This is a genomic window from Thauera sp. JM12B12, from assembly GCF_039614725.1.
Classification (GTDB): domain Bacteria; phylum Pseudomonadota; class Gammaproteobacteria; order Burkholderiales; family Rhodocyclaceae; genus Thauera.
Genome location: NZ_CP154859.1, coordinates 1,655,389 through 2,115,570, shown reverse-complemented (window position 1 = coordinate 2,115,570; position 460,182 = coordinate 1,655,389). Strand labels below are relative to the sequence as shown.

401 protein-coding genes, 10 tRNA genes, 2 pseudogenes and 1 riboswitch (2 of these 414 cut by a window edge) are annotated in these 460,182 nt (G+C 66.7%); of the genes and pseudogenes, 178 read left to right on the top strand and 235 right to left on the bottom strand.

Features of this window, described 5'->3' with window-relative positions; all coding sequences use genetic code 11:
* The 3 genes and pseudogenes from pglZ to AAG895_RS09470 form a co-directional block, all read left to right on the top strand.
* Positions 1–2,607 carry the 3' portion of a BREX-1 system phosphatase PglZ type A gene (pglZ, locus tag AAG895_RS09480; protein ID WP_345791775.1) on the top strand. Its footprint begins 12 nt before the window's first position, so the window shows 2,607 of its 2,619 coding nt (coding positions 13–2,619); its start codon lies beyond the left edge, outside the window; it ends in the stop codon at positions 2,605–2,607.
* Positions 2,608–2,614: 7 nt separating this feature from the next.
* Positions 2,615–4,645, top strand: a complete 2,031-nt coding sequence (gene brxL / locus AAG895_RS09475) for a protease Lon-related BREX system protein BrxL (protein ID WP_345791774.1) — start codon at positions 2,615–2,617, stop codon at positions 4,643–4,645.
* Between the two features lie 449 nt (positions 4,646–5,094).
* Positions 5,095–5,173, bottom strand: a riboswitch (SAM riboswitch).
* 131 nt (positions 5,174–5,304) lie between these two features.
* Positions 5,305–5,535, top strand: a pseudogene (locus AAG895_RS09470) (exonuclease domain-containing protein); the annotation flags it as partial.
* A gap of 585 nt (positions 5,536–6,120) precedes the next feature.
* Here the strand turns inward: AAG895_RS09470 and AAG895_RS09465 are convergent.
* Positions 6,121–6,621 carry an ATP-binding protein gene (locus AAG895_RS09465; protein ID WP_345791773.1) on the bottom strand — a complete coding sequence of 167 codons (501 nt, stop codon included), beginning with the start codon at positions 6,619–6,621 and terminating at the stop codon, positions 6,121–6,123.
* 82 nt (positions 6,622–6,703) lie between these two features.
* Between AAG895_RS09465 and AAG895_RS09460 the strand changes: the two genes are divergently transcribed.
* Positions 6,704–7,579: a site-specific integrase gene (locus tag AAG895_RS09460; RefSeq protein ID WP_345791772.1), complete on the top strand. Its 876-nt coding sequence runs from the start codon at positions 6,704–6,706 to the stop codon at positions 7,577–7,579.
* Between the two features lie 7 nt (positions 7,580–7,586).
* Positions 7,587–8,795, top strand: a complete 1,209-nt coding sequence (locus AAG895_RS09455; RefSeq protein ID WP_345791771.1) for an IS91 family transposase — start codon at positions 7,587–7,589, stop codon at positions 8,793–8,795.
* On the opposite strand, the gene AAG895_RS09450 is transcribed toward AAG895_RS09455, so the two are convergent.
* The gene (locus AAG895_RS09450) at positions 8,790–9,515 is read right to left on the bottom strand and encodes an ATP-binding protein (protein WP_345791770.1); all 726 of its coding nucleotides are present in this window, start codon (positions 9,513–9,515) and stop codon (positions 8,790–8,792) included. The two genes, AAG895_RS09455 and AAG895_RS09450, sit on opposite strands and share 6 nt — an antisense overlap.
* A complete protein-coding gene (gene istA, locus AAG895_RS09445) occupies positions 9,515–10,780 on the bottom strand; it encodes an IS21 family transposase (protein WP_345795271.1) in 1,266 nt (421 codons plus the stop codon). Before istA (AAG895_RS09445) ends, AAG895_RS09450 begins: the two co-directional genes overlap by 1 nt.
* A gap of 225 nt (positions 10,781–11,005) precedes the next feature.
* Between istA (AAG895_RS09445) and AAG895_RS09440 the strand changes: the two genes are divergently transcribed.
* Positions 11,006–15,220, top strand: a complete 4,215-nt coding sequence (locus AAG895_RS09440; RefSeq protein ID WP_345791769.1) for a hypothetical protein — start codon at positions 11,006–11,008, stop codon at positions 15,218–15,220.
* On the opposite strand, the gene AAG895_RS09435 is transcribed toward AAG895_RS09440, so the two are convergent.
* From AAG895_RS09435 to AAG895_RS09370, 14 genes are all read right to left on the bottom strand, one after another.
* Positions 15,193–16,677, bottom strand: a complete 1,485-nt coding sequence (locus AAG895_RS09435) for a hypothetical protein (protein ID WP_345791768.1) — start codon at positions 16,675–16,677, stop codon at positions 15,193–15,195. The genes AAG895_RS09440 and AAG895_RS09435 overlap by 28 nt on opposite strands.
* A gap of 81 nt (positions 16,678–16,758) precedes the next feature.
* A complete protein-coding gene (gene brxL, locus AAG895_RS09430) occupies positions 16,759–18,801 on the bottom strand; it encodes a protease Lon-related BREX system protein BrxL (RefSeq protein WP_345791767.1) in 2,043 nt (680 codons plus the stop codon).
* 2 nt (positions 18,802–18,803) lie between these two features.
* Positions 18,804–21,398 carry a PglZ domain-containing protein gene (locus AAG895_RS09425; protein ID WP_345791766.1) on the bottom strand — a complete coding sequence of 865 codons (2,595 nt, stop codon included), beginning with the start codon at positions 21,396–21,398 and terminating at the stop codon, positions 18,804–18,806.
* The gene (locus AAG895_RS09420) at positions 21,398–23,830 is read right to left on the bottom strand and encodes a hypothetical protein (RefSeq protein WP_345791765.1); all 2,433 of its coding nucleotides are present in this window, start codon (positions 23,828–23,830) and stop codon (positions 21,398–21,400) included. The genes AAG895_RS09425 and AAG895_RS09420 overlap by 1 nt, the downstream gene beginning before the upstream one ends.
* The gene (locus tag AAG895_RS09415; protein ID WP_345791764.1) at positions 23,830–25,410 is read right to left on the bottom strand and encodes a hypothetical protein; all 1,581 of its coding nucleotides are present in this window, start codon (positions 25,408–25,410) and stop codon (positions 23,830–23,832) included. Before AAG895_RS09415 ends, AAG895_RS09420 begins: the two co-directional genes overlap by 1 nt.
* A complete protein-coding gene (locus AAG895_RS09410; protein WP_345791763.1) occupies positions 25,407–26,690 on the bottom strand; it encodes a P-loop NTPase in 1,284 nt (427 codons plus the stop codon). The genes AAG895_RS09415 and AAG895_RS09410 overlap by 4 nt, the downstream gene beginning before the upstream one ends.
* Positions 26,687–27,106, bottom strand: coding sequence for a hypothetical protein (locus tag AAG895_RS09405; protein ID WP_345791762.1), 420 nt, complete (start codon positions 27,104–27,106; stop codon positions 26,687–26,689). The genes AAG895_RS09410 and AAG895_RS09405 overlap by 4 nt, the downstream gene beginning before the upstream one ends.
* A complete protein-coding gene (locus AAG895_RS09400) occupies positions 27,103–29,049 on the bottom strand; it encodes a DNA methyltransferase (protein ID WP_345791761.1) in 1,947 nt (648 codons plus the stop codon). The genes AAG895_RS09405 and AAG895_RS09400 overlap by 4 nt, the downstream gene beginning before the upstream one ends.
* A gap of 9 nt (positions 29,050–29,058) precedes the next feature.
* The gene (brxC, locus tag AAG895_RS09395) at positions 29,059–32,601 is read right to left on the bottom strand and encodes a BREX system P-loop protein BrxC (RefSeq protein ID WP_345795221.1); all 3,543 of its coding nucleotides are present in this window, start codon (positions 32,599–32,601) and stop codon (positions 29,059–29,061) included.
* 11 nt (positions 32,602–32,612) lie between these two features.
* Positions 32,613–33,191: a BREX protein BrxB domain-containing protein gene (locus tag AAG895_RS09390; protein WP_345795220.1), complete on the bottom strand. Its 579-nt coding sequence runs from the start codon at positions 33,189–33,191 to the stop codon at positions 32,613–32,615.
* Positions 33,188–33,967, bottom strand: coding sequence for a BrxA family protein (locus AAG895_RS09385; RefSeq protein WP_198363194.1), 780 nt, complete (start codon positions 33,965–33,967; stop codon positions 33,188–33,190). Before AAG895_RS09385 ends, AAG895_RS09390 begins: the two co-directional genes overlap by 4 nt.
* Positions 33,967–34,551, bottom strand: coding sequence for a BrxE family protein (locus tag AAG895_RS09380; protein WP_345795219.1), 585 nt, complete (start codon positions 34,549–34,551; stop codon positions 33,967–33,969). The genes AAG895_RS09385 and AAG895_RS09380 overlap by 1 nt, the downstream gene beginning before the upstream one ends.
* Complete coding sequence (locus AAG895_RS09375) at positions 34,548–34,751, bottom strand: helix-turn-helix domain-containing protein (protein WP_345795218.1); 204 nt, start codon at positions 34,749–34,751, stop codon at positions 34,548–34,550. Before AAG895_RS09375 ends, AAG895_RS09380 begins: the two co-directional genes overlap by 4 nt.
* A 300-nt stretch (positions 34,752–35,051) precedes the next feature.
* Complete coding sequence (locus AAG895_RS09370; RefSeq protein WP_096450995.1) at positions 35,052–35,279, bottom strand: helix-turn-helix transcriptional regulator; 228 nt, start codon at positions 35,277–35,279, stop codon at positions 35,052–35,054.
* Positions 35,280–35,426: 147 nt separating this feature from the next.
* Between AAG895_RS09370 and AAG895_RS09365 the strand changes: the two genes are divergently transcribed.
* A complete protein-coding gene (locus tag AAG895_RS09365) occupies positions 35,427–36,320 on the top strand; it encodes a DUF2726 domain-containing protein (RefSeq protein WP_157748645.1) in 894 nt (297 codons plus the stop codon).
* Between the two features lie 11 nt (positions 36,321–36,331).
* Here the strand turns inward: AAG895_RS09365 and AAG895_RS09360 are convergent, their stop codons facing one another.
* Both AAG895_RS09360 and AAG895_RS09355 read right to left on the bottom strand, forming a co-directional pair.
* Entirely contained in the window at positions 36,332–36,892 is a 561-nt protein-coding gene (locus AAG895_RS09360; RefSeq protein WP_345795217.1) for a hypothetical protein, read from the bottom strand.
* A 45-nt stretch (positions 36,893–36,937) separates the two neighbouring features.
* A complete protein-coding gene (locus AAG895_RS09355) occupies positions 36,938–37,579 on the bottom strand; it encodes a helix-turn-helix transcriptional regulator (protein ID WP_345795216.1) in 642 nt (213 codons plus the stop codon).
* A 111-nt stretch (positions 37,580–37,690) separates the two neighbouring features.
* Between AAG895_RS09355 and AAG895_RS09350 the strand changes: the two genes are divergently transcribed.
* From AAG895_RS09350 to arfB, 5 genes and pseudogenes are all read left to right on the top strand, one after another.
* Positions 37,691–37,954 (top strand): helix-turn-helix domain-containing protein, encoded by a 264-nt coding sequence (locus AAG895_RS09350; RefSeq protein WP_345795215.1) that lies wholly within the window; start codon positions 37,691–37,693, stop codon positions 37,952–37,954.
* Positions 37,955–38,202: 248 nt separating this feature from the next.
* Positions 38,203–39,738 (top strand): IS21 family transposase, encoded by a 1,536-nt coding sequence (gene istA / locus AAG895_RS09345; protein WP_345795214.1) that lies wholly within the window; start codon positions 38,203–38,205, stop codon positions 39,736–39,738.
* Positions 39,739–39,755: 17 nt separating this feature from the next.
* Positions 39,756–40,508 (top strand): IS21-like element helper ATPase IstB, encoded by a 753-nt coding sequence (istB, locus tag AAG895_RS09340; protein WP_345795213.1) that lies wholly within the window; start codon positions 39,756–39,758, stop codon positions 40,506–40,508.
* Positions 40,509–40,683: 175 nt separating this feature from the next.
* Positions 40,684–41,070 (top strand): annotated as a pseudogene (locus tag AAG895_RS09335) (3'-5' exonuclease); the annotation flags it as partial.
* A gap of 37 nt (positions 41,071–41,107) precedes the next feature.
* The gene (gene arfB / locus AAG895_RS09330; RefSeq protein ID WP_345795212.1) at positions 41,108–41,512 is read left to right on the top strand and encodes an alternative ribosome rescue aminoacyl-tRNA hydrolase ArfB; all 405 of its coding nucleotides are present in this window, start codon (positions 41,108–41,110) and stop codon (positions 41,510–41,512) included.
* 37 nt (positions 41,513–41,549) lie between these two features.
* On the opposite strand, the gene AAG895_RS09325 is transcribed toward arfB, so the two are convergent.
* The gene (locus AAG895_RS09325) at positions 41,550–41,915 is read right to left on the bottom strand and encodes a hypothetical protein (RefSeq protein ID WP_345795211.1); all 366 of its coding nucleotides are present in this window, start codon (positions 41,913–41,915) and stop codon (positions 41,550–41,552) included.
* Between the two features lie 105 nt (positions 41,916–42,020).
* Between AAG895_RS09325 and AAG895_RS09320 the strand changes: the two genes are divergently transcribed.
* The 5 genes from AAG895_RS09320 (at position 42,021) to AAG895_RS09300 (ending at position 47,678) form a co-directional block, all read left to right on the top strand.
* Entirely contained in the window at positions 42,021–42,500 is a 480-nt protein-coding gene (locus tag AAG895_RS09320; protein WP_345795210.1) for a helix-turn-helix domain-containing protein, read from the top strand.
* Positions 42,497–44,998 (top strand): VIT and VWA domain-containing protein, encoded by a 2,502-nt coding sequence (locus AAG895_RS09315; protein ID WP_345795209.1) that lies wholly within the window; start codon positions 42,497–42,499, stop codon positions 44,996–44,998. Before AAG895_RS09320 ends, AAG895_RS09315 begins: the two co-directional genes overlap by 4 nt.
* Before the next feature lie 26 nt (positions 44,999–45,024).
* Positions 45,025–46,221 carry an RtcB family protein gene (locus tag AAG895_RS09310; RefSeq protein ID WP_345795208.1) on the top strand — a complete coding sequence of 399 codons (1,197 nt, stop codon included), beginning with the start codon at positions 45,025–45,027 and terminating at the stop codon, positions 46,219–46,221.
* An 85-nt stretch (positions 46,222–46,306) separates the two neighbouring features.
* Entirely contained in the window at positions 46,307–46,897 is a 591-nt protein-coding gene (locus AAG895_RS09305; protein ID WP_345795207.1) for an HNH endonuclease, read from the top strand.
* 31 nt (positions 46,898–46,928) lie between these two features.
* Entirely contained in the window at positions 46,929–47,678 is a 750-nt protein-coding gene (locus AAG895_RS09300; RefSeq protein WP_345795270.1) for an HD domain-containing protein, read from the top strand.
* Here the strand turns inward: AAG895_RS09300 and AAG895_RS09295 are convergent.
* On the bottom strand, positions 47,637–48,563 hold the full coding sequence (locus AAG895_RS09295; protein WP_153168978.1) for a DUF2726 domain-containing protein: 927 nt from the start codon (positions 48,561–48,563) through the stop codon (positions 47,637–47,639). The genes AAG895_RS09300 and AAG895_RS09295 overlap by 42 nt on opposite strands.
* Before the next feature lie 131 nt (positions 48,564–48,694).
* On the opposite strand from AAG895_RS09295, the gene AAG895_RS09290 reads away from it, so the two are divergent.
* Positions 48,695–48,952, top strand: a complete 258-nt coding sequence (locus tag AAG895_RS09290) for a helix-turn-helix transcriptional regulator (protein WP_096447404.1) — start codon at positions 48,695–48,697, stop codon at positions 48,950–48,952.
* 28 nt (positions 48,953–48,980) lie between these two features.
* Here the strand turns inward: AAG895_RS09290 and AAG895_RS09285 are convergent, their stop codons facing one another.
* Positions 48,981–50,156, bottom strand: coding sequence for a tyrosine-type recombinase/integrase (locus AAG895_RS09285; protein ID WP_345795269.1), 1,176 nt, complete (start codon positions 50,154–50,156; stop codon positions 48,981–48,983).
* 187 nt (positions 50,157–50,343) lie between these two features.
* On the opposite strand from AAG895_RS09285, the gene AAG895_RS09280 reads away from it, so the two are divergent.
* Complete coding sequence (locus AAG895_RS09280; RefSeq protein WP_345795206.1) at positions 50,344–51,435, top strand: DNA-binding protein; 1,092 nt, start codon at positions 50,344–50,346, stop codon at positions 51,433–51,435.
* A gap of 480 nt (positions 51,436–51,915) precedes the next feature.
* Here AAG895_RS09280 and AAG895_RS09275 read toward each other — a convergent pair whose 3' ends face one another.
* The 19 genes from AAG895_RS09275 to AAG895_RS09185 form a co-directional block, all read right to left on the bottom strand.
* Entirely contained in the window at positions 51,916–52,176 is a 261-nt protein-coding gene (locus AAG895_RS09275) for a hypothetical protein (RefSeq protein ID WP_345795205.1), read from the bottom strand.
* A 460-nt stretch (positions 52,177–52,636) separates the two neighbouring features.
* Positions 52,637–52,927, bottom strand: a complete 291-nt coding sequence (locus tag AAG895_RS09270) for a hypothetical protein (protein ID WP_345795204.1) — start codon at positions 52,925–52,927, stop codon at positions 52,637–52,639.
* Positions 52,924–53,112, bottom strand: a complete 189-nt coding sequence (locus AAG895_RS09265; protein WP_345795203.1) for a hypothetical protein — start codon at positions 53,110–53,112, stop codon at positions 52,924–52,926. The genes AAG895_RS09270 and AAG895_RS09265 overlap by 4 nt, the downstream gene beginning before the upstream one ends.
* Positions 53,113–53,280: 168 nt before the next feature.
* On the bottom strand, positions 53,281–54,336 hold the full coding sequence (locus AAG895_RS09260) for a phage major capsid protein (protein WP_345795202.1): 1,056 nt from the start codon (positions 54,334–54,336) through the stop codon (positions 53,281–53,283).
* 182 nt (positions 54,337–54,518) lie between these two features.
* Complete coding sequence (locus AAG895_RS09255; RefSeq protein WP_345795201.1) at positions 54,519–54,770, bottom strand: hypothetical protein; 252 nt, start codon at positions 54,768–54,770, stop codon at positions 54,519–54,521.
* Between the two features lie 85 nt (positions 54,771–54,855).
* The gene (locus tag AAG895_RS09250) at positions 54,856–55,056 is read right to left on the bottom strand and encodes a hypothetical protein (protein WP_345795200.1); all 201 of its coding nucleotides are present in this window, start codon (positions 55,054–55,056) and stop codon (positions 54,856–54,858) included.
* Positions 55,053–55,349 (bottom strand): hypothetical protein, encoded by a 297-nt coding sequence (locus tag AAG895_RS09245; protein ID WP_345795199.1) that lies wholly within the window; start codon positions 55,347–55,349, stop codon positions 55,053–55,055. The genes AAG895_RS09250 and AAG895_RS09245 overlap by 4 nt, the downstream gene beginning before the upstream one ends.
* The gene (locus AAG895_RS09240; protein ID WP_345795198.1) at positions 55,340–57,472 is read right to left on the bottom strand and encodes an AAA family ATPase; all 2,133 of its coding nucleotides are present in this window, start codon (positions 57,470–57,472) and stop codon (positions 55,340–55,342) included. The genes AAG895_RS09245 and AAG895_RS09240 overlap by 10 nt, the downstream gene beginning before the upstream one ends.
* Positions 57,473–57,623: 151 nt before the next feature.
* Positions 57,624–57,896: a hypothetical protein gene (locus tag AAG895_RS09235; RefSeq protein WP_345795197.1), complete on the bottom strand. Its 273-nt coding sequence runs from the start codon at positions 57,894–57,896 to the stop codon at positions 57,624–57,626.
* Positions 57,897–58,023: 127 nt separating this feature from the next.
* Positions 58,024–58,641, bottom strand: a complete 618-nt coding sequence (locus tag AAG895_RS09230) for a hypothetical protein (protein ID WP_345795196.1) — start codon at positions 58,639–58,641, stop codon at positions 58,024–58,026.
* 54 nt (positions 58,642–58,695) lie between these two features.
* Positions 58,696–59,028 (bottom strand): hypothetical protein, encoded by a 333-nt coding sequence (locus AAG895_RS09225; RefSeq protein ID WP_345795195.1) that lies wholly within the window; start codon positions 59,026–59,028, stop codon positions 58,696–58,698.
* 79 nt (positions 59,029–59,107) lie between these two features.
* On the bottom strand, positions 59,108–60,172 hold the full coding sequence (locus AAG895_RS09220; RefSeq protein ID WP_345795194.1) for a tyrosine-type recombinase/integrase: 1,065 nt from the start codon (positions 60,170–60,172) through the stop codon (positions 59,108–59,110).
* A gap of 164 nt (positions 60,173–60,336) precedes the next feature.
* Positions 60,337–60,421, bottom strand: a tRNA-Leu gene (locus tag AAG895_RS09215).
* 126 nt (positions 60,422–60,547) lie between these two features.
* Positions 60,548–61,996 carry a mannose-1-phosphate guanylyltransferase/mannose-6-phosphate isomerase gene (locus tag AAG895_RS09210; protein ID WP_345795193.1) on the bottom strand — a complete coding sequence of 483 codons (1,449 nt, stop codon included), beginning with the start codon at positions 61,994–61,996 and terminating at the stop codon, positions 60,548–60,550.
* A 97-nt stretch (positions 61,997–62,093) separates the two neighbouring features.
* A complete protein-coding gene (gene rfbD, locus AAG895_RS09205) occupies positions 62,094–62,984 on the bottom strand; it encodes a dTDP-4-dehydrorhamnose reductase (protein ID WP_345795192.1) in 891 nt (296 codons plus the stop codon).
* Complete coding sequence (gene rfbB, locus AAG895_RS09200) at positions 62,981–64,051, bottom strand: dTDP-glucose 4,6-dehydratase (RefSeq protein WP_345795191.1); 1,071 nt, start codon at positions 64,049–64,051, stop codon at positions 62,981–62,983. Before rfbB ends, rfbD begins: the two co-directional genes overlap by 4 nt.
* A gap of 105 nt (positions 64,052–64,156) precedes the next feature.
* Positions 64,157–65,305 carry a carotenoid 1,2-hydratase gene (locus AAG895_RS09195; protein WP_345795190.1) on the bottom strand — a complete coding sequence of 383 codons (1,149 nt, stop codon included), beginning with the start codon at positions 65,303–65,305 and terminating at the stop codon, positions 64,157–64,159.
* A gap of 5 nt (positions 65,306–65,310) precedes the next feature.
* Positions 65,311–67,866 (bottom strand): FtsX-like permease family protein, encoded by a 2,556-nt coding sequence (locus AAG895_RS09190; RefSeq protein ID WP_345795189.1) that lies wholly within the window; start codon positions 67,864–67,866, stop codon positions 65,311–65,313.
* Positions 67,863–68,540 (bottom strand): ABC transporter ATP-binding protein, encoded by a 678-nt coding sequence (locus AAG895_RS09185; protein WP_345795188.1) that lies wholly within the window; start codon positions 68,538–68,540, stop codon positions 67,863–67,865. Before AAG895_RS09185 ends, AAG895_RS09190 begins: the two co-directional genes overlap by 4 nt.
* Positions 68,541–68,770: 230 nt before the next feature.
* On the opposite strand from AAG895_RS09185, the gene hpnC reads away from it, so the two are divergent.
* The 3 genes from hpnC to hpnE all read left to right on the top strand — a co-directional run bounded on the left by hpnC (position 68,771) and on the right by hpnE (position 71,860).
* Positions 68,771–69,619, top strand: a complete 849-nt coding sequence (hpnC, locus tag AAG895_RS09180) for a squalene synthase HpnC (protein ID WP_345795268.1) — start codon at positions 68,771–68,773, stop codon at positions 69,617–69,619.
* Positions 69,616–70,449 carry a presqualene diphosphate synthase HpnD gene (gene hpnD, locus AAG895_RS09175; protein ID WP_345795187.1) on the top strand — a complete coding sequence of 278 codons (834 nt, stop codon included), beginning with the start codon at positions 69,616–69,618 and terminating at the stop codon, positions 70,447–70,449. The genes hpnC and hpnD overlap by 4 nt, the downstream gene beginning before the upstream one ends.
* An 85-nt stretch (positions 70,450–70,534) precedes the next feature.
* The gene (gene hpnE, locus AAG895_RS09170) at positions 70,535–71,860 is read left to right on the top strand and encodes a hydroxysqualene dehydroxylase HpnE (RefSeq protein WP_345795186.1); all 1,326 of its coding nucleotides are present in this window, start codon (positions 70,535–70,537) and stop codon (positions 71,858–71,860) included.
* 55 nt (positions 71,861–71,915) lie between these two features.
* Here hpnE and AAG895_RS09165 read toward each other — a convergent pair whose 3' ends face one another.
* The 20 genes from AAG895_RS09165 to rpsB form a co-directional block, all read right to left on the bottom strand.
* A complete protein-coding gene (locus tag AAG895_RS09165; protein WP_345795185.1) occupies positions 71,916–72,254 on the bottom strand; it encodes a zinc ribbon domain-containing protein YjdM in 339 nt (112 codons plus the stop codon).
* Entirely contained in the window at positions 72,251–73,423 is a 1,173-nt protein-coding gene (locus AAG895_RS09160; RefSeq protein WP_345795184.1) for a M14-type cytosolic carboxypeptidase, read from the bottom strand. Before AAG895_RS09160 ends, AAG895_RS09165 begins: the two co-directional genes overlap by 4 nt.
* A gap of 5 nt (positions 73,424–73,428) precedes the next feature.
* Complete coding sequence (yaaA, locus tag AAG895_RS09155) at positions 73,429–74,214, bottom strand: peroxide stress protein YaaA (protein WP_345795183.1); 786 nt, start codon at positions 74,212–74,214, stop codon at positions 73,429–73,431.
* A gap of 79 nt (positions 74,215–74,293) precedes the next feature.
* Complete coding sequence (locus AAG895_RS09150) at positions 74,294–74,785, bottom strand: hypothetical protein (protein WP_345795182.1); 492 nt, start codon at positions 74,783–74,785, stop codon at positions 74,294–74,296.
* Between the two features lie 137 nt (positions 74,786–74,922).
* A complete protein-coding gene (locus tag AAG895_RS09145; RefSeq protein ID WP_345795181.1) occupies positions 74,923–75,711 on the bottom strand; it encodes an RNA methyltransferase in 789 nt (262 codons plus the stop codon).
* Positions 75,708–76,328: a ribonuclease HII gene (gene rnhB, locus AAG895_RS09140; protein ID WP_345795180.1), complete on the bottom strand. Its 621-nt coding sequence runs from the start codon at positions 76,326–76,328 to the stop codon at positions 75,708–75,710. Before rnhB ends, AAG895_RS09145 begins: the two co-directional genes overlap by 4 nt.
* A complete protein-coding gene (gene lpxB, locus AAG895_RS09135; protein ID WP_345795179.1) occupies positions 76,325–77,491 on the bottom strand; it encodes a lipid-A-disaccharide synthase in 1,167 nt (388 codons plus the stop codon). Before lpxB ends, rnhB begins: the two co-directional genes overlap by 4 nt.
* 15 nt (positions 77,492–77,506) lie before the next feature.
* Entirely contained in the window at positions 77,507–78,277 is a 771-nt protein-coding gene (gene lpxA / locus AAG895_RS09130) for an acyl-ACP--UDP-N-acetylglucosamine O-acyltransferase (protein ID WP_345795178.1), read from the bottom strand.
* Positions 78,274–78,711, bottom strand: a complete 438-nt coding sequence (fabZ, locus tag AAG895_RS09125; RefSeq protein ID WP_345795267.1) for a 3-hydroxyacyl-ACP dehydratase FabZ — start codon at positions 78,709–78,711, stop codon at positions 78,274–78,276. Before fabZ ends, lpxA begins: the two co-directional genes overlap by 4 nt.
* A gap of 3 nt (positions 78,712–78,714) precedes the next feature.
* The gene (gene lpxD, locus AAG895_RS09120) at positions 78,715–79,752 is read right to left on the bottom strand and encodes a UDP-3-O-(3-hydroxymyristoyl)glucosamine N-acyltransferase (protein ID WP_345795177.1); all 1,038 of its coding nucleotides are present in this window, start codon (positions 79,750–79,752) and stop codon (positions 78,715–78,717) included.
* A 13-nt stretch (positions 79,753–79,765) separates the two neighbouring features.
* On the bottom strand, positions 79,766–80,266 hold the full coding sequence (locus AAG895_RS09115; RefSeq protein ID WP_345795176.1) for an OmpH family outer membrane protein: 501 nt from the start codon (positions 80,264–80,266) through the stop codon (positions 79,766–79,768).
* A 35-nt stretch (positions 80,267–80,301) separates the two neighbouring features.
* Complete coding sequence (gene bamA, locus AAG895_RS09110; protein WP_345795175.1) at positions 80,302–82,659, bottom strand: outer membrane protein assembly factor BamA; 2,358 nt, start codon at positions 82,657–82,659, stop codon at positions 80,302–80,304.
* Positions 82,660–82,667: 8 nt separating this feature from the next.
* Positions 82,668–84,032: an RIP metalloprotease RseP gene (gene rseP, locus AAG895_RS09105; RefSeq protein WP_345795174.1), complete on the bottom strand. Its 1,365-nt coding sequence runs from the start codon at positions 84,030–84,032 to the stop codon at positions 82,668–82,670.
* A complete protein-coding gene (gene ispC / locus AAG895_RS09100; protein ID WP_345795173.1) occupies positions 84,029–85,231 on the bottom strand; it encodes a 1-deoxy-D-xylulose-5-phosphate reductoisomerase in 1,203 nt (400 codons plus the stop codon). The genes rseP and ispC overlap by 4 nt, the downstream gene beginning before the upstream one ends.
* A 42-nt stretch (positions 85,232–85,273) precedes the next feature.
* Positions 85,274–86,095 carry a phosphatidate cytidylyltransferase gene (locus tag AAG895_RS09095; RefSeq protein WP_345795172.1) on the bottom strand — a complete coding sequence of 274 codons (822 nt, stop codon included), beginning with the start codon at positions 86,093–86,095 and terminating at the stop codon, positions 85,274–85,276.
* Entirely contained in the window at positions 86,088–86,870 is a 783-nt protein-coding gene (uppS, locus tag AAG895_RS09090; protein ID WP_345795171.1) for a polyprenyl diphosphate synthase, read from the bottom strand. The genes AAG895_RS09095 and uppS overlap by 8 nt, the downstream gene beginning before the upstream one ends.
* Before the next feature lie 48 nt (positions 86,871–86,918).
* Positions 86,919–87,476 (bottom strand): ribosome recycling factor, encoded by a 558-nt coding sequence (gene frr, locus AAG895_RS09085; protein WP_345795170.1) that lies wholly within the window; start codon positions 87,474–87,476, stop codon positions 86,919–86,921.
* A gap of 18 nt (positions 87,477–87,494) precedes the next feature.
* Positions 87,495–88,208 carry a UMP kinase gene (gene pyrH / locus AAG895_RS09080; RefSeq protein ID WP_345795169.1) on the bottom strand — a complete coding sequence of 238 codons (714 nt, stop codon included), beginning with the start codon at positions 88,206–88,208 and terminating at the stop codon, positions 87,495–87,497.
* Between the two features lie 10 nt (positions 88,209–88,218).
* On the bottom strand, positions 88,219–89,121 hold the full coding sequence (gene tsf, locus AAG895_RS09075; protein WP_345795168.1) for a translation elongation factor Ts: 903 nt from the start codon (positions 89,119–89,121) through the stop codon (positions 88,219–88,221).
* A 165-nt stretch (positions 89,122–89,286) separates the two neighbouring features.
* A complete protein-coding gene (gene rpsB, locus AAG895_RS09070) occupies positions 89,287–90,042 on the bottom strand; it encodes a 30S ribosomal protein S2 (protein ID WP_345795167.1) in 756 nt (251 codons plus the stop codon).
* A 304-nt stretch (positions 90,043–90,346) separates the two neighbouring features.
* Between rpsB and map the strand changes: the two genes are divergently transcribed.
* The gene (gene map / locus AAG895_RS09065; RefSeq protein WP_345795166.1) at positions 90,347–91,168 is read left to right on the top strand and encodes a type I methionyl aminopeptidase; all 822 of its coding nucleotides are present in this window, start codon (positions 90,347–90,349) and stop codon (positions 91,166–91,168) included.
* Between the two features lie 20 nt (positions 91,169–91,188).
* Positions 91,189–93,765 carry a [protein-PII] uridylyltransferase gene (locus AAG895_RS09060; RefSeq protein WP_345795165.1) on the top strand — a complete coding sequence of 859 codons (2,577 nt, stop codon included), beginning with the start codon at positions 91,189–91,191 and terminating at the stop codon, positions 93,763–93,765.
* 54 nt (positions 93,766–93,819) lie between these two features.
* On the opposite strand, the gene AAG895_RS09055 is transcribed toward AAG895_RS09060, so the two are convergent.
* Together AAG895_RS09055 and AAG895_RS09050 are read right to left on the bottom strand one after the other, a co-directional pair.
* Entirely contained in the window at positions 93,820–94,326 is a 507-nt protein-coding gene (locus AAG895_RS09055; RefSeq protein ID WP_345795164.1) for a TIGR00645 family protein, read from the bottom strand.
* A gap of 11 nt (positions 94,327–94,337) precedes the next feature.
* On the bottom strand, positions 94,338–95,075 hold the full coding sequence (locus AAG895_RS09050) for an S-methyl-5'-thioinosine phosphorylase (RefSeq protein WP_345795163.1): 738 nt from the start codon (positions 95,073–95,075) through the stop codon (positions 94,338–94,340).
* Between the two features lie 126 nt (positions 95,076–95,201).
* Between AAG895_RS09050 and typA the strand changes: the two genes are divergently transcribed.
* Positions 95,202–97,019, top strand: a complete 1,818-nt coding sequence (typA, locus tag AAG895_RS09045; protein ID WP_345795162.1) for a translational GTPase TypA — start codon at positions 95,202–95,204, stop codon at positions 97,017–97,019.
* 156 nt (positions 97,020–97,175) lie between these two features.
* On the opposite strand, the gene galU is transcribed toward typA, so the two are convergent.
* From galU to smc, 4 genes are all read right to left on the bottom strand, one after another.
* Complete coding sequence (gene galU, locus AAG895_RS09040) at positions 97,176–98,078, bottom strand: UTP--glucose-1-phosphate uridylyltransferase GalU (protein ID WP_345795161.1); 903 nt, start codon at positions 98,076–98,078, stop codon at positions 97,176–97,178.
* Positions 98,079–98,177: 99 nt separating this feature from the next.
* Complete coding sequence (gene ligA, locus AAG895_RS09035) at positions 98,178–100,271, bottom strand: NAD-dependent DNA ligase LigA (RefSeq protein WP_345795160.1); 2,094 nt, start codon at positions 100,269–100,271, stop codon at positions 98,178–98,180.
* A 13-nt stretch (positions 100,272–100,284) separates the two neighbouring features.
* The gene (locus tag AAG895_RS09030) at positions 100,285–101,367 is read right to left on the bottom strand and encodes a cell division protein ZipA C-terminal FtsZ-binding domain-containing protein (protein WP_345795159.1); all 1,083 of its coding nucleotides are present in this window, start codon (positions 101,365–101,367) and stop codon (positions 100,285–100,287) included.
* A gap of 40 nt (positions 101,368–101,407) precedes the next feature.
* Entirely contained in the window at positions 101,408–105,004 is a 3,597-nt protein-coding gene (gene smc, locus AAG895_RS09025; RefSeq protein ID WP_345795158.1) for a chromosome segregation protein SMC, read from the bottom strand.
* A 198-nt stretch (positions 105,005–105,202) separates the two neighbouring features.
* Between smc and dapC the strand changes: the two genes are divergently transcribed.
* The 6 genes from dapC to AAG895_RS08995 all read left to right on the top strand — a co-directional run bounded on the left by dapC (position 105,203) and on the right by AAG895_RS08995 (position 111,148).
* The gene (gene dapC, locus AAG895_RS09020) at positions 105,203–106,396 is read left to right on the top strand and encodes a succinyldiaminopimelate transaminase (protein ID WP_345795157.1); all 1,194 of its coding nucleotides are present in this window, start codon (positions 105,203–105,205) and stop codon (positions 106,394–106,396) included.
* Between the two features lie 14 nt (positions 106,397–106,410).
* Positions 106,411–107,232: a 2,3,4,5-tetrahydropyridine-2,6-dicarboxylate N-succinyltransferase gene (dapD, locus tag AAG895_RS09015; protein WP_345795156.1), complete on the top strand. Its 822-nt coding sequence runs from the start codon at positions 106,411–106,413 to the stop codon at positions 107,230–107,232.
* Between the two features lie 23 nt (positions 107,233–107,255).
* On the top strand, positions 107,256–108,431 hold the full coding sequence (locus AAG895_RS09010) for a PilT/PilU family type 4a pilus ATPase (RefSeq protein ID WP_345795155.1): 1,176 nt from the start codon (positions 107,256–107,258) through the stop codon (positions 108,429–108,431).
* A gap of 57 nt (positions 108,432–108,488) precedes the next feature.
* Complete coding sequence (gene dapE, locus AAG895_RS09005; protein WP_345795154.1) at positions 108,489–109,631, top strand: succinyl-diaminopimelate desuccinylase; 1,143 nt, start codon at positions 108,489–108,491, stop codon at positions 109,629–109,631.
* Positions 109,632–109,694: 63 nt separating this feature from the next.
* Positions 109,695–110,672, top strand: coding sequence for a 50S ribosomal protein L3 N(5)-glutamine methyltransferase (gene prmB, locus AAG895_RS09000; RefSeq protein WP_345795153.1), 978 nt, complete (start codon positions 109,695–109,697; stop codon positions 110,670–110,672).
* A 17-nt stretch (positions 110,673–110,689) separates the two neighbouring features.
* Positions 110,690–111,148: a response regulator gene (locus AAG895_RS08995; RefSeq protein ID WP_345795152.1), complete on the top strand. Its 459-nt coding sequence runs from the start codon at positions 110,690–110,692 to the stop codon at positions 111,146–111,148.
* A gap of 1 nt (position 111,149) precedes the next feature.
* Here AAG895_RS08995 and iscX read toward each other — a convergent pair whose 3' ends face one another.
* The 11 genes from iscX to AAG895_RS08940 form a co-directional block, all read right to left on the bottom strand.
* Positions 111,150–111,344 carry a Fe-S cluster assembly protein IscX gene (gene iscX / locus AAG895_RS08990; protein WP_345795151.1) on the bottom strand — a complete coding sequence of 65 codons (195 nt, stop codon included), beginning with the start codon at positions 111,342–111,344 and terminating at the stop codon, positions 111,150–111,152.
* 1 nt (position 111,345) lies between these two features.
* Positions 111,346–111,687 (bottom strand): ISC system 2Fe-2S type ferredoxin, encoded by a 342-nt coding sequence (fdx, locus tag AAG895_RS08985; protein WP_345795150.1) that lies wholly within the window; start codon positions 111,685–111,687, stop codon positions 111,346–111,348.
* An 11-nt stretch (positions 111,688–111,698) separates the two neighbouring features.
* Positions 111,699–113,567 carry a Fe-S protein assembly chaperone HscA gene (gene hscA / locus AAG895_RS08980; protein WP_345795149.1) on the bottom strand — a complete coding sequence of 623 codons (1,869 nt, stop codon included), beginning with the start codon at positions 113,565–113,567 and terminating at the stop codon, positions 111,699–111,701.
* 19 nt (positions 113,568–113,586) lie between these two features.
* Positions 113,587–114,120: a Fe-S protein assembly co-chaperone HscB gene (gene hscB, locus AAG895_RS08975; protein WP_345795148.1), complete on the bottom strand. Its 534-nt coding sequence runs from the start codon at positions 114,118–114,120 to the stop codon at positions 113,587–113,589.
* Between the two features lie 10 nt (positions 114,121–114,130).
* A complete protein-coding gene (iscA, locus tag AAG895_RS08970; RefSeq protein ID WP_345795147.1) occupies positions 114,131–114,454 on the bottom strand; it encodes an iron-sulfur cluster assembly protein IscA in 324 nt (107 codons plus the stop codon).
* A 29-nt stretch (positions 114,455–114,483) separates the two neighbouring features.
* Complete coding sequence (gene iscU / locus AAG895_RS08965) at positions 114,484–114,867, bottom strand: Fe-S cluster assembly scaffold IscU (RefSeq protein WP_345795146.1); 384 nt, start codon at positions 114,865–114,867, stop codon at positions 114,484–114,486.
* Between the two features lie 99 nt (positions 114,868–114,966).
* Positions 114,967–116,175: an IscS subfamily cysteine desulfurase gene (locus AAG895_RS08960; protein WP_345795266.1), complete on the bottom strand. Its 1,209-nt coding sequence runs from the start codon at positions 116,173–116,175 to the stop codon at positions 114,967–114,969.
* Between the two features lie 60 nt (positions 116,176–116,235).
* Positions 116,236–117,399 carry a cysteine desulfurase family protein gene (locus tag AAG895_RS08955; RefSeq protein ID WP_345795145.1) on the bottom strand — a complete coding sequence of 388 codons (1,164 nt, stop codon included), beginning with the start codon at positions 117,397–117,399 and terminating at the stop codon, positions 116,236–116,238.
* A gap of 8 nt (positions 117,400–117,407) precedes the next feature.
* On the bottom strand, positions 117,408–117,893 hold the full coding sequence (gene iscR / locus AAG895_RS08950; RefSeq protein WP_345795144.1) for a Fe-S cluster assembly transcriptional regulator IscR: 486 nt from the start codon (positions 117,891–117,893) through the stop codon (positions 117,408–117,410).
* A gap of 170 nt (positions 117,894–118,063) precedes the next feature.
* Positions 118,064–118,819: a serine O-acetyltransferase gene (gene cysE, locus AAG895_RS08945; RefSeq protein ID WP_345795143.1), complete on the bottom strand. Its 756-nt coding sequence runs from the start codon at positions 118,817–118,819 to the stop codon at positions 118,064–118,066.
* Positions 118,820–118,943: 124 nt separating this feature from the next.
* Positions 118,944–119,684 (bottom strand): RNA methyltransferase, encoded by a 741-nt coding sequence (locus tag AAG895_RS08940; RefSeq protein WP_345795142.1) that lies wholly within the window; start codon positions 119,682–119,684, stop codon positions 118,944–118,946.
* A 138-nt stretch (positions 119,685–119,822) separates the two neighbouring features.
* Between AAG895_RS08940 and AAG895_RS08935 the strand changes: the two genes are divergently transcribed.
* Positions 119,823–120,635, top strand: a complete 813-nt coding sequence (locus tag AAG895_RS08935; protein ID WP_345795141.1) for an inositol monophosphatase family protein — start codon at positions 119,823–119,825, stop codon at positions 120,633–120,635.
* Positions 120,636–120,647: 12 nt separating this feature from the next.
* On the opposite strand, the gene AAG895_RS08930 is transcribed toward AAG895_RS08935, so the two are convergent.
* Entirely contained in the window at positions 120,648–121,187 is a 540-nt protein-coding gene (locus AAG895_RS08930; RefSeq protein ID WP_345795140.1) for a TIGR02281 family clan AA aspartic protease, read from the bottom strand.
* A 164-nt stretch (positions 121,188–121,351) separates the two neighbouring features.
* On the opposite strand from AAG895_RS08930, the gene mutS reads away from it, so the two are divergent.
* The 4 genes from mutS to AAG895_RS08910 all read left to right on the top strand — a co-directional run bounded on the left by mutS (position 121,352) and on the right by AAG895_RS08910 (position 125,492).
* Positions 121,352–123,985 carry a DNA mismatch repair protein MutS gene (gene mutS / locus AAG895_RS08925; RefSeq protein WP_345795265.1) on the top strand — a complete coding sequence of 878 codons (2,634 nt, stop codon included), beginning with the start codon at positions 121,352–121,354 and terminating at the stop codon, positions 123,983–123,985.
* Positions 123,982–124,752, top strand: coding sequence for a spermidine synthase (locus AAG895_RS08920; RefSeq protein ID WP_345795139.1), 771 nt, complete (start codon positions 123,982–123,984; stop codon positions 124,750–124,752). Before mutS ends, AAG895_RS08920 begins: the two co-directional genes overlap by 4 nt.
* Before the next feature lie 114 nt (positions 124,753–124,866).
* Complete coding sequence (nqrM, locus tag AAG895_RS08915) at positions 124,867–125,070, top strand: (Na+)-NQR maturation NqrM (RefSeq protein ID WP_345795138.1); 204 nt, start codon at positions 124,867–124,869, stop codon at positions 125,068–125,070.
* A gap of 14 nt (positions 125,071–125,084) precedes the next feature.
* Positions 125,085–125,492 carry a CBS domain-containing protein gene (locus AAG895_RS08910; protein ID WP_345795137.1) on the top strand — a complete coding sequence of 136 codons (408 nt, stop codon included), beginning with the start codon at positions 125,085–125,087 and terminating at the stop codon, positions 125,490–125,492.
* Between the two features lie 118 nt (positions 125,493–125,610).
* Here the strand turns inward: AAG895_RS08910 and dnaQ are convergent, their stop codons facing one another.
* Genes dnaQ through AAG895_RS08895 form a run of 3 tightly spaced genes read right to left on the bottom strand, consistent with a single transcriptional unit; the run spans position 125,611 to position 127,532 of the window.
* The gene (gene dnaQ, locus AAG895_RS08905) at positions 125,611–126,336 is read right to left on the bottom strand and encodes a DNA polymerase III subunit epsilon (protein ID WP_345795136.1); all 726 of its coding nucleotides are present in this window, start codon (positions 126,334–126,336) and stop codon (positions 125,611–125,613) included.
* An 11-nt stretch (positions 126,337–126,347) separates the two neighbouring features.
* Positions 126,348–126,806: a ribonuclease HI gene (gene rnhA, locus AAG895_RS08900; protein ID WP_345795135.1), complete on the bottom strand. Its 459-nt coding sequence runs from the start codon at positions 126,804–126,806 to the stop codon at positions 126,348–126,350.
* Positions 126,807–127,532, bottom strand: a complete 726-nt coding sequence (locus AAG895_RS08895; protein ID WP_345795134.1) for a methyltransferase domain-containing protein — start codon at positions 127,530–127,532, stop codon at positions 126,807–126,809.
* Positions 127,533–127,560: 28 nt separating this feature from the next.
* Between AAG895_RS08895 and gloB the strand changes: the two genes are divergently transcribed.
* Both gloB and AAG895_RS08885 read left to right on the top strand, forming a co-directional pair.
* A complete protein-coding gene (gene gloB / locus AAG895_RS08890; protein WP_345795133.1) occupies positions 127,561–128,334 on the top strand; it encodes a hydroxyacylglutathione hydrolase in 774 nt (257 codons plus the stop codon).
* Positions 128,335–128,527: 193 nt separating this feature from the next.
* Positions 128,528–129,730, top strand: coding sequence for a transglycosylase SLT domain-containing protein (locus tag AAG895_RS08885; protein ID WP_345795132.1), 1,203 nt, complete (start codon positions 128,528–128,530; stop codon positions 129,728–129,730).
* Between the two features lie 46 nt (positions 129,731–129,776).
* Here the strand turns inward: AAG895_RS08885 and AAG895_RS08880 are convergent, their stop codons facing one another.
* From AAG895_RS08880 to AAG895_RS08870, 3 genes are read right to left on the bottom strand one after another with little or no spacing between them, the layout of a single operon-like run.
* A complete protein-coding gene (locus AAG895_RS08880; RefSeq protein ID WP_345795131.1) occupies positions 129,777–131,924 on the bottom strand; it encodes a dipeptide ABC transporter ATP-binding protein in 2,148 nt (715 codons plus the stop codon).
* 55 nt (positions 131,925–131,979) lie between these two features.
* Positions 131,980–132,465: a peptidylprolyl isomerase gene (locus AAG895_RS08875; RefSeq protein ID WP_345795130.1), complete on the bottom strand. Its 486-nt coding sequence runs from the start codon at positions 132,463–132,465 to the stop codon at positions 131,980–131,982.
* Positions 132,446–132,937 carry a peroxiredoxin gene (locus AAG895_RS08870; protein WP_345795129.1) on the bottom strand — a complete coding sequence of 164 codons (492 nt, stop codon included), beginning with the start codon at positions 132,935–132,937 and terminating at the stop codon, positions 132,446–132,448. Before AAG895_RS08870 ends, AAG895_RS08875 begins: the two co-directional genes overlap by 20 nt.
* A gap of 223 nt (positions 132,938–133,160) precedes the next feature.
* Between AAG895_RS08870 and AAG895_RS08865 the strand changes: the two genes are divergently transcribed.
* The 5 genes from AAG895_RS08865 (at position 133,161) to AAG895_RS08845 (ending at position 138,022) form a co-directional block, all read left to right on the top strand.
* Positions 133,161–134,192 (top strand): zinc-dependent alcohol dehydrogenase family protein, encoded by a 1,032-nt coding sequence (locus AAG895_RS08865; protein WP_345795128.1) that lies wholly within the window; start codon positions 133,161–133,163, stop codon positions 134,190–134,192.
* 94 nt (positions 134,193–134,286) lie between these two features.
* Complete coding sequence (lexA, locus tag AAG895_RS08860; RefSeq protein WP_345795127.1) at positions 134,287–134,895, top strand: transcriptional repressor LexA; 609 nt, start codon at positions 134,287–134,289, stop codon at positions 134,893–134,895.
* Positions 134,896–134,968: 73 nt separating this feature from the next.
* A complete protein-coding gene (gene imuA, locus AAG895_RS08855; RefSeq protein WP_345795126.1) occupies positions 134,969–135,715 on the top strand; it encodes a translesion DNA synthesis-associated protein ImuA in 747 nt (248 codons plus the stop codon).
* A gap of 15 nt (positions 135,716–135,730) precedes the next feature.
* A complete protein-coding gene (locus AAG895_RS08850; RefSeq protein WP_345795125.1) occupies positions 135,731–137,284 on the top strand; it encodes a DNA polymerase Y family protein in 1,554 nt (517 codons plus the stop codon).
* Between the two features lie 147 nt (positions 137,285–137,431).
* Positions 137,432–138,022, top strand: a complete 591-nt coding sequence (locus AAG895_RS08845) for a hypothetical protein (RefSeq protein ID WP_345795124.1) — start codon at positions 137,432–137,434, stop codon at positions 138,020–138,022.
* 26 nt (positions 138,023–138,048) lie between these two features.
* On the opposite strand, the gene AAG895_RS08840 is transcribed toward AAG895_RS08845, so the two are convergent.
* Both AAG895_RS08840 and AAG895_RS08835 read right to left on the bottom strand, forming a co-directional pair.
* Positions 138,049–139,887 (bottom strand): PDZ domain-containing protein, encoded by a 1,839-nt coding sequence (locus AAG895_RS08840; RefSeq protein ID WP_345795264.1) that lies wholly within the window; start codon positions 139,885–139,887, stop codon positions 138,049–138,051.
* Positions 139,888–140,028: 141 nt separating this feature from the next.
* Positions 140,029–140,322, bottom strand: a complete 294-nt coding sequence (locus tag AAG895_RS08835; RefSeq protein WP_345795123.1) for a hypothetical protein — start codon at positions 140,320–140,322, stop codon at positions 140,029–140,031.
* Between the two features lie 191 nt (positions 140,323–140,513).
* Between AAG895_RS08835 and AAG895_RS08830 the strand changes: the two genes are divergently transcribed.
* The 4 genes from AAG895_RS08830 (at position 140,514) to AAG895_RS08815 (ending at position 146,011) form a co-directional block, all read left to right on the top strand.
* Positions 140,514–141,872 carry an alkaline phosphatase D family protein gene (locus AAG895_RS08830; RefSeq protein WP_345795122.1) on the top strand — a complete coding sequence of 453 codons (1,359 nt, stop codon included), beginning with the start codon at positions 140,514–140,516 and terminating at the stop codon, positions 141,870–141,872.
* 390 nt (positions 141,873–142,262) lie between these two features.
* Positions 142,263–142,670, top strand: a complete 408-nt coding sequence (locus tag AAG895_RS08825; RefSeq protein ID WP_345795121.1) for a hypothetical protein — start codon at positions 142,263–142,265, stop codon at positions 142,668–142,670.
* Between the two features lie 52 nt (positions 142,671–142,722).
* Positions 142,723–144,927 (top strand): TonB-dependent receptor, encoded by a 2,205-nt coding sequence (locus tag AAG895_RS08820; RefSeq protein WP_345795120.1) that lies wholly within the window; start codon positions 142,723–142,725, stop codon positions 144,925–144,927.
* A 7-nt stretch (positions 144,928–144,934) separates the two neighbouring features.
* Complete coding sequence (locus AAG895_RS08815) at positions 144,935–146,011, top strand: PepSY-associated TM helix domain-containing protein (RefSeq protein ID WP_345795119.1); 1,077 nt, start codon at positions 144,935–144,937, stop codon at positions 146,009–146,011.
* Positions 146,012–146,311: 300 nt separating this feature from the next.
* On the opposite strand, the gene AAG895_RS08810 is transcribed toward AAG895_RS08815, so the two are convergent.
* The 5 genes from AAG895_RS08810 to AAG895_RS08790 form a co-directional block, all read right to left on the bottom strand.
* Positions 146,312–147,946, bottom strand: a complete 1,635-nt coding sequence (locus AAG895_RS08810) for a choice-of-anchor I family protein (RefSeq protein WP_345795118.1) — start codon at positions 147,944–147,946, stop codon at positions 146,312–146,314.
* 200 nt (positions 147,947–148,146) lie between these two features.
* A tRNA-Val gene (locus AAG895_RS08805) sits at positions 148,147–148,221 on the bottom strand.
* A gap of 61 nt (positions 148,222–148,282) precedes the next feature.
* Positions 148,283–148,357 (bottom strand) — tRNA-Val (locus AAG895_RS08800).
* 206 nt (positions 148,358–148,563) lie between these two features.
* The gene (gene phaP / locus AAG895_RS08795; RefSeq protein ID WP_345795117.1) at positions 148,564–149,124 is read right to left on the bottom strand and encodes a TIGR01841 family phasin; all 561 of its coding nucleotides are present in this window, start codon (positions 149,122–149,124) and stop codon (positions 148,564–148,566) included.
* A 288-nt stretch (positions 149,125–149,412) separates the two neighbouring features.
* Entirely contained in the window at positions 149,413–149,622 is a 210-nt protein-coding gene (locus AAG895_RS08790) for a DUF3079 domain-containing protein (RefSeq protein WP_345795263.1), read from the bottom strand.
* 200 nt (positions 149,623–149,822) lie between these two features.
* Between AAG895_RS08790 and AAG895_RS08785 the strand changes: the two genes are divergently transcribed.
* A complete protein-coding gene (locus AAG895_RS08785) occupies positions 149,823–150,404 on the top strand; it encodes a lipocalin family protein (RefSeq protein WP_345795116.1) in 582 nt (193 codons plus the stop codon).
* A 95-nt stretch (positions 150,405–150,499) separates the two neighbouring features.
* On the opposite strand, the gene AAG895_RS08780 is transcribed toward AAG895_RS08785, so the two are convergent.
* The 6 genes from AAG895_RS08780 to tig form a co-directional block, all read right to left on the bottom strand.
* Positions 150,500–150,575 (bottom strand) — tRNA-Val (locus AAG895_RS08780).
* 38 nt (positions 150,576–150,613) lie between these two features.
* Positions 150,614–150,886 carry an HU family DNA-binding protein gene (locus AAG895_RS08775; RefSeq protein WP_345795115.1) on the bottom strand — a complete coding sequence of 91 codons (273 nt, stop codon included), beginning with the start codon at positions 150,884–150,886 and terminating at the stop codon, positions 150,614–150,616.
* 241 nt (positions 150,887–151,127) lie between these two features.
* Positions 151,128–153,551 carry an endopeptidase La gene (gene lon / locus AAG895_RS08770; protein WP_345795114.1) on the bottom strand — a complete coding sequence of 808 codons (2,424 nt, stop codon included), beginning with the start codon at positions 153,549–153,551 and terminating at the stop codon, positions 151,128–151,130.
* Positions 153,552–153,661: 110 nt separating this feature from the next.
* Positions 153,662–154,930 (bottom strand): ATP-dependent Clp protease ATP-binding subunit ClpX, encoded by a 1,269-nt coding sequence (clpX, locus tag AAG895_RS08765; RefSeq protein WP_345795113.1) that lies wholly within the window; start codon positions 154,928–154,930, stop codon positions 153,662–153,664.
* 17 nt (positions 154,931–154,947) lie between these two features.
* Positions 154,948–155,586: an ATP-dependent Clp endopeptidase proteolytic subunit ClpP gene (gene clpP, locus AAG895_RS08760; RefSeq protein ID WP_345795112.1), complete on the bottom strand. Its 639-nt coding sequence runs from the start codon at positions 155,584–155,586 to the stop codon at positions 154,948–154,950.
* A 20-nt stretch (positions 155,587–155,606) separates the two neighbouring features.
* The gene (tig, locus tag AAG895_RS08755) at positions 155,607–156,914 is read right to left on the bottom strand and encodes a trigger factor (RefSeq protein WP_345795111.1); all 1,308 of its coding nucleotides are present in this window, start codon (positions 156,912–156,914) and stop codon (positions 155,607–155,609) included.
* A 365-nt stretch (positions 156,915–157,279) separates the two neighbouring features.
* On the opposite strand from tig, the gene AAG895_RS08750 reads away from it, so the two are divergent.
* The 7 genes from AAG895_RS08750 (at position 157,280) to AAG895_RS08720 (ending at position 165,380) form a co-directional block, all read left to right on the top strand.
* On the top strand, positions 157,280–159,202 hold the full coding sequence (locus tag AAG895_RS08750; RefSeq protein ID WP_345795110.1) for a PrkA family serine protein kinase: 1,923 nt from the start codon (positions 157,280–157,282) through the stop codon (positions 159,200–159,202).
* A gap of 60 nt (positions 159,203–159,262) precedes the next feature.
* Positions 159,263–160,531 (top strand): YeaH/YhbH family protein, encoded by a 1,269-nt coding sequence (locus AAG895_RS08745; RefSeq protein ID WP_345795109.1) that lies wholly within the window; start codon positions 159,263–159,265, stop codon positions 160,529–160,531.
* Positions 160,528–162,090: a SpoVR family protein gene (locus AAG895_RS08740; protein ID WP_345795108.1), complete on the top strand. Its 1,563-nt coding sequence runs from the start codon at positions 160,528–160,530 to the stop codon at positions 162,088–162,090. Before AAG895_RS08745 ends, AAG895_RS08740 begins: the two co-directional genes overlap by 4 nt.
* A gap of 120 nt (positions 162,091–162,210) precedes the next feature.
* Positions 162,211–163,752: an NAD(P)H-hydrate dehydratase gene (locus tag AAG895_RS08735; RefSeq protein WP_345795107.1), complete on the top strand. Its 1,542-nt coding sequence runs from the start codon at positions 162,211–162,213 to the stop codon at positions 163,750–163,752.
* Between the two features lie 55 nt (positions 163,753–163,807).
* Complete coding sequence (gene nadC, locus AAG895_RS08730) at positions 163,808–164,653, top strand: carboxylating nicotinate-nucleotide diphosphorylase (RefSeq protein WP_345795106.1); 846 nt, start codon at positions 163,808–163,810, stop codon at positions 164,651–164,653.
* A complete protein-coding gene (locus AAG895_RS08725) occupies positions 164,650–165,240 on the top strand; it encodes a DUF2946 family protein (RefSeq protein ID WP_345795105.1) in 591 nt (196 codons plus the stop codon). Before nadC ends, AAG895_RS08725 begins: the two co-directional genes overlap by 4 nt.
* 55 nt (positions 165,241–165,295) lie before the next feature.
* Positions 165,296–165,380, top strand: a tRNA-Leu gene (locus tag AAG895_RS08720).
* A 122-nt stretch (positions 165,381–165,502) separates the two neighbouring features.
* Here AAG895_RS08720 and thrC read toward each other — a convergent pair.
* The gene (thrC, locus tag AAG895_RS08715) at positions 165,503–166,966 is read right to left on the bottom strand and encodes a threonine synthase (RefSeq protein WP_345795104.1); all 1,464 of its coding nucleotides are present in this window, start codon (positions 166,964–166,966) and stop codon (positions 165,503–165,505) included.
* A 234-nt stretch (positions 166,967–167,200) separates the two neighbouring features.
* Here thrC and AAG895_RS08710 point away from each other — a divergent pair, with 234 nt between their 5' ends.
* Positions 167,201–168,034, top strand: coding sequence for a tellurite resistance TerB family protein (locus AAG895_RS08710; protein ID WP_345795103.1), 834 nt, complete (start codon positions 167,201–167,203; stop codon positions 168,032–168,034).
* A 49-nt stretch (positions 168,035–168,083) separates the two neighbouring features.
* Here the strand turns inward: AAG895_RS08710 and AAG895_RS08705 are convergent, their stop codons facing one another.
* The 5 genes from AAG895_RS08705 to AAG895_RS08685 form a co-directional block, all read right to left on the bottom strand.
* Entirely contained in the window at positions 168,084–168,296 is a 213-nt protein-coding gene (locus AAG895_RS08705) for a dodecin (RefSeq protein ID WP_345795102.1), read from the bottom strand.
* A gap of 41 nt (positions 168,297–168,337) precedes the next feature.
* On the bottom strand, positions 168,338–168,484 hold the full coding sequence (locus AAG895_RS08700; protein WP_345795101.1) for a hypothetical protein: 147 nt from the start codon (positions 168,482–168,484) through the stop codon (positions 168,338–168,340).
* A gap of 163 nt (positions 168,485–168,647) precedes the next feature.
* Positions 168,648–169,322, bottom strand: a complete 675-nt coding sequence (locus AAG895_RS08695; RefSeq protein WP_345795100.1) for an MOSC domain-containing protein — start codon at positions 169,320–169,322, stop codon at positions 168,648–168,650.
* A gap of 110 nt (positions 169,323–169,432) precedes the next feature.
* Positions 169,433–170,740, bottom strand: a complete 1,308-nt coding sequence (locus AAG895_RS08690; protein ID WP_345795099.1) for a homoserine dehydrogenase — start codon at positions 170,738–170,740, stop codon at positions 169,433–169,435.
* 73 nt (positions 170,741–170,813) lie between these two features.
* Positions 170,814–172,121: a pyridoxal phosphate-dependent aminotransferase gene (locus tag AAG895_RS08685; protein WP_345795098.1), complete on the bottom strand. Its 1,308-nt coding sequence runs from the start codon at positions 172,119–172,121 to the stop codon at positions 170,814–170,816.
* 150 nt (positions 172,122–172,271) lie between these two features.
* Here AAG895_RS08685 and AAG895_RS08680 point away from each other — a divergent pair, with 150 nt between their 5' ends.
* The 6 genes from AAG895_RS08680 (at position 172,272) to AAG895_RS08655 (ending at position 178,190) form a co-directional block, all read left to right on the top strand.
* Positions 172,272–172,655, top strand: coding sequence for an Mth938-like domain-containing protein (locus AAG895_RS08680; RefSeq protein ID WP_345795097.1), 384 nt, complete (start codon positions 172,272–172,274; stop codon positions 172,653–172,655).
* Positions 172,656–172,863: 208 nt separating this feature from the next.
* On the top strand, positions 172,864–173,319 hold the full coding sequence (locus AAG895_RS08675; protein WP_345795096.1) for a peroxiredoxin: 456 nt from the start codon (positions 172,864–172,866) through the stop codon (positions 173,317–173,319).
* Positions 173,320–173,383: 64 nt separating this feature from the next.
* A complete protein-coding gene (locus AAG895_RS08670; protein ID WP_345795095.1) occupies positions 173,384–174,865 on the top strand; it encodes a PhoH family protein in 1,482 nt (493 codons plus the stop codon).
* 144 nt (positions 174,866–175,009) lie between these two features.
* A complete protein-coding gene (locus AAG895_RS08665) occupies positions 175,010–176,908 on the top strand; it encodes a DUF294 nucleotidyltransferase-like domain-containing protein (protein WP_345795094.1) in 1,899 nt (632 codons plus the stop codon).
* The gene (locus AAG895_RS08660) at positions 176,905–177,543 is read left to right on the top strand and encodes a 3'-5' exonuclease (RefSeq protein ID WP_345795093.1); all 639 of its coding nucleotides are present in this window, start codon (positions 176,905–176,907) and stop codon (positions 177,541–177,543) included. The genes AAG895_RS08665 and AAG895_RS08660 overlap by 4 nt, the downstream gene beginning before the upstream one ends.
* A 92-nt stretch (positions 177,544–177,635) precedes the next feature.
* The gene (locus AAG895_RS08655; RefSeq protein ID WP_345795092.1) at positions 177,636–178,190 is read left to right on the top strand and encodes a C40 family peptidase; all 555 of its coding nucleotides are present in this window, start codon (positions 177,636–177,638) and stop codon (positions 178,188–178,190) included.
* A gap of 74 nt (positions 178,191–178,264) precedes the next feature.
* Here the strand turns inward: AAG895_RS08655 and AAG895_RS08650 are convergent, their stop codons facing one another.
* The gene (locus tag AAG895_RS08650; RefSeq protein WP_345795091.1) at positions 178,265–178,606 is read right to left on the bottom strand and encodes a DUF2325 domain-containing protein; all 342 of its coding nucleotides are present in this window, start codon (positions 178,604–178,606) and stop codon (positions 178,265–178,267) included.
* 134 nt (positions 178,607–178,740) lie between these two features.
* Here AAG895_RS08650 and AAG895_RS08645 point away from each other — a divergent pair, with 134 nt between their 5' ends.
* Positions 178,741–179,754: a Fe(3+) ABC transporter substrate-binding protein gene (locus tag AAG895_RS08645; protein ID WP_345795090.1), complete on the top strand. Its 1,014-nt coding sequence runs from the start codon at positions 178,741–178,743 to the stop codon at positions 179,752–179,754.
* Here the strand turns inward: AAG895_RS08645 and AAG895_RS08640 are convergent.
* Positions 179,745–181,889 (bottom strand): MASE3 domain-containing protein, encoded by a 2,145-nt coding sequence (locus AAG895_RS08640; RefSeq protein WP_345795089.1) that lies wholly within the window; start codon positions 181,887–181,889, stop codon positions 179,745–179,747. The two genes, AAG895_RS08645 and AAG895_RS08640, sit on opposite strands and share 10 nt — an antisense overlap.
* A 231-nt stretch (positions 181,890–182,120) precedes the next feature.
* Positions 182,121–183,788 (bottom strand): iron ABC transporter permease, encoded by a 1,668-nt coding sequence (locus tag AAG895_RS08635; RefSeq protein ID WP_345795088.1) that lies wholly within the window; start codon positions 183,786–183,788, stop codon positions 182,121–182,123.
* Positions 183,789–183,917: 129 nt separating this feature from the next.
* On the opposite strand from AAG895_RS08635, the gene AAG895_RS08630 reads away from it, so the two are divergent.
* The 5 genes from AAG895_RS08630 to AAG895_RS08610 all read left to right on the top strand — a co-directional run bounded on the left by AAG895_RS08630 (position 183,918) and on the right by AAG895_RS08610 (position 188,731).
* A complete protein-coding gene (locus tag AAG895_RS08630) occupies positions 183,918–185,027 on the top strand; it encodes an ABC transporter ATP-binding protein (protein ID WP_345795087.1) in 1,110 nt (369 codons plus the stop codon).
* Complete coding sequence (aat, locus tag AAG895_RS08625; protein ID WP_345795086.1) at positions 185,024–185,731, top strand: leucyl/phenylalanyl-tRNA--protein transferase; 708 nt, start codon at positions 185,024–185,026, stop codon at positions 185,729–185,731. The genes AAG895_RS08630 and aat overlap by 4 nt, the downstream gene beginning before the upstream one ends.
* A gap of 28 nt (positions 185,732–185,759) precedes the next feature.
* A complete protein-coding gene (locus tag AAG895_RS08620) occupies positions 185,760–186,479 on the top strand; it encodes an arginyltransferase (protein ID WP_345795085.1) in 720 nt (239 codons plus the stop codon).
* A gap of 58 nt (positions 186,480–186,537) precedes the next feature.
* Positions 186,538–187,542, top strand: a complete 1,005-nt coding sequence (locus tag AAG895_RS08615) for a quinone-dependent dihydroorotate dehydrogenase (protein ID WP_345795262.1) — start codon at positions 186,538–186,540, stop codon at positions 187,540–187,542.
* Between the two features lie 100 nt (positions 187,543–187,642).
* Complete coding sequence (locus AAG895_RS08610) at positions 187,643–188,731, top strand: BMP family ABC transporter substrate-binding protein (RefSeq protein ID WP_345795084.1); 1,089 nt, start codon at positions 187,643–187,645, stop codon at positions 188,729–188,731.
* 108 nt (positions 188,732–188,839) lie between these two features.
* Here AAG895_RS08610 and AAG895_RS08605 read toward each other — a convergent pair whose 3' ends face one another.
* The 3 genes from AAG895_RS08605 to AAG895_RS08595 all read right to left on the bottom strand — a co-directional run bounded on the left by AAG895_RS08605 (position 188,840) and on the right by AAG895_RS08595 (position 191,787).
* Positions 188,840–190,324, bottom strand: a complete 1,485-nt coding sequence (locus tag AAG895_RS08605; RefSeq protein WP_345795083.1) for a methyl-accepting chemotaxis protein — start codon at positions 190,322–190,324, stop codon at positions 188,840–188,842.
* Positions 190,325–190,339: 15 nt separating this feature from the next.
* The gene (locus tag AAG895_RS08600) at positions 190,340–190,867 is read right to left on the bottom strand and encodes a PAS domain-containing protein (RefSeq protein WP_345795082.1); all 528 of its coding nucleotides are present in this window, start codon (positions 190,865–190,867) and stop codon (positions 190,340–190,342) included.
* Positions 190,868–191,004: 137 nt separating this feature from the next.
* On the bottom strand, positions 191,005–191,787 hold the full coding sequence (locus AAG895_RS08595) for an N-acetylmuramoyl-L-alanine amidase (protein ID WP_345795081.1): 783 nt from the start codon (positions 191,785–191,787) through the stop codon (positions 191,005–191,007).
* A gap of 230 nt (positions 191,788–192,017) precedes the next feature.
* On the opposite strand from AAG895_RS08595, the gene AAG895_RS08590 reads away from it, so the two are divergent.
* The 11 genes from AAG895_RS08590 (at position 192,018) to AAG895_RS08540 (ending at position 201,961) form a co-directional block, all read left to right on the top strand.
* Positions 192,018–192,443 carry a cytochrome c gene (locus AAG895_RS08590; RefSeq protein WP_345795080.1) on the top strand — a complete coding sequence of 142 codons (426 nt, stop codon included), beginning with the start codon at positions 192,018–192,020 and terminating at the stop codon, positions 192,441–192,443.
* 32 nt (positions 192,444–192,475) lie between these two features.
* On the top strand, positions 192,476–193,855 hold the full coding sequence (locus AAG895_RS08585; protein ID WP_345795079.1) for a cbb3-type cytochrome c oxidase subunit I: 1,380 nt from the start codon (positions 192,476–192,478) through the stop codon (positions 193,853–193,855).
* Positions 193,856–194,033: 178 nt separating this feature from the next.
* Positions 194,034–195,128 carry a glyceraldehyde 3-phosphate dehydrogenase NAD-binding domain-containing protein gene (locus AAG895_RS08580; protein ID WP_345795078.1) on the top strand — a complete coding sequence of 365 codons (1,095 nt, stop codon included), beginning with the start codon at positions 194,034–194,036 and terminating at the stop codon, positions 195,126–195,128.
* A 45-nt stretch (positions 195,129–195,173) separates the two neighbouring features.
* Complete coding sequence (locus AAG895_RS08575; protein ID WP_345795077.1) at positions 195,174–195,782, top strand: cytochrome c oxidase subunit 3 family protein; 609 nt, start codon at positions 195,174–195,176, stop codon at positions 195,780–195,782.
* Positions 195,783–195,792: 10 nt separating this feature from the next.
* On the top strand, positions 195,793–196,074 hold the full coding sequence (locus AAG895_RS08570; protein WP_345795076.1) for a cytochrome C oxidase subunit IV family protein: 282 nt from the start codon (positions 195,793–195,795) through the stop codon (positions 196,072–196,074).
* Positions 196,071–196,871 (top strand): CbbQ/NirQ/NorQ/GpvN family protein, encoded by an 801-nt coding sequence (locus AAG895_RS08565; RefSeq protein ID WP_345795075.1) that lies wholly within the window; start codon positions 196,071–196,073, stop codon positions 196,869–196,871. The genes AAG895_RS08570 and AAG895_RS08565 overlap by 4 nt, the downstream gene beginning before the upstream one ends.
* A 21-nt stretch (positions 196,872–196,892) precedes the next feature.
* A complete protein-coding gene (locus AAG895_RS08560) occupies positions 196,893–197,300 on the top strand; it encodes a hypothetical protein (RefSeq protein ID WP_345795074.1) in 408 nt (135 codons plus the stop codon).
* Positions 197,301–197,314: 14 nt separating this feature from the next.
* Positions 197,315–198,337 (top strand): 4Fe-4S binding protein, encoded by a 1,023-nt coding sequence (locus AAG895_RS08555; protein WP_345795073.1) that lies wholly within the window; start codon positions 197,315–197,317, stop codon positions 198,335–198,337.
* Positions 198,338–198,339: 2 nt separating this feature from the next.
* Positions 198,340–200,265 (top strand): VWA domain-containing protein, encoded by a 1,926-nt coding sequence (locus tag AAG895_RS08550; RefSeq protein WP_345795072.1) that lies wholly within the window; start codon positions 198,340–198,342, stop codon positions 200,263–200,265.
* Between the two features lie 4 nt (positions 200,266–200,269).
* Positions 200,270–201,028, top strand: coding sequence for a Crp/Fnr family transcriptional regulator (locus AAG895_RS08545; RefSeq protein ID WP_345795071.1), 759 nt, complete (start codon positions 200,270–200,272; stop codon positions 201,026–201,028).
* Between the two features lie 99 nt (positions 201,029–201,127).
* Positions 201,128–201,961: an EAL domain-containing protein gene (locus tag AAG895_RS08540; protein ID WP_345795070.1), complete on the top strand. Its 834-nt coding sequence runs from the start codon at positions 201,128–201,130 to the stop codon at positions 201,959–201,961.
* A 68-nt stretch (positions 201,962–202,029) separates the two neighbouring features.
* Here AAG895_RS08540 and AAG895_RS08535 read toward each other — a convergent pair whose 3' ends face one another.
* The 12 genes from AAG895_RS08535 to AAG895_RS08480 form a co-directional block, all read right to left on the bottom strand.
* A complete protein-coding gene (locus tag AAG895_RS08535) occupies positions 202,030–203,217 on the bottom strand; it encodes an NnrS family protein (protein ID WP_345795069.1) in 1,188 nt (395 codons plus the stop codon).
* 96 nt (positions 203,218–203,313) lie between these two features.
* On the bottom strand, positions 203,314–204,948 hold the full coding sequence (locus tag AAG895_RS08530) for a cytochrome D1 domain-containing protein (RefSeq protein ID WP_345795068.1): 1,635 nt from the start codon (positions 204,946–204,948) through the stop codon (positions 203,314–203,316).
* Complete coding sequence (gene nirJ / locus AAG895_RS08525; protein ID WP_345795067.1) at positions 204,945–206,153, bottom strand: heme d1 biosynthesis radical SAM protein NirJ; 1,209 nt, start codon at positions 206,151–206,153, stop codon at positions 204,945–204,947. The genes AAG895_RS08530 and nirJ overlap by 4 nt, the downstream gene beginning before the upstream one ends.
* Positions 206,154–206,268: 115 nt before the next feature.
* Positions 206,269–206,847, bottom strand: coding sequence for an Lrp/AsnC family transcriptional regulator (locus AAG895_RS08520; protein WP_345795066.1), 579 nt, complete (start codon positions 206,845–206,847; stop codon positions 206,269–206,271).
* Positions 206,847–207,350 (bottom strand): AsnC family transcriptional regulator, encoded by a 504-nt coding sequence (locus tag AAG895_RS08515; protein ID WP_345795065.1) that lies wholly within the window; start codon positions 207,348–207,350, stop codon positions 206,847–206,849. The genes AAG895_RS08520 and AAG895_RS08515 overlap by 1 nt, the downstream gene beginning before the upstream one ends.
* Positions 207,343–208,392, bottom strand: coding sequence for an Lrp/AsnC family transcriptional regulator (locus tag AAG895_RS08510; protein ID WP_345795064.1), 1,050 nt, complete (start codon positions 208,390–208,392; stop codon positions 207,343–207,345). The genes AAG895_RS08515 and AAG895_RS08510 overlap by 8 nt, the downstream gene beginning before the upstream one ends.
* A complete protein-coding gene (locus tag AAG895_RS08505) occupies positions 208,392–209,600 on the bottom strand; it encodes a cytochrome D1 domain-containing protein (RefSeq protein ID WP_345795063.1) in 1,209 nt (402 codons plus the stop codon). The genes AAG895_RS08510 and AAG895_RS08505 overlap by 1 nt, the downstream gene beginning before the upstream one ends.
* 82 nt (positions 209,601–209,682) lie before the next feature.
* Positions 209,683–210,066 (bottom strand): cytochrome c, encoded by a 384-nt coding sequence (locus AAG895_RS08500; protein WP_345795062.1) that lies wholly within the window; start codon positions 210,064–210,066, stop codon positions 209,683–209,685.
* Positions 210,067–210,202: 136 nt separating this feature from the next.
* Entirely contained in the window at positions 210,203–210,532 is a 330-nt protein-coding gene (locus AAG895_RS08495; RefSeq protein ID WP_345795061.1) for a plastocyanin/azurin family copper-binding protein, read from the bottom strand.
* Positions 210,533–210,662: 130 nt separating this feature from the next.
* Positions 210,663–211,541 carry an ethylbenzene dehydrogenase-related protein gene (locus AAG895_RS08490; protein ID WP_345795060.1) on the bottom strand — a complete coding sequence of 293 codons (879 nt, stop codon included), beginning with the start codon at positions 211,539–211,541 and terminating at the stop codon, positions 210,663–210,665.
* 42 nt (positions 211,542–211,583) lie between these two features.
* Positions 211,584–212,195, bottom strand: a complete 612-nt coding sequence (locus AAG895_RS08485) for a NapC/NirT family cytochrome c (RefSeq protein WP_345795059.1) — start codon at positions 212,193–212,195, stop codon at positions 211,584–211,586.
* A gap of 66 nt (positions 212,196–212,261) precedes the next feature.
* Positions 212,262–213,944 carry a cytochrome D1 domain-containing protein gene (locus AAG895_RS08480; RefSeq protein ID WP_345795058.1) on the bottom strand — a complete coding sequence of 561 codons (1,683 nt, stop codon included), beginning with the start codon at positions 213,942–213,944 and terminating at the stop codon, positions 212,262–212,264.
* A gap of 274 nt (positions 213,945–214,218) precedes the next feature.
* Between AAG895_RS08480 and cobA the strand changes: the two genes are divergently transcribed.
* Both cobA and AAG895_RS08470 read left to right on the top strand, forming a co-directional pair.
* On the top strand, positions 214,219–215,115 hold the full coding sequence (cobA, locus tag AAG895_RS08475; RefSeq protein WP_345795057.1) for a uroporphyrinogen-III C-methyltransferase: 897 nt from the start codon (positions 214,219–214,221) through the stop codon (positions 215,113–215,115).
* Positions 215,116–215,175: 60 nt separating this feature from the next.
* Complete coding sequence (locus AAG895_RS08470; protein ID WP_345795056.1) at positions 215,176–216,618, top strand: DUF294 nucleotidyltransferase-like domain-containing protein; 1,443 nt, start codon at positions 215,176–215,178, stop codon at positions 216,616–216,618.
* Between the two features lie 23 nt (positions 216,619–216,641).
* Here AAG895_RS08470 and AAG895_RS08465 read toward each other — a convergent pair whose 3' ends face one another.
* Complete coding sequence (locus AAG895_RS08465; protein WP_345795055.1) at positions 216,642–217,544, bottom strand: YihY/virulence factor BrkB family protein; 903 nt, start codon at positions 217,542–217,544, stop codon at positions 216,642–216,644.
* A gap of 511 nt (positions 217,545–218,055) precedes the next feature.
* Here AAG895_RS08465 and AAG895_RS08460 point away from each other — a divergent pair.
* Positions 218,056–219,021 (top strand): sensor domain-containing diguanylate cyclase, encoded by a 966-nt coding sequence (locus tag AAG895_RS08460; RefSeq protein WP_345795054.1) that lies wholly within the window; start codon positions 218,056–218,058, stop codon positions 219,019–219,021.
* Positions 219,022–219,086: 65 nt separating this feature from the next.
* Here the strand turns inward: AAG895_RS08460 and guaA are convergent, their stop codons facing one another.
* Positions 219,087–220,652 (bottom strand): glutamine-hydrolyzing GMP synthase, encoded by a 1,566-nt coding sequence (gene guaA, locus AAG895_RS08455; RefSeq protein ID WP_345795053.1) that lies wholly within the window; start codon positions 220,650–220,652, stop codon positions 219,087–219,089.
* Positions 220,653–220,724: 72 nt separating this feature from the next.
* The gene (guaB, locus tag AAG895_RS08450) at positions 220,725–222,188 is read right to left on the bottom strand and encodes an IMP dehydrogenase (RefSeq protein WP_345795052.1); all 1,464 of its coding nucleotides are present in this window, start codon (positions 222,186–222,188) and stop codon (positions 220,725–220,727) included.
* An 80-nt stretch (positions 222,189–222,268) separates the two neighbouring features.
* On the opposite strand from guaB, the gene AAG895_RS08445 reads away from it, so the two are divergent.
* On the top strand, positions 222,269–222,766 hold the full coding sequence (locus AAG895_RS08445; protein ID WP_345795051.1) for a DUF4124 domain-containing protein: 498 nt from the start codon (positions 222,269–222,271) through the stop codon (positions 222,764–222,766).
* Between the two features lie 101 nt (positions 222,767–222,867).
* Here AAG895_RS08445 and AAG895_RS08440 read toward each other — a convergent pair whose 3' ends face one another.
* Both AAG895_RS08440 and AAG895_RS08435 read right to left on the bottom strand, forming a co-directional pair.
* On the bottom strand, positions 222,868–223,194 hold the full coding sequence (locus AAG895_RS08440; protein ID WP_345795050.1) for an RnfH family protein: 327 nt from the start codon (positions 223,192–223,194) through the stop codon (positions 222,868–222,870).
* Positions 223,191–223,649, bottom strand: coding sequence for a type II toxin-antitoxin system RatA family toxin (locus AAG895_RS08435; RefSeq protein WP_345795049.1), 459 nt, complete (start codon positions 223,647–223,649; stop codon positions 223,191–223,193). Before AAG895_RS08435 ends, AAG895_RS08440 begins: the two co-directional genes overlap by 4 nt.
* A gap of 130 nt (positions 223,650–223,779) precedes the next feature.
* Between AAG895_RS08435 and smpB the strand changes: the two genes are divergently transcribed.
* Both smpB and AAG895_RS08425 read left to right on the top strand, forming a co-directional pair.
* Positions 223,780–224,226, top strand: coding sequence for an SsrA-binding protein SmpB (smpB, locus tag AAG895_RS08430; RefSeq protein ID WP_345795048.1), 447 nt, complete (start codon positions 223,780–223,782; stop codon positions 224,224–224,226).
* Between the two features lie 69 nt (positions 224,227–224,295).
* On the top strand, positions 224,296–224,733 hold the full coding sequence (locus AAG895_RS08425) for a MarR family transcriptional regulator (RefSeq protein WP_345795047.1): 438 nt from the start codon (positions 224,296–224,298) through the stop codon (positions 224,731–224,733).
* Between the two features lie 20 nt (positions 224,734–224,753).
* Here the strand turns inward: AAG895_RS08425 and AAG895_RS08420 are convergent, their stop codons facing one another.
* The 5 genes from AAG895_RS08420 to AAG895_RS08400 all read right to left on the bottom strand — a co-directional run bounded on the left by AAG895_RS08420 (position 224,754) and on the right by AAG895_RS08400 (position 232,078).
* Entirely contained in the window at positions 224,754–225,419 is a 666-nt protein-coding gene (locus tag AAG895_RS08420) for a Crp/Fnr family transcriptional regulator (RefSeq protein ID WP_345795046.1), read from the bottom strand.
* A gap of 253 nt (positions 225,420–225,672) precedes the next feature.
* The gene (locus AAG895_RS08415; RefSeq protein WP_345795045.1) at positions 225,673–227,250 is read right to left on the bottom strand and encodes a YdiU family protein; all 1,578 of its coding nucleotides are present in this window, start codon (positions 227,248–227,250) and stop codon (positions 225,673–225,675) included.
* Between the two features lie 117 nt (positions 227,251–227,367).
* The gene (locus tag AAG895_RS08410; protein WP_345795261.1) at positions 227,368–228,843 is read right to left on the bottom strand and encodes an ABC transporter permease; all 1,476 of its coding nucleotides are present in this window, start codon (positions 228,841–228,843) and stop codon (positions 227,368–227,370) included.
* A gap of 8 nt (positions 228,844–228,851) precedes the next feature.
* Positions 228,852–229,829, bottom strand: coding sequence for an ABC transporter permease (locus AAG895_RS08405; RefSeq protein WP_345795044.1), 978 nt, complete (start codon positions 229,827–229,829; stop codon positions 228,852–228,854).
* A complete protein-coding gene (locus tag AAG895_RS08400; RefSeq protein ID WP_345795043.1) occupies positions 229,829–232,078 on the bottom strand; it encodes an ABC transporter substrate-binding protein in 2,250 nt (749 codons plus the stop codon). Before AAG895_RS08400 ends, AAG895_RS08405 begins: the two co-directional genes overlap by 1 nt.
* 233 nt (positions 232,079–232,311) lie before the next feature.
* Here AAG895_RS08400 and fabI point away from each other — a divergent pair, with 233 nt between their 5' ends.
* A complete protein-coding gene (gene fabI / locus AAG895_RS08395) occupies positions 232,312–233,109 on the top strand; it encodes an enoyl-ACP reductase FabI (protein WP_345795042.1) in 798 nt (265 codons plus the stop codon).
* 125 nt (positions 233,110–233,234) lie between these two features.
* Here fabI and AAG895_RS08390 read toward each other — a convergent pair whose 3' ends face one another.
* Complete coding sequence (locus AAG895_RS08390) at positions 233,235–235,130, bottom strand: SurA N-terminal domain-containing protein (protein WP_345795041.1); 1,896 nt, start codon at positions 235,128–235,130, stop codon at positions 233,235–233,237.
* Positions 235,131–235,282: 152 nt separating this feature from the next.
* Between AAG895_RS08390 and AAG895_RS08385 the strand changes: the two genes are divergently transcribed.
* The gene (locus AAG895_RS08385) at positions 235,283–238,555 is read left to right on the top strand and encodes an EAL domain-containing protein (RefSeq protein WP_345795040.1); all 3,273 of its coding nucleotides are present in this window, start codon (positions 235,283–235,285) and stop codon (positions 238,553–238,555) included.
* 78 nt (positions 238,556–238,633) lie between these two features.
* Here AAG895_RS08385 and clpB read toward each other — a convergent pair whose 3' ends face one another.
* The 7 genes from clpB to acs form a co-directional block, all read right to left on the bottom strand.
* Entirely contained in the window at positions 238,634–241,213 is a 2,580-nt protein-coding gene (clpB, locus tag AAG895_RS08380; protein WP_345795039.1) for an ATP-dependent chaperone ClpB, read from the bottom strand.
* A gap of 71 nt (positions 241,214–241,284) precedes the next feature.
* Positions 241,285–243,330 carry a sodium:solute symporter family protein gene (locus AAG895_RS08375; RefSeq protein ID WP_345795038.1) on the bottom strand — a complete coding sequence of 682 codons (2,046 nt, stop codon included), beginning with the start codon at positions 243,328–243,330 and terminating at the stop codon, positions 241,285–241,287.
* 37 nt (positions 243,331–243,367) lie between these two features.
* Positions 243,368–245,611 carry an exonuclease domain-containing protein gene (locus AAG895_RS08370; RefSeq protein WP_345795037.1) on the bottom strand — a complete coding sequence of 748 codons (2,244 nt, stop codon included), beginning with the start codon at positions 245,609–245,611 and terminating at the stop codon, positions 243,368–243,370.
* 3 nt (positions 245,612–245,614) lie between these two features.
* Positions 245,615–245,983 carry a response regulator gene (locus AAG895_RS08365; protein ID WP_345795036.1) on the bottom strand — a complete coding sequence of 123 codons (369 nt, stop codon included), beginning with the start codon at positions 245,981–245,983 and terminating at the stop codon, positions 245,615–245,617.
* Between the two features lie 30 nt (positions 245,984–246,013).
* On the bottom strand, positions 246,014–248,755 hold the full coding sequence (locus AAG895_RS08360; RefSeq protein WP_345795035.1) for a sensor histidine kinase: 2,742 nt from the start codon (positions 248,753–248,755) through the stop codon (positions 246,014–246,016).
* A gap of 13 nt (positions 248,756–248,768) precedes the next feature.
* Positions 248,769–248,966 carry a hypothetical protein gene (locus tag AAG895_RS08355; RefSeq protein ID WP_345795260.1) on the bottom strand — a complete coding sequence of 66 codons (198 nt, stop codon included), beginning with the start codon at positions 248,964–248,966 and terminating at the stop codon, positions 248,769–248,771.
* Between the two features lie 199 nt (positions 248,967–249,165).
* Complete coding sequence (gene acs, locus AAG895_RS08350) at positions 249,166–251,130, bottom strand: acetate--CoA ligase (protein ID WP_345795034.1); 1,965 nt, start codon at positions 251,128–251,130, stop codon at positions 249,166–249,168.
* Between the two features lie 287 nt (positions 251,131–251,417).
* Between acs and AAG895_RS08345 the strand changes: the two genes are divergently transcribed.
* Positions 251,418–252,950, top strand: coding sequence for a fumarate hydratase (locus AAG895_RS08345; RefSeq protein ID WP_345795033.1), 1,533 nt, complete (start codon positions 251,418–251,420; stop codon positions 252,948–252,950).
* Here the strand turns inward: AAG895_RS08345 and AAG895_RS08340 are convergent.
* Positions 252,937–256,686: an EAL domain-containing protein gene (locus tag AAG895_RS08340; protein ID WP_345795032.1), complete on the bottom strand. Its 3,750-nt coding sequence runs from the start codon at positions 256,684–256,686 to the stop codon at positions 252,937–252,939. The two genes, AAG895_RS08345 and AAG895_RS08340, sit on opposite strands and share 14 nt — an antisense overlap.
* A gap of 151 nt (positions 256,687–256,837) precedes the next feature.
* A complete protein-coding gene (gene ppsA / locus AAG895_RS08335; protein ID WP_345795031.1) occupies positions 256,838–259,204 on the bottom strand; it encodes a phosphoenolpyruvate synthase in 2,367 nt (788 codons plus the stop codon).
* A 136-nt stretch (positions 259,205–259,340) separates the two neighbouring features.
* On the opposite strand from ppsA, the gene AAG895_RS08330 reads away from it, so the two are divergent.
* Genes AAG895_RS08330 through msrB form a run of 3 tightly spaced genes read left to right on the top strand, consistent with a single transcriptional unit; the run spans position 259,341 to position 261,792 of the window.
* Complete coding sequence (locus AAG895_RS08330) at positions 259,341–260,174, top strand: pyruvate, water dikinase regulatory protein (protein ID WP_345795030.1); 834 nt, start codon at positions 259,341–259,343, stop codon at positions 260,172–260,174.
* A gap of 32 nt (positions 260,175–260,206) precedes the next feature.
* Entirely contained in the window at positions 260,207–261,376 is a 1,170-nt protein-coding gene (locus tag AAG895_RS08325) for a DUF2863 family protein (protein WP_345795029.1), read from the top strand.
* 14 nt (positions 261,377–261,390) lie between these two features.
* Complete coding sequence (gene msrB / locus AAG895_RS08320) at positions 261,391–261,792, top strand: peptide-methionine (R)-S-oxide reductase MsrB (protein WP_345795028.1); 402 nt, start codon at positions 261,391–261,393, stop codon at positions 261,790–261,792.
* A gap of 155 nt (positions 261,793–261,947) precedes the next feature.
* Here the strand turns inward: msrB and AAG895_RS08315 are convergent, their stop codons facing one another.
* The 18 genes from AAG895_RS08315 to AAG895_RS08230 form a co-directional block, all read right to left on the bottom strand.
* Entirely contained in the window at positions 261,948–263,129 is a 1,182-nt protein-coding gene (locus AAG895_RS08315; RefSeq protein WP_345795027.1) for an acetyl-CoA C-acyltransferase family protein, read from the bottom strand.
* A gap of 30 nt (positions 263,130–263,159) precedes the next feature.
* Positions 263,160–264,086 (bottom strand): CobD/CbiB family protein, encoded by a 927-nt coding sequence (locus AAG895_RS08310; protein WP_345795026.1) that lies wholly within the window; start codon positions 264,084–264,086, stop codon positions 263,160–263,162.
* Between the two features lie 147 nt (positions 264,087–264,233).
* Entirely contained in the window at positions 264,234–264,746 is a 513-nt protein-coding gene (locus AAG895_RS08305; protein ID WP_345795025.1) for a CoA pyrophosphatase, read from the bottom strand.
* Positions 264,747–264,973: 227 nt separating this feature from the next.
* Positions 264,974–268,438 carry a PilC/PilY family type IV pilus protein gene (locus AAG895_RS08300; RefSeq protein WP_345795024.1) on the bottom strand — a complete coding sequence of 1,155 codons (3,465 nt, stop codon included), beginning with the start codon at positions 268,436–268,438 and terminating at the stop codon, positions 264,974–264,976.
* A 14-nt stretch (positions 268,439–268,452) separates the two neighbouring features.
* Complete coding sequence (locus AAG895_RS08295) at positions 268,453–269,118, bottom strand: hypothetical protein (protein ID WP_345795023.1); 666 nt, start codon at positions 269,116–269,118, stop codon at positions 268,453–268,455.
* Positions 269,115–270,206 (bottom strand): PilW family protein, encoded by a 1,092-nt coding sequence (locus AAG895_RS08290; protein WP_345795022.1) that lies wholly within the window; start codon positions 270,204–270,206, stop codon positions 269,115–269,117. Before AAG895_RS08290 ends, AAG895_RS08295 begins: the two co-directional genes overlap by 4 nt.
* Positions 270,199–270,582 (bottom strand): type IV pilus modification protein PilV, encoded by a 384-nt coding sequence (gene pilV, locus AAG895_RS08285; protein ID WP_345795021.1) that lies wholly within the window; start codon positions 270,580–270,582, stop codon positions 270,199–270,201. The genes AAG895_RS08290 and pilV overlap by 8 nt, the downstream gene beginning before the upstream one ends.
* On the bottom strand, positions 270,582–271,073 hold the full coding sequence (locus AAG895_RS08280) for a GspH/FimT family protein (RefSeq protein ID WP_345795020.1): 492 nt from the start codon (positions 271,071–271,073) through the stop codon (positions 270,582–270,584). Before AAG895_RS08280 ends, pilV begins: the two co-directional genes overlap by 1 nt.
* Positions 271,074–271,167: 94 nt before the next feature.
* Complete coding sequence (locus AAG895_RS08275; RefSeq protein ID WP_345795019.1) at positions 271,168–271,572, bottom strand: type IV pilin protein; 405 nt, start codon at positions 271,570–271,572, stop codon at positions 271,168–271,170.
* Between the two features lie 141 nt (positions 271,573–271,713).
* A complete protein-coding gene (locus tag AAG895_RS08270; RefSeq protein WP_345795018.1) occupies positions 271,714–272,373 on the bottom strand; it encodes a TIGR02281 family clan AA aspartic protease in 660 nt (219 codons plus the stop codon).
* Positions 272,374–272,493: 120 nt separating this feature from the next.
* On the bottom strand, positions 272,494–273,354 hold the full coding sequence (locus AAG895_RS08265) for a lytic transglycosylase domain-containing protein (RefSeq protein ID WP_345795017.1): 861 nt from the start codon (positions 273,352–273,354) through the stop codon (positions 272,494–272,496).
* Entirely contained in the window at positions 273,354–273,548 is a 195-nt protein-coding gene (locus tag AAG895_RS08260) for a YjfB family protein (protein WP_345795016.1), read from the bottom strand. The genes AAG895_RS08265 and AAG895_RS08260 overlap by 1 nt, the downstream gene beginning before the upstream one ends.
* Positions 273,549–273,729: 181 nt before the next feature.
* Complete coding sequence (locus tag AAG895_RS08255) at positions 273,730–274,215, bottom strand: YajQ family cyclic di-GMP-binding protein (RefSeq protein WP_345795015.1); 486 nt, start codon at positions 274,213–274,215, stop codon at positions 273,730–273,732.
* 18 nt (positions 274,216–274,233) lie between these two features.
* Complete coding sequence (locus AAG895_RS08250; protein ID WP_345795014.1) at positions 274,234–274,557, bottom strand: pyrimidine/purine nucleoside phosphorylase; 324 nt, start codon at positions 274,555–274,557, stop codon at positions 274,234–274,236.
* 14 nt (positions 274,558–274,571) lie between these two features.
* On the bottom strand, positions 274,572–274,802 hold the full coding sequence (locus AAG895_RS08245) for a DUF2788 domain-containing protein (protein ID WP_345795013.1): 231 nt from the start codon (positions 274,800–274,802) through the stop codon (positions 274,572–274,574).
* A 127-nt stretch (positions 274,803–274,929) separates the two neighbouring features.
* Positions 274,930–276,159 (bottom strand): argininosuccinate synthase, encoded by a 1,230-nt coding sequence (locus tag AAG895_RS08240; RefSeq protein WP_345795012.1) that lies wholly within the window; start codon positions 276,157–276,159, stop codon positions 274,930–274,932.
* Positions 276,160–276,330: 171 nt separating this feature from the next.
* Positions 276,331–277,257, bottom strand: a complete 927-nt coding sequence (argF, locus tag AAG895_RS08235; protein ID WP_345795011.1) for an ornithine carbamoyltransferase — start codon at positions 277,255–277,257, stop codon at positions 276,331–276,333.
* Positions 277,258–277,266: 9 nt separating this feature from the next.
* Entirely contained in the window at positions 277,267–278,442 is a 1,176-nt protein-coding gene (locus AAG895_RS08230; protein ID WP_345795010.1) for an aspartate aminotransferase family protein, read from the bottom strand.
* A gap of 235 nt (positions 278,443–278,677) precedes the next feature.
* Here AAG895_RS08230 and AAG895_RS08225 point away from each other — a divergent pair, with 235 nt between their 5' ends.
* Complete coding sequence (locus AAG895_RS08225; RefSeq protein WP_345795009.1) at positions 278,678–278,968, top strand: DUF3579 domain-containing protein; 291 nt, start codon at positions 278,678–278,680, stop codon at positions 278,966–278,968.
* Positions 278,969–279,182: 214 nt separating this feature from the next.
* Here AAG895_RS08225 and rpsT read toward each other — a convergent pair whose 3' ends face one another.
* Positions 279,183–279,449: a 30S ribosomal protein S20 gene (gene rpsT / locus AAG895_RS08220; protein WP_345795008.1), complete on the bottom strand. Its 267-nt coding sequence runs from the start codon at positions 279,447–279,449 to the stop codon at positions 279,183–279,185.
* Between the two features lie 146 nt (positions 279,450–279,595).
* Between rpsT and murJ the strand changes: the two genes are divergently transcribed.
* Positions 279,596–281,134 (top strand): murein biosynthesis integral membrane protein MurJ, encoded by a 1,539-nt coding sequence (gene murJ, locus AAG895_RS08215; protein WP_345795007.1) that lies wholly within the window; start codon positions 279,596–279,598, stop codon positions 281,132–281,134.
* A 78-nt stretch (positions 281,135–281,212) separates the two neighbouring features.
* Here the strand turns inward: murJ and AAG895_RS08210 are convergent, their stop codons facing one another.
* On the bottom strand, positions 281,213–282,139 hold the full coding sequence (locus AAG895_RS08210) for a LysR family transcriptional regulator (protein ID WP_345795006.1): 927 nt from the start codon (positions 282,137–282,139) through the stop codon (positions 281,213–281,215).
* Positions 282,140–282,241: 102 nt separating this feature from the next.
* On the opposite strand from AAG895_RS08210, the gene AAG895_RS08205 reads away from it, so the two are divergent.
* From AAG895_RS08205 to AAG895_RS08195, 3 genes are all read left to right on the top strand, one after another.
* Entirely contained in the window at positions 282,242–283,018 is a 777-nt protein-coding gene (locus tag AAG895_RS08205; RefSeq protein WP_345795005.1) for a ferredoxin--NADP reductase, read from the top strand.
* A 166-nt stretch (positions 283,019–283,184) separates the two neighbouring features.
* A complete protein-coding gene (locus AAG895_RS08200) occupies positions 283,185–285,599 on the top strand; it encodes an EAL domain-containing protein (protein WP_345795004.1) in 2,415 nt (804 codons plus the stop codon).
* Entirely contained in the window at positions 285,596–286,078 is a 483-nt protein-coding gene (locus AAG895_RS08195) for a glutathione peroxidase (RefSeq protein WP_345795003.1), read from the top strand. Before AAG895_RS08200 ends, AAG895_RS08195 begins: the two co-directional genes overlap by 4 nt.
* 69 nt (positions 286,079–286,147) lie before the next feature.
* Here the strand turns inward: AAG895_RS08195 and AAG895_RS08190 are convergent, their stop codons facing one another.
* A complete protein-coding gene (locus tag AAG895_RS08190; protein WP_345795002.1) occupies positions 286,148–286,546 on the bottom strand; it encodes a type II toxin-antitoxin system VapC family toxin in 399 nt (132 codons plus the stop codon).
* Entirely contained in the window at positions 286,546–286,782 is a 237-nt protein-coding gene (locus AAG895_RS08185; protein WP_345795001.1) for a type II toxin-antitoxin system PrlF family antitoxin, read from the bottom strand. The genes AAG895_RS08190 and AAG895_RS08185 overlap by 1 nt, the downstream gene beginning before the upstream one ends.
* Before the next feature lie 150 nt (positions 286,783–286,932).
* On the opposite strand from AAG895_RS08185, the gene ettA reads away from it, so the two are divergent.
* From ettA to AAG895_RS08110, 15 genes are all read left to right on the top strand, one after another.
* The gene (gene ettA, locus AAG895_RS08180; protein WP_345795000.1) at positions 286,933–288,597 is read left to right on the top strand and encodes an energy-dependent translational throttle protein EttA; all 1,665 of its coding nucleotides are present in this window, start codon (positions 286,933–286,935) and stop codon (positions 288,595–288,597) included.
* 255 nt (positions 288,598–288,852) lie between these two features.
* Positions 288,853–289,131, top strand: a complete 279-nt coding sequence (locus AAG895_RS08175) for a hypothetical protein (RefSeq protein ID WP_345794999.1) — start codon at positions 288,853–288,855, stop codon at positions 289,129–289,131.
* Between the two features lie 55 nt (positions 289,132–289,186).
* Positions 289,187–290,527: a pilus assembly protein TadG-related protein gene (locus tag AAG895_RS08170; RefSeq protein ID WP_345794998.1), complete on the top strand. Its 1,341-nt coding sequence runs from the start codon at positions 289,187–289,189 to the stop codon at positions 290,525–290,527.
* On the top strand, positions 290,524–291,606 hold the full coding sequence (locus tag AAG895_RS08165; protein ID WP_345794997.1) for a hypothetical protein: 1,083 nt from the start codon (positions 290,524–290,526) through the stop codon (positions 291,604–291,606). Before AAG895_RS08170 ends, AAG895_RS08165 begins: the two co-directional genes overlap by 4 nt.
* A 13-nt stretch (positions 291,607–291,619) precedes the next feature.
* Positions 291,620–292,354 carry a hypothetical protein gene (locus AAG895_RS08160; RefSeq protein WP_345794996.1) on the top strand — a complete coding sequence of 245 codons (735 nt, stop codon included), beginning with the start codon at positions 291,620–291,622 and terminating at the stop codon, positions 292,352–292,354.
* Positions 292,351–293,142 (top strand): hypothetical protein, encoded by a 792-nt coding sequence (locus AAG895_RS08155; protein ID WP_345794995.1) that lies wholly within the window; start codon positions 292,351–292,353, stop codon positions 293,140–293,142. The genes AAG895_RS08160 and AAG895_RS08155 overlap by 4 nt, the downstream gene beginning before the upstream one ends.
* The gene (locus tag AAG895_RS08150) at positions 293,139–293,321 is read left to right on the top strand and encodes a hypothetical protein (RefSeq protein ID WP_345794994.1); all 183 of its coding nucleotides are present in this window, start codon (positions 293,139–293,141) and stop codon (positions 293,319–293,321) included. The genes AAG895_RS08155 and AAG895_RS08150 overlap by 4 nt, the downstream gene beginning before the upstream one ends.
* Entirely contained in the window at positions 293,318–294,178 is an 861-nt protein-coding gene (gene cpaB / locus AAG895_RS08145; RefSeq protein WP_345794993.1) for a Flp pilus assembly protein CpaB, read from the top strand. The genes AAG895_RS08150 and cpaB overlap by 4 nt, the downstream gene beginning before the upstream one ends.
* 101 nt (positions 294,179–294,279) lie before the next feature.
* A complete protein-coding gene (locus AAG895_RS08140) occupies positions 294,280–295,683 on the top strand; it encodes a pilus assembly protein N-terminal domain-containing protein (RefSeq protein ID WP_345794992.1) in 1,404 nt (467 codons plus the stop codon).
* A gap of 18 nt (positions 295,684–295,701) precedes the next feature.
* Positions 295,702–297,465, top strand: coding sequence for an ATPase, T2SS/T4P/T4SS family (locus AAG895_RS08135; RefSeq protein ID WP_345794991.1), 1,764 nt, complete (start codon positions 295,702–295,704; stop codon positions 297,463–297,465).
* A 79-nt stretch (positions 297,466–297,544) separates the two neighbouring features.
* Positions 297,545–298,393 (top strand): type II secretion system F family protein, encoded by an 849-nt coding sequence (locus AAG895_RS08130; protein WP_345794990.1) that lies wholly within the window; start codon positions 297,545–297,547, stop codon positions 298,391–298,393.
* A complete protein-coding gene (locus AAG895_RS08125; protein WP_345794989.1) occupies positions 298,390–299,301 on the top strand; it encodes a type II secretion system F family protein in 912 nt (303 codons plus the stop codon). The genes AAG895_RS08130 and AAG895_RS08125 overlap by 4 nt, the downstream gene beginning before the upstream one ends.
* An 83-nt stretch (positions 299,302–299,384) precedes the next feature.
* Positions 299,385–300,683, top strand: coding sequence for a DUF192 domain-containing protein (locus AAG895_RS08120; RefSeq protein ID WP_345794988.1), 1,299 nt, complete (start codon positions 299,385–299,387; stop codon positions 300,681–300,683).
* A 79-nt stretch (positions 300,684–300,762) separates the two neighbouring features.
* The gene (locus AAG895_RS08115; protein WP_345794987.1) at positions 300,763–306,294 is read left to right on the top strand and encodes an RHS repeat-associated core domain-containing protein; all 5,532 of its coding nucleotides are present in this window, start codon (positions 300,763–300,765) and stop codon (positions 306,292–306,294) included.
* A gap of 1 nt (position 306,295) precedes the next feature.
* Complete coding sequence (locus AAG895_RS08110; RefSeq protein WP_345794986.1) at positions 306,296–307,000, top strand: hypothetical protein; 705 nt, start codon at positions 306,296–306,298, stop codon at positions 306,998–307,000.
* A 35-nt stretch (positions 307,001–307,035) separates the two neighbouring features.
* Here the strand turns inward: AAG895_RS08110 and AAG895_RS08105 are convergent, their stop codons facing one another.
* The 5 genes from AAG895_RS08105 to AAG895_RS08085 are packed head-to-tail and all read right to left on the bottom strand — an operon-like array spanning position 307,036 to position 311,760.
* The gene (locus AAG895_RS08105) at positions 307,036–307,350 is read right to left on the bottom strand and encodes a DUF1992 domain-containing protein (RefSeq protein WP_345794985.1); all 315 of its coding nucleotides are present in this window, start codon (positions 307,348–307,350) and stop codon (positions 307,036–307,038) included.
* Between the two features lie 14 nt (positions 307,351–307,364).
* Positions 307,365–308,207, bottom strand: a complete 843-nt coding sequence (locus AAG895_RS08100) for a DUF364 domain-containing protein (RefSeq protein WP_345794984.1) — start codon at positions 308,205–308,207, stop codon at positions 307,365–307,367.
* Positions 308,204–309,883: a VWA domain-containing protein gene (locus AAG895_RS08095; protein ID WP_345794983.1), complete on the bottom strand. Its 1,680-nt coding sequence runs from the start codon at positions 309,881–309,883 to the stop codon at positions 308,204–308,206. The genes AAG895_RS08100 and AAG895_RS08095 overlap by 4 nt, the downstream gene beginning before the upstream one ends.
* A 19-nt stretch (positions 309,884–309,902) precedes the next feature.
* Positions 309,903–311,354, bottom strand: coding sequence for an AAA family ATPase (locus AAG895_RS08090; RefSeq protein WP_345794982.1), 1,452 nt, complete (start codon positions 311,352–311,354; stop codon positions 309,903–309,905).
* Between the two features lie 19 nt (positions 311,355–311,373).
* Positions 311,374–311,760: a DUF2237 domain-containing protein gene (locus AAG895_RS08085; protein ID WP_345794981.1), complete on the bottom strand. Its 387-nt coding sequence runs from the start codon at positions 311,758–311,760 to the stop codon at positions 311,374–311,376.
* A 273-nt stretch (positions 311,761–312,033) separates the two neighbouring features.
* On the opposite strand from AAG895_RS08085, the gene AAG895_RS08080 reads away from it, so the two are divergent.
* From AAG895_RS08080 to AAG895_RS08060, 5 genes are all read left to right on the top strand, one after another.
* On the top strand, positions 312,034–312,654 hold the full coding sequence (locus AAG895_RS08080; protein WP_345794980.1) for a response regulator: 621 nt from the start codon (positions 312,034–312,036) through the stop codon (positions 312,652–312,654).
* A 17-nt stretch (positions 312,655–312,671) separates the two neighbouring features.
* Positions 312,672–315,236, top strand: coding sequence for an ATP-binding protein (locus tag AAG895_RS08075; protein WP_345794979.1), 2,565 nt, complete (start codon positions 312,672–312,674; stop codon positions 315,234–315,236).
* Positions 315,233–315,616, top strand: coding sequence for a response regulator (locus tag AAG895_RS08070; protein ID WP_345794978.1), 384 nt, complete (start codon positions 315,233–315,235; stop codon positions 315,614–315,616). The genes AAG895_RS08075 and AAG895_RS08070 overlap by 4 nt, the downstream gene beginning before the upstream one ends.
* A gap of 14 nt (positions 315,617–315,630) precedes the next feature.
* Positions 315,631–316,035 carry an Hpt domain-containing protein gene (locus AAG895_RS08065; protein WP_345794977.1) on the top strand — a complete coding sequence of 135 codons (405 nt, stop codon included), beginning with the start codon at positions 315,631–315,633 and terminating at the stop codon, positions 316,033–316,035.
* A gap of 28 nt (positions 316,036–316,063) precedes the next feature.
* Positions 316,064–316,154: transfer RNA gene (locus AAG895_RS08060), tRNA-Ser, on the top strand.
* Positions 316,155–316,760: 606 nt separating this feature from the next.
* Here the strand turns inward: AAG895_RS08060 and AAG895_RS08055 are convergent.
* A complete protein-coding gene (locus AAG895_RS08055; RefSeq protein WP_345794976.1) occupies positions 316,761–317,867 on the bottom strand; it encodes an HPP family protein in 1,107 nt (368 codons plus the stop codon).
* 233 nt (positions 317,868–318,100) lie between these two features.
* Here AAG895_RS08055 and AAG895_RS08050 point away from each other — a divergent pair, with 233 nt between their 5' ends.
* The 5 genes from AAG895_RS08050 to AAG895_RS08030 all read left to right on the top strand — a co-directional run bounded on the left by AAG895_RS08050 (position 318,101) and on the right by AAG895_RS08030 (position 325,102).
* Entirely contained in the window at positions 318,101–319,111 is a 1,011-nt protein-coding gene (locus AAG895_RS08050) for a patatin-like phospholipase family protein (RefSeq protein WP_345794975.1), read from the top strand.
* Positions 319,112–319,184: 73 nt separating this feature from the next.
* Positions 319,185–322,193, top strand: coding sequence for a hypothetical protein (locus tag AAG895_RS08045; RefSeq protein ID WP_345794974.1), 3,009 nt, complete (start codon positions 319,185–319,187; stop codon positions 322,191–322,193).
* Positions 322,194–322,211: 18 nt separating this feature from the next.
* Positions 322,212–323,432: a hypothetical protein gene (locus AAG895_RS08040; protein WP_345794973.1), complete on the top strand. Its 1,221-nt coding sequence runs from the start codon at positions 322,212–322,214 to the stop codon at positions 323,430–323,432.
* A 146-nt stretch (positions 323,433–323,578) separates the two neighbouring features.
* Positions 323,579–324,790 (top strand): MFS transporter, encoded by a 1,212-nt coding sequence (locus tag AAG895_RS08035; protein WP_345794972.1) that lies wholly within the window; start codon positions 323,579–323,581, stop codon positions 324,788–324,790.
* Positions 324,791–324,871: 81 nt separating this feature from the next.
* A complete protein-coding gene (locus tag AAG895_RS08030) occupies positions 324,872–325,102 on the top strand; it encodes a hypothetical protein (protein ID WP_345794971.1) in 231 nt (76 codons plus the stop codon).
* Here AAG895_RS08030 and AAG895_RS08025 read toward each other — a convergent pair.
* The 3 genes from AAG895_RS08025 to AAG895_RS08015 all read right to left on the bottom strand — a co-directional run bounded on the left by AAG895_RS08025 (position 325,041) and on the right by AAG895_RS08015 (position 328,693).
* Positions 325,041–325,844, bottom strand: a complete 804-nt coding sequence (locus AAG895_RS08025; protein WP_345794970.1) for a UDP-2,3-diacylglucosamine diphosphatase — start codon at positions 325,842–325,844, stop codon at positions 325,041–325,043. The two genes, AAG895_RS08030 and AAG895_RS08025, sit on opposite strands and share 62 nt — an antisense overlap.
* Positions 325,844–327,076, bottom strand: coding sequence for a glycosyltransferase family 1 protein (locus AAG895_RS08020; RefSeq protein WP_345794969.1), 1,233 nt, complete (start codon positions 327,074–327,076; stop codon positions 325,844–325,846). Before AAG895_RS08020 ends, AAG895_RS08025 begins: the two co-directional genes overlap by 1 nt.
* 93 nt (positions 327,077–327,169) lie before the next feature.
* Positions 327,170–328,693 carry a L,D-transpeptidase family protein gene (locus AAG895_RS08015; protein ID WP_345794968.1) on the bottom strand — a complete coding sequence of 508 codons (1,524 nt, stop codon included), beginning with the start codon at positions 328,691–328,693 and terminating at the stop codon, positions 327,170–327,172.
* Positions 328,694–328,877: 184 nt separating this feature from the next.
* Between AAG895_RS08015 and AAG895_RS08010 the strand changes: the two genes are divergently transcribed.
* The gene (locus AAG895_RS08010; protein WP_345794967.1) at positions 328,878–329,444 is read left to right on the top strand and encodes a DUF882 domain-containing protein; all 567 of its coding nucleotides are present in this window, start codon (positions 328,878–328,880) and stop codon (positions 329,442–329,444) included.
* Positions 329,445–329,451: 7 nt separating this feature from the next.
* On the opposite strand, the gene AAG895_RS08005 is transcribed toward AAG895_RS08010, so the two are convergent.
* Positions 329,452–329,820, bottom strand: coding sequence for a diacylglycerol kinase (locus AAG895_RS08005; RefSeq protein ID WP_345794966.1), 369 nt, complete (start codon positions 329,818–329,820; stop codon positions 329,452–329,454).
* Between the two features lie 141 nt (positions 329,821–329,961).
* On the opposite strand from AAG895_RS08005, the gene AAG895_RS08000 reads away from it, so the two are divergent.
* Positions 329,962–332,337: an HDOD domain-containing protein gene (locus AAG895_RS08000; protein WP_345794965.1), complete on the top strand. Its 2,376-nt coding sequence runs from the start codon at positions 329,962–329,964 to the stop codon at positions 332,335–332,337.
* Positions 332,338–332,380: 43 nt separating this feature from the next.
* Here AAG895_RS08000 and AAG895_RS07995 read toward each other — a convergent pair whose 3' ends face one another.
* Entirely contained in the window at positions 332,381–333,499 is a 1,119-nt protein-coding gene (locus AAG895_RS07995) for a PQQ-dependent sugar dehydrogenase (RefSeq protein ID WP_345795259.1), read from the bottom strand.
* Between the two features lie 174 nt (positions 333,500–333,673).
* Between AAG895_RS07995 and AAG895_RS07990 the strand changes: the two genes are divergently transcribed.
* On the top strand, positions 333,674–334,009 hold the full coding sequence (locus tag AAG895_RS07990; RefSeq protein WP_345794964.1) for a VanZ family protein: 336 nt from the start codon (positions 333,674–333,676) through the stop codon (positions 334,007–334,009).
* A gap of 101 nt (positions 334,010–334,110) precedes the next feature.
* Here the strand turns inward: AAG895_RS07990 and AAG895_RS07985 are convergent, their stop codons facing one another.
* On the bottom strand, positions 334,111–334,965 hold the full coding sequence (locus AAG895_RS07985) for a DMT family transporter (RefSeq protein ID WP_345794963.1): 855 nt from the start codon (positions 334,963–334,965) through the stop codon (positions 334,111–334,113).
* Between the two features lie 189 nt (positions 334,966–335,154).
* A complete protein-coding gene (gene dctP / locus AAG895_RS07980; protein WP_345794962.1) occupies positions 335,155–336,189 on the bottom strand; it encodes a TRAP transporter substrate-binding protein DctP in 1,035 nt (344 codons plus the stop codon).
* A gap of 365 nt (positions 336,190–336,554) precedes the next feature.
* Here dctP and AAG895_RS07975 point away from each other — a divergent pair, with 365 nt between their 5' ends.
* The 17 genes from AAG895_RS07975 to AAG895_RS07895 all read left to right on the top strand — a co-directional run bounded on the left by AAG895_RS07975 (position 336,555) and on the right by AAG895_RS07895 (position 357,723).
* Positions 336,555–337,124: a TRAP transporter small permease gene (locus tag AAG895_RS07975; RefSeq protein ID WP_345794961.1), complete on the top strand. Its 570-nt coding sequence runs from the start codon at positions 336,555–336,557 to the stop codon at positions 337,122–337,124.
* Between the two features lie 11 nt (positions 337,125–337,135).
* The gene (locus AAG895_RS07970; protein ID WP_345794960.1) at positions 337,136–338,416 is read left to right on the top strand and encodes a TRAP transporter large permease; all 1,281 of its coding nucleotides are present in this window, start codon (positions 337,136–337,138) and stop codon (positions 338,414–338,416) included.
* A 22-nt stretch (positions 338,417–338,438) separates the two neighbouring features.
* Positions 338,439–339,197: a hypothetical protein gene (locus AAG895_RS07965; protein WP_345794959.1), complete on the top strand. Its 759-nt coding sequence runs from the start codon at positions 338,439–338,441 to the stop codon at positions 339,195–339,197.
* Positions 339,198–339,201: 4 nt separating this feature from the next.
* A complete protein-coding gene (eutB, locus tag AAG895_RS07960; RefSeq protein ID WP_345794958.1) occupies positions 339,202–340,176 on the top strand; it encodes a hydroxyectoine utilization dehydratase EutB in 975 nt (324 codons plus the stop codon).
* Positions 340,177–340,243: 67 nt separating this feature from the next.
* Entirely contained in the window at positions 340,244–341,638 is a 1,395-nt protein-coding gene (locus tag AAG895_RS07955) for a PLP-dependent aminotransferase family protein (RefSeq protein ID WP_345794957.1), read from the top strand.
* A gap of 170 nt (positions 341,639–341,808) precedes the next feature.
* Complete coding sequence (locus AAG895_RS07950) at positions 341,809–342,798, top strand: cyclodeaminase (protein ID WP_345794956.1); 990 nt, start codon at positions 341,809–341,811, stop codon at positions 342,796–342,798.
* 37 nt (positions 342,799–342,835) lie between these two features.
* A complete protein-coding gene (doeA, locus tag AAG895_RS07945; protein ID WP_345794955.1) occupies positions 342,836–344,041 on the top strand; it encodes an ectoine hydrolase DoeA in 1,206 nt (401 codons plus the stop codon).
* 49 nt (positions 344,042–344,090) lie between these two features.
* On the top strand, positions 344,091–345,296 hold the full coding sequence (gene doeA, locus AAG895_RS07940; protein ID WP_345794953.1) for an ectoine hydrolase DoeA: 1,206 nt from the start codon (positions 344,091–344,093) through the stop codon (positions 345,294–345,296).
* Between the two features lie 5 nt (positions 345,297–345,301).
* Positions 345,302–346,294 carry a N(2)-acetyl-L-2,4-diaminobutanoate deacetylase DoeB gene (gene doeB, locus AAG895_RS07935; RefSeq protein WP_345794952.1) on the top strand — a complete coding sequence of 331 codons (993 nt, stop codon included), beginning with the start codon at positions 345,302–345,304 and terminating at the stop codon, positions 346,292–346,294.
* An 85-nt stretch (positions 346,295–346,379) separates the two neighbouring features.
* The gene (locus tag AAG895_RS07930; RefSeq protein WP_345794951.1) at positions 346,380–347,558 is read left to right on the top strand and encodes a cystathionine gamma-synthase family protein; all 1,179 of its coding nucleotides are present in this window, start codon (positions 346,380–346,382) and stop codon (positions 347,556–347,558) included.
* A gap of 69 nt (positions 347,559–347,627) precedes the next feature.
* Complete coding sequence (gene lpdA / locus AAG895_RS07925; protein WP_345794950.1) at positions 347,628–349,466, top strand: dihydrolipoyl dehydrogenase; 1,839 nt, start codon at positions 347,628–347,630, stop codon at positions 349,464–349,466.
* Between the two features lie 148 nt (positions 349,467–349,614).
* Positions 349,615–352,308 (top strand): pyruvate dehydrogenase (acetyl-transferring), homodimeric type, encoded by a 2,694-nt coding sequence (gene aceE, locus AAG895_RS07920; RefSeq protein WP_345794949.1) that lies wholly within the window; start codon positions 349,615–349,617, stop codon positions 352,306–352,308.
* A gap of 75 nt (positions 352,309–352,383) precedes the next feature.
* Complete coding sequence (aceF, locus tag AAG895_RS07915; protein WP_345794948.1) at positions 352,384–353,739, top strand: dihydrolipoyllysine-residue acetyltransferase; 1,356 nt, start codon at positions 352,384–352,386, stop codon at positions 353,737–353,739.
* An 86-nt stretch (positions 353,740–353,825) separates the two neighbouring features.
* Positions 353,826–354,704, top strand: a complete 879-nt coding sequence (locus AAG895_RS07910; RefSeq protein WP_345794947.1) for a hypothetical protein — start codon at positions 353,826–353,828, stop codon at positions 354,702–354,704.
* A 145-nt stretch (positions 354,705–354,849) separates the two neighbouring features.
* Positions 354,850–356,808, top strand: coding sequence for a U32 family peptidase (locus AAG895_RS07905; RefSeq protein WP_345794946.1), 1,959 nt, complete (start codon positions 354,850–354,852; stop codon positions 356,806–356,808).
* Positions 356,809–356,963: 155 nt separating this feature from the next.
* Positions 356,964–357,233: a hypothetical protein gene (locus AAG895_RS07900; protein ID WP_345794945.1), complete on the top strand. Its 270-nt coding sequence runs from the start codon at positions 356,964–356,966 to the stop codon at positions 357,231–357,233.
* A 97-nt stretch (positions 357,234–357,330) separates the two neighbouring features.
* Complete coding sequence (locus tag AAG895_RS07895) at positions 357,331–357,723, top strand: thioredoxin family protein (RefSeq protein ID WP_345794944.1); 393 nt, start codon at positions 357,331–357,333, stop codon at positions 357,721–357,723.
* Positions 357,724–357,733: 10 nt separating this feature from the next.
* Here the strand turns inward: AAG895_RS07895 and AAG895_RS07890 are convergent, their stop codons facing one another.
* The 4 genes from AAG895_RS07890 to AAG895_RS07875 all read right to left on the bottom strand — a co-directional run bounded on the left by AAG895_RS07890 (position 357,734) and on the right by AAG895_RS07875 (position 362,976).
* Complete coding sequence (locus AAG895_RS07890; RefSeq protein ID WP_345794943.1) at positions 357,734–359,224, bottom strand: type IV pili methyl-accepting chemotaxis transducer N-terminal domain-containing protein; 1,491 nt, start codon at positions 359,222–359,224, stop codon at positions 357,734–357,736.
* A gap of 83 nt (positions 359,225–359,307) precedes the next feature.
* The gene (locus AAG895_RS07885; RefSeq protein WP_345794942.1) at positions 359,308–361,038 is read right to left on the bottom strand and encodes a cytochrome D1 domain-containing protein; all 1,731 of its coding nucleotides are present in this window, start codon (positions 361,036–361,038) and stop codon (positions 359,308–359,310) included.
* 157 nt (positions 361,039–361,195) lie between these two features.
* Complete coding sequence (sstT, locus tag AAG895_RS07880; RefSeq protein ID WP_345794941.1) at positions 361,196–362,416, bottom strand: serine/threonine transporter SstT; 1,221 nt, start codon at positions 362,414–362,416, stop codon at positions 361,196–361,198.
* An 83-nt stretch (positions 362,417–362,499) separates the two neighbouring features.
* Positions 362,500–362,976 carry a CreA family protein gene (locus AAG895_RS07875; RefSeq protein WP_345794940.1) on the bottom strand — a complete coding sequence of 159 codons (477 nt, stop codon included), beginning with the start codon at positions 362,974–362,976 and terminating at the stop codon, positions 362,500–362,502.
* Positions 362,977–363,308: 332 nt separating this feature from the next.
* Between AAG895_RS07875 and AAG895_RS07870 the strand changes: the two genes are divergently transcribed.
* Together AAG895_RS07870 and AAG895_RS07865 are read left to right on the top strand one after the other, a co-directional pair.
* On the top strand, positions 363,309–363,836 hold the full coding sequence (locus tag AAG895_RS07870) for a cytochrome c oxidase subunit 3 family protein (protein WP_345795258.1): 528 nt from the start codon (positions 363,309–363,311) through the stop codon (positions 363,834–363,836).
* An 11-nt stretch (positions 363,837–363,847) separates the two neighbouring features.
* On the top strand, positions 363,848–364,141 hold the full coding sequence (locus AAG895_RS07865; RefSeq protein WP_345794939.1) for a cytochrome C oxidase subunit IV family protein: 294 nt from the start codon (positions 363,848–363,850) through the stop codon (positions 364,139–364,141).
* Between the two features lie 6 nt (positions 364,142–364,147).
* Here the strand turns inward: AAG895_RS07865 and AAG895_RS07860 are convergent, their stop codons facing one another.
* Entirely contained in the window at positions 364,148–364,348 is a 201-nt protein-coding gene (locus AAG895_RS07860; RefSeq protein WP_345794938.1) for a SlyX family protein, read from the bottom strand.
* A gap of 29 nt (positions 364,349–364,377) precedes the next feature.
* On the bottom strand, positions 364,378–365,478 hold the full coding sequence (gene queG, locus AAG895_RS07855) for a tRNA epoxyqueuosine(34) reductase QueG (RefSeq protein ID WP_345795257.1): 1,101 nt from the start codon (positions 365,476–365,478) through the stop codon (positions 364,378–364,380).
* Positions 365,479–365,493: 15 nt separating this feature from the next.
* Here queG and tsaE point away from each other — a divergent pair, with 15 nt between their 5' ends.
* The 7 genes from tsaE to ispH all read left to right on the top strand — a co-directional run bounded on the left by tsaE (position 365,494) and on the right by ispH (position 373,162).
* On the top strand, positions 365,494–366,024 hold the full coding sequence (tsaE, locus tag AAG895_RS07850; protein ID WP_345794937.1) for a tRNA (adenosine(37)-N6)-threonylcarbamoyltransferase complex ATPase subunit type 1 TsaE: 531 nt from the start codon (positions 365,494–365,496) through the stop codon (positions 366,022–366,024).
* Entirely contained in the window at positions 365,964–367,349 is a 1,386-nt protein-coding gene (locus tag AAG895_RS07845; protein ID WP_345794936.1) for an N-acetylmuramoyl-L-alanine amidase, read from the top strand. The genes tsaE and AAG895_RS07845 overlap by 61 nt, the downstream gene beginning before the upstream one ends.
* Positions 367,350–367,420: 71 nt before the next feature.
* Positions 367,421–368,359: a bifunctional riboflavin kinase/FAD synthetase gene (locus AAG895_RS07840; RefSeq protein WP_345794935.1), complete on the top strand. Its 939-nt coding sequence runs from the start codon at positions 367,421–367,423 to the stop codon at positions 368,357–368,359.
* A gap of 52 nt (positions 368,360–368,411) precedes the next feature.
* Complete coding sequence (gene ileS / locus AAG895_RS07835; RefSeq protein WP_345794934.1) at positions 368,412–371,228, top strand: isoleucine--tRNA ligase; 2,817 nt, start codon at positions 368,412–368,414, stop codon at positions 371,226–371,228.
* Between the two features lie 49 nt (positions 371,229–371,277).
* Positions 371,278–371,766 carry a signal peptidase II gene (lspA, locus tag AAG895_RS07830; protein WP_345795256.1) on the top strand — a complete coding sequence of 163 codons (489 nt, stop codon included), beginning with the start codon at positions 371,278–371,280 and terminating at the stop codon, positions 371,764–371,766.
* Positions 371,763–372,191, top strand: coding sequence for an FKBP-type peptidyl-prolyl cis-trans isomerase (locus tag AAG895_RS07825; protein WP_345794933.1), 429 nt, complete (start codon positions 371,763–371,765; stop codon positions 372,189–372,191). Before lspA ends, AAG895_RS07825 begins: the two co-directional genes overlap by 4 nt.
* 32 nt (positions 372,192–372,223) lie before the next feature.
* The gene (gene ispH / locus AAG895_RS07820; RefSeq protein ID WP_345794932.1) at positions 372,224–373,162 is read left to right on the top strand and encodes a 4-hydroxy-3-methylbut-2-enyl diphosphate reductase; all 939 of its coding nucleotides are present in this window, start codon (positions 372,224–372,226) and stop codon (positions 373,160–373,162) included.
* Between the two features lie 162 nt (positions 373,163–373,324).
* On the opposite strand, the gene AAG895_RS07815 is transcribed toward ispH, so the two are convergent.
* On the bottom strand, positions 373,325–374,431 hold the full coding sequence (locus AAG895_RS07815) for an aromatic ring-hydroxylating dioxygenase subunit alpha (RefSeq protein WP_345794931.1): 1,107 nt from the start codon (positions 374,429–374,431) through the stop codon (positions 373,325–373,327).
* Between the two features lie 125 nt (positions 374,432–374,556).
* On the opposite strand from AAG895_RS07815, the gene AAG895_RS07810 reads away from it, so the two are divergent.
* The 11 genes from AAG895_RS07810 (at position 374,557) to AAG895_RS07760 (ending at position 385,028) form a co-directional block, all read left to right on the top strand.
* Positions 374,557–374,814: an exodeoxyribonuclease VII small subunit gene (locus tag AAG895_RS07810; protein WP_345794930.1), complete on the top strand. Its 258-nt coding sequence runs from the start codon at positions 374,557–374,559 to the stop codon at positions 374,812–374,814.
* A complete protein-coding gene (locus AAG895_RS07805; RefSeq protein ID WP_345794929.1) occupies positions 374,811–375,719 on the top strand; it encodes a farnesyl diphosphate synthase in 909 nt (302 codons plus the stop codon). The genes AAG895_RS07810 and AAG895_RS07805 overlap by 4 nt, the downstream gene beginning before the upstream one ends.
* Before the next feature lie 55 nt (positions 375,720–375,774).
* On the top strand, positions 375,775–377,631 hold the full coding sequence (dxs, locus tag AAG895_RS07800) for a 1-deoxy-D-xylulose-5-phosphate synthase (RefSeq protein ID WP_345794928.1): 1,857 nt from the start codon (positions 375,775–375,777) through the stop codon (positions 377,629–377,631).
* Between the two features lie 105 nt (positions 377,632–377,736).
* Positions 377,737–378,546, top strand: a complete 810-nt coding sequence (folE2, locus tag AAG895_RS07795; RefSeq protein ID WP_345794927.1) for a GTP cyclohydrolase FolE2 — start codon at positions 377,737–377,739, stop codon at positions 378,544–378,546.
* A 135-nt stretch (positions 378,547–378,681) separates the two neighbouring features.
* On the top strand, positions 378,682–379,032 hold the full coding sequence (locus AAG895_RS07790; protein WP_345794926.1) for a carboxymuconolactone decarboxylase family protein: 351 nt from the start codon (positions 378,682–378,684) through the stop codon (positions 379,030–379,032).
* 118 nt (positions 379,033–379,150) lie between these two features.
* Positions 379,151–379,240: transfer RNA gene (locus AAG895_RS07785), tRNA-Ser, on the top strand.
* 62 nt (positions 379,241–379,302) lie between these two features.
* A tRNA-Arg gene (locus AAG895_RS07780) sits at positions 379,303–379,379 on the top strand.
* Positions 379,380–379,420: 41 nt separating this feature from the next.
* Positions 379,421–379,497 (top strand) — tRNA-Arg (locus AAG895_RS07775).
* 121 nt (positions 379,498–379,618) lie between these two features.
* Positions 379,619–380,620: a DnaJ C-terminal domain-containing protein gene (locus AAG895_RS07770; RefSeq protein ID WP_345794925.1), complete on the top strand. Its 1,002-nt coding sequence runs from the start codon at positions 379,619–379,621 to the stop codon at positions 380,618–380,620.
* Between the two features lie 101 nt (positions 380,621–380,721).
* A complete protein-coding gene (locus tag AAG895_RS07765) occupies positions 380,722–381,918 on the top strand; it encodes an efflux RND transporter periplasmic adaptor subunit (protein WP_345794924.1) in 1,197 nt (398 codons plus the stop codon).
* The gene (locus tag AAG895_RS07760; RefSeq protein WP_345794923.1) at positions 381,915–385,028 is read left to right on the top strand and encodes an efflux RND transporter permease subunit; all 3,114 of its coding nucleotides are present in this window, start codon (positions 381,915–381,917) and stop codon (positions 385,026–385,028) included. The genes AAG895_RS07765 and AAG895_RS07760 overlap by 4 nt, the downstream gene beginning before the upstream one ends.
* A gap of 78 nt (positions 385,029–385,106) precedes the next feature.
* On the opposite strand, the gene serS is transcribed toward AAG895_RS07760, so the two are convergent.
* Positions 385,107–386,399, bottom strand: coding sequence for a serine--tRNA ligase (serS, locus tag AAG895_RS07755; RefSeq protein ID WP_345794922.1), 1,293 nt, complete (start codon positions 386,397–386,399; stop codon positions 385,107–385,109).
* Positions 386,400–386,663: 264 nt separating this feature from the next.
* On the opposite strand from serS, the gene AAG895_RS07750 reads away from it, so the two are divergent.
* A complete protein-coding gene (locus AAG895_RS07750) occupies positions 386,664–386,927 on the top strand; it encodes a hypothetical protein (protein WP_345794921.1) in 264 nt (87 codons plus the stop codon).
* On the opposite strand, the gene AAG895_RS07745 is transcribed toward AAG895_RS07750, so the two are convergent.
* From AAG895_RS07745 to AAG895_RS07730, 4 genes are all read right to left on the bottom strand, one after another.
* Positions 386,899–388,326, bottom strand: coding sequence for a replication-associated recombination protein A (locus tag AAG895_RS07745; RefSeq protein WP_345794920.1), 1,428 nt, complete (start codon positions 388,324–388,326; stop codon positions 386,899–386,901). The two genes, AAG895_RS07750 and AAG895_RS07745, sit on opposite strands and share 29 nt — an antisense overlap.
* Positions 388,327–388,342: 16 nt before the next feature.
* Positions 388,343–389,005, bottom strand: coding sequence for an outer membrane lipoprotein chaperone LolA (gene lolA / locus AAG895_RS07740; RefSeq protein WP_345794919.1), 663 nt, complete (start codon positions 389,003–389,005; stop codon positions 388,343–388,345).
* On the bottom strand, positions 389,002–391,293 hold the full coding sequence (locus AAG895_RS07735; RefSeq protein ID WP_345794918.1) for a DNA translocase FtsK 4TM domain-containing protein: 2,292 nt from the start codon (positions 391,291–391,293) through the stop codon (positions 389,002–389,004). Before AAG895_RS07735 ends, lolA begins: the two co-directional genes overlap by 4 nt.
* A 148-nt stretch (positions 391,294–391,441) precedes the next feature.
* Complete coding sequence (locus AAG895_RS07730) at positions 391,442–392,113, bottom strand: cyclic nucleotide-binding domain-containing protein (protein WP_345794917.1); 672 nt, start codon at positions 392,111–392,113, stop codon at positions 391,442–391,444.
* Positions 392,114–392,333: 220 nt separating this feature from the next.
* Between AAG895_RS07730 and trxB the strand changes: the two genes are divergently transcribed.
* Positions 392,334–393,287, top strand: coding sequence for a thioredoxin-disulfide reductase (trxB, locus tag AAG895_RS07725; RefSeq protein WP_345794916.1), 954 nt, complete (start codon positions 392,334–392,336; stop codon positions 393,285–393,287).
* 8 nt (positions 393,288–393,295) lie between these two features.
* Entirely contained in the window at positions 393,296–394,372 is a 1,077-nt protein-coding gene (locus tag AAG895_RS07720; protein ID WP_345794915.1) for a Smr/MutS family protein, read from the top strand.
* Positions 394,373–394,421: 49 nt separating this feature from the next.
* Here AAG895_RS07720 and AAG895_RS07715 read toward each other — a convergent pair whose 3' ends face one another.
* Both AAG895_RS07715 and AAG895_RS07710 read right to left on the bottom strand, forming a co-directional pair.
* Complete coding sequence (locus tag AAG895_RS07715; RefSeq protein ID WP_345794914.1) at positions 394,422–394,760, bottom strand: P-II family nitrogen regulator; 339 nt, start codon at positions 394,758–394,760, stop codon at positions 394,422–394,424.
* Between the two features lie 18 nt (positions 394,761–394,778).
* Positions 394,779–396,407, bottom strand: coding sequence for an NAD+ synthase (locus AAG895_RS07710; RefSeq protein WP_345794913.1), 1,629 nt, complete (start codon positions 396,405–396,407; stop codon positions 394,779–394,781).
* 250 nt (positions 396,408–396,657) lie between these two features.
* On the opposite strand from AAG895_RS07710, the gene AAG895_RS07705 reads away from it, so the two are divergent.
* A complete protein-coding gene (locus AAG895_RS07705; RefSeq protein ID WP_345795255.1) occupies positions 396,658–397,914 on the top strand; it encodes a GNAT family N-acetyltransferase in 1,257 nt (418 codons plus the stop codon).
* On the opposite strand, the gene AAG895_RS07700 is transcribed toward AAG895_RS07705, so the two are convergent.
* From AAG895_RS07700 to tpiA, 18 genes are all read right to left on the bottom strand, one after another.
* The gene (locus tag AAG895_RS07700) at positions 397,893–398,459 is read right to left on the bottom strand and encodes an NUDIX hydrolase (protein WP_345795254.1); all 567 of its coding nucleotides are present in this window, start codon (positions 398,457–398,459) and stop codon (positions 397,893–397,895) included. The two genes, AAG895_RS07705 and AAG895_RS07700, sit on opposite strands and share 22 nt — an antisense overlap.
* A gap of 94 nt (positions 398,460–398,553) precedes the next feature.
* Positions 398,554–400,023, bottom strand: a complete 1,470-nt coding sequence (gene nuoN, locus AAG895_RS07695) for an NADH-quinone oxidoreductase subunit NuoN (RefSeq protein ID WP_345794912.1) — start codon at positions 400,021–400,023, stop codon at positions 398,554–398,556.
* A 50-nt stretch (positions 400,024–400,073) separates the two neighbouring features.
* Positions 400,074–401,555, bottom strand: a complete 1,482-nt coding sequence (locus AAG895_RS07690; RefSeq protein WP_345794911.1) for an NADH-quinone oxidoreductase subunit M — start codon at positions 401,553–401,555, stop codon at positions 400,074–400,076.
* Between the two features lie 74 nt (positions 401,556–401,629).
* Positions 401,630–403,648, bottom strand: a complete 2,019-nt coding sequence (gene nuoL, locus AAG895_RS07685; RefSeq protein ID WP_345794910.1) for an NADH-quinone oxidoreductase subunit L — start codon at positions 403,646–403,648, stop codon at positions 401,630–401,632.
* 14 nt (positions 403,649–403,662) lie between these two features.
* Complete coding sequence (gene nuoK, locus AAG895_RS07680; protein WP_004304479.1) at positions 403,663–403,968, bottom strand: NADH-quinone oxidoreductase subunit NuoK; 306 nt, start codon at positions 403,966–403,968, stop codon at positions 403,663–403,665.
* A gap of 64 nt (positions 403,969–404,032) precedes the next feature.
* The gene (locus AAG895_RS07675; RefSeq protein ID WP_345794909.1) at positions 404,033–404,638 is read right to left on the bottom strand and encodes an NADH-quinone oxidoreductase subunit J; all 606 of its coding nucleotides are present in this window, start codon (positions 404,636–404,638) and stop codon (positions 404,033–404,035) included.
* A 33-nt stretch (positions 404,639–404,671) separates the two neighbouring features.
* Positions 404,672–405,157 (bottom strand): NADH-quinone oxidoreductase subunit NuoI, encoded by a 486-nt coding sequence (nuoI, locus tag AAG895_RS07670; protein WP_345794908.1) that lies wholly within the window; start codon positions 405,155–405,157, stop codon positions 404,672–404,674.
* Between the two features lie 7 nt (positions 405,158–405,164).
* A complete protein-coding gene (gene nuoH, locus AAG895_RS07665) occupies positions 405,165–406,214 on the bottom strand; it encodes an NADH-quinone oxidoreductase subunit NuoH (protein WP_345794907.1) in 1,050 nt (349 codons plus the stop codon).
* The gene (gene nuoG / locus AAG895_RS07660) at positions 406,214–408,553 is read right to left on the bottom strand and encodes an NADH-quinone oxidoreductase subunit NuoG (protein WP_345794906.1); all 2,340 of its coding nucleotides are present in this window, start codon (positions 408,551–408,553) and stop codon (positions 406,214–406,216) included. Before nuoG ends, nuoH begins: the two co-directional genes overlap by 1 nt.
* Positions 408,547–409,851, bottom strand: a complete 1,305-nt coding sequence (nuoF, locus tag AAG895_RS07655; RefSeq protein ID WP_345795253.1) for an NADH-quinone oxidoreductase subunit NuoF — start codon at positions 409,849–409,851, stop codon at positions 408,547–408,549. The genes nuoG and nuoF overlap by 7 nt, the downstream gene beginning before the upstream one ends.
* 11 nt (positions 409,852–409,862) lie before the next feature.
* Positions 409,863–410,342: an NADH-quinone oxidoreductase subunit NuoE gene (gene nuoE, locus AAG895_RS07650; RefSeq protein ID WP_345794905.1), complete on the bottom strand. Its 480-nt coding sequence runs from the start codon at positions 410,340–410,342 to the stop codon at positions 409,863–409,865.
* 97 nt (positions 410,343–410,439) lie between these two features.
* Positions 410,440–411,693 carry an NADH-quinone oxidoreductase subunit D gene (locus AAG895_RS07645; RefSeq protein ID WP_345794904.1) on the bottom strand — a complete coding sequence of 418 codons (1,254 nt, stop codon included), beginning with the start codon at positions 411,691–411,693 and terminating at the stop codon, positions 410,440–410,442.
* The gene (locus AAG895_RS07640) at positions 411,686–412,291 is read right to left on the bottom strand and encodes an NADH-quinone oxidoreductase subunit C (protein WP_345794903.1); all 606 of its coding nucleotides are present in this window, start codon (positions 412,289–412,291) and stop codon (positions 411,686–411,688) included. The genes AAG895_RS07645 and AAG895_RS07640 overlap by 8 nt, the downstream gene beginning before the upstream one ends.
* Positions 412,292–412,305: 14 nt before the next feature.
* On the bottom strand, positions 412,306–412,782 hold the full coding sequence (locus tag AAG895_RS07635) for an NADH-quinone oxidoreductase subunit B (protein ID WP_002926530.1): 477 nt from the start codon (positions 412,780–412,782) through the stop codon (positions 412,306–412,308).
* A gap of 3 nt (positions 412,783–412,785) precedes the next feature.
* A complete protein-coding gene (gene ndhC / locus AAG895_RS07630) occupies positions 412,786–413,160 on the bottom strand; it encodes an NADH-quinone oxidoreductase subunit A (RefSeq protein WP_345794902.1) in 375 nt (124 codons plus the stop codon).
* 107 nt (positions 413,161–413,267) lie between these two features.
* Positions 413,268–413,352 (bottom strand) — tRNA-Leu (locus AAG895_RS07625).
* 65 nt (positions 413,353–413,417) lie between these two features.
* Positions 413,418–413,768 carry a preprotein translocase subunit SecG gene (gene secG / locus AAG895_RS07620; RefSeq protein WP_345794901.1) on the bottom strand — a complete coding sequence of 117 codons (351 nt, stop codon included), beginning with the start codon at positions 413,766–413,768 and terminating at the stop codon, positions 413,418–413,420.
* A gap of 33 nt (positions 413,769–413,801) precedes the next feature.
* Positions 413,802–414,509, bottom strand: coding sequence for a triose-phosphate isomerase (gene tpiA, locus AAG895_RS07615; RefSeq protein WP_345794900.1), 708 nt, complete (start codon positions 414,507–414,509; stop codon positions 413,802–413,804).
* 262 nt (positions 414,510–414,771) lie between these two features.
* On the opposite strand from tpiA, the gene AAG895_RS07610 reads away from it, so the two are divergent.
* Positions 414,772–415,008 (top strand): DUF2789 domain-containing protein, encoded by a 237-nt coding sequence (locus tag AAG895_RS07610; RefSeq protein ID WP_345794899.1) that lies wholly within the window; start codon positions 414,772–414,774, stop codon positions 415,006–415,008.
* 115 nt (positions 415,009–415,123) lie between these two features.
* Here AAG895_RS07610 and pstB read toward each other — a convergent pair whose 3' ends face one another.
* The 8 genes from pstB to AAG895_RS07570 all read right to left on the bottom strand — a co-directional run bounded on the left by pstB (position 415,124) and on the right by AAG895_RS07570 (position 424,056).
* On the bottom strand, positions 415,124–415,888 hold the full coding sequence (gene pstB, locus AAG895_RS07605) for a phosphate ABC transporter ATP-binding protein PstB (protein ID WP_345794898.1): 765 nt from the start codon (positions 415,886–415,888) through the stop codon (positions 415,124–415,126).
* Positions 415,889–415,942: 54 nt separating this feature from the next.
* Complete coding sequence (gene pstA / locus AAG895_RS07600) at positions 415,943–416,785, bottom strand: phosphate ABC transporter permease PstA (RefSeq protein ID WP_345794897.1); 843 nt, start codon at positions 416,783–416,785, stop codon at positions 415,943–415,945.
* Between the two features lie 12 nt (positions 416,786–416,797).
* Positions 416,798–417,760, bottom strand: coding sequence for a phosphate ABC transporter permease PstC (gene pstC / locus AAG895_RS07595; RefSeq protein ID WP_345794896.1), 963 nt, complete (start codon positions 417,758–417,760; stop codon positions 416,798–416,800).
* A gap of 114 nt (positions 417,761–417,874) precedes the next feature.
* On the bottom strand, positions 417,875–418,915 hold the full coding sequence (pstS, locus tag AAG895_RS07590) for a phosphate ABC transporter substrate-binding protein PstS (protein ID WP_345794895.1): 1,041 nt from the start codon (positions 418,913–418,915) through the stop codon (positions 417,875–417,877).
* A gap of 143 nt (positions 418,916–419,058) precedes the next feature.
* A complete protein-coding gene (glmM, locus tag AAG895_RS07585; protein WP_345794894.1) occupies positions 419,059–420,411 on the bottom strand; it encodes a phosphoglucosamine mutase in 1,353 nt (450 codons plus the stop codon).
* Between the two features lie 56 nt (positions 420,412–420,467).
* On the bottom strand, positions 420,468–421,298 hold the full coding sequence (folP, locus tag AAG895_RS07580; protein WP_345794893.1) for a dihydropteroate synthase: 831 nt from the start codon (positions 421,296–421,298) through the stop codon (positions 420,468–420,470).
* Positions 421,299–421,414: 116 nt separating this feature from the next.
* A complete protein-coding gene (gene ftsH / locus AAG895_RS07575; protein ID WP_345794892.1) occupies positions 421,415–423,307 on the bottom strand; it encodes an ATP-dependent zinc metalloprotease FtsH in 1,893 nt (630 codons plus the stop codon).
* 125 nt (positions 423,308–423,432) lie between these two features.
* Positions 423,433–424,056 carry an RlmE family RNA methyltransferase gene (locus AAG895_RS07570; protein WP_345794891.1) on the bottom strand — a complete coding sequence of 208 codons (624 nt, stop codon included), beginning with the start codon at positions 424,054–424,056 and terminating at the stop codon, positions 423,433–423,435.
* Positions 424,057–424,146: 90 nt separating this feature from the next.
* Here AAG895_RS07570 and yhbY point away from each other — a divergent pair, with 90 nt between their 5' ends.
* On the top strand, positions 424,147–424,608 hold the full coding sequence (yhbY, locus tag AAG895_RS07565; protein ID WP_345794890.1) for a ribosome assembly RNA-binding protein YhbY: 462 nt from the start codon (positions 424,147–424,149) through the stop codon (positions 424,606–424,608).
* Between the two features lie 88 nt (positions 424,609–424,696).
* Here the strand turns inward: yhbY and greA are convergent, their stop codons facing one another.
* The 6 genes from greA to bamE form a co-directional block, all read right to left on the bottom strand.
* On the bottom strand, positions 424,697–425,173 hold the full coding sequence (gene greA, locus AAG895_RS07560) for a transcription elongation factor GreA (RefSeq protein WP_345794889.1): 477 nt from the start codon (positions 425,171–425,173) through the stop codon (positions 424,697–424,699).
* Entirely contained in the window at positions 425,170–428,400 is a 3,231-nt protein-coding gene (carB, locus tag AAG895_RS07555) for a carbamoyl-phosphate synthase large subunit (protein WP_345794888.1), read from the bottom strand. Before carB ends, greA begins: the two co-directional genes overlap by 4 nt.
* 85 nt (positions 428,401–428,485) lie before the next feature.
* The gene (gene carA / locus AAG895_RS07550; RefSeq protein WP_345794887.1) at positions 428,486–429,628 is read right to left on the bottom strand and encodes a glutamine-hydrolyzing carbamoyl-phosphate synthase small subunit; all 1,143 of its coding nucleotides are present in this window, start codon (positions 429,626–429,628) and stop codon (positions 428,486–428,488) included.
* Positions 429,629–429,824: 196 nt separating this feature from the next.
* Positions 429,825–432,323, bottom strand: a complete 2,499-nt coding sequence (locus AAG895_RS07545) for a response regulator (protein WP_345794886.1) — start codon at positions 432,321–432,323, stop codon at positions 429,825–429,827.
* Positions 432,324–432,343: 20 nt separating this feature from the next.
* The gene (gene dapB, locus AAG895_RS07540; protein WP_345794885.1) at positions 432,344–433,150 is read right to left on the bottom strand and encodes a 4-hydroxy-tetrahydrodipicolinate reductase; all 807 of its coding nucleotides are present in this window, start codon (positions 433,148–433,150) and stop codon (positions 432,344–432,346) included.
* Positions 433,151–433,233: 83 nt separating this feature from the next.
* Complete coding sequence (gene bamE, locus AAG895_RS07535) at positions 433,234–433,647, bottom strand: outer membrane protein assembly factor BamE (RefSeq protein WP_345794884.1); 414 nt, start codon at positions 433,645–433,647, stop codon at positions 433,234–433,236.
* A gap of 205 nt (positions 433,648–433,852) precedes the next feature.
* On the opposite strand from bamE, the gene fur reads away from it, so the two are divergent.
* Positions 433,853–434,290 carry a ferric iron uptake transcriptional regulator gene (gene fur, locus AAG895_RS07530; protein ID WP_345794883.1) on the top strand — a complete coding sequence of 146 codons (438 nt, stop codon included), beginning with the start codon at positions 433,853–433,855 and terminating at the stop codon, positions 434,288–434,290.
* A 94-nt stretch (positions 434,291–434,384) separates the two neighbouring features.
* Here the strand turns inward: fur and recN are convergent, their stop codons facing one another.
* Both recN and AAG895_RS07520 read right to left on the bottom strand, forming a co-directional pair.
* Positions 434,385–436,040: a DNA repair protein RecN gene (gene recN, locus AAG895_RS07525; RefSeq protein ID WP_345794882.1), complete on the bottom strand. Its 1,656-nt coding sequence runs from the start codon at positions 436,038–436,040 to the stop codon at positions 434,385–434,387.
* Between the two features lie 106 nt (positions 436,041–436,146).
* Positions 436,147–437,028 carry an NAD kinase gene (locus AAG895_RS07520; protein WP_345794881.1) on the bottom strand — a complete coding sequence of 294 codons (882 nt, stop codon included), beginning with the start codon at positions 437,026–437,028 and terminating at the stop codon, positions 436,147–436,149.
* Positions 437,029–437,138: 110 nt separating this feature from the next.
* Between AAG895_RS07520 and hrcA the strand changes: the two genes are divergently transcribed.
* The gene (hrcA, locus tag AAG895_RS07515; RefSeq protein ID WP_345794880.1) at positions 437,139–438,167 is read left to right on the top strand and encodes a heat-inducible transcriptional repressor HrcA; all 1,029 of its coding nucleotides are present in this window, start codon (positions 437,139–437,141) and stop codon (positions 438,165–438,167) included.
* Between the two features lie 39 nt (positions 438,168–438,206).
* Positions 438,207–439,304: a ferrochelatase gene (gene hemH, locus AAG895_RS07510; RefSeq protein ID WP_345794879.1), complete on the top strand. Its 1,098-nt coding sequence runs from the start codon at positions 438,207–438,209 to the stop codon at positions 439,302–439,304.
* Between the two features lie 34 nt (positions 439,305–439,338).
* Here hemH and AAG895_RS07505 read toward each other — a convergent pair whose 3' ends face one another.
* Positions 439,339–440,703: a serine/threonine-protein kinase gene (locus tag AAG895_RS07505; RefSeq protein WP_345794878.1), complete on the bottom strand. Its 1,365-nt coding sequence runs from the start codon at positions 440,701–440,703 to the stop codon at positions 439,339–439,341.
* Positions 440,704–440,932: 229 nt separating this feature from the next.
* On the opposite strand from AAG895_RS07505, the gene AAG895_RS07500 reads away from it, so the two are divergent.
* From AAG895_RS07500 to chrA, 4 genes are all read left to right on the top strand, one after another.
* Positions 440,933–442,252, top strand: coding sequence for a TRZ/ATZ family hydrolase (locus tag AAG895_RS07500; RefSeq protein WP_345794877.1), 1,320 nt, complete (start codon positions 440,933–440,935; stop codon positions 442,250–442,252).
* A 100-nt stretch (positions 442,253–442,352) separates the two neighbouring features.
* Entirely contained in the window at positions 442,353–443,051 is a 699-nt protein-coding gene (locus AAG895_RS07495) for an OmpA family protein (RefSeq protein WP_345795252.1), read from the top strand.
* A gap of 123 nt (positions 443,052–443,174) precedes the next feature.
* Positions 443,175–443,879 carry a bifunctional 2-polyprenyl-6-hydroxyphenol methylase/3-demethylubiquinol 3-O-methyltransferase UbiG gene (gene ubiG / locus AAG895_RS07490; RefSeq protein WP_345794876.1) on the top strand — a complete coding sequence of 235 codons (705 nt, stop codon included), beginning with the start codon at positions 443,175–443,177 and terminating at the stop codon, positions 443,877–443,879.
* Between the two features lie 156 nt (positions 443,880–444,035).
* The gene (gene chrA / locus AAG895_RS07485) at positions 444,036–445,241 is read left to right on the top strand and encodes a chromate efflux transporter (RefSeq protein WP_345795251.1); all 1,206 of its coding nucleotides are present in this window, start codon (positions 444,036–444,038) and stop codon (positions 445,239–445,241) included.
* Between the two features lie 72 nt (positions 445,242–445,313).
* On the opposite strand, the gene AAG895_RS07480 is transcribed toward chrA, so the two are convergent.
* The 4 genes from AAG895_RS07480 to AAG895_RS07465 all read right to left on the bottom strand — a co-directional run bounded on the left by AAG895_RS07480 (position 445,314) and on the right by AAG895_RS07465 (position 450,088).
* Positions 445,314–445,985, bottom strand: coding sequence for a lactate utilization protein (locus AAG895_RS07480; RefSeq protein WP_345794875.1), 672 nt, complete (start codon positions 445,983–445,985; stop codon positions 445,314–445,316).
* A gap of 23 nt (positions 445,986–446,008) precedes the next feature.
* Positions 446,009–447,448 (bottom strand): LutB/LldF family L-lactate oxidation iron-sulfur protein, encoded by a 1,440-nt coding sequence (locus tag AAG895_RS07475; protein ID WP_345794874.1) that lies wholly within the window; start codon positions 447,446–447,448, stop codon positions 446,009–446,011.
* Entirely contained in the window at positions 447,445–448,275 is an 831-nt protein-coding gene (locus AAG895_RS07470) for a (Fe-S)-binding protein (RefSeq protein WP_345794873.1), read from the bottom strand. Before AAG895_RS07470 ends, AAG895_RS07475 begins: the two co-directional genes overlap by 4 nt.
* Positions 448,276–448,387: 112 nt before the next feature.
* Positions 448,388–450,088 (bottom strand): L-lactate permease, encoded by a 1,701-nt coding sequence (locus AAG895_RS07465; RefSeq protein ID WP_345794872.1) that lies wholly within the window; start codon positions 450,086–450,088, stop codon positions 448,388–448,390.
* Between the two features lie 337 nt (positions 450,089–450,425).
* Between AAG895_RS07465 and AAG895_RS07460 the strand changes: the two genes are divergently transcribed.
* Positions 450,426–451,196: a GntR family transcriptional regulator gene (locus AAG895_RS07460; protein WP_345794871.1), complete on the top strand. Its 771-nt coding sequence runs from the start codon at positions 450,426–450,428 to the stop codon at positions 451,194–451,196.
* 20 nt (positions 451,197–451,216) lie between these two features.
* Here AAG895_RS07460 and AAG895_RS07455 read toward each other — a convergent pair whose 3' ends face one another.
* The 5 genes from AAG895_RS07455 to AAG895_RS07435 all read right to left on the bottom strand — a co-directional run bounded on the left by AAG895_RS07455 (position 451,217) and on the right by AAG895_RS07435 (position 458,586).
* On the bottom strand, positions 451,217–452,422 hold the full coding sequence (locus AAG895_RS07455) for a lytic murein transglycosylase (RefSeq protein ID WP_345794870.1): 1,206 nt from the start codon (positions 452,420–452,422) through the stop codon (positions 451,217–451,219).
* 146 nt (positions 452,423–452,568) lie between these two features.
* Positions 452,569–454,752, bottom strand: coding sequence for a M1 family aminopeptidase (locus tag AAG895_RS07450; protein WP_345794869.1), 2,184 nt, complete (start codon positions 454,750–454,752; stop codon positions 452,569–452,571).
* Between the two features lies 1 nt (position 454,753).
* Positions 454,754–455,974: a ChaN family lipoprotein gene (locus tag AAG895_RS07445; RefSeq protein WP_345794868.1), complete on the bottom strand. Its 1,221-nt coding sequence runs from the start codon at positions 455,972–455,974 to the stop codon at positions 454,754–454,756.
* An 81-nt stretch (positions 455,975–456,055) separates the two neighbouring features.
* Positions 456,056–456,916: a glycerophosphodiester phosphodiesterase gene (gene ugpQ / locus AAG895_RS07440; RefSeq protein ID WP_345794867.1), complete on the bottom strand. Its 861-nt coding sequence runs from the start codon at positions 456,914–456,916 to the stop codon at positions 456,056–456,058.
* Positions 456,913–458,586 (bottom strand): NYN domain-containing protein, encoded by a 1,674-nt coding sequence (locus AAG895_RS07435; protein ID WP_345794866.1) that lies wholly within the window; start codon positions 458,584–458,586, stop codon positions 456,913–456,915. Before AAG895_RS07435 ends, ugpQ begins: the two co-directional genes overlap by 4 nt.
* 176 nt (positions 458,587–458,762) lie before the next feature.
* On the opposite strand from AAG895_RS07435, the gene AAG895_RS07430 reads away from it, so the two are divergent.
* From AAG895_RS07430 to dksA, 3 genes are all read left to right on the top strand, one after another.
* Positions 458,763–459,293, top strand: coding sequence for a superoxide dismutase family protein (locus AAG895_RS07430; RefSeq protein ID WP_345794865.1), 531 nt, complete (start codon positions 458,763–458,765; stop codon positions 459,291–459,293).
* Positions 459,290–459,877 carry a hypothetical protein gene (locus tag AAG895_RS07425; protein WP_345794864.1) on the top strand — a complete coding sequence of 196 codons (588 nt, stop codon included), beginning with the start codon at positions 459,290–459,292 and terminating at the stop codon, positions 459,875–459,877. Before AAG895_RS07430 ends, AAG895_RS07425 begins: the two co-directional genes overlap by 4 nt.
* Before the next feature lie 140 nt (positions 459,878–460,017).
* A protein-coding gene (gene dksA / locus AAG895_RS07420; RefSeq protein ID WP_345794863.1) for an RNA polymerase-binding protein DksA crosses the window boundary here: on the top strand, positions 460,018–460,182 show its start. Its footprint extends 261 nt past the window's final position; 165 of the gene's 426 nt are visible here — the first part of the coding sequence; it begins with the start codon at positions 460,018–460,020; its stop codon lies off the right edge, out of view.

Here is a 460,182-nt window from a genome sequence, read left to right as displayed (position 1 = left end):
CGCATTATCGAAGCCCTCGAGGCGCAGTTCGCGACCCAGCAACTTTTGTTCTGGGACGACCCCGATGGCGAGTTCTCCGCCTGGGTGGATGGCCTGAGCCTGGAAGGCGTACATGTCCTGCGGCTCGACCGCACGCCAGCCCTGCAGGTGAAGCTCGACGTCGAGCGCGCACCTGGCACGCGCTGGCTGCTCTACCGGCCTGCAGCCGAACCCGATCCGGCAAAGGATTGGCTCCTCGATTTGCGCCTGCGCGGCAGGGCGTTCCGCGCGGACTCGAACTCCATGCTGCTGGACGACCTGGGCCTGACGAGTCAGGCCCTGCGCCCGCATCTGAAGGCGCGCAACAAGTTCCTGCGGGCCAAGGACCGTGTGGAGAAGCTGCGCCGCCTCGTGACGCCGAGTGATGACGCCGAGGCGCTGGACCGCAAGATGCTGGCGGTGCTGGTGCGCTCGGAGCAGGCGGATTTCCAGACCATTCTTCTTCGCCTGTTGAGTTCGATGGTGCATGAGGGCGAGGCAGATCTGGCGGCCGAGCCGCGTGCGTGGCAGGACATCGTCGCCAATGAGCTGGACTCGGCCTTCTGGGCGTTTGCGCTGCAGACGCTGGGGTATGGCGCGGATGGTGTGGCGCCGGCCTTCACCTTGCGGGATCTTCTGTACCGCATCCTGGTGACGGACTTTTGCCGGTCGCTGTCCGGGAAGGCGCCGGAGTCGCTGCGGCATTTTGTGTTGCCGGATCGCACGCTGGCGGCCAACGCGTCGGTGTTTGCCGCGCGGTGGCGGACTGATATGGCCGCCTATGAGAGCTACAACCTGCTGTCGGACGCGGTGGCCGGCGAGATCGGCCTGGATGGGGTGCTGAGCGTGTTGCCGGGCGAGGCCTTGGCCGAGGCCATGACCTTTGCGGTCGTCGAGCGGCGGATCCTGAAGGACTTGAAAGATCGTGTGCTGGCCGGTGCAGGGGCGAGCGATGAGGCGATGCAGGCGCTGATCGCCCGTCGGCGAGATGGTCACTGGGCGAGCCGGCTGATGGCGCAGAGCTCGAGTGAGAGCCGCGCGCTGGCGGCGTGCTACGACGCGATCGAGGCTGGGGCGGCTTTCTTCGAGCTGAAGGCGCGCTTCGATGCGGGCTTCAGCTTTTCCAACGCCGAGGCGGCGCTGACGGTCTATCAGTCCGAGCTGTTCCGCTTCGACCAGTTGTACCGGCATTTCCATGAGGCTGCAGAAAAGGTCGAGCCGATGGGCTGGGCGGTGCTGCATGAACTGCGCGTTCGAATCGAGCAAACCTACACGGGGTGGTTCCTGCCGCAGTTTGGTACCGCCTGGGCGAGGGTCGTCGAGGGCGAGGGGGGCTTGCTGAGTCACTGGACGGCGGCCGGGATGCCGAATCAGCATCGCTTCTTCGATATCCAGGTTGCGCCACTGCTGGCGGCCGGTGCGAAGCGGGTGTTCGTGGTGATCTCGGATGCCTTCCGTTACGAGGCGGCCGGGGAGTTGGTGCAGCAGCTCAACAGCAAGAGCCGGTTCAAGGCGGGGCTGTCGTCGCAGTTGGGCGTGCTGCCGAGCTACACCACGCTGGGGATGGCGGCGCTGCTGCCGCATCACAGTCTGGCCTACAAGGCCAATAGCAATCTCGATGTGCTGGCCGATGGGCAGCCAGTGTCGACGCTGGAGCAGCGCAACGCCCACTTGGCGAAGTATGAGGGCTTGGCGATCAAGGCCGACGAGCTGCTGGCCTTGGGGAAGGACAAGGGCAGGGCGCTGGTGCGCGATCGGCGGGTGATCTATGTGTATCACGACCATATCGATGCCCTGGGTGACAAGCAAGCCACCGAAGGGATGACGTTCCGCGCGGTGGACGAGGCCCTGGCTCAGCTTTCGCAGCTGGTGAGCTTCGTCATCAACAGCTTGAACGGCTCGACGGTGCTGGTCACCGCAGACCACGGCTTCATCTATCAGGAGGCGCCGCTGCTGGCTGCCGACAAGTCGGCGCTCGAAACACAGCCCGAGGGTACCTTGAAGGCGAAGAAACGCTACCTGCTCGGGCGCGGCATCGGCACGTCGCCCAAGGCATGGTGCGGCAACACGGCGCTGACGGCGGGCACGGATCCGGAGGCTAGCCTGGACTTCTGGGTGCCGAAGGGCGCGAGCCGTTTCCACTTTGCCGGTGGGGCGCGCTTCGTGCACGGCAGTGCGATGCCGCAGGAGATCGTGGTGCCGGTGATCACCGTGCGCGAGAGCGAGTCCGACAAGGAGAAGGCGCGCTACGTGGAGTTCAGCCTGCTCGGCGCGTCGAACAAAGTCGTCACCAACACCCAGCGCTTCGAGTTCATCCAGACCGAGGCTGTCTCCGACAAAGTGTTGCCGCGTACGGTGGTGATCGCGCTGCGCGATGGCGAACGGCCGATCAGCAACGAGCAGACGCTGACCTTTGATAGCGCCTCGCAGCTCCTCGACGAGCGCAAGAAATCGGTGTTCCTGACCGTGCTCGCCGGCACCTACGACAAGACGCGCGACTACTGGCTGACCGCGCGAGATGCCACGACCAAGGTCGAGGTGTTGCGTGTGCCGCTGCGGGTTGATCTCGCCTTTACGAACGACTTCTGAAACACACATGACCGTATCCGTGGATACCGCCCGACTTGATCGGCTTCTCAACACCCACTTCGCCGGCAAGGTGGTCCGCAAGGACCTTACCAAGCTGATCAAGGAGGGCGCGAACGTTCCCGTTTATGTGCTCGAGTACCTGCTCGGGATGTACTGCGCGTCGGACGACGAAGCGACGATCCAGAACGGGATGACGATGGTCAAGCGCATCCTGGCCGAGAACTACGTGAGGTCGGATGAGGCCGAGAAGATCAAGTCGAAGATCCGCGAGAGCGGCAGCTACAAGGTCATCGACAAGGTGACCGTGAAGCTCAACGAGAAGCGGGACGTCTACGAGGCGCTGCTCTCGAACCTGGGGGTGAAGAATGCCGAGGTATCGGACGCCTTCGTGCGCCAGTTCGAGAAGCTGCTGGTGGGCGGCATCTGGTGCATCGTCACCCTGAACTACCAGTTCGAGGAGAACCAGCGCGGGTCGCCCTTCACGGTGACCGATCTCAAACCGATCCAGATGCCCAACATGGACATGGCCGGCCTGTTCGAGGGGCGGCGGGCCTTCACGGAGGACGAATGGATTGACGCGCTGATCCGCTCGACCGGTATGGAGCCGAGCTGCTTCAAGGAGCGGGTGAAGTGGCATCTGCTCGCGCGGATGATTCCGCTGGTCGAGAATAACTACAACTTCTGCGAGCTGGGTCCGCGCGGCACGGGCAAGAGCCACATCTACAAGGAAATTAGCCCGAACAGCATCCTGGTGTCGGGGGGACAGACGACCGTCGCCAACCTCTTCTACAACATGAGCGCGCGCAAGGTGGGTCTGGTGGGCCTGTGGGATACGGTCGCCTTCGATGAGGTGGCTGGCATCAACTTCAAGGACCACGACGGCGTGCAGATCATGAAGGACTACATGGCGTCCGGCTCCTTCAGCCGGGGCAGGGAGGCGATCAACGCCAATGCCTCGATGGTCTTCGTGGGCAACATCAACCAGAGCGTCGAGTCCCTGGTGAAGACCAGCCATCTGCTTGCACCGTTTCCCGAGGCCATGATCGACTCGGCCTTCTTCGACCGCTTCCATGCCTATGTGCCGGGCTGGGAGATCCCGAAGATGCGCCCGGAGTTCTTCACCAACCAGTACGGCCTGATCGTCGACTATCTGGCCGAGTACCTGCGCGAGATGCGCAAGCGCAACTTCGCCGACGCGATCGACAAGTGGTTCAAGCTCGGCAATAACCTCAACCAGCGCGACACCATCGCCGTGCGCCGGACCGTTTCCGGCCTGCTCAAGCTGATCTGCCCGCATGGCGAGTACGACAAGGAGATCGTGCGCCGCTGCCTGGAGTACGCGCTGGAGAGCCGCCGCCGGGTGAAGGAGCAGCTCAAGAAGATCGGCGGCATGGAGTTCTACGACGTGCACTTCAGCTACATCGACCTGGAGGCGGGCGAGGAACGCTTTGTCACGGTGCCCGAACAATCGGGCGGAGCGCTTATCGCGGAAGGCCGGCTCAACCCGGGCACCCTGCACACCATCAGCCTGGGCGACACAGAGATGCCGGGCGCCTATCGCATCGAGATCCAGACCCTCGCCGGCGGCGGCAAGGTCTCGGCGTCGGGCCTGGCGCCGCGCGAGGCGGTCAAGGTCGCCTTCGATTACTTCAAGGCCAACTCGGGCCGGGTGAGCGCATCGATCAAGCCGGGCGAGCACGACTTCCACCTGCATCTGGTGGAGCTGCAGCACACCGGCACGCCGAAGGCGCTGACCCTGGCCGGGTTCATCGCCCTGTGCTCAGGTGCGCTCGCCAAGCCGGTTCAGAGCCAGATGGTGGTGATGGGCGACATGAGCCTCGGCGGAACGGTCGTCCAGGTGCGCAACCTGGCCGAGAGCCTGCAGGTGGCCTTCGATGCCGGCGCCAAGCGGATCCTGCTGCCGATGTCGAGCGTGACGGATATTCCGTCGGTGCCTGGGGAGCTGTTTGCGAAGTTTCAGACGAGCTTCTACTCGGATCCGGTGGATGCGGTGTTCAAGGCGTTGGGGGTGGAGTGAATGTCGACGAGGTGCCAGGCCCTCGCCGACGTTTCCGATCAAGCGCCGATTGGGTTTTGTCTGGAGTCACACGACGCGAGGGAACCGATCGGTACCTGAGGCTAACGCCAACCCAGCCAGTGGGGCCGCATCGGGAGCGGCTCGTTCGACGCTTGGCGCACGGGCGTGCTTGTCTGCGCAGGCGGGAAGGGATTGGGGACGAACTTGCCGAGCGCTTCGCGCTGGCTGGGGGTCAGGCGCCGGTCGCCCGTGGATTGCGTGCTGATCATGGTCTTGCTCCATGCCCCCAGTTGAGCCGGCGTGACCGGCCTCGCGGGGGCGAAGAGGCGGTGACGCTTTAGCCGGTATTTGTCATCCGCCCCGGCAAGTTGTCGTTAATGCCGGCGGTTGGGTGCTGGGCGCCCGTGAGGTGCTGCAAAAAACAAAAGACCCGTTGGCCATGCAGGCTCAGCGGGTCTCGTCAGGCCGCTTTAGCTGCATTTATTACGCGCCCGCAAGCTGTGATCTCAAATCGGCGCGATGACCGGATTAAAGCGGAGGGGCATTGGGGCTGTCAAGGCGAAGGCAGTCGTTGGGCCCTGGCCGCCGTGCCTATAATCGCGGCCGGTCATCAAGGTGCGCATGGCCCATGCGCCACGTCCTGGAGAAAGGTGTCGAGCATGGAAGCGGTGGCAGTCATAGATTTCGAGACCACGGGGTTGTCACCCGCGCAGGGCGATCGCGCCACCGAGATCGCAGCAGTCATCGTGGAGGATGGTCGTGTGGTCGACCGCTACCAGAGCCTGATGAACGCGGGCGTGGGGATTCCCGCCTACATCGAGGCGCTGACCGGGATCACGAATGCGATGGTCCGTAGCGCACCCTCAGCGGGCGAGGTCATGCGCGAGGTGCGTATTCCGATGAAACCCACCACCTGTTCCACGGCAATGCATGCCACTCATTCCACGCCAAACGGGGCCATCGATCCCGGTCTAAACCCAGCCAGCGAATCCACCTCAAAGTTGGCCATGGATTCCGAAGTCTGTCACCAGGTATCAATGCAGATTTCGCCGATAAGCCTCGATCACAGTCGCGTGCTCGGCGCTCCCGCCCCGAAGAGAAGGCCGTAGGCCTGAACGTAGGGGCGGGAGCGCCGAGCGTCGCCCGACCGGTTGGCGCGGACTCTGTGAACCAGGCCCCTCTTGCGTAGTCGCCCCCGCTTGTATCGCTTGACAGAGCGCAATCAGTTGGTCCGCCAACGTAGTCGAGCTAACTGTCGGAACTAACCCGTTGTCCCCATTGGCGGCCCCCATCGATTGCCACCGGCTGCAGTACGGGTGTAGCAGGTCATCAACGGACCAACGCGAGCCGTCCGCTTCTGCCGGTCCGATAAGCCGCGTACACGACATATTTCCGGAGCCCGCCTTCGCCTGGTGTCAAGCGACACGAAGATTTAACCCCCTGACGACATCTGGAATTGACCCTCCCTGGGTTAATCAACTCTCCGACGTGATCGGGGTGGGGGTGGGGGTGGGGGTGGGGGCAGCGGCCTTCTGCAGAAGGCCGCTGCGGCGCTTGTCGCGCAGCCGGTAGCTGTCGCCCCGGATCGTGATGACCTGGCTGTGGTGCAGCAGCCGATCGAGGATCGCGGTGGCGGCCACCGCGTCGCCAAACACCTGTCCCCACTCGCCGACCGGCCGGTTGCTGGTGATCAACATGCTGGCCCGCTCGTAGCGCCGCGACACGAGCTGGAAGAACAGGTGCGCAGCAGCCGGCTCGAGCGGCAGGTAGCCCAGCTCATCGATGATCAGCAGCTTGGGCTTCGAGAGCTGCAGCAGTTTCTCCTCGAGCCGCCCGTCGGCGTGCGCCTTGGTGAGCCCGGCCATCAGCGCCGCCGCCGAGGTGAAGAGCACCGTATAGCCACGATCGACCGCTTCACGCCCACGGACTAAACCGCTCGCGCGGTAGGGGTGTGCTGAACCGCTCGTGACGAGCATCGGAGTTCGTGGTTTCCATCGGCAGCAGGCTTGCCATGTTGGGAGATGAGGCAATTGGCCTCGTCTTCGACAGGAGCAAGCCATGGACAGCCCGACTCGTCCCGTCAGCCCCTTGCGCCAGCGCATGCTCGACGACATGCGGATGCGCAAGCTCACCCCCAAGACGCAGAGTGCATACATTCGCGCGGTGTGCCGGTTCACGCGCTACTTGGGACGCTCGCCCGATACCGCCACCGTGGACGACCTGCGCAACTACCAGTTGCACCTGGTCGATACCGGCACGTCGCCGATGTCACTCAACGCCGCGATCAGCGGACTGAAGTTCTTCTTCGACATCACGCTCGAGCGCGGCGAGCTGATGGCGCGAATGCAGCCGGTCCGGTTGCCGCAGCGCTTGCCGGTGGTGCTGAGTCGCGAAGAAGTCGCGCGCCTGATCGCCGCCTGCACCAATCTCAAGCACCAGACGGCGCTCTCGCTCGCCTACGCGACCGGACTGCGAGCAAGCGAAGTGGTCTCGCTCAAGGTGAGCGACATCGACAGCTCTCGCATGACCTTGCGGGTCGAGCAAGGCAAGGGCCGCAAGGATCGCTACGCGATGCTTCCGCCCTTGCTGCTCGAGCGGTTGCGTGTCTGGTGGCGGGTCGCTCGGGCGCAGGGCAAGATGCTCGACGGCGGCTGGCTGTTCCCGGGCCTTAACCCGATCGACCCGCTGAGCCCGCGCCAGCTCAATCGCGCCATTCGTGCCGCCGCCCTGGCGGCCGACATCGACAAGCGGGTGTCGATGCACACGCTTCGCCACTGCTTCGCGACCCACCTGCTCGAACAGAAGGTCGACATCCGCATCATCCAAGCGCTGCTCGGCCACAAGAAGCTCGACACCACGGTGATCTACACCCAGGTCGCTGCCGACCTCCTTCACGAAGTCGTCAGTCCGCTGGAGAAACTGCAGCCGGTGTAGGCGCATCGTGGTCCGCCCCGCACTGGAGGTCGCGGACATCTTCCGCGCCTTCGGGCCGGCTTGGCGCCTCGCCCAGCACGGCCACCTGAGCCTCGGGCAGTTGAAGGTCATGTCGGCGATCGAACAGTGCCGCACTGCGGCGCTGGGCGGGCACGTGCTGCGCTGTGAGGCCTGCGAGCAGATCGACATCAGCTACAACTCGTGCCGCAACCGGCACTGCCCGAAGTGTCAGGCGCGGGCCGCCCAGCGTTGGCTCGAGGCCCGGCAGGCGGATCTGCTGCCGGTCGAGTATTACCACGTGGTCTTCACGCTGCCGGCGCCGATCAGCGCATTCGCCTACACCAACAAGGCGCTCGTCTATCGGCTGCTGTTCGAGGTCGCCGCCGAGACGCTGCTCACCATCGCTGCCGATCCGAAGCACCTCGGCGCGACGATCGGCGCCACGCTCGTGCTGCACACGTGGGGTTCGGCGATGACGCACCACCCGCACGTGCACGGCATCGTCCCCGGCGGCGGCCTGTCGGCCGACGGGCAACGCTGGATTGCCTGCCTGCATGGCTTCTTCTTGCCGGTCCGCGTGCTCTCGCGGCTGTTCCGGCGGCGTTTCCTGGAAGAGCTGGCGAAGGCGCATCACGCCGGGGCGCTGCGCTTCTTCGGCGAGTTCGCCCCGCTGGCACAGACGGCCGCGTTCCTGCGCTGGCTCGCGCCGCTGCGCACGAGCGAATGGGTCGTCTATGCCAAGCGACCCTTCGCCGGCCCCGAGGCGGTGCTCGCCTACCTGTCGCGCTACACCCATCGGGTGGCGATCTCGAACCGTCGCCTGGTGTCGCTCGACGCGGGCAGCGTCTCGTTCCGCTGGAAGGACTACCGTGCCAAGGGGCGCACCCGCCACAAGACGATGACGCTCACTGCCGAGGAGTTCATGCGCCGCTTCCTGCTGCACGTGCTGCCATGCGGCTTCCATCGCATCCGGCACTACGGCTTGCTCGCCAACGTGGGACGGCGGCAGAACCTGGCACGTGCGCGGGAACTGCTTGGCGCAACGCCTCCAGACGAGCCACGCACCCTCGCCTCGGTGCCGGAAGCCACGGCGATGTCGACCACGCCCACCACCGGCTTCGTGTGTCGCTGCTGTGGATCGGTGATGCGTGTCATTGAGACCTTTGCTCGGGGTGCGACGATCCGCGCACCGCCACTCCAAAGGGCGACCTCATGACCAGGCATCGTCTCCACGCCCGTAGCCTACCGCCAGCACCCGTTCGGACGGGCCTGGTCGAGCCCCGCTGCGCCCGCCACTGGCATTCGCGTCATAAGCCTGCGCTGCAGGAACGTCGCCCATGCCACCGAAGGCGCGCAACGGCTTCACGCAACACGCCGCGCCTGGCGCAGCACCATGCTCATCGCGTACCTGCGCGATCGGGCGGCACTCAAATGCCCATAGCGCCGCTCGCCGACTGAACGGCCTCGCCTCGTTTCGCGGTTTCCTCCCTGGAGCTTTGTCCAACGCCTGCCCGTCCGGCCCGGGCAGGCCATCGCGCCTCGCGCGGGAGGGGCAGGCGTCGAACAAAGCTAGACCGAGGGCGACCGCCAGATGCGTCTTGCCCACGCCAGGCGGACCGAGCAGCAGCAGGGCCTGGCCATGCCCGATCCAGCGACCGGTGGACAGATCCCGAATCTGCCCCGGATCGATCGAGGGCTGGGCGTCGAAGTCGAAGCCTTCGAGCGTGCGCACGCATGGGAAGCGGGCGAGCTTCATGCCCATCTGGATGCGTCGGCTGTCGCGTCGGGCGACCTCGCGCTCGGCCAGGAATAGCAGCGCTTCGCGCAGCGTCATCTGTGCCCGGCTGGCTTCGTCGAGCAGGCTGTCGAGCTGGTCGCGGATCGCCGTCAGGCGCAGCCGAGTGAGTAATTCGTCGAGTCGGTCGGGATCGATCATCACCAGCCTCCTCCGACGAGCGCCTCGTACTCGGCCAGCGGGCGCAGCAACGCATCGGTGGGCGGCGGCGCCTCGATCTCGACCGGCGGCGGCGATCCACCCAGCAGATGGCTGCGCTCGATGCTGCGCCCCCGACTGCCGGAGAGCTCCGCATGGCGAGCCACTTCCTCGCCGGCGTACTCGAACACCACGGTGTCGGCGCTGACGACGACCGTGACGGTCTCGCCAATCAAGCGCCACGGCACGCTATAGGCGTTGGTGTCGAGCTCGATGCAGCCCTCGGCATTGACCCGGCGCACGAGCTCACGCACCTGCAGGAAGGGCACGATCCCGTCGACTGGACGCAGGTGATCGCGCTCCAACTCGAAGCGCTCGGCGGGCATGACGCCCGTCGTGCCGTGAATGCGCACATCGGCCACCTCGCGCTGCCAGCGCGCCAGGTGCGCCTCCATCGCGGCCCAGCTCTCGAAGGCGTGACCGGCGATGGCGTTCTTCTTCACGTAGCCTACGCCGTTCTCGGTCTTGCCCTTGGTGCGGGCCCGAAACGGCGCGCACGCCTTGGCCCGGATATCCCAGTGCCGGCAGAACGCCTCGAAGCGGCTGTTGAGTCGGACCTGGCGGGTCTGCATGTCGTGCTTGTCGACCAGCGCCTTGGCGTTGTCGATGAGCAGCGTCTGCGGCCGTCCGCCGAAATGGGCAAACGCTGCCTCGATCCCGGCAAACCACGCGCTCTGGCGCTCGTGCCGGAACGCGCATGCAAACCCCCGGCGCGAAAAGCCCAGCGTCGCCACGAACAGGAAGACCCGCACCGGCTCGCCGCCGATCAGCACACGCGTCTGGCCGAAGTCGATCTGCATCTGCTCGCCCGGCGCGGTCTCGAAGCGGATCGTCGCACGACGACTCGCCTCCAGTTCCTGGCGGAACCCTCGGCACGCGCGCTCGACCGTGCGCAGGCTCGTGTCGATCCCGAGCTCCTTGCTCAACTGCTGACGTACCACGTCGCAGTTGCCCCGGTGCTGCAGGAAACGCTCCCGCAGCCATGTTTCATGACCGCCCAGCACGCTGTCGCGCTGCGGCTGTCGGTAGGGCACCGGCCCGCCCGCGTTCAGATACCGCCGCACCGTGTTGCGCGCGATGCCCAACGCTCTCGCGATCCGCTTCGCACCCCACCCTGACTGCCCCAACCGAACGATCGTCGTGACCGCCTCCGGCTCCAACATCTCCTGCACTCCGCAAACCAGACGGCGTACAGGATTCAACTCCATGTGCTTCGTTTCCAACGATGACCTCCTTGCGAACGAGGGGGTCAGTTCCTCGTGTCGCTAGGGGGTCAATTTACGGTGTCGCCTGACACCTGGAGCCATCCGCCATAGGCGCATTTGCCCCGCTTGGAGCCCAAGCGTTCCGTTAGCTGTGATCACCGTCGGGAAGATAGAATCAAGAACGCGCCTCTCTTGCCCCGATGCAGATCGCCTAACCGGTGGATTAACGTGAATATAAGGCAACGAATCGATAGTCCGGCCAATCCGGACGATACGATCAAGACGCTAGTGGCCATGTTCAGTTTTTGCGACTACGCGCCTGGACAGGGGGAGCAGCAGAGCCTGAAGTCTTTGAAAGGCAGCGCTGAGGCGCAGGCGAGGTTGAGGGCAGTCTTCGAAGCGCCGCGCTTTCGCGAGGCAGGGTTCAAGGTACTGGATCTTGCGCCCTGCCCTGACGCGGGTGCAGTCCTGAAGCGGCTAAAGGAGGTCCGTGACCTGATCACGTCACGCCCTGAACTAAACGTGGTGCTGGTGTGGAGCGGTCACGCGCGGACTTTCGATCGTCGCCTGAGGCTGGCCACGCCAGAGTGCGTGGATCCGCTCGACGAGGCATCCGGGGTGCCCGCTGACGAACTCATCACGCAGTGCGGCGCGAAGATGGCGCGCAACTTCTGCGTCGTGATCGACTCCTGTGAGGCCGGCGGTGCGTTCCTCGATTTCGCCGGCGTGGCTGCGTCGGTCCAATGGAGTCCGGTCGAGCATGACCGTTCGTTCGCAGCGTTCTATGCAAGTTACCCCTTCCAGGAAGCGAAGGACGGTGTCTATCTCAACCTGATGGCTTCAGTGCTGGATCGAGGTCCATCCGAGCAGGCTGAGGCCAAATTGCGTGGGATATACGGCAACTTCGGCTTCAGCGATAAGAATCGCCTGCTCAGTGCGCAGGAACTGGACCAAGGTATTCTCGGGGAAACCCTCGCAAACCCCGCGAATGCGCATGGGGTCCGCATCCCCGGAGCTTCCGTGTTTGGCAGGCAGTACCTCTTTCCGAATCCGCGCTTTCGCCCCAATGCGCGGGCCTGTCTTGTAGATCGCCATGCGCTGGAAACGCATTTCCTGCCCAAGGCGCGCGGGATCGAGTTCAACGATATCGACGACGACGGCTGGCATTTCGCAGGCCGCGTCCAGGCAACGCGGGACGTTCTCGAATGGATAGCCTCCCCTTCGAACAGCAAGCGGGGAATTTACGTCTTGACGGGAGAAGGCGGAACCGGGAAGTCCGCCTTGATGGGCCGCTTGATTGCGCTATCAGACCGTGATGTTCGAGAGCATATTCGGGCCACAGGCTGGAAGGAAGACGAGGATCGTGCCAGAGGTACGGTGCCACCCGACGACGCGTTCGCTGCGGCCCTGCATTTGCGCAGCCTGACGGCCCAGGACACTGTCGAGCAGCTGGCGGAGTTGCTTGCACTGAATCGTCCCGATTCTGCGGAGTCTTTCGTCGAACACGCCGAGGAGAGTGGCAAACCCGGCACGCTGCTCGTGCTCGATGCTCTCGACGAAGCAGAAACCCCCGGGGCCATTGCCCTTCGTGTAATACGTCCGCTGGCAAGGGTGGGCTGGCGGATAATCGTCGCCACCCGCCGCAGCGCAGCAGCGCGGGGGACAGACGACTTGATCGCACTCCTCGCCAGCTCCGGCACGGTGCGCGATTTGGATGCAGAGCCGCAGACGCACAACGACATCAAGGCCTACGTCTGCGAGCGCTTGCGTAACGGAAACTCACCTCAGTTCGACGGCAACCCTTCACTGATCGAGTCCGCAAGCGAGAAGATTGCGGAGCGAGCAAGCGGCAAGTTTCTGTACGCGAGGATTGCCACATCTAACCTGCTGCGTTGCATCGATGAGATTACCGAGAAGACGCTCGATGCCCTGCTCGGCAACGGCCAGGACATAGGCGAGGTTTTCGAGAAGGACCTCAAGCTGCTCGACGGGGCGTTCCAGGCCCGTTTCAAACGGCGCGACCGCGGCGCGACCCGGATGCTCACGGCCTTGGCATGGGCGCAGGGCAACGGCGTCCCGGTTCGAGATGGCCTGTGGGCGGCGATCGCCAACGCCCTTCTGACGCCCCTAGCAGCGAGCGCCCTGACTGAAGTGAAGGACGAGCATATCCATTGGTTACTCGCCGAAGCCGGCCGCTACATTCTTGAAGATGGAGACGGCGAACAGGCAGTCTATCGACTCTTTCATCAGTCACTGATCGAACACTTTCACCCTTATTCCGAGGCCGAATCGGGCAAGGCTCACGCCGTCGCTTTGGCGCTCGACCACGTGGTCGGCATACAGGGTGGATGGCGGCATGCCAATCCCTACCTACTGCGGCACATGGCCGCACATTGGGCTGCCTGCCAACCCCAGGTAGGTTTGCATCAGTTGCTGCTGGATTTCGCCTTCATCCGCGCGCGCTTGAACAAGACGGGTATCCAAGCGCTGCTGAGTGACTATGACCGTGTCGATGAGCCACAGCCCTTGCCCATTTCACAGGTAGCTCGAACCCTGTCGCTGACGGCGCACATCCTGTTCGAGGACCCACAGCAACTCATTCCCCAGTTACTTGGGCGGCTTCCACCGGACGACGGACGATGTGAGCAGTTGCGCAATGACGCACGTCAGGCGATCGATAGGACGGTGTTGGTTCCCCGACTGGGCGGACTTCGTCAGCTCGGCAGTCTGATTCGGGTCCTACACATAACGCCCGTGGCGGGTCGACTCGGCGGCATCGCCTTTAGTCCCGACGGTAGTCGGCTGGCGACGGGTGGTTTCTGCGGGATGGTGCGATTGTGGGACGCCAACACAGGCGCGGCACTGGGCGGGTCGCTGTGCGGGCATGACGGGACTGTCAGTAGCGTCGCCTTTAGCCCAGACGGTCGCCGACTGGCGTCGGGCGGTACTGATGGGACAGTACGTTTGTGGGACGCCAACACAGGCGCGGCACAGGCCGAGCCGCTGCGCGGGCATGAGGGGCCTGTCAGTCACGTGGCCTTCAGCCCCGACGGTCGCCGACTGGCGTCGAGCGGTACTGATGGGACAGTACGTTTGTGGGACAGCAAAACAGGCGCGGCACAGGGCGAGCCGCTGCGCGGGCATGAGGGGACTGTCAGTAGCGTGGCCTTCAGCCCCGACGGTCGTCGACTGGCGTCGGGCGGCAATGACGGTACGGTGCGGCTGTGGGACACCAAAACGGGCGCGGCACAAGGCGAGCCGCTGCGCGGGCATGAGGGGACTGTCAGTAGCGTGGCCTTCAGCCCCGACGCTAGTCGGCTGGCGACGGGTGGTCACGACGGGATGGTGCGATTGTGGGACGCCAGCACAGGCGCGGCACGGGGCGAGCCGCTGCGCGGGCATGATAACTATGTCTTGAGCGTGGCCTTCAGCCCCGACGGTAGTCGGCTGGCGACGGGTGGTGATGACGGGATGGTGCGATTTTGGGACACCAAAACAGGCGCAGCACATGGCGAGCCGCTGCGCGGGCATGAGGGGGCTGTCAGTCACGTGGCCTTCAGCCCCGACGGTCGCCGACTGGCGTCGCTCGGCGATGACGGTACGGGGCGGCTGTGGGACACCAAAACAGGCGCGGCACAGGGCGAGCCGCTGCGCCGCCATAGAGGGGGCGTCTGGAGCTTGGCCTTCAGCCCAGACGGTCGCCGACTGGCGTCGGGCGGTACTGATGGGACAGTACGTTTGTGGGACGCCAACACAGGCGCGGCACAGGGCGAGTCGCTGCGCGGGCATGATAACTATGTCTTGAGCGTGGCCTTCAGCCCCGACGGTCGCCGACTGGCGTCGGGCGGTACTGATAGGACAGTACGTTTGTGGGACGCCAACACAGGCGCGGCACAGGGCGAGCCGCTGCGCGGACATGAAGGGTGCGTCCGGAGCGTGGCCTTCAGCCCCGACGGTAGTCGGCTGGCGACGGGTGGTGATGACGGGATGGTGCGATTTTGGGACGCCAACACAGGCGCGGCACAGGGCGAGCCGCTGCGCGGGCATATTTTGTGGGTCTGGAGGATGGCCTTTAGCCCCGACGGTCACCGGCTGGCGTTGGGCGGTGCACATGGGAAGGTGTGGCTGTGGGATGTCCGCACGGGTTCAGCAAAGGGCGAACCGTTGGACGTGCATGCTCCGATGGCGATGATGGTCAGTGTCGCCTTTGGCCCCGATAGCACCCAACTGGTGTCCGGTACCGAAGACGAGACCGTACGGGTCTGGAACTCAATAACCGGCGAGTGCCAAGCGGTGTTGAGGCTGGACGCATCCGTGTATGCAGTGGCAGTTTGCGGTAGCACGTCACACCTGCAAATTGCAGCTGGGGACAGCTTGGGCCATCTAATCTTGATTGATCTTGTGACGCCGTCCGATCATCCTTCTGCGACCACCAAGACATAATCTGATACCCGCGACCATCGCCCATCCTCAGGCTGCACCGTGAGAAGCCAACTTCCTTCCGTCGGTGTGCCAAGGTCGATGTCCAAGGGCTGACCGCTGCCTGGTACACGTGCTCGCGTCGAGAGCCAAGGCTTGGGAACCCCGACCGGACTCAAACTCGCTGTGACGTTGGCACCTTTATCCAGCGTGTCCACCTCGATCACCAATCGGTCGCCCTCCCGGATCGCAGCTGGAGACTTGAGACCAAGGATGGCACGGTCCGTGACTGTGCTGCCCCCCATGTAGGCCCTTGCATCCTGGGGAAGAAGCCAGTTCTTCAAGACCTCCAGTACCTGCGATGAGGCCGGCATGCCTACATGCTTCTCGGCGACGACGACGGCATTCGACGTGTCGCCCCATTCCAAGGGGATCGCGGAGACTGCGGCCACCGTGCCGTCCCCACGGTTAGCTGGGTCAGTCATTCCCCCAGGTGCAGCCATGGGGTCAACGGTGGACGCTTCTAGCCTGCCATGATGAAGAATCGCGGACAGGATGGTCGGCTGGCGTCGGTTGATGAGGCAGCGAATGTTATAAGGCGGTGCCGCTTCCGCATCCATCCTCTTTACCACCGGCTCGCGGATCGCCGCGTGGAATTTTGCGGCATGCTGGAGCATGCGCCGGTCCAGCTTCAGCAAGGCATCCCACTTTGAAGGCACATTGCCTGAGGGCCGGGTGGAGCACTGCGGAACCGGCAGGTAATCCCCTAAGCCGTAGACATCGAACAGCCCAAACGCTTGGCCAATTTCACCGCCAGGCTCGCTCAGCATTGGACGCAGAACCGGATATTGAGGCAACAGTTCATAGACTGAAGGCAGGCTACGAACGAACGACGACACGTCGATGATGCCTGCTAAACACATGCCATTGACGAGCACGTCGAGTGCCTTGGCAGTGCCCCGGTGAGGCGTGCCAAGGGTGATGAGTTCCCGCGTGATGTCGGCCCCACCGAGATGTTCGCAAAAGTATCGGGCGACCAGCCCGCCCATCGAGTGGGCCACGAGCCAGAGTTTGGCGCCCTCGTTTCCGCTGGAGCGCTTCCATGCATTCAACGCAGGGCGCACCACATGGTCGAGGTGCTCGGCGGCCCATCGGTTCGAGGCACGCCAGTCATATGGAAATGTGAGAACCTGTTCGTCAGGGCACTTCACGCAGCGGCGCAGCATGGCAATGAGCGAGTCGTAGTCATCATTGCCGAAAAAGCCGGGTAGCAATTGGTACTTGAAGACGGCTCTTGCAGTGACTCCGTCATTTGGGGGGCTGTCCATACTCAAATCATGGAGCCCCTCCGAAGTCAGGGTCCGTAAGGTTCTTGGTAAGGCGGCGAGCGTGAGGTCGTAAAGCAGTGTGCCGTCTTCTCGCTCGAGCCGAGAGCCAAAAATGCCCGGAATTACCACGATCAGATCACCGAAATCGGCCATCGAGCATCTCCCGACTCCACTCAGCATCGTTCTCGATCAGATGGCCGAAGGGTGGCAACTATTGCGCGCTCGGTCCACCCGTCAGTTCAACCCCAGCGCCTTGAACGCAGCCTGTCGCACATCACCATAGAAAATCGGGTCGACATGCTCCAACACATCCGGAGCGAGCTCCAGCACCTGTCGCTTGTTTCCTACCGGCAACAACGCGCGTTTCGCTCCATTGTCCATCGCGACCTGAAGAGGTTCGGCCAGCGATCGAACTGGCTTGATGTTGCCCTGGACGCTCATGTCGCCCAACACGAGAAGGCCGGGTTGTGGCTGCGCTTTGCGGGTGATGCTGAACGCGGCGACGAAGAACGCGACACCAATCTCGGCCTCCACTCGATTTCCGAGTAGGTCGATGACCTCGACGTGGAAGTCGGAGGTGTCGAGCTCCCGGCCAATACCGAAAGACACTTTGTTCGCCTGCAGGTAGCTGAATGCGCGGCTGACGGACTCCTTCATCGTGCCGCTTACACCGCCGGCAAGCTTGAGCTTGCCGGTGCCTGAAGACTGCGACACCTCCACGCGATAGAGGCCCACAGTTCCGTCACTGCTGACTGACGCTGTGTAGACGGTCCCCGGCGGCAACGGATCGGCGGAGATGAGATCACGACCACCTTGCTCCGGCACGCCCACGAAGCGCTCCTCACCCGTAGCGCTATCCAGGTAGCTGAAGCTGGTGTGGTGGTATTCGAAGCCGCCCATCTTCTTGAGCTGCTCCTTTACGCGCCGACGGCCTTCGATGGCAAAAGCGAGAATGTCCTCGAGGTCCTCCTTTGAAACCTGCCCGTGGGGGTGCAAGATTTTCATCATCGCCGACACCGTGCGACGCACCGCCTTGCGGTCCCGGGCGTTGAGATGGCTCCCGAGACCAAAGTGATGGTCGATGACCTCGGTGAAGTTCGACTTGCGGAGCTCGCGCAGCGCCTCTGCCAAATAGTCGACCACGAATCCGTAGTGATCGGTGAAATGGTCGTTCTGCATCTTCGGCACTTCCCAGCCCGGAAGGTAGAAGTGCAGGCGATCGATGAAGGCCATGTCGTCCCGGATGATGTCCGGCATCGGCGCGAAGAGGTGACCCGTCTGCACCATGACGTCGATCGGCTGCTGCGTGTTGCCGAAGAGCGCGATGCTGGCGTAGCCGGAAACTTCCTCCTGACCCCGTTGGTAGCGCCCAGACTCGCAGTAGGTCTTGAGCGTTGTGATGACCTCTTTCGGCATCTTCTGGAGATCAGCAACCTCGTCGAAGCCGACTACATCCCAGATCTGAACAAGACCTTTCTGCCGGCCCGACATGTGCCCGAAGAGGTTTGCGACCGTGGTTCCGCCCGTGAGCAGCGATGAGTACGGCGAGAGCTCCTGAACTGCGTATGACTTCCCCGTGCCGCGCGGGCCGAGCTCGACGAGGTTGTAGTTCTGTTCACAAAGCGGTGCAAGACGCAGCAGGAAAAGGAGCTTGAGCCGTCGCTCCATGACCGTGGGCTCGTATCCCATACTGCGAAGGATGAAGTCCATCCACTCGTCGGTGGTGAACTCGGCGCGCAGCCTGCGGTACTCCTCCAGGTCAAAAGCGGCGAGCTGAATGGGCGTTAACTTGTCGATCCAGAACGGATACTTGCCGCGGTTCTCCTCGTCGTACTCGAAGCGCATGTCCACCTGAGCCCAGATGCCGCCGGTGAGCAAGCGATCGAAGTCCCGGACATAGTGGTCGGGAACATGCACGTACTTGTGGTCGAAGTGGGAGAGCTCAGCCCAGTAGTCGGAGTCGACCAGCCGCACCTTGACCTTGTCGAGGAAGGTCCAGCGCTGCTTCTCCTTCACCTTGCTCTGGGCTTTCATCGACTCGTCAGGACGAATGTAGTTGTCGGACAGCGTATCCATGACAACCTGCATCCCCATCTGGATGGCCATCTCGTCCGACGACGCACAGTACTTGCCCAACAGGTACTCGAGGACGAAAACCGGCACGTTGGCGCCGACCTTCACCTTGCGGACAAGATCCTTGCGGACGACCTTGCCTGCAAACACGCGGTTGACCTTGTCGTCGAGGTCGTCTCGCCTCGCTACGGTCTCGTTCATCATGGTCACATTCCCAGCTTCACATCGATGTCAGCAGATTGGGCGAGAACCGCGTCGGTGGCGGGGTCCTGCGCGACGATGCGGATCTTGTTGACCTCATCCCGGGTGAGCATCATCGCCACATTTGCTGGCTTACCGGGCTGCAGCATCAAGACGCCAGACGCTCGGTCGAGCTCAGCATCCAATGCCATGCCACAGCGGCCAACTTCGAGCCCATCCGCCAGAAGAATGAGACGAACGGGCACTTGCTCTTGAGAGAAGAGCTCTGCAGCCACCAGCACGCGCATACCGAACGTACGGTTGGTGAGCACACTGGGGTAGCCCTCGAGCGCAACTTTTGAGCCGGACGCTGCCTCCGGCGCCCCCGCCGACGGCATCCGCAGCGTGACCACCGGCACAATCATTTCCTGAAGGCTCGGGCCGCCATGATGGAACGCCAGATCGCCACCGGCCCGGAACACAGCAAGCCCTTTAGGGAAGATGAAGTCGAGATCAGTGTCGTAACCGAGCTCCGCACCAGACACACGGGTCGCGGCTGCGGGGGTGTGCGCACCGCGGCCGGCCCAGCATCGCCGGTGCTGGTCCACCGTATCGCCCCCTGGCTTATCCATCAGCATGTCCTCTTCCTTGCGGATCGAGAACTGATGGCCATGGTCTGCGGTGATGACAAAATGCTCGACGCCAGTGCGGGCGAGCTTTCGAACGGCTCGGGCGAGATTGCCGATGATCGTGTCCATGATCTGTCGGGCAAGCAGGCCACCGTCCATCTCACCAAGACCATCAATCGACTGCGATCGAACGATGGTCAACGGCGCATCAGCGAGTTGCTTCTCTAGCGATCGCGTCGACTTCTGCAGGAGCTCGCCAAGGTCGATGTCGACGGCTTCGGGGCGAACGGCTTTGAGATACTTCATCCGTTCCGAGAGCCCCGGCATGGTCGTGTCACCAATCCGGGCAGCCAGCTTTCCTTTGTGATCGATCACCGAAAAGCTCGACGATGCGCCTGGCAGCAGCGCTGCCATGCCGATCGGTGTGATCGAGGGGAGCGCCCCCACAGCAGGCACAAGGCGGAGCTCCTGAGCCCCTTCGAGCTGCTCGACCAGGTCGGCCGCCATCTCGAAGCGCATCGCGTCGACAAAGAAGTAGGCGATCCGGCCGCGTATCGGCTCAACGAGCTCCGGATAGATGCGGGTCTGGTGGAGAACCCCATTAACTGACCACCCGGCTGCGGCCAGCGCAGCCGTGTAACCCTGGGTCATCTCCTTCAGCAGCGCCTCATGGTTACGACGAACCAGCCCAAGTGCTCTTTCGAGCGAAGGCTCAGGCTCGTCCTCGAGCTTCGCTACCCAGGACTCAAGCGCACGCTGGGCGAGGTCGGCCCGATACCACTCACTCGCATAGCCTTCGACCCAGCTTTTCGGGGTACCGTTGCCCTTCTTGAGCAGCGGACGAGTAGTGGCAACCGCCCGCCCCAGCTCGGCCATCAAGCGGCATGTTTCCCACTGTCCGAGTCTGCCGAGACTGCGATCCACCCAAAAACTGCGTCGGCGGGCTAGCACCAAGTCAAGGGCGCGCTCGTAATGTGCGTCCCCAATCAGCTTCGCCGCATGTTCGAGCAAAATCGTTTCCTCGAAGCGGAAGGTGTCGACCGTTCCGAGTGCATCAGCATCGATCGCTAGCGCAGGGAGGCTGAGCTCGCGTTCGAGTCCATCAGCGATCTCCGTGTAAGCATCCGGATACTCGTGGCGAAGGCGTTCGGCAACATCACGAACCCGTTGCACCTCGTCCTTCGTCGGCGGCGTCGGGATCACATTCAGCTGACTAGGCGCCTCGCTCGCAAGATCAGCGCGGAACTCATTGATAAGTACGTAGCGCAGGGTCTGGTGCCGAGCCTTGACAAGGCTGGCATCGGATAACGGGAGGCCAAGGCGGGCCTGTACAAGCCTGTGCAATTCCGGTACGGCCTGCTTTGCCTCGAGATCAGCGTCCCAAGCATCATCGGCGAGCCAACGACAGATCAGCTCCTCACTCGACCCTTTACCGAGGACGAGCTTAACCAGGGATGCGGATCCGCCCTCAGTGCTGCTCTGGTCGACCAAGAATCTCACGACGTCCTGATAGGTCAGCGATGTCGGCGCAAGCATCTCGTCAATATCGCCATCGGTGTATCGCCGCCGCAGTTCGTTCCGTGCGAGCGCCCGCAGGCTGGGCTCGTAAGACCTGCCGGCGCAGTCGAGCTCGAAGAGCACATTCCAAACCTCTTTACCCTGCGCGGTATTCGGGCCAGCCGGCGCCCGCAGCTTGCCCAGCTTCTGTTTGGCATAGCCGGGAACGTACACCAGGAGAGGCTCAGGGAATGGCGCAGCGAGGATAGGCTCGACCGCGGCCTTTAGGGCAAAGAACGAACCGTCAAAGCGGGCCAAACAGGCCAACGTATCAAGGATGCGGACACGTGGGAGATCGCCCACGCCAGCACCCACGACCTCAGGTTCCTCGAAAAAGAGTTGGAACTCCTCGCGCAGGTCGTAAAACACGACGATCCTGCGCTCTCGAAGGAGCCGGTCGAGCGTCGACGCGATCTGTTGATGGAGACCGTGCACTATCTGTCCTCCCCGTGCGTGCCCACGTGGTAGCGCGTGCCCCGCTTCTGTCCGCTGCGAATGACATCGCCTCGGTCGAGCAAGACGGCGACTGCTTTGTTCCAGTCCGTATCGGATAGACCGGTGGCGGTGAGGACGTCGGCTTTTGAGGCGCCTCCGGCAACGCGGGCGATGGCAGCCTTGACCGCGTTGAGGGTCGCCTCATCAACGATCGCCTCCGCAGTCGGAGCACGAGCGGCGGTCGGAACAGACTTCGGCGCCGCGCTTTGCGGCGACGAGCTTTTGGCCTTCGGCTTCCGACCCTTACTCACTGCCGGTGTCGCGGCAGACAGCAGGTCCTTCAGCGCAGCCTTGACCGTCGCAGAGGTCCGCTCGTCGATGAGTTTCTGAACCGTAGTCTCATCGACTTGCTGCTTTTGCCAGGTGCCGGACGCGTCCTCATGCCAGAACACTTCTTCTAGACCGTGGGCAATTGCAAGGCTGCGGTCGTCGATGCACTTGAGGACCACTCTTTCCGGCCACAAGTGCATGGCGAGGTGCGCCCAGTCGTACTCGCCACTGACGAGCTTGTCCCAAGCCTTCTTGCATTCGGCCTGCCAACTCCTGCTCTGAGGAACTAACCGCCAGAGTGGTGCGAAGTTGAGGATGACCCCATCGTCGAGGTTCGGCTTCCAGAGCGGCGCAACTCGCGCGATCTCAGTTCTAAGCGCACTGAGTTCACCGACAAAGATCTCCTGTAGCTCGATCTCGCGCCGCGCAGCTGCCGAGGGGTTCGCTCCCGCCTCCTGAGTGAGGCTGTCGAGCTTCGACTTCTCGTGATCAAGCTTACCGCCAAGAACGTCGGCTTCGAGAAGTCTGAAAAGTGTGTCGCTGGTTGCTCGGTGGATATAGATCCACACGGAGTAAGAACCCGACGCAGTTGCGAGTTGCCAGTAGATGGGCGCTTTGCGGCGACTCTTGCTGTAGCGCTTGATGTGCAGCTCAAAGAACTGAGTGGCATACCAAGTGCGCAGGTCCGCGACACCGAGCAGCTCGGCGGCCTCGTGCCATCGGGCGTTGGCGTCGTCGAACACCGCCTCGAAAACCGCCCGAACGGCGTCGACGAGATCACGCGGGTGCCCAGGGTCGTCAACAAGAAATCCGTCTATTGGGAAACTCAGCGGGTAGCCTTCCGGATGTACTCTGAGGGGAAAGCCGTCGACGCCAGTGAGCATCCCGGGGGCGCAGGCGGGCAGAGGGTCGAACGGCTCGGGTTCGGGAGGGGCGGCACGCTCTCCTGTCGCTAGGCATACGTCGAACCGACCAAGCGCCACGCCTACCGACCATGAGAGCAGCGAAATTAGCATTGGTAGCGCGTCGAGCTCGACGATCTCCTCGTCGGAATCATTGGCATCACCTTCCTCCTGCTCTGCCCTTACGTTCTCGGTACTTACCCCGAATCCTTCCTCGATACGCTTCCGGTCTTCTGCCGAGAGTTCGTAGAGGCGGTAGGCATGGTCGTCGATCTCTGCCGCGAGCCTCTCCAACTCCGCTTGCGTGGTTGCCGTAACCGCTTCCCAGGCCTGCGCACGAGCCGTTAGCCGATCGGCGTGTACCTGGAGCAGAGCTGGAAGAAGAAAAGCGTGAGAAGTCTCGTTGCTAGTATCAAGCCGCCGCTTCAGGGACCAGCTTCGCAGGGCGCGTTCCGCGAGCTCGTTTGCTGCTCCGGGATTCAAAAGTGGGATCGGCGTAGCTGCGATCATTCCGACTTCATACGTTAGAGTCTGACCAGATCCGGCGTGCCCTCTGGACATCATTAACTGGACGAGAAAGTGAAAGACCCTTGAGTTGAGCAGCGCGAGCCAAGCCAACTCGCAGCCACGCTCAACGAACGCCATTGGGCCGTTGTGGCCGAAAAGGCATCCGGCTGGCACCGCAGCAAACCAACCTGCACTGTGTGGTCTGGCTGGATAAGTTAGCCCCCGCCGAAGAAAATAGTTTGTGGCAGTATCTCGGAGCATCCAAACATTCGAGCGAACTCCACCCCGTTCGTTAAGATTATTCTGGATTTCTAAGCCATTACGCGCCCAGTTCACGACCAAATACAAATCCGCGTAGAACGGAGACAGCCTTCCCCCTTTCGCGAAAGCAAACCATCGCTCCGACGCACCACGAGGATCAACTTCGGACCAAAGGCGTAGAAACCGGAAATCGTCGGCAGTTGCGAGGCCTTGTTTGACGGTTCTCCCGCTTGAAGCAAACGAGGCCAGGTCGCTAAAGAGATGTCGTACTCGTTCGCTTACCCAGTACGCAAACGGGGCGCGAGGGATTTGGCCAAAGGTCGTGATGGACGCCTCGAATCGAGCTGGGCTCGCACCACGAATGGCCTCGCGCAAAAGTGAAGCCTTTTCCGAAACGGGCGCCTCAATGGCACGAATGAACACCGTCTTCATCAGCGCGCCTCCCCATCGCGTTTGAGCGGCACGCCCCCGCGGCGTGCGAGTCTAAAGCCAAGACGGTAGATGTCCGGCACATCGATCCGGCCGGTTGTCATCTCGCGCCAGATCCCAAGTTCCACAAGGCGCTTTCGAGCGCTATCGGTTGAGTCGATCTCAGCTGCGAAGACTTCGGGAGCAGCGAGCGCTCCTACGTCGTCCCATCGCTTAGCTGCCTCGGCGAACTCGAACGGCACGGCCACATGCCCCGCGAGCGCGGCCATTAGTTGCCCGACCCAAGGATGCTCCTCACGGATCTCTTCAAGCCGGATGTCAGACGCTCTTTGGACACCCGCATGAAGGCTACGGAAGTGAATGGCGTACTCGTGATCGGCATGCTGGTCTGCCGTGTGTGACACTGCCGTCGCCAACGCCGAAAGAAAAGAGCGCGGGCTGATGTCGTTACGAGCGTCGGCAAGGTGTATCGGCAGCCAGCGATATGGGAACCCCCTACGTGCACTTTCGCCCATGAAGGGCCCGGTGAGCCGGTGAAACAGTCGCTCCTGAATCGCAGGTTCGAACTGCGATTCAGGAGGAAGTGTCCAGTTTGCGGCTTGCGATAGCTTCAGGATCTCCTTTAACTCTACCCGGCCCAGGCCCCGACCCTTGAGCTTTTGCTCAAACAGCGTGGTGTACAGATCCTGACGGTACTCTGCGCCATGCAGAGGATGGTTGCCGAGCAACTGCCAAAGTAGCCCGTAGAGCTCCGTTGTTAGCCAGCGTAGCGATGCCGTCGATGCCCGCAGCTTAGATGCGTCGGGGAATCGGCCCACTCTAGGGTCTTCAAACTGATCCGTGCGCAGGAAGACTTTGGCACGTAAGTGCCTAAAAGATCGAAGCTCGAGTGCGAACTGGCAGAGGCCTTCCACCAGGACGTAAAAGTTGGCAGCGTCGTCCGCAGCATAGTCCAGGGCGTCAAAGACCCAGATACAGTCACGATCGATGGCATGCAGGGTCGCGTCGAATTGCTCCAGCAGGCGATCAGCCGCCTCGGGGTTTGCCACGGTCCAAGCAACTCGCTCTTCCCAAGCGTCGATGCCGGGAAGGACCAGGTTGACGAGTGGAATCTGACGACCATCCGCGAATCCCACTCCGCCCCCCTCAGCCACATCTCGACCGAACCCGTGCTGTTCTGCGAAACGTCCTGCGCTCCAAACGACAACCGCCTTCCAGATAAGGCGCGACTTCTGACCTGCATCAATAAGAGGCGTCAACGTGTCTTTGCTCGGGTACTGGGTGGAATCGCGCGTCTTACCGAAGCCCGGGAAAACGAGTGTTTCCTCTCGGATTCGGACATCAGGCGCTAGACGCGCCAAAAGGCCACGGTGCTCGCGGGATTGAAGCGCCGCCCACCAGTAGCTCTTGCCCATACCGCGATCGCCTAGCACCACAGGAATATTGATGTGGAGCGCCCGTGCGTGCGTTTTTGGCACGAAGAATTGATGCCTTGGCGGAGGCGCTCCGTACTCGGCGCTTTCTACCGGAAGGGCATCGCGAATCAGCTCGCGGAGATCTGTTGTGCGCATGCGGGTGTTCACGGCGCCTCCTCTTCCTCTAGCAGGACGCGATCAAACCACGCCAGAAATCCCCCGTAGGCCGCCGCCACATCGTTCTCGGCCCACGCTTTCTGCGGATCAAAGGCCATGAGGGCACGCTGCCAGAAGACGGTCCTTGGGTAGTGCCGTCCGGATGGATCATCCGCAGGCGAGTAAAAGATGTCGGGGTCGAGTCCGTCACCTTGCTCGTCGTAGAGGGTGTCGCGGAAAAGATCCCACGCGTTGTCCGATAAGGCGTTGATGTAGTCGTCCCGGCCGGTGTCGGGTACCTGCGCCCCAACCACCCAGAGCTTCTCGCGAAACGCGCGGCGGTCTGGATGGATTGCCCAATGTTTGAATAGGAACCCATAAGCGCTCCATGTCTGCGGCGTATCCACGGCAAACATCAGCGTGTCGGCGCCCATCGCGAGAATCAAGGCTGCGCTCGTATCGTGCAGCCCGGTGCGGCTATCGAGGAGCACGACGTCAGGCATCTCCTGTCCTTCGATGCCCTCAACCAACCGCTTGAGACGGCTCGGCCAAGGCTCGTGACCGTTTGGCCCGCGCTCGAGGTAAGCCCGCCCCAGCTTCGCGAGGTAATCCCCGGTGTCAGAGCCAAAGGCCGGCACAACAGTGATCGTGCCTGGACCATTAGCCAATGTGCTCTGCCGAACCATCTCGCCGAGCACAGCATCGCCCTGACCAAGCGCATCCTCGACAAACCAGTCCACAATGCCAAAGCGAGGTAGGTCGGCACCGAGAAGCGCGGCGCCGACGCCCGGTGATTCAAGGTCCAGATCGAAGACAAGGACTCGCTTCCCCTTCTTGGCAAGATGCCAAGCAAGGATCGTGGCCGTCGTCGAGCGCCCCACGCCCCCCTTCATAGAGAACAGTGTGAAGCGCTTGCTGCGAGGGGTCCCCAGGGGGGGAGACGCACTCCACTCTGCCCCCATCAGCAGTCGGTCGTGAAGACAAACCTTGTGACCTGCGTTTTCGGCCAGCACAGCAGATGCCTGATCGTCCGGCAACTGGATCGACTTGAGGTCCTCACGGTACATGACCAAATCGTTCGCCGGGTATGCGTAGGCCCCCAGTGCTTGGGCAATATCAGTAATGAGACCTTGAATGTGTGGATAGAACGGTGACTTATCGTCTCGCCGCTTCTTCAGCAAAACCCGAATGCGGCCATGCAGGTCGCGGACAAGAAATACGTGTTCCTTGAGGTCCGGGAGTCGTGCTTGCGCGAGCTGCGTTGCCTTCTCGAGGGCGTCGTTGAAGTTCATGCAGTCACCCCGTCAAGGATTAGCTTCTCCAAGCTCAGGCGGCATTGATTTGCTGCAGCCCTGTGGCTCGGAATGGCGGATGCCGTAATCGCATCGCGGGCCCAGTAGCGTTGATCGATCGACCAGTCGGCAAAGGGATTCGACTTTTCCAGCGGCTCAAGGTATCGCGACGCAAGGCCACCCTCAGCAAAACTCTGAAAAGCCGCCCAGAGCTCGGGCATGTGGACCCTGTGCCCCTTGTCCTGCGGTGCTCCGTCCGGGCTCACCGCCATGCCCAGTGCAAGCATGACTGCCTTGAGAGAGCACTCTGCAGAGAGCCCAAATAGATGGTCAGCGTTCGCCCCACGCGCTTGCGCGAGCAGCAATTCAGCGTCATGGAAGTGGCGATCGGAGGCGTCCAAGAAGCTGGTGCTCATTCAGTTGCTTCCTTGCGAAGGCAGTAGGCCGCGACCTCAACCATGGCACTGTCAAGGACGCCTTGCCCGAGATCGGCAAAAACGATGGGTGGGGCCTCCTTCAGCAGAATCTCTTCCCGCCATTTTTGGAAGCTGGAGAGGAAGAAGCCGGTTCGGGAGGTGATGGCACCGAGGTAACCATTGGGATGAAGCAGTTCGATGCCGCGCTCCACGAAGGCTGCGTAAATGTCGTTCTTCGTGCGCGGATAGGCCGACTCGAACTCCTTCTTCGCTGCCAGGCTCGCTGCACCGAAAGGTGGATTCATCAGCACGACGTCGAAATGCTTGCGGCACAAATCAATGAATGCGATGCCCTGCGCGGCATCATCGGCGAAGAGTTGCCGCCGGACACCCACTGCAGTTGGCGCCCCAGCAACGTATTCCTGAAGTGCCTCGATGATGCGTTCCTCAGCCGAGTCGAAGAAGGACTCGTCCGAGATGCCCGATAGATCGAACTCCAACTGATGACTGGGAGGACGCTCGAAGCCAGGGAGACTGTCCTGTGGCGCACGCTGTGCCTGAACAAATTGCTGACGGGCCTTGGCGACCGCGCTCCTGATGGCGCGGTCAATCTTGAGCAAGGAGCCAAGCTCACCCGCAAGTTGCATCTCGTCGACCATGCGCTGGAAGAGCTCCCCGAGCACGTTCGGTCGCAGTGTCGCGGCAAACTCGGCCACCATGCTTCGATCGCCCGGCATCGGCTCCGCGACGACGATATTCGTTCGCCCAATGATCGGACGCTCTTGGGCCTGGACCTTGCGGTCGTTGTATGCGCGCTGGGCGCGCATCCATAGTGCGAGGGCTGCGATCTGCGCAGCGCGCGGGTCGATATCGATGCCGTAGAGGTTGTGACGGAGAATCAGTTCGGGCACTGCGCGGTGCAAGGCTGACTCGGACTCGTAGTCTTCGCGGAGCGTCCGGCCGGTGACCTCGGACTTGGGTGCACCCTCAGTGCGCCACGCTTCCTCGTAGATGCCGAAGAAGCTGCGCGTCGGATCGCCGGCAAGCAAGTCAAACGCGTAAAGAAGGAAGTGACCGGAGCCGCAGGCGGGATCGAGCACGCGCATGTCGCGTGGATCCTTCGAAGCGCGTCCCTCGAAACCCTCCTCGGACTTCACCAGGTAGTCGAGGTGGGTGAGTTGCGTATTGGCGCCACGCATCTCGCACCAGGTTCGGCCAAGGGAGTTGTCAGTTAGAAACTGTACGACGTACCGTGGCGTAAAGAACTGATTGCGAACGGCCAGTTCGCGGCTATTGCGCGGTGCCTGGCTTTCCGCACGCATCTGGCGCCGCTCGTCCTCCCCGTTGAAGTACTGGTAGACCCAGCCGATGGTTTCGTCCTCAATCCATACGGAAGCGATCTCGGGGTCGTTCAGGGCAGCCAGAAGATCGTGCAGCGCCTGGCGTCGTGGCCAGAGAATGGTCGCAGCGTCACGCCGATCGAAAAGCGCACGCACTTCCTGCGCGATCTCGTCGAAAATCGTTTCAACGTAAATCCGGTAGCCCTTGTCGGGCAGCGTCACGAGCCCGGGCGCGAGGGCGATGTACTCCTTGAAGCCGGCCGAGTCTTCACCCCGCGAGATGCACTCCTGCACAAGTTTGCGCGCCTCGAGCATCTTCAAGGCGACGAAGCGATTGAGCGTATGGAAGGCTGCCTCGCGCAGGTAGGCTGCGACAGCACCCGCAGACGTGATGCCCAGCGAGCGCTTGTGAGCGACGGCGGCCACAAGCTTGTCCCAGATCACGCGCTCCCGAGGAGGCAGGTGCGCCCCAGGGGCGAGCGGGATCCTCCCGTCCAGCAGGATGTCGTAGCGCCCCTCCAACTGCTCCCGAAACTCCTCCTCGAGAAGCCGTCGTGCTTGCTGGGTGAGGCGCTCCAGTTTCTGTCGTGTCTCCTTCTCCACGTGATGCTCCTACTGAATCCAGACCTTCTTGCCTTCGCCGAGCAACTTCTCGATGCGCTGGCGAAGGGCGACGATAGCCGCTTCGAGTTGTTCCGGAGTCTCGACACGCCCGGAGAAGAAGTCCCCCACGTTGATGGTGACGAGGCAATTGCCCTCGATGAGCTCCATCATCTGCTGAAGTGCGGTTTTCAGGTGCTGCGGGCATGCGCTCAGCTCAGAACGGAGGAATGGGATAGTCGCCGACGCGGGCACGGTTGCCGATGCTCGGCTTGCGATCGGAGCGGAGACGCGTGCCTGCTGCTCCTCGTTCAGCTCGGTCCAGGCGGGGTTGCCGTGCAGTGTCCCCAGCGCCTGCTGGTAGCACTCAGTGCGCGCGACAACCGCTGCCTCGAAGCGAGCCGCGTACTCGGACTCAATGGCCGTTGCGAACTGATCGATTTGCGCGAGATCGCGGTAGAAGGTTTCCCGCGCCATCACGTCTGCCAGTACCTGAGCCTTCGGCCGAAGCTCATCAGGCAGGTCGGCTTCCTGATCCAGGAAGGCCCAGTGAGTATCGAGCGCTTGGCGCGCACGCCTGAGGTCGAGGAGTCGCGGTTCAGTCAGCGCGGCAGAAAGCTCGCTCGCGCGCTTCACAGCCTCCTTCAGACCCTTGTGCGCCCCGTTGAAACTGAGGATGGCATCATCCTCATTTCCCCCACGGATGGCCCGCATCTGGTCAATGGCTTCCTGGAGCACGGTGGCGCCGGGTAGCGCATGGCTCAGCAACGTGGAGTGGACTTCATGAAGCTTCTCCTCAGCCTCGCCAACCTCCCTACGGATTGCATCGGCGATTACGCTCGCCTGGAGCTCCGGTAGCTGCTTGCCGAACACCTCTCGGTAGGCAGCCTCAGCTTCGAGCCAGTCGTTGATGTCGGTGCCGGAGACGCGCTTCTGGAACGAACATGCTCGGAAGAGGTTGTTGCTCGAAAAGGTGTTGCGCGCCTCGACAGAGAGGGCAGAGTCGATGGTCGTGCCCTTGCTTGTCGCCTTGACCTTGCCGGCGCGAACCAGTGCAACAACGAAGAGGCGAACCACGTCGAGGTTCCAGCCAAAAGGTTCCTTCTCGAACTCGTCAGCCAGGTAGCGACCCGTCGCCGTTTCGCCGTAACTCGTCTTGTTCTCGATCCGGTCCATCACCTCCTTCAGCACGCCGGTTTCTGTGTTGAAGACGGTCTGGCCCTTCTCGTCGCGCACCAGGTTCAACTGCCCGAAGACTGGCGTGAGCCCCCTGAGGTTCTCATTCGTCATCAGGGTGTCGAGATCCTTCGTCGTGACCCGTGCGGCGCCTTCGCCAAAGCGCTCATAGACGTCCGGCAGCACTTGACCGAGCACCCGGCTCGCAGCCTGGCTCACTGTGGTCGCTGAATCGCTCGGACTACGGTCGTTGCCTTGGAAGAAGACGGAGCCGCCAAGGAGGGCCTCGCGAAGCAGGCGGCGCAGCTCGGACTCGTGTGTTCGAAGACGCAGTTTCTCGTCAGCTACGAGCGACGTTTCGTCCTTTGTCTTTGCCGCACGCTCCTTGCGCGCGAGGATCTCACGCGATCGGAAAACCTCAACCGTCTCTCGATCGATGTGTTCATCGAGGCCAGCGACCCAGAACACCGCCTTGCGCTCCACTTGGGAGCGGGCGCGTGCTTCGCCAGCCTGCCGCTCAAGCTCGGTCCCACGTTCGGCAAACGCAACGTGAAACGCGATGTCCTCATCCAAGACTGACCTGCCATTGAAGGTCAGCCCGCCCTTGAAGGTGCGGGCATCCTGCAGGTTATGTGACGGCCTGGGCTCCCAGAAGGTTGTGACTGCGTCTGCGTGGATACGGTGGACGTCACCGGGCTTGGGTTGAAAACTGGCGCGCGTGACCTCCCAGTCGTCTTCAGCGGGGGTCGGGATTCGGTACTGGCCATCGGTGACACGCACCTTGTGTGCGTCGACGAGTTGCCGCAGCGCCTCCTTGACCTCGGGCAGCACCGAGTCGCCATCGACCGCAGGATGCAACGCAGAGGCAATGTTCTCGGCCGTGCGGTGGATGCTCTTGACGTACTGAAGCAGGCAGATCGCCTTCGCCACGGGCTGGGCAAACGGATGTGGGACCTCGGTCTGAATCGCGGCAATCTTCCCGCGGATCTCGCTGGGGATGTTGCTTGCGATAAGAACGTAGATCTGGTCGATTGTCGCCAGCTTACCGACCGGTTGCTCGGCGAGCTTCACGCCCTCATGGATCAGTAGCTGCTGCGCAAGCTTGATGATGGTGCGATTCGCACCACCTACGTGCTTGGTCGCTCCACCTTGCGTGCGCAGCCCAGAGACGACCTGGATGATCAAGTCGATCTGATAAGGAAGCAGCGGGTAGAGGTCCTGGAAACGCTCGGTAGTGAGCTCCGGGAGTTGAATGTCCGCCGTAAGGCGCGTGTTTGCCGCCACACGGCCACTGTGCCTGCTATACAGCTCGCGCAAGACGTCGAGCGCCGCGGCGTTCTTGGCAAGGACGCGTTTGCTCGTGACTTCGGAGATGTCGGAAGGCTCGAGATGAACCTGTAGTGGGAACCGATCCATCAGGCGGGCGAGTTCTACCCGTTTGTCGTCTAGGCCGCCGACCAGCTCCGTCAGCTTCTCCTGCGAGGTAACGACGATCCAGATCTTGCCGCGACCAACCCGACCCAAGCTCTGCACAGCCGCCTGAAGATCGAGCATCTTCTGAACGTCACGCGCGACAAACTGGCCGACCTCGTCGATAACGAATATCAAGTTCCGCTGCGGACGGCGGCGCCCCATCAGATCCTTGCAGCGTTCTGCCAGCCGGCCCGCGGTGATGTCAGCGCGATCCTGAACACCCTGGACCCAGGAATCCTGAGTCTGGTAACGGTTCGGAAAAAGCTGATGCATGACTGCGCTCGCCTCACCGAGCGAAAAGGCGATCAGGTCCTTGTTGGCGTTCCAATCCTGCTCGAACATCTCCCGATACGTTGTCTCGTACCGCTCCAGTTCACCCTTCTGCTCGAGCGTGATCTCAAGCTCGGCAAGATCCAGATCTTCTGCGTAGCCAAGGCTCTTGAGGAAGAGCCGGTACATGATTTCGGTGAGCGTCTGGTTCCCACTCTTGATACCACGGTCGGTCGATACGTCGAAAATGACGGCATCGGTGGGGATGTGCTCCGTGATCTGCTTCAACAGCACTGTGAGCTCAGTGTCGCCAGAACGACCCGCGAAGATCTCGGACGCTGCTTCACCCAGCACTTGGCGGTTCTGGAGTGCAAGCCCAAGCATTTTTGCGAAGCTTGACTTACCTGACCCGAAGAAACCAGAGACCCAGATAGCGATGCCCTCGTGGGGCTTGTTGGGCGTCTCCCAGTAGCTGCGGAGGATGTTCTTGTAGTGGCTACGGATAGCGTCCGTCAGTACATACTCGCCGAGTTCTTCATGCAGGATGGCTTCATCGGTCTGGTCGACCTTGATGACTTCCTCAATGCGACGGTAGATGTCGCCGGCAAAGAGCTCCTTGATTTGCGTGTTGCTCATTGATCGCACTCCTAGAAGATCTTCGGTCGGTAGTTATGGTCTGCGTCCAGCACGCCCATGAACTTCAGGCCAGCCACCCCGTCGAGCTCACCCGGGTAGAAAAGCACTGCAGGCACGTCTAGCTTCCCCTTGAGCTGTTCGAGCAAGGAGGACGTTCGGTAAAACGGAAATAGCGAGCCGGCACGCACGATGAACACGACGTCACGGAGGGGGTCCGCCTCCTTTGGCATCCGGGCCGCAACCAGATCGTCAAGAGGCCGACGCTCACTGATCACCTTATGGATGGTGTCCGTCATTTTCTCGGTGCCGGTGCGCTTCTCGGCATTTGCGATGCGCGCCGTTGTCAGCCCCTCGGCTGCGAGGGCATCCGCCAAGCATTCAGCCAACGATATCGTCGTGACACGCTTGCCGATTTGTTCCAAGCGTGTGGTGAGCATGGCCAACTCGGCTCGCAGCGGGATTTCCTCTTCCGGAGGGTAATGGAAGATGGCGTAGGGCATGTTGTGGTACGCGCTGATGCGCGCCCTCGGATCCATTTCGCGTAGCACCGGTTCGAGGTCCCTCGTGAGGCGTTGCTTCCAGTCGCTCATGCAACCATCTCCCGTGCGTAGTCGCTAACGGAGTTGAATGGCAGCTTGAGCTGCGCAAGCGAACCGGCGACCTCGTAGTGAACGCGGCGAAACTGATGGAGACGGAACAGCTCACGCTCGACGTCGCCGGCGTCCATCAAAAACATCCGCCAATCCGTGCTGTGCACGACCTGGTTTGCATTTGGCTGCAAGTCGATCATCGCGTGAAGTAGATAGAGAAAGGACTCGTCGGGAAGGCGGTATGAGGCGAACTCGCGCGTCACCGTGCCGCGCATGAGGCCAAAATCGACCGCGATGCGAAGCAGCTCTGAGGACACCCGCTTCAACGTGCTTTCCTTCCAAGGCTCTGCTACGAGCCCCTTTTCGTGGAGACCACGGAGATACGGCCACAGATCGTCGGCTCGAACACGCAGGACACCTTGAGCGAAGCGTTCGTAGAGCCATTCAACGAGAAAGTCACGAAGAAGAAATTCATCGCGTGTCATGTGCCAGAGGAGCAGTGGCTTCCAGAGCTCAAGTGGGCACCCGCGCTGAGCGAGCTCGACCAGAATCCGATCCCGACCCTCAGGGTCGAAACGTCGATGCAGAACCTTGTAGATGTCGACAAGCCAACTCGCACTCTTTGCGCCCACCGAGTTCGTCCGCCGCACGAAATCGAGGTTCTTCTCTGGTGACTGAGAGAAGTCCCAGCCCCGGAAAACCGTGTAGGTCTCGTCAATCAAGGAGCCCTTGATGATCGTGAACGAGGAGACCACTGACGCGCGGCTGCCACCCATCAGTCATCCATCCGTGCGTAAGGCACAGCCAGTTTGCCCGGTTCTCCGCGAGAGAAGCCGGCTGCAAGCTGGGTAATCAGAGCATCGGTCACCACATGAACGCCGGGCAATGGCACCGCTCGCCCCTCGGCAGATCTGCGCAACTTCGAGACGGCTTCGAGCTCGTTCTCACTTGCCAAGCCAAGCGCTTGGATGGTCTCGAGCAGCTCGTTCGGTGCAGACTCGATGGACGCGAAGAAGCCCGCCCAGTCCGCACGGTTCTCCAGCCATCGGGCCCAACGGGCATCGAACTGATCCTCGATCGCCGGCGGTAGATTCCAGAGCGTGACGCACCCCGGAGGGTCAAAGACCTCTGCACAGCGCGCTCGCGCAACTTCAAAAACAAGCCGAGCCTGAGCAAAGCGATGCGTTCGCGGAAAACCGCGGCTCATCAGGACGGAACCCGCGCGCCCAAGCAGAGCGGTGCGCCGTGCGGAGTCGCCCGTGTTCCACCAACGCGCCGCATCCATTTCGCCATAGCGCGCGACGACTAGTCGCAGCCGAAGCAGGCGATCGAAGTCGATGTTGTGGCTAGCCGTACTCACTCGATCTCCTTGTCGTCAGGCTCTGCTGCTCCGCCTGCCTCAATCCAGGCATCGACCTGCGAGATCTTGAATTTCCACAGCCGACCCACGCGGTGCGCAGGGAGGGACTTCGACTCGATCCAGCGATAGACCGTGTCCTTGGCGATCCCGAGATGCCTAGCAACGTCATCCACAGAGACCCATGGCTCTTGTTCTTGCATTGACCGACTCCAGCGGGGCGAAACGGACAGAAGTCACGTGCGCCGAAGCGGCGCGCCACGGTACCCTATCACGCTCGAACGCAGGCGTTCAAGCGCTGCTGAAATCTGGGAAGATCGTTGAAAGTCGGTTTGAAGAAGTAACGGCTGATCCGCGCTCGCAGCGGCGGCCGACGAAGAACTCGAACACGGGAGCCTGTCACCGGATGCGGGCGAGGACGTCTTCCCGGGACCCAATCCGTTCATGGCCCAGTGCAACCTCAGCCCGCAGACTGACTCGGCTCACCCGAAGGTTCGATCTGGCTATTCGGGAATGGTGAAGTTCAGCAACTCTGAGGGCGGCAGCCCAAGAGCTTGAGCCAGCCTGCAGATGTTCACCAGAGCGATGTTGCGTTGGCCGCGCTCGACTCCGCCGAGGTAGCTCCGAGCCAGCCCGCTCTCCAGCGCGAGAGACTCCTGGGACCATCCACGCTGCCTGCGCAGGCTGGCCAGATGCCGGCCGAAGAGAATTCTGGGGTCGTGGGAGTCCACTTGAGGCCGAATGAGTGATTTCGGCCGATGCTAGGTACCAGGATCCTATGGGGCCACGCGCTATGAGTGACAATCGGCGCGCCGAACCCTACTATCTGTTTTCAGACAATCAGACGTGACCAGACTGTGGGCTCGAAATACAGCGGATTGCCGATCAAGCAGTTACGCGATCACCTGCACAAGCGAGAGCATGAGGCCTTCCTGTCTGCCTTCAAGACTCCCAGCCTCCTTGCCCTTGCGAGCGGGGACAACTACGTCAAGGCGCTTGGGGGTGAGGCACTTTGCCTACTTCTTGAGGAGGAGGCCGAGCCACCAGAACATCTCTTGAGTGGCTATGAAGCACTTCTACTCGATGGGGCGCTACTCGTTCCCTGCAGTGTTGTTCTCGATTTGGCGACACGCCTGCAGTCCAAGGCCCTCAAGTTGCTTGGTGAACGTCTTCGCTTGCTCGAGAACCGTCTTTCTCGCGCACAACCCCGCGAGCCTGTTCGCAGCGCGCGAACCGAGAACCTGAAAGGCCCAATTATCGAAGTACGTCGCTTCGTCCAGAGCACCTTCATGGAGTTTACGCCTCGTACTGCAGCCGAGACTTTGGGGATGCGTAAGTCGATTTTCCGCAGCGAACAAGAGCGTGCCTTTCTGAAGGCGCTGTCGTTGCGCTTTCCGGCACTCCTGGCTCTTCCAAATTATCCTCTCGATCAGGTCGCTGAGCTTTCGAGTCTGCGCAAGCCGCTTGGAGAAAAGGTGTGGTCGTACGGTAAGCATTGCCGTATCGACGCCCTTCTTGTCTTGCCGGATGAGGGCAGCCCAGTCGCAGCGTTCGAGTTGGACAGCAGCTACCACGATCAACCCAAGATTCGCCTACGCGACGAGATGAAGGACGCGATATTCCGCCTGCTCGGGATGCCATTCTTCCGGCTTCGCATCCAGTCGCCACATTCAGCTACGAGCGACGAGTGGTACGCCATCCTGACGGACGAAGTCGTGCCGCGACTGGATCTTGGTCAACGCCTGTTTTGCAGGGCCACCTCATTCGGATAGGGCCCTTGCCGTTACTCCCTGGGGGCAGGACGGAACTCGATCGCGCCTGATCGCTTCAACGTGTTCCATGGAGCGATATGGCACTTGAAAAGAAGCGAAGCACCCGCAAGCCAAAGTATCGCGACAAGCGTCTGCCCCAGCCCCTGCTTCCATTCTGGCGCTCCGGAAAAGGCTACCTGGAAGATCATCCCGACGCAGAGAATGCTGAACAAAGTGATCTGAATCCAGCCAGCTATCGGCATCAAACGGCTGGGATCAATAGTTACACCCGTCCGCGAGATACGGAGGTGGCCAGCACGCTTGAGCCACCGAATGTCGCCATCTGACAGTTCATACTTCTCGCGCAGTTCGATCACCTGCTGGCGAACAGGTGGCGTTGCCTCGAATCCAAAACGGTAGCGGAACATTCTGCCGTTGCTCTCGGCGATATCATCCAGCTCCTCTTCGGGGGTCGTCGCGAGCACCATCCTGATGTTCCGTGGCATGAAGTACTCGTTGTAGTCGCGTCCCGCATTGCGTTGGAGCTTCGCCAGGTTGAGTTGCATTTTTGGGGCGTCTTGTGCGGGCTTCATGCGGGATTCTCCATGCCGGGGTTAAACATCGCTCTCCGTAACTCGTCAGCGCCCGTGATGATCTCTGCCAGCATTGCGCTGGTGGGTGCCTATGTTGATCTGGATAGTGGCACCAGAAGCCTTGGCTAGCGAGGCGATCTTGTCCATTGGTTTACGTGCTTCGAAGTGCGCGACGGCTGCAGCCAGAAGGTTGCGTTGCTGGGCAGCAGGGTCGGATGTCCACAGGTGGCCGTTATAAAGCTCCGTGACCAACTCGAAGTCGTCGCCGTTAGCACAAAGCTGATCTAGGAAGGCGCCCAATGTGGGATCGGCAGTTGCCTCCCCCAATCGCCCATCCCGGATCAACAACAGCAAAGCCTTGGCTGTCGGGTTGTCATCCACCACCGCGGCCCGGGCCACCGCAACCTGCAGGCGGATGGCGCGCAGCAGATCCAAATTGATACCAGCCCCTCCGAACATCGTGCCGTCGCCCGACAACAACCAGTCGCTACTGATCCCGAACGTCTGCTTGATGCCGAAGAGAAATTCGGCTCCCGGTCTCTTCACACCACGCACGACGTCGCTCACGAAGCCTGGCGACGCACCCACCCGCCGCGCAAACTCGGACTGACTGATTGCGAGGTGAAGAATGGCGAGCGACAGTCGCGCGCCGAGACCATCAAGGCCATCGGAAGTAGGTGCAGCCATGTATTGCCCAGCCATTCTCAATAGGAGTATATTTGTCGCTATCGCGTATATATGCGCTTACTATTAGTGATAGGTTACTCCGGTAGTGGATCGCCTGTCACGGCCTGCCCGATGGATGCCCTCGATATTTCTTACCGCTTAAAACGTCTCGGGAAGACCCAGGCCCAGATAGCGCGCGAGCTCGGGGTTCGTCAGGGGGTCGTCAGCAATGTCATCCATAACCGCGCCACAGCCCACGGCGTAGCGAGCTATATCGCCGATCTGCTGGAGATGCGAGTGGAGGACCTCTGGCCGGAACGCTACCGTTTCAAGCCACGCGTGCCTGCACGGCGGATGCTGCTCGCCGACACCAATTCTGATGGGGAGGTGCCCTGATGAAATGACGCTCGACCAGATTCGAGGCCAGGAAAAGCAAAAGGGCCCGGAGCGCCAACTCCAGACCCCTTCAGAACTTCTATGCAACATCTGCGCATAGATTTTGCGGTTCCTCTGGCTGGCCTGTCAAGGCTGGCGGCCTTTCATCCTTGTTTCCAATAGCCAATCTAGTTGCCATCCAAGGGGTGGCACGGGGTGGCATTACCTGGAGAAACAGCCGCTTATGCGCTTGCGTGGCGGACATCATCATGGCCAACAGGAGAATTGCCATGCGCAAAATACGGCAGGTGTTACGACTTGCCCTCGACGCCGGCGTGAGCCGACGAAGCATTTCCAGGAGCCTCGGGCTTAGCCGAGATGTGGTGACTGACTACTTGACCCGAGCGGCAGCCGCAGGTCTCACTTGGCCACTGCCGCCCGACCTCGATGATGCACAGCTTGAGGACCGCCTATTTCCGCAACTTGCAATCAATCTTCTCCGAAAGCCTGAGCCAGACTGGGCTGTCATCCATCAGGAGATGAAGCGCAAAGGTGCAACGCTCCAGGTCTTGCATGAGGAGTTCTTAGCGGACCAGCCGCACGGGATCGGCTACAGCTTGTTTTGTGAGCGTTATCGTGATTGGGCGAAATGTCTAAAGCGGTATCTGAGGCAAGTTCACATTGCCGGTGAGCGAGTGTTCGTCGACTACGCAGGACCGACAGTGGGTATTCTCGATCCTGAGACTGGTGAGATGCGCAAGGCGCAGATCTTCGTTGGAATCCTCGGCGCCTCTAACTACACATTCGCAGAGGCGCACTGGAGCCAGCAGCTACACGACTGGATAGCTGCGCACGTTCGGATGTTTGAATTCTTTGGCGGCGTACCGGAGGTCGTCGTTTGTGACAACCTGAAATCCGCTGTCACAAAGGCGAGCCGCACTGAACCCAAACTACATCCGATATATCAGCACTTGGCTGACCACTACACAATGCTGATCATCCCGACCCGGCCCCGGAAGCCGAAGGACAAGGCTAAGGTCGAGAATGCCGTACTCGTGGTTGAACGTTGGATTCTCTTCCGGCTGCGCAAGCGGGTGTTTACATCACTGGCTGAACTCAATGCGGCAATCATGGAGCTACTTGTCGATCTGAACAATCGGCCGTTTCAGAGAATATCCGGCTCACGGCGGAGCCAGTTCGAGGAGATCGATCTACCTGCGCTTAAAGCGTTGCCGACCGAGCCCTTTGAGTACACCGAATTCCGTAAGGCGGTGGTCGGATTGGATGGATGCTTCGACGTCGACGGCCAACTCTACAGCGCACCTTACACGTTATCTCGGAAGCCGATTGAACTGCGCATCACTGCCAACGTGATAGAGGTTCTCCATCGAGGCCGGCGTGTTGCAAGTCACGAACGGACCGCGGGCAAGGATCCCGTGATTGACCCGCAACACTTGCAGACTAAAGATCGCTACTTTGGGATGTGGGTTGCTGATCAAGAGCTGGCATGGGCGGCCACCGTAGGGCTCAGAACCAAAGAATTCCTTGAGCATCTGCTCGCAGGCAAGAAGTTTAAGGAGCAGGGCTACCGCGCGGCGGGGGCGTTAAAACGGATGGCAAAAGAATATGGGCCCGAGCGGTTAGAGGCCGCCTGTAGTCGCGCCCTAAGCATCGGCGCCAGTTCGCTCACGAGCGTTCGCTCCATCCTGAATACTGGCCTAGACCGCCAGAAAGCGCCAGAGAGCGACATCCAAGAGGCGGCCTTTCATCACTCCAATGTGCGTGGGTCCGGCTATTACCATTGAACGGAAGAGAAAACATCATGATGATAAACGACACTCTTCGGAAACTAAATGAGATGAAGCTCTTTGGGATGGCCAAAGGCCTCCAGGAGCAACTCTCTAGCACGATGACTGGCCCGCTGAGCTTTGAGGAGCGGCTCGGTCTCCTAGTCGACCAGGAGGTTACCTGGCGTGAGAATCGGCGACTTCAGCGTCTGTTGCAACTCGCAAAGCTACGCGAGAACGCCTGTGTCGAAGACATTGATTATCGCCCAGGGCGTGGGCTTGAGCGATCTGAGATCGCATCCCTGGCGTTGTGTAACTGGATCCAACACGGGCACAACTTGATTATCACTGGCCCCACCGGCGGCGGTAAGACTTGGCTCGCCTGCGCACTGGGCAACCAAGCATGCCGACACGGACTGTCGGTCAACTTCCTGCGCTTACCGCTGCTGCTCGAGGATCTAGCTGTATCGCACGGTGATGGAAGCTTCCGCAAGCGGCTGCAGCAGTTGTCCAAGGTTGACCTCTTGATCCTTGACGACTTCGGCATGGCGGCCCTGAATGCAGTGGGACGCAATGACTTGCTTGAGGTCATTGAGTGCAGAAATGGTGCGCGTTCTACGTTGATAACGAGCCAGTTGCCGGTGGATCGCTGGCACGACTACTTGAGCGGCGGCAATCCGACCGTCGCCGACGCGATTCTAGACCGGTTGGTCAGCGGCTCACATCGGCTCGAACTGAGAGGTGAGTCCATGCGGAAGCAACGCACCAAGAGGTTGGCCAACGCCTGACCTCGCGTCCTCCAGGATCGACCCGCCCCCGTGGCGGGTTTGCTTTGGAAGCGGTGGCCGACTTTGGACTGGAACGATTGGCAGGGTTTCAGGTGGAAGCTGTGGCGGGTTTCAACTGGAATAGCTGGTAGGGTTTGGGTCGGAATGCGCGGTGGTATTGGGGTGGTTTACGCACGAGGTGTCCGATTTCGTCGGCGACATGCCGATCATCGCCCACAATGCCTCGTTCGACGCCAAGTTCTGGGACGCGGAGCTCGCGCGGATCCAGCGCAGCAGGAAGCAGGACTTCGTGTGCTCGCTGCTGCTGTCCCGACGCCTTCTGCCGCTCGCTCCGAGCCACAAGCTGGGCGTCCTGGTCGAGTACGCCAACCTGCCGGTCGCCGGGCGCTACCACCGTGCGCTGGCCGATGCCGAGATGGCCGCGAGCCTGCTGCTGCGGCTCGAGGATGAGCTGCGGCTGCGGCACCAGGTGCCCAGCGTGTCGGTCGATCTGCTGCGCCAGATCCAGCGCGCGTCGAAGGCGCAGCTGCCAAGATGCCTGGCCGCTGCCCGGGGATGCTGATGCGCGTGCACCGGGTCGCGCGGATACGGACTGAGCGATGACGACCCGCTTCACCCTCTCGCCCGACGAGATCGAGATCACCGCGATCCGCGCGCAAGGCGCGGGCGGCCAGAACGTCAACAAGGTGTCGAACGCCGTGCACCTGCGCTTCGACATCGCGGCGTCGAGCCTGCCCGAGGACATCCGCGCGCGACTGCTCGCCCTGCACGACCATCGGATCAGCAAGGAGGGCGTGGTGATCATCAAGGCGCAGAAGTTTCGCAGCCTGGAGAAGAACCGCGCCGAGGCGCTGCGCCGGCTGGAAGAGCTGATCGAGCGTGTCGCGGCGCCCCCGAAGGCGCGTCGTGCGACCCGGCCAACGCGCGCGTCGGTCACCCGCAGGCTGGAGGGGAAGGCGCGGCGGGGGTCGATCAAGGCTGCACGCGGAAAGGTCAGCGACTGACGGATCGGTGCCCTCGAGGCTCAGTCAGCGTCCCGCATCACTCGGCGTTCAGCAGGCGCGCGCATTCGTCCATCATCGAGCGCGCCAACTCCGAGTCGTAGTTCGGATCGAGCGCTTCCATCATCTCGTGCGTAGTGTAGAGACCCGCTTCCCGTGACAGCGAGTCCGCGATCTGGCGCGCCAGCCCGTCGCTGAGCGCGGAGAGCTGGCGGCGCTCGGCCAGCGGCAGCGTGCGCTCGCTGCGCCGGAGCCAGTCGGCAATGAAGCTCGCGCCCTGGGCCTCGGTGAGCCACTGGCCATGCTCGTAGTGGATCGACAGGCGCTCGGCAGTGAGCGCGAAGATCAGCGCGGCGCGCGTGCCCCGGCTGTCTGCGGGCGGTGTCGGGCGGGGATGTGGGGACATGGTGTAACGGGCAGGTCGGGTCAGGAGACTGCCGGATGCTATCAGCCCTCTGCCGGTTTTAAAGCACAGTTGTACTGTGCAAATAAAAGTGGCTTAATAGGCGCCATGAACACCGACGCCTCCCCAAGCTATCCGCTGGCCGATTTGGCCGTGCTCGCGGACCTGCCGCCCCGCACGGTGCGCTACTACGTGCAGATCGGCCTGGTCGACCGCCCCGAGGGCGAGACCCGGGCGGCCCGCTACGGCGCTCGGCATCTCGAGCAGCTGCTGCAGATCCGCAAATGGACCGCTGCCGGCGTCTCGCTCGAGCGCATCCGCGAGTTGCTCCACGGTGCGCCGCCGCCGGTGCCGCCTCGCGAACGCGCCATCGGCAGCGTGTCGGTGTGCAGCCATCTGGCGGTGGCCGAGGGGGTCGAGGTGGTGATCGATCCGCAGCGCGCGGGCCTGAGTCCGGAGGCGGTGCGCCAGTTCATCCAGGGCGTGATGGCCGCCTTCGAGGCGGTGCAGGGGCAAGGCGGGGCGGCGTCGCAGAGCGCTGCTTCGAACAACACGGACAAGAACGACCGACAGGCGGGAGAACGATGATGCAGCAACAATCGGCACGACTCGAGACGAGGGCGGGTGAGGCACTGACGCTGCAGGGCGTGCGGTTCACCGGCACCTTGTGCGGCACGCTCTTCGAAGCGGATCTCGAACAGCGCTTTGCCAACCCCTTCGAGCGCCATGTCGAGCTCGTCTACTGCTTCCCGCTGCCCTGGGCGGCCGTGCTGCTCGGGGTCGAGGTCCTGATTGGCGATCGCCGCCTGTCCGGTGCGGTCGTGGAGCGAAAGCAGGCGGAGCAGGGCTACGAGGACGCAATTGCCGAAGGCAACACCGCCATCCTGCTCGAGCAGAATTTCGATGACAGCTACACGCTGAACCTGGGCAACCTCGCACCCGGGGAGACCTGTGTGGTGCGGCTACGCTACGCCCAGGTGCTCCAGTTCGAGCAGCATGGCCTGCGCCTGGTGGTGCCCACGGTCATCGCCCCGCGTTATGGCGATCCGGTGGCCGATGCCGGATTGAAGCCGCACCAGGTGGTCGAGCATGATCTGATGGTCGTGCATCCGTTCGAGCTCAGCCTGCGCGTCGAGGGCGCCCTCGCACGCGCCCGGATCGGCTCGCCGAGTCATCCGCTGTCGATGCGGCTCGAAGGCGAGGGGGAGACGACGACGATGCTCGTATCGCTTGCGCGCGGTGGCCGCCTCGATCGCGACTTCATCCTCGTGCTCGATGAGGTCGCGCAGGATTCGCTCGCCCTGTGCGCGCAGGACACGCAGCACGCGGGCGCGGTCAGCGTGCTGGCGAGCTTCTGCCCGCGCGTGCCGGCGTCGGTTCATCCGCTCGCGGTGAAGATCCTCGTGGACTGCTCGGGCTCGATGCAGGGCGACAGCATCGCCGCCGCGCGTCGTGCGCTGCAGGCCATCGTCGCCGGCCTGCGCGAGGGTGAGCGGTTCTCGCTGTCACGTTTCGGCAGCACTGTCGAGCATCGCTCCCGCGCGCTTTGGCGCACGAGTCCCGCGACCCGGCTGGCCGGGCAGCGCTGGGCGGCCGGGTTGCAGGCGGATCTGGGTGGGACCGAGATGGAGAAGGCGCTGGATTCCACGCTGGCCCTGGCCGGCGATACCGACGCAAGCCCCGGCGCTGTGGAAGGTGCCGCGCCGTTCGATTTGCTGCTGATCACGGACGGACAGATCCACGCGATCGAGCGCACGGTAGCGAAAGCGCGCGCGCTGGGTCACCGGGTCTTCGTCGTCGGTATTGGCAGCGCCCCTGCCGAGGGTGTGCTGCGCCGCCTGGCCGACGAGACCGGCGGGGCCTGTGACTTCGTCGCACCGGGAGAGGCCGTGGAACCGGCCGTCCTGCGCATGTTTGCGCGCCTGCGCTCGCAGCGCATGGCGTCCCTGGACTTGGTGTGGCCCGCAGGTGCGAAGCCCGTTTGGATGAGCGCGCTACCGGGCTCGGTGTTCGACGGCGACGCGGTGACCGTATGGGCACGCTTTGCGCAGGTGCCGGATGGGACGGTGCGTTTGGTCGGCACGCGCGCGCATGCCGAGGCGCCCGAGTCGCTGGGCGAGGCCAGCCTGACTGCTGCCGAGCATGATTCGGCGCTCAGCCGTATGGCCGTGGCCGCGCAGATCGAAACCCTACTCGCCGCCGAGGGCGCCCACTCGCGTCAGGCGCTGGAACTGGCCGTCGCCTATCAGCTGGTCAGCCCGCTGACGCATTTCCTGCTCGTCGAGACGCGTGCCGAAGCCGACAAACCGGCGGACATGCCCGATCTCGTGAAGGTGCCCTCGATGCTGCCTGCCGGCTTTGGCGGCCTCGGCAGTCTCGACTTCTGCATCGACCCCTGCATGGCGCCGCTCAGCGTGAATGAGGCGCCGGAGCATTACGGCTCGCCGGCTGCGGCAAGCGGTGCGTATCTCGACTTCGACGATCCCTTCGATGCGCCCGTGGTGCTGCGCTCGGGTCGACGTGCGGATCACGGCGATACGCCCAACAAGGCTGGGACCTATGACATCCCGGCGTTCCTGCGCCGAAGCGCGAACCAGGACGCCGGGCAGCCACCCCGGGACGATCCGCGTTACTGGCGTGCCGAACCGCATTACACAGGTCTCACTCCCCTGGGTCTGACACAGTGGCTGCGCAGCCACCCGCAGGCCGAATGGCCGCAAACTTATGCCGAGCTGCGCCGAATCGGTGTCGGGGCGGCGGTGCTCGACTGGCTCGAGTTCGTGCTGGCTGAAGGGGAGGGCGAGGCCCTGGTGGTCGCCTGCTTCGTTCAGGCGATGGCGCAGCGCGATGTGCACGAAGCGCTGCTGTCGGACACCGGCGCGCTGGGTCGGCTCAAGGCCTTGGCACAACGCGTGGCACCGGGCGCGGCGCTGAAGGTCAGGCAGGATGACCCTGCGGCTGCGTCGATCCTTGCTCGCCTGCAGGTGTTTGTAAGTACGCTGCGGGCAGAGCGCTGGCCCGACTGCGTCTTTGCGCTCCAGGACGGGGCGTCGGCGCTCGAACAGTCGGGTGTCGGCGTTGGATAGAGGCAGGGAAACGTAAGGGAGCAGTCATGCCCGTGAAGACCGTCCTCGACGGCAGCGCCGTACCGGTCAGGATCTGGACCGACGACATCGACGAGGGCTCGAAAGCGCAGCTCGCCAACATCGCCAGCCTGGCCTTCATCCACCATCACGTGGCTGCCATGCCCGATGTGCATCTGGGCATCGGCGCGACCATCGGCTCGGTGATCGCCACCCATCAGGCCATCATTCCGGCGGCGGTGGGTGTCGACATCGGCTGCGGCATGGTCGCGGCGCGCCTGTCGCTCACCGCCAACGACATCGACGAGAAGCGCCTGAAGAAGGTGTTCGATCAGATCAGCCGCGATGTGCCGGTCGGCCGCGACCAGCATGCGGACGGCCGGGTACTGGTCGACGCGGTGCGCCCGTTCGAGCCGGGCCTCAAGGCCCTGACCGAGCGTCACCCGCAATTGCTCAAGGCCTTCGGCAAGTTCTCCAAGTGGGCGAACCAGATGGGCACGCTCGGGGGCGGCAACCACTTCATCGAGGTCTGCCTGGACGAGCATGAGCAGGTCTGGGTGATGCTGCACTCGGGAAGTCGGGGTATCGGCAATGCCATCGCGACGTACTTCATCGAGCTGGCGAGAAAGGACATGGCGCGCCACATGATCCACTTGCCTGATCGCGATCTGGCCTACTTTGCCGAGGGCAGCGAGCACTTTGCCGATTACGTCGAGGCGGTGCATTGGGCGCAGAAGTACGCGATGGCCAACCGCCAGGCGATGCTTGAGCTCGTGCTCGCGGGGCTGGGGCGCCACCTGCCGCCGTTTGCGGTCACGACCGAAGCCGTGAACTGCCATCACAACTACGTCGCTCGCGAGCACCACTACGGCGCCGACGTCTGGGTGACGCGCAAGGGCGCGATCCGGGCGGGGAAGGGGGAACTCGGCATCGTCCCCGGCAGCATGGGCGCGCGCAGCTACATCGTGCGCGGCAAGGGCAACCCGGAGAGCTTCTGTTCCAGCGCGCACGGCGCCGGCCGGCGCATGAGCCGCACGGCGGCGACCAAACGCTTCACCGAGGCCGATCTCGCACGCCAGACCGAAGGGGTGATCTGCCGCAAGGACAAGGGCGTGGTCGATGAGATCCCCGGCGCGTACAAGGACATCGACGAAGTGATGGCCAACCAGCGCGACCTGACCCAGATCCTGCATACCTTGAAGCAGGTGGTGTGCGTGAAGGGGTAGGGGGCGACGGCGCGTCAGGCAATCTCTCACATCGCATGTCTTTCTTGAATTGATGCGGGATGCAAGCCGCTCATAGAATCCGCGCATGAGCACTCCACACCTCGATCGGCTTCTCTTCATGCAGGGCGGCCAGTGTTTCTTCTGCCGGCAGCCCTTGCCTCGTGGTGAGGCCTCAATCGAGCATCTGGTGGCCAGCGCCAACGGGGGCACGAACAGCGAGGACAACTGTGTCGCCTGCTGCCGTACCCTCAACAGCCTGCTCGGATCGAAGTCGATCAAGGAAAAGCTGCAGATTGTGCTGAATCAGCGCGGCGACTTCCGCTGCCCCCGGCCGCGAGAGTCCGCTACCCCGCCAGGTGCGCTGCCCCTGCCTGAAGGCGACAACCCGACCCCACCGGTCGTGAAGCCGCCCGCTGTCGCCGCCAGTGCGCCTGCAGCGGCCGCGCCGACCCGGGACACACATCTGGAGCGGCTTGCGCTCGTCCTCGCGGACCTTCGCAGGCGCGGCAACTCGCGACCGCGCAAGGAGGCGACCCTGATGACGACGATCCAGGCCCTGATCAAGCAGCGTACGAACCAGCCGATTTCCGACGCCAACCTGAAGAAGCTGCTTGCCGAACTTCAGCAGCGCGGTCAGGTGACGATCACGGAGGGCAAGGTTGCCTACAAGCTCTGATCCCAACACTGCCGTCGCGGCGGGCAACGTGATGCTGGCGGACGCCGACAACCTGGTGCAGCGTGTCGCCGCCCGCATCCGGTCCCGGTTCGCCGAGGAGGCCTCGGGCCATGACTGGCACCACATCCACCGTGTCTGGCGGTTGGCCCGGAAGATCGCCGTGGCCGAGGGGGCGAGGCTCGACGTGGTCGAGTTGGCCGCGCTCGTCCATGACATTGCCGACTGGAAGTTCCACGGCGGTGACGACGCCATCGGGCCACGCGAGGCAGAGCGGCTGTTGCGCGAGGAAGGCGCCGGGAACGACCTCGTTGAGCCGGTTGTCGAGATCGTGGCGACGATCTCGTTCAAAGGCGCAGGGGTCCGGCAGCCCATGCGGACGCTCGAGGGGCAGTGCGTCCAGGATGCCGACCGGCTCGATGCGATCGGAGCGATCGGTATCGCCCGCTGTTTCGCATACGGCGGCCATGCGGGACGCCTGATGTACGACCCCGAAGTGCCGCCTGTCCTGCACGCGACCGCTGATGCCTACAAGGCCGCCAAGGGTACGAGCGTCAATCACTTCTACGAGAAGCTCTTCTTGCTGAAGGACCGCATGAACACCGCGACCGGACGCCTGCTCGCGCAGGAGCGACACCAGTTCATGGCCTCCTTCGTCGAGCGCTTTCTCGAGGAGTGGAACGGGGACGAGGGCTCAGCCCATCATGGTCCAGCGGTGCTTGTGGAGGCCAGCAGCGACGCATCAGGCGGGAATGAACTTCGTTCCAGTGGATCGCGTTCGTAACCGCTTACCGACGTCAATGTTTGGAGCGACTTCTTCCGTCAGGAATGCATACCAGTCGTCTGTCGTCATCGTCTCCGGAGATTCGGCGCGCAGACGATAAAAGGGAAGTCCAACGAGACCGAAAATCGCGTTCTTCATCTCATCGCGGGTCTTGATTTCGGGCCGATCATGATATGAGCTATCGAGCTCGAACGCGGCAACGGGATCCCCTTCATCCGGCACGATCAGCACCGCATCGACCCGGGAGTTTTTTGCGTAGGCCCACGTCGACTTACCGACGAGCTCACGCAGGCGACTGAACTCGATCATCTGGTCAAGTGGATAATTCGGCAGCGCAAGTAGCGCGGGAAATCTCAGCGACAAGGCCTTGAGAAACGCTCTCTCCTGGCTACTCCTGAAAACCGAACGCCGGATTCCCATTGCGTCGGACGCGTTTGGATCGCCGAAGCGCATAAGTGTGCTGCTGACAACGCGCCGCACCTCAATGACGGGCTCGGAAAGAGCCTTGGCTGCTTCCAACTGCTTTCGATTGGTATTTTGGCGTCGTTCGGACCAACGTCGATGCTCGTCGCGAAGTGTCCTCGCGATAGCGTGCAACGCGCTTGAATCCAAGCGCTCGGCGAGGCCGAGGACGGTTGAGTAAGGAGCTGATATCTCACCAGCGAGAAGGAGCTGCTCATACTCAGTCAGTAGGTCCTCTGCTGCTTGCGGTGCTTCCAGGAGGAGACATAAGGCCTCGCCGGCGAGGGCCTTCAAGTAGTCGTCGTTCCTCCGGAAAACCCGAACCTCACCGTCGAGAAATAAAGTGACAAAGGCGGCATGCTCCCGCCGATGCAGATGCCCACGCAACGTCCGAATGACGCTTGCTTTATCCCTTGTCTGCACGAAGTCTCGTCGTCTAAGTCGTCAGAATCGAGTGGGAATGGTACGTGTCGGCGCGCCCATTGTCACTCATAGAGCGTCGCCTCATAGAGGCCACACTCCTAGCATCAGTCGAAAATCCATTTCCGACTGCTGTGACTTCTTCCTCCGACCCCAGGGTCCTCTTCGGTAAGCACCTTGCCGAGCTTCGCCGAAGCCGCGGATGGTCCCAGGAATACCTCGCGCTTGAGAGCGGTCTCGCGCGGAGTTACTTAGGCGGCGTTGAGCGTGGGCAGCGGAACATCGCGCTTCTGAACATCATTCGCTTGGCAAACGCGCTGGAGCTCCCGCCCTCTAAGCTTCTTGAGTACGAGGATCGCAACGGCGGCCGTGTTGCATCGGGCCTGAGTTAGAGGTCAATCGAGGGCCCGCACGCCAGCATCAGGACCAGGCGATGCGGTGACCGCGCTCTGTAGCCTTGTGGCGTTCATCATCGTCGCCATGGAGGTATAGGCTCGTGGTTGTGATTGACTCGTGGCCTAAGTTATCGCGGACGAACCGCAAGTCGACCTCGGCGCCTGCCATGTTCGAACCGGCCGTGTGACGTAGCCAGTGCGCCGAAGCCGCACGCAGTGCATTTGCCCGCGACACAAACTCATCGCCACGCTCCTCAACTCGCTTCGCTGCACGCTCAAAGACTTCTTTCACGACTAGATGCACGGCCCCGCGCGTCAGAGTCCGACGCTGTCCGCCGATTGGGAGGAGGAGGGGGGTCGGCTCGCCTGGAACTGGATAGGGCGCCAACGCGTACTCCCGGCGGTAGCGCACCAACTCCATCATCAGTTCGTTCGTGGCAGGGACGATCCTCGTCTTCTCACCTTTGCCCGTTACTTCAAGCCACCAAAGGTCGTCCCCGTTTCGGTCACGCCGGGAAAAGAAGCACCCCATGGTATTGGTCGTGACCTCCGTGATCCGAAGGCCGCACAGGTACAGCAAACTGAAGAGCCAGCGCACGCGGAAGTAATGCTCGCGCTCGCGATCCGTCTCGTTTGGCATCGATTCGATCGATGCCTTGACTTCCACCCAGGTAGGCTCATCGAGGAATCGGGTGATTCGGGGCTTCGACCGCCGCTGGCGCTGTCGAGAGAGGGATAGCGGATTGCCAGCAAGGTACCCAGCATTCACAAGCCAGGCGAACATCGTGTTCAGGATGACAATCGCTTGTCGCTGACTGCTGGCAGACAGCGGCCCAGAGAACGGTCTCCAGCCAGGATCATTTCGCGGCCATTTGCGGCCTTTGGCCATGACCCAGCGTGCAACGGGCTGTGGGTCTGAGAGAAACCGCCTGTACAACAACAGATCCTCGTGACTGAGGCTGGAAAGGGGCTTACCCAACTCCGTGACCGTCCAGAGGAGGAGGCGCTCAGCCTCCTTGCGGTAGCTGTCGAACGTCGTTCGGGTGTCGACAAAGCGGGCGAGCCACGCTCTGACGGCATCGACGTCGTTCTGCGCTGAAATCTGCGGCCGACCGCCAACGGCGCGGTTATTACCGACACTTCCGTTGAGGTCGCTTGGCAAGTTGACCAGTTCCAACGGGCCGAACGCGTTTCGGGGCATCAAATTCACGAGGGTCACATCCAGAACGGCGGATTCCGCACGTTACTACACATTATAGGAATAATGTCTAAAGTTAATGATAATACGGGCAGAACTGACCGGTTTCCGGACTGGTCCGTCTGTTTTAGTTGATTCCACCGCCAAGGCAGCTACCATCCTGACATTGGTCAAAGATCCGAGCCAAAAAATGAGCCGTAGCTCCGTTGTTACATACGAGCATGTCCGTCAGGCCTGCTACGAGATCCTCGCCAAAGGGGAACGACCAACCCGTCCAGCCGTCCAGGAGCTGCTTTCCACTGACCGGTATGTTGGCCAGAAAGGCAGCAACGCCGTCGTCCAGAACCACATTCAAGAGTTCTGGAGTGCCATGGCAAACACGCTGCAGGTGCCCGTGCGGGCGGTGGACGGGATCCCCGAGGCCTTCGTAACGATCATCGATCGCGCACTTGGCGATATGGTGCAGGTTGCTAAGAGACTTGCTGAGGAGGGCCTCAGGGAGCGAGAGGCCCATCTGGACAAGCGATCCAGAGAAATGGAGGCAACCGTTCAGGAGGCGAACGAGCGTGCCCTCGAATCCGATCAGCTCCGCCTACGCATGGAGAGTGAGGTCGCGGCCTTGAAAATGAGGATCGGAGACCTGGAGGCCAACCTTGCGGAGTGTCAGAGGAAGCTGGCGAAAGAGTCGCATAGGGTCCTTGAGCACCAGCGCACGATCGACGAAAAGGATGCCGAGCTCGTGCGCCAGTTCTCCTCGCTGGACGCGGCGAGACTTGCCATCGAGCAAACTAATGAACATCACCGCCTGGAGACCCATCGGCTGTTGCAGCAACTGGACAACGAACGTCAAGCTGCCAGCAAGGAACGGAGGCAACAGAACGAAGAGGTAGAGCGCGCACGCAAGGACGCTGCCACGGCGCGAGAGGAGTTCATAGCGCTGCGTGAGGACTGCGCTCGACTCAAGGGAGAGAGCGTCAAGGCATGTGAGAGGCTGACAGAGGCAACAGCCTCAATGGAGACCCTGCGAAGCAGCCTCGAGAAAGCGGAGGCCCAACTCTCCATATCGGAGCGTGACCTTGCTGCGGTGAGAGTGCGGCACGAGATGGCTGATCAACTCCGGCAAGAGGCAACGGTCAGGCTTAACGTCCAGGCTGAGGAAATCGGACAACTGCGGCAAGAAATTGCAAATCTTAGGAGGAGACGCGTCAAGAGCCGTGCATCAGAAGAGAGCTCTCTTAGGAGTAAGGAAGAGACAGATGCGAAACGGGCAAATAGTGACTAGCCATTCGCGTCAGCCCCTTGTAGCTCTCCACGACGGTGGTTACAAAATTACAAAAATACTGGTAACAACTTTAGTTAAATGAACGTGAACAGACTTGGTGATTCGGAATCTCGGAATATAGTTTACATAACGCAGATTCTTGGCTTTCCAGATGAGGACGAGAAAAACGGCACCGCCTCGAGATCACTGCTCCCCAAGTGTGCCGCCGAAGAGCCTCAGGGCCTGCGCGAACACCGCAGCAAGCCTGCAAGCCTGCAAGCCATTGATTCAATTGTTGGTGCGGGGAAAGAGACTCGAACTCTCACGCCTTGCGGCGCTGGAACCTAAATCCGAATGGCATCAATATTCAGCAACAGAGCACAGCAAACTAGCGCAATATATTCAATGGCTTGGGACACTTGTAACACTGTGTAAGATTGCCGTTTGTTGTGCTGTTTTGCGGTTCATTCCCCCAGATTTCCCCACGTTCGCGCGGGACTTTCAGTCCGATAAGCCCAGTGGGACACGATCCATGGGGGAACGTGGGGGAACGCGCGCCATCGCATCCACCAGCTCGGGGATGTTGCGCTCGATGACTTTCTGCGCGGCTTCCAGCGTCTTGCCGGAACCGAGGCCGGCTTTCGCGGCGGCGATGTCGCGGGTGTCGCCGTGAGCATCCGGAAATATTTCCGGACCCTCTTTCTTGACGTACTGGTTGCTTCCCTTTCGGTCGTTCAGCCGCTCCGCAATCGCCTCCGCCAACGCGACCTTCTCGCTGATCGTCGGCTCCTTGCGCTGATCGTTCTCGTCGCGCTCTACCTTCAGTGCGTCGAGGTCAATTTGATTGTTTTCAAAAAGAGGGGATTTTTCTGCGCGTGCGATGCCGAGGGGATTACAGCCGGCCAGGGTTCCAGACTTTTCGCCGGCCTACCCCGTCAGCATCGCAAGCTCCTCGAGGATGCGCTCGCGCTTGGGCAGCAGGATCGGTAGCTGGTGATTGCCCCACGCCGACGGGTGCGCGGTGTAACGCTCGATCTTGCCTTGCACGTCCGCCAGCCTGCCCCGTAATCGGTCGATAGCGACTTCCTGAGCGCGTCGGCATGGGATGCTGCAATAGACCTTCCTGCGACCGCGTGCGGGCCGTTCTAGGGGCTTTCCGCAGACTCTGCAATTCTCCGTCATCGGGGGAATCCTCCGGGGAGTCGACCTAAAAAGACCACGTTTATGGTTGAAAGGCTAACCGTGCGGTTCCCGGGTTCGATGCTCCAGACATTTCGGGGCGCATATCCCCTAGCCTGCGCTGGTAGCACGTCAGCACCGTGTCAGGATCAACGCCGGCCAGCCCGGTCAGGCGTTGCAGCATCGGCCCAGGTCGGTTCAGTGCGTGGTGCGCTTCCTCGCGAAAGCCATGCCGGTCAGGTCCGAGCCGGCGATAGTCGAGCGCGTCCTCGATCAGTTGCGCGACCACTGCGCCCCATAGGCTTAGCTCGGCGGCGCAGTCCTCCAGGCTCACCACTGCCTGCCCTTCCGCTGCTGATAGGGCTGCAACTGGTCAGGCAGGACGTTTTGCAGGTCGAGCGTGTCGATATGCACGCCGAATCCACGGATGCGCCAGACCTTGCCCACTTGGGTTAGCGTAAGTCCTCGTTGCTCGATCAGATCCTTGATGACTTCGCGGCGGCTCTTGGTTGCGTACATGGTCACTCCAGACGTGAAAACGCCCAGGCTCGAAGGCCCGGGCGCTGAGGGTTGGCAAGGTCAGCGGGCAATGCGTCCGCCCCTTGCCGCCGTGGTTATTCAGAAACGGGACACTCACGGCTAATACCCGTCGCGGCTTTGGCTTGCGCCCCGTCCGCGCTACGGTGGTTAAACGGTCTTGAGTTGGCGGAACAGCGCCTTAGGCTGCACCACGTAGCCATCCATCCGGGCATGTGCAACGAGGGCATGCTGCGCCTTGGTTGCGGCCTTCCAGCGGATCACCTCGAGGCGCAGCTCGGAGCGTGCCGCGATCAGCAGACCGCGCGAGAAGTCGCCAAAGAATCCCGTACCTGCTGCGAGGTTCGAGGTCGGCAGTTCCAGCATGTTCGCCAGGGCGGGCGGCTTGCCAAGCCAGGAACCAGCGGTCGAGGCCAACTGTGCAGCGCGGGCCATGTAGTCGGCGGCTGCCGAGATCATCGCTCGCGGCAGGGGCTGCCCTGCGGTCATTGCCGCCGAGATTGCCTCCATCACCTTCGCCCACAGCGCAGGGTCTTGACCGGCTGCCGAATCGGGGATGTTCGCATCGGCTGCCAGTTTGGCCAGGATCAGGGCTTCCAGCTTCTGCGCGAAGGCGCCGGCCAGACTCACACGGAGCAGTGCGTCGAGGTTGGGCGAGTCCTGCACCACTTCCTCCGACAGCGGGACCAGCGCGACCAACAGTTTCGGATCGACCGTAACCGGGGCAGCGGTCATGTCCGATTCGACGATGTCGTCGGTGTTCTCGGTGTGCTGATGGACCGTCGGGTCTTGGGTGATCTTAGCGAAGGTTCGCGGGCCGTCGATGATGACGGTCTGCGCGCCGGCCTCCACGATCACGGTCTGCGCCCGGATGTCGTCGATGAACGCATCGGAGAGGCCGGTCGGCACCAACGCAGGACCGCTGCCGATTGCCTTGCGGCTGCCGATGATTTGCTCGCGGCAGAACTCGCCAATCGAGAAATCAGCGTTTTCGCTCTTGCGGTCTGCGAGCCGGTCACCCTTGCCGATGATCGGATACTCGCGGCCATCTACAGCCTTGAGCATGCGCGGCTTGGTGTCGGCGTTGCCCGGTGCACCCGGGCGATTCATGCGCTTCTCGATGTCGTCGAGGCGGGCGGCCTGGTCGGCCTTGAACTCATCAAAGGCTTTTCCGATGCCTTCGATCACTTCCTGAAATTCAGTCATTTTGCGTACCTTTTGGGATGCTTATGGAATGGTGCTGCTTGTTCGCCCTCCGCATCCCGCGTGCCGGCAGTAAGACAATCGAAACGCTGCCGCAGCAGCAGCGGTTTCGACGCGATCACCCTTGCGCATCCCGCGTTTGGGTTGGTCGCACTGTAAGTATATACAGCCGCAATTCATTTGTGTTAATTGGGAACATGGTTTTGCACCTCAATTGAGCCGATCTCTAGCGAATTGCCTGCCGGGTCGATCACGAACAATTTGCAGTCGAGAATTCCCGCCGTGCTGAATCCGGTTTCGAGCCGGAACACTGCGCCGCCGACCGCTGCGACTTGCAAGCGTCGATAGCCTGCCGGGTCGTCGTGCTTCAGGTTTTCGAGGAAGCCGGCCACCAGTTGCGACGTAGCCGAGAAATATCTTTCAACGATCAGGCTCATTGCTCATTCTCCAAATGCTCGACGATGTGCGGGACGTAGTGCCGGAATACGAAGGCGGTCAAGAGCGGGTGCCACGATGCGGACTTCATAGACCGTCCTCCAGCGGCTCGGCTGCCACGCAGGCGACGTGCTCGCCCAGAACGCGCGACAGCGGGACGCGCCATTGATACTTGACGACGGTCGGCGAGCGGTCGCGCCAATGGATCAACCATCGTGCGGACGTGCGCAGACTTTGTGCCGCCAATGCCGCGCGGATCGCGGCGGGGGTCGGGGTTCTCCGTTTCATTCTTGAGGCTCCACGTCCGCGTTAATCCACACCGCGCGCACCTCTGCGGCGGTCGCACCTTGAGGGCAGGCGACGGTAAAGGCGGCTCGCATCGGTGGGCGGATGATCCATATCCGATGCATTCCGGCCTGCCGCTTCTGCACCTCACGCAGGACTGCGCCGCGCTGCTTTCGCAGGCGAGGTGCCCATTCCTTGATCGCAGTCGGATCGCCACGCAGGCCGACACGATTGCCGCTCAAAACGAAGATCACGCCGGCCTCTGCGGCCTGGTCGAGAAGGTCGGTTATAGCCATTCGTCGGCCTCCTCCTCGTCATTCGTGCAATCATCCGTGCCACCTTCCTCTAGCCTTAAATCGCATGGCACAAATGGCACGAATGGTTCCGAATCGTCATTCGTGCCATTCATGCCATGTTTTTTATGGCTGGCATGCATGGTCGAGTTGTTGGCACGAATGGGCAGCGACCAGACAGAGACCTTTTCCTTTCCGAATCCGTGAATCTTGGTTTCTGCGCCGATTCGCTTTCTGGCGTGCTGAATCGTCCGTTCCTTGAATCCGCAGGCGCGACCAGCCTTGATTACGTCCGCCTTGGCAATCTCGCCCTCGTCGGTCAGTAGGTCACGAAGCCATTTATCTACCTCGTTGCGGTCCTCGTTGCCGTCCTCGTCGCGCTCGGTAACGGTGTCTGCTGCGGCGAGGATTTCGCGGGCGCTGCCTTCGATTTCCTCGCCCCACAGGACGCGCGATGCCCATACGCCGGCAAAGTCCTGCAATTCGACTTGTTCGAGGTCGTAGTAGAAACCGCCATCGTCCGGGCCGATGTTCGACTTGGCGCGCGCAAGGATTCGACGCCCTGCCCCCTCTGCATCGTCCTGCACCTTCGCGGCGGCGAGCACCACGCGGGCAAGCGCACCGAAGGCCAGCGAGCCGGCTACGCGCTCGGTCGGGTCGCGTCCTTGGCTGCCCTTGGAGAAGTGACTGATGCCCAGGATTGCCGCCCCGATCTCGTGCCCCAGATCAACGAGGGGTTGCAGCGCACGACGGGTCTCGGCGTTGTTGTGCGAGTCACCTTGAACCGCCGAAACTACCGGGTCCGTAATCAGCAATCGGACGTTGCCAACTCGGCGCGCGGCCTCCGCCAGTTCGCGCATATCGGACGCCGGATCGAACGGGCGATGCTGCTCGCCGTCGCGCACGCTGCCGACGAAGTGAATCAGGCTCATATCCGCACCACAGGCCAGCAGGCGCGGCGCTAGGGTGTCGGTCGGGTCATCCTCCCCAGACCAGACTAGAACCGCTCCAGCGTCCTTTACGCGGCTCCCATCGGGCCAGCGTCCGCACGTCGTCAATGCAGCGGCGAGCGCAAGCGCAAGCGTCGTTTTGCCGGTGCCCGGTGCGCCTGCCAGGATGTGCAACTTTCCAGCGGCGAGCCATCCATTCCAAAGCCAGTCAATCGGCTCGGGTCGGATCGCAGCGCCATTGATGAGGTGCACCGCCCTCGATTCGCCTGCCGGCTTCTCGATGCTGGCGATGATCTGCCGTTTAACCGCTTCGCTGCCAGCCTGCTGCATTAGGTCGTTGAAGTCCGTTCCCTCGTCGCCGGTGAAGGTCGGGAAAGCCGCGCTGCCCTTTACAGCTTGCGCGGCCTCGATTGCTTTCGTCCGCCCGGGATTGCCTTGGGTGTGCCTGTCGTCGTCGCCACAGATCACCAGCTTTGCGCGGGGGAATTGCTCGCGCAGGCTGAGCGCGACCGCTCGAAGGTTTCCAGCATTGAAGGCCACGCAGGTCGGCCAGCCGGTCGCCTCGTGAAGCGTTGCAGCGGTTGCAAAACCTTCTGCCACCAGCAGCGGGCCGGATTCGCTCGGCTCGCCAATCCAGCAGCAGCCGCCGGCCATCCTCCCGCCGGGCAGGAATAGCTTTTGACCGCTCGCGCTAATGGACTGCATCGACTGAATCGCGCCGTCCTGGTCGAAAACGGGAATCAACAGCGAGCCGTTACGCTCGCGGGCGATGTGCGGTGCGATGCCCTTGGCGGAAAGGTAAGCATGATGTTTTGCAGGCTCGGCGGCTTGCCATGTTGCAAGGGCTTTGCGCGCTGCCTGTCGATAGCCTTCCTCGCGCTCGTCCTCTGCCGCCTTGCGGGCTGCATCGGCCTTTGCGCGGATCTCGGCAAAGTCCGCAGCATCGCGGGGTTGGCCTTCACGCCCGCGCTGCCAGACGAAGTTGTCGCCGGTCCGCCAATCTCCAAAGATCGCGCCGTTCTGATCCTCGAAAACGCGAATCCAGCCGGCGCAATCGTCGTTCCTGCCGTTCGTCGAGAATCGAACGATGCGCCCTGCTTCGGGATCGCAATCCGGGAAAGGCAGGCCGGCATGTTCAAACGCAGACCGCAGATCAGGTGAAAAGATGACATTCATCGCGCCACCTCGCCAATCAGTGCAACGAGGGCGGCGGCGATAATCCACGCAGCGGGCGATGCGGTAGAATTGCGATCAGTGGTTTTCGCTTGGGGCGCGGCTTTGTATAGGGCTTGCGCCCAATTTTTTGCGTGCATGGTCTGCGCCCTCCTCAGTGCGAAGATGCGCGGGAATCGAGCCATGCCTCGAATGCGTCGAGGTCGATAAGCACCCTGCGACCGACGCGAAGAATTGCGCCGGCTTCGGCCAGACCATTGCCGGGGATACGATCGCCTCGAGAGTTGAAGCGGTCGGCAGATTTGAAAATCAGATCACGCAGCGCGGCCTGAGAGAAAACCGGATAGGCGGCGGCGAGTTGTGCGACGGTCGCCACGCGGCGACGGGGTTGAATTGCTGCGGCGGGGGTGTCGTGCTGTACGTGCATTTTGCAATCTCCATTTGCCGGCCTTGGGTTATTGCCGGTTGCGGTGAAGATTGGCGAAATGCTGAGGCTATGAATAATGCATTAACTTTCCGGTGATCGTTGCCCGGAATGCCTTGATTGGCGCGGGTTAGGCGATAACCTTCCGAAGCAATTTAGCGACGGGCGACGCGCTCAGGGGGTCGCCTATCGCGTCGAGCAGCAGTTGTGCCGCCTGTACGTCGCGCGAGGCGCTGCCGCCTGCCTCCCACGGCTTGACGGGTGCGCCGGTCATGGCGAGCCATATCTCGACGAAGGCGCGGGCGAAGATGATGCGATAGCCTTTCACAGGCCGGCCATCGTTGCCTTGCACGCGGGCGAAGGCGGCGGCGGCTTTCAGCTTGGCAGGCCGGAACCGGGCGAACTCCCACGGCACAGGCTCGCCCATTTGGCGTAGCGCGTCGGTCATCACTGCCCGGGTGAATTCGTCGCAGTGATCTAGCGCCTGATGAACCGCGTCGTCGTCAGCCCGGGCGATTGCCGCCAGCGTCTCTATCACGTCCTGCGCCCTGGTGTCGTCGCCAGCGTCACGGATGCCCTTGACCGTCTCGAGCATGTCCTCGAGGTAGAGCACTTCGTCGGCGGTGACCGCCCTGCCGACGAAGTTGCCCAGGCTCGCCAGTTGCGCGTCAGTGAGTTTTACGGGTTCTTCCCATCCGCCCACGCGCGACGGGTGTATGCCGTTCTTGAATGTGATCCTGCCGGCCATGTTGCCCTCAATGAGAAAGCCCGGACGAATCCGGGCGTAGTGGCGAGCGGTCAATCAGACAGGTCTGGCGGCTCGTTCATCCGTGGCGATCTCCAGGCACGCGGCATCGTTCTGGTGCTCAAGCAATGCGGCGACAAAGGATGAGAGTTCCGCGATTGCCTGCTGCGCAAGAGCCCATTGCGGGTTGCGCTCGCTCTCGTCAATATCCAAAAGCATGAACGCGGCGTAGCTCAGGCCTCGAAGGGTCTGAGACGGGCACATGTCCAGCATCTGCCCCATGCGGACGAACATCTCGGGGTCGTGCTTCCGCGCGCAGGCTGCAAGCTCCGCATATACGAACGGGTAGGTGAAAAACTCGCGGTCGGTGATAGTGTTCGTGGTAGCCATGATGTGATTCTCCTGTGATTGCTTCATGGTCAGGGTCGGCACGGTCTCTACACTATGCCGGCCCGCTTGCCTGAGTCCGTCAGGCGGCGGTGTTCTTCTTGCTGGCCAGTCCTAACCGCTGCGCCAGCACGTCGCCAAGCTCGACCGTCCGCTCCGGCGACAGGTGCGAATAGCGCGCGGTCATGGCTAGGGTCTTGTGGCCTAGCACCTTGGCGACTTCCATTGAACCGATGCCGGCCATCGTCAGATAGCTTGCGGCGGTGTGCCTCAGGTCATGCCAGCGAAAATCCTGCACTTCAGCGCGGTCGAGTGCCTTCAGCCAGGCTGTGCGCAGGCTGCCGAATCCTCTGCCCTCAGCGGGAACCGGGAAGACACGATCGTCCTTGAGGTCGCGCACCTTGGCGCGGTCGCGCAGCAGGTCGAAGGCTTCGCCCGTCAGCGGTAGCACGCGCCCTGCCCCGTTCTTCGTCTCGCCATCGCGCAACAGTATCGTGCGCCGGGTGAAATCGACTTGAGGCCAGCGCAGGTTCATCACTTCACCCTGCCGTGCGCCGGTCGAGAGCGCGACCACAAAGGCGGGATACAACAGCGGGTTGCTGGATTCCTTGCACGCTGCAATCAGGCGGGTGCGCTCGTCGTCAGTGAGGTAACGCACGCGGCCTGCCGATTCCTTGCCCTTGCGGACGCGGGCGCAGGGGTTGCGCTCGATCCAGCCGAGTTCCTTCACCGCGAAGGTGAAGCACGCCGATAGGGTGGCGAGGTAGCGGTTAGCGGTCGCCACGGAGCGGGCGCCGTCCTTGTGCAGCTTGGCGTAAGCGTCCGCAATGAGAGCCGACGTCACATCTTCCAGGCTATGCGCGTCGAACTCCTCGCGCCAGTAGGCAAGGTGCCCGGTGCGGGCCTGCATAGACTTCAGGTGATCGGTGATCGCGGCTTCGTACTTGTCCGCCAGCTCGGTGAAGGTGCGGCGGCGGGCAATGCCGAAGTGCTTGCCCTGCCTGATTGCCGCTTCGGTCTCGGCTGCCCACCGCTTCGCATCCGTCAGGCGGTCGAAGCTCGCATTCTCGGGGGGGTGCCCCTTCATGCGGATCTGCACCCGGTAAGAGGTGCCTTTCTTGGTGGTGCGCTTCTCTATGTAGGCCATCGTCCTGCCCTCTTTGATGCTATGGGCAAGACACTAGCGAAACGCAGCGCAAGGGGCAAACAAGCCGGGGGAATTTTCGGGACTCCCCCAAAACTCCCCACAATTTATGCGTTTCTGCTATTGCTAGATTTTCTCAACAGCCTTGAAACCCTTGCTGTATCTGATGGTGCGGGGAAAGAGACTCGAACTCTCACGCCTTGCGGCGCTGGAACCTAAATCCAGTGCGTCTACCAATTCCGCCATCCCCGCACTGCTGCGAAGCGGGCCGCATTATACACAGCACACCGCGCGCTACCCGAGTGCTTTCCGCTTCCCTTGCCGCTTCATCTCCGCGGCCAGGCGGTACCGCAACCCGCAGGGCGCGGCACCGCGCACTCAGGCTGGCGCGCGGCCGTAGGTGTCCTCGAAGCGCACGATGTCGTCCTCGCCGAGATAGCTGCCCGACTGCACCTCGATGATCTCGAGCGGCACCTTGCCCGGGTTCGCCAGGCGGTGCGTGTGTCCGAGCGGAATATAGGTCGATTCGTTCTCCGCGAGCAGGAAGGTCCGGTCGCCGCTCGTCACCTCGGCCGTGCCGCGCACGACGATCCAGTGCTCGGCACGATGATGGTGCATCTGCAGGCTCAGTTTGGCGCCCGGATTGACCACGATGCGCTTGACCTGGAAGCGCTCGCCGGCGTCGATCGAGTCGTACCAGCCCCACGGCCGATAGACCTTGCGATGGCTCTGCGTCAGGCTGCGTCCTTCGGCCTTGAGGCGGGCGACGACCTTCTTGACGTCCTGCGTGTGGCTCTTGTGCGCCACCATCACCGCGTCCGGCGTCTCGACCACCACCATGTCCTCGCAACCGACCGCGGCGACCAGACGGCTGCCCGCATGAACGAGGGTGTTCCGGCTGGACTCGAACAGCACCTCGCCGCGCGCAGCGTTGCCGTCTCCGTCCTTCGCGGACACCGCCCACAGCGCATCCCACGCGCCCACGTCCGACCAGCCGGCGGCCAGGGGCACGACCACGCCCGCGCCCAGTTCGGGCGCGCTGGCGAGCCGCTCCATGACCGCGTAGTCGATCGAGTCGCTCGGGCTGCGCTCGAAGGCCGCGGCGTCGAGGCGAATGAAGTCGGCGTCGTGGCTGCGCCCGGCGATCGCCGCGCGGCACGCGTTGGCCATATCGGGATTGAAGCGGGTGATCGCCGTCAGCCACACCGAGGCGCGCATCATGAAGATGCCGCTGTTCCAGAAATACGCGCCGCTGTCGACATAGCGCTCGGCGGTCGCGCGGTCGGGTTTTTCGACGAACTCGAGCAGCGCGCGGGCGCCTTCGCCTGCATCGACCGCTTCACCGGCGCGGATGTAGCCGTACCCGGTCTCGGGATGGTCGGGAACGATGCCGAAGGTCACCAGGGCGCCGCCCGCCGCCGCCTTCGCGCCCACCGCGATCGCCTGCTGGAAGGCCGGGAGATCGGTGATGACGTGGTCGGCCGGCATCACCAGCAGGATCGGATCGCCCTCCTCCTCCGCCACCAGCGCAGCCAGAGTCAGCGCAGGTGCGGTGTTGCGTCCGACCGGCTCGAGCACGATCTGCGGCGCGCGCACGCCCATCTGGCGCAACTGCTCGGCGATGATGAAGCGATACTCCTCGTTGGTCACGACCAGCGGCCGCGGGTCGACCTCGACCGCCGCGAAGCCCTTCAGGCGCGCCGCAGTCTCCTGCAACAGCGAGTGCTCGCCGGTCAGCGGCAGCAGCTGCTTGGGGTAGCTCTCACGCGAGGCCGGCCACAATCGGGTGCCCGAGCCGCCGGAGAGAATCACGCTCTTGATCGTCATGGATTCGGTTTCCTTGGGATGTGCTTCGTTTCGCTCGCGAGCCTGTTTGCCGTCCGGCCGCTGCGCGCCGCGATGGCCGACAAGGCGCGCGCCGGTATCAGGCGAGGATCTCGCGCAGCATGCGCGCGACGCCGTCTCGCCAGTCGGGCAGGTTGAGTCCGAAGCGCGTGCGCAGGCGGCGGGTGTCGAGCCGGGAGTTGAGCGGGCGCACGGCGGCGGTCGGGTAGTCGGCGCTTGCGATCGGGGTGATCTCGGCCACCTTGAGCGCCACGCCCAGGCGGCGAGCCTCCTCCACCACGAACTGCGCGTAGCCGTGCCAGCTGGTCTCGCCATCGGCCACCAGGTGATAGGTGCCGCCCAGGCTGGCGTCGGCCCGGGTCGCGCGGATGGCATGGGCGGTGACGTCGGCGATCAGTTCGGCCCCCGTGGGGGCGCCGATCTGGTCGGCGATCACGGTCAGGCGTTCGCGCTCGCCGGCGAGGCGAAGCATGGTGCGGGCGAAGTTGCCGCCGCGCGCCGCATGTACCCACGAGGTGCGAAAGATCAGGTGCGCACAGCCGCTCGCGGCGATCGCCTCCTCTCCGGCGAGCTTGCTGCGGCCATAGACCGACAGCGGCGCCGTCGGTGCATCCTCGCGCCAGGGCCTGTCGCCGCTGCCGTCGAACACGTAGTCGGTCGAGTAATGCACCAGCAGCGCCCCACACCCCGCAGCCGCGGCCGCGAGCACACCGACCGCCTCGGCGTTGATGCGATGGGCGCGCGCGGCATCGGTTTCGGCCTTGTCCACGGCCGTATAGGCCGCGGCATTGACGATCACATGGGGGGCGAGCGTGCGCACGCAGTGCTTCAGCCCCTCGAGGTCCTCGAGATCGCCACGGATGCCATCGGCCCCCTCGCGGTCGAGCGCGACAAGGGTACCGAGCGGTGCGAGCGCGCGCTGCAGTTCCCAGCCGACCTGGCCGTTCTTGCCGAGCAGCAGGATCTTCACGCCTGCACCTCCCGCGCGCCATAGTTGCGCGCCACCCAGTCGCGGTAGGCGCCGCTCTGCACGTTCGCGATCCAGCCCGGGTTGTCGAGATACCACTGCACGGTCTTGCGGATGCCGGTCTGGAAGGTCTCCGCCGGCCGCCAGCCGAGCTCGCGCTCGATCTTGCGTGCGTCGATGGCGTAGCGGCGGTCGTGGCCGGGGCGGTCCTTGACGTAGGTGATCAGGCGGCGATAGCTGCCGGCGGCGTCCGGGCGCAGCGCGTCGAGCAGTGCGCACAGGGTGTCGACGATGTCGACGTTGGCCATCTCGTTCCAGCCACCGACGTTGTAGGTCTCACCCAGGCGGCCACGCGCGAGCACCTCGCGGATCGCGCTGCAGTGATCGCCGACGTAGAGCCAGTCGCGCACGTTGAGGCCGTCGCCGTAGATCGGCAGCGGCTTGCCGGCGAGCGCGTTGACGATCATGAGCGGGATCAGCTTCTCGGGAAACTGATACGGCCCGTAGTTGTTCGAGCAGTTGGTGGTGAGCACCGGCAGGCCGTAGGTGTGGTGCCAGGCGCGCACCAGATGGTCGCTCGCCGCCTTGCTCGCCGAATACGGGCTGTTGGGCTCGTAGGCCTTGGTCTCGGTGAAGGCGGGGTCGTTCGGGCCGAGCGAGCCATACACCTCGTCCGTGCTCACGTGAAGGAAGCGGAAGGCCTCGCGCTCGTCCGCCGGCAGCGCCCCCCAGTATGCGCGTGCAGCTTCGAGCAGCGTGAAGGTGCCCTCGACGTTGGTGCGCACGAAGGCGCCCGGGCCGTGGATGGAGCGGTCGACATGGCTCTCGGCGGCGAAATGCACCACCGCGCGCGGCTTGTGCTCGGCGAACAGACGATCGACCAGGGCGCGGTCGCAGATGTCGCCATGCACGAAGATGTGGCGAGGATCGCCCTGCAGGCTGGCGAGCGTCTCGAGGTTGCCGGCGTAGGTCAGCGCATCGAGGTTGAGCACCGGCTCATCCCCGGCGGCCAGCCAGTCGAGCACGAAGTTCGCGCCGATGAAGCCGGCGCCGCCTGTCACGAGAATCACGGTGTCGTTCCTGTCCGCTGCGGAAAGCCCGGATTATGGCATCCGGAAAGCGGCCCGACGAGGCATTGGCGCACACTCGCGCCGCCACCCTCGCGCCGGAAAGGCTCACATGCGCAAGCGCTCGGCGTAGCCCGTCATCTCGAGGTAACCGCGGCCGGCCTCGCGCCCGGCAGCCGCCGCGGGGTCGTCCGCCGCGGGCCCGGCCGCAGCGCCCTCCTCCACCAGGCGCACCGCGCCCTCCCAGTAGATGGCGCCCGTCGAGGCGCGACTGTCCAGCTCCTGGTCGTCCATCAGCGGCTCGATGCGGAAGCGCCGACCGTCGCCGAGCTCGAGCCGCCATTCCACCGGGTACGCGATACCGGTGCGCGGCGAGCGCCAGTGCCGCAGCGGGATGAAGCGCAGGTCCTGCGGACCGAGGGGCGTCGCCCTGCCCTGCGCATCGCTCAGGGTGCCGGCGCCCCAAAGCGCCCGGCCTTCGGCATCGCGCATCTGGAAGCCCATCAATCCGCTGCCGTCGTTCAGGTTGATGCCGATCCAGTCCCAGCCGCGCGCGCCCTCGGGGAGGATCTCGCTCGACCACTCGTGGTCCAGCCAGGCATGGCCGCTGACCGCCATGGTCTCGCCGCCCACGCGCAGGCTTCCGCTCACCTGCAGCTGCGGACGGCTGTAGTAATAGCTGGCATTGAGCGGATCGGGCGCCTTCTGGCTGAAGCCGGCCTTGCCGTTGAGCACCGGCGGGCGATCAGGAACGAAATCGAGCGCGAAGCCGAAATCCTCCGCCTCGATGTGGCTGCGGTAGGGCGCATCGGCCGTATCGCCCCCGCTGAGGAACCAGCCATCGACGCGCACCTCGGTGCGGCCTTCGCCGGCCTCGACCAGCCCGGGGTACGTGCGCCCGGAACGCTCGGCGTGGCGCAGGCGGCCGCTGGCGGGATCGGCGACCGCCGCATGGGCGAGCACGAGCTGGCGCGGCGCGAAGCGGCTCGGGTTGTCCTCGCCGATCAAGGTGCGCACGCGGAAGAAGGTGAGCTGGAAGCCGCGCTCGGTACCCCTGGCGTCGCGCAGCCAGCCGGTGATGTACCACCACTCGGTGCGGTAGTCGGGATGCGCACCGTAGTCGCGCGGAAACGCGAGCGCGCGCCCCTCCACGACGGGCGGATAGTCGGATGCGGCCGTGTCCGCGCGGGCGGGCGCGGCGCCGAGCAGCAGCACGCCGACGGCGAGCAGGGAAAGGAGGTCGAATACGCGTTTCATGGCACTCACCAGTCAGCCTTCACCGCCAGCACCGCCGAGCGCTGCATCGCCTGTCGGCCGGCAAGCCGCGCCACCACGGCCGCCAGCACCACCAGGCTGCAAGCGAACACCGCCACCGCAAGCCAGGGTACGGCGAGGTCCATGCTCCAGTGGAAGCTCTGGCGGTTGATGATCTCGATCAGCACCCAGGCGATCGCACCGCCGGCAATCAGACCGGCGAGCACGCCGAGACCAGCGGTGAGCGCGCCTTCCACCGCGATCAGGCGACCGATCTCGCCACGGGTGAAGCCGAGGTGGCGCAGCATGCCGAACTCGCCCTGGCGGGTGGTGGCGAGTGCGGCGAAGGTGGTCGCGATCCCGAACAGCCCGATCACCACCGCCACCGCTTCCATGAGGTAGGTGATGAGGAAGGTGCGATCGAAGATCTCCAGGCTGAGCGCGCGGATCTCGCCCGGCAGCGCGATGGTGATGTGCTCGGCGCCGAAGGCCGCACGCAGCGCCTCGGCGATGGCCGCCGGTGTGCTGCCTGCCTCGACGCGCAGCGCGGCATCGTTGATGCGCGCGTCGCCGGTGAGGGCGATGTAGTCATTGCTGTCGATCAGTGCCGCGCCATGCTGCCGGGCGTAGTCGCGCCACACGCCGGCGACGCGGAAAGCGTGCAGGCGCCCACCCAGCGGCAGTTCGAAGCGACTGCCTTCACGCAGGCGATGGCGGTCGGCGGCCGCTTCGGACACCCAGATCGGCGGCAGCGCGTCGCCGCCTGGCGCCGGCGCCATCGAACCGCTCACCAGCGGCAAGCCCCAGTTGCCGCTCGCCTTGCGCGCCAGCACGCTGAACAGCGGCTCGTCGTCCGACAGGCGCAGGTTCACCAGACGGGTGGTGTCCACCGAGGCTACGCCCGGGATCGCGGCGATGCGCGCGAGCGCCCCGGCGTCGAGATAGCCGCTGCCTGCCGAGGTCGAGGCGCGCACATACAGGTCGGCCGGCAATACCTGCGCCAGCCAGTCGTCGACCGAGACGCGGAAGGAGCTCACCATGATCGCCATCGACACCGCCAGCGCCACGCTTGCCACCACCCCCGCGCTCGCCACCACCGCCTGCCCGGGCGTCGCCGACAAGCGGGCATGGGCAAGCCGCCAGCTCACCCCGCGACCGCGTCCGAGCAGCGGCAGCACCTGCCGCGCCAGGGCAGGCAGGGCCAGCACCGCCGCAGCGAGCACGAACACCACCGCCGCATAACCGCCGACCGGGATGCCTGCAACGGGCGGCAACAGGCAGGCCAGCACCGCCAACACCAGCATCGCCAGGGCCGTCCCGCCCCGCACCTGCGCCTGCGGCAGCCCGGCGCGCTCGCCCTCCCCCGCGCGCAGCGCGCGCGCCGGCGCCACCCGCGCGGCCTCGCGGGCAGGCAACCAGGTGCCCGCAACACCGGCGAGCACGCCCAGCAGCAGGTAGCCCACGCTCAGCACCGGATCGAAACTCAGCTCCGGGACCAGCCCGCGGAAGAAGCCGGCGCCGAGATCGCCGCCCACGAGGCGAAACGCACCGCCGGCCAGCGCATGCCCGAGCGCCACGCCGATGGCACCGCCGATCAGTCCCACCGCCGCCCCCTCCGCGAGCAGGCCCTGCATCAGCTCCCGGCGCTCCAGCCCGAGCGCACGCAGCAGGGCAAATTCGCGCCGCCGCCGCGCCACCGACAGCAGCTGGGTGGAGAAGACCAGGAAGCCGCCGGTGAGCAGGGCGATCGCTGCCAGCATGGTGAGGTTCACCCGATAGGCGCGCGACAGCGTACCCACCTCGCTCGCCGCCGCCTCGGGTACGCGCAGGGCCAGGCCCGGCGGCAGCAAGGGCGACAGCGCATCGATCCCGACCTGCGGGCTGAGCCCGTCGACCAGCTTCAGGTCCACCCGGGTCAGCACGCCCAGCCGATCGAACACCTGTTGCGCTCCGCCGATGTCCATCACCCCGAGCGGGCCCGCCGCCCCCGGGACGCGGCCGGCGAGCCGCAGACGGAAGCCGCTCACGCCCGACTGCACCCGCACCTCCCCCGCGGCGAGGGCCGGCGGCTGAATGGCGCCGTCCTGGCCGCGCAGCGACTGCTCGAGCCGTGCGCGCGCATCGTCGCTGAGGAACAGGTTGCGCGCCTGCAGCGCGGCGAAACGCCCATCCTCGTCATTGCCCCCCTCGGCCAGCGGCACCAGCCCCGGCTGCACGCGCAGCACGCGGAACAGGTCCACGCCGAGGATGCGCAGGGTGTCGTCCCGACCGGGCAGGCGCGCCTCGATCTCGAGTACCGGGCTGGCCACGGCGACCTCGGGGCGTCCGGCAAGCGTGGCGAACACAGCCTCGTCGAAGCCCTCGCGCGGCCCGACCAGCTGCAGGTCGGCTTCGCCCGCGACCAGCCGCATGCCGCGGCCGAACTCATCGAGCGCCGCGCCATGGATGAGCTGGACAGCCAGCCCGAGCGCCACCCCGAGCGCGATCGCCACCAGCGACAGCGCGGTCGCCAGCCGGCGCCGCAGCAGGCTGGCGAGAAAGATGCGGCGCAGCGGCGGATTCATGCCCGCCCCGTGATGTCGTGCAGGCCATCGGCGCGCAGCTCGAGCACGCGGTCGGCGCGCGCGGCGGCGATGCGCGAATGGGTGACCAGCACCCCGGCCGCCCCGCTGTCGCGGATCTGGCCGAGCAGGAGGTCGAGCACGTCCATCGCCCGCCCGGGGTCGAGGTTGCCGGTGGGCTCGTCAGCCAGCACCAGATGCGGGCGGTGCACCAGCGCGCGCGCAATCGCGACCCGCTGCAGCTCGCCCCCCGACAGCTGCTGCGGCGGATCGCCCGCGCGCGCGCCCAGCCCGACGCGCTCGAGCATCGCGCGCGCGGCGGCCTCCGCCTCCCGCCCCGGCTGGCCGAGCAGCCACAGCGGCAGCGCCACGTTCTGCAGCAGATCGAGGTGGGGCAGGATGTGAAAAGCCTGGAACACGAAGCCGAAGTGGCTGCGGCGCAGGCGGGCCATGGCGTCATCGTCGAGCGTGTCGATGCGCGCGCGGCCAACGCGGATCTCGCCACCGTCGACCGGTTCCAGTCCGGCGATGCAGTTGAGCAGGGTGGACTTGCCGGCGCCCGACTCGCCGACGATGGCCACGCACTCGCCCTCCCCCACGCGCAGCGCCAGGCGGTCGAAGAGCACGCGTGGCGGCATTCCGGGCAGGGTCTTGGAAAGGTGTCTGAGTTCGAGCATGCGGTCGGATCCGGAGGCAGCGGCCGGGGCATCACGCGCCCGACGGGAGGACGCGATTGTGTCATTGCGCTGCGCGAAAAGTTGCATTGCCCCCGCCCATGAGCCTGCGCCCGCCGCCCGCCAGCAGCCGCCGCGTCGCGCGCGCATGCGGCGGCAGGGGGCACGCCTGGCGCGTTATACTCGCCGCCCTTGCGCTGGATTCGCCCAGCCGCTGCGCCCTTCGCCCCCTCATGCCGGTCGAGCACTACGAAAACTTTCCTGTCGCGTCGCTGCTGCTGCCGGCCCGCCTGCGCGAGCCGGTCGAGGCCATCTACGCCTTTGCGCGCAGTGCCGACGACGTCGCCGACGAGGGCGATGCGCCGGCCATCGCCCGCCTCGCCCGCCTGCACGACTATCAGATCGCGCTCGAGGCCTGCGCCCAGGGCCACCCCGTGCATGACGGCTCGATCGCGCCGATGTTCGATCGCCTCGGCCGTGCGATCCATGCCCACGCCCTGCCGCTGCAGCCCTTTCGCGACCTGCTCGACGCCTTCATGCAGGACGTCGGCAAGACGCGCTACCGTGATTTCGACGAACTGCGCGACTATTGCCGCCGCTCGGCCGACCCGGTCGGCCGCCTGATGCTGCACCTCTACGGCGCGGCCACGCCCGACAACCTCCGGCGCTCGGATGCGATCTGCACCAGCCTGCAGTTGATCAACTTCTGGCAGGACGTGGCGGTCGACTGGCGCAAGGAACGCATCTATCTGCCGCAGGACGACATGGCGCGCTTTGGGGTGGATGAGCCGACGCTCGATGCGCTCGTGTCTGGCACGACGCCGATCAACGAACGGTGGCGGGCGCTGCTCGCCTTCGAAGTGCAACGCGCGCGGGCGATGATGCTCGTGGGCGCCCCGCTTGCCCGCAGCCTCCCCGGGCGCGTCGGCTGGGAACTGCGCCTGGTGGTGCTCGGCGGCCTGCGCATCCTCGAGCGCATCGAGGCCGTCGGCTACGATGTCTTCCGCCACCGCCCCGCGCTCGGCCGCAGCGACTGGTTGCGCCTGGCCTGGCGCGCCCTGACTTTCGGAACAACCGCATGAATCCGCACGACTACTGCCAGGACAAGGCCGCCAAGAGCGGCTCGAGCTTTTACTACAGCTTCATGTTCCTGCCCGCCGAGCGCCGCCAGGCGATCACCGCGCTCTATGCCTTCTGTCGCGAGGTGGACGACGTCGTCGACGAATGCCACGACCTCTCGCTGGCACAGACCAAGCTCGAGTGGTGGCGGCAGGAGGTCGGTCGGGTTTATGGCGGCACGCCCACCCACCCGGTCGGCCATGCGTTGAAGGACGTCATCAGGGGCTTTCGCCTGCCGCAGGAGCAGCTGCTCGAGATCATCGACGGCATGGCGATGGACCTGTCGCAGACGCGCTACCTGGACTTCAAGGGTCTGCAGCTGTATTGCTACCGCGTCGCCAGCGTGGTCGGCCTGCTCGCCGCCGAGATCTTCGGCTACCAGGACCGCCAGACGCTCAAGTACGCGCACGACCTCGGGCTGGCCTTCCAGCTCACCAACATCATCCGCGACGTCGGCGAGGATGCCCGCCGCGGCCGCATCTACCTGCCGATCGAGGACCTGCAGCGCTTCAATGTGCCGGCCAAGGATCTCCTCGAGGCACGCTACTCGGACGCCTTCCGCGAGCTGATGGCCTTCCAGGCCGAGCGCGCGGAGAAGTTCTACGACCAGGCCTTCGCCCAGCTGCCGGCGATCGACCGCAAGGCGCAGCGCCCCGGCCTGGTGATGGCGGCGATCTACCGCACCCTGCTGCGCGAGATCGCGCGCGACGGCTTCCTGGTGCTCGATCGTCGCACCTCGCTGACCCCGCTGCGCAAGGTGTGGCTGGCGGGCACGACCTGGTTCCGCGCATGAACGCGGCCGCTCCGGGCGCCGGCCGCGGCAGCGCTCGCACCCGCCCCGGCCCGTGCGCGGCTGCGCATCGGCATCCGGAGGTCGCATGAGCGTTCCGGTGGTCGCCATCATCGGTGCCGGCTACGCCGGGCTGGCCTGCGGAGTGGAGCTCGCGCGCGCCGGCGTGCATGTGACCGTGTTCGAGCGCTCGCACACCCTCGGCGGGCGCGCGCGCGTCGTGCACAAGGACCATCACTGGCGGGTCGACAACGGCCAGCACATCCTGCTCGGTGCCTACAGCGAACTCACCCGGCTGCTGCGCCTGACCGGCGTGTCGCCGAAGCTGCTCGCCCACCTGCCGCTGACCCTGCACGTACCCGGACGCCTGCACCTCAAGGCGGCCGCGCTGCCGGCGCCCCTGCATCTGGCCGTCGGCCTGCTGCGCGCCAGCGGGCTGAGCTGGAAGGACCGCCTGGCGATGCTGCGCCTGATGCGCTGGCTCGCCCGCCGTGGCTACCGCCTGCCGGATGCGGGCATGACGGTGAGCCAGTTGCTGGCCGAGACGCGCCAGACGCCCGCGCTCGACGCCCTGATCTGGGAGCCGCTGTGCGTCGCGGCCCTCAACACGCCGGCCGCGGTGGCGTCCGCGCAGGTCTTCGCCAACGTGCTGCGCGACAGCCTGGGCGCGGGCGCGGCGGCGAGCGAGCTGCTGTTGCCGCGCACCGACCTGTCCGAGCTCTTCCCGGTGCCGGCCGCGCGCTACCTCGCCACCCGCCGCGGCAAGCTGCGCACCGGCAATGCGATCGAGGCCATCCAGCCCGTCGCCGGCGGATTCCGTCTCGAGGGCGACCCCGGCAGCCAGCCCTGGCCGCAGGTCGTGGTGGCGACGGCGCCCTATCACGCCGCACCGCTGCTCGCGAGCACCGGTGCCTGCGAACGCCTGGCAGCACAGATCGACGCGCTCGAGCACGAGCCGATCGTCTCGGTGTACCTCGCCCTCGGCAAGGGGCTTCGCCTGCCCGAACCGATGATCGGCCTGGTGTCGGGCACGCCGGAGGACCCGGCGCAGTGGGCCTTCGACCGCGGCCAGCTGGGCGGCCCCGAGGGCCTGCTGGCGTGCGTGATCAGCGCGCATGGGCCGCATGAGGCGCTGGCGCGTGACGACCTCATCCTTGCCGTGCATGCCCAGCTCGAGCGCCAGCTCGGTCGCCGCCTGCCCGCGCCCGAGTGGTCGCAGGTGATCGTCGAGAAGCGGGCCACGATCGCATGCACGCCGGGCATCTTCCGCCCCGGCATCCGCACGCCACTGCCCGGCCTGTGGCTTGCAGGCGACTATCTGGATTCGGACTACCCGGCGACCCTCGAGTCCGCCGTGCGCTCGGGCGTCGCCTGCGCCACCGCGATCCTGGCCGAACTCGGCCGCGGCGGCTGACCGAGGTCGCCCTGGCCGCCAATTGCGTGCATCAGTGGCACGGGGGCGGGCCGCCTCAGGCCCTCTTTACGAACTCCGACTTCAGCCCCATCGCGCCGATGCCGTCGATCTTGCAGTCGATGTCGTGATCGCCTTCGACGAGGCGAATGTTCCTGACCTTGGTGCCGACCTTCACCACCGCCGACGCGCCCTTGACCTTCAGATCCTTGATGACGGTGACGCTGTCGCCGTCCTTGAGAACGTTGCCGACGGCATCGCGAACGACGCGCACGTCCTCCGCCGCAGCAGCCGCCACGCTGGGCCACTCGTGCGCGCACTCGGGGCAGACGAACATCTCGCCGTCTTCATAGGTGTATTCGGAACTGCATTCGGGGCACTTGGGGAGGGAATTCATGTATTCGTTTCCTGCAGGATTGCGCTATCGAGCGTGGGCTGGGAGCACGTCGCCACATGGCGCAGGATCGGGTCGAGCATCGCCGCGCCGAGGCGCTTGCTGCGTGCACCGTTCCAGCCTACCGCCTCGTCAGGCAGGAGCGCGTTGTCCTTGAACGGCATTTCCAGCGTCAGCGATACGCAGCCGAAATGGTTGGCGACCCACTTGCTGGCCAGCGTCAGCAGCTCCTCGCCGAAGCGTCCGGGTTTGTAGCCCTCGGTGGTCTGGAAGTCCGGGCTCGCCGCCAGGAAGGCCTCGATGAAGCGCGCCTGGGCGGTCGCTGCTGCGGCCGTGAAGCCGGGCACCTCTTCTGCCGTCGAGAAGAACACGTAGGGCAGCGTCTCGTCGCCGTGGATGTCGAGGAAAAGTCCGCAGCCGGTGCGCTCCATCTCCGCGCGCACGAGGAAGACCTCGGGGCTCGCGACGGGATCGGGCGCGCGCCACTCGCGGTTCAGGTTGCGCCCGGCGGCGTTGGTGCGCAGGTTCCCGCGCACGGCGCCGTCCGGGTTCATGTTCGGCACGATGTGCAGCACGGCCTGCGCGCGCAGCTTGCGCGCGACCGGGTCGGCGGGATCGAGCAGACGCTCGAGCAGGCCTTCGACGAACCATTCCGCCATGGTCTCGCCTGGATGCTGGCGGGCGATGATCCAGACCGGCATGCGGCCCGGCGCATCGCCCCCGACCGTCACCAGGTCGAGATCGCGCCCTTCCACCGTCAGGCCGAGATTGCGCAGGCGAACCTGTGGGGAGCGCTCGGCACGCGCGACGAGGTCGAGGTGGCGCTCGTACGAATAGGGTTCGAAATAGGCGTAGAAGACGCTGTCGCGCTCGGGCACGTGCTCGACGACGAGCTGCCCGTCGTGGTAGCGCGTGCCCTCGATGCGGAACCAGTTCTGGCGATCGTAGGAGGCGACGCAGCGGTACCCATGCCAGCCGTCCGCGTAGGCCGCAGTTGCGGCGTTCTCGAACACCATGCGCAGCGGCAAGCCCGCCGCACCGGTCAGGCGGAAGTGGAACCACTGGTGGAAGTCGGCGGCGTTGTCCTTGCGCAGGCGCAGGCGGATGTTGGCCGGATCGTCGAGGCTGAGGACCTCGATTGCGCCCGAATCGAACGCGGAAGTGATCTTCACCACCTTCACGCCTCGCGACGGCGGAAGACCAGGGTGTCGGCATCCGAGGCCTCGGCGGCGAAGGAATAACCCTCGCTGTCGAAGCCTTGCAGCGCCTTCACCTCGTCGATGCGATTCGTGATGACGTAACGGCTCATCAGCCCGCGCGCGCGCTTGGCGTAGAAGCTGATGATCTTGTAGCGCCCGCCCTTCCAGTCCTCGAACACCGGGGTGACGATGCGGCCCTCGAGCTTCCTGGGCTTGACCGCCTTGAAGTATTCGTCGGAGGCAAGGTTGAGGAGCACCCGCTCGCGCCCGGCGTCCTCCTCGCGCGCGAGCAGGCCATTGAGCGCGTCGGTGATGCGCTCGCCCCAGAACTCGTAAAGGTTCTTGCCGCGGGGGTTGGCGAGCCGGGTACCCATCTCCAGGCGGTAGGCCTGCATCAGGTCGAGCGGGCGCAGCACGCCGTAGAGGCCGGAGAGGATGCGCAGGTGGTCCTGCGCCCAGGCGAGATCGTCCTCGCCCAGGCTCTTCGCATCGAGCCCCTCGTAGACGTCGCCGTTGAAGGCGAGTACGGCCTGGCGTGCGTTCCCGGCGCTGAAGGGACGCGACCAGCTCGCATAGCGCGCGACGTTGAGCGTGGCGAGCGGGTCCGACAGCGACATCAGTTCGGCGATGTCGGCCGGGGATTTTTCGCGCAGCACCTCGATCAGTGCAGCCGAATCGTCGAGAAAGTCGGGCTGGGTATGGGTGGAGACGGCAACAGGGCTCTCGTAGTCGAGCGCCTTGGCGGGAGAGATGACGAGGATCATGGGTCGTTCTGGGGGAAGCGGCGATCAGGCCGGGATGGCCGATGTTAACGCGAATCGCGTCGTCCGGTGCTCGCCCGCCTCAGCCCGGCATCACTTCGAGCAGGCGCGCGGAAAGCTCGTCCGCCCGCTTGCGACCGATGCGCGACTCGCTGATCGACTGCAGCCACTCGTCGAACAGCGCGCGCAGTTCCGTGGCCTGGCGCGAGGCGTGGATGCGCTTGACGAGATCGAGCTTGCCGTAGGGGCCGTGGAAGGTGCGCAGGGTGTTCATCATGAAGTCCTGGGCGAGGGCAAGGCTGGCCTCGCGGACCGTCCCGTCCGCCGTCCGGACATGCTGCGGCGCAGAGGCAGTCGTGGCTGGCGTAGCCGGTGCGAGCGGCTCGATGAAGCCGCCCTCGATGAGCGATCGAAGGCTGTCGTCGAACTGTGCATCGCCCGCCAGCGCGGCGAGCTCGGGGGTCTCGCGCTGGCCATCGACCAGGATGAGCAGGCGCCGGGCGCGCAGGCCCAGCCCGCCTGCGCGCCCGGTGATCTCGTGCTGGCCCAGGGGCGTCTTGCGATACGTCGTCATGCTGGCTGTCTCCTTGCCGTGCGCGGCCTGCGGCCGTCTGCTCTGCCTGCACGTCCGGCGCACGGACGTGCATGCGCAAAGCATGGAAGGCAGCGCCGATACGGGTCAAGGAGGACGGCAGCCCGGGCGTGAGCGTTTTAACGCTCGCGCAACTGACGTGCCTGTTCGAACAGGCACACCGCCACCGCGGCCCCGACGTTGAGCGATTCGATGGCGGCGGCCATCGGGATGATCACGCGCTGGTCCGCACGCGCCAACATCCCCGCCGACAGCCCCTGTCCCTCGGCGCCGAACAGCCAGGCCACCGGCGTGCGCAGGTCGAGGTCGTACAGACAGCTTGCCCCTTCGCCCAGTGCGGTGGCGAGGCAGCGTCCAGGGTAGCCCGCGAGTCGCTCGAGCGCGTCCACGCCCTCCTCGATCTCGAGCACGAAATGCGCCCCCATCCCGGCACGCAGCGCACGGGGCGACCATGCCTGCGCGCAACCGACCGCGAGCAGCGCCCTGCGGATACCGGCCGCGGCCGCGGTCCGCAGGATCGTGCCGAGGTTGCCCGGATCCTGCACGCCGTCGAGGACGACGACGCTGTCCACAAGCGCGCATGATGCCGCGGGTGCAGGTAGGTCGATCAGGCCAAGCAGCCCGGAGGGGCTATCCACCGGGCTTACATGCCGAAAAAGCGGATCGGGGAGGTGGTAGCGAGGGAGGTCGACCGGAAGGGCGTCGAGCAGGGCGAGGTGCTCGGCGCGGAGAAGGCCTGCATCCGACACCACCACCGCCTTGAGCGGCCAGCGGGCGTCGCAGGCGGCACGCACCAGATGGGCGCCATCGAGCAGCGTCTCGCCGAGCTTGCGACGGTCGCGCCCCGACTGCGCCAGCGCATGCAGCCGCCGGATGAGGGGGTTGTCGCGCGAACTGATGGGCTTCATGGCCGAGGCGGCGCGGCGCTGGCCAGGCACTTTCTCACCGGGGCGAAGCTGCGGCGGTGGAAGGCCTGCACGCCGTGCGCCTCGATGGCGGCCAGATGGGCCGCCGTGGGATAGCCCTTGTGCGCGGCCAGTCCGTACTGCGGCCACTGGGCGTCGAGCACGCGCATGGCTTCGTCGCGCGCGGTCTTGGCGAGGATGGATGCGGCGGAGATCGCCGGCTGCGTGGCGTCGCCCTTGATGATCGCACGCGCCGGATAGGGCAGCTGCGGGCAGCGGTTGCCGTCGATCAGCACCTCGCCCGGGGCAAGGGCGAGCGCCATGACGGCCCGCTGCATCGCCAGCATCGTGGCCTGCAGGATGTTGAGGCGGTCGATCTCATCGACGCTCGCTTCGGCCACCGCCCACGCCAGCGCACGCTCGCGGATCAGCGGCGCGAGCCGCTCGCGTGCGGCTTCGCTGAGCTTCTTGGAGTCGGCCAGCCCGGCAATCGGCCGCGCCGGGTCCAGGATCACCGCAGCGGCCACCACCGGGCCGCACAAGGGACCTCGACCAGCCTCGTCCACACCGCAGACGTGCGCAGTCGACGCCAGCATCGGCGCAAACAGGTCCGGGGTCATGGCCTCTTCGAACTGCCGGGTGCAGCGCAGAGATAGGGCAGGATGGCCTCCGCCGCGCGCCGGGCCGTGTCCTGGCGCAGGCTCAGATGCAGCTCCATGAAGCGCGCCTCGACGGCCGCGCAACGCTCGGGGGCCTGCAGCCAGTCCCGGATGGCTCCGGCCAGATTCTCGGCCGTCGCCTCGTCCTGCAGCAGCTCGGGCACGATGCCCTCGTTGCAGAGGATGTTCGGCAGTCCCACCCAGGGCAGATAGGCCATGTGCTTCATCAGCCGGTACTGCCACTTGCCGATGCGGTAGGTGATGACCATCGGCCGCTTGAGCAGGGCCGCTTCCAGGCTGGCCGTGCCGCTGGCGACGAGCACGACGTCGGCCGCGGTCATCGCGTCGACGGCGTGGCCGAACAACATCCGGATCGGCTGCTCGGTGGCCTCGTTCCGATGCAGCGCTTCCTCGAAGATCTGCCGGGTCTCGCGGGTTGCCAGCGGCACCAGGAAACGCAAGTCAGGATCGCCTTCGAGCAGGCAGCGCGCGGTGGCGATGTAGGTGTCCGCGAGGTTGCGCACCTCCGACTGCCGGCTGCCCGGAAGCAGCGCGATCACCTTTCGCCCGAGCGGAATGCCGAGGCGCTCACGGACCTCGTCGCGATTCGGGTGCAGCGGAAACACATCGGCGAGCGGATGGCCGACGTAGCTCACCGGCACGCCGGCATTCTCGTAGAGCGGCGGCTCGAAGGGGAACAGGCACAGCATGTGCGAAACCGAACGCGCGATGCGTTTGATGCGCCCGCCCCGCCACGCCCAGATCGCGGGGCTCACGAAGTGGATGGCGGGGATGCCCGCGTCGCGGGTCTTGCCTTCGAGCCAGAGATTGAAGTCCGGCGCATCCACGCCGATGAAGGCGTCGGGACGTTCGCGGCGGATCTGCGCAAGGAGCTCGCGCCGGATGCCGGACAGCTCCCGATAGCGCTTGATGGCGTCGACGTAGCCGTGCACCGCGAGCAGTTCGCACGGCCAGCGCACGTCGAAGCCCTCGGCCTGCATCTTGGGGCCGCCGATGCCGAAGAATTCCGCGTCCGGCAGGTGCCGGCGCAGCGCACGGATCAGATGGCTCGCGAGCAGGTCGCCGGAGGTCTCGCCGGCGACCATCGCAATACGGACGGTCATCGCGTCAGCTTGCGCTCAGCGCACGATGCCGCGGCCGGACTCGGCGATGAATGCGGCAAAGGGCGCAACCTCGGGCTGGTCGGCGGCGATCTCCGCCACGCGCTGACGCGCCTCCTCGAGCGAAAGCCCCGAACGATAGAGCGCGCGGTAGGCGCGCTTGATCGCGGCGATGCCCTCGGCGGAATAGCCCCGGCGCTTAAGTCCTTCGCTGTTGATTCCGTGCGGTTTGGCGGGATTGCCGGCCACGGTGACGAACGGCGGCAGATCCTGCAGCAGCACGGTGCCCACGCCGCAGAAGCTGTGCGCACCGACGCGACAGAACTGGTGCACCCCGGTGAAGCCACCGAGGATCGCCCAGTCGCCGACGCTGACATGCCCGGCAAGCGTGGCGTTATTGGCGAAGATCGTGTGGTCGCCGACCTGGCAGTCGTGCGCCACATGCACGTAGGCCATGATCCAGTTGTCGTTGCCGACGCGCGTTACGTGGGCATCCTGGCTGGTACCGACGTTGAACGAGCAGAACTCGCGGATCGTGTTGCGATCGCCGATCTCGAGCCGGGTCGGCTCGTCGTCGTACTTCTTGTCCTGCGGGCTGGCGCCGATCGAGCAGAACTGGAAAATCTCGTTGTCGCGGCCGATGCGGGTGTGGCCCTCGACCACGACGTGCGGGCCGATGCGCGTGCCCTCCCCGATCTCGACGTGCTCGCCGATCACCGAGTAGGCGCCGACGCTCACGCCGCCGGCGAGCTTCGCGCCCGGATGGACGATGGCAGTCGGGTGGATCATAGCGTCTTGATCGCGCACATCAGTTCGGCTTCGGCGGCGAGTTCGCCATCGACGCTCGCGCGCGCCTTGTACTTGTAGATATTGCGCTTGCTCTGGGTGATCTCGACGTCGAAGATCAGCTGATCGCCCGGCACGACCGGGCGCTTGAAGCGCGCGTTGTCGATGCCGGCGAAATACACCACCGAGTTCTCGTCCGGCTTCACGCCGCTGCTCTTGAACGACAGCAGCGCGGCCGCCTGAGCCATCGCCTCGATGATCAGGACGCCCGGCATCACCGGATGATGCGGAAAGTGGCCGGGAAAGAAGGGCTCGTTCATGGTCACGTTCTTCAGGCCACGCGCACGCACGCCCGGCTCGATCTCCAGCATGCGGTCGACGAGCAGGAAGGGATAGCGGTGCGGCAGGTACTGGAGGATTTCCTTGATGTCCATGATCGTTCAGCCCGGATCGCGGTCCTCGGGACCGTCGTTGTTGTGTTGTTCGAGTTGGCGGACGCGCTTGGACAGCGCATCCAGGTGGCGCAGGTGGGAGAAGTTCTTCACCCAGTCACCATGCGTCTGCAACGGCAGGTTGCCGGTGTAGACGCCCGGCTTGGTGATCGACTTGGCGACGAGGGTCCACGCCGACACCACGACGTCGTCGGCGATGCTGAGGTGGCCGGAGATGCCGGCCTGACCGCCGATCATGCAGCGTGCGCCGATCTGCGCGCTGCCGGCCACGCCGGCACAGCCTGCCATGATCGTGTGTTCGCCCACCCGCACGTTGTGCGCGATCTGGATGAGGTTGTCGAGCTTGACCCCGTCGCCGATCACGGTGTCGTCGAGCGCGCCGCGATCGACCGTGGTGTTGGCGCCGATCTCCACGTCGTTCCCTATGATCACGCGCCCGGTCTGCGGAATCTTTACCCACGCCCCCGCGCGCTCGCGGGCAAAGCCGAAGCCGTCCGCGCCGATCACCACGCCCGCGTGCAGGATGCAGTCATCGCCGATCACGCAATCGTGGTAAACGGTGACATTGGGATAGAGCCGGGTGCCACGGCCGATGCGCGTACCGCGCCCGACATGGCAGTTGGCACCGATGACCACGCCCTCGCCGAGCTCGACGTCCGCCTCCACCGAGGCTCCGGGCCCGATCTCGACGCTCGCGGGAACGTTGCACGCGACCGCTGCCGTCCGATGCACGCTGGCCTGGACCGGCGGCGGCGGATTGAACAGTTGCGCGACGCGGGCGAAATAGAGATAGGGGTCGGGCGTGACGATCAATGTACGATCGGCCAGCTGCTCGCGCGCATCGGGTCCGACGATCAAGGCGCTGGCCGCACAACGCTCAACCTGGGAGAGGTACTTGCGATTGGCGAGGAAGGCGAGATCGCCCTCCCCTGCCCGCTCGAGCGTTGCCACGCGCGCAACGGCGACCTCGCCGTCGCCGTGCAGTTCGCCGCCCAGTCGATCGACCAGCTCTTGCAGTCGGAACATGCGCGCGACCGATTTACTTGGCTTCGGACAGGGCCTTGATGACCTTGTCCGTGATGTCGATGCGCGGATTCGCGTACACCGCTTCCTGGAAGATGATGTCGTAGTTTTCCTGCTCGGCGATCTCCTTCACCGAGCGGTTGGCCTTGTCGAGCACCGAGGCGAGCTCCTCGTTCCGGCGCTGGTTCAGGTCCTCGCGGAACTCGCGCTGCTTGCGCTGGAAGTCGCGGTTGAGCTCGTTGAATGCACGATCCTTGTTGCGACGGTCACTGTCGCCCATCGTGGGCCCGTTGCGCTCGAGGTCTTCCTGCATGGACTTGAGGTCGCGCGCGATACGCTGGAGCTCCTGATCACGCTTCTCGAACTCCTTCTCGAGCCGCTGCTGGGCACGCACCGCCGGCGCGGCCTCGCGCATCACGCGGTCGGAATTCACGAAGCCGATCTTGGTCTCGGCGATGGCGGCCTGCGACACGCCGAGCAGTGCGGCTGCCAGCAGGGAGAGGGTACTGACTTTCACTTGTGCCTCCGGATGGAACTCGATAGCCCGCAGCGTCAGAACACGCTGCCGAGCTGGAACTGGAATCGCTGGATCTCGTCGTTGTCCTTCTTGTTCAGCGGATGGCCGAAGCTGAACTTCAGCGGGCCGATCGGCGAACTCCAGGAGAACGCGAGGCCGGTACTGTAGCGCAGGTCGTTGAAGCGGACATCCTGCTCGACGAAGGCGTCGCTGCCGAGCGGCTGCTCGTCTTCACCCCACACGTAACCGGCATCGAAGAAGGCCGAAATGCGGAAGGAGCGGTCCTTGCCGGCGCCCGGCATCGGGAAGTAGAACTCGGCGTTGCCGACCACCTTGCGCGTACCGCCGGTCGAGGTGATGTCGCCGTCCGTGTCGCGGAACTTGGGACCAATCGAGCCCTGGTCGTAGCCACGTACCGAGCCGATGCCCCCGACATAGTAGTTCTTGTAGAACGGCACTTCCTTGCCACCGAAACCCTCCGCCCAGCCCACATCCGCATTGAGCATCAGTGCGTAGTCGCGGCCGATCGGGAACCAGTGCTGGTACTGGTACCCCAGCTTGCCGTAGCGCAGGTCGCCGACCGGCACCGTGACCTCCCCATACACCCGCTGATAGGTGCCGGCGCGCGGATAGGTGAAGCTGTCACGGCTGTCTCGCGACCAGCCCACGGTAGCGAGCAGACTCCGCACCGTGACCACGCCCGTGCCGTCCGGGTTGTTGCAGCCACCGAAGTCGCGGCAGAAATCCTTGTAGAGCTTGGGGCTCAAGGTATAGGTGGTGATCTCGGTCTGGTCGGCGGTGAGGCCGAAGTTGATCTGGTCGTCCTCGGCGATCGGCCAGCCAAGGCGAATGCCGGCACCGGTCGACACCGTCTTGTAGGGTGACACGGTGTCGAGTTCGTCGGCGTCGTAGGTGCGGTGGTACAGGTCCCAGCCGAGGCTCACGCCGTCAACGGTGTAGTACGGGTTGGTGAAGGACAACGCCAGCGTGCGGCTGGACTCGCTGGTGTTGAGCGCGAGCGTAAGCGCGTTGCCACTGCCGAAGAGGTTCTGCTGCGCAATCGAGGCCGACAGCACGATGTTCTCGGCACTGGAGAAGCCGGCGCCGAGCATGAGGTTGCCGGTCGGCCGCTCCTTGACGGTGAAGTTCACATCGACCTGGTCAGTCGTGCCGGGCACCGCGGGCGTCTCGACGTTGACCTCGTCGAAGAAGCCGAGACGGTCGATCCGCGTGCGCGAACGGTTGATGGCCGCGGCGTCGTACCAGCCGCCTTCCATCTGGCGCATCTCGCGGCGTACCACCTCGTCGCGTGTCTTGGTATTTCCGCCGACGTTGATCCGGCGCACATAGACGCGGCGACCCGGATCGACGAAGACGGTGAACGCGACCTCGCGCTTGGCCTTGTCCACCTCGGGGGCGGCGTTGACGTTGGCAAAGGCGTAGCCCTCGTTGCCGAGGCGGTCGGTGATGGCCTTGGTGGTCTCGGTGAGCTTCTCGCGCGAGAAGACCTCGCCGGGCCGGATCCGCGTGAGCGCGACATAGTCCGACTCGGGAATCACCAGATCGCCGGTGAAGCGCACGCCGGTGACGGTGTACTGCTCGCCCTCGGTGATGTTCACCGTGATGTAGATGTCCTTCTTGTCCGGGGTGATCGACACCTGAGTGGAGTCGATGTTGAAGTCGAGGTAACCCTGGTTGAGGTAGAAGGAGCGCAGGGTCTCCAGGTCGGCAGAGAGCTTCTGGCGCGAGTACTGGTCGTTCTTGGTGTACCAGGTGAGCCAGCCCGGCGTGGTGAGCTGCATCTGCTCGATCAGGTCGTCCGCCTCGAAGGCCTTGGCACCGACGATGTTGATCTGGCGAATCTTGGCGACGTCGCCCTCAGTCACCGTGAAGTTGATGCCGACGCGATTGCGCTCGAGCGGCGTGACCGTGGTGGTCACGGTAGCGGCGTACTTGCCGCGCGAGAGGTACTGGCGCTTGAGCTCCTGCTCGGCGCGCTCGAGCAGCGCGCGGTCGAAGATGCGCGACTCGGCTAGGCCGACCTCGCGCAGGCCGGCCTTGAGCGCATCCTTGTCGAACTCCTTGACGCCGACGAAATCGATGTCGGCGATCGCCGGACGCTCATCGACGACGACGACGATCACGTCACCCTCGGTCTCGATGCGCACGTCACTGAAGAAACCGGTGGCGAACAGCGCGCGGATCGCGTCCGCCGCCTGCGGCTCACTGAAGGTTTCGCCCACCCGCACCGGCAGGTAGTTGAACACCGTGCCCGCCTCGGTACGCTGGATGCCCTCGACCCGGATGTCCTTGACCACGAAAGGGTCGAATGCTGAAGCCGGCGATGCGGCAAAAAGGGCCATGAGGAGCCCGGGCAGGAGCTTGCGATTCATGCGGGAGTTCAGCCGGAAATGAGACGATTGATGTCGTTGTAGAAGGCGAATGCCATCAGCATCACAAGGAGGACGAGACCGATCTGCTGACCGATCTCCATGATGCGCTCCGGAATCGGACCGCCCTTGATGATTTCGACCGTATAGTACAACAAGTGCCCCCCATCCAGAACCGGGATGGGGAGCAGGTTCAGGACCCCCAGACTGATGCTGATGAGGGCCACGAACTTCAGGTAGTGGCTCAGTCCGAGCTGCGCAGTCTGGCCCGCGTAATCGGCAATGGTGACCGGTCCGGAGAGGTTCTTCCACGACACTTCGCCGGTGAACATGCGGCCGATCATCTTCAGGCTGAGCACGCTCGTTTCCCAGGTCTGGCGCACGGCCTTCGCGAAGCCTTCGATCACCCCGTAGCGGACCTCTCCGAACATCGAGATGCCGCCGGGAGCAGGCTCTGCCACCCCGACGCCGATCCGGCCGATGCGGTCGCCGTTCTCCGTGGCTTCGTCCGGCGTGACCTGAACGTTGAGCACCGCATCCCCGCGTTGCACCTCGAAGGCCACGCTCCTGCCCGGTGCGTTGCGCACCGCGAGCACGAGATCGCTCCAGCTCTGGATGTCGACACGGTCGATGGTGAGCACCCTGTCACCGGACTGCAGGCCCGCGCGCGCCGCCGCACCGTCCTCGGAGATCCTGCCGATGACGGCGGGTATCAGCGGCCGCCAGGGTTTGAGCCCGATGCGGGCAACGAGGTCGGCGTTGCCATCATCGATGGCGACGCCTGCCAGATCCAGCCTCCGGTAAGCCTCGACATCCTCGAGCGTGCGCACCTTGAGCACCAGCTCGCGGCTATCGAGCGCGTGCTGCAAGAGCACCCAGCGCAGGTCCTGCCAGCTGCGCACCGGCTCGTCGTCGACCGCCACGACGAGGTCGCCCTCGCGCACGCCCGCCGCCTGTGCGATCGCCGGCGTATCGGACAAGGCCAGACGCGGCCGCAACTCGTCGGTGCCCGCGACGAAGATGCCCCAGTAGAGGACGATCGCGAGCAGGAAGTTGGCGATCGGCCCCGCCGCGACGATGGCGAACCGGCGATAGACGTTCTGCCGGTTGAAGCTGCGATGGCGTTCGGCAGGCGCCACCGGGCCCTCGCGCTCATCGAGCATCTTCACGTAGCCACCGAGCGGAAAGGCGGCGAGCGCCCACTCGGTGCCATCGCGACCGGCGCGCTTGACCAGCAGCGGCTTGCCGAAACCGATCGAGAACCGCAGCACCTTCACCCCGCACCAGCGCGCCACCAGGTAGTGGCCAAGCTCGTGCACCAGGATCAGCAGCCCGAGCGCGAGCGCGAAGGGAATGAGGTAGTCGAGCAGATTCATCGTGATACCGAACGTTGGCTGATCTCGCTGCGTGCCCAGTCGCGCGCGCAGGCGTCGGCGGCGAACACCGCGTCCAGCGAATCGACCGCCTGGCTGGCGCTGCGTTCCAGGCATGCAGAAATTACCGCCGGGATGTCGAGAAAGCCGATGCGGTGATTCAGGAACGCCGCGACCGCCTCCTCGTTCGCGGCATTGAGCACGGCGGGAGCCGCACCGCCTGCACGCAGCGCCTCGAAGGCCAGCCGCAGGCAGGGAAAGCGTGCCAGGTCGGGGCGTTCGAAATCGAGGCGCGCGATCGCGAACAGATCGAGCGGGCGCACACCCGCCTCGATACGTTCGGGCCAGGCCATGGCGTGCGCGATCGGCGTGCGCATGTCCGGATTGCCGAGCTGAGCGATCACCGACCCATCCGCGTAGTCCACCATTGAATGGATCACGCTCTGCGGATGCACCACGACCTCGATCATGTCGGCAGGCGCACCGAACAGCCAGTGGGCCTCGATGACCTCGAGCCCCTTGTTCATCATCGTCGCCGAGTCCACCGAGATCTTGCGCCCCATTACCCAGTTCGGATGCGCGCAGGCCTGCTCGGGCGTGACCGCGGCCAGCGACTCGAGCGGCGCGGTCCGAAACGGGCCGCCCGATGCCGTCAGAAGTACGCGGCGCACGCCCGCCGCATCCGGGCGGCGCGCGTAGTCGGCTGGCAGGGCCTGGAAGATCGCGTTGTGCTCGCTGTCGATCGGCAGCAGCGTGGCCCCGCCCTGGCGGACGGCGTCCATGAACAGCTGCCCGGACAACACCAGCGCCTCCTTGTTCGCGAGCAGCACCTTCTTGCCGGTCCGCGCTGCCGCAAGGGTGGGACGCAGCCCGGCGGCGCCCACGATTGCCGCCATCACCATGTCCACCTCGGAGGCGGCCGCGATCGCCTCGAGCGCGGCGTCACCGCACAGGACCTCGGTCGCGCTTCCCGCACCGCGCAGCGCGCGCGCAAGCGCGTCGGCTGCGGCCGCGTCGCCCATCACCGCGTAGCGTGGAGCGAACTGGAGGCACTGGGCGAAGAGCTTGTCGTGCTGGCGCTGCGCGCTGAGGGCGAAGACTTCGAAACGGTCCGGGTGGCGGGCGACGACGTCGAGCGTGCTCTGCCCGATCGAGCCGGTGGCGCCCAGGACGGTCAGGCGCCGGGGTGCGGAGTCAGCCATGAGTTGTATTCCAGTTCGGGAGCGATGACCGCTCGCCAGGTGTCAGCGTGCCAGCCAGACCGCCGCGAGCGCCACGAGCGGCAGGGTGGACGTCAGGCTGTCGATGCGATCGAGAATGCCGCCATGACCGGGCAGGATGCTGCCACTGTCCTTGAGGCCGGCCTGGCGCTTGAGCAGGGACTCGAAGAGGTCGCCGATGATGCTGACCGCGGTCCACGCCAGCAAGGCGACGGCGATTCCGAGCGCGCCACCCGGCTGGCTTGCGCCGAGGGCGACGAGCACGCCGAAACCGAAGATCAGCACCGCGCAGGCCGCACCGGCTGCGCCTTCCCAGGTCTTGCCGGGGCTGATGGCGGGCGCGAGCTTGTGGCGGCCGAAGGCACGACCGGAAAAGTAGGCGGCAATGTCCGCCACCCACACGACCGCCATCGTGCCGAGCAGCACCCACGGACCCAGGGTGCGCAGGTGCATCATCGCCAGGGCGGTCGGGATCAGCACCACAAAGCCGACCAGCGACGCCAGCGTCGGGTTGGAGAGCGACCACTTGCGCGCCAGCCAAAGCGGCACGAGGAAGACCCAGAACAGCCCGCTCACCAGATAAAGGGGCAGGAGCAGGACGCCGCCCGAAAGACTGCCATCGCCCAAGCCGGCCATGTACCCGACCATCAGGCAGGTCACCCCGAAAACGACTGCGCTCGTCATGCGCAGCGGCCGCTCGAAGCGCGCCAGCCCACCCCACTCCCAGGCCGCCGCGCCGCACAGGGCTGCGCACAGCAGCATCCAGCCCGCGGGCGGCAGCAGGAACACCGCAGCCAGCAGGGCAACCAGCAGCAGGATGGCGGTGACGACGCGGTCCTTAAGCATCGGTGGCCTGCCCGGCAGAAGAAGTGTTGAGCTGTTCGCTGGTGCGACCGAAGCGACGCTCGCGCCCCTGGTAGGATGAAATCGCCCCGGCAAGCGCCGCGGCATCGAAGTCCGGCCACAGCACATCGGTGAAGTAGAGCTCGGTGTAGGCGAGCTGCCAGAGCAGGAAGTTGCTGATGCGCTTCTCGCCGCCGGTACGGATGAAAAGGTCGGGCTCGGGGGCGAAGTGCATCGACAGTTCGCTGGCGAGCTCATCCTCGGAGAAGCCGTCGCGGCGCTCCGGGTCGCGAGCCATCAGCCGCGACATCGCCTGCAGGATGTCCCAGCGGCCGCCGTAGTTCGCTGCAACCGTGAGGTTGAAGCGGGTATTTCCGGCCGTCAGGGCCTCGGCCTCGCGGATCACCTTGACGAGTTGCGAATCGAAGCGCGACAGGTCACCGATGACGCGGAAGCGAATCCCATTGTCGTGAAGCCGGGCGACTTCCTTCTGCAGCGACTTGAGGAAGAGCTGCATCAGGAAGGAGACTTCATCCTGCGGCCGCCGCCAGTTCTCGGAGCTGAACGCGAACACCGTGAGGTATTCGACGCCCTGCTCGATGCAGCCTCGAATCACCGCGCGCAGCGCCTCGACGCCGCGCGAGTGGCCGGCCACGCGCGGCATCAGGCGCTTGCGCGCCCAGCGCCCGTTGCCGTCCATGATGATGGCGATATGCCGGGGCACCGCCGACACCTCGGGGATGTCCCGGGTGGAGCTCTTGAAACGACCACCGGTCATGATCTGCCTCCTGTCGAACCCATGCGGGAACCGTCGATCCCGGCAGGATCAGATCTGCATCAGTTCCTGTTCTTTCTGGGCGAGCAGCTTGTCGATCTCGGCGACATACTTGTCGGTGAGCTTCTGGATGTCGTCCTCGGCGCGACGCTCGTCGTCCTCGGAGATGGTCTTGTCCTTGACCGCATCCTTGAGATGCTGATTGGCGTCGCGACGCAGGTTGCGGATCGCCACCTTGGCGGTCTCGCCCTCGTGGCGGACCACCTTGGTAAGGTCGCGCCGACGCTCTTCGGTCAGGGCGGGCATCGGCACGCGCAGCAGCTCGCCCATGTTCGACGGGTTGAGGCCGAGATCCGAGTCGCGGATGGCCTTCTCGACCTTGGCCAGCATCGGCTTTTCCCAGGTCTGCACGCCGATCGTGCGCGCGTCGATCAGGGTGACGTTGGCCACCTGGTTGATCGGTACCATCGAGCCGTAGTACTCGACCATGACGTGGTCGAGCAGGCCGGTATGGGCGCGGCCGGTGCGTACCTTGGCGAGGTCGGTCTTGAGCGCCTCGACCGACTTCTGCATCTTCTGTTCGGTGTTCTTCTTGAGTTCGGGGATCATGCGCGCATTCTCCAGGGTTCAGGAATGGACCAGCGTGCCTTCGTCTTCGCCCATGACCACGCGCTTGAGCGCACCGGGCTTGAAGATCGAGAACACGTTGATCGGCAGTTTCTGGTCGCGACAGAGCGCGAACGCGGTGGAGTCCAGCACCGCCAGGTTGCGGCCGATGGCCTCGTCGAAGCTGATGCGGTGATAACGCTGGGCCTGCGGATCCTTCTTCGGGTCGGCGGTGTACACACCATCGACCTTGGTCGCCTTGAGCACGATCTGCGCCCCGATCTCCGCACCGCGCAGCGCGGCAGCGGTGTCGGTGGTGAAGAAGGGGTTGCCGGTGCCGGCGGCGAAGATCACCACCCTGCCCTCTTCCAGATGGCGGATCGCCCGCCCGCGGATATAGGGCTCGACCACCTGATCGATGCGAAGGGCCGACTGCACGCGTGCGGGCACGTCCATGCGCCGCATCGCGTCGGCGAGCGCCATCGCGTTCATCACCGTGGCCAGCATGCCCATGTAGTCGGCGGTGGCGCGGTCCATGCCCGAGGCCGCGCCCTTCATGCCGCGGAAGATGTTGCCGCCGCCGATCACCACGCCGACCTGCACGCCGAGACGGGTGATCTCGGCGACCTCGGAGACGATGCGGGTGACCACGTCCTCGTTGATGCCGTAGGCGTCGTCACCCATGAGGGCCTCGCCGGAGAGCTTCAGCAGGATGCGCTTGTAGGCGGCGGACATCTCCATCTCCTTACTGCTTGGCGGCAGCGGCAGCGGCGGCCTGCTCGGCCACTTCCGCGGCGAAGTCGGTCACCTTCTTCTCGATGCCTTCGCCGACGATGTACAGCGTGAAGCCGGCAATCGAAGCGCCCTTGGCCTTGAGCAGCTGCTCGATGGTCTGCTTGCCGTCCTCGGCCTTGACGAAAACCTGAGCCAGCAGGGTAACTTCCTTGAGGAACTTCTGCACGGTGCCGTCGGCGATCTTCTCGAGCATCGCTTCGGGCTTGTTGTCGGCGCGGGCCTTTTCGATGGCGATGCGGCGCTCGGCGTCGATGAGGTCCTGCGACACGCCCGAGGCGTCCAGCGCCTTCGGCTTGGAGGCGGCGATGTGCATCGCGATGTCCTTGCCGAGCTGCTCGTCGCCGCCGACCAAGTCCAGCAGCACGCCGATCTTGGCGCCGCCATGGATGTAGGAGAACAGGCTGCCCTTGGCCTCGACGCGTGCGAAGCGGCGGATCGACATGTTCTCGCCGATCTTGCCGACGAGCGCGGTGCGGGTGGACTCGACGGTGCCCTCACCCATCGGCAGCGCCGACAGGGCGGCGACGTCGGCCGGGTTCTTGCCCGCGACCAGCTCGGCGCAACCCTGCACCAGCGCGAGGAAATCGTCGTTCTTGGCGACGAAGTCGGTCTCGCAGTTCACTTCGATGATCGAGCCGAGCTTGCCGTCGGCCGAGATGCTGATCCCGACCACGCCTTCGGCGGCCACGCGGGTGGCGGCCTTGGAGGCCTTGTTGCCGAGCTTGACGCGCAGGATCTCTTCGGCCTTGCCCATGTCGCCGGCCGCTTCGGTCAGCGCCTTCTTGCATTCCATCATCGGCGCGTCGGTCTTCTCGCGCAGTTCCTTGACCATGCTTGCGGTGATTTCCGCCATGCTAGCTCCTGAATATCTTGGGTTGAACGTCTGAGACTGTGACGCAGCGGCGCATGACTGGCGACTGCGCTGCGTCGGAAAATCTGCCCAATGCGGCACGCAACGGCCCGCAGGCGAATACGCGCCGGATTGCAAACGGGGCCTCGCGGCCCCGTGCATCGTGGATCAGGCCTGTTCCTGCGAGCCTTCTTCCTCGACCTCGACGAATTCGTCGCCGCCGGCATCGACGATTTCCTGCAGCACCTGGCTGCGCCCCTGCAGCACCGCATCGGCCACGCCGCGAGCGTACAGGCGGATCGCACGCGAGGAGTCGTCGTTACCCGGGATGATGTAATCCACGCCCTCGGGCGAGTGGTTGGTGTCGACCACGGCCACGACGGGGATGCCGAGCTTCTGCGCCTCGGTGATGGCGATCTTGTGGTAGCCGACGTCGATCACGAACAGCGCGTCGGGCAGACCGCCCATGTCCTTGATGCCGCCGATCGACTTCTGCAGCTTCTCGAGCTCGCGGCGAACGGTCAGGGCCTCGCGCTTGGACAGGCGCTCGATCGAACCGTCTTCCATCATCGCCTCGACTTCCTTCAGGCGCTTGATCGACTGCTTGACGGTCTTGAAGTTGGTCAGCATGCCGCCGAGCCAGCGCTCATCGACGAAGGGCATGCCGGCGCGCTGCGCTTCCTCGGCGATGATCTCGCGCGCCTGGCGCTTGGTGCTGACGAACAGGATGTTGCCGCGGTTCGCTGCGAGCTTGCGCACGAACTCCATGGCTTCGTTGTACTTCACCATCGTCTTCTCGAGGTTGACGATGTGGATCTTGTTGCGCTGACCGAAGATGAACGGGGCCATGCGCGGGTTCCAGAAGCGGGTCTGGTGGCCGAAGTGGACGCCGGCTTCCAGCATCTGACGCATCGTGACGGACATGTAATGCTCCAATACGGATAAAGGGTTGAACCTCCGCCCTGAGCCTGCGGTACCGGACCAGTCCGGCGCCGCGAACATCCCATGCGATACACGCCGACGGCCGCTCGATGAGGGCTTCGTCTTCGCGCACCGTACGGACCCTTTGAACAGGACGTGCGGATTTTGCCTGCCAGTGCAGACAAGCCCGCGATATTAGCATGCCCGGATGACACCGCTCAAGGCACGTTCGCGTCCGCGTTTGCCGCCCGGGGTCTCCATGCGATAGCCTTCGTCCTTTACCAGCCCCGCAGCAGAAAAAGACAAGATGAGCATCGTCCTCAAGACCCCGGAAGAGATCGAACACATGCGCGTGGCCTGCAGGCTGGCCGCCGAGGTGCTCGACTACATCGAACCCTTCGTCAAGCCGGGGGTGACCACCGGCGAGCTCGACCGCCTCTGCCACGACTACATGGTCAATGTGCAGAACACCATTCCGGCGCCGCTCAATTACGCCCCGCCCGGCTACACGCCGTACCCGAAGTCGATCTGCACCTCGATCAACCACCAGGTGTGCCATGGTGTGCCGGGAGACAAGCCACTCAAGAAGGGCGACATCGTCAATCTGGACATCACCGTGATCAAGGACGGTTTCCACGGCGACACGAGCCGCATGTTCCTGGTGGGCGGAGAGGCCGCCTGCAGCATCATTGCCCGACGGCTCACGCAGATCACCTACGAATGCATGTGGCTCGGCATCGCTGCGGTCAAGCCCGGCGGGCGCCTTGGCGACATCGGCGCAGTGATCCAGAAGCACGCCGAAGGCCATGGCTTTTCGGTGGTACGCGAGTTCTGCGGGCACGGCATCGGGCGCAAGTTCCACGAGGAGCCGCAGGTGCTGCACTACGGCAAGGCGGGCACCGGTCCCGAACTCAAGCCGGGCATGATCTTCACCATCGAGCCGATGATCAACGCCGGCAAGGCGGCGATCTCCGAACTGCCGGACGGCTGGACCATCGTGACCAAGGATCGCAGCCTGTCGGCGCAATGGGAACATACGATCGTGGTCACCGAGACCGGCGTGGAGGTGCTCACCGTATCGGAGAAGGCCCCGGCCCCGCCCGCTCTCGTCGCTGCCCAGTTCGCCTGAGCTCGACTCGGGGTCCACGCATGAACGACTCGCTCACCGCCTCCCTGCAGCCCGTGCTCGCCGCTGCACGCAAGCGCATGAGCGAAGGCATGGCGTCGCTGCGCAGCGAATACGAGGCGCGTCCGCACACCGCAACCCTGCTCAAGGGGCGTGCGGGGCTGGTGGATCGGGAGATCGCCGCGCTGTGGTCGGCCTGCGGCATGCCGGCACAAGCGGCGGTCGTCGCCGTGGGCGGCTATGGCCGCGGCGAGCTGTTCCCGGCGTCGGACGTGGATCTGCTGATCCTGCTCCCCGAACGCCCGGACGACGCGCTGCAGACCCGGCTCGCCACCCTGGTGGGCGCCTTGTGGGACATGGGCCTGGAGATCGGCCACTCAGTGCGCACCGTCGACGACTGCATGATCGCCGCCGCCGACGACATCACGGTGCAGACCAGCCTGCTGGAAGCACGCCTGCTCGCCGGAAACTCGAGCCTCTTCGCCGAACTGGTGACGCGCTACCGCGATACGCTCGACGTGCGTGCCTTCTACAAGGCCAAGCTGCTCGAGCAGGAACAGCGTTACGCCCGCTTCAACGAGACGCCCTACGCGCTCGAGCCCAACTGCAAGGAAAGCCCCGGCGGTCTGCGCGACCTGCAGATGCTCGGCTGGATCGCGCGCGCGGCCGGTCTGGGCCGCAACTGGCGCGATCTCGCCCGTCATCGGCTCATCACCGGCGGCGAGGCCGGCGAGTTGCGCAACGTGGAGCGCTTCCTGCAGCACCTGCGCATTCGCCTGCACTACCTCACCGGCCGGGCCGAGGACCGCCTGCTCTTCGACCACCAGGAAAAGATCGCGCGCGCACTCGACATCGAGCCGACCGCCAACCGGCGTGCCTCCGAAGTGCTCATGCAGCGCTACTACGTCACCGCGAAGATGGTGATGCAGTTGAACACCGTGCTGCTGCAGAACTATGGCAGCGTGATCTTTCCCGACCGCGGCGCCGCCATCGTCGTCAATCCGCGCTTCCAGGTCGTGCGCGAGCTGCTCGACATCCGCCAGGAGGATGTCTTCGAGCGCCACCCCTCCGCCCTGCTCGAATGCTTCCTGCTGCTGCAGCAGCGCTCCGAACTCAAGGGCATGACGGCGCGCACGCTGCGCGCGTTGTGGATCAACCGCAACCGGGTGAATGCCGCCTTCCGCGCCCGACCCGAGCATCGCGAGCTCTTCCTGCAGATCCTGCAGCAGAAGCGCGGCATCGTGCGCGCGTTCCGGCGCATGAACGAGTACGGCATCCTGTCGCGCTACATCCCGGCGTGGCGTCGCATCGTCGGCCAGATGCAGCACGACCTGTTCCACGTGTACACGGTGGACCAGCACATCCTGATGGTGCTGCGCAACGTACGTCGCTTCACGATGGGCGAGCACGCCCACGAGTACCCGCTGATGACGCGGCTCATCGTCGCCTTCGAGCGCCACTGGCTGCTCTACATCGCCGCCCTCTTCCACGACATCGCCAAGGGCCGCGGCGGCGACCACTCGACGCTCGGCATGGTTGATGCGCGCGAGTTCTGCACCGCTCACGGGCTGCCACAGGAGGACATCGCGCTCGTCGTCTGGCTGGTCGAGCACCACCTCACGATGTCGCGCGTGGCCCAGAAGGAAGACACCTCGGACCCCGAGGTCATCCAGCGCTTCGCCCGCATCGTCGGCGACGAACGCCGGCTGACCGCGCTCTACCTGCTCACCCATGCCGACGTCCGCGGCACCAGCCCGAAAGTGTGGAACGGCTGGAAAGGCAAGCTGCTCGAGGATCTGTACTTCGCCACCCAGCGCCTGCTGCGCGGCGCCACGCCGCAGGAGGCGCTGGGCCTCGACGGCCGACTCGAGGATGCGCGCCGTCAGCTGCGCTTCCACGGTCTGCGCCCCGGGACCGAGGACGAGCTGTGGGCGAAGCTCGATCCGCTGTACTTCATGCGCCACTCGGCCGAAGAGATCGCCTGGCACACCCGCATCCTCTACTACCGCAGCACCACGGACGAACCGGTGGTCAAGGCACGCGTCGCCGAAGACGAGGACGGCGTGCAGGTCATGGTCTTCACCCGCGACCAGAAGGATCTGTTCGTGCGCCTGACCGGCTTCTTCGGCCGCATGGGCTTCACCATTCTCGACGCCAAGGTGCACACGACCCGCCATGGCTACGCGCTCGACAGCTTCATGCTGCAGGACCCCGGCCAGCAGGCCGCCTACCGCGACATCGTCATCCTGATCGAACACGAGCTCTGCGCCCGCCTGCAGAAACCGGGCGCCCCCGAGCGCCCGGCGCGCGGCCGCATGTCACGCCAGGTCAAGCACTTCCCGATCAGCCCGGAGGTCAGCATCCGGCCCGACGAGGCCGGTCGGCACCACGTGCTGTCACTGACCGCGGCCGACCGTCCCGGGCTGCTGTTCGACGTGGCCTCGGTGCTGGCAGACCATGGCATCCGCCTTCACACCGCAAAGATCGCCACGCTCGGCGAACGCGTCGAGGACACCTTCCTGCTCACCGGCCAGGCGCTCGCGCAGGACGCGCAGGTGCTGAAGATCGAGCGCGAGCTGCTCGACCGCCTGCAGGTTTGACGCGCCCCGGGCGGCCTGCGGGGCGACCAGTCCGGCCAGCTGCGCGACCGCCTCTCAGTGCCCCTTGCCGGCCAGGCGATCCATGCCGGCGTAGAGCAGGCCCGAGAACAGGAAAGTCACGTGGATGCCGACCATCCAGCCGAGCTGGCGATCGGTGAGGTTCTGTGCGTTCATGAAGGCCTTGAGCAGCTCGATCCCGGAGATCGCGACGATCGAGCCGATCAGCTTGAGCTTCAGGTCCGAGAAACCGATGTGGCCCATCCACTCGGGGCGGTCGCGATGGGTATGGAGATCTTCCATCTTCGACACGAAGTTCTCGTAGCCGCTGAACATGATGATGATCAGCAGGTTCATGATCAGCGCCACGTCCACCAGTGACAGCACGCCGATGATCAGGTCGCTGCCCGTCGCCGTCCAGATCTGCGAGAACAGGCCGAGCAGCTCCTTGGCGAACTTCACCAGCAGCAGCACCATCGCCAGCACGAGCCCGAAATAGACCGGCGCCATCAGCCAGCGGCTGGTAAACAGCACATGCTCGAAGGCGGATTCAATACGCTTCATCACAATCGACCTCAGATCTGACACAAGCATTCGAGCACGTTGCGCACCCGGACCATGGATTCCTGCAGCACGACCTCGATGTCGTCGAAGTGGATGCCGTTTTCGCTCGACGAGCGCCCGGCAGCGAAGTTCACCACCACGCCGATGGCTGCGTAGGGCAGCTCGAGTTCGCGCGCGAGCGCCGCCTCGGGCATGCCGGTCATGCCGACGATGTCGCAGCCGTCGCGCTCGAAGCGGTCGATCTCGGCGGCAGTCTCGAGGCGCGGGCCCTGCGAGGTGGCATACACGCCGCCATCCACTGCGCTGTCGCCCGCGCGCCGGATCGCCGCAAGCAAGCGCTGGCGCAGGGGCTCGTCGTAGGGGTGGGTGAAATCGATGTGGCGCACAGGCGTGTCGCCGCCCTCGAAGAAGGTGCTCTTGCGGCCCCAGGTGTAGTCGATGATCTGGTTGGGCACGATCAGGGTGCCGGGCGCCAGGTCGGCCCGGATGCCGCCGACCGAGGCCACCGAGACGATGCCGCTCACCCGCGCCTCCTTCAGCGCCCAGATGTTCGCACGGTAATTCACCAGGTGCGGCGGGATCGTGTGGCCAAAGCCGTGGCGGGCGAGAAACACCGCGCGCTCCCCACATACGCGGCCGAAGGCCAGCGCAGCCGATGGCTCGCCGTAGGGCGTGCGCACGACCTCGCGCCGCTCGATCTCCATGTTCGACAACTGGGTGAGTCCGCTGCCGCCGATGATCGCAAGCATTCCTAGACCTCTCGAGACTGGGCGCGGGATTCTAGCACGCCCCCCGGAAAGCTCGAGAATTCCATGCTGCGGCGCCGCAGCCCATGTTAGAATCCTCGCCCTTTCAAAGACTTCCCGCCCTCCTCCATGTCCCGCGCCATCCGCAACATCGCCATCATCGCCCACGTCGACCACGGCAAGACCACCCTCGTCGACCAACTGCTGCGCCAGTCCGGCACCTTCCGCGAAAACCAGCAGGTCGCCGAACGCGTCATGGACTCGGGGGACATCGAGAAGGAACGCGGCATCACGATCCTGTCGAAGAACTGCGCCATCCAGTACGGCGACACCCACATCAACATCGTCGACACCCCGGGCCACGCCGACTTCGGCGGCGAGGTCGAGCGCGTGCTGTCGATGGTCGACAGCGTGCTGCTGCTGGTCGACGCGGTCGAAGGCCCGATGCCGCAGACCCGCTTCGTGACCCGCAAGGCGCTCGCGCTCGGCCTCAAACCGATCGTGGTCATCAACAAGATCGACCGCCCGGGCGCGCGTCCGGACTGGGTCATCAACCATACCTTCGACCTCTTCGACAAGCTCGGCGCCACCGACGAACAGCTCGATTTCCCGGTCATCTACGCCTCCGGGCTCAACGGCTTCGCGGTCGAGAACCTGGACGACGAGCGCACCGACATGCGTCCGCTGTTCGAGGCCATCCTCAAGCACGTGCCCGCGCCCGAAGTGGATGTGGACGGTCCGCTGCAGCTCCAGGTCTGCTCGCTCGACTACTCGACCTACATGGGCCAGCTCGGCATCGGCCGCATCAAGCGCGGCCGCGTGCGTCCCAACCAGGAAGTCGTCGTCATGTACGGCGCGGAAAACCGCGGCAAGGGCAAGGTCAGCCAGATCCTCACCTTCGAGGGCCTGGAGCGCAAACCCTCCGAGAGCGCCGAAGCGGGCGACATCGTGCTGATCGCGGGCATCCAGCAGGTCAACATCGGCGTCACGCTGTGCGACCCGGATTGCCTCGAGGGGATGACCCCGATCGCGGTCGACGAGCCGACGCTGACCATGAACTTCATGGTCAACACCTCGCCGCTGGCCGGCCGCGAGGGCAAGTACGTCACCAGCCGCCAGATTCGCGAGCGCCTGGAGAAGGAACTGCTCAAGAACGTCGCGCTGCGCGTCAACTACACCGGAGACTCGGACGTGTTCGAGGTGTCGGGCCGGGGCGAACTGCACCTCACCATCCTGCTCGAGAACATGCGCCGCGAAGGCTACGAACTGGCGGTGGGCCGCCCGCGCGTGGTGTACAAGGAGATCGACGGCGTGAAGTGCGAGCCCTACGAGATGCTCACCGTCGACGTCGAGGAAGACCACCAGGGCGGCGTCATGGAAGAGCTCGGCCGCCGCCGCGGCGAACTCCAGGACATGCAGCCCGATGGCAAGGGGCGCGTGCGCCTCGAGTACCGCATCCCGGCCCGCGGCCTGATCGGTTTCCAGGGCGAGTTCCTCACCATGACGCGCGGCACCGGGCTGGCCAGCCACGTCTTCGACGACTACGGCCCGATGGCCGGTGCGATGGCGGAGCGCCGCAACGGCGTGCTGATCTCGCAGAACGACGGCGACGCGGTGGCCTATGCGCTGTGGAACCTGCAGGACCGCGGCCGCATGTTCGTCAGCCCGGGCGAGGCGCTGTACGAGGGCATGATCATCGGCATCCACACCCGCGACAACGACCTCGTGGTCAACCCGATCAAGGGCAAGCAGCTCACCAACGTGCGCGCCTCGGGTACCGACGAAGCCGTGCGCCTGATCACGCCGATCCAGCTCACGCTTGAATCGGCGATCGAGTTCATCGCCGACGACGAGCTGGTCGAGATCACCCCCAAGAACATCCGCCTGCGCAAGCGTCACCTCAAGGAAACCGACCGCAAGCGCGCGGCCAAGGCCGCCGAGGCCTGATCATGCACGCGCGGGGCTCCGCCCCCGCGGCCTTCACCGAAGTCTGAAATACCGAGGCCCCGCCGGGATCATTCCGGCGGGGCCTTTTTTCATTTCGAGGGCATCGCGCACTTCGCTCCGACGGCACTCGGATCGAGACGCCGGATGAACGCGCGCTTACTTCTTCTTGCTGCTGGCCGCCTCGGCGCCGAAGCGGCCGCTCAGATACTGCGCAAACTCCGCCCCTGTTTCCGGATGGCGCAGACCGAACTCGATCGTCGCCTTCAGGTAGCCGAGCTTGGAGCCGCAGTCGTAGCGCACGCCGTCGAACTGATAGGCCAGCACGGCCTCTTCCTTCAGCAGCGAGGCGATCGCGTCGGTGAGCTGGTACTCGCCACCGGCACCCGGCTTCAGGGCGCGGATGTGGTCGAAGATGCGCGGGGTCAGGATGTAGCGCCCGACGACGGCCTGCGTCGAGGGCGCCTCCTCGGGCTTCGGCTTCTCGACGATGCCGGTCATGCGCTGCACCTGGCCCTTGTCGGACTCGGTGCTGACGATGCCGTAGCTGCGGGTCTCCTCGCGCGGCACGTTCATCGTTCCGAGCACCGAGCAGCGGTGGTAGTTATAGACATCCACCATCTGCTTCAGCACCGGCGTCTTGTCCTTGTTGTCGAGCAGATCGTCGGCAAGGATCACCGCGAAGGCCTCGTCACTGACCACGTGGCTCGCGCAGCGCACCGCATGGCCGAGGCCGAGCGCCTCCGACTGGCGGATGTAGATGCAGTTGACGCCTTTCGGCACGGTCTGGCGGACGATCTCGAGCAGTTCCTTCTTGCCGCGCGCCTCGAGTTCGGTCTCGAGCTCATAGGCCTTGTCGAAATGATCCTCGATCGAGCGCTTGGTGCGCCCGGTGATGAAGATCATGTCGGTGATGCCGGCGGCAACCGCCTCCTCGACCGCGTACTGGATCAGCGGCTTGTCCACGATCGGCAGCATCTCCTTCGGGCTCGCCTTGGTGGCGGGCAGGAAGCGCGTGCCCATGCCAGCGACCGGAAACACCGCCTTGGTGACCTTCTTCATTCTTCTTTCACTCCCGTTTCGATTGTGTGCGCTCGTTCCCCCGCACGCAGACAGGGTGCCGGGCGCCCGGCATGATGCGCGAACTCGCGCGGCCGGACGTCAGGCATTTGTATCCGTTTCGCTCAGCAGGACGCGCAGGCCCGCCTCGTCCACCACCGGCACGCCGAGTTCCTGCGCGCGCGAGAGCTTGGAGCCGGCGTCAGCCCCCGCCACCACGTAGTGCGTCTTCTTCGACACCGAGCCGACAACCTTGCCACCCTGCGCCTCGATCAGGGCCTTGGCCTCGTCCCGGGTGAGCGTGGGCAGGGTACCGGTGAGCACGAAGGTCTTGCCGGCAAACAGTCCGTTTGCGGCGCCGGCCGGCTCGCCCTCGGCCCAGCGCACGCCCGCGGCCCGCAACTGCTCGATGACCTCGCGATTGTGCGGCTCGCCGAAGAACGCCGCGATCGACTGTGCCACCACGGGGCCCACGTCGGGCACCTGCTGCAGGGCATCGGCATCGGCCGCCATCAAGGCGTCGAGATTACCGAAATGTCGTGCCAGGTCGCGCGCGGTCGCCTCGCCCACGTTGCGGATGCCGAGCGCGAAGATGAAGCGTGCAAGCGTGGTCGAGCGGCTCTTCTCGATCGCTGCCAGCAGGTTGTGGGCCGACTTCTCCCCCATGCGTTCGAGGTTGGCGAGCGCGAGCACGCCGAGGCGGTAGAGATCCACCGGCGTCTTGACGATCGCCGCGTCGACCAGCTGGTCGACCAGCTTTTCACCCAGACCCTCGATGTCCATTGCCCGCCGGCCGGCGAAATGCAGCAAGGCCTGCTTGCGCTGCGCCGGGCAGAACAGCCCGCCGGTGCAGCGCGCCACCGCCTCGTCCTCGCCGCGCACCACGTGCGAACCGCACACCGGACAGACCGGAAACTTCTCCAGCAGCACGAACCGCGGCAGATCGCCGCCGCGTCGCTCCACCACCGGCGCCACCACCTCGGGGATGACGTCGCCCGCGCGCCGGACGATCACCCAGTCGCCGATGCGCACATCCTTGCGGTCGATCTCGTCCTGGTTGTGCAGGGTCGCGTTCGTCACCGTCACGCCACCGACGAACACCGGCTCGAGGCGTGCGACAGGGGTCAGTGCGCCGGTGCGCCCGACCTGCACCTCGATGTCCCGCAGCAGGGTGATCGCCTCCTGCGCAGGATACTTGTGCGCCACCGCCCAGCGCGGCTCGCGCGTCACGAAGCCGAGCTCGCTCTGCAGGGCGAGGGAATTGACCTTGTACACCACGCCGTCGATATCGAATGGCAGCGCGTCGCGCAGCGCAGCGATGCGGGCATGGAAAGCTGCCAGGCCCTGCGCCCCGGCGACGACGGCACGGTGTTCGCACACCGGGAGGCCGAGAGCGGCAATGGCGTCGAGCACGCCGAAATGCGTCGGCGGCAGGATCCAGCCCTCGGTCGCCCCCAGGCCATAGGCGAAGAACGACAGCGGGCGGCGCGCGGCGATGGCGGGATCGAGCTGGCGAATGCTGCCCGCCGCGGCGTTGCGCGGATTGACGAAGGTCTTCTCGCCAGCCTCGGCATGACGCGCGTTCAGGCGGTCGAAGTCGTCACGGCGCATGTAGATCTCGCCCCGAATCTCCAGCACCGACGGCGCTTCGCCGCGCAGGCGCAGCGGAATCGACTTGAGCGTGCGCACGTTGCCGGTGACGTCCTCGCCCGTCTCGCCATCGCCACGCGTCGCGGCCTCGACGAGCACGCCGTGCTCGTAGCGCAGACTGATCGCGAGACCGTCGAACTTGAGCTCGGCCGCGTACTCCACCTCAGGCTCACCATCCTTCAAGCCGAGCGCGCGTCGCACACGTGCATCGAAGGCAAAGGCCCCGCTGGCCTCGGTGTCGGTCTCGGTACCGATCGACAGCATCGGGACTCGGTGGCGCACGGCCGCAAACTGCGCGAGCGGCTTTCCGCCCACCCGCTGCGTGGGCGAATCGGCGGTGCGCAGCTCAGGGTGAGCCGCTTCGAGCACCTGCAGCTCCCGGAACAGGCGGTCGTACTCGGCGTCCGGGATGGTCGGCGCATCGAGTACGTAGTAGGCGTGGTCGTGGCGCGCGATCTCCGCGCGCAACCCGGCTGCGCGCACGGCAGGCCCGCCGCCCGACGAGGCGCCGCCGGCAGACGCGCCGGCCGCGTCGAAAAGGTCCATCACAGCGGGTCCATCACAGCGAGAACAGGCGCTGGGCGAGCGATCCGCCAGCCGGGATGCCGTGTTCGGCCATGCGCGCCTGGAACTGCTCGATCTGGCTCCGGATCATCGCCGCCGCCTCGGCGCCGAAGGGGGCGCGGTTGTCGTCCACGACCTCGCCGCCGAGCTCGCGCGCGAGCTCGGCGGCGGTCTGCATCAGGCGGTCGAAGGCTGCGCCCCCCCTGCCCACGCGCGGTACGTCGATGACCAGGGTCAGGCCCCGGGTGACCAGCCCCTTCAGGCTCTCCGGCGCGAACAGCCCCGACTCGAGGTTGCCGAGCGTGAACAGGTGCTCGTCGTCGCTGACCGCATGGAAGCAGCCATCTCCTCCCAGGTGAAGGCCATGGCGCTCGGCGAGGCGCTGGATGTCACGACCCTCGAACTGCCCCTCGCGCGCGACGACGTTCACGCCGATCTGCACATCCACGTCGGCGCAGAAGCGGTCGAGCTCGGTGGCCGCGTACAGGGTCTCGGCGCGCAAGGGCAAGCCCGGTGGCAGCGCCATCACGGCATCGGCCACACGCTGCACACCACCGGTGAAGCGCATGAAATCGGTCTCGCCGATCGAGCCCTGGCGGTTCACCAGCTGCAGCGCCGCACAGAACCAGTGGCAGGCACCGCTGCTGTCGGGACCGAGCGGCAGCCAGACGTTGTCGGCGTCATTGAACCCGAACCAGCGCACCGGCTTGCTCAGCCCGGCGAGTTGCTCGGACTGGATCGCCCACACCTTGGCGACGTCGAGCGCCTCGATCGCTTCCAGGCGAATCACGCAGTCGGCGCGCGCGTCGAGCAGGCGAGGCAGCTCGGGCGTGGTGCGCTTGACCGGTGTCTCGCTGAACCGACGCGCCTGCTCCTCCGCCGCGCCGATGCCGGGCTCCTTGCGCTCGGCGCTCTCGCCCTCCGCGCGCGGCTCGAGCAGCACGTCGCGGTGCTCCGAGCGGAAGGCGCGCTCGGCGTCGCGTCTATGCTTGCGCTCCTGCCATTTGTTGTAGCCCACGATCAGCACCACCGCGGCGATGCCGGCGCCGATCAGCGCGATCTGAAGTTCGCTGTCCATTTAGATTCCCGAATAGCTCCGTCTTGCCGATTGCTGTTGATCAGGCTGCGGCCGGCTCGGCCAGGCGCAGCGCCTCTTCTATATCCACTTCCACGACACGCGACACGCCCTGTTCCTGCATGGTCACGCCCACCAGCTGCTGCGCGAACTCCATCGTGATCTTGCTATGACTGATGAAGATGAACTGCGTCTGCGATGACATGCGCTTCACCATGTTGGCGTAGCGCTCGGTGTTCGTATCGTCCAGTGGTGCATCCACCTCGTCAAGCATGCAGAACGGCGCCGGATTGAGCTGGAACATGGAGAACACCAGCGCGATCGCGGTCAGCGCCTTCTCGCCGCCGGACAGCAGGTGGATGGACGTGTTCTTCTTGCCGGGGGGCTGCGCCACGATCTGGATGCCGGCATCGAGGATCTCCTCGCCGGTCAGCACCAGCTCGGCCCTGCCGCCGCCGAAAAGCTGGGGGAACAGCGCGCCGAACTGCCGATTGACCGTATTGTAGGTCTCCTGCAGTTGCTCGCGGGTCTCGCGGTCGATGCGGCGGATGGCGTCCTCGAGCGTCTCGATCGCCTGCAGCAGGTCCTCGGTCTGGGCGTCGAGATAGCCCTTGCGCTCGCTGGCGCTCCTGAGCTCGTCGAGCGCCGCGAGGTTTACCGCACCGAGCTCGGCGATCTCGCGTGCGAGCCGCGCGACCTCGCGTTGCAGCGTACCCTCCTTGGGGTCGGTGGCGAGCAGCGGGGCGAGCGCGGCTTCGTCGGCGCACGCCTCGTGCAGGCGTTCCTCGAACTGTGCAACCGCAAGCTCGGCGGCCTGCACCGCGAGCCGTAGCTCGGCCACGCGCGCGCGCACCGGTGCAGCCTCATGTTCGGTGCGCAGGCGGAGCTCCTCTGCCTGCCGAAGTGCAGCGTTTGCGTGCTCGAGGGCGTCGCGGCGAGCGGCGAGCGCGGCCTCGCGGCTCGCGCGCAGGCCGAGCGCGGCCTGCAGCGCCTCCTGGCTGCGATCGTCGCCGGCGGCCTCGAGCTCGCTCTGGCGCGTGCCGACCTCGTCATGGATGCGCTCGAGCTGCTCGGCGGCAAGCTGCTGGTTGCGCGCGATGTCATCGAGCTTGCCGGCGCATTCGCGCTCCGAGAAACGCGCTTCCTGCAACTCGCGCGCGGCGGCCTGCTCGAGCGCACGCGCCTCGCGCAAAGCCTGCTCGCGTTCGCGCAAGACCTCCGTGGCGGCATCGAGGCGCTCGCGTTGCAGTTCGGCGAGCTCAATGGCGCGCGCCTGCTCAGTCTCCGCGCGCGCCAGATGCTCGCGCTCGGTCGCCTCGACGTGTATGAGGTCGCCGAGGTCGCGGGCAAGCTGGCCACGACGCTCCTCGGCGCGGCTGCGCGCCTGCGCTAGCTTGAGCACCTCGACCTGCTCGGCATGCACCTGTGCCTGCACCGATTGCGCTTCGCGGCGCAGCCCGTTGATGTTCTCCTGGAGCGCGCTCGTGGCCTCCTCCGCCGCAAGCAACGCATCGTGGGCGAGGCGGGCCTCGTCTTCGAGCGCCTGCTGCTCGTCGGCGAGGGCGTCGATCTCGCGCTGGCGCTCGATCACGCCGTGGGTGCGGGCATCGGGTGCGTGGTGAATGAGGCTGTCGCGGTCCAGGATCTGCCCACGCGGGCCCACCACGCGATGACCGGCAGGCAGCTGCACGTGCGCCCCCAGCCAGTCCTCGATCCGATCCACCGCAAAGGCGCCGGCGAGGAACGCGTCCAGCAGACCAGCCAGGCCCGCGTCGGTGACGTGCACCACGGCGCGCAGCGGGCGCGCCGGGGCGATGCCCGCGATCGTCGGTAGCTGCGACAGCGCAATCCCTGACCCGGACTCGCCGGCGTTCGCACCCTGCCGCGCACCGCCCCCGTCGTCTGCCGCGAACAGCAGGGCCAGCGACTCCGGCGGATGCTCGTCGAGCACCGTGCGTGCCATGGCCGTGGCGCCAGCAGCATCCGGGGCGGTCAGCGCGGCAAGACGCTCGCGCAGGATGGCCTGCACGGCCTCGTCCCAGCCGGCCTCGACCTGCAGGAACTTCCAGAGCGGTGGCAGGCTGTCGAGTCCATGCCGCTTGAGCCAGTCGCCGAGCTTGCCCTGCGACTGCACGCGGGCCTGGAGCTGGACGAGCGCGTCGCGCCGCGCGCGCAGCTCGGTGAGACGGCGCTGCACCGCGCGCTCGTGCTCGAGTGCTGCCTTGAGGGCGGCTTGCGCATCGGGAAGGCGGGCCTGGAGTTCGGACAATCCTTGCTGACTGGCGGCGAGCGCGTCCTGCAGCGCTTCCAGCCGGGCCTCGCGTTCGGCGAGGGCACGTTCGTCGGGACCGACGACGGCAGCGGCTTCGGCCTCGAGCCGCGCCCGACGCTGCTGCAGGGCATCGAGCGCGCGCTGCGCGCTGACACGGTTGGCCTCCTCCACCCGCAGCTGCTGCTCGGTGTGCGCGAGCTCGCGCCGCGCCGTGCCCATGGTGGCATCCGCCGCCTGGCGCGCGGCATCGAGCTCGGGCAGACGGTCGGAGATTTCGCCGTGGCGGGCTTCGGCCTGCTCGCCACGCAGCGCGGCATTCTCGGCCAGCGCCGCCCACCGCGCATGCTCGCTCGTCAGCGTCTCGCGGCGTGCGAGCCAGTGCCCGCGATCGAGCTCGAGCTGCGCGAGTCGTGCCTCGGTCCGCCGGCGCGCCTCGCCAAGATGCTGCAACTCGGTCTCGAGCCGGGCGACCTCGGCACTGACCGCGAACAGCTCGCTCTGCGCACCGTGGACCGCCTCGGACGCCTGGAAATGCGCATCGCGACGTTCCTCGACCGCCGCTTCCAGCTCCTGCAGGCGGGCGCTGTCGGCCTCGATTCGCGTGGTGGCCTCATTGAGCGCAGCCGCGAGCCGCGCATGCTCGGCGCGCGCCTCATTGCGCTTCACGAGCCACAGCAGCTGCTGCTTCTCGATGTGGGCGGCGCTGAGCCGCTGGTAGCGCGCGGCCACTTCGGCCTGCGCCTCGAGATGAACGATGCGCTCGCCGAGCTCCATCCGGATGTCGTCGAGGCGCGCGAGGTTGTCGCGAGCATCGCGCAGTCGGCCCTCGGTCTCCTTGCGCCGCTCGCGATACTTGGTGACGCCTGCGGCCTCCTCGAGGAAACCGCGGATCTCCTCCGGGCGCGCCTCGATGATGCGCGAGATCATGCCCTGCTCGATGATCGCGTAGGCGCGCGGCCCCAGGCCGGTGCCGAGGAACAGATCGATCACGTCCTTGCGGCGCACATGGACGTTGTTGATGTAATAGGTCGACTCGCCCGAGCGATCGAGCACGCGCTTGACCGAGATCTCGCCGTAACGCGACCACTGGCCCGCCGCCTTGCCCTCGGCATTGTCGAACACCAGTTCGACGCTCGCGCGCGACACCGGCTTGCGCGTGGTGGAGCCGTTGAAGATCACGTCCTGCATCGACTCGCCGCGCAGCGCCGAGGCGCGCGTCTCGCCCAGCACCCAGCGCACGGCATCGATGATGTTCGACTTGCCGCAGCCGTTGGGGCCCACCACGCCGACGAGATTGCCGGGGGTGAGCACGGTGGTCGGATCGACGAAGGTCTTGAAACCGGCGAGTTTGAGCTTGGAAAGACGCACGTCGAAGAGAGACCGAGAACTGGAGGCGGTGCAGGCGGGCCTTGCGACTCGGCCGGCACGCACCGGGCTGGCGGGCGCCGGATCCGCGCCGTGCCGCGGGGGCCGTCTCCGGCTGCCGCGAAGGCGCGCCATGATAACATCTTCGACCTTCCCGACTTCGCTGCCGGCGCCGCACGCGTGCAGGCATTGAGTATCAAAGTGAATCCGAACCTCGCCCGCCTCCAGCCCTATCCCTTCGAAAAACTGCGCGCGCTCTTCGCCGGCATCGAGCCCCCCGCGCATCTCAAGCCCATCCGGCTGTCGATCGGCGAGCCGCAGCACCCGACGCCCGGCTTCATCCGCCAGACCCTTGCCGACAACCTCGGCGGCCTGTCGAGCTACCCGGCCACGCTGGGCAGCGACGCGCTGCGCGGCGCGATCGCGCACTGGCTCGAGCGCCGCTACGGCCTGCCGAAGATCGACCCGGCGAGCCAGGTCATCCCGGTCGCGGGTACGCGCGAAGCGCTGTTCGCCTTCGCGCAGTGCGTGGTCGACGGCACCAGGCCCGGCGCCAAGGTGCTGTGCCCGAACCCGTTCTACCAGATCTACGAGGGCGCCGCCCTGCTCGCCAACGCCGAGCCGGTCTTCATCAACAACCTGGCCGAGAACGACTTCGGCTCGGACTTCACCGGCATCGACGAGGCCACCTGGCGGGACATCCAGCTCGTCTACGTATGTTCGCCGGGCAACCCGACCGGCCGCCTGCTCAAGCTCGACGAATGGAAGACGCTGTTCGAGCTCTCGGACCGCTACGGCTTCGTGATCGCCGCCGACGAGTGCTACTCGGAGATCTACTTCGACGACGACGCCAGGCCGATCGGCGGCCTCGAGGCGGCATGGCGCCTGGGGCGTACCGATTTCCGCAACGTCGTGATGTTCTCCAGCCTGTCCAAGCGCTCGAACGTGCCCGGCATGCGCTCGGGTTTCGTCGCCGGCGACGCGAGGATCCTCAAGGACTTCCTGCTCTATCGCACCTACCACGGCTGTGCGCTCAACCCCGCGGTCCAGGCGGCCTCCGTGGTGGCGTGGAACGACGAGGTCCATGTCGAGGAGAACCGCCGCCTCTACCGCGACAAGTTCGCCCGCATCACGCCGATGCTCGAGCCTCACCTGCCCGTCAGGCTGCCCGACGCCGGTTTCTATTACTGGGTGCGCACGCCGATCCCGGATACCGATTTCGCCCGCCGTCTGCAGGCTGAATATAATGTGACGGTCCTGCCGGGCAGCTTCCTCGCCCGCGAAGCGAACGGCGTCAATCCGGGCGCCGATTTCGTCCGCATCGCGCTGGTGGCCGACACGCACGAGTGTGTCGAGGCTGCCGAGCGCATCATCGATTTCTGCAAAACCCTCTGAGAGAGAACTCCCCAATGCACGCTCTGCAACAGATCATCGACGACGCCTTCGAAAACCGCGCCAGCCTGTCGCCCACCGCAGCCCCGGCCGAGATCCGCAACGCCGTGGAAGAAGTGATCGCCGGCCTCGACGCCGGCACGCTGCGCGTGGCCGAGAAGAAGGACGGCCAGTGGGTGGTCAACCAGTGGATCAAGAAGGCGGTGCTGATCTCGTTCCGCCTGCGCGACAACGAGGTGGTGCAGGCCGGCGGCCTCAACTTCTTCGACAAGGTCGCCACCAAGTTCGGCGACTACACCCCGGACCAGTTCCGCGCCGGCGGCTTCCGCGTGGTGCCGCCGGCCATGGCGCGCAAGGGCAGCTTCATCGGCAGGAACGTGGTGCTGATGCCCTCCTATGTGAACATCGGCGCCTACGTCGATGAAGGCACGATGGTCGACACCTGGGCGACGGTCGGCTCCTGCGCACAGATCGGCAAGAACGTGCACCTGTCGGGCGGCGTCGGCATCGGCGGCGTGCTCGAGCCGGTGCAGGCCGGCCCGGTCATCATCGAGGACAACGTCTTCGTCGGCGCGCGCTCCGAGGTCGTCGAAGGCGTGATCATCGAAGAGAACGCGGTGCTGTCGATGGGCGTGTATATCGGCATGAGCACCAAGATCTACGACCGCGAGACCGGCGAGGTCACCTACGGCCGCGTGCCGTCCGGCGCCGTCGTGGTGCCGGGCAGCCTGCCCTCGGCCTGCGGCAAGTACAGCCTGTACTGCGCCGTGATCGTGAAGAGGGTTGACGCGCAGACCCGCGCCAAGACCGGCATCAATGAGCTGCTGCGCGGGGCCTGACCCCCGAGCCCGGAGTCCGAGGCATGATTTTCGACAATCTCTTCCAGTTGATGGCCGAGAAGAAGGCCTCGGACCTCTTCATCACTGCCGGCGCCCCGATCCATATCAAGATCCAGGGGCACACCATGCCGATCAACCAGCAGGTGATGGATCCGCTGATGATCCAGCGCATGCTCGGCGAGGCCATCACCCCCGCGCAGACCGCCGTCTTCGAGCGCGACCGCGAGCTGAACCTGTCCTTTGGCCGGCGCGACCTGGGCAACTTCCGGGTCAATGTGTTCTGGCAGCGCAACTCGCCTGCGGTGGTGGTGCGCTACATCCAGAGCGACATCCCCACGATCGCCTCGCTCGGGCTGCCCGATGTCCTGACCGAGGTGGTCATGGACAAGCGCGGGCTGATCCTGGTCGTCGGCGCCACCGGTTCGGGCAAGTCGACCACGCTGGCGTCGATGATCGACCACCGCAACCAGAACCGCAGCGGTCACATCCTCACCGTCGAGGACCCGATCGAGTATCTGTTCAAGCACCGCAAGTCGGTGGTGAACCAGCGCGAGGTCGGCATCGATACGCTGAGCTGGAACGAGGCCCTGCGTAACGCGATGCGCCAGGCGCCCGACTGCATCCTGATCGGCGAGATCCGCGACCGCGAGACCATGCAGGCGGCGATCTCGTACGCGCAGACGGGCCACCTGTGCCTGGCCACCCTGCATGCCAACAACGCCTACCACGCGCTCAACCGCATCGTTAACTTCTTCCCGCTCGAGAACCGCCAGTTGCTCTACCTCGACCTTGCGGTGGCGCTGCGCTGCATCGTTTCCCAGCGCCTGGTGCGCAAACCCGACGGCAAGCGCATCCCGGCGGTCGAGATCCTGATGAACACACGGCACATCGCCGAGCTCATCGAACGTGGCGAACTCAACGCCATCAAGGAGGCGATGGAGCAATCGCTCGCACCCGGCTCACAGACCTTCGAGCAGTCCCTCTACCGGCTCCATGCAGACAAGACCATCACCCTGGACGAGGCACTGGCCAACGCCGACTCGCCGAGCAATCTGCACTGGCTGATCAACAACGCCCAGATCCAGGCCACCGACGGCCAACCGGCGGCGAACAAGTCCACTAAGCTGATGGAGTTCGAGTCCACCAGCCCGGACGGCGCCTCCTTCCACGAATTCACCCTCAACGTCGACAATCATTGAGCCGCCGCCCAGGCGGTCGCCGCGCCAGCCTCGGCACCCCAACGTAACCAACACGACATGACCACTGAAGCCACGTTCGCGCTCGCCTGCGAGCTGATCGCCCGCCCCTCCGTCACGCCGCAGGACGCCGGCTGCCTCGATCTCATCGCCGACCGCCTGCGCCCGCTCGGCTTCACCCTCGAACGCATCGACGTGGGCGGCGTATGCAATCTGTGGGCTCGACGCGGCACGGCGGCGCCCGTGCTGTGCTTTGCCGGTCACACCGACGTCGTCCCGCCCGGCCCGAGCGAAGCCTGGGCCCATCCGCCGTTCGCGCCGACGGTCGTGGACGGCGTTCTCTACGGCCGAGGCGCAGCCGACATGAAGTCCTCGCTCGCAGCCTTCGTCACCGCGATCGAGCGCTTCGTCGCCAGCACGCCGGCGCATGCGGGCAGCATCGCGCTGCTGCTGACCTCGGACGAGGAAGGCGTGGCCACCCATGGCACGGTCAAGGTCGTCGAGGCCCTCGCGGCACGCGGCGAGCGTCTCGACTATTGCGTGGTGGGCGAACCCACCTCGGTCAGGACGCTCGGCGACATGATCAAGAACGGCCGTCGCGGCTCGCTCTCGGGCACCTTGCGCGTCAAGGGCCAGCAAGGCCACGTTGCCTATCCGCAGCTCGCACGCAATCCGATCCACCTCTTCGCGCCCGCGCTCGCCGAGCTGGCTGCGATCACCTGGGACGAAGGCAACGAGTTCTTCCCGCCCACCACCTGGCAGGTGTCGAACATCCACGCCGGCACCGGCGCCAACAACGTCATCCCCGGCGTCTGCGAGGTGATGTTCAATTTTCGCTTCGGCTCCGTGTCGTCCGCCGACGATCTCAAACGTCGCACCTGCGAAGTGCTCGACCGCCATGGCCTCCAGTACGAGATCGACTGGCACCTTTCGGGCAAGCCCTTCATCACCGGTCGCGGCAAGCTCGTCGGCGCACTGTCGAAGGCAATCCGCGACACGCTGGGCGTCGACACCGAACTGTCGACCACCGGCGGCACGTCCGACGGTCGCTTCATCGCCGACATCTGCGCCGAGGTGGTCGAGTTCGGCCCGGTGAACGCCTCGATCCACAAGATCGACGAATGCATCGCGGTCGATGCGATCCAACCCCTGTCCGAAGTCTACGAGCGCACCCTCCACGCCCTGCTCGGCAGCGCGCACTGAGGCTGCGCCGCCCGCACTCGCCACGCAAACAGCGCCCACGAGGCCCCAACGAGATCCGAATCAATGTCGCACGAAACGCAGCACGACCACCTCGATCCTGACCACGAAGAAGCGCACGAGCATGAGCACGAACACGGCCCGCTGGCCGAGCTCGTCACCGTGCGCGACTGGCTGCGCTATGCCGTCACCCGCTTCAACCGCGCCGGCATCTTCTGCGGCCATGGCGTACAGGACAGCTTCGACGAGGCGGTCTGGCTGATCCTCGGAACCCTCGCCCTGCCCCTCGACCGCCTCGAACCCTTCCTCGACGCATGCATCCCCGGCGAAGAGCGCATCGGCCTGCTCGAAGCCATCGAGCAACGCGCGGATGAACGCCTTCCCACCGCCTACATCCTGGGCGAGGCCTGGCTGGGCGACTTCCGTTTCACCGTCGATGAACGCGTGATCGTGCCGCGCTCGTTCTTCGCCGAGCTGCTCGAGGACGGACTTGCGCCGTGGGTGGATGCGCCCGAGGCCATCACCGGCGCGCTCGACATGTGCACGGGCTCGGGCTGTCTCGCCATCCTGATGGCGCATGCCTTCCCCAACGCCGCGATCACCGCGGTCGACCTCTCGGACGACGCGCTCGACGTCGCCCGCATCAACGTCGCCGACTACGGGCTGGAAGAGCGCGTCGAACTGGTGCGCAGCGACGTCTTCGCGCAAGTCGACGGACGCCGCTTCGATCTCATCCTGAGCAACCCGCCCTACGTGACCGCCGAGGCGATGGACGCGCTACCGCCCGAGTACCTGCATGAGCCGCGGATGGCGCTGGCCTCGGGCGACGACGGATTGGACGTCGTGCGCAGGCTGCTCGCCCAGGCGGCAGACCACCTCAACCCCGGCGGCATCCTCGCGGTTGAGGTCGGCCACAATCGCCACATCGTCGAAGAGGCCTTTCCTGAGCTGCCATTCAACTGGCTATCCACCCGAGGTGGCGACGACATGGTGTTCCTGCTGCGACGCGAGGATCTCCAGCACGCCGCGGTCGCGGCCGATTAGCCGGAGCGGATCCGAGCATGCCGAACGAGCGCGCGATCCTGCTGGTCGAGGACAATCCGGACGACGAGGCCCTCACCCTGCACGCCTTGAGCCGCGGGGGAATCACCCATCCGGTGGTGGTGGTGCACGACGGGGTCGAGGCGACCGACTATCTCTTCGGTACCGGCATCCACGCCGGCCGCCGGACCGAGGACCTGCCGGCAGTCGTGCTGCTGGACCTGAAGTTGCCGCGCGTCGATGGACTGGAGGTGCTGCGCCGGATCCGTGCCGACGCACGCACGGCGCTGCTGCCCGTGGTGATCCTCACCACCTCGCGCGAAAGCCTCGACCTGCGCCAAGCCTACAGCCTCGGCGCCAACAGCTATATTCGCAAGCCGGTGGATTTCGAACGCTTCGAGCGCGCGATCGCGCTCATCGGCGCCTACTGGCTGGATCTCAACGAGACCGCCGAGACGGTCTCGCGCAGCCCGTACTGAATCAGGCCACCTCGTCGATCCACGCCTGCTGTATGCCCTCGAGGATGCGCTCGCCACAGCGCTTGGGGTCATCGTCGAATTCGGGCAGCGCGATCACCCAGTTCATCAGGTCGACGAAGTTCACCCGCGTCGGATCAACGTCCGGATGGGCGTCGGCGAGCTGGATGGCGATTTCCTGAACCTCGGTCCACTTCATTTCAGTGCTTTCCTTCGCGAGCCATGTTGATCGTGTAGCGCGGGATCTCGACCACGAGCGCCGTCTCGCCGACGACCGCCTGGCAGGAAAGGCGCGACTGCGGCTCCAGCCCCCAGGCCTTGTCGAGCAGGTCTTCCTCTTCGTCCTCGGCGGGATTCAGCGAGGAAAAACCCTCGCGCACGATGACGTGGCAGGTCGTGCAGGCGCAGGATTTCTCGCATGCGTGTTCGATGTCGATGCCGTTTTCGAGAAGGGTGTCGCAGATCGTGGTGCCGGGAGCGGCCTCGATCACGCTGCCATCCGGACAGAGCTCGACGTGGGGTAGGACGATGATCTGGGTCATGTTGGTCGGAGTCAGATTTCGAGTTCATCCACCTTGTGGCCAGCCAGCACGCTGCGAATGCTGTTGTCCATGCGGCGGGCGGCAAAGTCGTCGGTGGCGCGGCCGAGCGCATCGATCCCGGCCTTGATGGCGCGGTGATCGCTGCCGGCGCGAAGGCTGCGCAGGCGCGAGATGGTCTCGGCGATCGTGGCCCGTTCGGCATCGGAGAGCAGTTGCCCGTCCTTGTCGAGTGCTTGCTCGGTCGCCTCGATCACGCGGTCTGCCTCGACCTGCTGCTCGCGCAGCGCACGCGCCATCATGTCGTCACCAGCATGGTCGACGCCGGAGCGCAGCATCTGCGCGATCTCGTCGTCGGACAGGCCGTAGGAAGGCTTCACCAGCACGCTGGCCTCGACGCCCGAGGACATCTCGCGCGCGGACACCGACAGCAGGCCATCGGCATCGACCTGGAAGGTCACCCGGATGCGCGCCGCACCTGCCACCATCGGCGGGATGCCGCGCAGTTCGAAGCGGGCGAGCGAACGGCAGTCGGAGACGAGCTCGCGTTCGCCCTGCACGACGTGGAAGGCCATCGCGGTCTGGCCGTCCTTGAAGGTGGTGAACTCCTGCGCACGCGCGATCGGCAGCGTGGAGTTGCGCGGCACCACCTTCTCGACGAGGCCGCCCATGGTCTCGAGGCCGAGCGAAAGCGGGATCACGTCCAGAAGCAGCCAGTCGTCCTGGTCCGGCCGGTTGCCGGCGAGCACGTTGGCCTGCATCGCGGCACCGAGCGCGACCACCTTGTCCGGGTCGAGGTTGGTGAGCGGCTCCTGGCCGAAATACTGCGCGACCGCACGCTGTATGTGCGGCATGCGGGTGGCCCCACCCACCATCACCACGCCCTTGATCTCGTCGGCCGCGAGGCCCGCGTCGCGAAGCGCCTTGCGCACCGGCGTCAGGGTCTTCTGCACCAGGTGTTTCGTCATCTCGGCGAACTCGTCGCGCGTGACGACGAGATCCACTTCCTCGCCCGAGCCGAGGAGAACGTGGATCGGCGCTTCCTCGCAGGTCGTCAGCAGTTCCTTGGCCTCGCGTGCCTTCATCTGCAGGCGGCGAGCATCCTCGAGCGAGGGCGGGCTGATGCGGGCCCTGTCGAGGATCCAGCAGAACAGGCGGTGGTCGAAGTCGTCGCCGCCGAGGGCGGCGTCACCATTGGTCGACAGGACCTCGAACACGCCGCGGGAGAGCTTGAGGATGGACAGGTCGAAGGTCCCACCACCCAGGTCATACACCGCGTAGAGACCTTCAGCGGCGTTGTCGAGCCCGTAGGCGACCGCCGCCGCAGTGGGCTCGTTGAGCAGGCGAAGCACGTCGAGGCCGGCCAGCCGCGCGGCATCCTTGGTTGCCTGACGCTGGGCATCATCGAAATACGCCGGGACGGTGATCACCGCCCCGACCAGCGGACCGCCAAGACTGGCTTCCGCGCGCTCGCGCAGCCTGCGCAGGACCTCGGCGGAGACCTCGACCGGGCTCTTGACCCCTTGCACCGTGCGCAAGCGCACCATGCCTGCGTTGTCCTCGAAGTCGTAGGGCATGGTCTCGATGTGGGCGACGTCCTTGAGCCCCCGCCCCATGAAACGCTTGACCGAGACGATGGTGTTGCGCGGATCGGTCGCCTGGGCCTTCATGGCCGCGAGCCCGACCTCGACGCGCCCGTCCGCGCCATAGCGCACGACCGAGGGGAGCATGGTGCGGCCGGTCTCGTCGGGCAGGCAGACGGCAATCCCGTTACGCACGGTGGCGACGAGCGAATTGGTGGTCCCCAGATCGATGCCCACCGCAAGCCGGTGCTTGTGTGGCTCGGTGGACATGCCGGGTTCAGCGATTTGCAGCAGGGCCATCGGGTATGTTCCGTGCTCTCTAGTTTTCGAGGGCCAGCAGGGCCTCGTCGATTTCTTGCTGGAGTTTGTCGATGAACATCAGCCGACGCACGGTGTCGGCCGCTGCTTCGTAGTCGTGTTCATCATCGAGCTGCGCCGCGAGGTGTGATCTCACCTCGCGAGCATGCGCAAGCAGGCGCCGGTGCAGTTCCTCGAGCTCCGAGACCTCGGCTGCGTCACGGGCTTCCTCGACCGCCTCGCGCCACTCCATCTGTTCCATCAGGAACTCCGGCGACATCGCGGTGTTGGTCTCGAGGCCCGCATCCACACCGGCGAGTTCGAGCAGGTATTGCGCGCGCGCAAGCGGCTGTCGCAGCGTGCGGAATCCCTCGTTCACCCGCGTCGCCCACTGCATGGCGCGCCGCTTCTCGGCGTCCGACAGATGGGCATGCCGGTCTGGGTGCACCTGCGACTGCAGCGCATGCCACGCCGCCTCGAGCGCGGCGTCGTCGAGCGCATAGCGGCGCGGAAGGCCGAACAGCGTGAAGAAGTCCTGAGTGAGGTCGATGCTCATCGAGCGCGGCTCAGACGTTGAAGCTTTCGCCGCACCCGCACTGGTCCTTCACGTTCGGGTTGTTGAACTTGAAACCCTCGTTGAGACCTTCCTTGACGAAGTCGAGCTCGGTGCCGTCGAGGTAGGCCAGGCTCTTCGGGTCGATCACCACGTTGACGCCGTGGCTCTCGAACACCAGATCCTCGGCTTCGGTGTGATCGACGAACTCGAGCTTGTAGGCCATGCCCGAACAGCCCGAGGTCTTCACGCCGAGGCGGATGCCGAACCCCTTGCCGCGCTTGGCGATGAAGTTCGAAACGTGACGGGCGGCGGATTCGGAAAGACTAACGGCCATCTCTGGTTCTCCTGTCTGCAAAACGCCGCTCAGGCTTCGTGCTTCTTCTTGTAGTCGGCGACGGCGGCCTTGATCGCGTCCTCGGCGAGGATCGAGCAGTGGATCTTGACCGGCGGCAGCGCGAGCTCCTCGGCGATCTGCGTGTTCTTGATCTCGAGCGCCTGGTCGATGGTCTTGCCCTTGACCCACTCGGTGACGAGCGAACTCGAAGCAATCGCCGAACCACAGCCGTAGGTCTTGAACTTGGCGTCTTCGATCACGCCATCCTTGCCGACCTTGATCTGCAGCTTCATCACGTCGCCACAGGCGGGCGCACCCACCATGCCAGTGGCGACGCCTTCCTCGTCCTTGGCGAACGAGCCGACGTTGCGCGGGTTTTCGTAGTGGTCGAGGACCTTCTCACTGTAAGCCATGTTCTTTCTCCTGCAGGGGATGTCTTGTAGTCATTGGACCGCGGCCTGACGGCAGCGGTGCCTTCAATAGAGGATGAAACGGCGCGCCGGCCGGCAAGCTCAGTGCGCCGCCCACTGGACGGTGTCCAGATCGACACCGTCCTTGTACATTTCCCAGAGCGGCGAAAGCTCGCGCAGCTTGCCGATCTTGCGATGGAGCAGACCGATCGTGAAATCCACCTCCTCTTCGGTCGTGAAACGGCCGATCGTGAAGCGGATCGAGCTATGCGCCAGCTCATCGTTGCGTCCGAGTGCGCGCAACACGTAAGAGGGCTCCAGGCTCGCCGAGGTACAGGCCGAACCCGACGAGACCGCGATGTCCTTGATCGCCATGATCAGCGACTCGCCTTCGACGTAGGCGAAGGAGATGTTCAGGTTGTGCGGCACGCGCTGTTCGAGGTCGCCGTTGATGTAGGTCGCCTCGATGTCGGTGAGGCCGGCGAGCAGCTTGTCGCGCAGCTTCTGGACGCGCGCATTTTCCGCCGCCATCTCCTCACGTGCAATGCGGAAGGCCTCGCCCATGCCGACGATCTGGTGGGTGGCCAGCGTGCCCGAGCGCAGGCCGCGCTCATGACCGCCACCGTGCATCTGGGCCTCCAGACGAACGCGCGGCTTGCGGCGCACGTAAAGCGCACCGATCCCCTTGGGACCGTAGGTCTTGTGCGCGGAGAAGCTCATCAGGTCCACCTTGAGCGCATCCAGGTCGATCTCGACCTTGCCGGTCGCCTGCGCCGCGTCGACGTGGAACACGATGCCCTTCTCGCGGCAGAGTTCGCCGATCTGGGCGATCGGCTGGATCACGCCGATCTCGTTGTTCACGAACATCACCGAGACCACGATGGTATCGGGACGGATCGCCGCCTTGAGTACCTCGAGATCGACCAGGCCGTTCTCCTGCACGTCGAGGTAGGTCGCCTCGAAGCCCTCGCGCTCGAGTTCGCGCACGGTGTCGAGCACCGCCTTGTGCTCGGTCTTGACGGTGATGAGGTGTTTGCCCTTGCCCTGATAGAAGTGCGCCGCACCCTTGATGGCGAGGTTGTTCGATTCGGTCGCGCCCGAGGTCCAGATGATCTCCTTCGGGTCGGCATTGACCAGCGCAGCCACCTGCTCGCGCGCCTCCTCGACCGCAGCCTCGGCCTCCCAGCCGAACGCGTGCGAGCGACTGGCCGGGTTGCCGAAATGCTCGGTCAGCCACGGGATCATCTTCTGCGCCACGCGCGGATCCACCGGGGTCGTCGCAGAATAGTCGAGGTAGATGGGGAACTTCAGCATTGCGTCTCTCCGCAGAGTCGTTGTTCGTGTATCGATGTCAGGGCCTGGTGGCACGGCTCACGCCGCCACCGAGGCAAGATTCTTGAGTTCGCCCACGACGCGGGCGAAGGTTTCGATGAAGCGCCGCACATCGTCGGCACCCGTGTCGCGACCGAGGCTGATACGCACCGCACCACGCGCGACCTCGGGCGCTACACCCATGGCCAGCAGGGTGTGCGAAGGCTCCGGGTTGGCGCTCGAGCAGGCCGAACCGCTGGCGACCGCAAAGCCGGCGCGATCGAGCTTGCCCACCAGCGTTTCGCCGTCGATATCGCGCACGGCGAAAAACACCGTGTTGGGCAGGCGCGACGCACCAGCCGAAAACACGCTGGCGCCAAGTTCCACGAGCGCCGCTTGCACCTCGTCGCGCAAGGCGGCGAGCCGGACCGCCTCCTCCGCCCGACGCGAAACCGCGCGCTCACAGGCGACACCGAAACCGACGATGGCAGCGACGTTCTCCGTTCCCGAGCGCAGGCCGCGCTCCTGGCCGCCTCCTGCGATCAGCGGCGACAGCTCCACGCGCTTGTCGACCACCAGAGCACCCGCACCGAGCGGGCCGCCAAGCTTGTGGGCGGACAAGGTCATCGCATGCACGCCAAGGGCGCGGAAGTCGAGTTCGATCTTGCCGAGTGCCTGCACCGCGTCGGTGTGGAACCATGCACCCGCTGCGCGTGCGCTTGCCGCCATCGGCGCGATGTCCTGGAGCACGCCGGTCTCGTTGTTCGCAAGCATCGCCGACACCAGGCGCGGGCGCGCGTCGATCACCGCCTGCCAGTCCGCGGCGTCGATACGCCCCTGGGCATCGACCGCGATCTCGCGAAGCGTCCACCCGGCACGCTGCAACTGGCGGGCGGGCTCGCGCACGCACGGGTGCTCGATCGCGCTCACCGCCACCAGGGCCGGCCTCATCGTCGCCGCCGCTCCCTTGAGGAACAGGTTGTTGGCCTCCGAACCGCCACTGGTGAAGATGACCTCGGTCGCATGCGCCCCGACCGCCGCGGCCACGCGCGCGCGCGCCTCGTCCACCGCCGCACGCGCCTGACGGCCATACTCGTGCCGGCTCGAGGCATTGCCGAAGCGCGCCGGCTCCGCGGCGCCGAGCCAAGGCAGCATGGCCGCACGGACGACCGGGTCGAGCGGCGTCGTCGCGTTCCAGTCGAGGTAGACCGGCGCAAAGCTCATGTGCCGCCTCAAATCGCCGCGATTTCGCGCACAGTCCCGACCGCGGCGCGGCGACGGATGTTGCGCAGCACGGCCATGTCGGAATCCGGACGGACACGGCGGTTCACCAGCGCATCGAGCGTCACCGAATCGAGGTAGGCATACATGCGCTTGTTGAGATTGGCCCACAGGTCGTGCGTCATGCAGCGGTGAGCGTCGTGACAGTTTTCCTTGCCGCCGCACTGGGTGGCATCGAGCGGCTCATCCACCGCGATGATGATGTCGGCCACGGTGATCTCGGCCATGTCGCGCGCGAGCCGATATCCGCCACCGGGCCCACGCACGCTGCTCACCAGATCGTGGCGGCGCAGCTTGCCGAACAGCTGCTCGAGGTAGGACAGCGAGATCTTCTGGCGCTCGGCAATGCCGGCCAGCGTGACCGGCCCGTCGCCCTGGCGGGAAGCCAGATCGATCATCGCCGTTACGGCAAATCGGCCTTTGGTGGTCAGTCTCATGCTCGCTCCTGGAAGGGATGCTGAAAACGATCTCGCCCGAGCGATCGCGCGCGGAAGCCACGCGAATACCCGAACATTTCGCTCAACTATACATTTCCCGACAAAATCGGTCAACTACTCCACCCGACCCGTCGCCGCACCTTCCTGGATCCACGACAGCACGCGAGAAATCAATCGACCATCCGCGACAAGCGCCCGGCATCGAAATCGTCCGCCGAGGCCACCGCCTCGTCGAGCTTGATGCCGGCCGCCTCCAGGCGCGCGATGATCGCCTGCAGGCGACGATCGGTCTCGACCGAGTGATCGAGCAGCCCATGCAGCGCCTTGGAGACCGGGTCGTCCATGTCGCGCGTGACCCCGTAGGCGCTGAACCCGATCTGCTCCGCCTTCTGCTCGCGCGCGGCGTCGCGCTCGGGATCGATGACGCGGGCCGGATTTCCGACCGCGGTCGCGCCCGCCGGGACCGGCTTGACGACCACCGCATTCGATCCGATCTTGGCACCATCACCCACCGTGAATCCCCCCAGCACCTTGGCACCCGCACCCACCACCACGCCCCGACCGAGGGTCGGATGGCGCTTCGTACCGCGATAAAGGGACGTGCCGCCGAGCGTGACGGCCTGGTAGATCGTGCAGTCGTCGCCAATTTCGGCGGTCTCGCCGATCACCACACCCATGCCGTGGTCGATGAACACCCGCCGCCCGATGCTTGCGCCGGGGTGGATCTCGATGCCGGTCAGGAAACGGCTCAGATGACTGACGAAGCGGCCCAGCCAATGCCAGCCCCGGCCCCATGCCGCATGAGCCAGACGATGGAACATCAGCGCGTGGATGCCCGGATAGCAGGTCAGCACCTCGAAAGTGGAGCGCGCGGCCGGATCGCGCTCGCGCACGCTGGCCAGATCTTCACGCAGGCGGCTGAACATGCTGGGTAACTCCACGGGAAAAACGGCTCAAGGATGGGCGAGCGCAACCGGCTCGACCGCCAAATTCCCGAGAATTTTAATCGGTTATAGTGCTCCGAGAAAGCCCCGGAACCGGCGCTGATGCTCAGCCGCGACGCTTCGGCGTCTCGAAGGTCGTGAGCATGCCACGCAGAATCGCAACCTCTTCCTTCTCGAGCCGCACACGATTGAAAAGGCGCCGCATGCGCGGCAGCAGGCGCTTGGGATTGGCCGGATCATGAAAGCCGCTCGCGGTCACCACGCGTTCCAGATGAGCCATGAAGCCTTCGAAGTCAGCGTGCGTGGCAGGCTCGGCCTGGGCATCATCGAGAACGGCGGTCGCTTCGCCGAGCGCAGCCATGCGCATTTCGTAGCTCAGCACCTGTACCGCGGCGCCCAGATTGAGCGAGGAGAAATCGGGGTCAGTCGGAATCGTCACCGGCAGGCTGCACAGCCCGACCTCTTCGTTGGTCATCCCGCTGGTCTCGTTGCCGAAAACGAGTGCGACGATGCCATCGCCACTGCGCGCGACGAGCTCGCACGCGGCGTCGCGCGCCTGCATGCGCGGCAGCGAGAGCTCACGCCGCCTTGCGGTCAACGCCGCCGAGAACACCGTGTCGGCGAGCGCCTCCTCGAGTGTGGCGACCACGCGGGCAGAAGCGAGCACGTCGGCCGCTCCGGACGCGCGCGCGGTCGCAACCTCGTCGGGGAAGGACTCCGGCGCCACCAGCCAGAGGTCGCGCAGTCCCATGGTCTTCATCGCCCGCGCAGCCGCGCCGATATTGCCGGGATGACTGGTGCGCGACAGCACGACACGGACACGATCGAGCGCAAGGGGGCGATTCATATTAAAATTCCGCGTTTTCCGAATTTGCCGGGCGGCCTGCCCGGAACGTGTGAAGCCCGCAAGGACTGCGCCAGGTCGCAGCGCCGGATGCGGGGCACGCGTCGCAGGCGCCCGATTCTTTAACCGAGACCGCTTCGCATGCATGCAACCCTGAACATCGCCGTCAAGGCCGCCCGGCGCGCCGCGTCCGTCATCAACCGCGCGTCGACCCAGATCGATCTGCTGACCGTGCAGTCCAAGTCGCCCAACGATTTCGTCACCGAGGTCGATCGCGCCGCCGAGCAGGCCATCATCGAGGTGCTTCGCGACGCTTTCCCGGGGCACGGGATTCTAGCAGAGGAGTCCGGCGAGTCCGGGCCACTCAATGGCCAGGAGAGCGAGTTCGCCTGGATCATCGACCCGCTCGACGGCACCACGAACTTCATCCACGGCATGCCGCAATACGCGGTCTCGATCGCGCAGACGAAGAATGGCGTGCTCGAGCACGCGGTGGTCTACGACCCCAACAGCAACGAGATGTTCACGGCCTCGCGCGGCGCCGGCGCCTTCCTCAACGATCGCCGCATCCGCGTCTCGCGCCGGACCCGGCTCAACGAGGCGCTGATCGGCACCGGGTTCCCCTTCCGCCAGTTCGACAATGTCGATGCGTATCTGGCGATGTTCAAGGAACTCACCCAGAAGACCGCCGGGATCCGCCGGCCGGGCGCGGCTTCGCTCGACCTCGCCTACGTGGCCGCGGGTCGCTTCGATGGTTTCTGGGAGATGGGTCTCTCGCCCTGGGACATGGCGGCCGGCGCGCTGCTGATCCAGGAAGCCGGCGGCCTCGTGTCCGACCTGTCGGGCGAGGCCAACTACCTCACCACCGGAAACGTGGTGGCCGGCACGCCGAAGATCTTCGGCCAGTTGCTGCCGATCATCCAGGCCTGGCGCCCGGCCTCCATGCGCGCCTGAGCGCGCCGAGCCTCACACGCCGGGGACGCGCAAGGTAAGCGTGTCCCCGCGCTGGACGAACTCCAGGTGGCGCAGCGCCGACATCCCGAGCAGAACCTCGTCGCCGCGCATGCCCGGGTTCAGGTGACTGCCCACGTTGCGCAGCTCGAACGGCCCCACCACCAGACGGTCGATGCGCGTCTGGCGCACCGTCACGCTGCCGTTGGCGGTCATGACCGAGGCCGAAGCCCCGGGCTGCAGGCCGAGCGCGGAGCCGAGGTGGGCCGGCACCGAAACCTGCGTCGCCCCGGTGTCGAGCAGGAAGCGCACCGGCTGGCCGTTGATCAGCCCGGGCAGCAGGTAATGCCCTGCGCGGTTGCGCTTGAGCACGAGCTCGCTTGCGCCCGGCGCAACCACCAGATTCCGATTCGGATCCTCGCGGCGCTCGATCGCCGCATCGAAACTGACCCAGCCCAGGGCCAGAAAGGCCAGGATCGCAAGCAGGCCCAGCGTGCGGCCGATGCGGCGAGTCTCGGTTTCCGGGCGCCCCGGGTATCGTTGCGGCGTACTCATCGGCGATCACGCATCCTTTCGTTAATGGCCATAATCCTGCCTTTGCTCACGACAGCAGCGCTATTCAGAGGTTTCTCCAGTTGGCGACCCGCAAGCCCCAGCACGACTCCACCGCCCCCCGCCCCGCGGACCTGACCGAGGCCGAGATCGCCGCCCACACGCCGATGATGCAGCAGTACCTCCGGTTGAAGCAGCAACATCCGGACACCCTGCTCTTCTACCGCATGGGCGACTTCTACGAGCTCTTCTTCGAAGACGCCGAGAAGGCCGCGCGCCTGCTCGACATCACCCTGACCACCCGCGGCCAGTCGAGCGGCAAGCCGATCCGCATGGCCGGCGTGCCCTTCCACGCGGTCGAGCAGTACCTGGCCCGCCTGGTAAAGCTCGGCGAATCGGTGGTGATCGCCGAGCAGGTGGGCGAGCCCGGCGCGACCAAGGGGCCGATGGAGCGCGCGGTGAGCCGCATCGTCACCCCCGGCACGCTGACCGACGCCGCGCTGCTCGACGACCGCCGCGACGAGCTGCTGCTCGCGGCCAGCCTGCACCGCGGCGTGCTCGGGCTGGCGTGGCTCAACCTCGCCAACGGCGACTTCCGCCTCATGCAGTGCCCGTCGGATGCGCTGCAGGCGCAGTTCGAGCGCCTGCGCCCGGCCGAGGTGCTGGTGCCCGATGGACTCGCCCTGCCCTTGCTGGATGCGCTCGCCCCGGCCCAGCGCCGGCTGGCCGACTGGCAGTTCGACGCCGAGACCGGCGCGCGCCTGCTCACCGCGCATTTCGGCACCCGCGACCTCGCCGGCTTCGGCGTCGAGGATCTGCCGGTGGCGCTGGCGGCCGCCGCGGCCCTGTACGACTACGCGCAGGCCACCCAGCGCCAGACCCTCGCCCACGTCACCGGGCTCGTCGTCGAGCGCGAATCCGAGACCCTGCGACTGGACGCCGCCACCCGGCGCAACCTGGAGCTAACCGAGACGCTGCGCGGCGAAGCCTCGCCCACCCTGCTGTCGCTGCTCGACACCTGCGTGACCAGCATGGGTTCGCGCTGGCTGCGCCATGCGCTGCATCATCCACTGCGCGACCGCGCCGTGCCCGCCGCGCGCCAAGCGGCGGTCGCGGAGCTGGTAGGCACGGCCGAGGCAGAGATGAGCGAGGACACCGGTGGCGCGGTGGAGCCGGACCTCGACACCGCATCCGCCGGTCTGGCCCTCGCCGGCCGCGACGGCCGCATGGCCTTCGCCCTGCGCAGCGCGCTGCGCGGTGTCGCCGACGTAGACCGCATCACCGCCCGCATCGCGCTGCGCAGCGCGCGCCCGCGCGACCTCTCGGCGCTGCGCGAGAGCCTGCTGCGCCTGCCCGAACTCGCGGCCACCCTCGCCCCCTGCCGGGCGCCGCTGCTGGCCGAGATCGTCGGTGCGCTCGCCATCGCTCCCGAGCCGCTCGACCTGCTGCAGCAAGCCATCGCCGCCGAACCCGCCGCCATGGTGCGCGACGGCGGCGTGATCGCGCCCGGCTTCGATGCCGAGCTCGACGAGCTGCGCGGCATCCAGACCAATTGCGGCGAGTTCCTCATGGCGCTGGAAGCGCGCGAGCGCGAGCGCAGCGGCATCCCCGGGCTCAAGGTCGAGTTCAACAAGGTGCATGGCTTCTACATCGAGGTCAGCCGCGCCAACGCCGACAAGGTCCCCGACGACTACCGGCGCCGCCAGACGCTGAAGAACGCCGAGCGCTACATCACGCCCGAGCTCAAGGCCTTCGAGGACAAGGCGCTGTCGGCCAACGAGCGCGCGCTGGCGCGCGAGAAGGCGCTCTTCGATCAGGTGCTGGACGTGCTCGCTGCCCACATCCCGGCACTGCAGCGCATCGCGCGCGCGCTGGCGCTGCTCGACGGCCTCGCCGCGTTTGCCGAAGCGGCGCTGCGCTACGGCTACGTGCAGCCACGTTTCGTCGATACGCCCGGGCTCGCCATCGTCGGCGGCCGCCATCCGGTGGTCGAACGCCAGGTCGAGAACTTCATCCGCAACGACGCGCGCCTGGCCGCCACCCGGCGCATGTTGATGATCACCGGCCCCAACATGGGCGGCAAATCGACCTTCATGCGTCAGGTGGCGCTGATCTGCCTGCTCGCCCACGTCGGCAGCTTCGTGCCGGCAGACGCCGCCGAGCTCGGCCCGCTGGATGCCATCTTCACCCGCATCGGGGCCTCGGACGACCTCGCCTCGGGGCGCTCGACCTTCATGGTCGAGATGACCGAGGCCGCCGCCATCCTGCACGGCGCCACCGAGCGCAGCCTGGTGCTGATGGACGAGATCGGCCGCGGCACCTCGACCTTCGACGGCCTCGCGCTCGCGTTCGCGATCGCCCGCCACCTGCTGGAGAAGTCGCGCGCGCTGACGCTGTTCGCTACCCACTACTTCGAGCTCACCCGGCTCAACGCCGACTACCCCGAGTGCGCCAACGTGCACCTGGATGCGGTCGAGCACGGCCACCGCATCGTCTTCCTGCACGCGCTCGAAGAAGGCCCGGCGAGCCAGAGCTACGGCATCGAGGTCGCCGCGCTCGCCGGCATCCCGGCCGCGGTGATCCGCGACGCCAAGCGCCGGCTGCGCGCGCTGGAGAACCGCGAGATCGACGCCGGCCCGCAGGCCGACCTGTTCGCCGCGCTGCCGGACGCCGAAGATGCGCCGCTGTCGCATCCGGTGCTCACCGAGCTTGCCGACATCGACCCGGATGCGCTCACGCCACGCGAGGCACTGGAGCGCCTGTACGCCCTGAAGCGCCTGGCCGGAGACCGCAAGGCATGAACCCGCCGATCGACATTTCCGAAGCCGCCGGCGTACGCTACCTGCACTTCGGCTCCGACTGGATCCAGGGCGCGATGCGCATCCGCAAGCCCTACGCGCTCGAACTCGCCTATACCCGCGAAATGATGGCGGGCCTGCTGCTACGCGACGGGTTGGCTGCAGACGGCGGCCACTGGCCGCGCAAGGTCCTGATCATCGGCCTGGGCGCGGCCTCACTCGCGCGCTTCGCGCACCACCACCTGCCGCAGGCGAGGATCCGCGTGGTCGAGATCGCCCCCGCGGTGGTCGCTGCGGCACGCCAGTTCTTCAAGCTGCCGACGGAGGGTGCGCGCTTCTCGGTGCACATCGGCTGCGGCGCCCAATTCGTGGTCGAGCACGAGGAGACCTGGGACTACGTGCTGATCGACGGCTTCGATCGCAACGCGCGCGCCGGCGTGCTCGACACCGCGCCCTTCCACCAGGCGGTGCGCGCACGGCTGTCGGCGCGCGGGATCATGGCGGTGAATCTCTTCGGTCGCTCACGCGGCTACAAGACCAGCCTCGATCGCATCGTGCGCGCGTACGACGATCGCGCACTCGCCTTCCCGTCCTGCGACAGCGGCAATGTGGTCGCATTCGGCGCTGCGGGTGAACCAATCGCGCGCACGGCGGACGAACTGCGTGAGCGCGCCCGCGCTCTCAAGCAGCAAACGGGGCTGGATCTGCTGCCCACCGTCACCCGCCTCGAAGCGGCGGGCGGACTGCCCGGAGGGCATCTGCAACTCTAGCGGCGCGCGGCTTCCGGCAGCGCCACGCACGCGACGATGGCGACAACACGTGCGCTCGCGTTATTCTTGTTTCAAATGGGTCTGCGAAGGCCCGCAGGATCGAGGCAAATCGACATGAACACCTTCCTGATCACCCTTCTCGTCGTCGGCATCGTCATTGCCGGCATGGCCATCGGCGTCATGTTCGGCCGCAAGCCGATCGCCGGCAGTTGTGGAGGCCTGGGGGCCATGGGACAGGACTGCGAATTCGGCTGCAAGAAGCCGTGCTCGAAGCGCCAGGCGCGCATCGACGCCCAGAGCGCTGAACAACAACACTGAACCCGGGAGTCAGTATGCTCAGTTCCCTGCTCGTGAAGGACTACATGATCGGCGACCACCTCGCCTTCACCTCGAACACCAACCTGCTGAGGGCGATCCACACCTTGCTCGAACGTGGCTTGAGCGGTGCGCCCGTGGTGGACGAGAACAGCCGCCTGATCGGCTTCCTGTCGGAAAAGGACTGCCTGAAGGCCGCGCTCGATGCGTCCTACTTCCGCCGCGACGAGGGGACGGTGCAGGACTTCATGAGTCGGGACGTGACCGCCATATCCGGCGACGCCAGCCTCATCGATGCCATCCAGATGTTTCTCGGCAAGCACTACCGCTGCCTGCCGGTCGTGGAGGGCTCGCGCCTGATCGGACAGATCTCGCGCCGAGACATCCTCAAGGGGCTGGAGAAGCTCCGCCGCGAGGCGCGCTGAGGCCGGAGCCGGACCCGGGGAGCAAGGCTTCGGTCAGCAACCCGGGTTTTCCTGCACGCGCCCGACTTCGGTTCCAGACTTCCGGCCTTCGCGACGCCGACCCGGTGGCCCATCAGAATCAGGCGGGCGCGTCAGCCACCGGTTCGGGCGGCAACCACAGGCACAGTCCCTTGTTGGCCTTGGAGATATCGCCCAGCACGGCGTCGTGCGCCTTGAGTTCATCCTCGGTCGCGCGCAACACCTTCAGCGCGACACGCTCGACCGCCACGCCACCCGCGTCGGTCTCGCCGATGATCGCCTCCTCCTCGAGGCCGATCATCAGGCTCTCCTGGCCGCGGGTCATGGCCAGATACACCTCGGCGAGCAGTTCGGCATCGAGCAAGGCGCCGTGCAGCTCGCGGTGCGCGTTGTCGATCTCGTAGCGGTCGCAGAGCGCGTCCAGCGACGCCTTCTTGCCCGGGTTCTGCTCCTTGGCGAGCTTCAGCGTGTCGATGACGCCGGCGCACAGGGCGGACAGGCGGCCGCGACCGAGCAGTTCCAGCTCGTGATCCAGGAAGCCGACGTCGAAACTGGCGTTGTGGATGACGAGCTCGGCATCGCGCACGAAGGCCTCGAAGTCGGCCACGATCGCGGCGAACCCCGGCTTGTCGGCCAGGAACTCCTCGGTGATCCCGTGCACCGCCACGGCCTCGGCATCGATGCTCCGCCCGGGGTTGATATAGACGTGGAAATGTCGACCGGTGAGGTTGCGGTTGAGCAGTTCAACGCAGCCGATCTCGATGACGCGGTCGCCGTTGCGCCAGTCGAGGCCGGTCGTTTCGGTGTCGAGCACGATTTGTCGCATGTTCCTCGCTCCTAGCCCTGCACAATGGCGCCGCTGCGACGCACGGCGTCGACACCACGACGCGCCAGCTCGTCGGCACGTTCGTTCTCCGGGTGGCCGGAGTGGCCGCGCACCCACAACCATTGCACCTGATGGCGGGCCGCAGCCTCATCGAGTGCGCGCCACAGGTCCGCATTCTTCACCGGCTCCTTGGACGCAGTCTTCCAGCCACGTGCCTTCCAGCCATGGATCCACTCCGAAATGCCCTTCTGCACGTACTGGCTGTCGGTGTGCACGCGCGCCGAGACCGGGCGCTTGAGGGCATCGAGTGCGCGAATGACGGCGAGCAACTCCATGCGGTTGTTGGTGGTGGCGGGTTCGCCGCCCCAGATCTCCTTCTCATGCGGGCCGGAGCGCAGGATCGCCCCCCAGCCGCCAGGACCGGGATTGCCGCTGCAGGCGCCGTCCGTGTAGATATCCACTTCTTCCATTTACTGCGTTTTCCTCGTACCACCGTCGCGCTGCGCGACCGGCGAAAGTCTCTTCGACGTGGCCTTGCGGTCACGCCAGTGCGGCGTGATCAGCCGCATGCCCTGCACGCGCTTGACGCCATGCAGCAGATAAGCCGCCCCGAGCACCGGCCACCAGCGCTCGCCCGCCCGGTCCATGAAGCGCCAGCGCTCGAGCCACGGCGGCCTGGCCACGGGCGGCGCATAGCAGCCGAAGCCGTTACCCTGCACCTCGAAGCCGAGCAGCGTCAGCCAGTCGCGGATGCGCATCGCGGAGCGGTACTGCCCACGCCACGGCATGCTGCCCGTGGAACGCGCCACGAGCCGGCGCATACCCCACAGGCTGAACGGGTTGAAGCCGCTGACCACCACGCTGCCCTCGGCCACCAGCACCCGCTCGACCTCACGCAACACCCGGTGCGGATGGGAGGAGAACTCGAGCACGTGCGGCAGCACGACCAGGTCGAGACTGCCGCTGGCGAAGGGCAGCTCATACGCGTCGGCACGCACTCCGCCGCCCTCGGGCGCGCAGCGCAACCGATACGGCATCCGGTTGGCGCGCAGCAGGTCGATGCCGGGCAGCCCGAGCTGTACCGCGTTGTAGCCGAAGATGTCGGCCACCATGCGATCGAGCTGGCCCTGTTCCCACTCGAGCAGATAGCGTCCTTGCGGCGTCTGCAGCCAGTCCTGGAACTGGAGGATTGACATCGGCACTCAGGTCCTCACAATTCGCGGGATGGACATTATCCCCGTTCCCGCCTTTCGCGATAACTATATCTGGCTCGTTCACGACGGCCGCCATGCGCTGGTGGTCGATCCCGGCGACGCCACCGTGGTGCGGCAGGCGCTCGACCACCTCGGCCTGCAACTCGGCGCCATCCTCGTGACCCACCACCACCCCGACCACGTCGGCGGCCTTGCACAACTGCTTGCGCATGCAGAAGTGCCCGTCTTCGGACCGGCCGGGGAGTCGATCGAAGGCGTGACCGAACCGGTTCGAGAGGGCGACGAGATCCGCATCGCAGCCCCCGCGACCGCTTTCCGCGTCCTCGACGTGCCCGGCCACACCGCCGGCCACGTCGCCTACGTGGCAATGGACATCGAACCGGGGCTGGTGTTCTGCGGCGACACGCTGTTCTCGGCCGGTTGCGGCCGACTGTTCGAAGGCACCCCTGCCCAGCTCGCCGCGTCGCTGGCCAAGCTCGCGGCGCTTCCCTCCACGACCCGGGTCTATTGCACCCACGAATACACACTGTCCAACCTGGCGTTTGCCCGCGCCGCCGAGCCCGACAATCCCGAGCGCGACGCCTACGCCCTCGCGTGCGAGGCACTGCGCGCGCGCGGAGAACCCACCCTGCCCAGCACCATGGGGCGCGAGCGCGCGATCAATCCCTTCCTGCGCTGCGACCGGCCGAGCGTGGCCGGCAGCGTGGCGAAGCAGGTCGGCCGTGCGCTGCACGACCCGGTGGACTGCCTCGCCGCATTGCGCGCCTGGAAGGACGGCTTCTGAGCCACATAACATGTCATGTTCATACCGGAGCACCGCCCGCGGCACCCACGCGCTGCGCCGCGTTGCGCTGTCCGTCGCATGGCTGACCGCGGCCTGCCTTTTCCCGCTCGCACATGCACAGGCCGAACGCTCCGTGCCCTCCGCTGCGGTGACCGCGCGAACGGGGCTCTCGGCCACCGCCGCAGCGCCCCAGATGAGCGCGCCGATCGAGCCAGAACGCATCCTCACCCTCGACCTCACTCGCGATGCCAATGACATTTGGGACCGCATCCGCCGCGGCTTCGGCATGCCCGACCTCGACAGCGACCGGGTGATGGACCAGCAGAGCTTCTATCTGAACCGGCCGCGTTTTCTCAAACAGGTTTTCGAGCGCGGCGGACGCTACCTGTACTACATCGTCGATGAACTCGAGCGCCGCGGCATGCCGACCGAAATCGCCCTGCTGCCGATGGTCGAGAGCAGCTACAACCCGATGGCCTACTCGCGCGCGCATGCGTCCGGCCTGTGGCAGTTCATCCCGTCGACCGGCAAGCACTACAACCTGACCCAGGACCCCTGGGTGGACGAGCGCCGCGACGTGATCGCCTCCACCAATGCCGCGCTCGACTACCTGCAGCGCATCTACGACATGCACGGCGACTGGCATCTGGCCCTCGCCTCATACAACTGGGGCGAGGGCGCGGTGCAACGCGCGCTCAGGCGCAACGCAGATGAAGGACTGCCGCAGGAGTACCAGCACCTGCGCATGCCGGACGAGACGCGCAATTACGTCCCCAAGCTGCAGGCGATCAAGAACATCGTCTCACAGCCCGAACTCTTCCATTTCGAGCTGCCCTACGTCGCCAACGAACTCCACTTCGTCACCGTGGAGGCGCCGGTCGGTGTCGATCTGGCGACCGCGGCACGGCTGTCGGAGATGCCGCTCGATGAATTCCTCGCCCTCAATCCCGGCTTCAACCGCCCTGCAGTCACGACCCCGGGGCAGACCTTCATCGTCCCCACCGATCGCGCAGAACAGCTACAGACGGGCCTCGCCGAGCTCGACGAGGACGACCGAGGCTGGCGCATGCACGTGCTCGAGCCCGGCGAGCATATCGAGGCCGTGGCCAGCCGTCACGGATTGAGCACTGCCGAGCTGCTCAAGTTGAACGCCCTTGCCCCCGGTAGCCGGCCAGGCGCCGGTTACGCGCTGCTGGTGCCCGACGGGGTGGATGCCGACGGTGCGCTCGAGGTCAGCAATCTGCTGCCGCTCGCTGCGGCCAGCGTGCGCCAGCCCGGGCTCAAGCTGAGCCCGCCCGGGGCAAACCGCAGCGAACCCCGGCTGAAATCACCCAAGGCCAAGAAGCCTGGGGCGAGCAAGCGCAGCGCGAAACGCAACGGCAGCCGGGCGCGCTGATACACGCACGGCCGCAATGACGCGCCGGCCGCCCCTGGGAGCCCGGTCAGTCGTCGAAACGGGGCCAGTGACAGCGCACGCGATGACCCTGCGCGAGCTCGGTCACCGGCGGATAGCTGGCCCTGCAGACGTCGGTCGCATGCGGGCAACGAGGTTGGAAGTGGCAACCCGCTGGCGGATCGAGGGGCGAAGGCAGCTCGACCGCCCCGCTCATGCGAACGCCGGTCACCGCCGCACGCGAGTCACCCGCGCCGCCGCCCGTCCGGCAACTCGGCGCCTGCGCCGAGCCAGAGGCCGCGCCATCGACGCCGACCGTTGCGGCCTCCGTGCCGACACGCGGCACGGCCGCCAGCAGCGCGCGCGTGTAGGGATGCGCCCGCTGCCCGATGACGCGCTCGACCGGCCCCTCCTCGACGATGCGCCCGAGGTACATCACCGCGACCTCGTCGGCGAGATACTCCACCACCGCAAGGTTGTGGGTGATGAAAAGATAGGCCAGCCCCTGCTCGCGCTGCAGCTCGCGCATCAGGTTGAGCAACTGCGCCTGCACCGAGACGTCGAGCGCGCTGGTGGGCTCGTCGCAGACGATCACCCGCGGTGACACCGCCAGCGCACGCGCCACCGCGATGCGCTGGCGCTGACCGCCGGAGAACTCGTGCGGATAGCGCCAGCGCATCTCCGCACCGAGGCCGACGCGCTCGAGCAGTTCGATCACGCGCGCCCGGCGCGCGCGGGCGTCGCTGCCGGCATCGAGCGCGGCGAGCCCTTCCTCGATGATCTCGCCGACGCGCATGCGCGGGTTGAGCGAGGCGAAGGGGTCCTGGAACACCATCTGCACCGCCCGGCGCACCGGCTGCAGCGCCGATTCGGGCCACTGCGCGAACGGCTCGCCGTCGAGCAGGAGCTCGCCCGCGGTCGGTTCGAGCAGGCGCAGGATGGCCTTACCGACGGTGGTCTTGCCGCAACCGGATTCGCCGACCAGGGCAAGCGTGCGGCCTGGCGCCAGCCGCAGGCTCACACCATCGACTGCTCTCACGTGGCCGACGGTACGCTTGAGCACGCCCTTGCGCACCGGGAAATGCACGGCCAGGTCGCGCACCTCGAGCACGGGCTGCGGGCTGCGCTGGCGATGCACTGCAGCAGTGGCCGCCGCGAGATGCTCGAGCGGCCGCGGCACGCTCACGCCCTCGTACAGATGGCAGCGCACCGCCTGCACACCGACACGGTGCCAGCCCGGCGCCTCCTCGTCGCAGCGGTCGAACGCCGCCGGGCAGCGCTCGGCGAAGCGGCAGCCCGGAAAGGCACGATCCAGGGGCGGCACGCTGCCCGCAGGCGCATCGAGCGCGCTGCCACGCCGGTCGGCACCCGGCAGCGCTGCGAACAGCTTGCGCGAATACGGATGCAGCGGGGCGGCGAAGAAGGCCGCGCGCGCGCCCGTCTCCACCACCTCGCCGGCGTACATCACCCCGACGCGGTGAGCCATGCGCGCGACGACGCCGAGATCGTGGGTGATCAGCAGCATGCCCATCCCCTCTTTACGCTGGAGCTCGGCCAGCAGGTCGAGCACCTGCGCCTGGATGGTGACGTCGAGCGCGGTGGTAGGCTCGTCGGCGATCAGCAGTTGCGGCCGCCCGGCGAGCGCGATGGCGATCATCACCCGCTGTTTCATGCCGCCGGAGAACTGGAACGGATAATCCTGCAGGCGCCGCGCCGGATCGGGGATCCCCACCGCCTCCAGCAGCCGGACCGCCTCGCCACGCGCGGCCTCTCCGCGCAGGCCATGGCGTGCCAGCGCCTCGCCGATCTGCTCGCCCACGGTCATCACCGGGTTCAGGCTGGTCGACGGCTCCTGGAAGATCATGCCGATGCGCCCACCGCGCACACGGCGCATCGCCGACTCCGGGAGCGCGAGCAGTTCCTCGCCCCCGAGGCGGACGCTGCCTCCGGCGATCTGCCCCGCATCCGGGAGCAGGCGCATGAGCGCGAGCGCCGTCATCGACTTGCCGCAGCCGGACTCACCGAGGAGGGCAAAGGTCTCTCCGGCATCGATGCTGAAGTCGACCCCGTCCACCGGACGGACATCGCCCTCTGCACGCGCGATCTTCACGCCCAGGCCGGCGACCTGCAGCAGAGCCTCGGCAGACAGGGAGCCGGCAGGTACGGAGGCAGCCGTGTGCGGAGCGGATCGAGTCATTCGGGACCGGGGGCAGCGATGAAAAAGGGCCGCTCACGCGGCCCCTCGATCGGGATCAGTGGTGATGACCGCCAGGGCCATGAACGTGACCGTGGGCGATCTCCTCGGCGCTCGCCGGACGCACTTCGGCGACGGTGACGTCGAACACCAGCGCAACGCCTGCCAGCGGGTGGTTGCCGTCGACCACGACCTTGCCGTCGGCGATGTCGGTGATGCGATAGACGAGATCTTCCTCGCCGTCGTCGGAGACGCGCTCGAAGCTCATGCCGACCTTGATGTTCTCGGGGAAGAGCTTGGCGTCCTCGACCAGGATGAGTTCCTCGTCGTAGTCGCCGAACGCATCTTCGGGCTGCAGCTTGACCTGCAGCGTCTCGCCGACCTTCTTGCCGTGCAGGGCCTCTTCGAGCACCGGGAAGATGCCATCGTAGCCGCCATGCAGATAAACCAGGGGGTGATGGCCGTCATCGATGATCGCGCCATCCGGGTCACGCACCGTGTACTGCAGCGTGACGATGCTGTTCTTAACGATTTCGTTTTGCATTCTGAGGTTCCAGTTCCTTGACCAGTTCGAAAACCGCGGCGGCGTGGCCGCGAGGCGTCACATCGTAGAGTGCGTGGCGGATCCTGCCCTGCTTGTCGATCACGAAGGTCGATCGCCGCACGCCCATCTTCTTCACTCCGTCGACTTCCCGTTCCTGCCACACGTTGTAGAGCCGGCACACGTCGGTGTCGGAATCGGAAAGCAGGCGGATCGACAATCCCTCCTGGTCACGAAACTCGGCGTGGGTCAGACAGTCGTCGGGACTCACACCGACCACGATGCAGTCGAAGCGGGCGAACTCGTCGTCGTGGTCGCTGAAGTCAGCGGCCTGGAGCGTGCAGCCCGGCGTCTTGTCGCGAGGATAAAAGTAGAGAACGACATTCTGCTTGCCGACCACCGACGCGAGGTCGAAAATTTCCATGTCGGCGTCCGGCAAGGTGAATGCGGGGGCGATGTCTCCGCTCTGCAGCATGTGTTCTCCCTGATGTGGGCCGGATTCTAGCCGAGACCCCCGGCGAACACTACCCGCGCTGGACTGCTCCTGGACGTGGGATCGATCGAGCATTCTGGCCTTCCTCCCTGGTTGGGTCGGTGCGTGGGGTGCCGCCAGCCGACACCGTGTTGAAGCAATAGCCCAGATCGGGCGACGGCTCAAGACGCAGTGCATCATCGCCACCGCAACCGGAGCGCGCCCCATGGCAACCCGACTCTCCCGCACCGACGACTCCACCCTGCCCTCGAGCATGCGCGCGATGCTGCTCGAGAGCCCCGGCGAGCCCCTGAAGGCGGTCGAACGCCCGCTCCCAAGGCCGGCCGCCGGCCAGATCCTGCTGCGCGTCGAAGCCTGCGGCGTATGCCGGACCGACCTCCACCTGATCGATGGCGAACTGCCCGATCCGGCGCTGCCGATGATTCCCGGGCACGAGATCGTCGGTCGCGTGGCCGCGGTGGGCGCCGGCGTTTCAGGCGTCCGGCATGGCCAGCGCATGGGCGTGCCCTGGCTCGGCTGGACCTGCGGACACTGCAGCTTCTGCGCCAGCCAGCGGGAGAACCTGTGCGACAACGCCCGCTTCACCGGCTACCAGATCCATGGCGGCTACGCCGAATACACGGTCGCCGACGCACGCTACTGCTTCGCGCTGGACGAGGCGGCCGACCCCGCCGAGGCAGCCCCCCTGCTCTGTGCCGGCCTCATCGGCTACCGCGCGCTGGCGATGGCCGGCGACGCGCGCCGGATCGGTCTGTACGGATTCGGTGCCGCCGCCCACATCATCGCGCAGGTGGCGGTATGGCAGGGACGCGAGGTCCACGCCTTCACCCGCGCCGGCGACGCCGCCAGCCAGGCCTTCGCCCGCCAGCTCGGCGCCTGCTGGGTCGGCAGCGGGCAGGACAGGCCGCCGCAGCCGCTCGATGCCGCGCTCATCTTCGCGCCTGCCGGCGAACTGGTTCCCGCCGCGCTGCGCAGCCTCGCCAAGGGCGGCGTCGTGGTGTGCGCGGGCATCCACATGAGCGAGATCCCGGCGTTTCCCTACGACATCCTGTGGGGAGAACGCCGCATCGTCTCGGTGGCCAACCTCACCCGGCGTGACGGCGATGAATTCCTCGCCCTGGCACCGAAGGTGCCGGTACGCACCGAGGTCACGCGCTTCGCGCTCGACGAGGCCAACGAGGCGCTCGCACGCTTGCGCCGCGGAGAACTGCAGGGGGCGGCGGTGCTGATGCCCTGAACGCGGCGGCACCCAGATCAGGAGCTGACGAACGCGGAGGCTTGCTCTCGGCGCACAACTGTTTAAAATTACAGCCATCCCCATGGAGGCCGTCATGAGCGCCCGTAGCGAAACCCTCACCGCACGCCAGCAGGAAATCCTCGACTTCATCCGCGCCACGGTCGAGTCCGAAGGCCGTCCGCCCACCCGCGCCGAGGTGTGCACCGCGTTCGGGTTTCGTTCGCCGAACGCGGCCGAAACCCACCTGCGCGCGCTCGCCGCCAAGGGCGCCATCCTGCTCGAGGAAGGCCGCGCCCGCGGCATCCGCCTGGCCGCAGCGCTCGGCCTGCCGCTGGTCGGCCGCGTCGCTGCCGGCAGCCCCATCCTCGCCGCAGAACACGTCGAGGCGCGCTACCAGCTCGATCCGTCCCTGTTCTCGCCCAAGGCGGACTACCTGCTGCGCGTGCGCGGCATGAGCATGCGCGACGCCGGCATCCTCGACGGCGACCTCATCGCCGTGCATCGCAGCGCCGAGGCGCGCAACGGTCAGATCGTGGTCGCCCGTGTGGACGACGACGTCACCGTGAAGACCCTGCAGCGCAAGGGCACGGTGGTCGAGCTGCTGCCGGCCAATCCGGACTACGCCCCCATCGTCATCGACACCCGGCGCGCGCCGGTGGTCATAGAAGGCGTCATGGTCGGCCTGATCCGCAAGGATCACTGAGCATCATCGGCCGCCCCCTCGCCGACGTGCGCCGCGCCCTCTGCCCCACCCTTCCCCTCGCATCATGCCCGCCATGGCTGCCATCGCCCCGCGCATTGCCGAACAGGATCCGTCCGCGGCGTCCGTCCGCGCGCTGCTGGCCGGACTGCCGGCAGGCAGCGTCTGGCAGGCCAGTCACCTCGCCCAGAGCCGTGGCGAGGTCTGCTCCACCGGCTTCGATACCCTCGACGCCGAACTGCCCGGTGGCGGATGGCCGCTCGGCGCCCTGATCGAGCTGCTGCTCGAACGCCCCGGCGTGGGCGAGCTGTCGATGCTGCTGCCGGTGCTCGAGCGCACGCGCCCCGAGCAATGGATCGTGTGGCTGGCGCCGCCGCTGCTGCCCTACGCGCCGGCACTGGCAGATGCAGGGGTGCCGCTCTCCCGCCTGCTGATCGTACGCCCCGAACAGCCTCGCACTCTGCTCTGGGCAGCACGCCAGGCAACCGTCTCGGGCAGCTGCTCGGCCGTGCTCGCATGGCTGCCGAAGATCGACAGCGGCGGCCTGCGCCGGCTGCAGCTCGCCGCCGAGGACAGCGCCACGCCCCTGTTCCTGTTCCGACCGCTTGACGCCGCCGGTCAGGCCTCGCCCGCCCCCCTGCGCCTCGCGCTCGCCGCCCGCGGCGGACAGCTCGAAGTGCGGATCGTCAAGCGCAAGGGGCCGCCAGCCATCCGCCCCGTGCTGCTGCACATACGCCCGACAGCGGTCGACACCGATGCACTGCCGCCCCTCTCGCCAACAGGGTCCATGACGCGCCCGGGCATGCTCGAACGCGTACGCTGAAACCGGCCTGCACGCATGCTCTGGCTCGCCATCCTGCTGCCGGCGCTGCCGCTCCAGGTATTCACCCGCGGCATCCGCGACGCCCTCCCGCTCGCCATCGTCGCCGCCCCCCCGGGGACGACCCTGCTGGAGGTGACGCCGTGCGCACAAGCACTCGGCGTCCACCCTGGAATGCGCGGCACGAGCGCGCTCGCCCTGGTGCCCGAGCTGCGGCTGCAGCCGCGCGACACCGCCCGTGAGCATGCGGCGCTCGCCGAGATCGCCACCTGGGCAGGACGCTTCAGCCCGCGCATCAGCCTGTCTCCACCCGATGCGGTGCTGATGGAGATCTCCGCCTGCCTGCGCCTGTTCGGCGGCGCGAGCCGGATCGAGCGCACGCTCCGGGAGGCACTCCAGGCCGAACTCGGCTTCGAGGCCCGCACGGGCTGCGCGCCCACGCCGCTCGCCGCGCGCTGGTTCGCCCGCACAGGGCTGAGCTTCGACCCTGCCCGTGCACTGCAGACAGAAGGCGACGCAGCCACATCGGCGCCCCCCGAACCGCTGCCCCCGGTCACGCACGGTCACGCATCGCCCGCGCACTGGTTATCCATGATCGACCCGCTCCCGCTCCCCCTGCTCGGTGAAGACGGCAGTTGCGACGCACACACGCTGGCCTTGCTCGAAGGCCTCGGCCTGCGCACCCTTGGCGAGGTGCGCCGTCTGCCCGCTGCCGGTCTCGCCCGCCGCCAGGCACAGTCCGCCGCGCGCACGCTCGCACGCGCCCGCGGCGAACTGCCCGACCCCCGCCCCTGGTTCGAACCGCCGGCGCGCTTCGACCACGGGCTTGCCTTGCCCGCCTCCACGCATCAGGCCGAAGCCCTGCTGTTCGCCGCACGCAGACTGTTTGCCAGCCTGGCGGGCTGGCTCCAGGCCCATCATGCTGCAGTGGATCTGTGCTCGCTGGTGCTGGAACACACGTCCCGCCCCCCCACCCTGCTCGAGCTGGCCATGGGCGAACCCAGCCAGGACGAAGCCCGCTTCGCCCTGATCGCCCGGGAGCGCCTTGCCACGATCCGTCTCGATGACGAGGTCCGTGCGCTCAGGCTGCAGGCTGAACACGCGGTGGACGCACGCCCCGCCAGTAGCGACCTGTTCGGCGATCCATCGGCCTCGGACCGGGACGCCGCCCTGTTGCTCGCGCGCCTGCAGGCACGCCTGGGGCGCAGCGCGATCTACCGCCTCGACGCACATGGCGACCATCGCCCGGAATCAGCCTGGCTCGCCTGCGAACCCGGCGCCGTTCCGCGCACGACGGGGGCGGGACGAAGCGCTCCTGCCAAGACCCTGCGCACCACATCCAAGGCCCACGAGCGACTGCGTCCGCTCTGGCTCCTTCCCGTTCCAGGAGCGATCTCTCCCGAGCGCCTCACCCTGCTCGGCGATGCCGAGCGCATCGAGACCGGTTGGTGGGATGGTCAGGTGGTCCGTCGCGACTACTACCTGGCACGCGATGTCGACCAATCCCTGTGCTGGGTCTTCAACTGCCTGGACGCGCCGGGTGAGTGGTTCGTGCATGGCTACTTCGGTTGAGTCCCACCGCGCGCACACGCCGGCAGCGCCCGAATCCAGACACGGCCGCCGTCGCCCGGCGTGCATCGACGGACGTAGTACACTGCGCCCCGCATGCCTTCGCCTCATCCAACAACGAATACCCAGCCCGCACGCTGCCTCCTCCCGATGCCCGAGCCTTCGACCCCCGCCTCTTCCCTCTCCGCCGTGACGCCTGCGGCACGACCCGCTCCACTGCGCGGCGATCTTGCCCGCCGCCGCGCACTCTTCGGCCTCCTCGTCAGCCTCGTCGCGCTGCCGGCTTCGTGGCTGCTGTTCTCGCAGCTCGACCACCTGTGGCCCGAGATCGTGCGCATGGAAGGCGCCACCTTCATGGCTGCCGCCACCCTGCTCGGCGCCGCCATGGCGGTCGGCCCGCTCGCGGCAGCGGTGGGTCTGCTGCTGGCCATCTGGTTCGGGGTGGACAGCGTCTATCGTCCGCGTCGCAAGAGCTCTCCAGCGCTCGACCGGGTGATCGTCGGCGCCGGGCTGGTGGTCTGGTTCGCCCCCGCCCTTGCCGCACTCTTCATGGTCGTGCAGGCCCTCGCGAGCGGACGCATTCATTTCGTGCGCCCGCCGCGGGACTACTTCCTCGCCACCGATCCGATCGCGTACTGGCAGGGCGTGGGCTTCTGGCTGATCATGGGCGGCCTGTTCGCCTTCCTCGCCTGGCGCTACTGGCGCCCGAAGCTCCTTCCCCGCTCCGCAGCAGCCGACTGAACCGAGCCGGCAGGGCGCCCCGCCTGCTAGCGCCCAAGCCAGCCCTTGCGCAGCGCACGTGCGCCCGCCGGGGCGCGCTCGGAGAGCTTGAGCCCGTACTTGTCGGCCGGGGCCTCGGCCAGCAGCAACCGAAAGTTCATGAGCTCGTCGCGTCGGAAGACGTGCACGCTCACCTCGTCACCTGCGCGTCGCCGCGACAGCATGTCCTCAAGGCTTTTCGCGCTTGCGATGCGCAGGCCGTCGAGGGCGACGAGCACGTCTCCCGCCGACACGCCCGCCCTCTGGGCAGGGCCGGCGTCGAACACGTTCGCCACCTTCGCCTCGCCACCGCCTGCCGCAAGCTTGATGCCCAGCACCGGAGCCGGGCTCGCCTGCGCAGCCTCGAGCGTCACCCCCACGGGCTTGAGCAGGCGCGCGAGCGGGAGGTCATCACAGCCCTCGACCGCCTTCTGCAGCCAGCGTGCAAGCCGCCGCCCGAGTCCCTCGCCGGCCACATCCCGCACGGCGGCATAAATGCCGTCCTCGGGCACGCCCAGGCCGCTCAGGCCATGGCGCTGCCAGAGCAGCCGCATGACGTCGTCCAGGCTGGTTCGACCCGCGCTGCCCGCACGCAGCTGCAGGTCGAGCGCGAGCGCGATCAGCGCGCCCTTGGCGTAATAGCTGACGATCGCGTTCGGGGCGTTCTCATCCTGACGGTAGTACTTCGTCCACGCGTCGAAGGACGATTCCGCCACGCTCTGCTTGAGGCGCCCGCTGCCGCGCATGACGTTCGACATCGTCTTGCCGAGCAATTCGAGGTAGTCGTCGACACCGATCACGCCACTGCGCACCAGGGCAAGATCGTCGTAATAGGACGTGAACCCCTCGAAGGCCCACAGCAGGCGGGTGTGGTTCTCGCGCGTGAGGTCGTAGGGCGTGAACGCCGCGGGCTTGATGCGCTTGACGTTCCAGGTGTGGAAGTACTCGTGACTGCACAGCCCGAGGAAGCTCCGATAGGCCTCGGGCAGCCCCTCCATGCCCTTCCATGGCAGGTCGGCACGACTGCAGATCAGCGCGGTCGAGGCGCGGTGCTCCAGTCCGCCATAACCGTCGCCCACCACCAGCGTGAGGAAGGCGTAGTAGTCCACTGGCGCCGGCGCCCCGAAGAGCGCGATCTGCCACTCGCAGATGCGCCGCAGGTCCGCGCACAGGCGGTCGAGATCGCAGCCGTGGCGCCCGCTGAGGGCCACGTCGTGGACGACCCCTGCCGCCTCGAAGCGCGCCAGCGTGAAATCGCCCATCTCCACCGGATGGTCCACCAGTTCGTCGTAATCCGACACACGGAAGCGCCCGAAGCGGCAGCCATCGGCGGCCCGCCCATGCTCGGGCGGCATCGCCGTGATCAGCTTCCATTTCCTGCACCTGTCGTCTTCCGGCCGCTCGATGGTGACGATGCAGGGCGCGCCAGTGCGGCCGGCGACGGCGAGAAAGACGCTGGTCCCGTTGAAGAAGCCATGGGTCGTGTCGAGATGGGCCGAGCGCACCGACAGATCCCATGCGTAGACCTGGTACTGCAGGACGAGCTTGCGCGTCCCCGGCTTCACCGCAGCGCACCAACTGTGCTTGTCGAGCTTGTCCAGCGCGCACGGCTCACCGTCGGCAAGCGCGGCGATGCCGACGATGTTGCGCGCGAACTCGCGGATCATGTAGCTGCCCGGAATCCAGGCCGGGAGGCTGACCACCTGCCCCCGCGGATCGGGCTCCGGAACGACGCACTCGAGCGCGAACAGGTGCGCCCCCGGATCGGCCACCCGGATACGGTATTCGACTGGGGGAAGCGTGACAGCGCCCTGCCGATCATCGGACGCGGCAGGGGCAGGCGACACAGGCGTGGCAGTGGATGGTGCTGACATCGAAGGCTCGCGGACGGAAACGGTGTCCCGCTCGGACAGGATCACAAGAGCCATGCGCCAGGAGGCGCAGCACGGCTTCCAGCGGGACGGACCAGGAAGGATCGGGAAGCCGAACTATAACGCCAAGGCGGGGCCGGGGGCCGACAGCGGCCACTGCTGTCGCTCGCCCCAAGGCCATGCGATCTGCGACACTACCCGCTCATCTGGTCGTGACCCCATGATGCGCACGACGAAGGGATCGGCGAGGAGGTTCTTCATGAAGCATGCGGCAGCAGTATTGACCGGTTCTTGCGCTTGCCTATTCAGCGCTGCGGTGATGGCCGCAACGCCCGAAGGAGGCAATCGCGCCTCGATGCTCTCCATAATCGTGGTCGCGGTCGTGATGATCGTGCTTGTGAAGTTGGTCATCGCGCTGGCAAGGAGAAAGTTGGAGCGAGAGATCCAGGAGGCCCGGGGAAAGCCGGATTTGGAGGCGCGAGCAGACGACTCGCATGCGAATGGATGACCCGGGCGGAGTGCATTCCCGCGATCGTCACCCCAGGGGAACGGCAGTCGGAAGAATGGCGCCACGGCCCGCGCACCTTTCCGGATGGCGCGTGATGTCCCATGCGCTTCACACCGCGCGTCGCCTCATGCTGACTGCGCTGCTGGCGCTGCACATGACCGCCGCCGGCGCGGCCGCGCTGGCCGGTGGTCCGATGGCCGGCCCGGCAACCCCCGCGCGCGTCGGCATATGGCTGATGACCGACGGCCCCGCAAAGGTTCAGCTCGAATACTGGCCTTTGGCGCAGCCCGCCGCGGTGAAGCGCAGTGCGCCGGTCGCTGTCAGCACTGAGCGCGGTCACAGCGCGCGCGTCGAACTCGAGGGCCTGCAGCCCGCCACTCGCTACGCCTACCGCGTGCTGATCGACGGCACCGCGGTCGAGCTCGACGACACGCCCGCCTTCACCACCGCCCCCGCCGACGCGCTCGCCCCACGCGAGCTGCTCATCGCCACCGGCTCGTGCAGCTACATCCCCGACCCGCCTCACACGCTCACGAAGGACTCGTTCGGCGCGGGGTTCGAGATCTTCGACACCATCGCCGCCCGGCAGGCCGATGTCATGCTGTGGCTCGGCGACAACATCTACTACCGCGACAGCGACTTCGAGCCCGCGGACGAGGCCGCCGCACGCATGCACCAGCGCTGGGCGGCCACGCGCAGCTTCGCGCCGCTGCAGCGACTGCTGCGCACCGGCCAGCACGTCGCCATCTGGGACGACCACGACTACGGGCCGAACAACGCCAACCGCGAGTTCGCACTCAAGGCGACGGCGCTGGCGCATTTCAAGGACTACTGGGCGAATCCGGGCTACGGTCTGCCCGACGTGCCCGGCGTCTTTACCCGCGTGCCGCTCGGCGACGTCGAGCTCTTCCTGCTCGATGACCGCTACCACCGCGACGACGATGCCGGCACCGACCCGGCGCGGACCATGCTCGGTGCGCGGCAGCTCGCGTGGCTCAGGGACGCACTGCGCAACTCGCACGCCACGTTCAAGCTCGTCGTCAATGGCAGCCGAATGCTCAGCGACCGCCCCTCGGCGGAGCAGCGCGGCGGCGAGGGCTGGCACAACTTCCCCGCCGAGCGCCAGGCCTTCATGGACTGGCTCGTCGCCCAACGCATCGACGGCGTGTTCTTCATCTCCGGCGACATCCACTACACCCACCTGACCGAGCGCGAACGCCCCGGCACCTACCCGCTCACCGAGCTGACGTGCTCACCGCTGACCGCACGCGTCCATCCCCGCCCCTTCCCGGTGCGCGAGGTGGCCGGGACGCTGGTCACGCAGCGCAACTTCTGCACGCTGCAGTTCTCCGGCCCGGCCAGCGCGCGCGTGCTGCGGGTCGCCGCGTGGGACACGGCGGGAGCACGCCAATGGGAGGCGGAGTTTCCCGCCACACGGCTGCAGACGCCCTGATCACACAAGAAGTCTACATGAGAGTCACTCTCATGTAAGATGGTAACGGTTCTCATTCGTTTCACGAGAACCGGGATAGCCAGCCAGCCCCGCTGCCAGCACGTCGCACTCGGCAGTTCGCCAGCCAGCCAACCAGGTCCATCGGTGGCAAGTCCGCCATGGCCCCCCCCCATGCGGACCTGGCCGTGCAATGCGGGAAGGCGCGCGCGCCGTTCGGGCGCACGCCCCCGCTTCTTCCAATGGCTGCTGACGAGCTCCCCTCGGGAGCAGGCTGACTTTCCGACACATCATGACGACCTTCTCCTCCCGCCACGTGCGCCTGATGCGCGCGCCCTGCAACGGCTGGCCGCCGGGCCCTGCGGCGGCATCGGCCCGCATGCCCTCGAGTGGATGGCCGACGGGCAGCTCGCGGTGTCCATGCAGAACGAAAGTCGCTCGGCCCGCCCGTTGTTCGCGCATCTGAGGGGCCGCCACCTCGCCTACGGCGAGGCTGACGCGGACCTGCGTGCGCGCTGTGGCGATTACGCGGGCGACATCGTCGCAGTGGGCGAGCTCTTCGCCGTGAGCTGCACGACCGCCGGCGTGACCGCGCTCCGGGATGAGCACGCTCATGCACGCGCAATCCTTGAAACGCCACGGGTGTGCGCGACGACGGTTCGCGGCCGGCGGCGCCTCGTCACCGGCGACGGTGGAGACGCATGGGAAATCGATCCGGGCGTCGACGCCGCAGGAGGCGTGCAGATCCGGCACGGGGAATTCCCGCTGGCGCGCGATAACCACGCCTCGCTCCCGATTTAGTCGCAAACCCGCTCACGGGGCTCATTTCCCACCTTCCTCATGGAGAAACACGATGAACATGACTCACATGTTGGCGCAGCCGTGCGCCCCGAGAACGACACGCCTTACCAAGCAGATCCTCGCCACGGCCGTTGCGAGCGCCTGCGCCGCTCTCAGCTACGCGCAGGAGGCGGCCCCCGAGACCGCCCTGTCTGCGGTGACGGTCACCGCCACGCGCTCCGAAGCCACGATCGATACCGTCCCGCAGTCGATCACCGTGGTCCGGCGTGAAGAGATCGAACGGCAGGTGAGCGCGGGGAGCGGCCTCGGCGACATCCTCGGCAAGCTGGTGCCCGGCTTCGGGCTGGGGCGGGAGTCGCCGAGCACGTTCACGCAGACCATTCGCGGCCGCAACATCAACGTCCTCATCGACGGCGTGCCGCAAAGCACCAACCGCAACGGCGCGCGCATCCTCACGCTGATCGATCCGTCGGCGGTGGAACGCATCGAGGTCATCCGCGGCGCCACCGCAATCTATGGCGACGGCGCCACCGGCGGCGTGGTCAACATCATCACGCGCAAGGGCAGCGGCTCCGTCACGCACGTCACCGAGGTCGGCGGCAACCTCTCGCTGTCTCACCCTTCGGACAGCCTCGGCACGACGATCCGCCACACCAGCTCCGGATCGAAGGACGATCTGGAGTTTCTTGCCAACGTCGCGGCCGAGCAGACCGGCGCCTTCTTCGACGCCGACGGCGACCGCATCCCGCCCTCGGGTGCCAACCAGGGCAGCCTGGCGGAGACGCGCAGCTACAGCGTGCTCGGCAAACTCGGCTACAGGCTCGATGCGAACCAGCACATCCAGCTCACGGCGCAGGCGTACAAGGCCGACCAGGACACCCGCTACACGACCGACCCGAGCGTTCCGTCGACGCCCCTGCGCGGGCACAAGTCGCGCGCCATCTCCGGCCTGGCGCTGGACAAGAACGAAGGCACCGAAAACAGCCTCCTCTCGCTCGACTACCGCAACGCGGACGTCTGGGGCAGCAAGATGCACGCCCAGCTGTTCACGCGCGACTACAAGACGGTCTACGCGCCCTTCCGACGCCATGACGGCACAGGTGCCGGCCCTGAGATCTTTCAATCCTTCATAGACTCTTCGAAGAACGGCGGCCGCCTGGAGTTCGACACGCTTCTCTCCGAGCGCCATGGCGTCACGATGAGCTGGGGCGCGGACCACATCCGCGAATCGACGTCCCAGTCCGGCTACGTCCACGACCCTGCGATCTATGCCGCCTCGGGCGGACGCAGATTCCAGAGCACCGGGGAGGTGAGGACCTGGGTGCCTGAATACGACATCGTCAGCACCGGCGTGTTCGCTCAGCTCGAGTGGCAGGCCACCGATCGTCTGATCCTGCGTGGCGGTCTGCGTCACGAGAAGTTCGACGTCGAAGTCGGCGACTACACGAACCTCAACGGCGGGGCAGTGGGCGGCGGGGACAAGCGCTACAGCGACACGCTCTACAACGTCGGCGCGGTCTTCGATCTCGACGAACGCATCAACCTCTACGCCAGCTACAACCAGGGTTTCTCGCTGCCCGACATGGGGCTGACGCTGCGCAACGCCCCCGCCGGCAGCGCCTTTGCCACGCTCAACACCCAGCCCCAGGTGGTCGACAACTACGAGCTCGGCGTGCGCACCTACTGGGGCAGCACCGAAGCGAGTCTGGCCGTGTTCTGGAGCGAGAACGACCTCGGCGCACGCTCGGGCGGCCTCAACGCGCCGATCGTTCGCGCGCCGGAGAAGATCTACGGCTTCGAGGCGACGCTCGATCATCGCTTCTCCGACAGCTTGCGCAGCGGAGGGACCTTCTCGTGGGTGGAGGGCAAGAAGTACACCGCGACCGGCACCGAGATCGGCTACCTGGGCAACGACGCGATCGCCCCGCCCAAGCTGACCCTGTACCTGGAGCACCAGACCACGCCCAAATGGTTCAACCGCCTGCAACTGGCCTACAGCGCGGAACGGGATCGCTTCCCGGCGACCAGCACGTCCCCCTACCAGAACCGGATCGATGACTACGCGATCCTGGACTGGGCAAGCCAGTACAAGGTCAGCAAGCAGGGGACGCTCGCCTTCGGCATCAACAACCTGCTCAACAAGCAGTATCACAACACCTTCGCGCAGACCGTCGTGACGCCTGGGGTGTACGGCAATGTCGCCCATGCCGCCGCATCGGGCGCCACCCTGCACGCCACCTACAAGCATGCCTGGTAAGCCAGGCATGCGCTCGGCCTCCGCACCGCGTCAGCGGCTGCGGCGGGTGTGGCTGAAGGTGCATCGCTGGGTCGGCCTCAGTCTCGGGGCCGTGCTGGTGGTCGCGGGCCTGAGCGGCAGCGCCATGCTGCTCGCGGAGCCGCTCGACGAATCGCTCAATCGGGCGCTGTTCCATGTGCCTGACGCTTCCGGGGTCGACTACGGTGCGGTCGTGGCGCGGCTCAGGGCCGATCTGGGCCCGGATGCGGACCTCACCCTCCGCCCGCCCCGCGACGCGCGGGAATCCTTCCAGGCGTACGTGAGGGGACACTGGAAAGGAACCGTCTATCTGCACCCCGCGTCGGGCGAGATCCTCGGCCACCGCGGCGAGGCGGAGGGGATGATGGGCGTGCTTTTCGCACTGCACAGCAACTTGTTCGCCGGAGAGGCAGGCAAGGTGGTGCTCACCGTGGCCGCCTTTGCTTACCTGTTGATGCTCGCCTCCGGCTTCTACCTGTGGTGGCCCACGCGATGGAGGTATGCCTTGGCCATCCGCTGGTCGGCCGCTGGTCGCCTGGCGCTTTTCGACTGGCACAGGGTGACCGGCGCGGTGCTCGGCGTGTTCGTCTGCCTTACCGTGCTCTCCGGAGCCTACATGGCATGGCCGCCCCTGGCGGGAATGCTCAACACCCTCGGCGATAACGCGCCACTCGCACCACCGCGCGTGTCGGGCGGTCCTGCGCGCGCGGAGATCGCCGAGCAGGCCGTCGTCCGGGCCCGCACCTCATTCCCCGAGGCGACGGTTGGATACGTTCACATCCCGGCCGAACCCTCGCTGCCGATCCGGGTTCGCCTGCGGCTCCCGGACGACCCCCATCCGAATGGACTGACCTCGGTGTGGATTCATCCCGACAACGCGACGCTACTGCGCGCAGATCGGTGGTCGGGGCTGGGCCCCGGAACGCGTGCCTATTCGTATGTCTATCCCTTCCACACGGGCGCGCTGTGGGGGCCGGTGTGGACTGGACTGACCTTCCTGTTCGGAGCCGCGCTGACCGCGTACGGGCTCACGGGCCTGATGCTGTGGTGGCGACGCAGGCGATGACTCCGCAGCACCTTGCCTCGGTTGCGGGCCGGCGAACCCGCTCAAGCGCCGCCGGAATCATTGGAATGCGAACGCCTCGAGGCGCAGGCAGCCCTCCACCCACGTGCAGCATGAATCCTCGCAGACAGGCGCACGGACACGAGGGCCTGCTCGACGGCACGCGGCGATACCGAGAGGCCGCGAGGCTCAAGGATGGCCCCGCGGCCCGCGCCGGCCAACGCAGCGCTCACCAACCCGAGAGCGCTGCGCAAGTTCCTCGTCAGCCGCGACAAGCGCCCTCGCGTAACAGGCTCGCGCACCTCAGGGCGCGCCGGCGCCGACCAGACGCTCACGCTCGATGCGGAACAGGGTCGTCGTCCCGCTGACCTCGTTCGCGACGACCAGCAGCGGCACGCCGGGCAGCGGACTCATCTCGGGCGCGATGACGTGGATGCCCTCGGGCCCGAGGTCGAGCGCCTCGGCCGTTCCCGCGATAGCGCCAAAATCGCGATAGTTCAGGTACTGCACGAAGCTGGGAGCGTTCGGGCGGGTGACGTCATACACCATGATGCCGCCGACGCGTTCGAGCCCGATGAACGCATAGATACGACCGAACAGCGGCGCGACCGCCAGCGCCTCGGGCTCGGGGCCCTTGTCGTCGCTACGTGCATCGAACTCGTTCGCGGTGTGATTGGCATTGAAGGTCGCCGGGGCGACGCTGGCGATGAGGCGCTCGAAGTCTGCGCCGCTGTCGAACACCTGTTCCATGTCGGCGTTCCAGATCGAGAACGAGCGCGCACCGAAGGCATGGATCTCCTCGAAGCAGCTGCCGTCCGCCCGCAAGCCATTCGCCGTCGTGACGTTGAGGCGGCCGAGATTGGCGTTGTCGCGCAGCTCGGCGATGCTGCGGATACCGTATGGGTTGTCGGCAAGGAAGGCCTGGATCTGCGGGCCATCCTCGCACAAGGGCTTGGGCAGGCTGCGCAGGCGCGAGACCTCGCTGTAGCCCGACCAGTCGCGGGAGTCGCCCTCGTTGGCGGTGACGATGAAGGTCTGGCCGCCAAGCTCGTAACTTGCGATCGCATCGGGCTGGTACATGCCCTTCACCGGCCAGTTGCCGATGCGGATGGCGCCGTCGCGATCACTCACGTCGAGTGCGTTGCCCTGCGCCATATGGTCCTTGAAGCCGAGCGGCTTGATCGCAGTGAATGTCGCCGCCTCGACGTCGAGGAGCGCGACTGCATTGGCCTCCTGCAGCGCCACCCAGGCGGTGCGGCCGTCGCGAGCCACCGTGATGTACTCGGGCTCCAGGTTCTGCGCGACGGTGCCGGCTGGTCCAAAGACGCGGACCTGGGGATCCAGCGTGCCCGGTGCGAATCCGTCGAAACGCGCGGTGCGCACGCTGCGGGGGCCGAGCAGCCTGGGATCGGCCGGAACCTCGATGATGCTGACCGAGCCTTCCGGGTCGCTCAGGTAATCGTCGCTCGGCTCGCCTTCGTTGGCCACCAGGACGCGCTTGCCATCGGGCGTGAACGTGAGCATGTCGGGCTGCGCGCCGACCTCGAGCTCGGCCAGGACCTGGCCATCGGCCGTGAAGAATGCGACACGGCCCGGCGCAATCCTGTCGTCGTTCTCCACCGCCGCCGCAATCAGCCCCTTGTGCGCGGCGACGCTGTTCACGGTTCCGCCAAGAGCGACGTTGAACATGAAGGTCGGCCGCGCGGGGTCGCGCACATCGAGGACGTCGATCAGGCCGCTCGCGGCATTGACGATGAAGAGGCGCTGGGTCTTCGCGTCATGGGCGACGATTTCGGCTGCGGCCTGATCGAATCGCCCCGATGCGTAGGTCCCCAAGGGCGTCAGTTTCAGCTGAAACGGCGCCGCCGCCGACGCCGCGAACATGCTGCTTGTGAGCACCCCGGCGCAGACAGCCCGGGCAAGAGCGGAGATCTTCATGAGTTCCTCTTGGGATGGAGTGTCAAAGCCCCCGAGGATGCCGAATGAAGATGTCGGCCCGATGACCATCGACCCTGCACCACCGGCTGGTCAAGCGCCGGAATGGCGTGCACCGGTGCGTGCGTCAAGACGTTCTGACAGGCACAACGCTTACCTGAAAACGAGAATGCCGGCTTGCGGGCCGGCATTCTCGTCTGTTCTGGTGGGCGGTACTGGGATCGAACCAGTGACCCCTGCCGTGTGAAGGCAGTGCTCTACCGCTGAGCTAACCGCCCGATCGGTGCGCAACTGCGTCCTTTATCGGTTTTCCGGAGGATGAGCACGACGCGTTCGTCGTGGTGGGCGGTACTGGGATCGAACCAGTGACCCCTGCCGTGTGAAGGCAGTGCTCTACCGCTGAGCTAACCGCCCTGCCGGAAAAGAGGCCGCATTCTAGAAGGCGGGCGGGGTGGCGTCAAGCAGCCCGGGCCAACAGGATCACCCCCCAGGTGCTGAGCAACCTGAAAACAGCCCCGACCCGATGCTGCCCCCCCACCCGACCAAACAAAAGCGCGACCGATCGCACTGCAACCGGTCGCGCTTGCGGAAGCGGTCTCCTCGGAGAACCGCAGGCGGAATTACTTCTTGCCGCCGGCCTTCTGGGTCGAGGTGATGGCCTTCACCGTCGCCTCGGTGGCGGCGGCCATGTTGGCCTCGGCCACTTCAGCGGCCTGCTTGGCGGCCTTGCTGGCGTTGTCGTACAGGCTGTTGGCAGTCTCCATCGCCGACTTGACGGCAGCGAACACGCCTTCCGAGCCGGCCGGAGCCTGCTTGGCTGCCTGATCCAGCATGGTGGTGAAGTTCTTGTTCAGCTCGGCGATCTGCTTTTCGAACAGGCTCGACACCTCGTGCTGGCCCTCGGTGGCGATCTCCTGCACGCTGCGGGCGTAGGCGACGGCCTTGTCGATCATGGGCTTGGTCAGCTCAGCCTGAAGGCTGGCCAGTTCCTGCGGGCTCTTGGCCTCGGCGAGCTTCTTGGTCGTGGCGACGCTGTCCTCGAGCACCGAGCGAACGGTGTTGAGGTTCAGCTCGGCGAGGCGCTCGGCGCGGGCGATGGCGCTGCCGGCGAGCGACATGAGGGTCTCGAGGTTGGCCTGGCTGGCGGCGGCGAACTGCTCGGGGGTCTGGATCTTGGTCATGGCGAAATTTCCTTGGGTTTGGATACGAAGGGTGAGTCGTGGCAAAAACCTGCGCGGCCCGTTCGTGCGCATCGCATACCGAAGACCGCTCACAGCATTTTGCTGCAGTGCAGCATGAGTGCGATTATAGCCATCTCAAGCACCCTGTCAACGGATTTTTGTTGCACTGCACCATCTTTCGCCCACCCCATGCTTCGCGCCGCTACAGCGCCCGGCCGGATCACATGAGGGGCCACCCCGCGACCCCGATCACGGGAAAGCAGTCGACAGCCCCGGCAACGCGGCTGTTCAAGCGGGCTTCTTGCCTGGCGTAGCGGGATCGTCGGGATCGATTCCCCAATCGCCATACATGTACCAGTCGTCCCCAAGGAGCTCCATCGGATGCTGCGTCCGCCCCGAGCCGTTCCCGCACCCAAGGGCATTCGCGGGGCAATACTTGTCGCAGCCCCAACAGATGCGCTCGGGATTCTTCGGCTGCAGCGGGAATTTCTTTGCCATGATCGAATCCGAGAAAAGGACCGTCATGATAGGCCGACTCCTGAGGAAGACCTTGACGCAGGATTATTTCAGCCAGACCGGGTAGAGCGAATCGAACGTGCTACGCCGCCCCCAATCCGCCCGCTTCAGGCGTGTGCAGTCCCTTTTGCCGTGCTGCGTCAATGTTGGCTACGTCGCCGGCCCCGTCGATAGGAGAATCCATGTCCCTTGCGCAACGCAGCACCTTCCTGTTGTGCCTGATCACGTTCCTGAGTGTGAGCGCCCATGCTACTGACAGCGCCACGACCACGCACGCTAACGCACCGCTTGCCACGATCCGAGCGCTCGATGTGCAGCGTTACATGGGTGTCTGGTACGAGATTGCCCGCTATCCGGCCTGGTTCCAGAGCAAGTGCGCGAGTCAAAGCCAGGCGGAATATGCCCTACAAGCCGATGGGCGCGTTCGCGTCATCAATCGGTGCCGGCTCGAAAACGGTGAGCCGAGTGAAGCGCAAGGCACGGCACGCCAGATCGGCGGACCTGGCTCCGCGAAGCTCGAGGTGCGCTTCGCGCCTGCCTGGCTCTCTTTCCTGCCCTTCGTGTGGGGCGACTATTGGGTGATCGATCTCGACCCGGAGTATGAGCTCGTCGCGGTCAGCGAACCTGCGCGCGAGTACCTGTGGATTCTGTCGCGCACACCGAGCGTCGACGAGGGCCGGCTGGAAGCGCTGCTGGGCCGTCTCGAGGCGATGGGATTCGATCGGGGGCGGCTTCTGTACACGCGGCACGATCGAGCCCCGTAGCCGTGGCGGCGCGCGCGCTCCCGGTGGCGCGGTAACGGGCTGGAGGGTTTGTTAACGACGAAGCCCGAGGCTTTGGCCTCGGGCTTCGGTGTCCCTGGTGGGTGCTGACGGGGTCGAACCGCCGACATTCGCCTTGTAAGGGCGACGCTCTACCAACTGAGCTAAGCACCCGCGCTGGAATCCGGGCTCAGCCGGGTCAGCAAAGTCGGCTAGTTTACTGAATCTTTCAGCCCTTTGCCAGCGCGGAATTTCGGCACCTTCGCCGCCTTGATCTTGATGTTCTTCCCCGTGCGCGGATTACGCCCCGTCCGCGCAGCACGCTCCCCGACATAGAACGACCCGAAACCCACCAGCGTCACCGACTCGTTGTTCTTCAATGCCTCCGTCACGGCGGCGACGGCCGCATCGAGTGCGCGCGCCGCGTCCGCCTTGGTCATGGATGCCTTCTCCGCGATGCTTGCAACCAGTTCCTGTTTGTTCACTTGAACCCTCCGGATATGAACTGCAATGGGAAGAACACCGCGACCACGGCCACAGGCTCGGGATTCGACGGCTCGCGACACGCTTTGCATACCTTCGTTTTTTATAGCGCGGCCAATTCCGCCCTGTCAACGCTGGCCTTTCCGGCAGGGCGGAGGCGCAAAAAAGAGCCGCAATGCACATACATGCATTGCGGCTTCCGTGCGGCCTCGATCACCTCGCAGTGGTGACCGGTGCAATCCGTCAGTGAGCGTGCCGGGTCGCCGGTGTGGCTTCGCCCTCCTCCACGCTCGGCGCCACCGCCGCAGTGCCGGCGGGCTCCTCGGGCAGCGGTTCGGGCTTGCGCTCGAGCGCGAGTTCGAGCACGCGGTCGATCCATTTCACCGGCACGATCTCGATCGCATTCTTGATGTTGTCCGGAATCTCGGCCAGATCTTTGACGTTCTCCTCGGGAATCAGCGCGGTGCGGATGCCGCCTCGCACCGCAGCGAGGAGCTTCTCCTTCAAACCACCAATTGCCAGCACCTCGCCCCGAAGGGTGATCTCTCCCGTCATCGCAACGTCGCAGCGCACCGGAATGCCCGTCAGCACCGATACGAGCGCGGTCGAGATCGCGATGCCCGCCGAAGGACCGTCCTTCGGGATCGCGCCCTCCGGCAGGTGGATGTGCACATCGCTCTTCTGGTAGAACTCGGGATCGATTCCGAGCGAGCGCGCCCGCCGGCGCACGACCGACAGCGCCGCCTGGATCGACTCCTGCATGACCTCGCCGAGCTTTCCGGTGGTGAGCACCTTGCCCTTGCCGGGCAACTGCACCGCCTCGACCGTGAGCAGCTCGCCGCCCACCTCGGTCCATGCGAGCCCCGTGACCTGTCCGACCTGGTTTTCCTTCTCGGCCATGCCGAAGCTGTATTTGCGCACGCCGAGGAACTTGTCCAGGTTCTTCGCGTTGACGACGATCTTGCTGCTACGGCTCTTGAGCACCAGCTGCTTGACCACCTTGCGGCAGACCTTCGAGATCTCGCGTTCCAGGCTCCGCACCCCCGCCTCGCGGGTGTAGTAGCGCACGATGTCGCGCAAGGCCTCTTCGGTGACCGAGAGTTCGTCGCGCTTGAGACCGTTGTTCTTCATCTGCTTGGGCAGCAGATAGCGCTGGGCGATGTTGACCTTCTCGTCCTCGGTGTAACCCGACAGGCGGATCACCTCCATGCGGTCGAGCAGCGCCGGCGGAATGTTCAGGGTGTTGGCCGTGGCCACGAACATCACGTCCGAGAGGTCGAAGTCCACCTCGACGTAGTGATCCTGGAAGGTGTGGTTCTGCTCCGGGTCGAGCACTTCGAGCAGGGCCGAGGACGGGTCGCCGCGGAAGTCCATGCCGAGCTTGTCGACCTCGTCGAGCAGGAACAGCGGGTTCTTGACCCCGACCTTGCTCATGTTCTGCAGGATCTTGCCCGGCATCGAGCCGATGTAGGTACGGCGGTGGCCGCGGATCTCGGCCTCGTCACGCACGCCGCCGAGCGCCATGCGGATGAACTTGCGGTTGGTCGCCTTGGCGATCGACTGCCCGAGCGAGGTCTTGCCCACACCCGGGGGACCGACGAGACACAGGATCGGCGCCTTGACCTTGTCGACGCGCTGCTGCACGGCGAGATATTCGAGGATGCGTTCCTTGACGCGCTCGAGCCCGTAGTGGTCCTTGTCGAGGATCTTCTCGGCTTCGGCCAGATCCTTGCTGACGCGCGACTTCTTCTTCCACGGCAGGCCGATCAGGGTGTCGATGTAGTTGCGCACCACGGTGGCTTCGGCCGACATGGGCGACATCAGGCGCAGCTTCTTGAACTCGGCCTCGGCCTTCGCCAGGGCTTCCTTCGGCATGCCGGCGGCCTTGATCTTCTTGTCCATCTCCTCGAGATCGGCGCCGTCCTCGCCTTCGCCGAGCTCCTTCTGGATGGCCTTGACCTGCTCGTTGAGGTAGTACTCGCGCTGGCTCTTTTCCATCTGGCGCTTGACGCGGCCGCGGATGCGCTTCTCGACCTGCAGGATGTCGAGCTCGCCCTCGAGCTGACTGAGCAGCCGCTCCAGGCGCTCGGCGGTGTCGAACATCTCGAGCACCTCCTGCTTCTGCTCGAGCTTGAGCGGCAGGTGGGCGGCGATGGTATCGGCCAGGCGGCCGGCTTCCTCGATTCCGGACAGCGAGCTGAGGATCTCCGGCGGGATCTTCTTGTTCAACTTAACGTACTGGTCGAATTGCGCGATGATCGCGCGCCGCATGGCCTCGAGCTCGTGCGATGCGGACTCGTTTACCGGCACCGGGCGAACGGTGGCGACAAACAGGCTGCGCAGGTCCTCCACGCGCTCGATATGGGCGCGCTGCACGCCTTCGACCAGCACCTTGATCGTGCCGTCGGGCAACTTGAGCATCTGCAGGATGTTGGCGACGCAGCCGATGGAATAGAGGTCTTCGACCGCGGGTTCGTCCTTGGCGGCGGACTTCTGCGCGACGAGCAGGATGCTCTTGCCCGCCTCCATGGCGTTCTCGAGCGCCTTGATGCTCTTCGGACGACCGACGAAGAGCGGGATGACCATGTGCGGGAACACCACCACGTCGCGCAAGGGCAACAGCGGCATTTCCATCGCTTCATTGGGGAGGTCAGCAGGACCCGACATTTTTTCTTTCCTTAAGCAAAAGGTCACACCCATGTATGGGCGTGACCTGGAAATTCAAGCGGCGGGCCGATGCGGGCCGCCGAGCGAGGGTTCGCCCGGCCGGCGCGCGCTCAGTTTGCGCCCGACACCTTCTGCTGCTCGGCGTAGATCAGCAGGGGCTTGCCGCCCTCTTCGATGGTCGCCTCGTCGACGACGACCTTCTCGACGTTCTCGAGCGTGGGCAGGTCGTACATGATGTCGAGCAGCGACGCCTCGAGGATGGAGCGCAGCCCGCGCGCGCCGGTCTTGCGCTTGATCGCCTTGCGCGCCACGGCATGCAGCGCGTTGGGACGGATCTCGAGTTCGACCCCTTCCATCGAGAACAGCTTCTGGTATTGCTTGACGAGCGCGTTCTTGGGCTCGACCAGGATCTGGATCAGCGCCTCCTCGTCGAGTTCCTGCAGGGTCGCGACCACGGGCAGGCGGCCGATCAGTTCGGGGATCAGGCCGAACTTGATGAGATCCTCGGGCTCGACCTGGCGGAAGGTGTCGGTGAGGTTCTTGCCGTCCTTGCTCTTGACCTCGGCGCCGAAGCCGATGCCGACCTTCTCGGTGCGGTTGCGGATCACCTTCTCGAGGCCATCGAAGGCACCACCGCAGATGAACAGCACGTTGGTGGTGTCGACCTGGATGAAGTCCTGGTTCGGATGCTTGCGCCCGCCCTGCGGCGGAATCGACGCCACCGTGCCCTCGACGAGCTTGAGCAGCGCCTGCTGCACACCCTCTCCCGACACGTCGCGGGTGATCGAGGGGTTGTCGGCCTTGCGCGAGATCTTGTCGATCTCGTCGATGTAGATGATGCCCTGCTGGGCCTTGTCCACATCGTAGTCGCACTTCTGCAGCAGCTTCTGGATGATGTTCTCGACGTCCTCGCCAACGTAGCCGGCTTCGGTGAGCGTGGTGGCATCGGCCATCACGAACGGCACGTTGAGCAGGCGCGCGAGCGTCTGCGCGAGCAGGGTCTTGCCCGAGCCGGTGGGGCCGATGAGCAGGATGTTGCTCTTGGCGAGCTCGACGTCGTCCTGCTTGGCCTCGATGTGGCGCAGACGCTTGTAATGGTTGTACACCGCCACCGCCAGATTGCGCTTGGCCTGCGACTGGCCGATCACGTACTGGTCGAGGATGTCGCAGATCTCGCGCGGGGTGGGCAGGTTGCCCTTGATGCTCTCCGGATCTGCGGCGCCGACGATCTCGTCACGGATGATGTCGTTGCACAGCTCGATGCATTCGTCGCAGATGAAGACCGAAGGGCCGGCGATCAGCTTGCGCACCTCATGCTGGCTCTTGCCGCAGAAGGAGCAGTAAAGCAGCTTGTCGCCGCCAGCCTTCTTGTCCGTCATGGGGGGATTCTCCTGAATCAGGTGTCGTCGCGGCTGGTGAGCACCTTGTCGACCAGGCCGTATTCAACGGCAGCGGTGGCCGACATGAAGTTGTCGCGATCGGTGTCCTTCTCGATGCGCTCGAGCGACTGGCCAGTGTGCTTGGCCAGCATGTCGTTGAGGCGGGAGCGCAGGTAAAGGATCTCGCGGGCGTGGATCTCGATGTCCGAGGCCTGGCCCTGGAAGCCGCCGAGCGGCTGATGGATCATGACGCGCGAGTTGGGCAGGATGAAGCGCTTGCCCTTCTCGCCCGCCGCCAGCAGGAAGGCGCCCATGCTCGCCGCCTGGCCGATGCACAGCGTGCTGACGTTCGGCTTGATGAACTGCATGGTGTCGTAGATCGCCATGCCGGCAGTGACCGAACCGCCGGGCGAGTTGATGTAGAAGTAGATGTCCTTGTCCGGGTTCTCGGACTCGAGGAACAGCAACTGGGCGACGATCAGGTTGGCGGTCACGTCATTGACGGGGCCGACGAGGAACACCACCCGCTCCTTCAGAAGGCGCGAATAGATGTCGTAGGCGCGTTCGCCGCGACCGCTCTGTTCGACCACCATCGGAACCAGGCCGAGACCGACCGGATTCCAGTCGCTGCTGTGCTGGGGTGTTCCTTGCATCATTCGTCAGACCCTTTGCGGACTCAGGCCGCGTTGTTGCCCATCAGTTCGTCGAAGCCCACCGGCTTGTCGGTGGTCTCTGCCTTGTCGCAGACCCAGGCGACGACGTTGTCTTCGATGACCACCGCCTCGGCCTGGGCCAGACGCTCGGGTTGAGCGTAATACCAGCGCACGAGTTCCGAAGGATCCTCGTAGCTTTGTGCCATTTCCTCGACCAGCGCGCGCACCTGCTCGGGCTTGGCGTGCAGTTCGTTGGCCTTGACCAGCTCGGCCATGATCAGGCCCAGCTTGACGCGGCGCTCGGCCTGCTCGGTGAACCACGACGGATCGACCGGGATGTCCTTGGTCTTGAGGCCGCGCATCTCGAGGTCGCGACGGGCATTGTCCGCCAGCTGCTGCGACTCGGCCTGCACCAGCGCCTTCGGCACTTCGATCGGAGTCGCGGCGATCAGCGCGTCCATGACCTGCTCCTTGATCTTGGCCTGGATGCGGCGCTTGACCTCGCGCTCGAGGTTGCCCTTGACCTCGCCGCGCAGCTTCGCGACGTCGCCGTCGGCCACGCCGAGCGACTTGGCGAAGTCGGCATCGACTTCGGGGAGCACGGCTTCCTCGACTGCCTTGACGGTGACCTCGAACTGCACGGCCTGCCCGGCCAGATGCTGGGCGTGGTAGTCGGCCGGGAAGCTCATGTCGAAGGTCTTGCTTTCACCGGCGCTGAGGCCGACGACCGCGTTCTCGAAGTCCTTCAGCATCGAACCGGCGCCGACCACGAAGGGGAAGTCCTGAGCCTGCCCCCCTTCGAATACCTCGCCGTCCTTGCGTCCGGTGAAGTCGATCTGCACGCGGTCGCCCTCGGCGGCCGCACGCTCGACCCTGTTGAAGGCGGTGCGCTGCTTGCGCAGGACCTCGATGGTCTTGTCGACCTCCGCGTCACCCACGTCCAGCGCCGGACGCTCGATCTTGTGACCGGCGAGGTCGCCCACGACCACCTCGGGATAGACCTCGAAGGTCGCGGTGAACTCGAGCGTACCCTCGCTGGCAGCCTCCTTGGGCTGGATCTGCGGGTAGCCGGCGACGCGCAGGTTGTCTGCGCGCACCTTCTCGCCGAATGCCTTCTCGACCGCAGCACCGACCGCCTCGCCACGCGCCTGGCCACCGTGCGTCTGGGCGACGATCTTCATCGGCACCTTGCCCGGGCGGAACCCAGGCATCTTCACCGTGCGCGCCATGCGCTTGAGGCGGGCATCCACCTCCTTCTCGATGTCCGCCAGCGAAACGGCGATGTCGATACGGCGCTCGAGCGCGCTCGGGGTTACCTGGTTCTGCTCCATTAAATCGATCCTGAGAAGTCTTGAAAAAACAGCTCCCACCCGCGGTTCAAGGCCCCTCGCCGAAGCGGGAGACGCATTTCGCCAGCGTGAGCGCGATGAACGAAGTCGAAGATTCTAGCACAGCACCTGCGGTCCGCCCGAAGCATGAAATCGGCCGTGATCAATCACACGCAAGGACATGTAAAACCGTGCGATACATGGAACTCACGCAGGGCCCGTGGTTCTCAGCATCAAGATTCGCAACGTCTCCAGGCCCCTGCCTGCGGGGCAAGCGGACGGCACCGCCACCATGACGAACGGCAGTGCACAGGAGTCTGGCGGGCGCGGTCCGGCGTCGCCACCTATCGCTCGACGAGGAGATCTCCATGTCCATCTTCAATGCCTATCAGGCGCGCTTCGAGGCAGCCCGCGAAGAGGAAATGTCGCTGCAGGACTACCTCGAACTGTGCCGCAGCGACCCAATGGCCTATGCCACGGCGGCCGAGCGCATGCTCAGTGCGATCGGCGAACCGGAACTGGTCGACACCCGGCTCGATCCGCGGCTGTCGCGAATCTTCTCGAACAAGATCATCAAGCTCTACCCGGCGTTCCGCGACTTCTACGGCATGGAAGAGGTCATCGAGCACATCGTGTCGTATTTCCGCCATGCCGCGCAGGGCCTGGAAGAGAAGAAGCAGATCCTCTACCTCCTCGGCCCGGTGGGCGGCGGCAAGTCCTCGCTTGCGGAGAAGCTCAAGAGCCTGATCGAGAAGGTGCCCTTCTATGCGATCAAGGGCTCGCCGGTGCACGAATCGCCTCTCGGCCTCTTCAACGCCGCCGAGGACGCCCACATCCTCGAGGGCGACTTCGGGATCCCGCGCCGCTACCTCAACACGATCATGAGCCCGTGGGCGGTCAAGCGTCTGCATGAATTCGGCGGCGACATCACGAAGTTCCGCGTGGTCAAGCTCAACCCCTCGGTGCTGCGCCAGGTCGCGGTGGCGAAGACCGAGCCGGGCGACGAGAACAACCAGGACATCTCGTCCCTGGTCGGCAAGATCGACATCCGCAAGCTCGAGCAGTATTCACAGGACGACCCCGACGCCTACAGCTACTCCGGCGGCCTGTGCCTCGCCAACCGCGGCCTGCTGGAGTTCGTCGAAATGTTCAAGGCACCGATCAAGGTGCTACACCCCTTGCTGACCGCCACCCAGGAGGGCAACTACAAGGGCACCGAGGGCTTCGGCGCGATTCCCTTCGACGGCATCGTGATGGCGCACTCGAACGAGTCCGAGTGGGTCGCCTTCAAGAACAACAAGAACAACGAGGCCTTCCTCGACCGCATCTACACGGTCAAGGTGCCTTACTGCCTGCGCGTGTCCGACGAGATCCGCATCTACGAGAAGCTGCTGGTGCACAGCTCGCTGTCGGAAGCCCCGTGCGCGCCCGACACGCTGAAGATGATGGCCCAGTTCGCCGTGCTGTCGCGCCTGAAGGAGCCCGAGAACTCGAGCATCTTCTCCAAGATGCGCGTCTATGACGGCGAGAACCTGAAGGACACCGACCCCAAGGCCAAGAGCTACCAGGAGTACCGCGACTATGCCGGCGTCGACGAAGGCATGACCGGGCTCTCCACCCGCTTCGCCTTCAAGGTGTTGTCGAAAGTCTTCAACTTCGACCACCGCGAGGTCGCGGCCAACCCGGTGCACCTGATGTACGTGCTCGAGCAGCAGATCGAGGCCGAACAGTACCCGGCCGAAACCGAAGCGCGCTACATGGGCTACATCAAGGAGTACCTCGCCCCGCGCTACGCCGAGTTCATCGGCAAGGAGATCCAGACCGCCTACCTCGAGAGCTACTCCGAATACGGGCAGAACATCTTCGACCGCTACGTCATCTACGCCGACTTCTGGATCCAGGACCAGGAATTCCGCGACCCCAACACCGGCGAGATCCTCGATCGTGCGGCGCTCAACGAGGAGTTGGAGAAGATCGAGAAGCCGGCCGGCATCAGCAACCCGAAGGATTTCCGCAACGAGGTGGTGAACTTCGTGTTGCGCGCACGCGCGAAGCACGACGGCCGCAACCCGAGCTGGACCTCCTACGAGAAGCTGCGCGCGGTGATCGAGAAGAAGATGTTCTCCAACACCGAGGACCTGCTGCCGGTCATCAGCTTCAACGCCAAGGCCAGCGCCGACGAGCAGAGGAAGCACCAGGACTTCGTCAACCGCATGATCGACAAGGGCTATACCGAGAAGCAGGTTCGCCTGCTGTGCGAGTGGTACCTGCGCGTGCGCAAGTCGTCCTGAGCCATCCGCAGCGACCGCGCTGCCGGGCGCAGCGCGGTCGCTCCGCCACAGGGAGCAGCCATGGTCCGCATCATCGATCGACGCTTCGACAGCAAGAACAAGAGCGCGGTCAACCGCCAGCGCTTCATGCGTCGCTTCAAGCAGCAGATCCGCAAGGCGGTATCGGAGGCCATCCATGGTCGCTCGATCCGCGATCTCGAGAACGGCGAGCAGATCTCGATTCCCGCCCGCGACCTGTCCGAACCGTCGCTGCATCATGGCAAGGGCGGCGTGTGGGAGCAGGTCTTCCCCGGCAACGACCAGTTCAGCGCCGGCGACCGCATCAAGCGTCCGCTCGGCGGCGGCGGTGACGGGAGCGGCAAGGGCAAGGCGAGCAACGAGGGCGAGCACGAGGACGATTTCGTGTTCCAGCTCTCGCGCGAGGAGTTTCTCGACCTCTTCTTCGAGGACCTCGAGCTCCCCCGCCTGATTCGCACCCAACTCGCCAAGGTCACCGACTACAAGACCCAGCGCGCCGGATTCAAGTCCGACGGCACGCCGGCCAACATCAACATCATCCGCTCGATGCGCGGCGCGCTCGGGCGCCGCCTCGCACTCGGCTCGCCTTACGCGGCACGCATCCGCGAGCTCCAGCAGGCGCTCGACGAGACGCTCGCCCGGCTCGGAGAGGACAGCGCGGAGGTACGGGCGCTGCGCGAGGAACTCGCCGTGCTGCGCGCGAAGGTCGAGCGCATCCCCTTCATCGACAGTTTCGACCTGCGCTACAACAACCGCATCAAGGTGCCGCGCCCGACCACCCAGGCGGTGATGTTCTGCGTCATGGACGTCTCCGGGTCCATGGACGAAGAGCGCAAGTCCATGGCCAAGCGCTTCTTCATGCTGCTCTACCTGTTCCTGACGCGCAGCTACGAGCACATCGAGGTGGTGTTCATCCGCCACCACACGGTGGCCAAGGAAGTGGACGAGGACGAGTTCTTCCACTCGCGCGAATCGGGCGGCACGGTGGTCTCGAGCGCGCTCGAACTCATGCGCGCCATCCTCCACGAACGCTATGCCGACGGACAGTGGAACATCTACGGTGCGCAGGCCTCCGACGGCGACAACTGGGACAACGACTCGCCGATCTGCGGCCGCCTGCTCGACACCGGGATCCTGCCGTTCTGCCAGTACTTCGCCTACGTCGAGATCACCGCGGGCGATCCGCAGAACCTGTGGCGCGAGTACGCCAAGCTCGAGGCCGCGCACGACAACTTCGCGATGCAGCGCATCGAGTCGCCGGCCGACATCTACCCGGTGTTCCGCGAACTGTTCAAGAAGACGATCGCATGAAGACCACCACTCCCCGCTCACGTTCCGGTAGCCGCCGCGCCGCCAAGGCACCGTTGCCCTCAGGGTCGGAATGGACCGTCGAGGCCATCGACCGCTACAACGAGGAACTCGCCCGCGTGGCCGCGCTGTACAGGCTCGACACCTATCCGGTGCAGGTCGAGATCATCACCGCCGAGCAGATGATGGACGCCTATGCCTCGGTGGGCATGCCGGTTAACTATCACCACTGGTCCTTCGGCAAGCACTTCCTGTCCACCGAAAAGGGCTACCGGCGCGGCCAGATGGGCCTGGCCTACGAGATCGTCATCAACTCCAACCCCTGCATCGCCTACCTGATGGAGGAGAACACCCTGACGATGCAGGGCCTGGTGATCGCTCACGCCGCCTACGGCCACAACAGCTTCTTCAAGGGCAACTACCTGTTCCGCACCTGGACCAACGCCGATGCCATCATCGACTACCTGGTGTTCGCGCGGAACTACATCACGCGCTGCGAGGAGCGACATGGCGAGGAAGCCGTGGAGTTGCTGCTCGACTCCTGCCATGCCCTGATGAACCTGGGCGTGGACCGCTACAAGCGCCCGCCCAAACTCTCGCTCGCCAAGGAAAAGCTGCGCCAGCAGGAGCGCGAAGAATACCTGCAGAGCCAGGTAAACGATCTGTGGCGCACCCTGCCCGCTGCCGACGTGCGCGACGACGACAAGGTGGAGCAGCGCTTCCCGGCCGAGCCCGAGGAGAACCTGCTTTACTTCATCGAGAAGAACGCCCCGCTGCTCGAGCCCTGGCAGCGCGAGGTGGTGCGAATCGTGCGCAAGATCGCACAGTACTTCTTTCCCCAGCGCCAGACTCAGGTCATGAACGAGGGCTGGGCCACCTTCTGGCACTACACCCTGCTCAACCATCTCTACGACGAGGGTCTGCTCGCCGACAGCTTCATGCTGGAATTCCTGCAGTCGCACACCAACGTCGTCGCCCAGCCACCCTACAACAGCCGCTGGTTCAGCGGCATCAACCCGTATGCGCTCGGCTTTGCGATGTGGCGCGACATCCGCCGCATCTGCGAGGCTCCGGACGATGAGGACCGCCGCTGGTTCCCCGAGATCGCCGGCAGCGACTGGCTGGAGACCTTCGACTTCGCGATGCGCAACTTCAAGGACGAGAGCTTCGTCGCTCAGTATCTTTCGCCCAAGGTGATGCGGGACTTCCGCCTGTTCGCGGTCGTCGACGACGACCATGAGGACAAGCTCGAGGTCTCGGCGATCCACGACGACGCGGGCTTTCGAAAGCTTCGCGAGATCCTCTCCGAGCAGTACAACCTCGGGGCCCGCGAGCCCAACGTGCAGGTATGGAACGTCGACCTGCGCGGCGACCGCTCGCTGACCCTGCGCCATACGCCCCACCGCCGCCGCCCGCTTGGCGACAGCGCGGACGAGGTGCTGCGCCACGTCGCCCGCCTGTGGGGCTTCACCGTCCGTCTCGAGACGATCGACGACGCCGGCAAGCCCGAGCTCAAGCACGAGATCCGCGGCGAACGCAGCCGCGCCGGCGCCCTGCCCTGAGCGCGGCAGATCCCTCACGCCACGGCCGCCCGCCCTCGCCGGCGCGGCTGCCGAACGGCCTTGTGCGCCGTAAGCACGGCACGAGGACGTAGAATCCGGGCTCAACTTCCGGAGCCCAGCATGTTCAGCCCCCTGCGTCCCATCTACCCCGTCGCCGGCATCCGCGAGATCGAGAACACCCTGATCCCGAGCGCCCGTCCGCCCCTCATGGAGCGTGCCGGGCGGGCAGCGGCGCAGGATGCGGTGCGACTCATCATGGACCGCCCCGGGCCGATCCTGATCGCCTGCGGCCCTGGCAACAACGGCGGCGACGGCTTCGTGATGGCGCGCCAGCTCGCCCAGGCCGGTCGAGAGGTCATCGTCGCCTTCGGCAGCACGGCAGACCGTCTCCCCGCCGAAGCCGCAAAGGCTCATGCGGACTATCTCGCCGCCGGCGGAACGGTCGTCTCCGACCTGCCGGCAGCGCCTGCAAACGGATGGGCGCTGGTGGTCGACGCGCTGTTCGGCATCGGCCTCGGCCGCCCGATCGAAGGGCGCTACGCGAGCTGGATCCAGACGCTCAACGCCCAGCCCTGCCCGCGCATGGCGCTCGATGTGCCGAGCGGCCTCGACGCCGACACCGGCCAGCCGCTCGGCGCCACCTTCCGCGCCACCCACACCACGACCTTCATCGCCCTCAAGCCCGGGCTGCTCACCAACGACGGTCCGGATTACTGCGGCGAGATCAGCGTGCAGCGCATCGACATCGACGCGCCGGCCTGGCTGCCGGCACGCGGCCTGGCCATCGCGCCCTCGCTGTTTCGCAGCCATCTGCAGCCGCGTCCGCGCAACACCCACAAGGGCATCTATGGGGACGCAGGCATCCTCGGCGGCAGCCCGGGCATGGTCGGCGCAGCCCTTCTCGCCGGGCGCGCCGCGCTCTGGCTCGGCACCGGGCGGGTCTATGTCGGCCTGCTCGAAGAACGCGGCCCGGCGGTCGACTTCGCCCATCCGGAGCTGATGTTGCGCCAGGCCGAGGCGCTCCCCGAGCGCCTCAGCGCCCTGGCGGTGGGACCTGGCCTCGGTACCCAGCCGGCGGCGGCAGCGCTGCTCGTGGCCGCGCTCGAGCGCACCATCCCGCTGCTGCTCGATGCCGACGCGCTCAATCTCATCGGCACCGACCCCAAGCTCAAGGCGGCGCTCAAGGCGCGCACCACGCCCACCCTCCTCACCCCCCATCCGGCCGAAGCCGCCCGCATGCTCGGCACCGACACCGCCAGCGTGCAGGCCAACCGGCTGCACGCCGCGCTGGAGATCGCGCGCAGCTGCAGGGCACTGGTGGTGCTCAAGGGTTGCGGCAGCATCATCGCCACCCCGGACGAGCGCTGGTTCGTCAACGGCAGCGGCCATCCGGGCATGGCCAGCGCGGGCATGGGCGACGTGCTCACCGGGCTGATCGTCGGCCTGCTCGCCCAGGGCTGGCCGGCCGAATCCGCACTCATCGCGGGCGTGCACCTCCATGGTGCCGCTGCCGACCGCCTCGCGCGCGAAGGCATCGGCCCCGTCGGACTGACCGCGAGCGAGACCATCGACGCCGCGCGCGGCGTGTTCAACGGCTGGCTGATCGAGGCCCAGCGTGACCCGCGCCACCCGGGGGGAGCCGCCCAGCGCCCCGGGCGCTGAGTCCTGCGGTGCTAGAATCCAGGCCTCTTCCGCTCACCCGACACCAGGTTCCGCCATGCTCTCCGAACAGCTTCGCGTCGAAATCCAGCGCAACATCGCAGCCTCGCTCGCCGAGGACATTGGCACCGGCGACCTCACCGCCCGCCTGATCGCACCGGATACCGAAGCCCGCGGCCGCGTCATCACCCGCGAGGACGCGGTGGTCTGCGGCACCGCCTGGTTCGACGCCGCATTCGCCGCGCTCAGCCCCGCCGCGGTGGTGCACTGGCACGTCAAGGACGGCGATACGGTCAAGGCCGGCCAGCTGCTGTGCGAGATCATCGCCCGCGCGCGCGTCCTGCTCACCGCCGAGCGCACCGCGCTCAACTTCCTCCAGCTGCTGTCGGGCACGGCCACGATCACCCGGCGTTTCGTGGATGCCGTAGCAGGCACGCGAGCCAAGATCGTCGACACCCGCAAGACGCTGCCCGGCCTGAGGCTGGCGCAGAAGTACGCGGTCGCGATCGGCGGCGGGACCAACCATCGCGTCGGCCTCTACGACGGCATCCTGATCAAGGAGAACCACATCATCGCCGCCGGCGGCATTCGCGAGGTCGTCGAGCAGGCACGGGCGATCGCGCCCTCCAACGTCTTCATCGAGGTCGAGGTCGAAACGCTCGACCAGCTGCGCGAAGCGCTCGACGCCGGCGTCACGATGATCCTGCTCGACAACATGAGCCTCGACGAGATGCGCGAAGCCGTCGCCATCACCGCCGGACGGGCGGCGCTGGAAGCGTCTGGCGGCGTGAATCTCGAGCGCGTGCGCGCGATCGCCGAAACCGGCGTGGACCGGATCTCGATCGGCACCCTCACCAAGGACGTGCGCGCGCTCGATCTGTCGCTGCGCCACGTCGAAGAATGAGCGCGCCCGCGCTGCCAGCCTGGCCAGACGTGCCCGCCTGTCACGGCTGGCTGGCGCTGGACGGACGGGGCCAGTGGCGACTGAAGGGGGAACGGGTCGAGCACGCTGGCCTGCTCGCCTTTCTCAATGCGAACTACGCCAGCGACCAGGCCGGCAACTGGCTCGTTAACAATGGCCCGCAGCGCGTCTACGTCGATATCGAGACCGCGCCGTGGGTCGTCCGCCTGCAGCCCGACGGCGCGCTGCGGACCCACACCGGCAGTCGTACGGCCCCTGTCGGGCCGGTGCTGATGGACGAGCTCGGTCGCGCCTATCTCCCGACGACGCTCGGCGCAGCCGCGCTCGACGATCGCGACCTCGCCGAATTCGTCGCCCAATTGCGCGACGCGCGGAGCGGCCTCGGCGCAACCGATGAGGCGTTGCTGGGGGTGCTGGCGGGGCACGACGCCATCCCGCTGGTCTGGCGCGGACACGCCGTGTGTTTCGTGCCCAATGACGACATTCCCGCGCGGATGGGTTTCACCCGAAAGGCGATCGAAGGCGACGTGCAAGAGAGCCTTGACGCCTCCGGTGCGCAGAGGCTATAGTCCGCGCCCTCGTCGGCTGCAACCGAAACCGGAACGCAGGAAACCGAAGAGGATTGCCTTGGTGGTGAAATTGGTAGACACGCTATCTTGAGGGGGTAGTGGCGAAAGCCGTGCGAGTTCGAGTCTCGCCCAAGGCACCAGAATCCAGGCGCAGCCCAGAGCGGCAGCGCCGCGCAAAAAGGCCCGCGGATCTTCGCGGGCCTTTTTGCGTCTACGCGCCCGCCCCCACCGCGCCCGAGGCGCGATGGGGTCGAGCAAGCGATCAGGTGCGTTCGGCGACGAAGCGCTTCACTGCATCCACGTCGGGCGCCATGACCTCTACCCGCTGCGGCAGCTTCTCGATGCCTTCGAGGTCGGCAGGCCGCTCCGGCTCGCGGCCGAGCGCCTCGACGATGGTCTCGGCGAACTTCACCGGCAAGGCGGTCTCGAGGACCAGCACCGGCACGCCTTCAGGAACGTCGGCGGCGCGCTCCCAGGCCACCTTGACGCCGTCGGCGGTGTGGGTGTCGATCATCACGCCGTACTTGTCGAAGACCTTGCGGATCGTCGCCAGGCGATCGGCGTGGCTGCTCGCCCCCGACACGAAACCGAACTCGCCGATGCGGGCAAACTCGGGCGAGCCTGAAAGATCGAAGGCGCGCCCGGCATCCACCTCCGCCCACAGCGCGGCGACCTTCTTCGGATCACGACCGACCAGATCGAACACGAAACGCTCGAAGTTCGAGGCCTTGGAGATGTCCATCGAGGGGCTCGAGGTGACGTGGGTCTCGGCCGCCCTGCGCGGGCGATACACGCCGCTGCGGAAGAATTCGTCGAGCACGTCGTTCTCGTTGGTGGCGAGGATCAGCTTGGCCACCGGCAGCCCCATCTGGCGCGCGATGTGGCCGGCGCAGATGTTACCGAAATTGCCCGAGGGCACGCAGAAAGCGACCTGCTCGTCGTTGGACTTCGTCGCCGCGAAGTAGCCCTTGAAGTAATAGACGATCTGCGCCGCGACCCGTGCCCAGTTGATCGAATTGACCGCGCCGATCTTGTGCTTCGACTTGAAGGCGTGGTCGTTGGAGACCGCCTTCACGATGTCCTGGGCATCGTCGAACATGCCGGTGACGGCGATGTTGAAGATGTTGTCGTCCTGCAGCGAGTACATCTGCGCGCGCTGGAAGGCGCTCATCTTGCCGTGCGGCGACAGCATGAACACGCGCACGCCGTGCTTGCCGCGCATCGCGTACTCGGCCGCCGAGCCGGTGTCGCCCGAGGTCGCGCCGAGGATGTTGATCGTCTCGCCGCGCCTGGCCAGCACGTACTCGAACAGGTTGCCGAGCAGCTGCATCGCCATGTCCTTGAAGGCCAGCGTGGGGCCATTGGACAGCTCGAGCAGACCGAAGCGCCCCTTGCCCTCCGCATCCTTCTCCAGCCAATGCACCGGGGTGATGTCGCGCGCGTCATCGCCCTCCCGCACGTGGCGATAGACATCGGCGGTGTAGGTCCTCTCGCAGATCGCCTTGAGGTCGGCAGCGGGGATGTCGGTGACGAACCTGGAGAGGATCGCGAATGCCAGTTCGGCATAGGACAGCCCACGCCAGGCGTCGAGCTCCGCGCGCGTCACCTGGGGATAGGTCTCGGGCAGGTAGAGGCCGCCGTCGGGCGCGAGGCCGCCGAGCAGGATGTCGCAGAACTCCGGGTTGGCAGGCTGGCCGGCGTGGCCGCGGGTGGAGAGATACTTCACGTGGGCAGTCCTTGAGGATGACGTTGGCGGCGCGCCCGAACTGGAGCCAGAAAGGGGCGCAAAGCCGCGATTCTAACGAATTCGGCTGTAGCATCGGCCGTTTGCAGACGTGTGCGGACGGATGCAGGCGAATGCGGCGGCGCGCACGCCCGGGGTGACGTGCCCGGCAACCGCGGCTCGGTGCCTTCCGGCGCGGCTACAATCGACTCATCCAACACGCGACGGGAGTGCGCAATGAACTTCGGAAACATCCTGGGCCAGATTCTTCAGCAGGGCATGGCAGGAAAGGGACGTGCGCGCCTCGACCACGCGATGGGATCCGGTGGAATCGGGGAGCTTCTCGGCGGTCTGCTGGGCGCCCAGGGCGGCGGAGCGGGGAGCCTCGGCGACCTGCTCGGCGGCGCCCTCCGAGGCGGACGTCCGGCAACGCGCGGCAGCGGCGGCCTGGGCGAGTTGCTCGGTGGTGCGCTCGGGGGCGCCAGGCCTGCGGCTGGCAGCGCCGGTGCTGGCGACGCATTGGGCGAGCTCCTCGGCGGACTGCTCGGTGGCGGCCGCGCGCGCAGCGGCCGGACAGGAGGCAGCGCCGGGATGACCATCCTGGCAACGATCGCGATGGCAGCGCTCAAGAACTGGTCGGACAATCACCGCGCCCAGAGTGCGATCGCGCCGGAATCCGCTGGCTTTTCTGCGCCCGAACTCGAGACCATGACCACCCCCGCCACCGAGGCGCTCGTCGTGCGCGCCATGGTAGCGGCGGCGAAGGCGGATGGCGAGGTGGGCGAGGACGAGGTGCAGCGCATCGTCGGCCGACTCGGAGCGGACGGGCTGAGCGAGGAGGAGCGTCAATTTCTCGTCGCCGAGCTACGGCGTCCGCTCGATCTTCGCGCGCTCGTCGCCGAAGTCCCCAACCAGATGGTCGCGGCCGAGGTGTATGCGGCCTCGCTGCTTGCGATCGATCTCGATACGCCGGCCGAGGCCGCCTACCTGAGGGAGCTTGCGGGGGCCCTCGGGCTGGACGGTGCGACCCTGAGCCGCCTGCATCAGATCACCGGTGCGATCGCGGCCTGAGGCACGCCGCACGCGATGCGACAGGCCGGGCCTGCCGCATCGCGTGCGCCTACTCGGACTCGAGGCGGAAGCCGATCTTCAGCGTGACCTGGAAGTGCGCCACCTTGCCGTCAACGACGTGGCCGCGGGTCTCCACGACCTCGAACCAGTCGATGTGCCGGACACTGCGCGCAGCAGTCTCGACCGCATTGCGGATCGCGGCATCGACGCCGTCCGGAGACGTGCCGACGACCTCGACGAGTTTGTAGACATGAGCCGACATGGGGTTCTCCTCGTGTGCCCCGGCGCCTGCCGGGCTGTTCTTCAGGGCGGGACGGAATCGTCGGGGGCACCGTCTTCGCCGCGCGCCCGCTCGGCCTCGAAGCGCCGCACCGTCGCGGAATAGCCCCGCATGCCGAGCACGGCGACCGCAACCAGGATGGCGATGAAAACGGCGAGCTTGAACGCCATGCAAGCGGGTCCTCGTTATGGTGTGCGGTGGATGCGAAGCGCCCCCGACGGGCTCCATCCGTTTTCAGTCTAGTCCCAAATCGGCACGCTGCAGCGCCAAAGCGTCGGCACGCCTTGGGTTATGTACCCCTGCGACCGAACGGACAGCCGGATCCCGCCGCGCTTACTTGTCGGCCGCACCGGACTGCGCACGCAACCACTCGGCGCGCTCACGCCAGCGCAAGGCCTTGTCCGCGGCCAGCCCGCGGGCGTCGGCGATGCGTGCGAGCATTTCGAGGTCGGGCCGATGCGCGGTGACGACGTCCCAGTACTCGGCAATCGTCAGCCAGGGGTTCGGGCGCTCGAGCAGTTCGATCGGATCCCCGGCCGCAATCGTCCCGGGATTCAGCACGCGGTAGTACCAGCCAGTGATTCCGGCGGCCTCGACGAAGCGCGATGCAGCATCCACCTTCAGTCGCAGGTCGATCTTCCAGCACGGCGAGCGCGGCTGGCTGACCTGCACGCGTGCGTTGCCGATGCGCAGCACGTCGCCGATGCAGAGCTCGTGTTCGGTGAGACCGTGCGTACTGATGTTCTCGCCGAGGAACCCTGCGCCCACCGCGCCCGCGCATTGCGGCCACTCGGCGGCAAGCAGGGCGTAATGCTCCACCGGGTAGTGGTGCAGGGCCTTGTCCACGCCACCGTGGTGGCGGAGGTCGGCCTGCTCGTCACCCTCGAGGCCCGTCGGCGTGAGCATCACTGCCCCGGCGGCCGCCGTCTTGACGATGCCACTGCGTTCGCCATCGATCGACAGCAGCCGAACCTTGCCCACGAAGACCTGATCCACCGTGCCTTGCATGCCCTTCTCCCCGCCCACGTGTCGCGCCCTCGGGGCAACCCGGGGCCGTAAACGCACGAGGCCGCACCCTGCGGCGCGGCCTCGGCTTCAATCATGCTTCGAACCTGCGCTCAAAGCGTTTCCATGCGCAGCTTCACCACCTTGCCCTGGACCACCGCCAGCGCCTCGATCTTGCCGATCGCCGCGTTGGCATTCTTCTCGGCGGTCTGGTGGGTGAGCATGATGATGTCCGTGTGCGACTCGCCCTCGGCAGCCTCCTTCTGGATCAGCGCCTCGATCGAGATGCCGCTGTCGGCCAGAATGCGGGTGATGTCGGCGAGCACGCCCGGCTTGTCCTCCACGCGCATGCGCAGGTAGTAGGACGTCACCACCTCCTCGATCGGCAGCACCGGCACATCGCGCACCTGGTCGGGCTGGAAGGCGAGGTGGGGCACGCGGTGCTCGGGGTCGGAAGTGTGCAGGCGGGTGACGTCGACCAGGTCGGCGATCACGGCCGAGGCAGTCGGCTCGGCGCCTGCGCCCTTGCCGTAATACAGCGTCGCGCCGACGGCATCGCCCTGCACCAGCACCGCGTTCATCGCCCCCTCGACGTTGGCGATCAGGCGCTTCTCGGGGATCAGCGTCGGGTGCACGCGCAGCTCGACGCCGTTCTCGCGGCGGCGCGCGATGCCGAGCAGCTTGATGCGGTAGCCGAGCTGTTCGGCGTAGGTGATGTCCACCGAGTCGAGCTTGCTGATGCCCTCGATGTAGGCCTTGTCGAACTGCATCGGGATGCCGAAGGCGATCGCGCTCATGATCGTCGCCTTGTGCGCGGCGTCGACGCCCTCGATGTCGAAGGTCGGATCGGCCTCGGCGTAGCCGAGCGCCTGCGCTTCCTTGAGGACTTCGGCGAAGGGCAGGCCCTTGTCGCGCATTTCGGACAGGATGAAGTTGGTGGTGCCGTTGATGATGCCCGCCAGCCACTCGATGCGGTTCGCGGTCAGCCCCTCGCGCAGCGCCTTGATGATCGGGATGCCGCCTGCCACCGCAGCCTCGAAGGCCACCATCACGCCCTTCTTCTGCGCCGCCGCAAAGATCTCGTTGCCATGCACCGCGAGCAGCGCCTTGTTGGCGGTGACGACGTGCTTGCCGTTGTCGATCGCCTTGAGCACCAGGTCCTTGGCCACGCCATAGCCACCGATCAGTTCGACGACGATGTCGATCTCGGGATCGGCCACGACCGCGAAGGCGTCGTCGGTGATCTTCACGTCGCCGCCGGTGACCTTGCGCGCCAGCTCGAGGTTCTTGTCGGCCACGGTGGTGATGCAGATCGGGCGACCGGCGCGACGGGTGATTTCTTCCGCGTTGCGCTTCAGAACGGTGAAGGTGCCGCCGCCGACGGTACCGATGCCCAGGAGGCCAACATTGATCGGTTTCATGCAGTGTGTTCCGTGGTGTGTGAAGAGTGTCGGATGGAGAAGCGAAACGTCGCGGACCGGATGGCGCCGGAGCTCAGGTTCCGTGTCGCTTGCGGTAGTTCTCGAGGAAGCGGGCGACGCGGCCGATGGCGTCGCGCAGGTCGTCCTCGTGGGGCAGGAAGACCAGACGGAAGTGATCGGGATGCGGCCAGTTGAAGCCCGAGCCCTGCACCAGCAGCACGCGCTCTTCCTCGAGCAGCTCGGCGATGAAGGCCTGATCGTCCTCGATCGGATAGACCTTGGGGTCGAGCTTGGGGAACATGTAGAGCGTGGCCTGAGGCTTCACGCAGCTCACGCCGGGAATCTCGTTGATCAGCGCCCAGGCGAGGTCGCGCTGGCGGCGCATCCGTCCGCCCTCGGCGACCAGGTCGTCGATGCTCTGGTAGCCGCCGAGCGCGGTCTGAATGGCGTACTGGCCGGGCACGTTCGCGCACAGGCGCATCGAGGCCAGCATGTTGAGCCCCTCGATGTAGTCGCTTGCGCGGCGCTTGTCGCCGCAAACCACCATCCAGCCGGCGCGGTACCCGCATGAACGGTAGTTCTTCGACAGCCCGTTGAAGATGATCGTCAGCACATCCTCGGAGAGTGCCGCGAGCGAGGTGTGCTTGACGCCGTCGTACAGCACCTTGTCGTACACCTCGTCGGCATAGAGGATGAGGTCGTGCTCGCGCGCCAGTTCGATGATCTGCCTGAGCGCCTCGTCCGGATACACCGCGCCGGTCGGGTTGTTCGGGTTGATGATGACGATGGCGCGGGTGTTGGGCGTGATCTTCGCGCGCATGTCCTCGATGTCTGGCATCCAGCCCTTGCTCTCGTCGCAGAGGTAATGCACCGGTTTGCCGCCCGACAGGCTCACCGCCGCGGTCCACAGCGGGTAGTCCGGCGCCGGCACCAGCACCTCGTCGCCGGCGTCGAGCAGCGCGTTCATCGCCATCACGATCAGCTCTGAGACGCCGTTGCCGATGTAGATGTCCTCGATGCCGACACCCTTGATGCCTTTCTGCTGGGTGTAGTGCATCACCGCCTTGCGCGCCGAGAAGATGCCCTTGGAGTCCGAGTACCCCGCCGCGTTGGGCAGGTTGCGGATCATGTCCATCTGGATCTCTTCGGGCGAGTCGAAGCCGAACGCGGCAAGATTGCCGATGTTGAGCTTGATGATCTTGTGGCCTTCGTCCTCCATCTGCTTGGCGCGCACCAGCACCGGTCCGCGGATGTCGTAGCAGACCTCGGCGAGCTTGGCGGACTTGCGGATCGGACGCGGCGCTGCCGCGGCGCCCGCCTCGGCCTTGAACACCGGTTCCGGAGTTGCCGCTGCGAGCTCGAGAGTCTTCACCGCTTTCATGCCAGTTCTTCCTGAGAGATGGAAATGGACGCCACCGTTTATCGGCGCCCCAAAAGATTGTTATCTTAGCCCCGCTCCCGCACTGCGGCAATTTCGCCGTCGAGTGCCCGCTCCACACCGATGTGCGCCCGCTGCGCCCAGGATCCGAAGATGAAGCTCTACCAGGACAACAACGCCAATACCAACGTCGTCACCGGCTACGGCGACGACCACGTCATGATCAGCAAGGTGCGCCACGAGGGCAACGTGCTCGTCAGCGCCGGCCGTGTGCTGGACGGCTGGGCACCCCAAGCTGCCGGAGATCTCTCGGGCCTGCGTGCGGAGGATCTCGGCGCCGCCCGCGACCTGGGCGCGGAGATCCTCATCGTCGGCACTGGCCGGCGCCAGCGCTTTCCTCAGCCACAGTTGCTGCGTCCGCTGATCGAGGCGCGCATCGGCTTCGAATTCATGGACTTCCCGGCTGCCTGCCGCACCTACAACATTCTCGTCGGAGAGGGCCGCGCAGTCGTCCTCGGACTGCTCTACGAGCGCTGAACCGCCACCGGCTGACGGTCGAGCCCGGCGACGACGGCGCAACATTCTGTTCACCCGCCCGCACGCATCGGCTAACCTCGACCGGCCTGCCGCCCGCACCCGGGATGCGCGCGAACCGGCGCGCGCCGCCTCGGTCCCACGGGCACGCACGCGCGCCGCGACGCCGGCCTGAACGCCCCCTCGAACCCCGCTCTTCGCAGGAGACAAGATGAGCGCCACCCCCGCACCCGACTTCAGCCTCCCCGCCACCGGCGGCAACACGGTCACCCTGTCCGCGCTGCGCGGACGCAAGCTGGTCGTCTATTTCTACCCGAAGGACAACACCCCGGGCTGCACCAACGAGACGCGTGACTTCGGCGCGCTGCATGCAGATTTCGCTGCCAGCGGCTGCGAGGTCCTCGGCATCAGCCGTGACAGTCTCAAGAGCCACGAGAACTTCAAGGCCAAGCTCGAGCTGCCCTTCGAGCTCGTCTCCGACCCCGAGGAGAAGGCCTGCGAGGCCTTCGGCGTCATGAAGATGAAGAACATGTACGGCAAGCAGGTGCGCGGCATCGAGCGCAGCACCTTCCTGATCGACACGGCCGGCAACATCGCCCGCGAGTGGCGCGGCGTGAAGGTGCCGGGCCACGCCGAGGAAGTGCTGGCCGCCGTGCGCGCACTCTGAGCCCCTGCCCGCCTGCGCGCTCGGAACGCGCGGGCACCCCGCCGAACGACCGGACCCTGCCCCCATGCCTGCGACCCGCAAATCCGCCACCCCGACCGAAGACCTCGCATCGAGCGATCGCCCCGCCCGCGCTCCGCGCGCCCCGCGCAACGTCCGCAAGGCGGCGGCGACCAAGCTGTTCGTGCTCGACACCAACGTCCTGATGCACGACCCGACCAGCCTCTACCGCTTCGAGGAGCACGACCTCTACGTGCCGATCATGACGCTCGAGGAGCTGGACAACAACAAGAAGGGCACCAGCGAGGTCGCACGCAACGCCCGCCAGGCCAGCCGGATGCTCGACGAGATCGTCTCCACCTCGGACGACGGCATCGCCGCCGGCATCGCGCTCGACGCCCCCTCGCGCGGCCAGGCCACCGGGCGCCTGCACCTGCAGACCGAGGCGATCGACATCAAGCTGCCGCCTGCCCTGCCGACCGCGCGCGGCGACAACCAGATCCTCGCGGTGGTGATGTATCTCGCCGAGAAGACCCCCGGTCGCGACGTCATCCTGGTGTCGAAAGACATCAACATGCGCATCAAGGCGCGCGCGCTCGGCCTGGCCGCGCAGGACTACTTCAACGACAAGGTCCTCGAGGACACCGACCTGCTGTACGCGGGGACGCGCGAGTTGCCTGCCGACTTCTGGGACACGCACGGCCGCGGCATGCAGTCCTGGAAGGAGGACGGACGCACCTACTACCGCCTTGCCGGGCCACTCGCCCCGGAGATGCTGGTCAACGAGTTCGTGTACCAGGATGGCGACAACCCGCTGCAGGCATGGGTCAAGGAGAAGGACGGCCGCAGCGTGGTGCTGGAGACGCTGACCGACTTCAGCCACCAGAAGAACAACGTGTGGGGTATCACCGCGCGCAACCGCGAACAGAACTTCGCGCTCAACCTCCTGATGAACCCGGAGATCGACTTCGTCACCCTGCTCGGCCAGGCCGGCACCGGCAAGACCCTGCTGACGCTGGCGGCCGGCCTCACCCAGGTGCTCGAGTCGAAGCGCTACAGCGAGATCATCATGACCCGCGTGACCGTACCGGTGGGCGAGGACATCGGTTTTCTCCCCGGCACCGAGGAAGAGAAGATGGCGCCGTGGATGGGGGCGCTCGAGGACAACCTCGACGTGCTCAACGGCACCGCCGGCGAAGGCGGCGACTGGGGGCGCGCCGCCACCCGCGACCTGATCCGCAGCCGCATCAAGATCAAGAGCCTGAACTTCATGCGCGGGCGCACCTTCCTGAACAAGTACCTGATCATCGACGAGGCGCAGAACCTCACGCCCAAGCAAATGAAGACCCTTATCACCCGCGCCGGCCCCGGCACCAAGGTGATCTGCATGGGCAACATCGCGCAGATCGACACGCCCTACCTCACCGAGGGCTCCTCCGGCCTGACCTTCGTCGTCGATCGCTTCAAGGGCTGGGCACACTCCGGCCACATCACCCTGCAACGCGGCGAGCGCTCGCGCCTGGCCGACTACGCCGCCGACGTGCTCTGAGGCCCGAAGCGGGCTGCCGAACCCTGCCGCTGCGCGGGCACACCCCCGCAGCGGCGGCGCGGCGCCGAGGTTTGCGGGCCGGGGGGCACGCGCGAGCGGATTGCTCACATATAATTTGCCGATTCACTCGACGACAGGGCCGTCATGACGACCGAAGCCGCAAGCCTGCTGGTGGGCGCCAGCACCGACTTTCTGCGCAACTTCTCGCCCTTCAACCGCATGGAGCCGGAAGCGCTCGCCTTCCTGGCCGAGCGCGCGGTGCTCGGATTCCATCCGCGCGGCGCCGACATCCTCACCCCCGCGATGGGCGTACCGCGCCACTTCTACATCGTCCAGCGCGGCAAGGTGCAGGCGCGCCAGACCGGCTCGACCACCGTTACCGAGTACGACAGCCTCACCCTCGGCGCCGGCGAATGCTTTCCGATCGGCGCCATCTCGGCGCGCCGTCCTTCAACGAACGCGTACATCGCGGTGGAGGACAGCTTCTGCTTCCAGATCGGCGCGGAGGACTTCCTCCACCTGATGCAGATCAGTCCGGTCTTCCACCTCTTCTGCACGCAGTACATCGCCAGCCTGCTCAACCAGTCGCGCCAGCAACTGCAGACCAGCTTCGCGCAACGTGCTGCCGACCAGCAGACGATGACGACGACGCTCGGCCGCCTGATCAAGAAGGAACCGGTGTCGGTCACCGCCGAGACCCCGACGCGCAACGCGCTCGAGCGCATGAACGAGCTGCGCCTGGGCTGCATGGTGGTGGTGGACGACGAGCGCCGGCCCGTGGGCGTGGTCACCCAGAGCGACCTGCTGCCGCGGGTGATCCTCGCCGGATTCGACCTCGCACGTCCGATCGGCGAGCTCATGACCGCCAACCCGCACCAGCTTCCGGCCACCGCTTCGGCGTATGACGCGGCGTTGGAGATGGCCACCCACGGCGTCCGCCATCTGCTCGTGGTCGATTCGGAAGGCCTGCTGCGCGGCGTCGTGTCCGAACGCGACCTGTTCAGCCTGCAGCGCATCAGCCTGCGCCAGATTCGCGCCGGCATCGAGAACGCCGCCGACATTCCCGCCCTGCAGCGTGCGAGCAAGGACATCCGCCAGCTTGCGCTGAACCTCATCGCCCAGGGCATCGGCGCCGAACAGCTCACGCAGTTCATCTCCGCGCTCAACGACGCCCTGACCCGCCGCATCATCGTGCTCGCCCGCGAGCAGCACGACCTCATCGGAATCGATTTCGGCTGGTTCGCCTTCGGCTCGGAAGGCCGTCACGAGCAGACCCTGTCCACCGACCAGGACAACGGGATCGTCTTCCGCACCGAGGACGCCAAGCAGGTCGAGGATGCCCGCAAACGCCTGCTCGCGTTCGCAGGCACGGTCAACGAGAACCTCGCCGCCTGCGGTTTCCCCCTGTGCAAGGGCAACATCATGGCGAGCAACCCTGAGCTGTGCCTGACCCTGGACCAGTGGAAGTCGCGCTTCGCCGACTGGATCCGCGAACCCGACCCGCAGGCCCTGCTCAACGCCTCGATCTTTTTCGACTTCCGCGTGCTTTACGGCAACGAGCGCTTCGGCGACCAGCTGCGCACCTGGCTCAACAGGTCGGCCAAGGGCAACAGCACCTTCCTGCGCATGATGGCCGGCAACGCCCTCAAGGTGATGCCGCCACTTGGTCGGATCCGCGACTTCGTGGTCGAGGACGACGGCACCATCGACCTCAAGAAGTCGGGCGCGCGGCTCTTCGTGGATGTCGCCCGCATCCTCGCCCTGCGCACCGGCGTCGACTCGAGCAGCACGGTCCAGCGCCTGCGCCAGGCAAGCACCAGGATCGGCATCACGCCGGAAGAGATCTCCGCGATGGTCGACGGCTTCAACTTCATCCAGCTCCTGCGCCTGCGTTCGCAGCACCTCGAGACCGAGCACGACTCCGAAGACGACAACCGCGTCAATCCGGAGTCCCTCAACGAACTCGACCGCCGCATCCTGAAGGAAGCCTTCCGTCAGGCCCGCAAGCTCCAGCTGCGCCTCAAGCTGGACTACCAGCTATGAGCTGGCTATCCCGCCTCAAGGCCGCGCGTGGCGGCCAGACGCTCGGCGCACAGGCCGAGGAGACCCTGCAAGCCTGGCAGGCACTTCCCGAGCCGGTGCTCGACCGTTCCCATTTCGAGACCCGCTACACGGTGGTCAATACCGAAGCCACCGGGCTCGACCTGGACCAGGCCAGACTGCTCGCCGTGGGTGGCATCGCCGTGGACGCCGGCCTGCTCCATCCCGGAGACGCCTACTACGCCCGACTCGAGCCTGCGCCGGCCGACGCCCTCGTCGGTCTGCTCGGACTTGCCGGAAAGAATCCGCTCGTGGTGTTCAACGCCTCGTTCAACCGCAGCATGCTCGAGCGCGCCTTCCAGCACCACGTCGGTTTCACCCCGTCATTCGTCTGGATAGACCTCTACCTGCTGCTCCCCTCGCTGTTCCCGGAGAAGCTCGATCGCCCGGCGCGCCTGGCCGACTGGATGGCCGCATTCGGTATCGAAACGTTTCAGCGTCACCACGCGCTCGGCGACGCCTGGGCAATCGCGCAACTGTTCCTTGCGGTGCAGGCGCGCGCACTGTCGTTCGCGGTCTCGACCCCGGCGGGACTTGCGGACCACCAGAGTGCCTACCGGCAGAAGCTCAAGATCTGAGCGCCCGGAAACGTGAAAAATGCCCGCCCGCGCATGCAGTTGGCGGACATTTCCTGTTTACAAGCCTGCCTTGCCTGCGTATATTCCGCCGAATGTTTTTGCGCCCTATCGTCCTCTCTCTGACCGTACTGCTTGCGTCGGCACCTCTCGCCCACGCCACTGAGCAGGCCGCCCAGGTCCATTCGGCGCAACTCCCCCAGGCTTCCGTCTTCGACGAATACACCAGCGCGGCAGAGCAACTGGTCGACGAAGCGCTGTCCTATCTCGGTATCCGGTATCGCTTTGGCGGCACCTCGCCCGAGACGGGTCTCGATTGCAGCGGCCTGGTGCTCAACGTGTTCCGCAACGCGGTCGGGCTCGACCTGCCGCGCACCGCGCGCGAGATGGCGACCGTCGGAGACAAGATCGGCCGCCAGGAACTCAAGCCGGGTGATCTCGTGTTCTTCAACACGATGCGCCGCACCTTCTCCCATGTCGGCATCTACCTCGGCGAAGGCAAGTTCGTGCACGCGCCCTCGAGTGGCGGCAAGGTTCGCGTCGAGAGCATGTCCACCCGATATTGGGCTCAGCGCTTCAACGGCGCGCGCCGGATCGTCGACGAGGGCGAGGCGCTCGTTCCCGCAAGCGGTGTGATCTCGCTGCGCTGAGGGCAGCCCCCACCCCATCCACGAAGAAGCCCGGCCGCGCGCCGGGCTTTTTCGTCTACCTCAACGTTCCCGGCCTACTTCCGCCTGCGCCCCGCTTTCGGGCACGCCTCCGGGCAACTCGCACAGCGCTCGTTCATCCGCCGGCCAAGCGCCTGCTGCAGCGCGCAGGTCGAGCGCCGGCAACATACGAACATCACCCCCTCCCGGCTTGCCGCGTCCCGAAAACGCTGCATCACGTTGTGGCCGAGGAAGTCGGTAAACAGGATCACCATGCCGATGCCGCTCGGCAAGGGCGCGGTGCGGCGCTGGTGCGTCGTATCGCGCCCGCTCACATGGCCCGCGATGCGAATGCCGAAGCTGTCGAGAACATCGGGAATGTTGCCGAGGCGATCGGCGCCCACCAGCAGTGCGTTCATGGTCTTCTCACTATTGCGAATGATTCGCATCCATGATGCCGCCAATGCAAACGCTTTGCAACTGCGAATCTTTCTCGTTATTATCCCTCCTACGCATCCTCACACTTCATGACACTCAAGCGACCACTGCCAACATGACCAAGAAGATCCTTCTGACCGCCCTCGTTTCCGCCCTCGGCCTGTCCAATGCCGCCACCGCGGCCGAACTCAACATCTACTCGGCGCGCCATTACCAGACCGACGAGCAGCTATACGGAAACTTCACCAAGCAGACCGGCATCAAGATCAACCGCATCGAAGCCAAGGAAGACGAGCTGCTCGAACGCATCCGCAACGAAGGCGCGAACAGCCCGGCGGACGTGTTCATCACGGTCGATGCCTCGCGCCTCGGCAAGGCGGACGAACTGGGGATCTTCGCGCCGGTGAAGTCGGCCGCGATCGAGGCGCGCATTCCGGCGCACCTGCGCGCGGACAACTGGTACTCCTACTCGACCCGCGCCCGCGTGATCGTGTACAACCCCGAGCTGGTCAAGGCCGAGCAGGTGCAGACGTATGAGCAGCTCGCCGATCCGGGGCTCAAGGGCAAGGTGTGCACCCGCTCGGGCAGCCACCCGTACAACCTCTCGCTGGGCGCGGCGATGATCAAGCACAACGGCGCCGAGGCCACGGAGAAGTGGGCGAGCGGCATCGTGGCCAACTTCGCACGCGCACCCAAGGGCGGCGACACCGATCAGATCCGCGCCGTTGCAGCGGGCGAATGCGGGGTCGCGATCGCCAACAGCTACTACCTCGCGCGCCTGATGAACTCCCAGAAACCCGAAGACCAGGAAGCCGTGGCCCGCATCAAGGCGGTATGGCCGAACCAGGCGACCTGGGGCACGCACATCAACGTCTCGGGCGCCGGCATGCTCAAGCACGCGCCGAACAAGGAAGCCGCCGTCAAGTTCCTCGAGTACCTGGCTTCGGACGACGCGCAGGCCTACTTCGCCAATGGCAACAACGAATGGCCGGTGGTGGCTTCGGTCAAGGTCGACAACGCCGCGCTCAACAAGCTCGGCGAGTTCAAGGCCGACACGCTGCCGATCGGCGAACTGGCCGCGACCATCGCCGAAGCCCAGCGCATCTTCGATCGCGCCGGCTACCGCTGATCCAGACTCGGCACCGCCTCCGCAACTGCGCCCGAAACGGGCGCCAGCGAGCGCTGGTCGGCGACAACGGCTGCAGCCCCCGCAGGTTCTCCTGCCGGGGCTGCGGTTTTTTCCGCGGCCATCACGACCCGATTGCGCCCCGCATGCTTGGCTGCATAGAGCGCCTCGTCAGCGCGCGCATAGGAGCCCTCGTAGCCCTCGTCCTCGCCATCGAGCATCGTCGCGCCGATGCTCACCGAATAGCGCAGGTCCTGTGACTCGAACACAGCGGGCGACTCGGCCACGATCCGGCGCAGACGGTCAGCCACGCGCACGGCCCCGAGCGCGTCGATACAGGGCAACAGGATCGCGAACTCTTCGCCGCCGAGACGCGCGAACACGTCGGCCTCGCGGAGCTGGGTGCTCACGGTCGCGGTGAAGTGGCGCAGGACCTCGTCCCCGGCCGCATGGCCGTAGGTGTCGTTGATGCGCTTGAAGAAATCCAGGTCGAGGAGGAGCAGTGCGGCGCGCGACTGGCCACGACGCACCCGCCCGAGCTCGCCGCGCACCATCTCGGTGAAGTGGCGGCGATTCCACAATCCGGTGAGCGGATCGCTGGTGGCCAGCTGAAGCAGACTCTCCTCCATGGCCTTGCGCGGCGAGATGTCCTCGTGGATACCCACCACGCGCAGCGGCTCGCCCTCGTCGCCGCGATCGAGCACCCGACCGGCGCCGAGCACCCACACCCAGTGCCCGTCCTTGTGCTTGAGGCGGTACTCGGCCCGATAGGCGTCTGTGACGCCGCGCAGGTGAGGCTCGAGGGTCTCGCGGATATCGTTCCAGTCATCCGGATGGACGAGCGCCTCCCAGCTCGAGACGTGGGGCGGCAGCTCGTCGGCGACATACCCCAGCATGCGCATCCAGACCGGGCTGAAGCTCGCCTGGCCGCTCGGCACGTCCCAGTCCCACAGCCCCAGTCCTGCGCCCTCGAGCGCCAGCATCACGCGCCGCTCGCGCTCGGCGATCTGCTCGCGGATCCTGCGCCGCTCGGTGAAGTCACGGCTGATGCGGATCTCGCCCAGGCACTCGCCGTCCCGGTCACGATAGGGCGTGCGCAGGGTATCGAGCAGACGCATGCGTCCATCGCGCCCTTCGAGCCACTCCTCGTGGTGTTCCGGGGCGCTCACGATCGCCAGCCCGGCCTCGGCGCCCGCGAGCGCTGGATGAGCCGGAAAGACGTCGGCGTCACGCTGGCCGACGAGCTGCGCCTCGCTCACCCCATAGGCCTCGGCAAACGCCCGATTGCAGCCGAGGTAGCGCCCCTGGGTGTCCTTGAAGGCGATCAGGTCCGGCACCGAATCGATCAGCCCGCGCAGCAAGGCGCGTTCGCGCGCAAGCGCCTGCTGCGGCTCGCGAACCCCGGCGACGAACACCGCGCGATAGATCATCGCGAAGGCAGCCGCCTTGTACACATGGCCGAGGATGTTGAAGAGGTCGGTGAGCTCCTTGTAGAGCGTGAAATACAGCTCGGTGAGCACGAGTACACCCGCCGCCGCCGCGAGCCAGGGCGCGCTCGGATCGCGGTCGCGCACACCGCGTCGCGCGAGCAGGACCGCTGCAAGCAAATAGAGCGCCGACAGCAGGTACTCCGCCGCCACCTTCGACGACGTCATCCCGCGCCCCGGCTCGAACATGCGGGGCAGCACGTCCTGGTAGGCGAGAACGAACCCGGTCCAGGCCAGCGCGAGCGCAGCGGCAAGCAGGCTCACCCAGCCCACGGCCACTGATGACCAACGGCGCTCGGGCATGAAGACATAGACCAATAGGCCGAGCGCGCCCACCAGGCGGGCGGCGAGCCAGAAGTGGATGGCCTTGTCGGCGTTGCTCGGCGTGACGAAGGCGGGCATGCCCGGGTAGGACAGGGTATGGGCGAAATCGAGCAAGCCCACGGCAAGGAACACGGCGCCCAGCCAGGCGAGCCGTCCGCCGCGCTCGGTGTGGCGCAGGTTGAGGCCGAGCGCGAACACCATCGCGGCCACGGAAATCGAGAAGAACTCCAGCGCGCTGTGCAGCGGCAGATAGTCCTCCGGCGCGGCGAACAAGGACGCCGACGGCAGGAGGCCACTGATCGCGAACACCGCGAGGAGCCCAAGCAACCACGCGCCAGGGTGGCGGAACGAACGCGGAAGCGGGCGCGGCGTCATCCATCCACCCCGCAGACGCGCGCGCAGCAAGCAAGACCGACGCCGATGCGGCCTTCGGCGCCAGCGGGAAGCAAAACCGGGAGAATGGGCAGGGTCGTCATCGCGCGGCAATTATCCATTACGTCCTGCCGCCCCGAAACGCTGTGGCACACGCGCCACAGGAAAAACGCCACAGCGGCGCGCTCAGCCGGCCCTTCGCCGCACCTTGAGAATCTGCCGCGAGATCACGAACATCGGCAGCAAGCCGACCGCCACGATGATCAGCGCGGCAGTCGAAGCTTCGGCGAGGCGCTCGTCGGCGGCGAGCGTGTGCGCCTGGGTAGCGAGCGTGTCGAAGTTGAAGGGCCGAATCACCAGCGTCGCCGGCAGCTCCTTCATCACATCGACGAACACCAGCAGCCCGGCGGTCAGCAGACTGCCCCTCAGCATGGGAACGTGGACGCGCCGAAGCGTCGCCCACTTGCCGAAGCCCAGGCTGCGCGAAGCGTCGTCCATGCTCGGCGTGATCTTGCCCAGGCTGGATTCCACCGTCTGCAGGGCTACGGCCAGGAAACGCGCCAGATAGGCATACACCAGCGCCGCGATCCCCCCGGTGAGCAGCAGCCCCGGATTGACGCCGAACAGCGCCTCCCACGACTGCGCCAGCCAGTTGTCGAGCCGCGTGAGCGGAATCAGCACCCCGACCGCGATCACAGACCCCGGCACCGCGTAGCCCAGACCGACCACGCGATTGAGCGCATGCGGGACCCGGCTGCGTGCCAGGCGGGCGGCGTAGCCGAGCAGGACCGCGAGCACCACGCCGATCACGGCGGTCACGGCGGCGAGTACGAAGCTGTTGCGCGCGAGATGCACGAAGCGCGGACCGAACTGCGCATCCCCCTCGGCAAAGGCCATCTGCAGCAGCAGCCCCGCCGGCAACAGGAAGCCGAGCAGCAGCGGCATGAAGCAGGCGAACGCCGCGAGCAGCCCGAGCGGCAGCGGCAGGCGCAGGCGCACCGGCATGCTCGCCTGCCGCGAGGTGTTGTTGAAGCGCGCCCGCCCGCGCGACAGGCGCTCGAGCGTCAGCACCAGGATGACGAAGGCGAGCAAGGCCGCCGACAGCTGCGCCGCCGCGATACGGTCACCGAGCGAGAACCATGCGCGGTAGATCCCCGTGGTGAAGGTCTGCACCCCGAAATACGACACCGTGCCGAAATCGGCCAGCGTCTCCATGAGCGCAAGCGCGGTCCCGGCCACGACCGCCGGCCGGGCGAGCGGAAGCGACACCCGGAAGAAGGAGCCCCAGGGACCCAGGCCGAGCGAACGGCCCGCTTCCAGCATGCCGCCGGCGCGCTCGAGGAAGGCGGTACGCGCGATCATGTAGACGTACGGGTAGAGCACGAACATGAACATGGCCACCGCCCCGCCCACCGTGCGCACGTCCGGAAACCAGTAGTCGCCGCGCCGCCACTCGAAGGTCTCGCGCAACCAGGTCTGCAGCGGGCCAACGAACTGCAGGAAGTCGGTGTACACGTAGGCCATGACGTAGGCCGGCATCGCCAGCGGCAGCACCAGCGCCCATTCGAAGAAACGCCGGCCGGGGAAGTCGAGCATGGTCGTGAGCCATGCCGAGGTCACGCCGATCGACGACACCCCCAGCCCCACCCCGATGCAGAGCACCACGGTGTTGAACATGAACTCGCCCAGCACGGTGTCGGCGAGGTGGCCCCAGGTGTCGCCGGTATCGCTGACGAAGACATTGGAGAAGACGGACAGTACCGGCGCGGCGATCAGCACCGCCACCACCACTGCCGCCACCGTCAGGGTCGACCACTGCAGGCGCGCGGCGCCCTGTGCTGCCAGAGAATTCATTCGGTTTCCGCAATGCCGGGGCGAACCGGAGCTCGGTCGCCCGCCTGAAGCGTCAAATTATAATTGATCGCATTTGGAACACCGCGATGCAATAATCGGCGACGACACGATTCTGCACCGGCGCTCAAGATGTCCCACCTGAACCTCAACCGGATCGACCTCGCTTTCGGCGACCACGTCGTGGTGCGCCAGCTCTCGCTCAGCCTGGAAAAGGGCCGCATCGGCTGCCTGCTCGGCCCCTCGGGCTGCGGCAAGACCACCGTGCTGCGCTGCATTGCCGGCTTCGAGCGCCTGGCCGCCGGCGAGATCCACCTCGACGGCGTGCTGGTGAGCACCCCGGGCAGCACCGTCCCCCCCGAGCGCCGCCGGATCGGAATGGTATTCCAGGACTACGCCCTGTTTCCCCATCTGTCGGTCGCGGACAACATCGCCTTCGGGCTGCGCGGCGAGGATGCGGCGGCGCGGCGCGCGCGCGTGCAGGAGCTCCTCCATCTGGTGGGCCTTGCCGACCAGGGCAGCAAGTTTCCCCACGAGATGTCGGGCGGGCAGCAGCAGCGCGTGGCACTGGCGCGCGCGCTCGCGCCGCGCCCGAGCCTGCTGCTGCTCGACGAGCCCTTCTCGAACCTCGACGTCGAACTGCGCGAGCGCCTGTCCTACGAGGTGCGCGACATCATCAAGGCCACCAACACGACCGCGATCCTCGTCACCCACGACCAGCACGAGGCGTTCGCGGTGGCCGACGAGATCGGCATCATGAACGAGGGCCGCATCCAGCAGTGGGACACGCCCTACAACCTCTACCACCGTCCGGCCAACCGCTTCGTCGCCGACTTCATCGGCCAGGGCGTGTTCCTGCGCGGAAAGGTCCTCAACGACCACCAGGTGCAGATCGAACTCGGCGTACTCGACAGCAACGTGCCGCTGGTGTGCTGCGCGGATTGCGCCGGCTGCGTGCAGGGCAGCCCGCTCGATGTGCTGCTGCGTCCGGACGACATCGTGCACGACGACGCCAGCCCGCTGCGTGCCGAGGTCGTGCACAAGGCCTTTCGCGGTGCGGACATCCTGTACACCCTGCGCCTCGCCGGTGGCGCGAAGGTGCTGTCGCTGGTCCCGAGCCACCACAACCACGCCATCGGCGAGCAGATTGGTATCCGCCTCGACGTCGATCACGTCGTCACGTTTTCGGACGACGACGCGCTGCCCACCGCTTCGCACCACGGCCTGACCACCGCGGCATGATCCCCTGGCTGGGCAAGGAGCCGGTGTTTCCGCCAGACGCCCGCGCGCTGGCCGAGCCCAACGGACTGCTTGCCGCCGGCGGTGCGCTGACGCCCGACTGGCTGCTCGCCGCCTACCGCCGCGGCATCTTCCCGTGGTTCAGCGAGGGCGAACCGATTCTGTGGTGGACACCCGACCCGCGGCTGGTTCTGCTCCCCGATCAGCTTCGCGTCAGCCACTCGCTGCGCAAGGTGCTGCGCAGGCAACGCTTCGAGGTGCGCATCGACACCGCCTTCGCCGCAGTGATGCGGGCCTGCGCCGCACCGCGTGCCCCCGGGCTCGGGACCTGGATCACGCCCGCGATGCAGGCGGCCTATCTGCGCATGCACGAACTGGGTTACGCCCACAGTGTCGAATGCTGGCGTGAGGGGCGGCTGGTGGGCGGCCTGTACGGCATGGCGCTGGGTCGCGTGTTCTTTGGCGAGTCGATGTTCTCGCGCGAGACGGACGCGTCCAAGGTGGCGCTAGCCCATCTGTCACGACTGCTGTCGGCGCGAGGCTATGTCATGATCGACTGCCAGATGACCACCGCCCACCTGCAATCGATGGGAGGGCGCGAGATGCCGCGGGTGCAGTTCGTCGACGCCCTTGCGCGGGCGACGGTCGAGGGCCCCGACCCACAGCGCTGGCCCGCACAGGCCACACGGGACTTCACCTGGCCTTGAGTTCAACCCCTGGCGGCGATGCGACGCAATGCAAAAGGATTACCCCTACGCCCTGATCCAGTTCTACGCGACCGCGCCCTACGCGTGCTCCTACCTGCCCGCGCGCAACGCGCGATCGCAGGTCGCCACTCCCGGCCACCTGATCGACCCGCAGGTTTACAGCGAGCTGGTGCGGCGGGGTTTTCGCCGCAGCGGCGTATTCACCTACCGCCCGTATTGCGATCACTGCCGCGCCTGCGTGCCGGTTCGCATCCCGGTGGAGCGCTTCGTGCCCGATCGCAGCCAGCGCCGCGCATGGACGCGTCACCGTGAGCTGGTCGCAGTGGAGCGTCCGCTCGATTTCTTCGAAGAGCACTATCAGCTTTATCAGCGCTACCAGGCCGCGCGCCACTCGGGGGGCGGCATGGACCTCGACAACCGCGAGCAGTACAGCCACTTCCTGCTGCAGAGCCATGTCGACACCCGGCTGGTGGAGTTCCGCGAAGGCGCCCAGCTGCGCATGGTGAGCGTGATCGACCGCCTCTCCGACGGGCTCTCCAGCGTGTATACCTTCTACGACCCCGACCAGCCGCGGGCTGCGTTCGGCACCTACGGCATCCTGTGGCAGATCGAGGCTTGCCGACGGCTCGACCTCGCCCATGTCTATCTCGGCTACTGGATCGCCGAAAGTCCGAAGATGTCCTACAAGGCCCGCTTCCGCCCGCTCGAGGCCCTCGTCGATGGGGACTGGCGCCCGATGGCGGAGTGAGCGCTCGCCGCTGATCTGCGCCCTCCCGCAGCGAACGGTGAATCGCTACAATCCGCCGATGCTCTACGAACTCATCCGCCCCCTGCTGTTTTCGCTCGACCCCGAGAACGCCCACGACCTCACCCTCCAGGGCCTGCACTATGCCGGCAAGCTCCTGCCCGCCGGCGAGCCCGAGCCTGCGACGCCGGTCGAGGTCATGGGCCTGCGCTTCCCCAACCGCATCGGCCTCGCCGCCGGGCTGGACAAGAACGGCGAGGCCATCGACGGACTCGCCCGCCTCGGCTTCGGCTTCATCGAGATCGGCACCATCACCCCGCGCGCGCAGCCGGGCAACCCGCGTCCGCGCATGTTCCGCCTGCCCGAGGTGCGCGGCATCATCAATCGCATGGGCTTCAACAACCACGGCGTGGATGCGCTGCTCGCCCATGTGCGCGCCGCAAGATATCGCGGCATCCTCGGCATCAACATCGGCAAGAACTTCGACACGCCGATCGAACGTGCCGCCGACGACTACCTCGCCTGCCTCGACAAGGTCTATGCGCTGGCGAGCTACGTGACGGTGAATATTTCTTCTCCGAACACCAAGAACCTGCGCCAGCTCCAGGGCGAATCCGAGCTCGACGAGCTGCTCGGCCGGCTCAAGCTCGCGCAGACCCGGCTCGCCGACACCCATGGTCGCTACGTGCCGCTCACGCTCAAGATCGCCCCCGACCTCGACGACGCTCAGGTCACCAATATCGCCGATGCGCTACGGCGCCATCGCATCGACGGCGTGATCGCCACCAACACCACGATCGCGCGCGACAAGGTGCAGGGAATCCGCCACGGCAACGAGCAGGGCGGGCTCTCGGGCGCCCCGGTGTTCGAGGCCTCGACCGCCGTGGTCCGCCGCCTCGCCGACGCACTCGCGGGCGAGTTGCCGATCATTGCCGCGGGCGGCGTGCTCGAGGGCGCACAGGCACGCGCCAAGCTCGACGCGGGCGCGGCGCTCGTGCAGCTCTACAGCGGGCTCATCTACCGCGGGCCGAAGCTCGTCCGCGAATGCGTGCGCGCCACCGCCTGAACCCGTCCCGCGCGCACCGGCCGCCGCCGTACCGCCCCGGCCGGCGCGTCGCTACAATCCCAGCCCAACGACCTTCCCGACCGCCCCAGGAGACCATCCGATGATTCAACGCCGACAGTTCGTGCTCTCCGCCGCCGCGCTTGCCGTGGCGGCCTCCCTGCCTCTGGCTGCCGCCGCCGAGTCGCCTGCCAAGGTCGGTTTCGTCTACGTCAGCCCGATCGGCGACGCCGGCTGGACCTTCCAGCACGACCAAGGTCGACGCGAAATGGAGAAGGCGCTCGGCGACAAGGTCGAGACGCGCTACGTGGAGAGCGTTGCGGAAGGCGCGGACGCCGAACGCGTGATCCGCGAGTTCGCCGCCAGCGGCAGCAAGATCGTGTTCGCCACCAGCTTCGGCTACATGAACTACGTCGAGCGCGTCGCCCGCCAGTTCCCCAAGGTCACCTTCCTGCACGCCACCGGCTACAAGTCGGCGAAGAACTTCGCGCCCTACAACGCGCGCTTCTACGAGGGCCGCTACATCAACGGCGTCATCGCCGGCAAGATGACCAAGTCGAACGTGCTCGGCTACGTCGGCGCCTTCCCGATTCCCGAGGTGCTGCAGGGCATCAACGCGTTCACGATGGGTGCGCGCAGCGTGAACCCGAACGTCGAGGTCCGCGTGATCTGGGCCAACAGCTGGTACGACCCGGGCAAGGAGCGCGAGGCCGCGATGACGCTGATCTCGCAAGGCGCCGACATGCTGACCCACCACACCGACTCGACCGCGACCGTGCAGGCTGCAGAGGAAAAGGGCGTGCATGCCTTCGCCTACCACTCCGACATGTCGAAGTACGGCCCCAAGGCCCAGCTCACCGCCACCACCCACCACTGGGGCGAGTTCTACACCCGCACGATCAATGCCGTGCTCGACGGCAGCTGGAAGCCCGAAAGCGTCTGGGGTGGCATGAAGGACGGCATGATCAAGCTGGCACCATTCAACCCGGTGATTCCGGCAGACGTGCAGGCCCTGGCGCGCGACTTCGAGGCCAGGATCACGGCAGGCAGCTTCCACCCCTTCACCGGCCCGGTGATCGATCAGGCCGGCACCGAACGCCTTGCCGCCGGGGCCGTCATGGACGACGCCACGCTCGGCAAGATGGACTACTTCGTGCAGGGCGTGTCGTCCCGCCTGCCCAACACCAAGTAAGCGCCCTCGCGCGCCCGCCAATGCCGACGGCCCCTGCACGCAGGGGCCGTCGTCCTCATCTGAGCGCAAGCGCGTCCGCGCGCGTCGCCCGGGCGCCTGCAGCCGGCGTCAGCGTGCGTGCTTCTCCCGCACCATGCGGTCCAGCAACTGCATGAGCTCGGCGCTCGCCTGCTCGGCGCGCTCGAGCGCGGCGACCACCGTCTCGCGCACCGCCTCCTCGTTTCCGCTGCTGCCGCGAATGGCCGCCAGCGCCTCGTGCACCGCGCCGTGCACGGTGGCGTGCGGTCGATCGGTGAGCGTGAAGGCCTGGGTCCTGCCGAAATAGCGCTCGCCCTCGCCGCCATGGCGCCACTGCCCGAAGCGGCAACTGGCGGTGTCTGCGCCGACCTCCTGCGCCTCGCCGCCTTCGCCGCGCTGCTCGAGCGCGACATAGGCGTTCTGCATGTAGATGATGTGATCCATCTTCGCCCGCGACGCCTGCGACAGGTCCTGCGCGCGCGACAGTTGCTCGATGGTGGCCGCGGCGGACTGCGCGACCGCGGCGAACTGCTCGCGAAAGGCTCCGACCTCGCCGCTGACGTGGGCACTGCGCTCCCCGACGCGCGCGGTCTGCGCCACCATGGCCTCGACACGGGTGCGGAAGCCGCTGACGAGCTGGCCGATCTCGAGCGTGGCCGCCTTCGTGCGCTCCGCGAGCTTGCGCACCTCGTCGGCCACCACCGCGAAACCCCGTCCAACCTCACCGGCGCGTGCGGCCTCGATCGCCGCGTTGAGCGCGAGCAGGTTGGTCTGGTCGGTGATGTCGGAGATGATCAGCACCGCGCGGTCGATCGACGTGCTCGCCTCGCCGAGCGCCCCTGCCGCGCCCGCCATGCTCTGCATGTCGGCATTGATGCCCTCGAGCGCCTCGCCGATCCGCAACACCTCCTCCCGGCTGCGCCCGGCGCCGTCGCGGTTGTGTTCGGCGATGGCGAGCACCGCATCCATCTCGCGCGAGACGGCGAGCAGATCGTCCTGGTTGCCCTTGAGGTTGCCGAGCAGGTTGGCGGTGTTGAGCGCGTGCAGCTGCGAACCGAGGCGGTTGCGCACCACGTAACGTGCGTTCTCCTCCATGTTCAGGATCGCCTGGTTGACCGCGCCCAGGGACGAAGCGAACTCGCCGGGAAGCCCCTTGTCGAGGGCATGGCGATGAAACTCGCCACGGGCGACGGCGGCGAAGCAGGTGTTGATCTCCTTGAAATAGGTCTCGACCGTATCGAGCAGTTCGTTGAGCTCCCACGCCACCTTGCCGACCTCGCCCAGGCCGCGGGTATTGGTGATGCGCTGGTGAAGGTCGCCACGCCGGCAGGAGAGGATCACCTTCTCCATCTGGGCAAGCGTTCGCAGCGGACGGTCGAAGCAGCGCCACGCGTAGGCGCTGAACGCGACCGCCAGCAGCGGGATCACCGCACCCGGCGCAGAGAAGCCGAACTGAGCGAACTGCCAGCCCGCGAGCCCCACCACCAGAGCCACGAAGACCAGGCAGAAGATGCGGAACTGCTTGTCGAGGAAGGGCGTGCCGCTGCTCACGGGCCGGTTTGCAGGCTGATTCATCGTGCAGTCTCCTTGTCAGCCCGCATACAGACCGAGCACGAAGCGTTCGTAGGAGGTCTGGCGCTCGGCCAGGGTCTGCCGCAGCCACGCGAGCGAAGCCTCGGGCGCGCTCGCCGGCCCCGCCTTCTGCTCGACCCGCGTCATCTGCGCGTACAGCTCGTTCGCGGCGCTCACCGCGGCCGCCGACACGGCGCGCCGCACCGAGAAGTAGCCGCTGAGCTCGCCCCGGGCGTCGTGGTCCGGCGTCACGTTGGCGAATACCCAGTAGAAGTCGCCGTCGGAGCTCATGTTCTTGATCACGCCAAAGAATTCGCGCTCGGCCTTGAGCGTCTCCCACATCAGCCGGAACACACCGCGCGGCGTGTCCGGGTGACGCACGATGTTGTGCTGCTGGCCGAGCAAGGCGTGCTCGGGGTAGTTCGAAATGCGCATGAAGGTCCGGTTCACGTAGGTGAGCCGGCCGGTGGCGTCGGTCTTGCTGACGATCATGTCATCGTCGGCGAGCCGGATCTCGCGGTTCGTCGGTGTGATCCTTGGTTTCACTTCCTGTGGTCCTCGCTGCTGGCGGCATCGCCCCCTGACGGGGGCGCCCCTGCCCCCACGCGTCCTTGTAACGGCACCCGGCTGGAAAACTTCAGCCCGCCCCGCACGCGCGATTCATCCGCCGCACGCCCCGGCGATCAGGGCGTCGACCGATCGGCCGTGTCCTCGTCGTCCGCCGGCTTTCCGTTGCGCAGGCAGGCGGCAAGGGCGGTGGCGATGCCATCGGCCATGCGTGCCTGGCGTGCCGGATCGCGCAGCAGCAGTTCCTCGTCGCGGTTCTTGATCACGCCCGCCTCGAACAGCACCGCCGGCATGCGTGCGTGGCGCAGCACCGCGAGACCGTCGTAGTAATGCACCGCGTGGACAGGATCGGCGTAGGCGCGCCGACGTCCGTTTTTGTGCGTCGGCTCGAAGCCCATGCGTTGCAGCCGGGCGCCGATCGCGCGCGCGCACAGGATGCTGCGCGCGGTGTCGGGATTGTCGCGCGACACGAAGAGCGAATGCCCCGCGAAATCGTCGTTGTAGTCGCGAAGCCTCCCCGCCCAGGTCCACGGGCGAAGCTCGTGGGCATTGACCGAATCGTGATGAATGGAGAGCAGAAAGCCCGCCCCGGCCGCAGCCTGCGGTCGCGCCCTCAGGCTTTCGATGCGGCCGTCGGCGTTGATGAGCCCGACCTCGAACCCCCGGCTGCGCAAGCCCTCGACGACACGGACCGCCAGCTCGCGGTTGAACTCGAACTCGCTGCGCCCACGCGCACTGATCGCGCCCGGCGCCTCGAGCGTGTGCCCCACGTCCACGGCAATCGACGGCGCCGTCGCCGCGCCCGCGAGCCCGCTGTCGAAGCCGGCAACCAGGCCGAGGGCGAGCCCGGCGAGAACGGCCGTGGCGAACGGGGGCCGGACTGAGGGAAATGCAGACATGGCGGGATGCTAACCCAAGGCGGATCCTCCAGGCCCCCGCCAGGGCCCACGGGCGCATCCGACCGCGCACGGCCCGACTCTTTCGTCTTGATTCAAATCATGGTGACACCTCCGGGCGACCGGGAGAATCCAGCCACCATCGGCACAACCGTGGATAGCTGCACCCCCTGAACCACCCGGGCAACCTGGCACCTTTTCAACAAAACGAGACAAGCGATGAGGAGTACTCCATGAGCGGTATCTTCACAAAATCAATGGCACGGAACATCTTCTACGGGGGAACGGTGTTCTTCTTCCTCCTGTTCCTGGCGCTCACCTTCGACACCGAACGCGAACTCCCGAATCGCGACAACCGGCAAAACCTCACCCCCGAAGTCGCGGCCGGCAAGCACATCTGGGAAACACGCAACTGTCTGGGCTGCCACACCCTGCTGGGCGAGGGCGCCTACTTCGCGCCGGAACTCGGCAACGTCTACACCCGTCGCGGCCCTGAGTTCATCAAGGCCTGGATGCAGGCGCAACCCACCGGTGCCCCGGGTCGTCGTCAGATGCCCCAGTTCGACCTGACCGATGAAGAGCTCGACCACCTCGTGGCCTTCTTCAAGTACACGGCCGGCATCAACACCGCCAACTGGCCGCCCAACATCGAAGGTTGACCGGAAACCTGGAGACCACAAGGGGAATTTTCATGCAATACAAATCACAAGCGGTCGCCATGCCCTACTTCATCGCGGCGATCGGGCTATTCGTGGGGCAAATCATCTTCGGTCTGATCATGGGCCTGCAGTACGTGGTCGGCGATTTCCTCTTCCCGGAGATCCCCTTCAACGTGGCCCGCATGGTGCATACCAACCTGCTGATCGTGTGGCTGCTGTTCGGCTTCATGGGGGCGGCGTACTACCTCGTGCCCGAGGAGACCGAGACCGAGCTGTTCAGCCCCAAGCTGGCGCTGCTGCTGTTCTGGGTCTTCCTCGTCGCCGGCGCGGCCACCATCCTCGGCTACCTGCTCGTGCCCTACAGCACGCTGGCGTCGATGACCGGCAACGACATCCTCGCCACCATGGGACGGGAGTTCCTCGAGCAGCCGCTGCTGACCAAGATCGGCATCGTGATCGTGGCCCTCGCCTTCCTGTTCAACATCACGATGACCGTGCTGAAGGGTCGCAAGACCGTGATCAGCATCGTGCTGCTGATGGGTCTGTGGGGCCTGGCGATCTTCTTCCTGTTCTCCTTCTACAACCCGGTCAACCTCGTCCGCGACAAGTTCTACTGGTGGTGGGTGGTGCACCTTTGGGTGGAAGGCGTGTGGGAACTGATCATGGCCGCGCTGCTCGCCTTCGTGCTGATCAAGGTCACCGGCGTCGACCGTGAAGTGATCGAGAAGTGGCTGTACGTCATCATCACCCTGGCTCTGGTCACCGGCATCATCGGCACCGGCCACCACTACTTCTGGATCGGCACGCCCGAATACTGGCAGTGGTGGGGCTCGATCTTCTCCGCCCTGGAGCCGATCCCGTTCTTCGCCATGACCGTGTTCGCCTTCAACATGGTGAACCGCCGCCGTCGCGAGCACCCGAACAAGGCTGCCGTGCTGTGGGCGCTGGGTACCGGCGTGATGGCCTTCCTGGGCGCTGGCGTGTGGGGCTTCCTGCACACCCTGGCTCCGGTGAACTACTACACCCACGGTTCGCAGATCACCGCGGCGCACGGCCACATGGCCTTCTACGGCGCCTACGTGATGGTGGTGCTGACGATCATCAGCTACGCCATGCCGATCCTGCGCGGCCGCGCCGCCAACGACACCAAGGCTCAGGTCGTCGAGATGTGGGCGTTCTGGCTGATGACGATCTCGATGGTCTTCATCACGCTGTTCCTCACCGCCGCGGGCATCCTGCAGGTCTGGCTGCAGCGCGTCTCGGACACCCCGATGTCCTTCATGGCCACCCAGGATCAGCTCACGCTGTTCTACTGGATGCGTGAATGGGCGGGCGTCGTGTTCTTCATCGGCCTGCTGACCTACCTCGCAAGCTTCTTCATCAAGGGCAGCGCGAAGGGCGTCAAGGCCTGATTCCAGCAGGTGTTTGGGTAGCAACTCCTGGGCGATCCAGGGGAAGGGGTTGGGGCGGCGAAGGCCGCCCCTTTTTTTTGTTTGCCGCATCACGAAGGGCGCACGGTCGCGCAGCCGCTAGAATGTGCGGCTGCCGTGGCCTGCCACGCCCCCACCCTTCGCCCGCTCCGAGTACGCCGTGCCCTCGTTAGACGCTCCGTCCAAGCCTGTCCCCGCCCCCCCCGCGTTTCGCATCGCGATCAATGGCTACGGCCGCATCGGCCGCTGTTACCTGCGCGCCCTGCATGAGGCGGGATTGAGCGCGCACTTCCGCGTGGTCGCCATCAACGAGCCCGCCGACCTCGCCAGCATCGCCTATCTGACCCGGTTCGACTCCACCCACGGTCGCTTTCCCGGCAGTGTGGACTGCACCGAGGACGCCCTCATCATCGACGACCAGACGATCGCGGTGTCGCACGCGCACACGCCCGAGGAAGTGGATTGGGCCGCGCTAGCGATCGACCTGGTGGTGGAGTGCTCGGGCCAGTACGGCAGCAGGGGCGAACTCGCACGTTTCATCCGCTCAGGCTGCCCGCGCCTGCTGCTCTCGCACCCTGGCAACGGCGCCGACGATGTCGATGCCACGGTCGTGTTCGGCATCAACCACGCGCAGCTCGCCGGCCGCGAGGGTCTGGTCTCGAACGCCTCGTGCACCACCAATGCGGTCGTGCCGGTTCTCGACCTCCTGCACCGGGAGATCGGCATCGAGCAGGCCCTGCTCACCACGCTGCACTCGGCGATGAACGACCAGCCGCTGATCGACGGCTATCACCACACCGACCTGCGCCGCACGCGTTCGGCGATGCAGTCGATCATCCCGGTGTCTACCGGGCTCGCGCGCGGGGTCGAGCGCCTGCTTCCGGCGCTCGCCGGGCGGGTCAAGGCGAAGGCGATCCGTGTGCCGACCCACAACGTCTCGGCGATCGACATGGTGCTCACGCTCTCCCGGGACATCGAGCCGGGCGCGCTCAACCGCCTCCTGCGCAACGCGGCGCACGAGCGTTACCGCGGCCTGATCGCCTACTCGGACGAAGCCCACGCCTCGATCGACTTCAACCACGATCCGCACTCGGCGATCGTCGATGGGGGCCAGACCCAGCACATCGGCCCGCGCATGGTCAATCTGCTGGTCTGGTTCGACAACGAATGGGGCTTCGCCAACCGCATGGTCGATGTGACCCGGCACTGGCTCGGGATCACCACCCGCGGGTCGGATGCGACCGGGTCCAATTAACCACGATCAAGTTAAAACCGTGCGCGCTTGCCTAGACTGCCGCGCATGGAAACGAGCACTGCCCCCCTGCCCGCACGCACGGCGCCCGCGCCCCTGGAGGGCCCACGGCTCGCCGGCGACCTGGCGATCTGGTTCTTCATCCTCGCCGAGCTTCTCGCCTTCGGCGTGTTCTTCGCCGCCTACGCGTTCACCCGCACCAACCACATCGAGCTGTTCAATGCCGAGCAGGCGGCGCTGAACCGCAACGCCGGCGCGCTCAACACCGTGCTGCTGCTCACCGCCAGCTATTTCGTCGTGCGCGCCGTGCAGGCCGCCGAGCGCGAGTCCGCCCGCCAGTGCGCCAACTGGCTGCTCGGCGCCATCCTCACCGGCTTCGGCTTCATCGTGGTCAAGCTCGGCGAATACGCCGCCGCCTTCGAGCACAACATCAGCCTGTCGAGCAGCCCGTTCCACATGTTCTACCTGTCGCTGACCTTCTTCCACTTCATGCACGTGATCCTCGGCCTGGTGATCCTGGTCGCGATGTGGAACGGCGCGCGCCAGGGCCGCTACCGCCCGGGCGACATGAACGGCCTCGAGACCGGCGCCGCCTACTGGCACATGGTCGATCTGGTGTGGCTGATCCTGTTCCCGCTGGTCTATGTCATCCACTGAGGATCCCGCCATGAGCGCCAACGTGCACGGCACGCCCAGAAGCTCCACGATCCTGTGGGCCACCCTCATCCTCGCCACCCTGCTCACCTGGAGCATGGGCGCGCTCGGCGAGACCGGGCGCTGGGGCGTGGCCGCGCTCGCCGTCATTTCCTTCTGGAAGGGCGCGGTGATCATCCTCGATTTCATGGCGCTGCGTCATGCGCCGCTGCTGTGGCGCGCCATCACCATGGGCTGGATGATCGTCGTCTGGGCAGTCATCGCCATCGCATACATCAAGGGACTCGCACAATGAAGCCGGACACCCCCAATCTCGACATCCCGTTCTACCAGCCCGCCGGCGACGAGGTCGCGGTCTTCGAGCACGCCTGGAAGAACCGCCTGCCCCTGCTCATCAAGGGTCCCACCGGCTGCGGCAAGACGCGCTTCGTCGCCCACATGGCGGCCCGCCTCGGCCTGCCGCTGTACACGGTGGCCTGCCACGACGACCTCACCGCAGCCGACCTCGTCGGCCGCCACCTGATCGGCGACGGCAAGACGGTGTGGTGCGACGGCCCGCTCACGCGCGCCGTGCGCGAAGGCGGCATCTGCTATCTGGACGAGGTGGTCGAGGCACGCAAGGACACCACGGTGGTGCTGCACCCGCTCGCCGACGATCGTCGCATCCTGCCGATCGACCGCACCGGCGAACTGCTCGCGGCGCCGCCCAGCTTCATGCTCGTGGTGTCCTACAACCCGGGCTACCAGAACCTCCTGAAGGGCATGAAGCCCTCCACCCGCCAGCGCTTCGTCAGCGTGCGCTTCGACTTCCCCCGCCCCGAGCAGGAGGAAGCGGTGCTGATCGGCGAGACCGCGTGCCCGCCCGACCTCGCCCGCCGCCTGGTCGCGATCGCCGGCGCGTTGCGCGCGCTCAAGGACCGCGACCTCGAGGAGGCGGCCAGCACGCGCCTGCTGGTCTATGCCGCCCTGCTGATCAAGGACGGCATGGATCCGCTGGCCGCCTGCCGGGTGGGCGTGGTCGAGAGCCTCACCGACGACCCCGAGGTCGCCGAAGGCCTGATGGAGGTCGTCGCGGCGACCTTCGGCCGCTGACGCCGCAACCGGACCCTCCTCATGGACATCAACCGCCCCGACCCGCTCAAGCACGTCATGCCCGGGCCGCGCCTCGCCGTCGTGGCCGAGGCGTTGTTCCTGATCAACCTCATGCTGCTGCCGGGTCTCGCCTTTCTCGTGCTGATGGGCGTGTGGGCGATGAACCGCGACCATCCCGATCCGCTGGTGCGCAACCACCTGCGTCAGACCGGCTGGACCTGCATCTGGGGCGGCCTGCTGCTCGTCGTCATCAGCGTTGCCATCTTCCTGCTCGGCGGGTTCGACAATCCCTGGACCTGGGTGATCGGCGTCCTGTACTTCACCTTCGTCCATTCGAGCCTGATCCTGCTCGGGGTGATGGGCCTGTCGCGCGCCATCAACGGCCGCAGCTGGCGCTTCCCGATCTTCGGTCCGCGCGAGCAGGACTGAGTCGCGACCGGATCATGTCTTCAGCGTCCTCGAGCCCCGCCCGCCGCCGCATCATCCCGATCGCACCGGCGGCGGCCGGCGTCGCGCCCACCCGGCCCCAACGCTCGCAGCGGCTGCGCACGGCGATGCAGGTCGGCTTCTTCGTGCTGTTCATCCTCGCCCCCGTCTTCGATCTGTTCCGCTACGACCTCGATGCCGACCACGCCTGGCTGCTCGGAATGGAGTGGCGGCTGGGTCTCGACCCCTTCCTCGCTGGCGAGGCGAGCGCGCTCGAGGCCGCCGGGAGCATCCTCCTCAACCTGTTCCTTCCGTTGCTCGTGCTCGCTGGCGTGGTCCTCGGCGTGGCCTGGCGCTGGGGGCGGCTGTATTGCGGCTGGCTGTGCCCGCATTTCTCCGTGGTGGAGACCATCAACCGCCTGATGGCGCGTGCCTCGGGCAAGCCGACGGTGTGGGAGCACCACCGCCTCCCGGCGTGGAAACCCGATGGCAGCCGCGCCCGGGTGGATGCGCGCTGGTGGGGCGTCGTCGTGCCGGCGGCGGTCGCCTTCGCGTTCCTGTGGGCGGTGGTGCTGCTCACCTATCTGCTGCCGCCGGCCGAGGTCTACGGCAACCTGTTCCGCGGCGAGCTCACCCGCAACCAGTTCACCTTCATCACCGCCGCGACGGTGGTGCTGAGCCTGGAGTTCCTGTTCGCGCGCCACCTGTTCTGCCGCTTCGTGTGCGCGGTCGGCCTGTTCCAGAGCCTGTCCTGGATGGCGAACAGAAACGCCATGGTCGTCGGCTTCAAGCGCGACCGGGCGAGCGACTGCGCCAGCTGCCTCCCGGAGCGCCAGTCGGCCTGCGACGCGGTGTGTCCGATGCGCCTTCGACCGCGCAACATCAAGCGCCACATGTTCACCTGCACCCAGTGCCGGCAATGCATCGACGCCTGCGCACAGACCCAGTCCGGCAACCCGGGCGGCCCGCTGCTGAGCTGGGTCGCCGACGAGGCGGCACGTCAGAACGAAGCCGGCTTCCGCGCGCTCAAGGATCACTGACCATGGAAGAACACGTTGGCCTGCTCTGGCACCGCCTGATCACCCGCGCCGCGGGCGGGCATTTCCCGAAGGCGGCGGTCCGGCTCAAGGAGGTCGAGAAGGTCGCCGGCGTCTTCTTCCGCGCCCTCGGCGGCGATCCGGGGCTGCGCGTGGCTGCGGCGACCGCCGATGCCCATGGCGCCCGCCGCAGCCTGCTGCAGCGTATCGCCGGCGCCGACGAGCGCATCGCCCGCGGTCGCATGGACGTCGCCACGCTGCGCCTGCCGCCCGAGATCGACGCCCTGCCCGAGCCCGGCCTCAACCGCGATCTCTACCTTTGGCTCGCAGCGCTCGCCGCCGGCCATGCCGCGGGCGATGCGGACGCCGATGCCGCCACCAACGCTGCGCTTGCGCCCCTGCCGATCGACGCCCTCGACGCCGCCGCCACCCGCGAGCTGCGCGAGAACCAGCGCGCCACGCTGCGCGCACTGCAGCGCTGGCCCGGCATCGAGACGCGCTACCGCCGCCTGGTTGAGGCCGTGATTGCCCAGCGGCCGAGGCTCGACAAGCTTCAGCCTGCGGAGGCTGCACGCGAACGGCTGTTGCGCCAGGCCTTGCATGCTCCGGGCAGCGTCGGCGGTCTCCCACCGCTTCCGCCCAAGGCCAAGCCCACCCAGCCCGTGCTGCTGTGGCTGAGCGATTTCCGTGGCGCCCGGCACGGCGGATTCACCGGCATGGGCAGCGGCGCCGAGGCTGCCGAGGCCGGCAACAGCAAGCCCGGCCGGGACAGCAGCCAGCAGGCCCACCGCGTCGAGCGCCAGGAGAACGCGCCCGAGAAGCACGGGATGATCATCCCCTTTCGCGCCGAGAGCCTGCTGTCGGTAGCTGAGTTCATCAAGGTCAAGCGCAGCACGGACGACGACCCCGACGACAACGCCGCGGATGCGGCGGCAAATCTGGAGCAGCTCGCCATCACCCGTGACGGCGAGCGCGTCGCCTCCAAGGTGCGCTTCGACCTCGACCTGCCCTCGGCGGCCGAGGACGACGTCGTCCTCGGCGAGGGCATCCCGCTGCCGGAATGGGACTACCGCAAGAGCCTGCTGCGCGAGGATCACGTCCGCCTGCTCGAGCTCACTCCGGCCGCCCACGACCCGCGTGCCGCACCCTGCCCGCTGCCCGAGCACCTGCGCCGCACCGCGCGCAAGCTGCACCGCCAGTTCGCCGCGCTGACCCCGGGGCGGCGCTGGCTCAAGGCACAGACCGATGGCAGCGAACTCGACGTCGATGCAGTCGTGCGCGCCGCCACCGACCGCGCAATCGGCCATCACCCTTCCGACCAGCTCTACCTGTCGCTGGAAAAGCGCGAGCGCGACCTCGCCTGCCTGGCGCTCGCCGACCTCTCGCTGTCCACCGACACCTGGATCTCGTCCGAGGCGCGCGTCATCGACGTCATCCGCGACTCGCTGCTGCTGTTCGGCGAGGCGCTGCTGGCCACCGGCGACCGCTTCGCGCTATGCGGCTTCTCCTCGGTCAAGCGCAGCAACGTGCGCTTCCACCGTCTCAAGGACTTCGACCAGCGCTTCGACGACCGCGCGCGCGGACGCATCATGGCGATCAAGCCGGGCTACTACACCCGGCTGGGCGCTGCGATCCGCCACGCCACCCAGGTGCTCGAGAAGGAATCCGCCGCGCGCCGCATCCTGCTCATCCTGTCCGACGGCAAGCCGAACGACCTCGACCTCTACGACGGCCGCTACGGCATCGAGGACACCCGGGTCGCCGTGGTCGAGGCGCGCAACCGCGGCGTCGTGCCCTTCTGCGTCACGATCGACCGCGAGGGCGCCAGCTACCTGCCCCATCTGTTCGGCCCCGCCGGGTTCGCCGTGATCCGCCAGCCCGATGAACTCCCCGCCCGCCTGCCCATGTTCTATGCCCAACTCACGCGTTGAAGCCATGAACCACTGCGTTCCGCTGTGCCGCGAGTCGTTTCAGACCGTCGCGCCATCCGACCCCCCCACCCCCGAGCTCGAGCGCCTGTGCCGGCTCCTCGGCCAGGCGGCGCTGTTCAATGGCCTCGCCTGCACCGAGATCGCGCGCTTTGCGCGCGGCGTGCGCGAACTCAAGGTGGTCAAGGGCGACATCCTCTTCCACCGCGGCGACCCCTGCACCGGCTTCCACCTCATCCTCAGCGGCCAGGTCAAGCTCGCCTTCACCTCGGCCGACGGCAACGAGAAGGTGGTCGACATCCTCTACCCGGGCAAGAGCTTCGGCGAGGCCGTGATGTTCATGGAGAAGCCCTACGTGGTGATGGCGCAGGCCCTGAGCGACGCCACCCTGCTGCACATCGGCAAGCAGGTGTTCTTCGAGGAGATGGCAGGCGACCCGCTGTTCTGCCGCAAGATCATCGCCGGCCTCGCCCAACGCCTTCACCACCTGATGGCAGACGTCGAAAGCTACTCGCTGCGCTCCGGACGCGAGCGGGTGATCGGCTACCTGCTGCGCGAGGAGGAGCGCGACGGCGAAGGCGTGGCCGAAGGCCAGGTGTCGATCCGCTTGCCCACCAGCAAGGGCACGATCGCCTCCCGCCTCAACCTCACCCAGGAACACTTCTCGCGCATCCTGCACGAGCTGACCAATTCGGGTCTGATCCAGGTCGAGGGCCGCACCATTCACATCCCGGACATCGGCAAGCTGCGCAAGAGCCTGGGCTGATCCGGCGCACGCATCCCGTGCGGGAGGGGAGACCAGGCCCCGTCGAGCGCAGCCCGTGAATTCGACCCTTGCGCGCTCCGGACGACCACCCTATCGTCGATGACAACGCTCCTGCCCAAGGCCGCCCTGATGACCGACAAGGAAGTTTCCCTCCCCAACCGGCCCTCCAACGAGTTGCCGGCGTGCACGCGCTGCCGCGCGCTGGAACCTCTGCCGTTCGACTTCAGCATGGCCTTCCAGCCCATCGTCAACGTGCGCTCGGGATCGATCTGGGGCTGGGAGGCGCTCGTGCGAGGCGTCATGGGCGAAGGCGCGGCAAGCGTGCTGTCGCAGGTGACGAACGACAACCGCTACCAGTTCGACCAGCGCTGCCGGACGCGCGCCATCGAGCTTGCGCATCGTCTCGGCATGTCCGAGCGGCTCAGCATCAACTTCCTGCCCAATGCGGTCTATGAACCGCGGGCCTGCATCCGGGCCACCATCGAGGCTGCGAACCGGGTCGGATTTCCGCTCGACCGCCTGCAATTCGAGATCACCGAGGTCGAGGAAGTGCGCAACGACGGCCACCTGCGCCGGATCGTCGACGAGTATCGCGCGATCGGCTTCGCCACCGCGATTGACGATTTCGGCGCTGGCTATGCCGGCCTGAACCTGCTCACCCACTTCCAGCCCGACGCCCTGAAGCTCGACATGAACCTGACGCGCAACATCGATCAGGATCCTCGACGGCGGCTCATCGTCCGGCATCTGATCGCGCTTGCGAACGAACTGCCCTGCACCCTGATCGCCGAAGGCGTGGAAACCCTCGCGGAGGCCCGCTGCCTTGCCGACATGGGCATCTCCCTGCAGCAGGGCTACCTCTTTGCCCGCCCCGGCTTCGAGTCCCTGCCCGCGCCCGATCCTTCGGTACTGGCCCGCCTGCTCGCGGCCTGACAGGCAGCGGCTGGGCAGTCAGGCCGGGGCCTGCCCCTGACGGCCGGGAGCGCGCGCCGGGCCGTCCCTCACCCCTCCTTGCCATCCACCCGCGCACGGATCAGGAAAGGCGCGTAGCGCCAGAGGTAGAGCACGAAGGCGAGCGACCACAGCGTGGCGGCGGCGTGGACCCCGCCGAACTGTGCGGCGGGAATCAATGCCACGGTCACCACCCGCACCAGGGCGGCGATCAGCACCAGCGCGTAAACGGCGGTCTCGATGCCGCCGGCCACCAGCATGCGCCCGGTGTGGCCGAGCGCGGTGCGGGTGATCATGCCGATGATGAGGCCACCGGTGGCACCGATCGCGAGCGCATGAATGCCGGCCGAGCGCGGCAGCACGCCGAACTGGGTGAGCGCGATCAGCGCGAGACCGAGCGGGATCCACAGATAGGACAGGTGCAGCACCCACAGGATGGGCTGGCCGCGCGTCGCCCACGGATTCCATCCGCCCAGGCGCACCGCCTGCAGCGCAGCGGCGGCGAGCGACACCACGCCTGCCCAGGCTCCCGCCCCGAGCGCCCACAGCAGCAGCGCGATGCCGGTGGCGATCGCTGCCGCCCAGTCGAGCTTGATGTTGCGCCACTGCTTGACGCCGCGCACCGCATTGAAGGTGAACATCGGGATCACCCGCCCGCCGACGATGGTCTCGAGCAGCACCACGAGGCCGAGCGCCAGGTGCATCGCGGTGAGCGGATCGGCCTCGATCACGCCGAGCGCGGCGAGATGGAAGACGAGGTTGGCGAGCGCGAGCAGGGCGGGCAGCGCGCCGACGAAGTAGTTGCGCTTGCTCCTGGCCTTGATCAGTACCTTGAGCAGCATGCCCGCCGCCAGCGGCAGGAAGGCGAGGTCCACGACCGCGACCCAGGCGCCGCTGCCGAAAGCCATCGCCAGTCGCCCGGCGAGCCATACCCCGGCGAGCACCATCAGCGGCTTGCCCGTGGGGGTATCGAGCCCGGTCCAGTTGCGCCCGGCGGTGAACAGGAAGCCGATGATCACCGCCACCGCGAAGCCGAAGATCATCTCGTGCGCATGCCACCAGATGCCCGGCATCGGGAGCTCGAGCGCGCCGGAGTAGGCCACCGCCCACACGGGCACCGCGATCGCGGCGAACAACGCGGCGAGCAGGTAGAAGGGGCGGAAGCCGAGCGCCCAAAGCGAGAAGGTGTCCGGCGGAATGCGTTTTGTCGTGGGTTCGTCGAGGCGGATCAGCGGCATGTTTCTTGTCTCGGTGAAACAGATGGGGTTGTTGAAGTCGGCTGCGGGGGCGGCCACCAGGGGCACGTCGGGCGCGCACGCCGGACGCGCGCCTGCTCAGTGGCTGGTGCCTTCCTCGCGCGTGATCTTGTTCCAGACGTTGTACTTGCCGACCGGCTTTCGCATCGGCAGGCGCTTGACCTCTTCGAGGGTCTGCGCGTCGAGCACGATCACCGCGCCCTGGTCTTCCCACAGGCTGGCGAGCGCGTAGCGGCCATCGCGGGTGAACTCGATGTGGGCGAGGGTCTTGCCCGGCTCGCCGGTGACCTCCTTCACCACCTCGAGCGTGTGCTTGTCGATCACCTGCAGGATGTGCTTGGCCTCCGGGCTCATCATCGAATCGACGAAGGCGTAGCGGCTGTTGGCGTGGCTGCGCAGGAAGAAGCCGGGGCCGCGGGTCGGGATGCGCTTGACCACCTCCCAGGTCTTCATGTCGATGACCGTGACCTCCCCCGCCTTGAGGTTCGTGCTCGCCATCACCGTGCGCGGCTTGGCGTCAGGCCCGGCTGCGGGGTCCTGCCATTCCCAGGTGATGCCCGAGCCCAGGTGTGGCATGCCCTCGAGCGGCAGGTTGGCGATCTTCTTGCGTACGTCGAGGTTCACCACCTGGCCCACCCCTTCGCGCGAGGCGCCCATCAACTCGGAGTAGTCCGGGGTGAAGAAGAAGTCGTCGAGCACTTCGGCGAGGATGGTCCGGCGCGGGTTGAGGTAGCCCGGAATGAAGCTTCCCTCGCGCTGGGTATAGTCGTGGATGTAACTGATCGGAATGTCCTCGACCGCCTTGGTGTAGCTGATCTCCCACACCTCGCCGACGTCCTTGAGCGCCGCGATGAAGGACTGGCGCGGGGTGGCGTCGTACACCGCCGACACGCGCGAGCTCTTCTTGCCGTCGCGGTCCTTGGCTTCGATCGTCTTGACCAGGTTGAGGTCGCCGTCGAGCAGCACCAGCGTGTGCGGCAGGTAGTTGGCCACCGCCACATGGGTGCCGTCGGGCGAGGCGGCGACGTTGCGCGTATTGATGCCGGCGCGCACCTCGGCCACGACCTTGAGGTTCCACATGTCGAACTTGGTGACCCAGCCGTCGCGCGAGGCAAAGAACACGTAGCGCCCGTTGGCGGCGAACTTCGGCCCGCCGTGCAGCGCAAAGCGGGACTGGAAGCGGAAGATCGGCTCGAGCTTGTCGCCGTCGAGCACGCTGACGTGATGGTCGCCCGCCTCCACCACCAGGAAGAGGTTCATCGGGTCGGCGTCGAACACCGGCTTGTCGGAAAGCGTCGCCGGATCGACATGGACGATGCGCGAGGCGCGGATGTCGTCGTCGGTCCACCGCGGCTCGGGCACCACCGGGGTGTAGATCCAGTCGGCGATCGCGGCGATCTCGTCCTTGTTCAGCTGCGCGGCAAAGGCCGGCATCTGGGTTGCGGTACGCCCCTCCGCGATCACCTTCGCCGCCTCGGTCTTGCGTAGCCGTCCGAGATTGTCGGGCAGCAGCGCCGGGCCCATCGCCCCCAGGCGGTTGGGCGCATGGCAGGCCGCGCAGTGCTGCTCATAGAGCCCGGGCACGTCGATGCTCGCCGTCGCCGCACTTGCCGCAGGGCCGGCGACGGTGCCCGGCGAAGCGCCGGCTGGCAGGGCCGCCAGGGCGCCGATCAGCGCGAGCAGGCCGGTGAAGGCCGGGATGCGGGCGCTCATGCGGACACCTTGTTGATGCGTGTCCACGGCGTGGTGACCACGCGCTCGGCGCCGTAGTCCTCGGCATTCACCCCGATCTCCTCGTCATGGAGGTAGCAGGCCGGATCCTCCGCCCAGGGGTTGCCGGTGACCTGCTCGGCGCGCACGCGCGAGCTGCCGTTGCAGATGTCGAGGTACTTGCATGCGCCGCAGCGCCCTTCCAGCGTGCGCGGATGCTGCTTGAGCCCGGCGAGCAGGGGGTTGGAGAGGTCGTTCCAGATCTCGCCGAAGGCGCGCTGGCGGACGTTGCCGAGCGGCACGTGCCACCACATGGTGTCAGGATGCACGATGCCGAGGTTGTCGATATTGGAGACGTTCACCCCGCTCGCATTGCCGCCCCACTGGCGCAGCTTGGCCTCGATGTGCGCGGCCTTGTCCGGGAAGCGGCGCTGCACCCAGTGCAGCAGGAAGGGGCCGTCGGCGTCGTTGTTGCCGGTGACGAAGTCCTTGTCGATGCCGCGCCGGTGCAGCTCAAGGCAGGTCTCGAAGAGCAGTTCCATCGCCTCGCGGGTGGTGCGGTGGCGCGCATCGCCGGCGCGGTTCTTGTTGCCGCGGCCCGCATAGTTCAGGTGCGAGAAATAGAACTTGTCGATGCGCTCGTCCTCGACCAGCTTCAGCAGCGCCGGCAGGTCGTGGGCGTTGCCCTCGGTCATGGTGTAGCGCACGCCGACCTTGATGCCACGATCGCGGCACAGGCGGATGCCGTGCATCGAGGCTTCGAAGGCGCCCTGCTTGCGGCGGAAGTGATCGTGCGTGGCGCCGATGCCGTCGAGGCTCACGCCCACGTAGTCGAAGCCGATGTCGTCGATCGCGTCGATGTTGGATTCGTCGATCAGCGTGCCGTTGGACGACAGGCCGACGTAGAAGCCCATGCCCTTGGCGCGGCGCGCGATGTCGAAGATGTCGGGGCGCAGCAGCGGTTCGCCCCCGGACAGGATCAGCACGGGCACGCGCGCGGCCTTGAGGTCGTCCATGACCTTGAACACCTCCTGGGTGTTCAGCTCGCCGGGGAAATCCTTGTCCGCCGAGATCGAGTAGCAGTGCTCGCAGGTGAGGTTGCAGCGCCGGATCAGGTTCCAGATCACCACCGGGCCCGGCGGGTTGCGGCGCGGGCCGGCGGGGGTCGGATGGTCGAGCTCGCGGATGAATTGGGAGATGCGGAACATGGAGGCCTCCTGAATGGCGACCATTTGACCCGACCCGCCCCGCGCAGAAAATGACGCGGGTCAAGGGTCCCGGGATCGCGCGCGCGCGCCATCCCGGCGTACGCCGGGAGGCGCGTCAGCCGCCGATCCGCAGCCCGGTCTTCTTCAGGATGCCGGCCGAGAACAGGACGTCGCGCTGCCGGCAGGCCCCGGGGAACGCCTCGTCGATCAGCGCGGCGATCTCCTCCACACGCGCGAGCGCGGCCTCGCGACTGGCGGCGTGCACCATCGCAAACAGGTTGTACGGCCAGTCGGGCAGATGGCGGGGCCGGCGGTAGCAGTGGGTGACGAACGGGAGCGCGCCCACGCGCTCTCCCACCGCGTGGATCACCGCGTCGTCCACATCCCAGACGCTCATGCCGTTGGCGGTGTAGCCGATCGCATAGTGATTGGGCACGGCGCCGATGCGGCGGATCCGACCGTCGGCAAGCATCGCGGCGAGGCGGCTGCGCACGAGGTCCTCGCCCACGCCGAGCGCCTCGGCGACCGCGGCGTACGGCCGCGCCACCAGCGGCAGCCCGCCCTGGGTGACAAGCACGATGCGGCGGTCGAGTTCCGCGACATCACGGTAGGGAAACTCATCGGGCCGCGCCAGCGCGGCGCCCTGCGCCTCCGCGCGCGCGACCAGGCCCTCTTCGGGCATGCCCTGTGCCATCAAGCCTCCAGCCTCATCTCGACGAAGTACTCGCGTTCCTTCGGGAACAGATGCACCACCAGCCCGGTAGCGGCCTCGATGCGGCGCGCGCAGTCGGCGATGCCCTCGGGCGTCTCGGTGGCGAGCACGAACCACATGTTGAGCGCGTGCTCGCGGCGGTAGTTGTGCGCCACCTCGGGGAAGGCGTTGACCGCTTCCACCGCACCCGCCCACTGCGCCTCGGGCACGGCGATCGCCGCCAGGCAGAATGCGCCGCCCATGCGCTCGATCTGGTACATCGGCCCGAAGCGGGTCAGCACGCGGTCGTCGAGCAGCGACTGCAGACGCGCGATCACCTCGTCCTCGGACAGCCCGAGCGCCGCACCCACCTCGGCGAAGGGTCGCTCGGAGAGCGGAAACTCGCCCTGGATGGCGTTGATCAGGCGACGGTCGGTATCGTCGGGCGCACGCTTCGCGGCGACGCCGCGACGGCCGGCCGGCGCTTCGGGACGGGCTTCAGACATGGGCGAGATCCTTGGCGCCGAGATAGCGCGCACCGGTCTGCTTGAAACGCCGGCAGCTGAACAGCACCGCGTGCGGATGGCGATCGAGTCCGAGGCGTACGGCAAGGTCGTCCCGCGCCGCAAGCACCTCCTCGCGCGCGCTGCCGTGGATCATGCAGAAGAGGTTGTATGGCCAGTCGGGCTGCACGCGGCGGCGGCGGTAGCACAGCGTGACCGCGGCCTCCTGCGCGAGCCGGCGTCCGAGCGCGGAGACCTCGGCGTCCGGTACGTCCCACACGCACATCGCGTTGGCCTCGAGACCGAGCTCATGGTGGCGCACGACCACGCCGAAGCGGCGGATCAGGCCTTCGTCCACCCAGCGCGCGATGCAGGCAATGACCTCGCCCTCGGCGAGGCCGACCCGCGCCGCCAGCGTGGCGAAGGGCCGCGCCTCCAGCGCGAGGCCGCCCTGAAGCGCGCCGATCAGCTGACGCTCGATCGTCGGCAACCTGCAGCCGCCATCGGCGTCGCCGAGCGCGATCGGCTCGCCGCCACGGGCGTCCGCATGGGGGCGTCGCCCTTCTCCGCCGGCCTTGAGATCGAAGCCGAGGTCGATATGGAATTCCTCCTCCAGCGGCAGCACGATGACCGCGCAACCGGTGTCGCGCTCGATACCGGCGACCACCTCGTCGAGCTGCGCGCGCGAGGCGGCGGTGACGACGAACCACAGGTTGTAGCGATGCTCGCGCTGGTAGTTGTGGTTGATCGCCGGCTCGCGGGTGACGCGCGCGGCCACCTCCTCCAGGCGTTCGGGCGGTGCCGCCAGGGCGGCCAGCGCGCTCGCCCCCAGGCGACGCGGGGCGAAGACCGCCCCCACCCGGCTCACGAGCCCTTGCGCGCTCAACCCCTGATAGGCCGCAATCACCTCCGCCTCGCCGGTGCCGACCGCCTGCGCGATGCGCGCGAAGGGACGCGGCTCGAGCGGGAAGTCGCGCTGCCACTCGTTGAGCAGGCGAAAGCCGGTGGCGTCCAGCGCCGCGGGCAGGATGGGCTGGCGCGGCATCAGAAACCCGTACGCGCCGCGCGCGTGGTGAAGAAGATGCCGCTCGGGCTCGCCGAGTCGAAGCCGCCGATCGGCTTCTTGCTCGCGGTGTCGTAGACCACCACCTTGTTGTCGTCACGCGCCGACAGCCAGACCTCGTGGCCCTTGGAGAGGAACTCCATGTGCAGGATGCCGCGTCCCGGTTGCAGGGTATCGGTGACCTGGCCGGTCACGGTATCGATGACCTGCACCCAGCCGTTGTCCGGGAAGGCGAAGTTAACCCAGATCTCGCGGCCGTCCGGGCGCGCCATCGCGAACACCGGCTGGCTCTTGACCTTGATGCGATCGACCTCCTGCCAGGTGTCGGTGTCGACCACCAGCACCTCGTGGCGGCCGATCGCCGGCAGGTAGGCGCGGTTGCCGGCGATCGACCAGCCGCGCAGGTGCGGCATCTTGAACACCGGCAGCGGCTGCTCGCCACGGCCGTAGCCGGAGAGGATCTTGCGGCTGCCCTTGTCGAGGTTCCACAGGTCGATCAGCGCCAGCCCGTCCTCGCCGAACAGGCCGGCGATGTAGTAGCGGCCGTTGGGGCTCACCAGTGCGTCGTAAGGTTGCTTGCCGCCGTCAAAGCGCTGGGTGACCGGGTTCTTCGGGTCGGAGAAGTCGGTGATGCGGATCTCGCCCGCCTCGAACAGCGCGTAGATGAAGCGCCGGCCGGAGAGATCGGCCAGGCCCACGACCTTGGAGCGGGTGCCGTCCTCGGTGGTCGCCGGCACGTCGGCGACCAGCTCCAGCGTGTTGGCGTCGAAGGCCTTGATGCCGCCCGGCTCGTAGTTCTGCGCCACCACCAGGCTGCCGTCGTGCGAGATGGAGCCGCCGATCGCGTTGCCCGCCTGCACCACGCGGCCGGCGATGCGGCGCTCGAGCAGGTCCACCTTGGTCAGGCCACCGTCGCGTCCGAACACGTAGGCGTAGCGGCCGTCACGCGAGAACACCACCGAGGCATGGGACAGGTCGCCCAGTCCGCTCACCGTGGCGAGCACGCTGCGGCCGGTGGTCTCGATGACCTTCACGTTGCCGTCGGCGCGCTCGATGACCACGCCCAGATCGCCGCTACCGCGCAACACGACCGGCGTCGTCGTGGTGCAGGCGGACAGCAGCAACACGATCGCGGACAGGACCAGGCCCCACACTGCGGGCGGCGCAAGACGGACGTTCTGGGAAGACATGAGTACTCCGGCTTCGATGCTGGGGCGCGAGCCCCGGGAGGTGCGACGCAAGGGCGGCCGCGTACGCGGGCGCCTTCTTGAATCAGGGGGTGTGGCGGGCCTGCGGCAGGCCAGCGTCGGGCGGGAAGCCGCGCATCAGCTGATCCACGATCCAGACCGCCTCGGCCTCGCTGACGATCGTGGCGAACGGCGGCATCGGGGTCCCCGGGCGGCCGCCGATGATGGTCGCCACCAGCCCTTCCGGCGGCTTGTCGGCAAGCGCCGCGGCAGTGAGCGCAGGCCCCAGCCCGCCCTTGAGGGTGAGCCCATGACAGGAACCGCAGTCCTGGCGGACGATGTGGATCAGCTCGCGCGCACGCTGCGGGTCGGGGGCGGTCGGCCGTGCCTCGGAGGCGGAGGCCAGGGCCGAGACCACGGCTGCGCCGACGAGAAGGGCGACATGGGCGACAAGGGGCGGGACTTTCATGCTCGTTTCCAACGACGATGCGGTCGGAAGCAGGATGATCCTTCAGCCCTTGCGAAACCTTGACTCGAATCAACCATGAGCCGGGTGGGGTTGTGCGCCCTCCCCGCGCGCAAGGACGGCGTCGTGGGGCGCGCGCTCAGTCCGCGACGATCACCACGCCGAGCATCTCGGGATGAGGCCCGCAGCGGTATTCGAAACGGCCCGCCTCGGGAAAGACGCGCGACCATTTCTCGCCCGGAAAGAAGCGCTCGGACTCCTCGCCAGAGCCCATGAACAGGACCGAGTGGCTGACCCGTTTCTCGTTATTCAGCCAGGTCACGGTGTCGCCCTTGCGAACATGGAGTTCGGTCGGGCTGAAGGTGTACTTCTCGATCGCCACCAGGTGCTCGGCGGCGAAGCTCGTCTCCGGCGCACCCAGCGTCAGCCCGAGGGTGGTGATCGCACACAACAGCGCTCTGCCTTTCATCCCGTCTCTCCTCGTGCCGTCGCTGACGGCACAACATGAAAGAAAGAAGCGGAAGCCCTGGCCGGACGGCCGGGACTTCCGCTCGAGTGATCCCCCGCCCGCACCGGCGGGCGGGGTCGACGCCACGGACTTACTGCTTGGCTGCCTTGACGTGACCGTCGGCATCGATGCCCAGCTTGTAGCCCAGCGAGACGTGGTGGAAGCGCCCAGCTGCGCTGTCGTCATGGATGGCGAAGCCGAAGTTGTAGGCCTTGCCCGACTCGAGTGCGACGTCGCCTTCGCCGCCCGCCAGCTTGCGGGTGAACACCACCGTCCAGTTGTCCCCGTCCTTCTTGCCTTCGGCGCTGACCAGGGCTTTGCCGCCTTCCATCACGCGCTTGTCGGCGACATGGCCGTCGAAGCCCTTGTTCTCGCCGCTGCGCCACTGGTAGAGGTCGTAGAACTTGCCTTCGGCCAGCGAGCCACCCTTCACGTACTTGGTCTTGGCGTCGTCGGCACCCGGCATGGTGCGCGAGTCGGTGTGGCAGGTGGCCCAGCAGCCGGCCTGATCGGCCAGTTCGACCTTGCCGCCGGACTCGAGCATGAACGCGATCTTGACCGGGTTCTTGTCGTCCATCTTGGCTGCACCCGAGGCCGCCGGCTGCTTCCAGGAGAAACGCAGATAAAGGTTCTCGCCGTCATGCGCCGCCTGCACCTTCACCGGGATGAAGGCCGCCTTGCCGGCGATCGGGGTGGGCTCGATCTTCTGGCCGCTGGCGATCTTCTTGCCCATGTCCGCTGCCTCGTCGCTATGGCAGTCGGCACAGGTCTCGCCCTTCTTGAGCGCACGCGCGCCACCGTGCTCGGTGCCCTTCTGGATCCATTCCAGCGGCGACACGCCCGGGTAGAACAGCGTGATGTCCTTGGCCTCGACCTTGCCCCAGTCGGGTGCCGCGGCCATCGCAGTGCCGGCACCGAAGGCCAGGAGTGCGCCCACGGCGCCAGCAATCATGGTTTTCTTCATCGTCATTTCCTCACTGTGCTTGGGTTGGACCTCGATGCAGGACGAGCCTTACATCTCGTCTTCCTCGGTCATGCCTTCCGGCTTGTGATGCGCGATTCCCTTGTGGCAGTCGATGCAGGTCATCTTGTCCTCGATGGCCATCTCGTGCTGCTTGCGGGCCCGTTGCTTCTGCGCCTCGGGGTTCATGCTCTCGAAGCTGTGGCAATTGCGGCATTCGCGCGAGTCGACCGACTTCATGCGCGCCCATTCGCGACGGGCGAGGGTCAGGCGCTTGGCCTCGAACTTCTCGCGGGTGTCGATGGTGCCGGTGATCTTGCCCCACACCTCGCGCGAGGCCTGGATCTTGCGCATCATCTTGTACGTCCAGTCCTTCGGGACGTGGCAATCCGAGCACACCGCACGCACGCCGGTGCGGTTGTTGTAGTGAATCGTCTCCTTGTACTCCTTGTACACGTTGTCATACATCTCGTGGCAGGAGATACAGAACTTCTCGGTGTTCGTGGCTTCCATCGCGGTGTTGAAACCGCCCCAGAACAGGATGCCAACCACGAAGCCTACAGCCAACAGACCGCCCAGCGATTTCTTCGACGGGCGGCGCAGGCGTGCCCAGAAGCCGCCCGAATCTTCTTGTTTGAGGTTGTCGCTGTTTCGATCTGACATGGAATTCTTCCTTCATGCCCCCGCGCCGAAGCGCGGGGGGTGTTCAGCTACGACCGACTGCGCCGATCAATAAACGTCGTGCATGGTGTTGTACACGTTGAACTTGCCGGTGGGCGTGACGACGGCCGGGTCGGTGATCACCTTCTTCACCTTGAGGGTCTTGTCGTCGTAGATCACGATCGCGGACTGATCGGTCTTGCCACCCCACAGCGAGATCCAGACCTCGTCGCCGGCCTCGTTGTACTCGGGCTGCACCGCACGACGGATCGCCTTGCTCTCGGGCAGGCCCGAATCCTTGGCGACGTCGATGCGCACCGGCTCCTTCTTCAGGTCGGCCTTGTCGAACACGAACACCGCTTCGGCGATCTCACGCTCCGGGTTCATCGGCGCGTCGGCCCAGAAGTTCTTCGACTTCGGATGGGTCTTCACGAACAGGTTGCCGGCGCCAGGCATCTTCAGCTCCTGCACCACCTTCCAGTTGTGATCCTTGTACTTGGCGAACTTCGGATCGTCGGAAGCCGTGGAGATCAGCGAGACGACGGCGTCGCCGAGGTGGCCGGTCGACCACACCGGACCAAACTCCGGATGGACGAAGTTGGCGCCACGACCCGGGTGCGGGATCTTGGCGGTATCGACCAGGGCGGCGAGCTTGCCGGTCTTGGTGTCGACCGCGGCGACCTTGTTCGAGGCGTTGGCGGCAACCATGAAGTAACGACCCGAGGCGTCCCAGCCGCCGTCATGCAGGAACTTGGCGGATTCGATCGTGGTGGTCTTGAGGTTCTTGATGTCGCTGTAGTCCACCAGCAGGATCATGCCGGTTTCCTTGACGTTGACCACCCACTCCGGCTTCTGCAGCGAAGCGACGATCGAGGCCACGCGCGGTTCCGGGTGGTACTCGCCGTCGACGGTCTGACCGCGGGTCGACACGACCTTGATCGGCTCGAGCGTCTCGCCGTCCATGATCGAGTACTGGGGCGGCCAGTAGGTGCCGCCGATCAGATACTTGTCCTCGTAGCCCTTGAACTTCGAGGTGTCGACCGAACGCGCGTCCGAACCCAGACGCACGGTGGCGACCGTGGTGGGCTCTTCGTAGAACATGTCGATGATGGTGGTCAGGCCGTCACGACCGACGGTGTACACATAGCGACCCGAAGCCGACAGGCGCGAGATATGCACCGCATAGCCGGTGTCGAGGATCTTCCAGATCTTGTGGGTGTCGCCATCGACCAGGGCCAGCTTGCCCGCGTCGCGCAGCGTGATCGCGAACACGTTCTTCAGGTTGACCTTGTTCATCTGCTTGGTCGGACGGTCCTTGACCGGAACGATCAGCTTCCAGCTGTCCTTCATGTCCTTGAGCGAGAACTCGGGCGGGATCGGCGGCTCGTTCTGGATGTAGCGAGCCATCAGGTTGATCTCTTCCTTGGTCAGGATGTCGTCATAGTTGACCATGCCGCCTTCGGTACCGTAGGCGATGATCTTCTCGAGACGGTCCGTACCGAGCTTGAGCGTGCCGCCTTCGAGCTTGGTGCCGTCAGGAGCGGTCTTGGTCCAGTGCGGCTCGAGGTTCTTGCCGGTGGCGCCCTTGCGCAGCACGCCATGGCAGCCGGCACAGCGCTCGAAGTAGATCTGCTTGCCCTGCTCCATTTCTTCGGCGGTCAGTTTGGGCGCATCCGCGGCCCATGCGCTGCTCATGGCCAGCGGCAGGATCGCCATCGCCAGAGTTGAACCAATCAAACGTTTCTTTTGCATTGCCCTCTCCTTACACGACACGGGATGTGAAACAACAGAGTGAGCGCAGTATGGTTTTTTCAAGGAGGCCCCATCCTTGATGTGAATTAATTTTCCACATGAAGCCTAGGGATAAAGTTCAGTGGCGCCGGAAAGCCCGCCAGACGCGCTCCGAGCGGACCTCGCGGGTCTTCCCGATCCGCCCCAGAGGACCGGACGGGAGGGGTTTCCAGGCCGCGCACGAATCGCCCAGACAATGAACAAGACCGCCTCACCCGAACGCCGGAGACCCAACATGTATGCAGGAAGTCAGGCATCAGACGCAGTGCCGTCGAGCAGCGCCCAGGCACGCAGCTTTCGCGCGCCATCCGGACCGCGTGCCCACCGCGGCAGCTCGGCCTCCGGCACCAGCGTGGAGGCGCAGGGTAAGCGCGGTGGCCCCGGCAAGGTGTTTCTGGTCGGTGCCGGCCCGGGCGATCCCGATCTGCTCACGGTCAAGGCGATGCGCCTGATCACCAATGCCGAGGCGGTCGTCTACGACCACCTGGTGGGCGATGCGGTGGCCGCCCTCATTCCGGCGTCCGCACGCCGCGTGTACGCCGGCAAGGAAGCGGGCAACCATGCGTTGCCGCAGCACGAGATCAACCGGCTGCTCGTGGATCTCGCCAGAGAGGGGCTCGACGTCGTGCGCCTCAAGGGCGGCGACCCCTTCATATTCGGCCGCGGCGGCGAGGAGATGGCCGCCGTGCTCGGTGACGGGCTCGAATGCGAGATCGTCCCCGGCATCACGGCGGCTGCCGGCGCGGCCTCCTGTACGGGTATCCCGCTCACCCACCGCGAGCACGCGCAGACGCTCGTCTTCGCCACCGGACACCTCAAGGACGACACCGTCGACCTCGACTGGACCGCCCTCGCCCGCCCCCGCCAGACGGTGGTGATCTACATGGGGCTGGGCGCGCTCGACATCATCTGCGAACGCCTGATCGCACACGGCCTGCCCGCGCACACGCCGGCTGCGGTGATCCACGCCGCCACCACGCCCGCGCAGTGCGGCGTGAGCAGCACCGTGGCGTGCCTGCCCGAGGCGGTGCGCGCTGCCCGCTTGCGAACCCCCGCCCTGATCATGATCGGCGAGGTCGTCGCGCTCGACCCGGGGCTGCTTCTGAGCCAGGCGCTGCACGCCAGCGCCTGAGCGCAACCCGGCAACGGGTAGAATGACGCCTGTTTACGGCGCAGCGAGGCGCGTACAGGCATGGCAGACGAGAACGAGTTCTTCCGCCCGATCCGGGATTTCTATCAGCGCAGCGTGGTGAGCTGCACCGCGGACGACGACCTCGTCGACATCGTCGCCCGCATGCGCGAGCGCAGCATCTCGTGCGTGGTCGTGGTAAGCGATGGCAGGCCCAGCGCGATCCTCACCGACCGCGACCTGCGCAACAAGGTCGTGGCAACCGGCAGGCCGCCCTCCACGCTGCGGGTCGCCGACGTGATGAGCGCCCCGCTGCATACGATCGCAGAGGACGACGTCCTCTACGAGGCGCTCTACCGCATGTCGCGGCACAACATCCACCGCCTCGTCGTCGTGGATGCCGCCGGGGCGCTCGCCGGCATCATCACCGTCACCGACATCCTCCGTGTGCAGGCCCATTCGCCCCACCAGCTCGTGCTCGACATCGAGAAGGCGGACTCGCTCGACGCTCTGCGCGAACTCCACGGTCGCATCCAGAAGCTCATCGTCCACCTCGCCGGAACCGGCATCGCGATCCGCGAGATGGTGCGCCTGATCGCCAATCTCAACGACCAGGTGCTGATTCGCCTCATCGAGCTGTTGCGCGCCGAGCGCTACCCCGACCTCACGCCGGATTTCGCGTTCGTGGTCATGGGTAGCGAGGGTCGCGGCGAGCAGACGCTGTCGACGGACCAGGACAACGCGATCATCTACGCCGACAGCCTGAGCGCCGCCGAGGTCGCGCGCCTGGAAGCCTTCTCGCAAGAGCTTATCGACGCGCTGATCTCGATCGGCGTCCCGCCCTGCCCGGGGGGCATCATGGCGAAGAACCCGCAGTGGCGGCGCAGCCTGGCGGCCTGGCGGCAGGAGCTCACCCGCTGGCTCTCGACGCCAACGCCGGAGAACGTCATGACCGGCAGCATGTTCATGGATCTGCGCCCGATCTACGGCCGCACCGACCTGGTGGAGGCCTTGCGCGACCACGCCTTCCACTACATGAGCCAGGAACAGGGCTTCCTCGTGCGCATGGCGCAGAACATGACGCGCTTCGCCCCGCCGCTCGGCTGGTTCGGGCGCATCAAGGTGGAGAAATCCGGCCCCCACCGCGGCGAGGTCGACCTGAAGAAGGCCGGCATCTTCGCCATCACCGACGGCATCAAGGCGCTCGCGATCGAAGCCGCACGCCTCGAGGGCAGCACGCACGACCGCATGGAGGCCCTGGTCGAGTGCGGCGTGATGCGACCCGACCAGTTCGCCGACCTGCGGGCGGCGTTCGACTTCCTCGTCATCATGCGCCTGCAGGGCCAGGTCGCCGCGTTGCGGGCGAACGCGACGCCGAGCAACTACGTCGCGCTCGACCGCCTGAATGCGATGGAGCAGGGCGAACTGCGCCTGGCGCTCGAGGGCGTGGAAAAATTCCAGTCCTTCATCCAGCACCACTTCAAGCTCCAGCTGCTGCGCAACTGAGCCGTCGCGGGCCCCGGGGGCCGCTAGTCCTCGATCAACTGCCGGTGCACGCAGATCGCGGTTGCGCGCGGGCGCACCTTGCGGCCTGCGGCCTCGAAGTGGGCACGCGTGAAGGCTGCGCCGAACAGCAGGATCAGGGCCGAATAGTTCACCCATAGCAGCAGCAGCACCAGCGAGGCTGCAGCGCCATAGGTCGAGGCAGTCGCCGTGGTGGACAGGTAGATCGCGATCAGCGCGCGCCCGAGCGCGAACAGCAAGGCGGTGACGAAGGCGCCGAGCAGCACGTCCCGCCAGGCCAGCACCACGTCAGGGAGCACGCGGAAGATGGTCGCGAACAACAGCGTGACCACGACCAGCGCCACCAGCCAGTCCAGCCCGAGCACCACCGGGACCGGAATCGGCAGCCAGTCCTGCGCGAAGGTGACGGCCGCACGCACGAAGACGCTCAGCGTCAGCGACACGAGCAGCACGAAGCCGATCCCGAGCACGACCGCCAGCGACAGCAGGCGCGTCTTCAGGTAGATGAACACGCTGCTGCGCGTCGGCCGCGGCGCCACCCCCCAGATCGCATTGAGCGCGTTCTGCATCTGTGTAAACACCGTCGTCGCCCCGAAAAGGATCGCGCAGACGCCGGCGATGGTCGGCAACAGGCCGCTGTGCTGGATGCGACTGTTCTCGACCGCGGTCTGCACCGCGGCCGCCGCCTCCGCCCCGATCGCGGATCGCAACTGCTCGACGATCTGCCCTTGGGCCGCGCTCTCACCGAGTACGAGGCCAACCAGGGTCACGGCGACGATCACCACCGGCGCCACCGAAAACACGGTGAAGAAGGCGAGTGCGGCCGCATGCACGAACACCTGGGCGTCCAGCCACAGCCGCAGGGTCCTGCGCAGCACGCGGAGCCAGTAGCGGACGCAGGCCGTCATGCGCCCCCTCCAGCAGACTTCCGGCCACCCGCCGCCTCCCTGCAGCGATGGCAGCCCCCTCGTCTGCGGCAGGGCACGGCTCCCCACGCGGCGACCCCGGCCATTGACCGGGCTGCGGGGACGGACTGCGGAAGGGGCGTTGCGACACGACGGGACATGAGAATCACGAAGGAGTAGCGATGATGCTGTTCGAACGCGCGCCGGCCGAGGGCGAGCCGGCGACCCGCTCGATCTTACCGCAGGACCGCGCCCGTCCCGGCGCGCGATGCCGGGAGCGCGACACGCCTGGCCATCACGCCCCGTCCTCGCTCCTGCGTGATCACCCTTGACCCGGCTCCGAGGGCGCGCTGGAATTACCCATGCTTATGAATACCTTGAGCAAACTTATGGTTTTGACTATCGTCGCGAACGGGGGCTGACACGCTCATTCAGCCCGCCCGCCGCACGGGGGCGAACGCTCCAGCCGGACGTACGACACACACGAATCGATCGACCACACAGCCGCCCCGCCATGCACGCCCCCCCACTCCCTCCCGATGAGTCGCGCCGGATCGAAACCCTGAGGGCCCTGAACATCCTCGACACGGCCCCGGAGGAGCGCTTCGATCGGCTGACCCGGCTGGCCAAGCGCCTGTTCAACGTACCGATCGCATTGGTGAGCCTGGTCGACACCGACCGTCAGTGGTTCAAGTCCTGCATGGGACTGGCGGCCACCGAAACGACGCGCGACGTCTCGTTCTGCGGCCACACCATCCTCGACGACGACACCCTGGTCGTCGCCGACGCCGCGCTCGACCCGCGTTTCGCGGACAACCCGCTCGTCACCGGTCCGCCCGGGATCCGGTTCTACGCGGGATGTCCGCTGCAGGCCGCGAACGGGAGCAAGCTCGGTACGCTGTGCGTGATCGATACGGCGCCACGCAGCTTCGGCGCCGACGACCTCGCACTGCTACGCGACCTTGCCCACATGGCAGAACAGGAGCTCGCCGCGGTCCAGCTCGCCAGCATGGACGAGCTCACGCTGCTGTCCAACCGGCGTGGCTTCGAACGCCTTGCCCAGCAAGCCCTGAACATGTGCCGGCGGATGGGCAAGCCGGCTGCGATGCTGTACGTGGACCTCGATCTCTTCAAACAGATCAACGACCGCTTCGGCCACGCGGAGGGTGACCGCGCGCTCGCCGACTTCGCTCGCCTGCTGCGCGAAACCTTTCGCGAGGTGGATGTGATCGGGCGGCTGGGCGGTGATGAATTCGCAGTGCTGGTGACGAACGCCGACGAGCACACGCTCGCCGAACCGCTCGCCCGTCTGAGCGCTGCCGTACATGCGCACAACAGCGACGCGGCGCGCGGCTACGCGCTTCGATACAGCGTGGGCGCGGCGCAGTTCGACCCCGAAAGGCACCCGGGCGTGACCGAACTGATGGCCGCCGCGGACGCGCGCATGTACGCGCAAAAACAGCTGGGGCGGAAAGACTAGGCCCGTTCGCCCCTTCCTCGGCCAGCCCCCGGGCGGGTGCGGCCGATGAAGGAGACTTCAGCGTGTCACTCCCACTCGATGGTCGCCGGCGGCTTGCCGGAGATGTCGTACACCACGCGGTTGATGCCGCGGACTTCGTTGATGATCCGGTTGCTGACCTTGCCGAGCAGGCTGTGCGGCAGCTCCGCCCAGTGCGCGGTCATGAAGTCCTGGGTCTGCACCGCGCGCAGCGCCACCACGTACTCGTAGGTGCGCCCGTCGCCCATCACGCCCACGCTCTTCACCGGCAGGAACACCGCGAAGGCCTGGCTGGTCTTGTCGTACCAGTCGGCGGCGCGCAGCTCGTCGATGAAGATCGCGTCGGCGCGGCGCAGCAGGTCGGCGAAATCCTGGCGCACCTCGCCGAGGATGCGCACGCCCAGGCCCGGCCCCGGGAAGGGGTGGCGATACACCATGTCGTGCGGCAGGCCGAGCGCCACGCCGAGCTCGCGCACTTCGTCCTTGAACAGGTCGCGTAGCGGCTCGAGCAGCTTCAGGCCCAGCGTCTCGGGCAGGCCACCGACGTTGTGGTGGCTCTTGATGGTGTGCGCCTTCTTGCTCTTGGCGCCGCCGGACTCGATCACGTCGGGGTAGATGGTGCCCTGGGCGAGCCACTTCGCGTTCGGCAGCTTCTTCGCCTCGGCCTGGAAGACCTCGACGAACTCGCGGCCGATGATCTTGCGCTTCTGTTCGGGGTCGGTGACACCCTTGAGGTGGCCCATGAACTGCTCGGTCGCGTCGACATGCACGACCTTGGCATGCAGGCGGCCGGCGAACATCTCCATCACCAGCTTGCCTTCATTGAGGCGCAGCAGGCCGTGGTCGACGAACACGCAGGTGAGCTGGTCGCCGATCGCGCGGTGGATCAGCGCCGCCGCTACCGACGAGTCCACGCCACCCGACAGGCCGAGGATGACCTCCTCGTCGCCCACCTGCTCGCGGATCTTCTGCACCGCCTCGTCGATGTAGTCGGGCATGTTCCAATCGTGACCGCAGCCGCAGATGTCGTGCACGAAACGCGCGATCATCTCCTTGCCCTTGATCGTGTGCGTGACCTCGGGGTGGAACTGCACGCCGTAGAAGCCGCGCGCCTCGTCTGCCATGGCCGCGATCGGCGTGGCTTCGTTGCTGCCGATGACCTTGAAGCCCGGCGGCAGCGCGGTGACCTTGTCGCCATGGCTCATCCACACGTCGAGCAGGCCGTGCCCCTCGGCGTTGGTCCGATCCTCGATACCGTTGAACAGCTTCGAATGCCCGCGTGCGCGCATCTCGGCGTAGCCGAACTCGCGCTTGGCCGAACTCTCGACCTTGCCGCCGAGCTGGCTGGCCATGGTCTGCATGCCGTAGCAGATGCCCAGCACCGGCACGCCGAGCTCGAACACGGCCTGCGGCGCGCGCCAGTCCTCCGCCTCGTAGACCGAGTTGGGGCCGCCCGACAGGATCACGCCCTGCGCGCCGAAGTTGCGCACGAACTCGTCCGACACGTCGAAGGGATGCAGCTCGCAATACACCTGCTGCTCGCGTACGCGGCGCGCGATCAGCTGGGAGACCTGGGAGCCGAAATCGAGGATGAGGATCTTCTGGTGGGCCATGGGGCGGAAATCTCGAACGTCGAAAAAGGAAGGGCGGCCTCGCAGCCGCCCGGGTGTTTCATGGAGGCGCGATCAGCTGATCTGGTAGTTCGGCGCTTCCTTGGTGATCTGCACATCGTGGACGTGCGACTCGCGCATGCCGGCGGAGCTGATCTGGACGAACTCGGCGCGCGCATGCATGGTCGGGATGTCAGGGCAGCCGAGGTAGCCCATCGAGGCCCGCAAGCCACCGATCAGCTGATGAATGACCGCGCCGACCGAGCCCTTGTAAGGCACACGGCCTTCGATGCCCTCCGGAACCAGCTTGTCGATGTTGCCGGTGTTCTCGTCCTGGAAGTAACGGTCGGCTGCACCCTTCTCCATCGCACCGAGCGAACCCATGCCGCGATAGGACTTGTACGAGCGCCCCTGGAACAGCACGGTCTCGCCCGGCGCCTCCTCGGTACCGGCGAAGAGGCCGCCGAGCATCACGCAGTTCGCGCCCGCCGCGATCGCCTTGGCAATGTCGCCGGAAAAGCGGATGCCGCCATCGGCGATCATCGGCACGCCGGTGCCCGCCAGCGCGGTGGAGACATTGTCGATCGCGGTGATCTGCGGCACGCCCACGCCGGCCACGATCCGCGTCGTGCAGATCGAGCCGGGGCCGATGCCGACCTTGACGCCGTCCGCGCCCGCATCCACCAGCGCACGCGCCGCGGCCGCGGTGGCGATGTTGCCGCCCACGACCTCGATCTGCGGGAAATGCTTCTTGACCCAGGTGACGCGATCGAGCACGCCCTGGGAGTGGCCGTGAGCGGTGTCGACCACGATCATGTCCACCCCGGCCTCGGCCAGGCGCTCGGCACGCTCCTCGGTGCCCGCACCCACGCCAATCGCCGCCGCCACGCGAAGACGGCCCTGCTCGTCCTTGGCCGCGTTCGGGTGTTCGGTGGACTTCATCATGTCCTTGACGGTGATGAGGCCGCTGAGCTCGCCCGCCTCATTGAGGACGAGCACGCGCTCGAGGCGATGCACGCGCAGCAGCTCGCGCGCCTCGTCGAGGCTGGCGCCCTCGCGCACGGTGACCAGGCGCTCCTGCGGCGTCATGATCTGGGTGACGAGCTGGTCGAGGTTGGTCTCGAAGCGGGTGTCGCGGTTGGTGACGATGCCCACAACCTTGCCGCCCTGCACCACCGGCACGCCGGAGAAGCGATGCTGACGCTGCAACGCGATGACCTCGCCGACCTTCATCGTCGGCGGGATGGTGATCGGATCCTTGAGGATGCCTGACTCGTGGCGCTTGACCTTGTGCACCTCGGCCGCCTGCTCTGCGGGCGTGAGGTTCTTGTGCACGACGCCGATGCCGCCTTCCTGCGCCAACGCGATGGCAAGACGGCTTTCTGTGACGGTGTCCATCGCCGCGGAGAGCAGCGGGATGTTCAGACGGATGCGGCGCGTGACCTGGCTCTGCAGGCCGACGTCACGCGGAAGAACCGTGGAGTGGGCGGGAACGAGAAGGACGTCATCGAAGGTCAGCGCCTTCTGAATCACTCGCATGGCTTTTTTCCTTTCGACCAAATCCGTATTATACAGAGCGCCAAAGCGCCATGTAAGCGGCGCGTCCGGGAGATTTCCTCATGATTCGCCGTGCCGCGCTCGTCGTCGCCCTGTTCTCAGCGCTGCCCGCGCTTGCGCAGATCTACAGCTGGAAGGACAAGGACGGCCGCATGCACTACAGCGACACGCCGCCGCCAACCGGCGACGTGAATGTGATCCGTGGCGGGCCGGTGCCGCGTCCCGCCCCGCCTCCAGCGGCAGTCGAACCCGCGCCCGAAGGCGACGCGACGAAGGCGGCAGAAGCCGCACGTCCGCCCACCCTCGCGGAGCGCGAACAGGCCTTCCGCGAGCGCCGTGCCGCCGCTGCGGAAGCCGCGGCAAAGGCCGACGAGGAGGCCGCACGCGAAGCCGAGCGCCAGCGTTTCTGCGAACAGGCGCGCAATCAACTGGCGGCGCTCGAGTCCGGCCAGCGCGTCAGTCGCTTCAATGCCGCGGGCGGACGCGAGTTCCTTGACGACACCGCCCGAGCCGAAGAGGCTGGCCGGCTGCGACAGCAGCTCTCGGAAAGCTGCCAGTAGGACGGCGCGCGCGAAGGGAATCGTCGCTGACGGGTTTCATGCCCGGAACCACGCGTCCCGCCTCCATTCGGGCAGCGAAGCCCTGACTGCGGGCCCGAGCTTCAGGCTTCCTCTTCGGCGGACCCGCCACCCTTCTTCATGACCTTGCCTTCGTCCGCGCGCTTCTTGCGCACGGCCTTCGGGTCGGCGATGAGCGGACGGTAGATTTCCACGCGGTCGCGATCGCGCACCTCGGCGTCGGCCTTCACGAGCTTGGCGTAGATACCGAGCTTGTTGCGGCGGTCGAGCTCGATGTCCGGATATTTCTCGAGCAGACCGGAGGCCTCCACCGCCTGGCGCGCGCTCGCCCCTTCGGGCAGCTTGACCGTCACCACCTCCTGGCGCTGCGGCAACGCATAGACCACCTCGACCTGAATCATGGCGCTCATCTGCCGGCTCCCGACGCTGAAGAAGATTGATAGACCTGCCCCGCACGCTTCACGAAGGAATCGACGAAGGTGTTGGCGATGTGGTTGAACACCGGGCCGAGCACCTTTTCGAGCAGCTTGCTGGCGAACTGATAGCGAAGCTGGAACTCGACCTTGCAGGCGGTATCGCCGAGCGCGGTGAACAGCCAGTGTCCATCGAGGTGGGTGAACGGGCCGTCGGTGAGCCGCAGCGTCATCTCGTGCGGATAACGTTTCTGGTTCTCCGTGCTGAAATGCGCCTTGATACCGTGGTAGTTGATGTGCAGGGTCGCTGCGGTGACGGTGGCGGTGCGCTCATGCACCTCGGCACCGCCGCACCAGGGCAGGAACTGCTGGTAATCCTCGCAACGATCGACCAGCTCGAACATTTGCGCAGGCGTGAATTCGATCAGTACGAGCTTCTTGACTTCGGCCATGGGCAAGGAGGGATGTCGGAACTGCGCAGCGGCCGGAACGGGCGCGCAGCCGAACTGTTAAAATGCGCAATTCTACCGCATGCGGGCCAGCGCTTCGCTGCCCGCCACGCGCCCGAAGGACCGCCACACCATGAGCATCATCGAAAACCGCAAGGCGTTTCACGACTACTTCATCGAGGAGAAGCACGAGGCCGGCATGGTCCTCGAGGGCTGGGAGGTGAAGGCCATCCGTGCCGGGCGGGCCAACATCAAGGAATCCTACGTGGTGATCCGCGGCGAGGAGATCTTCCTCTTCGGCATGCACATCACGCCGCTCACCACCGCCTCGAGCCACGTCCGCCACGACCCCACCCGCACCCGCAAGCTGCTCCTGCACAAGAAGGAGATCGCGCGCCTGATCGGCAAGGTCGAGCGCGCCGGCTACACGCTGGTGCCGCTCGACATGCACTACAAGAAAGGTCTCATCAAGCTCGAGATCGGGCTCGCCAAGGGCAAGAAGCTGCACGACAAGCGCGAGGACGAGAAGAAAAAGGACTGGGAGCGCGAGAAGCAGCGCCTGATGCGGGTGAAGGCCTGATCCGCCCCCCACTGCCGCACGCGGAGCCAGCCACCCGGAGCGTGGCGGCGGAGACTAGAATTGCCCCTGATGAAAAACAAAGCCGAACCGTCCGCGACCGCCACGCCGCCTCTCGAAAAGAGTGAATACGAGGCCCTGGCCGATTTCCGTTACCAGCTGCGGCGTTTTCTGCGCTTTTCGGAGCTGCTGACGCGCCGGCACGGCATCACCAACCTGCAGTACCTGCTGCTGCTGCAGGTCAAGGGCTATCCCGGTCGCGAATGGGCCAACGTGGGCGAACTGGCCGAGCGGCTCCAGGCCCATCAACACGGGGTGGTCTCCCTGGTGTCGCGCTGCGAGAAGCTCGGACTGGTCGAGCGTCGTCCCGGTCGCGACGACCGCCGCGCGGTCGAGGTACACCTCACGCCCGCCGGGGAGCGCCTGGTGGCGCGCATCGCCGAACGTCACCGCCGCGAGCTCAAGGAGCTTGAAGCGGTCTTCCCGCAGGTGGCCGCACGCCTGCGCTAGACGCCGCGAGGTCCCCGCGCTCAGCTGACGGGCGCTGCCTCGGCGACGACCATCTGCGCCAGTTGCGTCCGGTTGCGAACGTGGATGCGTCGCCCCCCGACGCTGAGCACGCCCTCCTCCATCATCGTGCGCAGCACGCGCGACAGGGTCTCGGGCGTCAGGTTGAGCAGCGAGGCGATCGCCTTCTTCGGTGCGGGCAGGACGATGCAGCCATCGGGGCGCACCGTGCGTTCAAGCTGCTCGAGCAGGTAGCTCGCCACCCGCACCGAAGCGGCACCCGACGCGGTGCTGCTGATGCTGTCGATAAGCCGCTGGGTGCGCGCGCATACGGCGCCGAGCATGCGATTGGAGAGCGCGTTGTCCATCGCCACCGCCTCGAGCACATGCCCGCGCGGCACATGGACCAGCACCGTGCTGCCGATCGCCTGCGTCCACGTGCGATAGCGCTGCCCGGTGAATACGCCGATTTCCCCGAACATGCGCCCGGGCTCGAAGATCTCGACCACCTTGGGCCGCCCCTCCAGGCACTGCGACATCAGCCGCACGGCGCCGCTGAAGACGAAGAACAGGCCCGTCGGCAGCGAGCTGCGCTCGAAGACCGAAGCGCCCGACCCAAGGCGGACAAAGCCCGCCTCGCACGCCAGCACATCGAGCACGGCATCGTCGCAGCCAAGCAGGATGGGCATGCGCGCGAGCGCCTCCCGGACAGACGAAGATCGAACGATCGCACGCACGCGCAAAGCGGCCCCCTCAGACTGGCGCAAGGCGACACCGGACATCGTCTCCCTCCCCCGGTCGGAACCGCCCCGGCGGGGGGTCCTCTCCTTCTCTCATCCTAGTCCGGGCGACGCGTCGCCACCACCCGCCGAGCGACCGGGCAGGTACCCCCGAACTGCTCGTCTCGCAAGCGTGCTCGGGAGCGGAGCAGGGAGAGGGCTTTCAGGAACTGCAGGACAGCATCGAGCACCCGGCCTTGTTGCGCGCCCAGTCGGGACGACGAGCGGCAAAACGCTCGCTGTCGGGCTGCTCGACGTAGGGCTGGCGCAGCACCTCGAGCAAGGCCTCGAGCTCGCCCACATTGCCCGCTTCGGCTGCATCGATCGCCTGCTGCGCCAGATAGTTGCGCGGAACGTAGAGCGGATTCACGCGGTTCATGGCCGCGCGCCGATGCGCGCCCGGGACGCCGTCGATGCGCAGCCGCGCGGCGTAGGCGCGCAGCCACCCGACCAGCTCGTCCTCGACCGCGGCGCGCGCGGAAGGGTCATAGAACGCCTCCTCGAAGACAGCCAGGGACGGCGCTTCGAGGTCGACATCGGCGAGCCGACGGAAAAACAGCGTCATGTCCATCTCCCCGCGCTGCAGCAGGCGCTGAAGCTGCTCGAGCAGCCCGTCGTCCGCCTGCTCCCCCGCGCGCCAATCCGCAAGGCCGAGCTTGGCCTGCATCATCCGGCGGTACTCCGCCTCGTGGACGTCGGCGTAGGCGACCAGCGCGCGCTCCAGCGGCTCGACCGCACGAATCACCGGGTAGATCGCGTTGGCCAGCTGCCACAGGTTCCAGTGTGCGATACGCGGCTGGTGGCCGAAGCGATAGCGGCGGCCACCAGCGTCGGTGGTGTTCGGCGTCCAGTCGGGATCGAAATTGTCGATCCAGCCGTAGGGCCCGTAATCGATGGTCAGACCAAGGATGGACATGTTGTCGGTGTTCATCACCCCGTGCACGAAGCCCACCCGCATCCAGTGCGCCATCAGCACCGCGGTGCGCCGGCACACCTCCTCGAACCAGGCGATGCGCCGCCGTGCCGGGTCGGGCTCGGCCTGGGCAAGTTCGGGAAAGTCGCGTTCGATGGTGAAATCGATCAGGCGCGCCAGTAACGACTCCTCGCCGCGCGCGGCGAAGATCTCGAAGTTGCCGAAACGGATGAAGGACGGCGCCACCCGGCACACCACCGCGCCCGGCTCGGGGCGCGGGCGCCCGTCGTAGAACATGTCGCGCACCACCTGTTCTCCGGTGGCCACCAGACTGAGCGCGCGCGTGGTCGGCACGCCGAGGTGATGCATCGCCTCACTGCACAGGAACTCGCGCAGCGACGAGCGCAGCACTGCGCGCCCGTCGGCGCTGCGCGAATACGGCGTGGGGCCCGCGCCCTTGAGTTGCAGCTCCCAGCGCTGGCCCCGCGGGTTGATCGTCTCGCCGAGGGTGATCGCACGCCCGTCGCCGAGCTGCCCCGCCCAGTTGCCGAACTGATGACCGCCGTAGCACGCGGCGTAGGGCTCCATGCCGGGCAGCAGCGCATTGCCGCCGAAGACTTCCGCGAACCGCTGGCTGCGCACATCAGCCGCATCGAAGCCGAGCAGATCCGCCACCTCGCGCGACCACGCCAGCAACTTCGGCGCGCGCACCGGCGTTGGCTCGACCCGCGAATAGCACGCCCCATGCACCTGACGCACATGCCGCCCCTCCTCGGGGTCGCCGGGCAGCTCGCGCACGAAGCGGTTGTCGAATCGAAGGTCTCTCATGGGGTTCTTGTATCTTCAAGCGTTGCACTGCGGTCACGCTGACCGCAGTGAGATCAATGGGGTCTGACCCCATTGATCCGAGGGGATGACCCGCGCGCCGGTCGCGGCCGCGACCCTTCACCCCCGACGCGGGTCGAAGGCGTCGCGCACGACGTCGGCGAACAGGTTGGCTGCGAGCACGAGCACGAACATGAACACGAAGGCCGCGGCCAGTGACCACCAGACCATCGGCTCGCGCGCAAGTTCGGCGCGCGCCATGTTGATCATGGTGCCGAAGCTGATCGTGGTCGGATCGACGCCGATGCCGACATAGGACAGCACCGCCTCGGCCAGCACGAGCCCGGAGAAATCCATCACCAGCGCGATCATCACGATGTGCATCACGTTGGGCAGGATGTGGCGGCGCAGGATGGCCGGCGTCCTCACCCCGAAGGCACGCGCCGCCTGGACGTACTCGAGCTCGCGCAGCTTGAGCGTCTCGCCGCGCAGCAGGCGCGCCAGCCCGGTCCAGCTGGTGATGCCGAGAATGAAGCACAGCGCCAGCAGGCGCGCGTCGGAGCGCTCGGCGGCGGTGTCGAACCACTGGGGGTGGGTATCGATGACAACCTGCATCATCAGCACGGCGGCGGCGATCAGCAACACCCCGGGAATCGCGTTGAGCACGGTGTAGACATACTGCACTGCGTCATCCACCCACCCGCCCAGGTAGCCCGCCGCGATGCCGAGCGCGACCGCGAAGGGCATCATCACCAGCGTGGTGACGGTGCCGATCACCAGCGCGGTGCGCACGCTCTTGAGGGCAAGGTAGAGCACGTCCTGACCCACCTTGTCGGTGCCGAGCACGTGATAGCGCGGCGCAAGCTCGACGCACAGCGCCACGATGAGCAGGATGCAGCCGAGCGTGACCAGCGCTGCCCGCCAGGCGAGCACCGTGCGCCCGCCCAGCATCGCCCCCGCCACCTCCCCCCAGCCCAGGCCGCTGCCGCGCCAGACAAGGGTGGCGAGGACCAGGAAGGCGCCTGCCCACCACAGCGCGGCCTGGCCGAACGCACGCGCCACGCTCGCCGCCACGTCCGCCCCACGCCCGGCTTCCGGCGCATCGAGATGGGCCGCGCCATGGACCAGGCGCGGAAACTCGCGCACCTGCCGGCCGTCGGCGAGGGTCAGCGTCTCGCGCTGGTAGAGCTGCCAGGCGAAGGGCGCCGAGTAGGTCTTCTCGGTCTGCAGGCGCAGCGGCGCGAGGAGCGCATCGAGCGCGGACAGGACCTCGGTCGAGTACACCGGCGCCGCCGCGCCGCTGCGCCCACCCTCCCGGCTCGCACCCCCGGCCCTCTCCACGGTCTCGCCCGCGTTCACCGCGGCCGCCTCCACGGCAGGCAGCAGGGGGCGGTAATGCAGGCTGTCGATGACCCCGATGGCGACGAAGGCGAGCAGCACCGTCGCCGCCGCCATGCCGGTCGGGCGCTTGCCCACCTTGCGCCACGCCGCGCGCAAGGGTTCGTTGGCAAGCGCATGTGCCACGCCCAGCAACGCGAGCCCGATGAGCGCGAAGAGCAGCGCATCGGTCCACAGCAGCACCGGCTGGAAGCCCAAGGGCGCGCTCATTCCAGCCTCACCCGCGGATCAGCCAGCGTATATGAGATGTCGGTGAGGATGAGCCCGATGATGTAGAGCACCGAGCCGATGAACACCATCGCCCTCACCACGGCGAAGTCCTGCGCGTTGATCGCGTCGATCGTGTAGCTGCCCAGGCCGGGAATCGCGAAGAAGGACTCCACCAGCAGGCTGCCCATGAAGAGCAGCGGGATCACCACCACCACGCCGGTCAGGATCGGGATCAGCGCGTTGCGCAGCACGTGGCGGAACAGCACGGCGAGCTCGGACAGGCCCTTGGCGCGCGCGGTACGCACGTAGTCCTTGGAGATCTCCTCGAGGAAGATGGTCCGATACCAGCGCGCGCTCGAGCCGATGCCGGCCACCACGCTGATCAGCACCGGCAGCACCAGGAAGCGCGCCGCGTCCAGGCCCGGCGCGTAGCCCGAGATGGGCACCAGCGCCCACAGCTTCGACACCAGCCACTGCCCGCCGATGATGTAGAACAGGCTCGAGATCGACATCATCGCCACGCACAGGACCACGCCCCAGAAATCCAGATAGGTGGCGCGGAAGAACACCAGCAGCAGCGCAAAGCTGATCGACACGAACAGGCTGAGGACAAAGGTCGGCAGCGCGATCGCCAGCGATGGGCCCATGCGGTCGCGGATCTCCTGGCCGATGTCGCGGCCGTCGTCGGCGCGGCCGAATTCGAGCGCGAACATGCGCAGCGACTTGTCGAAGAAGATGGTGTCGGTAAGGCGCGCACTGCCCTCGGCGGTCGCGTTGACGAACATCGGTTTGTCGTAGCCGCGCTCGACCTTCCAGCGCTCGATCGCCTCGGGCGTCGCGCGCTTGACGCCGATGTGCATGCGCGCCATGTCATCGGGCGAGTTGACGACGAAGAACAGGACGAAGGTGAGCAGGTTCACCCCGATCAGGATCGGGACCGCGTAGAGCACGCGGCGGACGAGGTAGCCCAGCATCAGCGTCCGCCTCCGGCATCCGGTCCGGCGGCGCCTGCCGCCCCGCCCGGCGCCGCGGTCGCGGTCTCGCGCCGGCGCCAATGCACGACCGCGGGTGCGACCATTGCCGCCAGCAGCAGCGCCACCACGCCCAGCGGCCACCGCACCGGCCGGTTCCACGCCGCGCGCGCGGCGTCGCGGCGGGCGATGTCGAGGCGCTGGTACTTCATGGTGTTGCGCACCATCGCCCCGGTCTTGCGGTTGAGCACCCAGCCGTGCTGCAGGGAATACGACATCGGGTGGAAGGCGAAGATCCACGGCGCGTCCTGCTGCAGCATCGCCACCATGCGGTCGATGATCCGCTGGCGCTCTGGGCCGTCGGACATCGCCTTCATGCGCTCGAAGAGCGCGTCGTACTCCGGGTTGGCGTAATTGGCGGCATTCTGCCCGTTGAACTTCACCTTCCCCTGCGGGCCATGAAGGAGGAACAGCAGGTTCTCCGGATCCGGGTAGTCGGCGTTCCAGCCGAAGAAGAACAGCTGGGCATTGCCCTGGCGCACCTTGTCCTGAAAGCGGTTGAAGTCGGTCGGCCGCACGACGAACTGCACACCGAGCTCGCGGAACTGCTTCGCCAGCCAGTCCGAGCGCGCCTTGTCACCCAGCCCGCCCGGGGTGGTATCGAGGTTGATCACCAGCGGCTCGCCGGTCTGCGCGTTGCGCCCGTTCGGCCAGCCGGCTTCGGCGAGCAGCCGCCGCGCCTCGTCGAGGCTACGCCGCACCGCGCGCCCATCGCGGGCGTCGGCGCCCTCGCCGCCCCGCCATTCGTACACCACCGGGTTGATGCCGGCGCGGCCTGCGCGCGCGCCGAAGATGCCCGGCGGCAGCGGACTCATGCCGGGCACGCCGCGGCCGTTGAGAAAGATCGACACGAACTCCTCCATGTCGAGCGCGATCGAGATCGCCTGGCGCAGCTTGCGCGCGCGCTCGCGTCCGGCGCGGGTCTCGCCGCCGCCGAGCAGCGGGTCGAGCATGTTGAAGCCGAGGTAGAAGATCGATGGCGACACCGAGGTCAGCAGCCGGATTCCCTTCGCCTCCATGTCCTCGGACAGCGATACCTCGCCCTGGCTGGTGAGCGTCACCGCCTGGTCGAAGTTGTCCGAAGACACGCCCGAGGCGTCGTAGTAGCCCTGGAGGAACTTGTTCCAGTACGGGATGCCCTCGCGCTCACGCGAGAACACGATGCGGTCGATGAAGGGCATCGGCTTGCCACAGTCGGCGAGCAGCCCGGCCTCGGCGTCGCCCGGCTCGCCCGCGCAGGGGTAGGGATCGCCGCGGTAATTGGGGTTGCGGGCGAGCACCATGCGCGCGTTGGGGTTGTTCTCGACCAGCATGTATGGCCCGGTACCCACCGGCCACCAGTCCAGGGTGAGGTTGCGCTCGCCCATGCCGGGCTGAGCGAAGAAGCGATCGACCTCGCGCGGCACCGGGCTGAAGAAGGGCATCGCCAGCCAGTACAGGAACTGCGGATAAGCCCCCTCCAGGGTGATGCGGTAGGCGTAGCGATCGATGACCTCGACGCCGGGCAGCGCGAAGCGGTCGAGGTCGAGCCAGCCCGGCGGTTCGCCCGCTCCGCCCGCCGCGGCGCCGCCATCCGCGGCGCTTGCCGCAGCCAGGGACGCCTGGAGTTCCTTGAGTCCAGGCAGGTACTCGGCCATCAGCTCGAAGATCGGCGAATGCAGGCGCGGGTGCGCCAGGCGCTTGATTTGATACACGTAGTCGCGCGCCTCGAGCTCGCGGCTGCCCGTTTCGGCGAAGTCGCCCAGCCCGCGCACACCGCGCAGGTCGGCATTGCTCAGCCCGAGATAGCGCGGCTGCCCGTCCTCGCGCAACGCGAAGGCCGGATGCGGCTGGTAGAGGATGCCCGGACGGATGCGCACCTCCACCACCGTGCGCGCCACGCGCGCCGCATCGGCGCTGGCAGGCAGCTCGCGTCCTGCCGCATCCAGCCGGCGCAGGCGTGGCATGGCGTCGGCGGTGGCCGGCTCGAGCACGTAGGGGCGCTTCAGGTAGTGGTACTGCAGCGGCGGTTCGACGATCTGGTACAGGAAGGTGGCCTCGTCCTCGCTGTAGGACTGCACCGGATCGAGATGCTTGGGGCGTTCGGTGAAGGCGGTGTACAGCACATTGCTGCCGCGCTCGTCCGCCGGATAGGGGTCGTTCCACACCTCGCCGCAGCCGGCGGCAATCCCCGCCACGACGAGGCCGGGCAATACCGCACGCGCGACGGCGCGCGCCCACGCCCTCTCCGCCACGATCGGAGAGGACGGGCGGAGGGCGGCACAGCGGAGGGCTCGAGGAAGGCGTTGGGTCCAGCGCACGTGCATGCGGAATGTCTGCGGAAGCCCGGATTCTGGCAGGTTTTGGCGCGCGATGCGATTCGAAGAACCTGACCCCATCAGGGTTATGGCTATAATCCAGGGTTCGTCATTCGGAGTCTCGATCCATGGGCTTTCTCGCCGGCAAACGAATCGTCATCACCGGTCTGCTCAGCAACCGATCGATTGCCTACGGCATTGCCAAGGCCATGCACCGTGAAGGCGCGGAGCTTGCCTTCACTTACCAGAACGATCGCTTCAAGGAGCGCGTCGCCAAGATGGCGGCCGACTTCGGCAGCAAGCTGGTGTTTCCGCTCGACGTCCAGGACGACGCCCAGATCGACGCCCTGTTCGCGCAACTCGGCCAGCATTGGGATGGTCTGGACGGCCTGGTGCACTCGATCGCCTTCGCCCCGGGCGAGGCGCTCGAAGGCGACTTCCTCGACGGACTCAACCGCGAAGCCTTCCGCATCTCGCAGGAGATCAGCGCCTACAGTTTCCCGGCGCTGGTGAAGGCCGCCCGCCCGATGATGAAGGGCCGCAACGGCTGCGTGCTGACCCTGTCCTACCTGGGCGCGGTGCGCACCATGCCGAACTACAACGTCATGGGTCTGGCGAAGGCCAGCCTGGAGGCCGCGGTGCGCTATCTGGCGGTCACCCTCGGCCCCGAGGGCACGCGCGCCAATGCGATCTCCGCCGGCCCGATCAAGACCCTCGCCGCGTCGGGCATCGGCAGCTTCGGCAAGCTGCTCGCCTTCAACGAGCACAACGCCCCGCTGCGCCGCAACGTCACCATCGACGAGGTCGGCAACGCCGCCGCCTTCCTGTGCTCGGATCTGGCCAGCGGCATTACCGGCGAGGTCATGTACGTCGACGCCGGGTTCAACGTCACCGCACTCGGCAACCCCGCCCCCGTGCCGCAGTAAGCGCACGGCACGCCGGCCGGCAACGGCCGCCTGCGCGAGAAATCAGGCGCAGACAAGCTGAAACGCCCGGCTCGACAGGCCGGGCGTTTCAGTTTGTGCGTCCCTGCAGCGGGCGACGCGTCGGCTTATTGCTGCTGGACCTGCAGCGCCGAAGGGCTGATGCTGACCTCGTAACGCTGGCGCAGGTCGCTGAGGAAGGCGCCGAAATCACGCCCCGCCAGCAACTGGGCGTATTGCGAGGCAACCGCGGCGATGCGCGGATCGTCCGCGGCGATCTCGGGGCGCTGGACGGCCTCGATGCGGTAGATGACGTAATCGCCTTCCGCCGAGGCAAGGCCCACGTGCGCCGGCAGCGGATCGGCAGGCGCCGAGAACACCGCCTGCATCGCCTGCGCAGGCAGGCCGGGCGCCGCGCGTTGCAGGGTCCGCGCCTCAGCCCAGCCGCCCGGGCCGGCCTCGCCCTTTTTCAGCGCTGCCAGTGCAGCCTCGCCCAGTTCGCGCGCCTTCGTCCTGCCCTGCTCGCGGCGCAGTTCATCGACGATGCGGCTGCGCACCTCCTCGAGCGGCAGGCGCTTGGCGGCTTCGAACGCCTTCACCCGCGCCGACACCAGGGTGCCGTTGCCGATCTCGACGGCCTCGGTGTTGCGCCCCTTCTGCGTGGCCTCCTCGCCGAACAGCGCGTTGAGCAGGCGCTCGTTGTTGAACGGCGGCGGCGGTGCGTCGCGGCTGATCCAGTCGCTGGTCCTGATCTCGATGCCCACCGCCTCGGCCGCGGGGGCGAGGCTGTCGGGCTGCTCATACACCGTGTTGGCGAAGTGTTCGGCCAGCTCGGCAAAGCGCCGGCCGGCCTCCTGGCCGCGCAGCTCGGAGAGGATCTCCGCGCGCACTTCGTCGAGCGGCTTGACCGAAGACGGCTTGATGTCGGTGACCTCGATGATGTGCACCCCGAACTCGGTACGCACCGGGTCGCCGATCTGGCCCTTCTCGAGCGCGAACACCGCATCCTCGAAGGCGCCGACCATCATGCCGCGACCGAAGAAGCCGAGATCACCACCGCGACCGGCGGAACCCGGATCCTGCGACTTCTCGCGCGCGAGTTCTGCAAAACGCGCCGGATTCTGGCGCAGCGTATCGACGAGCGCCTTCGCCTCGGCCATGACCTTGTCCACTTCGGCCTGCTCGGCACCATCGGCCAGACTGAGCAGAATGTGACGGGCCTGACGCTCCTCGGGCACCCCGAAGCGCTGCGGGTTGCCCTCGTAGAAGGCGCGCACGGCCTCTTCGGAGACCTCGATGCCCGCCTCGACCGCGGCGCGATCGAACACCAGGTATTCCGCCTGCAAGCGCGCGGGGCGCTCGAAACGCGTCGGGTTGGCCTCGTAGTAGGCGGCGACCTGCTCGTCGCTCACCGCCGCGTCGGCGCCCAGGCGCTCGGCGGAGAAGCGCAGCTCGCGAATGCGGCGCTCCTCGAGCTGGGCGTCGAGGAAGCGGCGCGCGGACGCATCCGGCACGAAACCGGCATCGCCCACCGCGGAGACGATCTGCTGCACCCGAACGTCCTGCGCCAGGCGGGCCTCGAAAGTCGCCGGGCTCATGCCCTGGGCGCGAACCAGGTTCTCGTAGCGCTGCAGCGAGAAGCGCCCGTCCTCCTGGAAGGCCTCGACGCCGGCGATGGTTTCCTGCAGTTGCTGGGGCGTGACCACGAGGCGGTTCTCGGCCGCGTAGAGCGCAAGGACGCGCTGGTTGATCAGGTTCTCGAGCACGACACGGCGCAGTTCGGCCGACTCGAGCAGCGCACGATCGACCTGACCGCCGGCATTGGCGCGCAGTCGATCCTGCTGCTCGCGCAGGGCCTGATCGAAGTCGAAGGCGCTGATCGACGTCCCCCCCACCTGGGCGACCTCGTTGCCGGTGGCGGAATCGCTGAAATATGCGTCCATGCCGAAGAAGGCAAAGGGAATCACCAGGATCCCCAGGATGATCTGCGCAATGCGCTTGTTGTTGCGAACAGCCTCGAACATCGTCAATTCCATTCAAGCCACTAGGGAGCGTCGGCAGGTCCGCAGCACGCGCCTGTCGAAGCCCGGCAGTTTAGCGCATTGCGGCGTACTTCTGCCCGTGACCATGCGATACGTCACGAAGCGCTTGAGGGGACGATATTTATACTCGGTCCATGCGCGCGAAGATTTCACGACTGACCCTCATCACCCTGGCCTACTGGGCCGCAGGCCACCTGGCGCTCGGACTTGCCATTCCACCTGGCTACACCGCTCCCTTCTTTCCGTCCGCCGGCATCGCGCTCTCGGCCCTGCTGATCTTCGGGCTCGGGTACTGGCCCGCAGTGTTCCTCGGTTCCGCGCTCGTGCAGTTGGTCGCCGCCTGGCCGCTGATCGGCACACCGGGCTGGAGCCCGCTCGGGCCGATGGTGGTACCGATGGCCGCCACCTTGCAGGCCATCGTCGGCGTACTGCTCGCGCGCAGGTTGATCGGTTTTCCGAACGCCCTCGACACGCCGCGCGCCGTGGTTCGCCTGCTCGCGGTCACGGTGCCGCTCAGTACGCTGGTGAGCGCCACGCTCTCGGTCACCGCGCTGGTATGGGCGGGCGTGATCGCCGCCGACGAGGCCCTGTTCAACTGGTGGTCGTGGTGGGCGGGCGACACCCTGGGTGCGCTCGTCGCCACCCCGCTCGTCTTCGTCTTCTTCGGCTTGCCGACCTCGGCGTGGCGGCCGCGACGGGTGGCGGTGGCGGTGCCGCTGGCGCTGGCGCTGGTGCTGCTCACGCTCGCTTACCGCCAGGTGGTGGGCTGGGAGCACATGCGCGTCCAGGCTCAGTTCGACCGCGACGCGGCCCATCTGGCTGGTCTCCTGCAGAAGCGGCTCGACAGCCACATCGACATGATGCGCTCGATCGAGCGCCTGCTCTCGGTCAGCGAGCACGTCTCCGCGCGCGACTTCCGTGGCTTCGTCACGCCCTGGCTCGAGCGCCATCCCGGCACCCAGAGTTTCAGCTGGAACCCGCGCGTGCCGGAGGACGGACGCAGCGCATTCGAGGCGTCGGTGCGTGGCGAAGGGCTGCATGATTTCGCCATCCGCGATCGCGACGAGGCCGGCCGTGTCTTCCCTGCCGCGCAGCGTCCAGAGTACCTGCCGATCCTGCACATCGCACCGGAGGGCATCAACGAGCGGGCGCTCGGCATGGACCCGCTGTCCTTGCCGGTGGCCGCGGAGGCGATCGCGCGCGCGCGTGCGACCGGCCAGCCAGCGGCCACCGCCCGCCTGCGCCTGGTGCAGGCGAGCGGACAGCAGAACGGCGTGGCGGTCTACCTTGCGGTCTTCGAGTCCGCGAGCCTGACGGCGAGCACCCCGCTGCGTGGCGTCGTCACGGCCACCTTCCGCATGGACGACGTCCTCGCCGCCGCGCTCGATGGCGCGCGCTCAGCGACCATCGACTACTGCCTCGCCGAGCCCGACACGCGCGAGGGTGGCTGTCTTGCAGGCGGTTTCACCGCCGATCACCCGGCCTGGACGCGCGACGGCCTCGCCCACGCGGCACCGATCTCCTTCGGCGGGCGCCAGTGGGAGCTTCGCATGCGCGCCAGCCCGGCCTATGTCGAGCAACTGCGCAGCTGGGCAGCCTGGGCCACGGTGGCCGTCGGCCTGCTTGCCACCGGGATGCTCGGTGCACTGCTCCTCATCACCACCGGCAGCAACCGGCGCATCAACGCGCTGGTTGAACAGCGCACCGCCGAGCTCGCGGCGGCGAGCGCGAGCCTGAACGAAAAGCAGGCAGCGCTCATCGACGCCCAGCGCATCGCGCGCATGGGCAGCTGGGAGACCGTTTCGGGGCTGTCAGGGCTGCGTACCTCCGCGGAGCTGCACCTGCTCCTGGGCACCGCGGACAGCCCCCTGGACAGCCTCGATGCACTCATCGATGCGGTGTCGCCGGCTAGCCGCTCCGCCCTGCGCAAGGGACTGGATACGGCCGCGGACCGCCCCGGCCGCGTGATGTTCGACTGCAAGACCGACACCCTGCCCCCGCGCACGCTGCAATTCCGCATCGAAGGCGATTGGCAGGACGGCCAGCTCGCCCGCATCCGTGGCACCGCACAGGATGTGACCAGTGCGCGCGAGGCCGAGGCCAAGATCCAGTATCTCGCCCGCTACGACACCCTGACCGGGCTACCCAATCGCAGCGCGTGGCAGGAGCAGGCCCGCATCGCGCTATGTTCGGCTGCGCGCCACGCCGACATCTTCGCGATCCTGTTCCTCGACCTCGACAACTTCAAGACGGTAAACGACTCGCTCGGCCATCCGGCGGGCGACCGCCTGCTGGCGATGGTGGCGAGCCGGTTGTCGAAGTGCGTGCGCGACGAGGATCTCCTCGCCCGCCTCGGCGGCGACGAGTTCGTCGCGCTGCTGTCGCGCCTGTCGCACGTGGAGGAGGCCGCGCTGGTCGCAGATCGCATGCTCGCCGCGCTCGCCGAGCCGCTCACCATCGACGGCCACGAGCTGCATCTGTCGGCAAGTATCGGGATCGCGCTCTTCCCGGGCGACGGATCCGAGGTCGACACCTTGCTCAAGCATGCCGACACGGCGATGTACGGCGCCAAGGAAGCCGGTCGCCACACCTACCGCTTCTTCGTCCCCGAGATGAATGCCCGCGCCACCCAGCGCCTGCAGATGGAGAACGACCTGCGCCGCGCCCTCGAGCGCAACGAGCTCGTCCTGCACTACCAGCCGCAGATCGAGGCCGCGACCGGCCGCCCCTATGGCTGCGAGGCGCTGGTGCGATGGATCCATCCGCAGCGCGGCATGGTCCCGCCAGACCACTTCATCCCGCTCGCGGAGGAAACCGGCCTGATCGCGCCGCTCGGCGAGTGGGTGCTGCGCGAAGCCTGCCGCCAGCAGGTACGCTGGCGTGCTGCCGGCCTGCCCGACCTCGTCGTCGCGATCAACATCTCTGCGCTGCAGTTCCGCAAGCGCGACTTCGTGCCCATGGTCGCGCGCATGCTGGAGGAAACCGGCGCCGATCCCGCCTGCCTCGAACTGGAGATCACCGAGAGCGCGCTGATGGCACCCGACGAGGACCTGCACGGCCGCCTGCAGGACCTGGTCGACCTGGGCCTAACCCTCGCGCTGGACGACTTCGGCACCGGCTACTCCAGCCTGTCCTACCTCAAGCGCCTGCCGATCGCGCGGCTGAAGATCGACCGCTCCTTCGTCGATGACCTGCCCGGCAATGCCGAAGACGCCGCCGTGACCGCAGCGGCACTGTCGCTCGGCCGCGACCTCGGCATGGAAGTGGTGGCCGAGGGCGTCGAGACGCCCGAGCAGCGACACTACCTCGCCGAGCGCGGCTGCCACGCGATGCAGGGCTACCTGTTCTCCCGCCCACTCACGGTCGACGCTTTCGCCGACTGGATCCGGGCAAACGCCCGGGTGTAGACGCAAGCGGGCGGAGGACGCGAGCGACCGGCCACCGGCCGCCCCTGTCCTCCGCCCCGGGCATGCGCAAGCGACCCGCTACGCGCGCCTGAACACCAGCTGCCCACCCTCGGCATCGACGCGGATGCGGTCCTTCGCAGCGAACCTGCCCTCGAGGATCGCTTTCGCGAGCGGGTTCTCGATGCGCTCCTGGATCGCGCGCTTGAGCGGCCGCGCGCCGAACACCGGGTCGAAGCCGGCGGTCGCCAGCTCGGCGAGGGCGGCATCGCTGACCTCCATCGCCATCTCCAGCCGCGCCAGGCGCTTCTCCAGATACTGCAGCTGGATCTTCGCGATGCCGGCGATGTGCTTCTCGTCGAGCGCATGGAACACCACGACCTCGTCGATGCGGTTGATGAATTCGGGACGGAAGTAGGTCTTCACCTCCGCCATCACCGCGAGCTTGATCACGCCGTAGTCATCGCCGGCCATGGCCTGGATCATCTGGCTGCCGAGGTTGGAGGTCATCACGATCACGGTGTTCTTGAAGTCCACCGTGCGCCCCTGGCCGTCGGTCATGCGGCCGTCGTCGAGCACCTGCAGCAACACGTTGAACACGTCCGGGTGCGCCTTCTCGACCTCGTCGAACAGGATCACGCTGTAGGGCTTGCGCCGCACCTGCTCGGTGAGGTATCCGCCCTCCTCGTAGCCGACGTAGCCCGGAGGGGCGCCGATGAGGCGCGCCACCGAGTGCTTCTCCATGAACTCGCTCATGTCGATGCGAATCAGGTGCTCCTCGGAGTCGAACAGGAAGTTCGCCAGCGTCTTGCACAGCTCGGTCTTGCCCACGCCGGTGGGCCCGAGGAAGAGGAAGGAACCATACGGCCGGTTCTCGTCCGACAGGCCGGCGCGCGAACGGCGGATGGCGTCGGCCACCAGGCGCACCGCCTCGTCCTGGCCGACCACGCGCTCGTGCAGCTTGTCCTCCATCTTCAAGAGCTTCTCGCGCTCGCCCTGCATCATCTTGCTCACCGGGATGCCGGTGGCCCGCGAGACGACCTCGGCGATCTCCTCGGTGCCAACCTGGGTGCGCAGCAGCTTGTTGGGCGTGGCGCTCTCGCCCGCCTGCTCCGCCATCTTCAGCTGACCCTCGAGCTGCGGCAGCTTGCCGTACTGCAGCTCGGCGACCTTGTCGAGCTGGCCCTTGCGCTGGTACTCCGCCATCTGCGCGCGCAGCGCGTCGATCTCTTCCTTGATGTGGGCCGAACCGGCGACCTTGGCCTTCTCGGCCTTCCAGATCTCCTCGAGGTCGTTGTACTCGCGCTGGAGCTTGGCGAGCTCGTCCTCGATCAGCTGCAGGCGCTTCTGCGAGGCCTCGTCCTTCTCCTTCTTCACCGCCTCGCGCTCGATCTTGAGCTGGATCATGCGGCGGTCGAGCTTGTCCATGACCTCGGGCTTGGAGTCGATCTCCATCTTGATGCGCGCCGCGGCCTCGTCGATCAGGTCGATCGCCTTGTCCGGCAGGAAGCGGTCGGTGATGTAGCGGTGCGACAACTCGGCCGCGGCGACGATCGCCGGGTCGGTGATGTCGACGCCGTGGTGGATCTCGTACTTCTCCTGCAGGCCACGCAGGATGGCGATGGTGGCCTCGACCGTCGGCTCCTCGACCAGCACCTTCTGGAAGCGGCGCTCGAGCGCGGCGTCCTTCTCGATGTACTTGCGGTACTCGTCCAGCGTGGTGGCCCCGATGCAGTGCAGCTCGCCACGGGCGAGCGCGGGCTTGAGCATGTTGCCCGCATCCATGGCACCTTCGGCCTTGCCCGCGCCGACCATGGTGTGGATCTCGTCGATGAAGAGGATGATGCGCCCCTCGTCCTGGGCGATCTCCTTCAGGACGGCCTTCAGGCGCTCCTCGAACTCGCCGCGATACTTGGCGCCCGCCAGCAGCGCCGCCATGTCGAGCGACAGCACGCGCTTGCCCTTGAGCGTCTCGGGCACCTCGTCGTTGACGATGCGCTGCGCCAGGCCCTCGACGATCGCGGTCTTGCCCACCCCCGGCTCGCCGATCAGCACCGGGTTGTTCTTGGTGCGGCGCTGCAGGATCTGGATCGCGCGGCGGATCTCGTCGTCACGGCCGATCACCGGGTCGAGCTTGCCGCTGCGCGCGCGCTCGGTGAGGTCCATGCAGTATTTCTTCAGCGACTCGCGCTGGCCCTCGGCGTCCTGGCTGCCTACGCTGGCGCCGCCGCGCACGGCCTCGATCGCGGCCTCGAGCGCCTTGCGGGCGAGGCCATTGTCCTTGAGCAGACGACCCGCCTCGCCCTTGTCGTCGGCGAGCGCGAGCAGGAACATCTCGCTGGCGATGAACTGGTCGCCACGTTTCTGCGCTTCGCGGTCGGTGACGTTGAGCAGGTTATTGAGCTCGCGGCCGATGCTGACCTCGCCGCCATGACCTTCGACCTTGGGCAGCCGGCCGATGGCCTTGGAGACGGCGGCCTTGAGCGGCGGCACATTGACGCCCGCGCGCTGCAGCAGCGACACGCTGCCACCGTCGTCCTGCTCGAGCAGCGCCTGCACCAGGTGCAAGGGCTCGATGAACTGCTGGTCGTTGCCCACGGCGATGCTCTGCGCATCGGCGAGGGCCTGCTGGAACTTGGTGGTGAGCTTTTCGAAGCGCATCGTCGGCATCCTCGGGAATCGTTGAACTGAACCCTATGTGGGGCAACTCGGCCGCGCTTCAAGTACCTCGATCAGAGATCCGGGCGCGGCTGTCCGGGCAGATCGGGGTAGCGCACGTAGTCGACCAGGTCCTGGATCTCCTGCGGCGGCGGCTTGGTCAGCAGGCTGACGACGACGATGGTCAGGAACCCGAGCGGCACGCCGAACACGCCGGCCGAGATCGGGTTGATGTCGAACCAGGCATTCGCCATCGACCCGCCGAAGAAGGGATGGGTGCGCACGACGTAGAAGAGCGTGATCGCGAGGCCGGCCAGCATGCCGGAGACGGCGCCGGGGCGGTTGGCACGCTTCCAGAAGATGCCCAGCACCAGCGCCGGGAAGAAGGCCGAGCCGCCGATCGAGAACGCCAGCCCGACCATGAACAGGATGTTGTCCGGCCGCAGCGAGGCCACCCAGGCCGCCACCACCGCCACCACCAGCAGTTGCGACTTCGAGATCACCAGCCTGCGATGGGTGGTGGCCTGCGGGTTGATGACCTTGTAGTAGAGGTCGTGCGACAGCGCGTTGGAGATTGTCAGCAACAGGCCGTCGGCGGTCGACAGCGCCGCCGCCAGCCCGCCGGCAGCCACCAGTCCCGACACCACGTATGGAAGGCCCGCAATCTCGGGCGTGGCGAGCACGATCACGTCGGTGTTGAGGCGCAGCTCGGCGAGCTGCAGGATGCCGTCGCCGTTGAGGTCCTCGATCCGCACCAGCCCGACACGCCCCCAGGACGCCACCCAGTCGGGCAGGATCTCGAGGCTGGAGCCGACCACGTTGTGATAGACCTCCCACTTCGCGAACACCGCATAGGCCGGCGCGGTGACGTAGAGCAGGAAGATGAAGAACAGCGACCACATCACCGAGCGGCGCGCCTCCATCACGCCCGGCGTCGTGTAGTAACGCATCAGGATGTGCGGCAGCGCGGCGGTGCCGACCATCAGCACGAACATCAGGGCAAGGAAGTTGTTGCGCGCGACCGCAGATTCCTGCGCGTTCGCGCCCGGGTGCGCGTCGGCGTGCCGGGGTGGCGGCCTGGAGCGCTCGAGCGCCTCGACCCGGGCGCGCTCCCACTGCTGCTGCGCCTCGGCCGGCGTGCGCGGCAGGTCGCGCAGCGCGCGCTCGGCGAGCGCGATGTCCCGCGCCGGGGCGCCATTGAGCCGCATGTCGTTGAGGCGCTCGATGAGGACGCGACGCTCGATCTCGAGCGACTCCGGCAGCTCGGCCATCATCACGCCGTAGTTCTGTGCGCGCTGACGGTACATCTCGCGGACCTCCACCTCGGCCGGAGCATTCAGCAGCTCGTCCTCCTGCGCGCTGATCTGCTGCAGCACCTTCCCGTACACCGCCTGCGGAATGGGAATCCCGGTGAGCTTGTAGGAGAGGATCACCACCGGCACGAGATAGGCGATGATCAGGATCACGTACTGTGCCACCTGGGTCCAGGTGACGGCGCGCATGCCGCCGAGGAAGGAGCACACCAGGATGCCGGCGAGGCCGATGAAGAGGCCGATCTCGAACTCGACGCTCACGAACCGGCTGGTCACCAGGCCGACGCCGTAGATCTGCGCCACCAGGTAGACGAAGCTCGCCAGCACCGCCGCCCCGAGACCGACCAGGCGCGCCACGTTGCCCTGGTAGCGCGCGCCGAGGAAGTCGGGGATCGTGTATTGGCCGAACTTGCGCAGGTAGGGCGCAAGGAGCAGCGCCACCAGCACGAACCCCCCTGTCCAGCCGGTGACGAAGGCCAGGCCCTCGAAACCACTGAAATAAAGGGTGCCGGCCAGGCCGATGAAGGACGCGGCGCTCATCCAGTCGGCCGCGGTTGCCATGCCGTTGAACAGCGCCGGCACGCGCCGGCCCGCGACGTAATACTCGGAGACGTCCGAGGTCCGGCTCATGACCCCGATCGTGGCGTAGATGGCGATGGTCACGAACAGGAAGACGTGACCGATGAGCTGCTGCGACAGGCCCATCGACTCGCCGATCGCGAGCAGCACCACGAAGATCGCGAATGTCAGCGTATAGACGCCGTAATAGCGTCGCAGCTGGCGCGCAAAGCCGGCGTTGCGCCTCAACCCCGCCTCCGCCGGTCTTCGCAGCGCCGCTGCGTCATCAGTACTTGATCCGCGCGTAGTAGGACTTCTCGGCAGCCTCGCGCGCATCGCGCAAGGTACGGATGCCCTTCTCGGCCAGCAGCGGCACCAGCTTGAGGAACACCTCCGCGGTGACGATCGCATCGCCGAGCGCAGTATGGCGGCCGACGATGGTGAGGCCGAGGCGCTCGGCGATCGCCTCCAGGCGGTGCGACTCCTGATTGGGCTGGATCACCGCCGACAGCAGCAGGGTGTCGAGCACCGGCTGATCGAAGCGCAGGCCCGTCGCCTCTTCCTTGAGCTGGAGGAAACGCATGTCGAAGGCCGCGTTGTGGGCGATCAGCACGGTGTCGGTGGCAAAGGCGTGGAAGGCCGGCAGCACCTTGTCGATCGTCGGCTGGCCGCGCAGCATGTCCGAGGTGATGCCGTGGATCTTGGCCGACTCGGCTGCAAGGGGACGCTGCGGATCGACCAGCTGCTCGAAGGACTCGCTGCGCAGCAGCTTGCCGTTGAGGATGCGCGTGGCGCCGATCTGGATGATCTCGTCGCCCTGCGAGGGGTTGAGGCCGGTGGTCTCGGTGTCGAAGACCGTGTAGGTGAGCTCGGAGAGCAGGCGGTCCTCGAGGCCATGCGAGCGGTCCGACCAGGCGAAGAGGTCGAAGTCGTAGTACTCGGGGCGGCTCTCGCCACGCAGGTAGGTCTCGGCCTCGGCCTGCTCCTGCGGGGTCGCCGCCGGCAGCAGGATACGGAAGAAGGCGCGGTGGCGCACCTTCTCGCGCTCGAGCCACATCTCGCCGTCGTGACGGTCGATGACGTCGCGCACCGTGAGCGGGCTGCTCTCGTCCTCGACCTTCATCGGCTCGAGTTCCCAGCTCATGACCGTCTCGGTGCTCATCGCCTGCCCCGACCAGATCAGGTCGAGGTGTACCAACCGGCCTGCAGCGCTGAGACGGAAACGGACCTCGCGCACCTCGAACTCGTCCGACAGGCGGCTCGCCAGGTAGGTGATGGCCTGCATCAGCGAGAAGCTGTCGACCTTCACCCACAAGGATTCGTCCACTTCCTCGAGCTTGGTCGGCAGTCCGATGCGGGTCTCGATGCGGCGCTGCACGGCCGCGATCAGGTCGGCGCCGAGCATCTCCTCGAGCGGCCAGCGCGCCTTGAGCGAGTCGGCGAACTGGTTCGCGGTCTGGTCCAGGCGCTGGCTCATCGCCTGCACCTCGTCGCGCACCACCTTGCGGAAGCGCACGCGCATCTCGTCGGGCAGATCCTCGTATTCGAGCATGTCGGCGGCCGCACGCACGTTGGCGAGCGAAGCCCGGTTGCCCTCGGTGAGGTTGTGCAGCATCTGGTCGCGCCGCGATTCGGTCTCGAAATTGCGCGTGATGTTGTCGAGCATGAGGATGAAACCGGTGATCGTGCGTTCGGCCGGAGCCGCAGCCGCGCCCTCCTCCGCCTGCAGGCGTTCACCGCCATCCTCTGCTGACGGCGGCAGGGCCTTGTGCTCGTCCGTCGCCGCCACCGCCAGCACCGGCGCCATCTGCACGCGCAGCAATTGCCCGGCACGGGTCGTGGTCACGAAGTTAGCCTGCGCCTGCGTGGCACCACGCCGCAGGCGCTGCTGGATGGTGTCGAGCGCGTGCGCGATCAGGTTGCGCTCGAACACCCCGTAGATCGATCGCCCGAGGCCGATCAGCTCGCCACCGCCGGCCACTCCCGGTGCATCGGAGAGCGCGCGGAACTGCATCCGCGCGCGGTTGTTGTAGAGGAGAACGCGGCCGTCGAGGTTGCACACGACCACGCTCTGGGTGAGCTCGGACATCAGCGCGGCGAGTCGGTTCTTCTCGAGCTCGACCGACTCCTTCGCGCGCGCGATCTGCGCTGCGACGTCGCACATGAGCTCATCACGCTGGGTGGCGAGCTGATTGGCCGCCGCGGCCAGCGCCTGGACCTCGGGCGGTCCTTCCGGCTGCACGCGAAAGCCCCGGTTGGCGCCGAGCATCAGGCGCAGGTGCTCGGACATCCGCAGCAGGCCCTGCACGTATTGCCGGAACAGGGCACGCACCACACCGACGCCCGCGGCGAAACCGAGCGCGGTGAGCATCGTTCCCAGGCTGAGGTGCGGGGCAAGGACGTCGATCAGCAGCTCGCGCCCCTCACCCTGGGTCTCGACCCACACGATGAGCGCGGTGAGCAGGAACGGCCCGGTCATGAGCAGGAAGAGCACGATGACCGCGAGCATGAAACGCGCACGTGCCGGCATGGGTCACTGCTCCAGCAGGCTGCGCACCTTGTCCACCAGCTCGCGGGTGGAAAAGGGCTTGGTCATGTAGGCATCGGCTCCCAGCGCGAGCCCCTTCGCCACCTCGGTGTCGCGCCCCTTGGCGGTGAGCATCAGGATGCGCACGGCGCCGAGCGCGGGGTCGGCCTTCACCTCCTGGCAGACCTCGAAGCCGCTCTTCTTGGGCATCATGACGTCGAGCAGCACGAGATCGGGCTGATCTGCGCGAATGCGCTGAATCGCCTCCTCGCCGTCATTGGCCACCAGCACCTCGAAGCCCTCCCGCTTCATGAGGAATTCCAGCGAAATGACGATGTTCTGCTCGTCGTCGGCGATCAAGACTTTCTTGTTCATCTTTGACTCCTCCCCGGCGCATATTCTAAGTCATTGGACGGCGGTCGCAGACGGCAGCGGCAGCACGAACGAGAAGGTCGCGCCTTCGCCGGGCACCGACTCCAGCCACAGCCGGCCGCCAAAGTGTTCGACGATCTGCCGGCTGATCGGCAATCCCAGTCCGGTGCCCTGCGGACGCGAGCGCTCGTCGCCGCCCTGGCGGAACTTCTGGAACACCACCGGTTGCAGCTCGGGCGGGATTCTGGGCCCGTTGTCCTTCACGTCCACGCGCAAGCGCAAGCCCTCGCAACGCAGCGTCACATCCACGCGTCCCGATCCCGTCGGCACGAACTTGGCTGCGTTCGACAGCAGGTTGAGCATCACCTGCAACAGCCGATCATGGTCTGCACGCAGGGTGGGCACCGACGCGGGCAGATGCACATGGACCTGCGCGCCGCGGTCGCGGAACAGCTGCATGGTCGCATCCACCGAGTGCTGCACCAGTTCGCGGAGATCGATGTCGGTGTTGTGCCATTCGGCGTGGCCGGACTCGATCTTGGCCATGTCCAACACCTGGTTCACCAGGCGGGTGAGGCGCACCGTCTCCGAGACGATGATGCCGAGGAAGCGCTGACGGTCTTCGACGTCGATATCGGGGTCCTCGGACATCATCTCGGAGAACGCGCGGATCGAGGTCAGCGGCGTGCGCAGCTCATGGGTGACCGAGGACATGAAGTCGTCCTTGAGCCGGTCGAGCTCCTTGAGCTGCTCGTTGGCCGCCCGCAACTCCGCCGTGGCAGCCTCGAGCGCGCGCGACTTCTCCTCGAGCTTGTGCGAATACGCCCTGACCTGGGAAGCCTCGTCGAGGATGTCCATCACCTCCCCGAGCCCGAGCGGCTCCTCCTGCACCACGGTGGACACCATGACGCGCGCCGATGCGCTGCCGATCGCGCCCGCCAGCAGCGACTCGGCGAAGTGCACCAGCTCCGGGTCGGCCTTGAGCTGCGTCACGTCGTCCAGCCCATGCGAGCGCGCATAGGCGCCGAAGGCGTCCGCAGTGCGACGCTGGCCGAGGAAGCGCGCGACCAGCGGCAGCAGGTCGCGGACCTCCGCGCCGGTGCGCCAGAAGCTCGCCGGAGGCGACTCACCGCGCCGGAACACGTCGACGAAGAGCGCCCCCTGGGTCGCCTCGGCGCCGGTCGGCACGCGCGCCAGCGACACCAGGACATAGCAGCCGATGTTGGCGAGCAGGCTCCAGAACAGCGCATGGCTGATGTTGTCCCAGCCCGCAAGCCCGAAGAGCTGCTCGGGCTTCAACCAGCCGAAGCCGAACGGGCCGTGCTCCAGAAAGCCCGGGTCGAGCCAGCCCGACTTGGCAAAGGACGGCAGCATCAAAGTGTAGCCCCATACCGCGAAGCCGGCGAGCAGGCCGGCGAGCGCGCCTTCGCGCGTGCCGCCGCGCCAGTACATGCCCCCCAGCACCGCGGGTGCGAACTGCGCCACCGCGGCGAAGCTGATCAGGCCGATGCTCACCAGCGCGTAAGCCTCGCCGGCAAGCCTGAAATACAGGTAGCCGAGCAGCAGCAGGCCGACGATGGCGCCGCGGCGGATGCCGAGCAGCAGTCCGGTGAGGTCACGCTCCTGAGCCAGATTGAGGCGCTTGCTGCGAAGAAGCATCGGCATCACGAGGTCGTTGCAGACCATCGTCGACAGGGCGATCGCCTCGACGATGACCATGCCCGTGGCCGCCGACAGGCCACCGATGAACACGAACAGCGCGAGCGCGGCGTTGTCGTGGGCCATCGGCAGCGTGAGCACGAAGGTGTCCGGATCCACGGTACCCCGCCCGAAATGCAGCAGGCCACCGATGGCGATCGGGATCACGAAGACGTTGATGAGCAGCAGATAGGCCGGGAACGCCCAGGTGGCGCGGCGCAGGTGCTGCTCGTTGACGTTCTCGACCACCGCGATCTGGAACTGGCGGGGCAGGAAGATGATGGACAGCATGGCCAGCAGCACATGCGCGAACCAGCCCCCGTAACCGAGGCGGCCGACGCCGTCGAAGGCGAGCACCTCGGCGAGATCGGGCTGCGCGGCCGCCCGCGCGTAGAGATCGCCGAAACCGTCATAGAGCCAGTAGGTGACGTATATCCCCACGGCGAGGAAAGCGAGCAGCTTGACCACAGACTCGAAGGCGATCGCCGCCACCATGCCCTCGTGGCGTTCGGTGGTGTCGAGGTGGCGGGTGCCGAACAGCACGGTGAATGCCGCCAGCGTGAGCGCGATGTAGAGCGTGCCGTCCTGCCACCATCCACCCTGGCGCTCGACCCGGAACAGGGTGTCGTGCTCGCCGATCAGCAGCGCGTAACCGCTCGAGATCGCCTTCAGCTGCAGCGCGATGTACGGCACGATGCCGACCACCGCGATCACGGTCACCAGACCGCCGAGCAGGTGACTCTTGCCATAGCGCGAGGCAACGAAGTCGGCGATCGAGGTGATGCGGTAGCTGCGGGCGATGCGGATCATCTTCAGCACCACCAGCCACGCCAGCGCGAGGCCCAGGGTCGGGCCGAGGTAGGTGGGCAGGAATGCGCTACCGCCCGAGGCCGCACGCCCGACACTGCCGAAATAGGTCCACGCCGTGCAGTAGACCGCGAGCGACAGGCTGAACACCCAGGGGTTGGAAATGATCGAGCGCCCCTGGTCCGCGCGGCGGTCGCCGTAATAGGCAACGGCAAACAGCAACAGCAGATAGGCGAAGGATGCCCCGATGATCAGCCAGCCCGGCAGCATCGCGTCCTCCGCATCAGCGCGCCCCCCGCTCGACGATCCAGGCAATCACCCCGATCAGTCCGAGCCAGACGGCAAACAGATAGACATGCAGCAGCGGCAGTCCGAACAGGCTCAGCGGCCGGTCGAACAAAGACAGAATCGGATAGTTCAACAACAGCATGCCGGCGAGAAACACTGCCACCAGACGCTGTCCGGCCAGTCCCTTGCGCATCATGTCACTCCCATGATGTCCGCCTCGGCAAACGAAAAAACGAGGCGCCGCCCTGCTCTTCGGGGCAGGTTCGGCGCTTCGTACGATCAGGATCGCGCATTGCGCGCGTCCGGTCTCCCCCCGCGTCCGGCTCGTTGGCCGGATCTCCTCCTGTCGTTCGATCGCGGCCGGGACGCGAACGGCCCGGCCGCCTCCGGAATCAGCCCTTGAGCTGTTCCAGGATGTGCGGGTTCTCCAGGGTCGAGGTGTCCTGGGTGACGTCCTCGCCCTTGGCCAGCTGGCGCAGCAGGCGGCGCATGATCTTGCCCGAACGGGTCTTGGGCAGGTTCTCGCCGAAGCGGATGTCCTTGGGCTTGGCGATCGGGCCGATCTCGTGGCCGACCCAGGCCTGCAGCTCCTTGACCACCTTGGCGGCTTCCTCGCCGGTGGGACGCGCGCCCTTGAGCACCACGAAGGCGACGATCGCCTCGCCGGTGACATCGTCCGGACGACCGACCACGGCGGCCTCGGCAACCTTCTCGTGCGCCACCAGCGCCGACTCGATCTCCATCGTGCCCATGCGGTGACCAGAGACGTTCAGCACGTCGTCGATACGACCGGTGATCGTGAAGTAACCGGTTTCCGCGTCACGGATGGCGCCGTCGCCCGCGAGGTAGAGCTTGCCCTTGAAGTCATCCGGGTAGTAGGCCTTCTTGAAGCGCTCGGGGTCGCCCCAGATGGTGCGGATCATCGACGGCCACGGCCTCTTGACCACCAGGATGCCGCCCTGGCCCCAGGGCACTTCGGTGCCGGTCTCGTCGACCACCGCGGCCTGGATGCCCGGGAAGGGCAGCGTGCACGAACCCGGAACCATCGGCGTGGCGCCCGGCATCGGCGTGATCATGTGCGCGCCGGTCTCGGTCTGCCAGAAGGTATCGACGATCGGGCAGCGGCCGCCGCCGACATTCTCGTAGTACCACTCCCAGGCCGCCGGGTTGATCGGCTCGCCCACCGAGCCGAGCAGGCGCAGGCTCGACATGTCGTACTGCTTCGGATGCACGGCCGGGTTGTTGTCGGCGGCCTTGATGAGCGAACGGATCGCGGTCGGCGCGGTGTAGAAGATGCTGACCTTGTGGTCCTGGATCATCTTCCAGAAGCGGCCGGCGTCCGGGTAGGTCGGCACGCCTTCGAACACGATCTCGGTCGCGCCGCAGGCAAGCGGTCCGTAGGTGATGTAGGTGTGGCCGGTGACCCAGCCGATGTCGGCGGTGCACCAGAAGATGTCGTTGGGCTTGATGTCGAAGGTGTACTTCATCGACAGCACGGCCTGCAGCAAGTAGCCGCCGGAGGAGTGCTGCACGCCCTTCGGCTTGCCGGTGGAGCCCGAGGTGTAGAGGATGAACAGCGGGTGCTCGGCCTCGACCCACTCCGGCTCGCAGACCTCCGGCTGACTGGCGCAGGCGTCGTGGAACCAGGTGTCGCGGCCGGCGACCATGTTGCAGTCGCCGCCGGTGCGCTTGACCACGACGACGTTCTTGATCGAGTCGCAACCGCCCAGCGACAGCGCCTCGTCGGCGATCGGCTTGAGCGGCAGGGCCTTGCCACCACGGTGCTGGCCGTCGGAGGTGATCAGCGCCACCGCGCCGGCGTCCTCGATACGGTCGCGCAGGGCCTGGGCCGAGAAGCCGCCGAACACGATCGAGTGGGTGGCGCCGATACGGGCGCAGGCCTGCATGGCGACGACGCCTTCGATCGACATCGGCAGGTAGATGACGACACGGTCGCCCTTCTTGACGCCCATGGCACGCAGGGCGTTGGCGAACTTGCTCACGCGGGCGAGCAGATCCTTGTAGGTGACCTTGGTGACCTCGCCGTTGTCGGCCTCGAAGATCAGCGCGACCTTGTCGCCCAGGCCGTTATTGACGTTGCGGTCGAGGCAGTTGTACGAGACGTTCAGCTTGCCGTCGGCGAACCACTTGAAGAAGGGGGCGTTGCTTTCATCGAGGACCTGGGTGAAGGGCACCTTCCAGTCCAGCAGTTCCTTGGCGCGGCGACCCCAGAACCCCTCGTAGTCGTCCTCGGCTTCCTTGCACAGCGCGCGGTAACCATCCATGCCGGACACCGCTGCGTTCCTGACCATCTCTTCCGAGGGGTTGTAAATGCGGACTTGCTGATCGTTGGACATGCTCACCTCTCCTCAACTGTTCAAATGGTTGAAGCTGACCCTTGCGGGCGGGCTGGTTGGGTCCAGCCTGTTAATCGCCCGGGTGGAGCATGGCCGGACAGCTCCTGCTCTCCCTGGCGCTCGGATGCCTCTGAAACGCCGGCATTTAAGAATATGTATCTTACACAGGACTTACACACCCTCACCAGTCACGGGCCGGGCGCGCGGGTGATAGAATCGCACGCTTTCCGGACCATCCGGTCCCGTTGCGTCATTCTGCCCCCATGTCATTCCGGAGACCAAGCGCCATGACGATCATTCGCCAGGAAGACCTCATCCAGTCGATCGCGGATGCCTTCCAGTACATCAGCTACTACCACCCGCTCGACTACATCCAGGCGCTCGGCGAAGCCTACGCGCACGAGGAAAGCCCGGCCGCGAAGGACGCGATCGCGCAGATCCTGACCAACTCGCGCATGGCCGCAGAGGGCCATCGCCCGATCTGCCAGGACACGGGTATCGCGGTGGTCTTCCTCAAGGTCGGCATGAACGTGCGGTGGGACGCCAAGATGAGCGTCCAGGAGATGATCAACGAGGGCGTGCGCCGAGCCTACAACCATCCGGACAACAAGCTGCGCGCCTCGGTCCTGCTCGACCCGGCCGGTTCGCGAAAGAACAGCAAGGACAACACCCCGGCGGTGGTGCACTACGAGATCGTCGAGGGCGACGAGGTCGAAGTCATCTGCGCAGCCAAGGGCGGCGGCTCCGAGAACAAGTCGAAGATGGTCATGCTCAACCCGTCCGACTCGATCGTCGACTGGGTGCTGAAGACCGTTCCGACCATGGGCGCGGGCTGGTGTCCTCCGGGCATCCTCGGCATCGGCATCGGCGGCACGCCCGAGAAGGCGATGCTGCTGGCCAAGGAATCGCTGATGGAGCCGGTCAACATCCACGAGCTGCGCGAGAAGGCCGCCTCGGGCGCCACGCTCTCCCGCGTCGAGGCGCTGCGTCTGGAGCTGATGGACAAGGTCAACGCGCTCGGCATCGGCGCGCAGGGCCTGGGCGGTCTCACCACCGTGCTCGACGTCAAGATCATGGACTACCCGACCCACGCTGCCAGCCTGCCGGTCGCGATGATCCCCAACTGCGCCGCCACCCGCCACGTGCATTTCCACCTCGACGGCTCCGGCCCGGCCCACCTGCCGACCCCGAAGCTGGAAGACTGGCCGCAGGTCACCTGGAAGGCCGACACCAACGTCGCCACCCGGGTGAACCTCGACACCCTCACCAAGGAAGAGGTCGCCTCCTGGAAGCCGGGCCAGATCCTGCTGCTGAACGGCAAGATGCTCACCGGCCGCGACGCCGCCCACAAGCGCATCGCCGACATGCTGGAGAAGGGCGAGAAGCTGCCGGTCGACTTCACCAACCGCGTCATCTACTACGTCGGCCCGGTCGACCCGGTGCGTGACGAGGTCGTCGGCCCCGCCGGTCCCACCACCGCCACCCGCATGGACAAGTTCACCCGCATGATGCTGGAGAAAACCGGCCTCATCTCGATGATCGGTAAGTCCGAGCGCGGCCCGGTCGCCATCGATGCCATCAAGGACAACAGGTCGGCCTACCTGATGGCGGTCGGTGGCGCGGCCTACCTGGTGTCGAAGGCGATCAAGGAAGCCAAGGTCGTCGGCTTCGAGGACCTCGGCATGGAGGCGATCTACGAGTTCACCGTGCAGGACATGCCGGTGACGGTCGCGGTCGACGCCAACGGCACCAGCGTGCACAACACCGGCCCGAAGGAGTGGCAGGCGAAGATCGGCAAGATCCCGGTCACGGTGGCGTAAGCATCCACGACGAAGGCGGCGACCAGTTCGCCGCCCACTCGGCGATCTGCTCGGCCGGCATCGGCCGGGCGATCCCGTACCCCTGCCCGGTGTCGCAGCCCAGCTGCAGCAGCAGCTCGCCGTGCGCGACCGACTCCACGCCCTCGGCGATCACCTCCCGCCGGAAGGCGCCGGCCAGCCCCAGGATGGCCTTCAGGATCGCCAGATCCTCGGCATCGTCCAGCATGCCGCGCACGAACACCTGATCGATCTTCAGCCGCGCGGCCGGCAGACGCTTGAGGTAGGCGAGCGAGGAATACCCCGTTCCGAAGTCGTCGAGCGCGAACGACACGCCGATCGCCGCGCAAGCCTCGACGATTCGCGACACCTGGCTGATGCTCTCCAGCGCGCTCGTCTCCAGCACCTCGAGTTCGAGGCTGCCCGGCCACAGCTCGGGATGACCGGCAAGCGCCGCCTGCAGACGCATCATGAAGTCCGGCGTCTGCAGATGGCGCGCGCTGATGTTCACGCTCACCGGCAGGGTGAGTCCGTCGCGCTTCCAGGCGGCCATCTGCGCGAGCGCCTGCTCGATCACCCAGTCGCCGAGTTCGATCGCGAGCGGATGGTCGCCCACGGCCGGGAGGAATGCCGCCGGCTCGAGCACGCCCTGGTGAGGATGCGCCCACCGGATCAGCGCCTCCGCCCCCACCACCGCACCGGTGCGCATGTTCACCTTGGGCTGGTACAGCAGGCGGAACTCGCTCGCCCGCAAGCCCTGGCGGATGCGCGCGAGGTCTTGCTGACGGCCGCGCAGGTTGCGGTCGTGGGCGGTGTCGAACACCTGATAGCGGTTCTTGCCCGCGAGCTTGGCCTGGTACATGGCGAGATCGGCCTGGCGCAGCAGCTGGTCGGCATCGACCTCATCGGGTTGCGGGAACATCGCGAGCCCGATGCTGGCAGAAACCTTCAGCTCGTGCCCGCCCTGAGGCACCGGTTGCGCCACCGCGGCCAGCAGGCGCTGGGTGAGGAGCAGGCAGGACTCCGGGTCGGGCAGATCGATCAGCACGGCCACGAATTCGTCGCCCCCCAGCCTCGAGATCGTGTCCCCCTCGCGCAGCGTCGCCCGCATGCGCGCCGCGATCGTGGTAAGGAGCTGGTCGCCCGCCTGGTGTCCATGGCCGTCATTGACCGCCTTGAAGCCGTCGAGATCGATGTAGGCCACCGCCAGCTGCTGCCCGCGCCGGCGCGCCTGCGCCATCCCGCGCTGCAGGCGGTCGTTGAGCAGCACCCGGTTGGGCAGGCCGGTCAGCGGGTCGTAGTGCGCGATGTACTCGAGCTGCGACTCGTGCTCCTTCTGGTTGGTGATGTCGTTCAGCGTACCCGACAGCCCCGCCACCCGCCCGTCGGCATCGACCACCGGGCGCGCGCTCGCCTCCAGCCAGCGGTAGCCGCCGCCGGTGCGCAGGTAGCGGACCGCCTCGGAGCAGTTGTCGCGCTCGCCGCGCAAGACCTGCTCGAAGCACTCCGACTGCCGCTCGCGATCGTCCGGATGCACATATTCGAGGTAGTCGGTGCCCAGCGTGTGCTCGACCGCATAGCCGGTGATGTCGCCCCAGGCACGGTTGAGGAAGACCCACCGGCCTTGCGCGTCCAGCTGGAAGATCACCTCCTTGACGCTCTCGACCACCGAGCGGTAGCGCGCTTCGCTGGCCCGCAAGCTCTCGTCGGCGCGCTTGCGTTCGAGCACGCCGGTGAAGGCGTTGCCCACCAGCGCCATGAGCGTCTTCTCCTCGTCCAGCCAGGTGCGCTCGTTGCGCACCGAGTCGAGCCCGATGAAGCCGAGCAGGCGATGGTTCGCCACCATCGGCACCGCGAGCAAGGACTGGATCGACTGTGCCTGCAGGACGGCGCGATCGACTGCGGCCTCTGCCGGGAGCTGGCCGACGCTCGGGTAATCGACGACCGCAAAGCGCTTGATGCTGCGGCAAAACAGCATGCTGTCGTCGAAGGGCACGTTCTGCAGATGTGCGATCTGCGGCTCGATGCCTTCCGCGCACCACTCGTGGGTATTGTTGAGGAACTGGCCGTCGGCGCTTACCTGGAACACATAGGCGCGGTCCGCCTCGGCGAAGGATCCGAGCTCCTCGAGCGCGCGCCCCAGATGGACATCCAGTTCCTGCGGGCGGGTGAGGATGAACTCGGACGAGATCCGCCCGACCAGGCGCTCGAAGGCGATCCGGCGCTTGAGCACGGCTTCGGCACGCTCGCGCTGCAGCTCGGCAGCCACCCTGTCGTCGAAGATGTCGATCAGCGTGCGCACCGCCGACTCATCGTCGATCGGTTGGCGCCGCAGCCCCACCATCAGTCCCAGCGGACGTCCCTCGCGATCGAACAGCGGCGTCCCCACGTAGGCCTCGATCCCGCCCTCGGCAAGCGCCCGGTCGCGCGGGAAGAGCCGCCACACATCGCGCGGATACAGGCAGGCGCCGCGCCCGACGGTGCCCTCGCAGGGCGAATCGGCGAGCGGATACACGAAGGGCTGCATCGGCCGGCCGTCGCCCCAGCCCGCGCGCACCTCGACGCTCAGGCCGTCGCGCGACAGCTGGCCGACGAACACCTTGTCGAGCGCGAGCGCATCCGCGACATGGCGGCTCACCGCCTCGTAGAACGCGACCCCCGACAGGAAGGCATAGCGCGCGGCCAAGGCGTCGAGGGCGAGTTCGATGCGCTTGCGCTCGGAGACATCCGAGCAGAAGCCGATGAAGCCGATGAAGTTGCCGGCGCCGTCATGGCGCGGACTGCCCTCGTCGGAGATCCAGCGGTAGCCGCCGTCGACGTGATGCAGGCGGTATTCCATGCGAAACGCCTCGCGCCGCGCGAGGGCATCCTCGAAGATGCCCTGGCAGTAGGCGCGGTCATCGGGGTGCACCCCTTCCAGCCAGCCCTGGCCGAGCTCCTGTTCGAGACGCCGGCCGGTGAACCGCAGCCAGGGGTCGTTGAAGTAGTTGCACAGACCGTCCTCGCCCGCCGTCCAGATCAGAGCCGACTCGCTGTTCGCCAGCGTGCGGTAATGGCGCTCGCTCTCCTGCAGGGCAAGCTGCGCCGCATTGCGCTCCTGCTCGATGCGCAGCGCGATGATCATGGTGGCGCAGGTCGCCGTCATCGGCTCGAGTTCGGCGACCACCCCCTCCCGGTAACCACCCGGCGCATTCGCCAGCCCGATCATTCCGATCAGCTGCCCGCCATGCAGCAGCGGAAGGCCGAGAAACGACCCGAGGGCGGGATGCCCCGACGGCACGCCCCCCCGACGCGGATCGGTCGCCGGATGGTTGGCGATCACCGGCGCGGCAGTCCGCACGACGGCGCCGAAAAGCGAATCCAGGTTGTGGAACTCGAAGCCGCCCGAACGCATGCGCTCGAACACCTTGCGCGATTCCGCGCTCCACGAGATGTCGCTGAGCCCGTGCATGCGCAGGAAAGGCTCGCCGGCTTCGTCGTAGAGCACTTCGCCGATGAAGCCGTATTCGCTGTCGGTGAGGCGAACGAGCTGATCGAGCATGTGGGCGAAGGTATCGCTCGAGGTCTGGCCGACGAGGAAACCCCGCTGCAGCGTGGTCAGCACGGACAGCATCTGCGCCTGGCGCCTCACCGTGCGCTCGGCCGCGTCCGGCAGCGGACCATCCTCGCCGGCGGCGCACGGGCGGGCATCGGCAGCCGCGCACACGCTCTGCGGCTGGGCGGATGGAGGGCTCGACATGGCGTACTCCCCGAATTGGGAAATGCTTCGACCGCGCAATATTAGCCGCTGAACTGGCACGCGGCATCCGTTCTGCATGCTGCGACGCCAAAAAAAACGGGGCGACGGTCATCTCGACCGCCGCCCCGCCTCGACCCGTGCCCGTACGGACTTATCCGGCGCGGTGCTCGGCGAGCTTGATCCAGGTGTCGACAACCGTGTCGGGGTTGAGCGAGATGGTCTGGATGCCCTCGTCCATCAGCCACTCGGCCAGATCCGGGTGGTCCGACGGCCCCTGGCCGCAGATACCGACATACTTGCCGAGCTTGTTCGCGGCCTTGATCGACATGGAGAGCAGCTGCTTGACGGCCGGGTCGCGCTCGTCGAAGGCGTGCGCCACCAGGCCCGAGTCGCGGTCCAGGCCCAGGGTGAGCTGGGTGAGGTCGTTCGAGCCGATCGAGTAGCCATCGAAGTGCTCGAGGAACTGCTCGGCCAGGATGGCGTTGGAGGGGATCTCGCACATCATGATCAGCTTGAGATCATTCACGCCGCGCTTGAGGCCATGCTCGGCGAGCAGGTCGACCACGCCCTTCGCCTCTTCGACGTTGCGCACAAAGGGAATCATGATCTGCACGTTGGTCAGGCCGAGCTCGTTGCGCACCTTCTTCATCGCGGCCACTTCCATCTCGAAGCAGTCGCGGAAGCTGTGGGCGATGTAGCGCGAGGCGCCACGGAAGCCGAGCATCGGGTTTTCTTCCTCCGGCTCGTAGATCTCGCCGCCGAGCAGCTTGCGGTACTCGTTCGACTTGAAGTCGGACATGCGCACGATCACCGGCTTCGGGTAGAAGGCGGCGGCGATGGTGGCCACGCCCTCGACCAGCTTCTCGATGAAGAACTGCTTGGGCGTCGCATAGCCGCGCGAGCGGCGGTTGATCTCGTCGCGCAGGTTGGCCGGCACCTGGCCGATCTCGAGGATGGCCTTGGGGTGGATGCCGATCATGTTGTTGATGACGAACTCCAGGCGCGCCAGGCCGACCCCGCCGTTGGGGATCTGCGCGAACTCGAAGGCGAGTTCCGGGTTACCCACGTTCATCATGATCTTCACCGGGATCTCGGGCAGATTGCCCATGTCGGTGGTGATGACCTCGAACTCCAGCTTGCCGCGATACACGTAACCGGTGTCGCCCTCGGCGCAGGACACGGTGACCGACTCGCCCTCGTGCAGCACCTCGGTGGCGTTCCCGCAGCCGACGATGGCGGGGATGCCCAGCTCGCGCGCGATGATCGCCGCGTGGCAGGTGCGGCCGCCGCGGTTGGTGACGATCGCGCTGGCGCGCTTCATCACCGGCTCCCAGTTGGGGTCGGTCATGTCGGTAACGAGGATGTCGCCGGCCTGCACGCGGTTCATCTCGGATGCGTCGCCGACCACACGCACGACGCCGGCACCGATCTTCTGACCGATCGCGCGACCGTGGGTGAGCGCCTTGCCGTACTGCTTGAGGCGGTACTTCTCCATCACCAGGCCCTCGTCCTGGCTCTTCACCGTCTCGGGACGCGCCTGCAGGATGTAGAGCTTGCCGTCGACGCCGTCCTTGCCCCACTCGATGTCCATCGGGCGGCCATAGTGCTTCTCGATGATCACGGCGTAGCGGGCGAGCTCGAGCACGTCCTCGTCGGTCAGCGAGAAGCGGTTGCGGTCGGCCTCGGGCACATCGACCGTGCGCACCGACTTGCCGGCGACGGCCTTGTCGGTGAACACCATCTTGATCAGCTTGGAGCCAAGGTTGCGGCGGATGATCGCCGGCTTGTCGAGCGCCAGGGTGGGCTTGTGGACGTAGAACTCGTCCGGGTTCACCGCACCCTGCACCACGGTCTCACCCAGGCCGTAGGAGGCGGTGATGAACACCACCTGGTCGAAGCCCGACTCGGTGTCGATCGAGAACATCACGCCCGATGCGCCCGAATCCGATCGCACCATGCGCTGCACGCCGGCCGACAGCGCCACGTCGGCGTGGGCGAAGTTCTTGTGCACCCGGTAGGCGATCGCGCGGTCGTTGTACAGCGACGCGAACACTTCCTTCATCGCGTGCAGGATGTTCTCGTAGCCGTGGATGTTGAGGAAGGTCTCCTGCTGGCCGGCGAAGGAGGCGTCCGGCAGGTCTTCGGCGGTGGCCGACGAGCGCACCGCGAAGCTGCCCTCGCCCTCGGAGGTGATCTGCTCGTAAGCGGTCTTGATCTCGGCCTCGAGCTTGGCCGGGAACGGGATGTCGATGATCCACTGGCGGATCTGGGCGCCGGTCCTGGCCAGCGCATCGACGTCATCCACATCGAGCGCGTCGAGTGCGGCATTGATGCGGTCGGCGAGGCCGTCATGAGCGAGGAATTCGCGATAGGCTTCGGCCGTGGTCGCGAAGCCACCCGGAACACGAACGCTCGAAGGCAGCTGGCTGATCATCTCGCCGAGCGAGGCGTTCTTGCCGCCGACCTTCTCCACATCGGTCATGCGCAGTTCGTTGAAAGGAATCACGTATCGTGTCATGAGTGGCTTCCGCAAATGTTGGAGAAAAAGCAAAATATCGAAGCCCGGAGTTTACGGCTTTTTGTGCTGTGCCGCATCACAGGGTTTGCCCCAATACGCGACGTCCTCGGCAGGGGGCGCATCAAGGTTCCAGATCATGAACGACACTCAACGCCGCACCGTCTTCTTCGTCTCCGACGGCACCGGCATCACCGCAGAAACACTGGGACACAGCCTGCTTGCGCAGTTTCCCGAGGCAAAATTCCGCCAGATCCGCGCACCTTTCGTCGACGACATCGACAAGGCGATCGACTGTGCGGCACAGATACGCGACGCCGCGATCGAGGATGGCGTCCGCCCGATCGTGTTCAGCACGCTGGTGAACCAGGCCACCGTTGATGCACTGCACAAAGCCGACGCGCTCTTCCTCGATCTGTTCGATCGGTTCATCGGACCGCTCGAGGCCGAGCTCGGCCAGCGCTCGACCCATGCGGTCGGCCGCTTCCACGGCATCGCCGACAGCCTCAACTACAAGCATCGCATCGAGGCGATCAACTTCGCCATGGCGCACGACGACGGCGTCTCGTCCGACGGCGAGCTCGCCGAGGCCGACGTCATCCTCGTCGGCGTGTCGCGCTCGGGCAAGACGCCGACCAGCCTCTACCTGGCCATGCAGTTCGGCGTGAAGGCGGCAAACTACCCGCTGATTCCGGAAGACTTCGAGCGGAACAAACTGCCCGGCGAGCTGCACAAATATCGCACCAAGCTCTTCGGACTCACCATCGCCCCCGAACGCCTGTCGCAGATCCGTCAGGAACGCCGCCCCAACAGCCGCTACGCCTCGCTCGAGAACTGCCGCTACGAGATCGACGCCGCGCACAAGCTCATGCGCAGGGAGAACATCCGCTGGCTGGAATCCACCACCAAGTCCATCGAAGAGATCTCTGCAACCATCCTGCAGACCGTCCGCGTCGAACGCCCGGGCTTCTGAACAGCACCCAACAACAACAACAGGAATTCCCGATGAAAAGAACGCGCCTCAAGCGCCGCGGCGGCCTCGGCCGCACCGCCGAGCAACTGGTCCGGCTGGCTAACGGCCTTGCCGAATCCGGAAGCAGGATCGAAGACCGCTATTGGGAGCAGCAGCTCGCCACGCTCATCGACCAGACCCTCGCGGAGAATGACGAGGAGGTCCTCAACACCGCGCTCGATCACCTCTACAGCGCCGACACGCGCGCCTACGACGAACTCGCCGACAGCATCGAGTCGCGCGCCGAGTGTGCTGCAGGTGCCCTGCCCGATCACGACACGGTGCTGATCGCCGCGCCGGTGCTCGCCTGGTCGCGCTACCGCATCCCGGCCGCGAGCATCTCGCCGGCGGTGCTCGCCAACCTGCGCGTGCATCTGCAGGCGCACGTGCTGGCGAAAGGTGCGCGGCTGTCGGTTGCGGACTTCCTCTTCAGCCCCGACCAGCTGCCGCAGGGCTATTGCTCCACGGCCGAATTCGCCAAGGTGATCTGCGGTGCCGCGCTCGACAACCACGACCTGCACATCGACACCGAGGGCATGCCCGACACCGCGCAGTTCCTCTCCGACACCCGCTACCTGCTTGCCGCGGTGGCCGTGCCGCGCGGCGCCCCGATGTTCCGCTGGCAGGAGGCCGACGGCAGCCGCGACACCGCGCTCGACCAGTGGCGCGTCCAGGGTGGCGCCTGTCTCACCCCGCTGTTGCCGGGCTGCGCCGTCGACCTGGTGCTGCCCGAGTCCTACTTCGCCGCCAGCCGCGCGGCCGACAAGGACAGCCGCCCCTACTCGGTGCGCGCCTCGGTCGCCTACCTCGGCACCACGCTCGAGACGCCTGCCGCCAACCTGCGCGCGGTCATCGCGCCCTTCTGGGAGCGCAACCTCGAGGAATACCGCATCGGCTTCACCGTTCGCGGCCAGGAGGCCGTGGTGCATGGCGTGGTCTGGCCACTGCTCGGCGCGGAGGACGAGAACACCGACTGCCCGGCGCAGATCGAAGCCGTGCTGCGCGAGTCGGGCGTCAATGACGTGGTCGTCCTCGACCATCAGTTCCCGATGGAGTATTGCGACGACTGCGGTGCACCGATGTACCCCTCGCCCGAGGGCGAAATCGCGCACGCCGAGATGCCCGAGGAACAGGCCGAACAGATGCCGCGCCATCTGCACTGATGCAGGAGGACACCATGAGCCGCAAGATCGAGAAGCCCGACGCCGAATGGCGTAGCCAGCTCACCGACATGCAGTACCACGTCACTCGCCAGAAAGGCACCGAGCGCGCCTTCACGGGCGAGTACTGGGACGTCTGGGACAAGGGCGCCTACAACTGCGTGTGCTGCGGCGCCCCGCTGTTCCGCTCCGAGCACAAGTTCGACGCTGGCTGCGGCTGGCCCAGCTTCTGGACCGCAGCCGAGCCGGATAACGTGGAAAGCGCGGTCGACCGCAGCCACTTCATGGTGCGCACCGAGGTCCTCTGCCACCAGTGCGGCGCCCACCTCGGCCACGTCTTCGAAGACGGTCCCCAGCCCACCGGCCTGCGCTACTGCATCAACTCGGCCTCGATCAAGCTGGAGAAGGATGGGGACTGAGGATCGCGGCTTGCGCCGCGCCTACAGGCCGACACGTCAACCGCGTGGGTTCTTGTAGGAGCGGCGCAAGCCGCGATCGACGCCTCTCCGACCTCCAAAAAAAAACCCGCGCCAGCCTTACGGCTGCGCGGGTTTTCATTAAGCGAGGTCTGCGCTTACACGCGTTCCCACACCGTGGTGATGCCCTGGCCGCCGCCGATACACATGGTGGCGATGCCGTAGCGGCCATTCACGCGGATCAGCTCATGCAGCAGCTTGGTGATGATCACCGAGCCGGTCGCGCCCACCGGGTGGCCCAGGGAGATGGCGCCGCCGTTCGGGTTGACCTTGGCCGTGTCGAGCTCGAGGCCACGGTTCACCGCGATCGACTGCGCGGCGAAGGCTTCGTTGGACTCGATCACGTCGATCTGGTCCAGCTTCAGGCCAGCGCGCTGCAGCGCGAGCTTGGTGGCCGGGATCGGGCCTTCGCCCATGATCTCGTTCGGCACACCGGCGATGGCGTACGACACCAGGCGGGCGATCGGCTTCTGGCCGGCGGCAGCAGCCTTGGCAGCGTCGGCCATGACCAGGAAGGCGGCGGCGTCGTTGATGCCCGAGGCGTTGCCGGCGGTGACCGAGCCGTCCTTCTTGAAGGCCGGCTTCATCTTGCCGAGCGCTTCCATGGTGGTCATGCGCGGATGCTCGTCGGTGTCGAACACCACGGTGCCCTTGCGGGTCTCGAAGGTGATCGGAACGATCTGGCTCTTGAAGCGGCCATCGGCGATCGCCGCAGCGGCGCGCTTCTGCGACTCGAGCGCGAAGGCGTCCTGCTCCTCACGCGAGATGCCCCACTTGGTGCACAGGTTCTCGGCGGTGATGCCCATGTGGCCGACGCCGAACGGGTCGGTCAGCACCGCGACCATAGCGTCGATCGCCTTGGTGTCGCCCATGCGGGCACCGCTGCGCAGCGCGGGCAGCAGGTAGGCACCACGCGACATCACTTCGACACCGCCGCCGATGGCGTAGTCGGCGTCGCCGAGCATGATGGCCTGGGCCGCGTTGACGACGGCCTGCTGGGCCGAACCGCACAGGCGGTTCACCGCGAACGCCACCGAGTCGGTCGACATGCCGGCATTGACCGTCGCCACGCGCGCCACGTATGCATAGCGGGAGTCGGTCGGAATGCAGTTGCCGACAGCCGCGAACTGCACGGCCTTGGGATCGACGCCGGCGCGCGCGAACGCTTCCTTCGCCACAACCGCGCCCAGTTCCGACGGCTCCATGTCCTTCAGCGAGCCGCCGAAGCCACCCACGGCAGAACGAACAGCACTCAGAACCACGACTTCACGATTTGCCATAACCCACTCCCTCGTTGAAATATAAACGTGTTACCTGCCCACCCAGCCCGCGGCCGCGAGCAGGACAAGCAGGAACAGACACACCAGGAAGGCCCGCCAAATAAGGCCCACCGTGCTCTGCATGTGATCGACGCCGGCCTCGTCGCCCAGTCCCATCTCGGGCCGATCGACGATGCTGCCGGATTCATGAACCGGCATCCCGAGCCTTACGCCCATCGCGCCGCCGCCACTTGCAATCAGTATAGCCGACGACCTCTCGGGCCACAGCACCGCCTGCGACCGCCAGCAATAAACCGCATCCTCGAAGTTGCCCACCACCGAGAACACCGTCGCGGTGATGCGGGTCGGCAACCACTCGATCGCCTCGAAGGCACGCCGCGCAAAGCGCCCGAACGCCGCACCCTCGGCGTCATGGCGTCCGCCCCAGACCTCGGCCAGCTGGCGGGCGAGGCGGTACATCAGCGCGCCGCTCGGCCCGGGCAGGACGACGAACCAGAACACCACGCCGAAGATCGTCCGATGCGAGGACACCAGCGCCCGCTCGATCGCCAGCCGCGCCACCTCGCCCGCCTGTGCCTCGGAATGATCTGCGCCCCGCCACGCTCCCAGCAACTGGCGCGCACGATCGAGCTCGCCCATCCGCAAGGCAAGATGGATCTCGGTGAAGGCCCGGCTGTCCTGCCGGAAGCCCATGCACAGGTAGAGCACCGCGACGTTGAACAGGAAGGCGAGCGCCGGATGCATCTCCCACAAGAGCCAGAAGCCGAACGCTGCCGCGACCGTCGCCGGCACCACCACCAGCAGCCAGGCAAAACGCCCGCTCGCGGCCGTTCCGTCGTTGAAGCGCCGCGCTCCGCTCTCTGCGACCCTGCGCAGCGTCGATGCAAAGAAGCCCGTCGATGGCAAGGACCTGAACTGCTCCAGCAGGAGGGCAAGGATCAGCGAGAAAAGGGTCATGCAGAAAACGTTGAAAAGCGTCTGCAACCGGGTCGTCCCAGCCGCATTGAATTGCGGCCAAGATACCACAAAGCCCGCCCGCGGAAGCCGCAGCGCCGTACCCGGACAAGCGCGCGAACCTGAGCCGGAAATGCGCGTACCCGCACGCTATTCGTCACGCAGAAGCCGATAAAGCGACATGATGATGCCGGCCGTCGCACCCCAGATGAAGTAGTCGTGGTACGGCATGGCATGAAAGCGGCGGACGCGCCCCTCATGCACGATGCTGTGCTCCTGGTGGTTCGCCGGGTCGAGGAAATGCGACAGCGGCACCTCGAAGGCCTCGGCCACCTCGAAAGCATCGAGCGTGAGCTCGAAGGGCGGCGTCACCAGCCCCACCACCGGCGTGACGCGAAAGCCGGTGCCGGTGAGGTAGTCGGGCAGCGCGCCAAGGAGTTCGACATGGCGGCGGTGCAGGCCGATCTCTTCCTCGGTCTCGCGCAGGGCGGTGTCGATCGACGAGGCATCGCCCTGCTCCACCCGCCCGCCGGGGAAACTGATCTGGCCGGGGTGGTGGTGGAGGTGGTCGGTGCGCTTGGTGAGGAGCACGTGAGGATGATCGGTGCGAACCACGAGTGGCACCAGCACCGCCGCTTCGACATAGCCCTTGCCCACCGCCATGTCGGAAAAATCTCCTCCGCTCGGGCGCGCGTGCGCGTCGCGCAGGCGCGTGCGAAGGACGTCCTCGTCCACATTGAATGACCCAGCCACCTTAGACCCCGTGATCACGCTCTCCGGATATCAACACTTGCAGGATCGAACTGCAAGCGGAGCAGCGAATGAAAATCGGGGCTGCGCACCGCACAGCCCCGATTTTCCGACCCTACGCACTCTCGTGCGCCCGCGGCTCACTGCACGAACACCTCCCTCCACAGCATCCGCCGCATGGCGCCCGAACCGGAATATTCCGGAACCGCGACCGGAATATGCTTGTTGTCGGAGGTCGTAACGATCGCGACCGACTTCCCATTGACCCTGATGACGCTCATGCCCACCCCGATTGCATTGGCAAGGCGATAGCCCACTACCCCGCCCTCGACGGTCGTCACGTAACTGCCAGTCCGATAATCGAAGAAGTAGATGTAGCTGTAGCCGCCGACGTTGCAGGCATCTGCCTCTGGCACATTGGTCACGACGGCCAGGACGCCACGATCAAGCACCATGTCCGTCGTGATCCGCTCACCCTTGACGACATCGAAGTCGACGAACCAGCCGGACGCATCCGCCCACGATACCTTCTCCGAGGTGACCAACCTGTTCACGCCACTGGCCGACAGGACCTGTTGCACAGCGCCCGCGTGATCCCGGAACGCCCCCCAGTCCGTGACAAGATCGTCCTTCACTGCGTAAAGCGACTGCACCGTCATCTCGGTCAGGTCGTTCAGGCCAAGGTAACGACCCGTGCCAACGAAAACCACGCGGTACATCGTACCTCCCACCTTGACCTGAGCCAGCTCGGGCTTCGTGGTGATGGACTGCGACGTTCCACCTGGTCCGGTAAGCAGCGCAAGACGGTCGGCGTCCTTCGCCTCGAGATCGACACGCCAGAGATTCCCTGAGAGGTCTCCGCCATACACATACCTCGTGCTGTTGTCGTAGGTGGCGTTGTCGAGCCAATTGCTGAGCTTGGAAATTCCACTGAGGGCCGGATTGCTCTCCGAATTCGTCACGATCTCGGCAAGCTTCGTCCCTGCTGCCGCGTCAAGCATGAAAACACGCCCTTGACCATCGCCTTCAGTGTTGTTGTAGCCCGAAGCGAAAACGACCACCCATTTCCCGGAGACCTTCGTGACAATCGGATTCCCGAACGAGTAACCGAGATCGGCATCGTCCTTCGCCGTGAACTCCCAGAGCAACTTGGGCGCTGTCGTGTCAGTGATATCGAGCGCAAAGTAACCTTTTCCGCCCTTGCCCAAGCCGGCAACGAGAATGGTCTTCCATCCATTGCCGTTGTCCTTGCAGGGCTCTACGGCGCAGATGTCTGCGACGGCGATCGGCCCATCGACGTAGTAGCGGTGGTTGTCGCCATACTTGCTGTCCGCAAGCTTGTACAAGTAGGGCATCACCGGTGTCGGCACGAAAGCCCACAGCTCGGCACCCGTGTCCGCATTGAATGCATGCAGCATGCCGTCGTTCGCACCGACGATCACGGCCCCCTGACGCGTCGCCATGCTCTCGGCGAACTTGGCATAGCCAGTGTCGGTATAGGCGAACGGCGCCTTCTTCACATAGACCGGTTGCGAGCTGACGATATCGCCCAGCTTGGCCTCTCGATCGCGCAGCAGGCGGTTCACATTGCCCGCCTGGTCCTCCATAGAATCGTCGCCACGCACGTAGTTGATCACGTGATCCTGGCTCACGGTCGTCGAGAAACCGGCCGTGGCACATTGCGTCAGATCGCCCAGCGCGCCACCGCCACAGGGGCTGAACAGGCCAGCCGTCTTCGCGGCACTCAGGTTCGTGGGCACGAACTCTGCAAGCGCCGCGCCGCTGTTGAAGTAGATCTTGCGCGTCGACGCGAGGGTGGCATCCAGTTTTTCCCGCGCCGACCAGATCCGCTGGTCCTCGGATGACAGAGCGCCCGTCGTGAGATTGATCTCGCGCGCCTGGACGTCACCATCCCACTTCACCGTTCGATAGCTGGCGACGTAGGCAAAGTTGTCGCCTGCCACCGGCTCGAGGTTGCTGGTCGCCGAGGCCGCGCCCGAACCGGTCATCGCGCTCACCCCGGACAAGGCCTTGGAAATGCCCTGGGCGAGCGACTGCGGCGTCTTGGCGCTGTAATAGGTGCCGCGACCATTCACCGCTGCGTGCCAGAGGTCGTCGATGCGATGCAGATCCTCGCTGTCGGTCGGATCGGGCCAGCTCAAGGAGCCGTCGAGTATCTTGTTGAAGTCGGCAGAGCCCCCCTCGAGATAGTCCTCGGTGTACTTGAGCGATCCATCGACGCCGAGTCCAAGCGTGAAGGTGGTCATGTGCTGGCGGTTGTTATTGTCCCGCCCCGATCCTGGCACGTTGTTCTCGCACACATCGGTGCCCAAGGCACCCGTGCAGTTTCCGAGCGCGTCCGTGCGCAGGTCGTTGTCGTAGTAATACTGCGCCGTATCGGCCAGCGTGTCCGCCTTGGCCAATCCGTCCTTCATCGGCGTAGGCACCCCTGCAGCGCCATCGAGGTCTCCCACGCCTGCAGTTCCCCCAATATCCACCGGGCCCGCTCCGTTCCAATAGCCGTCAGTGGAAAGGATCAGGAAGTTCTGCTGACACGAATACTGTATCGGGTCGTCCGCTCCGGTAAGCAATTTCCCCGCATACATGCGCCCGATCTTGGACATTGCCTGCCGCAACGGCGTCCCGCCCGACGGCGTGGCTCCGTATAGCTTCGTGTAGAACGAGGCCCGTTGCTCGCAAGCGTCGACGCCCTCGCCGGCAACACAGTAATCCCCTATCCTCAGGAACTCGGCATTCGCGCTGTCGACGCCGTCATAGCTGTGGGTCGAGTAACCGACGCGAAACTTGTCCGGATTCGGGAGATTGCGGAATGCCAGGCCTGCCGCTGCCTTCATCGCGTAGATGCGGATGCGGTAGTAGCTGTACCAGTTGGCGAAGTTCTGCGCTTCTGAATCGTTCGCGCTCAGGGTCACCTTCTTGAATGCAGCATTCGCCACCGTCGAGCCGATCTTGCTTACGCATTCCCCGTAGAAAGTCCGATTACCGCCACTTCCCGTCTTCGTGTCCACACCACCTGATGCGGTATAGACATAGCTGAGCGGAACGGTATTCTTGGTCCCGACATAGGTGTAGTAATAGGCAGCCTGGGCGAGGTCGCTACCGCGGCCGTTACTAGTAGTATTGTCGTAGGCGGTGAATGCGGTCGCCAGATCGACGGTAGCCGACGCAGAGTCATAGCCATTGACCCAGGCCGCGCTGAAGCTGGCGTTCGGAAAAGATGTTCCGTCCGCCCGTACAGGGGGAACGTACTTCGTCTTTGGGTCATAGTAGATCGCGTTGCAATGCGACGTCACATAACCCACCGCCAGGTTTTCCTGCTCACTGGCCGCAAAACTTCGAACGTGATCAGGCAGATGCGTCCACCCCATCGACCCGGAGTCGTCGAGCACGAACATCACGTTCGGCTTGATCTCGGCGCTGGTCGAACTCGCCATCGGCGAGTCGGCGATGGAGACGTCTGCGGCATTGCCTCCCAGCGACCAGGCGCCGAGCCCACACGCCAACGCATACACCGCAAGTTGCCCGAACCTTGCCGACGTGTGAGCAGGGCCGACACCTTGAGCGAGAAGTTTCCTGCTAGTCATTTTGCTTACCCCGATCAATTCAGAAGCACCGCCTGAACAATGCTTACGGTGTTACGCGGCCCTTCGACACGCGTCGTGACCCGATAGAAATAGCGTGTCGGCCCCGACGACACCTTCTTTGCATAGCCGCCGCCCGCCATCGACAAGCCGGCCTCGGCGGTCGCCGTTGAGGTGCTGTAGTTCTCGCAGGCGATGCCCGTCGGATCCCCCTCCTGATTGCAGAGGCGATTGATCACGTAGAAGGCGCGATACCCCGCCGGCAGCTCCGCCTGTGGAACCGCGGCGCCTTTCATGTTGCATTTTCCGTTGTTGGGGTTCTCGCCACCCCAATCCACGTTGTCGGTCAGATCGGCCGGGGTTACGTTTCCGGTGAGATCGCAGCCACTCATCCAGGTGGCGTAGTAGCCGTTCGCTTCGCTCTTCTGGTAAAGCTGCTTCACGTCGGCATCGACCTTCGCCTTGACCCATGCCAAGGCCGCTTCGGTGCCCCCATCTCCGGCCTGGGTCGAGGCTTGCCGAAAAGCGAGATTGCCCGCAATGACCGTACCGGTATCGACCGAGCGCACAAGCGCCACGGCTGAAAGCGAGATGATCACCAAGGCAATCAGCACGGTGAACAGGACGATTCCGTCCTCTCTCATCCCCTTGCCCGGCATGCGACTGGCAGATTTGATGATCATGATGCGGACCAGATTACGTTGCGTAACGGAATGATGGTTTCGAAGACCTTGTAGCGATAATGCCTACCGTCGTCGTTGGGGCTGTAGCTCGGACCACCGTCCCACAACTCGACGGCAGCGCCAGTGACAGTCTCCTTCTCATACTGCGGACTGCGCGCGACGACCGCCAGCCGCACCGCGCGGATACGCGGAACCAGCGCTGGATCCACCAGCGGTGACGCCCAGACGCCGGTGGCGGGCACCCAGGCCGAGATCTTGTTGCTGCCCGCGTCGGCGACACCATAGACCGCCTGCATGTCCACGATCTCGGACACCAATGCGGCTGGCGGAGCCGCGCCCATCGGGTCGAGCTCGATCAACTGATCGTTCTGGATGCGGTACTCGCGGTGCCGATATGCCCCCATATTGATGACGATGTCGCCAATCTCGTAGCTGGGCGTGTTCGCCGCGCCATATGCATTCACCGGATTCGGCGGGTTGTACGGGCCATCAGCGCCTGGGTTGTGTTGAAGATTGAAACCGTTGCCCGTCGCCTGCGCGTCCTGTGTCATCTGCATCAGCGTGCAGCGCTTGTCTCCAGTCTTGGAGGCCATGATGAAGAGATCGCCCTTCTCGAGGCCCCCGGTGGTCCCGGTGGTGACGATCGAGGAAGGCGTGGGCATGTCCTTCACGACGGACGTTGGAATGGCACCGAACTCCGCATCGCTGCGCATCAGCTCGATCCGATCGGGTTGGCCGTCGCCGCCATCGGTGATCTGGATCGGCACGAATGCACCGCCGATCGTGACCTTCGGGGGATCGCCGTCGCCGGCGTCGTAGTAGCTGTTGATGCCGTTCATGCACAACATGCCCTCAGGCCCGGCCACCCCATAGCCGGCCATGCGGATCTCGCGATCGAGCAGGTAGAGCGCCAGCGCACCATTGGTCTGGGCATCGTTGCCGCCAGTGCTGGTGCGTTTCTGCCCCTCGAAGGACTGCATGACCTGAGTGACCACCAGCAGCGTCACCAGGCCGATGACCATCCCGACCATCAGCTCGACAAGCCCGAGGCCTCGGTTGCTGCGGCAATTGAGATTTAGCTCATTCATTGATGTGGGCCACCATCTGGACGTTGCTCTGTTCGCCCCCCGGAACCTGCCAGGTGATCGTCACCGTCACCCGACTCCCGTTAACCACGACCGTGCGCTTGCCCGCCGGCAAGCCATCTTCAGCAGGCAGGTCGGCGTTGTTCTCCGCAAAGGCCGCCAGACCGTCGGGATCGCCCCACATGCTGCTGATGGTGCGATTGGCGATGAAGCTCGCATCGGCACGCATCTTGGCTTCGGTGGTGCTCCGGATCGCAGCCGCCTGCAGGCCGACGATGCTCAGCACACCGAGCGCCAGAATGAGAACGGACACGAGGACCTCGAGAAGGATCGTTCCGCGTTGTGAGATCGCTTTCACGACAGAAAACCTGATAGACATCAGCATCTCCGGGGATCGCCGTCGGGCAGGTTGGTAGCGGGGTCACACATCCGCACCTCGCCGCCCACCCCGATGGTCACGCGCAGGTCTCGCGACTTCGCGGCCGGAAGAATCGACTCGGGAAGGTCGATCGCGAGCTGGGTCAGGGGCGCGGAGCCGTCGCCGTTGCTCGTGTTCACCCTGCCCATGCCGTTGTAGGTGAGCGTGGTACTGCCGCCCGGCGTCGCGGTCACGATGACGTTTGCCCCGCCCTCAGCCGCCGACTGCTGGACGAAGACAGCGCCTTGCTGCAATTGCACGAGCCAGCCACCGCCGGCGCCCTGCAGGACGAACTCGACATTGGTGTTCCGGCGCACGGCCTCGGCACGCGCCACCTGCAAGCCGTTCTGCAGCGATTCGGTCGCGGTGCGAATACGGGAATTCTGGATCCACTCCATGAACGAAGGCCCCCCGACGCTCAACAGTGCAGCGAGCACCGCGACGACGACCATCAACTCGACGAGGGTGAAGCCCCCGAGCCTCCCACACCCTGTTTCCGCATTCCTTCGAGCGTTCATCATTTCGTCCTTGCAGCTCGCTTGCGGTTCAGCAGCCACCCTTCGAGCGCACCCAACAGGTGTTGCTGGTCACGCCCCAGGAGGTGGCCAAGGTCTCCATGACATTGTTGTGGTTGACCCTGTAGCTGAACCCGGCCATGTTGCCGGTGCCGGTCGCGGTGATCGTGAACGTGGTTGCGGTCACGTCGCTGCAAGCGAGCGTGAAGGCCGTCGTGTTGCCGGGACATGGTCCGCCCACATAGGTCCTGTTGTCCTGAAAGTACTGCTCCAACTGCACCCGGCCATTGGCGAGGGCAGAGGTGGCCTGCGGGATGTTCCCGCTCAGCACGTAATCGCGATATGCCGGCACGGCGATGGCGGCCAGGATCCCCACGATCGCCACCACGATCATCACCTCGATCAAGGTGAAGCCGGACTGCGTTCTGTTCTTCATTGAACTCCCCTGCATTCAAAGCATCTTGGTTTCGATTGAAAACCTACCGCGACCGCGGCCCCGGGACACCCCCCCGGCGACGGACGGAAGCCGCTGAGCGACCATCGGACACGGCCCTGCAAGAACCCGGCACTCGTGGCCTCAGTGGGTCTTTCTCAAGACCAGAAAGCCACCCTCGCGGCGCATGTCCATCCGATTGAGAAAGCTCATTCCCAGGAGCACCACGGGCAAAGCTCCTTCATGAACGGCAGCCTCGACGCCATGCAATACAAGCTGGCCGACCTGGATCTTGTCGAGCCGAACGACCCAGATCTGAACCAGGCCATTCGCCGTCATGCTGGTCGAGGGACGCCCCTTGCGGTAGTCCACCCCGGCACGAACGGCATCCTCCGCACCCATCGACACCAGGCTCGCCCCGGTATCGATGAGGAAACGCATCGATGCACCATTCACGGAACCGAGCACCGAATAGTGGCCTCGCGCATCCGGCGTCAAACGCAATTCCCGTCCTGCAGCGCCGGAGTCGGCCCTCGCGCCGACCTGAATCGGAGCGCCGCCTAGCCTGATCCGACGCTGAACGCCGTCCACCTCGACCACTGCGACATCGCCCTGCAACGCACGGAGCAGGACACCCTCACGGGATCTCTGCCCCACCGCAAGCGTCTGTGGCGAACCGCCGTCTACAAGCAAGACTGCCCTCGACCCGAATACGCCGGCGAGCTCGACATCGGCTGCGAACGTCACCGAGGATGAGAACAAGAGGGCGCAAATAGCTTGGCAAATGAGTCGCGGAAAATTCATTGCAGTATTGGTGCTGAGCTCGTTCGAAATGGCGACGAGTACAAGCTCATTTTGCAGGCGAGTGCCCGGAGCCCTCGCCAAATCGATCACAAGCCGCCGCAATCTGTTATCCGAGGGTGCTTACCTTTCCGCGGGCAAATGCAGCCGGGCCCGGTAGAACGCCAGAATCCGCCGCACATACTCCTCGGTCTCCGCATACGGCGGCACCCCGCCGTAGCGGTCGACCGTCCCCTCCCCCGCGTTGTACGCACCCGCCACCCGCGCGATGTCGCCGTCGTAGCGCGCAATCAGCCACTTGAGGTAAGCCAGGCCGCCGCGGACGTTCTGCTCGGGGTCGAAGGGGTCGCGCACGCCGAAGCGCTCGGCGGTGTCGGGGATCAGCTGCATAAGCCCCATGGCGTTGCGGGGCGAGCGCGCATCGGGGTTGAAGTTGGACTCGGCGCGGACGATCGCCAGCGCCAGGCGGGCGTCGACGTCGAAGCGCGGTGCCAGACGCTGCACCAGGCGCGCATGGGCGCGGTGATTGCGCGGCAGGCCCGCGATGTAGTGCTCGACCACCTCGTGCGGGACGACGGCCCCCGCGTCCGCCGGAGGCGGCGCCACCGAGGTGAACAGGCAGGGCGGCAGATAGGCATCCGTGTCGCCCGGCAGCGGTCGTCGGAGGGTAGACAGCAGGGTCCCTGCACGCGCGTGGCCGCGCTGGGCGGCCAGGGCAAGCAGGACATGACCGGTGTCGTGGCCACGGCGTGCACGCAGTGGCCCGAGGTAGAGCCGGGCGAGCTGGAACTGGGCCTCGAGGCTGCCATGTGCGGCAGCCGTACAGTGAAGCCGCGCGGCCACGAGGTGATTGCCGGCAGCCTGGGCGCGGTGGGCGCGCTCGATCAGGCGTACGAGCTGGGTCGGCTCATCGGTCCAGGCCGGCACCTCCGCATGCAGCGGGAGCGCGGTCGCCAGCAGGGCGGCGAGCACGAAGAGCCGCATCAGGCCCAGGTGTCGATGTAGCCGCCAGCAGTGCCGAGCGCAGGCGCCGGCGGCTGCGGGATGGCCTGCAGCAGCTGCATGGCGCTCTGTTCCTGGATATCCATGGTCTTCTTCAGCACCGATACCGCAGCTTCCTGCTGCACTTCGGCCATGGCATTGGCGGATGCTGCGCTGGCGATTGCGCTGACGTCCATGAGGCTCTCCTTGGGTCGTTGCCGCGCGCTCGCTGCGCGGCTTGATGAGAGGCTTAACGGACGAAGGCGACGGAACTTGAACGTTGCCGCAGCCATGAAAACGCAAAGGCCATGCGATCACATTGATCGACATGGCCTGCAATCACGGCGAAACCGGATGCGGGGAGCAGTTTGCCCCCGCTCAGTCCCTGAAATTCCCGTACTGCAGCGGAAAGTCCGTGATCTGCTTCTTGACCAGCGCGATGGCCTCCTGCAGCACGTCGCGCTTGGCGCCGGAGACGCGCACGGCATCGCCCTGGATGGCGGCCTGGACCTTCATCTTGCTGTCCTTCAACAGCTTGACGATCTTCTTGGCCATTTCCTGCTCGACGCCGACGCGCACCTTCACTTCCTGCTTGACCTTGTTGCCCGAGATCTTCTGCACGTCGCCGTAGTCCAGGCAGCGGACGTCGACGTTTTTCTTGGTCATCTCGGGCAGCAGGATGGTCTTGATCTGGTCAAGCTGGAAGTCGCTGTCGCCGTAGAGGGTGAGCAGCTTCTCGGCGTGCTCGATCTTGGCGCTGGTGCCCTTGAAGTCGTGGCGGCCGTCCACCTTGCGGTTGGCCTGCTCGACCGCGTTACGCAGCGAGGGCTGGTCGACCTCGGACATGATGTCGAAAGACGGCATCGTTCCCCTCCCCCGCGATCAGCCGAAGTGGCAGATGTAGTGGTAGGGCTCGCCCGCGACTTCGATGTCGAAGCTGGAATTGCCCGGCACGTTGAAGGATTCGCCGGCGCCGTAGGTCTTCCAGTCAGCCTCACCCTTGAGGCGCACGCGGCAGCTGCCGGCGACGCCTTCCATGATCTCGGGCGCGCCGGTGTTGAAGGTGAGCGTGGCGGGCAGGATCACGCCGACCGATTTCTTGGTGCCGTCGGCGAACTGGATGCCGTGGCTGACGCACTTGCCGTCGAAGTAGACGTTGGCCTGGGTGGTGACGGCGACGCCGTCGATCTTGGCGGTGATGGCCATGATGTAAGGTTTCCTTATTCGATTCCCAGCAGCTTCTGGATGATGCCCTTGGCGACGAAACCGACGAAGCCCACGCCCAGGCCGAGGAACATCCACATCATGCCGTAGCGGCCGGCCTTGGATTCCTTGCCCAGGTTCCAGATGATGAACATCATGAAGAGGATCAGCCCGGTGAGGCCGAACTTGAGGGCGAGGTCCTCGAACTCGGTGAAGCTGAGCCCGAAGATGAAAGCGTCGTTGTTCATCGCGTTGAATTGGCGGGGTGAGCTTTGCGGCGCGGCGGCAGCAGGCTGGCGGTGCCTTGGGAGCGGGCTTGCCGGCAAACGATGCGGGCGTGGCCGACATTCGCGGGCAAGCCCGCTCCCACGCTGGTCAGCCGCGCTTGGCCTTGGCGTTGGCGGCGATGCGCATGCGCAGCGCGTTAAGGCGGATGAAGCCGTGCGCGTCCTTCTGATTGTAGGCGCCGGCGTCGTCCTCGAAGGTGGCGATCGTCGGGTCGAACAGCGAGTCGGTCTTGGAGTCGCGGCCGGTGACGATGACGTTGCCCTTGTAGAGCTTGAGGCGCACCCAGCCGTTGACGCTCTGCTGGGTGTTGTCGATGAGGGCCTGCAGCGCAAGGCGCTCGGGGCTCCACCAGTAGCCGTTGTAAATGATGCTGGCGTAGCGCGGCATGAGGTCGTCCTTGAGGTGGGCGACTTCGCGGTCGAGCGTGATCGATTCGATGGCGCGGTGCGCCTTGAGCAGGATGGTGCCGCCCGGGGTCTCGTAGCAGCCGCGGCTCTTCATGCCGACGTAGCGGTTTTCCACCAGGTCGAGGCGGCCGATGCCGTGCTTGCCGCCGAGCGCGTTGAGCTTGGCGAGCAGCTCGTGCGGCTTCATGCGCGTGCCGTCGATGGCGACGAGGTCGCCCTTCTCGAACTCCAGGTCGACGTACTCGGCGGCATCGGGCGCGGCTTCCGGCGACACGGTCCAGCGCCACATGGATTCCTCGGCCTCGGCGGCGGGGTTCTCGAGGTGGCGGCCTTCGAAGGAGATGTGCAGCAGGTTTGCGTCCATCGAGTAGGGCGAACCGCCCTGCTTGTGCTTCATCTCGATCGGGATGCCGTGCTTTTCGGCGTAGGCGAGCAGCTTCTCGCGCGACAGCAGGTCCCACTCGCGCCACGGCGCGATGACCTTCACGCCCGGCATCAGCGCGTAGTAGCCGAGCTCGAAGCGCACCTGGTCGTTACCCTTGCCGGTGGCGCCGTGCGAGACGGCGTCGGCGCCGGTGGCGCGCGCGATCTCGATCTGGCGCTTGGCGATCAGCGGGCGGGCGATCGAGGTGCCGAGCAGGTACTCGCCCTCGTAGATCGTGTTGGCGCGGAACATCGGAAAGACGAAGTCGCGCACGAACTCCTCGCGCAGGTCGTCGATGAAGATGTTCTCGGGCTTGATGCCGAACTTCAGCGCCTTGGTGCGCGCGGGCTCGAGCTCTTCGCCCTGGCCGAGGTCGGCGGTGAAGGTGACCACTTCGCACTGGTAGGTGTCCTGCAGCCACTTCAGGATGACCGAAGTGTCCAGCCCGCCGGAGTAGGCGAGCACTACTTTCTTGACGTCGCTCATGCTGTTTTCCTGTTTCCTGCTGTGTTGCCGGCGCGCACGCCCGTGCGTACCGTGGGTGTTCAATGCCGACCTAAGCCTGGGCGGCGATCTCGTGGGAGCGGGCTTGCCCGCGAATGGCGGTGCCGATTCTGTGCAGTCGCGGGCAAGCCCGCTCCCACGGGGTTCTCTTCATCAGTCCTGGATGCGGCCGAGCACCAGGTATTCCATCAAGGCCTTCTGCGCATGGAGGCGGTTCTCGGCCTCGTCCCACACCACCGACTGCGGGCCGTCGATGACCTCGGCGGTCACTTCCTCACCCCGGTGCGCGGGCAGGCAGTGCATGAAGACGGCGTCCTTGTGGGCGACCGACATCATGTCCGCATCCACGCACCAGTCGGCGAAGGCCTTCATGCGGGCCTCGTTCTCGGCCTCGAAGCCCATCGAGGTCCACACGTCGGTGGTGACGAGGTCGGCGCCGCGGCAGGCGTCCATCGGATCGGCGAACTGCTCGAAGTGATTGGTGCCGAACAGGCCGGCGCGCTCGGGCTCGACCTCGTAGCCCGGCGGGGTGGACACGTGCACGTTGAAGTCGAGCACCTCGGCCGCCTGCAGCCAGGTGTTGCACATGTTGTTGCTGTCACCGATCCACGCCACCGTCTTGCCCTGGATCGAGCCGCGATGCTCGATGAAGGTGAGGATGTCGGCGAGGATCTGGCAGGGGTGGTATTCGTTGGTGAGGCCGTTGATGACCGGAACGCGCGAGTTGGCCGCGAAGCGCTCGACGATCTCCTGCTCGAAGGTGCGGATCATCACCAGGTCGCTCATGCGCGAGATCACCTGGCCGGCATCTTCGACCGGCTCGCCGCGACCGAGCTGCGAGTCACGGGTGTTGAGGTAGATCGCCGAGCCGCCGAGCTGATGCACGCCGGCCTCGAAGGACAGACGCGTGCGCGTGCTGGCCTTCTCGAAGATCATCACCAGGGTGCGGTCGAACAGCGGGTGGTAGGGCTCGTAGCGCTTGAACTTGTCCTTGATCCACTTGGCGCGGGCGAAGACGTAGTCGTACTCCTCGCGCGTGAAGTCCTTGAACTGCAGGTAGTGCTTGATCGGCGTCGTCATACGCAGTCCTCAACCGTTCGCGAGGAAGTCGCGGATCATCGGCGCCAGCATCGACACCAGGGTCTGCGCGTCGGCTGCGGTGAACGTGAGCGCAGGCAGCAGGCGCACGACGCGCTCGGAGGTGACCGAGATGAGCAGGCCGTTCTCGGCCGCGCGGCCCATCAGCACGCCGCAGGGGCGGTCGAGCTCGATGCCGATCATGAGCCCGCGGCCGCGGATATCGACCACGCCGGCCACGCCCTCGAGCGCTTCGGCCATGCCCTTGCGGATCGCCGCGCCGATGGCGACGGCGTTGTCCATCAGGCCGTCATCGACGATGGTGTCGAAGGTGGCCAGCGCGGCGGCGCACGCGAGCGGGTTGCCGCCGAAGGTGGAGCCGTGGTTGCCCGGCCCGAACAGACCCTTGGCCTTGCCCGCGGTGACGCAGGCGCCGATCGGCACGCCCGAGGCCAGGCCCTTGGCGAGCGTCATCACGTCGGGCTTGGTGCCGGCGTGCTGCCAGCCGAACCACGTGCCGGTGCGCCCCATGCCGCACTGGACCTCGTCGCAGATCATCAGCCAGCCCTTCTCGTCGCACAGGGTGCGCAGCTCGCGCTGGAAGGCCTCGTCGGCGACGTTGACACCGCCCTCGCCCTGGATCATCTCGAGCATCACGGCGACCACGTTGTGGTTGTGCTCGCCGACCTTGCGGATTGCCTCGATGTCCTTGTAGGGCACGCGGATGAAGCCTTGCACCAGCGGCTCGAACCCGGCCTGCGCCTTGCGGTTGCCGGTGGCCGACAGCGTGGCCATGGTGCGGCCATGAAAGGCGTTCTCCATGACGACGATGTGGGGCACCTCGATGCCCTTGTTGTGGCCGTACATGCGGGCGAGCTTGATCGCCGCCTCGTTGGCCTCGCAGCCCGAGTTGCAGAAGAACACCTCGTCCATGCCCGCGGCTTCGGCGATGCGATCGGAGAGCGTGTCCTGGTGCGGGATGCCGTAGAGGTTGGAGGTGTGCAGCACGCGCGCTGCCTGGTCGGCGATGGCCTTGACCAGGCGCGGATGGTTGTGACCCAGGGTGCTGACCGCGATGCCGGAGAGGGCATCGAGATAGCGCTTGCCAGTCTCGTCGTACAGCCATACGCCTTCGCCGTGGGTGAAAGCCACGGGCAGACGCGCGTAGGTGTTCATGACATGGGACATGGAGTACCTCGAACGGAACGAAGCCAGTAAACGCACACGGCGGCAGGTGCCGCCGTGCAGGAAGAGGCCTGAATGTTAAGCCAAAACCCGGCGCCCTGTACATAAGCGCCGGGCCGCCCGGCCCGCACGGCGCGACCCGGCGCAAGGCCGATTTCTGCTAGAATGCGCGCCGTTTTGAGTCCGGCGGCCGAGAACCGGACCAAGGACATCCCCCGAAGCCGCCAAGGCATCACACATGAACCAGAAGATCGAGAACTTCATCATTGTCGGGGTCACGAGGGAGGGGAAGAAATTCCGTCCGAGCGACTGGGCAGACCGCCTGTGCGGCGTGATGTCCGCCTTCGGCGCCGACCACCGGATGACGTATTCGCCCTACGTGCGCCCGGGATGCACGCTCAAGGGCGACAAGACGGTGCTGGTGGACGCCCGCCTCTACGACGTCGAACCGCTGGCCTACAAATTCATGGTGAACTTCGCCAACGACAACAACCTGCAGATCGAGTGGATGGGCGACGCGCCGCTTTGATCGGGCGCCGACAATCCCACTCGTGGGAGCAACTGCCTGTGGGAGCGGCCTTGACCGCGAATGTCGCAAGGTCAAGCGCCCCTTTCGCGGCCAAGGCCGCTCCCACGGCGGTTCTGCCAGATCTGCGATTCGAGCAACGCGGCAACAAAAAAGCGACCCGCGGGTCGCTTTCTTGTTTTTTCGGCACCGAGGCACCGGCATCTTGCAGCAAGAATCAGGCAGCCATGCCCTTTACGGCAGCCGACAGGCGGCTCTTGTGACGAGCGGCCTTGTTCTTGTGGATGATGTTCTTGTCAGCGATGCTGTCGATCGTGCTCATCGAGGTGCGAAAGACCGACTGAGCCGCCGCCTTGTCGCCACCCACGATGGCCTTGCGCACGGCCTTGATCGCGGTACGCAGGCGGGAACGAAGGCTGGCGTTGTGGGCGCGGGCCTTGGTCGCCTGACGGGCGCGCTTGCGAGCTTGTGCCGAGTTGGCCATAGATATGAATTCCGTATTGGTGGTTCTAGAAAAGTCCGCGATTATAGGGACACGCGTTGCCGAATGCAAGCGAACTCTCAAGCAGCCGGCTATGATGCGCGCTTCGCGTTTTCCGGGCGCCTGACGCGCGCCCTCCTCCGACCGGCATGAACCTCCTGCGCGCCCTCGCCACCGTCAGCGGCATGACGCTGCTGTCCCGCATCCTCGGCTTCGTGCGCGACTTCGTCATCGCGCGCGCCTTCGGGGCCGGCATGGCGACCGATGCCTTCTTCGTCGCCTTCCGCCTGCCCAACCTGCTGCGCCGGATGTTCGCCGAGGGCGCCTTCTCGCAGGCCTTCGTGCCCATCCTCGCCGAATACAAGAACCGCCAGGGCGAGGAGGCCACCCACACCCTGGTCAACCGCGTGGCGACGCTGCTCGGGCTGGTGGTAGCGGTGGTCGCGGCGCTCGGCGCGCTGGCGGCGCCGCTGATCATCTACATATCGGCGCCGGGCTTTTCGGGCGATCCCGGCAAGTTCGAGCTCACCGTCGAGCTCACCCGCATCACCTTCCCCTACATCTTCTTCATGTCGCTGGTCGCGCTTGCCGGCGGCATCCTCAACACCTGGAGCCGGTTCGCGATCCCGGCCTTCACACCGGTGCTGCTCAACCTGGCATTCATCGGCATGGCGCTATTCGCGGTACCGTATTTCGACCCGCCGGTGCTGGCGCTGGCGTGGGCGGTGTTCCTCGGTGGCGTGCTTCAGCTGGCGCTGCAGATACGCCCGCTGTTGAAGATCGGCATGCTGCCGCGCTTCGACCTCGACCTCTCCGACCCCGGGGTGCGCCGCATCATGAAGCTGATGGCGCCCGCGATCCTGGGCGTGTCGGTGAGCCAGATCTCTTTGCTGATCAACACCATATTCGCCTCCTTCCTCGAGAGCGGCAGCGTGTCGTGGCTGTACTACGCCGACCGGCTGATGGAATTCCCAGCCGGTCTGCTGGGCGTGGCGCTGGGGACGATCCTGCTGCCGAGCCTGTCGAAGCTGCACGCCGACGACAAGGCGGACGACTTCTCGTCGCTGCTCGACTGGGGTCTGCGCCTGACCCTGCTGCTGACCCTGCCCGCGGCCCTGGGCCTGGCGCTGCTTGCGGTACCGCTGGTGTCCACGCTATTCAACTATGGCGCGTTTTCGGCGACCGACGTCATGCAGACGCGCAGCGCGCTGGTGGCCTACAGCGTGGGGCTCACCGGGCTGATCCTGGTGAAGGTGCTGGCACCGGGCTTCTACGCCCGCCAGGACATCCGCACGCCGGTGAAGATCGCGATCGTGACGCTGATCGCCACGCAGTTGATGAACCTGGCCTTCATCCTGCCGCTGCGCCATGCGGGCCTCGCGCTGTCGATCGGGCTGGCCTCCTGCCTGAACGCGGCGCTGCTCTATCACGGCCTGCGCAGGCGCAAGGTGTATGTGCCGCAGCAAGGTTGGGCCACGTTCGCGCTGAAGCTGCTGGTGGCGCTTTCCGTGATGGGTGGCGTGCTGTGGTTCGCCAGCGGGCCCGCGACGCTGTGGACCGAGATCGGCGGGCTCGAGCGCGCTGGCCGGCTGGCGGTGGTGGTGGGCGCCGGCGCGCTGGCCTACTTCGCCACCCTGTTCGCACTCGGCTTCCGCCTGCGCGACTTCCGCCGCCGCGGCGCAGCCTGAACGTCCGCTTCGCGGGCAAGCCCGCTCCCACAAGGTCAACCACAGCGACGACCTGAACGCCCGCGAAAGATGCGGCCTTCACGCCACCGGCGGCAGCGGAATCTGGTCGCTGCGCTGCGCGCCGGCGGTAAAGGCGCGACAGTCAGCGAGGAACTGGCGGATCGCCGCGCTGTGATACTTGCCACGATGCCAGACGAAGCTGAAGCGGCGGCGCAGGTCGAGCCCGGGGGTTTCCAGCGCCACCAGGCTGCCGCGGCGAAAGGCGTCGCGCAGCGCCAGCCGGGACAGGCAGCCCAGCCCCAACCCGCTCTCCACCGCCCGCTTGACGGCCTCCGTGTGCTCGAGCTCGAGCCGTGGCACGATACCGCCGGGCCACTGGCGCAGCGCGGCATCGAAGGTGGCGCGCGTGCCCGAGCCGCGCTCGCGCAGGATCCAGGGCTGGTCGGCGATCTCGGCGAAGTCGACGCGGCCGCGCGGGGCAAGCCGGTGTCCCGGAGCGCAGAAGACCACCAGCTCGTCCTCCACCCAGGGCTCGGCCTCGAGCTCGGCATCCACGACCTGCCCCTCGACCAGCCCGAGGTCGATCTCGTGATGACGCAGCATGCCGGCGATGGTCGCCGTGTTGTGCACCTGCAGCCGCACCCGGCTCTCGGGATGGGCCTGCAGGAAGTTCGAGACGATCAGCGGCAGCAGGTAGTTGCCGATCGTGAGCGTGGCGCCCACGCGCAGGCTGCCCAGACCGCGTTCGCCGCGCAGCAGGGCCTCGATCTCCTCGGCACGGTCGAGCAGTTCCACCGCGTGCGGCAGCAACAGGCTGCCCTGTTCATTGAGCCGCAGACGCTTGCCGTTGCGGTCGAATAGCTGCTGGTCGAACTGGTTCTCCAGCTCGGCCAGCGCCGCGCTGGCCGCAGATTGCGAGAGCGCGAGCGCCTCGGCTGCGCGTGAGACGTTCTCGCTGCGGGCGATCTCGACGAAAACCTGCATCTGACGGAGCGTGAATCTCATACTCGCAAAATCGTTAAAGGATAGAAATATTATCCACTATTGCACTAAACGGAGATGCCTAGAATCCGTCCATCCGTCATCCCGCCCCGAAGGTGAGAAATCATGAGCAGCCTCGTCACCGAACGCGTACTCAGCGTCCATCACTGGAACGAATCCCTCTTCAGCTTCCGCACCACCCGCGACCCCGGCCTGCGCTTCGAGAACGGTCAGTTCGTGATGATCGGGCTCGACGTCAACGGCAAGCCGCTCACCCGCGCCTACAGCATCGCCAGCCCCAACTACGAGGAGCACCTGGAGTTCTTCAGCATCAAGGTGCCCGACGGCCCGCTCACCTCGCGCCTGCAGCACCTGCGCCCGGGCGACCCGATCGTGGTGAGCAAGAAGCCTACCGGCACGCTGGTGCTGCATGACCTCAACCCGGGCAGGCACCTCTACCTGCTCGCCACCGGCACCGGGCTGGCGCCTTTCCTGAGCGTGATCCAGGACCCGGAGACCTACGAGCGCTTCGAGAAGGTGGTGCTGGTGCATGGCGTGCGCTTCGTTTCCGAGCTCGCCTATACCGACTTCATCACCCGCGAGCTGCCGCAGAACGAATTCTTCGGCGAGCAGGTGCGCGAGCAGCTCATCTACTACCCGACGGTGACCCGCGAGCCCTTCCGCAACACCGGCCGCATCACCCACGTCATCGAGTCGGGCAGGCTCGCCGCCGACATCGGCCTGCCCCAGCTCGACCCGGCGCACGACCGCGTGATGATCTGCGGCAGCCAGGCGATGAACAAGGATTGCTGCGACCTGCTCGACGCCCGCGGTTTTGCGATGTCGCCGCGCATCGGCGTCGCCGGCGACTACGTGATCGAGCGCGCCTTCGTGGAGAAGTGAGCACGGCCGGCGGCCCGCACGCGCTTGTCCTATCCGGGTTCCTTTGATCTGGATCAAGTGTCTGGCAAGGGCCGTGGATAGCATCGCGGCCCGTGATGAAAGCCGCCCCTTCGCCCCATCGTCTCGCCCGCCCCGCCTCGACCGCCCGGACCGCTGAGCGCGGGTCATGACGCGCGCCGCCGTCACCCAGCTGTTGCGAACTTCCACCAGCATCCGCGTGCTGGTGCTGGTGCTGCTCGTTCTCGGCGGGATCGGCTGGATCTTCATCGAGGCCGGCGCGGTGACCACGCGCGAGCATCTGCGCTATGCACGCGACCTGCGCGAACTGCGCCAGCTCGACGCCGAACTCGACACCGCAGTCATCGCGCGTCGCCTCGAAGCCGCACCCAGCTGGGACGAGGTCGACACGCGCACCGCTCGCCTCCAGAGCCTGATCAGGGCGCTGCGTGCGACCCCCACCTTCCTCGACGGCGCCGAGACGATGCGGATGCTCACGCAGATCGAGCGCTACGTCGAACTCCAGGCGCGCAGGCAGACCCTGATCGACGCCTTGCGCCAGGGGCTGGGACGCGAGCCGACGGCCCCGGGCGACGCCAGCGCTCCGTCGAGCAGCGCAGACCGACTTCATCAACCGCATCTCGACGCGGCGATCCGCGCCTTGCTGGCCCTGCCGACCGCTCGCCAGGGCGAGGTGCTGGTCGACACCTACACAGTGGGCTACGAGGCGGCGACGGCCCGGATGCACGCGCATCGCGTCCTGCTCGTGATCGTGGCGCTCGCCCTCGGGCTCTATCTGTTGCTGACGACGGTTCGGCTGCGCAAGACCACGCTCGCCGTGACCCAGGCGAACATCGAGCTGGACGAAAAAATCACCGCCCTCCAGCGCGCGGAAGGCGACCTGCAGCGCTACGCGACGGTGTTCACCAACTCCAGCGAGGGCATGCTGATCACCGATGCCGGGGGCGTGATCGTCGCCGTCAACCCGGCCTTCACGCGCATCACCGGCTACTGCGCCGAGGACGTCGTCGGCCACTCGCCCGCGATCCTCAACTCGGGCCGCCAGGACGCCGGCTTCTACCGCCAGATGTGGAACGCGATCAACAGCCGCGGCAAGTGGCAGGGCGAGATCTCGAACCGCCGCCGCAACGGCTCGATCTACCCCGAGTGGCTGTCGATCACCGCCGTGCGTGGGATGGACGGACAGCTGCTCAACTACATCGGCATCTTCTCGGACATCACCGAGCGCAAGGAGGCCGAAGCGCGCATCCTGCACCTGGCGCACCACGACCCGCTCACCAACCTGCCCAACCGCGCGCTGCTGCACGACCGTCTCCACCAGGTGGTGCTGCAGGCGCGCCGTGACCGGCGCGGGGCTGCAGTCCTGCTGCTCGACCTCGACCGATTCAAGACCATCAACGACACCCTTGGACACGACAGCGGCGACGGCCTGCTGCTGCAGATCACCGAACGCTGCCGCAGCGTGATCAGCGAGACCGACACGCTCGCACGCCTGAGCGGCGACGAATTCGTGTTCGTGCTGCCCGACGCCGGCAATCCGCAGGACGCGGCCGCGATCGCGCGCAGAATCCTCGATGCCGTCGCCCTGCCCTGCCGGCTCGGCGAGCACCGCATCACCGTCACCGCAAGCATCGGCATCGCGCTCTACGACCAGGACGGCGGCAGCGGATCGATCCTGCTGCGCAATGCCGACGCCGCCATGCACCGTGCCAAGGAGGCCGGCCGCAACGGCTTCGAGTTCTACTCGGCCGAGATGAACACCGCCTCGCTCGGGCAGCTGCTGCTCGAGAACCAGCTGCGCGGCGCCACCGAGCGCGGCGAACTGCTGCTGCACTACCAGCCGAAGGTCTGCGCGCGCAGCGGGCGCCTGCTCGGGCTCGAGGCGCTGCTGCGCTGGCAGCACCCCGAGCTCGGCATGGTCGCGCCCGGGCGCTTCATCCCGCTCGCCGAGGAGACGGGCCTGATCAACGCCATCGGCGAGTGGGTGCTGGACGAGGCCTGCCGCCAGCAGCGCGCATGGCTCGAGGCCGGGCTCGACGTGGTGCCGATCGCGGTAAACCTGTCGGCGCAGCAGCTTGGGCAACAGAACTTCGTATCGCGCGTGGCCAGCGCCATCGACGCCGCCGGGCTCGCGCCCAGCCTGATCGAGCTCGAGCTCACCGAGACCATGCTGATGCGCGACATCGATCGCACCATCCACACCCTGGTCCGCCTGCGCGAGATGGGCGTGCGGCTGTCGATCGACGACTTCGGCACCGGCTACTCGTCGCTGAACTACCTTCGCCAGTTCCCGGTCAATGCGCTCAAGATCGACCGCAGCTTCGTCAGCGGCATCAGCGCCGAAGGCACCGAAGGCAAGATCGCCGCAGCCATCGTCGGCATGGCCCACAGCCTCGGGCTGGAGGCGATCGCCGAAGGGGTGGAGACGGAGGCCCAGCGCAGCTTCCTTACCGCACAAGGCTGCCACCAGCTGCAGGGCTACCTCATCGGCCGCCCGGTGCCGGCTGCGGAGATCGAAACGCGTCTGCCCCCCGCCCGCCCCGCATCCGGAGAACACACATGAGCGCCAGCCTTTACGACATCGAGATCGAACGCCTCGCCGGCGGCAGCACCACGCTCGGCGAATACGCCGGCAAGCTGCTGCTGATCGTCAACACCGCCAGCCAGTGCGGTCTCACCCCACATTACGCCGGCCTCGAGAAGCTGTACCAGACCTACAAGGACCGCGGCGTGGTGGTGCTCGGCTTCCCGTGCAACCAGTTCGGCGCCCAGGAATCGGGCACGGCCGAGGAGATCGGCGCCTTCTGCACGAAGAACTACGGCGTCAGCTTCCCGATGTTCGCCAAGATCGAGGTCAACGGCGACGGCGCCCACCCGCTGTACAAGCATCTGAAACAGCACGCCAAGGGCATCCTTGGCACCGAGGCGATCAAGTGGAACTTCACCAAGTTCCTGGTGAGCCGCGACGGTGAGCGGATCGAACGCTACGCGCCAACGACCACGCCGGAGGAGCTGGTGAAGGATATCGAGGGGATGCTGTAGGGAAGCAGGCCGCGCGCGCAGGCCTGGATGCGCGTGCGTCAACGCGGGGGCTTAAAGCCCCGACACGACTCAAGGCGTCACAAGCTCGACTAACGGAAAATACTGACGGTACTTGCGCGCATCGCGCGTAAGGATTGGCCAGCCTTCGACCGCTGCATGCGCGCCGATGAGGAAATCGGCCAGCACGTTGGTCCGCCGGCCGCCGTTACGGCGATAGGCGACGAAGGCCTTGCCCGCGAGAAAGAGCGCCGGCCTGGGGATCTCGACCACTTCGACGCCGAAATCCGTGACCGCCTCATCCAGCGCCTCGACGGTCGAGAAGGTCAAGGAAAGTTCGGCATAGATGATGGGGTTGATCGCAAGACGATGCACCTGCGACTGCCGACGCAGCATGTCGATGGACCAATCCGCCCACTGCGGATCGTCTTCCAGCACATCGATGAGCACATTGGTGTCGACAAGCAGCATCAGTCGTCGCCGCGCAGCAAGGCCATCAGGTCATCCGTCCGCCACTTGACGTCGGCCTTGCCGCGCATGCGCTCGAAGCGATCATCCTCGTCTCTTATTTCACCGGGGCGCGTCAGGACGACCTCGCCCTCGCGATTGATGCGGAACTCGATCGCGCAGCCGGGCTCGAGATGCAGCGCGTCGCGGATGTGCTTGGGGATCGTCACCTGCCCCTTGCTCGTCAGTGTGGTGTGCATGTCGTTCCCTCCATCCTGCAGTTCTTACACGTCGGCGCAGGGTAATACCCCATTCGGCTAACCGCAAGTTCGATGCGTGCCCGCCGCCGCCCACTCGGGTAGACTTCCGCCTTTTCCGCCCCACCGAACACCGCCAACGAGGTACCCGTAGTGGCCCAATACGTCATGTCGATGCTGCGCGTGAGCAAGATCGTTCCGCCCAAGCGTCAGATCATCAAGGACATTTCCCTTTCCTTCTTCCCCGGCGCCAAGATCGGCCTGCTCGGCCTCAACGGCTCGGGCAAGTCCACCGTGCTGCGCATCATGGCCGGCGTGGACAAGGAATACGACGGCGAGGTGCAGTGGCTCGCCGGCCAGCGCATCGGCTACCTGCCGCAGGAACCGGAGCTCGACCCCGCCAAGACCGTCAAGGACGAGGTCGAGGCCGGCCTGGGCGAGATCATGGAGGCGCGCCAGAAGCTCGACGAGATCTACGCCGCCTACGCCGAACCGGATGCCGACTTCGACAAGCTCGCCGAGGAGCAGGCCAAGTACGAGAACATCCTGGCCACCGCGGGCAGCGACGTCGAGACTCAGATGGAGATCGCCGCCGACGCGCTGCGCCTGCCGCCCTGGGACGCCGTCATCGGCAATCTGTCGGGCGGCGAGAAGCGCCGCGTGGCGCTGTGCAAGCTGCTGCTGTCCAAGCCCGACATGCTGCTGCTCGACGAACCCACCAACCACCTCGACGCCGAATCGGTCGAGTGGCTGGAGCAGTTCCTCACCCGCTTCCCCGGCACCGTGGTGGCCGTCACCCACGACCGCTACTTCCTCGACAACGCCGCCGAGTGGATCCTCGAACTCGACCGCGGCCACGGCATCCCCTGGAAGGGCAACTACTCGTCCTGGCTGGAACAGAAGGGCGAGCGCCTGGCGCAGGAAGCCAAGCAGGAAGCCGCGCACCAGAAGGCGATGAAGACCGAGCTGGAGTGGGCACGCTCCAACCCCAAGGCGCGCCAGGCCAAGTCGAAGGCCCGCCTCGCCCGCTACGAGGAAATGGCGAGCGTCGAGTACCAGCGCCGCAACGAGACCCAGGAGATCTTCATCCCGCCCGGCGAGCGCCTGGGCGACAAAGTCATCGAGTTCCACAACGTCAGCAAGGCCTTCGGCGACAAGCTGCTCATGGACAACGTCAGCTTCAGCATCCCGCCGGGCGCCATCGTCGGCATCATCGGCCCCAACGGCGCCGGTAAATCGACCCTGTTCAAGATGATCGAGGGCCGCGACCAGCCGGACGCCGGCACGGTCGAGATCGGCCAGACGGTCAAGATCGCCGCCGTCGACCAGACCCGCGAGGGCCTGGCCAACGACAAGACGGTGTTCGACGCCATCGCCGACGGCGCCGACGTGCTCACCGTGGGCCGCTTCGAGATGCCCAGCCGTGCCTACATCGGCCGCTTCAACTTCAAGGGCGGCGACCAGCAGAAGATCGTCGGCAACCTCTCCGGCGGCGAGCGTGGGCGCCTGCATCTCGCCAAGACCCTGATCCAGGGCGGCAACGTGCTGCTGCTCGACGAACCCTCGAACGACCTCGACGTCGAGACCCTGCGCGCGCTCGAAGACGCGCTGCTCGAGTTCGCCGGCTGCGCGCTGGTGATCTCGCACGACCGCTGGTTCCTCGACCGCATCTGCACCCACATCCTGGCGGCCGAGGGCGACTCGCAGTGGACCTTCTTCGCCGGCAACTACCAGGAATACGAAGAGGACAAGAAGAAGCGCCTCGGTGAGGAAGGCGCCAAGCCGAAACGGATCCGCTACAAGCCGATCGCGCGCTGACCGCCTCTTCCGAGACGTCACCCACCCCGAAGCCCGCTGCAGCGAACCTGCAGCGGGCTTTTTCGTTGCCGGCAGCTCGCGTGCCAGTGGGCGCAAGCTCCGTGGGAGCGGGCTTGCCCGCGAGGGGGGCGCCTGCTCCTGCGGCATTCGCGGGCAAGCCTGCCCCCACGCCATCGGCAAAAGGCTAATTGCATATTGACTATGCATTTTTCATTTGACATCATCATGCCATCTTCATCAACGGACGGCACGATCATGTCGACAGCACGGCGCAGCACCCAGCGGCAGAACCAGCGCGGTCAGGGCATGACCGAGTACATCATCATCGTCGCGATGATCGCCGTCGCCGCGATCGCGGTTTACCAGTATTTCGGGCAGACGGTCCGCAACCAGACCGCCGCGATCGCGCAGGAACTCTCCGGCAAGGACGGCACCACCGCCAAGAACGCGGCGCAAACCGCCTCCGACAAGGCCAGGACCGTCGGCGACCAGAAGCAGACGCTCGACGCCTACGTGAACCAGGTCGGCAAGTAAGCGAGCCGCGGTCGCGCACGCTCGTCATCCACCACACCAGCAGCCAGCGCGGGCGATGCGCGGATTCGATCGACGCCGGCAGCGGGGACAGATCCTGCCCCTGACGCTCGTCCTGCTGCTCGCGGTCGCGGCGACCCTGCTCTACATGTTCAACGGCGGCCAGCTCGTACAGGAAAAGCTGCGCCTCACCAACACCGCCGACGCGGTCGCCTACAGCGCCGGCGTGCACACCGCCCGCATGCTCAATTACGACGCCTACGCCAACCGCGCCATCATTGCCAACGAGATCGCCATCGGTCAGGCGGTCGGGCTGGCGTCGTGGATGAAATACATGGGCACCTCGGCGGCGGCGATTCGCCCTTACCTCTATCTCATCCCGGGGGTGGGCAACACCCTCGCCGAGGGGATGCGACACGTCGAGACCGAGATGGACCGCGTCACGCCGCTACTGGCCGGCGCGGTCGCGCGTCATGACGCCGCCATCCAGGCGCTGGCGCTGTCGCAGCAGCTGATGCACGGACCGGGCGACGGGGCCGCGGTCGCGAGCCGCCTTGCCCTGATGCAACGCGTGGCGAGGGAGAACGACCCCCGCGCAGTGGTCGACCCCGTGCCGATCGACGACGACCTCGCGGGCTTCACCGCCGCCCGCTCGACCCGTGAGGAACGCCGGCGCATGGGCGCCGTGGTCGATCACAGCCGCGAGGCTTTCCTGCGAACTCGCAACTGGAACTTCGGCCTCGTCGTGCTGTGCAACGGCATCGAGCTGCGCAAGCGCGGCAGTACCGAGCTGATCGACCTCGTCGACGGCTGGAAGTCCATGGACACCCTGTCGGCACATCACCACCGCGTCCGCCGCTGGCGTTGCCGGCGCAGCGAGCGGCCAATCGGTTACGGCTCGGCCGCATCCGCCGACGAACTGCCCGAGCGTGCCTACGGCTACGGCGGTTCGCGCAGCACCAATCCGCGCGCGAGCGCACTTGCCGACAGCCCCGCAGGGCTCGCCCGGGGGTTCGTGCCCCCGACCCTGGGCGGGGGCGCCATTCCCACCTTCCGCGCGCTGTCGCCACGCGCGCTCGACCTGGACGACCCCAGGACGCGGCTCACCATCCGCGTCACCAAGGCGAGCGCCGATCAACGCTTCTCGGGCGGATCGAGCAGCGTCAGGCCCGACGGACGGCTGCGCCTGTTCGACGGCGCGATGATCGGCGGATACAGCGCCGCAATCGCGAGCGTGGAAGTCTTCTTCGAGCGCCCCGACGCCGGCAACACGCTCGAGCCCGGGCGCAGCGAGCTCGGCAGCCTGTTCAACCCTTACTGGCAGGCGCGCCTCGCCCCGGTGTCCGCCGCGGCCCGTGCCCAGGCCCAACTGCGCCAAGGCAGCGCCCAGCTCCCATGACCGGCTACTTTCCCCGAGATCTCTTCCGGCCTGCCTCCTGCGCGTCCCGCTCCGGCCGCTTCGACGCCCTGCTCGCTGCCGCTCTGCTGCTCGCAGCCGGCAGCGCCGCAGCCGCCGGTGCGGTCGAGGGCGGCTACGAGATCCGTCGCGAGGGCGACTCGCCCTACCTGAAGGAGGTCTGGCAGCAGGCGGTCCACGCGCAGCGGGCCGGCTGCATCGCGAAGGGCATTCCGTTCCGGCTGGTCGGCGACATCGGCACGGCCACCGACGCGGAGATCGTCGAGTACCACCATCCCGGCCTGCGCCGATCCTCGGAATACACGCGGTACAGCGAACCCGTGACGCTATCGGAATGCCATGTCGAACTGCGCTATCGCGAGATCACCCGGATCACGCATTTCGACGACAGGACACGGACCGTGTTCACGCATGAGGTCGACCCCGCGCGCGGTCCCCAACCCTGGCGCCGGCTCACGCAGCCTCATCTCGATGGCGAGACGATCGGCCTGCTGCGGCAGGCGTTCTCCCTCGATCAGCTGGTTCCACCGCGGATGCGCGGCACCGAAGTCACGATGGCCGACACGCCGGGACTCGAGGACGATCGCATCGCCGGCAGGGCATGCCGCTGGCGCCACACCCGCTCCCCGGTCGAGCGCCACAGCTGCGTGCTGCGGGAGGGCATCGGCATGCCCATCGACGAGAGCCTGAGCGGCGAATACGGCGGCGTTGTCGACGGCCGCCGAATCGTGGTGAACCGGTCGAAGGTGGTGCGCTTCGAGGGCCCGGTGGCCATTCCGGCGAACGTGTTCGAACCCGGCGACGCCGATCAGCGCGACGAGCCCGATGACGAATGGCAGGAAGCGGAGGGCGATGCGCTGGCGACCCACTTCGACGCACTGATCGAGGAATGGTGCGCCATCGAGACCGAGCGCCGTGGCGGCATCGCCTGTCAGCCCGGCGGCGCCGGCCTCTCCGACCCGCGGGTTCGAACCGCCATCATCGCCTGGTGCGCCGAAGAAGCCACGCGCACCGGCGTCAACCGATGCGAGAAAGGCAGCCATGCGTCGATCCGACGATAGCGGGCGGCGGCCCATGCGGTGCATGCACGGCCAGTCGAGCACCGAGTTCCTGGTGCTGGGGCTCGTCCTGCTGCCCCTCTTCCTGATCGTGCCGCTGCTGGGCAAGCAGCTCGACATCGCGCACGCTGCCGCGAGCGCCAGCCGCTACGTCGCCTTCGAAGGCACGGTCCGCAACGGGGGCAGCCTGCAGCCATGGAAGTCCGACGCCGAGCTGGCCGCCGAGGTACGGCGGCGCTTCTTCGGCGCAAGCACTGCGCCGCTCAAGACCGGCGACGTGGCTGGCGACTTCGCCGCCCATCGCAACCCCTTGTGGACCGATCATCGTGGGAACGCGCTGCTGCCCTCCTTCGCGGCCCATGTCGGCGCGGCAAGCCTGCGCAGCCAGCTGACGGCACCGACCGGTGCGGCGTTCGCGTCGGCCATGGGACTGGACACCGCCAATCTGCACACCGGCTCGGTTCGCGTGCGGGTCGCCGACATCCCCGGCCTCGCGCCCTTCGACGCGCTCGGCCTTTCGATCGAGCGTCAGACCACGGTGCTGGTCGATCCATGGTCCGCCTCCGGGCCGGAAGCGGTACGCCGTGCCCTGCGCCGGGAACGCTGGACACCGACGAGCCCCTTCCCGTTCGGCCTGCTCGAGGTCGCCGCCTCGCCCCTGAAGCTCATCCCGCTCGTGCTGGACGGGGCCGATCTGCCCGAGATCGGTCGTGTCGACCCCGACCTCATCCCCACGGACCGCCTGCGATGAAGCCGGCCTTCCCGCCCGCGACCGAACCCGCCCCCACGCGGTCAGCCCCTGCCGCGCGCCCTCGGCTCGCCACGCGCGCGCGGCGCACGCCCCTGCTTACCCGCGCCCTCTGCTTCATAACGCAGCTCGTCGCGCTCGTCCTCTCACACCTTGCCCCTGCGCAGGCGGCCAGCGCCACCGCGTGGCCCGAACTCACGCACCCGCAGGACGCCGTCGTCGAACCCGTGGACGGCGAGATCCTCCTCAATGGGGTACCGATGCGGCTGACACGGGTCCGTGTCGCCGCGCCGCCCGGCACCGTGGCCGGGCACTATCGCCGCGCGCTCGGCGGCGGCTCGGTCGTGGCTCAGGCCGGAACCCATCGGGTGCTCTCGCAGGCACGCGGCGATTTCCTCATCACGGTGACCCTCACGTCGCTCGCCGATGGCGGGAGCGAAGCGCTGGTATCGATCGCCGACGCCCGCGCCGCGCGCGGGGCTGGCAGCCGGCGGCTCGGCTTCGCCCTGCCGGCCGGCTCCGAGCTGCTTTCAGACATGCAATCCATCGACGGTCGCATCGCCTCGCGCCAGCTCGTGCTGGCGAACACGCACAGTCTGGAGGGCAACCTGAGGCACCTCGCTGCGAGCCTCTCCCGTCTCGGCCTGCAGCCCGAGGGGCCGGCGCTCGCCAACACCGCCGACACCCACGCCCAGGCCTTTCGCGGCCCGGGCGGCGAGGCACGACTCGTCCTCGTGCGACGCGACGGCACCACCAGCGCCGTGCTCACCGTGCTCTCTCCAGGCCCATGAACCGCAACCCCGTCAACGCCTGCGGCCAGGCACTCGCCGAATACCTCGTCGCACTCCTCGTGCTGACCCTGCTGCTCGGGGTCGCCTTCGGCGGCGAGGACGCCGCCATAAACGCCCTGCTCGACGCAATCGGCACCGCCTTCGCGCGCCAGAGCGCCTTCATGTCCCTCCCGCTATGACCACTCCGTCCCCCGCCGCCATGCAGACCCGCAGCCGAAAGCACTGGATCGTCCTTGTCGTCGCCCTCGCCCTCGGCGTGCTCGCCGCGCTGGGTGCAAGCAACTACCTGTCGCAGAAGATGGCCGAGATCGAGGCGCGCAGCCAGGACGGCGACCTCGTGCAGGTGGTCGTTGCCAAGACCAGCCTGCCGAGCGGCGCGCCGATCGGCGCGGAGACCGTCGCCGTGCGCGAGATCCCGCGCACATGGGCGCATTCGGGCGCGATCACCCCCGACCAGTACGGCCGCGCCGAGGGCGCCGCCCTCGCCCACCCCGCCGCGGCCGGCGAGCCCATCCTCTGGGCCCAGCTCGAAGGGCGGCGCGCACCCAGTTTCTCGGCCCGCCTGCAATCCGGCCAGCGCGCAGTCACGGTACCGGTGGACGAGATCAGCTCGCTGTCGGGCATGGTCGAGCCGGGCGACCGCATCGACATCGTGGTCTCGGCGCGCAACGAGACGCGCAGCTTCACCTTCACGCTGCTGCAGAACGTGCAGGTGCTGGCCACCGGGAGCGTCGCCGATCCCGAGGCGCCCGAGACGCAGGGGCTGCCGCGCAGCTACACCACGATCACCCTCGACACCTCGCCCGAGGACGCCAAGCGCGTCATCGCCGCGCGCGAGATCGGCCGCGTCACCGCCCTGTTGCGCGCACCAGGCGATCTCGCGGCCGTCTCCGGAGCCATAACCGACGCCCGCAAGCTGCTCGGCCTGCCAGCCGGCGAAGACGGCGCGGTGAGCACCGTGCCCGTGATCTACGGCGGCGGCCCGATCACCAGCGGCCTGCGCATCGACGCGCGCGCCCAGGCACCGGCGGACTGATCCGGAGCCCGCGCCAGCGGCACGAGCGCGGACGACCCAACCCGCCCGCGCTCGACCGCCCATTCCCCCTTCCCGAGCCTCAATCCACCGCGACCGCCCCGATGCGCCTCCTGACCCGAACCCTGCTCCCGCTCCTCCTCACCCTTGCCCTGGTGCCCGCGAGCCTCGCCGCCGGCATGCCGGAGCTCACGATGTTCCAGGGCGAAACCCGCGTGCTTGCCGAACCCAACGCAGGGCGCCTCGCGGTGGGTAACGGCAAGGTGCTCTCGGCCGCGGTGCTGGACGAACGCGAGGTCCTGCTCATCGCCAACGAGGTCGGCGTGTCCGCGCTGCACATCTGGACCGCCAACGGCCGCAACCGCCGCCTCAAGGTCAACGTGGTGCCCGCCGAAACGCCGCGCGTGAACCGCGAGATCGCCGCCTTCCTCGCCAACATCCCCAACGCCCGCAGCGCGGTGATCGGCGACAAGGTCGTTGTCGAGGGCGACCACCTCAGCAACCGCGACCAGGCACGCATCGAGGAGCTCGCGCGGCGCTACCCGCAGATCATCAATTTCACCAACCCCGTGGGCTGGGAAAAGATGGTGGTGATGGAGGTCCAGATCGTCGAGTTCCCCATCAACATGCTGCGCGAGGTGGGGCTGAAGTGGAACGCCACGGGAGGCGCCGCGATCGGCGGTATCTGGATGCCCGGGCGGCGCGGCGACCAGGCGCTGCACATCGACATCCGCAGCGGCGCAGACGCCGCTCCGCCGATCGTCAATCCCGACGGCAGCGGCGGTCCCGTGCCGCTCAGCTCGAGCCTCAACGTGCTCTCGGCGCTCAACATGGGCCTCAATGCGCAGCTGCAGGCGATGGAGCAGAGCGGCTCGGCCAGCATCCTCGCCCAGCCCATCCTCTCCGCGCGCAACGGCGCCGAAGCGAGCTTCCTGGCCGGCGGGGAGTTTCCCTACAGCGTCAGCAACGTCAACGGCACCACCATCCAGTTCAAGCCCTACGGCATCCGGCTCGAGATCTCGCCCACCGTGGACCACAACGGCGTGATTCGGGCCCGCATCATGAGCGAGGTGAGCGACCTCGACCTTTCCGTGATGGGCGAGTCCGGCCCTGCCCTGCGCACCCGCAAGACGGCGACCGAGTTCAACGTCCTGGAAGGCGGAACCATCGTCCTCAGCGGCCTGCTCAGCCGGGACGTCAGCGCCTCGATCGACAAGGTGCCCTTGCTCGGCGACATCCCGGTGCTGGGGGCCTTGTTCCGCTCGCGCCGTTTCCAGAACAACGAGACCGAGCTCGTCGTCTTCGTCACCCCCTACGCGGTGGACAAGCACAGCCTGGGCCAGGCCGAAAGCATGCTGCGCGCCCGCCAGCGCCTGGCCGAGGCCCCGCGCGCCACGGCGCCGGACATGGCGGCACTGCCCTGGCCCGCGGCCCCGGTGGAGGAGCGCAGCATCCCGGCTCCCGGCACCCGCCCGGCCGCAGACGACGCGCGCCCGTCGCAAGACTGAGCCGGAAGCGAGCCCGAGATGTTCCAGGTCACCATCCGCCATCCGGGCAGCGCCGCCCGGATCGAGACGATCACCGAGACCTCGGCGATCATCGGCAAGGGACGCGATTGCCGCCTGTACCTGCCCGGCTGGAAGGTGGGTCGCGAGCACGCGCGCCTTTATCGCACGCGCTCCGGGCTCTTCATCCAGGACCTCGGCCAGCTCTTCGGCACCAGCGTCAACGGCGTGCGCGTGCAGCAACACGGTCCGATCGCCGCCACCGACCGTATCGTGGTCGGCCCCTTCACCCTCATCATCGAGGACCAGCTGCCGCCGCTCGCTGCGGCATCCCGGCCGGCAGCCGAGGGCGAGGTCTTGCTCGACGGCGGCACGGTTGCCAGGAACGTCGCCGCGACGGACCGGAGCTCGGGTCACGCCTCGGGCGGCTCATCCAGCCCGCCACCCGGCCTGCCAGCAGGGGATCCCGCCCGCGCGTCCATACACAAGCGCACGCCCACCCTCGCGCCGTCCCCCGAACAGTACTGGCGCAAGCGCATCCACGAGGCCCTGCTCGACGCCATCGACTTGCGCCGGCGCGACCTCGTGCGCATGAGCGACGACGAGCTGCGTGCCGAGACCGAGGTGCTGCTGGTCGAGGTCATCGACAAGGAATCGGCCCTCCCGGACGGCCTCGACCGCGACAGCCTGCGCCGCGACGTGCTCAACGAGGCGGTGGGCCTGGGCCCGCTCGACGAGCTGCTCGCCGACGACGCGATCAGCGAGATCATGGTCAATCGTCATGACGAGATCTACCTCGAGCGCAACGGCCGACTCGAACGCCACCCCGGCAGCTTCACCAGCGACCGCGCGGTGCTCGGCGTGATCGAGCGCATCGTCACGCCGATCGGGCGGCGCATCGACGAATCCTCGCCGATGGTCGACGCCCGCCTCAAGGATGGCTCGCGGGTCAACGCCATCATCCCGCCGCTCGCGCTCAAGGGGCCGGCGCTCACCATCCGCAAGTTCGGCCGCAGGCTGTTCTCGCACGCGGATCTGGTCGCGCTCGGGACGATGAGCGCCCCGATGGCGGAATTCCTGCGCATCTGCGTCGAGCAGCGCAGGAACATCCTGATCTCGGGCGGCACCGGCTCGGGCAAGACCACGCTGCTCAACGTGCTATCGAATTTCATCCCCGACGGCGAACGCATCATCACCATCGAGGACGCCGCCGAGCTCCGACTGGCGCACTCCCACCTGATCAGCCTGGAGGCGCGCCCCGCAAACGCCGAAGGGCGTGGCCAGATCGCGATCCGCGACCTGGTCAGGAACGCGCTGCGCATGCGCCCCGACCGCATCGTGGTCGGCGAGTGCCGAGGCGGCGAGGCCCTCGACATGCTGCAGGCGATGAACACCGGCCACGACGGCTCGCTCACCACCTTGCACGCCAACAGCCCGCGCGATGCCCTCGCCCGCCTCGAGACCCTGGTGCTGATGGCCGGCATGGAGTTGCCACTCACCGCCATCCGCGACCAGATCGCCGCCGCGATCGACATCGTCGTCCAGCAGGCTCGCCTGCCCGACGGCCGGCGCGCGGTCACCGCCGTCGCCGAGATCACCGGCACCGAATCCGGCCGCATCCAGTTCCAGGAGCTGTTCCGCCACGAGCAACTCGGGCGTGAGGCGGACGGCCGCGTGCGCGGCCGCTTCGTCGCCTGCAACGCCGTGCCTGCCTTCTACGAGACGCTCGGCGGCGCGGGCGTGGCGCTCGATCTCTCGCTGTTCACCGGGGCCGAGAACGCATGAACGCGCACGCACGACCGACGCCGGGCAAGCACCTGCGCTCGCCGCACAGGGGGTCGGATTGCAGGAGGAGACCCCACCCGTGAACCTCGCCCCCCTCCTCCTCGCCGTCGCCCTCACCGTCGCCCTGCTGGCATGGTCGCTGGCCGATCTCGGCAGCCGGCTTCTTACCGCATGGCGCCAGCGCTTCACCCGTGAAACGGGGTTTCGGCTGCGCGAACTCTTCCTCTTCGTCGATCCGGCCCGCCTCTATGCGCTGAACCTTGCGGTCACCATGCTTGCTGCGGGCCTCGGCTGGCTGGCGAGCGGCAGCCTCGCGCTCGCGCTCATCATCGGCCTGTTGCTCGCGATCTCGCCCGGCGCGATCTTCCGCTGGCTGCGCGCGCGCCGGCTCGAGCGCATCGAGCAACAGCTGCCCGATGCCTTGCAGATGCTCGCCGGCACTGCGCGCGCCGGGCTCTCGCTGCCGGCCGCGATCCGCCAGGTCAGCACCGAGCTCGCGCCGCCGCTGCAGCAGGAGTGGCTGCTCCTGCAGCACGAGCAGCGCCTGGGGGTGACCCTCGACGATGCGCTCGAGAACCTCGCCCTGCGCGTGCCGGTGCAGCCGGTCAAGCTCATGGTGTCGGCCATGCGCATCGCCTCCGAGACCGGCGGCGGGCTGGCCGAGACGCTCGAGCGCACCGCCACCACGCTGCGCAGCCAGCACGCCATGGAGCTGAAGATCCGCGCGCTCACCGCCCAGGGCAAACTCCAGGCCTGGGTGGTGGGCCTGCTGCCGGTATTTCTGCTGTGGGTGCTCGCGCGCCTGGAGCCCGACGCCATGGCACTGCTGTGGTCCACCCGCCTGGGCTGGGGCGTACTCGCCGCCGTGCTGGTCATGGAGATCATCGGCGTGGTGCTGATCCGCCGCATCGTGAGCATCGACATATGAGCCCCGAGCCCTCGCCAACGCTTGCGCTGCCCCCCGACTGGGTCATTGCCGCCATCGCGCTCGCCACCGGCCTGTCGGTAGCCTTGGTCGCCTGGCTGCTGTCGCGGGCGGCCGCAGCCGTCCCGCGCCAGGACCGCCTCTGGCTCGATGCCCCGCCACCGGGCTACCGGCTCGTCTGGTGGCCTGTGCAATGGGCGGCACACTACCTGCGCACGTTGCTGCCCGAGCGCCCCACGCAGACGATCCTCGGCCAGCTGCGCCTTGCCGGACTGGACTACGCCCTCGACCCCGCCCAGTTCGTGGCCGGATGCCTTGTCTGGGCGCTGATCTGCGCCGCCATCGGCGCGTGGCTGGCCGACACCTTCGGGCTCGCGCCTGGCATGCCCCTGCTCGCCGGCATCGCGCTGGGCTGCATCTTCCCGCGCGTGTGGCTACGCGACCGCATCCTGGCCCGGCGCCGGCAGACCTTCAAGGCGCTGCCCTTCATGCTCGACCTCATCACCCTGTGCGTCGAGTCCGGACTCAACCTCAACAGCGCCTTCGCCCAGGCCGTCGCCAAAGGCCCCGTCGGCCCGCTGCGCGACGAATTCGCCCGCCTCATGCGCGACGTGCGCGCGGGTCGCGCACGCAGCGAGGCCCTGCGCGAACTCGCCGCCCGCCTCGACATGCCCGCGGTATCGAACTTCGTCACCACCCTCATCCAGGCCGAGGCCACCGGCATGAGCCTCGGTCCCATCCTGCGCGCCCAGGCCGAGCAGCGCCGCACGGAGCGCTTCGCCCAGGCCGAGAAGCTCGCCATGCAGGCCCCGGTCAAGCTGCTGTTTCCGCTGCTGTTCTTCATCTTCCCATGCGTGTTCGCGATCCTGATGTTTCCGATCGCGATGAAGTTCATGGGGGCGGGACTGTGAAGTCGCCCGCATCCATGCGCCCTGGGGAGCCAGGTCAGGTCGGCCACGCGGCAGCGGCTTCGCCCGCCGCACCGGCAGCACTCGTGGTTCGCTGCGCCAAGCGCTGGCCAGACCGCCTGCGCGGCCTGCTCGGCAAGCCGCCGCCGGCGTCCGGCCACGGGCTTCTCATCAGCCCCTGCGCCTCGGTGCACACCGCCTTCATGCGCTATCCGATCGACGTCGTCTTCGTCGCCCGCCACGGCCGCATCCTGAAGGTGGTCGAAGCCCTGCGACCGTGGCGCGCGGCCGCCTGCTGGCGGGCCCGACACACGCTCGAGTTGGCCGCGGGCGAGGCGCGCCGCCTGGGTCTGATGACCGGCGTACGTGTCGCGATCCCATCTTCCGACCCGCCAGACCCGAGCCCGGTGGGAGCGGGCTTGCCCGCGAATGCAGCCCGACAGGATCCGGCACCTCGAGCACAGCGCGGTGCCACCCTGGTCGAATTCGTCGTGGTCGGTCCGCTGGTGCTGTTCATCCTCCTCGTGCTGATGCAGTACGCGCTGCTCTTCCACGCCAGGAGCCAGCTGAATTACGCCACCTTCGAGGCCGCCCGCGCGGGCACCGTCGCCAACGCAAGGCCCGCCGCCATACGGGCCGCCTTCGAGCGCGCGATGACCGGCTACCACGGCGGCGGCACCACCACCGCCGAACTGGCGGCCGCGCTCGCCAGGGCAGGCGCCGAAGCGCCCTTCACCCGCATCCAGGTGCTCTCGCCCACCCGGGAGAGCTTCGACGACTACCACAGTCCTGCGCTCGCCGCGCGCCTGGGGAACCCCGGGCGGGTGATCCCCAACACCCACCTTGCCTACCTCGTGTGCCCGATCGATCGCCCCGGCTGCCGCAGCGACCCGGCCGCCAACGTCAGCGGCCAGACGCTGCAGGACGCCAACCTGCTCAAGCTGCGCATCACCTACGGCATTCCGGTGGGAAAGCAGATCCCGCTCGCCGGTCCGTTCATGGCGCGCGCGATCGCTGCGCTCGACCCCGCCGACGGCGACGCCTTCCGCGCCGGGCTTGTCGCCAGCGGGCGCATCCCGGTGGTTGCGCACACGGTCATGCGCATGCAGTCACCCGCGATCGAGACCGGCAACCCCTCCGCGCCCGGCCCTGGCAACGGCGGCACCCCCATCGATCCCGGTCCGCCACCGCAGGGATCGGGCTTGCCCGTGTGTGCGGTGACCGACCCGGCATGCACGACAGCGCCACGACCGCTACCCGAATCCGGACAGCCGCCCGGCGGCTGCGACCCGCTGACCGACCCAGGATGCCCGTCATCGCCCCAGCGCTGCGAGGCCCCAGCAGATTGGCTGCAGGACGCCCTGCGCCCGGCAACCACGTCCTGACCACGACCTCGCCCACATGCCCCTCGCGCCAGAACGCCTTCGCAGCGCACACGCCCGCGGCCTCCTGGCCCACGGCCTGATGAGCCTGCTGCTCGCCCTCCCCGCAGCCAGCGCTGCCGAGCTTTCTGCAGGTAGCCCCGCTCCTTCGGCGTGGGCGACCCGGTCCTTGCCAGCGTCGAGCGTGTCGCCCGCAGCCTGTGCGCCGCGCGACGGCGGCGATCCGACCGCCGCGCACCCCTGCGACAAGCCGCCCCCCGCAAGCCAGCAAGACCCGGACGGCGTGGACCGCAGCGCGGGCAATCCGATCGACGTCATCACCGGCAACAAGTACCAGCGCGAAACGGACCTGCCCGCGCTGCCCGGGGTGCTCGGCATCGAGATCGTGCGCCACTACAACAGCGCCCAGGCGGACACCGAGGCGCCGCTCGGCTTGCTGGGGCGCGGCTGGCGGCTGTCGTACGAGACCGAGCTGTCCGTGCGCGGGGCGCAGGTGCACATCGTTCAGGCAGACGGCACACGCCTGGTGTTCGCCCCGGATGGCGAGCGACCGCAACGCTACCGCCACGCCGACCCCGCGCGCGGCCAGGTGCAGGCGCTTGCGACCGGCACCGGCAAGCACGCGGGCGGCTATCGCTGGACCTGGCCCGAGGGGCGCGAACTCGACTTCGACAGGCACGGCAGGCTGGTGCAGATCCGCATGCCTACCGGCGAATTCCTCAGCCTCATGCGCGGACCGGATGGCGCCCTCGTCAAGGTCACCGACCCGCAGGGGCGCAGCCTGAGTTTCGAGTACGCCCCACGCAGCAGCCGCGGGTTCCGCGGCGTGGTCGCGATCACGACGCCGCTCGGCCGCTTCAGCTACGCGCACCAGAACGAGCGCGCACTTCCCGGGCTAAGCAACCTGCTTGCCGTCAAGCACCCCGACGGCACCGTCCGGAGCTACCACTACGGCGCCGAGCGCGGCGAATCCGCGCCGGCCTGGCCACACCATCTGACCGGAATCTCCCTCACGGCCACGCCATCTGCCCACAGCGCGGGCGAAGCCGACACGCAGCGGCTCTCGACCTACGCCTACGACCTCGCCGGGCGCGCGATCATGAGCGTGCCCGGCCTGCCGCGCACGCTCGAGGCTTCCGGCCAGCCCCGGCCGGGCACCGGCACCGAGCAGGTCGATCTCGAATTCATCGCCGCGGATCGCACCGTGCTCACCAACAGCCTCGGCCAGCGCACCCTCTACCGCCACACCCGCATCCATGGCGAACCTCGCGTCGTGGAGGCGATCGGTCCTGGCTGCACGCGCTGCGGCGAGACCAACGTGCGCTACAGCCACGACGCGCACGGCCGGCTTATCCGCGTTACGCGGCTCGATCCTGCCGGCCAGCCGCTCCTGGCCACCGGCCTGTTGCGCGATCACCGCGGCCGCGTGCTGCGCAGCACGATCCAGGCCTTCGTCGGCGGCAAGCCACAGCCCGAGCAGCTGCTGGCGCGCTACGAGTACGCGGGCGATTCGCCCAGCCCCGTGCTCGTCGCACGCCCCAGCGTGGTCCGGGGGCGCGAGCACCGGCTGCAGCTCGGCTACAACGAGACTGGCCAGGTCACGCGGATGGTGGAGCGCGGGTTCAGTCCGCTCGATGCCGCGGGCGAACCCGTCGCCGACCCCGGGCTGGCGACGCCGATCGAGCGCAGCAGCAGCTTCACCTACACGCGGATCAACGGCCGCTCGCTGCTCACCGCCGCCGACGGACCACTGCCGAATGGTCCTGCAGGTTCGCCCTCCGACTCCGACGTCACGCGTCTCGAATGGGATGCGCAAGGAAACCACCTCACCGCGCTCACCCTGCCCGGGGGGCGGCGCAGCACACTCGAGCAAGACCCCGCAACCGGCGCTCTGGCGGCCGTGCGCAATGAGGAAGGCGTCGTCACGCGCTACACCTATAACCTGCGCCTGCAGCCGACGGCCTTGCACCAGGCGGGCCCGGGGCCGGGCACTGGCCATGCGCAGCACCTGGACTACGACGCGCTCGGCCGCCCGGTGGCCGCACGCAACGCCTCGGCGCCGGCGGCGAACTGGCTCCAGGCCTGGGACGAGCGCGGCCGCCTGCGCTGGCACGCCACCGCCCTCGGCATCCTGCACAGCTTCCGCTACGACGGCGAAGGGCGGATGGTGGAGCGCAGCCGGCGCAGCGCGCGCCTCGAGCAGGCCGAGTCCCTGCACTACGACGCACAGGGCCGACTCGTCTCGGTGCATGACAACGCCGGCCGCGGCCGCCGCTGGCACTACGACGCGGACGGACAGCTGCAGCATGCGATCGACGCCGACGGCCTCGTCCACCCCGCGCGACCCTCGCCTGCGGCGGGCGCCGACGGCACGGCTCCCACCGACGCCGTCCGCCACCTCCGCGACGATTTCGGCCGCGTCGTGTGGCGACGCAGCCCCGATAGCGGAATCGTGCTGCATGAATACGACGCCCTCGACCGCCTCGTGGCCATGCGCGACGCCCGCGCCAACCACGCTCGCTACGACTACGACAGCGGGGGCCGCATCGTGCGCCAGCGCATCACCGATGCGCGTAGCGGCGCCGTCGAGGAGACGCAATGGGCCTACGCGGGCGGCCGCCTCGTCGCGCTCGCGCACCCCACCCAGCGCGAACGCTACGAATATGACGCCCGCGGGCTGCGCAGCGCACGCGTCGTCACCCTGCCCACCGAACGCGGCGAGTTGAGCATCGTCACCCGCTACGAGCACGACGCGCGCGGGCAACTCGTCGCCACCACGCTCCCCGACGGCAGCCGCCTGCGCTACGCGCGCAACGGACAGGGGCAGGTCGTGGCGCTGACGCGCGCGCGCTCAGGCAGGCCGTGGGAAGGCGAACGGATCATTGCGCAAGGTTTCGAGCGCGACCTCGCCGGACTGCGCAGCCATGTCAGCGGCAATCGCATCCACACGCTCTACCAGCGCAGCCGCGAGGGCGTGCTCGCGCGCATCGTGCATCGACGCATCGGGCCGCAAGGGCTCCCGACCGCGACAGCGTCCCCGCTGCAATGGCTCGGCCGCAGCACGCGGGAGATCGCCGAGCACCTCCTGGGCATCGCGCCGGCGCATGCTCAACTTCCTGAGCCTCGTCCCGAGGCGCGCGCGCGGCCCGCAGCCAGCCCGGCGGATGACCCCGCCCTACTCGGCGCCCTCGGCCTCGAGGACGATCCGGCGGCACTCCTCGATCACCGCTACCTCTGGGATGTGCGCGGCAATCTCCTGAACAGCCGCCAGCGCGCGGCTGCCGAAGGCGCGCGGCCCAGTGCCAGCGGGCACGCCTACGACCGGCACGGTCGCCTGCTGGCCTCCGTTCGCGCGCAGGTCGATGGCCTCGCGCCCGCGCAGGAGACCGTCTGGCGATTCGCCTACGACGCCACCCAACGCCGCGTGCTCAGCCAGCAGGGCGTCCGCTCGCAGCAGGAACTGATCGCCGGCACCGAAACCCTTCGCTTCGAGTCCGGCACGCATCGGCGCACGGCCCCTTCCACACGCCCCTCTACATCCCACCTGCCCACCTCCGAACTGCCCGCCTCCGAGTCGTCTGCGTCGGCGCCCTCGACGGCCGCCCCATACACCGCGAGCGGCCAGCCCGAGCGCTGGGGCGAGCGCGAATACCGCTGGGACGCCCGCGGCCGCCTTGCCGAAGTCCGCGCGCATGGCCGCGTGCTCGCCCGCTACCGCTACGACCACCGCGGCCTGCGCAACACGCGGCAGGTCGGCGCGCGCACGACGCACACGATCTACGACGAGCACCACCAGCCCCTGGCCGAACTCGACGCCGACGGCCGCATCCTGCGCCAGTTCATCTGGCTTGCCGACCTGCCACTCGCCGTTATCGACACCCCGCAGGGCGCGGTGCCGGCGCAGCCCGCCCGAGGCTTCGCGACGCAGGTCACGGGCGAGTTCCTCGGTCTGCTCCGCACGGCCTTCACGGCTCCCGAGCGCATCGTCTGGCTGCACGGCAACCACCTCGGCGCGCCCGAACTCGCCACCGACGCCAGCGGCCGGGTGCTCTGGCGCGCCCGCTACGCCCCCTTCGGCGCCGCCACCATCGAGTCGCGGGACTTCACTCTGGATCTGCGCCTCCCCGGCCAGGTCTTCGACGCCGAGACCGGACTGCACTACAACCGTGCGCGCTACTACGACCCCGAAGCGGGCCAGTACCTCACGCCCGACCCGCTCGGCACGCCGGACGGGCCGAATCCGTACGCCTACGTCGCGTTCAATCCATTGCGGAATGTGGATCCGGAGGGGTTGATCCTGTTCGCGTTCGACGGGACGGACAACAGCGATGATCCGACGTGGCTGAGCAAGAAAGGGAACACGCTTAGCAACGTCGTAAATTTTCGAGATGCCTACAACGACGGCGCAGCCCGCTATGTCACAGGAGTAGGTACTGACCACGCCGGGCGCGACACGTACGGCGATATCATCTCGCGAACCTACGATGTCGGAGTGATTCCCGATCGCGGCGGCAATTACTCCGGCCCGGACCGCGTTCAGCGGATGATCCTGTATGCCAACGAGGAAGCAGATGGCTTCGACGACGAAACGGTGATGAACATAGACATTATCGGCTTCAGCCGCGGCGCTGCTCAGGCGCGCCACTTTGCCAATCGGCTGGCGTCAGCGACCAGAGACGGGTGGTATCTCTACTTCAAGCATGACCGCGATGGCTCGCTCCAAATCAAGGATTCCCGACCTGTCGCCGCCTGCCAACGGGTCAACTTCCGCTTCATGGGCCTGTTCGACACCGTATTGTCCACGAACCGCAGCCATGTGGCCTACGACCTGAGCATTCCCGCCGAATTTTCCTACGTCGCGCAGGCGGTTGCTTTGAACGAATACCGAAGCGCGCCGGCTGGCTCCGATGCATTCTGGACAGCGCCTGGAAATTTTCTTTTCTGGGATGACACGCGTATAAACCTGCCGGATGACAACCACTACGGAGGCTTTCAACTCGAAAGCATTGGTGCCAGCACAAACCGGATCGGCCAAGTGCGCATCGAACGTGGATTCATCGGCGCACACGCCGACATCGGTGGCGGCTATGGAGATGACGATGGTTTAGCGTCGGTGGCGCTGAACTGGATGGTTGCGCAGGCGCAGCTCGCAGGCGTGGCGATGAATCTGAAGCAGCTGCGCCCCATTGACTTGGGCACCCCATTGGTCCACGACCAAAGCAACGTGATCCGCTTTGGCGACCCGCGGGATGGACCGCCGACGTTTGAAGTGCTCAATGGCGATCGACCACGTTTGATTACGCGTACTTACGCACTGGAGGACCGCCAGGTTCATGGTGGGCTGGGCGGCGGGACACAACGAACTCAGACCTTTGGTGGCGCAGAAGGCCGGGACAACCGCAGTATGGTCAGCGCCGAGACCCACCAGTTCATCAGCTATCTGCCTCGCCGCCCGGACAACGTTGAGGCATTGACCTTACCGACGAACAGCATCGGCGGCCTTCAGGGCGCGCCAATGCATTCCAGTCCAAGCAACGCAACCGGGACAGTAGACATGCCCGCCTACTTGAACTGGTTGCTCGAACACGGCTACGTGTTCGCGGGAGATCGTTGAGATGAATCATCATCGCAGACGTATCCTAAAGTCGCTGCCCGCTCTACCCGCACTGCTCACCAGCTGCCATTCGGATCAAGCTGACCCTGCAGTAGCAAACGACCTGGACGGTGCATTGCGTTACAAATTCCGCGGCATACGTGGCGGAGAGAAGCGCATCGACGCGTTCAAGGAGGAGGCTGGCGTCGCACTTTACCTTGAGTCGGGTCTGCTCTTTGCCGCCGGAGTCTTCAATAAAGGCGCGAAAACCTCTGGATATGGTGGCGGTTCTGCCGGCGACCAACTTGTCGTACCGAAGACGCTGCGATTGGTCAGATATTCCGAGGATTCGCGGAGGCGCGGCGGCATCCGGGAACCCGCCTACGACGGCACCCCGATCCTCGACGTCACCGTCCCGGTCGCCGAGCGCATTCCGGACGAGGTCCTGGACCGGATCCGCAAATACAAAGGCTCGCTCATACTCAAGTTCCGCATCCACCCGAAGACGCTGATGGTGGCCTGGGAGGTGAGAAACGGTCGGAGCTATCCGTTCAAGCGCGACGAGTGGGGCAACGCCTACACCACGGATGAAGATGACATGGTGGGAGGAGATTTCTGCGAGCGGCGCGTGCAGAACCGCATCATCGACGGGCGCTCGGTGCTGGTCGAATCGAAGGGCTGGTACATCGACCCCGAGACCGGCCAGCGCATCGAGGCGGATTTCTGACCCGACCGGTCGCCCCTTTCACGTGAGACGCTTCCCTACCCCCGGCTCATCTCCTGCAACTGAATGATCAGCATCGCCAGCCGCCGGCGCAGCGCGCGGCGGCGCGCGTCGCTCTCGGCGAGCGCCTCGATCTCGGCCCGCAGCGCAGCGATCTCCTTGCGCAGGCCGATCTCCGGAGGCGTGAAGCCGGCGTTGCGCAGGATGTGATTGACCATGCGCTGCTCGGGCGAGACGAAGAGTTCGTCGTCGAACACCAGCGGTCGCCCCGCGCCGGGCAGATTGTCGAAGTCGCCGCTGCGCAGTGCATCGAGGATGCGCTGCTCGGCGAGGATGTCGAAGATCGAGGCCATGGCGCCGGCGCCCTTCAACGCCCGGACGGCAGGCCCGGCCAGTCGCCTGCGGTGAGCGCGAACTTGTATGCGAAGGCGCTCCAGGATTCGCCGCGACGGAGGGCATCGATGAAGCCCTGGCGGTCGGTGATCCAGCTGCCGCCGACCACGGTGACGCCGCGCATGAACAGCGGGTCCGGCAGGCAGCCGGCGCTGGGTCCGATCAGCACGATGCGGTCGGCACGGCGGCAATGCGCGAGGATGTCATCGACGGTGTGGTTGAGCAGGATGGTGCTGGTCGACAACACCTTGTTGCAGTCCTCGAGCGCCGCTGCATCCAGGGTCACGCGGTAGGCGTCGTAGTGGCCCACGTACTCGGGATTGAGCTCGACCACGGTGAGGCGCGCGCCGGCGGCGGTGACCTGCTTCAGGAGCGGCGAAAACAGCCCGACCATGCCCAGATGGTCGCCAGGCTGCGGATCGATTCCCCCGATCGAGTCGCCCGCGCGCGGCGGCGCGAAGCCCATGCGCTCCATGACCGTGCGCGACAACGCATTGGCGGCGGCAAAACCCAGCGTGCGCTGGATCCCGGCCTCCGCGCCAGCGCCGGGCGGCGCGGCGAAGGCGCGCGCAAGGGTGAGCGCGTCCATGCCGGCAAGCTGCTGCGCCCCGTGTCCGCTCGCGAGCTGTGCAAGCGTGTCGCCGAGCAGCACATAGGAGATCCCGAGTGCGCCGTCGTCCAGTTCGAGCGCGCAGAACTCTCCGTTCTTGGAGGCCGCGGCCTCGGGAGGCGGCAGATGGAGCGCGCGCACGCGCGGCACCGGCTGGCCGGCGATGGCACGTTCGAGCGCGGAGACGAGGTCGGCGGCGAAGCTCACGGCAGATCTCCTCGGCGTTGCCCGGCGCGCACCGCTGCAGCCGCGGCCTCCGGGCTGAGCGTGCGGGCGCGGTTCTCGGCATTGCGCAAGGCGCCCGGGAAATAGGTCGCAGTCAGGCTGCGCGAGTGCACCGGGGAACCGCCGACCTCGAGACCCTCGCCACGCGACGCGGCGCCGTCGCCCGCGTGGCCGTAGCGTCGCCAGTCGCGCACCCAGTGGATGTCGTCCGCGAGTTCGAGCAACCCGATCGTCTCCCGATCGCCGATCAGGATGCCCTGCACGCGCAGCCCGCGCGCACGGCGGGCTGCGTCGACGCGGTCGGCAAGCACCGGCGTGGCCCCGAACTCGCCATCGGACGCGATGAGCAGGTCCGCCCGCTGCCACTCGGCCTCCTCGAGCCGGGCGAGCGCACGCTCGAGCGGCGCGCAGATGTCGGTACCGCCGCCAAAGCTCTGGCCGAGGAAACGCGCCAGGCGCTGCACGCCCTCGACGTCGACGCCGAGGGCCATCTCCACCACCTCGTCCGGTCCGCCGAAGGCGAAAACGTGGCATGCACGACCCTCGGCATGCGCGCAACGCACCGCCTCGAGCACCACCGCCTTCGCCACCGCTTCGGCGCCGCCCTGCATCGAGCCGGAGGTGTCCACGCAGATCAGCATCGGGCCGGCCTCCAGGCGTCGTCCCGGCGCCGGACGCAGATCGGGGCGCAGCGCCGAGGCGCGCGCGCGGCGTACCTCCTGCAGCCGATCGTCGTCCTCGTAGGTGAGCAGCGTGCGCTCGGCATGGCGCGCATGCCAGACCAGGCGCAGCTGCGGATGGCCGAGCAACATCGCCTCCGCGGGCAGCATGCGCGCCACCCGCCCGGATCGATGCACGCCGCGCGTCTCGCCCGGCATGTCGGGCACGCGCAGACGGCGGGCGACGGTGCGCGCGCGCTGTGCCGGGGACGGAAGCGGCTGCAGCGCCTGGCTCAGCACCGCCTCATCCTCGCTGGGCGCGCTGCGGCCAAGCGCGCGAATGATCCGCACCAGCTCCGGCAAGCGTTCGATGAGCGCGCGGATTCGCACCACCTCGCGCCACTCGCTGCTGCGCAGCAGGCCGCGAAGCGCATCCCAACGGGTGTTCTTCATCAGGTCGCCGAGATCACCGAAGGCCGCGATCAGCTCGTCGAGCTCGCCGCAGCGCTCGCGCCAGTCGTCGGCGAACGCGGCCACCGCCATCGCCTCTGCCTCGCGCACCGACGCGCCGCGGTCGCGGTAGTCGACGACGAGATCGAGGTGGAAGAGCAGGCCTTGCAGGACGGTGTCGGCGAGCTCGTCGCGGCCGGCACAGTACGCGGGCAGCTCGAGCGTGGCGAAGACTGCGCGCAGTTCGCGGTCCAGGGCGGAGTGGGGTTCGCCAGCCGGCTGGACGTCCATTCCGCACGCGAGCCGGCCCGCGCCCATGGCGGCGGGCCAGCCCGGCGTCGGTGGCGGCAGGGCCCCGCGCAGCAACGCCATCCGCCAGGCCTCGAGCGCTTCCAGCCGCGGCACCAGCTCGCCCGCAGCATGGGTCAGCCCGCCCAGCCACAGGCTGCGCGGCAGGCGATCGAGGGTCGCGAGCGGGGCCTCCCGCGCCTCGAAGAGCCGCGGCCGGGGCAAGCTTGCGGAGATGGAGGCAGCTGCCGGGCGGTCCATGCCGATCCTGTGCGCCCCTTCAGTCGGCCAGGGGCTCGTGTTCGATCGCCGCCGGCCGCAGGCCTGCCCCGTCGAGACGCGGCAAGGCTTGGAACCCGGCCCGTGCGGTGGAGGCACGCTGCTCGAGCCCGGCGAGTGCGGCGGCGACGCCGCCGAGGTTACGCTCGGCAGCTGCGATGAATCCGGGGTCCGCCCACACGGCCTGCGCCGACCAGCGCGCCAGCGATTCACGCCGTGCGTCCAGCTCCTCGCGGTAGCCGGCGAGACGGTCCAGCAGCGCGTCGATCTGTCCGGTGCGCGCGGCGACGTGGAGCACGCCGTAGCGACGCTTGCGCGCGTAGGTCATGCGCAACGCCGCCGCACCGCCCTTGGCATCGCCGATCTCGCCCGCAAGCGCCCCCGCCTGCGCGCCGGTGTCGTGTTCGTGGAAGACACCATCGCGCGCCGCCACGTCCACCGCCGAAAACCGCAGGCGACCCGCCTCGTCGTAGTCGAGGTCGTTGGCTTCGCGTTCGGCCTTCAGCTGCGCCTCGAACGCCTCCACCACCCGCGTCAGTCGTGGCGGCGAGAAGGCCGCGCGCACGCCGAGCCGGGCAGCGAGCCAGTCCGCCACAGCCTGCTGGCCCGCGACGTCGGCAGCGACGCAGAACGGCACCACGCCGAGGTCCCATTCCTCCACTGCCGCCCTGCCCTCGCTCGCCGCCGCCATGCGCAGCAGCAGGCCGATCTTCACCCAGCGCCGGTCGGAGACGTAGTGCGTCTCCTCCGCGAGCCAGGCGCGCAGCTCGCCCAGGCGGTCAAGGACTTCGGCCGACAGGCTCAGCCGCATTGCCGCCGCCAGCAGCGCGGCGCGCTCGGCCGCACCCAGCTGCAGCACCGCCGGCACGCTCCCGAGCTCGCCGGCGTCGGCGACGTATCCCTCGCCGAGCAGCGCACGAAACCCCACCCCGCTCACCGGTCCTACGCTCAGGCGCAGGAGGAAACGGTCGAAGAAGGCCTCGGCGACCTCGTCCTCGGGCACCTGGTTGGTGGCACCGATCACGCTGATCAAGGGGCAGCGCATCCTGCCTGCGCCATTGTCGAACTCACGCTCGTTGAGGAGCGTCAGCAAGGCATTGAGGATCGCGCTGTTGGCCTTGAACACTTCGTCGATGAACGCCACCGCGGCGTCGGGCAGGAAGCCGGCGACATGGCGCTCGTAGCGATCCTCCTCGAGCGCCCGGATCGACAGCGGACCGAAAAGCTCTTCGGGCACGGTGAAGCGCGTAAGCAGGCGCTCGAAGTAGCGCGCCTCCCGAAACGCGCGGTGGATGCGCCGCGCGAGCGCGCTCTTGGCGGTGCCGGGCGGGCCGATGAGCAGGGTGTGCTCACCGGCGAGCGCCGCGAGCAGGCACAGGCGCAGGACGTGCCGGCGCTCGACCAGCCCGGTCTCGAGCGCGTCGAGCAGTCTGGCGAGGCGCGTGCGGTCCATCGTCGGCGCCCTCGCGGCCTCAGGCGCCCGGCCCCTGGGTGGCGCCGTAGGCGTGCGCCTTCAGCGTCTCGAGATCGACGATGCGCAGCGCCGCCTCGTGCGTGGCCTCGAGCACCACCGGCGGAGCCACCCCTGCTTCCAGCGCTTCCTTCCAGCGCAGCGCGCACAGGCACCAGCGGTCGCCGGGCTGGAGACCGGCGAAGCGGTATTCCGGGCGCGGTGTCGACAGGTCGTTGCCGACCGAGCGCGAAAACGCCAGGAACGGTTCGGTCACCCGCACGCAGACGACGTGCCGGCCGAGGTCGTCCGGCCCGGTCTCGCAGCATCCGGTGCGATAGAACCCGGTCAGCGGGGAATAACTGCAGGCGAGCAAGGGCCCGCCCAGTACGTTTCTCGATGCATTCACGCTCACGCGATCCCCTCCATGTGTCCGTGCCGCGGCGCGGCGCTGCAGGCCGCAACGGGTTCATGCCCGCGTCACCCGGCCTTTCATTGTAGCGCCGGGCCGAAGGCTCGCGACGCTTGCCGCCAGCGCCGACACGCCCAGCTTCCGACCGGGCTCGCGTGCTCGGGTTCGCCGTCCGGCCGGCCTGCGCAATCTGGCTGCAAATGGCCGGTTCATCCCAAGCGCAGCGCTGTTTCTGATATTTTTCGTCCTTTTGGTCGAATCAACGCTTCCATGGCCGACAAGTCCGACCCCTCCCGCGAATTCATCAGTACCGCACAGGCGGCCAAGCAGCTCGGGCTCTCCCTCGGCGCCGTCCAGCAGATGGTCGAATGCGGCACGCTGGCGGGCTGGAAAACCGCCGGCGGGCATCGGCGCATTCGCCAGGATTCGGTCGACGCCCTGCTCGCCCGCGCGCGCACGCCCGGCGCGATTCCGCGCAAGGCGAACACAAGCGCCCGGCTGCGCGTGCTGGTGGTCGAGGACGACCGCCTGCTGCAGACCATCTACCGCGAGACCTTCATCGCCTGGGACGAACCGCTCGACGTGCGCGTCGTCGACCACGGGCTCGATGCGCTCGTCGAGGTCGGCCGCGAGCCCCCCGACCTGCTCATCGCCGACCTGCGCATCCCCGGCATCGACGGCTTCGAGATGATCCGCCGCCTGCGCGAGAACCCGCTCTGCGCCGACCTTGCGATCGTGGTCGTGTCGGGCCTCAGCGCCAAGGAGATAGCCGCAGCCGGCGGCCTGCCCCAGGACGTGACGGTCTACCGCAAGCCGATCCCGTTCCACGAACTGCACGGCTACATGCAGGCCCTGATCGCGCAACGCCGCCGCCAGCGCAACGCCGGCTGAACCGGACCCGAGCAGCCATGCGAACATCCTCCACCCTCCGGAACATGAGCCTGCGCGCCAAGCTGATCGCGATCTTCATCGCGATCAAGGTCGTACCGCTGGTGCTGCTCGCGCTCTTCGCCTGGCAGGCGGCGCGCGATCTCGGTCAACTGGTTGCCGCGCGCGCGGTGACCCTGTCGGATGTCATGCGCGACACCCAGCAGCGCACAGGCCAGACCGCAATCGACGACGCCATCGAGGCGCTCGACGACCGCTCGCGCGAGGCGATCGAGACCCTCACCACCGAGGTCGCGCGCGAGATCGCGCAGTTCCTCTACGATCGCGACCAGGACGTCCTTCACGCCGCAGAGCTCGCGCCCGACGAGGCCGCCTATCGCCGCTTCGTCGCCACCCGTCAGCGCATGCTCGAGGACCATGGCCCCTACGTTCCAGACGAGGAAGGCGCGCGCTGGGTCGAACGCACGCCCTCCGCGCTGAACCCCGAGCTCGTGCGCGCGCCCCTGCCCGACAATGCCGCCAACTTCCACTACCGCCCCGCCGCCAACGCGCGCACGACGCTGCGACCGGTCTTCCTCGAGATGACCTTCATCGGGCGCGACGGGAAAGAGCGCATCAAGGTGCAGAGCGAGAGCGGGCGTGCGCTTCTCGACCCGGCATTGCGCGACGTCACCCGGCGCGAGAACACCTTCGTGCGCGCCGAGGACTACTGGCCCGCGCTGCAGACCCTGCGCCCACGGGAGATCTATGTATCGCGCGTGATCGGCGCCCAGCTGCGCACGCACTGGATCGGCGACTACACCCCGGCGCGCGCGCGCGCGCTCGGCAAGCCCTTCGCCCCCGAGGACTCCGGCTACGCCGGCCTCGAGAATCCGGTCGGCAAGCGCTTTCGCGGCCTGGTGCGGTGGGCCGCCCCGGTGGTTCAGGACGGCGAGATCCTCGGCTACGTCACCCTGGCGCTCGACCACACGCACCTGATGGCCTTCACCGACAGCTTGCGCCCCACCCCCGAACGCCGAGCGCCGATCGCCGACCCGGCATCGGGCAACTACGCCTTCATGTGGGACGACCTGGGTCGCAACATCTCCCACGCCCGCGACTATTTCATCCAGGGCTACGACCCGGAGACCGGCGAGCCCGGCGCCCCCTGGCTCGACAACGAACTCTACGCACAATGGCGTGCGAGCGGACTGAGCTGGCAGGCATTCGCCCAGACGGTGCCGCCCTACTCGGACCAGCGCCTCACCCGCAGCCCGCACCCCGAATCGACCGCTTCCGGCTCGGTCGCGCTGGATTGCCGCTACCTGAACTTCTCGCCGCAATGCCAGGGCTGGCATGACATGACCGAGTTCGGCGGTTCGGGCTCCTTCGCCATCCACTTCAGCGGCCTCAAGAAGCTCACCACGGTCGCCACCATCCCCTACTACACCGGCCAGTTCGGGCGCAGCGCGCGCGGGTTCGGCTACGTCACGATCGGCGCCAACGTCGATGACTTCCACCGCGCTGCCACCGAGTCCGGGCGCCGCATCGGCGAGATGATCCAGGACGCCGACGCCCTCGTTCAGCGCGAGCGCGACAGCCTCGTCGCCGACATCGGCACCACGCTGCGCCAGACCGCCACCGGCCTCGGCGTATCGACCCTGCTCATGGTCATCGCCGTCATCCTGATCGCGATCTGGATGGCGAACCTGCTGTCGCGCCGGATCACCGGCGTCGTGGACGGCATCCATCGCTTCCAGCAGGGCGACCTGGACCACCGCCTCGCTGCCGAGGGGGGCGACGAGATGGCCGAGCTCGGGCGCTCCTTCAACCGCATGGCCGACGCCGTGCAGGGCTCGATCCGCCGCCTCGAGGAGGCACGCCTGACGGCCGAGCAGGCCAACCGCATCAAGAGCGAGTTCCTCGCCAACATGTCGCATGAGCTGCGCACGCCTCTCAACGGCATCATCGGCTTCGCCGAGCTGCTCAGTCTCGAACTGGAGAACCCCGAGCACCGCGCCTGCGCCGAAACCATCCACCACAGCAGCCAGCACCTGCTCGCGGTGCTCAACGACGTGCTCGACCTCGCCAAGGTCGAAGCCGGCCGACTCGCGCTCAACCCGCAGCGTTTCGAACTCGGCCCCCTGCTCGCCGCGGTGGCCGCGCTGCACCAGGTCAATGCCCAGGCGAAGGGCGTCGCGCTCGTGACCGAACTCCCTGCCCACGCCTGCTTCATCGACGGCGACCCGGTGCGCATTCGCCAGATCATCGAGAACCTGCTCTCGAATGCGGTCAAGTTCACCCCCGCCGGCAGCATCACGCTGCGCCTCGTGCAGGAGCCGCAAAACGTTTTCATCAGCGTGACCGATACCGGCATGGGCATCGCCGCCGACGAACTCGAGCGCGTCTTCGCGCCCTTCTACCAGGCACAATCCTTCCTCAACCGCTCCCACGGCGGCACCGGACTCGGTCTCACCCTCTCGCGCCGGCTCGCCGATCTCATGGGCGGAGAGATCTCCGCGCAGTCGACGCTCGGCACCGGCTCGAGCTTCACACTCCGAATCCCCCGCCAATTCACCCCTGCGGAAGGGCACCCGACGCCATGAACAGACTTGCCTTCATCATCGACGACAGCGCGGTGAACATTGCCGTGGCGCGGCTTCTGCTGCAGCGCATGGGATGGACCGTCGAGGACTTCCCGAGCGCGATTCCCATGCTCGAACGCCTCGAACAGGTCCAGCCGGCTTTCATGCTGCTGGACATCTCGATGCCCGACCTGGGCGGCGAGGAGGCCTGCCAGCGCATCCGCGCCAATCCCGCCTGGAAGGGCGTGCGCATCATCGCCTACACCGCCCACGCCCTCGAGGACGAACGCCAGCGCTATCTCGCCAACGGCTTCGACGACATCGTCACCAAGCCGATCACCCTGGGCTCCCTGACGGCAGCGGTCGGCACCCCGCCCCAGCCGCCCGGCGCGGCGAGCTGAGCGCGCAGCCGGTCATGCCGCACCCGGCCGCAGCACCGCCCACCCACTTCGACCCCGTCGCCCTGCGCGGCGACCTGTTCGACAGCGCGGAGGCCTTGCGCACCGTCCTCGAGGCCTTCGGTCCATGGCTTTCGGACACCCGCGCACGGCTCGACGCGGCCGCAGCGCTGAACGATCCAGCTCAGGTGGGCGCCATCGCCCACGCCTTGCGCGGCGGCCTCGCGCAGACGCGGGCCGCCGCCGCAGTGGAGCGCGTGCGCGAACTGGAAGCGGTCTGCAGGGACGGCGCCGAGGGCCCCTTGAACACCGAACCCTGCTTGCGCGCACTGAACGAGGAACTCGACGCCCTCGCCGGCGAAATCGCCGCCGTCCTGGCATCGACCAAGGCCCCACGGGCACAAAAGACTTTCCCCGAATGAGCCTTGTCGCTATAATGCCGGGCTTCCCGGACAGGTGGATGAGTGGTTTAAGTCGCACGCCTGGAAAGCGTGTTTGGGATAATATCCCAACGCGGGTTCGAATCCCGCCCTGTCCGCCAGAACACTAAGAAAGCCCTGCAAATCATAGACTTGCAGGGCTTTTTTGTTTTCCCAAGCATCCGCTCGCAAGGACGGTCATGGGGCCAAGCAAGGGGGTCGGGACAATCTCAGTGTCCCCGGTTTGTCCCCTCACGCTCCCCCTGGCGACACGAGGAATTAACCCCCCTCGTTCGCAAGGAGGCCACTGTCGGAGACGAGGCGCATCGAGGTGAACCCTGTCGTGCCCGGGCAGGACAGCAATGATCCCGCCCTTGTTGTTGCCGAAGGGCATCTCAGGGGGTTGCAGCAGTTCAAGCAGCTCAGGGTTCATCGTGCCTCTACCGTTCGACACCGACACATCCTCGACGCATCTGCCGCCAAACTGAAACTGAACCCTGCCGCAGATCCCGCGCGGCGGGCGGCGAGTTGTCGCCCTCATGTGGAGCGCCACATAAGGCCGACAAGCCGATTTTCGTATCCGACATGCCTCACCCGCCGAACTCGAAAAATCATCACGACATTCGAATTTTTCTCACAACACCGAGCTTTCACGGCACTCGAGTCGAAAAGCACGAAAGCCTACCCCTTCTCGGCCCCCTCGCTCGCACCGGCAAGCCGCATCGGTTTCAGACCGTCGGGTCGGCGGCGAAGAGCGCACCGACCACATCCGACTGCGTGATCATGCCGACCAGCCGGCCCTCGTCGTCGATCACCGGCATGTGGTGCGCGCCGCCATCGGAAAACGCGGCGACCAACTCCCCCAGCGGCTGCCGAGGATGCGCAGTGCGGACCGCGCGCGCCATGATCTGCGCGACGACCCGGGCGGTGCTGACGCGCGGAAGCGATGGACCTGCAGCCGCTTCGCGATCATCGAGAAAATCCTGCACCGAGACGATCCCCACGAGCCGGTCGTCCGCCGCGACGACCGGCAGGGTCCCTATCCGGTGCCTCTCAAGCAAGACCCACGCCTCTTCCAGCGCGACCTGCGGATCGACGCTCACGACGTCGCGCGACATGATGTCCGCGCAGCGCACGGTTCCCCAGTGGCGCCGTCTGGCATGCATCTGCGCCCTCACCAGGATCTCCTCCAGATCGTCACGATCGACGTCCAGGAGTTCGCCGAAGGATGCCAGCGCCGCGTCGAGATCGGCGGTCGTGAAGCCGACGCGCTCGGTCGGCAGCACGTCCCTGGTCGCATGCGGGTGTGCCCGCCCCTGGGGATGATGCGGGTAGCGCCGCCCCACCGCGTTGTTGAACAGCGCGGCGAGCAGGATCATCGCAGCGGTATTCGCCATGACCGGGACCAACGCGAAACCATATCCCAGCGCTTCCACTCCGGGCCCACCGAGCACCGCGGTGAGTGCCATCGCGCCGCCTGGCGGATGCAGGCAGCGCAGCATGAACATGGCCGCGATCGCAAGACTTCCCGCGAGGGCGGCTGCGGCGCCCGTGTCCCCCAGCCACTGATGGCAGGCGACTCCGATGAGCGCCGACACCGCATTGCCGGCGAAGGCCGGCCAGGGCTGGGCAAGCGGGCTGGCCGGGACGCAGAACAGCAGGACCGCCGTGGCGCCCATCGGAATCGCGAACCAGGGCGCCCGCTCGCCGAGCACCAGATGCGCGGCCCACTCCGTCAGCAACAAGCCCAGAGCCGCCCCCAGGATGCCGAGGACGATCTCCCGAGGACCGGCGGCGAGCGGAGCAGGGAGCGAGAATCGAGGCCAGTGCGACATGAATCCATCCTGGGCGGGCGCGTGAGCAGCCGCGGAAACCCGATCGGCCGCAGGGAACGTGGGGGGCGCATTAGATCACAGCTTGACATGAATGGTCGACAGGGCCGCCTCCCGCCCGTGCGGAGCGCCCGAGCCTTTGCCCTCGGCGCCCTTGTCTCCTAAAGTTCGAACATGAGGCGTACGCCGGTTCGGGGACGTCGACGGGTCAGCCATCACACACGGGAGAGGGGGCAATGGCAATTCAGATCGGCGGTCAATCGAAACGGATCGGCCTGGCGCTGTCGGGCGGCGGCTTTCGCGCAGCGGCGTTTCACCTCGGCGTGTTCCGCAAGCTGCAGGAACTGGGCCTGCTGTGGAAGCTGGACCTGCTCAGCTGCGTGAGCGGCGGCAGCATCGCGGGCGCCTTCCTCGCCAGCCACTGGGAGGAGGACGACGTGCTCGACCGCCTCGAGCGTTACCTGGCGAGCGCCTCCATCGCGGTGTCGTCCTTCATCGGCGGCGTCGTCGATCCCTTCCACAGCCGGCTCGACAAGCTCGCCGCCAGCTACGAGCGCGACCTCTACGGCAAGCGCTCGCTCGGCTCGCTCAAGTCGGGTCCGCGCCTGTACGTCAATGCGACCAACCTCGCCACCGGCAACATGTTCTTCTTCGTCACCGGCGGCGGCCTGCCCGCCGAGATGGGCGAATGGCAGCTCGGCGCCGCACCCGCGCACGATTTCCGGCTGAGCCGCGCGGTGGCCGCCTCGTCGGCATTTCCGCCGGTGTTTCCGCCGCTGCGGGTGGACCAGAGCGAATACCCGGCGGCCGGCGTCGATTACGTGACGCTGTCCGACGGCGGCGTGTATGACAACCTCGGCGTGAACCCGCTGCTGCGCGCGCGCAACGCGCTCGACTACGTCATCGTCAGCGACGCCGGCAAGCCCTTCCACATCAACGAACGTCCGACCGAGGCTGGCTCCGCGGTGCTGGTCGCGGCCCTCGACATCATGATGGAGCAGGTGCGCGGCCTGCAGTTCAAGCGCCTCGAGCTCAACGGCGCCAAGGCCGGCGGGGCCCGGCCGGCGTGGTTCTCGATCGACAGCGAGGAAGGGCAGGCGCAGGCGGGCGACGCGGTGTTCGCGTCCTCGGTCGGCACCAACCTGAAGAAGCTCGCGCGTGCCGAGCTCGACGTGCTCACCCGCCACGCCGGTGCCTTGCTGAGCCACCGGCTGCAGACCTACATGCCCGAGCTGCTCGGCGCCTGAACCCCGCCCGCCGTGCGCGGGCACCTACACGCGGGCTCGGTGCCGACGCCGAAGCATGCCGGAGACCCTCACGATGTCGGATGAAGCCGATCTCCACCCTGATGACGCCAAGGCCCTGGACCCGCTGCTGCACTTGGCCGAATCCGACCGCGAGCCGCAGGTTCGCCTGGCGGCGCTGCGCGCGGCGGCGCGCTTCCCGCTCGACCACGGATTGTGGATGCGCGTCGCCCACGCCGTCTGGCGGGTCGCCCAGTCGGCGCCGAGCGGCGATCCGCTGCGCGGCGAGGCGCTTGCCTTCGCCGCCGGGCTGCCGCTCCGCTCGCTGCGCGAACGCCTGCGCGAGATGAGCGAAGACCCGCGCGAGCCCGCGCACGAAGCGATTGCGCGCGCCCTCGACGAGGTGGCCGATCCCGGACGCATTCGCGCCCTGCTTGGAGACCGCCCGGATCACGAATGCAACTACCGGCTACTCGCCGCCATGCCGCTCGAGGACGCGGGCGTGCGCGCAGAGGCGCTGCCACCGCCCCGCGAGCACGACAACGCGTTCAGCAATCGCTTCTGGTGGGCCTTGTGTCGCGCGCGCGTCGGCGACTTCGACCCCATCGACGCCTGCTTTGCGCCGGGCGTCGCGCCGGACGACCTGTTCTGGGGCAGCCCGTGGTCGGCCTATGCCGAGATCGCCCGCGTGCGCCCGATTCCGCAGCCGATGCGGCGCCACCTGCTGCGTGCACTCGAGGCGCTCGAGGCGGTGGGGGAAGACGGGGGGCTCGGCCACGACCTCGCGCGCGCACTGCGCCTGACCGTGTGGGCCGCGACCGGCATCGCCGACGCCGAGGGCAACCCGCCCGAGCCCGCGCGCGCGCCGCAACCGGTGACCCTGGCGCCCGAGTTCGACCTGCCCGAATCGTCCCGGACGCTGGTCGAACGGCAGCTGCAGGACCCGCAGCCCCGCTTCGATGACGGCCAGATCGGCTGGATGATCGCCCGCGAGCCCGCCCGTCACTTCATCCCCGGCCTGCTTGCGCTCGATCACCCCGGCCGCGACACCGCGACCCGCCTGCGCCTGCTGAGGCTGATCGGGCTCGCCGCCGATGCCCAGGCCGGCCTCGCCGCTTCGCCCTGGCGCGGCGCAGGCGCGGGCGGCGGCGCGTTCGCAGTCGAGCGGCCGACGCTGATCGACGACCTGCCGCGCGCAGCCGCACGCGGTCGCCCCCTCGCGGGCGAGCCGCAGCTCACGACGCGCAGCCGCGGCCTGCGCACGATGACGACGATCGGCGCCCCCGGACCCGCCGCCGCCGGCGCCTCCCCGCCGCCATCGCCGGAGCTGGCTCGGGCGGAGCCGTCCGAAGCCGCCGACGCGGCGGAAACACGCACCGTGAACGCGCTGCTCATGCACGCCGGCGTGCCCCGCCCCTGCTTCATCGCCGGCGTGCGCAACAGCGTGCACTGCTGGATCGGCCCGAAGCAGGCCGGGATTGCCCATGCCAACGCACCGATTCCCCACATCGACCTGCCGCCGGAGGGGCTCGAGCTGCGTGTCGCGCTGTGCTGGACCGGCCGCCGCGACGGCCAGCCCGACCGCCACGGCAGCGGCCCCGCCGCCAGCCTGCGCCTGCCCGCCGATCGCAGCGCACCGTCGCAAGCCTGCGAGCTCGCCATCGACGTCCCTGCCGACATCGACACGCTCGAGGCCCACCTGATGTTCACCTACCGCGGCAAGGTCTTCGAGGCCGTCCGCCTGAGCGCCGCGGTACGCGCCAGCGATGCCGTCGATCAGACCGTCGCGCCGCTGCGCATCGAGGTCGAGTTCGGTCAGCGCGAGGTCATCCAGCTCGTCGACCGTACGCCGGTGGATGCGACCCTGGTCTTCGGCCCCGCCCATCTGCGTCTCTTCGGCGGACACGGCGGGCAGATCTACGACCTCGCCAGCTTCGACCCGCTGATGGCCTTCCTCAACGACGAGCTCTTTCTCAACGACACCGAGCTCGTCCGCCGCCGCGAGCGCCTCGGCGTCGCCGAAGGCGAGGCCTTGCTCGACGACAGCGATCCGCTGGTACTCGGCTTCTTCCGCGACCTGGCACGCCACGGCGCGGCGCTCTACCAGACCCTGCGCCGGCAGAGGTTCACCGATCCCGGCGACCGCATCCAGGTGATCAACCTCGACCCCGAGCGCCATGTGCCGCTCGAGTTCATCTACGACCGCGCCACCCCGAGCCGGAACGCGAGACTGTGCGCGGGCTGGCAGTCCGCGCTGACCGGCGACGGCAGCCGCTGCCCCGCCTGCGACCAGGCCGCCGCGGCTGCGCAGGCACAGGGCGCCGCGAGCTGGAGCGACACCATCTGCCCGCTCGGCTTCTGGGCGGTGCGCAAGGTCATCGAGCGCTTCGACGCGGCCCGGCTCGGCGACCTGTCCCTGCCCACCGGCCCGCGCCGTGCGCTACGCCCGCTCGACGCCGCGCTGTGCGCGAGCACCCACTTCGTCGCCGAGCGCGAGCGCAACGCGCTGCGCGCCGCCCTCACCGAACACATCGCCGCGCCAACCGTCGTGGACGACTGGGACCAGTGGGAGCAGGCGGTCCATGGCAGCCCGCCGCTGCTCATCCTGATCGCCCACCACGACCTCGACGCCGGACTCGACTACCTCGAGATCGGCGACGAGAACCTCGAGGAGGAGCGCCGCTGGCGCTTCCGCCCGCAGTTGAACGAGGCGTTGATCAACCCTGCCACGATCGACCCCGGCCCGATCGTGCTGCTGCTCGGCTGCGAGACCGGGCGCCGGATCGCCGAGACCGGCTACGGCGGACTCGCCGGCCAGTTCAAGGATTTCCATGCCAGCCTGGTGCTCGGCACGATGGCCAAGATCCTTGGCCGCCACGCCGCCCCGCTCGCCGCCGAATTGGTCGCCGAGCTGAGCTCGATCGACACCCCGGATGCGGACTTCGGCACCCTGCTGCGCCGCATCCGTCGTCGCCTGCTCGCCCACGGCATCCTCATGGCCTTTGCGCTGGTCGCCATCGGCGATGCCGAGTGGCGCCTGCCGGCGCGCGCCGCCAACCGTCCGTCCGCACCTGCACAGGGCTGATTGCCCGAGGATTCCATCATGCTCCGCATCGAGATGCTGCCGGCCGCACATGGCGACTGCCTGTGGATCGAATACGGCAGCGGCAGCGCCGTGCATCGCATCCTCATCGATGGCGGCCCGGCGCACACCTATCCGGCGCTTCGCGAACGCATCCTGCACCTGCCGGCGAGCGAGCGTCGCTTCGACCTGCTGGTGATCACCCATGTCGATGGCGACCACATCGAAGGCGTGATCCGGCTGCTGCTCGACGCCGAGGTCCTCGGCTGCCGCTTCGAGCGCATCTGGTTCAACGGCCGCGAGCAGCTCAATACCGTTCCCGATCCGGCCGGTCGCCCGCTCGGCGCGCTGCAGGGCGAGATGCTGGGCATGCTGATCGCCGACTACGAGGCGCGCACCGGCACGCGGGTGTGGAACCAGGGCTTCGACCAGGCGCTGGCGGCGATCGACCGCAGCAAGACGATGCTGCCCGTGGTCGAGCTGCCCGGCGCCTGCCGCCTCACCCTGCTGTCGCCCGACCACGACCGCCTGCTCTATCTCAAGGGGCGATGGAAGAAGGAGCTCGACCGCGCCCGCGTGCAGTCGGGCGATGTGAATGCCCTGCGCGCCCGCCTGGCGGCGAGCCGCAGCCTGCGCCCGATGGGCGACGTGCTCGGCGGCCCGGCAGACGACGCGCGGGCGGAGCTGCGCCGGCGCCATGAGTTTCCCGCCGACGACGACAGCGACCTCGACACCGGCCTGGAGGACACGCTGGGCCGGAGCAGCGGCGAGCCGGGGGTGGATGCGCCCTTCGCCAGCGACACCAGCGCCGCCAATGGCAGCAGCATCGCGCTGCTGCTCGAATATCCGGCGAGCCAGCCCGCGGTGCGCCTGCTGCTTGCCGGCGACGCCTGGCCGGAGGTGCTCGAGGCCTCGATCGCCACCCTGCTCGCCAACCCCGAGAAGCGGCTCGCGCTCGACGCCTTCAAGCTGCCGCACCACGGCAGCGTCGCCAACCTCAGCGCGGGCCTGCTCGACCGCCTGCGCTGCAACAACTACCTGGTGTCGACGAGCGGCGCCCTGTTCCGCCACCCGCACCGGCGCGCGCTCGACCTCATCCTCGAGCGCCACGCCGGCCCCGGACGGCCGACGCTGCATTTCAACTACCTCACGCGCTGCACCGCGCCCTGGAGCGATGCAGCCGACCAGACCAGCCGCGGCTACCGCGCGCAGCACCCCAAAGGCCACTCGCTGACGTTCTGAACCGCTGCCGTTCCGGGAATTTGCCAGCCCCGGCAGGGCCGTGCACGCCCTTGATCCCCGACAGGGCCGCGCGCGGTGGCGCGGGCGTATGATCCTCGCTTTGCGAATCCAGCCTCTCCGGCGCACGCCACGCCGGCCGCGACGCCATGATCGGTCCCCATCTGCTCCCTCTGCTGCTGCTCTACGGCCTGATGCTGCCGGTCACCGGCATGGTCCCGGTGCTGCCCGATTTCACCGCGCAGCGCTTTCCCGGGCTCGGACAGTTCGCCAGCCACCTGTTCATGTCGGTGAACATGATTGGTGCGCTCATCGGCGCCCCGCTCGCCGGGCTGCTGTCCGACCGCCTCGGCCGGCGACGGACGCTTGCGGTCGCCGCACTGGCGGTGAATGGACTCACCCTGCTCGGCATCGCCTGGGTCTATGCGCACGGCGACAGCTACGGATTGCTGCTCGGCCTGCGCCTGCTCGAGGGCTTCGCGCACATGTCCGCGCTGTCGCTGCTGATGGCGCTCGCCGCCGACCACGCCGACCACGCCGGACAGGCCGGGCTGGGTGCGCGCATGGGGGCGGTGGGCGCCTGCATCAGCCTGGGCGTCGCCACCGGCGCGCCGCTCGGCGGCTTCATCGGTGGCCTCGCCCCGCTGTGGGTGCCGCTCGGCGGCGGCCTGTTGTCGATCATGCTCGCGCTCGTCGGGCTGTTCGGGCTCGCCGACAGCACCACCGCGCGCCCGCGCATGGCCGCGGCCGAGATCGTCGCCACCCTGCGCAAGCGCCGGCAGCTGGTGGTGCCGCTCGCCTTCTCGTTCGCCGACAGGCTCACCGTGGGCTTCATCGTGTCCACGCTGTCGCTCTACCTCGGCCTCGTGATCGGCTTCGATGCGCGCCAGATCGGGCTCGCGATGGCCGCCTTCCTGGTGCCGTTCTCGGTCCTCACCTACCCGGCCGGACACCTGTCCCGGCACTGGGATCCGCTCACCATGATGGTGGCAGGCAGCGTGCTGTACGGCGTCTTTCTCGCGCTGCTGGCTTTTCTGCCGGGCGAGCGCATCCTCGCCGCGATGGCCGTCGGCGGCGTGATCGCCGCGCTCATGTACGCGCCCTCGCTCGTGCTCGCCGCGCAGTACGGTGGCACCGACTGCCGGGCGAGCGCGCTGGCCGCGTTCAACATGGCGGGCTCGCTCGGCTTCGCCGCCGGGCCGCTGCTCAGCAGCATGCTGCTGGCGGTGTTCGGGCTCTGGATGGCGCGTCCCTATGCGCCGGTATTCGTGATCATCGGCGCCATCGAGATCGTGCTCGCCCTGGGCGTGCTGGCGCTGGTGCGCAGCGGACGCCTGCAGGCGCAAAGCGCGGCGGCCTGAACGTCAGCAAGGCTCGGCCACTCGAAGCCGTGCGCCCTTTCCGCCACACCCTGCCCTGCGCTCCAAACAGATCCGCGAACGATGAAACTCTCCCGCCTCTTCCAGCCGAACGATCGCCGCTTCTGGATGATGATCGTGCTGAACCTGCTGTCAGCGGTGCTGGCCTGGGTCCTGCGCACCTACCCGCTGGTGCCGCTTGCGAGCCTGGTGGTCGGCGTGTTCGCGCTCGGCAACGCCGTCCTGGGCATGTTCATCGCGTGGGATCTGGTGCGTGATCGGGATGCACCGCGTCCGCCGCCGGAAGCGTCCTGAGCTCGCCCTGCACGCCCCAGCGCACCACCTCGATGCGGCCGTCGAAGTGCTCGACGATCGCACTGCACGAATCCACCCAGTCGCCGCAGTTGAGGTAGCGGATGTTGCCGATGCGACGATCGGCCGCCCAGTGGATGTGGCCGCACACCACGCCGTCCATGCCGCGCTGCTGGGCGGCATGGGCGACCGCGTCCTCGAAGTCGAAGATGAAGCTGACCGCCTTCTTGACCTTCTGCTTCGCGTACCCGGCCAGCGACCAGTAGCCGGGCCGCCGCATCAGCCGGCGCAGCCGTGACAGCACGAGGTTGATGCGCACCAGCGCGTTGTAGGCAACGTCGCCGAGCACCGCGACCCAGCGGTGATGGCGGGTGACCTGGTCGTATTCGTCGCCGTGGACGAGCCACAGCCGGCGCCCGTCCAGGGTCTCGTGCACCCATTCCGCCTCGACGCGAATGTCGCCGAAGGCAATCCCGGCATATTCGCGCAAGGCCTCGTCGTGGTTGCCGGGGATGAAGAACACCTGGCAGCCGTGGCGCGCGCGCCGCAGCACTTTCTGTACCACCGTGTTGTGGGCGGGTGCCCACTGCACGCTGCGGTTCATCGCCCAGAAATCGATGATGTCGCCGAGCAGGTAGAGGTATTCGGATTCGTGCGTGCGCAGGAACTCGAGCAGGCGCTCGGCCTGGCAGGCGCGCGTGCCCAGATGCACGTCCGAGATGAAGATCGCGCGCACGCTCTGCATCAGTTGCCGGCCTCCGGTGCATACCGCGCGGGCGCACTTGCCGGCGCCTCGCGGCTTCCCCGCCAGGCACGTACCAGGGCCTCGGCGAAGCGCTCATTCACGCGCTCCCAGTCGATGGCCTCGGCGGTGTGGCGGGCGGCGCGTCCAAGCTCGCCGCGCAAGGCATCGGCGACGCCGAGCTGCACGGCACGCTCGATGAAGCCGTGCTCGTCGCCACAGGGCACCACCGCACCGTTGCCGAGGTCACGGATCACCTCGGCGGCGGCCGCATAGTCGTAGGCCAGCGGGCACACGCCGCTTGCCATCGCCTCGAGGGTGACGTTGCCGAAGGTCTCGGTGAGGCTGGGAAACAGGAACAGGTCGGCCGACGCGTAATGGGCCGCGAGGTCCTCGCCGTGGCGCATGCCGGCGAACACGACCCCTGGATGGCTGCGGGCGATCGACTCGCGCAGCGGGCCGTCACCGACCACGATCATGCGCGCGTCCGGTCGCTGCCGCTGGATCGCATCGAAGGCGCGCAGGGTCAGGCCGAGATTCTTCTCCGGGGCCAGCCGGCCGACGCTGATCACCGCCAGGCCATCCGGAGCCAGGCCCCACTCGCGGCGCAGGGTCTCGCTGCGGCGGGCAGGCGCATACAGGGCGGTATCGACGCCACGCGAGATCACCTCGACCCCGACATAGCCCTGCGCGCTCAGGCTGCCAGCCAGCTCCGCGGTGGGCACATAGGTGGCCGCGGTGCGGTTGTGGAAGCGGCGCAGATAGGCCGCCACCGGCTGCCTCAGCCAGCCCAGGCCATAATGGCCGCTGTAGTGGTCGAAGTTGGTGTGGAAGTCGGAGGTGACCGGGATGCGCAGCTTGTTCGCCGCCGTCACCGCGGTCCAGCCGAGCGGGCCTTCGGTGGCCACATGCACCAGGTCGGGGCGCTGGCGCGACCACTCGCGCACGAGCCGCACCCGCGCCGGCAGGCCGAGCTTGAGACCATCGTAGCGCGGCAGCTTCAGCCCGCGCGCGAGGACCTCCTCCAGCCCGTCGGAGCGTCCGGCGCGATCGGTCGCCGTCTGCCGCGGGCGGATCAGCTGCACCGCGTGGCCGCGCCGGATCAGCCCATCGACCATGCGCCGCAAGGTCATCGCGACGCCATTCACCTCCGGCGGCCAGGTCTCGGTGACCAGCGCGATGCGCAGGCGGGGCGCCTGACAGAGCTCTTCTGTCGTGTAGTCGAGCGTTCTCATGGCGCCGCAGCTTAGGCGGCACACAAGACAGCGACGTTAAGCGCGCATTGCCGCCAGGTTACGCAGGCAGCGGCGGCGGATCGGAGCGCACGATCAGCCGCGTGGCGCCGCGAGCGCGGCGAGGATGCCGCGGTCGTGGTCGTAGATGTCGTTGCGCAACTGCAGCGCCCCGCTCTCGTCGATGGCCGCGGTCGCGTAGTGCAGCAGCACGCGGACATCGCGCCCGACATCGACGGTGCGCGTGCGCCCGCTGGCGAGCGCGGACTCGAGCCTCTCCGCGCTCCACGCCTGCGCATCGTCGAGCAGGATGCGGGCGAGCTCTTCCGGTTTCTCGACGCGCACGCAGCCCGAGCTCAAGGCGCGCTCGGCGCGCCGGAAGAGCCCGCGCGCGTTGGTGTCGTGGAGATAGATCGCGTAGGGATTCGACAGCGAGAACTTGATCCGCCCGAGCGACCCGTCCGCCCCCGACTGCTGCACCAAGCGATACGGGAAACCGCTCTGGCGAGCCCCCTCCCAATCGATGGACTCGGGGTCCACGGTCTGCCCGCTGCGATCCACCACGCGCAGGCGCTGGCTGGCAAGGTAGTCGGGGTTGCGCGCCGCGCGCGGGATCACGTCCTCGCGCAGGATGGTGGGCGGCACCACCCACTTCGGGTTGAACACCAGGCTCACCACGCTGTCACGCAGGGAGGGTGTCTTGCGCGCGGGCTTGCCGACGATGACCTTCGACGTCCACACCCGCTGTCCATCCAGCACGAGATCGGCGTGATAGCCGACGATATCCACCAGCAGGCGATCGCCGCGCAGGTCGGCCGCCACCCAGCGCAAGCGTTCGAGGTTGGCGCGGATCTGATCGACACGCTGTGCCGGGCTGGTGTTGAGCGCGAGCAGGGTCTGCGCGCCGACCACACCGTCGGCCTCGAGGCCTTGGCGCGCCTGGAAACGCTTCACGGCTTCGACCAGTGGCGGGTCGTAGCGATTCGGGTTGGCTTCGTCCAGCCCCGTCTCGCCCCCCGCCAGCAGGCGCGCGCGCAGCGCCGGAATGCGGGGGCTGCGCTCGCCGGGGCGCAGCGTCGAGCCGGCCGGCACCTTGGGCCAGTCGCCGAGATCGGCCAAGGCCTGGTAATGCGCAAGCCCCTGCTGCAGCGCGCGATACAGCGGCAGCTCGGGCGCATGCGCCTCGACCGCTGCGCGCAGGTCGCCCGCCCGGATCACGCCGGCGAGTTCGCCCGCGCGCTCATACGGATTCGGTGGCGGGGTGAAATTCCACTGGCGGTAGAGGCTGCGCGGATCGACCTTGCCGTGACGAATCTGCAACAGCACGGCCGCCAGGGTATCGGTGAACAGCAGCTCGTGCTCGGCGCGCGCCTCGACACTCGGCGCCGCGCCTGCTTCGGCCGCGGCCAGGCGCAGGCGCTCGGGGTTGAAGTCGCCAGGCTCGAGGCCGTGGCCACGGAGGGCTTCGACCGCGGAAATCAGCCCCTCGACGCGCACGGGACTGTCCCACGCGGGCCGGTAGGCACGCGAGAGGTAGAACAGCGCGGTGGTCTCGTCGGCGGTGGCCGGGCGCTGGCGCAGCCGCTGCTCGATCTGCAGCGCCAGCGCCGCATCGGCCACGGGCGTGGTTTCGACACTGCCCGCCGCGACAGTCCCTGCCCCATCCGCAGCCACCGCGAGCGCGCTCAACGGCGACAACAGGCTCAGCCCGGACAGTGCCAGCGTTACAAAACTGTTGCGCCAGGCGTTGCCCCTGCAGGGTATAATGTTTATGTTAAGTGATTGTTCAGGCAGGGATTTATTCATGTCCAGATTCTTCCGAAATCACGACGTTCCGCAGCGCCGCCTGTTCCTCAAGGGCCTCGCCACCTTACCCCTCGGTTTCTCCGCCGGTGCGCTGCATGCGGCCCAACACGACCGCCAGCTCGGCTTCCGGCACACGCACACCGACGAACGTCTGCATCTCGCATTCCGCAACCGCCACGGCTATATCGAGCCCGCACTGCAGCGGATGAACTGGCTCCTGCGCGACTTCCGTACCGGGCAGTCTACACGCATGGATCCCCGCCTCTATGACATCCTTCACGCCTTGCGCATGGCATGCGGCGGCGAAACCTTCGAGATCATCTCGGGCTACCGCTCGCCGGCCACCAACAGCATGTTGCGCAAGACCGGCGGCGGCGGCGTAGCCAAGCGCAGCCTGCACATGGACGGCAAGGCGATCGACATCCGCCTGGTGGGCGTGGACACCGCGCGCCTGCGTGACGCCGCGCTCGCCCTCGGCGCCGGCGGCGTGGGCTACTACCCCGAATCCGATTTCCTGCACATCGACACCGGCCCGGTACGCAGCTGGGGGCCGAAGTCCGCCTGAGCCCGGTTCAGCCCAACAGCACCAGGCCCCACACCACGGCAGCGTTCACGAGTGCGATCAGCACCGCGGCGCTGCCGATGTCCTTCGCGCGCTTGGCGAGCTGGTGACGCTCCAGCGACACTCTGTCGACCGTCGCTTCGATCGCGGAGTTCACCAGTTCGACGATCAGCACCAGCAGCACGCTGGCGATCATGATCGCGCGCTCGAGCGCCGAGTCGCCCAGCCACAGCGCGAGCGGAATTGCGACCAGGGTGAGCCATATTTCCTGGCGGAACGCATCTTCGTGCCGATAGGCTGCGCTCAGCCCGTCAATCGAGTAGTGCAAGGCGTTCCAGACCCGGCGCAGACCGGTCTTGCCTTTGAAGGGGCTCTCCATCCTGGTGTTTCCATGCTTGCTTGATCAGGGTGCGCGATGATGACACGAAACCGGCTGCAGCCTCCTGCAGCCGGTTTCGTGCGCGAGAACAGGCAAGGATGACGAGCGACGCAGCACGCGTCGAGGCAGGCGCGACACGACATGACAAGCAGGATCGGGCGGTTCGAAATCAGGCGCGAACTCGGGCGTGGGGCGCAGAGCGTCGTACATCTGGCATGGGACCCGCAGCTCGAGCGCGAGGTGGCGCTGAAGACCCTGCATCTCACCGCAGCCCAGCGCCAGGACAACGCCGCCCTGCTCGCCGAGGCGCGTGCCGTGAGCCGCCTGCGCCATCCGGGAATCGTGCCGGTGTTCGAAGCCGGGGAGGAGGCCGGCGACCCGTATCTGGTGTTCGAGTACGTGCCCGGCGAGACCCTGGCCGCGCTCATGCGCCGGCGCGGCGCACTGCCCGCCGCCGAGGCCGTCGCGCTGCTGCTGGGCGTGCTCGACGCCCTCGCCGAGGCCCATGCCCAGGGCGTCATCCACCGCGACCTCAAGCCGAGCAACGTGCTCATCGACAAGGGCGGCCAGCCGCGCGTGATGGATTTCGGCATCGCGCGCCGGGCCGACGACCCGCGCGCGCGCGACGGCCTGTCGGGCACGCCCGGCTACATGGCACCCGAGTACATCGAGCGCCGCGAGTTGAGCGCGCGCAACGACGTGTTCGCCGCCGGCGTGATGCTGGTCGAGCTGTTGTCCGGCCGCCCGCTGCACGGCGACCTGGACGCCGCGCGCATCCTGGAGCGCACGCGGACCACGGCGATCGCCTTCCCCGCCGGCGCTGCGGTCGTCGACGAGACGCTGGCGGCGATCGCGCTGCGTGCGGCCGCGCTCGATCCCGAGGCCCGCTTCAACGACGTCGACGCCTTCCGCGGCGCGCTCGAAACCTGGTTGCGCCCCGAGGAGGCCGCCACCGACGGCGAAGAAGGCGCCCACCCGGGCGCGGTCGAGTTCCTGCTGCGCCGCATGAAGCACCGCGGCGACTTCCCCGCGCTGTCGGAGTCGGTGGTGGCGATCAACCGCATCGCCTCGAGTGAATCGGAGAACGTCGGCACCCTGTCGGCGCTGATCCTGCGCGACTTCTCGCTCACCAACAAGCTGCTGCGGGTGGTCAACTCGGCACACTTCCGCCCGGCCGGAGGTGGGCAGATCAGCACCATCTCGCGCGCGGTCGTGGTGCTCGGTTTCGACGCGGTGCGCAACATCGCGATCACCGTGCTGCTGTTCGAGCACCTGCAGAACAAGACCAACGCCGCTCACCTCAAGGAGGAGTTCCTGCGCGCCTGCCTGGCCGGCCTGTTCGCACGCGACGTCGCGGCGCGCCTGCGCCTGCGCGACACCGAGCAGACCTACATCTGCGCGGTGTTCCACAACCTCGGGCGACTGCTCTGCCAGTTCTACTTCCCCGAGGAGAGCGAGGACATCCGGCGCATTGCACAGCAGCAGGGCTGCAGCGAGGAGGCAGCCGCAATGCGCGTGATCGGCACCGATTTCGAGGCGCTCGGCATCGCCCTCGCACGCCACTGGGGTTTCCCCGAGCTCATCCAGCAGAGCATGCGCCGTCTGCCCGAAGGCCCGGTCCGCCGCCCGCAGACCCCGGACGAACGCCTGCGTGCGCTCGCTGCCTGCGCCAACGAGTATTGCGACGCGGTGGCGCTGATGGCGCCCGCCGATCGCGAGCGCGCCATGCAGGCGATCGCCGCGCGCTTCGTCGACGCGGTGCCCGTCGACACCCACGGCGCGCGCGACCTCATGCAGGGCGCGATCGGCGAGATCGGCGACTTCGCACGCATCATCAAGGTCACCCTCTCGCAGACGCGCATCGGGCGCCACCTCACCCAGTTCATCGACGGCAGCCAGGCCGCGCCCACGCTGCAGAGTCCGCTCGCGGACGTGCCGACCTCCGCGCTGCTGGATCAGTCCACGCCCGTCGAGGTCAGCCCTGAAGGCCACAAGGCCGCGGATGCCCAGGCGGTGCTCAGCTCCGGGATCCAGGACATCAGCAACACCCTGGTCGAAGACTTCAAGCTCAACGACGTGCTGCGCATCATCCTCGAGACCATGTACCGGGCGATGGGCTTCAAGCGCGTTCTGCTGTGCATCCGCGATGCCCGCAGCAACAGCATGACCGGGCGCTTCGGCTTCGGACCGGAGGTGGGCGAGCTGGCCAAGCACCTGCGCTTCAGCCTGTCCGCCCATCCGGACAACGTCTTCAACGTCGCCACCGCGAAGGGCGTCGACATCCTGATCTCGGACATCGACGACACCAAGATCGCCGCCCGGATCCCGGAGTGGTACCGCAAGTCGGTGCCCTCGCGCACCTTCTGCCTGTTCCCGCTGATGATCAAGGGCCGGTCGGTGGCAATGATCTACGCCGACAAGGACCACGCCGGCGACATCCGCATCAGCGAGCAGGAGCTCGCCCTGCTGCGCACGCTGCGCAACCAGGCGGTGCTGGCGATCAAGCAGGCCGGCTGAGGCCGTCCCGCGCCGGGTCCGGCCCAGGACGCGGCAGCCGCGTTCAGGCGGGGTCGAGACGCAGGATGCGGCCCTCGGTCTCGTCCACCAGCCACAGGTGGCCGTCCGGCCCCTGGCGCACGTCGCGGATACGACGACCGAGTTCGCCGAGCAGGCGCTCCTCGTGCACCACGCGCCCGCCGTCGAGCTCGAGGCGGGCGAGAATCTGGAACTTCAACGAACCGACGAAGAGGCTGCCCTTCCAGGCCGGGAAGACGTCGCCACTGTAGAAGGCCATGCCCGAGGGCGCGATCGAGGGCGTCCATTGCAGCACCGGCGGCTCGACGTCCGCGCGTGTCTCGGCCTCGCCGATCTTGCGCCCGGTGACGTATTCGCGGCCATAGGTGACCTCGGGCCAGCCGTAGTTGAGTCCGGCGCGCGTGCGGTTGACCTCGTCACCGCCCTGCGGGCCATGCTCGTGGGTCCACAGTTCGCCCGTCTGCGGATGCAAGGCGGCGCCCTGCACGTTGCGATGCCCATACGACCAGATCTCCGGCCGGGCCCCGGCGCGCGTGGCGAACGGGTTGTCGGTGGGTACGCCACCATCGAGCGTGATGCGCACCACCTTGCCGAGGTGGCTGTCGAGCGCCTGGGCGCGCTCGCGCGGATGGAAGCGATCGCCCAGGGTCACGAACAGCGTGCCGTCGGGGGCGAACACCAGGCGCGAGCCCCAGTGGTGGTTGCCCGACGGGTCCTCGTCCTGGGCGAAGATGCGGCGCACGTCGTGCAGGCGCAGCCCCTCGATGTCCAGGCGCGCGCGCGCCACTGCAGTGCGCGCGCCGCGCTCGGTGGGTTCGGCGTAGGCGAACACGATCAAGCCGTCCTCGACGAAGTTCGGTCCGAGGGCCACGTCGAGCAACCCGCCCTGGCCGCGCGCATGCACCGTCGGGATGCCTTCGATCGGGGCCGAGACCGTGCCATCGGCACCGACCAGGCGCAGCCGTCCAGGGCGCTCGGTCACCAGCATGCGACCGTCGGGCAGGAAAGCCAGTGACCAAGGGCTCTGCAGTCCGCTCGCCACCTCCACCACCTTGACGTTGCCGGCCTCGGTGCGCACGATCAGGTCCCGCGCCGAAACCGGCAGCGCAACCAGGGCAGCCGAGAGCAATGCCGCCGCCAGCATCAGCGGCCGCGCGCGGGCAGTCGAGCGGCCAACGCCGGTCAGCGCCAGCTGCGTCGGCGCGGCGCGCCGGCGTGATCGAATCTTCATCGTCATTGTCTTTCTCCTCGTCACGATGCACGTGTCCATCCCGCCTTGCGGGACGCTGAAACCGTTTCGACCTCTCTCGGACTTTGCATGCCCTCATCCGTTCGCAAACTCTTGCGTGTCAGCTTCGCCATCGCCCTGATCGCGGTGTTCTGGCTGGCCCTGCTGCCCACCCCCGACGTCGTCAGGCTCTTCGCCTGGCAGGACAAGATCGAACACGCGGTGTTGTTTGCCCTGCTCGCCCTCCTCGCGCTCGCGGCCTGGCCCCAACGACCGCTGGCGATCGCGCTCGGACTGCTGCTCTATGGCGCGGCGATGGAGTTCGCGCAATCGATGACCGCGCATCGCTTCGGCGATCCGTGGGACTGGGTGGCGGACGCGGTGGGGCTGCTCATACTGCTGCCCTTCGCCTTGCGGGACAGGTGAGGCAAGGGACGGCCTTGTCCCCTTCAGCGGGTTCCCAGACCGCGACGCGGTGGCCCGGGCCGGCTCGGAAGTTCGGAAACGTGCGTGTCCGGTCGCCGGCCTCAGGCCTCGGCCCGCCAACCCGCGAGCGCATGGCCGAGCAGGGCCGCGATGACGACGCCGCCGCCGACGAGCACCGTGGGTCCGGGCGTCTCGTCGAGCATCAGCCACACCCATAGCGGTCCGAGCACGACCTCGAGCAGCAGCAGCAGGCCGACCTCGGCCGCGCCAATCCTGCGTGGTCCGAGCTGCACGAGCATGAACCCGAGCGGCAGCAGCACGCCCGCCATGACCGCCAGCACCATGAGCTCGGCCTCCTGCAGCACAGGCGCCCCGCCGACCACGAATGCGAATCCGGCGGCGAGCAAGGCGCCCGGCATGAGCGCCGGACTCATGTCGACGGTGGGACGGCTTCGTGCCAGGGTGAAGTTGAGCGCCAGCAGCGCGGCGCCCGCGAGCGCAAGGAGGCTGCCGGTCAGGTTGGCTCCGGGCGAGTCGTCGCTGACGATCAGCGCGATGCCGAGCGCGCTCACGCCGATCGCGACCACGCTGCGCAGCGGCAGGCGCTCACCGAGCCAGGCCCAGCTCGCCAGCCCCGCCACCAGAGGCGACACGCTGTAGATCATCAGCGTGCTGGCCGCCCCGGCAAGGCTGATCGCCTGCAGGAAGCAGATCGTGCTGAGGCAGTAGCACAGCGCACAGCCGACCCCGGCCCAGCCGCATCGCAGCAAGGCCCGCGGCAGTGCGGCCCGATACCGCAGCAGCAGCACGACCCCCATGCCCGCGGCCATCAGCAGCCCACGCCAGACCAGCACGTGCAGCGGGTCGGCCGAGATCCAGCGCAGTACGAGCGCATCGGGCGACAGCAACAGCACCCCAAGGGCGACCATCACCAGGGCACGCTGTCGGTCATTCATCTGGACTCCCTGCACACGATGGCCGCCTCGCGCTCCGTCGAGGCCACGCGCTCACAACGGCGTTTCAGGCGCCGGCTGGGGACGTGCCGTGCCTTCGACGGGCGCGACGGATTGCTGACGACGGGCGGATGAAGCGAAATGGGCGCCGACCTGCGGCGCCCATTCGTCCTGCGTCCTCGCGCTGGGCGATTACTTGGCTTCGACCGCCTTCTCCGCCTTGGCGATGTCGGCCCTCAACTGCTCGAGAATCTGGCCGCTGCGACCGCCCACCATGCCGACCAGCGTATCGGCCAGCGGCTCGGCGCGCTTGCGGAAGACATCGCGCTCCTCTGGGGTCAGCTTGATGACGCTGAGCTTGGGATTGTCCTTCAGCATCTTCTCGACGGCGGCGGCGTTCTTCTCGCGCTGCTTCTCGAGGATGAAGGTCTGCAAATCGTCGCGGACCTTGCCGAGCATCGTCCGCTGCTCGTCGGACAGGCCGTCCCAGAAGTCGGCGTTGGCGACCACCGTGGTCGTGTACTCGACGTCGCCGACATGCACGAGGTGGCTGGTGACCTCGTGGAACTTCGCGCTCTCGATGAAGAAGGCCGGGTTGACCTGGGCCTGGATCACGTTCATCTGCAGGCCACCGTACACTTCCCCCCAGGGCAGCGCCACCGGGTTGGCGCCATAGAGCTTGAACTGCTCGATCAGGATCGGCGAGGTCATCACCCGGAACTTGACGTCACCGAGGTCCTCCGGCGTGCGCACCGGCTTCTTGGTCGTCCACACCATCTCGCCTTCGGGATAGACGGTGAACAGCTTCAGCCCCTTGGCGGTGAAGTCCTTGGCCAGATCCTCGTACAAGGCCTTGCTGTTCGACAGCACATCGCCCTTGGCCTTGTCCGATTCCGGCAGCAGGAAGGGCAGGCTCAGCACCTGGACTTCGGGCACGAAGGTCCCGAGGTGACCGGGGGAGGCATTCGAGAACTGGATCGCGCCGACGGCGGTGAGCTCGGTCAGATCGTTCTCGTTACCGAGCTGCCCGTAGGTATAGATCGTGACCTTCACCTTGCCCTGGGTACGCTCCTCGACGAGGCGCTTGAACTCCTCGGCGTACAGTGTCTGCACGTCGCCCGGACCTTCCTCGACGGCGAACTTCCAGTCGGCAGCGGCCGCGGAAAGGGTAGCGAAGCCGAGCGTGACGCCTGCGGCGAGACGCCGAATGCGGATGCCAATGTTCATGTCTGTCTCCTCTCATGCTGATCTTGGTCTAGCCGTTCAAGCCATTCCCTGTACGACTTGAGCGCAGGCTACAGGCTTCGGTGCGCAAGCGGATTGCACTAGGACAGTTTGCGCCTGCCCCACGCCCCGCTGCCGCGCCATCACCCGCCAATGCAGCCAGGGCAACGCCAGCGACAGCCAGGGCGAGGAGCGCGCGATATGGCGCCGCTGCAATCACGTGACGGCGACGCTGCCGCATGGATCGGCCCCATATTGTTCTAGTGCATTCGCGCCCTCCCTGCCCCTGACTAAACTGCAGACAGACACAAGGACCACAAGAGCGCCGGCAATCGCCAGGCGCCAATCAGGGCCGGAGGAGCACAAGCATGAACCAGGAATCACCCCGGACGGGGGTCGTCTCCCGTGTCGCACGACACATCGACCACGGACTGGCCGTACTCGAAAGGCACCTTCTGGCGTGGGCAATCATCTTGATGGCGGTCAACACGACCGGCAACATCTTCATGCGCCTGGTCTACAACAGCAGCCTGTTCTTCACCGAGGAGCTCAACCAGTTCCTCATCGTGCTGGTGACCTTCGTCGGCGCCAGCGCGGCCGCCCGCCAGGGCCGCCACATCCGCATGTCGGCCCTGACCGACCAGATTCCGCCGACCTACCGCCGCTTCATGTTCGCCTTCATCCAGGTGCTCACCGCAGCGGTGCTCGTCCTGCTCGCGTGGTATGCCTATGAATACATCGCGCGCATTCAGGCGCTCGGCCGGGTCACGCCGGCCCTGCAGTTGCCGGTGTGGATGACCCTGCTGTGGCTACCCTTCGGCCTCGGCCTCACCGCGCTGCAGTTCCTGCTCGCCGCGGTGGCCAACCTCAGGCACGACGAGGTCTATATCTCGGCCACCGTGCGCGAGCACGACGAACTCGACCTGCCCAGCATCTGAGGAGACTCCCCATGGCAATGACAATGCTCCTGATCATGATCGTCCTCATGCTGCTCGGCTTCCCGATGATGGTGCCGATGCTGGTGGCGACCCTCGCCGGCTTCCTGCTCTACCTGCCCAACCTGCGCACCGACATCATCATCCAGCAGATGATCAGCGGCATCAGCCCGGTGGCGCTGATCACCGTGCCGATGTTCATTCTCGCCGCCGACATCGTCACCCGCGGCCGCACGGCGAATCGCCTGCTCGACCTGGCGATGACCTTCTTCGGCCACATCCGGGGCGGTCTGGCGGTCACCGCAGCCCTTTCGTGCACGCTGTTCGGTGCCATCTCCGGCTCCACCCAGGCCACCGTGGTGGCCATCGGCGGCCCGCTGCGCCCGCGCATGCTCGAGCGCGGTTACGACGACAAGTTCACCGTCGCGCTCATCATCAACGCCTCCGACATCGCCTTCCTGATCCCGCCGAGCATCGGCATGATCGTGTTCGGCATCGTCGGCAAGGTCTCGATCGCCGAACTGTTCCTCGCCGGCATCGGCCCCGGCCTGCTCATTCTGGTGCTGTTCAGCGCGTACTCGGTGTGGTACGCGTGGCGCAAGGACCTGCCGCTGCACCCGCGCGCGACCTGGAAGGAGCGCCTGGCGGCGATGCGCAAGGCCTCGCTGGCGACGATGTTCCCGGTGCTGATCGTCGGCGGGCTGTTTACCGGCATGTTCAGTCCGACCGAGGTCGCGGCGATGGCGGTGCTCTACGCCTTCATCCTCGAGGTCTTCATCCATCGCGCGGTCAGCCTGCGCGACCTGCCTGCCATCGCCTACTCGACCGGACTGATCACCGGCATCGTGTTCATCCTCGTCGGCGCGGGCGCAGCCTTCTCGTGGCTGATCTCGTTCGCCCAGATTCCGCAGCAGATCATCGGCGGACTCGGGCTTGCCGACGCCGGCCCCTACACCATCATCTTCGCCATCTGCGTGGCCTTCTTCATTGGCTGCATGTTCGTCGATTCGATCGTGGTGACCCTGATCCTGACGCCGATCTTCATGCCGCTGGTGCTCGCCGCGGGCATCGACCCGGTGCTGATCGGAACCCTGGTGACGCTGCAGATGGCGATCGGCTCGGCCACACCGCCCTTCGGCTGCGACATCTTCACCGCCTGCGCGGTGTTCCGCAAACCCTACCTGGACGTGATCGCAGGCACGCCGCCGTTCATCATCCTGCTGCTGCTCGCCTCGCTGCTGCTGGTGGTCTTCCCGCAGATCGCGCTGTTTCTGCCCACGCTGGCATTCCGCTGACACTCCGAGTGAAAACGACTCCATGCTGATCGACACCCTCCCCCTCGACGTGCTGCCGGCCACCCCTGTGGCGGCGCGCATCGGCCTGCTTGCGCTGGCCACGGACCTCAACAGCGAGGCCGACCTGCGCCGCATGCTGCCGGCCGGCGTCGGCCTCTACTGCAACCGCGTGCGCCATGAGAACCCGATGAGCCTCGCGGCCCTGCAGCGCGTGGCCGAGGATCTGCCGCGCGCCGGCCGCGACCTGCTGCCCGGACTGGCGCTGGACGTGCTCGTGTATGGCTGCACCTCGGGCACGATCGCGATGGGCGAGGCGCAGACGCTGAAGTTGCTTGGCGAGGTGCGCGCGGCGCGCCACGCGACCACGCCGGTCACCGCCAGCCTGGCCGCGCTGGCGCAGGTCGGCGCGCACAGGGTGTCGATGCTGACGCCCTACCGCGCCGCGGTGAATCGCGAGCTCGGCGGCTACTACCGCGAGCGCGGCCTGGATGTGCTCAACGTGTCGGGCTTCGACATGGACGACGACTATGCGATGACCGACATCGCACCGGAGGCGATCGTCGCCGCCGGGATCCGGGCCACCGCCGCCGACGCCGACGCGCTCTTCATCTCGTGCACCGCCTTGCGCGCAAGCGAGGCCGTCGAGCGCATCGAGCAGGCCATCGGCCGCCCGGTGATCACGAGCAACCAGGCCGTCATCTGGCATGCACTGCACCTGATGCAGCTGGCCGCACCGACGCAGGCCCCCGGCCGCCTCTTCAACGCCACCCGAGTCCGCTGAACCGATGCAAGACGAAGTCCGCCTGATCGACCTCCTCCAGGCTCGCGCCCGCCTGCGCGGGCTCATCCGTCACACCCCGCTGGTGCCCTCGCCGAGTCTGTCGCGCCACACCGGCGCCAGCGTGCACCTGAAGCTCGACTGCCTGCAGATCACCGGCAGTTTCAAGCTGCGCGGCGCGCTCAACGCACTGCTGCGCCTGAGCGCGGAGGAGCGCACACGCGGCGTGATCGGCGTATCGACCGGCAACTATGGCCGTGCGCTCGCCCACGCCGCGCATTCGATGGGGCTGCGCGCGGTGATCTGCATGTCGCGCCTGGTGCCCTCGAACAAGGTCGAATCGATTCGCGCCCTCGGTGCCGAGGTCCGCATCGTCGGCGACAGCCAGGACGAGGCCGAGCTCGAGGTTGCGCGCCTGGTGCGCGAGCAGGGCCTGATCCAGCTGCCGCCCTTCGATCACGCCGACGTGATCGCCGGCCAGGGCACGACCGGCCTCGAGATTCTCGACGATCTGCCGGCCGTCGATACGGTGCTGGTGCCGCTGTCGGGCGGCGGCCTGCTCGCCGGCATCGCCCTGGCGATGAAGTCGGCGAATCCGGACATCCGCATCATCGGCGTCAGCATGGAACGCGGCTGCGCCATGCACGCCAGCCTGCGCGCGGGTCACCCGGTACAGGTCGAGGAGCTGCCCACGCTCGCGGACTCGCTCGGCGGCGGCATCGGTCTGGGCAACCGCTACACCTTCCCGATGGTGCAGCGCCTGGTCGACGACACCGTGCTGGTGAGCGAGGACGAGATTGCCACCGCCATCCGCCATGCCTACAACGAGGAGCGGGTGATCGTCGAGGGGGCCGGCGCCGTCGGCATCGCCGCCCTGCAGAGCGGCCGCGTCCCGGCGGGCAGCGTGACCGCGGTCGTGCTCAGCGGTCAGAACATCGACATGGCGACGCACCGCCGCATCGTCGACGGCCAGCCTGCTTGACGCACTTCCGCACGCCAGGATTGTCACGGCACAATGCCGGGACAATCCTGGCCACTGGAGAAGCGACATGATGGAGAACTGGCGACAGGCCCTGGATCAGGCGCGCGTCGGCGAGTCCAAGTACAAGATCCTGGTGCAGGCCATCGTCGCCGACATCGAACGCGGCACGCTGGCCGACGGCGCCCGTCTGCCAACCCAGCGCGAGGTCAGCCGACGCCTGGAGATCAGCGTGCAGACCGTCACCAACGCCTACAAGGAACTCGAGCAGCACGGCCTGATCCGCTGCGAGGTCGGCCGCGGCAGCTTCGTCTCCAAACCGATGACGGAGAAGGTCGCCACCTACATGCTCGACCGCGCCGAGCGCTCTCTCGTCGATTTCTCGATCGCGCGCATCGTGCATACCACCGAGCACGACCAGGCCTGGAAGGAGACCTGCGCCCAGCTCGCCAGCCAGGACGACCAGCCGTGGATGCGCGACTGCCGCCCGATCGCCGGCTTCGAGTATCACCGCACGGCCGCGCTCGAGTGGCTGGCCGGGCTGGGTCTGCAGCCCTCGCTCGACACCGTGCTGATCACCAACGGCGCCTCGCATGCGCTCTTCATCGCGCTGGCCTCGCTCGTGAGCCCGGGCGACGTGGTCCTGTGCGAGAGCATCACCGACCACGGCGTGATCGGCTCGGCCCAGGTGCTGGGCTTCACGCTGAAGGGGCTGGACATCGACGAACACGGCATCCAGCCGGCGCACTTCGAGGACATGTGCTCGAACGAGCGCATCCGCGCGCTGGTGTGCACGCCCAACCTGAACAACCCTACCGTGGCCCTGATGCCGGACTCGCGTCGCCGCGCCATCGCCCGGATCGCCGAGAACTTCGGCGTGCACATCATCGAGGATGACGTCTATGGTCCGCTGCTCAGGCAGCGTCCGCCGCCGATCAGCAGCTATCTGCCCGAGCTGAGCTTTCACTGCACCAGCTTCACCAAGTCGGTGATGTGCGGCCTGCGCACCGGCTACCTGACCGTGCCCCGGCGCATGGCCCTGCGCGCCGACAGCATCCTGCGCGTCAATAGCTGGATGGCCACGCCGCTGCTGGCCGAGATCGCCACCCGCTGGATCGGCGACGGCACCGCACAGGCGCTGATCGAGATCCAGCGCAAGCGCATGGAGTTGCGCCAGAACATGGTCAGCGACGCCTTCGGCGAGCTTGTCATCGGCCAGCACCCGAACGCCTTGTCGGCCTGGGTGGGCATACCCGAACACTGGTTGCTCGACCCGCTGGTGAGGGAATTGCGCGACCGCAACATCGCCGTCACCTCGCCCGACCCCTTCCTGGTGCTGGGCTCGCAGCGCCCCGCGGCGATCCGCCTGTGCCTGGGTGCCGACGTGAGCGATGTGCGGGTGCAGACCGCGATCAACACCATCGCCGGCGTTTTCAGGCAGTTCCCGCAGATCCACAGTTTCTGATCCGCTTAATGCACTAGGACAAGAGAGAGACGGTTTCAGCACTCTAAACTGGGTTTCAAGGTCAATCGCCGCCGGCACAAGGACAGCCAGTGCGGCGATCCGACCGACCGGGTCGTCCCCGCTGCAGAGGCGGGCGTCGGGCCGCCGGACCACCCATGGACGAGTGCACCATGACCACCATCACCCTGCTCAGCGAGACCGACCTGCGCTCGCTCGTGACGCTGGACACCGAAACGATCGATTGTGTCGAGCGCGCCTTTCTCGCCCTTGCCACCGAAGCGGTGGCAATGCCGCCGATCCTGCGCCTGGACATTCCCGAGCGGAACGGCGAGGTGGATGTGAAGACGGCCTACCTGCCTTCGTTCGAGAGTTTTGCGATCAAGGTCAGCCCGGGCTTCTTCGACAACCCCAAGCTCGGCCTGCCCAGCCTGAGCGGCATGATGATGCTGCTGTCGGCGCGTACCGGCCAGCTCGAGGCGCTGCTGCTCGACAACGGCTATCTGACCAGCATCCGCACCGCCGCCGCCGGGGCCGTCGCCGCGCGCTGGCTGGCCCGCAGCGATGCGCGCCGGGTGGCGATCCTGGGCGCAGGCGAGCAGGCCCGGCTGCAGCTGCAGGCGCTGGCCCTGGTGCGCCCGATCACCCACGCCACGGTGTGGGCGCAGCGGCCCGAGCAGGCGGCACGGCTCGCCGCCGAGATGTCCGGCCGCCTCGGCATCGAGATCGACACCGCCGCCGACATCGAGCATGCCGTCGCCGGCGCGGACATCGTCGTCACCACCACACCGAGCCGCATGCCGCTGCTCCATACCCGCCATCTGCGCCCCGGCATGCATGTGACCGCGATGGGCTCGGATGCCGAACACAAGAACGAGATCGCGCCGGACGCGATCGCCGCGGCCCGCTACGTCTGTGACCGCCTCGCCCAGGTACGGGTGCTCGGCGAGCTGCACCACGCGATTGCCGCCGGGGTCGTCGCCGCGGACGCGGTGATGCCCGAGCTCGGCCAGGTCATCGCCGGCCAGGTCGCAGGCCGACGCAGCGACGATGACGTGACGATCTGCGACCTCACCGGCACCGGCGCGCAGGACACCGCCATCGCGCAGCTCGCCTTCGGGCGCGCGGCCGGCAGCGGCCGCGGCACCCGGTTCGAGTCCTGAGCTCATCTTGCCCGCCCACCCGAGCGAAGCCCCGATCATGACCGTGACGCCCTCCCTGCCCTTCACCCGCGTCGAGTTCGACGCCCGCCTGGCCACGACCCGCGCCGCCATGGCCGCGCACGGCATCGACGTGCTCATCGTCAGCGACCCGACCAACATGTACTGGCTCACCGGTTACGACGGCTGGTCCTTCTACGTCCATCAGTGCGTCGTCGTCGGCCCCGAAGGCGAACCGGTCTGGTACGGCCGCGGGCAGGACGCCAACGGCGCAAAGCGCACGACCTGGCTGTCCCCCGACCACATCGTCGGCTACCCCGACCACTACGTGCAGTCCGCCGAGCGCCATCCGATGGACTACCTGGCGACCGAGGTGATCGCCGCGCGCGGCTGGGAAGCGCGCCGCATCGGCGTCGAGATGGACAACTACTACTTCAGCGCCGCCGCCTTCGCCGCGCTGCAAAAGCACCTGCCGCGCACGCACTGGATCGACGCCAACGCGCTCGTCAACTGGCAGCGCGCGCTCAAGTCGCCGCGCGAGATCGAATACATGCGCATCGCCGCCCGCATCGTCGAGCGCATGCACCAGGACATCGTCGAGCACATCGAGCCCGGCATGCGCAAGAACGAGCTGGTCGCCCGTATCTACGCCACCGGCATCGGCGGCGTGCCCGCCGCCAACGGCCACCCCGGCCACGGCGGCGACTACCCCGCGATCGTGCCGCTGCTGCCCACCGGCGCGGATGCCGCCGCGCCCCACCTGACCTGGGACGACACCCCCTTCGCGCGCGGCGCCGGCACCTTCTTCGAGATCGCCGGCTGCTATCGCCGCTACCACTGCCCGCAGTCGCGCACGGTCTTCCTCGGCACCCCGCCGCAGCACTTCATCGAGGCCGAGAAGGCCGTCGTCGAGGGCATCCAGGCCGGCCTCGACGCGGCAAAACCCGGCAACACCTGCGCCCACATCGCCAACGCCTTCTTCGGCGTGCTCAAGCGCTACGGCATCGAAAAGAGCAGCCGCTGCGGCTACCCCATCGGCGCCAGCTACCCGCCCGACTGGGGCGAGCGGACCATGAGCCTGCGCCCCACCGACGACACCGTGCTGCAGCCCGGCATGACCTTCCACTTCATGCCCGGCCTGTGGCAGGACGACTGGGGCCTCGAGATCACCGAGAGCATCCTCATCACCGACTCCGGCGTCGAGACCTTCTGCAACACGCCCAGAAAACTGTTCGTCAAGCCTTAAGGGGCTTGCGCGTCACCGACAACAACACCCAAGGAGCGAGGGACAACCCATGACAAGCGAAGTGAAACTGCCTTTCGAGCGCGCGGAGTACGCGGCCCGCCTGGCCAAGACCCGCGCGGCGATGGCCGACAAGGGCATCGACGTGCTCGTCGTCAGCGACCCGACCAACATGTACTGGCTCACCGGCTATGACGGCTGGTCGTTCTACGTCCATCAGTGCGTCATCGTCGGGCCCGAGGGCGAACCGATCTGGTATGGCCGCGGCATGGACGGCAACGGTGCCGACCGCACCGTCTACCTGAAGCCGGAGAACATCGTCCGCTACCCCGACCACTACGTGATGTCCACCGAGCGTCATCCGATGGACTACCTGGCGACCGAGGTGATCGCCGCACGCGGCTGGGAGGCGCGGCGCATCGGCGTCGAGATGGACAACTACTACTTCAGCGCTGCCGCCTTCGCGTCGCTGCAGAAGCACCTGCCGCGCGCGCACTGGATCGATGCCAACGCGCTCGTCAACTGGCAGCGTGCGGTCAAGTCGCCGCGCGAGATCGAATACATGCGCATCGCCGCCCGCATCGTCGAGCGCATGCACCAGGACATCGTCGAGCACATCGAGCCCGGCATGCGCAAGAACGAGCTGGTCGCCCGCATCTACGCCACCGGCATCGGCGGCGTGCCCGCCGCCAACGGCCACCCCGGCCACGGCGGCGACTACCCCGCGATCGTGCCGCTGCTGCCCACCGGCGCCGACGCCGCCGCGCCCCACCTGACCTGGGACGACACCCCCTTCGCGCGCGGCGCCGGCACCTTCTTCGAGATCGCCGGCTGCTATCGCCGCTACCACTGCCCGCAGTCGCGCACGGTCTTCCTCGGCACCCCGCCGCAGCACTTCATCGAGGCCGAGAAGGCCGTCGTCGAGGGCATCCAGGCCGGCCTCGACGCGGCAAAACCCGGCAACACCTGCGCCCACATCGCCAACGCCTTCTTCGGCGTGCTCAAGCGCTACGGCATCGAAAAGAGCAGCCGCTGCGGCTACCCCATCGGCGCCAGCTACCCGCCCGACTGGGGCGAGCGGACCATGAGCCTGCGCCCCACCGACGACACCGTGCTGCAGCCCGGCATGACCTTCCACTTCATGCCCGGCCTGTGGCAGGACGACTGGGGCCTCGAGATCACCGAGAGCATCCTCATCACCGACTCCGGCGTCGAGACCTTCTGCAACACGCCCAGAAAACTGTTCGTCAAGGATTGAGCACCATGAGACCGTCCCCCATCAGCCCGACCATCGATCTCGATGCCCAAGGCGTGCAGCACGGCTTCCTGAAGCTGCCCTACTCGCGCGACGACGCGGCCTGGGGCGCGGTGATGATCCCGATCACCGTGATCCGCAACGGCCAGGGTCCGACCGCCTTGCTGACCGGCGCCAACCATGGCGACGAGTACGAGGGCGCGATCGCGCTCGCCAAGCTCGCCAACACGCTACGTGCCGAAGACGTGAGCGGCTGCCTGATCATCGTGCCGTTCATGAACTACCCGGCCTTTCGCGCCGGCACGCGGACCTCGCCGATCGATCGCGGCAACCTCAACCGGACCTTTCCGGGCAAGCCCGACGGCACGGTCACCGAGAAGATCGCCGACTACGTCCAGCGCCACCTATTGCCGCGCGCCGACTTCGTGCTCGACATCCATTCGGGCGGGCGGACGCTCGACTTCCTGCCCTTTGCCGCGATCCACGTGCTCGACGACAAGGCGCAGCAGGCGCGCTGCAGCGCGGCGATGCAGGCCTTCAACGCCCCGTACTCGATGACCCTGCTCGAACTCGACGCGGTCGGCATGTTCGACACCGCCGCCGAGGCCGCCGGCAAGGTCTTCGTGTCCACCGAGCTGGGCGGCGGCGGCAGCGCCACCGCGCGCAGCGTCGCCGTGGCCGACCGCGGCGTGCGTCAGTTCCTGATCCACTGCGGCATCTGCCGCGGCGAGCTCGAGCAGCGCCCCACCGTCCGCCTCGACATGCCCGATGGCGACTGCTACGTGACCAGTCTGCACGACGGCCTACTGGAGATGTGCCGCGACCTCGGCGACACGGTGAGGAAGGGCGAGTTGATCGCCCGCGTGCACGATGTCCGCCGCACCGGCACGGCGCCGGTGGACTACCACGCCCGGCGCGACGGTCTGCTGGCCGCGCGCCACTTTCCCGGCCTGATCGGCTGCGGCGACACCCTTGCCGTCGTGGCCGAGATCGTCGACTGAGGCCGGCCCCGCCCCACCCCCCCATGGACACACTGCCGCACACGCGGCCCGGGAAGTCATTCCCAACTTGAGAGGAGTAACAGCAATGAGCGATTTCAACACTTCGAGCACCGCCGCCGTCTGGGCCGGCGAGGAGAACCTGTTCGCCGAGGGCGCGATCTGCCTGCCCGTCTTCAACTCGGTGACCTTCGGCTACGACGACATGGGCGAATGGTTCGACGTCGCCCTCGGCCGCAAGAAGGGTCACATCTACTCGCGCAACACCAACCCCACGGTGCGCCCGCTGGAAGAAAAGATCCGCATCATGGACGGCGGCGAGGAGGCGACCAGCTTCTCGACCGGCATGGCGGCGATCAGCAACACCCTGTTCACCCTGCTCGCCCCGGGTGAGCGGGTGGTCGCGGTGAAGGACACCTACGGCGGCTCGAACAAGATCTTCATCGAGTTCCTGCCGCGCATGCAGGTAGACGTCTGCCTGTGCGACACCTCCGACTTCGACGCCATCGAGCGCGAGGTCGCCAAGGGCTGCAAGGTGCTCTACCTGGAGACGCCGACCAACCCCACCCTGAAGATCGTCGACATCGAGCGCCTGGCCAAGGCCGCTCACGCCGTTGGCGCCGTCGTCGTCGTCGACAACACCTTCGCCACCCCGATCAACCAGCGCCCGCTGACGCTGGGCGCCGACATCGTCGTCTATAGCGCCACCAAGTACCTCAACGGCCACTCCGACGTCATGGGCGGGCTCGCCGTCGGGCGCAAGGACCTGATCGACCGCATCTTCCACTATCGCGAGATTACCGGCGCCACGCTGCACCCGCACTCGGCCTACATGATCCTGCGTGGCATGAAGACCCTCGAGCTGCGCATCAAGCGTCACAACGAGAACGGCATGCGCGTGGCCACCTGGCTGTCGCAGCACCCGAAGGTCGACAAGGTTTTCTACCCCGGTCTCGAGACGCACCCCAACCACGACATCGCCAGGAAGCAGATGACCGGCTTCGGCGGCATGCTGAGCTTCTCGCTCAAGGGCGGCTTCGACAAGGTCGTGACCGTGCTCGAGAACCTGAAGTACGCCCACAAGGCCGCCAGCCTGGGCTCGGTCGGCACCCTCGTCGGCCCGCCGCGTACCACCAGCCACGTCGAGCTCTCCGAGCAGGAGCGGGCCAATGCCGGCATTCCGGAGAGCCTCATCCGCTACTCGGCCGGCATCGAGGACGGCGACGACCTGATCGCCGACCTCGAGCAGGCGCTCGCCAAGGCCTGACCCGCCTCGCAGTCAAACCTCAACACATCGCAGCGCCCTTCGGGGCGCTGCGCGCTCCAGGAGCCCCACATGAATTCGATCGAAGTAAAGGTTCCGGACATCGGCGATTTCGATTCAGTGCCGGTGATCGAGCTGTTCGTCAAGGTCGGCGACAGCATCAACGTGGATGACGCGATCTGCACGCTCGAGTCCGACAAGGCGACGATGGACGTGCCGTCCTCGGCCGCCGGGGTCGTGAAGGAGGTGCTGGTCAAGGTCGGCGACAAGGTCGGCGAAGGCTCAGTCCTGATCAAGGTCGAGGCGATCGGTGCCGCCGTCGGAGCGGCGCCAGCCGCGAGCCCTGCGGCCGGTAGCGCCAGCACGGCGGCGGATCAGAAGCTCGCGGCTGGCGCCGCTCCCACAGCCACGCCGAGCGCCGCGCCGACGGCGGCCAGCCACGCCGGCACGGCGGACGCCGAATACGACATGGTCGTGCTCGGCGCCGGCCCGGGCGGCTACTCGGCCGCCTTCCGCGCCGCCGACCTCGGCCTCAGGACCGCGATCATCGAGCGTTACGCGACGCTCGGCGGCGTGTGCCTGAACGTCGGCTGCATCCCCTCCAAGGCGCTGCTGCACGTGGCCGCGGTGATCGAGGAGGCCGAGCACGTCGACACCGCCGGCATCACGTTCGCCAAGCCCACGGTCGACGTCGATGCGCTCCGGAAGCACAAGGACGGCGTGATCGGCAAGCTCACCGGCGGCCTCTCCGGCATGGCCAAGGCGCGCAAGGTCGACGTCATCCGCGGCTACGGCCACTTCCTCGACCCGCACCATCTGGAAGTCGAGGAGACCACCGGCAGCAGCCAGGACAAGACCGGCGCCAAGAAGGTGGTGAAGTTCAAGCAGTGCATCATCGCTGCCGGTTCGGCCGCGGTGCACCTGCCCTTCATCCCGCGCGATCCGCGCATCGTCGACTCCACCGGCGCGCTCGAACTGCGCCAGGTGCCGGGCAAGATGCTGGTGATCGGCGGCGGCATCATCGGCCTCGAGATGGCGACGGTGTATTCCACGCTCGGTGCGCGCATCGACGTGGTCGAGATGATGGACGGCCTGATGCAGGGTCCGGACCGCGACGCGGTCAAGGTGTGGGAGAAGCAGAACGCCCACCGCTTCGACAACATCATGCTCAAGACCAGGACGGTCGCGGTCGAGGCCAAGGAAGACGGCCTGTGGGTCAAGTTCGAGGGTGAAAAGGCCCCTGCCGAGCCGGTGCGCTACGACATGATCCTGCAGTCGGCGGGCCGTTCGCCCAACGGCAACAAGATCGGCGCCGACAAGGCCGGGGTGATCGTCGGCGAGCGCGGCTTCATCCCGGTCGATGCGCAGATGCGCACCAACGTGCCGCACATCTTCGCCATTGGCGACGTCGTCGGCCAGCCCATGCTCGCCCACAAGGCGGTGCATGAGGCGCACGTGGCGGCCGAAGTCGCCGCAGGCGAGGCACAAGGCAAGTCGGAGCTCGCCCGGGCCGCGTTCGACGCCACGGTGATCCCGGGCGTGGCCTACACGCATCCGGAAGTGGCCTGGGTCGGCTACACCGAGGCGCAGGCCAAGGCCGAGGGCAAGAAGGTCGACACCGCCAAGTTCCCGTGGGCAGCCAGTGGCCGCGCGATCGCCAACGGCGCCGACTACGGCTTCACCAAGCTGATCTTCGATGCCGAGACGCACCGCGTGATCGGCGGCACCATCGTCGGCCCCTCGGCCGGCGACATGATCGGCGAGGTGTGCCTGGCCATCGAGATGGGCGCGGACGCGACCGACATCGGCGAGACCATCCACCCGCACCCGACCCTGGGCGAGACGGTGGGCATGGCGGCCGAAGTGGCCCACGGCAGCTGCACCGACCTGCCGCCGATGCGCAAGAAGTAGACAGTCTGCGTGGGGTCGGCGTGACGCAATGCTCTAGGACAATAGGAACATTGAATCAGGCCATTAGACTGCAATCACACCGACACCACCCCACTGGCAGGCCTCCCGCAGGAGGCCCTGCCGGTCCCTCGAAAGGAGCACAAGGGCCATGACAGCCATCTCGCAACAGACGATCTCCAGCCTGCCGATCGACAGCGATGCGGAGGAAACCCGCGACTGGCTCGACAGCCTCGCCGAAGTCGTCGAGCGTGACGGTCTTCAGCGCGCGGAGTACCTCGTCGACCGCCTGATCGAATCGGGTCGCCGCACCGGCGGCCGTTTTCACACCCGCCACACCACCCCCTACCGCAACACGATCGGCGTCGAAGCGCAGGCGCCCTACCCGGGCGACCTCGACCTCGAGTCGCGCATCACCGCGATCCACCGCTGGAACGCCCTCGCCATGGTGTCGCGTGCCAACAAGCTGCATCCGGAACTGGGCGGCCACATCGCCACCTACGCGTCGATTGCCGATCTCTACGAAGTGGGCTTTCACCACTTCTTCCGCGCCCGCAGTGACAGCCACCCTGGCGACCTGGTCTATTTCCAGGCCCATTCGGCACCCGGCATCTATGCTCGCGCCTTCCTCGAAGGCCGGCTCGGCCGCGACAACCTCGAGCACTTCCGGCGCGAGGTCTCCGGCGGCATCGGTCGCGGCCTGTCGTCCTATCCGCACCCGACGCTGATGCCCGACTTCTGGCAGTTCCCCACCGGCTCGATGGGCCTGGGCCTGCTCAGCGCCATCTACCAGGCGCGCTTCCAGCGCTACCAGGAGCACCGCGGCATCACCGCGCCGAGCGACCGCAAGGTGTGGGCCTTCGTCGGCGACGGCGAGATGGACGAGCCCGAGTCGCTCGCCGGCATCTCGCTGGCCGCGCGCGAGCAGCTCGACAACATGATCCTGGTGGTGAACTGCAACCTGCAGCGCCTCGACGGCCCGGTGCGCGGCAACGGCAACATCGTGCAGGAACTCGAGACCCTGTTTGCCGGCGCCGGCTGGAACGTCATCAAGTGCATGTGGGGCAGCAATTGGGACGTGCTGTTCGCCCGCGACCACGACGGCTGGATCCTCAAGCGCATGGCCGAGGCGGTCGACGGCGAGTTCCAGAAGTTGTCCGCCACCGACGGGCACTACAACCGCGAGCATTTCTTCTCGCGCTACCCCGAGCTCGCCGCCCTCGTCGCCAACATGTCCGACCAGGACATCGACGCGCTCAAGCGTGGCGGCCACGACCCGATCAAGATCCACGCCGCCTATGCCGCGGCCGTGGGTCACCGTGGCCAGCCGACCGTTATCCTGGCGCAGACCACCAAGGGCTATGGCATGGGCGCCTCCGGCCAGGGTGCCAACACCTCGCACCAGACCAAGAAGCTGGCGCGAGCCGACCTCGAGCGCTTCCGCGAGCGCTTCGGCCTGCCCTTGTCCGACGAGGACCTCGACGAACTGCGCTACTTCCACCCGGGCGAGGACAGCGCCGAAGCGCGCTACGTGCAGGCACGCCGCAGCGCCCTGGGCGGCTACGTGCCGGCGCGCGCCAGCGAGGCACGCCCGATCGCACTGTCGCAGCCCGAGCTCTACGTGCCCTTCCATGCCGACTCGGGCGAGCGCGAGATCTCGACCACGATGGCCTTCGTGCGCCTGCTCAACAAGCTGATGCGCGACAGCCAGCTCGGTCCCCGCATCGTCCCGGTGGTGGCCGACGAGGCGCGCACCTTCGGCATGCAGGACATGTTCCGCCAGTTCGGCATCTACTCGCCCTGGGGCCAGCAATACACGCCGCAGGACAGCGACCAGCTCGCGTTCTATCGCGAGGATGTGAAGGGGCAGATCCTCGAGGAAGGGATCTCGGAGGCCGGCTCGATGGCGTCCTGGATCGCGGCCGGCACCGCCTACTCGCACAGCGACGAACCGATGCTGCCGTTCTACATCTTCTATTCGATGTTCGGCTTCCAGCGCGTCGCCGACCTGATCTGGAACGCCGCCGACTGCCAGGCGCGCGGCTTCCTGCTCGGCGCCACCGCCGGCCGCACGACGCTGTCCGGCGAAGGCCTGCAGCACGAGGATGGCCAGAGCCACATCTATGCCGCAACGATCCCGACCTGCCACGCCTACGACCCGGCCTTCGGCTACGAGGTCGCGGTCATCGTCGAGGACGGCGTGCGCCGCATGATGGCGGAGAACCACACCGGCTTCTACTACATCACGATGTACAACGAGAACCACCAGCAGCCGGCAATGCCGGTGGGCGCAGAGGAAGGCATCCGTCGCGGTCTCTACCTGCTCCGCGGCAGCGCGCTGGAAGCGGCGCCGCGCGTGCAGCTGCTCGGCAGCGGCAGCATCCTGCGCCAGGTGCAGGAGGCGGCCGCGCTGCTCGAGCGCGAGTTCAGCGTCGCCGCCGACGTGTGGAGCGCCACCAGCTTCGGCGAGTTGCGCAAGGACGGCATCGCCTGCGACCGCTGGAACCTGCTGCATCCGGAAGAGGCGCCGCGCGCGCCGTGGGTCACCGAGCAACTGGCCAGCCGCGAAGGGCCGGTGGTGGCGGCGACCGACTTCATCCGCGGCTACCCCGACCTGATCCGCAACTGGGTGCCGCGCCGCTACACGGTGCTCGGCACCGACGGCTTCGGGCGCTCCGACACCCGTGCTGCGCTGCGCGACTTCTTCGAGGTCGATGCCCGCTACATCGCGCTCGCTGCGCTGCAGAGCCTGGTCGCCGAGGGCACGCTCGATGCCTCGATCCTGAAGGGTCTTACCGGCCGCCTCGGCATCGACGCCGACAAGCCCAGCCCGATCGGGAGCTGATGCAGCGCACCACGCCCCCTGCCCGACGCGCCCCTGCGCCGAGGGCGGCGTTCCACTTAATCGAGGTAAGACGAAATGACCCGCTTGCTGGATGTAAACGTTCCCGATATCGGTGACTACAACAACGTACCGGTGATCGAAGTGCTCGTGAAGGCGGGCGACACGATCAACGCCGACGATCCGATCGTCACCCTCGAGTCGGACAAGGCGACGATGGACGTGCCCGCGCCGCAGGCCGGCACCGTCCGCGAAGTCATGGTCGCGGTCGGCGACCGCGTCTCGGAGGGCAGCCTGCTGCTGCGGATCGAGATCGCCGACACCGCCGAGGCCACCAACGCCGGCGCGGCAGCGCCCGCTGCGTCCGTCCCCGAAAGCCCCGCCGCCGCGGCGCCTGCCGCGCCCCCCGCCGCGCCCCCCGCTGCCCCGGCACCGACCGTGGCCGCGCCTGCGCCTGCAGCGGCGAGCCCGTCGCCCGTCGTCGCGCCGGCGATCGTCGCCGGCGGCAAGGTCCATGCGAGCCCTTCGGTGCGCCATTACGCGCGCGAGCTCGGCGTCGATCTGGCCACGGTCAGAGCCAGCGGACGCAACGGTCGCATCACCCGCGAGGATGTCACCGCCCACGTCAAGGCATCGATGCAGAGCGGCGTGGTGCCGGGCAAGACCGTGGCACAGGCCGCCCCCGGCAGCACACTCGAGCTGCTCCCCTGGCCCAAGGTCGATTTCTCCAGGTTCGGCCCGATCAAGCTCGAACCGCTGTCGCGGATCAAGAAGATCTCGGGTGCGAACCTGTCGCGCAACGCGGTGCTGATCCCGCACGTGACCAACTTCGACGAGGCCGACGTCACCGAGCTCGAAGCCTTCCGCAATCAGGTCAACGCCGAGAACGCGAAGGATCCGAACGCAGCCAAGCTCACCATGCTCGCTTTCCTGATCAAGGCGAGCGTCGCGGCCCTGAAGGAATTCCCGACCTTCAACAGCAGCCTCGATGGCGACAACCTGGTGCTGAAGGAGTACTTCCACATCGGCTTCGCCGCGGATACGCCCAACGGTCTCGTTGTCCCCGTCATCAGGGACGCCGACCGCAAGGGGCTCTACGAGATCGCCGCCGAATCGGCCGCGCTGGCGAAAAAGGCGCGCGAGGGCAAGCTCGGGCCGGCCGACATGAGCGGCGCCTGCTTCACGGTGTCGAGCCTGGGCGGGATCGGCGGCACCGGCTTCACGCCGATCATCAACGCGCCCGAGGTGGCGATCCTGGGTGTGACCCGCAGCCAGATCAAGCCGGTCTGGAACGGCAAGGAGTTTACCCCGCGCCTGATCATGCCGCTCTGCCTGTCGTGGGATCACCGCGTGATCGACGGCGCACTCGCGGCCCGCTTCCTGGTGCATCTGGCGAAGCTGGTGAACGACTTCCGCCGCATCAGCCTGGGATGAGGGACAGGGCTCCGGTAGACTCGCTGCCCACGCGCGGGCCGATGCGGCCCGCGCGCGCCCTCTACCGAACAACCGAGCCCGCCCCCATGCCGCAGCCCCCCCGCATCGCCCTCGTCACCGGCGCCACGATGGCCAAGCCGGATCCCGAGACCCACCTGCTCGTGGCGGCCCTCGCCCAGCGCGGCATCGCCGCCGACGTGCTGCCCTGGAGCAGCGAACAGGACTGGGCCACCTACCCCCTCGTGGTGGTGCGCACGCCGTGGGACTACTTCCGCCATCTCGACGCCTTCCTGGCCTGGGCCGAGCGCACCAGCACCCTCACTCGCCTCGTCAACCCGGCTGCGGTGATCGCCTGGAACAGCCACAAGGGCTACCTGCGCGAACTCGCCGCCGGCGGTGTCGCCACCGTGCCCACGCTGTGGATCGAGCGCGCCGCAACGGACGCCGGCGCGCGCCTGGCCGCACAGGGCTGGGAGGAGGTGGTGGTGAAGCCCGCGGTTTCGATCGGTGCCATCGGCGCCCTGCGTGCGCGGGCCGACGACCCCGCGTGCAATGCGCATCTGGAGAGCCTGGTCGCCGCCGGCGATGTCATGGTCCAGCCCTTCGTGCGCAGCATCGCCGAGGCCGGCGAGGCATCGCTGATCTACTTCGGCGGGGTCTTTTCCCACGCCATCTGCAAGCGCCCCGCCGCAGGCGACTACCGTGTGCAGGACATGTACGGCGGCACGGTGCACCCGCACGCGCCAGGCGCGGCCGAACGTGCACTCGCCGAGGCCGTGCTCCAGCACGCCCCTGCGGCGACCACCTATGCCCGGGTCGACCTGGTGAGCCATGAGGGCCGGCCCGTGCTGATGGAGCTCGAGGCGATCGAGCCCGAGCTCTTCCTCGGCGCCACGCCGGACGCGGCAGCGAACTTCGCTGCCGAACTGGCGCGCCAGCTCGAAGCGGCGCAGGCGCTGGGCTAGGCGCAGGCTCGGGCACAGGCGCCACCGGCGATCCGTCGCCCGTGCCGGGCGACGCGCGCTTTTTTGCCCGCAGGCGCACCTGCCGGGGCGCGGCTTGCTATCATCGCCGCCTTTCCGATCAAGCGCTTGCGCACTCCATACGCCGATGAGCACCGACCGCCACACCCTCGAACTCCTCGCCCCGGCCAAGACCGCCGACTTCGGCATCGAGGCCATCAACCACGGCGCGGACGCGGTGTATATCGGCGGCCCGGCCTTCGGTGCGCGTTCGTCGGCCGACAACTCGGTGGAAGACATCGCACGCCTGGTGCAGCACGCCCACCGCTACCACGCGCAGATCTTCGTCGCCACCAACACGATCCTGTTCGATGCCGAGCTGGAGCCCGCGCGCAAGCTCATCTGGCAGCTCTACGACGCGGGCGTGGATGCCCTGATCGTGCAGGACATGGGCCTGCTCGAGCTCGACCTGCCGCCGATCCAACTCCACGCCAGCACGCAGACCGACATCCGCGACGCGAGCAAGGCGCGCTTCCTGCAGGACGTGGGCTTCTCGCAGATCGTGCTGGCGCGCGAGCTGTCGCTCGCCGACGTCAGGAAGATCGCCGCCGCCACCACCTGTCAGCTCGAGTACTTCGTGCATGGCGCGCTGTGCGTGGCCTTCTCCGGCCAGTGCTACATCAGCCACGCGCACACCGGACGCAGCGCCAACCGCGGCGAATGCTCGCAGGCCTGCCGCCTGCCCTACGACCTCAAGGACAAGGACGGCAACACCGTCGCCAGCAACCAGCACATGCTGTCGATGAAGGACAACAACCAGAGCGCCAACCTGCGCGCGCTCGCGGCCGCAGGCGTGAGTTCGTTCAAGATCGAGGGCCGTTACAAGGACCTCTCCTACGTCAAGAACATCACCGCGCACTACCGAACGCTGCTCGACGAGATCATCGAGCACCCGGATGCCGATGGGCCCGCGTACCGCCGCGCCTCGAGCGGTCGCACCACCTTCCTGTTCACCCCGCAGGCCGACAAGACCTTCAACCGCGGCTACACCGACTACTTCGCCAACGAGCGCCAGCACGGCATCGAGGCCTTCGAATCGCCCAAGTTCGTCGGCGAGCCGATCGGCCGGGTGAAGAAGATCGACACCAAGGGGCGCAAGTTCTTCGACGTCGAGCGCGTCGCGCCCATCCACAACGCCGACGGCCTGACCTGGTACAACCCGAAGGGCGAGCTCACCGGCCTGCGCGTCAACCGCGCCGAGGCCGAGGGCGGCGGCGAAGGCATCGACCGCATCTTCCCCTCCGAGCCGCTACCGGCCGACCTGGTGCCGGGCACCTCGCTGTTCCGCAACCACGATCACGAATTCGAGCGCGCGCTGGAGAAGAAGTCCGCCGAGCGCCGCATCCGCGTCGATGCGCGTTTTGCCGCCACTGCCGACGGCTTCGCGCTGACGCTGAGCGACGAGGACGGCGTCGCCGCCACCGCCACGCTCGCCGCCGCCTTCGAGCCGGCGCAGAACGCCGAACGCGCCCTCGCCACCCTGCGCGATCACCTCGGAAAGCTCGGCAGCACCATCTTCACCCTCGGCGGGATCACCCTCGACCTGCCCGCCGCGCCCTTCCTGCCCGCCGGCCAGCTCAACGCCCTGCGCCGCGACGCGGTGGAAAAGCTCGAGGCCGCACGCCTGCAGGCCCACTCGCGCCCGCCGCGCGCCGCCGCGGTCGAGCCGCCGGTTCCCTACCCGCAGGATGCGCTGAGCTACCTCGCCAACGTGTCGAACGACAAGGCGCGCGCGTTCTACGCCAGGCACGGCGTCAAGCTCATCGACGCCGCCTACGAGGAGAACCAGGAGACCGACGACGTCTCGCTGATGATCACCAAGCACTGCCTGCGCTACAGCTTCAACCTGTGCCCGAAGGAGGTGAAGGGCATCCGCCCCGACCCGATGCAGCTCGTGAATGGCGACGAGACGCTGACGCTCAAGTTCGACTGCAAGCGCTGCGAGATGCACGTGGTCGGCGCCTTGCGCCCGCATGTCGCAAAGATGCGCGACACGGTCGTGGCACAGAAGGTGAGCTTCGTGCCGCGCGCCGCCGCCCGCGGCTGAGCGGGGGACGTACGAGTCGAAACGCTCGCGTGACGGCTGTGATCCGTATCACAAGCAGACGCTGATATGCCCTGCCATCTGCTCGGCAAAGGCGTAGATTGGGTGTCGACGGGAGTTGGATCCCGGCTCCCGTTCCCGGACAGCAGAGGCGCATCATGGACAACCAATCGCTCATCGTCGTCAATGGCCAGCGCCCGCGCTCGGCGGCGCACCATTACCACGGCACGGTCGAGCAATCGATCCTCCGCGCCATCGATGCCGGCTACCATGTCGGCAGCACCGTGCGCATCGGCCAGGTGCCGGGCAGCGTGATCGGCTATAACATCTCGAACTTCGGCCGCTTCAGCGGCGCCTCCTACCCGCTGCTGGTCGAGACCGAGTACGGCATCGCCAAGTGCAGCACGCGGGAAGTCAGTCCGGCCTGATCCGCAGCGCGGTTGCGGCATGCGGGCCGGCACGACAGGGGCATCGCTGCGCACGCCGGCAGTCCCCTCAGGCCGCCCCATGCACGAACCACGCCCCTTGCTGACCCCCGTCTCCGCCCTCCCCGATCATCCCGACCTGCTCGCCTCACCCCTCGTGGTGCTGGCGCTGTGTGCCGACTGGTGCGGCACCTGCCGCGACTTCCGGCAGGTGCTGCACCAGCTTGCCGAGGCGCGGCGCGACATCGTCTTCGCTTGGGCCGACATCGAGGACGATGCCGACCTGGTCGGCGACATCGACGTCGAGACCTTCCCCACTCTGGCGATCTTTCGCGGTGGCGTGACGCTGCACTTCGGCGCCAGCCTGCCGCAGGGCGACGTGGTCGCGCGCATGATCGACACCCTGGCCGGCCGCCCCCCGCGCGCAGCCGCCGGACTACCCGCGGAGGTGGAGGCGCTCGGCCGCCTGCTCGGTGGCCAGGCGGCACGCTGAGCGCGCGGCCTCAGTGCCCGGAGGTCAGGCGCTCGTACAGCTTGACCGCGGTATCGACATGGCGCAGCAGGCGCATGCCCTTGGCCACCACCAGGCGGATGTGCTGGCTGCGACGCATGCGTTCGGTCGACGGGGCCAGCACGGCGTGCAACCGAGCCCACTGCGTGCCGACCTCATCGAGCTGGGCGACGAGTTGCGGCAGCTCGGCGCCACTGCGGCGCAGCTCGGCCAGATTGTCGTCGAAGGCAGCGACCGAGGCCTCGATCTGGCGCTGCGCCTCCTCCGCCGCATCGGCGATGTCCTGGAACAGGAAGAACTTGACGATGCGCTGGGACAGCATGCGATTGCGCCCGGCGACATTGACGTAACGCCCGTGCGGCCCGCCATCGGCCGTCTGCGCGGCGAGCGTGGTCAGGGCGTCGGCGAGGACGACGATTTCCTCGCTTGCGCGCAGCACACGCCCGGCATCGGATTCGGGAGCGAACAAGGCCTCGCGGTAGCTCAGCCAGGCCGCACCCAGCGCCTCGAGCGCGCGCGCCGGCTCGGGTTCGAGATTCGCACGCTGGAGCTGGGCGAGCGTACGCTCGAATTCGGTGGTGCGCTGGCGTAGCTGGATGGCGGACTCGGCAGGCGCGATGCCATGTTCGCCGAGCGCCCAGGCGATCGCCTGGCGCTGGGTCAGCAGGCGCAGGCGACCGCAATGATTGATGAGCTTGCCGGCGGCGATGCGCTGCGGCTTGTCGTCCACATCGGTGCGGCGCAGCTTGCGCGCAAAGTTCAGGCGCTGCGGCGCGGCGCTCGGCGCGGTCTCGAGCAGGGCGGCGTTCTGGATGTGGATGCGGCTCTTGTCCACCACGATCACGCCCTTGTCGGCCAGTTCGCGCAGGCTACGCGAGAAGGCTTCGGGAGTGATGCCCATGCGCGCGGCGAGGATTTTCTTCTTGGCCTTGAGCTCGACCGTGGTTTCGCCGGCGATCGGCAGTTCGCCGCCGGCGAGCTCGATCAGGTAGTCGAGGATGCGCTGGGCCCCGGTCAGGCCGGAGTGGTGGCCGGTAACGTCGAACTCGATCGCGCACTGGCGCTGGGCGAGGGCCTCGATCACGCCGGCGCTGAAGGCGATGTCCTGGCGCACGAGCTTGCGCAGCACGCGCACGTCGAGCGCGACCAGGATGCTCGGCGACACCGTCTCGCAGGCCGAGGCGTAGCGCTGCGCGCCGAACACCTCGCCGAGCGCGAGCACCCGCGGCGTGTGCACGAGTTCGATGATCTTGCGGGTCTCGCCGGCGAGCAGGCGGTAGCGCAGGACGCTGCCGTCGCACAGCATGAAGACCTCGCGCATGGGATCGCCGGAGTGGTACAGGGCGGTGCGCGCGGGCAGCTCGAGCAGCCGACCGGCGGCGCACAGCTCGTCCAGTTGGGCGGTGGCGAGGTCGGAAAACAGCGGGCAGCGCGACAGGAAGTCGCGCAGCACCTGGCGGCGGTTGAAGGGTCGTGCGCTCAATCGGAGAACCTCACGTCCGCTTCGGCCGCCGGAAACGGCGCGGCGGGAGGACGAATCCTCCCGCCGCAACCGCGCGAACAGTCTCAGTAGACGTCGTGCTGCGTGTTGTGGACGTTGAACTTGCCGGTCGGCGTGATCAGCTTCGGGTCGCGGATGACGGCCTTCAGCTTGCGCGTCTTGTCATCGACCACCACGATGGCCGACTCCTGATCCGCACCGTTCCAGACCGAGAACCATACCTCATCGCCGGCCTTGTTGTACTCCGGCTGCACGACGCGCTTCGGCCCTTCCTTGATGCCCGACCATTCGCCGATCGGGATCAGCTCGTAGCCCTTGTCGATGTTGTCGATGTCCCACACCGCGACCGACTGGCTAACCTTCTCCTCCGGGTTCAGCGTGGTATCGACCCACAGGTTCTTCGACTTCGGGTGGGTCTTCAGGAACAGCGAGCCGCCGCCCAGGCCCTTCAGCGTGCGCACCACCTTCCAGGCGTTGTCCGGATGCTTGACCGGATCGGTGCCGATCAGCGAGATCGTCTCGTCGCCGAGGTGGCCGGTGGCCCACACCGGACCGAACTGCGGATCGACGAAGTTGGCGCCGCGGCCCGGATGCGGGACCTTGCCGACGCTGACCAGCTTCTCGAGCTTGCCTTCCTTGGTGTCGATGACCGCGATCTTGTCCGAGGCGTTGGCCGCGTCCATGAAGTAGCGATGGGTGGACTCGAAGCCGCCGTCGTGCAGGAAGGGCGCCGCCTCGATCATCTTGAGCTTGAGGTTGTCGAGGTCGCGATAATCCACCGAATACACCATGCCGGTTTCCTTCACGTTGACGAAGAATTCCGGATTGAAGTGCGAGGAGATGATCGCCGCCACGCGCGGCTCGGGGTGGTAGGTCTGGGTATCGACGACCATGCCGCGGGTGGAGACGATCTTGCGCGGCTGCAGCGTGTCGCCGTCCATGATCACGAACTGGGGCGGCCAGTAGGTGCCGGCGATGGCGTACTTGTCTTCCCAGCCCTTGGCCTTGGAGCTTTCCACCGAACGCGCCTCGAGACCGACCTTGATCTCGGCGACGGTGTCGGGTTTCTCCATCCACAGGTCGATCAGGTTGATCTTGGCGTCGCGACCGATGACGAACAGGTAGCGGCCGGAGGCCGACATGCGCGAGATGTGCACCGCGTAGCCGGTCTCGAGGATGCTGACGATCTGCTTGCTGTCACCGTCGATCAGGGCGATCTTGCCGGCGTCACGCAGCGTCACCGAGAACAGGTTCTCGAGCTTGAGGTCGTTCATCTTCTTGGTCGGACGCTTGTCGACCGGGATGAGGACCTTCCACGAGGCTTCCATCTCCTTGAGGCCGTACTCGGGCGGGGCCGGCGGCGTCTGCTGGATGTAGCGCGCCATCAGATCGACCTCGTCGTCGCTCAGCACGCCGGAGGTGCCCCAGTTGGGCATGCCGCCGGGCGAGCCGTACTTGATGAAGACCTTGAGGTACTCGAGGCCCTTCTCGAGGGTGATGTCGGGGGTCAGTGCCTTGCCGGTCGCGCCCTTGCGCAGCACGCCGTGACAGCCGGCGCAGCGCTCGAAGAAGATGCGCTTGGCCTTCTCGAACTCGGGTTCGGACATCCGCGGCGCCAGCGGGTTGATGTCGTGGTGCATCGGCACCTCGGCCATCGGCGAACCGCCGGCCTGGTATTCCTTAAGCGCCTCGTCACCGTGTCCCTTCGGTGCTTCCGCGAACGCGGCCTGCATCGCCAGGACCAGGACCGGGATCGCGGCAAGGCGGAGCCGCTTCATGAACGTCGCTGAACTCATTGTTTACCCACCCTCGTGTTTGAAAAGGTGAGGCACTTTCTTCAAGCCGTCCATAAAATAATTTGACAGATGTCAACACCCCGCCAAGCACCTGATTTCGCGAGAATTCATGACACCCGATGCTTGATCGCAATCAAGCACGGAGCGGCACGCAGGCTCAGACCCGTTCCGCCGCACGGCAGGCGGCAGCGGTGAACAGCACGTCGGTCGAGGAATTCAGCGCGGTTTCCACCGAATCCTGCACCACGCCGATGATGAAGCCGATCGCCACCACCTGCATCGCGACGTCGGTCGGGATGCCGAACAGGTTGCACGCCATCGGAATCAGCAGCAGCGAGCCACCGGCCACGCCCGACGCACCACATGCACCGAGCGCCGACACGACCGACAGCAGCAGCGCGGTGGGCAGATCGATCACGATGCCCAGCGTATGGGCTGCGGCCAGGCTCATCACGGCGATGGTGATCGCCGCGCCCGCCATGTTGATGGTGGCGCCGAGCGGGATCGAGATCGAATAGGTGTCCTTGTGCAGGCCGAGGCGGCGGCACAGCTCGAGGTTCACCGGGATGTTGGCCGCCGAGCTGCGGGTGAAGAAGGCGGTCACCGCACTCTCGCGCAGGCAGGTGAACACCAGCGGGAACGGATTGCGCCGCATCTTCCAGAACACCAGCAGCGGGTTCAGGACGAAGGCGACGAACAGCATGCTGCCGACGATCACCATCAACAGCCGTCCATAGCCGAGCAGCGCACCCAGGCCGGACTCGGTGAGCGTGGCGCCGACCAGGCCGAAGATGCCGAAGGGCGCGAAGCGGATGACCACGCGCACGATCTTCGACACCGCCTCCGCGACATCGGCGAGCATCGCCCGCGTCGCCGGTGCGCCATGGCGCAGTGCGGCGCCGAGCGCGATCGCCCACGCCAGGATGCCGATGAAGTTGGCCTCCATCAGCGCCTTGACCGGGTTCGAGACCGCGTTCAACAGCAGGTTCTTGAGCACCCCGACGATGCCGCCCGGCGGTGTGCCGGCGACCTGTGGCGCATCGAGCACCAGCATGGTCGGGAAGGCAAAGCTGGCGAGCACGGCGACCAGGGCCGCGCCGAAGGTACCCACCAGATACAGCACGAGGATCGGGCGCACGTGGGTCTCGCTGCCATGGCGGTGGCCGGCGACCGCCGAGGCCACGAGCACGAACACCAGAACCGGCGCGACCGCCTTGAGGGCGGAGATGAAGACGTCGCCGAGCAGCGCCGTCGAGCGTGCGAGCTCCGGTGCGACGAGGGCGAGCGCGATGCCGCAGACGAGACCAATGGCGATCTGCAGCACCAGGCTGGTGCGGAAGAAGAAATGGAGGGCGGGGCGAGCGAGGGGCTGGTTCATGACGGACGAGGATGAGAGGACGTCCCGCCCCGCACGCAGCGGGGAAGGATTCGCATCAGGAAGAGAGGACTTGGCGTGGGCGGTCAGCGCAGGGGGATCGGCACCGCGGCCGGCACCGGCACCGCGGTGACGTTGTTCTGCGGGCTGCCGTCGATCAGCTTGTCGCTGTAGACGAGGTAGACGAGCGTGTTGCGCCTGGGGTCGACCATGCGCACGATGCGCACCTTCTTGAACAGGATCGAGGCGCTCTGCGAGAACACCTCCTCCTGTTCCTTCAGCGGGCCGGTGAAGGCGATCTCGCCGACCTGGCGGCAGGCGACCGAGGCATCGGCAGTGTCCTCCGCCAGCCCGAAGGTGCCCTTGAGCCCTCCGGTGCGGGCACGCGACACGTAGCAGGCCACGCCCTTGACCTTGGGGTCGTCGAAGGCCTCGACCACCACCTGGTGGTTGCGGCCGATGAGCTTGAACGCGGTGTCGACGCTGCCCACCGTTTCGGCAGCGGCCATCAGCGGGTGAGCCAACAGGCAGGCCAGCGCGCATCTTGTGAGGAACTTCGGCATGAACGTTTCCTGGAAGGACAGGCGCGCATTATCGCACTGCAACAGGGCGATGGAGCACGCCCTCGGCCCCCGCCGCCGCCTCGGCGGCCTCGTGCAGTCGCGTCCGATCACGCGCGCGGCCCGCGCAGGCAGCGCGACAGCTGAGCAGAATCAAGGCGGCGCCGGCGCGGCGCTGGCAGCATTCAGCCACTTCGATCCTTGCGCCGGCCACGCGCCGGTCCTCCCCGTCCATCGTGTCGATCGCCGTGCCCGCCCCGTCCACCATCGCGCCCGCTGTCCCGCCCGCCGCCCCCGCTCCGGCCGCCACCGGCCGCATCCCGGGCAGCAAGGCCATGTGGGTGGGCATCTTCTGCGAGCTCACCGAGTTCGCCCTGCTGTTCGCGGTGTTCTTCGTCGCGCGCGCCCACCACCCCGAGGCCTTCAGCGCCGGCCCGTCGCGACTGTCGCTGCTCGCCGGCACCGGCTACACGCTGATGCTGCTCACCAGCGGCTGGTGTGTCGCGCGCGCGGTGCACGCGATGCGCAGCGGCAAGCGCAGCCACTGCATGCGCTGGCTGATCGGCGCCCTGGTGTTCGGGCTTGGCTATCCGGCGATCAAGGTCTTCGAACTGCAGCGCAACTTCGCACACGGCCTCGACGGCAGCGCCGGGGTGTTCATCGTCAGCTACTACTACCTGACCTTCACCCACCTGGTTCACGTGTTCTGGGGCCTGCTCGGCATGCTGTGGGTGATGGCGCGCACCGGACTGGGCGCCTACACGCCCGAGGACCACGGCGGGCTCGAGGCCTTCGCGTGCTACTGGCACGTCACCGACATGCTGTGGCTGATGATCTTTCCGCTGTTCTACCTGCTCGGATGAAAAGGACACCCATGAACGCAGAACGCAAGCTCGATCTCGCCTGGGTGGCACTGGTGCTGCTGAGCATCGGCGGTGCCCGCCTGGGCAGCGGTGACGACGACGGCTTCGCCATCGCGGCCCTCGTCGCCCTCGTCATGGCGGTCAAGCTGCTGATCGTGAGCCGCTATTTCCTCGAACTGCACGAGGCGCATCCACGCATCCGCAGGGCGGTGTACCTGTTCTGCTATGGCATGCCGATCCTGGTGATCCTGACCACCGGCTTTCGCGAACCGCTCGCCCGCCTCACCGGCGCCGCCCTGATCTGAGCCCGCTCACCAGTGCGGCGGGATCTCGTCCTCGGGTCGTAGCGGGTTGGCGGGCTGGAGGATCTTCACCTGCTGCGCCAGCTGGCGGAGCTGCTCGCGCAGCAGGTCGAGCTCCTGCTGCTGGCGCCACACCGTGCGATTGAGCGCGTCGAGCAGATCCTCGGCAGCCAACAGCTTGGTTTCGAGCGTGACGATACGGTCTTCCATGGCGGGCTCCTGGGACGGGGGCGCGGATTCTAGCCCGCGCGGGCGGCGCCGTGGCGGGCGAGCGCCCAGGCCACGTGCTCGCGCACGAGTTCGCTGTCGTCGTTGGCACGCGCCGCCAGCGCCCCCAGCACGGCCAGCGAGCTCGGCGCATTGCCGAGCGCGACGGCGATGTTGCGCAGCCAGCGCTCATGCCCGATACGGTAGATCGGACTGCCCGCGGTGCGCTCGGCGAACTCGGCGGCAGTCCAGGCGAAGAGCGCGATCAGGGTGGCGTCGTCGAGGCCGTGGCGGGGCGCGAAATCGGGCTCGGCCGCGATCCGCGCGAAGCGGTTCCACGGGCACACCAGCTGGCAGTCGTCGCAGCCGTAGATGCGATTGCCGAGCAGCGGGCGGAGCGCATGCGGGATCGGCCCCGGGAGCTCGATCGTCAGGTAGGAGATGCAGCGCCGCGAATCCACCCGATAGGGTGCGACGATCGCGCCGGTCGGGCAGGCGTCGATGCACGCAGTGCAGCGCCCGCAATGCGGCTCGACCGGCGCATCGAGCGGCAACGGCAGATCGGTGAAGATCTCGCCGAGAAAGAACCACGAGCCCACGGCACGATCGAGCAGCAGCGTGTGCTTGCCGCGCCAGCCCAGCCCCTTGCGGCTGGCGTGCTCGACCTCGAGCACCGGCGCCGAGTCGGTGAACACCCGGAAGCGGTGGGGCACCTCGGCCGCGATGCGGTCGGCGAGCTTCTGCAACCGGTTGCGCAGGACCTTGTGATAGTCGCGGCCCAGGGCGTAGCGCGACACGTAGGCGCGCTCCGGGTCGGCGAGCACGGCGTCGGGCGGCGCGGCAGGCGGCCAGTAGTTCATGCGCACGCTGATCACGCGCACGGTGCCGGGCACGAGTTCGGCCGCGCGGGCGCGCTTGAGGCCATGGCGCGCCATATAATCCATCTCCCCGTGAAATCCGGCATCCAGCCACGCGAGCAGGCCGGGCTCGGCCTCCGCGAGGTCGATGCCGCCCACGCCGACCGCGTCGAACCCCAGCGACTGTCCCCACTGTCTGATTTGCGCAACAAGCGCGTCGGCGTCGACAGCCGGGCCATCGACACCGGATACACCTTCTTCCGCCCCTGACGCCATCACCGAGAGGTTCCCATGATCGAGTTGATTCAAGCCGACGATGATAGCGGCGCCCGCCTGCAGGCGCACTTGCCGGGGGAAAAGGACACGGAAACACTGGGCATTGCGCTCGCCGCCGCGTTGCGGCCGGGGCTCAGGATCTGGCTGCAGGGCAACCTCGGCATGGGCAAGACCACCCTCACCCGCGGGGTGCTGCGCGGGCTCGGGCACGAGGGCCGCGTCAAGAGCCCCACCTACACCTTGATTGAACCTTACGTCGTTTCTAGATTAGACTTATATCACTTTGATTTTTATCGCTTCAATTCGCCCGACGAGTACCTGGACGCAGGCTTGGACGAATACTTCGCAGGCGAGGGGGTATGCCTCGTGGAGTGGCCCGACAAGGCCCTTCCCTACCTTCCCTCGCCCGACGTCGAGATTCGCCTCGAGGCCAGGGGAGATGGGCGCTTTGTGGAGATCGACGGAAACACGGAAGCGGGGCGGACATGCGTGATCGAACTGGTGAAGGCTTTACGCGGCGCGGACCCGGCGCCCAAGACGATCTGACCCCCATCGATGACGGCGCCGAGGGTGCCCGGCCGCGCACGCGCATCGATCGCCGCCGTCTGCTGAAGTTCGCCGGCGCTTCGCTCGCGCTGCTGGTCAGCCCGGTCGGCCATGCCGCCCGCTCCAGCCTGGTCGCGGTTCGCGTCTGGCCCTCGCCCGAGTACACCCGCATCACGCTCGAAGGCGCAGCGCAGCTGCGCTTCAGCCACATGCTGGTGCAGGATCCCGATCGCCTGGTGGTCGACCTCGAAGGGATGGAGCTCAACAGCGTGTTGCAGTCGCTGCCTTCCAAGGTGCTCGACAGCGACCCCTACATCCGCCTGATCCGTGCCGGCCAGAACCGGCCGGACGTCGTCCGTGTCGTCGTCGAACTCAAGTCGGCGGTCAATCCCCAGGTGTTCACCCTCGACCCGGTCGGCAACTACGGCCACCGGCTCGTGCTCGATCTGCACCCCACCGAGGAACATGATCCGCTGATGGCGCTGATCATGAAGGACTCGCCGATGGATGCGGCGATGGGCGACAGCGGGGGCACGTCGACCGCTGCTGCGCGTAGCCAGTCCGAGGAACCGGTCCAGCGCAGCCGCCGCCGGGAGCCCGCGGTCAATCGCCTCTACACGGTGGTGCTCGACGCCGGCCATGGCGGCGAGGACCCCGGCGCGATCGGCCGCGGCGGCAGCCACGAGAAGAACGTGACCCTGTCGATCGCACGCCGGCTCAAGCGCAAGATCGACGCCGAGCCCGGCATGCGTGCGGTACTCACCCGCGACGGCGACTACTTCGTGCCGCTGCACCAGCGTGTTGCACGCGCACGCCGGGTGCGCGCCGACCTCTTCGTGTCGATCCATGCCGACGCCTTCGTACGCCCCGAGGCCAACGGCAGCTCGGTCTATGTGCTCTCCGAACGCGGCGCGTCGAGCTCGGCCGCGCGCTGGCTGGCGCAGAAGGAAAACGATGCCGACCTCGTCGGCGGCGTCAATCTCGCGCGCCAGGATGGCCATATCGCGCGCACCCTGCTCGACCTGTCGCAGACGGCCACGATCAACGACAGCTTCAAGCTCGGCCGCGCGATGCTTGGCGAACTCGGAACGGTCAACCGCTTGCACAAGCCCGAGGTCGAACAGGCCGGATTTGCCGTGCTGCGGGCACCGGACATTCCCTCGGTGCTGGTCGAGACCGCCTTCATCAGCAACCCTCAGGAAGAGCGCCGGCTCAACGACGAGGCCTATCAGGACAAGATGGCCACGGCACTGATGCGCGGCATCAAGCGCTATTTCCAGGAGCACGCGCCGAGCGCACCGACCCGCATCGCACGCCTCGACTGAACAGGGGGTGCGTCCTGCAAAGCCCGCAGATGCGGGCTTTGTCGCTATAATTGCGGCTTTTTCAGGCGCTTATGCAGGTTCACCGCGGGATTCCCGAGCACGCCGACACGGCTGCGGTGCTCACCATCGGCAATTTCGATGGGGTGCATCTAGGCCATCAGGCGCTGCTCTCGCTGCTGACCGGAAAGGCCCGCGCGCTCGGCCTGCCGGCGGTCGTGCTCACCTTCGAGCCGCACCCCCGGGAATATTTCAGCCCTGCCGATGCGCCCGCCCGCCTCGCCTCCTTGCGCGAGAAGCTCCTGTTGCTCGATGCCGCCGGCGTCGATCGGACCTACGTCTGCCGCTTCGATGCACGCCTCGCGGCACAGTCGGCGCAGAGCTTCATCGACGACACGCTGGTGCGCGGACTGCGCGTTCGCCACCTGTTCATCGGCGACGATTTCTGCTTCGGCGCGCGCCGCCAGGGCAATTTTGCCATGCTGCAGGAAGCCGGCAGCCGCCACGGCTTCGGCGTCGAATCCATGCCCACGCTGGACGTGGCCGGTGAACGTGTTTCGAGCTCCGCCGTGCGCACCGCGCTTGCCGCAGCCGACCTCGACCATGCAGCGCGCCTGCTCGGGCGGCCGTACAGCATCGCCGGGCGCGTGAGCCACGGCGACAAGATCGGGCGCCGCCTTGGTTTTCCGACCGCCAACATCCAGATGAAGCACCGCCGCCCGGCGCTCACCGGCGTCTATGCCGTGAGCGTCGAGGGCCTCGCCGCTACGCGCGTGCAGGGCGTGGCCAACATCGGCGTGCGTCCGACTGCGACGGCCAACGGCCGCGCGCGGCTGGAAGTGCACCTCTTCGACTGGACGCAGGACTGCTACGGCGCCCATATCCGCGTACATTTCCTGCACCGGCTGCGCGCCGAACGCAAGTTCGAGTCGCTCGACGCACTGCGTGCGCAGATCGCGATCGACACCGTGCATGCGCGCGACTGGTTCGCCCAGCATCCTGCTCCGCTCTGAGGCCTGCGCCGCCCGAGTCCCAAATCGACCCCACCAGACTTCCGTTTCCGCCATGGCCGACTACCGCAAGACGCTCAACCTGCCCGACACCCCCTTCCCGATGCGCGGCGACCTGCCCAAGCGCGAGCCGAACTGGATCGCCGACTGGCAGCAGAAGAAGCTCTACCAGCGCATCCGCAAGGCCAGCGCCGGCCGGCCCAAGTTCGTGCTCCACGACGGCCCGCCGTACGCCAACGGCAGCCTGCACATCGGCCACGCCCTGAACAAGATCCTCAAGGACATCATCGTGCGCTCGAAGACGCTCGCCGGCTTCGACGCACCCTATGTGCCCGGCTGGGACTGCCACGGTCTGCCGATCGAGCACAAGGTCGAAGTCACCCATGGCAAGAACCTGCCCGCGGACAAGGTGCGCGAGCTGTGCCGCGCCTATGCTGCCGAGCAGATCGAGATCCAGAAAGCCGATTTCATCCGTCTGGGCGTGCTCGGCGACTGGGACAACCCCTACCGCACGATGGACTTCGCCAACGAGGCCAACGAGATCCGCGCGCTCGCCGAGATGACGAAGAACGGCTACGTGTTCAAGGGCCTGAAGCCGGTGAACTGGTGCTTCGACTGCGGCTCGGCGCTGGCCGAAGCCGAGGTGGAATACGCCGACAAGCCGTCGCCGACGATCGACGTCGCCTTCCCGGTCTCGGACGCGCACGCGGACAAGCTCGCTGCCGCCTTCGGCCTGGCGAAGCTCCATAAACCCGCCGCTGCGGTGATCTGGACCACCACCCCGTGGACCATCCCCGCTAACCAGGCGCTCAACGCCCACCCCGAATTCGATTACGCACTCGTCGATACGGGTGATCGCCTGCTCGTGCTGGCCCGGGAACTGGTCGACTCCGCCCTGCAGCGCTATGCGCTCGAGGGCAGCATCATTGCCACAGCCAAGGGCGCAGCGCTCGAGCGCATCGAGTTCTGCCACCCCTTCTTCGATCGCGTGTCGCCGGTGTATCTGGCCGACTACGTCGGCATCGACGCCGGCACCGGCATCGTGCACTCGTCGCCGGCGCATGGCGTGGACGACTTCAACTCGTGGCGCGCCTATGGCCGCAGCAACGAGGAGATCCTGTCGCTGGTCATGGGCGGCGGCGAGTATGTCTCCGACCTGCCCTTCTTCGGCGGCATGAACATCTGGAAGGCCAACCCGGCCATCGTCGACAAGCTCACCGAGGTCGGCGCCCTGCTCTCGCACGGCAAGATCACCCATAGCTACATGCACTGCTGGCGCCACAAGACGCCGCTGGTCTATCGCGCCACCGCGCAGTGGTTCGTCGGCATGGACAAGACTGCCGCCGATGGTTCCACGCTGCGCGAGCGCGCGCTGCGCGCGGTAGAAGCCACCAAGTTCTATCCCGGCTGGGGCCAGGCGCGCCTGCACGCGATGATCGCCAACCGCCCCGACTGGTGCATCTCGCGCCAGCGCAACTGGGGCGTGCCGATTCCCTTCTTCCTGCACAAGGAAACCGGCGAGCTGCATCCGCGCACCGTCGAGCTGATGGAAGCGGTGGCGCTGCGCGTGGAGCGGGAAGGCATCGAGGCCTGGTTCAAGCTCGACGCTGCGGAACTGCTCGGCGCAGAGGCTGCGCAGTACGAGAAGATCAGCGACACGCTCGACGTCTGGTTCGACTCCGGCACCACCCACAAGCACGTGCTGCGCGGCTCGCACAACGACGGCCACCCCGAAGGCCCGCGTGCGGATATGTACCTGGAAGGCTCGGACCAGCACCGCGGCTGGTTCCACTCCTCGCTGCTCACCGGTTGCGCGATCGACGGCCACGCGCCCTACCGCAGCCTGCTCACCCACGGCTTCGCGGTCGATGGCGCCGGGCGCAAGATGAGCAAATCGCTCGGCAACGTGGTGGTGCCGCAGGAGGTCACCGGCAAGCTCGGCGCCGAGATCCTGCGCCTGTGGGTGGCGTCCACCGACTACTCGGGCGAACTGTCGATCTCCAAGGAGATCCTCGACCGCGTGGTCGAGGTCTATCGCCGCGTGCGCAACACCCTGCGCTTCCTGCTCGCCAACACCGCCGACTTCAACATCGCGCGCGACGCCGTGCCGCTCGAGCAGTGGATGGACCTCGACCGCTACGCACTCGCCTTCACCCGCCAGCTGGCGCAGCAGGCCGAGGGCGACTACGCGAAGATGGAGTTCCACCGCATCGTGCAGGCGCTGCAGGTATTCTGCGCCGAGGACCTGGGCGCCTTTTATCTCGATATCCTCAAGGACCGTCTGTACACAACCGCCGAAGGCAGCCTGCCGCGCCGCGCCGCGCAGACCGCGCTGTGGCACATCACGCAGACGCTGCTCAAACTGATGGCACCGATCCTGTCCTTCACCGCCGAGGAGGCCTGGGCCATCCTCCACCCGACCAAGTCTGGCGAGGAACCCGACAGCGTGATGCTGCACACCTTCCACGCCCTGCCCGCGCAGGAAGGCGAAGCCGGACTGATCGCACGCTGGGAGACGATCCGCGCGGTGCGCGCGGAGGGACTCAAGGTGATCGAGGCGCTGCGCACCGAAGGCAAGGTCGGCGCCTCCCTCCAGGCCGAGCTCGAGCTCGCACTCACCGCGGACAAGTTCGCGGCCATGGCCAGTTTGGGCGAGGACCTACGCTTCGTCACCATGACCTCGGCGGCCACGCTGTCCCAGGTCTCGAGCGCCGAGGACGAGCGCATCGTCGCCACGCCGAGCGCAGCGCAGAAGTGCGAGCGCTGCTGGCACTACGTCGAGTCGGTCGGCAGTCATGCCGAGCATCCGACCTTGTGTGGTCGTTGCGTGAGCAACCTGTTCGGCGCCGGCGAAACCCGCGCCCATGCCTGAGGCGGCCGGCACGATGAACGCCTCCGCTCCGCGCGGCGCGCTGGCGCTGATGCTGCCCTGGCTCATCCTCGCGGTGGTGGTCGGTGTGCTCGACCAGATCACCAAGCAGATGGTGCTGGCGACGCTGCACTACGGCCAGGTCATTCCGGTCACGAGCTTCTTCGACCTGGTGCTGGTGTTCAACACCGGTGCGGCGTTCAGCTTCCTCGCCGATCACAGCGGCTGGCAGCGCTGGTTCTTCACCGTACTTGCGGTGGTGATCAGCGGCTGGCTGCTCACCCTGATGCATCAGCACCGGCACGAGAAGCTGCTGCCGGCGGCTTTTGCACTGATCATCGGCGGTGCGCTCGGCAACGTTTATGACCGCATCGTGCATGGTGCCGTCGTCGATTTCCTGCATTTCCACTACGCCGGCTGGAGCTGGCCGGCGTTCAACCTGGCCGACTCGGCCATCACCGTCGGCGTCGTGATGATGCTGTGGGGCCAGCTCTTCGGTCCCTCCAGCCGCGACCAGGCCCAACCGGGAGCACCCTCTTGAGCGAAGCGATCCAGGCCAACAGCCTCGTCACCCTGCATTACCGCATCTCGCTGCCGAGCGGCCAGCCGCTCATCAGCACCTTCAACGCCACCCCCGCCACGCTGCAGTTGGGAGCCGGCGAAATGCTGCCGGCGATGGAGCGCCTGTTGATCGGCCTGATGCCCGGCACCCACCACGTGTTCGAGCTCGCCGCCGACGAGGCCTTCGGCCCCTACCGCGAGGAGCTGGTCGAGCGCGTCAAGCGCGAACACATGCCGGACGAGGAGATCGAAGCCATGAGCATCATGGAATTCACCGCCCCCGACGGCTCGCGCTATTCCGGACTGGTGCGCGAGATCGACGCTCAGTCGGCGCTGATCGACTTCAACCACCCGCTCGCGGGCAAGGCGATCCGCTTCGAGGTGCAGGTGATCGGAATCTCCTGAGCACCACCGGAAACACCCCACAGAGACAAGCAATGAACGACAAGGAAATCCTCCTCGCCAATCCGCGCGGCTTCTGCGCCGGCGTCGAGCGCGCGATCGAGATCGTCGAGCGCGCCCTGCAGCGCTTCGGCGCGCCGATCTACGTGCGCCACGAGGTCGTGCACAACAAGTTCGTCGTGGACGACCTGCGCAACAAGGGCGCGATCTTCGTGGACGAGCTCGACGAGGTGCCCGCCGGCAACACGGTCATCTTCTCGGCACACGGCGTCTCGCTGGCCGTGCGCGAGGAAGCCGAGCGCCGCGGCCTGCGCGTTTTCGACGCCACCTGCCCGCTGGTCACCAAGGTGCATATCGAGGTCGGCCGCATGCGTGACCAGGGCCGCGAGATCATCATGATCGGTCACAAGGGCCACCCGGAGGTCGAGGGCACGATGGGCCAGGCGAGCTCCGGCATCCACCTGGTCGAGACGCCCGAGGACGTCGCCGCGCTGCAGGTCGCCGACCCCGACAAGCTCGCCTACGTGACCCAGACCACGCTGTCGGTGGATGACGCCGCGACCATCGTCGATGCCCTGCGCGCCCGCTTCCCCAGCATCGTCGGACCGAAGAAGGACGACATCTGCTACGCGACCCAGAACCGCCAGGATGCGGTGAAGTTCATGACCCCGCATGCGGACGTGGTGTTCGTGGTGGGCTCGAAGAACAGCTCCAACTCCAACCGCCTGCGCGAGGTCGCCGAGCTGCGCGGCGTGCCGGCCTACCTGGTCGACAACGCAGCCGGCATCGACCCCGCCTGGGTGCAAGGCAAGCGCCGCGTCGGCGTGACCGCGGGCGCCTCGGCGCCGGAAGTGCTGGTGGAGGAAGTGATCGCGCGGCTCAAGGCGCTGAGTGGCGGCGCGGTGCGCAACCTCGACGGCGTGCCGGAGAAGGTGACCTTTCCGCTGCCGAAGGAGTTGCAGGACCTGCGCTGAAGCGCGCACGCGAACCATCGCCTGACGCCCGTCCAAGGCGGCTGGAGCCGCCGAGGACTGTCCGAGCCCGCAGGGCGCGTGCCCCAGCCGATGGAAGGCGTGCCCCGCTGCCGCCCGAGCGCTGGTCGGGCTTCCGCGGAGCCAGGGCGGCTGCAGCCAGGCTCAGCCGCCGATCTGCGGCTCCATGATCCGCCGGTAGAACTCGTGGAAGTGCTGCATTCCGTCCTCGTAGGGCGACTGGTAGGGGCCCACCTCGTTGCGCCCTTCCTTCATCAGCGCCAGTCGACCGCGGTCCATGCGCTCGGCGATGTCGTCGTCCTCGATCGCGGTCTCCATGTACGCGGCCTGCTCGGCCTCGACGAACTCGCGCTCGAACTCGACGATGTCCTCGGGGTAGTAGAACTCGACGACGTTGGTGGTGCGGTTCACATCGGTCGGGATCAGCGTGCTCACCACCAGCACGTGCGGGTACCACTCGACCATGATGTTCGGGTAATAGGTGAGCCAGATCGCGCCGTGCTGCGGCTTCTTCTCGCCGTAGTAGTCGAGCACCGCCTTGTGCCACTTGGCGTACGTCGCCGAGCCCGGCTTGGCGAGCGAGGTGATGCCCACCTGCTGCACCGAATACCAGTCGCCGAACTGCCACGACAGGTCGTCGCAGGTCACGAAGTTGCCCAAGCCCGGGTGGAAGGGCACGACGTGGTAGTCCTCGAGATAGACCTCGATGAAGGTCTTCCAGTTGTAGTTGCACTGGTGGATCTCGACGCGGTCAAGCTTGTAGCCGCTGAAATCGAGCTCGGTGGCGACCTTCATGCCTGCAAGGTCGGCATTCGCCGAACGCGGCCCCTTGAAGAGCAGGCCGTTCCAGTTCTCGAGCACGTCGCGCTTGAGACCCAGGCAGGGTTTCTCGGCGAAATGCGGCGCGCCGATCAGGGCGCCCTGCTGGTCGTAGGTCCAGCGATGCACCGGACACACCACGTGCTCGGTCGTGCCGCTGCCTTGCAGCATGATCGCCTGGCGATGGCGGCAGACGTTGGACAGCTGATGCACGCCCGCCTCGGTGCGGAACAGCAGCTTGGAATGGTCGAGCCACTCGAGCGAGCGGTAGTTGCCGACCTCGGGAACCATCAGCTCGTGGCCGACGTACCCCGGGCCGGCATCGAAGAGGAGCTTCTTCTCCAGTTCGAAAACCTTCTCGTCGAAGTACCAGGAAACCGGCAGCTGGGAAGCCGCCTGGGCCAGTTGAGCCTTGGAAGCGATGTCGGACATCCCCGAACCTCCTCTTGCGGACAAGAAATCCGGAAAAATAAACGGTTTAGTGTAAGCCAGACCCCGTTTGACCGCCAGACCTGCATTCGGTTATTTTCCCGCTTTTGCCGCGCAGATATCCATCCATGCCAAAGTCGGCAACCCCGCCCAAGTCGTTCGAAGCGGCCGTCTCGGAACTCGAGGCCATCGTCCAGGAAATGGAGGCGGGCAACCTGCCGCTCGAGGACGCCCTCACGCGCTACCAGCGTGGCGTGAGCCTTCTGCGCTTCTGCCAGGGCACGCTGAGTGACGCCGAGCAACGAGTCAAGGTGCTCGAAGGCGACGCGCTGGTGGATTTCCGCGGCGCCGACTCCAGCCGTGAAGACGGCAAGGCAGGCGCATGAACGACACCAATTCCTCCTCCTCATTCAGGGACTGGATGGCGCAGGTCCAGGGGCGCACCGAACAGGCGCTCGCCCGCGTCCTTCCTGAGGCCTCGATTGCCCCCCAGCGCCTGCATGAGGCGATGCGCTACGCCGTCCTCGGCGGCGGCAAGCGCGTGCGCCCCCTGCTCGCCCACGCGGCGGGCGAACTCGCGGGAGCCGACGCGACCGAACTCGACCGTGTCGCCTGTGCGGTCGAACTCATCCATGCCTACTCCCTGGTGCACGACGACATGCCCTGCATGGACGATGACGTGCTGCGGCGCGGCAAGCCGACCGTGCATGTCGAGTTCGACGAGGCGACCGCGCTGCTCGCCGGCGATGCCCTGCAGACGCTCGCCTTCCAGGTGCTGGCGGAGGCGCCGATCGGCAAGGATCCGTCGCGCCAGCTCGGCATGATCACGCAGCTCGCCGTGGCCGCGGGCTCCCGCGGAATGGCGGGCGGACAGGCGATCGACCTCGCCTCCGTCGGCGTGCAGCTGGGGCGAGCAGAGCTCGAGTTCATGCACGTACACAAGACGGGTGCGCTGATCCGTGCCGCCGTGCTGCTCGGCGCCCGCGCCGGGGGCGCACTCGACCCGGACGAGCTCGACCGCCTCGACCACTACGCCAAGGTCGTCGGCTTGCTGTTCCAGGTCGTCGACGACATCCTCGACGCCGCAGCCGACACGGCGACTCTCGGAAAGACGGCCGGCAAGGACGCTGCTCACGACAAGCCGACCTACGTCAGCCTGCTCGGTCTCGGCGAAGCACGAAAACTTGCCGACGATATGCTGGTCGACGCACGCAATACGCTGCGCCCCTTCGGCGCGCGCGCCCACAGGCTGGAGCAGCTTGCCGACTACGTGGTCCACCGTGCGTTCTGAGCCGTCTGCTTCGACCCGCATTCAAGAACAACGCAACCAAGAAGCCGGATCGTCCATGGCCCCCTATCCCTACCTGGAACGGATCAACTCGCCCGCTGACCTGCGCCAACTCGATCGTCGAGATCTCGACACGCTCGCCAAGGAGTTGCGCGCCTTCCTGATCGAGTCGGTGTCCAGGACGGGCGGCCACCTGTCCTCGAACCTGGGCACGGTCGAGCTCACCATCGCCCTGCACCACGTCTTCAACACGCCGTACGACCGCATCGTGTGGGACGTCGGTCACCAGACCTACGGACACAAGGTGCTCACCGGCCGCCGCGCCGCGATGTCCGGCCTGCGCCACCATGGCGGCATCTCCGGTTTCCCTCGCCGCTGCGAGAGCGACTACGACACCTTCGGCACGGCACATTCGTCGACCTCGATCTCGGCTGCGCTGGGCATGGCGGTCGCGGCGCGTGCACGCAAGGAGGACCGCCGTGCGGTCGCCGTGATCGGCGACGGCGCGATGTCCGCCGGCATGGCCTTCGAGGCCCTGAACAACGCCGGCGACATGGAGGACATCAACCTGCTGGTGATCCTCAACGACAACGAGATGTCGATCTCGCCGCCGGTCGGGGCGCTCACCAAGATCCTCGCCCGCATGCTCTCGGGCTCGACCTACAACACCGCGCGCCGCGTCGGCGAAAAGGTGCTCGGCATGGCGCCCCCGGTCGCCGAACTCGCGCGCAAGGTCGAGGAGTACGCCAAGGGCATGATCAGCCCGGGGACGCTGTTCGAGGAGTTCGGGTTCCACTACTACGGCCCGATCGACGGCCACGACCTCGACGCGCTGATCCCCACGCTGCAGAACCTGAGGAAGCTCAAGGGCCCGCAGTTCCTGCACGTGATCACCAAGAAGGGCCAGGGCTACAAGCTCGCCGAAGCCGATCCGATCCTCTACCACGGCGTCTCCAAGTTCGACCACACCGCTGGCATCCAGAGCGGAAAGGGCGGCGGCAAGCTCACCTATACCCAGGTCTTCGGTGACTGGCTCTGCGACATGGCAAAGGCGGATCCGCGCGTGGTCGGGATCACCCCCGCGATGCGCGAGGGCTCGGGGCTCGTGCGCTTCGCACAGGAGTTCCCCGACCGCTATTTCGACGTCGGCATCGCCGAGCAGCACGCGGTCACCTTCGCCGCCGGTCTCGCCTGCGAGGGCTTCGTGCCGGTGGTGGCGATCTACTCCACGTTCCTGCAGCGCGCCTACGACCAGCTGATCCACGACGTCGCACTGCAGAACCTTCAGGTCGTGTTCGCAATCGACCGCGGCGGCCTGGTCGGCGCCGACGGCGCAACCCATCACGGCGCCTTCGATCTCTCCTATCTCGCCTGCATCCCCAACATGGTGGTGATGGCCCCCGCCGACGAGAACGAATGCCGGCAGATGCTCTACACCGCCGTGCAGCATCCTGGCCCCACCGCCGTGCGCTACCCGCGTGGCGGCGGAACCGGTGTGGCGCCGCAGACCGGGATGCAGGCCCTGCCGATCGGCAAGGGCGAGATCCGGCGTCACGGCAAGCGCGTCGCCCTGCTCGCCTTCGGCAGCCTGGTGCCGGTCGCGCACGAGGTGGGCGAGGCGATCGACGCCACCGTCGCCAACATGCGCTTCGTCAAGCCGATCGACGAGGCCCTGATCGCCGAGCTCGCCGCCAGCCACGACCTGCTCGTGACGATCGAGGAGAACGCAGTCATCGGCGGCGCCGGCGCGGAGATCGCGCGGGTGGTCGACCGCCTCCCGACGCGTCCACGCGTGCTGCGCCTCGGCCTGCCCGACCACTTCATCGACCACGGCGACCAGGGTCAGCTGCTGGCTGCGGTCGGTCTGGACAAGGCCGGCATCCTCGCCAGCATCGAAGGGGCCCTCGCGCCCTAAAGGTTGAGTATTTTTGTCGGGAAAGCTAAGATCCGGGCGTAGTTGCAACTCGATTGCACCTGCACCCCCATCCGGGCGCCCGATGCCCCTTGCAGAGATCCCAGCATGAACGCCCCCACCGCGATCGCCATCCCCGACGTCCAGAGCAGCACCGACAGCCGCCAGATCGCCATCAACAAGGTCGGCATCAAGTCGATTCGGCATCCGGTGAAGGTTGCCGACAAGTCGGGTGGCGTGCAGCACACCGTTGCCAGCTTCAACATGTATGTAGGCCTGCCCCACAATTTCAAGGGCACGCACATGTCGCGCTTCATCGAGATCCTCAACGGCAACGAGCGCGAGATCTCGGTCGAGAACTTCGAACCGATGCTGCGCGCGATGGTTGAACGCCTGGAGGCCGAGACGGGCCACGTCGAGATGAGCTTCCCCTATTTCATCAACAAGACCGCCCCGGTGTCCGGCGTGCAGAGTCTGATGGACTACGAGGTATGCTTCATCGGCAGCATCCGCGAAGGCGGCGGCTACGAATTCACCATGAAGGTGGTCGTGCCGGTGACCAGCCTGTGCCCGTGCTCGAAGAAGATCTCCGAGTACGGCGCGCACAATCAGCGCTCGCATGTGACCGTGACCGCGGTGCTCAACGGCCACCTGTGGATCGAGGAGATGGTGCAGATGGTCGAAGCCCAGGCCTCGTGCGAGGTATTCGGCCTGCTCAAGCGGCCGGACGAGAAGTGGGTCACCGAGCGCGCCTACGACAACCCCAAGTTCGTCGAGGACATGGTGCGCGACGTGGCCGGGGTGCTCAATCGCGAAGGCCGCATCGACGCCTACGTGGTCGAATCCGAGAACTTCGAGTCGATCCACAACCATTCCGCCTACGCGCTGATCGAGCGCGACAAGCGAACCGCCGCCTGAGCGCCCGCGCGCCCTGCGTGGATGCCGTCGAGGCGGGGCATTCGGCTCGCCTATTCAGCGATCAGGCCGTCCGATGGTCGCCCGGTCGCTGCGCGCGTATTATTAGCGTTTTCTTAATCAAGGGAGCGCTGCGTCATGTCCAAGTCCCACGTACAACTCACCCAAGACGTCTCCAAGGCCCTCGCCACCCTGCGCAAGGAGATTCCCGACACCATGCAGGGCTTCGGCGCGATGGCCAAGAGTTCGCTCAAGGATGGCGCGCTCAGCGAGTTGCAGAAGGAACTCATCGCGCTCGCGATCGCGGTGACCCAGCGCTGCGACGCCTGCATCGGCTTTCACGTCAAGGCCCTGATCCGGCTCGGCGCGACCCGCGAGCAGATCATGGAAACGCTCGGCGTGTGCACGTACATGGGTGGCGGTCCCGCGCTGATGTACGCAGCCGAGGCGGTGCGTGCCTACGAGGAGATGCTGCCAGCGAACGCCTGATCCACCCTGGGAGATCGCAGATCCGCCGACGCCGGCGAGCCGCGTCGGTTCGCCAAGCGCACGATGCAAAAAGTCGTTCACTTTCTTGGCGGATTCACTATAATGCCGACCTTCGAGCGGAGAGGTGGCAGAGTGGTCGAATGTACCTGACTCGAAATCAGGCGTAGGTGCGAGCCTACCGTGGGTTCGAATCCCACCCTCTCCGCCAAATAAGACTTGAAGTCGCGGGTGCAGTCGTTATAATCCCGCTCCTTCGCAGTGCAGCACAAAGCGCCCGTAGCTCATCTGGATAGAGTACCTGGCTACGAACCAGGGGGCAGGAGGTTCGAATCCTTCCGGGCGCGCCAAGAAAGCCTTCCGATCTCGGGCTCTAAACGATTTCGGCGACGCGCCCGTAGCTCATCTGGATAGAGTACCTGGCTACGAACCAGGGGGTAGGAGGTTCGAATCCTTCCGGGCGCGCCAGACATCCCGAAAAAGCCTGGTCCCCGGACCAGGCTTTTTCATTTCCGGGCCCGCATGCAGACGCCTGCCTGCGTCCTGCTCGGTTAAGCTCACGTTTCCCAGCGCCCCCGCGATACCGACGATGTCCGACGCCCACGATTTGCTCGGGCTGCAGCCCGGCGCCACCCCCCAGCAGGTCAAGCGCGCCTTCCGAAAGCTGGCGATGCAGTGGCATCCCGATCGCAACCCGGACCCTGCCGCGCTCGAGCATTTCAAGGCCCTGCGCCAGGCCCACGACCGCCTGCTCGCCACCCTGCTCGACAGCGATGACGAAACCGCCAGCGAGCAAGCATCAGGCACTTCCGACAAGCCCCCCACCCGCGGTGCCGACCGCTGGCAGACGCTCGACATAAGCCTCGAGGACGCATTCTGCGGCGGCACCCGCCCGGTCTGCGTGCGCACGCCCCGGCCTTGCTCGCACTGCGGCGGCCGCGGTATCGAGCAGCTGAGCGTCAGCCGCCTGTGCGAGCCTTGTCGGGGCTCGGGACGCGTGCGCGGCGGAAACGGACTCACCCGCTGTCCGCAATGCGACGGACGGGGTTATCGCAACACCCAGCCCTGTACGCACTGCAGTGGCAGCGGCGAGGAGATTGCCGAGCGCTGGCTGCAGGTGGTGATCCCGCCGGGCCTGATCGATGACGACGAGCTGCGACTGACCGGCGAAGGCGAACCCCACCCCGACGACGACCAGGCGCGCGGCGACCTGCGCCTGCGTATCCGGCTGCAGCCGCATCCGCTGTTCCGGCGCGAAGGGCGGAACCTCGTTCTGCAGCGGCCAGTCAGTGCGCTGAGGATGTTGATCGGCGGCAGCCTGCGCATTCCGCATCCGGGCGGCGTGCGCGGCGTGACCCTCGAACCCGGCGTCGCCCACGCCCGCACCCTGCGCGTCGCCGGCGCGGGTTTTCCTGCGCGCGGAAAACACCCGGCAGGCGACCTCGTCATCGAACTCGAACCGATGTTGCCGCAGACCCCGGAGAAGCGCCTGCATGCGCTCATCGAACAGCTCGAGAATGCTCTCGCCGCGCGTGCCAGCCATCATTTTCCGGAGCTCGCGCGCTGGGAGGCCGACTGGCTGGGCGATTGAAAGGCAGCGACGCGCAATCCGTGCACAAGGGCTCGGTTGCCGGCGGTAAAATAAGCGAATGCTGATGCAATGCCGCCATGCGGCACACAAGGCTCCAACCCATGCGCCGTCTTCTCCCCCTGCTCATCCTGCTGATCGCCGCGGTCGGTTTCCTGGTTCTGCGCGCAACGCGCCCTGAACTTCCGCCGGCGGAGGCCCGCGAGCGCGTCTGGCGGGTCGAGGCCCATGTCCTGGCCGCAGGATCGATGCACCCGACCCTGGTGCTGTATGGGCGAATCGAGGCACCGGATCGCATCCGCGCCGCCGCGCCGGTCGGTGGGCGCGTGCTCGAGATCGGCGTCCGCGACGGCGATCGCGTCGAGCCCGGCACGGTGCTCGCGAGACTGGATCCGCGCGATCTCGAGCCGCGCGTGGCACAGGCTGCCGCAGACGTCGAGCGCGAACGCATCCGCCATCGTCACGACCAGGAGGCGATCGCCCAGGAACGCACGCTGCTGCAGCTCGCCGAGGCCAGGCTCGAACGCTTCGAACGGCTCAAGAACGCCCGCCTTGGCGCCGAAAGCGCCTTCGACCAGGCGCGCGAGGAGGTGGCGCGCGTACGCCTTTCGCTATCGCAACGCCAGCAGGCGATTGCCGAGCATCCCGCACGCCTCGCCCAGCTGCAGGCGCGCCTGGCCGAGGCCAGGCGCGATGCCGAGCGCGGCGCGATCGTCGCGCCCTTCGCTGCCCGCATCGGCAGGGTGGAGGTCGCAGCAGGCGACCAGGTCCAGCCCGGCCAGACCCTGCTCAGCCTGTACTCCTCCGACGCGCTCTACCTGCGCGCACGCGTTCCGGCGATCTATGCCGAGGAGCTGCGCACGGCCCTCGCGCGCGGCGAACCCCTGCTGGCGCGTGCCGAATTCGGCGCTACGCCGCTGCTCGCCCGCCTCGACCGCATCGCCGGCGAAGCCGATGCGCGCGGCGTCGATGTGCTGCTACGGCTTGACGATGCGAGCAAGGTGCCGGTCGGCGCCTTCGTCAACGCCGTCCTCGAGCGTCCGCTTGCCAGCGGGGTGTTTCCGATCCCGCCGGCTGCCCTGCATGGTGGCGACCGCGTCTATCGCATCGAGGACGACGCCCGCCTGCGCGCGGTGCCGATCGTGCGCGCGGGCGAGCGCCGCGAGGGGAATACGCTCGAGCTGCTCGTGCGCGCCGCCGCTCCGGGCGATCTGCTGCGTGACGGCACCCGCATCCTCGCCACGCATCTGCCTCACGCGATCGACGGCCTCGCCGTCGAGGTGGTGGGTGCGGTGCAATGAGGCACGTCAGCCTGCTCGAACGCCTGGCCGGTCACAAGGTGGCGGCCAACGTCCTGATGCTGCTCGCCTTCGTGCTCGGCGTGATCGGCGTGACGCGGATGAATGTGCAGTTCTTCCCCACCTTCGAGCTCGACGTGATCTCGGTGCGCGTGGTGTGGAGCGGCGCCTCGTCGGAGGACGTGGAGACCGGCATCACGGTGCCGCTCGAGGAGCGTCTGAAGACGGTCGACGGGCTCAAGCGAATGAGCTCGACCTCGGCGCAGGGCGTCGCCAGCATCACCCTCGAACTCGAGGAAGACACTGACGCCCTGCTCGCCCTCGATCAGGTCCGCCAGCGCGTCGACGAGTTCCGCAACCTGCCGCGCGACGCCGAGACGCCGGAGGTGAGCCGGGTGTCGCGCTACGAGCCGATTGCCCGCCTGCTCGTGCGCGGCAGCAGCGTGGAGGAACTGCGCCCGTGGGTGCGGCGTTTCGAGAGCGAACTGCTCGCTGCCGGCATCGACCGCGTGAGCATCACCGGGCTACCCGAGGAGCGGATCGCGATCGAGATTCCCTCCGCGGCGCTCGAGACCCTGGGGCTCTCCCTGATCGAGGTGGGCGAACGCGTCGGCGCGCTCGCCCGCGACGTTCCAGCCGGCGTGGCCGGCGAAGCCGATGGCGCGCGCGAGATTCGCGGCCTCGAGCAGCGCCGCAGCGCCGAGGCCTTCGCACCGCTGCCAGTGGTGAGCGACGAGCATGGCGTGGTCCGCCTCGGCGAGATCGCCACCATCACCCGCGAGCCGCGAACCAACGAGCTCGCCCTCTTCGAGCGTGGTGACAGCGTGGTCGAGCTGCAGCTCCAGCGCAGCGAAAGCGGACACTCGCTCAAGGCCGCCCGCGTGCTCGACGACTGGCTCGAGGAAACCCGACCGACGCTGCCGCCGAGCATCCGCCTGGAGGTGTTCGATGCGCAGTGGCAGCTCATCAGCCAACGCATCGAGCTGCTCGTCAGCAATGGCCTGTCGGGCCTGCTGCTGGTGGTCGCCGTGCTCTACTTCTTCCTCCCCGCGCGCGTCGCCCTGTGGGTGATGGTCGGCATCCCGACCGCCTTTCTCGCCACCCTCGCGCTCATGTTCCTCTTCGGCGGCACGATCAACATGATGAGCCTGTTCGCGCTCATCATGGCGCTCGGCATCATCGTCGATGACGCCATCGTGGTGAGCGAGGACGCCGACACCCATCGCCACATGGGCGAGGGCCCTGCCCAGGCTGCGATCGGCGGCGCACGGCGCATGCTGTGGCCGGTGCTGGCCTCGTCGCTGACCACGGTCGCGGCCTTCCTGCCGTTGATGATGGTGGGCGGCATCATCGGCAACATCCTCGGCGACATCCCGTTCGTGATGGTCGCCGTGATCGCCGCCTCATTGCTCGAGTGTTTCCTCATCCTGCCCGCCCACCTGCGCGGCGCGCTCGCGGGCGCCGCAGCGCTCCACCATTCGAACGTGCGCAAGCGCCTGGACGCCGGCTACGCCCGTTTCCGAGACGGGCCGTTCCGCCGTCTCGTGGAGCGCGCGCTGGCGTGGCGCGGCACCACCATCGCCCTCACCGTCAGCCTGATGGTTCTGGCGGTTGGCCTGCTCGCGGGCGGACGCATCGGCTTCGTGTTCTTCCCGACGCCCGAGGGTCAGGTCGTGTTCGCCAACGCGACCTTCGTCGCTGGCACGCCGCGCGCCCACACCGAGGCATTCCTGACCGAGCTCGAGCGCGCGCTGTTCGCCGCCGAGGCCGAGCTCGGCGGCGGTCTGGTGCAGACGGCGGTCAGCCGCCTGGGCGGCACGATCAGCAGCGGCAGCGGCTCGAGCGCGCGCGGCGACCAGCTCGCGGGCGTGATGGTGGAGCTGTCGCCGCCCGACCAGCGCGAGGTGCGCAACGAGCGCTTCCTTGCCACATGGCGCGAAAAGCTGCCGCCAGTGGCCGGGCTCGAGCTGCTGACGTTCACCGCGCGCCAGTCCGGCCCGCCGGGGCGCGACATCAACATCCGCCTCAGCGGCGACAGCGCCGACGCCCTCAAGGCCGCCGCGCTCGAGCTGGCCGAGACGCTGAAGAGCCTGCCTGGGGTCTCCGAGCCCGAGGACGACATGCCTTATGGTCGCGAGCAGCTCGTGTATCGCCTCACGCCCGCTGGCGAGGCGCTCGGGCTGACCACCGAGAGTCTCGGCCGCCAGCTCCGGGCCGCCTTCGACGGCGCACTCGCCCAGCTCGTTCAGGTGGGCCGCGACGAGCTCGAGGTGCGCGTGATGCTGCCACGCGAGGAACGCAGCCGCCTAGACGTCTTCGAGCGCATCACCGTGAGGCTTCCCGATGGTCACTTCGTTCCACTGGCCACGGTGGCGAGCTGGGAGTCGCAGCGCGGCTTCGAGGCCTTGCGCCACGCCGAGGGTCGGCTCGCGGTCGAGGTTTCGGCCGCGGTCGACAGCGAGGTCAACAACGCCAATGCCATCCAGGCCGAGCTCGAGCGCGACGCCCTGCCCGGCTTGGCGCAGAAGTATGGCCTCGAGTTCAGCTTCGAGGGCCGCTCCGCGGACCAGCGCGAGACGATGGAGGACATGCGCTCGGGCCTGATGCTCGGCCTTGCGCTGATCTATCTCATCCTGGTGTGGTCGTTTTCGTCGTGGAGCTGGCCCCTCGTGGTGATGTCTGCGATTCCGCTCGGGCTGGCGGGTGCGATCTTCGGTCACTGGGTGCTCGGGATCGAGCTCACCATCCTGTCGATGTTCGGCCTCTTCGGCCTCGCCGGCATCGTGGTGAACAACTCGATCATCCTGGTGAGCCTGTTCAAGGAGCTCCAGCACAAGGGTGCCAGCCTTCACGAAGCCCTCGTCGGTGCCGCCTGCGGTCGCCTGCGCGCGGTGCTGCTGACCTCGCTCACCACGATCGGCGGCCTCACCCCACTGCTGTTCGAGCGCTCGCTGCAGGCCCAGTTCCTGATCCCGATGGCGACCTCGATCGCCTTCGGACTGGGGTTCTCGGCGCTCCTCGTGCTGTTCTTCGTTCCCGCCCTGCTCTCCGCACTGGAAAGCCTCAAGCAGTGGCAGCGCGGCGGCGGAGCGCCGGAAGCGCGGACGGCATGAAACTGCCACGTGAATGAGAAAGCCCCTGTTCCACAGCGCTCGCCGTGGAACAGGGGCCAAGGGAGAGGGCCGGTTCGCTTAGAGCGGCGGCTCGAGGCGCTCGACGCCCCCCATGTAGGGCACGAGCGCCTTCGGGATCACGATCGAGCCGTCTGCCTGCTGGTGGTTCTCCAGCACGGCGACCAGGGTGCGGCCCACGGCAAGACCCGAGCCGTTGAGGGTATGGACCAGCTCGTTCTTGCCCTGCGCGTTCTTGTAGCGCGCCTGCATGCGGCGGGCCTGGAAAGCCTCGCAGTTGGAGCAACTCGAGATCTCGCGGTAGGTGTTCTGCGCGGGCAGCCAGACCTCCAGGTCGTAGGTCCTGGCCGCGCCAAAGCCCATGTCGCCGGTGCACAGGGTGATGACGCGGTAGGGCAGTTCCAGCTTCTGCAGGATGGCTTCGGCGTGGCCGACCATCTGCTCGAGCGCCTCGTTGCTCTTTGCAGGCTCGACGATCTGCACCATCTCGACCTTGTCGAACTGGTGCTGGCGGATCATGCCGCGCACGTCGCGTCCGCCGCTGCCCGCCTCGGAGCGGAAGCAGGGGCTGTGCGCAGTCAGGCGGATCGGCAGCGCATCGAGCGCGAGCACGTCCTCACGCACGCTGTTGGTGAGCGTGATCTCGGCCGTGGGGATGAGGTACTGCTCGAGCCCTTCCTCGTCGCCGCCGCGCAAGACCCAGAAGAGGTCCTCCTTGAACTTGGGCAGCTGGCCGGTTCCGTAGAGCGCCGAGCCATTGACGATGTAGGGCGTATAGCACTCGGTATAACCATGCTCGCGGGTGTGGGTGTCAAGCATGAATTGCGCCAGCGCACGATGCAGGCGCGCCACCGGGCCACGCAGGAAAGCGAAGCGCGCACCCGAGAGCTTGGCACCGGTCTCGAAATCGAGGCCGAGCGGCGCGCCGAGATCCACATGATCGCGCACCTCGAAGTCGTAGCTGCGCGGGCTGCCCCAGCGCCGCACCTCTACGTTGCCGGACTCGTCCGCGCCCACCGGCACGTCCTGCTGAGGCAGGTTGGGCAAGGTGGCGAGGAAGGCGTTGATGCGCTCGAGCAGCACCGGTAGCGCCTGCTCGCAGGCCTTGAGCTCGTCACCGAGCTGGGCGACCTCGGCCATCACGGCGGAAGCGTCCTCGCCCTTTCCCTTCAACATGCCGATCTGCTTCGACAACGCGTTGCGACGCGCCTGCAATTCCTGGGTGCGGGTCTGGAGCCGCTTGCGTTCGTCCTCGAGCGCCTGGAAGGCCGCGGTGTCGAGTTGGAGGCCGCGCGTCGCCAGCCGCGCGGCGACGGAATCGATCTGGGTGCGAAGAAGCTGGATGTCGAGCATCGGGGTGTTTTCCTGGAACGTTTCGAATCAGTGGCTTGCAGGGGGAAGTTAAAGCGCCGTGAGCACAATCAAGCCCAACAAGGCGGGGCCGAAGAGATTTTGCACAAACGCACCATGGATGGCGCAGCGCAAAAATTAACTTTTCCAATCAGTAACTTGTTTAGTTGACGCTACGTAAATCGAACTTGCAAAAGCGCGGCTGTCAATTATCCTTGAATCAATCACGAGGCCGCAGCAGACGGCCCAATCCTGGAGGAGTTCGGCATGCTATCCATTCGCGACTGCCTAGACTACTGCGACCTCACCGATGAGGAAGTCGCCCTCATCGCCGAGCATGAAGAGATTCCGGATGCGGCCGCAGCACAGGTCTGCTGCGGCTTGGTGCAGACGCCGGAAGGGGTGATGGTGCTTACCAACTTCATGCTCGAGCTCATTGAACGCGCGAATGCGTGCGGCGACGTCAGAAAGGCGGAGCGCGCGGCTTCCGTGTGCGCGCGGTTCATGAAGGACCATCCTCTCCCGCACTGAGGCTCTCCTCGCCCGGCGGCTTTCTCATCGCCGGGTCTTGACGCGAGGCCGGCCCCTCCGGCGGGGCCGGTCTCGCGTTTTGTTGGCTGCTGCCCGCCCGTGCCGCGCGGTCGAGATCTTGCAGGTGCGCGAGCTTCTCGCCGATCCGCGCTTCCATGCCGCGCGGCGCCGGGCGATACCAGCCGGGGGCAGTCATGCCTTCTGGGAAGTAATTCTCTCCTGCCGCATAGGCTTCAGGCTCGTCGTGCGCGTACCGATAGGCCTTACCGTAGTCGAGCGCCTTCATCAGCTTGGTGGGCGCGTTGCGCAGGTGCAGCGGCACCGGACGAGAGCCGTCGCGCGCGACAAAGGCGCGCGCGGCGTTGTAGGCCTTGTAGGCCGCATTCGACTTGGCGGCACAGGCCAGGAAGATGGTCGCCTGCGCAAGCGCGAGCTCGCCCTCGGGTGAGCCGAGGCGCTCGTAGGTGCTGCAGGCGTTGAGCGCGATCTCGAGCGCGCGCGGATCGGCCAGGCCGATGTCCTCCACCGCCATGCGGATCAGCCGACGGCCGAGGTACAGCGGGTCGGCACCGCCGTCGAGCATGCGGCAGAGCCAGTACAGCGAGGCATCGGGATCGGAGCCGCGCACGGCTTTGTGCAAGGCCGAGATCTGGTCGTAGAAGGCCTCGCCGCCCTTGTCGAAGCGGCGAAGATTCCGCGACAGCGCCTGATCGACGAAGGTGGCAGGAACCGGATTCACCTTCGCGGTCTCGGCTGCAACCTGCACCTGCTCGATGAGGTTCATCAGCCGCCGCGCGTCGCCGTCTGCAAAGCCGACCAGGCGCTCGCGCGCGTCCGGCTCGAAGCGCAGATCCGGGCAGGCGATCGCATGCGCACGCTCGAAAAGCCGCGTCATCGCGCCTGCATCGAGCGACTCGAGGACATACACCGCAGCGCGCGACAGCAGCGCGGAATTGACCTCGAAGGACGGATTCTCGGTGGTGGCGCCGATGAAGGTCACCAGCCCCTGCTCGACATACGGGAGGAAGGCGTCCTGCTGCGCCTTGTTGAAGCGGTGCACCTCATCGACGAAGAGGATGGTGTGGCGCCCGCGCGCCTTCGCTGCCTGCGCCTGCTGGATCGCCTCGCGGATCTCCTTGACGCCGGAGAACACCGCCGACAGCGCGACGAACTCGGCGTCGAAGCCGTGCGCCATCAGCCGCGCCAGCGTGGTCTTGCCGACTCCGGGCGGCCCCCACAGGATCATCGAATGCGGCCGCCGCGCTTCGAAGGCCAGCCGCAGTGGCTTGCCCGGCCCGAGCAGGTGGGCCTGTCCCGCGACCTCGTCCAGGGTCCGCGGCCTCATGCGCTCGGCGAGCGGGACCTGCGGCGGTTCGAGGGCCTCGAAGAGATCGCTCATCGATGCGGCAGCAGGCTCAGCGCGCCGTGCCGGAGAGATCGCCGATTATGTCGGCGCCAGCGGGCGGGCTGAAGGTGAAGCGGTCCGCAGCGAGCGCCGGGTTGGCCCGCAGGCGGACGAAACGGATCACGGTGGTCTGACCGAAGTGATCGCGCATTTCCATGCGCCGGAGCTGGCCGTCAGCCAACCCGATACGCAGTGATTCAAAACCGCTCTCGGTCCGTTTCGGGCGCGCCTCGGCCCAGGCCAGGCCGTCGTGCTCGCCGCCCTCGGCGAGCTCGAAGCTGTCCTCGAGCGCACCGCTGCCGAACAATATCGCCGCCGGCGTGGCGCCGAGGGCGTCACCGATGGTCCGCACGGTAACCTGATTCAGGTCGGGATCCCAGGACCACAGCCGCTCGCCGTCGCCCACGAGCACCTGGCGGTACGGACGGTCGTATTCCCAGTGAAAACGTCCCGGACGTGCGTAGGCGAAGCTGCCCGACGCCTCCTGCGGGCGCCGCCCAGACTGCGTCGTGACGACCTGCTCGAACTCGCCCTCGGCACTGCGCGCGCCAGCGACGAAGTCGCGCAACTGCTGCACGCCGCCGGCAGCGAAGGCGCCGAATGCGCTCAGCGCCATGGCTACGGCCGCCGCACCGCGCAACAGCGCGGACGGTCCTGTGCGGACATGCTTCATTCGCTCTCCTTGGCCGGAACGATCACTTCACGATTGCCGTTGCTCCCCATCGGCGACACCAGCCCGGCGCGTTCCATCTGTTCGATCAGGCGCGCGGCGCGGTTGTAGCCGATGCGCAGATGACGCTGCACCAGCGAGATCGATGGCCGACGCGTCTTGACGACGATCTCCACCGCCTGGTCGTAGAGCGCATCGGACTCGCCGTCTCCGCCCTCGCCGCCGGCGCCGAGCGCAGCATCGACGTCGTCCTCGGCCGAGGACAGGATGCCCTCGACGTAGTCCGGCGGTCCGATCCTCTTCAGGTGATCGACCACCTTGTGCACCTCGTCGTCGGCGACGAACGCACCATGCACGCGCACGGGCAGGCCGGTGCCGGGGGCGAGGTAAAGCATGTCGCCCATGCCGAGCAGCGTCTCGGCGCCCATCTGGTCGAGGATGGTGCGCGAGTCGATCTTGCTCGAGACCTGGAAGGCGATGCGCGTCGGCACGTTGGCCTTTATCAGGCCGGTGATGACGTCCACCGAGGGGCGCTGGGTGGCGAGGATGAGGTGGATGCCGGCCGCGCGTGCCTTCTGCGCCAGGCGAGCGATCAGCTCTTCGACCTTCTTGCCGACCACCATCATCATGTCGGCAAGCTCATCGACCACCACCACGATGTAGGGCAGCGGTTCGAGCGGCTCGGGGTTCTCGGGGCTGATCGAGAACGGGTTGGTGAGCGGAGCCTCGGCCTTGCGCGCCTCCGCCACCGCCTTGTTGAAGCCGGCAAGGTTGCGCACACCGACCGCCGCCATCAGCTTGTAGCGCTTGTCCATCTCGGCCACGCACCAGTTGAGCGCGTTGCCCGCGTGCTTCATGTCTGTGACGACGGGCGCAAGCAGGTGTGGGATACCCTCGTAGATCGACAGCTCGAGCATCTTCGGGTCGACCATGATCAGGCGCACGCGGTCGGGCTCGCTCTTGTAGAGCAGCGAGAGGATCATCGCGTTGATGCCGACCGACTTGCCCGAGCCCGTCGTGCCCGCCACCAGCAGGTGCGGCATCTTGGCGAGGTCCGCCACCACCGGCTGGCCGCCGATGTCCTTGCCCAGCACCACGGTAAGCGGCGAATGCGCGTCCTGATACACCTTGGAGCCGATGATCTCGGACAGGCGCACCATCTGCCGCTTCGGATTGGGCAGTTCGAGCGCCATGCACGACTTGCCCGGCACGGTCTCGACCACACGGATCGACACCAGCGAAAGCGCCCGCGCGAGGTCCTTGGCCAGATTGACCACCTGGCTGCCCTTCACGCCGGTGGCAGGCTCGATCTCGTAGCGGGTGATCACCGGACCGGGATAGGCCGCGAGCACCTTGACCTCGACGCCGAAGTCGGCGAGCTTGGTCTCGATCAGGCGGGAAGTGAATTCGAGCGACTCCGGCGACGGTGGCTCGACACCGCCGCTCGCCGGATCGAGCAGCGCCACCGGTGGGATCGCCCCCGCGAGCGCATCGGCGAAGAGCGTCTGCTGGCGCTCCTTCTCCACACGCTCGGACTTCGGCACGGCGACGACCGCCGGCTCGATGCGCAGCGGCGCGGGCGACTCCTTCTCCACCTTGCGCCGGCGTGTCTGCACCACGGCCTCACGCTTCTGGGCGATTTCGCGACCGGCGCGGCGGTCCTGCCAGCGCATCCACGCCTGCTGGACGCCGATCACGCCTTGTTCGAGCCACAGCCCCACGCGCTCGACCACCGCCAGCCAGGAAATGCCGGTAAACAGCGAAAGACCCGAGGCGATCAGCGCGAGCAGCAGCAAGGTGCCACCGGTGTAGCCGAAGTAGCGCTGGGTCGCCTGCCCGAGTTCCATGCCGATCAGCCCGCCGGGCTCGAGCGGCACGGCCGCGCCGTGGGAGTGGAAACGCAGGAACTCGAGGGCGCTGCTGGTCAGCAGCACGACGAAGAAACCGATCATCACGAAGATGAAGGAGCGACGGTCGAGCTCGAGGCGGTTCTTCAATCTCCGGAAGCCCCACAGCAGGCTGTAGCCGAGGAACACCACCCACCACCACGAAGACACGCCGAAGAGATACAGCAGCAGGTCTGCCAGCCAGGCACCGAAGCGCCCGCCGGGATTGGATACGCGCGCGACCTCCGCAGCGTGGGACCAGCCCGGGTCCTGCTCGCTGTAGCCGACGAGAACGAGGCCGACATAGAGCGACATCACGCCCAGGATCAGCCAGCGCGCCTCCTGCAGCAGGAGCGAGATCTTTTCCGGCAGCGGCTGGGAGCGGGAGGACGAGCGAGACAGCATTGCGGTGCGACCAGACGGCCAGAGTGAAACAACCGCTGGATTATACGGGATCGACCGCCCCGGCCACCGCCGATGTTGCGCCTGCTCACAAAGCCGTCATGAGCTCAGCCTCGCCCCAAGCGCAACCCGCCCGAAGCCTGCAGCCGGTTCAGACGTCGTTCAGTCGCTCGCGCAACACGATACCGTCCGGCCGTTCCTCGATGAGGCCCTGCTGGCCAAGATCCTTCATGACCCGGCTCACCATCTCGCGCGAGGCGCCGATCATCTTGGCGATGTCCTGCTTCGAGATCTTGCGCACGACCACCGCTTCGCCACCGACGTCCTCCGACATCTCGATCAGCAGGCGGGCGACCCGCCCATAGACGTCCATGAGCGCCAGGCTCTCGATCTTGCGGTCGGCATTGCGCAGCCGCTCGGCCAGATTGCACATGATCCGCCACGACACCTCGAAGCTGTCGTGCATGATGCGGCGGAAGTCCTGCTTGGAGATAAGCACCAGGTCGGACGGCACGACGGCGATCACCGATGCCGAACGCGGGCGCTCGTCGAACATCCCCATCTCTCCGAAAAGCTCGCCCTGCCCCAGGATGGACAGGATGACCTCGCGCCCATCTTCGTCGCTCACCACCACCTTGAGGCTGCCGGTGAGCACCAGATAGACATAGTCGGGCCGATCGCCCGCGCACACCACCGACTGCCCGCGCGGGAACCTGCGCATCATGGAGACGCGGGCAATGTTGCCCAGCGCCTCGTCCGACAAACCATGGAAAAGCGGGAAGGTCTTAAGGGCGACGACGGAAACGGCGGTGGTCTGGGTCATGCGCACTCCGGGATGCACGAAAAAGATCAATGCGTCGATAAACTCATCGCAAAGTGTAAACGAATGTGAGGCGAATCATGGAAATGTCGTGAAATTCGTCACGCCGTCGAAACCCCCCCGAGACGCCGTGATGAGCCGGGGCAATCGCCCCCATCAATCCCGGCGAATGACCCGTCCGCTATAATCCTGCGCTTGTCCCGTAACGCCCAGGAACGCCTCCATGACGACGAAACACGCCCGCCTGCTGATTCTCGGCTCCGGTCCCGCCGGCTACACCGCTGCCGTCTACGCTGCGCGCGCAAACCTGAATCCGGTGCTGGTAACCGGCCTCGCACAGGGTGGCCAGCTCATGACCACCACCGAAGTCGACAACTGGCCGGCCGACGCCGATGGCGTGCTGGGCCCCGACCTGATGGCGCGTTTCCAGAAGCATGCGGAGCGTTTCAACACCGAGATGATCTTCGACCACATCCACACGGTGAAACTCGGCGAGAGGCCATTCCGCCTCATCGGCGACAGCGGCGAATACACCTGCGACGCGCTGATCATCGCCACCGGCGCAACCGCCAAGTATCTCGGCCTGCCCTCCGAGGAGAAATTCGCGGGCCGCGGCGTGTCGGCCTGCGCGACCTGCGACGGCTTCTTCTACCGCAACCAGGAGGTCGCGGTGGTCGGCGGCGGCAACACCGCAGTCGAGGAAGCGCTCTACCTCGCCAACATCGCCAGGAAGGTCACGCTGGTGCACCGTCGCGAGAAGTTCCGCGCCGAGAAGATCATGATCGACAAGCTCATGGAGAAGGTCACCGCCGGAAAGATCGAGCTGGCGCTCAACGCCACCCTGGACGAGGTCCTCGGCGACAACACCGGCGTGACCGGGATGCGCATCAAGGACGTCCGCACCGGCAGCACCCGCGACGTGGCGCTCCAGGGCGTGTTCATCGCCATCGGCCACAAGCCCAACACCGATATCTTCGAGGGGCAGCTCGAAATGGAAGGTGGCTATATCGTCACCCAGGGCGGACGCAACGGCAACGCGACCCAGACCAGCGTGCCGGGGGTGTTCGCGGCGGGCGATGTGCAGGACCACATTTACCGCCAGGCGGTGACCTCGGCCGGCACCGGCTGCATGGCCGCGCTCGACGCCGAGCGTTACCTCGACGCCCTCGGCGACTGAGCGGCGCCATGGGGCGGCGGACTCCCGCAAAGCAGACGCGCGGCGCCGCCGCGGGCTCCAGCGGCGCCGCGGACAAGCCGAACACGCCGTTCGCCGGCCTGCGCCAGCGCATCCGCGCGGCGCAGGCGTCGGAACCGGACGCGGAGCAGCGGCCGCCCGCAGCGCGGATTCGCCCGGCCCGGATACCCTCGCCCAAGTCCGAGCCCGATCCACGACCGGATGCCGCCGATCTCGAACTCTTTCGCGCGGCGGTAGGCAAGGTGCAGCCGGTCGGCGGGAGCGATCGCGCATTCATCGAGCGACCACGCCCGGCGCCGCTGCCGCGGCAAGTCGCCGAGGAGGCGTCGCCTGCGGATCCCGGCTCTCCGCAGCGGACAGAGACCGATCCGCTCCGGCTCGCTTATGCGGGCGTGGTTCCCTTGCGCGACAGCGGACGCGTCGAGCTCGAGACCGCGTATCGCCATCAAGCGCAACAGCCCTCAACCGCGCGCGCGGGCCGCATCCAGCGCCCCGATGCCATCCTGCTGCCAGCGGACGCCGACCTCAGCGACCCGTCGGCGCTCTTTCGCAGCGTGGTAGGCGATGCCCAGCCCGTCGCCGACCGCAACCGGGTGGAGATCGCGCCCCCGGCCCCACCTCCCGCACCGCTCAAGCGCGAGGCCGACGAGCGCGCGGCACTGCATGAATCGCTGGCGGCCCCGCTGACCTTCGAGGACCGCCTCGACATGGGCGAGGAAGCGGCCTTCCTGCGTCCGGGGCTTCCACGACGCGTACTCACCGACCTGCGGCGCGGGCGCTGGGTACTGCAGGGCCAGATCGACCTGCACGGCCTCACGCGTGACGAGGCGCGCGCAGCCCTCGCCCATTTCCTGCACGACGCGCTCGCACAGGGCAAGCGCTGCATCCGGGTGATACACGGAAAGGGCCATGGCTCGCCCGGCAAGGTGTCAATCCTGAAGCAGCTGTCGCGGGGCTGGCTGGCGCAGCGGGAGGAAATCCTCGCCTTCTGTCAGGCCGGCCCCCACGACGGTGGTGGAGGCGCCCTGCTCGTGCTGCTACGCGCCCAGAACGCCAGCTCACGCTAGGGGGCTCCTGCCGGCCCGGCGCGGCCCACGCGCCTGGCCCAGGCCTGGATCAGATGGCAGACTCGTTCGTCTCCCCGGTGCGGATGCGAATCACCTGCTCGACCGCGCTTACGAAGATCTTGCCATCGCCGATCTTCCCCGTGTGCGCAGCCTTGACGATCGCCTCCACCGCCTGGTCGACGATGTCGTCGGCGAGCACCACTTCGACCTTGATCTTGGGCAGGAAGTCCACCACGTACTCGGCGCCCCGGTATAGCTCGGTATGACCTTTCTGGCGGCCGAACCCTTTCACCTCGGTCACGGTGAGGCCGGTGATACCGACCTCGGACAGCGCCTCGCGAACCTCGTCCAGCTTGAACGGCTTGATGATCGCCTCGATCTTCTTCATCCACGTCTCTCCTGTCTTTCAGAACTCATCCTGGTAGCGGGATGTTATCGGATAACGCCAGTCCCTGCCGAAGCCGCGCGGCGTGACCCGGATGCCCACGGGGGCCTGCCGCCGCTTGTATTCGTTGCGCTTGAGCATGGCCACCGTGCGCCGCACCTCGGTCTCCGGGAAGCCGGCGGCGATGATCTCACGCGGCGACTCGTCGCGTTCCATGTAGGCCTCGATGATCGCATCCAGCATCTCGTAGGGCGGGAGACTGTCCTGATCCTTCTGGTCCGGCTTGAGCTCGGCCGATGGCGGACGGTCGATGATGTTCTGCGGAATCACCGGACCCAGCGTATTGCGCCAGTTGGACAGCCGGAACACGAGCGTCTTGTAAAGATCCTTCAGGACCGCGAAACCACCTGCCATGTCGCCGTAGAGGGTAGCGTAGCCAGTCGCCATCTCGCTCTTGTTGCCGGTTGTCAGCACGATCGAACCCGTCTTGTTCGACAGCGCCATCAGGATCATGCCGCGAATCCTTGCCTGCAGGTTCTCCTCGGTGGTGTCGGCAGGCAGACCGGCGAACTGCGGCGCGAGCAGGTCGGCGAAAACCTTCATCGCGGGCTCGATCGGGATCTCGTCATAGCGCACCCCGAGCCTGCGGACCATCTCGCGCGAGTCGTCGAGACTCATCTGCGCGGTGTAGGGCGACGGCATCATTACCGCGCGCACGCGTTCCGCACCAAGCGCGTCGACCGCCACGGCCAAGGTCAGCGCCGAGTCGATGCCGCCCGAAAGACCGATGATCGCGCCCGGGAAACGGTTCTTGCCGACGTAGTCGCGCACGCCTATGGTGAGTGCCTCGTAGGCCTCCGCCTCGAGCAGCCGCGGCTCGGCAACACTGCCACCAAGCCAGCGCCCGTCAGCGAAGCGAAGCGTCACCACGCCTTCTTCGAAGCTTGACGTCTGGTGCGCAAGCGCGCCGTCATGGTCGAGTGCGAAGGATGCGCCATCGAACACCAGCTCGTCCTGCCCGCCCACCATGTTGCAGTAGAGAACCGGCAAGCCGCTCTCGCGAACGCGCTCGCGCACAACCTCGAGGCGCTGAGCCTGTTTGTTGATGTGATAGGGCGAGGCGTTGAGCGCGAGCAGGACCTGGGCACCGGCTGCCCGTGCCGCCGCCGCCGGCCCTGACTCCCAGACGTCGGCGCAGATGTTCAAGCCGAGGCGCACGCCCTTGCACTCGAAGACGCAGGCCGCATTCCCGGCCTCGAAATAGCGCTCCTCGTCGAACACCTCGTAGTTGGGAAGCAGACTCTTGTGGTAGCGCGCCAGCAGTTGCCCGTCACGCAATACCGATGCGGCGTTGTAACGCTCGTCGAGATCCTCGACCGGATGCCCCAGCACCACCGCGATCCCCTGCGCAGCGGCGGCGATACGCTGTGTCTCGCGCCGGCAAGCGCGATAGAAATCAGGGCGAAGCAGCAGGTCCTCGGGGGGATAGCCCGAAAGTGCAAGCTCGGGCGTGAGCAACAGGTCAGCGCCGGCCGCACGCGCTTGTTCGAGGGCGGCGATGATGCGATTGGCGTTTCCGGGCAAGTCGCCAACGGTGAGGTTGAGCTGCGCGAAGGCGATCGTTAAGCAGGAGTGAGCGTGTGCGTTCATGGGGCGAAACTATACCGCTTCAGCGTGCGCCCACGCATGCCGAAGTCTCCGGGATACGCAGCCGCCCCGCAGCCTGCAGCCTCCGCGGCAGGAAACCCACAGGCGATGGGGGCAAGCCTGTGGATAAGTCCTGAGTTTCGCTTGCAAGTCGATGTCGGGCAAGCGTATCGTCCGCCTGCACAAAAAGAAGGCAGCTGCGCAAAGCACGCGGAGCGGATCGACAAACACCCAGGGCGCCGCCCTCAACACGATGAAACGCACCGACGGACTGCACCTGCTATCGGCCATCAACGGAATCGCGGCAACGCAGTGGGACGCTCTCCTCGACGCCACCGCTTGCCCCGCGCCTCCCTGCTTGCGCCATGCCTTCCTGGCCACACTCGAGGAGACCGGCTGCGTGGGCGGCCGCTCGGGCTGGTTACCCAAGCACGCAGGCCTGTGGCGGGATGGCGAACTTGTCGCCGTCATGCCCATGTACGAGAAGCACCACTCATACGGCGAATACGTCTTCGACTGGGCCTGGGCGGAGGCCTACCACCGCCATGGGCTCGCGTACTACCCGAAGTGGCTGGCCGCAGTGCCCTTCACGCCGGTTCCCGGGCCACGCATCCTCGGCCGCGATCCCGGAGCCCGCAAGGCCCTGATCGAAGCCGTGATCGCCCGGGCACGCGAGGCACGCCACTCGTCATTCCACCTTCTTTTTCCAGCCGCGGACGAGCTTCCTCTGCTCGCCGCGGCAGGGATGTCGATTCGCGAAGGGGTCCAGTTCCATTGGGAGAATGCCGTGCCTGCGCTGCCGCAATGCGGATCCGCTGCAGCCGCGTCACCGGCGACCGAGCCCGAGCGAAACGGCGCGCGCTGGAACGGCTTCGATGCCTTTCTCGCCAGCCTCAATCACGCAAAGCGCAAGAAGATCCGCCAGGAACGGCGGCGCGCTGCCGATCACGGACTGCGCATGCGCTGGCTCGATGGTCACGACGCAGGCCCCCGAGACTGGGATTTCCTCTACGGCTGCTACGCCGCCACCTACGCCGCGCACCGTTCGAGCCCCTATCTGACCCCCACCTTCTTCCACCGCCTCGCCGAGCGCATGCCCGACTCGGTGCGATTGCTACTCGCACTGCGTGATGACAGCCCGGTCGCGGCGGCGTATTTCCTCTGCGACGATGGCGCCCTCTACGGGCGCTATTGGGGGACGACCGAGCCGCTCGCCTTCCTGCACTTCGAGCTGTGCTACTACCAGGCGATCGAATACTGCATTGCCGAAGGCCTTGCGCGGTTCGAAGGCGGGGCGCAGGGGGAGCACAAGCTGTCGCGCGGCCTGCTTCCGATCCGCACCTATTCCGCACACTGGATCGCCGACCACCGTTTCCGGCGCGCTGTCGACGACTTCGTCGCGCGCGAGCGCCAAGGCGTCGATTTCTATCTGGATGAACTGAGCGAGCGCCTGCCCTTCCGACGCGAGCAGGCCCAAGGCCCTGCGAATCAGCGGCCCAGCACGGCGTGAATCAGGGGGCGCGCACGATAGAACGCGGTGATGCTCTTGGCGTCAGTGATGCGCCCCGTGTGAATGGCCTCCTCGACCGCATCCACGGGCATCGCCAGCACCTCGAGAAACTCGCCCTCATCCCAGGCATGGCCGACGTGCCGTAGCCCGCTCGCGAAGAAGATCTCGATCCGCTCGTCGGAGTAACCGATGCACGGGTGCATCACGCCGACATGCTGCCAGTCGGCCGCCTCATAGCCGGTCTCCTCACGCAGCTCCCGCATCGCGCATGCCAGGATCGCCTCGCCGGTGTCGATCTTTCCGGCGGGGAACTCCAGGAAGGCACGCCGCAAGGGATACCGGAACTGGCGCTCGAGCACGAGCGCGCCATCCGCCTGCAACGCGACCACGACCACCGCCCCGGGATGCCGCACGTATTCGCGCACGCTCTCGCCGCCATCCGGAAGCCGCACGCGGTCGCGTCGGACGTGCAGCAGCGCACCGTCGAAAACCTGTTCGGAAGAGAGCGTGCGCTCGATCAGAGGATCGTCCGGGAGGTGGCTCATCATTGGCTACGATCGCAATCCGCAAACAACTTGGCCATCGCACACGCGATGGCCAAGGGAGAAAACGCCTGATTACCCAAGCTTCCGGAGCCTACTACAGCGACCCCAGCAGTGCGTAAGCACATACGGACATCAGCATCTGCGGCGCCAGTCCCAGCGCGGCGATTGCAAGGCCATTGGCCGACAGCATCACGCGCACCTCGGCCGGCGCATGGATCGGCGCCGCATCCACCGGCTCGTCGAAATACATCAGCTTGACGACACGCAGGTAGTAGAAGGCTCCGATCACCGACATCACCACCGCAAGCACCGCGAGCCAGAAGTAGCCTGCCGCCACCACCGCCTGAAGCACCGACAGCTTGGCGAAAAAACCGATGAAGAAAGGCACGCCGGCCATCGAGAACATCACGAAGAGCATCATCAAGGCGTACCAGGGGCTACGCTTGTTGAGACCCTTGAAGTCGTCGATGTTCTCCGCCTCGAACCCCGCCCGCGACAGCAGGATGATCATGCCGAACGAGGCGAGGCTCATGATCACGTAGGACACCGCGTAGAACATCGCCGAACTGTATGCGTTGAGCGCGAAGTGGCGATCCCCCTCCACCACTCCGGCAAGCAGCCCGAGCAACATGAAGCCCATGTGGGAGATGCCCGAGTAGGCGAGCATGCGCTTGATGTTCTGCTGCGCGATCGCAGCGAGGTTGCCGAGCACGATCGACGCCACCGCCACCAGCATGAGCATCACCTGCCATTCCTCGGCAATATCGAACAGCGCCCAGACCAGAAGTCGGATGGCCATCGCGAACGCCGCCAGCTTGGGCGCCGTGGCGATCACCAGCGTCACCGCGGTCGGCGCGCCCTGATAGACGTCGGGCACCCACATGTGGAAAGGCACCACGCCGAGCTTGAAGCAGATGCCCGCGACCAGGAACACGAGGCCGAACATCAGCACGGTCTGGTTGGCGGACTGGTTGTAAATGGCTTGGGCGATTCCCGAGAACTCCAGCGTCCCGGTCGCGCCGTACACCATCGACATGCCGTAGAGCAGCAGACCGGAGGCGAGCGCACCGAGCACGAAGTACTTCATCGCCGCCTCGGTCGACCGCGCCGAGTCACGATCGAAGGCCACCATCGTGTACAGCGCAAGCGACATCATCTCCAGACCGATGTACATCGGGAGCATGTGGTTGGCGGTCACCATCACCATCATGCCCAGCGTCATCAGCAGCGCCAGCAGGTAGTACTCGGGCTTGTCGATCTTCCGGTCGGCCATGTAGCCGCGCCCATAGAGCAAGGCGATCGCCGTCGAGAAATAGATCATCAGCTTCAGGAAATCGCCCATCAGGTCACTGATGAACATGTTGCTGAAGGTATGAACCACTTCCCCTTCCATCGTGTAGATGGTGATGAAAGCCGCCGCGACGAGGGTCGCCTGCGTGAGGAAATAGGAGAGATTGCGCGCGATGCTGCGGGCGAAGGTACTCGCCAGCATGATCACCAGGGCCATGACGGCCACGAAGATCTCGGCCGCTGCGGGGTAGAAGTCGGGGACGACGAAATTCATCTTCTGACCAGTCCGTTAAGAGTCTCTCGGGCGCTTGCGCTGAATGGCGCTCAGAGCTTGCTCACGGCAACATGCCGCAGGAGTTCATTGACCGAGGCGTGCATCACTTCGGTGAAGGGGAAGGGGTACAGGCCCATCGCCAGCACGCACGCCGCCAGGATCGCGAGGAAGGCGAACTCGCGGCCGTTGATGTCCTCGAGCTCTGCCACGTGCTTGTTCGCAACCTTGCCGAAGACCACGCGCTTGTACATCCACAACGAATAGGCGGCGCCGAGGATCAGCGTCGTGGCCGCAACGAAACCGATCCAGAAGTTGTACTGCACCGCGCCGAGGACGACCATGAACTCGCCGACGAAACCGGAGGTCGCAGGCAGTCCCGAGTTGGCCATCGCGAACAGCATGAAGAAGGCAGCGAACTTCGGCATCGTGTTGACCACGCCGCCGTAATCCGCAATCTGGCGCGAATGCATGCGGTCGTAGAGCACACCGATGCAGAGGAACATCGCGCCCGATACGAAACCGTGGGAAATCATCTGCACCAGGGCACCCTCGACACCAAGCGGGTTGAAGATGAAGAAACCCAGGGTCACGAAGCCCATGTGCGAGATCGAGGAATACGCCACCAGCTTCTTCATGTCAGCCTGCACCAGCGCGACGAAACCGATGTACACCACCGCGATCAGCGACAGCGCGATGACAAGCGGCGCGAGTTGCTGCGCCGCGTCCGGCACGATCGGCAACGAGAACCGCAGGAAACCGTAGGCGCCCAGCTTGAGGCCGATCGCCGCCAGTACGACCGAACCGCCTGTGGGCGCCTCGACGTGCGCATCGGGTAGCCAGGTATGCACCGGCCACATCGGCACCTTGACGCCGAAGGCGATCAGGAAGGCGAGGAAGATCAGGATCTGCGGCTCGATCGGCAGCGGCAGTTGGTGCCAGTCGAGGATGCTGAAGCTGCCACCGGACTGCATGAACAGGTAGAGCAGTGCCACCAGCATCAACAGCGAACCGAGCAGCGTATAGAGGAAGAACTTGATCGCAGCATAGACGCGATTGGCGCCGCCCCAGATGCCGATGACCAGGTAAAGGGGGATCAGCGAGGCTTCGAAGAACACGTAGAACAGCACGCCGTCGAGCGCCGAGAAGATCCCGTTCATCAGGCCCGACATGATCAGGAACGCCGCCATGTACTGTGCGACCTTGTCCTGGATGACCTGCCAGCCGGCCATCACCACGAGGATGGTGATGAAGGCGTTCAGGATCACGAACAGAACGGACAGGCCATCGACGCCGAGGTGATAGTTGATGTTGAAGCGCGGCACCCAGGACGTCAGCTCGACGAACTGCATCGCGCTCGTCGTGGTGTCGAAGCCGGTATAGAGCGGAATGGTCACGACGAAGCCAGCCACCGCGACCGCGAAGGCGAGCATGCGCGCCAGCGGGGCATTGCGATCCGAGCCGGTCGCGAGCACCAGCAGGCCACCGAGGATCGGTACCCAGATCGCCAGACTGAGGAGAGGAATGTCCGTCATCGTTGCTTTCCGTTCAGTGCGCCGAGCACGGCGCGTTCGATCTTGTTATGTGTTTCCGTTCCTGCGTGTCCGTCTCAACCCCGGTTGAACCAGTAGGTGAGCAGGACGAACACGCCGATGATCATCATGAAGGCGTACTGGTACAGGTGGCCGGTCTGGAACAGGCGCGACATCTGCGCAACCCATCCGACCAGTTTCGCCGACCCATTGACCGCGATACCGTCGATCAGGCCCTGGTCGCCCGCCTTCCACAAGCCCTTGCCGAGCGCACGGGCGCCACCAGCAAAGAAGATCTCATTGAAGCGGTCGAAGAAGTACTTGTTCTCAAGCAGGCTGTGGATCGGCTTGAAGGTGCGCTGGATCGCAGCCGGGATGTCCGGACGCTTCATGTAGAAGAACCACGCCAGTGCGACGCCACCGATCGCCAGCCAGAACGGCGCCGTCTGCAGCCCATGCACCGCCATGCCGACCGGGCCATGGAAGTTCGCCGCGAGCTCCCTGAGGCCGACGTGGTTGTCCCCGACGAAGATCACGCCCTTGAACCATTCTCCGAACAGCATCGGCTCGATGGTGAAGAAGCCGATCAGCACCGAAGGAACGGCCAGCAACACCAGGGGCAAGGTCACAACCCAGGGCGACTCGTGCGGCTTCTGCCCGGGGGCGAGCCCATGGTGGTGGTCGGCAGACGGCTCCTCGTCATCATGGTCGCCATGGTGATCGTGATGCTCGTGCGCCTTTCCGAAGCGTTCTTCGCCATGGAACACCAGGAAATACATGCGGAAAGAATAGAACGCCGTCACGAACACGCCGAGCAGGACGCAGAACATCGCATAGCCGGAACCCGCGATCGTCGACGCATGCACGGCCTCGATGATCGAATCCTTGGAGTAGAAGCCGGAGAACAGCGGGAAGCCGATCAGCGCCAGCGAACCGAGCAGCGAGGTGATCCACGTGATCGGCATGTACTTGCGCAGGCCGCCCATGTTGCGCATGTCCTGATCGTGGTGCATGCCGATGATCACCGATCCTGCACCGAGGAACAGGAGCGCCTTGAAAAAGGCGTGCGTCATCAGGTGGAAGACCGCGGCCGAATAGGCGGACACGCCGAGCGCGACCGTCATGTACCCGAGCTGCGAGAGGGTCGAGTACGCCACCACGCGCTTGATGTCGTTCTGGACGATGCCGAGGAAACCCATGAACAGCGCGGTCGTGGCGCCGATGACGAGGACGAACGAAAGCGCTGTGTCCGACAGCTCGAACAGCGGCGACATGCGGGCCACCATGAAGATGCCTGCGGTCACCATGGTCGCGGCGTGGATCAGTGCAGAGATCGGGGTCGGGCCTTCCATCGAGTCGGGCAGCCAGACATGCAGCGGAACCTGCGCCGACTTGCCCATGGCGCCGATGAACAGACAGATGCAGATCGCGGTCAGCAGCGGCCAACCCGTCACTGCCATTTCGGTCACCGAAAGCTCCTGAGCCTTGGCAAACACCTCCTGGTAGTTGAGGCTGCCGGTGTAGGCGGCGATCAGGCCGATGCCGAGCAGAAAGCCGAAGTCACCCACGCGGTTGACCAGGAACGCCTTCATGTTCGCGTAGATCGCGGTCGGGCGCTCGTACCAGAAACCGATCAGCAGGTAAGACACCAGGCCCACCGCCTCCCAGCCGAAGAACAACTGGAGGAAGTTGTTCGACATCACCAGCATCAGCATGGAGAACGTGAACAACGAGATGTAGCTGAAGAAACGCTGGTAACCCGGGTCCTCCGACATGTAGCCGATGGTGTAGATGTGCACCATCAGCGACACGAAGGTCACCACCAGCATCATCATCACCGTCAGGGAGTCGATCTGGAAGCCCACCTCGAAGTTGATCCCGCCCGCCTGCATCCAGGTATACACGGTCCCGTTGAAGGTGTTGCCGGCGGCGACGTCCTGGTAGATCACCACCGATGCGACGAAGGCGATCGCCACCCCAAGGATGGTGACGACGTGCGCCCCTGCGCGCCCGATCGGCTTGCCGAACAGTCCCGCCAGAATGGCGCCCGCGAGCGGCGCCAGCGGCACGAGAAGATAGAGAGTCTGCATGTCCATATCGTGTCGCTTCCTTAACCCTTGAGGCTGTCCAGGTCATCCACGTGGATCGTGCGCATGTTGCGGAACATGACGATCAGGATCGCCAGGCCGATCGCGGACTCAGCCGCTGCGACGGTGAGGATGAAGAAGACGAAAACCTGGCCGGCGATGTCGCCCAGATAGTGCGAGAAGGCCACGAAGTTCATGTTGACCGACAGCAGCATCAGCTCGATGGCCATCAGCAGCACGATCAGGTTCTTCCTGTTGAGGAAGATCCCGACCACGCTGATCGCGAACAGGATCGCGCCCAGAATGAGGAAATGGGAAAGCGAAAGCATCTAAGACCCCCTGATCGCGCCGGCGCGAGGGCCGGCGCGGTGTTCTTTTCTTGTTTGCGCGCCGTCAGTCTTCTTTATCGGCCTGCATCTTGACCAGTTCGATCCGCCCCTCGGCCTTGACTGCGACCTGCTCGGACGGCGGGATCGACTTGAGGCCCTTGCGCTTGCGAAGCGTCAGTGCGACAGCCGCCACCATCGCCACCAGCAGGACCAGCGAGGCGAGTTCGAAGGGATACACATAGTCCGTGTAGAGCACCCGGCCAATCTCGCGCGTGTTGCTGTAGGTCTCTGCAGCCGCAGGGGGCGCCGGCATTGCCTCGAGGCCGAAATACGAGCCCCCGAGCACCATCACCATCTCGACCAACATGAGGATGCCCACCAGAGCACCGACCGGCAGGTAGCTCCAGAAGCCCTCGCGGAGTCGATCGAGGTTGATGTCGAGCATCATCACCACGAAGAGGAACAGCACCATCACCGCACCGACGTAGACCATCACCAGCGTGATGGCGAGGAATTCTGCCTGCAGCAGCAGCCAGAGCCCGCCGGCATTGAAGAAGGTCAGCACGAGGAACAGCGCGGCGTGCACCGGGTTCCGGGCTGTGATCACCCTCAGCGCCGCGAAAACCATGATCACGGCGAGAAAGTAGAAGACGAAGGTCTTGAATTCCATGTTCTTGACTCGTGGCGCCGAGGCGCCCTCCCCTTAGCGGTACTTGGCGTCCTGTTCGCGGTCGGCGGCGATCTGCGACTCGTGGCGATCCCCCACCGCGAGCAGCATCTGCTTGGTGTAGTAAAGATCGCCGCGCTGCTCGCCGTGGTACTCGAGCACGCGCGTTTCGACGATCGCATCGACCGGACAGGCCTCTTCGCAGAAGCCGCAGAAGATGCACTTGGTGAGGTCGATGTCGTAGCGCGTGGTGCGCCGCGAACCGTCGTCCCGCTGCTCCGACTCGATGGTGATCGCCATGGCCGGGCAGATCGCCTCGCACAACTTGCACGCGATGCAGCGCTCCTCGCCGTTCGGATAGCGGCGCAGCGCATGCAAACCGCGGAAACGGTTGCTTTGCGGCGTTTTCTCCTCAGGGAACTGAACCGTGATCTTGCGCTGGAAGAAATGCCGCCCGGTCAGGGCCATGCCCTTCACAAGTTCCTTCAGGAACAGACTGCCGATGTAATCCTTGGCACCCATGGTCTTCTCAACTCCAGATCGACAACGGCGACATCATCCACACCGCGACCACGAACACCCACACCAGGGTGACCGGGATGAACACCTTCCAGCCCAGACGCATGATGTGGTCGTAGCGGAAGCGCGGGAAGGTGGCACGCGCCCACAGGAAGATGAACAGGATCGCGGCCGTCTTCAACGCCAGCCAGTGAAACCCGTCGGGCAGGAAGCCCACCGGCGACAACCAGCCACCGAGGAACAGGATCGAGGTCAGGATCGACACCAGGATCATGTTCGCGTACTCGGCAAGGAAGAACAGCGCGAAGGTCATGCCCGAGTACTCGACCATGTGACCCGCCACCACTTCCGCCTCGCCCTCGACGACGTCGAACGGCGCGCGGTTGGTCTCCGCGATCCCCGAAATCACATACACCACGAACATCGGGAACAGGGGTAGCCAGTTCCACGACAGGATGCCGAGACCCATGTCGGCGAAACGCCCCTCGCCCTGCGACATGACGATATCGGTGAGGTTGAGGCTGGCCGAGATCAGCAACACGCAGATCAGGGCAAAGCCCATCGAGACCTCATAGGACACCATTTGCGCGGCCGCACGCATCGAGCCGAGGAAGGGGTACTTGGAGTTCGAGGCCCAGCCGGCGACGATCACGCCGTAGACCTCCATCGAGGTGATCGCGAGGAGGAACAGCAGGCCCGCATTGACATCGGCGAGAACGAGACCGTCCCCGAAAGGAATGACCGCCCACGCCGCCAGGGACGGTGCGATGGCGAGAATGGGGCCGAGGATGAACAGTCCCTTGTTCGCGCCGCTCGGAACGATGATCTCCTTGAACAGCAGCTTCACGCCGTCAGCGATCGGCTGCAGCAGGCCCTTCGGTCCAACGCGGTTGGGGCCGATCCGAACCTGCATGAAGCCGATGACCTTCCGCTCCGCGAGCGTGAGGTATGCCACGGCGATCATCAGCGGCGCGATGATCGCAACGATCTTGAGCAGGGTCCAGATAGCGGTCCAGGAAGGACCGAAGAACTCGGCAACGGGTTGCAGCATCGCTTCCATCAGACACGCTCCACGCTGAGATCACCGCTCATCGCACCGAGCGCAGCGGTAGTGGGATGCGCGGCCGCCACGCGCACGCAGCCGGCGGCGAGGTTCTCATCCACCTGAGCGATCAGTTCGACGCTCGCCGCCCCTTGCGAAACACGAACCCGGTCGCCGGTAGCGATACCGAGCGCGCCAAGGGTCGCGGGCGACATGCGCGCCGTAGGTTGGGCCGCATCGCGCGTCTTCTGCAGCGAGGGTGCGCGGCGCACCATCGGATCGGCGAAGTAGATCGGCACGTCAGCCACGCGCTCGAGTGCGGTGGCGCTGCCGAGCGCCGCGTTCACGAGGACGCCCTCGAGCCCGTTGTCGAGACGGGACGGCGCATCTGTCCCCAAGGCCTCATCGCGCACTGCCTCGGAATCACCATAGCCGAAGCCCTCGAGCGCGAGCAGATTGCCCAACACGCGCAGCACCTTCCAGCCTGGCCGGACTTCGCCCGCCGGTCGCGCGACGGCCGCGAAGCTCTGAGCCCGGCCCTCGCAATTCACGAACGTACCCGAGGTCTCGGTAAAGGGTGCGATCGGCAGGATCACATCTGCCGTCTCACGCAGCGTCGTTGAATCGAAGGCGCTCAGGGCCACCACCAGCTGCGCTGAAGACAGTGCAGCCACAGTGGCCGACGGATTCGCGAAGTCGAGCTCGGGCTCAGCGCCCAGGACCACGTACGCACGCCGGGGTTGATCGATCATGGCAGCGGCGTCGAGCCCACCCTCTCCGGGGAGCGCGCTGGCCAGATAGCCACCCACGCTGTTGGCGGCCTCGCCGATGAAGCCGAAGCTGCCACCGGTCAGGCGGGCAATCTCTTGCGCCAGCATCTGCAGCTCGCTCGCGCGCTGATGCTGAACCGCCAGGCTGCCGAGCCACACCGCGACCTTGCGTCCGCTGGCGAGGCTCTGCGCGATCGCGCGGGCCTCCTCGGATACCGTCGCGGGAAGCTTGCCGAGCAGCGCGACGCTGACCTCGGCGCCAAGCTCCTGTGCCAGCGCAGCCACGACCTGCGCGAGGGTGGCGACCATGGCCGACGGCGCGACCAAGGCGCGATTGCGCACGGGGAGCAACCACTCCTCGGCGTTCGGCCCGATGGCGCTGACATGCAAGCCCTTCTTTGCAGCCTGGCGAACGCGCTGCGCCAGCAGCGGTGCGTCCTTGCGCAGGAAGCTGCCGACCACGAGCAGACGCGTCAGCTCCCTGACGCCTGCGACCGGCATGCCCAGCCAGGGCGCCCCTGCACGCTTGCCGTCAGCACGGAAGTCGGACTGGCGGAGACGGAAATCGACGTTCTCCGAACCCAGGCCGCGAACCAGCTTCTGCAGCAGATAGAGTTCCTCCACGGTCGAGTGCGGCGACGCGAGGGCACCGATCGCAGTCGCACCATGGTCCTTGGCGATGCCACGCAGGCCCGTGGCGACGAACTCGAGCGCCGCTTGCCAGTCGACCTTCTTCCATTGGCCGCCCTGCTTGATCATCGGGGCAGTGAGACGATCCTCGCTGGCGAGGGCTTCATACGAGAAGCGGTCCTTGTCGCTCAGCCAGCACTCGTTCACTTCTTCGTTCTCGAGCGGAAGCACGCGCTTCACGACGTCGTGCTTTGTCTGGACGATGAGGTTCGAGCCGAGCGAGTCATGCGGACTCACCGACTTGCGCCGAGACAGCTCCCAGGTGCGCGCAGCGAAGCGGAAGGGCTTGGAGGTCAGCGCGCCAACCGGACACAGGTCGATGATGTTGCCCGACAGCTCGGAGTCGATCGTTTTCTCGATGAAGGGCATGATCTCCGCGTGTTCGCCGCGGAAGGCCTGGCCAAGCTCCATCTCGCCGGCGATCTCTGCCGTAAAGCGAACGCAGCGCGTGCAGTTGATGCAGCGCGTCATGTCGGTCGACACGAGCGAACCGAGATTCTTGTTGAACACCACGCGCTTCTCTTCCTGATAGCGCGAGGCGGTCGAGCCATAACCCACCGCGAGGTCCTGCAGCTGACATTCGCCGCCCTGGTCGCAGATCGGACAGTCGAGCGGGTGATTGATGAGCAGGAACTCCATCACCCCCTTCTGCGCCTTCACTGCAAGCTCGGAGTGCGTCCAGACCTTCATGCCATTGGTGACCGGCGTGGCACAGGCGGGGAGCGGCTTGGGCGCCTTCTCGACCTGCACCAGGCACATGCGGCAGTTGGCCGCGATCGAGAGCTTCTTGTGATAGCAGAAGTGCGGAATGTAGGCACCGGCAACGTTCGCAGCCTCGATCACCGTGCTGCCGTCGTTGACCTGGACCTGCTTGCCGTCGATTTCGATCTCTAGCATGACGGGCTCACGTAGATTTGACTGCCAGCGCGCTGCACTTCCGGCGGCACGAGGCACTTCTTGTTTTCGATGTGATATTCGAACTCGCTGCCGAAGTGCTTCACGAAGCTCTGCACCGGCATCGAGGCGGCGTCGCCGAGGGCACAGATCGTCCGGCCCATGATGTTGGTCGTCACCGAATTCAGCAGATCGAGGTCATCCGGACGCCCCAGGCCGTTCTCGATCCGGTGCACCACGCGATAAAGCCAACCCGTCCCTTCACGACAGGGGGTGCATTGACCGCAGGATTCCTCGAAATAGAAATACGACAGTCGCTCGAGCGCTTTGACCATGCAGGTCGTCTCGTCCATGACGATGACCGCGCCCGAGCCGAGCATCGAGCCCGCCTTGGAGATCGAGTCGTAGTCCATCGTGCAGTCCATCATCACGCTGCCCGGGACGACCGGAGCGGATGAGCCGCCGGGGATGACCGCCTTGATCTTGCGGCCGCCACGCATCCCGCCTGCCATCTCGAGCAGTTCTGCGAACGGAGTGCCGAGCGGGATCTCGTAGTTGCCCGGGCGATTGACGTGGCCCGACACCGAGAACAGCTTCATGCCCCCGTTGTTGGGCTTGCCGAGGTTCAGGAAGGCCTCGCCGCCCATGTTCATGATGAAGGGCACCGAAGCGAAGGTCTCGGTGTTGTTGATCGTGGTCGGCTTGCCGTACAGGCCGTAGCTCGCCGGGAACGGCGGCTTGAAGCGCGGCTGCCCCTTCTTGCCCTCGATCGACTCCAGTAGCGCGGTCTCCTCGCCACAGATGTAGGCGCCGTAACCGTGGTGCGCGAAGAGCTCGAAGGAGAAGCCGCTGCCGAGGATGTTCTGGCCGATGAAGCCGGCCTCGCGCGCTTCCGCGAGCGCCTCCTCGAAACGTGAGTAGGTCTCGAAGATCTCGCCGTGGATGTAGTTGTATCCGCGCGCAGCGCCCATCGCATAGGCGGCGATCGCCATGCCCTCGATGACGCTGTGCGGGTTGTAGCGCAGGATGTCGCGATCCTTGAACGTGCCCGGCTCGCCCTCGTCGGAGTTGCATGCGAGGTATTTGTCGCCCGGGAACGAACGCGGCATGAAGCTCCACTTCAGGCCGGTCGGGAAGCCCGCGCCACCGCGGCCGCGCAACACCGAGGTCTTCAGCTCGGCGATGATCGCGTCCTGGGGGGGCTTCTCGGCGAGAATCTTCTTCAGCGCGGAATAACCGCCGCGCGCCACATAGTCCTGGAGCCGCCAGGTGCGGTCGCCGTCACAGCCGGCGAGGATCATTCCTTGCGTGCTCATTTCTTGTCCAGGTCGGCCAGCATCTGGTCGATCTTCTCGGTGGTCATCCAGCTGCACATGTGGTGGTTGTTCACCAGCAGCACCGGGGCATCACCACAGGCGCCCATGCACTCGCCTTCCTTGAGCGTGAACCTGCCGTCGGGCGTGGTCTCGTTGAACTCGATGCCGAGCTTCTGCTTGAGATAGTCGGCAGCATGCACGCCGCCGGAGAGCGCACACGGAAGGTTGGTGCACACGGTGATCTTGTGGCGCCCGACCGGCTCGAGGTCGTACATGTTGTAGAAGCTCGCGACCTCGTAGGCGGCGATCGGCGGCATGTCGAGATAGCGCGCGACGAACTCGATGAGTTCCTTGGGCAGCCAGCCCTTCTCGACCTGCGCGATCCGCAGCGCGGCCATCACCGCGGACTGCTTCTGATCGGGCGGATACTTGGCGATCTCTCGATCGATCTGGTGCAGCGATTCCTGGCTCAGCATGTCGTCTTGATCTTCCGGATAGCCTGCCGATTCTTGTTTGGTTCAGTGGCGTCCCGCGAGGCGCCGCTTTGATGCTGCCGGCGAGCCGGCTACGGCGTCAGCGGTCGATTTCGCCGAACACCACGTCCATCGTGCCGATGATCGCCACCACGTCGGCGATCATGTGGCCGCGCGCGATGTCGTCCATCGCGGCGAGGTGCGCGAAGCCCGGCGCGCGCAACTTGAGGCGGTATGGCTTGTTCGCACCATCGGACACCGCATACACACCGAACTCGCCCTTCGGATGCTCGACCGCCGAGTACACCTCGCCCTTCGGAACGTGCATGCCTTCAGTGAAGAGCTTGAAATGGTGAATCAGCTCTTCCATGTTGGACTTCATCGCCTCGCGCGAGGGCGGCGCGACCTTGTGGTTGTCGGTGATGACCGGGCCGGGGTTCTTGCGCAGCCAGTCGATGCACTGCTTGATGATGCGGTTCGACTGGCGCATCTCCGCCATGCGGCACAGGTAACGGTCGTAGCAGTCGCCGTTCTTGCCCACGGGGATGTCGAAATCCATGCGGTCATAGACTTCGTAGGGCTGCTTCTTGCGCAGGTCCCAGGCGATGCCCGAGCCGCGCAGCATCGGGCCGGTGAAGCCCCACGCCAGCGCCTGCTCCGGGGACACGACGCCGATGCCGACGGTACGCTGCTTCCAGATCCGGTTGTCGGTCAGGAGCGTCTCGTACTCGTCGCAGTAGGTCGGGAAGCGGTTGATGAAGTCCTCGAGGAAGTCGAGCAGCGAACCTTCGCGACTGGCGTTGAGCTCCTTGACCGTCTTCTCGTTCTTGAACTTGTTGACCTCGTACTTCGGCATGCGGTCCGGCAGGTCGCGATAGACGCCACCCGGGCGGTAGTACGCAGCGTGCATGCGCGCGCCCGAGACCGCCTCGTAGGCATCCATCAGATCCTCGCGCTCACGGAAGGTGTAGAGCACCATCGTCATCGCGCCGATGTCGAGCGCATGGGTTCCGATGTTGAGGAGATGGTTCAGGATGCGCGTGATCTCGTCGAACATCACCCGGATGTACTGCGCACGCTCAGGAACCTGCACGCCGAGCAGCTTCTCGATCGCCATGCAGTAGGCGTGCTCGTTGCACATCATCGACACGTAGTCCAGGCGATCCATGTAGGGAACGGACTGAACCCAGGTACGCGTCTCGGCGAGCTTCTCGGTGCCGCGATGCAGCAGGCCGATATGCGGATCTGCGCGCTCGACGACCTCGCCGTCGAGCTCGAGCACGAGGCGGAGCACGCCGTGCGCAGAGGGGTGCTGCGGACCGAAGTTGATCGTGTAGTTGCGGATTTCAGCCATGGCCGACGTTCCCGTAATTCTCTTCGCGCACGATGCGCGGCGTGTTCTCGCGCGGCTCGATGGTCACCGGCTGATACACCACCCTGCCCTGCTCCGGGTCGTAGCGCATCTCGACGTAACCCGACACCGGGAAGTCCTTGCGGAAGGGGTGACCGACGAAACCGTAGTCGGTCAGGATGCGCCGCAGGTCGGGATGACCGGAATACATGATCCCGTAGAGGTCGAAGGACTCGCGCTCGTACCAGTTGGCGCTCGGCCACACATCCACTACGGAGTCGACCACCGGAAACTCGTCGTCGTCGGCGAACACTTTGAGGCGGAGGCGCCAGTTGTGCTTCACCGACGTCAGGTGCGCCGCCGAAGCGAAACGCTTTCCGTCCCACGGCTCATGGCCGTAGGCCGAATAGTCGAGACCGGAAATGTCGATGAGCTGCTCGAAGTGCAGATCGGCATGATCGCGCAGCTCGCGCGCGACGCGCAGGTACTCGGAGGCAGGAACCTCGATCGTGACCTCACCGCGATCGACTGCGAGCGAAGCGATCCGCTCACCAAAGACGTCGCGCAAGGTTTGGCTCAGGCGTTCAAGCTTGGCACTCATGTCTGGGACACCCGTCAGCGCGCAATCGTGTTGGTGCGCTTGATCTTGTTTTGCAGCTGGAGAATGCCGTAGATCAGCGCCTCGGCCGTCGGAGGACAGCCCGGCACATAGACATCGACAGGCACGATGCGGTCGCACCCGCGCACGACCGAGTAGGAATAGTGGTAGTAACCACCGCCGTTGGCGCACGACCCCATGGAGATCACCCAGCGCGGCTCCGACATCTGGTCGTAGACCTTGCGCAGCGCCGGCGCCATCTTGTTGCACAGGGTACCCGCCACGATCATCAGGTCGGACTGGCGCGGACTGGGACGGAAAACCACCCCGAAGCGGTCTAGGTCGTAGCGGGAGCATCCCGCATGAATCATCTCAACCGCACAGCAGGCCAGACCGAAGGTCATCGGCCACAACGAGCCGGTGCGCGTCCAGTTGATGACCGCATCGAGCGAGGTGGTGACGAACCCCTCGCGAAACACGCCCTCAATGCTCATGCATTACTCCCAGTCGAGTGCACCGTTCTTCCACTCGACGATGTAGCCGATTACCAGAATCGCAAGAAAGACCATGACCGAACCGAAGACGAACCAGGCGACCTCTCCGGCTGCGATGAACTCCTGGAAGACCGTCGCCCACGGGAAAAGGAAGGCGATCTCGAGATCGAACAGGATGAAAAGAATGGCGATCAGGTAATAGCGAACGTCGAACTTCATGCGGGCGTCTTCAAACGCCTCGAAGCCGCATTCGTAGGGAGAGTTTTTTTCCGTATCGGGACGATAGGGAGCGAGCAGACGCCCGAGGATGACTGGAGCAACACCAAAGCCCAAACCAACGAGCATGAACATCAGGACGGGAAAATAATTTTCCAGCATGTCCAGAAACCCCCATTTACGTTGGACGGCGTCAGATACGCGCCGTCGTTATTGTTTTATGGCTGCTCTGCATGGAAACGCCCGCTATTGCGGGCGTTCCCGGAATGTGGTGCCGACGATGAGACTCGAACTCATACGGCTTTCGCCACTACCCCCTCAAGATAGCGTGTCTACCAATTTCACCACGTCGGCGCTTCACTTGGAAAGCCGCATAATTATATGAGCTTTTGCGCACCGCGCAAAGAGCTCGCGCCCAATTATTTGGGAATGGATTGCGCCGGCGAGGTATCGACCGGGACGGCGGGCGCCGCCTCGGACGCGGGCGCCGTCTGCACCCCCTCCATCACGCTGGAAGGCGCGGCAGGCTTGTTGCTCGCGAGGTAGCTGAGCCCCAGGCTGGTAAGGAAGAAGACCGTCGCCAGCACCGCGGTGGTGCGGCTGAGAAAGTTCGCGGAACCGGACGACCCGAACAAACTGCCCGACGAACCGCTACCGAAAGCGGCCCCCATGTCGGCGCCCTTGCCGTGCTGCACAAGCACGAGACCGATGACACCGAGACCGACCAGCACATGAACAGTCAGCACGAGAGAAAAGAGGTAATCACCCATCACAAACCTTGAATAAGACCAGACATTGAACAATCAAGCGGCTTCTGCCGCAGCGCGACAGATCGCCATGAAATCCCCTGCAACCAACGATGCGCCACCGATCAGGCCGCCATCGACGTCCTCGGCGGCGAACAGGGCACGGGCATTGTCGGGCTTCACGCTGCCACCATAAAGGATCCGCACGCCGCCCGCTGCAATGCCCTGCCCCCTCAGCCACGCGCGGATGTCGCGATGCACCTCGGCAACCTGCTCGACGGTCGCCGAACGGCCGCTACCGATCGCCCACACCGGCTCGTAGGCGATGACCACCTCCCCCATCGCCTCCGCACCGAGCACCTCCCGCACCGCGGCGAGCTGGCGACCGATGACCTGAAGAACGGCACCCGCATCGCGCTCGGCAAGCGTCTCGCCCACGCACACGATCGGCACCAGCCCCCCCTCGAGGGCCGCACGCGCCTTGCGTCCGACCATCAGGTCATCCTCTCCGAACAGCGCACGGCGCTCGGAATGCCCCACGATGACATAGCGGCAACCGAAATCCGCCAGCATCGAGACGCTCACTTCGCCCGTGTACGCTCCGGCCACATGCTCGCTGACATCCTGCGCGCCGAGCATCAGTCCGGCAGGGCGTTCCTGAAGCTGCGCAAGGTACGGATAGGGCACACAGAGCACCACTTCCACACCGGGCTGGACACTGAGTCCTTCGAGCAGGACACGATTGGCAGCCAGGCTGCCGTTCATCTTCCAGTTCCCAGCGACGAGTCGGATCATTGAGCGCGCGTAACCAAGAGGTTAAACCGCAGGATTATAGGATGGGCAAGCTCCTGGGAGCAAATGGCTGTAACCATTGCCCCTACTGAGGATGTCCGCTGCGGCCCGACCGCCCGATCGCACCGCAGCCCTCGCGGACGTGCATCCCACGCCTCGATCACGCGCGCTCGACTATAGTCAGGTTAGGCTGACCGGCGGCCACTCAGCCGCCTTGCGTTGAAAGGAGACCATCATGGAACAGCCCGTACACGTCCTTGCCGACCTCTTCGCCCAGCTCGGCCTCGAGAACGACCGTCGCGCAATCGATGCATTCATCAGAGCGCACGCGCCGCTGCACGACAGCGTGAAATTGGCAGACGCGCCTTTCTGGACCGAGGCCCAAGCGGCATTTCTGCGCGAGCAGCTCGCTGTGGATGCGGACTGGGCCGAGTTGGTGGACCAGCTCAACGCCGCCTTGCGCGCACGTTGATCGCAGGGTTCGCCGCAGCCCGGCGGCGAACCAACGAACAAGGGGCGATCGCTCGCCCCCCTTGCCTGGCTGCGCCGATCCGCGGGGCGGGCGCCCTGCGGTCGTCGCATGCGCGTCAGCCGAAGCGCCCGGTGATGTAGTCCTCGGTTTCCTTCTTCTTCGGCTTGACGAAGAGTTCATCGGTCACGCCGAACTCCACCATCTCGCCGAGATACATGTAAGCGGTGTAGTCGGAGATCCGGGCCGCCTGCTGCATGTTGTGGGTGACGATGACGATCGTGAACTCTGCCTTGAGTTCGTCGATCAGCTCTTCGATCCGTGCCGTTGAGATCGGATCGAGCGCCGAGGTCGGCTCATCGAGCAGGATCACCTCCGGCTTGACCGCGATGCCGCGCGCGATGCAAAGGCGTTGCTGCTGTCCGCCCGACAGGCTCATGCCGCTCTGATTGAGCTTGTCCTTAACCTCGTCCCACAGCGCCGCCTTGCGCAGCGCCCATTCGACACGGTCATCCATGTCCTTGGATGACAGCTTTTCGTGCAGCTTCACCCCGAAGGCGATGTTGTCGTAGATCGACATCGGGAACGGCGTCGGTTTCTGGAAGACCATGCCGATCTTTGCGCGCAGCACGCTGACGTCGATATCCGACCCGAGCAGGTTGCGACCGTCGAACAACAGTTGGCCTTCGGCGCGCTGCTCCGGATAGAGGTCGTACATGCGGTTGATCGTCCGCAGCAGCGTGGATTTGCCGCAGCCCGACGGACCGATGAAGGCGGTGCACTTGTGGCGCGCCATCTTGAAGTTGATGTTCTTTAGCGCGTGGAACTTCCCGTAGTAGAAGTTGAAGTCCTTGAACTCGATCTGCGCGTCGGTGATTTCCATTCTCTTCTCCAATCTCGGCCCGCGGCACGGGCCTGGATTGTTTTCGGTTGTCGCTTAGTTGAGCTTCTCGGCACGCAGGAAGACGCGTGCGACGATATTGAGGATGAGCACGCCCATCGTGATCAGGAATACACCGGCCCAGGCCAGCTCCTGCCAGTTCGTGAAGGGACTCATGGCGAACTTGAAGATCGTCACCGGCAGATTGGCCATCGGCTCGTTCAGATTCAGCGTCCAGAACTGATTGGAGAGCGCCGTGAAGAGCAGCGGCGCGGTCTCACCGGCAATGCGCGCCACGGCGAGCAGCACGCCCGTCAGCACACCGGCGCGCGCGGCGCGCAGCGTGACCTTGGAGATCACCACGCTTTTTGGCGCGCCGAGCGCGAAAGCCGCTTCGCGCAGGGTGTTCGGGATCAGCTGCAGCATGTTCTCGGTGGTGCGCACCACGACCGGGAGCACGATCAACGCCAGCGCGATCACCCCCGACCAGGCGGAGAACTTGCCGGTCTGCGCCACCACCACCGCGTACACGAACAGACCGATCACGATCGAAGGCGCGGACAGCAGAAGGTCATTGATGAAGCGGGTGACCGATCCCAGCCAGTGATAACGGCCATACTCCGCCAGATAGACCCCGGCAAGGATGCCGATCGGCGTACCCAGGAGCGTGGCAAGCACGACCATGATCAGGCTGCCCACGATCGCGTTGAGCAGTCCACCGGTCTCGGCGCCCGGCGGCGGCGTCATCTCGGTGAAGAGGGTGAGCGACAAGCCCGCCAGGCCGAGATCGAGCACGGTCCACAGGATCCATGCGAGCCAGAACAGGCCGAAGGCCATGGCCGACAGCGACAGCGTGAGCGCGACCCGGTTGGTCAGTTTGCGTCTTGCGAGAAGATTCATGTCGGTCCCCGGTCAGCTCTTCGTTCCCTCGCCCTTGGCGAGGCGCAGGAGCAGCAGTTTCGACACCACCAGCACGATCAGGGTGATCACGAACAGGATCAGGCCCAGCTCCATCAGCGCCGCGGTGTGCAGGCCGGGGTCCGCCTCGGCGAACTCGTTGGCAAGCGCCGAAGTGATGCTGTTGCCTGGCGCGAACAGCGAGGCGGAGTCGAGGAAGTTCGTATTGCCGATGACGAAGGTCACCGCCATCGTCTCGCCCAGCGCGCGCCCGAGGCCGAGCATGACTCCGCCGATGACGCCGGTCTTGGTGTAGGGAAGCACGACGCCCCACATCACCTCCCATGTCGTGCAGCCGACGCCATAGGCGGACTCCTTGAGCATCGGCGGCGTCACCTCGAACACGTCGCGCATCACCGAAGCGATGTACGGAATGATCATGATGGCGAGGATGATGCCGGCACACAGCAGGCCGATGCCGAGCGGCGCGCCGGCGAACAGCTTGCCGATCACCGGCACTTGGCCAAGGGTGGCCTGCAGCCCGGGCTGGATGTATTTGGCAAAGATCGGAGCGAACACCAGCAGGCCCCACATGCCATAGACGATCGAAGGGATCGCCGCGAGCAGCTCGATCGCGGTGCCGAGAGGGCGGCGCAACCAGGCCGGGGCCATCTCGGTAAGGAAGAGGGCGATCCCGAAGCTCACCGGCACCGCGATGAGCAGCGCGATCACCGACGTGACGATGGTGCCGTAGATCGGGATCAGCGCACCGAACTCCTCCATCGGCGGGTTCCAGGCATCCGAGAAGAGGAAGCCGATGCCGAAGGCCTGAATGCTCGGCCAGGAGGCGTAGACAAGCGCAATGATGATCCCGGCAAGGAGGATCAGCGTAAGCCAGGCGAAGGACTTCGCCATGGTACCGAACAGTCTGTCGCCGAACTTCTTCGACGCTGACGACTTGAATCCGGTCGTTTGCATGGGGCCACCAGAAAGGGCGGCCACGTCTGCGCCGCCCCCCGCGGAAAGATTATGGCCAAGGGCCCCCTGGGCCCCTGGCTGCACGCTGGATCGAGCCACTCGGCCGACTCCGAATTACTTCGCAGAGTAGACCGGATTGCCGGCGCTGTCCTTCATCTCGCCCCAAGAGGCGCGGATCAACTCGACGGTCGCCTTGGGCATCGGAATGTACTCGAGCTCGAGCGCCATGTCGGCACCATTCACGTAGGCCCAGTCGAAGAACTTGAGCACTTCAGCGCCCTGCGCCGGCTTGTCCTGCAGCTTGTGCATCAGGATGAAGGTCGCGCTGGTGATCGGCCACGACTTCGCGCCCGGCTGGTTGGTGAGAATCTCGTAGAACGCCGACTTCGACCAGTCGGCACCCTCTGCGGCGGCCGCGAAGCTCTCGTTGTTCGGCTCCACGAACTGCCCGTCCTTGTTCTGCATGATCGCGTGCGCAAGCTTGTTCTGCTTCGCATAGGCGTACTCGACGTATCCGATCGCACCCGGCAGGCGCTGCACGAAGGCCGACACACCCTCGTTGCCCTTGCCCCCGAGGCCGACCGGCCACTGCACCGCGGTGCCTTCGCCGATCTTCTCCTTCCACTCCGCCGAGACCTTCGACAGGTAGTTGGTGAACACGAAGGTGGTCCCGGAACCGTCAGCGCGGCGGACCACACCGATGTCCTGCTCGGGAAGCTTGACATCCGGGTTCAGCGCGACGATCGCCGGATCGTTCCATTTCGTGATCTTGCCCTGGTAGATCTGAGCCAGGACTTCACCCGTGAACTTCATCGCGCCCGGCTGGACGCCCTCGATATTGACCACCGGCACAACCGCGCCGATGGCGGTGGGGAACTGCTGCAGGCCGCCTTCAGCCAGCTTCTCCGGGGTCAAGGGCATGTCGGAGGCGCCGAAGTCCACCGTCTTGGCGTTGATCTGGCGAATGCCGCCACCCGAGCCGATCGACTGGTAATTCACACGGTTGCCGGTGGCCTTCTGGTAGGCGTCAGCCCACTTGGCATACAGGGGCGCCGGGAACGAAGCGCCCGCGCCGGTGATGTCGAGCGCGTGGGCACTTGCAGCGAACAGCACGGTCGAGCACGCGGTGAGAACAACTTTGGTCGAGAAACGCATCTTGACTACCTCGGGTTGGAAAACTGAGCCCGTAAGGTAGCAATGCATTGTTACAGCCACGTTTCATGTCATCGAAGCGGAAGATTCGCGCAATCTTCATCGCCACGAAGCCGAGGCGCAAAAGCACCCCGGCACGGCCGCGTTCAGGTGAAAGCATGCTCCACTGCAGCGGCAATCTCGCGCGCGAGGCGGTCGACGAGCTCGCCGTCCTGCCCTTCCACCATCACGCGCAGCAGGGGTTCGGTGCCGGACGGCCGCAGCAGCACCCGGCCGGCATCGCCCAGGGTCTGCTCGGCGTGTGACTGCGCCCGCGAGATTCCGCTGTCGGCCCGCCAGTCGAAACCTGCCGGCATGCGGACGTTGATCAGCCGCTGCGGGTAGAAGACGAGATCCGCGCAGGCGTCGGCGAGCGAGACGTCACGCTGCTTGAGTGCGGCCAGCACCTGCAGCGCCGATACGATGCCGTCGCCGGTCGTGTGCCGGTCGAGGCAGATGATGTGCCCGGAATTCTCGCCCCCGAGTTTCCAGCCGCGCTCGTGGAGCAGTTCGAGGACGTAGCGATCGCCCACCTTCGCGCGCGCGAAAGGTGCGCCAAGACGGCCAATCGCATGCTCGAAACCGAGATTGCTCATCAGGGTACCGACCACGCCATCTAGCCGCCCCTCGGCCTGCCGTGCGCAGGCCACGACGTAGAGCAGCTTGTCGCCGTCGTAGATCTCGCCACGGTGATCGACCATGATCAGGCGGTCGGCATCGCCATCGAGGGCGATACCGAGATCGGCGCCCTGGGCCAGCACCGCCTGGCGCAGATGCTCGGGCCGCGTCGCACCGACGCCGTCGTTGATGTTGAGGCCATTGGGGTCGACGCCCACCGCCAGCACTTCGGCGCCGAGTTCGTGGAACACCCGGGGCGCAATCTGGTAGGCCGCGCCGTGGGCGCAGTCCACCGCGATCCGCAGCCCGCGCAGGTCCAGCTCGTTGGGGAAGGTGCTCTTGCAGAACTCGATGTAACGCCCCGCGGCGTCGTTGATGCGACGTGCCTTGCCCAATCGCGCGGACTCTACACACCCCATCGGCTCTTCCAGGCGAGCCTCGATCTCCGCCTCGACCACGTCGGGCAGCTTCGCTCCGCCCGCGGAGAAGAACTTGATTCCGTTGTCGTAGAAGGGATTGTGCGATGCCGAGATCACCACGCCGGCCTGCAGGCGGAGGGCGCGCGTCAGGTAGGCGACTGCGGGGGTCGGGATCGGACCCGCCAGCATCACGTCGACGCCGGCCGCAGCAAAGCCGGCCTCGAGGGCGGCCTCGAGCATGTAACCCGAAATGCGGGTGTCCTTGCCGATGAGCACCGCCGGGTGCTCACCGGCGGGCAGCTTCTCGCGCGCCACCAGGGTCACGCCCGCCGCGTAGCCCAGCCTCATCACGAACTCGGGGGTGATCGGGGCATCACCCACCTTGCCACGCACCCCGTCGGTGCCGAAATACTTGCGCGCCATCATCGCTCCAGCAGCTTCGGAAAGCGCGGATTATGACACCGGTCAGCGCTGGCTGCTCATTCGATGCCGAGCGTCGCCTGCCAGACCTTCAGCGCATCCAGCGTGGGCGCCACGTCATGGACCCGCACGATCGCTGCGCCACGCTGCACGGCGATAAGCGCCGCGGCGACGCTCGCCGCCAGGCGCTCGCCCACCTCGCGCCCAGTGACGGCACCCAGCATCGACTTGCGCGACATCCCGGCCAGCACCGGCAAGCCCCCCGCACTGAAACGCTCGAGCTCGCGCAGCAGGGCGTAGTTATGCACCGTACGCTTGCCGAAGCCGAAGCCGGGATCGAGAACGAAACGCTCACGGACCGCGCCAGCAGCCTCGAGCGCCGCTACGCGCTCGTCCAGGAAGGCCATCACTTCACCCACCACATCGTCGTACCGCGGATCCTGCTGCATCGTACGCGGCTCACCCTGCATGTGCATCAGGCACAGCCCCGCCGTTCCGTCCGCGACCGCATCGATGGCGCCCGGAGCACGAAAGGCGTTGATGTCGTTGATCATGTCGGCACCGGCGGCGAGCGCTGCCACCATCACGGCCGGCTTCACCGTGTCGATCGAGAGGGGCACCTGCCAGGGGCGCGCCAACTCCACGAAGCGCACCACCCGCTCGAGTTCGACCGCTTCGGGCACCGGGTCCGCACCTGGCCGCGAAGACTCCGCGCCGATGTCCAGCATGTCGGCACCCTCCTCGAGCGCGCGCTCCGCGCGGGCAAGTGCGGCTCGCACGTCACCCTGGAGCCCGTCTCCGGAAAACGAGTCGTCGGTCAGGTTGATGATCGCCATGACCTTGGGTCGGTCGAGATCGAGCTTGAAACGGCCACACTGAAGGATGGGCATTCGACTGTCCTGATGAGCCTCACCACTGCCTTGGGCATGCGGTACGGCGGCAAATGAAAAAGGCCGGCATTGCCGGCCCGAATGATCGCTGACGATCGGGACTGGGACTACGGGCTTCAGGCAGCAGGAGCCGGAGCAGTGGGTGCCGCACCAGGCGCATCGTCCTTCGGCCGCACGGTCGGGGTACCTGCAGGCTTGGGCGGGCGCGGCGGGCGACCTGCCATGATGTCGTTCACCTGATCTGCATCGATGGTCTCCCACTCCAGCAGAGCCGCAGTCATCGCCTCGACCTTGTCGCTGTTCTCTTCCAGCAGACGGCGAGCGAGCGAGTACTGCTGGTCGATGATGCGGCGAATCTCGGCATCGACCTTCTGCATCGTCGCCTCGGATACGTTGCGGTGGGTGGTGACCTGACGGCCGAGGAAGATCTCGCCTTCCTCCTCGCCATACACCATCGGCCCGAGCGTATCGGACATGCCCCACTGCGTCACCATCCGGCGGGCCAGATCCGTTGCGCGGGCAAAGTCGTTCGAAGCGCCCGTCGTCATCTGCTTCATGAAGATCTCTTCGGCGATACGGCCACCAAAGAGGACGGCGATGGTCTGCAGCAAACGATCCCGATCCTGGCTGTAACGATCCTCGGTCGGCAGCTGCATGGTCACACCGAGCGCTCGTCCGCGCGGGATGATGGTGACCTTGTGCACAGGGTCGGTCTTGTCTAGGAGGCGCGCGACGACGGCATGCCCGGACTCGTGGTACGCGGTGTTGCGTCGCTCCTCCTCGGGCATAACCACCGAGCGGCGCTCGGCACCCATCATGATCTTATCCTTGGCGCGCTCGAAGTCCTCCATGTCCACCAGGCGCTTGTTGGCGCGCGCGGCGAACAGCGCAGCCTCGTTGACCAGGTTGGCGAGATCCGCGCCCGCGAAACCGGGGGTGCCGCGCGCCAGCACCTGCGGGTCGACATCGGGTGCGATCGGCACCTTGCGCATGTGGACCTTCAGGATCTGCTCACGGCCACGGATGTCGGGCAGCGCCACCACCACCTGGCGGTCGAAGCGGCCCGGACGCAGCAGCGCGGGGTCGAGCACGTCGGGGCGGTTGGTCGCGGCGATCACGATCACGCCGGTCTGGCCCTCGAAGCCATCCATCTCGACGAGCAGCTGGTTGAGCGTCTGCTCGCGTTCGTCGTTGCCTCCGCCGAGGCCCGCGCCACGCTGGCGGCCCACCGCGTCGATCTCGTCGATGAAGATGATGCAGGGCGCCTGCTTCTTCGCCTGCTCGAACATGTCGCGCACGCGGGCCGCGCCCACGCCGACGAACATCTCCACGAAATCGGAACCCGAAATCGAGAAGAAGGGCACCTTTGCCTCACCCGCGATCGCCTTGGCGAGCAGCGTCTTGCCCGTGCCTGGCGAACCGACCATCAGCACGCCCTTGGGAATGCGGCCGCCGAGTTTCTGGAACTTGGAGGGGTCGCGCAGGAACTCGACAAGCTCGAACACCTCTTCCTTCGCCTCGTCGCAGCCGGCAACGTCGGCGAAGGTGATCGAGTTGGCCGATTCATCCAGCATCCTCGCCTTGCTCTTGCCGAACGAAAACGCGCCCCCCTTGCCGCCGCCCTGCATCTGGCGCATGAAGAAGATCCACACGCCGATCAGCAACAGCATCGGGAACCAGGATACAAACACGCTCGCGAGGAAGGACTGCTCCTCCTCCGGCTTGCTCGCATTGATCTGCACGCCATAGCGCATCAGGTCGGAGACCATCCAGATATCCTGGACCCCCGGGGTATAGACCGTGATCGTGCGTCCTTCCTGGGTGGTCGCCTTGAGCACCCGGCCATCGATGGTCGCACGCGTTATGCGCCCCGCCTTGGCTTCCTCCAGGAACTGGGAGTACTCCATGGTGCTCGTGGGCGTCTGGCGCGCATTGAACTGGTTGAATACGGTCATCAGCACGACGCCGATGACCATCCAGATCGCGAGATTCTTGAAGAGATTGTTCAACTTTCTGTTCCCCGAAAGCCGTTCTGGCCTGTACGCGACTGACCGATTCTAGTGGTGAACGTTCCCACGGGCAAACCAATGACCCGTATTGGAGACGACAATGGCACCCGTGGGCGCCGCATGCATCAGCGCTGGCGCGGCCCCTTGCCGAGCAGATAGACCTCCGCGCTGCGGTCGCGCGAGGCCTTGGGCTTGCGCACCTGGACGGCAGCGAAGGCCGCATCCATCTGCTTGCGATACTCCATGAACCCCTCCCCCTGGAATACCTTCACCAGGAAATGTCCGCCCGGCTTCAGATGGCGGACTGCAAAATCCAGTGCGAGCTCGCAGAGATGTATCGAACGCGCCTGGTCGACCGTCGCCACGCCCGAAAGGTTCGGTGCCATGTCGGAGAGCACGACGTCCACCCGCCCGCCCTCGAGCCGGGCCTCGAGCTCCGCCAGGACGGAATCTTCGGTGAAGTCGCCGAGCATGAAGTCCACGCCGGCGACCGCCTCCATCGGCAACAGGTCGAGCGCGAATATGCGCCCCTTGGGGCCACAGCGCTTGACCGCAACCTGGCACCACGAACCCGGCGCCGCGCCGAGATCGACGACCACCGCGCCCGGCTTGAGCAGATGATCGCGCTCGTCGATCTCGAGCAGCTTGTAGGCCGCGCGGGCGCGATAGCCGTCGGCCTGCGCGCGCTGCACATAAGGGTCGTTCACATGGTCATGCACCCAAGCACGACTGGTCTTGTTCTTCTTCATCCGCTCGACTGCTGCTCCATTAACGGCCATACGTGCAGCGCAAGGAGTAGAATCCGCGTCCCAGGCTTCACACGCATCCAGAGAATTTCAATGACCGAGCTCACCCCGGCCCAGCGCCGCGACCTGCGCGCCCGCGCCCATCACCTGAACCCCGTGGTCACGATCGCCGGCAACGGCCTCGCGCCGAACGTCGTCGCCGAGATCGAGCGCTCGCTGCAGGCGCACGAGCTCATCAAGGTCAAGGTCCAGGGTGCCGAGCGCGAACAGCGCGACGCCCTCATGAAGGAACTGTGCGCGGCGCTCGACGCGGCACCCGTCCAACACATCGGCAACATCCTCGTCGTCTGGCGGGCACGCAGGGAAGACGACAAGCCCACCGCCGCGGTCGAAAAGAAGCCCGTGCGCGCCGCCACTGCGAAGTCCGCCGCGGCCTTCGCCGCCGCAGCCCGCCGGGCCGCGCTTGCCAAGGCGAGCGCCGAATCGCGGCGCTCGCCCGCCCGCGCACCGGCTGCGCGCGGCCGCGGCGCGGGCGGCAGTTCCCGCGGACGCTGAGCCTGGGCCGCGCTCGGACGCGTGCCAGCAAAACGAAGAGGCGGTGCATCTGCACCGCCTTTTTCAACGCCTCTTTGTCCGCCTACCGTCAGATGTAGCGGACGTCTATCACCTCGTACTCTCGCACCCCGCCCGGCGCCTGCACCTCGGCAATGTCGCCGGCGTACTTGCCGATCAGTGCGCGCGCGATCGGCGAGCTGATCGAGATCTTGTTTTCCTTGATGTCGGCCTCGTCGTCGCCGACGATCTGATAGGTCACGACCTGACCCGAGTCCATGTCCTCGAGTTCGACAGTGGCGCCAAACACACAGCGGCCGTCCGCATCAAGCAGCTTGGGGTCGATGATCTGCGCGTTCGCGAGCTTGGCTTCGACCTCCATGATGCGGCCTTCGATGAAGCCCTGACGATCCTTGGCGGCCTCGTACTCTGCGTTCTCGGAGAGGTCGCCGTGCGAACGCGCCTCCGCGATCGCAGCGATCACGTTCGGGCGCTCCACGGTCTTCAGGCGGTGCAGTTCGGCGCGCAATTTCTCGGCGCCGGCCACGGTAAGCGGAGTCTTGTTCATGCTTGCTGGTTCAGTTCGGCGTGCAGGCCCTGCACGGAATAGACCTCGAGTCCGCCCGCGAGATGGCGCATGCCCATGCACGCAGCCCGCGCGCCCTCGATGGTGGTGAAGATCGACAGCTTGGCGGCGAGCGCACTGGTGCGGATGGAACGCGAGTCGGTGATCGCCTGGCGCTTCTCTTCGACCGTATTGATGACCATCACGAGTTCCTCGTTCTTGATCATGTCCACGATATGCGGTCGGCCCTCGTTGACCTTGTTCACCACGCTCACCGGGATCCCCGCAGCCTCGATGACCGAGGCGGTACCGCGAGTGGCGACCAGGGTGAAGCCGAGATCGTGGAGCTCACGGGCCACCTCGACCGCGACCGGCCGGTCGCTCGGCTTGACGCTGATGAACACCGCACCCGCGGTCGGCAACCGGACCCCGGCGCCGAGCTGGCTCTTGACGAAGGCCTCGGCGAAGCTGCGGCCGACGCCCATGACCTCGCCGGTGGACTTCATCTCGGGGCCGAGGATGGTATCCACGCCGGGGAACTTCACGAACGGGAAAACCGCCTCCTTGACCGAGTAGTACGGCGGCACGATCTCGCCGGTCACCCCCTGGCTGGCCAGGCTCTGCCCTGCCATGCAGCGTGCGGCGACCTTGGCCAGCGGCAGCGAGCAGGCCTTCGACACGAAGGGCACGGTACGCGAGGCGCGCGGATTCACCTCGAGCACGAACACGACCGCGTTGTCGCCCTCGCCCTGGATCGCGAACTGCACGTTCATCAGACCGACGACGTTGAGCGCGCGCGCCATCGCCTCGGTCTGGCGGCGCAGTTCGTCCTGCAGCGCCGGCGTCAGCGTGTACGGCGGCAGCGAGCACGCCGAGTCCCCCGAGTGCACGCCGGCCTGTTCGATGTGCTCCATGATGCCGCCGATCATGACCTGCTTGCCGTCGGACAGCGCATCGACGTCGACCTCGGTGGCGTCGTTGAGGAAACGGTCGAGCAGGACCGGCGATTCGTTGGAGACCTTGACCGCCTCGCGCATGTAGCGCTCGAGATCCTTCTGCTCATGCACGATCTCCATCGCGCGCCCACCGAGCACGTAGGACGGCCGCACCACCAGCGGGTAGCCAATCTCGGCCGCCAGCCGCACGGCCTCTTCCGGCGTGCGTGCGGTGCGGTTGGGCGGCTGGCGCAGCCCGAGGTCGTTGAGCAGCTTCTGGAAGCGCTCACGGTCCTCGGCGGCGTCGATCATATCCGGGCTGGTGCCGATGATCGGCACGCCGTTCTCCTCCAGCGCCTTGGCGCGCTTGAGCGGGGTCTGGCCGCCGAACTGGACGATCACGCCGACCGGCTTCTCGATGTGCACGATCTCGAGCAGGTCCTCGAGCGTGATCGGCTCGAAGTACAGGCGGTCCGAGGTGTCGTAGTCGGTCGACACGGTCTCGGGGTTGCAGTTGACCATGATGGTCTCGTAGCCATCCTCGCGCAGGGCGAGTGCGGCATGGACGCAGCAGTAGTCGAACTCGATGCCCTGGCCGATGCGGTTGGGACCGCCGCCGAGCACCATGATCTTCTTCTTGTCGGTCGGACGCGCCTCGCACTCGTCCTCGTAGGACGAATACATGTACGCGGTGGAGGTGGCGAATTCCGCCGCGCAGGTATCCACGCGCTTGAACACCGGCCGCACGCCGAGCGCATGACGGTGCAGGCGCACCGCGGTCTCGTCGCTGTTGAGGAGCTTGGCCAGACGGCGATCGGAGAAGCCCTTGCGCTTGAGCTCGCGCAGCTCGGGCGCCTGCAGCGCCTTCAGCGAGCGGCCCACGAGCGCCTTCTCGGAGAGCACGATGTCCTCGATCTGGGCCAGGAACCAGGGGTCGATCTTCGACAGGTTGTGCACCTGGTCGAGGGTCATGCCCTCACGGAAGGCCTGGCCGACGTACCAGATGCGCTGCGGGCCGGCGCTGGACAGCTCGTGCTCGAGGTCGGCGTCGTCGGCCTCGATCTCGTCCAGGCCGTAGGCGCCGACCTCGAGGCCGCGCAATGCCTTCTGGAACGACTCCTGGAAGCTGCGCCCCATGGCCATGACCTCGCCCACGGACTTCATCTGCGTGGTCAGGCGGTCATTGGCCTGCGGGAACTTCTCGAACGCGAAGCGCGGGATCTTGGTCACGACATAGTCGATCGAGGGCTCGAAGGACGCCGGCGTGGCGCCGCCGGTGATGTCGTTCTTGAGCTCGTCGAGCGTGTAGCCCACCGCCAGCTTGGCCGCGACCTTGGCGATCGGGAAGCCGGTGGCCTTGGAGGCCAGCGCCGACGAACGCGACACGCGCGGGTTCATCTCGATGACGATCATGCGACCGTCCTGGGGGTTGATGGCGAACTGGACGTTCGAGCCCCCGGTATCCACCCCGATCTCGCGCAGCACCGCGATCGAGGCGTTGCGCATGATCTGGTATTCCTTGTCGGTCAGCGTCTGCGACGGGGCGACGGTGATCGAGTCGCCGGTATGCACGCCCATCGGATCGAGGTTCTCGATCGAGCACACGATGATGCAGTTGTCGGCGCGATCGCGCACGACCTCCATCTCGTATTCCTTCCAGCCGAGCAGCGACTCCTCGATAAGGAGTTCGTTGGTGGGGCTGGCCTCGAGACCGCGCTTGCAGATCTCCTGGAACTCTTCCATGTTGTAAGCGATGCCACCACCGGTGCCGCCGAGCGTGAAGCTCGGGCGGATGATCACCGGGAAGCCGATGCCGCCCTGGACCTGCAGCGCTTCTTCCATGCTGTGGGCGATGCCCGAGCGCGCGGAGCCGAGACCGATCTTGGTCATCGCGTCCTTGAACTTGAGACGGTCCTCGGCCTTGTCGATCGCCTCTTCCGAAGCGCCGATGAGCTCGACGCCGTACTTGGCGAGCACACCGTGGCGGCCGAGATCGAGCGCGCAGTTGAGCGCGGTCTGGCCACCCATGGTCGGCAGGATCGCGTCGGGGCGCTCCTTGTCGATGATGCGCTCGACGACCTGCCAGGTGATCGGCTCGATGTAGGTGACGTCGGCCGTCTCCGGGTCGGTCATGATCGTGGCCGGGTTCGAGTTGACCAGGATGACCTTGTAGCCTTCCTCGCGCAGGGCCTTGCAGGCCTGGGCGCCGGAGTAGTCGAATTCGCAGGCCTGGCCGATGATGATCGGGCCTGCGCCGATGATCAGGATGCTCTTGATGTCTGTACGTTTCGGCATTGTCTTGCCTCGGTGATTCCTCGACGCAGCGGCTGTCGCGCGCGTCCAAAACTGGGAGGCAGGCGGTGGCCTGCCGGGGGCGCTGTTACTTTGCCGCTTCCATCAGGCGGATGAAGCGGTCGAACAGGTAGGCGACGTCGTGCGGACCCGGGCTCGCTTCCGGGTGCCCCTGGAAGGAGAAGGCCGGCACGTCGGTGCGAGCGATGCCCTGGTTGGTGCCGTCGAACAGCGACACGTGGGTCACCCGCAGGTTGGCCGGCATGGTCGAGGGGTCGACCGCAAAGCCATGGTTCTGACTGGTGATCAGCACCTTGCCGGTGTCCAGGTCCTTGACCGGATGGTTGGCGCCATGGTGCCCGGTGCCCATCTTCATGGTCTTCGCGCCGGAAGCCAGGGCCAGCAACTGGTGGCCGAGGCAGATGCCGAAGGTCGGCGTGCGCGTCGCGACGATCTCGCGGATGGCGTCGATGGCGTAGTCGCAGGGCTCGGGGTCACCGGGGCCATTGGACAGGAACACGCCGTCCGGATCGAGCGCCAGCACCTCGGACGCGGGCGTCTGCGCCGGTACCACGGTGAGGCGGCAGCCACGCTCGGCGAGCATGCGCAGGATGTTGTACTTGACGCCGTAGTCGTAGGCCACGACATGGAAACGACCGTCGTTGCGATCGCTGTAGCCGCCCTCGAGCGCCCATTCGCCCTGCTTCCACTCATAGCGCGAGCTGGCGCTGACGACCTTGGCGAGGTCCATGCCGGCCAGGCCGGGGAAGGCGCGCGCCTGGGCAACGGCCGCTTCGGCGTTCAGCGCCTCGCCGGGCGCCGCGGTGACGATGCAGCCAGCCTGAGCGCCCTTCTCGCGCAGCACCCGGGTGAGCTTGCGGGTATCGAGCCCGGCGATGGCGACCACGTTCTCGGCACGCAGGTAGGCATCGAGCCGCTGGCTCATGCGGAAATTGGACGGCAGCAGGGGCAGGTCACGAATGACGAGGCCGGCCGCATGCACCCGGGCGGACTCGACGTCCTCGGCATTGACACCGGTGTTGCCGATGTGCGGGTAGGTCAGCGTGACGATCTGGCGGCAATAGCTCGGGTCGGTCAGGATCTCCTGATAACCCGACATGGAGGTGTTGAACACGACCTCGCCAACCGTGCTGCCAACCGCGCCGATACCCTTGCCGTGGAAGATCGTTCCGTCGGCAAGCGCAAGAAGGGCGGGCGGGAATGCACTCACGAGAAGCTCCTGGAATCTGCTTGAAGTTCTTGCGGGCACGCGACGTGCGCACCCGATATGTACAAAAAGCGGGACGGGCCTCGGGGCCGATCCCGCTTACGAAACCGTGAAATTGTATATTTTCGGGCGATTCAAGGCAAATCAGCCTTGGCGCGGCAGCCCCGATCCGATCGCGCCCGATCGCCCGCATCCGCGCTCAGGCGGCCTCTCCGATCTCGGCCCGCAGGGCCTGTGCGAGCAGCTTCACTTCCCCGATGAGAACCTGCGGCTGGTTCGTCGCGGCCTGCGGGTCCTGCGCACGTGCAAGCTCTTCGAGCCGCCGCGCAGCCTCCACCGCGCGGCGCGCGGCGAACAGGCCCACCGAGCCCTTCACGGCATGCGCAAGCTCACCGAGCAGCCGGTAATTCATCGACGCCGCCGCGCGCTGAAGCTCCGCCACGGTACGCTCGTGGTCGCGCAGGAAGACGTCGACGAGCTGTCGCACCACGCCCTCGTCGCCGTCGAACATCGCGCGCGCCTCATCGAGCGAGGCGATCTGGCGTCGCCCCTCCTCACCCAGTTCAAGCAAGCTCATGTCGGTTTCCATATCGTGATCTGCATCGGCGGCATGGGTTACCCGCGCGATCGCTGCGAACAGCAGCTCGGCGCGGATGGGCTTGGACACGTAGTCGTCCATGCCCGCATCCAGGCATCGCTGTCGGTCGCCCTGCATTGCATGTGCGGTCATGGCGATGATCGGGATCGGACGCCAGTCACCCTGCAGCACCCAGCTGTGGCGCGCCTCGCGCGCGCGAATCGCCTGGGTCGCCTCGATCCCCCCCATCACCGGCATCTGGACGTCCATGAGGACGACGTCGAAGCGAGCGCGGTCGACCGCCTCCAGCGCTTCCTCGCCGTTGTTGGCGAGCGTGACGATGTGCCCGGCACGCTCGAGCAGGCGCTGCGCCACCGCCTGATTGACCGGGTTGTCCTCGACCACGAGGATCTGCAGCGCCGGCCCGGACTGCGATGCGGCGTGCTCATCGAGCGTGATCGGCGCAAGCTCGAAGGCCGGCCCAATACCCTCTTCGACGGCGGCTGGCGCGCCATATCGCGCAAGGCGCAGGACGGCGAGCAGGTCCTCTGCCACGAAGGGCTTGGCGAGCCGGAACTGGAGACCGAGCTCGGTGCAGCGCGCAGTATCGTTACGCTGCGAGTGCCCGGACAGCATCATCACGAACCGATCGAGGCGCGGATCCGCATCGGCGAAGCGCTGAGCAAGGGCGAAACCTCCCGGCTCCGGCATGTCCGCGTCCATGAGCAGGAAGTCAAACGGATCACTGCCGTCGCGCGCCGAAACCAACGCCGCGACCACATCCTCCCCCGTCACGGCAAGCAGTGCGCGCAGCCCCGCCGCCCCAAGGCGACGGCACAGCACCTGCCCGAAGGCGCCGTTGCGCACCGCAACCAGCACCTTCGTGCCGCGCAGCCCGCCGGCGTCCAGGGGCGCGGCATCGGCCACGACCGCGAACGGCAGCGTGAACACGAAGGTGCTGCCCTGCCCCGGCACGCTTCGAACTTCGATCTTGCCCGACATGAGATCAACCAGATGCCGGGATATGGCCAGGCCGAGCCCGGTACCGCCGTACTTGCGGGTGGTGGAAGTGTCCGCCTGCGCGAAGGCGCCGAAGATGGATTCCAGCTTCTCCGGCGGAATCCCGCAGCCGGTGTCACGAACCTCGAAGGCGACACTGACCCGGCCATTGCTGCGTTCGACGCAGCGCAGTGCGATCTCGACCTCTCCGCGCTCGGTGAACTTCACCGCGTTCCCGATCAGATTGGTGAGGATCTGCCGCAGTCGCGTCGGGTCGCCGCGCAGCACGGCGGGCACATCGGGCGCGATGTCGTGGAACAGTTCGAGCCCCTTCTGGCTCGCGCGCAGGGCAAGCGCCCGGCATGTCTCGGAGACCACCGAGACGGTGGAAAAATCGATGTTCTCCAGATTCAGCCGCCCGGCCTCGATGCGCGAGAAATCGAGGATGTCGTTGATGATGGTGAGCAAGGCCTCGGCCGAGGACTTCACCGTCTGCAGGTATTCGCGCGATTCGCCGCTGAGCCCCGACGAGTCGAGCAGCAGGTCGGTCATGCCGATGATGCCGTTCATCGGCGTGCGAATCTCGTGGCTCATGTTGGCGAGGAAGTCGCCCTTGGCCCGGTTGGCCGCCTCGGCGGCCTCCTTGGCCTCGAGCAGCTCGAACTCGCGCAGCTTGCGCTCGGTGATGTCGCGATACGTGCCCTCGACGCGTGCCCAGCGACCGTCCGCACCACGACCCTCGGCGCGGCCGCGGACTTCGACCCAGTGCCACTCGCCACTCGCTGCGCGGATGCGCAACTCGACGCAGACCTCAGGGGTGTCCGCCCGCAGGTGCGCGCGCAACGCCGTCTCCAGGCGGTCGCGGCCGTCTTCCTCGACGAGATCGAGCCAGTTGCAGCGACTCCCGGCCTCGTATCCGATCAGCGTGCGCCAACTGTCGTCGGTCCAGACCATGCCCCGCTCGAGGTCGTTGGTCCACACGCCCGCCCCGGTATTGCGCGCGAGCAACTCGAGGTGGCGCCGTGCCTGTGCCAGAGCCTGCCGTGTCGCCTCGCCCTCCGCGGCCGCGGACAGATTCCCGGTCTCGCGCGCGAGACCCTTGGGCAGAGCGTCATCCGGCATGCCCGAGGCCATCGTCCGTCTCAGCGCAGACCCAGGACGTCCTGCATGTCGAACAGACCATTGCCGCGTCCGGCCAGGAAGCGTGCCGCGCGCATGGAACCGAGCGCGTAAGGCATGCGACTGCCGGACTTGTGGGTGATCTCGATGCGCTCGCCGATGCCGGCGAAGAGCACGGTGTGGTCGCCGACCACATCCCCGCCGCGGATGGTGGAAAAGCCGATCGTGTCGCTGCGCCGCTCACCGGTATGGCCTTCGCGACCGTAGATCGCGCAGGCGTCGAGATCGCGCCCGAGTTCGCGGGCCACCACTTCGCCCATGCGCAGCGCGGTACCGGACGGCGCATCGACCTTGAAGCGGTGATGCGCCTCGATGATCTCGACGTCATAGCCCTCGGAAAGGATGCGCGCGGCAACCTCGAGGAGGCGGAACACGGCATTTACGCCCACCGCCATGTTGGGCGCGAAAACCACCGGAACCTGGCGCGCCACCTCGGCGATCGTCGCCTTGCCCGCGGCATCGAAACCGGTCGTGCCGATCACCATCGCCTTGCCGAGCTCGCGCGCCAGCGCCAGATGGCCGAGCGTGCCCTCGGGGCGGGTGAAGTCGATCACGCAGTCGGCGGACGCGATCGCCGCCGCGGCGTCATCGATGATCCGGACGTCGGTCTGCACACCGGCCATCTCGCCCGCGTCACGCCCGATGAAGGGCGTGCCCGGGCGGTCGAAGGCGGCCGCGAGGACGACCCCTTCTTCCTTCAGTGCAGCCTCGATCAGCATCCGGCCCATTCGCCCGGAAGCCCCTGCAATTGCGACTCGAACGTCGGCCATCGAAATGAATCCCTGGAAAGATGAAGCCCGGCCGCGGGACCGGACCCGAAATCTGGATGGGCGCATGGTCGCGCCCGGCTTGATCAGCGCGCGTCGGCCGCCGGAATCTCGACCACGCGACTGCGCTCCGCGGCTGGCGCCGCGCCTGCCTCGCCGCCTTGTGCGACCTCCACGTCGCCTTCCACACGGTCAAGCGCGTCGCCCGCGAAATAGAGCGAGATGGTGCGCTGCTGGACCTCTCCACGACCGGGTCTGAACCGATACACGTAATCCCAGCGGTCCTTGCGGAACAGGTCGACCACGAGCGGCGAGCCGAGTACGTAGCGCACCTGGTCGCGGGTCATGCCGCGCCGCAATTGGGAGAGCATCTCCTGGTCCACATAGTTGCCCTGGCGGACATCGATGCGATAGGGATCGACCACGCCTACGACGGAATCGAAAGAGCAGCCGGCCGTCAGGCCGAGGGCAACGAGTGCCGCAGCGAAATGGAAGCGCATGGAGGAGACGTGCCTGGCGCGACGGGGGTCGCAGTTCTCAGAAAGGGGTAAAAAATATAACATAGGCCGGGTTCGCCAAGCGCCGCCGCGTGTCCTCGCCCTCATCCGGGAGGCGCCGATCGGGGCGCCCAACATGCGTTCGTGACCACGCGACGCGCAGACGCGTGCGGCCACACCCCGGTTTCCACACCTCGTCCAGGCTCCCATGTCCGACAACTCCAAGAACCTGAAAAGCATCGGCCTCAAGGCGACCTACCCGCGCCTGAAGATCCTCGACCTCTTTCAGAGTTCGGAACAGCGCCACCTCACTGCGGAGGACGTCTACCGCTCGCTGATGAACGAGGGCATGGACATCGGCCTGGCGACCGTCTATCGGGTGCTGACCCAGTTCGAGCAGGCCGGCCTGCTCGAGCGCCATTATTTCGAATCGGGCAAGGCGGTCTTCGAGCTCAACGAGGGCGGGCATCACGACCACCTGGTGTGCATGCAATGCGGCAAGGTCGAGGAGTTCTTCGATCCCGAAATCGAGCGCCGCCAGAACAAGATCGCCGAGGAGCGCGGCTTCGCGATCCGCGAACACGCGCTCTACCTCTACGCCGACTGCACGCGCGAGAACTGCCCGAACCGCGGACGCGAGGGCTGAACGCCGCCACCTCCAGGCTGATCGGCGTCGTCGCGGGGTAGCTTGCAGGAAGCCGCCCGGTCAGCGGCATTCGATGCCTGGCCGCGCCCCAGCCTCAGCGCTGACCGAGCAGCTCGGCGGCGTGCTGTCGCGTCGTCGCTGTGATGTTTAGGCCACCCAGCATGCGCGCGATCTCCTCGATGCGTGCGCGCTCGTCAAGCCGCGTCACCGTGCTCAGCGTCTCCCCGTCCTGGTCGCGCTTGGCAATCTGCCACTGCCAGTCCGCGCATGCCGCGACCTGCGGAAGGTGAGTGACGCAGAGCACCTGACGGTCGCGGCCCAGGCGAGCCAGCAGCTTGCCGACGATCTCCGCGACTCGGCCGCCGATGCCCACATCGACCTCGTCGAACACCAGGGTCGGCACCGCCGTGTCGCGACTGGCCATCACCTGGATCGCCAGCCCGATCCGTGACAGCTCGCCTCCCGACGCCACCTTCGCCAGGCTACGCAGGGGCTGTCCCGGATTGGCCGACACCCGGAACTCGACAAGCTCGACGCCCGCGCCCCCCGGGGCACAAGGCTCGAGCGCCACTTCGAAGCGCCCGCCCGCCATGGCCAGCGTCTGCATGGCCTCGGTGATCTCATCGGCAAGGCGGCGCGCCGCAGGTCTCCTGAGCGCGCTCAACTGCGCCGCGGCGCGGGCAAAGGCCTGCTCGGCGGCCGCGGCGGCCGCGGCCAGGCGGGCGGGATCGGCGCTGGCCTCGAGCGCATCGAGGCGTTCGCGCCATTGCCGGGCAAGCTCCGGAAGCTCCTCGGGGCCGACACGATGCTTGCGCGCGGCGTCCATTACCACCGCAATGCGGCGCTCGAGCTCGGCCAGCCGCTGCGGATCGAGATCGAGGCGCTCGCGGTAGCGGCGCAGCGCATACAAGGCCTCGTCGGCCTGGATGGCAGCTGCGCCAAGCAGTTCGCGCACACCCACGAGGCTGGCATCGTAGTCCGCCAGCGACGCGATCCGGCCATCCAGGTGGCGGAGCACGGAGCACACTGCAAGCTCGCCCTCGCCCAGCGCGGCAAGCGTCTCGTCGGCTCCTTCCATCAAGCCTGCGGCATGCGCGAGCCGACTGTGCTCGGCGTTGACCTCCTGCCACTCGTCGACATCGAAGGCCAGCGCATCGAACTCCTGCAACTGCCAGGACAGCAGCTCGCGTTCGCGCACCGAGCTCGCGGAGTCGGCCTCGGCCGCCCGCAGAAGCTGGAGCAAGCGCTGCCATTCTCTGTACAGGCGGGCGACTTCGGTCGCCTGCGCCGACGCACCGGCCAGGCTGTCGAGCAAGGCACGCTGTGCGTCGGGGCGCAGCAGCGCGTGATGGGCGTGCTGGCCGTGAATGTCGGCAAGCCACTCCCCAACCGCACGCAACTGGGCAAGCGTCACGGTGACGCCGTTGATCCAGGCCCTGCTGCGCCCGCCGGCATCGATGCTACGCCGCAGGATCACGCCCCCATCCTCCGCGGGAAGCGCCTGCTCGGCCAGCCAGGCGGCAAGGGCTCCGTCAGCGGGCAGATCGAACTCGGCTGCGACATCGGCGCGCTCGCGACCGGCGCGCACCATGCCGGCCTCGCCACGCCCGCCCAGCACCAGGCCCAGCGCATCGAGCAGGATCGATTTGCCCGCGCCGGTCTCGCCGGTGAGGGCACCGAATCCGGGGCCGAACTCGAGGTCCAGACGATCGACGATGACGAAGTCACGAATGGTCAGGCTGCGAAGCATGGCGAGTGGGAACGCGACAAGGGTTGGATGGGAGAAGGGACTCGCGCCGCAGTCATTGCGCCGGCCGCGGGTCCTGGGCTACACGCCGCACGGCGCACCGGCACGCTCAGAGGCGAGGGCTGGCGCTCCAGTGCAACTTCTGACGCAGCATCGCGAAGTAGCTGTAGCCCTGCGGGTGCAGCAGGCGCAGCGAACGCGGCGAGCGCTTGAGCCGCACGCAATCGCCCGCGCGCAGGTCGAAACGCGTCTGTCCGTCGAAATGAACGCGCGCGTCCTGCGGCGGCAGCAGGATGATGTCGATGGCGCATGAGTCTGGCAGCGTGATCGGGCGCGCGGTGAGCGCGTGCGGACACAAGGGGACCAGAGCGATCCCGCCGACGCTCGGATGGAGGATCGGTCCGTTCGCCGACAGCGCATAGGCGGTGGATCCGGTCGGCGTCGACACGATCATGCCGTCCGAGCGCTGGGTGTAGACGAATTCGCCATCGATCAGCAGCTCGAACTCGATCATGCGTCCGAGGTCACCCTTGTTCACCACTACGTCGTTGAGAGCGAGCGTGTGGAACACGCGCTCGCCACCGCGCAGGACCTCGGCATCGAGCATGAAGCGGTGCTCTTCGGTGAACGCGCCGTCGAGCAGTTCGCCCAGGCGGGCGCCCGCCTCGCTGCGCGAGATGTCGGTGAGGAAACCGAGGCGACCGAGGTTGACCCCCACCAGGGGCACGCCGTGCTCCACCAGCCGGCGCGCCGTGTGCAGCATGCTGCCGTCGCCGCCGATCACCACCGCGAGGTCGGCCTCGGCACCGATGTGCTCGTAGCTCGCGACCGGGTAGTCGTGCCCGCCACCGATGGAACTCGCCGTACCCTGCTCGATCAACACCGACAGTCCGCGCTCGCGCAGCTCGCGCGCAATCGACAGCACCGACTCGGCGACGTCCGGGCTCTGGTATTTGCCGATGAGGGCAATCGTTCGGAATTTCGTGCTCATGGGTGCCGATTAAACCACAACCGCCCGACCGCTTGGCGTACCCGGTCGGCCGCTGGCGGTGGCCACTGCGGCCGCGCTTCCATACAATCCGGGCTATATTCCCGCCTGCCATGAATTCGCTCGACGCCCGCTCCCAGATCCTGCTCAAGACCCTGATCGAACGCTATATCGCGGATGGTCAGCCGGTCGGTTCGCGCGCCCTTTCGCGCTATTCCGGACTCGAACTGTCGCCGGCCACGGTGCGCAACGTGATGAGCGATCTCGAGGAGATGGGTTTCATCGCCAGCCCGCACACTTCCGCCGGGCGCATCCCAACCGCACGCGGCTATCGCTTCTTCGTCGATTCCCTGCTCACCGTGCAGCCGATGGAGAATGCGCGGGTGCGGGCGCTGCAGGGCCAGCTCATGCCGGACCAGCCGCAACGCCTGATCAGTTCCGCGTCACAGCTGCTGTCGGAGCTGACGCAATTCGCCGGGGTGGTCGTCGCCCCGCGCAAGGACGCCGTGCGCATCCGCCAGTTCGAATTCATCAGCCTGGCCGAGAACCGCATTCTACTCATCATCGTCACCACCGCCGGCGACGTGCAGAACCGCATCCTGCTCACCCGCCGCGCCTACTCGGTGAGCGAACTCAACGGCGCTGCCACATACCTCAACGAGCACTTCGCCGGCCTGTCCTTCGACGAGATCCGCCGCCGCCTCACCGAAGAGCTGCGCCAGCTGCGCAGCGACATGACCGAGCTGATGACGGCGACCGTCGACGCCGGCGCGCAGGCCGCGGAAGAGACCGCAACCCGCTACGTCATCTCCGGCGAGACCAACCTGCTGGACGTCGAGGATCTGTCGTCGAACATGTCCCGCCTGCGCGAGCTGTTCAAGCTCTTCGAGCAGCGCACCGGGCTGATGCAGCTGCTCGACCTCTCGAACAGGGCAGAAGGCGTGCAGATCTTCATCGGCGGCGAATCCGGCCTCGCCCCGCTCGACGGGTGCAGCGTGATCACCGCGCCTTACGAGGTAGACGGACAGATCGTCGGCTCGCTCGGCGTCATCGGCCCCACCCGCATGGCCTACGACCGCGTGATACCGATCGTCGACATCACCGCCCGCCTGCTCTCGAACGCCCTTTCCTCCAAGCACTGACGGCAGCGGCCCGGCGCCCTGCCCCGCACAAGGATTCCGATGCCCCGCTACTGGCCCGAACCGCCGTTCAAGCACGGCAGCCCCCAACGCACCGGCGTGCTGCTGGTGAATCTCGGCACCCCCGAAGCCCCGACCGCGGCCGCGCTGCGCCCGTATCTCAAGCAATTCCTTTCCGACCCGCGGGTGGTGGAGATCCCGCGCCTCGTCTGGTGGCCGATTCTCAACGGCATCATCCTCAACACTCGCCCGGCTGCGTCGGCGAAGAAGTACGCCAGCGTGTGGATGGACGAGGGCTCCCCGCTCAAGGTACATACCGCGCGCCAGACCGCCCTGCTCGCCCGCCATCTCGGCACCGCCGGGCACGGCGCGCTCGAGGTCGACTACGCGATGCGCTACGGCCAGCCCTCGATTCCCGACGTGCTCAACAGCCTGCGCGCCCGCGGCTGTACCCGCATCCTGATCGTGCCGCTCTACCCGCAGTATTCCGCCAGCACGACGGCGACGGTGGTGGACGAAGTCGGGCGCTGCCTCGCGCACTGGCGCAACCAGCCCGAAGTCCGTTTCGTGCGCAATTTCCATGACGATCCGGGCTACATCGCCGCGCTCGTGCGCAGCGTGCGCGAGCACTGGCTGGTGCATGGCCAACCCGAGCGCCTGCTGCTCAGCTTCCATGGTGTGCCGCGGCGCTCGCTCGAGCTCGGCGATCCGTACCACTGCGAATGCCACAAGACCGGTCGCCTGGTGGCCGAAGGCCTCGGCATCGCGAGAGAACGCGTGCTGGTCACCTTCCAGTCGCGCTTCGGCAAGGCGGAGTGGCTCAAGCCCTACACCCAGCCGACGCTGGAGGCCCTTGCCGCACAGGGGGTGGGCCGGGTCGACGTGATGTGCCCGGGGTTCGTTTCCGACTGTCTGGAGACCCTCGAAGAGATCGCGATGGAATGCAAGGAGGCCTTCCTCGAAAAGGGCGGCAAGGCCTTCCACTACATTCCCTGCCTGAACGAGAGCGACGCCTGGATCGAGGCGCTGGGAGACATCGCCCGCGCCCACCTGGGCAACTGGCTCGACCTCGTACCCGACGACGACGCCACCGCCGCAGCCACGCTCGAGCGCGCCCGCGCGCTCGGTGCCACGCAATAGCACACGCTCCGGACCGCCAGGCGGCAGCGCCTGCTCAGTCGTCCAGAAGCTGCATGTCGAAGCTGGTCGGCGCCGCGCGCTGCGGCCGCAGGGCGGGCGGGGCGTGCGCGGCGAGCTGGCGCGACACCGCTGCCAGCCGGCGCACCACGACCGTGGAGATCTGGCGCCGGAAGCGCTCCAGCACCTCCTCGCTGGCGAGCGCCAGCGCCGCCGGATTGACCTCGAGATAGCTCAGCTCGTCGAGCGAGACGACCGTAAGCATGTGCCGGTGCTCGACATGATCAAGCCAGGCCTGCACGCCGAACACTTCGCCCGGCCCCAGCTCGAGGACGCGCCGCCCCTCGATGGAGAGCTCCACGCGCCCCTCGAGGACGATCCCGAACTTCTGGTCGCCATCCCCCTCGCGCATCAGGGCCACCTCAGGATCGACCTTTCGCCATGCACAGATGCGCATGACTTCCCACAGGTCGACGTCCTCGAACTCGGTGAAGAACGCCATGCGGCGCAGCTTGGCAAAGCGCGCCGCGTCCGGAGGCACGTAGTTCTCGTCGAGGATCTGGTAGCGCACCGCGGCCAAATCCTTGGCAAACTCGGCGCCGTTGCGGTAGCGCGAGTAGAGGTCCTTCTCGAGTGCCTTGCGGATCACCGCATCCATCTGCTCGGGCACGTCGGGATTGAGCTGGGAGACCGAGGGCGGGTCGGCGTTGATGATCTTGTACACCAGCTGGGCCGGATTGCTTGCCCGAAACGGCAGGCGCCCGGTCAGCATGTGGAAGAGCAGCACCCCGAGCGAGTAGAGGTCGGTCTTCTGGTTGAGCGGATAGCCCTTGATCTGCTCTGGGCTCATGTAGGCCGGCGAACCCACGCCCATGATGAAGGTGGAGTCGGTATCCATCTTCTTGTTGATGTTGAGCGCGAGACCGAAGTCGGTGATCTTCACGTTGTCCTGGTCGTCCACCAGGATGTTCGCCGGTTTGATGTCGCGATGGACGATACCCTGGCGGTAGGCATGGTCTAGCGCCATGCAGCACTTGAAGACGATTCCGATGGTGCGATGGATAGGCAGCAACTGCTCGAAACTGCAGTAGCGCTCGAGCGAACCGCCGGGGAAGTACTCCATCACCACGTAGGCCTGTTCCGGCTCGATGCTGGCATCGAAGATGCGGATGATGTTGGGGTGGCTGAGCCTGCCGGCGACGACGCGCTCGGCCTTGAGCAGCTTGATCACCCGGCGGTTCCACTTCGCCTCGTCCTTGACCTTGTCGTCGAAGCGGACATGCTTGACCGCGACGGGCTCGGGGTGGTCAGGGCTCTCGGCAAGATAGACCACGGCAGTGGCGCCACGGCCAATCTCCCTGATGATCCTGTATTTGCCGATGCGGTCGGGAATCCGGTTCATGCGTTAGGGCGGAGGCGCTCCACCGCGATGCTTGACGAGTGCCCGGATTGTTGCACGAACCGGCACCCCGGAGCGAGCAGCAGCGCGCAAGGGCACCGCCGGCAGCAGCGCAGCGCGAAGCCGAGTGGAAAATTGTCCGCCGCCCTCGTGCATGCTTAAATCCACGCCGAGCGATCACGACACGGTGCTCGACCCGCCTGCCCCCACCAGACTCTGACCGGAGCCCATCTTGAGCGAAGCCGTCGACCTCCTCATCCGCGCACGCTGGGTTGTGCCCGTCGAGCCCGCAGGCGTGGTCCTCGAGCACCATGCGGTCGCCGTACGCGCCGGCCGGATCGTCGCCGTCCTCCCGCAAGCCGAGGCGGAGCAGCGCTTCGCGGCCACCAGAAGCGTGGAACTTCCCAGCCACCTGCTGATGCCGGGCATGGTGAACCTTCATGCGCACGCCGCGATGAGTCTGATGCGCGGCATCGCCGACGACCTGCCGCTGATGCGCTGGCTGCAGGAAGCGATCTGGCCTGCCGAGGCGCGTCATGTGAATGCGGCATTCGTGCGCGACGGCACCCGGCTCGCTGCGGCCGAGATGCTGCGCGGGGGCATCACCACCTGCAACGACATGTACTTCCATCCCGATGCAGCTGCCGAAGCCTTCGCGGAAATGGGCATGCGTGCGGTCGTGGGCGCCGTCATGCTCGAGTTCCCCACACCCTTCGCCAGCGACGCCGACGACTACCTGCGCAAGGGGCTCGCTGCACGCGATCGCTGGCAGGGTCACCCACTGATCGATTTCTCGATCGCCCCGCACGCACCCTACACGGTCTCGGACGCCTCTTTCGGCCGTGCGCTCGCGATTGCGGACGAGCTCGACCTGCCCATCCACATCCACGTCCACGAGACCGCGCAAGAGATCGCCGACGCCCTGGCGTCAAGCGGACTGCGCCCGCTGGCACGGCTCGCGCAACTCGGCGTCCTCGGCGAGAACGTGATCGGTGTGCACGCGGTGCATCTGGACGACTCCGATCTCGACCTCCTCACCCGCCACAACTGCAGCGTCGCGCACTGCCCGACCTCCAACATGAAACTCGCCAGCGGCATCGCGCCGATCCCCCGCCTGCTCGCGGCTGGCATCCGCGTCGGCCTCGGCACCGACGGCGCAGCGAGCAACAATCGCCTCGACCTCCTGCAGGAGATGCGCCACGCCGCACTGCTGGCCAAGGTCGGCAGCCTGGACGCCACCGCCCTGCCCGCCCATGCGGCCCTGCGCATGGCGACGCTTGACGGTGCCCGGGCACTCGGCCTGGGTGAGCGCATCGGTTCGATCGAGCAAGGCAAGTCAGCCGATCTGTGCGCAATCGACCTGGGCTCGCCTGCGTGCCAGCCCTGTTTCGACCCGGTGTCGCATCTTGTCTACGTTGCCGCTCGGGAGAACGTCTCGCACGTCTGGATCGATGGGGAAACCCGCGTGGACAAAGGCATCCCCCTGTTGCATATTAACGACAGCGAATTGCTGCGGCTCGCGTCGGTGTGGCAAACTAAGCTCGGTAATTGAACTGGATATACTGGTGCAACCCGACGCGAAGACAGCGATTCTGCGTGTCTTCATTTCGTTCAGTGGCAATTCCGGCGACTCGCCCTTCAAAGAGGAAACCATGATCAAACAAACCAAGAAGCAGATGCTCATGCTGGCCGCCATCGCCTCGATCGGCCTGTCCGCCCCCAGCGCTTTCGCGCAGGTCAACGACGTCGTCGTTGCTGGCCAGGGTGAAATCCCGTACGTGATCGACGCCCGCAACGTCGTCGCTCGCAGCGGTACCGGCCTGTGCTGGCGCACGGGTTACTGGAGCCCGGCTGCTGCTTCGACCGCGCTCGCAGGCGAGTTCCCGGTCGGTTGCGCTTGCGACTCCGACATCGTCCCCGCCGACAAGTGCACCAAGCCGGTCGCCGCCGCTGCCCCGGCACCGAAGCCCACCGCCGACAAGATCAAGCTCTCCGCCGACGCCCTGTTCGACTTCGACAAGGCCGTCCTGAAGCCGGAAGGCAAGACCAAGCTGAACGAACTGGCCGCTCAGTCCAAGTCGCTCAAGCTGGAAGTCATCCTGGCCGTCGGCCACACCGACCGCTTCGGCTCGAACGCCTACAACCAGCGTCTGTCCGAGCGTCGCGCCGCCGCTGTCAAGACCTACCTAGTCTCGCAGGGCGTCGATGCCAACCGTGTCTACACCGAAGGCAAGGGCGAGACCCAGCCGGTCACCGGCAACAAGTGCGACAACGTCCGTGGCCGCGCCGCGCAGATCGCCTGCCTGCAGCCCGATCGTCGCGTCGAAGTGGAAGTCATCGGCTCCAAGTAATCCCGGAGCGCTCCATGAAAAGCCCTGCTTCGGCGGGGCTTTTTCATTTGTGCCGGGAAGGTCGGGCTTCTGCCCGCCGCGGCACGGTTTTCAGCAGCCGCCCGCAAGGCTATCCTTATCGCCATGAACACGCTCAACGCCGACCCCGCCGAACTTCAGAAGTTCAGCGACCTGGCCCACCGCTGGTGGGACCCCGCATCCGAATTCAAGCCCTTGCACGAGATCAACCCACTGCGTCTCGGCTGGATTGACGGCAAGGCCGCCCTGGCGGGCAAGAGAGTCCTCGACGTCGGCTGTGGCGGCGGGATTCTCAGCGAGGGTATGGCTGCGCTCGGTGCCGAAGTGACGGGAATCGATCTTTCGGAGAAGGCGCTCAGCGTAGCTCGACTTCACCTCTTCGAAAGCGGACACAAGGTCGATTACCGGCTGATCAGCGCCGAGAGCCTGGCGGAGGAAGCCCCCGGCAGCTTCGACGTCGTCACCTGCATGGAGATGCTCGAGCACGTACCCGATCCGGGAAGCACCGTCGCCGCCTGCGCGCGCCTGGTCAAGCCCGACGGCCACGTCTTCCTGTCCACGCTCAACCGTAACCTCAAGTCCTACGCACTCGCGATCATCGGCGCCGAGTACCTGCTCAAGCTGTTGCCCGCCGGCACCCACGAGTACGGAAAATTCATCAAGCCCTCCGAACTCGCCCGCCACTGCCGCAACGCTCGCCTCGACATGCAGGACATCATCGGCCTGAGCTACAACCCGCTCAGCCGCGTTTACAGCCTTGGCCGCGACACCGACGTCAATTACATGGTGCACACCCGCCGCGAGGCTTGAGCACGGCCGACGGACCGCGCCGGGACGCGCTGCTGCACGCGCAAGCCGGTCATCGACCGACTCCGAGTGCGGACTGCCGGCGCAAGGGCGTGAGCCCACGACAGGACCGTGAGCCAGCCCACGTGCGCTGCCGATTCCTCCACCAACTCTGAGCCGATGTCGGATGCTGCTACCGGGCGCGACTCCGCCTGGACCGTCTTCCTCGTCTTCCTGCGGCTGGGCTTGACCTCCTTCGGTGGGCCTGTCGCACACCTCAGCTACTTCCGCGAGGAGTTCGTGGGCCGCCGCGGCTGGCTGGCCGAGCGCAGCTATGCAGACCTGGTCGCCCTGTGTCAGTTTCTTCCAGGGCCGGCGAGCAGCCAGGTCGGCATCGGCATTGGCTATGCCCGCGCCGGTTTCCACGGCGCACTCGCGGCCTGGGCGGGCTTCACATTCCCGTCCGCGCTGGCGATGATCCTGTTCGCGCTCGGCATGCAGAACTGGGGCGGGATACCCCACGGCGCGCTGCATGGTCTCAAGGTGGTGGCCGTCGCAGTCGTCGCCCAGGCCCTCTGGGGCATGATGCGCAATCTCTGCCCGCGCCTCACCCACAAGGCGCTGATGCTGGCCGCGGCCCTCTTCCTCCTCGCCCTCCCCTCCGCCTGGAACCAGTTCCTCGCAATCCTGGCGGCGGCACTGGCGGGACGCTGGCTGTTCGCAGGCCAAGCTGACGCTGAGCCGCTGCCCGCGCTCGCGCCGATGAACCGCAGTGTCGCGCTCGGCCTCCTCGTCGTCTGTGCGTTGCTGCTCGCCAGCCTTCCCGTGCTCGCGAGCGCCTCCGGCAACGCCACGCTGGCGATGATCGATGTGTTCTACCGCGCGGGCGCACTCGTGTTCGGCGGCGGTCACGTGATGCTGCCGCTGCTGCAGGCCGAAGTGGTGCCGCCGGGATGGGTGGACAACGACACCTTTCTCGCCGGCTACGGTGCCGCGCAGGCCTTGCCCGGCCCGCTATTCACCTTCGCCGCCTTCCTCGGGGCGGCCGCCAGCGGCCCGACCGGCAGTTGGGTCGGCGGGATGGTCGCGCTCGCGGCGATCTTCGTGCCCGCCTTCCTGCTCGTGCTCGGTGCCCTGCCCTTCTGGGACCGCCTGCGCACGAACCGATCCGCGCGCGCCGCGCTCACCGGGGTCAATGCGGCGGTGGTCGGCGTGCTTCTCGCAGCCTTCTGCGATCCGGTATGGACCAGTGCGATCCATGGTCCGGCCGATCTCGCCCTCGCCATGCTCGCGCTGCTCGCGCTCGGCCGCTTCAAGCTGCCGCCCTGGCTGGTGGTCATCGCCACCGCCGCACTCGCCAGCGTGGTGCCTGTAGTGTTGGGCTGAGGTTTTGGGCCGAGGCGGCGCGCGATCACGCTGGGGCGAGGGGCCATGCGAGGTCGTCCCCAACCCGGGTGATCAGGCGTCCTCGAGGATCAGCACGAGAAGTTCCTTCGGGCCGTGCGCGCCATAGGCGAGCGTCTGCTGGATGTCGGCGGTCTTGGATGGCCCCGACACCAGCAGCGCGTTGGTCGGCAAGCCATCGGACCAGCGCTGTGCATGCATGAGATCGAAGAGGTTGTCGCGTATCTCGCTCGCGTTCAGCAGCGCGATGTGCAGGGGCGGCACCAGGCTCATCAGTCGCGGCTCGCGGGCGTCTGGCCACAGCACCAAGCTGCCGGTGGCAGCGATGCCGCCGAGCGTGCCGGTGAGGCTGGCGGGGGTTCGGAAGAAGAGCTCGTCCTTCCATTCCTCGACCGGACGCTCGTAGCCTTTCAGGTGCAAGGCCGCTGCCTGCGCCTGCACGTGCTCGGCAAGGCGGCGACCGTGTGCGGTTGCGGGCGCCACCAACAGTTCACCGATATTGCGCGCCGCCAGCGCCGACAGCACGCGTTGCGGCCAGTCCGCAGCAGTGGTCAGGATGGTCTCGCCGTGCACGGCTTCGAGCATCTGGCGCAGGCGGACGATGCGGTCTGCAGGCGGGTAGCGCCACGGGTCGGTGACGAGGCCGTTGTCGTAATCGTCGGCCACCGGGGTGGTGCCCTCGAGGCTGGCGCGCAGCTTGCCCAGGATTCTCTCTTTCGCGTTCATGCGGTATGCGCTCCTCGCGTCGCTCATTCTTTGCCGAGATGCTCGCGAGCGAGCTCGTGCAGGCTGCGTGCAGCCGGCTTCGGGGCACTGCGATGTTCGGTCCACGGGCCGATGTCGGCAGGCATCAGGCCGCGCAGGCGCGTACCCGCATACATTGCGGCGCGGTACAGCGCGGGCGAGGTATTGAGCGCGCGCCAGGCCTTCCAGATCAGGGTTTCCTTCTTCGAATACTTCGCGCCCTGGCCGCGCACGTGATGCGGCTCGGCTGTCGGCGCGCGCACCGCCTCCTCGCGCAGCCGGCGCAGCAGGGACGGAATCGGGATCTTCACCGGACACACCTCGCCGCAAGCGCCGCACATCGAGGACGCGGTGGGCAGGTCGCGCGTGGCGTCCAAACCGAGCATGTGCGGGGTGACGATCTTGCCGATCGGCCCCGGATACACGGTGCCGTAGGCGTGGCCGCCGATGCGGGTGTACACCGGGCAGTGGTTCATGCATGCGCCGCAGCGGATGCAGTTGAGCGTCTGGCGCAGCTCGCCGTCGGCGAAGGCCTGGCTGCGGCCGTTGTCGAGCAGCACCAGGTGCACCTCCCGCGGACCGTCGAGCTCGTCAGGCTTGCGCGGGCTCGAGATCATGTTCACATAGGTGGTGATCGCCTGGCCGGTGGCCGAGCGCGTCAGCAGCGACAGCAGCGGGATCACGTCGCGCAGATTCTCGACCACCTTCTCGATGCCGGTCACCGCGATATGCACCTGCGGCACGGTGGTCGACATGCGGCCGTTGCCCTCGTTCTCGACCAGCAGGAGGGTGCCGGTCTCGGCGATCGCGAAGTTCACGCCCGAGACGCCGATGTCGGCCTCGAAGAAGTTGCGCCGCAGGGTCTCGCGGCCGATCTGGATCAGGCGGTCGACGTCCTCGGTGTACTCGACCTCGAGTCTGTCGTGGAAGAGCTTGGCGACCTGGCCGGCGTTGAGATGGATCGCCGGCATGATGATGTGCGAGGGCTTCTCCTCGCGCAGCTGCACGATGAACTCGCCCATGTCGGACTCGAGGCAGTCGATGCCGCGGTCCCCGAGGTAATGGTTCATTTCCATTTCCTCGGACACCATGGACTTGCCCTTTATCACCTTCCTGGCCGCGTGGCGTTCGGCAATCCGATGCACGATGGCGTTGGCCTCCTCCACCGTCTCCGCCCAGTGCACGTGCACACCGTTGCGGGTGAGATTGGCCTCGAGACGCTCGAGCAGCTCGGGCAGTTTCGACAGCGCGCGTGCCCGCACGCGGTTGCCGAAGGCGCGCAGGCGCTCGAGCTCGTCGCCGTCGGGGAACTGACTGCGCCGCTTGTCCATCAGGAAGTCCATCGCACCGCGAAAATTGCGCCGCAGCTGCGGATCGGCGAGCGCCTCGCGTGCGTTGCGCTTGAAGGTGATCGGCACGGCGGGGGTGCCGCCCAAGGTGCTCATCGGGCACCTCCCGGGGCAGCCGCAGTGCGGCGCAGCAGGAAGCTCGCCAGATGCTCGCCGCGCAGCGCATCGCCCTGCTTCTCGAAACAGCCGTTGATGTTGAGCAGGCAACCGCAGTCGGCGCTGACCACTTCGGTCGCTGCCGAGTCCTTGATTGCCCTGGTCTTGTCCCTGACCATCGCCCCCGAGATGTCGGGCATGCGCACGCTGAAGCTGCCGCCGAAGCCGCAGCATTCGCTCTCATGATCGTGATCGACGCGCTCCACGCCGGCCAGCTGGGCGAGCAGCGCGCGGCCATGCAGGTGGGTGTTCATCTCGCGCCGCGCCGAACAGGAGGTGTGCAACGCAACCTTGACCGGCGCGCCGCTGTCCTCGAGGCTCACCTTGCACACTTCCAGCAGGAACTCGGCCAGCTCGAAGGTGCGCGAGGACAGCGACTCCACCTGCTGCAGCGTCTCCGGCTCGTCCTTGAAGAGCTCGAAGTAGTGATGGCGGAACATGCCCGCGCACGAGCCCGACGGGATCACCACCGGCCAATCGCCGCCGAAGAGCGCGAGCTGCGCACGCGCCACCGCACGCGCCTCCTCGGTGTAGCCCGAGGTGAATGCGGGCTGGCCGCAGCAACTCTGCGCCTGGGGAAAATGCACGCGGATGCCCTCGCGCTCGAGCAGGCGGATCGCGTCCATGCCCGCACCGGGAAAGAACACATCGACCACACAGGTGCCGAACAGATAGACGTCCGAGGGCCTTGCCGGATAGACGCGCGCCCCTTCGAGCGGCGGGGCGACACGCGTGGCGTTGGCGGGCGCGGAGGACAGATGGCTCATGCGCTTCGACTCCGATATTTCGTTGTTGTGCAAGTCATTGCAGCCGCGGCGGGGCCGCGACTGCGCGAAAGAATGCCTGCACGGGGAGCGCCGGTTCGCCCCCCGCGCGGGGTCAGCGCGCGGCGACCAGCGGGTCGGACACGCCGAGCACGTAGATGGCGATCATCGCCACCGTGCCGCTCATCAGCACGTAATACACCGTCGGCCAGAAGGTCTTGCGCAGGATGGCGCCCTCCCGACCGAGCAGGCCCACCGTGGCAGAGGCCGCCACCACGTTGTGGATGGCCACCATGTTGCCGGCGGCCGCGCCGATCGCCTGAACCGCCACGATCAAGGCCCCCGAGATCCCGAGCGTGCTCGCGACACCGAACTGGAACTGGCTCAGCATCATGTTGCTGACCGTGTTCGAGCCTGCGATGAAGGCCCCGAGCGCACCCACCGAAGGCGCCAGCAAGGGGTAAACGTTGCCCACGCTGTCCGCCACCCACTGCGCCATCGCGATCGGCATGCTCGGGAGATCGGCGGCATTGACGCCCGAGTTGATCAGGATGCGCACCATCGGCACGGTGAAGAGCAGGACGAAACCGGCGCCGAGCAGCACACGCGAGGACTCGCCCACCGCCTTGACCAGCGAGCGGGCGTGCATGCCGTGCAGGAACACGGTGATCAGCACCACCGCCACGAGGATGCCGCCGGGCAGGTAGAGCGGCTGGAAGTTGGCGCTCACGCCCTTCTCGCCGAGCAGGTTGGGGAAGTTGACCACGACGGCCTTGAGCGCGCTGCCGACCTCGGGGAACACGCGGCTCAGAACCAGCAGCGCTCCGACCAGGACGTAGGGCAGCCAGGCGCGCAGCACGCTGATCTGGCGGTGCTTGGGCAGATCGTCGAGCCTCATCTCGATGCTTCCCAGCCACTCGCTCGGCCATTCCTTGGCCGGCGCGAAGTCCCAGGTCGACTTCGGCACGAGGAAGCCGACGCGCGCGGCCGAAGTCACGATCGCCAGACCGACCAGACCGCCGAGCAGCGACGGGAACTCGGGGCCGAGGAAGACGCCGGTGAAGGCATAGGGCACGGTGAAGGCCAGGCCCGAGAAGAGCGCGAACGGCAGCACCTCGAAACCCGCCTTCCAGCTCTTCTCGCGACCGAAGAAGCGGGTCAGCATCAGCACCATGATCAGCGGCATGACCGTGCCGACCAGGGCATGGATGATCGCCACGTTGCTGGTGATGAGCTGCAGGAAGACCTCCCAGCTCGAGCCCTGCGCCGAGAGCTGGGCGCCGATCGCCGCGGTGTCGAGACCGCTATTGACGCCGATGATGATCGGCGTGCCAACCGCGCCGAAGGAGACCGGCGTGCTCTGCACCAGCATGCCGAGCAGCACTGCGGCCAGGGCCGGGAAGCCGATCGCCACCAGCAGCGGCGCAGCGATCGCCGCCGGCGTGCCGAAGCCCGAGGCGCCCTCGATGAAGCAGCCGAACAGCCACGCAATGATGATCGCCTGGATGCGGCGATCGGGGCTGATGGTGGCGAAGCCGGCACGGATCGCGGTGATCCCGCCGGAATACTTCAGCGTGTTGAGCAGCAGGATGGCGCCGAAGATGATCCACAGCACCCCGATCGTGATCACAAGCCCCTGCAGGGTGGACGCCAGCACACGGTTGAAGCTCATGTCCCACACGTAGAGCCCGATGCCGGCGGTCAGCAGGTAGACGACCGGCATGGCGCGCTTGGCGGGCCAGCGCAGCCCCACGAGCAAGATGGCGGCGAGCAGGATGGGAGAAAAGGCCAGGAAGGCGAGCGTACCCGACTGCATGCTTCACCCCGCCCAGCCGGTTTGGCGCCGGGTGCCGGCACACAGGATCGTGACAACTGCAACAGACATGAAACCCCCTCCCCAGGAAAACCTTCGAAAATAATCAGTCAGTGGTCTTACCACTTAACCAATTGCTGAACTAGACTAGGGGAGGCATCGGGGCCTGTCAATCGAATTGATCAATTTTCTCGATGACCATATGACGAGCCGAAGATGCCGCCGCCGGACACCGCCCGGGCCGCGGCCCCAGACGCTTGCCCTCGCCCGCGGCGGACGCTAGATTCCGCTGGCCGGCGACGCCCGGTTCCGCCGGCTCGCCCCTTCAGGAAAACGCTACATGAACAGCACGCCCGTCCAGCAGCGCCGCCTCTCCGACGAGATCGTCGGACGCATCGAGACCATGATCCTCGAGGGCGTCTTCCGGCCGGGCGAGCGCCTGCCCGCAGAACGCGCGCTGGCAGAGGAGTTCGGCGTCTCGCGCCCCTCGGTACGCGAGGCCATCCAGAAACTCGCTGCGCGCGGCATCCTGCTCAGCCGTCACGGCGGCGGCACCTTCGTCAGCGAATCACTCGGTTCATCCTTCCGCGACCCGATGATCGAACTGCTCGAGCACAGCCCGGACGCCCACCGCGACCTCATCGAGTTTCGCCATACCCTGGAGGGGTCCTGCGCCTTCTACGCCGCGCAGCGCGCCACGGAGCCCGACCGCGCGCGCCTCAAGGCAGCCTTCGAGCGCGTGCAGGAGAGCTATCTTCGCCAGGGGCGCATCAGCCGCGCGGAAGAGGGGCGCAACGACGCGCTCTTTCATCTCGCCATCGCCGAGGCCAGCCACAACGCCGTACTGCTGCATACCATCCGCAGCCTGTTCGAGCTGCTCGAGCGCAACGTGGTGACCAACATCGGCGGCATGCATCCGCACGGCAGCGAAGTGCGCGACAAGCTGCTGGCACAGCACGAGGCGCTGTACCGGGCGATCATGGACCGCCGCGCCGAAGACGCGCGCAGCCTCGCCTGCGCCCATCTGGATTACGTGCAGGAGGTGCTCGACGACGCCAAGGACGAGGCGCGCCGGGTCGAACGCGCGAACCGACGGCGCGCCCCAGCCTAGGCGCAGGCCTCAGCGCCTGGTCAAGGACGTGCGGTCGCGCGCAGCGCGCGCAGCGTGCGCTGCCCCGCGCGCCCGTCGGCAGCAAGGCCGAGCGCGGATTGCTCGCGCTTGAGCGCCTCGCGAGTGCGCGCGCCGATCATGCCGTCGGCCTCGCCGATGTCGTGGCCGCGCGCGATCAGCAATTGCTGCAGTTCGCGCCGCTCGGCACGCGAAAGGCCCGGATCGTCGGTCGGCCACGGTGTCGCGAACGGCGCGCCGCCGCGCAAGCGATCCGCCAGGTGGGCGATCGCGAGGCCGTAGCTCTCGGCGGCGTTATACGAATAGAGCGCATCGAAATTGCGCGTCACCAGGAAGGCGGGCCCGTCCTTTCCGGCCGGCAGCAGCAGCCCTGCCGGGGTGCCCGCCTCGGGCAATGCCTGCCCATCGATGCGCTTCACGCCACGCGCCGCCCATGCCGACAGCGGTTGCTTGTTCCGCCGCCCGGCCTCCGAAACATCCAGCCCACGCGGCAGACTGACCTCCAAGCCCCACGACAGATCGCTGCGCCAGCCGGCCCGCTTGAGGAAGTTGGCCGTCGATGCGAGCGCGTCCGGCACGCTGTCGACGAGGTCGCGCCGGCCGTCACCGTCGAAATCCACCGCCAGGCGCATGAAGGTCGAGGGCATGAACTGGGTGTGCCCGAAGGCGCCCGCCCACGAACCGGTCAGCCGTTCGGGCGCAACGTGGCCGTCCTGGATGATTCTCAAGGTGGTGAAGAACTCGCCGCGGAAGAAGGCCTGGCGGCGACCGAAGCAGGCCAGCGTGGACAGCGAATTCAACAGCGGTCGGCTGCCGAAGTTGCGTCCATAGTTGCTCTCGACGCCCCACACCGCAACCACGGTCGCCGCATCGACACCATATTCGGCCTCGACCCGCGCCAGCACCGACGACCATTGCGCGAGCATCGCGCGGCCATCCGCGACCCGCTCCTCGTCGACGAGCGCGGCGAGGTAATCCCAGATCGGGGTGACGAACTCGGGCTGCGCGTCGAGAAAACCGATCACCGCCATATCGGGCGCGAGCCCGGACGTGTGCGCATCGTAGGTCGCCGCACTCACGCCCTTGGCCTGCGCGTCGGCGCGCAGGCCAGCCAGACAGGTGGCAAAAGCGACGTCGTCAGCCTGGGCGCTTGTGACTGCGGTCAGCAGGGCGAGGACGGTGGTCGAAGCGGCAAGACGTGACAGCATGGCGGATCCGGTCGTGAGTCGTCGGTCAGGGCGGCAAGTCTAGCACCACGGCCGAGGACCTCGACCTCACCCGATCGCATGCTGCACCTGCCAACCGGCCCCGAACCGTCTCCGCTGCGCAGGGCACGCAACTGGGACGGCGGGCGTCATCGTTCGACGGCGACGGCTCGCCCGGGCGCCTCCCACACGCCGCGCGCACGCACCTGGCTGCCGTCGAACACCAGCCAGCTCTGGCTGCCGTAGTGGGGCAGCGGTCGCAGCAGGGCCTGCAGCGCGCCGGCATCCTGCACGGTGATCACTGCGAGGGGCGGACCGTCCTGCCGCGGCACGGTCCACGCGCGAGCAGTCCCTGCGTTGCCGCCGTCCGGCAACTCGCCCGCGGCGGTCGCGAGCCCTGCACGCGCGAGCACCCCCGCCACGGCCGGGGCCGTGCCGATCAGCAGCACCGGGTCGTCACCACGGCTCAGCGCCTCTTCACCGACACGCCGCACGGGGCGCTCGAACAGCCGCTCGGCAAGTGCGTCGGCTGCTGCCACCAGGGTCGGGTCAGCAGACTGCGGCGCGCCGCTGCGACCGACCCGACCCGGAGCCGGCAGCCCCTCCGGCGCGATCACCAGACGCGGCGTCCGCGCGACGATCCACTGACGCAGGATGGGCGGCAGCTGCGCCGCCTCCGGCCGGCGCCAGAGGCGAAGCTCGGGGTCCAGACGTACCTCCGCGGGGACGAACCCCAGCGCCAGCTCGACCTCACCGCGCGCCCGGTCGAAGTCCACCCAGTGCGTCTCGCGACGCCCGCCTGCACTCACCTGCAGCGGCACCCGCAGAGCATGGATCGGCTCCGACTGAGACAGCGCGAGCCTCAGGCGCCCCCGCTCCCCGCCCTCCTCCGGGGCCCCGGCAGCGGGACCACCCCCCGCGTCGTCATCGGCGACCCAGTGCGCACGCTCTAGCCTCAACTCCGGGCCACCGGGAAGGTTGAGCCACTGGTCGAAGAACTCGCCCAAGGGCCGCCCCGCGGCCTGTTCGAAGGCCGCCTGCAGCTCGGGCCAGCCGGCAACGCGGAAGCGCTGCGTCTCCCAGAACAGGCGGATCCCACGCACGAAGGCCTCCTCTCCGATGGTGTCGCGCAGCATCAGGAACACCATCGCCGCCTTCCCATAGCCCACCGCCGCAGCGGCGCCATGCGTGCGCGAGCGAAAGGCGCCGAGCGCACGCTGCTGCTCGGCCGGGATCGCCGCGAAGTCGCGCAGCCAGCCAAGCCGCATCTCGCGCGCAGCGGCTGGCGAGGCCTCCTCCTTGTACGCGTAATCCGCCATGAAGGTGGTCAGCCCTTCCGACCAGTTGCCGCGCGCGTAGTCGACCATGACCCCGTTTCCCCACCAGTTGTGCAGCACCTCATGGCCGAGCGAGCTCGCGCGGATGAAGGGCAGGCGCAGCACCTGCTCGCCGATGTAGGTGAGCGTGGGCATACCGAAACCGGTCGGCAAGGGACTGGCGACCACCGAGAACTCGGTGAAGGGATAGGCGCCGATGAGGGCGCCGTAGCGCGCGATATAGCGTTCGCCGTCGGCGAGGTAGCCGTCCGCCAGGCCCGCCACCGCGTCGAGCGCAACCGGGAAATAAGTGCGCAGCCGCAGGGGTCGGCCGTCGGCCTGCACACCCAGGCGTTCCCGCACCCGCCACGGCCCCGCCATCAGGTCGATGCCGTCGGTAGGCCGCACGAAGGCGAATCGCGCCCGGTAGGGTTCGGACGCGTCGCGCGGCGGGTGCTCCTCCTCCAGCCGCCCGGCCACGAGCGCAGGCTGGCCTTGAGCCACCCGCACGCTCACCCGATAGGTGAACAGCTCGGCCGGACGCGGATACCAGCCCGCGCCCGCGGGCAGGTAGCTGCCCTCGCTCGAGGCCATGGGCGGCATCGCCTGCAGCACGGCCCGGTGATCGCGCTCGCGCTCGAGCGCCGGCAGCGTGCCGGCGTAGCGCAGAATCAGGGATGCGCCCGGCGGCACGTCGACCCGCCACGCACGCCAGGGCCCCTCACGCCCAGCCGCGCGCAGCCGCAGGTCACGGCCACCGGCCTCGGCCTTCTGGGGCTGGAGCGATTCATGAAGGACGAACTGGAACGCCGGCTCGGCGGGCCGCAGCTCGGCGCGCACCTCGAGTCGCCTCGTCGCCGGATCGAGCGCCAGGTCCAGCTCCAGATCAGGGTGGAACCCGTCGCCGGCACGCGCAGCCCCCAAGACGAGCAGCCCGCCCGCCACCGCGAGCAGCACCCGCCACCATGAAGCGCCCGAGCTCCGCGGCGCACGCCGCGGCGAAACTGCAGGTGCCATGTCAGCGCTCGGGCGGGAAGCGCACCACGAGCTCCAGCGTCTTGCCGTCGCGCTCCAGGCGAAGCGGCAACCACGTCCCGGGCGGCTGCCTGCGCACCGCAACGATCAGCTCGCCCGCCCGCCTGATTGCGACGCCCGCCGCCTCGATGACGATGTCCGCCGGCCTCAGGCCGCTGCGCGCTGCCAGGCTGCCGGGCGTGACTTCGCCGATACGGACGCCGCGCGGGTGCTCCTCGAGCGCGACGCCGAGTCGCGGCGGCGGGGGCGACGCCACCCGCGCGACGGGCACGCCGAACACGGCGTCCGCGAGGCCCGTCGGCAACTCGCCGCACGGGGTGTCCGCCCCGACCGGCAGGAGCTGGCCGATGCTGCTCTCGCCCAGATCGCGCAGCTGGTGGGCGATGCCGTGGCCGAAGCGCACATGGCCGCTGCCGACGATACCGACCGCCAGCGGCAGGGCGCCCCTGGCGTCGGCATGGCGCTTGCGGCCGGCGATGAGCGCCTCCGCCATCGCGCGATCCCAGGCAAGCTGCGAGTCGACGAAGTTGCGGAAGCCCGGCTCGTCGCGCCCGGCCTTGCCGGCCCGGGCGCTGCCATGGCCGCGCGCGGCAACGTGCTGGCGATGGATCTCGAAGAGGAAGTCCTCGTAGTCCGGAAGCGCTGGCGCAGCCTGCCCGACGCCCTCTCTCTCACCTTCGGGCACGCTCGACCAGCCATTCGCCGCAACCGCCCGCGTCAGCGCGGCGTCGATGTTGAGCGCCAGCATCGGAATCCGGTTCAGACGCGCAAAGTGGAACAGCGGCAGGTACAGCTCGGCCGGCATGCTCCACACCTTGCCCCAGTCGCTCTGGGCGATGAACTCGGCCTCGGTGAGCTCGCCCGCCACCCAGCGATCGAGCACCGGCTGCACCCGGCGCGGGAACATCTCGAAGCCGATCACCAGGTCGGGGCGCTGCGCATGCAGTGCGGCCAGGGTCTGCAGCTGCCAGCGATGGTGATCCATGTCGTCATGCTGTTCGCCGAGCAGCACGACCGCACGCTGGGCCATCGCCGGGATCAGGCCTGTGCCGTCCACGAGTTGCGGCGAGGCCCCCTCGAGGCGCGCCCACCCACCCGCGACCAGGCATTGCGTAGCGACACCCTGCGCCTGTGCCGGCAGCGCGAAGGGAACGGCGAGGGCACAGGCGAGTGCGAATGTGCCGAAACGGGAGGGTGCGGACATGGAGATCACGCCGGTGGTGGGAATGAGCCGTAGAGCATGCGCACTGCGGCGAGTTCCGGACAGTCGGACGGAGCCTGCGACTCAGGGCCGGAAATGGTCGATGCGGTCGGTGATGAGGCCATCGAGACCGAGCGCCAGCAGGCGCGAGGCCTGCGCCTCGTCATTGACGGTGTAGGCCAGCCGGCGCAAGCCCGCGCGCGCGGCAACGGCCGCGGTCTCCGGTGTCCACGCCGACTGCTCGCCCACCACCGCCACGCACCCCAGCCGCTGCGCCGTCTCCAGCCAACCTGGGGAAAAGCCCTCGAGCAGGAGCGCACGCGGCAGCGCGGGCGCCACGGTTGAAGCCGCCTCGAGCGCCTCCACATCGAAGGAGCTCAGCACGGGCAACGGCGCCGCTGCTGCATGGCGAGCCCCCTCTGCGACCTCCGCGGCCACCGTGGCCCCGGTACGCCGTGCATCGCCGGGGGCGGGCTTGAGCTCGAGGTTCAGAGCGCAGTCATGGCGGGCACAGAAATCCAACACTTCGTCGAGCCTGGGCAAGCGCGCGCCGGCGTAGGGCGGCGAATGCCAGGCGCCCGCATCGACTCGGGCGAGCTCGGCCCAGGTGCGCGCCAGCGCCGCCCCCTTGCCATCCGTGGTGCGCTCGAGGGTGTCATCGTGGAGCAGGAAGGCCTGCCCGTCCGCGCTCAGGCGAACATCGCACTCGAACATGCGGTAGCCCAGGGCATGACCCAGCGCGAACGCGGCCAGGGTGTTTTCCGGCGCGAGGCGACCGGCGCCCCGATGCGCGATCCAGCGCGGATACGGCCAGGGCGGCAGCATCGACGGCGGCGGGCCGGGGGGCTCGCCGCCGTCGTCGAAGGCGTCCGCACCACTGCTCGAGCCCGGCCCCGAACGGCCGCCCGGATCGCGAGCGCCGCCGGGCGCAGAGGGCGCAGTCACGCGCCGCCTTCGGCCTTGGGCTTGCGGGGCCTGCGTGCGCGCGCAGCGGCTGGCTTGCCCTCCTTCGTGGCGGGCGCGGAGCCCGGCTCCGCGTCCGCCGTGTCGCCCGCTGCGGGACGCGACGCGGCCGTGTCTGCCAGTGCCCCCGCTCGGGGCGCTCCCTTGTCCTGCCCGCCTCCCGCTCCGGCAAGCTCCGCAGCTTCCGCGCTCGCCGGCTTGCTCGCTGCGCGTCCGCCACCACGCCGGCCGCGCCGTGCCGCTTCGCCGGTGCCGGTCGGGACCGTGGTGGCGGGCGGTGCCGCGTCAGCTGCCGGTGAGTCCGCATTGACGGGCGCGTGCGCGGTGGCCGCGTCCGCCCGGCCTTCGTCACCTCGCCCGCTCGCCGCGGCGCGCTGCTTCGCAGCCGCAGGGCGGTCACCGGCAGGCGTCCTTCCGCCATCATCCGCAGCGGTGACGGGGGTCGCCTCCTCTGCCGTCCCCGCTTCCGAAGGCCGAGCCGCGCGCGACTTCGCCGCCCCACGACCACGACCGCCGCGTGCGGTCTTGGCGGGACGCTCATCCGGCACGCCGCCAGGTTCATCCGCCACGGCCGTCGCGGGCGCCGCAGACTCGGGCTCGCGCGCCACCACCGCCGCGCGCTCCACCATGACGGCCGACAGGTCCGCCTCGGCCTCGACCCTCACCTCGTCGGTCTTGCCGCCACGCCGGCGCCCCCCCCGGCCCGCCTCGCGGTCCGCGCGCGGCGTACGCTCTTCGGCCGACGCCGGCTCGGCGGGCACCGCTGCCGCCTCCGGCACGGCATGCGCGCGCTCCTCGGTGGCGGCATCGACCTCGCCCGGCGCCGCACCCGCCGCCGGACGGGTGACGTAGGTCCCCGACTTCTCGTCACGGCCGAGCTCGAGCAGACCTCTCGTCTGCGCTTCCTCGAGCAGGTTGCCGAAGGCACGGAAGCCGAAATAGCTCTCGTTGAAGTCGGGCTTGCGACGCTTGATCGCCTCCTTGAGCATCGACGACCAGATCTTGCCGCTCTCGCCGCGCTCGGCAAGCAATGCCTCGAAGGTCTCGACCGCGATGTCGATCGCCTTGCCCCGGCGCGCCTCGAGTTCCTCGCGCCGCGCCTTGTCTTCCTCGGGCGAGCGCCTGCTGGCGGGCGGATTATCGCGCGCCTCGCGCTTTGCCGCCGCGCGCTGGCTGTCACGCACGAGGTCGTCGTAGAAGATGAACTCATCGCAGTTCGCGATCAGCAGATCGGAGGTCGACTGCTTCACGCCCACACCGATCACCTGCTTGGCGTTCTCGCGCAGCTTGGACACCAGCGGCGAGAAATCGGAGTCGCCGCTGATGATGACGAAGGTGTCGACATGCGACTTGGTGTAGCAGAGGTCGAGCGCGTCAACGACGAGGCGGATGTCGGCGGAATTCTTGCCCGACTGGCGCACGTGCGGGATCTCGATGAGCTCGAAGTTGGCCTCGTGCATCGCGGCCTTGAAGCTCTTGTAGCGATCCCAGTCGCAGTAGGCCTTCTTCACGACGATGCTGCCCTTGAGGAGCAGCCGTTCGAGCACGCGCTTGATGTCGAACTTCTCGTAGTTCGCGTCCCGCACACCCAGGGCCACGTTTTCGAAGTCGCAGAACAACGCCATGCTCACGCTGTCGGGGGATGAAGCCATGAAATTCTCCGTCTCGGACCAGGCCCGATGGTAAGCCCTGGCCCGCATCGACGCCACAATCCGCGCCACTCACGCGCGGCGATTCATGGCGGCGCGCGTCCTGCAGGCGGTCGGCATCAGGCGCGACAATCGCCTATGCTGGGAAAGCGCAACCGATTCCAAGAGGAGACACGGACATGCACAAGGCTGCACTTCTCGCATTGGGCGCTGCGGCGGTTCTGCTCGCAGGCCCTGCACTGGGCGCCGAGCGCGCGCGAGCGCAGATCGTCGACCGCCAAGGCGTCACCGTCGGCGAAGCGACCCTCGTGGAGAGCGCACATGGAGTGCTCATCCACGTCGCCGCAAAGGGCCTGCCCCCCGGTCCGAAAGGGATCCACATCCATGGTGTGGGCACCTGCGACGACGGCGCTGCAGGCTTCGTCGCCTCCAAGGGCCATCTGAATCCGGGTGCCAGGCCGCACGGGCTGATGAATCCGGAGGGCCCGGATGCCGGCGACCTGCCGAACCTGTTCGTGCACGCCGACGGCAGCGCCGAGGCCGAGTTCTTCACGACCTTCGCCAGTCTCGCGGGCGCAGCCGGCAGGGCCGCGATCCTCGACGCCGACGGCGCTGCGCTGGTGATCCACGAAAACCGTGACGACCACGCAACGCAGCCGATCGGCGGTGCCGGACCGCGACATTTCTGCGGCGTCATCAGTGCGGAATGATCCGCCTCACGGCCTTGCGCAGCATCCCGAGTTGCGCGCGGCGCAGGTGGCTGCTCACGCTCGGCCTGGCCGCCGCAGCCGCCACCCTTGCCGCACCCGGCGTGGTGCCCGTTACAGCAAAGGTGCTGGCGGACGGCATCGGGCCGCTGCGACTGGGGGTAGCGCTCGGCGACGCGGCGCGCAGGACGGTGCCGCTCGACCCCGCGGCCGCCATGATCGGGCCAGGCTGCGACGAACGCGACCAGGTGAGCGTCGTGCTCGAGTTCGCCGGGCAGCCGATGTCGGTGATGGCCATGGCCGACGGCCTCGGCCGGATCGAGGAGATCCTCGCCGTACCGGCAGGCCACGCAGGCGTGAGCCTCGCCAGCGCGTCTGCCTGCCGGGCCTACGGTGCCGAATTCGCCGCGCGTCTCGAATCTCAGCTGGGGACGGCGCGCATGCTGCCCGTCGAACACAGGCCGGTGTCGTCCGAGTTCCCGTTTCTCTTTTCCGGCGGCGCGCGCCTTGTCTCGCGATGGTTTGCGGGGGGCCGCAGCTGCGATCTCCTGCTTCGTTTCGGAGGCCGTGACAGCCAGCGCCAATGATGCCGTCGGCGTCGGGGCGGGCAGCCACCGCGCAGCGATGCAAACGGGCGTCAGGCCTCGGCCTTCGGCTTGCCGCCTCTGCCTTATTCTGCTATTAAGTCGGCTCCCTTCATTCACCACCATCTGACGGAAGCTGATCCATGGCCGACGATACCCTGCACAAGCAATTCCCGCCCTATGTACCGGCAGCTGGCGAGGAATACATGAGCGAGAAGCAGCTGGCCCACTTCCGCGAAATCCTCGGTTCGCTCAAGAGCGAGCTGGTCGATGACATCGAGCGCACGGTACACACCATGCAGGACGAG

Excerpts from the sequence above, each read along its gene's own strand:
- brxL (WP_345791774.1), top strand. The coding sequence starts at position 2,615 with ATGACCGTATCCGTGGATACCGCCCGACTTGATCGGCTTCTCAACACC.
- AAG895_RS09465 (WP_345791773.1), bottom strand. The coding sequence starts at position 6,621 with ATGCTCGTCACGAGCGGTTCAGCACACCCCTACCGCGCGAGCGGTTTA.
- AAG895_RS09460 (WP_345791772.1), top strand. The coding sequence starts at position 6,704 with ATGGACAGCCCGACTCGTCCCGTCAGCCCCTTGCGCCAGCGCATGCTC.
- AAG895_RS09450 (WP_345791770.1), bottom strand. The coding sequence starts at position 9,515 with ATGATCGATCCCGACCGACTCGACGAATTACTCACTCGGCTGCGCCTG.
- istA (WP_345795271.1), bottom strand. The coding sequence starts at position 10,780 with ATGGAGTTGAATCCTGTACGCCGTCTGGTTTGCGGAGTGCAGGAGATG.
- AAG895_RS09435 (WP_345791768.1), bottom strand. The coding sequence starts at position 16,677 with ATGGCCGATTTCGGTGATCTGATCGTGGTAATTCCGGGCATTTTTGGC.
- brxL (WP_345791767.1), bottom strand. The coding sequence starts at position 18,801 with ATGATGAACGAGACCGTAGCGAGGCGAGACGACCTCGACGACAAGGTC.
- AAG895_RS09420 (WP_345791765.1), bottom strand. The coding sequence starts at position 23,830 with ATGAAGACGGTGTTCATTCGTGCCATTGAGGCGCCCGTTTCGGAAAAG.
- AAG895_RS09410 (WP_345791763.1), bottom strand. The coding sequence starts at position 26,690 with ATGAACTTCAACGACGCCCTCGAGAAGGCAACGCAGCTCGCGCAAGCA.
- AAG895_RS09405 (WP_345791762.1), bottom strand. The coding sequence starts at position 27,106 with ATGAGCACCAGCTTCTTGGACGCCTCCGATCGCCACTTCCATGACGCT.
- brxC (WP_345795221.1), bottom strand. The coding sequence starts at position 32,601 with ATGAGCAACACGCAAATCAAGGAGCTCTTTGCCGGCGACATCTACCGT.
- AAG895_RS09390 (WP_345795220.1), bottom strand. The coding sequence starts at position 33,191 with ATGAGCGACTGGAAGCAACGCCTCACGAGGGACCTCGAACCGGTGCTA.
- AAG895_RS09385 (WP_198363194.1), bottom strand. The coding sequence starts at position 33,967 with ATGGGTGGCAGCCGCGCGTCAGTGGTCTCCTCGTTCACGATCATCAAG.
- AAG895_RS09375 (WP_345795218.1), bottom strand. The coding sequence starts at position 34,751 with ATGCAAGAACAAGAGCCATGGGTCTCTGTGGATGACGTTGCTAGGCAT.
- AAG895_RS09360 (WP_345795217.1), bottom strand. The coding sequence starts at position 36,892 with ATGAAGCCCGCACAAGACGCCCCAAAAATGCAACTCAACCTGGCGAAG.
- AAG895_RS09355 (WP_345795216.1), bottom strand. The coding sequence starts at position 37,579 with ATGGCTGCACCTACTTCCGATGGCCTTGATGGTCTCGGCGCGCGACTG.
- AAG895_RS09350 (WP_345795215.1), top strand. The coding sequence starts at position 37,691 with ATGGATGCCCTCGATATTTCTTACCGCTTAAAACGTCTCGGGAAGACC.
- istA (WP_345795214.1), top strand. The coding sequence starts at position 38,203 with ATGGCCAACAGGAGAATTGCCATGCGCAAAATACGGCAGGTGTTACGA.
- istB (WP_345795213.1), top strand. The coding sequence starts at position 39,756 with ATGATGATAAACGACACTCTTCGGAAACTAAATGAGATGAAGCTCTTT.
- arfB (WP_345795212.1), top strand. The coding sequence starts at position 41,108 with ATGACGACCCGCTTCACCCTCTCGCCCGACGAGATCGAGATCACCGCG.
- AAG895_RS09325 (WP_345795211.1), bottom strand. The coding sequence starts at position 41,915 with ATGTCCCCACATCCCCGCCCGACACCGCCCGCAGACAGCCGGGGCACG.
- AAG895_RS09320 (WP_345795210.1), top strand. The coding sequence starts at position 42,021 with ATGAACACCGACGCCTCCCCAAGCTATCCGCTGGCCGATTTGGCCGTG.
- AAG895_RS09315 (WP_345795209.1), top strand. The coding sequence starts at position 42,497 with ATGATGCAGCAACAATCGGCACGACTCGAGACGAGGGCGGGTGAGGCA.
- AAG895_RS09310 (WP_345795208.1), top strand. The coding sequence starts at position 45,025 with ATGCCCGTGAAGACCGTCCTCGACGGCAGCGCCGTACCGGTCAGGATC.
- AAG895_RS09305 (WP_345795207.1), top strand. The coding sequence starts at position 46,307 with ATGAGCACTCCACACCTCGATCGGCTTCTCTTCATGCAGGGCGGCCAG.
- AAG895_RS09300 (WP_345795270.1), top strand. The coding sequence starts at position 46,929 with ATGCTGGCGGACGCCGACAACCTGGTGCAGCGTGTCGCCGCCCGCATC.
- AAG895_RS09285 (WP_345795269.1), bottom strand. The coding sequence starts at position 50,156 with ATGCCCCGAAACGCGTTCGGCCCGTTGGAACTGGTCAACTTGCCAAGC.
- AAG895_RS09280 (WP_345795206.1), top strand. The coding sequence starts at position 50,344 with ATGAGCCGTAGCTCCGTTGTTACATACGAGCATGTCCGTCAGGCCTGC.
- AAG895_RS09265 (WP_345795203.1), bottom strand. The coding sequence starts at position 53,112 with ATGTACGCAACCAAGAGCCGCCGCGAAGTCATCAAGGATCTGATCGAG.
- AAG895_RS09260 (WP_345795202.1), bottom strand. The coding sequence starts at position 54,336 with ATGACTGAATTTCAGGAAGTGATCGAAGGCATCGGAAAAGCCTTTGAT.
- AAG895_RS09255 (WP_345795201.1), bottom strand. The coding sequence starts at position 54,770 with ATGAGCCTGATCGTTGAAAGATATTTCTCGGCTACGTCGCAACTGGTG.
- AAG895_RS09250 (WP_345795200.1), bottom strand. The coding sequence starts at position 55,056 with ATGAAACGGAGAACCCCGACCCCCGCCGCGATCCGCGCGGCATTGGCG.
- AAG895_RS09245 (WP_345795199.1), bottom strand. The coding sequence starts at position 55,349 with ATGGCTATAACCGACCTTCTCGACCAGGCCGCAGAGGCCGGCGTGATC.
- AAG895_RS09240 (WP_345795198.1), bottom strand. The coding sequence starts at position 57,472 with ATGAATGTCATCTTTTCACCTGATCTGCGGTCTGCGTTTGAACATGCC.
- AAG895_RS09235 (WP_345795197.1), bottom strand. The coding sequence starts at position 57,896 with ATGCACGTACAGCACGACACCCCCGCCGCAGCAATTCAACCCCGTCGC.
- AAG895_RS09230 (WP_345795196.1), bottom strand. The coding sequence starts at position 58,641 with ATGGCCGGCAGGATCACATTCAAGAACGGCATACACCCGTCGCGCGTG.
- AAG895_RS09225 (WP_345795195.1), bottom strand. The coding sequence starts at position 59,028 with ATGGCTACCACGAACACTATCACCGACCGCGAGTTTTTCACCTACCCG.
- AAG895_RS09220 (WP_345795194.1), bottom strand. The coding sequence starts at position 60,172 with ATGGCCTACATAGAGAAGCGCACCACCAAGAAAGGCACCTCTTACCGG.
- AAG895_RS09210 (WP_345795193.1), bottom strand. The coding sequence starts at position 61,996 with ATGACGATCAAGAGCGTGATTCTCTCCGGCGGCTCGGGCACCCGATTG.
- AAG895_RS09195 (WP_345795190.1), bottom strand. The coding sequence starts at position 65,305 with ATGAAACGCGTATTCGACCTCCTTTCCCTGCTCGCCGTCGGCGTGCTG.
- AAG895_RS09190 (WP_345795189.1), bottom strand. The coding sequence starts at position 67,866 with ATGAATCCGCCGCTGCGCCGCATCTTTCTCGCCAGCCTGCTGCGGCGC.
- AAG895_RS09185 (WP_345795188.1), bottom strand. The coding sequence starts at position 68,540 with ATGCTCGAACTCAGACACCTTTCCAAGACCCTGCCCGGAATGCCGCCA.
- hpnC (WP_345795268.1), top strand. The coding sequence starts at position 68,771 with ATGCCGGTCGAGCACTACGAAAACTTTCCTGTCGCGTCGCTGCTGCTG.
- hpnD (WP_345795187.1), top strand. The coding sequence starts at position 69,616 with ATGAATCCGCACGACTACTGCCAGGACAAGGCCGCCAAGAGCGGCTCG.
- hpnE (WP_345795186.1), top strand. The coding sequence starts at position 70,535 with ATGAGCGTTCCGGTGGTCGCCATCATCGGTGCCGGCTACGCCGGGCTG.
- AAG895_RS09165 (WP_345795185.1), bottom strand. The coding sequence starts at position 72,254 with ATGAATTCCCTCCCCAAGTGCCCCGAATGCAGTTCCGAATACACCTAT.
- yaaA (WP_345795183.1), bottom strand. The coding sequence starts at position 74,214 with ATGATCCTCGTCATCTCTCCCGCCAAGGCGCTCGACTACGAGAGCCCT.
- AAG895_RS09150 (WP_345795182.1), bottom strand. The coding sequence starts at position 74,785 with ATGACGACGTATCGCAAGACGCCCCTGGGCCAGCACGAGATCACCGGG.
- AAG895_RS09145 (WP_345795181.1), bottom strand. The coding sequence starts at position 75,711 with ATGAAGCCCATCAGTTCGCGCGACAACCCCCTCATCCGGCGGCTGCAT.
- rnhB (WP_345795180.1), bottom strand. The coding sequence starts at position 76,328 with ATGACCCCGGACCTGTTTGCGCCGATGCTGGCGTCGACTGCGCACGTC.
- lpxB (WP_345795179.1), bottom strand. The coding sequence starts at position 77,491 with ATGACCGTCCGTATTGCGATGGTCGCCGGCGAGACCTCCGGCGACCTG.
- lpxA (WP_345795178.1), bottom strand. The coding sequence starts at position 78,277 with ATGATCCACCCGACTGCCATCGTCCATCCGGGCGCGAAGCTCGCCGGC.
- lpxD (WP_345795177.1), bottom strand. The coding sequence starts at position 79,752 with ATGTTCCGACTGCAAGAGCTGGTCGATCGACTGGGCGGCGAACTGCAC.
- bamA (WP_345795175.1), bottom strand. The coding sequence starts at position 82,659 with ATGAATCGCAAGCTCCTGCCCGGGCTCCTCATGGCCCTTTTTGCCGCA.
- rseP (WP_345795174.1), bottom strand. The coding sequence starts at position 84,032 with ATGAATCTGCTCGACTACCTCATTCCCTTCGCGCTCGCGCTCGGGCTG.
- ispC (WP_345795173.1), bottom strand. The coding sequence starts at position 85,231 with ATGGCTGACTCCGCACCCCGGCGCCTGACCGTCCTGGGCGCCACCGGC.
- AAG895_RS09095 (WP_345795172.1), bottom strand. The coding sequence starts at position 86,095 with ATGCTTAAGGACCGCGTCGTCACCGCCATCCTGCTGCTGGTTGCCCTG.
- uppS (WP_345795171.1), bottom strand. The coding sequence starts at position 86,870 with ATGACCGGTGGTCGTTTCAAGAGCTCCACCCGGGACATCCCCGAGGTG.
- frr (WP_345795170.1), bottom strand. The coding sequence starts at position 87,476 with ATGATCCCCGAACTCAAGAAGAACACCGAACAGAAGATGCAGAAGTCG.
- pyrH (WP_345795169.1), bottom strand. The coding sequence starts at position 88,208 with ATGTCCGCCGCCTACAAGCGCATCCTGCTGAAGCTCTCCGGCGAGGCC.
- tsf (WP_345795168.1), bottom strand. The coding sequence starts at position 89,121 with ATGGCGGAAATCACCGCAAGCATGGTCAAGGAACTGCGCGAGAAGACC.
- rpsB (WP_345795167.1), bottom strand. The coding sequence starts at position 90,042 with ATGTCCGTCACGATGCGTCAGATGCTGGAAGCCGGCGTCCACTTCGGC.
- map (WP_345795166.1), top strand. The coding sequence starts at position 90,347 with ATGAGCATCGTCCTCAAGACCCCGGAAGAGATCGAACACATGCGCGTG.
- AAG895_RS09060 (WP_345795165.1), top strand. The coding sequence starts at position 91,189 with ATGAACGACTCGCTCACCGCCTCCCTGCAGCCCGTGCTCGCCGCTGCA.
- AAG895_RS09055 (WP_345795164.1), bottom strand. The coding sequence starts at position 94,326 with ATGAAGCGTATTGAATCCGCCTTCGAGCATGTGCTGTTTACCAGCCGC.
- AAG895_RS09050 (WP_345795163.1), bottom strand. The coding sequence starts at position 95,075 with ATGCTTGCGATCATCGGCGGCAGCGGACTCACCCAGTTGTCGAACATG.
- typA (WP_345795162.1), top strand. The coding sequence starts at position 95,202 with ATGTCCCGCGCCATCCGCAACATCGCCATCATCGCCCACGTCGACCAC.
- galU (WP_345795161.1), bottom strand. The coding sequence starts at position 98,078 with ATGAAGAAGGTCACCAAGGCGGTGTTTCCGGTCGCTGGCATGGGCACG.
- ligA (WP_345795160.1), bottom strand. The coding sequence starts at position 100,271 with ATGGACCTTTTCGACGCGGCCGGCGCGTCTGCCGGCGGCGCCTCGTCG.
- AAG895_RS09030 (WP_345795159.1), bottom strand. The coding sequence starts at position 101,367 with ATGGACAGCGAACTTCAGATCGCGCTGATCGGCGCCGGCATCGCCGCG.
- dapD (WP_345795156.1), top strand. The coding sequence starts at position 106,411 with ATGCACGCTCTGCAACAGATCATCGACGACGCCTTCGAAAACCGCGCC.
- AAG895_RS09010 (WP_345795155.1), top strand. The coding sequence starts at position 107,256 with ATGATTTTCGACAATCTCTTCCAGTTGATGGCCGAGAAGAAGGCCTCG.
- dapE (WP_345795154.1), top strand. The coding sequence starts at position 108,489 with ATGACCACTGAAGCCACGTTCGCGCTCGCCTGCGAGCTGATCGCCCGC.
- prmB (WP_345795153.1), top strand. The coding sequence starts at position 109,695 with ATGTCGCACGAAACGCAGCACGACCACCTCGATCCTGACCACGAAGAA.
- AAG895_RS08995 (WP_345795152.1), top strand. The coding sequence starts at position 110,690 with ATGCCGAACGAGCGCGCGATCCTGCTGGTCGAGGACAATCCGGACGAC.
- iscX (WP_345795151.1), bottom strand. The coding sequence starts at position 111,344 with ATGAAGTGGACCGAGGTTCAGGAAATCGCCATCCAGCTCGCCGACGCC.
- fdx (WP_345795150.1), bottom strand. The coding sequence starts at position 111,687 with ATGACCCAGATCATCGTCCTACCCCACGTCGAGCTCTGTCCGGATGGC.
- hscA (WP_345795149.1), bottom strand. The coding sequence starts at position 113,567 with ATGGCCCTGCTGCAAATCGCTGAACCCGGCATGTCCACCGAGCCACAC.
- hscB (WP_345795148.1), bottom strand. The coding sequence starts at position 114,120 with ATGAGCATCGACCTCACTCAGGACTTCTTCACGCTGTTCGGCCTTCCG.
- iscA (WP_345795147.1), bottom strand. The coding sequence starts at position 114,454 with ATGGCCGTTAGTCTTTCCGAATCCGCCGCCCGTCACGTTTCGAACTTC.
- iscU (WP_345795146.1), bottom strand. The coding sequence starts at position 114,867 with ATGGCTTACAGTGAGAAGGTCCTCGACCACTACGAAAACCCGCGCAAC.
- AAG895_RS08955 (WP_345795145.1), bottom strand. The coding sequence starts at position 117,399 with ATGAGCTTTGCGCCGGTCTACCTCGACTGGAACGCGACGACGCCGCTC.
- iscR (WP_345795144.1), bottom strand. The coding sequence starts at position 117,893 with ATGAGACTGACCACCAAAGGCCGATTTGCCGTAACGGCGATGATCGAT.
- cysE (WP_345795143.1), bottom strand. The coding sequence starts at position 118,819 with ATGTTCAGCCGCCTGCGTGAAGATCTGGCCAGCGTGCGCGAGCGCGAT.
- AAG895_RS08940 (WP_345795142.1), bottom strand. The coding sequence starts at position 119,684 with ATGAATCGCCCCCTTGCGCTCGATCGTGTCCGTGTCGTGCTGTCGCGC.
- AAG895_RS08935 (WP_345795141.1), top strand. The coding sequence starts at position 119,823 with ATGCATGCAACCCTGAACATCGCCGTCAAGGCCGCCCGGCGCGCCGCG.
- AAG895_RS08930 (WP_345795140.1), bottom strand. The coding sequence starts at position 121,187 with ATGAGTACGCCGCAACGATACCCGGGGCGCCCGGAAACCGAGACTCGC.
- mutS (WP_345795265.1), top strand. The coding sequence starts at position 121,352 with ATGATGCAGCAGTACCTCCGGTTGAAGCAGCAACATCCGGACACCCTG.
- AAG895_RS08920 (WP_345795139.1), top strand. The coding sequence starts at position 123,982 with ATGAACCCGCCGATCGACATTTCCGAAGCCGCCGGCGTACGCTACCTG.
- nqrM (WP_345795138.1), top strand. The coding sequence starts at position 124,867 with ATGAACACCTTCCTGATCACCCTTCTCGTCGTCGGCATCGTCATTGCC.
- AAG895_RS08910 (WP_345795137.1), top strand. The coding sequence starts at position 125,085 with ATGCTCAGTTCCCTGCTCGTGAAGGACTACATGATCGGCGACCACCTC.
- dnaQ (WP_345795136.1), bottom strand. The coding sequence starts at position 126,336 with ATGCGACAAATCGTGCTCGACACCGAAACGACCGGCCTCGACTGGCGC.
- rnhA (WP_345795135.1), bottom strand. The coding sequence starts at position 126,806 with ATGGAAGAAGTGGATATCTACACGGACGGCGCCTGCAGCGGCAATCCC.
- AAG895_RS08895 (WP_345795134.1), bottom strand. The coding sequence starts at position 127,532 with ATGTCAATCCTCCAGTTCCAGGACTGGCTGCAGACGCCGCAAGGACGC.
- gloB (WP_345795133.1), top strand. The coding sequence starts at position 127,561 with ATGGACATTATCCCCGTTCCCGCCTTTCGCGATAACTATATCTGGCTC.
- AAG895_RS08885 (WP_345795132.1), top strand. The coding sequence starts at position 128,528 with ATGAGCGCGCCGATCGAGCCAGAACGCATCCTCACCCTCGACCTCACT.
- AAG895_RS08880 (WP_345795131.1), bottom strand. The coding sequence starts at position 131,924 with ATGACTCGATCCGCTCCGCACACGGCTGCCTCCGTACCTGCCGGCTCC.
- AAG895_RS08875 (WP_345795130.1), bottom strand. The coding sequence starts at position 132,465 with ATGCAAAACGAAATCGTTAAGAACAGCATCGTCACGCTGCAGTACACG.
- AAG895_RS08870 (WP_345795129.1), bottom strand. The coding sequence starts at position 132,937 with ATGCTGCAGAGCGGAGACATCGCCCCCGCATTCACCTTGCCGGACGCC.
- AAG895_RS08865 (WP_345795128.1), top strand. The coding sequence starts at position 133,161 with ATGGCAACCCGACTCTCCCGCACCGACGACTCCACCCTGCCCTCGAGC.
- lexA (WP_345795127.1), top strand. The coding sequence starts at position 134,287 with ATGAGCGCCCGTAGCGAAACCCTCACCGCACGCCAGCAGGAAATCCTC.
- imuA (WP_345795126.1), top strand. The coding sequence starts at position 134,969 with ATGGCTGCCATCGCCCCGCGCATTGCCGAACAGGATCCGTCCGCGGCG.
- AAG895_RS08850 (WP_345795125.1), top strand. The coding sequence starts at position 135,731 with ATGCTCTGGCTCGCCATCCTGCTGCCGGCGCTGCCGCTCCAGGTATTC.
- AAG895_RS08845 (WP_345795124.1), top strand. The coding sequence starts at position 137,432 with ATGCCCGAGCCTTCGACCCCCGCCTCTTCCCTCTCCGCCGTGACGCCT.
- AAG895_RS08835 (WP_345795123.1), bottom strand. The coding sequence starts at position 140,322 with ATGACCAACTTCACAAGCACGATCATCACGACCGCGACCACGATTATG.
- AAG895_RS08830 (WP_345795122.1), top strand. The coding sequence starts at position 140,514 with ATGTCCCATGCGCTTCACACCGCGCGTCGCCTCATGCTGACTGCGCTG.
- AAG895_RS08825 (WP_345795121.1), top strand. The coding sequence starts at position 142,263 with ATGGCCGACGGGCAGCTCGCGGTGTCCATGCAGAACGAAAGTCGCTCG.
- AAG895_RS08820 (WP_345795120.1), top strand. The coding sequence starts at position 142,723 with ATGAACATGACTCACATGTTGGCGCAGCCGTGCGCCCCGAGAACGACA.
- AAG895_RS08815 (WP_345795119.1), top strand. The coding sequence starts at position 144,935 with ATGCGCTCGGCCTCCGCACCGCGTCAGCGGCTGCGGCGGGTGTGGCTG.
- AAG895_RS08810 (WP_345795118.1), bottom strand. The coding sequence starts at position 147,946 with ATGAAGATCTCCGCTCTTGCCCGGGCTGTCTGCGCCGGGGTGCTCACA.
- phaP (WP_345795117.1), bottom strand. The coding sequence starts at position 149,124 with ATGACCAAGATCCAGACCCCCGAGCAGTTCGCCGCCGCCAGCCAGGCC.
- AAG895_RS08790 (WP_345795263.1), bottom strand. The coding sequence starts at position 149,622 with ATGGCAAAGAAATTCCCGCTGCAGCCGAAGAATCCCGAGCGCATCTGT.
- AAG895_RS08785 (WP_345795116.1), top strand. The coding sequence starts at position 149,823 with ATGTCCCTTGCGCAACGCAGCACCTTCCTGTTGTGCCTGATCACGTTC.
- lon (WP_345795114.1), bottom strand. The coding sequence starts at position 153,551 with ATGTCGGGTCCTGCTGACCTCCCCAATGAAGCGATGGAAATGCCGCTG.
- clpX (WP_345795113.1), bottom strand. The coding sequence starts at position 154,930 with ATGACGGACAAGAAGGCTGGCGGCGACAAGCTGCTTTACTGCTCCTTC.
- clpP (WP_345795112.1), bottom strand. The coding sequence starts at position 155,586 with ATGATGCAAGGAACACCCCAGCACAGCAGCGACTGGAATCCGGTCGGT.
- tig (WP_345795111.1), bottom strand. The coding sequence starts at position 156,914 with ATGGAGCAGAACCAGGTAACCCCGAGCGCGCTCGAGCGCCGTATCGAC.
- AAG895_RS08750 (WP_345795110.1), top strand. The coding sequence starts at position 157,280 with ATGTCCATCTTCAATGCCTATCAGGCGCGCTTCGAGGCAGCCCGCGAA.
- AAG895_RS08745 (WP_345795109.1), top strand. The coding sequence starts at position 159,263 with ATGGTCCGCATCATCGATCGACGCTTCGACAGCAAGAACAAGAGCGCG.
- AAG895_RS08740 (WP_345795108.1), top strand. The coding sequence starts at position 160,528 with ATGAAGACCACCACTCCCCGCTCACGTTCCGGTAGCCGCCGCGCCGCC.
- AAG895_RS08735 (WP_345795107.1), top strand. The coding sequence starts at position 162,211 with ATGTTCAGCCCCCTGCGTCCCATCTACCCCGTCGCCGGCATCCGCGAG.
- nadC (WP_345795106.1), top strand. The coding sequence starts at position 163,808 with ATGCTCTCCGAACAGCTTCGCGTCGAAATCCAGCGCAACATCGCAGCC.
- AAG895_RS08725 (WP_345795105.1), top strand. The coding sequence starts at position 164,650 with ATGAGCGCGCCCGCGCTGCCAGCCTGGCCAGACGTGCCCGCCTGTCAC.
- AAG895_RS08710 (WP_345795103.1), top strand. The coding sequence starts at position 167,201 with ATGAACTTCGGAAACATCCTGGGCCAGATTCTTCAGCAGGGCATGGCA.
- AAG895_RS08705 (WP_345795102.1), bottom strand. The coding sequence starts at position 168,296 with ATGTCGGCTCATGTCTACAAACTCGTCGAGGTCGTCGGCACGTCTCCG.
- AAG895_RS08700 (WP_345795101.1), bottom strand. The coding sequence starts at position 168,484 with ATGGCGTTCAAGCTCGCCGTTTTCATCGCCATCCTGGTTGCGGTCGCC.
- AAG895_RS08695 (WP_345795100.1), bottom strand. The coding sequence starts at position 169,322 with ATGCAAGGCACGGTGGATCAGGTCTTCGTGGGCAAGGTTCGGCTGCTG.
- AAG895_RS08690 (WP_345795099.1), bottom strand. The coding sequence starts at position 170,740 with ATGAAACCGATCAATGTTGGCCTCCTGGGCATCGGTACCGTCGGCGGC.
- AAG895_RS08685 (WP_345795098.1), bottom strand. The coding sequence starts at position 172,121 with ATGAAAGCGGTGAAGACTCTCGAGCTCGCAGCGGCAACTCCGGAACCG.
- AAG895_RS08680 (WP_345795097.1), top strand. The coding sequence starts at position 172,272 with ATGAAGCTCTACCAGGACAACAACGCCAATACCAACGTCGTCACCGGC.
- AAG895_RS08675 (WP_345795096.1), top strand. The coding sequence starts at position 172,864 with ATGAGCGCCACCCCCGCACCCGACTTCAGCCTCCCCGCCACCGGCGGC.
- AAG895_RS08670 (WP_345795095.1), top strand. The coding sequence starts at position 173,384 with ATGCCTGCGACCCGCAAATCCGCCACCCCGACCGAAGACCTCGCATCG.
- AAG895_RS08665 (WP_345795094.1), top strand. The coding sequence starts at position 175,010 with ATGACGACCGAAGCCGCAAGCCTGCTGGTGGGCGCCAGCACCGACTTT.
- AAG895_RS08660 (WP_345795093.1), top strand. The coding sequence starts at position 176,905 with ATGAGCTGGCTATCCCGCCTCAAGGCCGCGCGTGGCGGCCAGACGCTC.
- AAG895_RS08655 (WP_345795092.1), top strand. The coding sequence starts at position 177,636 with ATGTTTTTGCGCCCTATCGTCCTCTCTCTGACCGTACTGCTTGCGTCG.
- AAG895_RS08650 (WP_345795091.1), bottom strand. The coding sequence starts at position 178,606 with ATGAACGCACTGCTGGTGGGCGCCGATCGCCTCGGCAACATTCCCGAT.
- AAG895_RS08645 (WP_345795090.1), top strand. The coding sequence starts at position 178,741 with ATGACCAAGAAGATCCTTCTGACCGCCCTCGTTTCCGCCCTCGGCCTG.
- AAG895_RS08635 (WP_345795088.1), bottom strand. The coding sequence starts at position 183,788 with ATGAATTCTCTGGCAGCACAGGGCGCCGCGCGCCTGCAGTGGTCGACC.
- AAG895_RS08630 (WP_345795087.1), top strand. The coding sequence starts at position 183,918 with ATGTCCCACCTGAACCTCAACCGGATCGACCTCGCTTTCGGCGACCAC.
- aat (WP_345795086.1), top strand. The coding sequence starts at position 185,024 with ATGATCCCCTGGCTGGGCAAGGAGCCGGTGTTTCCGCCAGACGCCCGC.
- AAG895_RS08620 (WP_345795085.1), top strand. The coding sequence starts at position 185,760 with ATGCAAAAGGATTACCCCTACGCCCTGATCCAGTTCTACGCGACCGCG.
- AAG895_RS08615 (WP_345795262.1), top strand. The coding sequence starts at position 186,538 with ATGCTCTACGAACTCATCCGCCCCCTGCTGTTTTCGCTCGACCCCGAG.
- AAG895_RS08610 (WP_345795084.1), top strand. The coding sequence starts at position 187,643 with ATGATTCAACGCCGACAGTTCGTGCTCTCCGCCGCCGCGCTTGCCGTG.
- AAG895_RS08605 (WP_345795083.1), bottom strand. The coding sequence starts at position 190,324 with ATGAATCAGCCTGCAAACCGGCCCGTGAGCAGCGGCACGCCCTTCCTC.
- AAG895_RS08595 (WP_345795081.1), bottom strand. The coding sequence starts at position 191,787 with ATGTCTGCATTTCCCTCAGTCCGGCCCCCGTTCGCCACGGCCGTTCTC.
- AAG895_RS08590 (WP_345795080.1), top strand. The coding sequence starts at position 192,018 with ATGAGCGGTATCTTCACAAAATCAATGGCACGGAACATCTTCTACGGG.
- AAG895_RS08585 (WP_345795079.1), top strand. The coding sequence starts at position 192,476 with ATGCAATACAAATCACAAGCGGTCGCCATGCCCTACTTCATCGCGGCG.
- AAG895_RS08575 (WP_345795077.1), top strand. The coding sequence starts at position 195,174 with ATGGAAACGAGCACTGCCCCCCTGCCCGCACGCACGGCGCCCGCGCCC.
- AAG895_RS08570 (WP_345795076.1), top strand. The coding sequence starts at position 195,793 with ATGAGCGCCAACGTGCACGGCACGCCCAGAAGCTCCACGATCCTGTGG.
- AAG895_RS08565 (WP_345795075.1), top strand. The coding sequence starts at position 196,071 with ATGAAGCCGGACACCCCCAATCTCGACATCCCGTTCTACCAGCCCGCC.
- AAG895_RS08560 (WP_345795074.1), top strand. The coding sequence starts at position 196,893 with ATGGACATCAACCGCCCCGACCCGCTCAAGCACGTCATGCCCGGGCCG.
- AAG895_RS08555 (WP_345795073.1), top strand. The coding sequence starts at position 197,315 with ATGTCTTCAGCGTCCTCGAGCCCCGCCCGCCGCCGCATCATCCCGATC.
- AAG895_RS08550 (WP_345795072.1), top strand. The coding sequence starts at position 198,340 with ATGGAAGAACACGTTGGCCTGCTCTGGCACCGCCTGATCACCCGCGCC.
- AAG895_RS08545 (WP_345795071.1), top strand. The coding sequence starts at position 200,270 with ATGAACCACTGCGTTCCGCTGTGCCGCGAGTCGTTTCAGACCGTCGCG.
- AAG895_RS08540 (WP_345795070.1), top strand. The coding sequence starts at position 201,128 with ATGACAACGCTCCTGCCCAAGGCCGCCCTGATGACCGACAAGGAAGTT.
- AAG895_RS08535 (WP_345795069.1), bottom strand. The coding sequence starts at position 203,217 with ATGCCGCTGATCCGCCTCGACGAACCCACGACAAAACGCATTCCGCCG.
- AAG895_RS08530 (WP_345795068.1), bottom strand. The coding sequence starts at position 204,948 with ATGAGCGCCCGCATCCCGGCCTTCACCGGCCTGCTCGCGCTGATCGGC.
- nirJ (WP_345795067.1), bottom strand. The coding sequence starts at position 206,153 with ATGTTCCGCATCTCCCAATTCATCCGCGAGCTCGACCATCCGACCCCC.
- AAG895_RS08520 (WP_345795066.1), bottom strand. The coding sequence starts at position 206,847 with ATGGCACAGGGCATGCCCGAAGAGGGCCTGGTCGCGCGCGCGGAGGCG.
- AAG895_RS08515 (WP_345795065.1), bottom strand. The coding sequence starts at position 207,350 with ATGTCTGAAGCCCGTCCCGAAGCGCCGGCCGGCCGTCGCGGCGTCGCC.
- AAG895_RS08510 (WP_345795064.1), bottom strand. The coding sequence starts at position 208,392 with ATGCCGCGCCAGCCCATCCTGCCCGCGGCGCTGGACGCCACCGGCTTT.
- AAG895_RS08505 (WP_345795063.1), bottom strand. The coding sequence starts at position 209,600 with ATGTCTTCCCAGAACGTCCGTCTTGCGCCGCCCGCAGTGTGGGGCCTG.
- AAG895_RS08500 (WP_345795062.1), bottom strand. The coding sequence starts at position 210,066 with ATGAAAGTCCCGCCCCTTGTCGCCCATGTCGCCCTTCTCGTCGGCGCA.
- AAG895_RS08495 (WP_345795061.1), bottom strand. The coding sequence starts at position 210,532 with ATGAAAGGCAGAGCGCTGTTGTGTGCGATCACCACCCTCGGGCTGACG.
- AAG895_RS08490 (WP_345795060.1), bottom strand. The coding sequence starts at position 211,541 with ATGACGATGAAGAAAACCATGATTGCTGGCGCCGTGGGCGCACTCCTG.
- AAG895_RS08485 (WP_345795059.1), bottom strand. The coding sequence starts at position 212,195 with ATGTCAGATCGAAACAGCGACAACCTCAAACAAGAAGATTCGGGCGGC.
- AAG895_RS08480 (WP_345795058.1), bottom strand. The coding sequence starts at position 213,944 with ATGCAAAAGAAACGTTTGATTGGTTCAACTCTGGCGATGGCGATCCTG.
- cobA (WP_345795057.1), top strand. The coding sequence starts at position 214,219 with ATGTATGCAGGAAGTCAGGCATCAGACGCAGTGCCGTCGAGCAGCGCC.
- AAG895_RS08470 (WP_345795056.1), top strand. The coding sequence starts at position 215,176 with ATGGCAGACGAGAACGAGTTCTTCCGCCCGATCCGGGATTTCTATCAG.
- AAG895_RS08465 (WP_345795055.1), bottom strand. The coding sequence starts at position 217,544 with ATGACGGCCTGCGTCCGCTACTGGCTCCGCGTGCTGCGCAGGACCCTG.
- AAG895_RS08460 (WP_345795054.1), top strand. The coding sequence starts at position 218,056 with ATGCACGCCCCCCCACTCCCTCCCGATGAGTCGCGCCGGATCGAAACC.
- guaA (WP_345795053.1), bottom strand. The coding sequence starts at position 220,652 with ATGGCCCACCAGAAGATCCTCATCCTCGATTTCGGCTCCCAGGTCTCC.
- guaB (WP_345795052.1), bottom strand. The coding sequence starts at position 222,188 with ATGCGAGTGATTCAGAAGGCGCTGACCTTCGATGACGTCCTTCTCGTT.
- AAG895_RS08445 (WP_345795051.1), top strand. The coding sequence starts at position 222,269 with ATGATTCGCCGTGCCGCGCTCGTCGTCGCCCTGTTCTCAGCGCTGCCC.
- AAG895_RS08440 (WP_345795050.1), bottom strand. The coding sequence starts at position 223,194 with ATGAGCGCCATGATTCAGGTCGAGGTGGTCTATGCGTTGCCGCAGCGC.
- AAG895_RS08435 (WP_345795049.1), bottom strand. The coding sequence starts at position 223,649 with ATGGCCGAAGTCAAGAAGCTCGTACTGATCGAATTCACGCCTGCGCAA.
- smpB (WP_345795048.1), top strand. The coding sequence starts at position 223,780 with ATGAGCATCATCGAAAACCGCAAGGCGTTTCACGACTACTTCATCGAG.
- AAG895_RS08425 (WP_345795047.1), top strand. The coding sequence starts at position 224,296 with ATGAAAAACAAAGCCGAACCGTCCGCGACCGCCACGCCGCCTCTCGAA.
- AAG895_RS08420 (WP_345795046.1), bottom strand. The coding sequence starts at position 225,419 with ATGCCCATCCTGCTTGGCTGCGACGATGCCGTGCTCGATGTGCTGGCG.
- AAG895_RS08415 (WP_345795045.1), bottom strand. The coding sequence starts at position 227,250 with ATGAGAGACCTTCGATTCGACAACCGCTTCGTGCGCGAGCTGCCCGGC.
- AAG895_RS08405 (WP_345795044.1), bottom strand. The coding sequence starts at position 229,829 with ATGCTGGGCTACCTCGTCCGCCGCGTGCTCTACGCGGTCCCGATCCTG.
- fabI (WP_345795042.1), top strand. The coding sequence starts at position 232,312 with ATGGGCTTTCTCGCCGGCAAACGAATCGTCATCACCGGTCTGCTCAGC.
- AAG895_RS08390 (WP_345795041.1), bottom strand. The coding sequence starts at position 235,130 with ATGTTCGAGGCTGTTCGCAACAACAAGCGCATTGCGCAGATCATCCTG.
- AAG895_RS08385 (WP_345795040.1), top strand. The coding sequence starts at position 235,283 with ATGCGCGCGAAGATTTCACGACTGACCCTCATCACCCTGGCCTACTGG.
- clpB (WP_345795039.1), bottom strand. The coding sequence starts at position 241,213 with ATGCGCTTCGAAAAGCTCACCACCAAGTTCCAGCAGGCCCTCGCCGAT.
- AAG895_RS08370 (WP_345795037.1), bottom strand. The coding sequence starts at position 245,611 with ATGCCGGCACGTGCGCGTTTCATGCTCGCGGTCATCGTGCTCTTCCTG.
- AAG895_RS08365 (WP_345795036.1), bottom strand. The coding sequence starts at position 245,983 with ATGAACAAGAAAGTCTTGATCGCCGACGACGAGCAGAACATCGTCATT.
- AAG895_RS08360 (WP_345795035.1), bottom strand. The coding sequence starts at position 248,755 with ATGCTGCCGGGCTGGCTGATCATCGGGGCATCCTTCGCCTATCTGCTG.
- AAG895_RS08355 (WP_345795260.1), bottom strand. The coding sequence starts at position 248,966 with ATGCGCAAGGGACTGGCCGGACAGCGTCTGGTGGCAGTGTTTCTCGCC.
- acs (WP_345795034.1), bottom strand. The coding sequence starts at position 251,130 with ATGTCCAACGATCAGCAAGTCCGCATTTACAACCCCTCGGAAGAGATG.
- AAG895_RS08345 (WP_345795033.1), top strand. The coding sequence starts at position 251,418 with ATGACGATCATTCGCCAGGAAGACCTCATCCAGTCGATCGCGGATGCC.
- AAG895_RS08340 (WP_345795032.1), bottom strand. The coding sequence starts at position 256,686 with ATGTCGAGCCCTCCATCCGCCCAGCCGCAGAGCGTGTGCGCGGCTGCC.
- ppsA (WP_345795031.1), bottom strand. The coding sequence starts at position 259,204 with ATGACACGATACGTGATTCCTTTCAACGAACTGCGCATGACCGATGTG.
- AAG895_RS08330 (WP_345795030.1), top strand. The coding sequence starts at position 259,341 with ATGAACGACACTCAACGCCGCACCGTCTTCTTCGTCTCCGACGGCACC.
- AAG895_RS08325 (WP_345795029.1), top strand. The coding sequence starts at position 260,207 with ATGAAAAGAACGCGCCTCAAGCGCCGCGGCGGCCTCGGCCGCACCGCC.
- msrB (WP_345795028.1), top strand. The coding sequence starts at position 261,391 with ATGAGCCGCAAGATCGAGAAGCCCGACGCCGAATGGCGTAGCCAGCTC.
- AAG895_RS08315 (WP_345795027.1), bottom strand. The coding sequence starts at position 263,129 with ATGGCAAATCGTGAAGTCGTGGTTCTGAGTGCTGTTCGTTCTGCCGTG.
- AAG895_RS08310 (WP_345795026.1), bottom strand. The coding sequence starts at position 264,086 with ATGACCCTTTTCTCGCTGATCCTTGCCCTCCTGCTGGAGCAGTTCAGG.
- AAG895_RS08305 (WP_345795025.1), bottom strand. The coding sequence starts at position 264,746 with ATGGCGGTGGGCAAGGGCTATGTCGAAGCGGCGGTGCTGGTGCCACTC.
- AAG895_RS08300 (WP_345795024.1), bottom strand. The coding sequence starts at position 268,438 with ATGACTAGCAGGAAACTTCTCGCTCAAGGTGTCGGCCCTGCTCACACG.
- AAG895_RS08295 (WP_345795023.1), bottom strand. The coding sequence starts at position 269,118 with ATGATCATCAAATCTGCCAGTCGCATGCCGGGCAAGGGGATGAGAGAG.
- AAG895_RS08290 (WP_345795022.1), bottom strand. The coding sequence starts at position 270,206 with ATGAATGAGCTAAATCTCAATTGCCGCAGCAACCGAGGCCTCGGGCTT.
- pilV (WP_345795021.1), bottom strand. The coding sequence starts at position 270,582 with ATGTCTATCAGGTTTTCTGTCGTGAAAGCGATCTCACAACGCGGAACG.
- AAG895_RS08280 (WP_345795020.1), bottom strand. The coding sequence starts at position 271,073 with ATGGTCGTCGTCGCGGTGCTCGCTGCACTGTTGAGCGTCGGGGGGCCT.
- AAG895_RS08275 (WP_345795019.1), bottom strand. The coding sequence starts at position 271,572 with ATGAAGAACAGAACGCAGTCCGGCTTCACCTTGATCGAGGTGATGATC.
- AAG895_RS08270 (WP_345795018.1), bottom strand. The coding sequence starts at position 272,373 with ATGAATTTTCCGCGACTCATTTGCCAAGCTATTTGCGCCCTCTTGTTC.
- AAG895_RS08265 (WP_345795017.1), bottom strand. The coding sequence starts at position 273,354 with ATGCGGCTCTTCGTGCTCGCCGCCCTGCTGGCGACCGCGCTCCCGCTG.
- AAG895_RS08260 (WP_345795016.1), bottom strand. The coding sequence starts at position 273,548 with ATGGACGTCAGCGCAATCGCCAGCGCAGCATCCGCCAATGCCATGGCC.
- AAG895_RS08255 (WP_345795015.1), bottom strand. The coding sequence starts at position 274,215 with ATGCCGTCTTTCGACATCATGTCCGAGGTCGACCAGCCCTCGCTGCGT.
- AAG895_RS08250 (WP_345795014.1), bottom strand. The coding sequence starts at position 274,557 with ATGGCCATCACCGCCAAGATCGACGGCGTCGCCGTCACCACCCAGGCC.
- AAG895_RS08245 (WP_345795013.1), bottom strand. The coding sequence starts at position 274,802 with ATGAACAACGACGCTTTCATCTTCGGGCTCAGCTTCACCGAGTTCGAG.
- AAG895_RS08240 (WP_345795012.1), bottom strand. The coding sequence starts at position 276,159 with ATGAGCGACGTCAAGAAAGTAGTGCTCGCCTACTCCGGCGGGCTGGAC.
- argF (WP_345795011.1), bottom strand. The coding sequence starts at position 277,257 with ATGACGACGCCGATCAAGCACTACCTGCAGTTCAAGGACTTCACGCGC.
- AAG895_RS08230 (WP_345795010.1), bottom strand. The coding sequence starts at position 278,442 with ATGTCCCATGTCATGAACACCTACGCGCGTCTGCCCGTGGCTTTCACC.
- AAG895_RS08225 (WP_345795009.1), top strand. The coding sequence starts at position 278,678 with ATGAACCAGAAGATCGAGAACTTCATCATTGTCGGGGTCACGAGGGAG.
- rpsT (WP_345795008.1), bottom strand. The coding sequence starts at position 279,449 with ATGGCCAACTCGGCACAAGCTCGCAAGCGCGCCCGTCAGGCGACCAAG.
- murJ (WP_345795007.1), top strand. The coding sequence starts at position 279,596 with ATGAACCTCCTGCGCGCCCTCGCCACCGTCAGCGGCATGACGCTGCTG.
- AAG895_RS08210 (WP_345795006.1), bottom strand. The coding sequence starts at position 282,139 with ATGAGATTCACGCTCCGTCAGATGCAGGTTTTCGTCGAGATCGCCCGC.
- AAG895_RS08205 (WP_345795005.1), top strand. The coding sequence starts at position 282,242 with ATGAGCAGCCTCGTCACCGAACGCGTACTCAGCGTCCATCACTGGAAC.
- AAG895_RS08200 (WP_345795004.1), top strand. The coding sequence starts at position 283,185 with ATGACGCGCGCCGCCGTCACCCAGCTGTTGCGAACTTCCACCAGCATC.
- AAG895_RS08195 (WP_345795003.1), top strand. The coding sequence starts at position 285,596 with ATGAGCGCCAGCCTTTACGACATCGAGATCGAACGCCTCGCCGGCGGC.
- AAG895_RS08190 (WP_345795002.1), bottom strand. The coding sequence starts at position 286,546 with ATGCTGCTTGTCGACACCAATGTGCTCATCGATGTGCTGGAAGACGAT.
- AAG895_RS08185 (WP_345795001.1), bottom strand. The coding sequence starts at position 286,782 with ATGCACACCACACTGACGAGCAAGGGGCAGGTGACGATCCCCAAGCAC.
- AAG895_RS08175 (WP_345794999.1), top strand. The coding sequence starts at position 288,853 with ATGTCGACAGCACGGCGCAGCACCCAGCGGCAGAACCAGCGCGGTCAG.
- AAG895_RS08170 (WP_345794998.1), top strand. The coding sequence starts at position 289,187 with ATGCGCGGATTCGATCGACGCCGGCAGCGGGGACAGATCCTGCCCCTG.
- AAG895_RS08165 (WP_345794997.1), top strand. The coding sequence starts at position 290,524 with ATGACCGGCTACTTTCCCCGAGATCTCTTCCGGCCTGCCTCCTGCGCG.
- AAG895_RS08160 (WP_345794996.1), top strand. The coding sequence starts at position 291,620 with ATGCGGTGCATGCACGGCCAGTCGAGCACCGAGTTCCTGGTGCTGGGG.
- AAG895_RS08155 (WP_345794995.1), top strand. The coding sequence starts at position 292,351 with ATGAAGCCGGCCTTCCCGCCCGCGACCGAACCCGCCCCCACGCGGTCA.
- AAG895_RS08150 (WP_345794994.1), top strand. The coding sequence starts at position 293,139 with ATGAACCGCAACCCCGTCAACGCCTGCGGCCAGGCACTCGCCGAATAC.
- cpaB (WP_345794993.1), top strand. The coding sequence starts at position 293,318 with ATGACCACTCCGTCCCCCGCCGCCATGCAGACCCGCAGCCGAAAGCAC.
- AAG895_RS08140 (WP_345794992.1), top strand. The coding sequence starts at position 294,280 with ATGCGCCTCCTGACCCGAACCCTGCTCCCGCTCCTCCTCACCCTTGCC.
- AAG895_RS08135 (WP_345794991.1), top strand. The coding sequence starts at position 295,702 with ATGTTCCAGGTCACCATCCGCCATCCGGGCAGCGCCGCCCGGATCGAG.
- AAG895_RS08125 (WP_345794989.1), top strand. The coding sequence starts at position 298,390 with ATGAGCCCCGAGCCCTCGCCAACGCTTGCGCTGCCCCCCGACTGGGTC.
- AAG895_RS08115 (WP_345794987.1), top strand. The coding sequence starts at position 300,763 with ATGAGCCTGCTGCTCGCCCTCCCCGCAGCCAGCGCTGCCGAGCTTTCT.
- AAG895_RS08110 (WP_345794986.1), top strand. The coding sequence starts at position 306,296 with ATGAATCATCATCGCAGACGTATCCTAAAGTCGCTGCCCGCTCTACCC.
- AAG895_RS08105 (WP_345794985.1), bottom strand. The coding sequence starts at position 307,350 with ATGGCCTCGATCTTCGACATCCTCGCCGAGCAGCGCATCCTCGATGCA.
- AAG895_RS08095 (WP_345794983.1), bottom strand. The coding sequence starts at position 309,883 with ATGGACCGCCCGGCAGCTGCCTCCATCTCCGCAAGCTTGCCCCGGCCG.
- AAG895_RS08090 (WP_345794982.1), bottom strand. The coding sequence starts at position 311,354 with ATGGACCGCACGCGCCTCGCCAGACTGCTCGACGCGCTCGAGACCGGG.
- AAG895_RS08080 (WP_345794980.1), top strand. The coding sequence starts at position 312,034 with ATGGCCGACAAGTCCGACCCCTCCCGCGAATTCATCAGTACCGCACAG.
- AAG895_RS08075 (WP_345794979.1), top strand. The coding sequence starts at position 312,672 with ATGCGAACATCCTCCACCCTCCGGAACATGAGCCTGCGCGCCAAGCTG.
- AAG895_RS08070 (WP_345794978.1), top strand. The coding sequence starts at position 315,233 with ATGAACAGACTTGCCTTCATCATCGACGACAGCGCGGTGAACATTGCC.
- AAG895_RS08065 (WP_345794977.1), top strand. The coding sequence starts at position 315,631 with ATGCCGCACCCGGCCGCAGCACCGCCCACCCACTTCGACCCCGTCGCC.
- AAG895_RS08055 (WP_345794976.1), bottom strand. The coding sequence starts at position 317,867 with ATGTCGCACTGGCCTCGATTCTCGCTCCCTGCTCCGCTCGCCGCCGGT.
- AAG895_RS08050 (WP_345794975.1), top strand. The coding sequence starts at position 318,101 with ATGGCAATTCAGATCGGCGGTCAATCGAAACGGATCGGCCTGGCGCTG.
- AAG895_RS08045 (WP_345794974.1), top strand. The coding sequence starts at position 319,185 with ATGTCGGATGAAGCCGATCTCCACCCTGATGACGCCAAGGCCCTGGAC.
- AAG895_RS08040 (WP_345794973.1), top strand. The coding sequence starts at position 322,212 with ATGCTCCGCATCGAGATGCTGCCGGCCGCACATGGCGACTGCCTGTGG.
- AAG895_RS08035 (WP_345794972.1), top strand. The coding sequence starts at position 323,579 with ATGATCGGTCCCCATCTGCTCCCTCTGCTGCTGCTCTACGGCCTGATG.
- AAG895_RS08030 (WP_345794971.1), top strand. The coding sequence starts at position 324,872 with ATGAAACTCTCCCGCCTCTTCCAGCCGAACGATCGCCGCTTCTGGATG.
- AAG895_RS08025 (WP_345794970.1), bottom strand. The coding sequence starts at position 325,844 with ATGCAGAGCGTGCGCGCGATCTTCATCTCGGACGTGCATCTGGGCACG.
- AAG895_RS08020 (WP_345794969.1), bottom strand. The coding sequence starts at position 327,076 with ATGAGAACGCTCGACTACACGACAGAAGAGCTCTGTCAGGCGCCCCGC.
- AAG895_RS08010 (WP_345794967.1), top strand. The coding sequence starts at position 328,878 with ATGTCCAGATTCTTCCGAAATCACGACGTTCCGCAGCGCCGCCTGTTC.
- AAG895_RS08005 (WP_345794966.1), bottom strand. The coding sequence starts at position 329,820 with ATGGAGAGCCCCTTCAAAGGCAAGACCGGTCTGCGCCGGGTCTGGAAC.
- AAG895_RS08000 (WP_345794965.1), top strand. The coding sequence starts at position 329,962 with ATGACAAGCAGGATCGGGCGGTTCGAAATCAGGCGCGAACTCGGGCGT.
- AAG895_RS07995 (WP_345795259.1), bottom strand. The coding sequence starts at position 333,499 with ATGCTGGCGGCGGCATTGCTCTCGGCTGCCCTGGTTGCGCTGCCGGTT.
- AAG895_RS07990 (WP_345794964.1), top strand. The coding sequence starts at position 333,674 with ATGCCCTCATCCGTTCGCAAACTCTTGCGTGTCAGCTTCGCCATCGCC.
- AAG895_RS07985 (WP_345794963.1), bottom strand. The coding sequence starts at position 334,965 with ATGAATGACCGACAGCGTGCCCTGGTGATGGTCGCCCTTGGGGTGCTG.
- dctP (WP_345794962.1), bottom strand. The coding sequence starts at position 336,189 with ATGAACATTGGCATCCGCATTCGGCGTCTCGCCGCAGGCGTCACGCTC.
- AAG895_RS07975 (WP_345794961.1), top strand. The coding sequence starts at position 336,555 with ATGAACCAGGAATCACCCCGGACGGGGGTCGTCTCCCGTGTCGCACGA.
- AAG895_RS07970 (WP_345794960.1), top strand. The coding sequence starts at position 337,136 with ATGGCAATGACAATGCTCCTGATCATGATCGTCCTCATGCTGCTCGGC.
- AAG895_RS07965 (WP_345794959.1), top strand. The coding sequence starts at position 338,439 with ATGCTGATCGACACCCTCCCCCTCGACGTGCTGCCGGCCACCCCTGTG.
- eutB (WP_345794958.1), top strand. The coding sequence starts at position 339,202 with ATGCAAGACGAAGTCCGCCTGATCGACCTCCTCCAGGCTCGCGCCCGC.
- AAG895_RS07955 (WP_345794957.1), top strand. The coding sequence starts at position 340,244 with ATGATGGAGAACTGGCGACAGGCCCTGGATCAGGCGCGCGTCGGCGAG.
- AAG895_RS07950 (WP_345794956.1), top strand. The coding sequence starts at position 341,809 with ATGACCACCATCACCCTGCTCAGCGAGACCGACCTGCGCTCGCTCGTG.
- doeA (WP_345794955.1), top strand. The coding sequence starts at position 342,836 with ATGACCGTGACGCCCTCCCTGCCCTTCACCCGCGTCGAGTTCGACGCC.
- doeA (WP_345794953.1), top strand. The coding sequence starts at position 344,091 with ATGACAAGCGAAGTGAAACTGCCTTTCGAGCGCGCGGAGTACGCGGCC.
- doeB (WP_345794952.1), top strand. The coding sequence starts at position 345,302 with ATGAGACCGTCCCCCATCAGCCCGACCATCGATCTCGATGCCCAAGGC.
- AAG895_RS07930 (WP_345794951.1), top strand. The coding sequence starts at position 346,380 with ATGAGCGATTTCAACACTTCGAGCACCGCCGCCGTCTGGGCCGGCGAG.
- lpdA (WP_345794950.1), top strand. The coding sequence starts at position 347,628 with ATGAATTCGATCGAAGTAAAGGTTCCGGACATCGGCGATTTCGATTCA.
- aceE (WP_345794949.1), top strand. The coding sequence starts at position 349,615 with ATGACAGCCATCTCGCAACAGACGATCTCCAGCCTGCCGATCGACAGC.
- aceF (WP_345794948.1), top strand. The coding sequence starts at position 352,384 with ATGACCCGCTTGCTGGATGTAAACGTTCCCGATATCGGTGACTACAAC.
- AAG895_RS07910 (WP_345794947.1), top strand. The coding sequence starts at position 353,826 with ATGCCGCAGCCCCCCCGCATCGCCCTCGTCACCGGCGCCACGATGGCC.
- AAG895_RS07905 (WP_345794946.1), top strand. The coding sequence starts at position 354,850 with ATGAGCACCGACCGCCACACCCTCGAACTCCTCGCCCCGGCCAAGACC.
- AAG895_RS07900 (WP_345794945.1), top strand. The coding sequence starts at position 356,964 with ATGGACAACCAATCGCTCATCGTCGTCAATGGCCAGCGCCCGCGCTCG.
- AAG895_RS07885 (WP_345794942.1), bottom strand. The coding sequence starts at position 361,038 with ATGAGTTCAGCGACGTTCATGAAGCGGCTCCGCCTTGCCGCGATCCCG.
- sstT (WP_345794941.1), bottom strand. The coding sequence starts at position 362,416 with ATGAACCAGCCCCTCGCTCGCCCCGCCCTCCATTTCTTCTTCCGCACC.
- AAG895_RS07875 (WP_345794940.1), bottom strand. The coding sequence starts at position 362,976 with ATGCCGAAGTTCCTCACAAGATGCGCGCTGGCCTGCCTGTTGGCTCAC.
- AAG895_RS07870 (WP_345795258.1), top strand. The coding sequence starts at position 363,309 with ATGTGGGTGGGCATCTTCTGCGAGCTCACCGAGTTCGCCCTGCTGTTC.
- AAG895_RS07865 (WP_345794939.1), top strand. The coding sequence starts at position 363,848 with ATGAACGCAGAACGCAAGCTCGATCTCGCCTGGGTGGCACTGGTGCTG.
- AAG895_RS07860 (WP_345794938.1), bottom strand. The coding sequence starts at position 364,348 with ATGGAAGACCGTATCGTCACGCTCGAAACCAAGCTGTTGGCTGCCGAG.
- queG (WP_345795257.1), bottom strand. The coding sequence starts at position 365,478 with ATGGCGTCAGGGGCGGAAGAAGGTGTATCCGGTGTCGATGGCCCGGCT.
- tsaE (WP_345794937.1), top strand. The coding sequence starts at position 365,494 with ATGATCGAGTTGATTCAAGCCGACGATGATAGCGGCGCCCGCCTGCAG.
- AAG895_RS07845 (WP_345794936.1), top strand. The coding sequence starts at position 365,964 with ATGCGTGATCGAACTGGTGAAGGCTTTACGCGGCGCGGACCCGGCGCC.
- AAG895_RS07840 (WP_345794935.1), top strand. The coding sequence starts at position 367,421 with ATGCAGGTTCACCGCGGGATTCCCGAGCACGCCGACACGGCTGCGGTG.
- ileS (WP_345794934.1), top strand. The coding sequence starts at position 368,412 with ATGGCCGACTACCGCAAGACGCTCAACCTGCCCGACACCCCCTTCCCG.
- lspA (WP_345795256.1), top strand. The coding sequence starts at position 371,278 with ATGCTGCCCTGGCTCATCCTCGCGGTGGTGGTCGGTGTGCTCGACCAG.
- ispH (WP_345794932.1), top strand. The coding sequence starts at position 372,224 with ATGAACGACAAGGAAATCCTCCTCGCCAATCCGCGCGGCTTCTGCGCC.
- AAG895_RS07815 (WP_345794931.1), bottom strand. The coding sequence starts at position 374,431 with ATGTCCGACATCGCTTCCAAGGCTCAACTGGCCCAGGCGGCTTCCCAG.
- AAG895_RS07810 (WP_345794930.1), top strand. The coding sequence starts at position 374,557 with ATGCCAAAGTCGGCAACCCCGCCCAAGTCGTTCGAAGCGGCCGTCTCG.
- AAG895_RS07805 (WP_345794929.1), top strand. The coding sequence starts at position 374,811 with ATGAACGACACCAATTCCTCCTCCTCATTCAGGGACTGGATGGCGCAG.
- dxs (WP_345794928.1), top strand. The coding sequence starts at position 375,775 with ATGGCCCCCTATCCCTACCTGGAACGGATCAACTCGCCCGCTGACCTG.
- folE2 (WP_345794927.1), top strand. The coding sequence starts at position 377,737 with ATGAACGCCCCCACCGCGATCGCCATCCCCGACGTCCAGAGCAGCACC.
- AAG895_RS07790 (WP_345794926.1), top strand. The coding sequence starts at position 378,682 with ATGTCCAAGTCCCACGTACAACTCACCCAAGACGTCTCCAAGGCCCTC.
- AAG895_RS07770 (WP_345794925.1), top strand. The coding sequence starts at position 379,619 with ATGTCCGACGCCCACGATTTGCTCGGGCTGCAGCCCGGCGCCACCCCC.
- AAG895_RS07765 (WP_345794924.1), top strand. The coding sequence starts at position 380,722 with ATGCGCCGTCTTCTCCCCCTGCTCATCCTGCTGATCGCCGCGGTCGGT.
- AAG895_RS07760 (WP_345794923.1), top strand. The coding sequence starts at position 381,915 with ATGAGGCACGTCAGCCTGCTCGAACGCCTGGCCGGTCACAAGGTGGCG.
- serS (WP_345794922.1), bottom strand. The coding sequence starts at position 386,399 with ATGCTCGACATCCAGCTTCTTCGCACCCAGATCGATTCCGTCGCCGCG.
- AAG895_RS07750 (WP_345794921.1), top strand. The coding sequence starts at position 386,664 with ATGCTATCCATTCGCGACTGCCTAGACTACTGCGACCTCACCGATGAG.
- AAG895_RS07745 (WP_345794920.1), bottom strand. The coding sequence starts at position 388,326 with ATGAGCGATCTCTTCGAGGCCCTCGAACCGCCGCAGGTCCCGCTCGCC.
- lolA (WP_345794919.1), bottom strand. The coding sequence starts at position 389,005 with ATGAAGCATGTCCGCACAGGACCGTCCGCGCTGTTGCGCGGTGCGGCG.
- AAG895_RS07735 (WP_345794918.1), bottom strand. The coding sequence starts at position 391,293 with ATGCTGTCTCGCTCGTCCTCCCGCTCCCAGCCGCTGCCGGAAAAGATC.
- AAG895_RS07730 (WP_345794917.1), bottom strand. The coding sequence starts at position 392,113 with ATGACCCAGACCACCGCCGTTTCCGTCGTCGCCCTTAAGACCTTCCCG.
- trxB (WP_345794916.1), top strand. The coding sequence starts at position 392,334 with ATGACGACGAAACACGCCCGCCTGCTGATTCTCGGCTCCGGTCCCGCC.
- AAG895_RS07720 (WP_345794915.1), top strand. The coding sequence starts at position 393,296 with ATGGGGCGGCGGACTCCCGCAAAGCAGACGCGCGGCGCCGCCGCGGGC.
- AAG895_RS07715 (WP_345794914.1), bottom strand. The coding sequence starts at position 394,760 with ATGAAGAAGATCGAGGCGATCATCAAGCCGTTCAAGCTGGACGAGGTT.
- AAG895_RS07710 (WP_345794913.1), bottom strand. The coding sequence starts at position 396,407 with ATGAACGCACACGCTCACTCCTGCTTAACGATCGCCTTCGCGCAGCTC.
- AAG895_RS07705 (WP_345795255.1), top strand. The coding sequence starts at position 396,658 with ATGAAACGCACCGACGGACTGCACCTGCTATCGGCCATCAACGGAATC.
- AAG895_RS07700 (WP_345795254.1), bottom strand. The coding sequence starts at position 398,459 with ATGAGCCACCTCCCGGACGATCCTCTGATCGAGCGCACGCTCTCTTCC.
- nuoN (WP_345794912.1), bottom strand. The coding sequence starts at position 400,023 with ATGAATTTCGTCGTCCCCGACTTCTACCCCGCAGCGGCCGAGATCTTC.
- AAG895_RS07690 (WP_345794911.1), bottom strand. The coding sequence starts at position 401,555 with ATGACGGACATTCCTCTCCTCAGTCTGGCGATCTGGGTACCGATCCTC.
- nuoL (WP_345794910.1), bottom strand. The coding sequence starts at position 403,648 with ATGGACATGCAGACTCTCTATCTTCTCGTGCCGCTGGCGCCGCTCGCG.
- nuoK (WP_004304479.1), bottom strand. The coding sequence starts at position 403,968 with ATGCTTTCGCTTTCCCATTTCCTCATTCTGGGCGCGATCCTGTTCGCG.
- AAG895_RS07675 (WP_345794909.1), bottom strand. The coding sequence starts at position 404,638 with ATGGAATTCAAGACCTTCGTCTTCTACTTTCTCGCCGTGATCATGGTT.
- nuoI (WP_345794908.1), bottom strand. The coding sequence starts at position 405,157 with ATGGGTGCCAAGGATTACATCGGCAGTCTGTTCCTGAAGGAACTTGTG.
- nuoH (WP_345794907.1), bottom strand. The coding sequence starts at position 406,214 with ATGGAAGCGATGCTGCAACCCGTTGCCGAGTTCTTCGGTCCTTCCTGG.
- nuoG (WP_345794906.1), bottom strand. The coding sequence starts at position 408,553 with ATGCTAGAGATCGAAATCGACGGCAAGCAGGTCCAGGTCAACGACGGC.
- nuoF (WP_345795253.1), bottom strand. The coding sequence starts at position 409,851 with ATGATCCTCGCCGGCTGTGACGGCGACCGCACCTGGCGGCTCCAGGAC.
- nuoE (WP_345794905.1), bottom strand. The coding sequence starts at position 410,342 with ATGCTGAGCCAGGAATCGCTGCACCAGATCGATCGAGAGATCGCCAAG.
- AAG895_RS07645 (WP_345794904.1), bottom strand. The coding sequence starts at position 411,693 with ATGGCTGAAATCCGCAACTACACGATCAACTTCGGTCCGCAGCACCCC.
- AAG895_RS07640 (WP_345794903.1), bottom strand. The coding sequence starts at position 412,291 with ATGAGTGCCAAGCTTGAACGCCTGAGCCAAACCTTGCGCGACGTCTTT.
- AAG895_RS07635 (WP_002926530.1), bottom strand. The coding sequence starts at position 412,782 with ATGAGCATTGAGGGCGTGTTTCGCGAGGGGTTCGTCACCACCTCGCTC.
- ndhC (WP_345794902.1), bottom strand. The coding sequence starts at position 413,160 with ATGCTGGAAAATTATTTTCCCGTCCTGATGTTCATGCTCGTTGGTTTG.
- secG (WP_345794901.1), bottom strand. The coding sequence starts at position 413,768 with ATGGGTGATTACCTCTTTTCTCTCGTGCTGACTGTTCATGTGCTGGTC.
- tpiA (WP_345794900.1), bottom strand. The coding sequence starts at position 414,509 with ATGAACGGCAGCCTGGCTGCCAATCGTGTCCTGCTCGAAGGACTCAGT.
- AAG895_RS07610 (WP_345794899.1), top strand. The coding sequence starts at position 414,772 with ATGGAACAGCCCGTACACGTCCTTGCCGACCTCTTCGCCCAGCTCGGC.
- pstB (WP_345794898.1), bottom strand. The coding sequence starts at position 415,888 with ATGGAAATCACCGACGCGCAGATCGAGTTCAAGGACTTCAACTTCTAC.
- pstA (WP_345794897.1), bottom strand. The coding sequence starts at position 416,785 with ATGAATCTTCTCGCAAGACGCAAACTGACCAACCGGGTCGCGCTCACG.
- pstC (WP_345794896.1), bottom strand. The coding sequence starts at position 417,760 with ATGCAAACGACCGGATTCAAGTCGTCAGCGTCGAAGAAGTTCGGCGAC.
- pstS (WP_345794895.1), bottom strand. The coding sequence starts at position 418,915 with ATGCGTTTCTCGACCAAAGTTGTTCTCACCGCGTGCTCGACCGTGCTG.
- glmM (WP_345794894.1), bottom strand. The coding sequence starts at position 420,411 with ATGGCGCGCAAGTATTTCGGCACCGACGGGGTGCGTGGCAAGGTGGGT.
- folP (WP_345794893.1), bottom strand. The coding sequence starts at position 421,298 with ATGCCCATCCTTCAGTGTGGCCGTTTCAAGCTCGATCTCGACCGACCC.
- AAG895_RS07570 (WP_345794891.1), bottom strand. The coding sequence starts at position 424,056 with ATGAAGAAGAACAAGACCAGTCGTGCTTGGGTGCATGACCATGTGAAC.
- yhbY (WP_345794890.1), top strand. The coding sequence starts at position 424,147 with ATGACCGAGCTCACCCCGGCCCAGCGCCGCGACCTGCGCGCCCGCGCC.
- greA (WP_345794889.1), bottom strand. The coding sequence starts at position 425,173 with ATGAACAAGACTCCGCTTACCGTGGCCGGCGCCGAGAAATTGCGCGCC.
- carB (WP_345794888.1), bottom strand. The coding sequence starts at position 428,400 with ATGCCGAAACGTACAGACATCAAGAGCATCCTGATCATCGGCGCAGGC.
- AAG895_RS07545 (WP_345794886.1), bottom strand. The coding sequence starts at position 432,323 with ATGCCGGATGACGCTCTGCCCAAGGGTCTCGCGCGCGAGACCGGGAAT.
- dapB (WP_345794885.1), bottom strand. The coding sequence starts at position 433,150 with ATGGCCGACGTTCGAGTCGCAATTGCAGGGGCTTCCGGGCGAATGGGC.
- bamE (WP_345794884.1), bottom strand. The coding sequence starts at position 433,647 with ATGCGCTTCCATTTCGCTGCGGCACTCGTTGCCCTCGGCCTGACGGCC.
- fur (WP_345794883.1), top strand. The coding sequence starts at position 433,853 with ATGTCCGACAACTCCAAGAACCTGAAAAGCATCGGCCTCAAGGCGACC.
- recN (WP_345794882.1), bottom strand. The coding sequence starts at position 436,040 with ATGCTTCGCAGCCTGACCATTCGTGACTTCGTCATCGTCGATCGTCTG.
- AAG895_RS07520 (WP_345794881.1), bottom strand. The coding sequence starts at position 437,028 with ATGAGCACGAAATTCCGAACGATTGCCCTCATCGGCAAATACCAGAGC.
- hrcA (WP_345794880.1), top strand. The coding sequence starts at position 437,139 with ATGAATTCGCTCGACGCCCGCTCCCAGATCCTGCTCAAGACCCTGATC.
- hemH (WP_345794879.1), top strand. The coding sequence starts at position 438,207 with ATGCCCCGCTACTGGCCCGAACCGCCGTTCAAGCACGGCAGCCCCCAA.
- AAG895_RS07505 (WP_345794878.1), bottom strand. The coding sequence starts at position 440,703 with ATGAACCGGATTCCCGACCGCATCGGCAAATACAGGATCATCAGGGAG.
- AAG895_RS07495 (WP_345795252.1), top strand. The coding sequence starts at position 442,353 with ATGATCAAACAAACCAAGAAGCAGATGCTCATGCTGGCCGCCATCGCC.
- ubiG (WP_345794876.1), top strand. The coding sequence starts at position 443,175 with ATGAACACGCTCAACGCCGACCCCGCCGAACTTCAGAAGTTCAGCGAC.
- chrA (WP_345795251.1), top strand. The coding sequence starts at position 444,036 with ATGTCGGATGCTGCTACCGGGCGCGACTCCGCCTGGACCGTCTTCCTC.
- AAG895_RS07480 (WP_345794875.1), bottom strand. The coding sequence starts at position 445,985 with ATGAACGCGAAAGAGAGAATCCTGGGCAAGCTGCGCGCCAGCCTCGAG.
- AAG895_RS07475 (WP_345794874.1), bottom strand. The coding sequence starts at position 447,448 with ATGAGCACCTTGGGCGGCACCCCCGCCGTGCCGATCACCTTCAAGCGC.
- AAG895_RS07470 (WP_345794873.1), bottom strand. The coding sequence starts at position 448,275 with ATGAGCCATCTGTCCTCCGCGCCCGCCAACGCCACGCGTGTCGCCCCG.
- AAG895_RS07465 (WP_345794872.1), bottom strand. The coding sequence starts at position 450,088 with ATGCAGTCGGGTACGCTCGCCTTCCTGGCCTTTTCTCCCATCCTGCTC.
- AAG895_RS07460 (WP_345794871.1), top strand. The coding sequence starts at position 450,426 with ATGAACAGCACGCCCGTCCAGCAGCGCCGCCTCTCCGACGAGATCGTC.
- AAG895_RS07455 (WP_345794870.1), bottom strand. The coding sequence starts at position 452,422 with ATGCTGTCACGTCTTGCCGCTTCGACCACCGTCCTCGCCCTGCTGACC.
- AAG895_RS07450 (WP_345794869.1), bottom strand. The coding sequence starts at position 454,752 with ATGGCACCTGCAGTTTCGCCGCGGCGTGCGCCGCGGAGCTCGGGCGCT.
- AAG895_RS07445 (WP_345794868.1), bottom strand. The coding sequence starts at position 455,974 with ATGTCCGCACCCTCCCGTTTCGGCACATTCGCACTCGCCTGTGCCCTC.
- AAG895_RS07435 (WP_345794866.1), bottom strand. The coding sequence starts at position 458,586 with ATGGCTTCATCCCCCGACAGCGTGAGCATGGCGTTGTTCTGCGACTTC.
- AAG895_RS07430 (WP_345794865.1), top strand. The coding sequence starts at position 458,763 with ATGCACAAGGCTGCACTTCTCGCATTGGGCGCTGCGGCGGTTCTGCTC.
- AAG895_RS07425 (WP_345794864.1), top strand. The coding sequence starts at position 459,290 with ATGATCCGCCTCACGGCCTTGCGCAGCATCCCGAGTTGCGCGCGGCGC.